General features: G+C 50.9%; 454 protein-coding genes, 5 tRNA genes and 2 pseudogenes (2 of these 461 only partly in view). 211 read left to right on the forward strand and 250 right to left on the reverse strand.

Going from position 1 to position 461373, the window contains the following annotated elements; genetic code table 11:
- Positions 1-280 carry the end of an ABC transporter permease gene (locus tag Q0X64_RS06765; RefSeq protein WP_297810337.1) on the forward strand. 440 nt of this gene lie to the left of the window's left edge, so 280 of the gene's 720 nt are visible here — the last part of the coding sequence; its start codon lies off the left edge, out of view; it ends in the stop codon at positions 278-280.
- On the opposite strand, the gene hflD is transcribed toward Q0X64_RS06765, so the two are convergent.
- Genes hflD through Q0X64_RS06785 form a run of 4 tightly spaced genes read right to left on the reverse strand, consistent with a single transcriptional unit; the run spans position 265 to position 2998 of the window.
- Positions 265-894 (reverse strand): high frequency lysogenization protein HflD, encoded by a 630-nt coding sequence (gene hflD / locus Q0X64_RS06770; RefSeq protein WP_297810339.1) that lies wholly within the window; start codon positions 892-894, stop codon positions 265-267. The two genes, Q0X64_RS06765 and hflD, sit on opposite strands and share 16 nt — an antisense overlap.
- The gene (gene mnmA, locus Q0X64_RS06775; protein WP_297810341.1) at positions 891-1994 is read right to left on the reverse strand and encodes a tRNA 2-thiouridine(34) synthase MnmA; all 1104 of its coding nucleotides are present in this window, start codon (positions 1992-1994) and stop codon (positions 891-893) included. Before mnmA ends, hflD begins: the two co-directional genes overlap by 4 nt.
- 4 nt (positions 1995-1998) lie before the next feature.
- The gene (locus Q0X64_RS06780) at positions 1999-2382 is read right to left on the reverse strand and encodes an NUDIX hydrolase (RefSeq protein WP_297812140.1); all 384 of its coding nucleotides are present in this window, start codon (positions 2380-2382) and stop codon (positions 1999-2001) included.
- Positions 2285-2998 carry a pseudouridine synthase gene (locus Q0X64_RS06785; RefSeq protein ID WP_297810342.1) on the reverse strand — a complete coding sequence of 238 codons (714 nt, stop codon included), beginning with the start codon at positions 2996-2998 and terminating at the stop codon, positions 2285-2287. The genes Q0X64_RS06780 and Q0X64_RS06785 overlap by 98 nt, the downstream gene beginning before the upstream one ends.
- A 354-nt stretch (positions 2999-3352) precedes the next feature.
- Here Q0X64_RS06785 and Q0X64_RS06790 point away from each other — a divergent pair, with 354 nt between their 5' ends.
- The 3 genes from Q0X64_RS06790 (at position 3353) to Q0X64_RS06800 (ending at position 5282) form a co-directional block, all read left to right on the forward strand.
- Complete coding sequence (locus tag Q0X64_RS06790) at positions 3353-3835, forward strand: peptidylprolyl isomerase (RefSeq protein ID WP_297810344.1); 483 nt, start codon at positions 3353-3355, stop codon at positions 3833-3835.
- Between the two features lie 94 nt (positions 3836-3929).
- Entirely contained in the window at positions 3930-4835 is a 906-nt protein-coding gene (locus Q0X64_RS06795) for a D-hexose-6-phosphate mutarotase (protein ID WP_297810346.1), read from the forward strand.
- A gap of 21 nt (positions 4836-4856) precedes the next feature.
- Positions 4857-5282: a PGPGW domain-containing protein gene (locus tag Q0X64_RS06800; RefSeq protein ID WP_297810349.1), complete on the forward strand. Its 426-nt coding sequence runs from the start codon at positions 4857-4859 to the stop codon at positions 5280-5282.
- Positions 5283-5339: 57 nt separating this feature from the next.
- Here Q0X64_RS06800 and Q0X64_RS06805 read toward each other — a convergent pair whose 3' ends face one another.
- From Q0X64_RS06805 to purM, 4 genes are read right to left on the reverse strand one after another with little or no spacing between them, the layout of a single operon-like run.
- Positions 5340-5945 (reverse strand): NUDIX domain-containing protein, encoded by a 606-nt coding sequence (locus tag Q0X64_RS06805; RefSeq protein ID WP_297810351.1) that lies wholly within the window; start codon positions 5943-5945, stop codon positions 5340-5342.
- A 2-nt stretch (positions 5946-5947) separates the two neighbouring features.
- Positions 5948-6697 (reverse strand): DUF3108 domain-containing protein, encoded by a 750-nt coding sequence (locus tag Q0X64_RS06810; protein WP_297810354.1) that lies wholly within the window; start codon positions 6695-6697, stop codon positions 5948-5950.
- A gap of 2 nt (positions 6698-6699) precedes the next feature.
- Complete coding sequence (gene purN, locus Q0X64_RS06815) at positions 6700-7293, reverse strand: phosphoribosylglycinamide formyltransferase (RefSeq protein ID WP_297810357.1); 594 nt, start codon at positions 7291-7293, stop codon at positions 6700-6702.
- Positions 7293-8351 carry a phosphoribosylformylglycinamidine cyclo-ligase gene (gene purM, locus Q0X64_RS06820; RefSeq protein ID WP_297810360.1) on the reverse strand — a complete coding sequence of 353 codons (1059 nt, stop codon included), beginning with the start codon at positions 8349-8351 and terminating at the stop codon, positions 7293-7295. Before purM ends, purN begins: the two co-directional genes overlap by 1 nt.
- 107 nt (positions 8352-8458) lie before the next feature.
- On the opposite strand from purM, the gene Q0X64_RS06825 reads away from it, so the two are divergent.
- Genes Q0X64_RS06825 through recJ form a run of 6 tightly spaced genes read left to right on the forward strand, consistent with a single transcriptional unit; the run spans position 8459 to position 14482 of the window.
- Complete coding sequence (locus Q0X64_RS06825) at positions 8459-9514, forward strand: DUF2066 domain-containing protein (RefSeq protein WP_297810363.1); 1056 nt, start codon at positions 8459-8461, stop codon at positions 9512-9514.
- Positions 9511-10068 (forward strand): CDP-alcohol phosphatidyltransferase family protein, encoded by a 558-nt coding sequence (locus Q0X64_RS06830; RefSeq protein ID WP_297810367.1) that lies wholly within the window; start codon positions 9511-9513, stop codon positions 10066-10068. Before Q0X64_RS06825 ends, Q0X64_RS06830 begins: the two co-directional genes overlap by 4 nt.
- The gene (locus Q0X64_RS06835; RefSeq protein ID WP_297810370.1) at positions 10065-11111 is read left to right on the forward strand and encodes an AI-2E family transporter; all 1047 of its coding nucleotides are present in this window, start codon (positions 10065-10067) and stop codon (positions 11109-11111) included. The genes Q0X64_RS06830 and Q0X64_RS06835 overlap by 4 nt, the downstream gene beginning before the upstream one ends.
- 14 nt (positions 11112-11125) lie before the next feature.
- Complete coding sequence (hda, locus tag Q0X64_RS06840) at positions 11126-11830, forward strand: DnaA regulatory inactivator Hda (RefSeq protein ID WP_297810373.1); 705 nt, start codon at positions 11126-11128, stop codon at positions 11828-11830.
- Positions 11823-12749: a hypothetical protein gene (locus Q0X64_RS06845; protein ID WP_297810376.1), complete on the forward strand. Its 927-nt coding sequence runs from the start codon at positions 11823-11825 to the stop codon at positions 12747-12749. Before hda ends, Q0X64_RS06845 begins: the two co-directional genes overlap by 8 nt.
- Entirely contained in the window at positions 12746-14482 is a 1737-nt protein-coding gene (gene recJ, locus Q0X64_RS06850) for a single-stranded-DNA-specific exonuclease RecJ (RefSeq protein ID WP_297810379.1), read from the forward strand. Before Q0X64_RS06845 ends, recJ begins: the two co-directional genes overlap by 4 nt.
- 76 nt (positions 14483-14558) lie before the next feature.
- Here the strand turns inward: recJ and Q0X64_RS06855 are convergent, their stop codons facing one another.
- Positions 14559-15023: a VTT domain-containing protein gene (locus tag Q0X64_RS06855; RefSeq protein ID WP_297810382.1), complete on the reverse strand. Its 465-nt coding sequence runs from the start codon at positions 15021-15023 to the stop codon at positions 14559-14561.
- A gap of 475 nt (positions 15024-15498) precedes the next feature.
- Between Q0X64_RS06855 and Q0X64_RS06860 the strand changes: the two genes are divergently transcribed.
- The 5 genes from Q0X64_RS06860 to Q0X64_RS06880 all read left to right on the forward strand — a co-directional run bounded on the left by Q0X64_RS06860 (position 15499) and on the right by Q0X64_RS06880 (position 19320).
- Positions 15499-15924 carry a hypothetical protein gene (locus Q0X64_RS06860; RefSeq protein WP_297810385.1) on the forward strand — a complete coding sequence of 142 codons (426 nt, stop codon included), beginning with the start codon at positions 15499-15501 and terminating at the stop codon, positions 15922-15924.
- 21 nt (positions 15925-15945) lie between these two features.
- Positions 15946-16743: an ankyrin repeat domain-containing protein gene (locus Q0X64_RS06865; RefSeq protein ID WP_297810388.1), complete on the forward strand. Its 798-nt coding sequence runs from the start codon at positions 15946-15948 to the stop codon at positions 16741-16743.
- A gap of 510 nt (positions 16744-17253) precedes the next feature.
- Entirely contained in the window at positions 17254-18186 is a 933-nt protein-coding gene (locus Q0X64_RS06870) for an aldo/keto reductase (RefSeq protein ID WP_297810391.1), read from the forward strand.
- Positions 18183-18875 carry an MFS transporter permease gene (locus Q0X64_RS06875; protein WP_297810395.1) on the forward strand — a complete coding sequence of 231 codons (693 nt, stop codon included), beginning with the start codon at positions 18183-18185 and terminating at the stop codon, positions 18873-18875. The genes Q0X64_RS06870 and Q0X64_RS06875 overlap by 4 nt, the downstream gene beginning before the upstream one ends.
- Positions 18865-19320, forward strand: coding sequence for a GNAT family N-acetyltransferase (locus tag Q0X64_RS06880; protein ID WP_297810397.1), 456 nt, complete (start codon positions 18865-18867; stop codon positions 19318-19320). The genes Q0X64_RS06875 and Q0X64_RS06880 overlap by 11 nt, the downstream gene beginning before the upstream one ends.
- A gap of 29 nt (positions 19321-19349) precedes the next feature.
- On the opposite strand, the gene Q0X64_RS06885 is transcribed toward Q0X64_RS06880, so the two are convergent.
- Positions 19350-20303 carry a 1-phosphofructokinase family hexose kinase gene (locus Q0X64_RS06885; RefSeq protein WP_297810400.1) on the reverse strand — a complete coding sequence of 318 codons (954 nt, stop codon included), beginning with the start codon at positions 20301-20303 and terminating at the stop codon, positions 19350-19352.
- A 221-nt stretch (positions 20304-20524) separates the two neighbouring features.
- Between Q0X64_RS06885 and dinG the strand changes: the two genes are divergently transcribed.
- Positions 20525-22603 (forward strand): ATP-dependent DNA helicase DinG, encoded by a 2079-nt coding sequence (gene dinG / locus Q0X64_RS06890; RefSeq protein WP_297810403.1) that lies wholly within the window; start codon positions 20525-20527, stop codon positions 22601-22603.
- Between the two features lie 342 nt (positions 22604-22945).
- Here dinG and Q0X64_RS06895 read toward each other — a convergent pair whose 3' ends face one another.
- Together Q0X64_RS06895 and Q0X64_RS06900 are read right to left on the reverse strand one after the other, a co-directional pair.
- Positions 22946-23227 (reverse strand): peptidylprolyl isomerase, encoded by a 282-nt coding sequence (locus Q0X64_RS06895; protein ID WP_297810406.1) that lies wholly within the window; start codon positions 23225-23227, stop codon positions 22946-22948.
- Positions 23228-23266: 39 nt separating this feature from the next.
- On the reverse strand, positions 23267-23956 hold the full coding sequence (locus Q0X64_RS06900; RefSeq protein ID WP_297810409.1) for a type 1 glutamine amidotransferase domain-containing protein: 690 nt from the start codon (positions 23954-23956) through the stop codon (positions 23267-23269).
- A 106-nt stretch (positions 23957-24062) separates the two neighbouring features.
- Between Q0X64_RS06900 and Q0X64_RS06905 the strand changes: the two genes are divergently transcribed.
- On the forward strand, positions 24063-25343 hold the full coding sequence (locus tag Q0X64_RS06905; RefSeq protein ID WP_366517488.1) for an O-acetylhomoserine aminocarboxypropyltransferase/cysteine synthase family protein: 1281 nt from the start codon (positions 24063-24065) through the stop codon (positions 25341-25343).
- Here the strand turns inward: Q0X64_RS06905 and Q0X64_RS06910 are convergent.
- The 3 genes from Q0X64_RS06910 to Q0X64_RS06920 are packed head-to-tail and all read right to left on the reverse strand — an operon-like array spanning position 25340 to position 26926.
- Positions 25340-25972 (reverse strand): alpha/beta fold hydrolase, encoded by a 633-nt coding sequence (locus Q0X64_RS06910; RefSeq protein ID WP_297810415.1) that lies wholly within the window; start codon positions 25970-25972, stop codon positions 25340-25342. The two genes, Q0X64_RS06905 and Q0X64_RS06910, sit on opposite strands and share 4 nt — an antisense overlap.
- A complete protein-coding gene (locus tag Q0X64_RS06915; protein ID WP_297810417.1) occupies positions 25969-26664 on the reverse strand; it encodes an SAM-dependent methyltransferase in 696 nt (231 codons plus the stop codon). Before Q0X64_RS06915 ends, Q0X64_RS06910 begins: the two co-directional genes overlap by 4 nt.
- 43 nt (positions 26665-26707) lie before the next feature.
- Positions 26708-26926, reverse strand: coding sequence for an RNA-binding S4 domain-containing protein (locus Q0X64_RS06920; RefSeq protein ID WP_297810420.1), 219 nt, complete (start codon positions 26924-26926; stop codon positions 26708-26710).
- A 167-nt stretch (positions 26927-27093) separates the two neighbouring features.
- Here Q0X64_RS06920 and Q0X64_RS06925 point away from each other — a divergent pair, with 167 nt between their 5' ends.
- A complete protein-coding gene (locus tag Q0X64_RS06925) occupies positions 27094-27396 on the forward strand; it encodes a hypothetical protein (RefSeq protein ID WP_297810423.1) in 303 nt (100 codons plus the stop codon).
- 35 nt (positions 27397-27431) lie between these two features.
- Here Q0X64_RS06925 and Q0X64_RS06930 read toward each other — a convergent pair whose 3' ends face one another.
- Genes Q0X64_RS06930 through Q0X64_RS06940 form a run of 3 tightly spaced genes read right to left on the reverse strand, consistent with a single transcriptional unit; the run spans position 27432 to position 30698 of the window.
- Positions 27432-28565: a sodium ion-translocating decarboxylase subunit beta gene (locus tag Q0X64_RS06930; RefSeq protein WP_297810426.1), complete on the reverse strand. Its 1134-nt coding sequence runs from the start codon at positions 28563-28565 to the stop codon at positions 27432-27434.
- 15 nt (positions 28566-28580) lie between these two features.
- On the reverse strand, positions 28581-30368 hold the full coding sequence (gene oadA / locus Q0X64_RS06935; RefSeq protein WP_297810429.1) for a sodium-extruding oxaloacetate decarboxylase subunit alpha: 1788 nt from the start codon (positions 30366-30368) through the stop codon (positions 28581-28583).
- A 51-nt stretch (positions 30369-30419) separates the two neighbouring features.
- Positions 30420-30698 carry an OadG family protein gene (locus Q0X64_RS06940; protein ID WP_297810432.1) on the reverse strand — a complete coding sequence of 93 codons (279 nt, stop codon included), beginning with the start codon at positions 30696-30698 and terminating at the stop codon, positions 30420-30422.
- Between the two features lie 234 nt (positions 30699-30932).
- Between Q0X64_RS06940 and Q0X64_RS06945 the strand changes: the two genes are divergently transcribed.
- The gene (locus Q0X64_RS06945) at positions 30933-32309 is read left to right on the forward strand and encodes a ribonuclease J (RefSeq protein ID WP_297810435.1); all 1377 of its coding nucleotides are present in this window, start codon (positions 30933-30935) and stop codon (positions 32307-32309) included.
- A 50-nt stretch (positions 32310-32359) separates the two neighbouring features.
- On the opposite strand, the gene Q0X64_RS06950 is transcribed toward Q0X64_RS06945, so the two are convergent.
- Complete coding sequence (locus Q0X64_RS06950) at positions 32360-32578, reverse strand: hypothetical protein (protein WP_297810438.1); 219 nt, start codon at positions 32576-32578, stop codon at positions 32360-32362.
- A 79-nt stretch (positions 32579-32657) separates the two neighbouring features.
- The gene (locus Q0X64_RS06955) at positions 32658-33053 is read right to left on the reverse strand and encodes a gamma-glutamylcyclotransferase family protein (RefSeq protein ID WP_297810440.1); all 396 of its coding nucleotides are present in this window, start codon (positions 33051-33053) and stop codon (positions 32658-32660) included.
- Between the two features lie 53 nt (positions 33054-33106).
- On the opposite strand from Q0X64_RS06955, the gene rssA reads away from it, so the two are divergent.
- Positions 33107-34033 carry a patatin-like phospholipase RssA gene (gene rssA, locus Q0X64_RS06960; protein WP_366517490.1) on the forward strand — a complete coding sequence of 309 codons (927 nt, stop codon included), beginning with the start codon at positions 33107-33109 and terminating at the stop codon, positions 34031-34033.
- 18 nt (positions 34034-34051) lie between these two features.
- Here rssA and Q0X64_RS06965 read toward each other — a convergent pair whose 3' ends face one another.
- Complete coding sequence (locus tag Q0X64_RS06965; protein ID WP_297810443.1) at positions 34052-34978, reverse strand: LysR family transcriptional regulator; 927 nt, start codon at positions 34976-34978, stop codon at positions 34052-34054.
- A 160-nt stretch (positions 34979-35138) separates the two neighbouring features.
- On the opposite strand from Q0X64_RS06965, the gene Q0X64_RS06970 reads away from it, so the two are divergent.
- Both Q0X64_RS06970 and Q0X64_RS06975 read left to right on the forward strand, forming a co-directional pair.
- Positions 35139-35738: an NAD(P)H-dependent oxidoreductase gene (locus Q0X64_RS06970; protein WP_297810446.1), complete on the forward strand. Its 600-nt coding sequence runs from the start codon at positions 35139-35141 to the stop codon at positions 35736-35738.
- The gene (locus tag Q0X64_RS06975; protein WP_297810449.1) at positions 35735-36574 is read left to right on the forward strand and encodes a pirin family protein; all 840 of its coding nucleotides are present in this window, start codon (positions 35735-35737) and stop codon (positions 36572-36574) included. Before Q0X64_RS06970 ends, Q0X64_RS06975 begins: the two co-directional genes overlap by 4 nt.
- Positions 36575-36794: 220 nt before the next feature.
- On the opposite strand, the gene Q0X64_RS06980 is transcribed toward Q0X64_RS06975, so the two are convergent.
- On the reverse strand, positions 36795-39239 hold the full coding sequence (locus Q0X64_RS06980) for a heavy metal translocating P-type ATPase (protein WP_297810452.1): 2445 nt from the start codon (positions 39237-39239) through the stop codon (positions 36795-36797).
- 132 nt (positions 39240-39371) lie between these two features.
- Between Q0X64_RS06980 and Q0X64_RS06985 the strand changes: the two genes are divergently transcribed.
- On the forward strand, positions 39372-39767 hold the full coding sequence (locus tag Q0X64_RS06985; RefSeq protein ID WP_297810455.1) for a MerR family DNA-binding protein: 396 nt from the start codon (positions 39372-39374) through the stop codon (positions 39765-39767).
- A gap of 1 nt (position 39768) precedes the next feature.
- Here Q0X64_RS06985 and Q0X64_RS06990 read toward each other — a convergent pair whose 3' ends face one another.
- Positions 39769-40179, reverse strand: coding sequence for a hypothetical protein (locus tag Q0X64_RS06990; RefSeq protein WP_297810458.1), 411 nt, complete (start codon positions 40177-40179; stop codon positions 39769-39771).
- Between the two features lie 89 nt (positions 40180-40268).
- Here Q0X64_RS06990 and Q0X64_RS06995 point away from each other — a divergent pair, with 89 nt between their 5' ends.
- The gene (locus tag Q0X64_RS06995; protein ID WP_297810461.1) at positions 40269-40763 is read left to right on the forward strand and encodes a methylated-DNA--[protein]-cysteine S-methyltransferase; all 495 of its coding nucleotides are present in this window, start codon (positions 40269-40271) and stop codon (positions 40761-40763) included.
- Positions 40764-40942: 179 nt separating this feature from the next.
- On the opposite strand, the gene Q0X64_RS07000 is transcribed toward Q0X64_RS06995, so the two are convergent.
- From Q0X64_RS07000 to Q0X64_RS07025, 6 genes are all read right to left on the reverse strand, one after another.
- Positions 40943-41275 carry a DUF3135 domain-containing protein gene (locus tag Q0X64_RS07000; protein ID WP_297810464.1) on the reverse strand — a complete coding sequence of 111 codons (333 nt, stop codon included), beginning with the start codon at positions 41273-41275 and terminating at the stop codon, positions 40943-40945.
- A 69-nt stretch (positions 41276-41344) separates the two neighbouring features.
- Positions 41345-42289, reverse strand: coding sequence for a trypsin-like serine protease (locus Q0X64_RS07005; protein ID WP_297810467.1), 945 nt, complete (start codon positions 42287-42289; stop codon positions 41345-41347).
- A 301-nt stretch (positions 42290-42590) separates the two neighbouring features.
- Positions 42591-44525, reverse strand: a complete 1935-nt coding sequence (locus Q0X64_RS07010) for a PQQ-dependent sugar dehydrogenase (protein WP_297810469.1) — start codon at positions 44523-44525, stop codon at positions 42591-42593.
- A gap of 26 nt (positions 44526-44551) precedes the next feature.
- Positions 44552-45652 carry an alkene reductase gene (locus Q0X64_RS07015; protein WP_297810472.1) on the reverse strand — a complete coding sequence of 367 codons (1101 nt, stop codon included), beginning with the start codon at positions 45650-45652 and terminating at the stop codon, positions 44552-44554.
- A gap of 25 nt (positions 45653-45677) precedes the next feature.
- Positions 45678-46667, reverse strand: a complete 990-nt coding sequence (locus Q0X64_RS07020; RefSeq protein WP_297810475.1) for a zinc-dependent alcohol dehydrogenase family protein — start codon at positions 46665-46667, stop codon at positions 45678-45680.
- A 63-nt stretch (positions 46668-46730) separates the two neighbouring features.
- Complete coding sequence (locus Q0X64_RS07025; protein ID WP_297810478.1) at positions 46731-47345, reverse strand: TetR/AcrR family transcriptional regulator; 615 nt, start codon at positions 47343-47345, stop codon at positions 46731-46733.
- A 223-nt stretch (positions 47346-47568) separates the two neighbouring features.
- On the opposite strand from Q0X64_RS07025, the gene doeB2 reads away from it, so the two are divergent.
- The 4 genes from doeB2 to Q0X64_RS07045 are packed head-to-tail and all read left to right on the forward strand — an operon-like array spanning position 47569 to position 52694.
- Positions 47569-48729, forward strand: coding sequence for a N(2)-acetyl-L-2,4-diaminobutanoate deacetylase DoeB2 (gene doeB2, locus Q0X64_RS07030; RefSeq protein ID WP_297810481.1), 1161 nt, complete (start codon positions 47569-47571; stop codon positions 48727-48729).
- A gap of 54 nt (positions 48730-48783) precedes the next feature.
- Positions 48784-50067 carry an aspartate aminotransferase family protein gene (locus tag Q0X64_RS07035; protein ID WP_297810484.1) on the forward strand — a complete coding sequence of 428 codons (1284 nt, stop codon included), beginning with the start codon at positions 48784-48786 and terminating at the stop codon, positions 50065-50067.
- Positions 50054-51325, forward strand: a complete 1272-nt coding sequence (doeA, locus tag Q0X64_RS07040) for an ectoine hydrolase (protein ID WP_297810486.1) — start codon at positions 50054-50056, stop codon at positions 51323-51325. Before Q0X64_RS07035 ends, doeA begins: the two co-directional genes overlap by 14 nt.
- A 7-nt stretch (positions 51326-51332) precedes the next feature.
- Complete coding sequence (locus tag Q0X64_RS07045) at positions 51333-52694, forward strand: NAD-dependent succinate-semialdehyde dehydrogenase (protein WP_297812147.1); 1362 nt, start codon at positions 51333-51335, stop codon at positions 52692-52694.
- A 66-nt stretch (positions 52695-52760) separates the two neighbouring features.
- On the opposite strand, the gene Q0X64_RS07050 is transcribed toward Q0X64_RS07045, so the two are convergent.
- The 5 genes from Q0X64_RS07050 to Q0X64_RS07070 all read right to left on the reverse strand — a co-directional run bounded on the left by Q0X64_RS07050 (position 52761) and on the right by Q0X64_RS07070 (position 55925).
- Complete coding sequence (locus Q0X64_RS07050; RefSeq protein WP_297810489.1) at positions 52761-53633, reverse strand: MBL fold metallo-hydrolase; 873 nt, start codon at positions 53631-53633, stop codon at positions 52761-52763.
- A 90-nt stretch (positions 53634-53723) separates the two neighbouring features.
- Entirely contained in the window at positions 53724-53918 is a 195-nt protein-coding gene (locus Q0X64_RS07055) for a CPXCG motif-containing cysteine-rich protein (protein WP_297810492.1), read from the reverse strand.
- Positions 53919-53995: 77 nt separating this feature from the next.
- On the reverse strand, positions 53996-54484 hold the full coding sequence (locus Q0X64_RS07060) for a GNAT family N-acetyltransferase (protein WP_297810495.1): 489 nt from the start codon (positions 54482-54484) through the stop codon (positions 53996-53998).
- Complete coding sequence (gene chrA / locus Q0X64_RS07065) at positions 54481-55662, reverse strand: chromate efflux transporter (RefSeq protein WP_297810498.1); 1182 nt, start codon at positions 55660-55662, stop codon at positions 54481-54483. Before chrA ends, Q0X64_RS07060 begins: the two co-directional genes overlap by 4 nt.
- 59 nt (positions 55663-55721) lie before the next feature.
- Positions 55722-55925 (reverse strand): DUF2061 domain-containing protein, encoded by a 204-nt coding sequence (locus tag Q0X64_RS07070; protein WP_297810501.1) that lies wholly within the window; start codon positions 55923-55925, stop codon positions 55722-55724.
- A 257-nt stretch (positions 55926-56182) separates the two neighbouring features.
- Between Q0X64_RS07070 and Q0X64_RS07075 the strand changes: the two genes are divergently transcribed.
- A complete protein-coding gene (locus Q0X64_RS07075) occupies positions 56183-56650 on the forward strand; it encodes a Dps family protein (protein ID WP_297810504.1) in 468 nt (155 codons plus the stop codon).
- Positions 56651-56711: 61 nt separating this feature from the next.
- Here Q0X64_RS07075 and Q0X64_RS07080 read toward each other — a convergent pair whose 3' ends face one another.
- Positions 56712-57524 carry an ion transporter gene (locus Q0X64_RS07080; RefSeq protein ID WP_297810507.1) on the reverse strand — a complete coding sequence of 271 codons (813 nt, stop codon included), beginning with the start codon at positions 57522-57524 and terminating at the stop codon, positions 56712-56714.
- A gap of 130 nt (positions 57525-57654) precedes the next feature.
- Between Q0X64_RS07080 and Q0X64_RS07085 the strand changes: the two genes are divergently transcribed.
- A complete protein-coding gene (locus Q0X64_RS07085; RefSeq protein ID WP_297810510.1) occupies positions 57655-58248 on the forward strand; it encodes a cysteine hydrolase family protein in 594 nt (197 codons plus the stop codon).
- A 46-nt stretch (positions 58249-58294) separates the two neighbouring features.
- Here Q0X64_RS07085 and Q0X64_RS07090 read toward each other — a convergent pair whose 3' ends face one another.
- Positions 58295-58834: a lipocalin family protein gene (locus Q0X64_RS07090; RefSeq protein ID WP_297810513.1), complete on the reverse strand. Its 540-nt coding sequence runs from the start codon at positions 58832-58834 to the stop codon at positions 58295-58297.
- Between the two features lie 102 nt (positions 58835-58936).
- Here Q0X64_RS07090 and Q0X64_RS07095 point away from each other — a divergent pair, with 102 nt between their 5' ends.
- Both Q0X64_RS07095 and Q0X64_RS07100 read left to right on the forward strand, forming a co-directional pair.
- A complete protein-coding gene (locus Q0X64_RS07095) occupies positions 58937-59101 on the forward strand; it encodes a hypothetical protein (protein ID WP_297810516.1) in 165 nt (54 codons plus the stop codon).
- Between the two features lie 102 nt (positions 59102-59203).
- The gene (locus Q0X64_RS07100) at positions 59204-59635 is read left to right on the forward strand and encodes an Rrf2 family transcriptional regulator (protein WP_297810520.1); all 432 of its coding nucleotides are present in this window, start codon (positions 59204-59206) and stop codon (positions 59633-59635) included.
- Between the two features lie 38 nt (positions 59636-59673).
- On the opposite strand, the gene hmpA is transcribed toward Q0X64_RS07100, so the two are convergent.
- Complete coding sequence (gene hmpA, locus Q0X64_RS07105; protein ID WP_297810523.1) at positions 59674-60882, reverse strand: NO-inducible flavohemoprotein; 1209 nt, start codon at positions 60880-60882, stop codon at positions 59674-59676.
- Between the two features lie 89 nt (positions 60883-60971).
- Between hmpA and Q0X64_RS07110 the strand changes: the two genes are divergently transcribed.
- From Q0X64_RS07110 to Q0X64_RS07120, 3 genes are all read left to right on the forward strand, one after another.
- Positions 60972-61541, forward strand: a complete 570-nt coding sequence (locus tag Q0X64_RS07110; RefSeq protein ID WP_297810526.1) for a 5-formyltetrahydrofolate cyclo-ligase — start codon at positions 60972-60974, stop codon at positions 61539-61541.
- 39 nt (positions 61542-61580) lie between these two features.
- Positions 61581-61898: a hypothetical protein gene (locus Q0X64_RS07115; protein WP_297810529.1), complete on the forward strand. Its 318-nt coding sequence runs from the start codon at positions 61581-61583 to the stop codon at positions 61896-61898.
- A gap of 62 nt (positions 61899-61960) precedes the next feature.
- Positions 61961-63403 carry a sensor domain-containing diguanylate cyclase gene (locus Q0X64_RS07120; protein ID WP_297810531.1) on the forward strand — a complete coding sequence of 481 codons (1443 nt, stop codon included), beginning with the start codon at positions 61961-61963 and terminating at the stop codon, positions 63401-63403.
- Between the two features lie 57 nt (positions 63404-63460).
- On the opposite strand, the gene pqqA (Q0X64_RS07125) is transcribed toward Q0X64_RS07120, so the two are convergent.
- On the reverse strand, positions 63461-63532 hold the full coding sequence (pqqA, locus tag Q0X64_RS07125) for a pyrroloquinoline quinone precursor peptide PqqA (RefSeq protein WP_081443609.1): 72 nt from the start codon (positions 63530-63532) through the stop codon (positions 63461-63463).
- A gap of 141 nt (positions 63533-63673) precedes the next feature.
- Between pqqA (Q0X64_RS07125) and Q0X64_RS07130 the strand changes: the two genes are divergently transcribed.
- Positions 63674-64456, forward strand: coding sequence for a hypothetical protein (locus tag Q0X64_RS07130; protein WP_297810534.1), 783 nt, complete (start codon positions 63674-63676; stop codon positions 64454-64456).
- Between the two features lie 49 nt (positions 64457-64505).
- On the opposite strand, the gene Q0X64_RS07135 is transcribed toward Q0X64_RS07130, so the two are convergent.
- The 4 genes from Q0X64_RS07135 to Q0X64_RS07150 all read right to left on the reverse strand — a co-directional run bounded on the left by Q0X64_RS07135 (position 64506) and on the right by Q0X64_RS07150 (position 67629).
- Complete coding sequence (locus Q0X64_RS07135; RefSeq protein WP_297810536.1) at positions 64506-65090, reverse strand: hypothetical protein; 585 nt, start codon at positions 65088-65090, stop codon at positions 64506-64508.
- Positions 65091-65148: 58 nt separating this feature from the next.
- Positions 65149-65610, reverse strand: a complete 462-nt coding sequence (locus Q0X64_RS07140; protein ID WP_297810564.1) for a MarR family transcriptional regulator — start codon at positions 65608-65610, stop codon at positions 65149-65151.
- Positions 65611-65804: 194 nt separating this feature from the next.
- On the reverse strand, positions 65805-66200 hold the full coding sequence (locus Q0X64_RS07145) for a hypothetical protein (protein WP_297810567.1): 396 nt from the start codon (positions 66198-66200) through the stop codon (positions 65805-65807).
- A 124-nt stretch (positions 66201-66324) separates the two neighbouring features.
- Positions 66325-67629, reverse strand: coding sequence for a mechanosensitive ion channel domain-containing protein (locus Q0X64_RS07150; protein ID WP_297810570.1), 1305 nt, complete (start codon positions 67627-67629; stop codon positions 66325-66327).
- Positions 67630-67777: 148 nt separating this feature from the next.
- On the opposite strand from Q0X64_RS07150, the gene Q0X64_RS07155 reads away from it, so the two are divergent.
- On the forward strand, positions 67778-68527 hold the full coding sequence (locus Q0X64_RS07155) for an SDR family oxidoreductase (RefSeq protein WP_297810573.1): 750 nt from the start codon (positions 67778-67780) through the stop codon (positions 68525-68527).
- Positions 68528-68598: 71 nt separating this feature from the next.
- Here the strand turns inward: Q0X64_RS07155 and Q0X64_RS07160 are convergent, their stop codons facing one another.
- Both Q0X64_RS07160 and pqqA (Q0X64_RS07165) read right to left on the reverse strand, forming a co-directional pair.
- Positions 68599-68805, reverse strand: a complete 207-nt coding sequence (locus tag Q0X64_RS07160) for a cold-shock protein (RefSeq protein WP_297810576.1) — start codon at positions 68803-68805, stop codon at positions 68599-68601.
- 246 nt (positions 68806-69051) lie between these two features.
- Positions 69052-69123: a pyrroloquinoline quinone precursor peptide PqqA gene (pqqA, locus tag Q0X64_RS07165; protein ID WP_297812150.1), complete on the reverse strand. Its 72-nt coding sequence runs from the start codon at positions 69121-69123 to the stop codon at positions 69052-69054.
- 257 nt (positions 69124-69380) lie between these two features.
- Between pqqA (Q0X64_RS07165) and Q0X64_RS07170 the strand changes: the two genes are divergently transcribed.
- The 4 genes from Q0X64_RS07170 to Q0X64_RS07185 all read left to right on the forward strand — a co-directional run bounded on the left by Q0X64_RS07170 (position 69381) and on the right by Q0X64_RS07185 (position 73942).
- A complete protein-coding gene (locus tag Q0X64_RS07170) occupies positions 69381-71780 on the forward strand; it encodes a response regulator (protein WP_297810579.1) in 2400 nt (799 codons plus the stop codon).
- Positions 71781-71847: 67 nt separating this feature from the next.
- Complete coding sequence (locus tag Q0X64_RS07175; protein ID WP_297810582.1) at positions 71848-72552, forward strand: DUF1223 domain-containing protein; 705 nt, start codon at positions 71848-71850, stop codon at positions 72550-72552.
- Between the two features lie 19 nt (positions 72553-72571).
- Positions 72572-72889: a cupin domain-containing protein gene (locus Q0X64_RS07180; protein WP_297810585.1), complete on the forward strand. Its 318-nt coding sequence runs from the start codon at positions 72572-72574 to the stop codon at positions 72887-72889.
- Between the two features lie 3 nt (positions 72890-72892).
- Entirely contained in the window at positions 72893-73942 is a 1050-nt protein-coding gene (locus Q0X64_RS07185; RefSeq protein WP_297810588.1) for a DUF3080 domain-containing protein, read from the forward strand.
- On the opposite strand, the gene Q0X64_RS07190 is transcribed toward Q0X64_RS07185, so the two are convergent.
- Entirely contained in the window at positions 73939-74949 is a 1011-nt protein-coding gene (locus tag Q0X64_RS07190; RefSeq protein WP_297810591.1) for a sensor domain-containing diguanylate cyclase, read from the reverse strand. The two genes, Q0X64_RS07185 and Q0X64_RS07190, sit on opposite strands and share 4 nt — an antisense overlap.
- 186 nt (positions 74950-75135) lie before the next feature.
- On the opposite strand from Q0X64_RS07190, the gene Q0X64_RS07195 reads away from it, so the two are divergent.
- Entirely contained in the window at positions 75136-77364 is a 2229-nt protein-coding gene (locus Q0X64_RS07195; RefSeq protein ID WP_297810594.1) for a TonB-dependent receptor, read from the forward strand.
- Positions 77365-77401: 37 nt separating this feature from the next.
- Here the strand turns inward: Q0X64_RS07195 and Q0X64_RS07200 are convergent, their stop codons facing one another.
- The 3 genes from Q0X64_RS07200 to Q0X64_RS07210 form a co-directional block, all read right to left on the reverse strand.
- The gene (locus Q0X64_RS07200) at positions 77402-77557 is read right to left on the reverse strand and encodes a hypothetical protein (protein WP_297810597.1); all 156 of its coding nucleotides are present in this window, start codon (positions 77555-77557) and stop codon (positions 77402-77404) included.
- Between the two features lie 154 nt (positions 77558-77711).
- Positions 77712-78365 (reverse strand): protein-L-isoaspartate(D-aspartate) O-methyltransferase, encoded by a 654-nt coding sequence (locus tag Q0X64_RS07205; RefSeq protein ID WP_297810600.1) that lies wholly within the window; start codon positions 78363-78365, stop codon positions 77712-77714.
- Between the two features lie 108 nt (positions 78366-78473).
- On the reverse strand, positions 78474-78797 hold the full coding sequence (locus tag Q0X64_RS07210; protein ID WP_297810605.1) for a hypothetical protein: 324 nt from the start codon (positions 78795-78797) through the stop codon (positions 78474-78476).
- Positions 78798-78935: 138 nt separating this feature from the next.
- On the opposite strand from Q0X64_RS07210, the gene mtgA reads away from it, so the two are divergent.
- From mtgA to Q0X64_RS07235, 5 genes are all read left to right on the forward strand, one after another.
- Complete coding sequence (gene mtgA / locus Q0X64_RS07215; RefSeq protein ID WP_297810608.1) at positions 78936-79637, forward strand: monofunctional biosynthetic peptidoglycan transglycosylase; 702 nt, start codon at positions 78936-78938, stop codon at positions 79635-79637.
- 98 nt (positions 79638-79735) lie between these two features.
- Complete coding sequence (locus tag Q0X64_RS07220; protein WP_297810611.1) at positions 79736-80815, forward strand: NAD(P)-dependent alcohol dehydrogenase; 1080 nt, start codon at positions 79736-79738, stop codon at positions 80813-80815.
- Positions 80816-81068: 253 nt separating this feature from the next.
- A complete protein-coding gene (locus Q0X64_RS07225; RefSeq protein ID WP_297810614.1) occupies positions 81069-82733 on the forward strand; it encodes a GGDEF domain-containing protein in 1665 nt (554 codons plus the stop codon).
- Positions 82734-82861: 128 nt separating this feature from the next.
- Entirely contained in the window at positions 82862-84154 is a 1293-nt protein-coding gene (locus Q0X64_RS07230) for a PAS domain-containing methyl-accepting chemotaxis protein (RefSeq protein ID WP_297810617.1), read from the forward strand.
- Positions 84155-84243: 89 nt separating this feature from the next.
- Positions 84244-85212: a response regulator gene (locus Q0X64_RS07235; RefSeq protein ID WP_297810619.1), complete on the forward strand. Its 969-nt coding sequence runs from the start codon at positions 84244-84246 to the stop codon at positions 85210-85212.
- 23 nt (positions 85213-85235) lie between these two features.
- Here the strand turns inward: Q0X64_RS07235 and Q0X64_RS07240 are convergent, their stop codons facing one another.
- Positions 85236-85562, reverse strand: a complete 327-nt coding sequence (locus Q0X64_RS07240) for a hypothetical protein (protein WP_297810623.1) — start codon at positions 85560-85562, stop codon at positions 85236-85238.
- Positions 85563-85809: 247 nt separating this feature from the next.
- Between Q0X64_RS07240 and mltF the strand changes: the two genes are divergently transcribed.
- Positions 85810-87177, forward strand: a complete 1368-nt coding sequence (gene mltF / locus Q0X64_RS07245; protein WP_297810625.1) for a membrane-bound lytic murein transglycosylase MltF — start codon at positions 85810-85812, stop codon at positions 87175-87177.
- A gap of 20 nt (positions 87178-87197) precedes the next feature.
- On the opposite strand, the gene Q0X64_RS07250 is transcribed toward mltF, so the two are convergent.
- From Q0X64_RS07250 to Q0X64_RS07270, 5 genes are all read right to left on the reverse strand, one after another.
- Complete coding sequence (locus tag Q0X64_RS07250) at positions 87198-87917, reverse strand: SDR family NAD(P)-dependent oxidoreductase (protein ID WP_297810628.1); 720 nt, start codon at positions 87915-87917, stop codon at positions 87198-87200.
- Between the two features lie 64 nt (positions 87918-87981).
- Positions 87982-88314 carry a hypothetical protein gene (locus tag Q0X64_RS07255; protein WP_297810630.1) on the reverse strand — a complete coding sequence of 111 codons (333 nt, stop codon included), beginning with the start codon at positions 88312-88314 and terminating at the stop codon, positions 87982-87984.
- A gap of 106 nt (positions 88315-88420) precedes the next feature.
- A tRNA-Val gene (locus Q0X64_RS07260) sits at positions 88421-88496 on the reverse strand.
- A gap of 175 nt (positions 88497-88671) precedes the next feature.
- Positions 88672-89118 (reverse strand): hypothetical protein, encoded by a 447-nt coding sequence (locus Q0X64_RS07265; protein WP_297810632.1) that lies wholly within the window; start codon positions 89116-89118, stop codon positions 88672-88674.
- Between the two features lie 129 nt (positions 89119-89247).
- The gene (locus Q0X64_RS07270) at positions 89248-89991 is read right to left on the reverse strand and encodes a dienelactone hydrolase family protein (RefSeq protein ID WP_297810635.1); all 744 of its coding nucleotides are present in this window, start codon (positions 89989-89991) and stop codon (positions 89248-89250) included.
- A gap of 317 nt (positions 89992-90308) precedes the next feature.
- Here Q0X64_RS07270 and Q0X64_RS07275 point away from each other — a divergent pair, with 317 nt between their 5' ends.
- The 6 genes from Q0X64_RS07275 to Q0X64_RS07300 all read left to right on the forward strand — a co-directional run bounded on the left by Q0X64_RS07275 (position 90309) and on the right by Q0X64_RS07300 (position 98109).
- Positions 90309-91121, forward strand: a complete 813-nt coding sequence (locus Q0X64_RS07275; RefSeq protein WP_297810638.1) for a hypothetical protein — start codon at positions 90309-90311, stop codon at positions 91119-91121.
- Positions 91122-92159 (forward strand): ABC transporter substrate-binding protein, encoded by a 1038-nt coding sequence (locus Q0X64_RS07280; RefSeq protein WP_297810641.1) that lies wholly within the window; start codon positions 91122-91124, stop codon positions 92157-92159. It abuts the gene before it with no gap.
- Complete coding sequence (locus Q0X64_RS07285) at positions 92156-93682, forward strand: iron ABC transporter permease (RefSeq protein ID WP_297810644.1); 1527 nt, start codon at positions 92156-92158, stop codon at positions 93680-93682. The genes Q0X64_RS07280 and Q0X64_RS07285 overlap by 4 nt, the downstream gene beginning before the upstream one ends.
- Positions 93679-94710 (forward strand): ABC transporter ATP-binding protein, encoded by a 1032-nt coding sequence (locus Q0X64_RS07290; RefSeq protein WP_297810647.1) that lies wholly within the window; start codon positions 93679-93681, stop codon positions 94708-94710. The genes Q0X64_RS07285 and Q0X64_RS07290 overlap by 4 nt, the downstream gene beginning before the upstream one ends.
- Before the next feature lie 374 nt (positions 94711-95084).
- Positions 95085-97304 carry an NADP-dependent isocitrate dehydrogenase gene (locus Q0X64_RS07295; protein ID WP_297810650.1) on the forward strand — a complete coding sequence of 740 codons (2220 nt, stop codon included), beginning with the start codon at positions 95085-95087 and terminating at the stop codon, positions 97302-97304.
- A gap of 505 nt (positions 97305-97809) precedes the next feature.
- Entirely contained in the window at positions 97810-98109 is a 300-nt protein-coding gene (locus tag Q0X64_RS07300; protein WP_297810653.1) for a hypothetical protein, read from the forward strand.
- Here Q0X64_RS07300 and Q0X64_RS07305 read toward each other — a convergent pair whose 3' ends face one another.
- The 5 genes from Q0X64_RS07305 to pstS form a co-directional block, all read right to left on the reverse strand.
- Entirely contained in the window at positions 98110-98775 is a 666-nt protein-coding gene (locus Q0X64_RS07305) for a hypothetical protein (RefSeq protein ID WP_297810656.1), read from the reverse strand.
- Between the two features lie 86 nt (positions 98776-98861).
- Positions 98862-99689 carry a phosphate ABC transporter ATP-binding protein PstB gene (gene pstB / locus Q0X64_RS07310; RefSeq protein WP_297810658.1) on the reverse strand — a complete coding sequence of 276 codons (828 nt, stop codon included), beginning with the start codon at positions 99687-99689 and terminating at the stop codon, positions 98862-98864.
- Between the two features lie 12 nt (positions 99690-99701).
- A complete protein-coding gene (gene pstA, locus Q0X64_RS07315; RefSeq protein WP_297810661.1) occupies positions 99702-100601 on the reverse strand; it encodes a phosphate ABC transporter permease PstA in 900 nt (299 codons plus the stop codon).
- Positions 100598-101575 carry a phosphate ABC transporter permease subunit PstC gene (gene pstC / locus Q0X64_RS07320; RefSeq protein WP_297810664.1) on the reverse strand — a complete coding sequence of 326 codons (978 nt, stop codon included), beginning with the start codon at positions 101573-101575 and terminating at the stop codon, positions 100598-100600. The genes pstA and pstC overlap by 4 nt, the downstream gene beginning before the upstream one ends.
- Positions 101576-101673: 98 nt before the next feature.
- Positions 101674-102732, reverse strand: coding sequence for a phosphate ABC transporter substrate-binding protein PstS (gene pstS, locus Q0X64_RS07325; protein WP_297810667.1), 1059 nt, complete (start codon positions 102730-102732; stop codon positions 101674-101676).
- 316 nt (positions 102733-103048) lie between these two features.
- On the opposite strand from pstS, the gene Q0X64_RS07330 reads away from it, so the two are divergent.
- The 6 genes from Q0X64_RS07330 to Q0X64_RS07355 all read left to right on the forward strand — a co-directional run bounded on the left by Q0X64_RS07330 (position 103049) and on the right by Q0X64_RS07355 (position 110913).
- Positions 103049-103657 (forward strand): sigma-70 family RNA polymerase sigma factor, encoded by a 609-nt coding sequence (locus Q0X64_RS07330; protein ID WP_297810669.1) that lies wholly within the window; start codon positions 103049-103051, stop codon positions 103655-103657.
- 32 nt (positions 103658-103689) lie between these two features.
- Positions 103690-104679 (forward strand): FecR domain-containing protein, encoded by a 990-nt coding sequence (locus Q0X64_RS07335; RefSeq protein WP_297810672.1) that lies wholly within the window; start codon positions 103690-103692, stop codon positions 104677-104679.
- A gap of 114 nt (positions 104680-104793) precedes the next feature.
- Positions 104794-108351 carry a TonB-dependent receptor gene (locus Q0X64_RS07340; protein ID WP_297810675.1) on the forward strand — a complete coding sequence of 1186 codons (3558 nt, stop codon included), beginning with the start codon at positions 104794-104796 and terminating at the stop codon, positions 108349-108351.
- Between the two features lie 393 nt (positions 108352-108744).
- The gene (locus Q0X64_RS07345) at positions 108745-109407 is read left to right on the forward strand and encodes a MotA/TolQ/ExbB proton channel family protein (protein ID WP_297810678.1); all 663 of its coding nucleotides are present in this window, start codon (positions 108745-108747) and stop codon (positions 109405-109407) included.
- Positions 109408-109436: 29 nt separating this feature from the next.
- On the forward strand, positions 109437-109847 hold the full coding sequence (locus Q0X64_RS07350) for a biopolymer transporter ExbD (RefSeq protein WP_297810681.1): 411 nt from the start codon (positions 109437-109439) through the stop codon (positions 109845-109847).
- Between the two features lie 34 nt (positions 109848-109881).
- On the forward strand, positions 109882-110913 hold the full coding sequence (locus Q0X64_RS07355) for an energy transducer TonB (protein ID WP_297810684.1): 1032 nt from the start codon (positions 109882-109884) through the stop codon (positions 110911-110913).
- 498 nt (positions 110914-111411) lie between these two features.
- Here Q0X64_RS07355 and Q0X64_RS07360 read toward each other — a convergent pair whose 3' ends face one another.
- Entirely contained in the window at positions 111412-112818 is a 1407-nt protein-coding gene (locus Q0X64_RS07360) for a TonB-dependent receptor (protein ID WP_297810686.1), read from the reverse strand.
- A gap of 238 nt (positions 112819-113056) precedes the next feature.
- Between Q0X64_RS07360 and Q0X64_RS07365 the strand changes: the two genes are divergently transcribed.
- The 3 genes from Q0X64_RS07365 to Q0X64_RS07375 all read left to right on the forward strand — a co-directional run bounded on the left by Q0X64_RS07365 (position 113057) and on the right by Q0X64_RS07375 (position 119457).
- Entirely contained in the window at positions 113057-116410 is a 3354-nt protein-coding gene (locus tag Q0X64_RS07365) for a PAS domain S-box protein (RefSeq protein ID WP_297810689.1), read from the forward strand.
- On the forward strand, positions 116411-117406 hold the full coding sequence (locus Q0X64_RS07370) for an HD domain-containing phosphohydrolase (protein ID WP_297810692.1): 996 nt from the start codon (positions 116411-116413) through the stop codon (positions 117404-117406).
- Positions 117407-117534: 128 nt separating this feature from the next.
- Complete coding sequence (locus Q0X64_RS07375; protein WP_297810695.1) at positions 117535-119457, forward strand: Cache 3/Cache 2 fusion domain-containing protein; 1923 nt, start codon at positions 117535-117537, stop codon at positions 119455-119457.
- A gap of 49 nt (positions 119458-119506) precedes the next feature.
- Here the strand turns inward: Q0X64_RS07375 and Q0X64_RS07380 are convergent, their stop codons facing one another.
- Complete coding sequence (locus tag Q0X64_RS07380; protein ID WP_297810698.1) at positions 119507-121126, reverse strand: ATP-binding protein; 1620 nt, start codon at positions 121124-121126, stop codon at positions 119507-119509.
- Between the two features lie 226 nt (positions 121127-121352).
- Between Q0X64_RS07380 and Q0X64_RS07385 the strand changes: the two genes are divergently transcribed.
- The 4 genes from Q0X64_RS07385 to Q0X64_RS07400 all read left to right on the forward strand — a co-directional run bounded on the left by Q0X64_RS07385 (position 121353) and on the right by Q0X64_RS07400 (position 123976).
- Positions 121353-122537 (forward strand): MFS transporter, encoded by a 1185-nt coding sequence (locus Q0X64_RS07385; protein ID WP_297810701.1) that lies wholly within the window; start codon positions 121353-121355, stop codon positions 122535-122537.
- Positions 122538-122596: 59 nt separating this feature from the next.
- Positions 122597-123022 carry a VOC family protein gene (locus tag Q0X64_RS07390; protein ID WP_297810704.1) on the forward strand — a complete coding sequence of 142 codons (426 nt, stop codon included), beginning with the start codon at positions 122597-122599 and terminating at the stop codon, positions 123020-123022.
- Positions 123023-123098: 76 nt separating this feature from the next.
- Positions 123099-123416, forward strand: coding sequence for an HPF/RaiA family ribosome-associated protein (locus Q0X64_RS07395; RefSeq protein ID WP_297810707.1), 318 nt, complete (start codon positions 123099-123101; stop codon positions 123414-123416).
- A 110-nt stretch (positions 123417-123526) separates the two neighbouring features.
- Positions 123527-123976, forward strand: a complete 450-nt coding sequence (locus Q0X64_RS07400; RefSeq protein ID WP_297810710.1) for a hypothetical protein — start codon at positions 123527-123529, stop codon at positions 123974-123976.
- A 133-nt stretch (positions 123977-124109) separates the two neighbouring features.
- Here Q0X64_RS07400 and Q0X64_RS07405 read toward each other — a convergent pair whose 3' ends face one another.
- A complete protein-coding gene (locus Q0X64_RS07405) occupies positions 124110-125393 on the reverse strand; it encodes a PQQ-dependent sugar dehydrogenase (RefSeq protein ID WP_297810713.1) in 1284 nt (427 codons plus the stop codon).
- A gap of 282 nt (positions 125394-125675) precedes the next feature.
- Here Q0X64_RS07405 and Q0X64_RS07410 point away from each other — a divergent pair, with 282 nt between their 5' ends.
- Positions 125676-125870 carry a hypothetical protein gene (locus Q0X64_RS07410; protein ID WP_297810717.1) on the forward strand — a complete coding sequence of 65 codons (195 nt, stop codon included), beginning with the start codon at positions 125676-125678 and terminating at the stop codon, positions 125868-125870.
- A gap of 171 nt (positions 125871-126041) precedes the next feature.
- Here Q0X64_RS07410 and Q0X64_RS07415 read toward each other — a convergent pair whose 3' ends face one another.
- From Q0X64_RS07415 to Q0X64_RS07425, 3 genes are all read right to left on the reverse strand, one after another.
- Complete coding sequence (locus Q0X64_RS07415) at positions 126042-126332, reverse strand: DUF3144 domain-containing protein (RefSeq protein WP_297810720.1); 291 nt, start codon at positions 126330-126332, stop codon at positions 126042-126044.
- Positions 126333-126372: 40 nt separating this feature from the next.
- Entirely contained in the window at positions 126373-126723 is a 351-nt protein-coding gene (locus Q0X64_RS07420) for a cupin domain-containing protein (protein ID WP_297810723.1), read from the reverse strand.
- Between the two features lie 111 nt (positions 126724-126834).
- The gene (locus tag Q0X64_RS07425; RefSeq protein WP_297810726.1) at positions 126835-127836 is read right to left on the reverse strand and encodes an amidohydrolase family protein; all 1002 of its coding nucleotides are present in this window, start codon (positions 127834-127836) and stop codon (positions 126835-126837) included.
- 267 nt (positions 127837-128103) lie between these two features.
- Here Q0X64_RS07425 and Q0X64_RS07430 point away from each other — a divergent pair, with 267 nt between their 5' ends.
- Positions 128104-128298: a hypothetical protein gene (locus Q0X64_RS07430; RefSeq protein ID WP_297810729.1), complete on the forward strand. Its 195-nt coding sequence runs from the start codon at positions 128104-128106 to the stop codon at positions 128296-128298.
- Between the two features lie 86 nt (positions 128299-128384).
- Here Q0X64_RS07430 and Q0X64_RS07435 read toward each other — a convergent pair whose 3' ends face one another.
- Together Q0X64_RS07435 and Q0X64_RS07440 are read right to left on the reverse strand one after the other, a co-directional pair.
- Positions 128385-129116, reverse strand: coding sequence for a hypothetical protein (locus tag Q0X64_RS07435; RefSeq protein ID WP_297810732.1), 732 nt, complete (start codon positions 129114-129116; stop codon positions 128385-128387).
- 63 nt (positions 129117-129179) lie between these two features.
- Positions 129180-129959 carry a hypothetical protein gene (locus tag Q0X64_RS07440; RefSeq protein WP_297810735.1) on the reverse strand — a complete coding sequence of 260 codons (780 nt, stop codon included), beginning with the start codon at positions 129957-129959 and terminating at the stop codon, positions 129180-129182.
- 529 nt (positions 129960-130488) lie between these two features.
- On the opposite strand from Q0X64_RS07440, the gene Q0X64_RS07445 reads away from it, so the two are divergent.
- Positions 130489-130824, forward strand: coding sequence for a YnfA family protein (locus Q0X64_RS07445; RefSeq protein WP_297810739.1), 336 nt, complete (start codon positions 130489-130491; stop codon positions 130822-130824).
- A gap of 22 nt (positions 130825-130846) precedes the next feature.
- On the opposite strand, the gene Q0X64_RS07450 is transcribed toward Q0X64_RS07445, so the two are convergent.
- Positions 130847-131677, reverse strand: a complete 831-nt coding sequence (locus tag Q0X64_RS07450; RefSeq protein WP_366517510.1) for a cation transporter — start codon at positions 131675-131677, stop codon at positions 130847-130849.
- Between the two features lie 154 nt (positions 131678-131831).
- Between Q0X64_RS07450 and cadR the strand changes: the two genes are divergently transcribed.
- The 10 genes from cadR to Q0X64_RS07500 all read left to right on the forward strand — a co-directional run bounded on the left by cadR (position 131832) and on the right by Q0X64_RS07500 (position 146439).
- Positions 131832-132233, forward strand: a complete 402-nt coding sequence (gene cadR, locus Q0X64_RS07455; protein WP_297812153.1) for a Cd(II)/Pb(II)-responsive transcriptional regulator — start codon at positions 131832-131834, stop codon at positions 132231-132233.
- A 224-nt stretch (positions 132234-132457) separates the two neighbouring features.
- A complete protein-coding gene (locus Q0X64_RS07460) occupies positions 132458-132799 on the forward strand; it encodes a hypothetical protein (RefSeq protein WP_297810742.1) in 342 nt (113 codons plus the stop codon).
- Positions 132800-132862: 63 nt separating this feature from the next.
- The gene (locus tag Q0X64_RS07465; protein ID WP_297810745.1) at positions 132863-134158 is read left to right on the forward strand and encodes a TolC family protein; all 1296 of its coding nucleotides are present in this window, start codon (positions 132863-132865) and stop codon (positions 134156-134158) included.
- Between the two features lie 111 nt (positions 134159-134269).
- Positions 134270-135259: an HlyD family efflux transporter periplasmic adaptor subunit gene (locus tag Q0X64_RS07470; protein WP_297810748.1), complete on the forward strand. Its 990-nt coding sequence runs from the start codon at positions 134270-134272 to the stop codon at positions 135257-135259.
- A gap of 13 nt (positions 135260-135272) precedes the next feature.
- Positions 135273-138386 (forward strand): CusA/CzcA family heavy metal efflux RND transporter, encoded by a 3114-nt coding sequence (locus tag Q0X64_RS07475; RefSeq protein ID WP_297810751.1) that lies wholly within the window; start codon positions 135273-135275, stop codon positions 138384-138386.
- A gap of 55 nt (positions 138387-138441) precedes the next feature.
- Positions 138442-139368 carry a cation diffusion facilitator family transporter gene (locus Q0X64_RS07480; RefSeq protein ID WP_297810754.1) on the forward strand — a complete coding sequence of 309 codons (927 nt, stop codon included), beginning with the start codon at positions 138442-138444 and terminating at the stop codon, positions 139366-139368.
- 597 nt (positions 139369-139965) lie between these two features.
- Entirely contained in the window at positions 139966-141228 is a 1263-nt protein-coding gene (locus Q0X64_RS07485) for a TolC family protein (protein WP_297810757.1), read from the forward strand.
- Positions 141225-142868: an efflux RND transporter periplasmic adaptor subunit gene (locus tag Q0X64_RS07490; protein ID WP_297810760.1), complete on the forward strand. Its 1644-nt coding sequence runs from the start codon at positions 141225-141227 to the stop codon at positions 142866-142868. The genes Q0X64_RS07485 and Q0X64_RS07490 overlap by 4 nt, the downstream gene beginning before the upstream one ends.
- Positions 142865-146026 carry an efflux RND transporter permease subunit gene (locus tag Q0X64_RS07495; RefSeq protein ID WP_297810763.1) on the forward strand — a complete coding sequence of 1054 codons (3162 nt, stop codon included), beginning with the start codon at positions 142865-142867 and terminating at the stop codon, positions 146024-146026. The genes Q0X64_RS07490 and Q0X64_RS07495 overlap by 4 nt, the downstream gene beginning before the upstream one ends.
- Complete coding sequence (locus Q0X64_RS07500) at positions 146023-146439, forward strand: copper-binding protein (RefSeq protein WP_297810766.1); 417 nt, start codon at positions 146023-146025, stop codon at positions 146437-146439. Before Q0X64_RS07495 ends, Q0X64_RS07500 begins: the two co-directional genes overlap by 4 nt.
- A 169-nt stretch (positions 146440-146608) precedes the next feature.
- Here the strand turns inward: Q0X64_RS07500 and Q0X64_RS07505 are convergent, their stop codons facing one another.
- Complete coding sequence (locus tag Q0X64_RS07505) at positions 146609-147169, reverse strand: cytochrome c (RefSeq protein WP_297810769.1); 561 nt, start codon at positions 147167-147169, stop codon at positions 146609-146611.
- 15 nt (positions 147170-147184) lie between these two features.
- The gene (locus Q0X64_RS07510) at positions 147185-148531 is read right to left on the reverse strand and encodes an APC family permease (RefSeq protein ID WP_297810773.1); all 1347 of its coding nucleotides are present in this window, start codon (positions 148529-148531) and stop codon (positions 147185-147187) included.
- 702 nt (positions 148532-149233) lie between these two features.
- On the opposite strand from Q0X64_RS07510, the gene Q0X64_RS07515 reads away from it, so the two are divergent.
- From Q0X64_RS07515 to Q0X64_RS07530, 4 genes are read left to right on the forward strand one after another with little or no spacing between them, the layout of a single operon-like run.
- Entirely contained in the window at positions 149234-150475 is a 1242-nt protein-coding gene (locus Q0X64_RS07515) for a DNA polymerase IV (protein ID WP_297810776.1), read from the forward strand.
- Positions 150442-150921, forward strand: coding sequence for a hypothetical protein (locus tag Q0X64_RS07520; protein ID WP_297810779.1), 480 nt, complete (start codon positions 150442-150444; stop codon positions 150919-150921). Before Q0X64_RS07515 ends, Q0X64_RS07520 begins: the two co-directional genes overlap by 34 nt.
- Positions 150922-150933: 12 nt before the next feature.
- A complete protein-coding gene (locus Q0X64_RS07525) occupies positions 150934-151659 on the forward strand; it encodes an endonuclease (protein WP_297810782.1) in 726 nt (241 codons plus the stop codon).
- Positions 151660-151698: 39 nt separating this feature from the next.
- Positions 151699-151932 (forward strand): hypothetical protein, encoded by a 234-nt coding sequence (locus Q0X64_RS07530; RefSeq protein ID WP_297810785.1) that lies wholly within the window; start codon positions 151699-151701, stop codon positions 151930-151932.
- Here Q0X64_RS07530 and Q0X64_RS07535 read toward each other — a convergent pair.
- Positions 151924-152373, reverse strand: coding sequence for an NIF family HAD-type phosphatase (locus Q0X64_RS07535; RefSeq protein ID WP_297810788.1), 450 nt, complete (start codon positions 152371-152373; stop codon positions 151924-151926). The genes Q0X64_RS07530 and Q0X64_RS07535 overlap by 9 nt on opposite strands.
- 577 nt (positions 152374-152950) lie before the next feature.
- Here Q0X64_RS07535 and Q0X64_RS07540 point away from each other — a divergent pair.
- The 5 genes from Q0X64_RS07540 (at position 152951) to Q0X64_RS07560 (ending at position 154642) form a co-directional block, all read left to right on the forward strand.
- Positions 152951-153388: a hypothetical protein gene (locus Q0X64_RS07540; RefSeq protein WP_297810791.1), complete on the forward strand. Its 438-nt coding sequence runs from the start codon at positions 152951-152953 to the stop codon at positions 153386-153388.
- 83 nt (positions 153389-153471) lie between these two features.
- Positions 153472-153777: a hypothetical protein gene (locus tag Q0X64_RS07545; RefSeq protein WP_297810793.1), complete on the forward strand. Its 306-nt coding sequence runs from the start codon at positions 153472-153474 to the stop codon at positions 153775-153777.
- Positions 153778-153896: 119 nt separating this feature from the next.
- Positions 153897-154184 carry a hypothetical protein gene (locus Q0X64_RS07550; protein WP_297810795.1) on the forward strand — a complete coding sequence of 96 codons (288 nt, stop codon included), beginning with the start codon at positions 153897-153899 and terminating at the stop codon, positions 154182-154184.
- A gap of 31 nt (positions 154185-154215) precedes the next feature.
- Positions 154216-154386, forward strand: a complete 171-nt coding sequence (locus Q0X64_RS07555) for a hypothetical protein (RefSeq protein WP_297810798.1) — start codon at positions 154216-154218, stop codon at positions 154384-154386.
- A 7-nt stretch (positions 154387-154393) separates the two neighbouring features.
- Positions 154394-154642, forward strand: coding sequence for a hypothetical protein (locus tag Q0X64_RS07560; protein ID WP_297810801.1), 249 nt, complete (start codon positions 154394-154396; stop codon positions 154640-154642).
- Between the two features lie 172 nt (positions 154643-154814).
- Here Q0X64_RS07560 and Q0X64_RS07565 read toward each other — a convergent pair whose 3' ends face one another.
- The 13 genes from Q0X64_RS07565 to bcp all read right to left on the reverse strand — a co-directional run bounded on the left by Q0X64_RS07565 (position 154815) and on the right by bcp (position 173805).
- The gene (locus Q0X64_RS07565; protein ID WP_297810804.1) at positions 154815-157076 is read right to left on the reverse strand and encodes a TniQ family protein; all 2262 of its coding nucleotides are present in this window, start codon (positions 157074-157076) and stop codon (positions 154815-154817) included.
- A gap of 2 nt (positions 157077-157078) precedes the next feature.
- On the reverse strand, positions 157079-158146 hold the full coding sequence (locus Q0X64_RS07570) for a TniB family NTP-binding protein (protein ID WP_297810807.1): 1068 nt from the start codon (positions 158144-158146) through the stop codon (positions 157079-157081).
- Positions 158147-158149: 3 nt separating this feature from the next.
- Positions 158150-160174 carry a Mu transposase C-terminal domain-containing protein gene (locus Q0X64_RS07575; protein WP_297810810.1) on the reverse strand — a complete coding sequence of 675 codons (2025 nt, stop codon included), beginning with the start codon at positions 160172-160174 and terminating at the stop codon, positions 158150-158152.
- Positions 160167-160823 carry a TnsA endonuclease N-terminal domain-containing protein gene (locus Q0X64_RS07580; protein WP_297810813.1) on the reverse strand — a complete coding sequence of 219 codons (657 nt, stop codon included), beginning with the start codon at positions 160821-160823 and terminating at the stop codon, positions 160167-160169. Before Q0X64_RS07580 ends, Q0X64_RS07575 begins: the two co-directional genes overlap by 8 nt.
- A 141-nt stretch (positions 160824-160964) precedes the next feature.
- On the reverse strand, positions 160965-161687 hold the full coding sequence (locus Q0X64_RS07585; RefSeq protein ID WP_297810816.1) for a hypothetical protein: 723 nt from the start codon (positions 161685-161687) through the stop codon (positions 160965-160967).
- Between the two features lie 53 nt (positions 161688-161740).
- Positions 161741-162211 (reverse strand): Mov34/MPN/PAD-1 family protein, encoded by a 471-nt coding sequence (locus Q0X64_RS07590; RefSeq protein WP_292437968.1) that lies wholly within the window; start codon positions 162209-162211, stop codon positions 161741-161743.
- A complete protein-coding gene (locus tag Q0X64_RS07595; RefSeq protein WP_297810821.1) occupies positions 162204-163952 on the reverse strand; it encodes an E2/UBC family protein in 1749 nt (582 codons plus the stop codon). Before Q0X64_RS07595 ends, Q0X64_RS07590 begins: the two co-directional genes overlap by 8 nt.
- 7 nt (positions 163953-163959) lie before the next feature.
- Positions 163960-165258: a CBASS cGAMP synthase gene (locus Q0X64_RS07600; RefSeq protein ID WP_297810825.1), complete on the reverse strand. Its 1299-nt coding sequence runs from the start codon at positions 165256-165258 to the stop codon at positions 163960-163962.
- Between the two features lie 97 nt (positions 165259-165355).
- Positions 165356-166525 carry a ribonucleotide-diphosphate reductase subunit beta gene (locus Q0X64_RS07605; protein WP_297810827.1) on the reverse strand — a complete coding sequence of 390 codons (1170 nt, stop codon included), beginning with the start codon at positions 166523-166525 and terminating at the stop codon, positions 165356-165358.
- Complete coding sequence (locus Q0X64_RS07610) at positions 166525-169464, reverse strand: ribonucleoside-diphosphate reductase subunit alpha (protein WP_297810830.1); 2940 nt, start codon at positions 169462-169464, stop codon at positions 166525-166527. The genes Q0X64_RS07605 and Q0X64_RS07610 overlap by 1 nt, the downstream gene beginning before the upstream one ends.
- A 350-nt stretch (positions 169465-169814) precedes the next feature.
- Complete coding sequence (locus Q0X64_RS07615; protein WP_297810832.1) at positions 169815-170342, reverse strand: hypothetical protein; 528 nt, start codon at positions 170340-170342, stop codon at positions 169815-169817.
- A 648-nt stretch (positions 170343-170990) separates the two neighbouring features.
- Positions 170991-173138 carry a methyl-accepting chemotaxis protein gene (locus Q0X64_RS07620; protein ID WP_297810835.1) on the reverse strand — a complete coding sequence of 716 codons (2148 nt, stop codon included), beginning with the start codon at positions 173136-173138 and terminating at the stop codon, positions 170991-170993.
- Between the two features lie 199 nt (positions 173139-173337).
- Complete coding sequence (gene bcp, locus Q0X64_RS07625) at positions 173338-173805, reverse strand: thioredoxin-dependent thiol peroxidase (RefSeq protein WP_297810838.1); 468 nt, start codon at positions 173803-173805, stop codon at positions 173338-173340.
- A 119-nt stretch (positions 173806-173924) separates the two neighbouring features.
- Here bcp and dapA point away from each other — a divergent pair, with 119 nt between their 5' ends.
- From dapA to Q0X64_RS07650, 5 genes are all read left to right on the forward strand, one after another.
- Complete coding sequence (gene dapA, locus Q0X64_RS07630; RefSeq protein WP_297810841.1) at positions 173925-174818, forward strand: 4-hydroxy-tetrahydrodipicolinate synthase; 894 nt, start codon at positions 173925-173927, stop codon at positions 174816-174818.
- A 10-nt stretch (positions 174819-174828) separates the two neighbouring features.
- Positions 174829-175860 (forward strand): outer membrane protein assembly factor BamC, encoded by a 1032-nt coding sequence (gene bamC / locus Q0X64_RS07635; RefSeq protein ID WP_297810844.1) that lies wholly within the window; start codon positions 174829-174831, stop codon positions 175858-175860.
- Positions 175860-176627, forward strand: a complete 768-nt coding sequence (locus Q0X64_RS07640) for an MBL fold metallo-hydrolase (RefSeq protein ID WP_297810846.1) — start codon at positions 175860-175862, stop codon at positions 176625-176627. Before bamC ends, Q0X64_RS07640 begins: the two co-directional genes overlap by 1 nt.
- Positions 176628-176639: 12 nt before the next feature.
- Positions 176640-177350: a phosphoribosylaminoimidazolesuccinocarboxamide synthase gene (gene purC / locus Q0X64_RS07645; RefSeq protein ID WP_297810850.1), complete on the forward strand. Its 711-nt coding sequence runs from the start codon at positions 176640-176642 to the stop codon at positions 177348-177350.
- A gap of 117 nt (positions 177351-177467) precedes the next feature.
- On the forward strand, positions 177468-178430 hold the full coding sequence (locus tag Q0X64_RS07650) for a diguanylate cyclase (protein WP_297810853.1): 963 nt from the start codon (positions 177468-177470) through the stop codon (positions 178428-178430).
- A 6-nt stretch (positions 178431-178436) separates the two neighbouring features.
- On the opposite strand, the gene pyrC is transcribed toward Q0X64_RS07650, so the two are convergent.
- Entirely contained in the window at positions 178437-179492 is a 1056-nt protein-coding gene (gene pyrC, locus Q0X64_RS07655) for a dihydroorotase (protein WP_297810856.1), read from the reverse strand.
- Positions 179493-179650: 158 nt separating this feature from the next.
- Between pyrC and Q0X64_RS07660 the strand changes: the two genes are divergently transcribed.
- The 10 genes from Q0X64_RS07660 to argF all read left to right on the forward strand — a co-directional run bounded on the left by Q0X64_RS07660 (position 179651) and on the right by argF (position 189286).
- Positions 179651-181393 (forward strand): acetolactate synthase 3 large subunit, encoded by a 1743-nt coding sequence (locus Q0X64_RS07660; RefSeq protein WP_297810859.1) that lies wholly within the window; start codon positions 179651-179653, stop codon positions 181391-181393.
- Between the two features lies 1 nt (position 181394).
- Positions 181395-181889 carry an acetolactate synthase small subunit gene (gene ilvN / locus Q0X64_RS07665; RefSeq protein WP_297810862.1) on the forward strand — a complete coding sequence of 165 codons (495 nt, stop codon included), beginning with the start codon at positions 181395-181397 and terminating at the stop codon, positions 181887-181889.
- 51 nt (positions 181890-181940) lie between these two features.
- On the forward strand, positions 181941-182954 hold the full coding sequence (gene ilvC, locus Q0X64_RS07670; protein ID WP_297812156.1) for a ketol-acid reductoisomerase: 1014 nt from the start codon (positions 181941-181943) through the stop codon (positions 182952-182954).
- A 111-nt stretch (positions 182955-183065) separates the two neighbouring features.
- A complete protein-coding gene (pssA, locus tag Q0X64_RS07675) occupies positions 183066-183809 on the forward strand; it encodes a CDP-diacylglycerol--serine O-phosphatidyltransferase (protein ID WP_297810865.1) in 744 nt (247 codons plus the stop codon).
- A 94-nt stretch (positions 183810-183903) separates the two neighbouring features.
- Entirely contained in the window at positions 183904-185436 is a 1533-nt protein-coding gene (locus Q0X64_RS07680; protein WP_297810867.1) for a 2-isopropylmalate synthase, read from the forward strand.
- Positions 185437-185438: 2 nt separating this feature from the next.
- Positions 185439-185876 carry a DNA polymerase III subunit psi gene (locus tag Q0X64_RS07685; protein ID WP_297812159.1) on the forward strand — a complete coding sequence of 146 codons (438 nt, stop codon included), beginning with the start codon at positions 185439-185441 and terminating at the stop codon, positions 185874-185876.
- 12 nt (positions 185877-185888) lie between these two features.
- Positions 185889-186359 (forward strand): ribosomal protein S18-alanine N-acetyltransferase, encoded by a 471-nt coding sequence (gene rimI, locus Q0X64_RS07690; RefSeq protein ID WP_297810869.1) that lies wholly within the window; start codon positions 185889-185891, stop codon positions 186357-186359.
- Positions 186360-186460: 101 nt separating this feature from the next.
- A complete protein-coding gene (sodB, locus tag Q0X64_RS07695) occupies positions 186461-187042 on the forward strand; it encodes a superoxide dismutase [Fe] (protein ID WP_297810872.1) in 582 nt (193 codons plus the stop codon).
- A 145-nt stretch (positions 187043-187187) separates the two neighbouring features.
- Positions 187188-188387 (forward strand): acetylornithine transaminase, encoded by a 1200-nt coding sequence (locus tag Q0X64_RS07700; RefSeq protein ID WP_297810875.1) that lies wholly within the window; start codon positions 187188-187190, stop codon positions 188385-188387.
- Positions 188387-189286 carry an ornithine carbamoyltransferase gene (gene argF / locus Q0X64_RS07705; RefSeq protein WP_297810878.1) on the forward strand — a complete coding sequence of 300 codons (900 nt, stop codon included), beginning with the start codon at positions 188387-188389 and terminating at the stop codon, positions 189284-189286. Before Q0X64_RS07700 ends, argF begins: the two co-directional genes overlap by 1 nt.
- Before the next feature lies 1 nt (position 189287).
- Here the strand turns inward: argF and murU are convergent, their stop codons facing one another.
- Positions 189288-189962, reverse strand: a complete 675-nt coding sequence (murU, locus tag Q0X64_RS07710) for an N-acetylmuramate alpha-1-phosphate uridylyltransferase MurU (RefSeq protein WP_297810881.1) — start codon at positions 189960-189962, stop codon at positions 189288-189290.
- The gene (locus tag Q0X64_RS07715; RefSeq protein ID WP_297810884.1) at positions 189959-190954 is read right to left on the reverse strand and encodes a phosphotransferase; all 996 of its coding nucleotides are present in this window, start codon (positions 190952-190954) and stop codon (positions 189959-189961) included. The genes murU and Q0X64_RS07715 overlap by 4 nt, the downstream gene beginning before the upstream one ends.
- A 194-nt stretch (positions 190955-191148) precedes the next feature.
- Here Q0X64_RS07715 and Q0X64_RS07720 point away from each other — a divergent pair, with 194 nt between their 5' ends.
- Positions 191149-191559 (forward strand): hypothetical protein, encoded by a 411-nt coding sequence (locus tag Q0X64_RS07720; RefSeq protein WP_297810887.1) that lies wholly within the window; start codon positions 191149-191151, stop codon positions 191557-191559.
- A 1-nt stretch (position 191560) separates the two neighbouring features.
- Here the strand turns inward: Q0X64_RS07720 and Q0X64_RS07725 are convergent, their stop codons facing one another.
- On the reverse strand, positions 191561-192151 hold the full coding sequence (locus Q0X64_RS07725) for a nucleoside triphosphate pyrophosphatase (RefSeq protein ID WP_297810890.1): 591 nt from the start codon (positions 192149-192151) through the stop codon (positions 191561-191563).
- A gap of 20 nt (positions 192152-192171) precedes the next feature.
- Complete coding sequence (locus tag Q0X64_RS07730) at positions 192172-193806, reverse strand: alpha-D-glucose phosphate-specific phosphoglucomutase (protein ID WP_297810893.1); 1635 nt, start codon at positions 193804-193806, stop codon at positions 192172-192174.
- A 121-nt stretch (positions 193807-193927) separates the two neighbouring features.
- Here Q0X64_RS07730 and Q0X64_RS07735 point away from each other — a divergent pair, with 121 nt between their 5' ends.
- The 26 genes from Q0X64_RS07735 to Q0X64_RS07860 all read left to right on the forward strand — a co-directional run bounded on the left by Q0X64_RS07735 (position 193928) and on the right by Q0X64_RS07860 (position 216929).
- Entirely contained in the window at positions 193928-194791 is an 864-nt protein-coding gene (locus tag Q0X64_RS07735; RefSeq protein ID WP_366517494.1) for a cation diffusion facilitator family transporter, read from the forward strand.
- A 115-nt stretch (positions 194792-194906) separates the two neighbouring features.
- Positions 194907-195449: a nuclease-related domain-containing protein gene (locus Q0X64_RS07740; RefSeq protein ID WP_297810898.1), complete on the forward strand. Its 543-nt coding sequence runs from the start codon at positions 194907-194909 to the stop codon at positions 195447-195449.
- Positions 195449-196363 carry a 5'-nucleotidase gene (locus Q0X64_RS07745; RefSeq protein ID WP_297810901.1) on the forward strand — a complete coding sequence of 305 codons (915 nt, stop codon included), beginning with the start codon at positions 195449-195451 and terminating at the stop codon, positions 196361-196363. Before Q0X64_RS07740 ends, Q0X64_RS07745 begins: the two co-directional genes overlap by 1 nt.
- Before the next feature lie 209 nt (positions 196364-196572).
- Positions 196573-196657 (forward strand) — tRNA-Leu (locus Q0X64_RS07750).
- A gap of 62 nt (positions 196658-196719) precedes the next feature.
- Positions 196720-198021: a trigger factor gene (gene tig / locus Q0X64_RS07755; protein ID WP_297810904.1), complete on the forward strand. Its 1302-nt coding sequence runs from the start codon at positions 196720-196722 to the stop codon at positions 198019-198021.
- Positions 198022-198108: 87 nt separating this feature from the next.
- Positions 198109-198747 (forward strand): ATP-dependent Clp endopeptidase proteolytic subunit ClpP, encoded by a 639-nt coding sequence (gene clpP / locus Q0X64_RS07760; protein ID WP_297810907.1) that lies wholly within the window; start codon positions 198109-198111, stop codon positions 198745-198747.
- A 46-nt stretch (positions 198748-198793) separates the two neighbouring features.
- Positions 198794-200065 (forward strand): ATP-dependent Clp protease ATP-binding subunit ClpX, encoded by a 1272-nt coding sequence (clpX, locus tag Q0X64_RS07765; protein ID WP_297810910.1) that lies wholly within the window; start codon positions 198794-198796, stop codon positions 200063-200065.
- A 144-nt stretch (positions 200066-200209) separates the two neighbouring features.
- A complete protein-coding gene (lon, locus tag Q0X64_RS07770) occupies positions 200210-202642 on the forward strand; it encodes an endopeptidase La (RefSeq protein WP_297810913.1) in 2433 nt (810 codons plus the stop codon).
- 18 nt (positions 202643-202660) lie between these two features.
- Positions 202661-203326, forward strand: coding sequence for an SPOR domain-containing protein (locus Q0X64_RS07775; protein WP_297810916.1), 666 nt, complete (start codon positions 202661-202663; stop codon positions 203324-203326).
- Positions 203327-203433: 107 nt separating this feature from the next.
- Positions 203434-203925: a CvpA family protein gene (locus Q0X64_RS07780; protein WP_297810919.1), complete on the forward strand. Its 492-nt coding sequence runs from the start codon at positions 203434-203436 to the stop codon at positions 203923-203925.
- An 18-nt stretch (positions 203926-203943) separates the two neighbouring features.
- The gene (purF, locus tag Q0X64_RS07785; RefSeq protein WP_297810922.1) at positions 203944-205452 is read left to right on the forward strand and encodes an amidophosphoribosyltransferase; all 1509 of its coding nucleotides are present in this window, start codon (positions 203944-203946) and stop codon (positions 205450-205452) included.
- Between the two features lie 68 nt (positions 205453-205520).
- Entirely contained in the window at positions 205521-206051 is a 531-nt protein-coding gene (locus Q0X64_RS07790) for a YceD family protein (protein ID WP_297810925.1), read from the forward strand.
- A gap of 34 nt (positions 206052-206085) precedes the next feature.
- Positions 206086-206265 carry a 50S ribosomal protein L32 gene (rpmF, locus tag Q0X64_RS07795; RefSeq protein WP_297810929.1) on the forward strand — a complete coding sequence of 60 codons (180 nt, stop codon included), beginning with the start codon at positions 206086-206088 and terminating at the stop codon, positions 206263-206265.
- A 13-nt stretch (positions 206266-206278) separates the two neighbouring features.
- Complete coding sequence (plsX, locus tag Q0X64_RS07800; protein ID WP_297810932.1) at positions 206279-207298, forward strand: phosphate acyltransferase PlsX; 1020 nt, start codon at positions 206279-206281, stop codon at positions 207296-207298.
- Complete coding sequence (locus tag Q0X64_RS07805; protein ID WP_297810936.1) at positions 207295-208257, forward strand: beta-ketoacyl-ACP synthase III; 963 nt, start codon at positions 207295-207297, stop codon at positions 208255-208257. Before plsX ends, Q0X64_RS07805 begins: the two co-directional genes overlap by 4 nt.
- Before the next feature lie 18 nt (positions 208258-208275).
- Complete coding sequence (gene fabD / locus Q0X64_RS07810) at positions 208276-209214, forward strand: ACP S-malonyltransferase (RefSeq protein ID WP_297810939.1); 939 nt, start codon at positions 208276-208278, stop codon at positions 209212-209214.
- A complete protein-coding gene (fabG, locus tag Q0X64_RS07815) occupies positions 209214-209957 on the forward strand; it encodes a 3-oxoacyl-ACP reductase FabG (protein WP_297810942.1) in 744 nt (247 codons plus the stop codon). The genes fabD and fabG overlap by 1 nt, the downstream gene beginning before the upstream one ends.
- Before the next feature lie 140 nt (positions 209958-210097).
- A complete protein-coding gene (acpP, locus tag Q0X64_RS07820) occupies positions 210098-210334 on the forward strand; it encodes an acyl carrier protein (protein ID WP_266235472.1) in 237 nt (78 codons plus the stop codon).
- 109 nt (positions 210335-210443) lie between these two features.
- On the forward strand, positions 210444-211685 hold the full coding sequence (gene fabF, locus Q0X64_RS07825; RefSeq protein ID WP_297810949.1) for a beta-ketoacyl-ACP synthase II: 1242 nt from the start codon (positions 210444-210446) through the stop codon (positions 211683-211685).
- A 16-nt stretch (positions 211686-211701) separates the two neighbouring features.
- On the forward strand, positions 211702-212520 hold the full coding sequence (gene pabC / locus Q0X64_RS07830; RefSeq protein WP_297810952.1) for an aminodeoxychorismate lyase: 819 nt from the start codon (positions 211702-211704) through the stop codon (positions 212518-212520).
- Between the two features lies 1 nt (position 212521).
- The gene (gene mltG, locus Q0X64_RS07835; protein WP_297810955.1) at positions 212522-213532 is read left to right on the forward strand and encodes an endolytic transglycosylase MltG; all 1011 of its coding nucleotides are present in this window, start codon (positions 212522-212524) and stop codon (positions 213530-213532) included.
- A complete protein-coding gene (gene tmk / locus Q0X64_RS07840; protein ID WP_297810958.1) occupies positions 213532-214158 on the forward strand; it encodes a dTMP kinase in 627 nt (208 codons plus the stop codon). The genes mltG and tmk overlap by 1 nt, the downstream gene beginning before the upstream one ends.
- Positions 214155-215138: a DNA polymerase III subunit delta' gene (gene holB, locus Q0X64_RS07845; protein ID WP_297810961.1), complete on the forward strand. Its 984-nt coding sequence runs from the start codon at positions 214155-214157 to the stop codon at positions 215136-215138. The genes tmk and holB overlap by 4 nt, the downstream gene beginning before the upstream one ends.
- Before the next feature lie 5 nt (positions 215139-215143).
- Positions 215144-215497, forward strand: coding sequence for a PilZ domain-containing protein (locus tag Q0X64_RS07850; RefSeq protein ID WP_297810964.1), 354 nt, complete (start codon positions 215144-215146; stop codon positions 215495-215497).
- Positions 215498-215523: 26 nt separating this feature from the next.
- Entirely contained in the window at positions 215524-216297 is a 774-nt protein-coding gene (locus tag Q0X64_RS07855; RefSeq protein ID WP_297810967.1) for a TatD family hydrolase, read from the forward strand.
- 5 nt (positions 216298-216302) lie between these two features.
- Entirely contained in the window at positions 216303-216929 is a 627-nt protein-coding gene (locus tag Q0X64_RS07860; RefSeq protein ID WP_297810970.1) for an arylesterase, read from the forward strand.
- On the opposite strand, the gene Q0X64_RS07865 is transcribed toward Q0X64_RS07860, so the two are convergent.
- From Q0X64_RS07865 to Q0X64_RS07875, 3 genes are all read right to left on the reverse strand, one after another.
- Entirely contained in the window at positions 216926-217870 is a 945-nt protein-coding gene (locus Q0X64_RS07865) for a diguanylate cyclase (protein WP_297810973.1), read from the reverse strand. The two genes, Q0X64_RS07860 and Q0X64_RS07865, sit on opposite strands and share 4 nt — an antisense overlap.
- A 24-nt stretch (positions 217871-217894) precedes the next feature.
- Complete coding sequence (locus tag Q0X64_RS07870) at positions 217895-219226, reverse strand: Hpt domain-containing protein (RefSeq protein WP_297810976.1); 1332 nt, start codon at positions 219224-219226, stop codon at positions 217895-217897.
- A 152-nt stretch (positions 219227-219378) separates the two neighbouring features.
- Positions 219379-221862: an EAL domain-containing protein gene (locus tag Q0X64_RS07875; protein WP_297810980.1), complete on the reverse strand. Its 2484-nt coding sequence runs from the start codon at positions 221860-221862 to the stop codon at positions 219379-219381.
- A gap of 146 nt (positions 221863-222008) precedes the next feature.
- Here Q0X64_RS07875 and Q0X64_RS07880 point away from each other — a divergent pair, with 146 nt between their 5' ends.
- On the forward strand, positions 222009-222383 hold the full coding sequence (locus tag Q0X64_RS07880) for a hypothetical protein (protein WP_297810983.1): 375 nt from the start codon (positions 222009-222011) through the stop codon (positions 222381-222383).
- On the opposite strand, the gene Q0X64_RS07885 is transcribed toward Q0X64_RS07880, so the two are convergent.
- The 3 genes from Q0X64_RS07885 to Q0X64_RS07895 form a co-directional block, all read right to left on the reverse strand.
- A complete protein-coding gene (locus tag Q0X64_RS07885) occupies positions 222370-224379 on the reverse strand; it encodes an ATP-binding protein (protein ID WP_297810986.1) in 2010 nt (669 codons plus the stop codon). The genes Q0X64_RS07880 and Q0X64_RS07885 overlap by 14 nt on opposite strands.
- A gap of 81 nt (positions 224380-224460) precedes the next feature.
- Positions 224461-225186, reverse strand: coding sequence for a hypothetical protein (locus tag Q0X64_RS07890; RefSeq protein WP_297810989.1), 726 nt, complete (start codon positions 225184-225186; stop codon positions 224461-224463).
- Positions 225187-225243: 57 nt separating this feature from the next.
- Positions 225244-225609: a CbiX/SirB N-terminal domain-containing protein gene (locus Q0X64_RS07895; protein ID WP_297810992.1), complete on the reverse strand. Its 366-nt coding sequence runs from the start codon at positions 225607-225609 to the stop codon at positions 225244-225246.
- 90 nt (positions 225610-225699) lie between these two features.
- Here Q0X64_RS07895 and Q0X64_RS07900 point away from each other — a divergent pair, with 90 nt between their 5' ends.
- Positions 225700-226005, forward strand: a complete 306-nt coding sequence (locus tag Q0X64_RS07900) for a hypothetical protein (protein WP_297810995.1) — start codon at positions 225700-225702, stop codon at positions 226003-226005.
- 2 nt (positions 226006-226007) lie between these two features.
- Here the strand turns inward: Q0X64_RS07900 and Q0X64_RS07905 are convergent, their stop codons facing one another.
- Positions 226008-226385 (reverse strand): hypothetical protein, encoded by a 378-nt coding sequence (locus Q0X64_RS07905; protein ID WP_297810997.1) that lies wholly within the window; start codon positions 226383-226385, stop codon positions 226008-226010.
- A gap of 129 nt (positions 226386-226514) precedes the next feature.
- Positions 226515-228188: a GGDEF domain-containing phosphodiesterase gene (locus Q0X64_RS07910; protein ID WP_297811000.1), complete on the reverse strand. Its 1674-nt coding sequence runs from the start codon at positions 228186-228188 to the stop codon at positions 226515-226517.
- 214 nt (positions 228189-228402) lie between these two features.
- Between Q0X64_RS07910 and Q0X64_RS07915 the strand changes: the two genes are divergently transcribed.
- A complete protein-coding gene (locus Q0X64_RS07915; RefSeq protein ID WP_297811003.1) occupies positions 228403-230199 on the forward strand; it encodes an assimilatory sulfite reductase (NADPH) flavoprotein subunit in 1797 nt (598 codons plus the stop codon).
- Positions 230199-231899 (forward strand): NADPH-dependent assimilatory sulfite reductase hemoprotein subunit, encoded by a 1701-nt coding sequence (locus Q0X64_RS07920; protein ID WP_297811007.1) that lies wholly within the window; start codon positions 230199-230201, stop codon positions 231897-231899. The genes Q0X64_RS07915 and Q0X64_RS07920 overlap by 1 nt, the downstream gene beginning before the upstream one ends.
- Before the next feature lie 203 nt (positions 231900-232102).
- On the opposite strand, the gene ettA is transcribed toward Q0X64_RS07920, so the two are convergent.
- Together ettA and dacB are read right to left on the reverse strand one after the other, a co-directional pair.
- Positions 232103-233761, reverse strand: a complete 1659-nt coding sequence (gene ettA / locus Q0X64_RS07925) for an energy-dependent translational throttle protein EttA (protein WP_297811010.1) — start codon at positions 233759-233761, stop codon at positions 232103-232105.
- A gap of 156 nt (positions 233762-233917) precedes the next feature.
- Positions 233918-235315: a D-alanyl-D-alanine carboxypeptidase/D-alanyl-D-alanine-endopeptidase gene (dacB, locus tag Q0X64_RS07930; protein ID WP_297811014.1), complete on the reverse strand. Its 1398-nt coding sequence runs from the start codon at positions 235313-235315 to the stop codon at positions 233918-233920.
- A 287-nt stretch (positions 235316-235602) separates the two neighbouring features.
- On the opposite strand from dacB, the gene Q0X64_RS07935 reads away from it, so the two are divergent.
- The 5 genes from Q0X64_RS07935 (at position 235603) to Q0X64_RS07955 (ending at position 240096) form a co-directional block, all read left to right on the forward strand.
- Positions 235603-236061: a hypothetical protein gene (locus tag Q0X64_RS07935; protein ID WP_297811017.1), complete on the forward strand. Its 459-nt coding sequence runs from the start codon at positions 235603-235605 to the stop codon at positions 236059-236061.
- A gap of 124 nt (positions 236062-236185) precedes the next feature.
- The gene (locus Q0X64_RS07940; RefSeq protein ID WP_297811020.1) at positions 236186-237163 is read left to right on the forward strand and encodes an HPP family protein; all 978 of its coding nucleotides are present in this window, start codon (positions 236186-236188) and stop codon (positions 237161-237163) included.
- Positions 237164-237306: 143 nt separating this feature from the next.
- Positions 237307-238458: a cysteine desulfurase family protein gene (locus tag Q0X64_RS07945; protein ID WP_297811025.1), complete on the forward strand. Its 1152-nt coding sequence runs from the start codon at positions 237307-237309 to the stop codon at positions 238456-238458.
- 107 nt (positions 238459-238565) lie between these two features.
- Entirely contained in the window at positions 238566-238835 is a 270-nt protein-coding gene (locus Q0X64_RS07950; RefSeq protein WP_297811028.1) for a hypothetical protein, read from the forward strand.
- Positions 238836-238908: 73 nt separating this feature from the next.
- On the forward strand, positions 238909-240096 hold the full coding sequence (locus tag Q0X64_RS07955) for a YbfB/YjiJ family MFS transporter (RefSeq protein WP_297811031.1): 1188 nt from the start codon (positions 238909-238911) through the stop codon (positions 240094-240096).
- 29 nt (positions 240097-240125) lie between these two features.
- Here Q0X64_RS07955 and Q0X64_RS07960 read toward each other — a convergent pair whose 3' ends face one another.
- Positions 240126-241499: a heavy metal sensor histidine kinase gene (locus tag Q0X64_RS07960; RefSeq protein WP_297811034.1), complete on the reverse strand. Its 1374-nt coding sequence runs from the start codon at positions 241497-241499 to the stop codon at positions 240126-240128.
- Complete coding sequence (locus Q0X64_RS07965; RefSeq protein WP_297811037.1) at positions 241480-242163, reverse strand: heavy metal response regulator transcription factor; 684 nt, start codon at positions 242161-242163, stop codon at positions 241480-241482. Before Q0X64_RS07965 ends, Q0X64_RS07960 begins: the two co-directional genes overlap by 20 nt.
- Before the next feature lie 144 nt (positions 242164-242307).
- Between Q0X64_RS07965 and Q0X64_RS07970 the strand changes: the two genes are divergently transcribed.
- From Q0X64_RS07970 to Q0X64_RS07990, 5 genes are all read left to right on the forward strand, one after another.
- Complete coding sequence (locus Q0X64_RS07970; protein WP_297811040.1) at positions 242308-244059, forward strand: copper resistance system multicopper oxidase; 1752 nt, start codon at positions 242308-242310, stop codon at positions 244057-244059.
- Positions 244060-244068: 9 nt separating this feature from the next.
- Positions 244069-244836: a copper resistance protein B gene (locus Q0X64_RS07975; protein ID WP_297811043.1), complete on the forward strand. Its 768-nt coding sequence runs from the start codon at positions 244069-244071 to the stop codon at positions 244834-244836.
- Positions 244837-245157: 321 nt separating this feature from the next.
- Positions 245158-245691 (forward strand): RNA polymerase sigma factor, encoded by a 534-nt coding sequence (locus Q0X64_RS07980; RefSeq protein WP_297811046.1) that lies wholly within the window; start codon positions 245158-245160, stop codon positions 245689-245691.
- A 141-nt stretch (positions 245692-245832) separates the two neighbouring features.
- Complete coding sequence (locus Q0X64_RS07985) at positions 245833-246825, forward strand: FecR family protein (protein ID WP_297811049.1); 993 nt, start codon at positions 245833-245835, stop codon at positions 246823-246825.
- A gap of 137 nt (positions 246826-246962) precedes the next feature.
- Positions 246963-249365: a TonB-dependent receptor gene (locus Q0X64_RS07990; protein WP_297811053.1), complete on the forward strand. Its 2403-nt coding sequence runs from the start codon at positions 246963-246965 to the stop codon at positions 249363-249365.
- Between the two features lie 306 nt (positions 249366-249671).
- Here Q0X64_RS07990 and Q0X64_RS07995 read toward each other — a convergent pair whose 3' ends face one another.
- The 9 genes from Q0X64_RS07995 to Q0X64_RS08035 all read right to left on the reverse strand — a co-directional run bounded on the left by Q0X64_RS07995 (position 249672) and on the right by Q0X64_RS08035 (position 262395).
- A complete protein-coding gene (locus Q0X64_RS07995) occupies positions 249672-250271 on the reverse strand; it encodes a nucleotidyltransferase family protein (protein ID WP_297811056.1) in 600 nt (199 codons plus the stop codon).
- A 1-nt stretch (position 250272) separates the two neighbouring features.
- Positions 250273-251253, reverse strand: a complete 981-nt coding sequence (locus Q0X64_RS08000; RefSeq protein ID WP_297811059.1) for an XdhC family protein — start codon at positions 251251-251253, stop codon at positions 250273-250275.
- Positions 251254-253539 (reverse strand): molybdopterin cofactor-binding domain-containing protein, encoded by a 2286-nt coding sequence (locus Q0X64_RS08005; RefSeq protein WP_297811062.1) that lies wholly within the window; start codon positions 253537-253539, stop codon positions 251254-251256.
- Positions 253529-253999 carry a (2Fe-2S)-binding protein gene (locus tag Q0X64_RS08010; protein ID WP_297811065.1) on the reverse strand — a complete coding sequence of 157 codons (471 nt, stop codon included), beginning with the start codon at positions 253997-253999 and terminating at the stop codon, positions 253529-253531. Before Q0X64_RS08010 ends, Q0X64_RS08005 begins: the two co-directional genes overlap by 11 nt.
- A gap of 42 nt (positions 254000-254041) precedes the next feature.
- Positions 254042-254971 (reverse strand): AraC family transcriptional regulator, encoded by a 930-nt coding sequence (locus Q0X64_RS08015; protein ID WP_297811068.1) that lies wholly within the window; start codon positions 254969-254971, stop codon positions 254042-254044.
- Positions 254972-255165: 194 nt separating this feature from the next.
- Entirely contained in the window at positions 255166-256590 is a 1425-nt protein-coding gene (locus Q0X64_RS08020; RefSeq protein ID WP_297811071.1) for an efflux transporter outer membrane subunit, read from the reverse strand.
- Positions 256591-259761 carry a multidrug efflux RND transporter permease subunit gene (locus Q0X64_RS08025; protein ID WP_297811074.1) on the reverse strand — a complete coding sequence of 1057 codons (3171 nt, stop codon included), beginning with the start codon at positions 259759-259761 and terminating at the stop codon, positions 256591-256593. It abuts the gene before it with no gap.
- Between the two features lie 12 nt (positions 259762-259773).
- Positions 259774-260943 (reverse strand): efflux RND transporter periplasmic adaptor subunit, encoded by a 1170-nt coding sequence (locus Q0X64_RS08030; RefSeq protein ID WP_297811077.1) that lies wholly within the window; start codon positions 260941-260943, stop codon positions 259774-259776.
- A 276-nt stretch (positions 260944-261219) separates the two neighbouring features.
- A complete protein-coding gene (locus tag Q0X64_RS08035) occupies positions 261220-262395 on the reverse strand; it encodes an MFS transporter (protein WP_297811079.1) in 1176 nt (391 codons plus the stop codon).
- 179 nt (positions 262396-262574) lie between these two features.
- On the opposite strand from Q0X64_RS08035, the gene Q0X64_RS08040 reads away from it, so the two are divergent.
- A complete protein-coding gene (locus Q0X64_RS08040; protein ID WP_297811082.1) occupies positions 262575-263486 on the forward strand; it encodes a LysR family transcriptional regulator in 912 nt (303 codons plus the stop codon).
- A 66-nt stretch (positions 263487-263552) separates the two neighbouring features.
- Here the strand turns inward: Q0X64_RS08040 and Q0X64_RS08045 are convergent, their stop codons facing one another.
- The 10 genes from Q0X64_RS08045 to Q0X64_RS08090 all read right to left on the reverse strand — a co-directional run bounded on the left by Q0X64_RS08045 (position 263553) and on the right by Q0X64_RS08090 (position 275825).
- Positions 263553-266681, reverse strand: a complete 3129-nt coding sequence (locus Q0X64_RS08045) for a CusA/CzcA family heavy metal efflux RND transporter (protein ID WP_297811085.1) — start codon at positions 266679-266681, stop codon at positions 263553-263555.
- A 9-nt stretch (positions 266682-266690) separates the two neighbouring features.
- Positions 266691-267917, reverse strand: a complete 1227-nt coding sequence (locus tag Q0X64_RS08050) for an efflux RND transporter periplasmic adaptor subunit (RefSeq protein ID WP_297811088.1) — start codon at positions 267915-267917, stop codon at positions 266691-266693.
- Positions 267918-267920: 3 nt separating this feature from the next.
- Positions 267921-269180 (reverse strand): TolC family protein, encoded by a 1260-nt coding sequence (locus Q0X64_RS08055; RefSeq protein ID WP_297811091.1) that lies wholly within the window; start codon positions 269178-269180, stop codon positions 267921-267923.
- A gap of 60 nt (positions 269181-269240) precedes the next feature.
- Complete coding sequence (locus tag Q0X64_RS08060) at positions 269241-269558, reverse strand: hypothetical protein (RefSeq protein ID WP_297811094.1); 318 nt, start codon at positions 269556-269558, stop codon at positions 269241-269243.
- Positions 269559-269682: 124 nt separating this feature from the next.
- On the reverse strand, positions 269683-270666 hold the full coding sequence (locus tag Q0X64_RS08065) for an MDR family oxidoreductase (protein WP_297811097.1): 984 nt from the start codon (positions 270664-270666) through the stop codon (positions 269683-269685).
- Positions 270667-270706: 40 nt separating this feature from the next.
- Entirely contained in the window at positions 270707-271336 is a 630-nt protein-coding gene (gene ribA / locus Q0X64_RS08070; RefSeq protein ID WP_297811100.1) for a GTP cyclohydrolase II, read from the reverse strand.
- A gap of 69 nt (positions 271337-271405) precedes the next feature.
- Complete coding sequence (locus tag Q0X64_RS08075; RefSeq protein WP_297811103.1) at positions 271406-271993, reverse strand: ABC-type transport auxiliary lipoprotein family protein; 588 nt, start codon at positions 271991-271993, stop codon at positions 271406-271408.
- Between the two features lie 16 nt (positions 271994-272009).
- On the reverse strand, positions 272010-273668 hold the full coding sequence (pqiB, locus tag Q0X64_RS08080) for an intermembrane transport protein PqiB (protein WP_297811105.1): 1659 nt from the start codon (positions 273666-273668) through the stop codon (positions 272010-272012).
- Positions 273661-274998, reverse strand: coding sequence for a paraquat-inducible protein A (locus tag Q0X64_RS08085; protein ID WP_297811108.1), 1338 nt, complete (start codon positions 274996-274998; stop codon positions 273661-273663). The genes pqiB and Q0X64_RS08085 overlap by 8 nt, the downstream gene beginning before the upstream one ends.
- Before the next feature lie 104 nt (positions 274999-275102).
- On the reverse strand, positions 275103-275825 hold the full coding sequence (locus Q0X64_RS08090) for a hypothetical protein (RefSeq protein ID WP_297811111.1): 723 nt from the start codon (positions 275823-275825) through the stop codon (positions 275103-275105).
- Between the two features lie 355 nt (positions 275826-276180).
- On the opposite strand from Q0X64_RS08090, the gene Q0X64_RS08095 reads away from it, so the two are divergent.
- From Q0X64_RS08095 to Q0X64_RS08115, 5 genes are all read left to right on the forward strand, one after another.
- Positions 276181-277662, forward strand: coding sequence for a class I SAM-dependent DNA methyltransferase (locus Q0X64_RS08095; RefSeq protein ID WP_297811114.1), 1482 nt, complete (start codon positions 276181-276183; stop codon positions 277660-277662).
- Positions 277659-278858: a restriction endonuclease subunit S gene (locus tag Q0X64_RS08100; protein ID WP_297811117.1), complete on the forward strand. Its 1200-nt coding sequence runs from the start codon at positions 277659-277661 to the stop codon at positions 278856-278858. Before Q0X64_RS08095 ends, Q0X64_RS08100 begins: the two co-directional genes overlap by 4 nt.
- Positions 278859-278887: 29 nt before the next feature.
- Positions 278888-282337, forward strand: a complete 3450-nt coding sequence (locus Q0X64_RS08105) for a DEAD/DEAH box helicase family protein (RefSeq protein ID WP_297811119.1) — start codon at positions 278888-278890, stop codon at positions 282335-282337.
- Positions 282338-282339: 2 nt separating this feature from the next.
- On the forward strand, positions 282340-283200 hold the full coding sequence (locus Q0X64_RS08110; protein WP_297811121.1) for a hypothetical protein: 861 nt from the start codon (positions 282340-282342) through the stop codon (positions 283198-283200).
- A gap of 303 nt (positions 283201-283503) precedes the next feature.
- Positions 283504-283902, forward strand: coding sequence for a hypothetical protein (locus tag Q0X64_RS08115; protein WP_297811124.1), 399 nt, complete (start codon positions 283504-283506; stop codon positions 283900-283902).
- A 262-nt stretch (positions 283903-284164) separates the two neighbouring features.
- On the opposite strand, the gene Q0X64_RS08120 is transcribed toward Q0X64_RS08115, so the two are convergent.
- The 7 genes from Q0X64_RS08120 to Q0X64_RS08150 form a co-directional block, all read right to left on the reverse strand.
- Entirely contained in the window at positions 284165-285010 is an 846-nt protein-coding gene (locus Q0X64_RS08120; RefSeq protein ID WP_297811127.1) for a zonular occludens toxin domain-containing protein, read from the reverse strand.
- Positions 285011-285013: 3 nt separating this feature from the next.
- A complete protein-coding gene (locus Q0X64_RS08125) occupies positions 285014-285331 on the reverse strand; it encodes a hypothetical protein (protein ID WP_297811130.1) in 318 nt (105 codons plus the stop codon).
- 3 nt (positions 285332-285334) lie between these two features.
- Positions 285335-286363, reverse strand: a complete 1029-nt coding sequence (locus tag Q0X64_RS08130; RefSeq protein WP_297811134.1) for a hypothetical protein — start codon at positions 286361-286363, stop codon at positions 285335-285337.
- 431 nt (positions 286364-286794) lie between these two features.
- Positions 286795-287031, reverse strand: a complete 237-nt coding sequence (locus Q0X64_RS08135) for a hypothetical protein (protein ID WP_297811136.1) — start codon at positions 287029-287031, stop codon at positions 286795-286797.
- Between the two features lie 140 nt (positions 287032-287171).
- A complete protein-coding gene (locus Q0X64_RS08140) occupies positions 287172-287372 on the reverse strand; it encodes a hypothetical protein (protein ID WP_297811139.1) in 201 nt (66 codons plus the stop codon).
- A 2-nt stretch (positions 287373-287374) separates the two neighbouring features.
- The gene (locus Q0X64_RS08145; protein ID WP_297811142.1) at positions 287375-287692 is read right to left on the reverse strand and encodes a hypothetical protein; all 318 of its coding nucleotides are present in this window, start codon (positions 287690-287692) and stop codon (positions 287375-287377) included.
- Between the two features lie 10 nt (positions 287693-287702).
- Complete coding sequence (locus tag Q0X64_RS08150) at positions 287703-288533, reverse strand: hypothetical protein (protein ID WP_297811145.1); 831 nt, start codon at positions 288531-288533, stop codon at positions 287703-287705.
- A 488-nt stretch (positions 288534-289021) separates the two neighbouring features.
- On the opposite strand from Q0X64_RS08150, the gene Q0X64_RS08155 reads away from it, so the two are divergent.
- Positions 289022-289363, forward strand: a complete 342-nt coding sequence (locus Q0X64_RS08155; protein WP_297811148.1) for a hypothetical protein — start codon at positions 289022-289024, stop codon at positions 289361-289363.
- Positions 289364-289568: 205 nt separating this feature from the next.
- Here Q0X64_RS08155 and Q0X64_RS08160 read toward each other — a convergent pair whose 3' ends face one another.
- The gene (locus tag Q0X64_RS08160) at positions 289569-290393 is read right to left on the reverse strand and encodes a DUF5677 domain-containing protein (RefSeq protein WP_297811151.1); all 825 of its coding nucleotides are present in this window, start codon (positions 290391-290393) and stop codon (positions 289569-289571) included.
- A 157-nt stretch (positions 290394-290550) separates the two neighbouring features.
- Between Q0X64_RS08160 and Q0X64_RS08165 the strand changes: the two genes are divergently transcribed.
- The 3 genes from Q0X64_RS08165 to Q0X64_RS08175 all read left to right on the forward strand — a co-directional run bounded on the left by Q0X64_RS08165 (position 290551) and on the right by Q0X64_RS08175 (position 291702).
- Entirely contained in the window at positions 290551-290934 is a 384-nt protein-coding gene (locus Q0X64_RS08165) for a 4a-hydroxytetrahydrobiopterin dehydratase (protein ID WP_297811154.1), read from the forward strand.
- Positions 290935-290954: 20 nt separating this feature from the next.
- Positions 290955-291161, forward strand: coding sequence for a DUF6494 family protein (locus Q0X64_RS08170; RefSeq protein ID WP_297811157.1), 207 nt, complete (start codon positions 290955-290957; stop codon positions 291159-291161).
- Between the two features lie 163 nt (positions 291162-291324).
- Positions 291325-291702, forward strand: a complete 378-nt coding sequence (locus Q0X64_RS08175; protein ID WP_297811159.1) for a DUF2237 domain-containing protein — start codon at positions 291325-291327, stop codon at positions 291700-291702.
- Here the strand turns inward: Q0X64_RS08175 and Q0X64_RS08180 are convergent.
- From Q0X64_RS08180 to fae, 5 genes are all read right to left on the reverse strand, one after another.
- Entirely contained in the window at positions 291699-293618 is a 1920-nt protein-coding gene (locus Q0X64_RS08180; RefSeq protein ID WP_297811162.1) for an ATP-dependent DNA helicase, read from the reverse strand. The two genes, Q0X64_RS08175 and Q0X64_RS08180, sit on opposite strands and share 4 nt — an antisense overlap.
- Positions 293618-294526, reverse strand: coding sequence for a hypothetical protein (locus Q0X64_RS08185; protein WP_297811165.1), 909 nt, complete (start codon positions 294524-294526; stop codon positions 293618-293620). Before Q0X64_RS08185 ends, Q0X64_RS08180 begins: the two co-directional genes overlap by 1 nt.
- Positions 294526-295101, reverse strand: coding sequence for a LemA family protein (locus Q0X64_RS08190; protein ID WP_297811167.1), 576 nt, complete (start codon positions 295099-295101; stop codon positions 294526-294528). Before Q0X64_RS08190 ends, Q0X64_RS08185 begins: the two co-directional genes overlap by 1 nt.
- Positions 295102-295115: 14 nt before the next feature.
- Positions 295116-295640: a hypothetical protein gene (locus tag Q0X64_RS08195; RefSeq protein ID WP_297811169.1), complete on the reverse strand. Its 525-nt coding sequence runs from the start codon at positions 295638-295640 to the stop codon at positions 295116-295118.
- Positions 295641-295765: 125 nt separating this feature from the next.
- Positions 295766-296314, reverse strand: a complete 549-nt coding sequence (gene fae, locus Q0X64_RS08200; RefSeq protein WP_297811171.1) for a formaldehyde-activating enzyme — start codon at positions 296312-296314, stop codon at positions 295766-295768.
- A gap of 132 nt (positions 296315-296446) precedes the next feature.
- Here fae and Q0X64_RS08205 point away from each other — a divergent pair, with 132 nt between their 5' ends.
- Together Q0X64_RS08205 and Q0X64_RS08210 are read left to right on the forward strand one after the other, a co-directional pair.
- A complete protein-coding gene (locus Q0X64_RS08205) occupies positions 296447-296848 on the forward strand; it encodes a group II truncated hemoglobin (protein ID WP_297811175.1) in 402 nt (133 codons plus the stop codon).
- Positions 296845-297597 (forward strand): molybdopterin-binding protein, encoded by a 753-nt coding sequence (locus Q0X64_RS08210; RefSeq protein ID WP_297811178.1) that lies wholly within the window; start codon positions 296845-296847, stop codon positions 297595-297597. Before Q0X64_RS08205 ends, Q0X64_RS08210 begins: the two co-directional genes overlap by 4 nt.
- Here the strand turns inward: Q0X64_RS08210 and Q0X64_RS08215 are convergent.
- Positions 297576-298496, reverse strand: coding sequence for an AEC family transporter (locus tag Q0X64_RS08215; RefSeq protein ID WP_297811181.1), 921 nt, complete (start codon positions 298494-298496; stop codon positions 297576-297578). The two genes, Q0X64_RS08210 and Q0X64_RS08215, sit on opposite strands and share 22 nt — an antisense overlap.
- 209 nt (positions 298497-298705) lie before the next feature.
- Between Q0X64_RS08215 and Q0X64_RS08220 the strand changes: the two genes are divergently transcribed.
- Both Q0X64_RS08220 and Q0X64_RS08225 read left to right on the forward strand, forming a co-directional pair.
- A complete protein-coding gene (locus Q0X64_RS08220) occupies positions 298706-300604 on the forward strand; it encodes a LapD/MoxY N-terminal periplasmic domain-containing protein (protein ID WP_297811184.1) in 1899 nt (632 codons plus the stop codon).
- Between the two features lie 14 nt (positions 300605-300618).
- Positions 300619-301284 carry a transglutaminase-like cysteine peptidase gene (locus Q0X64_RS08225; RefSeq protein WP_297811187.1) on the forward strand — a complete coding sequence of 222 codons (666 nt, stop codon included), beginning with the start codon at positions 300619-300621 and terminating at the stop codon, positions 301282-301284.
- Positions 301285-301286: 2 nt separating this feature from the next.
- Here Q0X64_RS08225 and Q0X64_RS08230 read toward each other — a convergent pair whose 3' ends face one another.
- From Q0X64_RS08230 to Q0X64_RS08300, 15 genes are all read right to left on the reverse strand, one after another.
- Positions 301287-301964 carry a hypothetical protein gene (locus tag Q0X64_RS08230; RefSeq protein ID WP_297811190.1) on the reverse strand — a complete coding sequence of 226 codons (678 nt, stop codon included), beginning with the start codon at positions 301962-301964 and terminating at the stop codon, positions 301287-301289.
- Positions 301961-302740, reverse strand: coding sequence for an FTR1 family protein (locus tag Q0X64_RS08235; protein ID WP_297811193.1), 780 nt, complete (start codon positions 302738-302740; stop codon positions 301961-301963). Before Q0X64_RS08235 ends, Q0X64_RS08230 begins: the two co-directional genes overlap by 4 nt.
- A gap of 3 nt (positions 302741-302743) precedes the next feature.
- A complete protein-coding gene (locus Q0X64_RS08240) occupies positions 302744-303070 on the reverse strand; it encodes a cupredoxin domain-containing protein (RefSeq protein ID WP_297811197.1) in 327 nt (108 codons plus the stop codon).
- Positions 303067-304395: an ATP-binding protein gene (locus Q0X64_RS08245; RefSeq protein ID WP_297811200.1), complete on the reverse strand. Its 1329-nt coding sequence runs from the start codon at positions 304393-304395 to the stop codon at positions 303067-303069. Before Q0X64_RS08245 ends, Q0X64_RS08240 begins: the two co-directional genes overlap by 4 nt.
- Positions 304392-305051 (reverse strand): response regulator transcription factor, encoded by a 660-nt coding sequence (locus tag Q0X64_RS08250; protein ID WP_297811203.1) that lies wholly within the window; start codon positions 305049-305051, stop codon positions 304392-304394. Before Q0X64_RS08250 ends, Q0X64_RS08245 begins: the two co-directional genes overlap by 4 nt.
- Entirely contained in the window at positions 305032-305691 is a 660-nt protein-coding gene (locus Q0X64_RS08255; RefSeq protein ID WP_297811208.1) for a tetratricopeptide repeat protein, read from the reverse strand. The genes Q0X64_RS08250 and Q0X64_RS08255 overlap by 20 nt, the downstream gene beginning before the upstream one ends.
- Before the next feature lie 9 nt (positions 305692-305700).
- On the reverse strand, positions 305701-306486 hold the full coding sequence (locus tag Q0X64_RS08260; protein WP_297811211.1) for an SDR family oxidoreductase: 786 nt from the start codon (positions 306484-306486) through the stop codon (positions 305701-305703).
- The gene (locus tag Q0X64_RS08265; RefSeq protein ID WP_297811214.1) at positions 306474-307142 is read right to left on the reverse strand and encodes an iron-containing redox enzyme family protein; all 669 of its coding nucleotides are present in this window, start codon (positions 307140-307142) and stop codon (positions 306474-306476) included. Before Q0X64_RS08265 ends, Q0X64_RS08260 begins: the two co-directional genes overlap by 13 nt.
- Entirely contained in the window at positions 307143-308600 is a 1458-nt protein-coding gene (locus tag Q0X64_RS08270) for an AMP-binding protein (RefSeq protein ID WP_297811217.1), read from the reverse strand.
- Positions 308597-309301 (reverse strand): thermostable hemolysin, encoded by a 705-nt coding sequence (locus Q0X64_RS08275; protein WP_297811220.1) that lies wholly within the window; start codon positions 309299-309301, stop codon positions 308597-308599. Before Q0X64_RS08275 ends, Q0X64_RS08270 begins: the two co-directional genes overlap by 4 nt.
- Positions 309302-309385: 84 nt before the next feature.
- Entirely contained in the window at positions 309386-310621 is a 1236-nt protein-coding gene (locus tag Q0X64_RS08280; protein WP_297811223.1) for a TolC family protein, read from the reverse strand.
- Positions 310622-310666: 45 nt separating this feature from the next.
- Positions 310667-313792: an efflux RND transporter permease subunit gene (locus Q0X64_RS08285; protein WP_297811226.1), complete on the reverse strand. Its 3126-nt coding sequence runs from the start codon at positions 313790-313792 to the stop codon at positions 310667-310669.
- Entirely contained in the window at positions 313789-315021 is a 1233-nt protein-coding gene (locus tag Q0X64_RS08290; protein ID WP_297811229.1) for an efflux RND transporter periplasmic adaptor subunit, read from the reverse strand. The genes Q0X64_RS08285 and Q0X64_RS08290 overlap by 4 nt, the downstream gene beginning before the upstream one ends.
- Before the next feature lie 43 nt (positions 315022-315064).
- Entirely contained in the window at positions 315065-317896 is a 2832-nt protein-coding gene (gene rapA / locus Q0X64_RS08295) for an RNA polymerase-associated protein RapA (protein WP_297811232.1), read from the reverse strand.
- Between the two features lie 14 nt (positions 317897-317910).
- Entirely contained in the window at positions 317911-318189 is a 279-nt protein-coding gene (locus tag Q0X64_RS08300) for a cupin domain-containing protein (protein ID WP_297811235.1), read from the reverse strand.
- A gap of 82 nt (positions 318190-318271) precedes the next feature.
- Here Q0X64_RS08300 and Q0X64_RS08305 point away from each other — a divergent pair, with 82 nt between their 5' ends.
- Complete coding sequence (locus Q0X64_RS08305) at positions 318272-318859, forward strand: YigZ family protein (protein WP_297811238.1); 588 nt, start codon at positions 318272-318274, stop codon at positions 318857-318859.
- Here the strand turns inward: Q0X64_RS08305 and Q0X64_RS08310 are convergent.
- The 7 genes from Q0X64_RS08310 to Q0X64_RS08340 form a co-directional block, all read right to left on the reverse strand.
- Positions 318849-319481 (reverse strand): class I SAM-dependent methyltransferase, encoded by a 633-nt coding sequence (locus tag Q0X64_RS08310; protein WP_297811241.1) that lies wholly within the window; start codon positions 319479-319481, stop codon positions 318849-318851. The genes Q0X64_RS08305 and Q0X64_RS08310 overlap by 11 nt on opposite strands.
- Positions 319481-320209: a DUF445 domain-containing protein gene (locus Q0X64_RS08315; protein WP_297811243.1), complete on the reverse strand. Its 729-nt coding sequence runs from the start codon at positions 320207-320209 to the stop codon at positions 319481-319483. The genes Q0X64_RS08310 and Q0X64_RS08315 overlap by 1 nt, the downstream gene beginning before the upstream one ends.
- A complete protein-coding gene (locus tag Q0X64_RS08320; protein WP_297811246.1) occupies positions 320202-320486 on the reverse strand; it encodes a hypothetical protein in 285 nt (94 codons plus the stop codon). Before Q0X64_RS08320 ends, Q0X64_RS08315 begins: the two co-directional genes overlap by 8 nt.
- Before the next feature lie 18 nt (positions 320487-320504).
- Positions 320505-321803, reverse strand: a complete 1299-nt coding sequence (locus Q0X64_RS08325) for a M18 family aminopeptidase (RefSeq protein ID WP_297811249.1) — start codon at positions 321801-321803, stop codon at positions 320505-320507.
- Between the two features lie 65 nt (positions 321804-321868).
- Positions 321869-322312: a hypothetical protein gene (locus Q0X64_RS08330; RefSeq protein WP_297811252.1), complete on the reverse strand. Its 444-nt coding sequence runs from the start codon at positions 322310-322312 to the stop codon at positions 321869-321871.
- 39 nt (positions 322313-322351) lie between these two features.
- Positions 322352-322780, reverse strand: a complete 429-nt coding sequence (locus Q0X64_RS08335; RefSeq protein WP_297811255.1) for a hypothetical protein — start codon at positions 322778-322780, stop codon at positions 322352-322354.
- The gene (locus tag Q0X64_RS08340; protein ID WP_297811258.1) at positions 322777-323247 is read right to left on the reverse strand and encodes a YcgN family cysteine cluster protein; all 471 of its coding nucleotides are present in this window, start codon (positions 323245-323247) and stop codon (positions 322777-322779) included. Before Q0X64_RS08340 ends, Q0X64_RS08335 begins: the two co-directional genes overlap by 4 nt.
- Here Q0X64_RS08340 and Q0X64_RS08345 point away from each other — a divergent pair.
- The 3 genes from Q0X64_RS08345 to Q0X64_RS08355 all read left to right on the forward strand — a co-directional run bounded on the left by Q0X64_RS08345 (position 323246) and on the right by Q0X64_RS08355 (position 326634).
- A complete protein-coding gene (locus tag Q0X64_RS08345; RefSeq protein WP_297811261.1) occupies positions 323246-323725 on the forward strand; it encodes a DUF6231 family protein in 480 nt (159 codons plus the stop codon). The two genes, Q0X64_RS08340 and Q0X64_RS08345, sit on opposite strands and share 2 nt — an antisense overlap.
- A gap of 66 nt (positions 323726-323791) precedes the next feature.
- A complete protein-coding gene (ppk1, locus tag Q0X64_RS08350) occupies positions 323792-325879 on the forward strand; it encodes a polyphosphate kinase 1 (protein WP_297811264.1) in 2088 nt (695 codons plus the stop codon).
- On the forward strand, positions 325879-326634 hold the full coding sequence (locus Q0X64_RS08355; protein ID WP_297811267.1) for an AAA family ATPase: 756 nt from the start codon (positions 325879-325881) through the stop codon (positions 326632-326634). The genes ppk1 and Q0X64_RS08355 overlap by 1 nt, the downstream gene beginning before the upstream one ends.
- Positions 326635-326884: 250 nt before the next feature.
- Here Q0X64_RS08355 and rlmKL read toward each other — a convergent pair whose 3' ends face one another.
- Positions 326885-329077 (reverse strand): bifunctional 23S rRNA (guanine(2069)-N(7))-methyltransferase RlmK/23S rRNA (guanine(2445)-N(2))-methyltransferase RlmL, encoded by a 2193-nt coding sequence (gene rlmKL / locus Q0X64_RS08360; protein WP_297811270.1) that lies wholly within the window; start codon positions 329075-329077, stop codon positions 326885-326887.
- 48 nt (positions 329078-329125) lie between these two features.
- Here rlmKL and yhbY point away from each other — a divergent pair, with 48 nt between their 5' ends.
- The 4 genes from yhbY to hrpA all read left to right on the forward strand — a co-directional run bounded on the left by yhbY (position 329126) and on the right by hrpA (position 334531).
- The gene (yhbY, locus tag Q0X64_RS08365) at positions 329126-329419 is read left to right on the forward strand and encodes a ribosome assembly RNA-binding protein YhbY (protein ID WP_297811274.1); all 294 of its coding nucleotides are present in this window, start codon (positions 329126-329128) and stop codon (positions 329417-329419) included.
- Positions 329420-329422: 3 nt separating this feature from the next.
- Positions 329423-330022 carry a nitroreductase family protein gene (locus tag Q0X64_RS08370; protein ID WP_297811277.1) on the forward strand — a complete coding sequence of 200 codons (600 nt, stop codon included), beginning with the start codon at positions 329423-329425 and terminating at the stop codon, positions 330020-330022.
- Positions 330023-330034: 12 nt separating this feature from the next.
- Positions 330035-330496, forward strand: coding sequence for a pentapeptide repeat-containing protein (locus Q0X64_RS08375; protein ID WP_297811279.1), 462 nt, complete (start codon positions 330035-330037; stop codon positions 330494-330496).
- Between the two features lie 150 nt (positions 330497-330646).
- Positions 330647-334531, forward strand: a complete 3885-nt coding sequence (gene hrpA, locus Q0X64_RS08380) for an ATP-dependent RNA helicase HrpA (RefSeq protein ID WP_297811282.1) — start codon at positions 330647-330649, stop codon at positions 334529-334531.
- Between the two features lies 1 nt (position 334532).
- On the opposite strand, the gene Q0X64_RS08385 is transcribed toward hrpA, so the two are convergent.
- Positions 334533-336872 carry an EAL domain-containing protein gene (locus Q0X64_RS08385; RefSeq protein ID WP_297811285.1) on the reverse strand — a complete coding sequence of 780 codons (2340 nt, stop codon included), beginning with the start codon at positions 336870-336872 and terminating at the stop codon, positions 334533-334535.
- A gap of 197 nt (positions 336873-337069) precedes the next feature.
- Between Q0X64_RS08385 and Q0X64_RS08390 the strand changes: the two genes are divergently transcribed.
- The 5 genes from Q0X64_RS08390 (at position 337070) to Q0X64_RS08410 (ending at position 340519) form a co-directional block, all read left to right on the forward strand.
- Complete coding sequence (locus tag Q0X64_RS08390) at positions 337070-337627, forward strand: glycine zipper 2TM domain-containing protein (RefSeq protein WP_297811287.1); 558 nt, start codon at positions 337070-337072, stop codon at positions 337625-337627.
- 10 nt (positions 337628-337637) lie between these two features.
- Entirely contained in the window at positions 337638-338036 is a 399-nt protein-coding gene (locus Q0X64_RS08395) for a cytochrome c (protein ID WP_297811290.1), read from the forward strand.
- Positions 338037-338196: 160 nt separating this feature from the next.
- A complete protein-coding gene (locus Q0X64_RS08400) occupies positions 338197-338490 on the forward strand; it encodes a hypothetical protein (RefSeq protein ID WP_297811293.1) in 294 nt (97 codons plus the stop codon).
- Between the two features lie 6 nt (positions 338491-338496).
- On the forward strand, positions 338497-339180 hold the full coding sequence (locus Q0X64_RS08405) for a response regulator transcription factor (RefSeq protein WP_297811295.1): 684 nt from the start codon (positions 338497-338499) through the stop codon (positions 339178-339180).
- Positions 339167-340519, forward strand: coding sequence for an ATP-binding protein (locus tag Q0X64_RS08410; protein WP_297811298.1), 1353 nt, complete (start codon positions 339167-339169; stop codon positions 340517-340519). The genes Q0X64_RS08405 and Q0X64_RS08410 overlap by 14 nt, the downstream gene beginning before the upstream one ends.
- Here the strand turns inward: Q0X64_RS08410 and yjgA are convergent.
- From yjgA to Q0X64_RS08435, 5 genes are read right to left on the reverse strand one after another with little or no spacing between them, the layout of a single operon-like run.
- Positions 340513-341040 (reverse strand): ribosome biogenesis factor YjgA, encoded by a 528-nt coding sequence (yjgA, locus tag Q0X64_RS08415; RefSeq protein WP_297811300.1) that lies wholly within the window; start codon positions 341038-341040, stop codon positions 340513-340515. The genes Q0X64_RS08410 and yjgA overlap by 7 nt on opposite strands.
- Before the next feature lies 1 nt (position 341041).
- A complete protein-coding gene (locus Q0X64_RS08420) occupies positions 341042-341458 on the reverse strand; it encodes a secondary thiamine-phosphate synthase enzyme YjbQ (protein ID WP_297811303.1) in 417 nt (138 codons plus the stop codon).
- Complete coding sequence (locus Q0X64_RS08425) at positions 341455-342501, reverse strand: glycosyl transferase (RefSeq protein ID WP_297811306.1); 1047 nt, start codon at positions 342499-342501, stop codon at positions 341455-341457. The genes Q0X64_RS08420 and Q0X64_RS08425 overlap by 4 nt, the downstream gene beginning before the upstream one ends.
- 3 nt (positions 342502-342504) lie before the next feature.
- Positions 342505-344523: an NAD-dependent DNA ligase LigA gene (gene ligA, locus Q0X64_RS08430; protein WP_297811309.1), complete on the reverse strand. Its 2019-nt coding sequence runs from the start codon at positions 344521-344523 to the stop codon at positions 342505-342507.
- Positions 344507-345280: a cell division protein ZipA C-terminal FtsZ-binding domain-containing protein gene (locus tag Q0X64_RS08435; protein WP_297811312.1), complete on the reverse strand. Its 774-nt coding sequence runs from the start codon at positions 345278-345280 to the stop codon at positions 344507-344509. Before Q0X64_RS08435 ends, ligA begins: the two co-directional genes overlap by 17 nt.
- 70 nt (positions 345281-345350) lie before the next feature.
- Here Q0X64_RS08435 and queF point away from each other — a divergent pair, with 70 nt between their 5' ends.
- Both queF and cysZ read left to right on the forward strand, forming a co-directional pair.
- Positions 345351-345740, forward strand: a complete 390-nt coding sequence (gene queF / locus Q0X64_RS08440) for a preQ(1) synthase (protein WP_297811315.1) — start codon at positions 345351-345353, stop codon at positions 345738-345740.
- Between the two features lie 89 nt (positions 345741-345829).
- Positions 345830-346564, forward strand: coding sequence for a sulfate transporter CysZ (cysZ, locus tag Q0X64_RS08445; protein WP_297811318.1), 735 nt, complete (start codon positions 345830-345832; stop codon positions 346562-346564).
- Here cysZ and Q0X64_RS08450 read toward each other — a convergent pair.
- The 21 genes and pseudogenes from Q0X64_RS08450 to Q0X64_RS08550 all read right to left on the reverse strand — a co-directional run bounded on the left by Q0X64_RS08450 (position 346561) and on the right by Q0X64_RS08550 (position 360206).
- A complete protein-coding gene (locus Q0X64_RS08450; RefSeq protein ID WP_297811320.1) occupies positions 346561-346755 on the reverse strand; it encodes a (2Fe-2S)-binding protein in 195 nt (64 codons plus the stop codon). The two genes, cysZ and Q0X64_RS08450, sit on opposite strands and share 4 nt — an antisense overlap.
- Before the next feature lie 101 nt (positions 346756-346856).
- The gene (locus Q0X64_RS08455; RefSeq protein ID WP_297811323.1) at positions 346857-347006 is read right to left on the reverse strand and encodes a DUF3096 domain-containing protein; all 150 of its coding nucleotides are present in this window, start codon (positions 347004-347006) and stop codon (positions 346857-346859) included.
- A gap of 66 nt (positions 347007-347072) precedes the next feature.
- Positions 347073-347414: a DUF202 domain-containing protein gene (locus Q0X64_RS08460; RefSeq protein ID WP_297811326.1), complete on the reverse strand. Its 342-nt coding sequence runs from the start codon at positions 347412-347414 to the stop codon at positions 347073-347075.
- A gap of 107 nt (positions 347415-347521) precedes the next feature.
- Positions 347522-348064, reverse strand: coding sequence for a cytochrome b/b6 domain-containing protein (locus Q0X64_RS08465; RefSeq protein ID WP_297811329.1), 543 nt, complete (start codon positions 348062-348064; stop codon positions 347522-347524).
- Positions 348065-348099: 35 nt separating this feature from the next.
- A complete protein-coding gene (locus tag Q0X64_RS08470; RefSeq protein WP_297811332.1) occupies positions 348100-348651 on the reverse strand; it encodes a hypothetical protein in 552 nt (183 codons plus the stop codon).
- 394 nt (positions 348652-349045) lie between these two features.
- Positions 349046-351238 (reverse strand): TonB-dependent receptor, encoded by a 2193-nt coding sequence (locus Q0X64_RS08475; protein ID WP_297811335.1) that lies wholly within the window; start codon positions 351236-351238, stop codon positions 349046-349048.
- 61 nt (positions 351239-351299) lie between these two features.
- Positions 351300-351611, reverse strand: coding sequence for a hypothetical protein (locus Q0X64_RS08480; protein WP_297811337.1), 312 nt, complete (start codon positions 351609-351611; stop codon positions 351300-351302).
- Positions 351612-351808: 197 nt separating this feature from the next.
- Complete coding sequence (locus Q0X64_RS08485; protein ID WP_297811340.1) at positions 351809-352699, reverse strand: DMT family transporter; 891 nt, start codon at positions 352697-352699, stop codon at positions 351809-351811.
- A gap of 43 nt (positions 352700-352742) precedes the next feature.
- Positions 352743-352985: pseudogene (locus Q0X64_RS08490) on the reverse strand (SMR family transporter); the annotation flags it as partial.
- Between the two features lie 276 nt (positions 352986-353261).
- Positions 353262-353714 (reverse strand): hypothetical protein, encoded by a 453-nt coding sequence (locus tag Q0X64_RS08495; protein WP_297811343.1) that lies wholly within the window; start codon positions 353712-353714, stop codon positions 353262-353264.
- A 79-nt stretch (positions 353715-353793) separates the two neighbouring features.
- Positions 353794-354153 (reverse strand): hypothetical protein, encoded by a 360-nt coding sequence (locus Q0X64_RS08500; RefSeq protein ID WP_297811346.1) that lies wholly within the window; start codon positions 354151-354153, stop codon positions 353794-353796.
- 32 nt (positions 354154-354185) lie between these two features.
- On the reverse strand, positions 354186-354641 hold the full coding sequence (locus Q0X64_RS08505; protein ID WP_297811349.1) for a hypothetical protein: 456 nt from the start codon (positions 354639-354641) through the stop codon (positions 354186-354188).
- Between the two features lie 102 nt (positions 354642-354743).
- Positions 354744-355324: pseudogene (locus Q0X64_RS13350) on the reverse strand (STM3941 family protein).
- 78 nt (positions 355325-355402) lie between these two features.
- Positions 355403-355810: a VOC family protein gene (locus Q0X64_RS08515; protein WP_111658005.1), complete on the reverse strand. Its 408-nt coding sequence runs from the start codon at positions 355808-355810 to the stop codon at positions 355403-355405.
- Positions 355811-355956: 146 nt separating this feature from the next.
- Entirely contained in the window at positions 355957-356352 is a 396-nt protein-coding gene (locus tag Q0X64_RS08520; RefSeq protein WP_297811359.1) for a hypothetical protein, read from the reverse strand.
- Positions 356353-356432: 80 nt separating this feature from the next.
- Positions 356433-356996, reverse strand: a complete 564-nt coding sequence (locus Q0X64_RS08525) for a hypothetical protein (protein ID WP_297811362.1) — start codon at positions 356994-356996, stop codon at positions 356433-356435.
- A gap of 107 nt (positions 356997-357103) precedes the next feature.
- Complete coding sequence (locus Q0X64_RS08530) at positions 357104-357496, reverse strand: hypothetical protein (protein ID WP_297811365.1); 393 nt, start codon at positions 357494-357496, stop codon at positions 357104-357106.
- A 100-nt stretch (positions 357497-357596) separates the two neighbouring features.
- The gene (locus Q0X64_RS08535) at positions 357597-358094 is read right to left on the reverse strand and encodes a hypothetical protein (RefSeq protein ID WP_297811368.1); all 498 of its coding nucleotides are present in this window, start codon (positions 358092-358094) and stop codon (positions 357597-357599) included.
- Between the two features lie 96 nt (positions 358095-358190).
- Positions 358191-358709 carry a class IV adenylate cyclase gene (locus tag Q0X64_RS08540; protein ID WP_297811371.1) on the reverse strand — a complete coding sequence of 173 codons (519 nt, stop codon included), beginning with the start codon at positions 358707-358709 and terminating at the stop codon, positions 358191-358193.
- 582 nt (positions 358710-359291) lie between these two features.
- Positions 359292-359672, reverse strand: coding sequence for a hypothetical protein (locus Q0X64_RS08545; RefSeq protein WP_297811374.1), 381 nt, complete (start codon positions 359670-359672; stop codon positions 359292-359294).
- A 105-nt stretch (positions 359673-359777) separates the two neighbouring features.
- Positions 359778-360206 (reverse strand): hypothetical protein, encoded by a 429-nt coding sequence (locus Q0X64_RS08550; protein WP_014819758.1) that lies wholly within the window; start codon positions 360204-360206, stop codon positions 359778-359780.
- A gap of 225 nt (positions 360207-360431) precedes the next feature.
- On the opposite strand from Q0X64_RS08550, the gene Q0X64_RS08555 reads away from it, so the two are divergent.
- A complete protein-coding gene (locus Q0X64_RS08555; protein WP_297811379.1) occupies positions 360432-361403 on the forward strand; it encodes an integron integrase in 972 nt (323 codons plus the stop codon).
- Here the strand turns inward: Q0X64_RS08555 and Q0X64_RS08560 are convergent.
- Both Q0X64_RS08560 and Q0X64_RS08565 read right to left on the reverse strand, forming a co-directional pair.
- Entirely contained in the window at positions 361400-362581 is a 1182-nt protein-coding gene (locus tag Q0X64_RS08560; RefSeq protein ID WP_297811382.1) for a pyridoxal phosphate-dependent aminotransferase, read from the reverse strand. The two genes, Q0X64_RS08555 and Q0X64_RS08560, sit on opposite strands and share 4 nt — an antisense overlap.
- Positions 362582-362631: 50 nt before the next feature.
- Complete coding sequence (locus Q0X64_RS08565; protein WP_297811385.1) at positions 362632-363201, reverse strand: AAA family ATPase; 570 nt, start codon at positions 363199-363201, stop codon at positions 362632-362634.
- Positions 363202-363742: 541 nt separating this feature from the next.
- Here Q0X64_RS08565 and dksA point away from each other — a divergent pair.
- Positions 363743-364165: an RNA polymerase-binding protein DksA gene (dksA, locus tag Q0X64_RS08570; RefSeq protein ID WP_366517497.1), complete on the forward strand. Its 423-nt coding sequence runs from the start codon at positions 363743-363745 to the stop codon at positions 364163-364165.
- Between the two features lie 98 nt (positions 364166-364263).
- Here the strand turns inward: dksA and Q0X64_RS08575 are convergent, their stop codons facing one another.
- The 3 genes from Q0X64_RS08575 to Q0X64_RS08585 all read right to left on the reverse strand — a co-directional run bounded on the left by Q0X64_RS08575 (position 364264) and on the right by Q0X64_RS08585 (position 371058).
- A complete protein-coding gene (locus tag Q0X64_RS08575) occupies positions 364264-368313 on the reverse strand; it encodes a translocation/assembly module TamB domain-containing protein (protein ID WP_297811390.1) in 4050 nt (1349 codons plus the stop codon).
- Positions 368313-370076, reverse strand: coding sequence for an autotransporter assembly complex family protein (locus Q0X64_RS08580; RefSeq protein WP_366517498.1), 1764 nt, complete (start codon positions 370074-370076; stop codon positions 368313-368315). Before Q0X64_RS08580 ends, Q0X64_RS08575 begins: the two co-directional genes overlap by 1 nt.
- 64 nt (positions 370077-370140) lie before the next feature.
- Positions 370141-371058 carry a helix-turn-helix domain-containing protein gene (locus Q0X64_RS08585; RefSeq protein ID WP_297811393.1) on the reverse strand — a complete coding sequence of 306 codons (918 nt, stop codon included), beginning with the start codon at positions 371056-371058 and terminating at the stop codon, positions 370141-370143.
- A 170-nt stretch (positions 371059-371228) separates the two neighbouring features.
- Between Q0X64_RS08585 and Q0X64_RS08590 the strand changes: the two genes are divergently transcribed.
- The 4 genes from Q0X64_RS08590 to Q0X64_RS08605 all read left to right on the forward strand — a co-directional run bounded on the left by Q0X64_RS08590 (position 371229) and on the right by Q0X64_RS08605 (position 375679).
- On the forward strand, positions 371229-372749 hold the full coding sequence (locus Q0X64_RS08590) for an aldehyde dehydrogenase family protein (RefSeq protein WP_297811397.1): 1521 nt from the start codon (positions 371229-371231) through the stop codon (positions 372747-372749).
- 130 nt (positions 372750-372879) lie between these two features.
- On the forward strand, positions 372880-374844 hold the full coding sequence (gene acs / locus Q0X64_RS08595) for an acetate--CoA ligase (RefSeq protein ID WP_297811399.1): 1965 nt from the start codon (positions 372880-372882) through the stop codon (positions 374842-374844).
- A complete protein-coding gene (locus Q0X64_RS08600) occupies positions 374841-375239 on the forward strand; it encodes a S4 domain-containing protein (protein WP_297811402.1) in 399 nt (132 codons plus the stop codon). Before acs ends, Q0X64_RS08600 begins: the two co-directional genes overlap by 4 nt.
- A 2-nt stretch (positions 375240-375241) precedes the next feature.
- Complete coding sequence (locus tag Q0X64_RS08605; protein WP_297811405.1) at positions 375242-375679, forward strand: MazG nucleotide pyrophosphohydrolase domain-containing protein; 438 nt, start codon at positions 375242-375244, stop codon at positions 375677-375679.
- Positions 375680-376057: 378 nt separating this feature from the next.
- Here the strand turns inward: Q0X64_RS08605 and fdhD are convergent, their stop codons facing one another.
- From fdhD to Q0X64_RS08625, 4 genes are all read right to left on the reverse strand, one after another.
- Positions 376058-376879, reverse strand: coding sequence for a formate dehydrogenase accessory sulfurtransferase FdhD (gene fdhD, locus Q0X64_RS08610; protein WP_297811408.1), 822 nt, complete (start codon positions 376877-376879; stop codon positions 376058-376060).
- Positions 376872-377879 carry a GTP 3',8-cyclase MoaA gene (gene moaA / locus Q0X64_RS08615; protein WP_297811411.1) on the reverse strand — a complete coding sequence of 336 codons (1008 nt, stop codon included), beginning with the start codon at positions 377877-377879 and terminating at the stop codon, positions 376872-376874. Before moaA ends, fdhD begins: the two co-directional genes overlap by 8 nt.
- Before the next feature lie 10 nt (positions 377880-377889).
- Positions 377890-378111 (reverse strand): DUF2892 domain-containing protein, encoded by a 222-nt coding sequence (locus tag Q0X64_RS08620; protein WP_297811414.1) that lies wholly within the window; start codon positions 378109-378111, stop codon positions 377890-377892.
- 64 nt (positions 378112-378175) lie between these two features.
- Positions 378176-378847, reverse strand: a complete 672-nt coding sequence (locus Q0X64_RS08625) for a Bax inhibitor-1/YccA family protein (RefSeq protein ID WP_297811417.1) — start codon at positions 378845-378847, stop codon at positions 378176-378178.
- Between the two features lie 157 nt (positions 378848-379004).
- Here Q0X64_RS08625 and Q0X64_RS08630 point away from each other — a divergent pair.
- A tRNA-Ser gene (locus Q0X64_RS08630) sits at positions 379005-379094 on the forward strand.
- 136 nt (positions 379095-379230) lie between these two features.
- Positions 379231-379707 carry an Sbal_3080 family lipoprotein gene (locus tag Q0X64_RS08635; protein ID WP_297811420.1) on the forward strand — a complete coding sequence of 159 codons (477 nt, stop codon included), beginning with the start codon at positions 379231-379233 and terminating at the stop codon, positions 379705-379707.
- A 34-nt stretch (positions 379708-379741) separates the two neighbouring features.
- On the opposite strand, the gene Q0X64_RS08640 is transcribed toward Q0X64_RS08635, so the two are convergent.
- Genes Q0X64_RS08640 through Q0X64_RS08725 form a run of 18 tightly spaced genes read right to left on the reverse strand, consistent with a single transcriptional unit; the run spans position 379742 to position 395024 of the window.
- Positions 379742-380473 carry a hypothetical protein gene (locus tag Q0X64_RS08640; protein ID WP_297811422.1) on the reverse strand — a complete coding sequence of 244 codons (732 nt, stop codon included), beginning with the start codon at positions 380471-380473 and terminating at the stop codon, positions 379742-379744.
- A gap of 11 nt (positions 380474-380484) precedes the next feature.
- Positions 380485-381711, reverse strand: a complete 1227-nt coding sequence (locus Q0X64_RS08645; RefSeq protein WP_366517499.1) for a beta-ketoacyl-ACP synthase — start codon at positions 381709-381711, stop codon at positions 380485-380487.
- Positions 381711-382436: a 3-ketoacyl-ACP reductase FabG2 gene (locus Q0X64_RS08650; protein ID WP_297811425.1), complete on the reverse strand. Its 726-nt coding sequence runs from the start codon at positions 382434-382436 to the stop codon at positions 381711-381713. Before Q0X64_RS08650 ends, Q0X64_RS08645 begins: the two co-directional genes overlap by 1 nt.
- Positions 382433-382885, reverse strand: a complete 453-nt coding sequence (locus tag Q0X64_RS08655) for a hotdog family protein (protein ID WP_297811428.1) — start codon at positions 382883-382885, stop codon at positions 382433-382435. The genes Q0X64_RS08650 and Q0X64_RS08655 overlap by 4 nt, the downstream gene beginning before the upstream one ends.
- Positions 382882-384063 (reverse strand): beta-ketoacyl-[acyl-carrier-protein] synthase family protein, encoded by a 1182-nt coding sequence (locus Q0X64_RS08660; protein WP_297811430.1) that lies wholly within the window; start codon positions 384061-384063, stop codon positions 382882-382884. The genes Q0X64_RS08655 and Q0X64_RS08660 overlap by 4 nt, the downstream gene beginning before the upstream one ends.
- Entirely contained in the window at positions 384060-384599 is a 540-nt protein-coding gene (locus Q0X64_RS08665) for a DUF3261 domain-containing protein (RefSeq protein WP_297811432.1), read from the reverse strand. The genes Q0X64_RS08660 and Q0X64_RS08665 overlap by 4 nt, the downstream gene beginning before the upstream one ends.
- Positions 384599-385834, reverse strand: a complete 1236-nt coding sequence (locus Q0X64_RS08670) for an NAD(P)/FAD-dependent oxidoreductase (RefSeq protein ID WP_297811434.1) — start codon at positions 385832-385834, stop codon at positions 384599-384601. Before Q0X64_RS08670 ends, Q0X64_RS08665 begins: the two co-directional genes overlap by 1 nt.
- Positions 385809-388142: an MMPL family transporter gene (locus Q0X64_RS08675; protein WP_297811437.1), complete on the reverse strand. Its 2334-nt coding sequence runs from the start codon at positions 388140-388142 to the stop codon at positions 385809-385811. Before Q0X64_RS08675 ends, Q0X64_RS08670 begins: the two co-directional genes overlap by 26 nt.
- The gene (locus Q0X64_RS08680) at positions 388142-388705 is read right to left on the reverse strand and encodes an outer membrane lipoprotein carrier protein LolA (protein WP_297811440.1); all 564 of its coding nucleotides are present in this window, start codon (positions 388703-388705) and stop codon (positions 388142-388144) included. Before Q0X64_RS08680 ends, Q0X64_RS08675 begins: the two co-directional genes overlap by 1 nt.
- Complete coding sequence (locus Q0X64_RS08685; RefSeq protein ID WP_366517500.1) at positions 388702-389109, reverse strand: acyl-CoA thioesterase; 408 nt, start codon at positions 389107-389109, stop codon at positions 388702-388704. The genes Q0X64_RS08680 and Q0X64_RS08685 overlap by 4 nt, the downstream gene beginning before the upstream one ends.
- Positions 389106-390056 carry a hypothetical protein gene (locus Q0X64_RS08690; RefSeq protein WP_297811442.1) on the reverse strand — a complete coding sequence of 317 codons (951 nt, stop codon included), beginning with the start codon at positions 390054-390056 and terminating at the stop codon, positions 389106-389108. The genes Q0X64_RS08685 and Q0X64_RS08690 overlap by 4 nt, the downstream gene beginning before the upstream one ends.
- Positions 390049-390798 carry a glycosyltransferase family 2 protein gene (locus Q0X64_RS08695; protein ID WP_297811445.1) on the reverse strand — a complete coding sequence of 250 codons (750 nt, stop codon included), beginning with the start codon at positions 390796-390798 and terminating at the stop codon, positions 390049-390051. Before Q0X64_RS08695 ends, Q0X64_RS08690 begins: the two co-directional genes overlap by 8 nt.
- The gene (locus Q0X64_RS08700; protein WP_297811447.1) at positions 390788-392467 is read right to left on the reverse strand and encodes an AMP-binding protein; all 1680 of its coding nucleotides are present in this window, start codon (positions 392465-392467) and stop codon (positions 390788-390790) included. The genes Q0X64_RS08695 and Q0X64_RS08700 overlap by 11 nt, the downstream gene beginning before the upstream one ends.
- Positions 392464-393000: a hypothetical protein gene (locus Q0X64_RS08705; protein ID WP_297811450.1), complete on the reverse strand. Its 537-nt coding sequence runs from the start codon at positions 392998-393000 to the stop codon at positions 392464-392466. The genes Q0X64_RS08700 and Q0X64_RS08705 overlap by 4 nt, the downstream gene beginning before the upstream one ends.
- Positions 393001-393017: 17 nt before the next feature.
- The gene (locus Q0X64_RS08710) at positions 393018-393266 is read right to left on the reverse strand and encodes an acyl carrier protein (RefSeq protein WP_297811453.1); all 249 of its coding nucleotides are present in this window, start codon (positions 393264-393266) and stop codon (positions 393018-393020) included.
- A 10-nt stretch (positions 393267-393276) separates the two neighbouring features.
- Positions 393277-393537, reverse strand: coding sequence for a phosphopantetheine-binding protein (locus tag Q0X64_RS08715; protein WP_297811456.1), 261 nt, complete (start codon positions 393535-393537; stop codon positions 393277-393279).
- Positions 393521-394300 (reverse strand): lysophospholipid acyltransferase family protein, encoded by a 780-nt coding sequence (locus Q0X64_RS08720; RefSeq protein WP_297811459.1) that lies wholly within the window; start codon positions 394298-394300, stop codon positions 393521-393523. The genes Q0X64_RS08715 and Q0X64_RS08720 overlap by 17 nt, the downstream gene beginning before the upstream one ends.
- Positions 394293-395024 carry a beta-ketoacyl synthase chain length factor gene (locus Q0X64_RS08725; RefSeq protein ID WP_297812171.1) on the reverse strand — a complete coding sequence of 244 codons (732 nt, stop codon included), beginning with the start codon at positions 395022-395024 and terminating at the stop codon, positions 394293-394295. The genes Q0X64_RS08720 and Q0X64_RS08725 overlap by 8 nt, the downstream gene beginning before the upstream one ends.
- A 184-nt stretch (positions 395025-395208) precedes the next feature.
- On the opposite strand from Q0X64_RS08725, the gene Q0X64_RS08730 reads away from it, so the two are divergent.
- The 5 genes from Q0X64_RS08730 (at position 395209) to Q0X64_RS08750 (ending at position 397924) form a co-directional block, all read left to right on the forward strand.
- The gene (locus Q0X64_RS08730) at positions 395209-395649 is read left to right on the forward strand and encodes a hypothetical protein (RefSeq protein WP_297811462.1); all 441 of its coding nucleotides are present in this window, start codon (positions 395209-395211) and stop codon (positions 395647-395649) included.
- Complete coding sequence (locus Q0X64_RS08735) at positions 395639-396379, forward strand: 4'-phosphopantetheinyl transferase superfamily protein (RefSeq protein WP_297811464.1); 741 nt, start codon at positions 395639-395641, stop codon at positions 396377-396379. The genes Q0X64_RS08730 and Q0X64_RS08735 overlap by 11 nt, the downstream gene beginning before the upstream one ends.
- 53 nt (positions 396380-396432) lie before the next feature.
- The gene (locus tag Q0X64_RS08740; RefSeq protein WP_297811466.1) at positions 396433-396882 is read left to right on the forward strand and encodes a hypothetical protein; all 450 of its coding nucleotides are present in this window, start codon (positions 396433-396435) and stop codon (positions 396880-396882) included.
- 76 nt (positions 396883-396958) lie between these two features.
- On the forward strand, positions 396959-397378 hold the full coding sequence (locus Q0X64_RS08745; protein WP_297811469.1) for a hypothetical protein: 420 nt from the start codon (positions 396959-396961) through the stop codon (positions 397376-397378).
- A 159-nt stretch (positions 397379-397537) separates the two neighbouring features.
- The gene (locus tag Q0X64_RS08750) at positions 397538-397924 is read left to right on the forward strand and encodes a hypothetical protein (RefSeq protein WP_297811472.1); all 387 of its coding nucleotides are present in this window, start codon (positions 397538-397540) and stop codon (positions 397922-397924) included.
- On the opposite strand, the gene cmoB is transcribed toward Q0X64_RS08750, so the two are convergent.
- Genes cmoB through tsaB form a run of 3 tightly spaced genes read right to left on the reverse strand, consistent with a single transcriptional unit; the run spans position 397925 to position 400310 of the window.
- Complete coding sequence (gene cmoB, locus Q0X64_RS08755; RefSeq protein WP_297811475.1) at positions 397925-398899, reverse strand: tRNA 5-methoxyuridine(34)/uridine 5-oxyacetic acid(34) synthase CmoB; 975 nt, start codon at positions 398897-398899, stop codon at positions 397925-397927.
- Positions 398896-399627: a carboxy-S-adenosyl-L-methionine synthase CmoA gene (cmoA, locus tag Q0X64_RS08760; protein WP_297811478.1), complete on the reverse strand. Its 732-nt coding sequence runs from the start codon at positions 399625-399627 to the stop codon at positions 398896-398898. The genes cmoB and cmoA overlap by 4 nt, the downstream gene beginning before the upstream one ends.
- Entirely contained in the window at positions 399627-400310 is a 684-nt protein-coding gene (gene tsaB, locus Q0X64_RS08765) for a tRNA (adenosine(37)-N6)-threonylcarbamoyltransferase complex dimerization subunit type 1 TsaB (protein WP_297811481.1), read from the reverse strand. The genes cmoA and tsaB overlap by 1 nt, the downstream gene beginning before the upstream one ends.
- Positions 400311-400616: 306 nt before the next feature.
- On the opposite strand from tsaB, the gene Q0X64_RS08770 reads away from it, so the two are divergent.
- Positions 400617-400856, forward strand: coding sequence for a hypothetical protein (locus Q0X64_RS08770; RefSeq protein WP_297811484.1), 240 nt, complete (start codon positions 400617-400619; stop codon positions 400854-400856).
- Here Q0X64_RS08770 and Q0X64_RS08775 read toward each other — a convergent pair whose 3' ends face one another.
- From Q0X64_RS08775 to Q0X64_RS08810, 8 genes are all read right to left on the reverse strand, one after another.
- The gene (locus Q0X64_RS08775; protein WP_297811487.1) at positions 400857-401429 is read right to left on the reverse strand and encodes a YceI family protein; all 573 of its coding nucleotides are present in this window, start codon (positions 401427-401429) and stop codon (positions 400857-400859) included.
- A complete protein-coding gene (locus Q0X64_RS08780; protein WP_297811490.1) occupies positions 401426-401989 on the reverse strand; it encodes a cytochrome b in 564 nt (187 codons plus the stop codon). The genes Q0X64_RS08775 and Q0X64_RS08780 overlap by 4 nt, the downstream gene beginning before the upstream one ends.
- An 89-nt stretch (positions 401990-402078) precedes the next feature.
- Entirely contained in the window at positions 402079-404250 is a 2172-nt protein-coding gene (locus Q0X64_RS08785; protein ID WP_297811493.1) for a YgiQ family radical SAM protein, read from the reverse strand.
- Between the two features lie 75 nt (positions 404251-404325).
- Entirely contained in the window at positions 404326-404886 is a 561-nt protein-coding gene (locus tag Q0X64_RS08790) for a L,D-transpeptidase (protein ID WP_297811496.1), read from the reverse strand.
- On the reverse strand, positions 404883-405317 hold the full coding sequence (locus tag Q0X64_RS08795) for a CBS domain-containing protein (protein WP_297811499.1): 435 nt from the start codon (positions 405315-405317) through the stop codon (positions 404883-404885). Before Q0X64_RS08795 ends, Q0X64_RS08790 begins: the two co-directional genes overlap by 4 nt.
- Positions 405314-406501 (reverse strand): cation:proton antiporter, encoded by a 1188-nt coding sequence (locus tag Q0X64_RS08800; RefSeq protein WP_297811502.1) that lies wholly within the window; start codon positions 406499-406501, stop codon positions 405314-405316. Before Q0X64_RS08800 ends, Q0X64_RS08795 begins: the two co-directional genes overlap by 4 nt.
- Positions 406501-407307, reverse strand: coding sequence for a spermidine synthase (locus tag Q0X64_RS08805; protein WP_297811505.1), 807 nt, complete (start codon positions 407305-407307; stop codon positions 406501-406503). Before Q0X64_RS08805 ends, Q0X64_RS08800 begins: the two co-directional genes overlap by 1 nt.
- Positions 407307-408176 (reverse strand): DUF3530 family protein, encoded by an 870-nt coding sequence (locus tag Q0X64_RS08810; protein ID WP_297811508.1) that lies wholly within the window; start codon positions 408174-408176, stop codon positions 407307-407309. The genes Q0X64_RS08805 and Q0X64_RS08810 overlap by 1 nt, the downstream gene beginning before the upstream one ends.
- Positions 408177-408302: 126 nt before the next feature.
- On the opposite strand from Q0X64_RS08810, the gene rpe reads away from it, so the two are divergent.
- The 6 genes from rpe to trpC are packed head-to-tail and all read left to right on the forward strand — an operon-like array spanning position 408303 to position 413621.
- Complete coding sequence (rpe, locus tag Q0X64_RS08815) at positions 408303-408995, forward strand: ribulose-phosphate 3-epimerase (RefSeq protein WP_297811511.1); 693 nt, start codon at positions 408303-408305, stop codon at positions 408993-408995.
- Between the two features lie 9 nt (positions 408996-409004).
- Positions 409005-409679, forward strand: a complete 675-nt coding sequence (locus tag Q0X64_RS08820) for a phosphoglycolate phosphatase (protein ID WP_297811515.1) — start codon at positions 409005-409007, stop codon at positions 409677-409679.
- Between the two features lie 2 nt (positions 409680-409681).
- Positions 409682-411178, forward strand: coding sequence for an anthranilate synthase component I (gene trpE, locus Q0X64_RS08825; protein WP_297811518.1), 1497 nt, complete (start codon positions 409682-409684; stop codon positions 411176-411178).
- A gap of 13 nt (positions 411179-411191) precedes the next feature.
- On the forward strand, positions 411192-411770 hold the full coding sequence (locus tag Q0X64_RS08830) for an aminodeoxychorismate/anthranilate synthase component II (RefSeq protein ID WP_297811521.1): 579 nt from the start codon (positions 411192-411194) through the stop codon (positions 411768-411770).
- A gap of 8 nt (positions 411771-411778) precedes the next feature.
- Positions 411779-412795 (forward strand): anthranilate phosphoribosyltransferase, encoded by a 1017-nt coding sequence (gene trpD, locus Q0X64_RS08835; protein WP_297811524.1) that lies wholly within the window; start codon positions 411779-411781, stop codon positions 412793-412795.
- 25 nt (positions 412796-412820) lie between these two features.
- Positions 412821-413621, forward strand: coding sequence for an indole-3-glycerol phosphate synthase TrpC (trpC, locus tag Q0X64_RS08840; RefSeq protein ID WP_297811527.1), 801 nt, complete (start codon positions 412821-412823; stop codon positions 413619-413621).
- 50 nt (positions 413622-413671) lie between these two features.
- Here trpC and crp read toward each other — a convergent pair whose 3' ends face one another.
- On the reverse strand, positions 413672-414355 hold the full coding sequence (gene crp / locus Q0X64_RS08845; RefSeq protein ID WP_297811529.1) for a cAMP-activated global transcriptional regulator CRP: 684 nt from the start codon (positions 414353-414355) through the stop codon (positions 413672-413674).
- 118 nt (positions 414356-414473) lie between these two features.
- Between crp and Q0X64_RS08850 the strand changes: the two genes are divergently transcribed.
- From Q0X64_RS08850 to Q0X64_RS08865, 4 genes are read left to right on the forward strand one after another with little or no spacing between them, the layout of a single operon-like run.
- Positions 414474-414893, forward strand: coding sequence for an OsmC family protein (locus Q0X64_RS08850; RefSeq protein WP_297811531.1), 420 nt, complete (start codon positions 414474-414476; stop codon positions 414891-414893).
- Positions 414883-416523, forward strand: coding sequence for a DUF885 domain-containing protein (locus Q0X64_RS08855; RefSeq protein WP_297811534.1), 1641 nt, complete (start codon positions 414883-414885; stop codon positions 416521-416523). The genes Q0X64_RS08850 and Q0X64_RS08855 overlap by 11 nt, the downstream gene beginning before the upstream one ends.
- Positions 416523-416915: a VOC family protein gene (locus Q0X64_RS08860; RefSeq protein ID WP_297811537.1), complete on the forward strand. Its 393-nt coding sequence runs from the start codon at positions 416523-416525 to the stop codon at positions 416913-416915. The genes Q0X64_RS08855 and Q0X64_RS08860 overlap by 1 nt, the downstream gene beginning before the upstream one ends.
- Before the next feature lie 11 nt (positions 416916-416926).
- Positions 416927-417208, forward strand: coding sequence for a YcgL domain-containing protein (locus Q0X64_RS08865; protein ID WP_297811542.1), 282 nt, complete (start codon positions 416927-416929; stop codon positions 417206-417208).
- Between the two features lie 158 nt (positions 417209-417366).
- Here Q0X64_RS08865 and mutS read toward each other — a convergent pair whose 3' ends face one another.
- Positions 417367-419928: a DNA mismatch repair protein MutS gene (gene mutS, locus Q0X64_RS08870; RefSeq protein ID WP_297811546.1), complete on the reverse strand. Its 2562-nt coding sequence runs from the start codon at positions 419926-419928 to the stop codon at positions 417367-417369.
- Positions 419929-419944: 16 nt separating this feature from the next.
- Between mutS and Q0X64_RS08875 the strand changes: the two genes are divergently transcribed.
- The 9 genes from Q0X64_RS08875 to Q0X64_RS08915 all read left to right on the forward strand — a co-directional run bounded on the left by Q0X64_RS08875 (position 419945) and on the right by Q0X64_RS08915 (position 427676).
- The gene (locus Q0X64_RS08875) at positions 419945-420445 is read left to right on the forward strand and encodes a nicotinamide-nucleotide amidohydrolase family protein (protein WP_297811549.1); all 501 of its coding nucleotides are present in this window, start codon (positions 419945-419947) and stop codon (positions 420443-420445) included.
- Between the two features lie 55 nt (positions 420446-420500).
- Positions 420501-421541 carry a recombinase RecA gene (recA, locus tag Q0X64_RS08880; protein ID WP_297811552.1) on the forward strand — a complete coding sequence of 347 codons (1041 nt, stop codon included), beginning with the start codon at positions 420501-420503 and terminating at the stop codon, positions 421539-421541.
- Positions 421538-421987, forward strand: a complete 450-nt coding sequence (gene recX / locus Q0X64_RS08885) for a recombination regulator RecX (protein ID WP_297811554.1) — start codon at positions 421538-421540, stop codon at positions 421985-421987. Before recA ends, recX begins: the two co-directional genes overlap by 4 nt.
- Positions 421977-424580 carry an alanine--tRNA ligase gene (gene alaS / locus Q0X64_RS08890; RefSeq protein ID WP_297811557.1) on the forward strand — a complete coding sequence of 868 codons (2604 nt, stop codon included), beginning with the start codon at positions 421977-421979 and terminating at the stop codon, positions 424578-424580. Before recX ends, alaS begins: the two co-directional genes overlap by 11 nt.
- A 3-nt stretch (positions 424581-424583) precedes the next feature.
- Complete coding sequence (locus Q0X64_RS08895; RefSeq protein WP_297811559.1) at positions 424584-425810, forward strand: aspartate kinase; 1227 nt, start codon at positions 424584-424586, stop codon at positions 425808-425810.
- Between the two features lie 234 nt (positions 425811-426044).
- Positions 426045-426230 (forward strand): carbon storage regulator CsrA, encoded by a 186-nt coding sequence (gene csrA / locus Q0X64_RS08900; protein WP_297811562.1) that lies wholly within the window; start codon positions 426045-426047, stop codon positions 426228-426230.
- Positions 426231-426285: 55 nt separating this feature from the next.
- Positions 426286-426376: transfer RNA gene (locus Q0X64_RS08905), tRNA-Ser, on the forward strand.
- A gap of 49 nt (positions 426377-426425) precedes the next feature.
- A tRNA-Arg gene (locus Q0X64_RS08910) sits at positions 426426-426502 on the forward strand.
- A gap of 265 nt (positions 426503-426767) precedes the next feature.
- A complete protein-coding gene (locus tag Q0X64_RS08915) occupies positions 426768-427676 on the forward strand; it encodes a diguanylate cyclase (RefSeq protein ID WP_297811567.1) in 909 nt (302 codons plus the stop codon).
- Here the strand turns inward: Q0X64_RS08915 and Q0X64_RS08920 are convergent.
- The 5 genes from Q0X64_RS08920 to amrS form a co-directional block, all read right to left on the reverse strand.
- Entirely contained in the window at positions 427666-429654 is a 1989-nt protein-coding gene (locus Q0X64_RS08920; RefSeq protein WP_297811570.1) for a hypothetical protein, read from the reverse strand. The two genes, Q0X64_RS08915 and Q0X64_RS08920, sit on opposite strands and share 11 nt — an antisense overlap.
- A gap of 30 nt (positions 429655-429684) precedes the next feature.
- Positions 429685-430926, reverse strand: a complete 1242-nt coding sequence (locus tag Q0X64_RS08925; protein WP_297811573.1) for a carboxylate--amine ligase — start codon at positions 430924-430926, stop codon at positions 429685-429687.
- Between the two features lie 287 nt (positions 430927-431213).
- Complete coding sequence (locus Q0X64_RS08930; RefSeq protein ID WP_297811576.1) at positions 431214-431615, reverse strand: helix-turn-helix domain-containing protein; 402 nt, start codon at positions 431613-431615, stop codon at positions 431214-431216.
- A 43-nt stretch (positions 431616-431658) separates the two neighbouring features.
- Positions 431659-432210 (reverse strand): DUF2726 domain-containing protein, encoded by a 552-nt coding sequence (locus tag Q0X64_RS08935; protein WP_297811579.1) that lies wholly within the window; start codon positions 432208-432210, stop codon positions 431659-431661.
- An 11-nt stretch (positions 432211-432221) separates the two neighbouring features.
- Positions 432222-433325 (reverse strand): AmmeMemoRadiSam system radical SAM enzyme, encoded by a 1104-nt coding sequence (gene amrS, locus Q0X64_RS08940; protein WP_297811581.1) that lies wholly within the window; start codon positions 433323-433325, stop codon positions 432222-432224.
- An 85-nt stretch (positions 433326-433410) separates the two neighbouring features.
- Here amrS and amrB point away from each other — a divergent pair, with 85 nt between their 5' ends.
- Together amrB and amrA are read left to right on the forward strand one after the other, a co-directional pair.
- Positions 433411-434199, forward strand: coding sequence for an AmmeMemoRadiSam system protein B (amrB, locus tag Q0X64_RS08945; RefSeq protein ID WP_297811584.1), 789 nt, complete (start codon positions 433411-433413; stop codon positions 434197-434199).
- Between the two features lie 2 nt (positions 434200-434201).
- Positions 434202-434753, forward strand: a complete 552-nt coding sequence (gene amrA / locus Q0X64_RS08950) for an AmmeMemoRadiSam system protein A (RefSeq protein ID WP_297811586.1) — start codon at positions 434202-434204, stop codon at positions 434751-434753.
- 17 nt (positions 434754-434770) lie between these two features.
- Here the strand turns inward: amrA and Q0X64_RS08955 are convergent, their stop codons facing one another.
- The 12 genes from Q0X64_RS08955 to Q0X64_RS09010 all read right to left on the reverse strand — a co-directional run bounded on the left by Q0X64_RS08955 (position 434771) and on the right by Q0X64_RS09010 (position 449813).
- The gene (locus Q0X64_RS08955; protein ID WP_297811589.1) at positions 434771-435544 is read right to left on the reverse strand and encodes a TIGR01458 family HAD-type hydrolase; all 774 of its coding nucleotides are present in this window, start codon (positions 435542-435544) and stop codon (positions 434771-434773) included.
- A 66-nt stretch (positions 435545-435610) separates the two neighbouring features.
- Positions 435611-437071 carry a deoxyribodipyrimidine photo-lyase gene (locus tag Q0X64_RS08960; protein ID WP_297811592.1) on the reverse strand — a complete coding sequence of 487 codons (1461 nt, stop codon included), beginning with the start codon at positions 437069-437071 and terminating at the stop codon, positions 435611-435613.
- Positions 437068-438396: a DASH family cryptochrome gene (locus tag Q0X64_RS08965; RefSeq protein WP_297811595.1), complete on the reverse strand. Its 1329-nt coding sequence runs from the start codon at positions 438394-438396 to the stop codon at positions 437068-437070. Before Q0X64_RS08965 ends, Q0X64_RS08960 begins: the two co-directional genes overlap by 4 nt.
- Before the next feature lie 74 nt (positions 438397-438470).
- Entirely contained in the window at positions 438471-440426 is a 1956-nt protein-coding gene (locus Q0X64_RS08970) for an alpha-amylase family glycosyl hydrolase (protein ID WP_297811598.1), read from the reverse strand.
- Between the two features lie 26 nt (positions 440427-440452).
- A complete protein-coding gene (locus Q0X64_RS08975) occupies positions 440453-441325 on the reverse strand; it encodes a carbohydrate kinase (RefSeq protein WP_297811601.1) in 873 nt (290 codons plus the stop codon).
- On the reverse strand, positions 441322-442179 hold the full coding sequence (locus Q0X64_RS08980; RefSeq protein WP_297811604.1) for an HAD-IIB family hydrolase: 858 nt from the start codon (positions 442177-442179) through the stop codon (positions 441322-441324). Before Q0X64_RS08980 ends, Q0X64_RS08975 begins: the two co-directional genes overlap by 4 nt.
- Positions 442176-444329 (reverse strand): HAD family hydrolase, encoded by a 2154-nt coding sequence (locus tag Q0X64_RS08985; RefSeq protein ID WP_297811607.1) that lies wholly within the window; start codon positions 444327-444329, stop codon positions 442176-442178. The genes Q0X64_RS08980 and Q0X64_RS08985 overlap by 4 nt, the downstream gene beginning before the upstream one ends.
- 210 nt (positions 444330-444539) lie before the next feature.
- On the reverse strand, positions 444540-445160 hold the full coding sequence (locus tag Q0X64_RS08990) for a 2OG-Fe(II) oxygenase (RefSeq protein WP_297811610.1): 621 nt from the start codon (positions 445158-445160) through the stop codon (positions 444540-444542).
- 74 nt (positions 445161-445234) lie between these two features.
- The gene (locus tag Q0X64_RS08995; protein ID WP_297811613.1) at positions 445235-445753 is read right to left on the reverse strand and encodes a gamma-glutamylcyclotransferase family protein; all 519 of its coding nucleotides are present in this window, start codon (positions 445751-445753) and stop codon (positions 445235-445237) included.
- A 36-nt stretch (positions 445754-445789) separates the two neighbouring features.
- Positions 445790-446314: a DUF2380 domain-containing protein gene (locus Q0X64_RS09000; RefSeq protein ID WP_297811616.1), complete on the reverse strand. Its 525-nt coding sequence runs from the start codon at positions 446312-446314 to the stop codon at positions 445790-445792.
- 70 nt (positions 446315-446384) lie between these two features.
- Positions 446385-448508: a molybdopterin oxidoreductase family protein gene (locus tag Q0X64_RS09005; protein ID WP_297811619.1), complete on the reverse strand. Its 2124-nt coding sequence runs from the start codon at positions 448506-448508 to the stop codon at positions 446385-446387.
- Positions 448509-448631: 123 nt separating this feature from the next.
- Positions 448632-449813 (reverse strand): aminotransferase class I/II-fold pyridoxal phosphate-dependent enzyme, encoded by a 1182-nt coding sequence (locus tag Q0X64_RS09010; protein ID WP_297811621.1) that lies wholly within the window; start codon positions 449811-449813, stop codon positions 448632-448634.
- Between the two features lie 261 nt (positions 449814-450074).
- Here Q0X64_RS09010 and Q0X64_RS09015 point away from each other — a divergent pair, with 261 nt between their 5' ends.
- The gene (locus tag Q0X64_RS09015; protein ID WP_297811624.1) at positions 450075-450416 is read left to right on the forward strand and encodes a cupin domain-containing protein; all 342 of its coding nucleotides are present in this window, start codon (positions 450075-450077) and stop codon (positions 450414-450416) included.
- Between the two features lie 63 nt (positions 450417-450479).
- Here Q0X64_RS09015 and narL read toward each other — a convergent pair whose 3' ends face one another.
- Both narL and Q0X64_RS09025 read right to left on the reverse strand, forming a co-directional pair.
- Entirely contained in the window at positions 450480-451124 is a 645-nt protein-coding gene (narL, locus tag Q0X64_RS09020) for a two-component system response regulator NarL (RefSeq protein WP_297811627.1), read from the reverse strand.
- A 13-nt stretch (positions 451125-451137) separates the two neighbouring features.
- Positions 451138-452991, reverse strand: a complete 1854-nt coding sequence (locus tag Q0X64_RS09025; protein ID WP_297811630.1) for a histidine kinase — start codon at positions 452989-452991, stop codon at positions 451138-451140.
- Positions 452992-453050: 59 nt separating this feature from the next.
- Here Q0X64_RS09025 and Q0X64_RS09030 point away from each other — a divergent pair, with 59 nt between their 5' ends.
- Positions 453051-454430 carry a PAS domain-containing protein gene (locus Q0X64_RS09030; RefSeq protein ID WP_297811633.1) on the forward strand — a complete coding sequence of 460 codons (1380 nt, stop codon included), beginning with the start codon at positions 453051-453053 and terminating at the stop codon, positions 454428-454430.
- Positions 454431-454474: 44 nt separating this feature from the next.
- Here Q0X64_RS09030 and Q0X64_RS09035 read toward each other — a convergent pair whose 3' ends face one another.
- The 7 genes from Q0X64_RS09035 to ribBA form a co-directional block, all read right to left on the reverse strand.
- Entirely contained in the window at positions 454475-455515 is a 1041-nt protein-coding gene (locus Q0X64_RS09035; protein WP_297811636.1) for a DUF3445 domain-containing protein, read from the reverse strand.
- Between the two features lie 11 nt (positions 455516-455526).
- The gene (locus Q0X64_RS09040) at positions 455527-456480 is read right to left on the reverse strand and encodes a PDR/VanB family oxidoreductase (protein ID WP_297811639.1); all 954 of its coding nucleotides are present in this window, start codon (positions 456478-456480) and stop codon (positions 455527-455529) included.
- Positions 456477-457079, reverse strand: coding sequence for a dimethylamine monooxygenase subunit DmmA family protein (locus Q0X64_RS09045; protein WP_297811642.1), 603 nt, complete (start codon positions 457077-457079; stop codon positions 456477-456479). Before Q0X64_RS09045 ends, Q0X64_RS09040 begins: the two co-directional genes overlap by 4 nt.
- A gap of 59 nt (positions 457080-457138) precedes the next feature.
- Positions 457139-458287 carry an aminomethyltransferase family protein gene (locus Q0X64_RS09050; RefSeq protein WP_297811644.1) on the reverse strand — a complete coding sequence of 383 codons (1149 nt, stop codon included), beginning with the start codon at positions 458285-458287 and terminating at the stop codon, positions 457139-457141.
- A gap of 131 nt (positions 458288-458418) precedes the next feature.
- On the reverse strand, positions 458419-460101 hold the full coding sequence (locus Q0X64_RS09055) for an APC family permease (RefSeq protein ID WP_297811647.1): 1683 nt from the start codon (positions 460099-460101) through the stop codon (positions 458419-458421).
- Between the two features lie 72 nt (positions 460102-460173).
- On the reverse strand, positions 460174-460497 hold the full coding sequence (gene sugE / locus Q0X64_RS09060; RefSeq protein WP_297811650.1) for a quaternary ammonium compound efflux SMR transporter SugE: 324 nt from the start codon (positions 460495-460497) through the stop codon (positions 460174-460176).
- Between the two features lie 72 nt (positions 460498-460569).
- Positions 460570-461373, reverse strand: the 3' portion of a protein-coding gene (gene ribBA / locus Q0X64_RS09065; RefSeq protein WP_297811653.1) for a bifunctional 3,4-dihydroxy-2-butanone-4-phosphate synthase/GTP cyclohydrolase II. Its footprint extends 327 nt past the window's final position; only the last 804 of its 1131 coding nucleotides appear in the window; its start codon lies beyond the right edge, outside the window — the gene reads right to left on this strand; its stop codon occupies positions 460570-460572.

Here is a 461373-nt window from a genome sequence, read left to right on the forward strand (position 1 = left end):
TGAACGCTTGGCAGCGGAGTTATCAAGAGACGTTGAATTTACGCAGGCACGCAATGAAGCGTTTCAGGCGGCTTTTATTCCCACCATCAACTCGATGCTGGCCGTCGGCCTGGTGTCTTTGCCGGGCATGATGACGGGCCAGATTTTATCCGGCGTGTCACCGATCGTGGCGGCACATTACCAGATTGTGGTGATGTGCATGATTTTCGGCTCGGCCGGTTTATCCACGGCCTGCTTTCTCAGGATAAGCCGAAGACAGTTTGTTCAGCAGGCAGCGTAAAGTTCTTCCGCGGTGGCCAGAATACGGGCACTTTGAAACAGAAACTGCCAGCGGCGGCCGCCTTTCTGCCGCCATAACACGGCGGCTCTGACACCAGCCAACAGCAGGGCGCGGACTTTATTGACGTTATCCGGTTGTTGCAGATAGTTGGGATCACCAAATACCTGGATCTGAGGTTTCAATTCACTCAGTGTGCGGTGATAAATATCGGCAAAGCGGGCAATTACCTGTGGTGACATGATATCGCCGAAATATTCCACCTGTTGCGGCACCTGATCAATCTCACGACCGATCTGTTCCATCATTTGCGGGCGTTTGGCTAATTGCCTTTCCAGGTGCAAAAGACTGATCACATAACGCAGCAATACCACATCTTTTTGTTCTTTCTTTTTTGACAGTTGCTGATTCAGTTCGCGCAGACCGGGTCTGAGACTACCCAGTCCGCCATAGACATCGGCAGTGGTGTCTGCGTTTTCAACCAGCAAACTCTGCAGCAGGGTTTCGATATCAGTGGGGCTGGCCTGACCGGTTTCGGCGATATGCTGAACCAGGGTCGCCGCCTGTACCACCGCAGCCAGCGCAATGGTTCTGTCACGGAGTCGCTCTGCGCTCATGGGTGCACTCCCGGTGCATCAGTTGAAGTAATAATGCCGCCGCCCAGACAATCATCATCCTGGTAAAAGACCACCGATTGACCAGGTGTCACGGCACGTTGCTTATCGTCAAACTCCACATGAATTGAGCCATCATCATCACGGGTAATGGTGCAGGGCTGATCGGGTTGGCGATAACGGGTTTTGGCTGCAGCACGGCAGGGCAACTTAGGTGGCTCACCCAGTACCCAGGAAAGCTGTTCGGCTTTCAGGCTCTGGCTCCACAACCAGGGATGATCACCCTGAACGACATATAAAGTTCGGGTTGCCATATCTTTACCGGCCACAAACCACGGTTCACCAGTGCTGTTTTTGCGACCACCGATGCCCAGGCCCTGACGCTGACCCAGCGTGTAGTACATCAGGCCGGCATGCTCGCCGATATATTCACCGTCAGGCGTGCGCATCTCACCGGGCTGGGCCGGAATGTAGCGGCTCAGAAATTCTCGGAAACGGCGCTCACCGATAAAGCAGATGCCGGTGCTGTCTTTTTTATCGTGGTTGATAAAACCGGCTTTTTCGGCAATCTCGCGGACTTCAGTCTTGGGCAATTCACCCAGCGGAAACAGGGTGCGTGAGAGTTGTTCCTGGCCCAGAGTGTAGAGGAAATAGCTCTGATCCTTGTTATTGTCCTTGCCTTTTAATAGATGGAATTTGCCGTCGCGTTCAGCGACACGGGCATAGTGGCCGGTGGCAATGGTGACACCGCCCAGTTCCATCGCGTGATCAAGAAAGGTTTTGAACTTGATTTCCCGGTTACAGAGAATATCTGGATTGGGCGTACGGCCGGCACGGTATTCATCGAGGAAATACTTGAAAACATAGTCCCAGTATTCCATCGCGAAGTTGGCTTCATGGAAGTCGATGCCCACGGTGTCGGCCACGGACATCGCGTCCTTGCGGTCTTCTTCAATGGTGCATTCGCTCTCATCGGCAAAGTCGACCCAGTTTTTCATAAACAGGCCTTCAACCTGTTCATGCTGTTGCTTGAGCAGCAAAGCTGCAACCGATGAATCGACACCGCCGGAAAGGCCGACGACGACTTTATTAGTGTCTGCCATAAATCTAGTTACGTAGTAAGTCCAAAGAATAGCGATGGCCGCTCAGGTAATCCTCAAAGCATTGCAGTACCAGGGGACTGCGGTGTCTGTTTTGACTGGCTCTGATTTCATCCAGGGTCAGCCAGACAGCCCGGTGGATATCGCCATCCAGTTCCTGATGTGGATTATGTTGGGTCACCGCACCGCAAAAACAATAGCGGATATAGGTCTCATTTTTGCGCGGATGTATCCAGCGATAAATACCGACCAGTGCCTCCGGCTGAAGTTGCCAGGCGGTTTCTTCCTGCGTTTCACGAATGGCCGCGTCGATCAGGCTTTCGTCGGGTTCGAGATGGCCGGCGGGTTGGTTTAACGTCATTTCGCCGTTGATTTCTTCTTCGACCAGCAGGAAGCGACTGTCCTGCTCGACCACGGCGGCGACGGTTGTTCTGGGTTTCCAAATCATTGCGCCATTTTATCACGTCTTCCTCGGCTATCGCTTGCCATTGCCCGGGCTGCAGATTGTCAATCTGCCAGGGGCCGATGGCAACGCGGATCAAGCGCAGGGTGGGGTGACCCACTGCCGCGGTCATCCGGCGTACCTGGCGATTGCGACCTTCGGAAATGCTCAGCTCAAGCCATTGGGTAGGAATAGCTTTGCGTTCTCGTATCGGTGGGTGCCGGTCCCAGATAGCTGGCGGCGCTATAATTTCAGCCTGTGCGGGCAGGGTGGGGCCATCTTTGAGTTCCAGGCCCTCACGTAGTTGTTGCAGGGCGCGTTCATCAGGCTTATGCTCAACCTGTACCCAGTAGGTTTTTTGCAGTTTGAAACGCGGGTTGGCAATCAACTGCTGCAACTGGCCATCGTCGGTCAGCAACACCAGGCCTTCACTGTCCCGATCCAGCCGCCCCCCTGGATATACGTCCCTGATATCAATAAAGTCTTTCAAGGTCTGCCGGTCGGCGCCGTCGGTGAATTGTGTCAGCACATTAAACGGTTTGTTGAACAGGATCAGTTGACTCATATTAGGAGTGTGGCCGGTTTTAATGATAAAATGCCGCCTTTTTAAACTTCAGGGGCAGCGAAAGCAAGTTTCTGAAGGGCGTTTGAGTTTATCAGTGTACCGGAGAAAGCCTGCACGGCGCCGTCTGGAAAACGCAGAGCAAATCGGTCATCATTGAATCAGCCAGCGCAAACACTATTTCGTCACCGGGGCTGGACACAGTCACGACAGGATTATCTAGTGGTGGCTGTCTCAGGCGTTATTGCGAAGTCACAGCCCGGCTGTGATATGGCTGAAGCCACAGGCGTCGAAGCCTCTAGTTGTAGTGACAAAAAGCTGCAGCTGTAATCCAAAACATCTAAGTGAGGAATCTAAATGAAAGTTGCAGAGAATACAGTCGTTGTTATCGACTACACCCTGACAGACAACGACGGCAGCGTCATCGACAGCTCTGAAGGTGCGGGTCCGCTGGCCTATCTCCACGGTGCCGGAAACATTATCCCGGGTCTGGAAGAAGCGCTGCTGGGTAAAGAAGCCGGTGATGAAGTCAAAGCCAGCATCGAGCCTGAAAAAGCCTACGGTGAGCGTCATGAACAACTGAAACAGGACGTGCCACGCGAACTGTTCAGCGGTGTCGACAAAGTCGAGCAGGGTATGCAGTTCCAGTCTGAAACCGAGCAAGGCCCGGTTCTGGTGACTGTCGTTGAAGTCAAAGAAGAGACCGTGACCGTTGATGGCAACCATCCTCTGGCCGGTGTTCACCTGAACTTTGACGTCACTGTTCGTGAAGTCCGTGAAGCCAGCGAAGAAGAGCTGGAGCATGGTCACGTACATGGTGAAGGCGGTCACGAGCACTAATAAAAAATTAGCACATCGCGTATAACTGTATACAGTTATCCATGTCTAAGGAAAGACGGGCTTTACCGCCCGTCTTTTCGTTTGGGGTACCACGATGCAGGATCTGAATACTTTAAACCGTCTGTTTGCCAGGGAAGACAAAGTCAATTTTGTTGAAGGACCGTCAGGCATGCCACTGATTGAAGTGGCGACCGCTCAGGCTCAAGCCACTGTCGCGCTCTATGGCGGCCAGTTGCTGTCATACAAGCCGGCCCGTGCCGAGCATGATCTGTTTTACCTGAGCGACAAAGCCCAGTATCAACAGGGCAAGGCCATTCGCGGCGGTGCGCCGCTGTGCTGGCCCTGGTTTGGCGATGACCCGGGTGATCTGGGACGTCAGGCTCACGGCTTTGCCCGGAACCTTTTCTGGGATGTACTCGATAGTCAGTTACACGATGACAATGTTGAAATTACCCTGGGCCTGGAGTCGACCGCGACCAGCAAACAATGGTGGCCGAGTGAATTCAGACTGCGTAAGAAAATCCATATTGGTGAGCAACTGAATATTTCCCTGACCACTGAAAACAAGGGCGATATTCCATTTAGCATGTCCAAAGCCCTGCACAGTTATTTCCGCGTCGGTGATATTACTCAGGCACGCGTGGCCGGACTCGATGGGGTAGATTACCTGGACAAAACGCTGGACTATGCCAAGCATAAACAAAGCGGTGATGTGACCGCTGAGGGTGAAACCGACCGGGTGTACCTCAATGCACCGACCAGGGTGGCCATTGTCGATCCGGCGCTGAGAAGGCGAATAGAAATCGAACATCAGGGTGCGGACAACTTTGTGGTCTGGAATCCCTGGGATAAAGCGGCTGAACTAAAAGATATGTCCGCTGAGGACTACGAACAGTTTATCTGTGTGGAAACGGCTAATGCCATTGCCAACAGCGTGATTGTGGCGCCGGGAGCGATGCACCATATGCAAGTCAGCTACCGAATCAGTCCTGAGACTTAATCAAGTAAGCAGACTGCGCCCATGACGGCCTTACAGAACCTGTTTGATCTTATTTGGGGAAACGAGACGCTGCTGCTCTGGCTGGGCATTGTTTCCCTGCTGTGTTTTGTCGCATCGCTGTTTCTGATCCCGTTTCTGGTGGTCAGAATTCCTGTTGATTATTTTGCAGAGAGCAAGCGTCAGATCCCTCACTGGGCCGAGCAACACGTTATTTTGCGCTGGCTTATCAAGCTGGTGAAAAACCTGCTGGGCGTGATATTTATTCTGCTGGGGCTGGCGATGCTGGTCTTACCCGGGCAGGGCTTGCTGACCCTGTTGATTGGCGTTTTGTTACTGAACTTTCCCGGCAAATACCGTTTTGAACGCTGGTTGATTCAGCGACCCGCTATCTACCGAGCCGTGGCCTGGCTGAGACGGCGCGCCGGCCGCCAACAGTTAGACATTTAGGGATTGTTGAGCTAAAAGTCGCCTCCAGCAGAGGTGGCGATGAAAGGATAATAAATCCTAGGTCCAGCGCTGACGGAGCTTGTCGCGGTTAATGTAGAGCCATTGAATGGCGATAATCGGAATCGCCGAGACAATCCGTTCCTGCTGCAATAATTCCCAGACTTCATCGAATTGATGGCTGGTGACTTTAATGTCCTCATCCTCATGATCGAGGCCGTGTATACCACCGACCTCGCTGGCATCCACCTTGCCGCAGAACAGGGTGAGACATTCTGATGTACCGCCGGGTGAGGTGAAGAACTGATTGATGCGAATCATTTCACCGATTTCACAGCCGGCCTCTTCCTTAGCTTCCCGCCGGGCGACTTGTTCCGCCGTTTCTCCATCCTCCATGGCGCCAGCCACAATTTCCAGCAGCCAGGCTTCTTCCTGCTCAGGTTTGAGGATAGCCCCGGCGCGGAACTGCTCAATGATAATGACTTCATCCAGCACCGGGTCATAGAGCAGGACTGCCACGCAATTACCCCGGTGAAACACTTCGCGCTCAACCGGTTCACTCCAGCCGCCATCGTAGAGCGTATGCTGCAGGGTGTATTTTTTGACGTTAAAAAAGCCCTTGAAGGGCATGTCCTCATTGAGGATTTTAAATGCTTTCTGACTCATGGTTATTTGCTGCTGGCGGATTGCAATTGGCTGAAAGCCTGCTCGCTGTTGATGCCTTTCAGGTGGCGGAGCAGGGCGGTGAAGGTGGTGTCGTCCTCAACATGTTCCAGTTTGACTGGCAGATAATCCAAGGCCGGCGCACACCAGAGCGTGGTCTGGCGGTCACTTTCATCATCACGCTCGCGGGTCAGTTTGACGGTATCAATATCACCCAGTGGCGTGGTAATGGTTTCCTTGCCCAGTACCCGGATTTTGTAGGTCTTGAGTCGGCCGCCATCGGCAATACGGTAGTCAACTTGCTCAATACCACGGTCGAGATCGCGCATCAGACTGATTTGATAGACCAGCTTGTCCAGTACGCCGGTCTCCAGATCCAGGGTCCAGGGATGTTTTTTATCGTCGATGCTGACCTGCTTGTTAGCCCAGTCAAATTCCATGGACAACATTTTGTCTTTATCGCCGCCACTGCGATGGTAACGGTAATGCTGAGGCTGAACCCGGTCACTGTTGAGTTTCCAGAGACTGGTCTCTTTAATAATATCGGGTTTGAAAAATGAGAATACGCCCTTGGCCTGAGACACCGAATTGAAACGGCGCAGGCCATTTTCTTCGGTGCTGAGACTGCGTTTGAGTTCACCGGCCTGAATGCCGTTGAGTTCGACCAGATAATTAGCAGAAAAGTCAGGAATATCGCTGGCCGTGGCAATTGAGGCCAGACACAGAAGCAGGATATAACTGAACGTTTTGAGCATGTTTATTCCGTTTGTTGCGACACCAGTCTCTTTATGGCAGCCGGATAAAGCTGATGTTCCTGCTCCAGTACCCGGGCGGCCAGGGTATCAGCATCATCATCGCTGAATACCGGTACTTTGGCCTGCAATATTACCGGACCATCATCCAGTTCTGCTGTGACAAAATGCACACTGGCACCATGTTCTCTTTCACCGGCATCGATCGCCCGCTGGTGCGTGTGCAGGCCCTTGAATTTAGGTAACAGGGATGGGTGGATATTGATCAGACGCCTGGCATAGTGCGAGACAAAGCCCTCAGTCAGAATGCGCATAAAGCCGGCCAGAATGACAAAGTCGGGCTGATAGCCGTCGATGCTGTCAGCCATGGCCTGATCAAAGCTTTCGCGGCTATCGTAGGATTTATGATCAATAACTTCAGTGTCGATACCTGCCTGACTCGCAAAGTCTAAGCCGGGTGCGCCGGGCCTGTTACTGAGCACTGCGGCAATCTCAACATTGAGTTCACCTTGCTGTGCGGCCTCAACAATTGAACGCATATTGCTGCCGCGGCCGGAAATCAAAATGACCAGCCGTGCTTTTTGTCTGTTTGAAGCCATTACTTTTTGATGACCACGCTTTCTTCATGGTCAGCTGCGGTCTCGATCTGACCGATAATGCTAGCCTGTTCGCCGGCCTCGTTCAGTAGCGACAAGGCTTTATCAGCTTCGTCAGCGGCCACCACGACAACCATGCCGATACCATTATTGAAGGTACGGTACATTTCCATATCTTCAACATTGCCCTGATCCTGCAGCCAGTCGAAAACGGCCGGACGCTGCCAGCTATTGGCATCAATGACAGCTTTAACACCTTCGGGCAATACCCGTGGAATATTTTCCAGCAGGCCGCCACCGGTGATATGAGAAAGTGCATGAATATTAACATTTTCATTAAGTTGCAATAATGACTTAACGTAAATTCGCGTTGGAGCCAGCAGTTTTTCGCCCAGCGTCGCACCGTCGAAAGCGTCATCCAGAGACTGACCACTGCGTTCCAGAATCTTACGAATCAGCGAGTAGCCGTTTGAATGTGGACCGGAGGCTGCCAGACCAATTAAGCTGTCACCGGCGGCGACCTGACTGCCATCAATTACACCATTTTTTTCGACCACGCCGACACAGAAACCGGCAAGATCGTAATCGCCTTCTTCATACATGCTTGGCATTTCCGCGGTTTCACCACCCACCAGGGCGGCACCAGCCTGCAGACAGCCTTCGGCAATACCGGAGACTACCGATTCAGCCACATCGATATCCAGCTTACCGGTGGCGTAGTAATCCAGGAAAAACAGTGGCTCAGCGCCAAGAACGGCAATATCATTGACGCACATCGCAACCAGATCGATGCCGATAGTGTTGTGAATGCCTGACTCGATGGCCAGACGCAGTTTGGTGCCGACACCATCAGTACCAGAAACCAGTACCGGGTTTTGGTAACGATCCAGCGGTAGCTCAAACAGACTGCCAAAACCGCCCAGGCCGGCCATTACGCCGGGACGTTTGGTTTTAGCGGCATGCGGTTTAATACGGTCAACAAGTGCGTTACCGGCTTCGATATCTACCCCGGCATCGCGATAACTGAGAGATGAGCGTGAAGAATCCGCGCGATCGGTCATGGTTTGTTCCTGAATATTATTTGGCTGTTTAATGGCTTAACGCGGCGTCGCTGAAGTCAGGCTGCAGCGTGCGTCACACGTCGATATCAGCGTGTTAGAATACCACAATGCAGCGACTATTTATTACCCTAATTTTGCTTAGTATGAGCTCTGCCGGCCAGGCCGCGGAGGTCAAAAATCTGTATCAGGCCGCCGCGCCGGTCAGTTCCCGCGATGTCGACGAACGCGCCCGGATGACGCCACAATTACTTAGGCAGGTGATGCTGAAAGTGGTCGGCAACCAGTCGCTGCTTGATGCGGCGCCGCTGGAGCCAGTGCTGGAGAATGCCGAACAATATCTGCAGCAGTATGAATACCAGCGCACCAATATCGCAGCCGCCGACCTGACCCGTCCGGATCAGTTATCACTCAGACTCAGTTTTGAGCCGTCAGCCGTCAATCAGGCTATCAATGATTTACAGTTGCCACTATGGGGAAAAGTCCGGCCCGATGTGTTGGTGTGGGCAGTGGTCGAAGCTGAAGGACAGCAGAGCCTGGTGGGGCTGGAAACCGATGGCAAGGGCGTATTGAAACCGCTGACGGATGCGGCTGATACCCGCGGCCTGCCCATTTTGCTGCCGTTGATGGATTTGCAGGATCAGTCGGCATTAACAGCGCAGGATATTCGCGAGATGAATCAGGCCGCCATCAATCAGGCTTCGATGCGTTATGGTGCCGATATTGTGCTTGCAGCTGATATCAAGCTGCTCAACGGCGAGGCGATAATTCAATGGCAGGCCAATGGCGATAATATTGAGCATCAATGGCAGTCGCAGGGCAGTCTGGGGCGGGCTCTGCAAGCAGGTATGGGGCAACTGGCAGATAAAATGGCGCTCAAATACAGCCCGCTTGCCGATAACAGCAGCCCGGCACAGCGTCTGAAACTGCAAATCACCAATGTGCTTGATTATGCGGACTTTAACCGGCTGATGAACTACCTCAGACAACTGGATTTGATCACCGATATCCGGGTGGAAAACCTGGGCAGCCAGCAACTGGATCTGGATATCGCCTTTCGCGGCAGCGAAACCATATTGCAAAGAACGCTCACGGTTGGCAGTTTATTGGCTGAGGACAATAGTTTCAGTAGCAGCGACGCCAAACAATACCGGTTGATACCTTGAGTCTGAGTGATTTACCCAACCTGATTTCCATACTGCGGATCACGCTGGTCGGCCCGGTCGTCTGGGCGCTGGCGACGCAGCAATTTATGCTGGCACTGCTTTTGTTCGCTGTGGCCGGTGTTTCTGATGGTCTGGATGGTTTTCTGGCCAAGCATTTTCATTGGGAGTCGCGGCTGGGTTCGATTCTGGACCCGATTGCCGACAAATTATTATTGCTGGCCAGTTTTGCCACTTTGACCTGGCTCGGCTTGTTACCGTTGTGGCTGCTGTGGCTGGTTGTGGCAAGAGATCTGATTATTATCAGCGGTGGACTGGCTTATCATTACTATCTGGGTGAGTTCGACTTGTCCCCTCTGTGGAGCAGTAAAATCAACACCACACTGCAAATTGCGCTGGTATTGCTGGTAATGATTCAGCAGCAATGGTTTCAGGGGCTGGATAAGCTGGTGACCATCGGCATCTGGCTGGTCGTGGCCAGTGTAATTAACAGTGGCACCGAATATGTTGTGGTATGGGGAACGCGGGCATGGAAGCAAATCAAGGGCAAGTCATGAGTGACACGAATAAACTGATCCTGCTGATTGGCGTTGTGGTAGGCGGCTGGCTTGTCTATCAGTTGTCAGCGGTGTTGATGCCATTTTTTATTGCTGCCTTGCTGGCTTATTTGGGCGACCCACTGGTTGATAAGCTCGAGACCTGGAAGTTGTCACGCACCGCCTCGGTATCGGTGGTGTTTGCGGTGCTGTTTCTGGGGCTATCCATTATGTTGCTGATCATGCTGCCCCTGCTCAGTGCCCAGATCGCCAAATTATTTACCAACCTGCCTGAATACCTGACCACGGCGCAGAAGACTATCGAACCCTGGTTGACGATGGCCGGGCTGCCGACCGATGTGCTTAACCTGCAGACATTGAAACAAGCGCTGAGTGACTACTGGTCGGAAGTCGGGCAGGTGGCCGGAGGCATTTTCGATACCATGACCCGTTCCGGCATGGTCCTACTGCAGTGGGTAGGTAACCTGGTTTTGATTCCGGTGCTGACCTTTTACCTTCTGCGCGACTGGGATCTGCTGGTTGCCCGCTTTCGGGAACTGCTGCCGCGCCGCTACTCAGACAAGTTTATTGAGATGTCACTGGAGTGCGACGATATGCTGGCCGGCTTTATCCGTGGCCAGTTAATGGTGATGCTGGCGCTGGCGACTATTTACACCATCGGTTTGACTATTATTGGCCTGGAGCTGGCCTTGCTGCTGGGTGTTATCGCCGGCATCGTCAGTTTTGTGCCTTACCTGGGCCTGATCGTGGGCATTGGGCTGTCGGGCCTCGCCGCCTTTTTCCAGTTCGGCGAGTGGTTGCCAGTGCTGTATGTCGCCATCGTGTTCAGCGTGGCACAAATGATCGAAGGCATGGTGCTGACCCCACGGTTTGTCGGTGAGCGAATTGGCTTGCACCCGGTCGCAGTCATCTTTGCCGTATTGGCCGGTGGTCAGTTGTTCGGCTTTACCGGTGTCTTGCTGGCCCTGCCAGTTGCTGCCGTGGTGATGGTCCTGCTGCGCCATGCTCATCGCCACTATGTCAGTAGCCACTTGTATACCTGATTGAAAGAGATAGCATGTCCGTTGCCGAAACACAGTTAACGCTGCGCCTCACCCCACAGGAAATTTACCGCCTGGATAACTTTCTGTTTGCCAGAGCGGAAACCGAGCAGGCGCTGAAGACATTCTGCCAGCTTGATCATCTTGACTTTCTTTACCTCAGTGGGGAGAACGGCACCGGTAAAACCCATCTACTGATTGCCTGCGCCGAGAGGGTGCAGCAACAGGGCTTTCGGGTGATTTATCTGTCGCTGGCTGAACTGATACAGACTGCCGAGCCGGCGGTATTGCAATCACTGGAGCAGGCGGATCTTTTGTGTCTGGACGATCTGGAAGCGATTGCCGGAAACCGGGAATGGGAAGTGGCGTTATTCCACTGCTTCAACCGTCTGCACGATGCCAAAGGCCATTTACTGGTGGCGACTGAACATAACCCGGCCAACACCCGGATTGAACTGCCTGATTTACGCTCAAGGCTGGCCACCGGTCTGGTTTACCAGCTCACCAGCATGAGCGATGAGCAAAAGCAGCAGGCTTTGATATTGCAGGCACAGTCACGCGGGCTCAGTATGAGTGACGAGGTCGCGCAATATCTGCTCCGCCATTATGGCCGTGATATGCCAGCACTGATGACGGTATTGCAGCAACTCGACAAAGCCTCACTGGAGGCCAAGCGTCGTCTGACCATTCCTTTTGTGAGGCAGGTGCTGGCTAATGGCTAAACGCCATCTCAGCCTGATTCTGCCTGATGCTGCCGCTGTATTTGCCAATGAACTGAATCGGGCGTTATGGCCTGATGCGTTGCATAAAATACTCAATAAAGCCCGTTTTCAGCCCGACAGTCGCGCCTATTATCCGCATTTACTGGCTTTATTTTCCGAATCTAATCAAGCGGCCGGATTGCCGATAGCCCAGCTACGCGGGGGCAGTATTAATTCACTCTGTGCTGATCCCTGTTACCTGCACCCGGATCGGGATCAATTGCTGCTGTTTTACCGTGATCTGGATATTACGCTTGAAGAAGCCCATGCTTTTGCCAACCGTATTCAACCCCTGCTGGAGAAGTTTCAGGGCCGCTTGCAGGTGATCAGTGCCGAGGAGTGGCTACTGGATTTAAGCGACTCGCCCGAGGTGAACTTTAGCCCCAAAGAGGGGCTCAACGGCCTGCCAGTCAGTGATAAGCTTCCACAAGGAGCGCAGGCAAACGACTGGATAAGACTGTGGAATGAAATCCAGATGCTGTTGTTTGAATGCCCGGAAAATCAGGCCCGTGAACAGGCTGGCAAAGTGCCCATTAACAGTCTCTGGTTCTGGGGGCAGGGTAGCTTGCAGGCTTTAAGGTCATGGCCGAATGTATCCGGCGATGACAAGGTCCTGGCAAAACTGGCCAGTGAGAGTGATTCGGTTTATCACGCTGTTGTGTCAGCCTACCAGGAAATCGCAGGTAAGCAGGCTATCCACATGCTGAAGTTTGAAGTCGAGCAGGACTGGCAGAAGCAACTGGATGATTTGCTTGATAACTGGCTTTTACCCGCCTTTCAGGCGCTCCGTCGCGGGCAACTCAAAGAACTGGATATCATCATACCGGAGTGGGGCCGTTACCGGCTGACACCTTTGAAAAGCTGGCAATTGTGGAAATGAAACAGGTCGACATCAAACAACGAGACAGCAGCGGCTGGGAGAACCTGCCGGAGCACTGGCCGGACTGCCTGCGCCGGGTGCTGGCTGCCAGAGGTATTCAAAAGGCCGAAAACCTGTTTTTTGAATTGACCGATCTACCGCGGCCCGAGCAGATGCTGGGTATGGATCAGGCCGTAGCCTTGCTGCTTGAGGCGATAGAACAGCAATGGCAAGTCACCGTCGTCGCTGACTTTGACAGCGATGGCGCCACCAGTTGTGCGCTGGCCATTCGCGGCCTGAAAGCCATGGGGCTGAAAAATATCGACTTTATTGTGCCCAACCGCTTTGTGCTCGGTTATGGCCTGACGCCAGAACTGCTCGATGAAATCCCCACTGACAGCCAGCCGGACTTATTGCTCACGGTTGATAACGGTATTGCCGCAGTGGCGGGGGTGGATGCCGCCCAGGCGCGGGGTATTAAGGTACTGGTTACCGATCATCACCTGGCCGGTGAAATCCTGCCGCAAGCCGATGCCATTATTAACCCCAATCAGCCCGGTGATAACTTTCCCTCGAAAAATCTGGCCGGCGTTGGCGTCTGCTTTTACCTGCTGCTGGGACTGAGACAAGCTTTACGTGAGCAGAATTGGTTTGAACAGCAGGGCATAAAACAACCCAATGTCAGCGATTGGCTGGATCTGGTGGCACTGGGCACAGTGGCGGATGTGGTGCCACTGGATCAGCTTAACCGAACTTTAGTCGATGTCGGTCTGAAACGGATGCGTCAACGGCGTGCCTGCGCTGGAATCCTGGCTTTAGCACAAGTCGCCGGTCGTGAGGCCGTCAAGCTGGCCAGTCCGGATTTAGCCTTCAGCATCGCGCCCAGGCTCAATGCGGCGGGCCGGATGGATGATATGGGCCTGGGCATTAACCTGCTGCTCTGTGATGACTGGCAGCAGGCGCTTTCTGCAGCCGCGCAACTGGACCAGATAAACCAGGACAGACGCAGCGTCGAACAGCAGATGCAGCAGGATGCGCTAACCATGCTCGAAAAACTGTCACTGGATGCCGACAACACGGCCCCGGGTTTTTGTCTGTTTGACTCAGAATGGCATCAGGGCGTGATTGGTTTACTGGCCTCACGAATCAAGGAAAAACTGCACCGACCGGTGATTGCTTTCGCACCAGGCAATGAAGGCGAAATCAAAGGCTCGGCGCGCTCGATTGCCGGCGTGCATATTCGTGACGTTTTAGCCCGTATTGCTACTCGTCACCCGGCCATGCTGCAACGCTTTGGCGGCCATGCCATGGCAGCCGGGTTAACGCTGAAACAGGATGATTTCCAAACCTTTTCCCAAGCATTTGAAACCGTGCTCACAGAAATGGTCGATCCGTCTGTTTATCAGCAACACCTGCATTCCGATGGTGAACTGCATCAAGGTGAAATCAATCTCACTCTGGCTGAGCAGTTGCCCAACGCCGCCCCGTGGGGCCAGGGCTTTGAAGAACCGCGCTTCCACGGCCTGTTTGAAGTCGCTGATTGGCGTTTGGTGGGGCAGGACCAGGATCACTTACGCCTGAGTTTAAGCCTGCCCGATAACCGGCAAATCACCGCCATGGCCTTCAGACAAGGCAAACCCGACTGGCTGGAGCGGGGCACACAAGTGCTGATTCGTTACCGGCTGGCCGTTAACGAGTTTCGAGCCACTAAGTCGGTACAGTTTCTGGTGGATGATTTATTACAGCCGGTTTAACAATCAGCAAGAAAAAAGGCTAGTTACTAGAAACCCGGATGAAGGGTAAATGTGCTCTCATTGAAACACGCTTGCTTCAATAAAAATAACTGGCTCCCACCCAGACAAGGGCGACAAGCAGGAAAGATATCGTAGCTGTCTGTGTTTTATATTGCTGAAACCACTTTTGTGCGTGATTGCCCAGCAGCCAGACAAGTAAGCCCAAACCGAAATAGCGGGCAGCCCGAGCAAAAGACGTGGCCACAATGTACAACGAAAAGGCATAGCCCGTGGCGCCGGCTGCCAGCATCGCAATCTGAAATGGCACAGGGGTGATACCAACACTCAATACGAACCAGAAGCCTTGTTCATGGATATCAGCGCGGATGGTATTGAATTCCGAAGGTGATGCAAGCCAATTTACCAGCTGGTCACCTATCTGCTCGAAAAGATAATAACCGAAGAAATACCCCAGAGAAGCACCGAGCAGACAACCCAGAAGTGCTGACAGGCAAATTGCCCATAATCGATCGCGACGACTCTGCAGCAGCGGGATCAACATGGCCTCAAGTGGGATGGGCAGGATGATTGACTCGAGAAAGGAAATAAATCCCACGCCCACAAGAAGGTGACGAGAATAAATCAGCTTTTCGCAGGCCTGCTTGAATTTTTGAAAGATGACATTTCCTTATGAATAGCCATGATGGGAGCAATAAGTATAAGCTTTTCCATAAATGGTGCTACCCGGCTCTGATCAGCCGCGATCAGTAATCTGACGAACTGCTTCGATTTTTAATTCTTCGGGATAACGTTTGTCGTTCATTTGCACCTCTCTGAGTGCCATTTTAATAGCTGAGAGGTGTCTAGCAAATCGGTGGCTATTCAATGACTCAGGAATGGTGCACCAAGAGCGATGATGTCAATGCCCGGCTGAAAGTGGCGTGTATCGAGCTCAAGCATTTGTAATGCATATTAGATCACCACACCTACAGGCGTGAGAGTCAAAAAGGATAGAAAACTAAAGGGATTTTATGGACATGAAGAAACTTTTACTCACGCTGTATTTTTTGGTTGCGGTTATAGGTTGTGCCAAACCATATCTCCCTCCCAGTGAGGGCTCTCTTGCTTCAATCAAATTTATCAATGAGAAAGGCTTTAACCATATTGATACTGGTAATAGTTGTGCTACCAGGCGACAACCGGAAGTTGGGCAGTGGCTCAAAGTTAGAGCGAATAAACCTGTTTGGATCGAGCAGGGTTTTGATACCAGTCAACTGCCTTATGGTATTGCCTGTGTCATTGGTTATCGTTTTACACCTGAAGAAAATACACGCTACGAAGCTCATTACATTCTGAATGGGGTTAACTGTCACATTGAGCTGTATGAAATTTTAGACAGTGGAAAAAACATAAATATCACCATGGAAATTCAGCCTGTTGATTTGAAAGCTTGCTGGTATTAGAAGTCATAAGTAGAGGGAGCTATGCAAAAAAATATCAAATATTACCTGCTTACCATTCTGCTCACTATCACCGTGGGCTGCAAAGCAAACTTAGTCGGCGGTATGACATTGAATGAGGCATTTAGCCCTGAGGTGGGGCAATTTGTAGATGCTGTCATGAATAACAACTACCAGCGGGCGGATAAGCAGCTCAAGGCCGGCGTAGATATCAATGCCGTAGGCAAGGAGGGAATCACACCACTGTTCTGGCTAATCGCTGAAGAGCATGCCAATGACCTGACCGCCATCGAATATATGTTAAAAAACGGCGCCGATCCCAACTATCAAGATCCTGAGCGAGAAGTATCGGCCATGTGGCTGGCTTCAGGAGGGAACAAGCCAGAATTTTTGAAGCTTCTTATTCGTTATGGCGGCGATGTCAACCAAATAGGTAGACGTGATGAGTCTGTGCTGATGGTGGCTTCAGGTCAGGGACGGCTGGAGAATATCCAGATTTTATTGGATAACGGTGCTGATATGACATGGAATAACCGATTTGGAGAAACTGCGGCATCTATGTGTCTAACTCCTGGTCGATTTGATTTAACAGTCTTTTTTTTGGAGCAAGGCTTTGATGGTGATCTTCAGACGCTGGCCGCTTATGTCGAAGGGCGGGTTGCAAATGAAGAGATGCAACCTTACAAGGAGAAGGCTATCGATATTTTAAAGGAAAATGGGGCAGAGTTTCCTGCCAGTGGTCGCTTAAAACGGCATCTAGAAAAACATCCGGCAACTGCAGCAGAAATTGAAGATATGATTTATGGCAGGGTGATGTACTAGCAAGGTTGGGCTCATTTCATGATGTCTAAAATGCTAGTAGTGTTGGGCTGCATGCCCGGGACCGAATCGCGAGCGAAGCGTTGATATGACAATCTTTGATTTCAATGGCTCGTTTTTCGACTTTATGAAAATCATTTTTTTATTCATACCAATGTTGGTTTTGGTGATTAAAAAATTTTATTTGAAACCTAAGGGCTTGGTGGGTGATAAACAAGGCCATACTATTGACTCATATTGTATGGGCATGATTTGTGTTTTTTTATATTACGTTATTTTTTTTGTTGCTTTTTAAATTGAAAACAGTGGTCAACGCATAACTTGACCTAATTAAACTGCCTCACGGCCAGACTCATCCCAACCGCACTATTTTTAAAAAAGTTTGACACAGAATCAATTGCCTAAGAATTTTGTCGGAGACCTGACTGTCACTATGCTTAGGTAAAGCTAAGAGCATCCAGACGAATTCTCTGGCCCAGTCTTGATTTAAAAGTCCTCCAAGGAGCGTTGAAAATGAATAGCCGCTTCACTCGCAGACAAAGTCTTAAAATGCTTGGTGTCGGTTTGGCCGCTACGCTTTTTCCATCAATACCAAGCTTTGCGATAGATAGGGAACTGCTGCGCAAACCTTATTCAGATAATAAGACATTGCCGGTTATTGGCCTTGGCACCTGGCAAACCTTCAATGTCGGTAGCGATACTAGGTTGCTGGATGCCCGAACTGAGGTAGTAAAAGCGTTCTTTGAACTGGGTGGAGGGCTGATTGATTCCTCGCCCATGTATGGTTCGGCGCCTGATGTGATGGGTTATGCCTTGCAACAGTTAGGTGTGCCCGACAGCCTGTTTTCGGCAGAAAAAGTCTGGAGTCCGGCAGGTGGTTCAGCAGTCGAGCAGGTCGCTGAGCTGCTGGGGCGCTGGAATCTTGAACAATTCGATTTGGTGCAGGTGCATAACCTGAGAGACTGGCGTGAGCATCTGGCAGCGCTAAGAGAAATGAAACAAGCAGGGCTGATTCGGCATATTGGCATCACCACCTCGCATGGTCGTCGCCATCAGGAATTTGAGCAGATTATGGCTTCCAAGGATATCGACTTTGCTCAGCTGACCTACAATATCACCCATCGTGAGGTGGAAAACCGGTTGCTGCCGCTGGCTCAGGATCGGGGGATCGCTGTCATTGCCAACCGGCCTTATGACGGCGGCAGGCTGATTAAAGGTTTGAAGAGTCGCGATGAGGCCTTGCCCGAGTGGGCAGTCGAAGAATTTGGCTGCACAAGCTGGGCTGATTTTCTATTGAAGTTTATCGTGAGTCACCCAGCTTTGACTTGTGCTATTCCAGCGACCATGCAAGTCGTCCATCTGCGTGAAAATATGCGGGCCGGCATGGGGGCGATGCCCTCAGCTAACACCCGGCAGAAGATGGTGAAATATATTGAGTCGCTATGAGCAACGGCTTGAGCTATTCGCTGCAGGATTTTATTCCTTTTACCGCTGATATCTATTTCCGCTTACTGGAACGCATGGGCGAGACTTACTGGCCGCTGCATTTACTGATGCTGATCCTGGGGCTGGTGACTTGCTGGCTGGCATGGAAACACCGTGCTCGACTGGCCGCTGTGCTTATTGCACCCGCCTGGGGCTTTGTTGCTTATGCCTTTTTTATGCAGCTTTATGCCGAGCTTAACTGGGCGGGTGGCTACATAGCCTATTTCTTTTTCACTCAAGCTATCTTGTTATTGATGGCTTTGACGGGGATTGGGCTGGATAGCAGACCACGCAAAGGTGCTTTTGCTCTGGGGATAGCTATCGCGTTTTCCGGGCTGCTGGTGATGCCCTTTATCGGGCCCTTGAGCAGCGGTAGCTGGTTTCAGGCGGAAGTGTTTGGCGTACATCCTGATCCTACGGCCGTCACCACACTGGGGCTGGTCGTCTTATTGTTCAGAGGCTGGTATTTATGGCTGATTGCCATTATTCCGGCACTCTGGCTGTTGTATTCCGGGCTGACTTTGTGGGCTTTGGAGGCAACTCCCGCAGCAATGGTGATATTTGTTCTATTAGGCACAGCAATGATGGGACTGGTTTGTAAAAGCTTTGGATACAGCCTGGTTACACAGGACAACACCCATGACGGTTGATTTTAAGTGGTCTCGATTGGCAGATTTTGACGCGTTTGAGTTACACCAGATCATTCAAGCGCGTGAGGCTGTTTTTGTTGTCGAGCAGGATTGTGCCTATCAGGAAACCGATGATTGGGATCTTCAGGCCTGGCACCTGACTGTATTGGTCAATGGCGAGCTGGCCGCTTATGCCAGAATCATTGGGCCCGATACGCATACCAGACAGGCTTCAATTGGCCGGGTCATGACCCGGGCAAAATTCAGGGGACAGGGAATGGGCCGTGCTTTGATGGAAGAAGCCATCAAATTCATTCACAACACTTACCCGGGCCATGACATCAGAATATCGGCGCAGGTATATCTGACCAGCTTCTATGCGTCGCTGGGCTTTGATGTCTGCGGGCAAGCCTATGAGGAAGATGGCATACCGCATATCGCTATGCTCAAGGTGATGCAAAAATAGCGCTTTTAATGTCGATTCAGGGCAATGAGTCAAATATCCAGTTTCTTGATGATGACTTTTTGCTTCAAGGCCTCAATATCTTTTTCTTCAAATAATTGGGTGCCGGGATGGATAACCGTACCGGCTCCACAGGCAATCCCCCATTTCAGCGCCAGTTCGGCATCGTCATGATGATTAAAGCAGGCCACCATGCCGGCCACCATCGAGTCACCGGCACCGACGGTGGTGTTCACCGGTACATCCAGCGTTGTAGCATAAAAACTATTATCCGGGCTGATCAGTAAAGCGCCTTCAAAGCTGAGAGAGACGCAGACATACTCAACGCCGCTTCGCTGAATCTGGCGGGCGCATTCCGCGACTGCTTCAACAGAGTTCAGTGGTTTACCCAGCATTTGCTCGAGTTCGTGTTTATTGGGTTTGATCAGAAAGGGCTTCTCAGCAATCGCCAGCTTGAGTTTTTCATCATGGGTGTCAACCACGGCACGCGCGCCTTGCTGGTTGAGCCGGCGGACCAGATCAGCATACAAAGTCATCGGCACATTGGGCTGACAGGAACCGGTGATAATGCCGTAGCCGTTGCCGGTGACTTCAATAAAATCATTGGCAATACGCTCAATATCGGCGGGGGGAATGTCACTGCCGCTGCCTGTTATCTGATATTGATTGCGGCTGCTGGTCTCAATAATGGTGGTGTTAATACGGGTTTCACCTGCCACTTCTTCAAAGACGACATGGTTCAGTTCATCTTTGAGCAGGGTTTTGAATATCTGGCCCACCGCGCCGGCAATCACGCAAATTGTATGCGATTCGATATCCAGTCTTGCCAGTGCGCGACCAATATTGATGCCATTGCCACCAGGATCATGGCGGGCACTGTCAGCACGGGACTTCTCGTCCGGGATCAGGGTGTGCACATAATAAGTGACATCCAGTGCCGGGTTAAGACACAGCGTTGTGATAGGGCGATCCGGTCTCATTGCCATGATGCAGTGCTTCCTGACAAGTGCCTGATTATCAGTGTAAGAAATTTCATGGTGGTTTGAACAGCTAAATGATTGAATTGCGCTCAGCATATACGGACAATAGCTGTCTGATTTTCATCGAAATGCCATCTTCGACGTTGGCATGACAATGGGTATCAGGCCTCTTTTTCGCCACTATTGATGAGACACATGCCAGACACTTATCAGGCTGGGAATTAACCTTGCCGGAAGCCATATACCAGCGATTGCAGTCGGCTATAGACGGGTTCACGCCACGCTCCCAGCAACAGCAGATGAGTCAGTTTATTGCCGATCAAATGGCAAGGCCGCCGCAGCAGCGCATTGCTGTGGTAGAGGCACCAACCGGCGTCGGTAAAACTCTGGCTTACCTGAGCGGTGCCATCGAGGCCGCCATCAATAATAAAAAAACGCTGGTTATCAGCACGGCTACGGTCAATCTGCAGCAACAATTGATTCAAAAGGATCTACCGCAGTTTTCAGCGGCAATGGAACAGCCCATCCGTTTTGTTCAGGTCAAGGGACGCCGTCGTTATCTGTGCCCGAGTAAACTCAGCCAGCTCGCCACCACCCCTGAGCAGCAGGCTCTGGATATCGACATCGATGAAAAGTACCAGCAGGCCCTGCATATGGCAGCAGCCAAGCAAATGCTCAGTGAATGGGACCAGGAACGCTGGGACGGTGATCGCGACAGCCGCCGGGACAAGGTCAGCCCCGATTTATGGAACCAGATATCAACCGACTCCGAGGGCTGCGCCGGTAAAAGCTGTTCCTTTTATCAGCAATGTCCCTATTACAAGTTACGGCGGGAAATGGTCAGTGCCCAGGTAGTTGTCGCCAATCATGATTTGATTCTGAGTGATGCCGATCTGGGGGGTGGCCTGGTCTTACCCAATCCTGAAGAAGTCCTGTTTGTGTTTGACGAGGCCCATAACCTGCCCCGGAAAGCGCTTGATCACGCCGCCAAGGCCTTGAATTTTATTCAGCTTTACCAGACCACTGAAACCGCAGACAGTGTGCTGAAGAAAATTCCCTCCGCGCTGGCATTCCGTCAGCATGACTTTGGTTACATGCTCAGCGAACTGCGTCGTGATTTGCCTGCGGTGGTCAGCCACCTGCAGCATCTGGAGACGATTTTGCAGAGTGATGGTCTGGTGCAGGACCTGCTGGAAAAACGCATCAGCGAACCCCGTATTTTCTGGAACAGTCCGCTGGTCAATGCTTTGTTGATCCCCTGTCAGAATCTGCTGCAACGCGCTAATAATATTTACAAGCATTACAGCGTGCTGGGCAAGTGGATCAAGGAAGGGCTGGAGAAAACCCAGCTTTCCAATAAAGTCGGCGAAGCTTTACTGCCCCAGGTCGGCACGGTACAGAATATTTTCGGTTACCTGATCGATTTTATGGCGCTGTTTCTGGAACCCGACCAGGCCGAACGGCCGCCTAATGTGCGCTGGTTATCAGTCGAGCAGTTTGCCAAGCAACAAACCCTGGTGATTCATGCGGGGCCGATGACCGCGGCCTATTTTCTGGATCGCAGCCTCTGGACCCGTGCCTACGGCGTGGTGCTGACTTCGGCAACCTTACGCGGCATGGGGCTCTTTCATCGTTTCCGTCTGGATAGTGGCCTGCACCGCTTTGATGCCTCACACTTTCTGGCTGTTCCGTCACCGTTTAAATATCGTGATCAGGCAACGCTGCACTTGCCCGAGATGCGCTATCTACCGAATGAACAGCAACAGCAGTGGCGGCGTGAGGTGGTAGACAAACTTGTCGAGATTATTAATACCGATGAGGCCACACTTGTGCTGTTTACCTCGCGGGCAGCGATGACCGAGGTTTACCAGCAATTGCCGCGGGAAATCACCGCCAAGGTTTTGATTCAGGGGGATAGCCTGTCACCGAAAAACATGGTGATGCGGCATATTCGTCAGATTGAAGCCGGGCAGGGCAGTATCATTTTTGGCCTGGATCGCTTTGCCGAAGGTGTCGATTTACCGGGTAATCTGTGTACCCATGTGATTATTACCAAACTGCCGTTTCCGGTATTCACCCGGCCGATAGAACAGGCCAAACAGGAATGGATTATCAGCCGGGGCGGGCAGCCGTTTACTGCTCTGTCTTTGCCGGCGGTCAGTATCAAACTGATTCAGGCCTGTGGCCGACTGTTGCGCAAGGAAACCGATAAAGGCCGGATCACCATTCTGGATCGGCGTTTGTTAACCAAAGGTTACGGTAAGCAACTGCTTGAGCATTTGCCGGATTATCGTTTAGTGCGGTGATGGTGTTGAACCACTGAGGCACAGAGGGCACAGAGAATAGTGATCTCATGAGAGTGTGTCTTTGCGACCGGAGTGGTGGTATGCAGAAAACCTGTCATATCGACAGGAGTAGAGGTATCCAGAGCGTGTCATGCCGACCGGGGTGGAGGCCTGTTTTCCAACCTTGGGCTGAGATCCTTCAGCTGTCGCTCAGGATGACAGCAAAAATCAGAATGATTCCGCTGCACTAGGGCGAGTTCCAATAACGCACTGGTCTTTTAAAACTCTGTGCACTCTGTGTCTCTGTGGTGACAAACAAAAAAGCCCCGGAAAAGGGGCTTTTCAGTAACAAGACAGTGAGTCTTATTCACTACGGCTGGTGACCTCCAGCAGGTGATAGCCGAACTGGGTTTTCACCGGGCCTTGAACCGTGTTGACTGGTGCACTGAAGACCACTTTGTCGAATTCCGGAACCATCATGCCGGGACCGAACTCACCCAAGTCACCGCCGCTACGGCCGGATGGGCAGGATGAGTGTTCTTTTGCGACGTCACCAAAATCCGCGCCCTGTTCAATTTCACGTTTAAGTTCCAGGCAGATCTCTTCGCTTTCCACCAGGATATGTCTTGCCGTTGCTTTAGCCATAGTCATGTCTCTTTTGAGTAAAACCGCTCATTATATCAGCTAAGCAGCAGCTTGCCTGAGCGAGGCAATCAGCGCCTGCGCTGTGGCAGCGGAGGACTGCGGGTTCTGGCCGGTGATGACCAGGCCGTCAGTCTGGCAGTAGCTGGCCCAGTCATCGGCGCGGGTAAAGCAGGCACCTTTCAGTTTCAAGGCATCTTCCAGCAAAAACGGCACCACCTGGCTCAGCCCGACCGCGTCTTCCTCAGAGTTGGTAAAGCCGGTGACCGCTTTGTTTTTAACCAGTGGCTCACCACTCGGTGTTTTAGCGTTCAGTAATACTGCCGGTGCGTGGCAGACTGACGCCACGGGTTTCTGTTGCAAAATAAAGCTTTCGATGAGTTTGATAGACCAGGCAGAGTGGGTCAGATCCCAGAGCGGTCCATGTCCGCCGGGATAAAACACCGCTTCATAGTCATCAGCGCGAACCTGTGCCAGGGGCAATGTATTGGCCAGTTGATGCTGGGCAGCCTGATCCTGATTGAAACGCTCGGTATCAGTGGTGATAAAGTCCGGCGATTCGCTTTTGGGATCGAGCGGCGGTTGTCCACCGCGGGGCGAGGCCAGCGTGACATTGATGCCGGCATCCCTGAAAACATAGTAGGGGGCGGCGAATTCTTCCAACCAGAAGCCGGTTTTTTCACCGGTGACACCCAGCCGGTCATGCGATGTTAATACCATTAAAATATGCATAGTAGCTCCTCACATTAGTTTGCTCAGCAGTTATCACTGAAGCTCTGATTGTTGTTGACCACATGACATGCTTAAATGCTCCAGTATTCAAAAAATAGGACAGGAGATGTCAATGAGAAGTGAAACAGCATGTATTCATGAAGGCTACGAGACTGACCCCGTGACCAAGTCATGTGCAGTCCCGATTTATCAGACAGTCGCATACGAGTTTGATAACGCCCAGCATGGTGCCGATTTATTCAACCTGGATGTACCGGGAAATATTTACAGCCGCATCATGAACCCGACCTGGGATGTACTGGAAAAACGTGTTGCTGCCCTGGAAGGTGGACTCGCCGCACTGGCAACATCTGCCGGCAGTGCTGCCATCCACTACGCTATCCTTACAATCGCTGAAGCGGGTGACAACATTATTACCACGCCGCAGCTTTATGGCGGTACTTACACGTTGTTTGCTCACATGCTGCCCAAGCTGGGAATAGATGTACGCTTCGCAGCATCTGATTCGGCAGACGATATTGCCAGCCTCATTGATGATAAAACCAAAGCCGTATTCTGCGAGTCAATTGGTAACCCGGCTGGAAACATTGTTGACATTGAGGCCATCGCCCAGCAGGCACATGCCGCCGGAGTCCCGGTTATCGTCGACAATACGGTGGCGACACCTGCGTTATTTAACCCGATAAAACATGGTGCCGATATTGTGGTTCACTCGCTCACCAAGTATATGGGTGGGCATGGCACAACGCTGGGCGGCATTATCGTGGACTCAGGTCAGTTTCCCTGGACTGAGCATGCGGCACGTTTCCCGATGCTGAATCAGCCTGAGCCGGCTTATCATGGCGTGGTTTATACCGAGCAGTTTGGCGAGGCAGCCTTTGTAGCCAGAGCGCGTACCGTACCGCTGCGAAACACCGGCTCCGCGCTATCTCCCATGAATGCCTTCCTACTCATGCAGGGGATAGAAACGCTCTATCTGAGAATGGAAAGGCATTGTGACAACGCGATGGCTGTTGCCCAGTATCTGGATAAACACCCAAAAGTTGAGTGGGTCAGTTACGGCGGTCTGCCTACAGACAAATACCATACCTTGGCTAAAAAATATTTTGCCGGCAAGCCATCCTCTTTGCTGACCTTTGGTATCAAAGGCGGGTTTGAGGCAGGCGTCAAATTTTATGATGCGCTCAAGTTGATTAAACGCCTGGTCAACATTGGAGATACCAAAACACTGGCCTGTCATCCTGCTTCTACCACTCACCGTCAGCTGGAAGAACATGAGCTGGCCCTGGCAGGGGTAACCCCCGAGATGCTGAGAATCTGTGTGGGTATTGAGCACATTGACGATATTCTGGAAGATCTGGAGCAGGCATTTCAGAGCCTGGATTAGTGCCGGAACTGTCCCTCGCGCAGGAAATAAAGGACCTGTGCGATCACGGCATTTTTTGCCATGATGAAAGGGTGGCTGACAGGCAGTGTGAGGTGATCTTTCATGCCTGTCAGCCGTGTGTCGTCAACCAGAATAGTGCCGTCGTTGTCGCCACGAAGCCAGTAGTGAAATAGAGGATTGATGGAACGGTTGCCGGCGATAACGCCCAGCTCAAAGTCAGCCTTGCCCAGCTTTTGGGGGACATCGCCAAGCTGCGCGGCGGCGGGGCCAAAACAGTGGCGAAACAGGGCATAACGCTGCAAGCTGGCAGCGACTTCACTACCTTGATTGGGGGGCGCCAGCATCACCACACGGCCCAGGTTGGGGATAGAATACTGCTGCAGATAACTGCGTAGCAGGATACCGCCCAGAGAGTGGGTAACAAAATGAATACGGCGTGCCTGACGACAACGATCCAAAGCAGCAGGTATGACCATCGCGGCTAATGTTTCAATATCGTGCCTGGTCGAGGGATAGTGCAGGTTCAGGGTGTGAAAGCCAGCCTGCTTCAGCGCTTTTTCCAGTTTTCGCATACAGCGGTGGCTGCGGGCCAGACCATGTAGCAGGATGACCGTGTCGGTTGTTGTCATGCCACGATATGATCCTGTGGGCGTCGAATCACCAGCATTTCGGTGGCACCGCGCTGAAACTGATAGCTGACATGTTGTCTGCTGGCTTCCAGCCCCAGAAAGCGTAGGGATTCGATGACGGGTTTTAAATAGGGAGATGGGCTGTTGTCCAGCGTAACCAGCGGGTAGATCCTGACTTCTCTGGCAATCCGGCACAGTTCCTGACAGGCCTGAATATGAAACTGCAGATCGTTTTGCTCACTGTATAAAAACAGAAAGTGCGAGCACAGTGCCAGGTCAAACTGTTTATCACTGAGGGGTAAATCCGGCAGGCTGGCATCAAGGTAGCGCCAGTGCGCTTCATCCTGTTGAAAGTCAGCCAGAAAGGTCTCCATTGCCTGCATACGTAGTTGCGAGAGCATTGTAGGGTTGGCAATACGATCCCAGATAAAGTCCTGCTGATGCCGTTCTACCTGTTGCATGACCTCGGGATAGACGGCATCAATACGCTGAGCAATTTCCGCGGCGCTGAAGCGGTAGAGCGGGTCAACGGAAATCACCGGCCTCGCCAGTGCAGCCATCTCAGCATTAAAACTGGCCGGTCCGTCAGCGACGCTGACAATGCGGCTGTGTAGATCCTGTTCGCTGAGAAAGAACATGGCGATATATTCGTCCATGCTGCGGCCCCAGGGAACAACGCGTTCCAATTCCATGCCGGTGCGTCCTTATAAGCTGTATCAAGCTTAACATGACAGGCTAATCAGAGATGTGCAGACAGATATCGTCAATCTGAATCCGGTCGCCTGCAATGATTTTGCGGCGTTTACGGCTTTCTGTTTCACCATTAACGCTGACCATGCCTTGCTCAATCATGATTTTCGCCTCGGCGCCACTGGCAGCAACGCCTTCAAACTTGAGAATTTTATAAAGCTCAACCGGGCTTTGGGTCAGCATCACGTTAACGTTCTGGGTCATGGTGTCCTCTGTGTTATGTCTGGATAAAGCGAAGGGGTCATGGTGACTTGTTCAAAGTCAGCGCTACGAAGTATGAGATGTCATCAGCTTGTGACGATGATCGTGCTTTTTTCGTATTGATGAGGTTATAGTACTGATCATACTCAATTTATTGTGGGGCAGGCTTAATGAAAAGACTGGTCAACCTGGTTCAGTTGCTCATTGTGCTGGCGATTTTATATCCGGTTTATTACGTTTGGGATACCAGTCGCATTGATAACTTCTGCGGCTTGATCGAAGCTGGCATGACTGTCGCCAATCTGCAGCAAATTGCCGATGATCATAACATCAGGCTTAATACGCCAGTGGGTAAGGGCGAGACCGGGCAGTGGATGACCTCAGTAGATTCCACTGCATCCATCGACCGTTATGCCTGCGTTATCATCGGTGCGGTGGATACGGTGGCCAGTGCCCGTATTATTGACGAATAATAAAAAACCCGCCGAAGCGGGTTTTGTTCAGGTCATTAAGCACCGATGTAATTGATAAGAATACCGGCGGCGACTGCCGAGCCGATAACCCCGGCCACATTGGGCCCCATCGCGTGCATCAGCAGGAAGTTATGCGGATCAGCTTCCAGCCCCAGTTTATTGGAAACGCGGGCTGCCATCGGCACTGCCGACACACCGGCAGAACCAATCAGTGGGTTGACGGGCTGCTTGATAAGTTTGTTCAGCAGTTTTGCCATCAATACACCACAGGCGGTTCCAATCGCGAAAGCACCCATACCTAGCACCAGAATACCCAACGTGGTCATATCCAGGAAGCTGTCAGCGCTCAGTTTTGAGCCCACAGCCAGACCCAGGAAAATGGTCACGGTGTTGATCAGCGAGTTCTGTGTGGTGTTACTCAGACGATCAACCACGGCGCATTCTTTCATCAGGTTACCAAAGCAGAACATACCCAGAAGTGGCGCGGCATCCGGCAGCAGGAAAGCAACCAGAATCAACAGCAACAATGGGAAGACGATCTTCTCGCGCTGTGATACGTGGCGTTGCTGCACCATTTTGATTTTACGTTCAGCTTCCGTGGTTAAAGCACGGGCAATCGGTGGCTGAATCAGCGGCACCAGCGCCATGTATGAGTAGGAAGCAACGGCAATCGCACCCAGCAACTCCGGTGCCAGTTTACTGGCGACATAAATCGAGGTTGGACCGTCAGCACCGCCGATAATGCCAATCGCTGCCGCATCAGCCAGGCTGAAATCAAAGATACCAAAGTAGGACAGCACCACTGCGCCCATAAGGGTCGCGAAGATACCGAACTGGGCGGCAGCGCCCAGAAACAGGGTCTTGGGGTTAGCCAGCAAAGGACCGAAGTCGGTCATCGCGCCGACACCCATAAAGATAATCAGCGGGAAAGCACCACTCTCGATACCGACAGTGTAGAAAATATGCAAAATACCGCCGGCTTCGGCCAGACCTGCACCGGGGATGTTAGCGAGAACGCCACCGAAACCAATCGGCACCAGCAGCAATGGTTCAAAGTTTTTCTTGATGGCGAGATAGAGCAGCAACATGCCGATCAAAATCATCACGCCCTGACCGGCTGTCATCTGGTTAATACCGGTCACTTCCCAGAGGTGAATCAGTTTATCCATGAAAAAAATCCTTGCTTAAGCGATAGTGGCGAGTTGATCACCGACTTTGACGGCATCACCCTGTTTAACGGAGATAGATGCGACGGTGCCGGACTTGGAGGCGACGATTTGGGTTTCCATTTTCATCGCTTCCAGGATCAGCAAGGTATCGCCTTCATTAACCTGTTGACCGGCAGAGACCTGAATCTTCCAGATATTGCCAGACAACGGTGCGGTTACCGGTTCGCCTTCCCCGGCGGGTTCGGCAGCGGGTGACGGGGCAGGGGCGCTGCCAGCATTTTCCACATGGCTGATATCACCGCCTTCATTGACCTCGACCACATAAGCCTGGCCATTAACCTTGACGGTGTAGGTTTCCTGATCTCCAGCGGCAGCGGGAGCCGCGGATTTCTCGGGTTCACCGGTAGGTACCGGTTCAAAGGCATCCGGGTTCTCCCGGTTTTGCAGGAATTTGAGACCGATTTGCGGGAACAGGGCATAGGTCAGCACATCATCAACCTGATGATCGCCCTCGGCGAGCTTGATACCGTCGGCATCAGCCTGCTCAAGGAGTTCAGAGGTCAGCTTGTCCATTTCAGGCTCAAGCAGGTCTGCCGGGCGGCAGGTAATCGGATCAGCGCCTTCCAGCACGCGATCCTGCAATTCCTTGTTATAGGCTGCAGGCGCTGAACCATATTCACCTTTCAATACACCAGCGGTTTCAGCGGTAACAGTCTGATAACGCTCGCCGGTCATCACGTTGATAACGGCCTGGGTGCCGACGATTTGTGAGGTCGGTGTGACCAGTGGGATATAGCCCAGATCTTCGCGTACCCGAGGAATTTCCTTGAGCACGTCATCCATGCGATCCAGTGCATTTTGTTCACGCAGCTGGTTTTCCATATTGGTTAGCATGCCACCCGGTACCTGGGCCACCAGGATGCGGGAATCAACACCGCGCAGAGAGCCCTCAAACTGGGCGTATTTTTTGCGGATATCACGGAAATAAGCCGCGATCTCTTCCAGCAGATCCAGGTTGAGCGCGGTATCACGGTCGGTATCTTCGAAAATAGATACCACGGATTCAGTGGCCGAATGGCCGTAAGTCATCGACATCGATGAAATGGAGGAATCGACATTATCAATGCCGGCTTCAACACACTTCATGATTGTGGCAGTGGACAGGCCGGTGGTGGCATGTGACTGCATATGTATTGGAATATCAATAGCTTGCTTAAGACTTTGAACCAGCTCGTAAGCTGCGTAAGGCTTAAGCAAACCAGCCATATCCTTGATAGCCAGTGAGTGCGCGCCCATGTCCTCGATGCGCTTGGCCATGTCGATCCACAGTTGCAGATTGTGAACCGGGCTCAGTGTGTAGGCGATGGTGCCCTGAGCATGGCGGTCATTTTCCAGCACGGCCTTGATGGCAGTTTCCAGGTTGCGCGGGTCATTCATCGCATCAAACACCCGGAATACATCAACACCGTTAACGGCAGCACGCTCAACAAACTTTCTGACCACGTCATCAGCATAATGACGGTAGCCCAGCAGGTTTTGTCCGCGTAGCAGCATTTGCTGGCGGGTGTTGGGCATGGCCGCTTTCAGGCTGCGAATACGGTGCCATGGATCTTCACCCAGATAGCGGATACAGGCATCAAAAGTGGCGCCGCCCCAGCTTTCTACCGACCAGAACCCGACCTGGTCGAGTTTGTCAGCAATCGGCAGCATGTCATCAAGACGCATCCGGGTGGCGAACAGAGATTGATGGGCATCACGCAGGACAACATCGGTAATGCCCAGTGGTTTTTTTGCTTCGGTCATATTCATGGCCTTAGTTTGGGTGTAACGAAAACGGCTTCAGGCAGAAAACATTTATTTGCGAGAGCGGAATTTATGAATCGCCGCTGAAAGCACAGTGATCAGGCTCTTGTCGTCATTGGCGTGCTGACGCTCGCTCATGGCCTGACTGATAACGGCAGTTGGGGCTGGAATGCCTTCTTCCGGCAGGGTGCCGACACCTTTTTCATAGCGGGTGATGATTTTTGACATGATACTGGTGGCAATCACCAGCAAAGTCAGAAACACAAAGACAAATCCCATACCGACCAGCATCAGGTTCAAGCCTTCTGTCATCAGATTGGATGCAGCCATACTGACCTCCTCAATGCATCGCTAGCGTCATTAAATCAATGACTTAATTAAAAACAGCGGGAGATTATACCATTGTTAACGCAACTGAGCGGCAGGCAAACCGAATTAGACTGACCCAGAGGCGCTGTGAGCGGCTTCACAAAAGCAGATAACGCAGCTTTCTGCGGAGACCATGCTGGGGAGCAGGAGATAATTTGGCATAATAAGATGCTTTGAAAATTTTCTGGGGACTTTATGACGCCGGATGAAGCGGATTTCTGGTTTCTGCCACTGGGCGGGACAGGTGAAATCGGAATGAACCTGAACCTCTACGGACACAATGGCCGCTGGCTGATGGTCGATTGTGGCCTGACTTTTGAAGCCAAAACTGACGTTGATGGTGAGCCCATTGCCGATAGCCGCGCAGAAATTCAAATGGCCGATCCCGGCTTTATCGCCGATCGCAAAGACCGTCTGGATGGCCTGATCATCACCCATGCCCATGAGGACCATATCGGCGCTGTGCCCTATCTCTGGCAACGTTTTCAATGCCCGGTGTACACCACCGCTTATACCGCCGAAATTTTACGGCGAAAACTCAAAGAAGCGGACTTGCTGGATAAAGTACCGGTCAAAGTAGTCGACGCCGGCTCAGAACTGGACATCGGCGTGTTCAGCGTCAGGTGGATCCAGCTCACGCACTCCATTCCCGAACCTTTTGCCTTATTAATTTCGACCCCGGCAGGTCGGGTTTTCCACACAGCAGACTGGAAACTCGATAGTGCACCGGTAGTCGGCGAGCCCTATCAGCCGGAGGATTTCAGCGCGCTGGCAGATATGCAGGTCGATGCCATGGTGTGTGACTCCACCAATGCTGATCTGCCGGGCTGGTCGGCATCGGAAGCCTCGCTCTACCGTGGGCTCAAGCATCATATTGAACAGGCGAAGGGCCGCGTGGTGGTGACGTGTTTCGGCAGTAATATTGCCCGCCTCAGAACCATTGCCGATATTGCTGCCGAGACCGGGCGGCATCTGGGCCTGCTGGGACGGTCCTTGATCAACACCTATCAGGCAGCAAAACGAACCGGTTTCTGGTCCGGTGTGGAAACTTTTGTCGATCCCCATCATCTGGGCTATTTGCCCAGAGACACGGTGTTGCTGGTAGCTACCGGCAGTCAGGGCGAGCCGCGCACCGCACTGAACCGTCTCAGCCATAACAGTTTTCGTGATATGCAACTGGAGCCGGGTGATACCGTGATTTTCAGTTCCAAGAATATTCCCGGCAATGAAGCGGCAATTGAAGCCCTGATAGACCGGCTCCGTGCGATGCAACTGGATGTCATCACTGTCGATAACAGCCGCATGGCGATTCATGCCTCCGGTCACCCGGCACAGGATGAACTTAAAGCGATGTATCAGTGGGTCAAACCGGCCTGTGCGATACCGGTGCATGGCGAGTTCCACCATATGCGTGCCAATGCCCGGGTGGCAAAATCAGTGGGGGTGCCGGAACAGATTGAAGGTCAGAACGGCGATCTATTTTTTATCGCTCCGGTCAGGGGGATAAGGCGCGGCGCCGTCAACACTGGCAGGTTAGGCTTTGACGGCAAAAAGCTGAAAAAGCTTTTTTGAAAACGACTCGATGGGTATCAATCTGTCTGGGAAAACCTGGTTAAAATTATTCAGGCCTTGGCGTCAAAACGGTGGCCGCGACGATCTGATGACACGCGGCGCTCGACCACGGGATTTTTATTCCGTTTACGACGATCAGCCTGACTACGCCTGTCGTTTTCAGGTACAGAAGTGGTTTTGTCATCAATGTGACGGGTCGGTGCCACCTGTGAATGGCTATTCACGGTGAGCACTGGTGTCAGATTGTTGATACGGGGCAATTCATTCATCCGGCTCAGCTCGGGCATTAGTTATAAATGCTATCGGCTTGATTATGATGAACTTTAGAAATCTATCCACAGCGCCCGGCTAGCATTGTTCGAAACGACCACTCAAGATTCGCTTGGCAGGGTTAACCGGGTAATTGTAGATATATGCCCAGGCCTGCACCTTCCGACCACCGGAAACTGTCACATTCACGGTTTTTCTGAGATATTCATGGGGCTCGGGAAAGGTGCTGCCGCATGCTTCATAATCATCCAGTAGCGGGAGAAGAGTCTGGTCTTTAAGCCGGTAGAGTTCACCATAGACCTTGTCATTCACCGACACTGACTCAATCACCCCGGGATAATCATGGATTTGGTAAAGTTGACCTGATATCCAGCCGCTACCGATCAATTCGCTGCTGTCATGAAGTTGCTGCTGCACAAGATGGCCACTGCCGTGCATCAGGGTGCCGTATACAAATAGATAACAATCTTTCATTTTATAAATAACTTTATAAAAATATTTCAAACTATTGATAATATAGATAATAAATGATTAAAAAGAAACTTAAACTGGGTTTGGCTCTGGGTAGTGGCGCAGCCCGTGGCTGGGCCCATATTGGCGTGATCCAGCGCCTGCACCAACTGGGGATTGAGCCGGATATTGTCTGCGGCACATCGATAGGGGCGCTGGTTGGCGCAGCCTATGTATCGGGTAACATAGGCAAACTGGAAAACTGGGTCAGAGAACTGGACAAGCTGCAAACAGCCCGTTATTTCAGTATCAATCGCTCCTTGAAAGGTTTCGTTAACAAAGAACGTTTGCACCAGTTTCTGGATGACAATGTAGTGCGCGCCGAGCAAACCATTGAGGAACTGGATAAACCCTTTGCCACGGTGGCAACCGATTTGATGACCGGCCGTGAAATCTGGAATACCCGGGGCAGGGCGATGGATGCAGTCTGGTCTTCCATTTCCCTGCCCGGACTGTTTCCGGCCATTAAACATGATGACCGCTGGCTGATAGATGGCGGGCTGGTGAATCCGGTCCCGGTGTCCCTGTGTCGGGCGATGGGCGCGGATGTGGTGATTGCCGTGAATCTCAACAGCGATATTCTCGGCAAACATCTCCGAGCGCAGACTGTCACTGAACCCAAAAATCAGGATGAGTCCAGCAGTCTGACTTCACGCTTCACTGATATGGTCGCTGATTACACCAACAACCTGTTTAAAAAAGATGATCAGCGGGAAGAAGCGCCGGACCTGATGGATGCCATTGCCGCCTCCATTAATATCACTCAGGATCGCATCACCCGCAGCCGCATGGCCGGTGATCCGCCGGAAATTATTCTGTCACCTCGTTTGTCGCAAGTAGGCATCCTCGAATTTTACCGTGCTGCGGAAGCGATAACGGAGGGCCAGACCAGTGTGGAACGCCACCAGCAGGAGCTGGCGTATTTTCTTCAGCATCAGGGCTGAGCGCAGGGCATCAGCGCGTCACTGTCGGGCCTGCTGGTCTGGACATTGCCAGTTTGGACGGCTGGAGAAATAGTCACGCAGAAATTCGATCAGCAGCCTCACCCGTCGTGACAGGTAGCGGTTCTGCGGATAAACGGCATAAACACCCACTTCGCTGTGTTGAAGACAATCCTCCAGCACTGGCACCAACCTGCCATCATGAATGGCGTTGGCGCAGATAAAGTCCGGCGACAGAATCAGGCCCTTGCCTTCAATCGCCGCATCACAGAGAAACTGGCCATTATTAGCGGTCAACACCGCGGGTAGATTGATTGACAGGGTTTCGCCGTTGTGGCCGTTTAGAGGCCAACTCGGACTGACGTTGGCATACTGCAGTTTGACATGACCATAAAGCAAGTCTTCGGCCGTCTGCGGTGTGCCGTTACGAGCCAGGTAATCTGGACTGCCACAAATCAGCAGGCGGGTGAATGACAGCTTGCGCGCAATCAGACTGGAATCGGCCAGATTGGAGATTCTGACTGCCAGATCAATACCCTCGGCCACCAGATCCTGCTGACGATCATTAAAGTCGATATCAAAAATAATCGCCGGGTGAATCTGGTTGAAGGCACGTAAAGCCGGACTCAGGTGCATCAGGCCGAAACTAATCGGTGCAGCCAGCCGAATCCTGCCCGCCAAAGCACTCTGTTCATCACTCAGTGCAGTTTCTACCTCATCAATATCATCCAGAATGCGCACACATTGCTGGTAATAGTTTTGCCCGGCATCGGTCAAAGTCTGTTGGCGCGTTGTTCGTGTCAGCAGGCTGATACCGAGTCTTTTCTCCAAATCGGTCAGACGTTTGCTGACAGCAGATTTGACGGTATCCAACTGCGCTGCAGCACGGGTAATAGAACCAGCTTCAACAATACGCACAAAAGTCTGCATTTCTTCCAGGTGACTCATGTTTATAGTTCTCTTTTATCGAACAATAAATTCATTATTAGCGTGTTTTTCCAAAAAATGGAAACGGTAAACTTAATCACGTACTCAAGTTAAAGTATTCAACAACCCTATATACCACCGCTTTAATAAACAACGATGTAAGAAAAACAGGAGAATCAACATGGACAATCATATCCTTCATCTCAATTCCAGCAGCCGCATTGATGGTTCAGTCACACGCGATATCTCGGCCCGACTGGTTGAGCATCTGCAGCAACAAACAACGGCATCCGTTCATCGTCGCGATCTGGCTGCCGGTATCGACTTTATTGATGAAAACTGGGTTGGAGCGAACTTTACTGACCCCGAACAGCGTAGTGATGAGCAAAAAGCGGCGCTTAAATTTTCTGATGAACTGGTTAGCGAGCTGCAGGCCGCCAGCCATATCGTGATTGCCTCGCCGGTCTATAACTTCAGTGTGCCGGCAGTGGTCAAAGCCTGGGTGGATCAGGTGGCCAGGGCCAGGGTGACATTTCGTTACACCGAAAATGGTCCCGAAGGATTACTGAAAGGTAAAAAAGCCTATCTGGTGGTGGCTTCCGGTGGCGTGCCGCTGGGTAGTGAGATGGATTATGCCACTCGTTACCTGCGCCACATTCTCGGGTTTATGGGCATCGATGATGTGACGCTGGTCAATGCCAATGAACTGGGACAGGCTGCAAATGAGCAGAGCGATATTGGAAAAGAACTGGCCGCCATTGCGGCAGGAGGGCCAGCATGATTAGCAGAGAACTGAGACAAATTGTAAACGGTGATCAGGTCTCCGATGGTGCCGGTGTGCAACTTAAACGCATTATCGGCTCACCCCAACTGAATATGCTGGATCCCTTTCTGATGCTGGATGCCTTCGGTTCTGATCAGCCGCAGGAATACCTGGCCGGATTTCCGCCACATCCGCACCGTGGCTTTGAAACAGTGACCTACATGCTGGCGGGAAAAATGCGTCATGAAGACAGCGCAGGCAATCAGGGTGTCATTGAAACCGGTGGCATACAGTGGATGACGGCCGGCAAAGGCATTATTCACTCGGAAATGCCTGAACAGGAACAGGGTTTACTGGCCGGTTTTCAGCTCTGGGTTAATCTGCCTGCCAGTGAAAAAATGCAGGAACCGCGCTATCAGGAGCGAACAGCTGAAGAGATCCCGGTCGAAGTCCATGACAATGGCACGCGCATTAAAGTGATCGCCGGTCAGACCCGGCAGGGCACACAGGGCGTGATTGATAACCCTTATGTGAACCCACTTTATCTGCATGTGGCTTTGCCCGCTGATACCAACTTTGAGCAGACCGTACCTGAGAGCGATAACAGCTTTATTTACGTCATTGAAGGGCAACTGACTCTGGGGGATAAACAACGGCTGTTAAAAGCCGGCCAGTTGGGCGTGCTCGAGCATGGCGATCTGGTCACGCTAAAGGCTGATGAAAACAGCGAGTTCCTGCTGGTCTCCGGGCAGCCGCTGAATGAGCCGGTGGCGCGTGGCGGGCCATTCGTGATGAATACCCGCGAGCAGGTAGAGCAGGCCTTTGCCGATTACCGTGCGGGAAGGTTGGCTTGATGGGTTTATCCGCAGATTACGCAGATGGGCACAGATTGAATATTAACCACAGAGGCACAGAGTACACAGAGAATTAATTAGTCTGGGTTGAAAGTATAAAGCCAAGGCCCTCTGTAACATCAGCCTGACTCAGTTTTAGCTAACAATCATTCTTCCTCTGTGGTCTCTGTGACTCTGTGGTTATTTAATCCTTAAAATCTGCGTAATCTGCGGACTAATCTCAAAGCCTTACCCGCCGCAAGCGCAGCGCATTAGCAATGACCGAGACAGAACTCAGGCTCATCGCTGCAGCTGCAATCATCGGCGATAACAGCAGGCCGAAAAAGGGATAAAGAATACCGGCAGCGATGGGCACGCCCATCGAGTTATAGACAAAAGCAAAAAACAGGTTCTGGCGGATATTACGCATGGTGGCGCGACTGAGTCTGAGCGCTTGAACAATACCGCGTAAATCGCCCCTGACCAGGGTGATACCGGCACTTTCCATAGCGACATCGGTGCCACTGCCCATAGCGATGCCGATAGTGGCCTGGGCCAAAGCCGGCGCATCATTAATTCCATCCCCGGCCATGGCCACCCTGTAACCCTGTGACTGTAGCTTTTTGACAGCCTCACTTTTCTGATCGGGCTGTACATCGGCCTGGACATCATCAATATTGAGCTGCGTCGCCACAGCCTGGGCCGTGACTGTGTTATCACCGGTCATCATGACAACTTTGATACCCTCACGGTGCAGGGCATCAATGGCTTCTCGACTGGTTTCTTTAATCGGATCAGCCACACTGACCAGGCCCGCTGCCCGGCCATCAATTGCTACCAGCATGACGGTCTGGCCTTGCTTGCGCAGCTCTTCGGCCTGTTGTTGCAATGAGGCGGCATCAATCCCCTGATGCTCAAACAGGGCGGTATTTCCCAGGCTGATCTGGCGGCCATCAACCCGGCCCTGGATACCCTGACCAGTGACAGAATCAAACTCATCGGGTTTGGACAGCGACAGACCCTTTTCCTTAGCCCCTTTGATTATGGCCGCTCCTAGCGGATGTTCGCTGCCCTGTTCCAGGCTGGCAGCAAGTTGCAGCAATTCATCGTGATTAAAATCATTGACAGTCGCTACTTTCACCAGCTTGGGTTTACCCTCGGTCAGCGTGCCGGTTTTATCGAGAACCAGCGTGTCAATCTGTTCCATGGCTTCCAGCGCTTCGGCATTTTTTATTAACACGCCCATTGCGGCACCACGGCCGGTGCCAACCATTATCGACATAGGCGTCGCCAGGCCCAGCGCACAGGGACAGGCAATAATAAGCACAGCGACGGCATTGATAATGGCATGTGACAGTGTCGGTTCCGGTCCCCAGATAAACCAGCTGATCAGGGTTAGTACAGAGACCAGGACCACCGCCGGAACAAACCAGGCAGCGACTTTATCCACCAACTTTTGCACCGGCGCTCGTGAACGCTGGGCTTCCGCCACCATATTGACGATTTGCGACAGCAGGGTGTCCTGACCCACGCGCTCGGCCTGCATCAGCAAGGTGCCGGTGGTATTAACGGTAGCACCGATGAGCTTATCGTCCTGCTTTTTACTGGCTGGAATGGGCTCTCCTGTCACCATGGATTCATCTACACTGCTGCTGCCCTCGAGTACGGTGCCATCGACCGGGATCTTCTCGCCTGGCCTGATCCGCAGTTTGTCACCGGCGGCAACTTGATCCAGGGCAATGTCTTTCTCTTCGCCGTCATCTTTCACCAGCCGCGCGGTTTTCGGGGCCAGGCCCAGTAGCAGTTTGATAGCTGTGCTGGTTTGGCTGCGTGCCTTGAGCTCCAGCACCTGACCCAGTAACACCAGCACCGTAATCACCGCGGCGGCTTCAAAGTAGACGGCCACACTACCATCGCTATGCTGCATGCTGGCAGGGAACAGTGCGGGGAAGAGCAGGGCGATGACACTATAGAGCCAGGCGACACTAACGCCCAGCCCGATCAGCGTGAACATGTTTAGGTTCATGGTCCGTACTGATTGCACGGCACGAACAAAAAACGGCCAGCCACCCCAGAGCACGACCGGGGTGGCCAGCACAAATTCTATCCAGTACCAGCTATGAGTCGACAGGCTGCCGGGCATCAACTCGGGGGCCATATCCAGCACCATAGCGATCAGCAATACCGGTATAGCCAGCATGGCGCCGAGCCAGAAACGCCGCGACATCAGTTTGAGTTCAGTGTTGTCTTCTTCACTATCGACTGTGATAGATTCCAGAGCCATCCCGCATTTGGGGCAGTCGCCGGGTTCGTCACGAAGGATCTCCGGGTGCATCGGACAGGTGTACTGGGTTTTGCTGGATGGCTGTATTGGAGATTCAGGTTCCAGGGCCATACCACACTTTGGGCAACTCCCCGGACCTTGCTGGCGCACGCCTTCGCACATCGGACAGATATAGTCACCGTCTTGACTGACTTTTGCGCCAGGCTGACTTTTTTGTTCTGAGTCTCCGTGACCACCACAATAGCTATGAGTCTGTTCCTGGTGCAAATAATGGGCAGGATCGGCCCGGAAGTTATTCAGGCAATGCTGTGAACAAAACACATAATCCTGCTCATCATGACGGGTATGATAGCGAGCGGTTTGTTTATCAACGGACATGCCGCAGACGGGATCAGTGGCCATGGTTTACTCCTTCGAGTCATGGATATGACGCGGACACCCACATAAGACGTCACTTTACCTAGCGATCAGCGATATTTTGGCTGACCTTCGATGTTAATATAAGGTGCGTACCGTAGTACGGAGTCAAGCAAAATGAAACAAGCCGGTTTAACCATCAGCCAATATGCTGCCACCGCCGGGGTCGGCGTTGAAACCGTGCGCTTTTATCAACGTCAGGGCCTTTTATCCACGCCTGAAAAAGGTGAGGGGATCCGTCGCTATGATAAGGAAGCTGTGCGGACGTTGCGTTTTATTCGCCGGGCGCAAGAGGCGGGGTTCACGCTCAAAGAAATCGGGGAGCTATTAAGCCTTGATTCCAGCCTCGACCATCAGCGAGCCAGGGAGCTGGCAAAAAAACGCATCGGTGAGTTGGACAACAAGATTGCCGAAATGCAACAAGCCCGGGATAGCCTGAAGAAACTGGCCAACGCCTGTAGCCAGGGTGGTGATAGGAAACCCTGTGCGATTTTGTCTGCCTTTGATATCTGAATCAGGGTGACTGCTGCGTCTTGTATTCAGCCTTGATCATTTCCAGGGTGGGGGGAATGGCATCACAGTCGCTGACCTGGCCGCTGCACTTGATGCACTGAAAAGCTTTCCAGCCGGTGGCAATGTATTCATCCTGGTTGGGGCTGTCGAGGCGGTTGGCAATGCCGATAGTGGCCTTGGCGCGGCTGGAAATATAACCGTATTCACCCCGGCAGAAACGCATCTGCTGAGGATCGGCTTTGAGCTTGTCATCGTATTTGGCATGGATCTCACGCCCAACCTGATTCAGGTAATGCAACTCAGCATAAAGCTTTTGCAGGGTATCGTCGCTGTGGCGGTAGGCGCCAGGCGGTCCGCCCGCCCAGACTATGGGCGAGATGAATAATGCGATCAGCAGTGTTAATTTTTTCACGGTGCTACTCCAAGCCGGATATTTGAGCGTATAGTCAGATCTTAGCCTAAATAAGTTCGTCTTTTCCTGTAAAGAGTGGGGAAAATGTCATGATTGAATTTGAACTGGGCAGTTGTTCTCTGGGCTGCGTGCTGGTAGCAATGAGTCAAAGAGGCGTCTGCGCTATTGCCCTGGGTGATGAACCGGCTCAACTGGTGGACTGGCTCAGGCAAAAATATCCACATGCAAAAAAAGGCGCAGATAATGCCGTTTTGCTGTCTCGTCTGCAGCAGGTGCTGAATTATGCCGAGTGGCCGGAGTCAAGCCTGAAACTGGTGCTTGATATGGATGGCACCGACTTCCAGAGACGCGTCTGGCATGCACTGCAAACGGTGCCCGCAGGGCAGACACGAAGCTACAGCGATATCGCCCAGAAGATTGGCAAGCCAGCTGCAGTGCGGGCTGTTGCAAGCGCTTGTGCCGCGAATTCACTGGCTTTGGCGATACCCTGTCATCGCATTGTCCGTCAGGATGGACAATTGTCCGGCTATCGCTGGGGCGTGGAGCGGAAAAAATTATTGCTGCAAAATGAAGCCCTGCGCTAAGTACCTGATCTTGATCTGTGCTTAGCAACTGAGCTCGTCTTGTCAAGCCCAATCTCTCAAGCGCTGGTTAAAAAATGAGCAATTTTTAAAGCTTGTCATAAAAGAATCACTTAGCTAGTTTCCAGAAAGTTATCCACAAGCTTCTCCACAGAAAATGTGAGTAATGTGAACTTCTTTTTTCAGTTATCTTTAGCGAGTTTGTTAAAGGGCAGGATCTTACAGCTCGATGAGTATGATGCAGTTTGCTGCTGGCTGAGATCCAGATCCAGCAGCGACAGTTTATGCACCTCATCCATCATCATCTGTGACAGCGCAATGCAGGCACCCAGCGGGGTTTTGTGCTTGCGTCGCAGCATATCGACTCTGAATTGCAGCCCAGTGAGTCGGCGGCAGGCAGCGTCATCGTGGGCAATGTCGGCAATGCATTGACTGATAGCGGCAGCCCGTTTTTCCTCGAAGGCGGCCCGGTCCTGGCTGGCCAGCAAAGCCCATTCTTCAAAATTGATAATCATGGGGTTATCCCCCTGAGCCATGGCTTATATTTATGACAGCGGGGAGCGCGGTTGGTGCCCGCAGCCCGCTTAGTGCCAGGTATCGATATCGGCGCCCAACAGCCGGGCTTGGCTGAATAAGGACCGGGCTTCATCGGTATCGAGACGGACGCCGTAAGCGACATAAGGGAAGTCACTCAGTGGTGCACGGGTCTGCTTAAAAAAAGGCCATTGCTTGTTTTTGCGGTAGAAAGTTTCGACAAAGCTGGTCAAGGCCACAACGCCCCTTTTGGGACCCGGCAGGTTAATCATCCACGGGCCGCCGGAGTCGCCGCGGGTGGGCATCGGTAAGGAAGTCCGGTATTCATTCTGATGCAGGCGATTAACGGCCAGCAGGGCGTTCTGAGAGCGAAGCAGCAGCTTTTTGGCCTCGAACTGGGTGCGGAACTGCATGTAAAGCAAAGGATCCAGCGGCTCGTAGATAGCAGGGACAAAATGCTGGAATTCTTCATTGGCGGTCATGAGGTTTTTGACTGCGCAACTGGGTTCTGTTTTCACCGCTGAGCGGTAGCCCTGACCATAACCGCATAACAGAGCTTTCGGTGAGCTTTGGGCCGTGGTCACGGGCAATGCTTCAATGCCTTCAGGCGCATTACCATCAAAAATGAGTACCGCGATATCGCGGGCGAGGTTTTCATTCAGGTTGTCGTAATCGCTGTATACCGCAGCGCGCAGTTGCGGTACCGGCACACCCAGGAACAATTGCACCATCGGTGTTTTGGTAACCGGATTAAGCCTGGCATTGCGCATGCAATGCGCAGCAGTCAGCACGGTGAGCGGGGCGGTGCCAACCACAACTGAACTGCATTCATTGGTTTCGGTAATCAAACCTTTGACAGAGGCATGCCAACGCAACTGATCAACTGTGATTTTTCCGGTAGACACAGCAACCGGGTTGGCCGCTGAGCCATGAATGACAGCAGATGCCGGGAATGTCCATATCAAACTCAGTAACAGTACGAATAAGTGTCGCATCTGAACTGCCCTCCGAAACAGTGAACTGTTTACAAAGACTGCTTAAGTTTAATTTAGCACGGTGCGCTGAGCCGTGTGTGAAAAAATCATAGTGTTAGCAGGAAATATACCTGTTCAACAGCCGGTACCGCCATTTCGCTAACAAGCGACTTTCAACACTGACAATGAAGACAAGTTCAGAGTTGCGGGACCGATTAGCACGGCTGTGACTGGTTGAGAAACACCCAGCAACAGCAGAGGCAGACAAAAAAAAGCCGGGGCCCGAAGGCCCCGGCAACAGGGAGTACAGTCAGAATGACTGTTAACGAATCGGCAGGTAGAGCAGCTCACCGGCTTTCATGTCCGGAACCAGCAGCTGCTTGCCATCAGCAGACAGAGCCATATCTGCGGCTGCCTTCAATTGGTCTCTAATCAGCTGTGGCGTGGCACGCGGGCCGGCCAGTTGCCAGACTTTGCCGTTATGCCAGTCACTGACGTAAAGAAAGCCGTGGATGTCACGGACCAGGCCATCCGCTCCGCCAAAGCCCTGATTCAGATCTTTGACTTTTCCTGAGCTCAGATCAGCGCGGTACAAATCACCGGTCCCGAAGTCGGCGACCAGCAGGGTATTGATACCGTCCATCAGCAAGCCATTAGGACGTTTGATGCCAGACTTTTCATTCAGGACCTGGCTGATTTCGCCTTCAGGGGTGATTTTATAAATGCCGGCATGCTTACCGTCCTCTGTGCCGCTGTCCGACACATAGACATTACCGTTGCCGTCAATCTCAAGGTCATTGAGAAACTCGGCTTTACCGGGCAAGTTCTTACTGTCGGCAATCACCTGCACATTACCGTCCATATCAATTTTAAAGACCTGATTGATATCAGCGACATACAGCACATTGTTGAACAAATCGATACCTTTGGGATCGTTCAGGCCGCCAGCCAGAACAGTTTTGCTGCCATCCGGGTTGATGACACTGATCTGACCGTCGCCGCCCTTGCCGAATTCACCAATCTCACTGACAAATACGCGGCCATCAGTATGAGCGATAGCTGATTCCGGCATGCTCAGACCGGTCACTTTATCGGTTTTTGCCGCAGCAGTAGAGGCCGTTTTCTGACCACCCTGACCGTAGCTGATACGATAAATCACCCCATTGTAGTCATCGGACACCAGCAAGGAGCCATCAGGCAACTCCAGTACATCAGTCGGACGGCCCCAGGCTTCACCATCCTGCAGCCAGCCATCAATAAAGACCTCATGGCCGCTGACCTGGTTGTTATCGAAAGTCACCCGCTGCAATTTATATCCGACCGGTTCGGTACGGTTCCAGGAACCGTGCTGGGCAATGATGGCATCGCCCTGGTATTCAGCCGGGAACATTTTTCCGGTGTAGAACTTAAAACCCAGGTTGGCGGTATGGGCCTGAAACTCGACTTCCGGGAAGGTCATTTCCTGCGGCACTGGCTTGTCCTGCCAATCCTGATGACGGGCATTACCACCGGCATAATACGGAAAGCCGAAATGCTGACCCATTTCCGCAGCATGGTTGAATTCACCCGGCGGGTTGTCATCACCCATCATATCGACGTTGTTATCGGTGAAATACAAGTCACCGCTTTCAGGATGAAAATCCATGCCGACCGAATTACGCACGCCATGGGCATAGACTTCAGCCTCACTGCCATCCGGATTCATGCGGATAATGGTGCCTTCATAGCCTTTGACATCACAGATGTTGCAGGGCGCACCGACGGTGACATAAAGCTTGCCGTCAGGGCCAAAGTCGATATAGCGCCAGCCGTGATGCGCCTTGTCAGGCAGGTCATCGAAGACCACTTCGCGCATTTGTTCAAATGGCAGGGTGAGATCAAAGCCGGGCGCAGCATAGCGTGCAATACGGTTCTGTTCCGCCACATAAAGGTTGCCCTGATGCATGGCCACGCCGTTGCCTATTTTCAGATCGCTGAGAATATTAACCACTTCATCAGCCTGACGATCTTTGTTTTTATCGACCACCGCATAGGCGTTTTTGCCGCGGGTACCGACAAACACGGTGCCGGTAGATTGACCAAAGGTCATTTGCCGGGCGCCGGGCACCTCGGCATAGACTTCAACATTAAAGCCTTCAGGCACATTCAATTTGTGCAGGTTGGCTTCGGCGGCAGCACGATCGGCCATTGCCGGTGTCGCCAGCAGGCCCATTGACCCTGCTGCCAGGGTTGCGAGAGAGAGCGTTTTGAGTTTCATCATTCCTCCTTATTTGGAATTGGTCCTCAAGCTTCGAGAAAGGGGTAATCGGTATAGCCGCGTTCATCGCCGCCATAAAAGCTGTCGGGATCGGGCTCGTTAAGCGTCGCCTGTTTATCAAAGCGAACCGGCAGGTCCGGGTTGGCGATAAACAGCTTGCCGAATGAGATGAGATCAACGTCACCGCTGGCGATCACCTGATTGGCGCTTTCCAGACTGTAGTTATAGTTGGTCATGTAAATGCCGTCCCAGCGTGGGCGCAGGCTACTGATATCAAAATAGGGGCCGGCTGCGCCGGGATTATCACTACCCATTTCAGTGATATGTAGATAAGCCAGGTTCCGCTGATTTAAATGATCAACGGCATAGCTGAAGGTGGTTTGCGGATCGCTGTCTGAGACATCATTAAATGGCTGGAGTGGCGAAAGGCGCACCCCGACCCGATCCGCGCCCCAGATCTGGGTCACTTCATCGACCACTTCCAGTAACAGACGGGCGCGGTTTTCCAGGCTGCCACCATAGCGATCTTCACGCTGGTTGCTGCCATCGCGCAGAAACTGATCCAGCAGGTAACCATTGGCACCGTGAACTTCAACACCATCAAACCCGGCACTCAGCGCATTGTGCGCGGCCAGACGGAAGTTGACCTTCATTTGCTCGATCTCTTCGAGTGTCATCGCGCGGGGCGTTTCATAGGGCTTCATGCCCTCATAGGTCATTACTTCACCAGCCGGTTTGATCGCTGATGGTGCCATCGGCACCCGGCCATCGGGCTGCATCGATGAGTGACCAACCCGACCGCAGTGCCAGATCTGCATGACAATTTTGCCCCCTTGCTGGTGAACGGCATCAGTGACCTTTTTCCAGCCTTCAACCTGCTGCTGGCTGTAGATGCCGGGAATGTTGGGATAACCTTCACCGTCACTACTGACCAGCGTGGCTTCGGTGATAATAAGGCCGGCCGAGGCGCGCTGACGGTAGTATTCAACCATCATATCGCTGGGCACCATGCCTGCATCGGCACGGTTACGCGTCAAGGGCGCCATCACAAAGCGGTTTTTCAAAGACAAGGCACCGACCGTGATCGGTGTCAGTAAATCCGGATCCTGCTTAACATGCGTGTTCATGAGCGTTCCTTTAACTGGAGAGAAATTAAACGGTGACAATAACTTTGCCCAATTGCTCATTGGACTCGAGATAGCGGTGGGCTGCCACGATGTCATCAAACTGGAAGGTCCTGGCAATCACAGGCCTTAACTGGGCATTGTCGAGCCACTGGTAAATCGCTTTTTGAGCCCGTGCCAGCTTGGCCTCGTCGCTGGTGAATTCAAACAGGGTATAACCTCGTACTGTCAGCCCTTTGGCTAGTACGCTGAACAGCGGGAACGGCGTAGGCTCGGGGCTCAGCGCACCATATTGGAAAATGATGCCGTGTTTGGCCGTCACCTGTGCCAGGGTTTCCAGCATCGGCCCGCCCACCGGATCGAACACAATCCTGACACCTTCACCTGCCGTGATATTTTCCACCTCGGCGATGACATCCTGTGCCTTGCTGACCACAACATGCTGAGCACCATGATCCAGCAAAGCCTGTTTCTTGTGATGGCTGCGGGTGAGGGCAATTGGTATCGCACCTATCAGGTTACATAGCTGTATGGCGGCCAGACCCACGCTGCTGGAAGCGGCGGGAATCAGCACAAAATCATCGGCCTGCATATTGGCGATATCAATCAGTGCGCCATAAGCGGTCAGGTACTGCATCCATATGGCGGCGGCCTGTTCCCAGCCCAGTCCGGGCGGGTGGTGAGTCACAGCAGTGACAGGCATATTCACCGTTTCGCCATAACTGCCGTAATGGTTCATGGAGAAGTTGGGGACGGTGCTGACTGCATCACCAATGGTGAAGCCCTCAACGCCGTCTCCGATGGCTGTGACAGTACCGGCTGCCTCATAACCGATGCGCGCAGGCAACTCGGGTGACTCCAGGTATTGACCACGACGAAACATCACTTCAGCACGGTTGAGGCCAAACGCCGCCACTTCTATTTGAATCTCACCCGCTTCTGGGGCTGGTACGGTCTCATTTTGTATCTGCAGCACCTCGGCATCACCGGTCTGCTCGAATCTGATTACTCTGGACATAAGGTCTCCTGTCATAAAATCTTAATAGACCAGTCGTCTAGCTTGCGGATAAATAAAAGCCACTCATACCGCCGGACGGGACAGGCCCAGTCGGACACAGAGTGCATTCATGGCAATATGTAAAGCGTCAGGGTTGTGATTGACCTTGGTCAGCAGTGTCGCGCCTATCCATAGATAATAGAGTTCCTGTGTGACGGTTTTGGCATCGTCATTAATGTGGATTTCCTGCTTATCAGCGGCTTCCTGGACAACCCGGGCAATGCGATTGATGACGCGGTGGGTGCCATGCTTGAGCGCTTCACGCATGCTTTCCGATAAGTCGGTGACTTCACCACTCAGCTTGACGACCAGACACTTATCGGTGGTTGTGTCACCACACTGACTGGTTTTCCAGTTATCGAAATAGCTGACGACACGATCAACCGCAGGCTGCTGTTCATTACCCAGTTGTTCTTCGAGCATAGCCATGTACTGATCAAAATAATTTTCCAGCAACTGGCTGCCGAAATGTTCCTTGGACTTGAAATAATGGTAGAAAGACCCTTTAGGCACACCGGCGGTTTTGAGAATTTCATTGAGGCCGACCGCAGCAAAGCCCTTGCCCAAGATAATGCCCTGTGCGGTATCGAGGATCTGTTGTCGGGTATCGCTGTGGCGCGAGCGGGCTGCTTGATTCATGGGCTGCATTGTTTCATAAATTAGACCAGTCGTCTAGAAAAGATTTCAAACGGCTTTTTGGGACAGAAATATTTCGTCCTCTAAATGTTGGAACAAGGCTTGCTAGGTGATAGTCTGAGCCTGAAAACGTTGCAAACTCAGTATTTATCACCGTTTACGGTGCTTTGACGCTGATCGGACTCAGAAACTGCACCGTTTTGAGTCACAACCGCAGGGGAGCAAGATGGGCGACACCTGGCAACAAGCTATAGACACGGCTTTGCAACTGCGTCATCAGTTGCACCGTCATCCCGAACTGGGCTGGCAGGAAGTGAAAACGGCTGAGTTGATCCGCAATGAACTCAGCTCGCTGGATATTCCCTGGCAGGCCTGCGCTGAATTAGGCACGCTGGGCCGACTCAACCCCCATGGCAAAGGCCCGCATATTGCACTGCGCGCCGATATGGATGCCTTACCCATCGTCGAACAGACCGAGCATGAATGGCGATCCCATCATGAAGGTTGTATGCATGCCTGCGGTCATGACGGCCATACTGCCACCTTGCTGGCCAGCGCCCGCTGGCTCAAATCCGTTGAATCCCAATTGCCGGGGCCTGTTACCTTGCTGTTTCAGCCAGCCGAGGAGGGTGGCCACGGCGCCAAAAAAATGATTGATGACGGTGCACTGGAAGGTATCGACTTTATATATGGCTGGCATAACTGGCCGGCGATTCCTTTCGGTAAGCTGGTGTGTCCGGACAACATTATTATGTGTGGCAACGGCACCTTCGAAATTGAGCTTCACGGCGAAGGCGGCCACGCCAGTCAGCCGGAACTGTGTCGTGACCCGGTACTTGCCGCCAGTGCTGTGACCATGGGCTTGCAGCAAATTGTCAGCCGCCGTATTGCACCACAACATCCTGTGGTTATCAGCGTTGCCTCTATCGAAGCCCCCAGTGCGGCCACGGTGATCCCTGCCACTGCCCGCATCGGCGGCAGCATCCGTGTACCGGATCTGCAAACTCGAAAACAGGTCAACCAGCTTATCAGTGACATCGCCACACAGACCGCAGCGGCTTATGGCGTGCGCTGTGATGTGACCCACTTTCCCCGCTATGAAGCGACGATCAATCACGCTGCTCAGGCCGCCAATGTGAGACAGGCCTGGCAGCAGGATCATGGTGATGACAGTCTCGACCAATCCTTGCTGCTGCCGGTGATGGCATCAGAAGATTTCAGCTATTACCTGCAGCAGATCCCCGGTGCTTTTGCGCTGGTCGGTGCTGATGATGGTCCAGCGCATCAGGCGGTCTGCCACAGTCCGCATTATGATTTTAATGATCGCCTGATACCGCTGGTCACCCGTTTGTATGCGCGCCTGGTCGGTGCGCCGCTTGCACAATAACCGACCATAGAACCATTGCCCAGGCAATGGATTGAGTCAATCAGGAGGTGTTTGATGAGTGTATTCGATCAACGTGAGTCTGCAATCCGTGCTTATTGCCGTGTTTATCCCACAGTCTTTGACAAGGCCAGTAACGCCAGGCAGACCGATGAAGACGGTCGTGAGTATATCGATTTCTTTGCCGGTGCCGGGGTACTGAACTTTGGTCACAACAATGAACGCATGACTCAGGCAGTGATTGACTATATTCAATCCGGCGGCGTGACCCACTCGTTGGATATGATGACCACGGCCAAGCGCCGCTTTATGGAGCGCTTTGAAAATACCATCCTCAAGCCGCGCAACATGCCACACAAAATGCAGTTTATCGGCCCGACCGGGACTAATGCGGTGGAAGCGGCAATGAAACTGGCCAGACGGGTTACAGGCCGTCAGGACATCGTGGCCTTCACCCGTGGTTTCCACGGGATGACGCTGGGTTCGCTGGCTGCTACTGCCAACCGCTATTTCCGTGGTGCTGCCGGGGTGCCGCTTAACCATGTGAGCCATTATCCCTTTGGCTGTGAGAAACCCTGCATGGGCTGTGAGTCGGGCTGCGGTATCGACAACCTGGAGCGTATGCGCAGCCTTTATAACGATACCTCCAGTGGGGTGACGCCACCGGCGGCTTTTCTGCTGGAAACAGTCCAGGCCGAAGGCGGCGTTAATGTGGCTTCCAAAGACTGGCTGCAAGCCGTCGCTGCGCTGGCACGGGAGGTCGGTGCTTTGCTGATTGTGGATGATATTCAGGTGGGCATGGGCCGCACCGGCTCCTTTTTCAGCTTTGATGATATGGGTATCGACCCGGATATCATCTGCCTGGCTAAAGGGCTTGGTGGCATGGGGATGCCGATTGCCATGAATCTGATTAAACCGGAATCTGATGAATACTGGGCTCCGGGCGAGCATACCGGGACATTCCGTGGGCAAAGCCTGTCATTTGTGGCTGGCGGCGAAGCACTCAGCTACTTTGAAGATGACAAGCTGATGGAAGAGGTCAAATCCAAAGCTGAACGGATGAATACTGCGCTGGCACCGCTTGAGCAGCGATTCCAACAGGTTCAGATCCGGGGCAAAGGCATGATCATCGGCCTCGATGTACTAACCGGCGAGCGTGCCAGAGCCATTGTTGACTGCTGTTTTGAGCAGGGACTGATTATCGCCAGTTGTGGTACCGGTGGCCGGGTGGTCAAGCTGATACCCCCGCTGACCATACCGGATGCGGATTTGGATCAGGGACTCGAGATCCTGGTGAACGCCACTATGAAAGTCATGGAGAAAGAACATGAGACAGCGTGATGATATGACCTTTCCTTTCGAGGAATACGAACGCCGACTGAGCGAACTGCGGGTACGGATTGCTGAACGCTTGCTGGATGCGGTGGTGATCACCGATCCGGAAAACATCATGTATCTGACCGATTACCAGACCACCGGTTATTCATTCTTTCAGGCGCTGGTGGTGCCGCTCGAACAAGAGCCGTTCATGATTACCCGGGCCATGGAAGAATCCAACATCATCGCCCGTACCTGGGTGGAGCGCACCCGGCCTTATCCGGACACCGGTGACGCGATCCAGATGCTGGTGGATGCCTTACGCGAATTCGGCCTGGCCAACAAGCGAATCGGTTATGAGCGTAACAGCTATTTCTTCCCGGCTTATCAGCAGGACTTTATTCATACCACGCTGACTGAAGGTAAGTTGCTGGATTGTTTCGGTATCGTTGAGCAAGGGCGTGTCTGCAAGTCGCCGGTTGAAATTGAAGTCATGCACAGAGCGGCCAGAGCCACAGAAGCTGGCATGAAAGCGGGAATCGAAGCCGCTCAGGCCGGGGTTACTGAGAATGATATTGCCGCCGAAATCAGTGCCGGTATGTTCCGCGCTGGCGGTGAACCACCGGCGGTCATGCCTTATGTGACTTCGGGGCCACGCACCATGATCGGCCATGCCACCTGGGAAGGCCGCACAGTACAGCCTGGTGAGCATGTCTTTCTAGAAGTGGGCGGCTGTTACCGGCGTTATCACACCGCGATGATGCGCACCATCATACTGGGCGAATTGACCGACACCATGTACAAAGCCCAGGAGCGGATGAAAATGGCGCTCAATGAGGTGCATCGTGTTGTGCAGCCGGGCATGACTGTGTCTGATGTCGATAATATGATCCGTAACATCATCACCAATAACGATGTCGGCGCGCGGCTGGTTACCCGTTCCGGTTACTCGATTGGTATTGCCTTCCCGCCCAGCTGGGATGAGGGCTATATCTGTAGTTTGAAGCAGGGGGAGTCGGCAATTCTGCAAGAAGGCATGACCTTCCATATTATTCCCTGGATGTGGGGCGTGGATGGTGACAAAACCTGCGGCATTTCCGACACCATCCATATCACCGCTGATGGCTGTAAATCTTTCTTCACCATGGATCGCGACTTCACTGTCAAACCGGATCAGGCTGACAAGACGCTGATTGATCTGGGACAGGCCCGTAGCAGCGAGAAACACAAGCAGAGTGAAGAAGGCGGCAGCAACCGCAAAACCGCTAAAAATTCAAAATGAGGTGATGATGTTAACAGCAACCAACCCCTATACCGGAAAGCCGATTCAGGACTACACCGCGCTGGATGAAAACGGTATCCAGCAGCGCATCGGCGCGGCCCACGAGGCCTTTTGTGACTGGCAGGCCAAAAGCATTGATGAGCGCAAACAGGTGCTGCATGCCGTGGCCGCGAGTCTCAGAAATAACAAGGCACTGCTGGCCAAACTCATGGCAGAAGAGATGGGCAAGCCAATCAAAGAAGGCGGCCCGGAAGTGGAAAAAGCTGCCTGGTGCGCCGAGCATTATGCCGACCACGCAGAAAGCTATCTGGCACGGGAGGAACTGCCCTCTGATGCATCGCTCAGTTATGTCTGCCATCAACCTTTGGGGACATTGCTGGGTATTCTGCCCTGGAACGCGCCGCTGTGGCTGGCATTTCGTTATCTGGCACCAGCCTTGATGGCGGGCAATACCTGCGTGATGAAGCACGATCCCAACGTGCCGGGCTGCGCCGAAGCGATTGCCAAGGTGTTTGAAGAGGCGGGTGCCCCAGTTAATATCATGGTCAATCTGCCGGTCGAAACGCCGCTGGTGGAAAAAGCGATTCGTGATCCGCGTATTGCCGCGGTGTCGTTCACCGGCTCGGCCGGTGCCGGCAGTAAAGTGGCTTCGATGGCAGCATCGGAAATCAAGCACTCGGTGCTGGAACTGGGCGGTAGTGACCCGCTGATTGTGCTGGCTGATGCCGATTTGGAAGCGTCGGCGGATGTGGCGACTTTGTCACGCATTATCAATGCCGGTCAGTCCTGTATCGCCGCCAAACGGGTGATTGTCGAGGCCTCGGTTTACGATGATTTTGTCGATCGGCTATATACCCGGCTGGAGAAACTGAAACTGGGTGACCCACTGGAGGAAACTACCGATGTCGGCCCCATCGCCCGTTTTGATTTACGTGAAAACCTGCATCGCCAGGTCAGTGAAACCATTGCCGATGGGGCCCGCTGCCTTTTAGGCGGTGAAATGCCGGAAGGGGAAGGCTTTGTCTATCCGGTGACCATGCTGGTGAATGTGACGCCGGATATGGTGGCGTTCAGGGAAGAAACCTTCGGGCCGGTGATGTGCGTGATTAAAGCTGACAATGCCGAGCACGCGCTGGCTATGGCCAACGATACCGAGTTTGGCCTGGGTGCTGCAGTATGGACCCGAAATCAAGCATTGGCCGAAGAGATGGCGATGAAACTCAATGCCGGACAGGTGGCGATTAACGGTATCGTCAAAACCGATCCGCGTCTTCCTAGTGGCGGTATTAAAAAGTCTGGTTACGGCCGCGAACTGGGGCCACACGGCATTAAAGAGTTTGTTAATGCCAAACAGATCTGGATTAAATAAAGGCAATATGACCACTATGGCTTGCCCCGCTGTTGCCAAACAGCGGGGCAATGTTTGGCGCAGTCGTTATTCCTTGACCGGCAGATCCGGGCGAATCAGCATATAAGACTGATCAGCCAGATCGTTGTACACCCCTTCAATATTCAGTGGTAGCCACGCTTCGTACATGGCCAGCGCTTTAAATTCGTCCAGGCGAATCTCCTGCTGTAAGGTTGCCAGGCTTTTGCCTTCCCGCATCCCCTGTAGGACTGCCTGGTACAGTTGTTCGAGATAACGCAGGTAAGACCGCACCTCATCCTTGTCGCCAGCTTCTGCATGGCCGCCGACCAGTAGATCAAAATCCATCTGCAGCACATCACGTGTTGAATTAATCATGCCGCGAATATCGTAGCCGGGCAGTGTCTTGTAGGGCATACGACCCAGAACAATCCAGTCAACGACGTGTAATACTTTTTGTTTGGGAAAGTTAATAGAAATAGAACCCTTGCCGTTATTGGGACCGTGGTAACGCAGATCGATTTGGGTATCACCCAGATAAAGCGTCATTTCATCGTTAAACACCAGGTTGGGAATTTGCGTATTGGCTCGGGTGGCCAGCAAGTCATCGCGCGCCCATTCATGAGCAATAAACGTCACGCCGGGTTCGTTAAAAACCTGCCCGCCATAAACGTGATCGGGATGGCTGTGACTGTAAATCACGTAGCGCACCGGCTTATTGAAGCGACTTTTGAGTGCTTTTTTCAGCCAATTGGCGGCGTGGTATGACAGCGTGTCGGTTAGGGCGATACCGGCATCAGTCACGGCAAATACCGAGTGATGCGTGCCATTACTGAAACGGTAGAGATTGTCCTTGATAGGACTGATAGAAAAATCTTCAGCCAAGGTGACGGTGCTGAAAGCAAAAGCAGTCAGAAGAAGCAGGGAGCGCAACAAAGTCATGGTCAATCCTTGAAAATAACGTCCATACAGGGACTGGGCAGGCAGCAAAAAATTCCATGCCGACGGATTCAGACAACGGGCCGCCGGGACTTATTCGTTTTCAGTCTGTACTGTCAGCGCGTAGTCGTCATTACCATTAACGACAACATGGAACTCTATCGGCCGGCAACACACTTCGCAGTCTTCAATGTATTGCTGATCGGCAACCGAACAGTCTATGACGACGCTGAAATATTCGCCGCAATAGGGGCACATAATGGTGTCATCTTCCAGCGGGTGCAGCATAAACAACCCTCACCACAATAAAAGCAATTAACGCTCAGGCTTCAACGCCATTGTGGCACAGAAAGCAGCAAAAAGTATCAGTGGTTTAAGGCAAGCAGATGGCGCTTATCGCCAAGGCCGATACCGGTGGCAATGATTTGGAAGCCGAGTCGCTGATAAAAGCGAATCAGGGCCGGGTAATGATCAACGGCATCCAGTTGCAAAGGGGCCTTGCCGATAATATCAAGACAGTGCTGCATCAGCTTTTTGCCATAGCCCCGGCCCTGTGCGGCAGGGCTGACAGCAAGTTGGGTGATATAAAAATCCGCTTCCGGAGCCTGGGGCCAGCAGTCCTGGTAATAATCGGCTTTCTGCTGACCCAGAGCGATGCAGCCCAGAATGTGTTCTTCTGATTCCAGCACAAACACCGATTTTCTGTTTAAATTAGCCGCGACAGAAACCTCATGATAGACGCCCAGCCAGTGATGCATACCCTGATCAGACATAGACTGAGCACAGGCTTGCAGTAAGTCTGTTATTGCCGCCACATCGTCAGCAACGGCCGGGCGTATCGACAAAGCAGTCATAAGAGGGCCACACCGATACTGGCGCAGACACACCAGAGCACAACCAGCAAGGCGGATAAACGCAGCAGTTGCAGCATGACCAGACCCACAGCCGCAATCAGCAGATCGACAGGCGAATGCACGACGCTGATCCAGATAGGATCATAGAGCGCTGCTGCCAGCAGACCGACTACACCGGCATTGACCCCGGCTACAGCGCTGGCGGCGGCAGGGTATTTCAGCAGGGTTTTCCACAATGGCAGCATGGCAGCAACCAGCAGAAAACCGGGCAGGAAGATAGCGAGTAAAGCGATCACTGCACCCAGCAGGCCACCGCTGTCACCAGGCAGCATGGCACCCAGATAAGCCGCCACCGAAAATACCGGGCCGGGGACGGCCTGGGCCGCCCCATAACCGGCAAGATATTCATCTGCTGCCACCCAGCCCGGGTCGACGACCGTGTTTTCCAGCAAGGGTAAGACCACGTGCCCACCGCCAAATACCAGTGCACCGGCGCGGTAAAACGCATCTACCACAGCAAACAGACTGTTGCTGCCTGCTATCAACGGCAGGGTCAGTAACAGCAGCACAAAAACGGTCAGTAACAGCCAGGCAAAGCGCTGGCCATAACGAAGTTCGAAATGACTGTCGGGTAATGTCTGATCCCGGCACAGGAAGTAACCTGCCACGGCGCTGCCGATTACAACGCCAATCTGGGCCAGGGGATGGTTAAGCAGCAACAGGATAATCACGACTGCCAGAGCAAGAAGTCGACGCTGCCAGTCAGGGGTGAGTTTCTGCGCCATCTGCCAGACAGCCTGGGCCACCACGGCCAGCGCCACCAGTTTGAGACCATGGATAGCCGCGCTGCCGATATCATCTGACAGATAAGGCAGCCATTGGGCAAAAGCAAACAGCAGTATGGCGGACGGTAAGGTAAAAGCGATAAAAGCTGCAATAGCGCCACCCCAGCCGGCACGCAGCAGCCCCATACTGAAACCCATCTGGCTACTGGCCGGACCCGGCAGGAACTGGCATAACACTAATAGCTGAGCAAACTGATCCTCGGTGAGCCAGCGACGCTGTTCGACAAAAGCTTGTCGATAATAGCCAATATGAGCAATGGGGCCACCGAAAGAGGTGAGCCCCAGCTTTAGAAAAGCAATGAATACTTCGGCGACGGTTCCAGCTTTGTGCATGATAGATCCGATGTACAACAACAGCCTGCATTATGCTGGCTCAAAACGGCGATTGCCAGTCACACAGCCAGGGTTGATACCGTTTCTCTATCCCTGGCCTGAAAATGCTGCCAGGCCTTTTCATGGAAATAAAAAGCCACAGTATTGATGGCTGGCTCGATCAAAGCCATAACACTGCCGAACAGGATGCTGCCGGTTAATAAAAAACCCACGGTGAATGCCACAGTGAAGTGAACGATGGCGAAACTGATTGTTTTAGTCATAATGGCCTCCTTATGTTGAGGATAATTCTCATTCAAAGGCGAGGCCAAGTAAAACAAACATTTCCAATTACAGTGATTGGTAAAATTGAAATTGAAATCGAGATAATAATCGAATAAGGCGATTAATCTCTATGGAAGAATCTGTTTCACATCTCCATACAGACTGATTAGAATTATAAATAAATATCAACACAGCGAACGACATTATCGCTGAGTTGTCAGAGGTCATTCATAACCATGCACAAGGAGGCATAAGAATGAGTACCATTGATATTGGTATTAAAAAGCAGGACAGACAGGATATTGCCGAAGGCCTTAAACGCCTGCTGGCAGATTCCTACACACTCTACCTGCAAACGCACAATTTCCACTGGAATGTGACAGGTCCCCAGTTCCGCGAACTGCACCTGATGTTTGAAGAACATTACACCGAATTGGCCACCGCAGTGGATGACATTGCAGAGCGTATTCGTACTCTGGGCATTGCCGCACCGGGTACCTATAAAGCTTTTGCCGAGCTGAGCAATATCGATGAAGTTGAAGGCGTGCCCGCTGCATCAGAAATGGTGACCACGCTGACTGAAAGCCACGAACAGGTTGTCAAAACCTGCCGTGAAGTGCTCAAAACAGCACAAGATGTGGATGACGAGTCTACTGCCGCACTGGTCGGTGACCGTATGCGTGTCCACGAAAAGACCGCCTGGATGCTGCGCGCGATGCAATAAAAGCATTAGAACAGCACCAAAAAAGGGAGCGTTTGCTCCCTTTTTTATTGCCTGTTGAATGTCAGCCGCGCTTATCCAGCATTTGCTTGAGTTCTTCAATCTGGCGCGATAAGTCCACAATAGTAGGCTCTCCAGCATGGTCTCGTCGCCATTGTTCATCGCTTTCCTGTTCCATCACATTCACCACGATGCCGATTAGCATATTAAGAAAGGCAAAGGCATTGAGAAAAATAAAGCTGAGATAAAACGCCCAGCTTATCGGGTAATCAGCCATGGTTTCGTACATGACATCGGTCCAGTCTTCAAAAGTCATCACCCGGAACAAAGTCAGCATCGAGACGGTGATATCGCCCCACAGGGTCGGATTGACACTGGCAAAGAAGGTGGTGCCGACCGCGGCATAGATATAAACAATGATAAACATCAGCAAAGCCACATAACCCAGCTGCGGCAGTGCCTTGAGCAGGGAATTGAGCAGGGCGCGCAGTTCCGGAATCACCGACACCATCCGCAGTACCCGGAAAATCCGGATCAAGCGGCCAACCAGGGCCAGTTCACTGTTTTCAATCGGAATCAGACTGACTACGACGATGAGGGTATCGAATATATTCCAGCCGCTTTTGAAGAAATGCCACTTATTGTCTTCAGCAAAAAAACGAATGCTGATTTCTACCAGGAAAAATAGCGTAATGCTGTAATCCAGCCAGACAATAGCGGTCAGCAGGGTGGGCGAAATATCGTAGGTTTTAGCACCGATCAGCAGGGCAGAGAGCAGAATGACGCTGACCGTGACTATCTCGAACAGGCGATTATTCCGGATCTTGTTGAACACTCTGGCGAGGCTGAATGACGACGGTGGTTGGACGCGCTCCATGAGGACTCCGGTCAAGTTGGGATACTGGCGCGCATAATAACGGGGCCGCGGATTAATGCAAGCTTTTGCTTCACAGCTTTGCCTTCAAGACTATGGTAAGGTCAGTCCATCAAATAATGGAGACAGTAGCATGCAGACGACCTTAAGAGAGATTGTCGGCTTGGGTCATCAAGCCCCGGCATTACGAGACTCAGCCCTGATCATGATTGATTGTCAGAACACTTACCGTGAGGGCATCATGCAACTGGAAGGCGTGGAGCCGGCTTTGCAACAGGCACAGCATCTGCTGCAACTGGCGCGTGACAATGCCGTACCGGTGTTTCATATTCAGCATGATGGCGGCGAGGGTTCACCCTATGATTTAAATACCGAGTTAGGCGCGATTGCCACAGAAGTGGCGCCCATTGACGGTGAACATGTGATTGTCAAAAACTTCCCCAACGCCTTTGTTCAGACGCCTTTGGATGAAGCGCTGCGTAGCCGAGGTATCACCAATATCATTCTGGCCGGTTTTATGACCCATATGTGCGTCAACTCCACCGCCCACGGGGCATTTAACCTTGGCTATAATCCTACCGTGGTCGCCAGTGCTACCGCCACGCGGGGGCTGGAAACAGCCGATGGCACAAAGCTCACCGCACAGCAGGTGCATGATGCTGCGCTGGCTTCAACCCGGGATTTGTATGCGGCGGTGGTGAGCGATATATCGGCTTTACCGGTCTAGCCGATTCACCGAATCTGATAGCTGACAGACTTTTCGTGCTAACCACTTATTCCGGCCAGCGCTGCGGTATTTTGATCACTTCACTGGTGTCGTATCCCATGTCTGCGATCTGCTGCATCATTGCCTGGTAATCCTCGGCCGGGATCTGCGGGGTGCGGGCCATGATCCAGACATAGTCGCGCTTGGTTCGGCCAATGATGGTCTGATCATAGTCCTCAGTCAGATGCACAATGCGATAGTCGGCTTTGATGGGCCAGACAAACTGCATCCCCCACACGGCGTTGCTGTCGGTGTTAGTGACAAAACCTTTCGGGTAATAAGTTTTCAGTTTGCCGTCAAATCCCCCCTCGCGGAAGCGGAAAGTGGTGGCAATCGTGCCATCCGGTTCCAGTTCGTAAGATTCGACTGCGTTGTAGGCATTGTCATCGATGAAGGTGGGCACATGGGCAATGACATACCAGTCGCCCATAAAGCGCTCGATATCGACATAATCGACTGTTTCAAGCGGCTGTTTCGACATGCTCTGACATCCGCTAATGGTCACGCAGACAGCGCAGAGAAAAAGAATAGATTTAAACGTTTTCATGACTGGCTCCTTATTAGAAGCCAGTGTTATGAGTTAGTTGTGAACGCAATGTGAAGCGCCAATTTGGCCCAGGACTGCGCTGAATTTGTGCACGTTATCACTGTGGAACAAATCGACAGACAAAAAAAAGAGCCTGCATTGATGCAGGCTCAAAGCAAAACCGAAGAAGAGGAGTCAATCTCCGGTGAATTTGGCGACATGCTGAATTTTAAGCAGTCATTGCTGTCAGAAGCGTCGTACTTTATTGGCTGGGTTTTTGCTTGTTAGTTACGTTAAGTCATTGAAGCAAATACAGCTAACAGAAAATGGTATCTCACATACCAGTTTTAATTGGGATACTATATACCGAAATAATAAGGAGTCAAGTCTATGCAGCTCACCACACACTCGGATTATGCACTGAGACTGCTGGTGTACCTCGCGATTCATCCCAAAGACAAACCAGCCACAGTCAAAGATGCTGCCGAGCGGTATGGTATTTCAACCAATCACCTGGCCAAGGTCGCGCAGAAACTGGTTCAGGAGGAAGTGGTGATCAGTCGTCGTGGACGCGGTGGTGGCTTGCACCTGGCAATGGAACCGGCGGATATCAATATCGGCAAGCTGATCAGAAAGACGGAAAACCTGGAGCTGCTGGAGTGTTTCGGCGAAAACTGTGCCTGTCCGATTGAAAACGTCTGCATTCTTTTCACTGCCATGCGTCAGGCTCAGCTTGCTTTTTTACATGTCCTCGACGGCTACACCCTGGCAGACGTCGTTAAGAACAAAACCAACCTGCTGCGTAGTCTCAATGTAGCCTGATTCAAATCAACACCATCACAATGCGCTGGAGAAAATGTTCACGAGGCTAGCGGCAGGGCGGGACCAAATGCTTCCAGGTGGATTTGCTCTGATGTCACCCCAGCATTATTTAACAACGTCAGGCAATGACGCATCATTGCCGGTGGACCACAGAGATAAAAATCTGCCGTCAAATCCAGCGAATTAATCAGCGCAGCATCTATCAGGCCTTCGCTGTCATGATTATCCGTTATTTTATCTTCGTCACTGGGCTGACTGTAGCGAACATGGCAGTCAAACTCTGAATATTGCTTTTCCAGTCTGTCCAGCTCCTGTTTGAATGCCCGGGTTTGCCCGTTGATGGTAGCCTGGATCAGTGTCACTCTCTGCGATCTGTCAGTAAGATGCTGGTGCAGCATCGACAGTAGTGGGGTTATACCCACACCGCCGGCAATCATAACCACTGGCTTATCAACCGGACTCTGCAGCGTAAACTCGCCGCAAGGCGGAGCTAACCACAACAAATCCCCGGGCTTGACCTTGTCATGCAGAAAGTTGGATACCAAGCCGTCTGGCTGTGGTTTCTCACTGCCCGTTTCACGTTTGACACTGATGCGGTAGTAATCTTTTCCGGGTGGGTTCGAGAGACTGTATTGGCGCATGGTGTGTTCCGGGCCATCTGCCTTTAGCTTGACGGTAATATACTGTCCTGCCTGGTGTGCAGCCAATGGTTGTCCATCGGCCGGTTGCAGATAAAACGAGGTGATGACCTCGCTGCTTTTTTCCCGGCGGATCACTTCAAATTGTTTAAATCCCTGCCAGCCATGCTGCACCTCGTGCTCAGTATAAATCTGCTTTTCCCGTTCAATAAATATCTCTGCCAGGGCCTGATAGGCTTCGGCCCAGGCATCGATGATGTCATCACTGGCATCATCACCCAACAGTTCTTTGATAGCCAGCAACAGGTTCTGGCCGACAATGGGATAATGTTCGGGTTTAATACCCAGCGAGGCGTGTTTCTGAGCGATCAGTTCCACTGCAGCGGACAGTGCTTCGGGATTATCGATGTTTTCAGCATAGGCACAGATGGCAGTAGCCAGCGCTTGTTGTTGTGATCCGCTGTGCTGGTGTGCCTGATTAAAATAAGCTTTGACCTCAGGATTGTTCTCGAACATGCGCTGATAAAACAGGCGGGTCAGCGCTTCACCATGGGTTTTCAACACCGGTACTGTGGCTTTGATGACTTGCAGCGTTTGCGGTTTTATCATGACTCTTCCTTAAACAGGTAAATGAAATACTTATTTAAAGTTCGTATCATATTGACAATCCCCTGCAGATTCAATGCCCGGAGAGAATAATGACAAACTGGCGCAAACAGCAGAGAACACAGTTATTAACAGCGCGGTCAGCGTTAACCCCAGTGCAGCGGGCTGAGATAGCGCAAGGCTGTCTGGTAAAGATCAAAGATTTGCTGTCGCAGTATCCGCCTGGCAGCCTTGGCATCTACTGGCCGATAAAGGGAGAACTGGATCTGAGGCCACTGGCAGAAACACTACTGGCTGATGGCTGGACGCTGAGTGTGCCAGTGATTAATAATCAGACCCAGCAACTTGATTTTGCCCACTGGCATCCGGCGATGGCGATGAAGAAAGGCACCTGGAATATCCCGGTGCCCATTAACCCTCACTTTGTCAAACCACAGCGCCTGCTGGTGCCGTTACTGGGCTTTGATCAGGCCAACTATCGACTGGGATATGGTGGTGGTTACTACGATCGCACACTGGCGGCATGGACGGATCAGCCGCAGACAATTGGAGTAGGCATGGAAATCGGACGCCTTAAAAGTATTTTCCCCGAGCAGCATGATATTGCGATGGACGTGATTATCACCGAAACGGCAATGCAGCAGGGCAATAAAAATGTCTGAACCGGCAGGTTGAGATATTTTTCAGTGACAGGAGAAAAGATGTCACAGGTTAATACAGTGGGCATGGTTATGTATCTGATACTCGCCATTTTCGGCGGTTTTCTAACCGGTCTTTTCAGTCGTTACGCGTTTCAGGGTGCAGTTAAAGAATTTGGCAGGCTGCTCGCCTGTGTGTTCAGTATAGTGTTTTACATTGCACCCGGATGGGCCTTATTAAGTTTGTTCAAGGACGATGATCTGGACGTTTTCTACCTGCTTTTACTGGTCAGCTTTGCCTTTGGTGTATTCTATTATGGCCGTATCGGCGGCGAACAGTCGGATGATGACCGCTATCATCTTCCTGACGAAGATGACTGAACTTACTGGAAATTCATGGCCCGCTTACCTATGATGCTGGATTGGGTCATCACTGGATAAACATGGAAACGCGTAAACGACTTTACAGTGTCATTATCAGCGCTATTGTGTTGCTGGGCTTCCTTGCGACCAGTCTGATCGGCTATTTCGTTGCCAGGGATTCGATGACTGATCGCCTGCAGCAGGAAATGCTGCCGCTGACCAGCGACAATATCTACTCTGAAATTCAGCGTGACTTGCTGCAACCGGTATTGATCTCGTCACTGATGGCCAATGATACTTTTGTGGTTGACTGGGTCGCCGGTGGCGAACAAACACCCCTCAAAATGCAGCGTTATCTGGCGCAAATCCAGCAGCAGTATCAGACGATTACCGCGTTTTTTATTTCCGAACAGACCCGCAACTATTATCACCCTGAAGGCATTATAAAACAGGTCTCGGAAACGGAACCGGCTGATGCCTGGTATTTCCGTGCCCGTGATATGCGGCAGGCCTATGAAATCAACATTGATCAGGACACAGCAGACCGCGACCGACTGAGTATCTTTGTCAATTACCAGGTCAAGAACAAACACAACGAACTGGTGGGCGTCATCGGTGTGGGGCTGTCGATGCAGTCGGTTGCCGAACTCATTGAGAGTTACCAGCAGCGCTATGGCCGGGAGATCTACTTCGTCAATCGTCAGGGCGAGGTTATGCTGCAAAGCAGCCAATACAGCGATGAATTGCACATCCAGAATAAAGATGGCATCGACAAACTGTTTACCCGTATTCTGACTTCGCCCAGTGCCTCGGTATCATTCAAAGCCAAAGACGGCAGCGTGATTTATCTCAACAGTCGACTGGTCCCCGAGTTTGACTGGTATCTGATTGTGGAACAGATCAATGACCCGGCTTCAGAACGCGTGGAGACCGCTTTACTAATCAATATCCTGGTGTCGCTACTGATTAGTATCATCGTGCTGATAATTGCGCACTTCGCTTTACGCGGTTATCAGGGCCGGCTGGAAACCATGGCCAGCCGCGACAAACTGACTGGTGTCACCAGTCGCCAGGTGTTCGACAGCCTGTTCCAGCAGGCGCTGGCCAGTTGCCGGCGTAAAAACCAGCCTTTGTCGGTGGCATTGCTTGATATCGATCATTTCAAACAGGTCAATGACAGTCACGGTCACCGCCAGGGCGATTATGTCCTGCAGCGGGTGGCGCATATTATTCAACTGCATATTCGAGACAGTGATGTGGTGTGCCGTTGGGGCGGTGAAGAGTTTTTGCTGATGCTGACAAACTGTAGCCAGCAGGATGCGGTGGAGAGAGTCGAAGCCTTACGCAAGGCCATCGAGGCCTGGTTGTTTGAGCTGGACCAGACTCGTATCACAGTGACGGTCAGCGCCGGTGTGGCGCAACATCGTGATGATGAAGTGATGTCTGCCTTGATTGAGCGGGCTGACAAGGCACTCTATCAGGCCAAGGATGCCGGCAGGAACTGTCTCAGAGCCGCGGCCTGATAGCGGGCATAAAAAAAGCCCCTGTGAGGGGGCTTTTTTGGTAACGTCTGGCTAATCTTAGCGATTGCAGATGTACATGGTAACTTCGAAGCCGAAACGCATATCTGAGTATTCTGGTTTAGTCCACATGATGCTTTCTCCTGTTTATTTACAATACTTGAACACCTCAAGTAGTTAATTACATTTTAGGTGACACCGGATTTTTCACCATCAGCAGGAAGCCCGATTCGCATCAGGATTTTCCTGAACCGAAATATTTAAGGAGCGGGTATGACCAACAGGCAAAAGGCCATGACAGCGGTTTTTTTTCTCTGCATTGTCCTGGCCTGTGTGCCCATGCAACACGGCGTGGGTCCGCAACTCAGCGACATGCTGAAAGTCACCCTCACTGTCTATGCAATGGCGCGCGGGCTGAATGCTGTTATTTCAGTGGCGCAGGGCACCGAAATGTCGATCGAACCGATGGGCGTGGGCTTGACGCTGACACCGGGCGAAGTCCTGGACCCACTCAATGATTTGATTGAGCAGTTCTCATTGGTTTTATTGCTGGCATCAGCCTCTATCGGCGTGCAGCAGATAGTGCTGCTACTGGGCGATAATTGGGTCATTCGGCTATTTATGCTGATGCTGGCGGTGAGTAGTTTGCTCGCCTACCTGTTACCGGCCGTGCCACCGAAGGCAAAGCTGCTTTTATTGCGTCTGGTGATTGTACTCACTGTGTTGAGGCTGCTGATTCCGGGCTTGGCGCTGCTTAGTCATCAAACCCAGCAGTGGTTACAAACAGAGCGGCAGGCGGCGGTCAGCGTGCTGGCATCCACCCAAAGCAGTGTTGATGAATTCAATAGTGAGTCTCAGCAACAGTCTTCCGGCTGGTTCAGCGATTTGCGTGACAGGCTGGATATTCAAGCACGACTGGAAAAGGTGCAACAACGGGCCGAGCAGGGTGTGGAAGCGGCGGTTTACCTGCTGGCGGAATTCCTGTTGATCATGGTGCTGTTGCCGCTGCTGTTTGCCTGGCTGTTACTCAGATTGTTGTCGCGGCTCAGACTGTAAATAAAAAAAGGCCCCGCCATCGTGGCGGGGCCTGGACATTCATGGGTGGCTATTTTTTATATTCCATGCCATCCATTTCTTTCACCAGACGTGATTTGAACGGGGCTTCGTCTTCACGGGTGACAATCTGGTAGCGATAGCTTTCCAGTGCATCCATCAGTTCATTGATTTCCTGATTGCCCACGTTGAAGTGATAAAAAGTTGCCAGGCACAGGGTTTTGATAATGTCGAACTCGCGGTTGGAGATATTCAGATGCGGGTGACTGTCTTTCATGGACTTACCGCGGCCGAAGGCATCCGGCATATAGATTTCCGGTCCCCCGGTTTCTTCAACGACCCAGTTGGTGAGCATAACCTTGAAACCGGCCTTGGTATGGCGCTGCTCATGGATAGCCGCCAGTATCGGGTTGGCATTCAGGCCCTTGTTGTCGTAGATCAGATCAACCAGATGATCGACCGTGGAAGCGATATTGTAAGTGCCGCCCAGTCGTTCATAGAGGCTTTTTTGTTCTTCAGCTTTGACATTCTGACTGTAGCTGAAAACCACTGCCAGCATGATAGCCAGGGCTGCGAGAACGAGGCTCTGGCTAAGCGATAACCAGAATGAAGCTGCTTTGATGCCACGTGTTTTCATTTTTCTCTCTCCTAAATCAAGGATTTAAAAAAACGTGGCATAGGCTGTTTATGCCACGCTACGACGCGGCAGACTGTTTCGCTTCTTTTTGATTGAGGCTACTGGCGAGTTGGTTCAGTCTGTCGAGAAGTTCGAAAAATTCGCTGGAGGAAAGACCGGTCTGACAGGCCACTTTGTCCTGCACCTTGGCAATGGCTGGTTCCAGTTGCCTGGATTTATCGGTCAACATCAATCGCACGATGCGCTCATCTTTATCAGTGCGGACTTTTTCCACCAGGCCGGCGTTTTGCAGTCTTTTAATGATAGGAGACAGGGTGCCGGAATCCAGTTTGAGGCGCTTCATCACTTCCTTGATGGCGACATTGTCTTTTTCCCATAACACCAGCAGCACCAGATACTGCGGATAGGTCAGGTCATAATCATCCAGAAGACTGCGATAAAGACGCGTGATGCTGTTGGTCGCACTGTAGAGAGCGAAACAGAGTTGTTGGTCTAATTGCAGGTTTTCAAATTGCGACATTATATTTCCTCACAACATAAACATAGCGCACAACAATGTTGTTCGCAAGGTATGGTTAATCAAATGATTCAATCGCCAATAATAAGCACAACAAAAGCCTATTTGTAGTGTGGGATCGAAGTTGGTGCCGTTAAATGAACCAAAAACAGGGCAGACAAGGGTCTAACACGCAAGCGTATGGTGAAGGAAATAATTCAGATCAGACGGAGTTTTGGCAGGTTTTGGCGGATGTGCGCTTTAATTTCGTCGACATCGGATGTAAAGACAATGGGGAACACCTGTGCCTGGCTGTCTGCTTCGATAAAAGGGGAGAGTTCATAGCCTTCAAAAAATAATTCGGCTCTGGCCTGGCAGATGCGCATAATGCCCTGATTGAATGCCGGATGTTGACTGGCTGGCATTTCAGATTCACCCAGAGTCCAGTCCATCTCAAGCCAGGCCTGATGACAGGTCTCACTGAGCTGACTAATTTGCTCAGCTTTGCCAGCATTGGCCGTGGAAATGATGTTGTCGCTGGTACCGGCAAAAGTCTGGTTATAGGCAATTACCAGTAAAACCGCGCAGGGTGCAAACAATGGCGAAATTTTCATAGTGGCCTCTCCGGGCGTTTGTCACTGACCTGAGTGCACTACAATTCACCGTTTGTGAATTCAGGGTGAAGGCTTTTGCCTTCACCCTGCCAGCCCAAGCCCTGCCTTGCTCACCAAGCTCTGGTCACTTCGGTTGTTCGAGGATCTTGATCTCCCGCTGCGGGAATGGAATTTCTATGCCGTGCTGTTGCAGCACATCCCAGATCATCAGCAGCAGATCGGCACCCACCCGGTTGGGCCCATCGTCGATGCCTTCCATCCAGAACTCCACCAGAATATCGACGCCGGAATCGGCAAAGCCTTTGATTTCGGCATCGGGACGTTCTTCAATGGGGATATCATCACCGCTGATCACCTGCGGGTGGCTGGCCACCACTTCACGCACCAGTTCAAACAGCAGGTGTAGATCCGTCTTGTAGGCGACCTGAAAATCGAGAGCATAGCGCTGTTTTTTATTCTTATGCGTCCAGTTGGTGAAACTGGTGGTGATAAATTGCTCGTTGGGCACCATGATGTCCTTGCCATCAAAAGTCTCCAGTGTCGTCGAACGCATTTTCAGCTCACGGATCGTGCCCGTGCGACCGTCGTCCATTTCAATATAGTCACCCACTGACAGAGAGCGATCCATCAGGATGATAATGCCGGAAATGAAGTTGGATGCAATCGACTGCAGACCAAAGCCCAGACCGACACCCAACGCGCCACCAAACACTGCCAGGGCGGTGAGGTTGATGCCCATGATCTGCAGCAGCATCAGGAACACAATGACAAATAAAGTGACCTGGAACAGTTTGGCGAACACCTCGCGGGTACCCAGATCCAGATCCTGCTGGTTGCGGATGATCTGCTGACCGGCGTTATTTGAGAGGCGCCCCAGCCAGAATAAAACAGAGCCGAATATCAGTACGCGGGCAACACCATAGGCTGAGATTTTGAAGTTACCGATCTGCAGTGAGATAGTCTCCAGGTAGGCAACCACCTCATCCAGCCAGCCGAACACATGCAGCACGGCTATAGGCAAGATCATCCACAGCGCCAGTTTGCGGAATAATTGTTTTTCCACAAAACGGTTGATGATGGAGTACAGCATGAAAATCACTGCCAGGCTGAGACTGATTCTAATCAGCCAACTCTGCGCGATCAGCTTTTGCCCCAGATCAACCGCCAGTGACAGGGTCAACACCAGCATAAGCGGGAAGATTAACTCTCGCAGGCGGTAAATGCCCTGGCGCAGGTTAAGAACCGGCCCTTTGCTGGGCGCTTGCTTGAGTATCGGCGAGCGGGTTTTGAGAAACCGCGCCAGCGAAAATGCCAGCAACAATGCCAGCAGGATCAGGCCCAGTTGCGAGTAGAATTTGGGGCTGCTGAGCCAGTGCATTAATTGACTCAGGTACTGATCCAGCAGGCTTTTGTAGTTATTGATATCCATGAGTGTCCATTTTTTTATTCAAGCCGATGTTGCTGGATAATGTAGGCGAGTCAGCCCATCATGGCAATCAATCAGGTGAACTTTAAGCTTTTAGAATCAGTCATCCTGATATCGTTAACGAGTAATCTGTCTTCAATGAGGAGCCTGAATGAATCGCCCATTTGATATCACCAACAAAGTCGCTTTAGTGACCGGTGCAAACCGTGGCATCGGCCGCGCCATTACTGAAACATTGCTGCAACGCGGCGCACGCAAAGTTTACCTTGGGGTACGTAACCTGGAGACAGTGGCTGATCTGGAACAGCAATATGCCGATCAGGTCACGCCAATACACATCGACCTCAGTCGGCCGGGCACGGTGATCTCGGCGGCTGCCAATGCCCAGGATGTGGAGATTGTGATCAATAATGCCGGCGTTTTAAAAAATGCCAGCCCCTTGCAGCCCGAATCTATCGATGCCCTGCATACACAAATGGATATCAACGTTGCTGGCCTCTTACGTATGGCACAGGCGTTTGCACCGGTACTCAAAGCCAACCAGGGCGGTGCTTTTGTGCAACTCAACTCCATTGCATCACTCAGGTCATTCCCGGCTTTTGCCACCTATGCCGCTTCCAAGGCGGCCGCCTATTCCATCACCCAGGCTTTGCGTCATGAAATGGCAGAGCAAAATACCGTGGTGCTCAGTGTGCATCCGGGGCCGATAGCCACCGATATGGCCAATGACGCGGGTCTGCAGGATGTCGCGGAATCACCGGCGATTGTGGCAGACGGCATTATCGAAGCGCTCAGCCAAGGGGAGTGTCATTTATTCCCGGACACCATGGCCAGGGAGTTGTGGCAGAAATATGAGGCTTTCGCCCGCGAGGTGATTGAAATCGAGCCGGGCACGGCTTGATGGGCGGTCAGATAATGTCACGATCAAAAAAGCCCCGCTAGCGGGGCTTTTCTGTTTCTACTGGCTGTGAATTACAGCGCAGTGATGTTTTCGGCTTGTGGGCCTTTAGCGCCCTGGCTGACAGTAAACTCAACCTTCTGGCCTTCTTGCAGGGTTCTGAAACCGTCGCCCTGGATTTGGCTGAAGTGAGCAAAAACGTCAGGGCCGCTTTCTTGTTCAATGAAGCCGTAACCTTTTGTTTCATTGAACCATTTAACTGTACCGGTAGATGTAGACATAACTAATCCTAATTTACTAATAAAAACAAACCTCCTGAGAGGCAACATAGCTGGAAGATGTTGAGAGTACTTATTAATAAACAGGACGAGCTACTTCTGGGTAATGCATCGAAATGAAAAATAAATATTCAAATCAACTTTTCAAGCTAGCATCAATTTAGCCCGATTATGGCTTGCTGTCAAAAATATTTTTCTGACATGAAAAACCCCGCCGTAGCGGGGTTTAACAGTGAATGAAACAGTTGGTTATCGGTTACAGATATACATGGTAACCTCAAAACCAAAACGCATATCGTCATATTCCGGTTTGGTCCACATGGTTCTCACCTCCATGCCCTTTCTGATTAACACGATTACAGCTTATAACAAGGTCAGTTACAGGGAATCAGCATAATTCGCCTAATGACTCAGTATTTTGCTGATCGTTGCAGTGCCCCATCCAGACAAGGTTTCTGCAACGCTTACCAGCGCTTTTGGCCTGTCTTTTAAAAAAATGCTTCGTCTTGCCCTGCAAGGCTCATTTTTCGTTATCATCAACCGACAACAATGTGAACAATGCCTGAAGAGGATTCCGGATGGAACATGTACACGACTTCATGCCACACGGCTACTGTATTTCCTGGGACGTGCCGCTGCTAACCCTGCATGTGCTATCGGATATTCTGATTGCCTTTGCTTATTTCTCTATCCCCATCGGCATCATTTATTTTATCAGGCAAAAAGACGATATCACCTTCAAACCGGTTTATTACCTGTTTGCCGGTTTTATCACTGCCTGTGGTATCACTCACCTGATGGGCATTGTGACCCTGTGGTTGCCTTATTATTACCTGGAAGGCGTGCTCAAGGCGATGACCGCGCTGGTGTCAGTAGCAACCGCTATCTACCTTATTCCTAAGCTGTCCGACATGGTCGCGCTGCCGGATTTGAAAGAACTCAGTGGCCTCAACAGGCAACTTCGCCAGGAGAATGAATCCCGGCGGCAGGCGGAAGCAGAGTTGGAACAAAGCCGGGCATTATTGGCAGAGTCGAACAAAATGCTGTCCTCGGTGTTGGATGCGATTCCGGTGCGGGTATTCTGGAAAGACAAGCAGTCACAGTTTATGGGGGCTAACCGCCTGTTCCTGAAAGATGCGGGCCTGACCGACATTGATCAACTGGTTGGAAAAACTGATCGCGATATGCCCTGGGCAGAAGATTTTGCTGACAAGTTCCGCCAGGATGATGCCACTGTGATCGCCAGCGGCAAGGCAAAACTGCAGTTCGAAGAGTTGTTAGTGGATGCCGAGGGTAACGAGGTATGGGTCAGCACCAATAAAGCGCCGTTGACCAACGACAAGGAAGAAATTATTGGTGTGCTGGGCACGTATGAGGATGTTTCCAAAGCCAAGCAGGCCGCCCGTGATTTGCTGGAGGCCAAGGAGCAGGCTGAACAGGCCAATGTTGCCAAGAGCGAATTTCTCGCCAATATGAGCCATGAACTGAGAACACCATTAAACGGTGTCATTGGCACCCTCAACCTGCTGGGAGAAGGCCAGCTTGATACGCATCAGAATCATCTGGTCGGGCTCAGCAAAGACAGCGCCGAATCGTTATTGAGCCTGTTAAATGACATTCTGGATTTGTCCAAGATCGAGTCGGGCAAGCTGGAACTGCATCATCATGACGAAGATCTGAACGAGTTGCTGGGCGAAGTCGCAAAAGCCATGTCCAGCCGAGCTGATGAAAAAGACCTGGAGTTACTCTGCCCTGGTCACTTTCTGCCGGCACTGATGCTGAATATTGACCGTCTGAGGCTTAAGCAGGTTTTAATCAATCTGCTGGGTAATGCTATCAAGTTCACTGAAAGGGGCTCGGTGACACTGGATCTGGCGGTGATTTCTCAACAACAACAGAGTACGACGCTGCGTTTTTCAGTGTCTGACACCGGCTGTGGTATCAGCGAGTCGGCACAGCAAAAATTATTTGAACGCTTTAGTCAGGTTGATGGCAGTTCCACCCGTCAGCAGGGTGGGACGGGACTGGGGCTGGCAATCTGCCGCCATCTGGTTGAGATGATGGGGGGGCGTATCGGTGTGACCAGTACTCAAGGCGTCGGCTCTACCTTCTGGTTTGAAATCAACGTCAACTGTCACCAACGACATCGTTTGTCGCATGACCACAGCACCTTATTATCTGCATTGCAGGTTTTCGTGTTACCCAAACTGCCTTGTTATCAGCGCTATTTTGATGATGTTTTGACCAACTGGCACATTGCTTACGAAAGCGCCGACTCCTGTGAGGCCCTGATGGCATTGCTCCATGCCAGTGAAAAAGTGACTGGGCAGGCAGTGGTGATTATGGATTTGGATGATTTCATGGTCTGTCCGGTTGATGAATTACTGGCTGAGTCGGCAGCGGTGCCACAGTTCTTACTGCTGGCCTCGCAGGGGCAACTGGGTAAGTTGCCGGAGAAGGTGAGCCGTCATGATTGCCTGGTGCTGGCTAAACCCTTGCTGCAATCTGAGCTGTTTAACGGCCTGCTGGGCTATGTGTCCGATCTGCCGGTAGTTAGTGATGACAGCCGTAAAGCCCGTCATGGGCATGAGCTGATCGATGCCCGCATTTTGTTAGTTGAAGACAACCATATCAATGTGGTGGTCGCCAAAGGCCTGATTGAAATGTTCGGGCCTAGCGTTGATGTGGCCAATAATGGTCAGCAGGCGCTGGAGATGCTGAAAAAACAGCATTTTGATTTGATCTTCATGGATTGTCAGATGCCGGTGATGGATGGCTATGAAGCAACCCGTCGCCTGCGCCAGTCCAGCGATATTCCGGTGATTGCGTTGACGGCACATGCCATGCGTGAAGATGAGCAGAAATGTCTTGATGCCGGTATGAACGGCTACCTGACCAAACCGATTGACCCATTCAGCCTCAACGCCAGCCTGGGCCAATGGCTACCGGGTGAATGCATCCAACAGCCGGTTTCCTGAGCTAAAGCAGGAACTCGACTCATCGCACGTGTTCTCAATCACATAGTCGGGTGTGGGGGAGTGAGCGATGTATCGTGCAGGTTTAATACTATTGTGGCTGGTGGTGTCACCGTCCTGGGCGCTGGAGTTCAGCAGCGGTGAAACAAAAACCACCGTGGTGGAGCTTTACACCTCCGAAGGATGCAGCAGTTGCCCGCCGGCCGATAACTGGCTGTCATCATTAAAATCAGACCCCAGACTTTTCAAGACTCTACTGCCCCTGGCCTTTCATGTGGATTACTGGGACCAACTGGGCTGGCCCGACCCTTATGCCAGTCCTGCGTTCTCCCAGCGCCAGCGCGAACTGGTCAGGCAGGACCTCTTATCGCAGGTTTATACACCGGGTATTGTCGTTAACAGTCAGGAATGGCGCGACTGGTTCAGTGGTCAACGCCAGCTTGAAGATAGTCAAACCCGTCCGGGCCGATTACAGGCGCAATTAAAGCAGGATCAACTCACCGTCAGTTTTGACTCTGATGCTGCGCTCACCCTGCATATCGCCATACTGGGCATGGGCCTGCAAACCGACGTGCAAGCCGGTGAAAACCGGGGGCGTCAGTTGACCCATGATTTTGTAGTACTTGAGCACTGGCAGCAGGCGGGTAGCAAGACCTGGAAATTCACCTTGCCTGAGCTGGCAGATCGGGGTCAGCAACGCACTGCACTGGCCCTGTGGCTGACGGCGCCGGATTCTCTGAGAGTAGTGCAGGCTACCGGCAGCTATATTGACTAATAAGCAGACTGGGACTTTTATGATCGTAAACAGAGCAATGGAGCGGGACTGGCAACTGACGGAGCATCAGGGCATCGAAAGAACGCTATTCCGGACTAATGACAATGGCGGCAACACCGTCATGATCAGGCTTAAAAAAGGCGCTCACTTTCCGCAGCACCTGCATCAGGGAGAGGCCGAGATGCTGGTGATCAATGGACAGTTGCTGATTGGCGGCGTGGAACTGGTCAAGGGGGATTACCTTTATGCCCGGGCCGGGGAAGGGCACGATATCGTGGCGCTGACCGATGCCGAGCTGTTCCTGTCCACTGAACAAGCCATGACCCTGATCATCTGAACAATGCGCTGGCGCATCACTTTTTTATTGTTGCTTGTTATCGGGCTGACAGCCTGCGACCCTTTGGCTGAACCTGACAGCATGATGGATACTTATCTGGAGCGTCTGGCACGGGTGCTGGAACTGGAGGCTGAACTCAGTGAGCCGCTACAGATCAAAACCCTGCCTCGACCACGTGACAGACGGGTGGAGATTGAACCACTGGAAATCAATATGCTTGATTTCCTCTCGCTCTATGGCTGTGAACTACAGGTCGTGGTTGGTGAACGTAACTCGATCATGGGGCGGGTGATGACGCCGTTGAATCAACTGCGATATCAACTACGCTTTATCAATAAGGCCCGACAGTGTCTGCCCAAAGTTGAAAAGCAGGCGCTCAAGGCGCAGCTCCAACAGGCGATTGATCACAAACAAGCCAATCTGCCGGCCTATTTCTGGAACAGTGTCTGGGCCGACGAGCCGATGGCTTCGCTGATGACGCAGTCCAAGGGGCTGTATCAGCGCCATAGCGATAAAAATCTACTCAGCAGCCTGAGCATTGATATCGACCATGCAAAGACTGTTCTGGCGCAGTTGCAGTCGGGACCGATGGATAGTGAGCTCAAGTCAATGGGAGAGATTCAGCAACGCTGGGTGTTTTCTCATACGCCGGGGCAGCTTATCAACAGCGCCCGGCTGTTAATCACACGGCTTGATGACGGCACGCGGCTTATCGAGCAGCGCCTGGGGTCTGAACCACTTTGCTATTTGAATAAGCCCAACACACAGTCTGAACGGGTTAAGGGCTTATTTTTCAATGTCTATATCGGCCGCGTTCAGCCTTATCTGGCTGAAGTCAGCCAGGCCGGTGAGCAGCTGTTTGGCAAGTTGGCGGCACTGGCCGGGCAACAGGATAAGTTGATGCCGGAAACATTCCGGCCGTTTTACCGGCAAGTTTTAAATAAAAAACAGCCAGATAATCTCTGGACCATGCTGGATAAGTCGATTGAACGACACACGAAAAGCTGGCAGCGCCTGTTATCACAATGCGGCATGCAGCCTATGGCGGGTTAGAGAACCTGATCTTTGACCTGGTTTTTGCCTGCACGTTTGGCGGCATAGAGAATTTTGTCAGCCTGACTCAATGCGGCGAGCAGGGTCGTATCGTTGGAAGCCAGTTCATAAACACCAATGCTAACGGTAATTTTGACCTCGTTGCCCTGGGTGTGAAAAAAGATTTCACTGACTTTGCGACGGATCCGCTCCGCCAGTTCAATCGCCTCGACTTTACTGGTTTCCGGTAACAGCATGGCAAACTCTTCACCACCGATTCGGCCGAAAATATCATAGCTGCGCTTGTTGGCCCGAATACTGTGGGTAAACAGTTTCAGCACCTCATCACCAATTTCGTGACCGAATTCATCGTTGATATCTTTGAAGTCGTCCAAGTCCATCATCAGCAGACAAACCGGTCGCTGATTACGCTGAGCACGCTGTAATTCTTTATTACTCTCAGCGATAAAGGCCCGGCGGTTCCAGACACCGGTCAGTTCATCGGTGTTGGCAAGGTACTGCAGGTTTTTCGAGAGGTTTTCGAGTTCGAGATTTTTTTCCAGTAACTCAAGATTGGTTTCCACCATATCCCGCATTTGCAGCATCAGTCGTTCTTGCTTCTCGCTGTAGATATGGGGCTGGCTGTCGAGCACACAGACGGTGCCGAAAATATCACCATTGGGCCAGCGTAAAGGAAAGCCCAGATAATTGAGCAGGTTCAGTTCCAGATCGGGATTATTCTGCCATTTCGGGTCGTCCTGGGCATTGTGCACAAACAGGCGGCTGTTGTGATGGATTACATGCTCACAGTAAAGACCTGAGCCATTACACTTTTCAGTGTCTCCCACATGGTAGGGGTTCAGCGGCGAGTTGTTTTTAGCAAACACCGACAGGGCGTCGCGTTTCAGATGCATGATCAAAGCGACCGGCACGTCCATAAACTCTGCCAGCACATCAAGCATGCTCTGCCACTGCCTTAATAAAGGCTCTCTAATTTGTGGATGGGGGACATTAATTTTTGTCGTCACGGCCATTCCCTTGCTTAGATCACTGATAGCTTACAATAAAAAATTGAAGCTGTAACCGATATTTAGCGCTAAACGCTCACCTTTGATGAAGTAAATGTAACAAAGATAAATCATAAACATTCTCATTTACATTTCCGGCTCTTCACATTAAACTGTGTTCCAAATACAACAGCGTCGGAGCGTCGGATGAAATCAGCAATCAAACCATTATCGTTGTGCATCAGCATTGCACTGTGCAGCCAGTCAGCTATGGTCATAGCGGAAGAAGAAACCCAGGCCTTAGAGCTTGATGCGCTGACAGTCACGTCCAGTGCCGACGCTTCTGCAGAGGGGCTGTCACCGGCATTTGCAGGCGGACAGGTCGCGGAAGGCGGGCGTGCCGGTATTTTGGGCACTCAGGATCATCTGGATAGCCCGTTCAGCATCACCAGCTATACCAATGATTATATTCAGGATCGCCAGGCACAAAGTGTGGGTGATGTGCTGCAAGCCGATCCTGGCGTCAGAGTGGCCCGTGGTTTTGGTAATTTCCAGGAGACTTACTTTATCCGTGGCTTTACTATCGGATCAGATGATGTGGCGTACAACGGCCTCTATTCGCTGTTGCCACGACAGTATATTGCCACTGAACTCTTCGAGCGTGTTGAAGTGTTACGGGGTGCCAGTGCTTTTCTGACCGGTGCAACGCCCAGCGGCGGTGGCATTGGTGGCGTGATCAACCTGCTTCCCAAGCGGGCACCCAACTATGATCTGAACCGGGTCACCTTGGGTGCATCTCACAATGACCAGCGTAATGTCGCGGCTGATGTGGCACGTCGCTTTGGTGAGAATGATGAGTTTGGTGTGCGCGTCAATGCGGCCCATCATAACGGTGGCACTTCAGTTGAGGATGAAGAAGCGGAACTTAACCTGTTTAGCGTCGGATTGGATTACCGCGGTGACCGTTTGCGCTTATCAGCCGATGTGGGTTACCAGAACCATCAACTGGATCAGACCAGAACCAATGTCACGATATCCAGTTTATCGGATGTGCCTTCTGCACCCGATGCCGACCATAACTGGGCACAACCCTGGACTTACTCCAACGAAGAAGATGAGTTCGGTACATTCCGGGCAGAGTACGACCTAAATGACAGCGTCACCGCCTGGGCAGCTTACGGTATGCGTCGGACTGAGGAAGAAAACTCTCTGGCTAATCTGACTGTCAACGGTGCGCAGTCTGGTGATGGTTCCTTTTACCGTTTCGATAATGCCCGTGAGGACAGTGTAGATACGGGGGAAATTGGCTTGAGAGGTGACTTCAAAACAGGCAGTGTTGGACATGACTGGGTCCTTGCCTATTCTTATTTCCAGTTGGAAACCAAAAATGGGTATATTTTCGATTTTGCAGGTACCCAGACCAACACAAACCTCTACAACCCAGTTTTTACCTCACAACCCGCGTTTACAGGAACGGCTGGGATTGGTAACGACTTCAATTCTCCGGCCCTGAATACCAGAACCAAGCTGAACAGTTTTGCCGTTGGTGACACTCTGGCTTTCGCAGATGATCAGTTCCTGCTGACTTTAGGCGCCAGGCATCAGTCAATCAAGGTAGAAGACTATCCATACAATAATGGGCCTCGTTCGACCTATGAAGACAATGAGATCACACCTGCTGTCGGGGCAGTTTTCAAACTGACAGATCAGTTTTCATTCTACGCCAATTATATAGAGAGCCTAGCCCAGGGGGATCGCGCAGATCAGACTACAACAACTTCTGCAGGTACCGTTGATGTAGTGAATGGTGGTGAATCCCTGGCTCCTTATGTGTCAGAACAGAAAGAGATTGGCGTCAAATACGAAAATGAGCAGTTTGGTGCGGGTCTGGCGTATTTCACAACAGAGATGCCCCGTGCTTATATGGATGAAACTGATCCACTTAATCCGGTCTTTCGTGAAGCAGGAGAAAATCAGCACCAAGGCCTGGAACTAACGTTTTACGGTAAGGCCACTGATAACATTAAGTTGTTGGGCGGTGTGACCTGGCTTGATGCGGAACAGAAAGATACTGGTGATCCGGCTATTGATGGCAATGAGGTTATCGGTGTGGCTGAATGGCAGGCTACGCTGGGAGCAGAGTGGGAAGTCCCACAAATCAATGGTTTGGCTTTGGACAGTCGGGTGACCTATACCGGTTCACGCTATGCGGATAATGCCAATACCCTGAAAGTGGATGACTGGACCACAGTTGATATCGGTGCCCGTTACATTGTTGCGGTCGGCAATCAGGATCTGACTTTGAGAGCCCGTGTACATAACCTGTTTGATCGTGACTACTGGGCCTCGGTAGGAGGAAACGGCGGTAGCAGTGGTTACCTGGTACTGGGTGCACCACGCACCGTCAGCCTGACGGCCACCGTTGATTTTTATTGATGGTTTTAGCTTGCCCGGGCAGTGTTACTGTTCGGGGTCAGCCTTTGCCTGAAAAGAATGAATCGGTCAGCTTGCTGGCCTGTTCAAAGTGAATGCCGGGCCAGAAAATCCAGCCAGTCGAGTAGTTATCGGAACGCACAAAATAACCATGCGTGATGATTTTCCGCTGCAATGATAACGAACGCCAGACCATTTTTCTCAATGCGGCCTTCGAAAATGACAACCCCGCCGATCAGGCCAGCTTGCTGCGCGAGTTAATGCATTATAGTCAGTGGCGTAATGTTGAGAATATTGGTGGCTGTTGAGGCATGCTGGAATCTGACTGTGACAGCTGATGGATAAACCGGTCAGTCAGCGACCAGCGGCACAAAGCTGACACTGAGTAGCGGCTGGCTATGAGCCTTGCCTTCTTTATCTTTGTCTATCAGCACCAAGTCCTGATAGCCCCGGGCTTCGGCGAGCGGGATCACCATCCTGCCACCGGATTTGAGCTGATTTAACAGGGCAGGGGGAACAGCCGCAGCAGCGGCGGTGACAATAATGCCATCATAAGCGCCGTGCTCTTCCCAGCCTAGGTATCCGTCTGCCTGTCGGCAGTGGATATTGTCATAGCCTAATTTTTCAAACTGTTGACGGGCCTGTTCAGCCAGGTTTTCAATCCGTTCTACGGTGTAAACCTCGGCAGCCAGCTTGGACAAAATGGCTGTCTGATAGCCCGAACCGGTGCCAATTTCCAGCACTTTATGGTCGGGCTCAATATCAAGCAGATCCGTCATCAGGGCAACAATGAAGGGCTGGGAAATGGTCTGCCCATATCCAATCGCCAGAGGCCCGTCATCATAGGCGCGGTTGAGGGCATTGTCGGGAACAAAATCAGCACGATTGACCGCTTCTATTGCTGCCAACACGGTGGGTGACAGCGTCGATCTGCCGGTCGTGCTGGCGGTCGCTGCGGTTTGATGCGCTATGGTGGCCAGCATTTTCCTGACTGCGTCGTTCATCGTGTACCTGAAGCATAAAGACATGCCGATATTTTGCGCTTGTCTCCAGCAAAGTTCACGCTGAAAAAAACCGTTTTGTTAACTCTGACCCATTTTGGGGGCTGGTACTCAGAAAGTCAGTGTTGCCGCCTTTTCACCGTCTACCCAAACCAGGCAGGTCAGATCAATTTTTTTCTTCCAGCGGCAATCCGATTTTACGGTTTTGCCGTTGTATTCGCCGCTTAAGGTGGTGTCAGCATAATCGTAGGGTAATTCGCCGCTAACCACTGTTTGGTCATTAATCATCACTTCATGTTTAAAGCTGATTTGGTTGAAGCGACCACTGATTTCAAGTTGTTGCTCGGCTCCGGCAGGGCGATAGAATTGTTTGGGCGAAGCAGTGGTACAAGCCACCAAAGTTAGCAGCAGGCTGGCCAGGATGATTTTTTTCATTTGAAATCCATATAAGAAATTAAAAGCAGTGGTAGCCGACGTTGGCGAACCCGCTTCAATACTACAAAAACTGCACTTAGCAGCACAAGGTAAATGCGAATTCAGCGTGGATTAGGGCTTTTTTGCTAAGATTGCAGCGTGAATAAATTCAAGCGTTATCTTCTGCGAAGTATTTTATTGCTGTTACTGGCCTGGCTTGTGCTGAGCCTGTTGATGGTCGTGCCGTTTCGCTGGATTAACCCGCCTGTCACCATGGTGATGGTGGATCGCTGGCTGAGCAGTGATAGAGACGACTTTTATCTGCATCAGCAATGGCTTGACTGGAACGTGATGCCCAAACAGGCAGCGCTGGCAGTCGTGACCTCCGAAGATCAGAAATTCCCGCATCATGCCGGTATCGATTTTGAAGCCGTGATGACGGCGCTGAAGGAAGCCTATCGCGGCGGCGATTTGCGCGGTGCCAGTACCATCAGTCAGCAGGTCGCCAAGAATATGTACCTGTGGACCGGACGTAGCTGGCTGCGTAAAGGACTGGAACTGTGGTTCACCCTGCTGGTTGAATTGAGTTGGGGCAAGCAGCGTATCCTTGAGGTGTATCTCAATATTGCAGAGTGGGGGCCGGGCGTGTTCGGGCTGGAGGCCGCCAGCCGCTATCATTTCGGTAAACCGGCAGCACAACTGACACCCATGCAATCCGCCTTACTGGCTTCCAGTCTGCCCAGTCCCCTCAACTATCAGCCGGCTCAGCCTGCATCACATCTCATCGAGAGGGCAAACTGGAACCTGGCCCAACAACAAAAGCTGGGCGGCACCCAATGGCTGCAGCCACTGGCAGAATAAAACTGATTTGATTTAGATCAAAACTGCATTTGATCTGCATTGCTGCCGTCATTGCTGCCTGCTAATTTACTGATATCAAACAGTAAAAGGAGGTTGCGATGAGCAAGATGATGAAGGCTGCAGTGTTTGTCGAACCGGGCAGGATTGAAATCGACGATAAGCCAGTACCGCCTGTTGGTGACAACGATGCTTTGGTCCGCGTAACCACCACCACAATCTGCGGTACTGATATCCACATTCTCAAGGGCGAATACCCGGTTGAAAAAGGATTGACCATTGGCCATGAACCGGTCGGTGTGATTGAAAAACTGGGCAAAAACGTCAAGGGCTATCAGGAAGGCCAGCGGGTGATTGCCGGTGCAATCTGTCCCAGTTTCACCTCCTATGGGTGCCAGGATGGTCACCCGGCACAGGATGGTGGTGCCCATGCCCACGGTTACAAACCGATGGGGGGATGGCGCTTTGGTAACACTATCGACGGCGCGCAGGCCGAATACCTGCGGGTGCCTGACGCCCAGGCTAATCTGGCGCCAGTGCCAGAGGGGCTCACCGATGAACAGGTACTGATGTGCCCGGACATCATGTCTACCGGGTTTGCCGGTGCAGAATCTGCTGACATTCACATCGGTGACGTTGTTGCCATTTTTGCACAAGGCCCGATTGGTCTGAGTGCCACCGCAGGTGCACGTTTGAAAGGAGCCAGCCTGATCATCGCCGTGGATGGTGTGGATGAACGTTTAAGGCTCTCCAAGGCAATGGGGGCGGATGTGGTCCTGGATTTCAAAAAAGTGGATGTTGTGGCGGAAATTCTGAAAATCACCGGCGGCCGGGGCGTGGATGCCGCTATTGAAGCGCTAGGCAAGCAGGAGACTTTTGAAGCTTCACTGCGAGTATTAAAGCCGGGCGGTACGTTGTCCAGCCTGGGCGTTTACTCTTCAGATCTGACAATTTCCATGAATGCATTCAGCGCTGGATTGGGTGACCATAAAATTGTCACCAGCCTCTGTCCCGGGGGGAAAGAGCGAATGCGGCGCCTGATGAGTGTCATCGCCAATGGCAGAATCAACCTGGAGTCCATGGTGACACATCGTTTTGAGCTTGAGCAGATCGTCGATGCCTACGAACTCTTTGCTGCACAGCGTGACGGGGTAATCAAAGTAGCGCTGACCACAAACTGAAGACGATGATTTGAAAAGAGGATAGTGCGATTAGGGCTGTCGAAATGCTAGCCACTCCCCCCTCATATCACGGGGGGGCGCAACGGATGTTATTTGCTAGGATCGTTCAGTGATGCAATCAGCATCCTTATGCCCGCCAGGCATTCATCAGGACGGGAACGGCGAGAGTTAATTTATAGGGATCAGGCTCTCAAAGACAGGCTTAAAACGGAGTGATGACAGGCTTGCTGTCAGGAAGACCAGCCTCATTGTTATGTGCCTAAGCTTACTTCTCAAGCGCCACTTATGGCTGAGTCTGGTTGCCCTTTGCTGGTCCGGTGTGACTGCCGCTGAAACCGTGGTTCTTCAGCTTCCCTGGCATCATCAGTTTCAGTTTGCAGGCTATTATGCGGCCAAAGCCCAAGGCTATTTCACCCAGGCCGGGATGGAGGTGGAGATTCGTGCCGGTATCGACCAGCAGGGTAACACCACAAATCCCGTCGAGGAGGTAGTGTTTCAGCGTGCAGACTTCGGTGTCACGCGTAGTGACTTGCTGGTGCATCATGCCAGGGGGCTGCCGGTTGTGATGCTGGCAGCGATTATGCAGCGCAGCCCGGCCGCCTTCATCACCCTCGATAAGCACAACATCACCCGGTTGGAGGATATTGGCAACGAGCCGGTCTCCCTGCCTTTGGAAACCAATAAACCGGGCGAGGTTATTGATATTGAGGTGATTGCTGCCCTGGCAAGGGCAGGCGTTGATGTCGGTGAGCTTAATAACCGTTTCAAACACTGGAACCTGGAAGCGCTGCAAAACGGTGAGACCAAGATGATACTCGGCTTTGCTTCTGATGAGCCCTATATCCTGGAACGCCGGGGATATCAGCCAGTTGTTATTTCCCCAATGGATTATGGCATCGATTTATACGGGGACCTGCTGTTTACCAGTGAGTCGTCCCTGCGAACAGATCCGGAGTTGGTTGCGGCATTCAGAGAAGCTGTTTTGCGCGGCTGGGAATTTGCCCTGAATAACCCGGAAACGACGGCCCGACATATCCTGCTCAATTATCCGGTTCGCAATGCGGATTATGATCTCGACTTTATGCTGCAGGAGGCTAGCCAGCTTCGCGATTATATCCAGCCGGATCTGATTGAACTTGGCTACAGCAATCGGGCTCGCTGGAAACGCATTATGCAGGTTTACCGCGAAATCGGCATCACCGATCCGGTTGATTTGAATCGTTTTCTCTATACGCCAGCCAAAAGCGCTAAGTTGAGCACCTGGTTGTGGCCTGCGATCACCACACTGGCAGTACTTTTGTCCCTGATAGGATGGTTGATTTGGACACGGCTGCGCCTGGTCAACAAAGTGCGCCACAGTGAACAGCGTGAAAGTCAGTTTAGGCGTCAGGCAGAGACTGATCCGCTGACCGGCCTAGTCAATCGCCGGCGCTTTAATCTGGAGCTGGAAGTCGGCTATCTGCGTGCTCGCAAGGAGCAGAATGCCTTATCAATGTTAATGCTCGACGTCGATCACTTTAAAAAGGTCAATGATGATTATGGCCATCTTGCCGGTGATATTGTGCTGTGTTCACTGGCCAGGATTTGTGAATCGGTGACCCGCAGCACCGATGTACTGTGCCGTTATGGCGGTGAAGAGTTTGCCTTTATGCTGCCTGATACCGATATTGAAGCGGCCAGGGAGATCGCCGATCGACTTATGCAGCGGATTCATGCTGATGAAGTCGCTTGCGACGCTGACAGGATACGTTACACCGTCAGCATCGGTATTGCTGTACTGCATCAGGACGATCAAGATGCTGTTGACCTGCTTCGCCGCACTGATCGCCACCTCTATGCTGCCAAAGCTGCCGGTCGGGACGCCGTTTATGCTTCTGCAGAGCCCGGAGCCCATCTCTCGCTGGTCAGAGACGCCTGAACTGACCCGATTTTTTATTCTGTCTGAGACTTTAAGTGTGCATATGAAATGCCAGCTTAATTTTTTTTAAGTAAAAATCAATTGATGCCGATACTAAAAGTATCGGCCTTGTCAATGAGGATGACAGGATGTTCAATAAAAAGCTCAAACAGACCCTACAGCAGCAGGAAGCACAAATTCGCTCACTCAGCGCTGAACTGAAAGCCGTTCACGATAATCTGGCCATGATTGAGTTCACGCCCGATGGACATATAGTTGAGGCCAACGCAGCCTTTCTCTCGGTTGTCGGTTACAGCCTGGAGGAAGTCAAAGGCCAGCATCACCGCATGTTCTGCGAACCGGGCTATGCCGCCAGTAATGAATACCAGCAATTCTGGCAACAGTTGGGCTCGGGTCAGGTCCAGTCTAGAACCTTTGAACGGGTCGCCAAAAACGGTGATAAAGTCTGGCTGGAGGCGACCTATTTCCCGGTCATGCTCGATCAGCAGGTGGTCAAAGTGATTAAGATCGCCTCTGATGTGACCGCCAAAACCGATCTGGCTTTGGAGAAGGAAGCCATCATCAAAGCGCTGGATAAATCCCAGGCGATTATCGAATTCACCCCTGATGGCATCATTCTCGACGCTAATCAGAACTTTCTCAGTACGGTGGGCTATGCGCTGAAAGATATTCAGGGCCAGCATCACCGTATGTTCTGTAATGATGATTTTTACCGCGATAACCCCTCATTCTGGGACGAACTGGCGCAGGGTTATTTCAAGAGCGGTACTTTTGAACGCCGCAACAGCCAGCAGCAACCGGTGTGGCTGGAAGCGAGCTATAACCCGGTATTCGATTGCAAAGGCAAGGTGGTCAAAGTCATTAAATTTGCTACGGAAACAACTGATGAACATCGCCGGCAGGATGCGATCAAACAGGCATCGGAAGACGCATACCGTGCCTTTGATGATGCTGAGCAGGAATGGGCAGCCTGCGGCGATATGCTCAATGAGTCTGTAGAGTTGTCTCAGCATGTGACCGAGGAGGTCAGCAATGCGTCCAGATTAATCAGCGAACTGGCTGCGCATTACGAGCAAATTGGCAACACCATTAATGTTATCCGCGGTATTTCTGAACAAACCAACTTGCTGGCCTTGAATGCTGCCATTGAATCAGCCCGGGCGGGTGAGCATGGGCGAGGATTTGCGGTGGTGGCAGACGAGGTCAGAAAGCTGTCGCGAAGCACCAACGATTCTACGGTTGAGATTGAGACCGTGTCCTCAAAAAATGCAGCGTTGGTTGAGCAGGCCACAAATTACCTCAATACCTCACAGACCCGGGTGGCGGAAGGTTTTGACAAGATTAAGCTGGCAATGGACAAATTCAAAACCATCCGTGACATTTCATATCAGATCACCGAGTCGATCTCGCGATTACGCTGATTGACTGAGCAAGAATAAAATCTAAGGCACTGGTTTTTATGCGGTTTTGTGGCTATAGTGAACTCAAATAGCGACAAAATGGCTGATGCATGAAAGTCCTGATCGTCGATGATGCTGAAATCGATTCCTTACTGTGCCAGAAAATCGTCGAATCCCTCGGCTACAGACCGATTGCGGTTTCCTCTGCGGATGAAGCCCAGGAGATTTTGCTAAAACCCGGCTCCCCCGACATTGTTATTGTGGACTGGGTGATGCCGGGAACCAATGGGCTGGAATTGTGCAATGCCATTCGTCAGAGTGAGCTTATGGTTGAACCCTTTATCCTGATGATGACATCCAACGATGATCGTCATGCCGAAGCAGAAGCGCTGAATGCCGGTGCCGATGATTTTATCTCCAAGCCTATTAACAAAATTGATATGGATGCCAAGCTCCGCCTGGGCCGGCGCTTGATTAAAACCCAGCTTGAATTGCTGGTCGCCAATCAAAAACTCAGTGAAAAGCTCCGCTATGATGCTGTAACCGGCATCATGAACCGCCAGTCAGGCTTGAAAGCGATTGCTGCTGCCTTATCAAGACTGTCGCGGCAACAAGCCATGCAGGGCTTGCTGATTCACTGTCAGATCCGTTTTGATAACGCCAAGCGACGTTTTCAACAGAGCCTGTTTGACAGGGTATACGTTGACCTGGCCAGGCAGTTGGCGGCTGCCCTGCGACAGAGCGATGTTATGGTGCGTCTGAGAGATGATGAGTTTCTATTATTTGCAGAGAGCCATCCTGATAGCCATAAGCTGCTGTTGGAACGCGTCCAGAGGGCGGTCAGCCAATGTCATTTGACTGAAGCCGATCGCAGCTACAACCTGAGTGCACTGCTTGCAGGCATGATTATTAAACCGGTCCAGGCTATGGCCCCGATGAGTGAAGTGTTAAATCAGCTGGAATCTTTTTTAAATGAACTGGATCAATCAGGAAAGACACAGGCCCTGGCGCCATTCCGCCTGCAGCAGGGAGAGATTGTTGATTTTACGGGTTTCAGAAAATTGCATGGCAAACACTGAACTGAGTTGAAAGCCTGCTTTGTTCAGAATTGAGCTTCGGTTCCCTGCTGTCGCTGCACACAGGCATTGAAGATTTCATCGTGAATCACATCAGCCTCGGTATCTACCGGCTGGATAAAAACGCGCTCAGCGATGACCAGCAAATCATCCCGGCCCTGTGAGTCGGCGTAGATTTTATTGATATTGGCGGCAAACTGATCCCAGTTATGTCCCTGTTGCTGCCGGATATGCTGGATCTCATAAGCGGTGCCGGCCTGGTAGGCACAACTGGTGATGTTTTGCCGTTCCAATGGCGCTGCCTGCGCCGTGCTGAATAGACCGGCCATAATAATAAAAGCTGTTTTGTTCATAAATAGGTACCTTGCGTTTGCTGATGTTTGTGTGACTCTTTATCGCAGCAGGCTGTTCCTCTTCGTCAGAACAGCGATGACAGCGATGACAATTTGCAACACCGGAAGAGGCTGACGTGGATGTTGGCTTAAGCCGCTTTTCAGCTAAGCTGGCGGCTTGTTTTAGGGTTGCTGACAAATGCCTTGCGCGCAATAAAATGACGGGGCAGGGCTGGTGCCAGTCGCCATTGCATGGCATGTTAGTGTTATGTTTTATCACAAAATGCTGGCACTAATCGGCTTGAGCCTGCTGCTCACAGCCTGTGGCGATACTTCCCAATCTGCCCAACAAAATACAAGAACGTTTCAGCAGATTATCGACTCGGGTGAATTAATCATTGCCACCCGAAACGCGCCCACCACCTGGTATATTGACGCACAGGGTGAGGCCAGCGGCTATGAGCATGATCTGGCGTTGGTATATAGCGAAGCGCTGGGTCTCGAACCACGTTTTGTGATTAAAGACAGTATCAGCGAGATTTTCCAGGCCTTGAGAGAGGGCGAGGCAGATGTTGCTGCGGCGGGGCTGACGCTGTTGCCTTCAAGAGAAGCCGAGTTCCTCTCGGGTCCCCAATACGATTCAGTCCACCAGGCACTGGTCTGTCACCGCGATGGGCCAAAGCCTGACAGCTATCAGGCGCTGAGCGGCCTCAATATTCGGGTTATTGCCAACAGTAGTTACGCGCAGCGCCTCAAACTCATTCAGCAAACCCACAACCCGCAACTCCAGTGGTCCGAGACCACTAAGCATGCCACCGAAGCGCTGCTGGGTCAGGTTGCCAGTGGGAAGATCGACTGCACCGTCGCCGACTCCAATATTGTCAAAATCAATCGCCGTTATTTCCCGGAAATCACCGTGGCCATGCAATTGACTGACAGGCAGCCGCTAGCTCTATACCTGGCAGCGCAAAGTCAGCAGCTCAAAGCCCGGCTGGATCAGTGGCATGCAGACTTTGAGAATAGCGCTGAGATGCGCAAAATCGAAGATCGCTATTACGGTTTCTTTCGTCAATTCGACTATGTTGATGTCAGCGTATTTCGACGTCGCATTGATGAACGGCTGCCACGCTATGATCGTTATTTTGCATCTGCCGCTTATACCTTTGAGCTACCGTTGAACACGCTGTTGGCGCAGAGCTATCAGGAATCCCACTGGGATCCACAAGCGGTCTCGCCAACCGGCGTCAAGGGCATCATGATGCTCACGCAAAATACAGCAGAATCATTGGATATCAGTGATCGCACTGACCCGAAACAGAGCATCATGGGCGGTGCCCGGTATCTGAAAAATATGCTGAGCCGTTTCAGACAGGAAATCAGTGCCGAAGACAGGCTCTATCTTGCGCTGGCCGCCTACAACATCGGCCGTGCGCACATGCATGATGCCCAGATCCTGGCTCGTGAGCTGGGTTTCAGCCCGTACGACTGGCACGATATGAAGCAGGTTCTGCCGCTGCTGGCGCAAAAGCAATATTACAAAGATCTCAAATACGGCTATGCCCGTGGCGGTGAGCCGGTGAGATATGTACAGAGAATCCGTGAATATCAGTCTATTCTGGAAAACGAGCTGGATTAGCCTAGTTCTGAAAAGGCCAGCTACCAGTCTATTGGCTGACGATTCCAGTCAAGAAAAGACAATTCACCATCGGCTGTCTGCGCATCCAGGATATTAATGACTTGTGTCGCTACAAACGCGGGACTGAACAATTTGCCCTCAGGCACATTCTGACTGAAAGGGCGGGACAACTCGGTGTCCGTTGTGCCCGGATGAAAGACGATGATTTTAACATTGGGCGCGCGGCGTGCGTATTCGATGGCGGTGGACTTCAGTAGCATATTCAAAGCGGCTTTACTGGCCCGGTAGCCATACCAGCCACCAAGATGGTTATCTGTAATACTGCCTACCCGGGCACTGAAGACAGCAACCCGAGCCGGGTCAGTGTTTTTCAAAACGGGCAGCAGGTGCTTGAGCCAAAGCACCGGCGTGATGCTGTTGATATTAAATACATGCAATAGCGATTCTGCATTCAGATCTTCCAAGCGTTTTTCCGGGCTGACAGTGTCATCGTGGAGGATACCCAGGCAGATAAACACCCGTTCAAAGACCAGCCCCTGTTCCTGAAACGCTTGAGTAATTTCGTTGATTGACGCTTCGCCGTGATCCGATTGATACCAATCAATGTCGGCAGCATTTGCAGGACGCTGACCACGACTCACTACTACGATTGCCTTGTCGCGCTCTGAGTTTAATAAAGTCTGGATGATGGCCTGGGCAATGCCGCCATGACCACCAATAATGAGCGATGCATTTTTCATCCGCTCAATATCGGTGCTGCGTTGTGAAATTTATGTTGTGAGGGGTGTTACGCTATGACGCGCTTTATTCAGCGAATACATATTTCCAGTGGATGTTCTCGGCTGACATCATCTGGCTGACACTGAGCCGGATCATCCCGGTGGGATCACTGGGCTCGCCAATCACGACATAGCGGCGGCCAGACTCGGTAAACCCGATGCCACGGCGGCGCTCGAAGGTTTTAATCGGACTGCTGTTACGTAACAAAAATGGCAGCACTTCATCATCATCGGCGGGTTTGAATGGCGGTACGGTTTCCGGACGATGACGCAGGCCGACGAAGATTTCCTTATCACCGGGCAATATCAGAATGTTCCAGTGGAAAAGCGTCATTGTCGGATTTTGGGACAGGCTCAAAGGTTTATCTCTCAGACTTTTACTTGTCAGCTTAGCGACATTAAGAGATTAATGCCAAGACGTCCAAGGATACGCCGCCAGGGGAGACGGACAAAAAGGAAATTCTTGGTGGGTGCTGAGGGGATCGAACCCCCGACCCTCGCCTTGTAAGGGCGATGCTCTCCCAGCTGAGCTAAGCACCCCAAGAAAGCGTGGCATTCTACAATATCCGCGCTCAATGTGAAGCGTTAATAGCAATTTTTTTGGAAACTGCTTGGTAATGAGTTGCTTATGTCGAATCAAAATGGGCCGAAGTGGATAATCAAAGTCCCGAACGCGCTGACAGCCGAGCAATGTAGTGCTGATCTGATAACAGGATTAAATGCTATCGGCGTCAGCGACCCGGCAAAAATCCCTCTCCCAATCTTTCAGGAACGGGGTGATGCTGTCATGTAATTCCAGATGGCGCTGCCACCAGTCTTTAAAGGTGCTGAACAAAAGCTGTGTCTGATGATCGTCACTGGGCGCATCCAGTCTGTTCAGTAAAGATGTCAGGATTTGATTCGCCTGATCCTCATAGCCAGCCAGCAGGGGCGATTGATTTTGCCTGAGAATCAGCATTTCAGTTTTGAAGTGCAGCTCCAGCTGTGAGTAGAGCATCATCACATGCTTGATGATGTGGGTCTCATCACCTTTCAGCGTGAGAAAGTGGATGGCGTTGATACTGGTAATGATGGCCCGGTGTTGCTCATCAATAAGTTCATTGTGCTGGCTGAAGTCCTCTTCCCAGGTCATCAGCATTGGTGTTTTGCGTGTCAGGTTCATATTGCTCACTCAATGATGTTTGAGTTATCAATACCACCGGGATATAACAAAAAGTGTGATGTAGTTGGCGTTGTTGAAGTGACAGGGAGTCAGCCTATGAGTGACTCCCTGTCAGTTAATGTTGCTTGTTTACCGCAGAGTGCGGCTGAACAGGTTCAGCGCCAGCTGATAACCCAGCATTGCGGTCTGGGCATCATAGCGCCCACCATCGCCTTCATCACGCATAAAAGCATGCTCTGCATTAAATTCATGCCAGGTAAAGGTGATGTCAGTCTGGTTGAGGGCATGATGGATTTTATCAAGGCCATCGCGCGGCACGTGGTTATCCTGTTTACCCCAGATCATCAGCAATTCACCCTTGATGTCATTCAGACGTTCCATGCTGTGCTGACCTGGCTGGTTGGGGATTTTCTGAATGTGCAGGTCTGTGGCGTAAAAGCAGGCAGTGCCTTCGACTTCTGGCTGCAGGGCAGCACGGAAAGCCAGGTGACCACCGATGCAATAACCCATCGCGCCGATATGACCATTACACCAGGGTTGGGTTTTGACATAAGCAATCATGGCCGCATTGTCTGAGTCGTAAGCTTCAACATCTTTGGCTTCTTTGTCGGCATTGCCTTTATCGCGGCCGGCATCATCATAGCCCAGTACAGTGCCAATGGGGTTGAGCTCGTGGAACACTTCCGGCACCAGTACCGCATAGCCATGACTGGCCATCAGACGTGCAGCACGCTCGATTGGTCCGGTCTGTTGAAAGATTTCTGAATAGAACAGGATAACCGGATAACTGCCATCACCAACGGGGCGGTGTATATAGGTCCGCATCACGCCAGTCGGGGTATCGAGATCAACATAATCGCTCTGTATTTTCATAGATCTGAGTTCGCTTATTTGAGTTGAAAAAAGTTAATCGCACTATTGTACAACGAGTCTGATACGGCTATCACGCAGGCTGAGCCAATTGCCGTTGATGTGATTGAGGATAGGAGATTGAACGCTTTTCATTCATAATAGTAGTTTTTCCACCCACAGAATCAACAACAGCAGGCTGAACTCAATATGTCCGGCCCTGTCTCAGTTCACAGTTTGAGAAAGGCAGAGAAAGCCAGTTTACTGAAATTATTTAAATGAGTATCATTATCAACAACATCTCAAGCTAATGAAACTGTCAAACTCAGGAGAACAAGACAATGACGAGCAAATGGTTTAAGCGCCAGTATCTGGTGGGTATGCTGGGCGCGGTAGCGTTGATGACATCACAGGCGACCATGGCGACCGGCGCAATTGGTGAGCATGTGAATCATCTGACCGACAACCTCGATAACTACAGCCAGGAAGTCAACTGGCTCAACGACAAAGTCAAGGCCATGATCCTGCGTTACCAGGAAGGCGGTGTTGACGAGGCTAAACCGGATCTGCTGGTCGAACACTGGGAAGCCGTCGATTTCCACTCAGCGATTGAAACCAATTACGTGCCCGTCTATGCCTCAATCTGGCAAGGTCTCTTCGGTGTCAAAACAGCGATGGAAGACAACGCCAGCATTGAGCAGGTGCGCGAGCAGCACGACCTGTTGGAACAAGCCTTATGGCAAGGCCTTGGTGCGGTCAAACTGGCAGCACAGTATCAGGACAAGGGCCTGACAGAACAAGTCGCCACCACCCAGGACAATCCCACCAACTCACTGGAAGCGTTGGATGCAATTGACAACCACCTCAACCGCGTGGTCGCCAAGTATGCAGAGAAACTGCCTAAAGAGGCTGTCACCATTGTGCATGATACCTATCTGAACCTGTTTGAAGGTGTCGAGGGTGAATTGATTGCCCTGGATGCTGAGCTGGTTGAAGATCTGGAAAAAGACTTCAATGTGACACTGCCACAAGCGATTCAGAATGGTAAAAGCGTCGATGACGTTCGCGGCGTGGTCACCATGATGCAGGGCAAGCTGGATACTGCGTCATCCTTGCTGGAACAATCTGCTGAAGAGAGAAAGGACGTTTTCTAAATGCAGCGCAGAAGCTTTGTACAGTCAATGGCAGCGCTGGCCGCTGCCGGCGCCTTACCCATCAGTCTCAATACAGTGCTGGCCAATCCGGCCGGCGCTGTCTCTGTGGAGAGTCTCCCTGAGCTCAAGGGCGAATTAACCCTCTACTTGGGGCGGGGCGAGGGCGGTCTGTATGAAAACGTTATCAAGGCCATTGAAGAACGTAACCCGGAATTCAAACTTCGCATCCGTCGCGGTCCCACCGCGTCATTGACCAATGCCATTCTGGCTGAGGCCAAGGCGGGTGTGCGTCGTGCTGATCTTTTCTGGGCGGTCGACTCCGGTGCTGTGGGCATGGTGACTGATGCCGGACTGGCCCAACCTCTGCCTGATGACCTCACCGGCCAGCTGCGTGATAACTTTCAGTTTTCAGACTGGACGCCGGTGACTGGCCGCATTCGTACCATTCCTTTCAACACGGAGCGACTCACAGCAGCAGATATCCCGGACGATATCATGGCGCTGGCCGATAGCGATTTCAGTATTGCCTGGGCGCCGGCTTATGCCTCGTTCCAGTCGTTCGTCACGGCGATGCGTATTTTGAAAGGTGATAAAGTCACAGCAGACTGGCTGCGTGGTATTGATGCACGTGCCAGTAAATATGCCGGTGAACTGGGCGTGGTAATGGCGGTAGAGCGGGGTGAAGTGGATCTGGGGTTGGCCAATCACTACTACACACTACGGCTCAAATCCGGTAAGCCTGATGCCAATGTTGATCTGGCTTTTACCCGTAACGATGCGGGTTGTCTGGTCAATGCCTCAGGCATTCTGGCATTGACCGATAATGAGCTGGCAGTGAATTTCATCCGTTACCTGCTGACCCGGGAAGTGCAGTCCTACCTCGCGGAAGAGGCCTTCGAAATTCCGCTGGTCGATAATGTGGCCCCGCCTGTCGGGCTGCCCAGTCTGGATAAAGTGTCGCCGCCCGAGATTGATTTGACCCAGCTTGCTGACCTGCGACCTACGGTGGAGTTGATGCGCAGCAGCGGCATCTTATGAAGCAATGGTCTCCTTCTTACCCGTTTGCCATCATCATCGCTCTAATCGCGTTGATGCCTGTTGCCGTGCTGATCTGGCTGGCGGCAGACAGTCCACAACTATTCGACGCCCGTAACCTCGATATTCTGACCAACACCATCTCGCTGATGCTGCTCACTGCAGCAGGGGCAGTGATTATCGGTGTGCCACTGGCTTTATTGACCTCTTACGTCAAACTGCCTTGGGCTCGCTTCTGGCTGGTGTTGCTGGCGGCGCCGCTGGCGATTCCCAGCTATATCGGTGCTTTCACTTTTTATGCGGCCTTCGGGCCCGGTGGTGAAATCGAGCAGATGATCGGCATCAGCACACCGGTGTTCGACGGACTGGTGGGGTCCAGCATTGTGATGGCGCTGTATACCTATCCCTTTGTGATGCTCACCGTCAGGGCGTCATTGCTGAGTCTGGACTCCAGTTTGGTCAATGCAGCGCGAACGCTGGGTATGTCCCTGTTCAGCAGTCTCTGGTCCGTGGTTTTGCCGCGCATAACCAACGGCATCGCTGCCGGCGCTTTACTAGCTGCGATGTATGCCTTATCTGATTTCGGCACGCCAGCGATCTTAAGGCTCGACACCTTTACCCGGATGATTTACGTCGAATACAACAGTTTCGGTCTCAGTCAGGCTGCGATGTTGTCACTGCAGTTGCTGGTGATTGTAGGCCTTATTCTGTTTATCGAATCACGGGTCAAAGGCACCCGGGAGCGACCGGGTAAATCTTTGCTGCTATGGCCGGGGAAGCTCAAAACCGCGCTAATGTTGCTGGCCGCCTCACCGGTTGTGCTCTTCGCCATCATGTTGCCGCTGGCTATATTTATCCTGTGGCTGTGGCGGGATGGTGCCGGTAACTTCGAGCTGGTGTATGCCTGGAACTCAGCCTATGCCGCACTGTTTGCAGCTATTGCTGCAGTTATATTCGCTTTGCCGGTAGCTCAGGCTGCCATCCATGGCCGTTTTGGCCGTCTCACTGAGCGCGTCAGTTACCTGGGCTTTGGTGTGCCGGGTATCGTGATGGGTACGGCACTGGTTTATGTCGGCCTCCAGGTGTCACTGCTTTATCAGACTCTGGCACTGTTGGTGCTGGCATATGTGATGCGTTTTCTACCTTTGGCTGTGGGCACCATCCGCTCCACTTCAGAGCGATTGGATCCGAGCCTGGTCAAAGCCGCCAGACTCCTGGGTGCAAGCCGTAAAGAGGCTTTTCGCCGGATTACATTGCCACTCAGTATCCGAGGCATTGTTGCCGGTGCTGCTTTGGTGTTCCTCGAAGTCATGCGAGAATTACCCGCTACGCTGATTCTGAGTCCGCTCGATTTTGAAACACTGGCGACTTATCTCTGGCGGGTGTACGAAGCCGGTTATTTTGGTCAGGCAGCGATCCCGGGTTTACTGTTAGTTGTGATATCCGGGCTGGCTTTGGCAGTGATGTTCTATGGCGAGCGCTGGAATCAAACAGATATTTTTGAGGAGGAGCCTTCAGTCTCATGATTGAAGTTCGCAACGTATCCGTTCACTACGGTCAGAAAAAGGTCGTTGATGATCTCAGTCTGACGCTGGGTGAGTCGGAACTGCTGACCCTGGTTGGACCGACAGGCTGTGGTAAAACGACTATTCTGCATGCCCTGGCCGGACTGATTCCGATCTCGGAAGGCACGATTAAACTGGGACAGAAAACCGTCACGGCCCACAAAACCATCGCGCCGGAAAAACGTCAGGTAGGCATGGTATTTCAGGACTTTGCTTTGTTCCCGCACCTGACCGTGGCGCAGAATGTCAGCTTCAAACTCAAAGATCATAGCAAGGCCGATCACTGGATTGAGTTGCTTGGTCTCAGCCCCTGGCGTGATGCCAAACCGGATAACCTGTCGGGTGGTCAGAAACAACGTGTCGCGCTGGCGCGCACACTGGCCCATGAACCGGCATTTGTGTTGCTGGATGAACCCTTATCCAATCTCGATGCCGCGCTGAAAGATGATCTACGCTGGGAAATCCGCAATGCTCTGAAAGAAGCCGCTGTGCCGGCTGTCTGGGTCACCCACGATCAGGAAGAAGCGCTGTCAGTTGGTGACCGTATCGGGGTACTCAAAGATGGCAAACTCGAGCAAGTCGGCAGCCCCGAAGCCTGTTTCAGTGAACCCAACAGTCGATTTGTGGCTCGCTTTCTGGGTGAGGCCAGTTTCCTGCCTGCGAGCCTGGAGTCGGGCAGTAATGTGGCTACCACCGAACTCGGCAATGCCCCGGCAGCGCCGGTCAACGACGCTTCCGGCGAGGTCGATTTGCTGCTGAGACCGGATGATCTGTCCCTGAACATTGTCGATCAGGGCAATGGCGAAGTGATCTGGAGTCGCTATGAGGGCAGTGCCCGTTTGTACGCCGTGAAAACCGATGACGGTGCCACGGTTCGCATTCGCTGCAGCCATGAAAAAGTCGCCGAGCCCGGGCAACGGGTATTGCTGACCATTATTACCACGCACCCGCTGGCCGTCTTTGCACGTGGGGATGAGGGAATAGCGTAGAACCAGCTTAAAGCTGTGCTGAGCTGCTTCCATTCGTTAGCAATCCTGTCCTGTTGAGCGAAGCCGAAACATCTCCAAGCGTTGAAGAGATGCCTCCGTTCGTCGGCATGACAAACCTGTCCATCGGCATGAAATAATATTGTCATGTCGAGCGCAGCCGAGACATCTCAAGCTCTGCGAAAGTGTCTTGCCGGTGGCATTTCACCAATCCGGGCAAACAAAACCCGGCTGAACCGGTATAATAAACCGCCATAAAGCGGCGTATAGCTCAGCTTCACTGCGCCCATGACAATCCACATCACAAACCTGTTAACTGCAATGCTGCAAAGCTTCAATGCTTTGCGGCCTGGATAAGGTGTTACATAGGAATAAGCATGTCGAAAATTATCTACACTAAAGTTGATGAATCTCCCGCCGCGGCAACCTTCTCGTTATTGCCCATCATCCGCGCCTTTACCAAGCCGGCCGATATCGATTTTGAAATCAGTGATATTTCACTCGCCGGACGTATTATCGCCAACTTTCCCGACAAGCTGACCGAAGCGCAGCAGATTCCTGATCACCTGAGTGAACTGGGCAAACTGACCCAGGACCCATCCACGAATATTATCAAGCTGCCTAATATCTCGGCCTCGATCCCACAGTTGAAAGCAGCAATTAAAGAACTCAAAGGCAAGGGCTATGACCTGCCAGATTATCCTGACAGCCCCAAAAACGACGCAGAACAACAAATCAAAGATCGTTATGCCAAGGTACTGGGGTCAGCCGTCAACCCGGTGCTGCGCGAAGGTAACTCTGATCGCCGTGCACCGGCGGCAGTGAAAAACTATGCCCGTAGCAATCCGCACTTTATGGGTGAGTGGCAAGCTGAATCGGCCACTGATGTGGCGCATATGGAAGACCATGACTTTTATGGTAGCGAGCAGTCGATCACTGCCACCAAGCCTGATCAATACCAGGTACGCTTTATTGCTGCCGATGGTAAAGAAACGGTACTGAAACAGGCAATACCGGTACTGGCCGGTGAGGTGGTGGATGCCACCCGTATGAGTGCCAGTAGTTTGCAGGCCTTTTATGCCGATGCGATTGCCCGTGCCAGACAAGAGGGCGTTTTACTGTCGTTGCACCTCAAAGCCACCATGATGAAAGTCTCTGACCCCATTCTTTTTGGTTTCGCGGTCAAAACCTACTTCAAGGCCTTGATTGATAAGCACGGCGATTTGTTTGATGAACTGGGCGTGGATTTCAACAACGGGCTGGGTGATCTCTATAGCCGTCTGGACAAGGTCGATGCCGACACCCGGGCTCAGATTGAAGCCGATATCGAGGCGGTTTATGCCCAGCAACCCAACCTGGCGATGGTAGACTCTGATAAAGGCATAACTAATCTCCATGTGCCTTCAGATGTGATTATTGATGCCTCCATGCCAGCGATGATTCGCGCGGGCGGCAAGATGTGGGATAAAAACGGCGAGCAGAAAGACACCCTGGCGATGATTCCGGACCGCTGTTATGCCGGGGTTTACAAAACGGTCGTCGATGACTGCAAAGCCAAGGGCGCGCTGGACCCGGTTACCATGGGCTCCGTCCCTAACGTGGGCCTGATGGCCAAAAAAGCCGAAGAATACGGCTCACATGACAAGACTTTTCAGGCCCAGGGTAAGGGGCAGATTATCGTCACCAATCAAGACGGTGACACCGTGTTTGCGTTTGATGTGGAAGCCGGGGATATCTTCCGGATATGCCAGACCAAAGATGAGCCGATTCGTGACTGGGTCCGGTTGGCCGTCAACCGCGCGAGACTCTCGAACACCCCGGCCATCTTCTGGCTGGATGAAAACCGCGCTCATGACAATCAATTAATCAGCAAGGTGCATGAGTATCTGCCTGAACATGACACCGAAGGTCTCGACATTCGCATTCTCAATCCGGTGATTGCCACCCAGATCACGCTCGACAGAATGCGTAAAGGTGAAGACACCATTTCTGTGACCGGTAATGTTTTACGTGACTACAACACCGATCTGTTCCCGATCCTGGAATTGGGGACTTCAGCTAAAATGCTCTCTGTCGTCCCACTGATGAAAGGCGGCGGCCTGTTTGAGACCGGCGCTGGGGGTACCGCTCCGAAACTGTTGAATCAGTTACTGGAAGAAAACCACCTGAGCTGGGATTCTCTGGGCGAGCTGATGGCTTTGGCCGCTTCGCTGGAGCACGTCGCTAACAGCCATAACAACGCTAAAGCCAAGGTACTGGCAGACACGCTGGACGCAGCCACCGGCCAGTTGCTGCAGGAAAACAAATCACCTAAAGAGCAGACCGGTGAACTGGATAATCGTGGCAGTCATTTCTATCTGGCGATGTACTGGGCACAAGCGCTGGCAGAGCAGGCGGATAACGCCGAGCTGAAAGCGGTCTTCGAGCCGATTGCCAGGGCATTGTCTGAGCAGGAATCGCAGATCGTGAATGAACTGAACTCGGTACAGGGCAAGAAAGTCGATATGAACGGCTACTACCTGCCCGATGACGCTGAGATGCTTAACATTATGCGTCCCAGTGAGCACTTTAATCAGATCCTGGCTGAACTGATTTAAGGCAAAAGCCCATGCCGGACAAAAAGCCCTCAACCGAGGGCTTTTTTATTGCTCCACCCGGGAGTGATAGTTTTCGTCAGTGATCTGCTGCAACCAAAATACCTTTTATGAATCATCGGGTTTAAGCAGACAATCAAGCACATCTGCGGGCCAGCAGAAAAAAGACTTTGCCACTTATGGTTGTCATATTAGCGTCATTGATGACTGTCATAATTAAGACTTTACACGCTGTTTTTATAGTCACAGTATCGGGGGCTCTGTTTTTCAGGTTTGATACATGAGCCCAGATAATATGACATTGGCAAGTGTTGCTTGAGAATAAGCAAAGTCGCTGATACACACCCTCTGCCTTATCTCACATTGCTGAATGGTGACGTTCCACCCATTAGCAATATGACTCTGTATGTCCGGAGCTGCGCTATATTGGTACATAATGGCTATATAAACAGGGCTGAGCTTCAATCAGGCAGTCATTTTAGATACATTCACAACAGGCATTGTGCAGATGAAAACTGAATCATCCGATGAATTGGCTATTGAATTTACGCCACTGGAAAAAATTGAAGTGCTCTATAAGGAGTTGGTCAATTGGTATGGTGAAGCCGATAAAAAAGAGTTACGCGTGGCCGCCAAGCTGTTGATTGTGGCGCTGGAGAAATTTTCCATTCATGCAGGAGCGGGCTGGCAGCAAATGGTTCAGGAATATATCGATATCCTCAAACAGGACCCGGAGAAGTTTGAGCGGATTCTGGAATCAAATCGTGGCGAACTCAAGCAGAAAAAATCCACTGACGCCTACCACTAGTTATTGTTCAAGCACAAACGCCTTGTCCTGCTCTTTTTCCAACAGACAGGCAAACTTTCTGGTTTGCTTTGGCAGGTATAGCCAGTCATCAACAAGATTGTTTTTACTGCGTTTTTTTGTCATTTCTGCAGGCTCAAAGAAAAACCTGGCGTTTTCAGCACTGAGAACGAAAGGGGCATGACCTTTTTTCATCAGCACATAACTCATGATCAGCGAGCCGGTTCTGTGATTGCCCTCGAGAAATAACTGCGGCTGACTGAGCATAAAAGTAAAAATGCCGGCGGCTTGTTTCCACACACTGTCGTGGTCATGAATATTCAGCCATTCCATTAACTGTCCGATGCCAGCTGTCTGATTTTGATAGAAATAATTTTCTGTTGCTTCAAACTGCGAGGCGTCTTCGGTTGCCGACACCGGCGCGTGCTCAAACAGCACAGTATGATTGAGCTCAAGGAAAAAATGCGAATTACCGTACTTAAACAGATCTATGCCTTCAGCGATGAACTCATCGATCAAGGCATAGCCCGATAAGAGATTAGCGATGACCTCATCTGAGGGCGGCGTCTTTTTAACGGTAAGTTCAGCATTGATATGCTTGAACTGGTGTTGAGTCCGAACCAGACAGGATCGGATCTGAGCCAGATTTAGCCGTGATGGTGTCTCCATCAATCCAGACCCCGACACCGTAATGAGGCAAGCAACGTCCCTGTCCGAGCGCGATCAACATCCGTTTTAATCATACCAATCGTCTATTAGCTGAACTCACCCCGGACATACGCCTGAGTCAGTTTCTGTCTGGGATCTTCAAAAATTTGTTGCGTGTCACCCATCTCTACCAGGTGACCGGTACGGCCGCCTTTAGAGATGTCCACGCCCATAAATGCCGTGACATCTGCGACACGGGTTGCCTGCTGCATGTTATGCGTTACCAGCGCCACACTGTAGTGCTGTTTCAACTCGATCATCAGTTCTTCAATCTGACGCGTGGCAATGGGATCCAGGGCAGAACAGGGCTCATCCATCAAAAGCACATCCGGCTCAGTGGCGATAGCTCTGGCAATACACAAACGCTGCTGTTGCCCCCCTGACAAAGACAGCCCGCTGTTATTGAGCTTGTCTTTGACATCGTTCCAGATAGCGGCACGCTCTAATGCTCTGACAACCATTTCTTCTTCGTCACCTTTAAAGCGGTTCAGACGCAAGCCGAAGGCGACATTGTCATAAATGCTCATCGAGAATGGATTCGGTAACTGGAATACCATGCCAATGTATCTTCTGACGACAACGGCATCGACCTTTTTACTATAGATATCCTGGTTGTGGTAATGAATCTGGCCGTCAAACCTGAATGAATCGATCAGATCATTCATTCTGTTCATGCTTCTCAGCACCGTACTTTTACCGCAACCCGAGGGGCCGATAAAGCCGGTGACTTTATTTTTTTCAACCGGAATGTTGGTGTCACGCACGGCGCGAAAGTCGCCGTAGTAAATGTTGTTTACCTGACAGTCCAGTACAACCGGGCCTTGTGGCTCGTACTTGTCAGCGATAAAAGTGTCCAGTTCGGATTGATTGTTCATGTTAAACCTCGACTAATCTTTGAATTTGCTTTTGCCGACAACGCGTGCCAGAACATTGAATATCAGGACAATCATCACCAAGACGAGCGATGCCGCCCAGGCCAGCTCGATCTGATTGTCAAACGGCATACCGGAGAAGTTGTAAATCAAAATTGACAGTGATGCGGTCGGCTCAGCCAGTTCCGCCATGTAATAGTTACTGAACAGTGCGGTGAACAATAATGGAGCAGATTCACCGGCCGCCCCGGCTACAGCCAGAATCACGCCAGTCAGAATACCCGGCAGGCCTGTAGGTAAAACGACTTTCATGATGACCTGTGTGTTGGTACAGCCCATGCCGAATGCCGCGTCTTTCATCTTTTGCGGAACCTGTTTCATGGCCTCTTCAGCAGCCAGGGTCACGGTAGGCAGCATCAATACCGCCAATGCCACACCACCGGCCCAGGCAGAGTAGGTGCCGGTAGTCACCACCAGAACGGCGTAAATGAAAACACCAGCCAGAATAGAGGGGAAGCCGGTCAGTACTTTCGCCAGAAAGCGTGAAGTCGTGGCCAGCTTGCTGCTGGGGTCAAGTATGGCCAGATAGATGGCGGCCATGGTGCCAAGAGGAATACTGATAGCGGCAGCGATACCGACCATTACCAATGTGCCGACAATCGCGTTACCGAAACCACCCCCCATTTCAAAGCCTGCCGGGGGCAGGGCAGTAATTGCCTCCAAGTCGAGGCGTGCGCCGCCTTCAACAACCAGCATATAAATGACAGAGAACAGCGGAATACTGGCAATGACAGCCAGTAGCCAGACAAAACCTGTCAGCAATGTATTTTTCAGCGCCCGCCATTCAAAAGCATTTCTCTCCAGTGAGGGGAGATCGAATTGGGGTGGCAGGACCTGTTCGTCGAGATGATTCACTTTTTGCCCTCAAATTTACGCATGGTGTATTGCTGCACCGCCAGGCCCGCGACATTAACGATAAAAGTAATGACCAGCAGCACCAGAGCCGCGTACATCAGTGCCTGAATTTCCATCTGGCCTGCTTCAGGGAAGGTTGATGCCAGTAATGAAGCCAGTGTATTGGCAGGGGCGAACAGGGAAACACTGATGTTATTGACGTTACCAATCAGCATCGCCAGCGCCATGGTCTCACCCAGAGCACGGCCGAAACCCAGCACCATACCGGCTAAAATGCCCGAAGAGGCAGTAGGCAGCATGACTTTCAGTATCACTTCCCATTTAGTGGCGCCCATGCCATAAGCTGCCTCTTTCACTTTGTAAGGAATCCGGCGGAAGGCATCAGCCGAGATTGCCGCCACGGTGGGTAGAATCATGATCGCCAGTACCAATGCGGCCGGTGCCAGGCCAGGCCCACTCAGTTCAGTCCCAAACAAGGGAAACCAGCCCAGCTTTTCATGTAACCACTCCGCACCGGGTCTGAGTAAAGGGATAAGTACATAAATGCCCCACAAACCGTAAACAACAGAAGGAATCGCAGCCAGCAATTCAATGATGGTTCTGAACGTCACTTCAATCTTGGCGTGCACAAATCCCTGGGTCAGGAAAATGGCAATGCCAACACCCAGTCCACCGCCAATCAACAGGGCCAGCAGCGAACTATAGAGGGTTCCCCAGATTTCAGGCAGTACACCGAACACCTCTTCGTTGGTGTCCCATGTGGTGCCGGTGACAAAGCCCAGGCCATGCGTTTTTATTGCGGGCATGGCTTGAGAGCCCAACTCGAATACGATGTAGCCCACCAGAAGCAAAATGGAAAGCGCGCAGAAGTAGGCAAAGGCTCTGAAAGTGGCGTCTTTCAGGTAGTCAGACGCAGAGGGAGGGGCGGAAAGTGTCCGCGCACTGCTGGCTGATTTAAAAGGATCATAGGCCATGGGAAAACCTGCTCAGGATAACGGGATTAATAGCAAAAATGCTGCAAGCACCAGACAGGCGCTTGCAGCATTGAACAGAAAGTCCAGTTCTCAATGATTTATTGGATCATTGCTGAAGCATTGCGAACGCGCTCTACCACGTTCTCAGGCAGCGGGATGTAACCCATTGCTTCTGATGATTCCTGGCCGGTGGTCACCATGTATTCGATCAGGTCACGCAGGGCTTTGGCTTTTTCATCATCCTGGTCTTTGTAAACCAGCAACCAGGTGAACGAAGCGATAGGATAGGCATTGTCACCTGATGGGTCAGTGGCCCAGGCACGCAGGTCAGGAACGTCGCTACCCGGCAGGTTGCCTTCAGGGAAGGTAGTGGTAGCCAGCGCAGCTGCACCGGTTTCGCTACCAGCAGGAATGTAATTGCCAGCCTGGTTTTGCAGCATCGCAGTAGGCGTGTTGGTCAGTTTGGCAAAGCCATACTCAATGTAGCCGATAGAGCCAGGGGTTTGCTTGATTGTGGCCGTCACGCCATCGTTTTTGGGCGCTTTTACAATCTTGCTGTCAGCTGGCCAGTTTGGAGACTTGGCAGCACCAACCATTTCTTTGAACTCAGGGTTAATAGCTGCAAGGTGGTTTGTAAATACGTAACTGGTGCCGCTTGAGTCAGAACGCACAACGACGGTAATTTTTTCGTCAGGCAGTTCTACGCCAGGATTGGCAGCCTGAATTTTCGGGTCATTCCAATGAGTAATTTTGCCCATGAAGATTGCCGGGTAGACATCGCGAGGCAGTTTCAGCTGTTCTACACCATCCAGGTTATAGGAGAGCACCACTTCACCAGCGGTCATCGGCAGCAGGATGGTGCCTTTTTTGACCTGTTCGATTTCACTGTCTTTCATTGCGGCGTCACTGGCAGCAAAGTCGACGGTTTCATTGATGAAGTCGCGAATACCTGCACCACTACCTTTGGACTGATAATCAACACGAACGCCATCAGTTTTCTTGCTGTAGTCCTTAAACCATTTGTTATAAATCGGTGCCGGGAAACTGGCTCCAGAGCCGTTCAGCTTCAAGTCTGCATGAGCATTCACTGATGACATGCCGACAGCGACGGCGCCGACCAACAGAACCGATTTCAGATTGCGTGCTAATAACTTCATAAAAACTCCTGATTTAGAAAAACGTAATGCAATACGTCATGTGTTATCAGCTGCACGTTAAAGAAGTTTGGTTAAAGTTTTATGACAGTAATGAAATAAATGATGCAGTGCTCAAAATGGGCTTGATGCTGTGGGTGAATAAAACCACTTTCAAAGCTTCGTAATATGGAAAAATCTGTGCTTTGTCTATGATATTCATCAAGCCTGGTATTTACGAAAAACACTACTGACTCTTAGCCTGAAATTAGAAAATTACATTTCAGGATTTTTTCCTATATTTAATGAGGGTTTGCTAGTAGTAATTTAATGATGAAAGTTGTGTGAATTTCATCACATCTTAAATTTAACCGATTATTTTGCTGAGCTAGCCAGGCTCTGGGGGAGTGTGATGAACACAACATCTATTCATCAGGCGGTAGATGCTGACACTGCTTTGTCGGCCAAGAATGACACTGTCGACGAGCTCTATCGCTCACATAATCTCTGGCTCATGAGTTGGCTCCGTAGAAAACTCGGTTGTAAACATGACGCCGCTGATCTGATGCAAGATACCTTTTCTCGTGTGCTGCAAAAAGATGATTTGTCCGACATCAGAGAACCCCGAGCCTTTCTGACCACCATTGCCCATGGCATCTTGGTTAACCACTTGCGGCGCCGGGATATTGAAAATGCCTATCTCATGGCGCTATCCCAGTTGCCGGAAGCAGAGTCACCATCAACAGAAACGCTCTGTATGATAATAGAGGCATTGACTAAAATAGATGAAATGCTTGATGGTCTGCCGGATCATATTCGCAGTGCATTTCTCTGGTTCCAGCTTGAAGGTATCACCCACGCCGAAATTGCATCTCGCCTGTCAGTTTCAGTCAGCTCAGTCAGACAATACATAGCCAAAGCGCTATTGCACTGTATCGAATTTGCCTAGCATGCCAACCTTTGCTTATTGGCACTTTAACAATGAACCCAAAAACCACCGACGCACTCAACTCAGCAACTCAATGGTACGTATTTCTGACCTCCGGAGAAGCCACCGATAGTGATCGCAGGGACTGGCAAGACTGGCTCAAAGCCTCTGCTGAAAATGAGCGAGCCTGGCAGAAAGTTGAATCCGTGACCGGGCGTTTTACTGGACTCGATAATAAAGCCAGTCTCTCTGTATTGGATCGTCCTAAGCATGAACGACAGGCGATCTTTGATGAGCAACGACGTCGTGCTATCAAACACCTGAGCCTTTTGTTTATGGTCGGAACCAGTGGCTGGCTCGCCTATCAGCACAAACCCTGGCATGGACTGATGGCTGATTTCGCCACAGCCACAGGCGAAATAAAACATGTCACCTTACAGGATGGCAGCAAACTGGTGCTTAATACCAATACAAAAGTGGCGGTACAATTTGATAAGCAATACCGTCATCTACAACTGCTTCAGGGTGAAATATACATTGAAACTGCCAAGCAGCCCGTCGAGCAACATCGCCCCTTTATCGTCACAACCGAGCATGGCTCGGCCACCGCACTCGGCACGCAGTTCAGTGTGAGAATTCATGACAAGCAGAGCCAGGTGGGTGTGTTCAAAGATGCGGTCGAAGTTAAGGCCAGTGACGTGAGTTCACACTCTGTGAGGCTTAACGCGGGTGAGAAAGTCTCATTCACAAGAAATAAACTCTATGCGAAAGTGGCTTTCGACCTTTCAGCCAAAGCCTGGACTCAGGGCTTTATTATCGCCGACAAAATGCCGCTGAAAACCTTTGTCGATGAACTTTCCAGATACCATACCGGCGTTTTACGTTGCGACCCGTCTATCGCTGAGCTGACTATCTCAGGTGCCTTCCCTTTGACTGACACGGATGCCACCCTAAAAAGCGTCAGTCAGATTCTACCGATTCAGGTTGAAAGCCACACTCGATACTGGACGATGATAAAGCCTGCCCAGAAACAGCCCAGCTAGATTAAATGCTTAAATTTTTGAAGAAATAAAAATTTTTTTCAAAACCGACTGACACTTTTCCAATCTCGATTGGCATAACCAGTATAAAAGCCAAAAATATAGCGGGAGAGAAAAGTGAAACCAGTCAATCCGGGAGCGATCAGCCCCAAAAAAATACTCCACCTCAGTATCACTCTGGCCATTCTCGGGGCAACGCCTTTCGTTGATATGCAGCAAACCGCCTTTGCTGCTGATGAGACTGAATCTACTTCCACAGAAAAGACTTACGATATACCCGCAGGTCCGTTGAGCACGGCAATTTCCAGCTATGCTGCTCATAACGGTGTGCGTTTAACCTTCGACCCAGCCTTAGCTGACGGCAAAAGCACCGATGGACTGCAAGGGCAATACAAGATTACTGAAGGTTTCGAAAAGCTACTGCAAGGCAGCGGCTTGCAAGTGGTGGATGATCAGGCTGGCGGTTATTTTTTGGTGCCGGGACAGGAAGGATTGCCTGGATTGGGGGAGGACCGTCTGATTCTGGATACCGTTAAAGTGCGTGCGAAGCGTTTTTATGAAGTGGGTCCCTTACCCGGGCTGGGTCTGACCAAGGAAGAAATTCCATCAAATGTTCAAAGCATTAGCGCAAAAGAAATCAAAGAAGCTCATTCGGTCAGTATGGTGGACTTATTCAATAAGAAATTGCAGGGGGTTACCGTTAATGATTACCAGGGCAACCCATTCCAGATGGATGTGCAATATCGTGGTTTTACTGCCGGTCCGCAAATCGGAACGCCTCAAGGTTTGAGTGTTTTCTTTGATGGAGTTCGTGTTAATGAACCCTTCGGAGATGTTGTGAATTGGGACATGATTCCCATGAATGCTATCGCAGCAGTCGATATATTCCCTGGCTCTAACCCAATTTTCGGTCTTAACACGCTTGGCGGGGCGTTCACGGTCAAAACTAAGGATGGTTTTAATAATACCGAAATGGATGCAGAGGTGTTGGCAGGCTCTTTTGGAAGGAAGCAACTTCAGATAGAAAATGGTTGGAATAATGGCACCTTTGCATTGTTTGGTGCAGGTAATTTCTTTATGGAGGATGGTTGGCGTGAGAATTCTCCGACAGAAGTTAACCAGGCTTTCGTTAAAGCCAGTTACAGAGGTGACAAACTGGATTTAAATTTGAGCACATTGCTTGTCAGTAATGACATGGTAGGTAATGGAATGCTCCCAAGTGAGATGTATGAGAAAGATAGAAATGCTTCATTTACCTCTGAAGACACAACAGAAAATCGACTTAAGCAGTTCCAGTTAGCGGGTGCTTATCAGGCAAAAGATAATTTTTCGATTACAGCTCAAGTCTACCGACGCGACAGTAAGCGGAGTCAAAAAGGCGCCGATGTCTACACGGATTATGAGAATAACCGCGGAGCTAAATTTGTTCCAGATGCTGATGATGACTACACCTGTAAATTGTTAAGCACGAATGAATATGGCATACCTGATTATTATGTTGTTTCCGTGAATAGAACGCAGGGAGAAGAGTTGTTTTTTACTCAGTTCTGGAATGAAGCTTTTATTACTCAAGATATAGACTTGAATGACTACAGTAATCTAAAAAATACCGAACTCTCAGATAAGTTTGTAGCGGGATTCAAAGCCTCCTTTTATGAAGGTCAAAACTTTGCCAGGCAGTTTTTCTACAATCGCGGCGCACTGACTCAAGCTCCAGAACCAGGGGAAGTTGATTACAACGGAAATGGTTTCACCGAAGCCGCCACTTCCTATGGTGTCCCAACTTTTGGAAATGATCCTCAGATGGGGGCAGGTGTTTCTAATCCGTCATACCCAATTTTACAAACGACAGGGGGATTCGATGCATATTTTACAACTTATGCAGACAACGGGGATATCTATCAAAATTTTGTTATCTTTGAATCCCCGGTAAATAACGAAACCTGTCGAGATGACTTTAATCAAACAAATGATTATCCCGGTCCATACAACATCATTAACCCGGAAACGGGCTTTCCATATCTGATCGATGGTGCTGATCTTGGTGAACCTGGCTGGGTTGAAGGTACACCTACAGCGATTGTTACCAATAATGAAATTGATCAAATGATCGATGGTGCTTCAATTCAATTTAACTGGAACTTAGACCAGCACAAATTCATGATTGGCGCATCCATTGACGATGCCAGCGCCAGTTATTCCAATACCCAACAGCTCGGATTTATGGATTCCGAGCGAAATGTTTATCTCGACCCCGAGCAGGCTAATCCACAATTTGGTGCGGCTTATTACCCACTAACAAATAATAACTTTTCTGGTACGAATACCACGATGAGTGTCTATTTCAGTGAGACTTGGAGTCCAATGGAGAAATGGAATTTTAATTTCTCTGGAAGATACAACCACACGCAAACTAAAAATAAAGTCGCAACCCGATATGGCTTTGGTGCTTTTGAAGCGGGTGCTGTTCGAGTTGCACCTGATGAATACGATGTCTGTACGACTGAGGAAGAGTGCAATACACCTCAGAACTACACATCTCAGGAAGATTTGACTCGCCTTACAGTTAACCCGCCAGAAACAGAGGAGTTTGATTTCTATTCTTTCAACCCGTCGATAGGGGCCACATGGCAGGCGAAAGAAAACTTGAATATCTATGGAAACTGGTCACAAGGCTCGCGCGTCCCTAGTGTTATTGAGCTTGGTTGTGCTTTTGATGATACACCTGTTTATGTCGGTGGAGACATGGGGGATCGTAATGACCCTGATAGTTATAGAGCAAAAAGTATTACAGAAAACAGACAGTGTTATTTACCTACAACCTTGTCTGGAGACCCTTATTTACCTCAAATCAGGTCAACGTCTTATGATTTCGGGCTTAGGGGTATGCTTGGCGAAAATTTACAATGGAATCTTGGCATTTATCAAACTGATCTGAAAGATGATATCTATTTTGTTGCTGTGCCCGGTGGTGGCGGTAGTTCAGGTTTCTTTGATTCGATAGGTGACACACGCCGTAGAGGCCTGGAAGCCGGCTTGTCGGGACAGAAAGGAAGGTGGGGCTTTAGCGTTAACTACTCGATGACTGATGCGTCATTTGAAAACGATTTCTTCATGTACAGTGAAGACAATAGCAGTGCTCAGTATCTCGATGGCTATGGTTCCAACACTATCAAGGTTGAGAAAGGTGACAAAATGCCGGGCGTCCCTTTGCATAATCTCAATGCGACGCTTAGTTACATGGTTACACCGAAGTGGCAGGTTAGCCTAACGGGAATAGCACATTCTGAGATTTATGTGCGTGGAAACGAAAATAATGATCATGAAACTGGTAAAGCCCAGCTTCGTCAGGTCACTTTTCCTGATGGTTCGACAAGAATGGTTGCAAGGCAAACACCCTATAACCCGGGGAAATTGCCTGGTTTCGCGACCTTTAATTTCCAAACCAGTTATAAATTCACGCCTAACCTGACAGTTAACTTTCTAGTGAACAATATCTTTGACAAGGAATACTTCACTGCAGGTCGACTGGGTCGTAACCCATTCTCGCCCAGTATCAATGGTGCTATCGGGCCTGATGGCTATAACCATAATTCCAGTGACTGGTTGAGCTCCAACTTTATTGCACCTGGAGCGCCGAGAGGAGCTTGGTTGAGTGTCAATTGGGTTTATTAATAAAAAGTTAGTACTAAAACCCGGTCTCTAATGACAAATACGATCAAGTTTTTCTACTTCTTTCCATACCTGGTGCTAACCATGCGGGTCAGCACCAGGTATGAGCTTCAAATCAGCTGCATTAGTCTCAAACTCCATTGAAATAGCTTTTGGATAAAAAAATATGGATATTCACCGTAAATTCCGGTTGAGCTTGAAGTTAATCAAATACCTTTGTATTGCCGTTTTCATCCTCTTTTTGCTGGTAGTGCAACTTATGCAGCCGGATGCATGACCGGGTGGCCTTTGTCACTTTGACTCTCTTAATTGGCATGGTTAATAGAGGCGTAACTTTTCCTAGAGCTTAGCTGGTTACGTTCTCGGTCTGCCAATCATCACTAAGGAAAATCACCAATGGATATCACTGCGCCGAATATCGTTGAATCCGTGCTTATCTTTCTCATCTTTTTATCTGTTCTGATCTGGGCAGTAGGCATATCTAAATATGTAAGTTTCATGCAATACGCACGGGCTGACAGGGCGTTCCTGAGACACTTTTCCGGTTCCAGTCATGTCAGCGATCTTGATGACGGGGAGATGAATCAAAAAGGTCGATTAGCCCGTGTTTGTCATGCTGGGCTGGCTGAGTTGGATTTAATTCAGACGCTGGAGGGCAAGGTCAGTAACGATGAAAAACGTGAAATTCTGAACCACGCTTTGGAGCAGCAGGCGCATGTGGAGCAAGTCCGGATGGAAAACGGCTTGTCGATTCTTGCCAGTGTGGGTTCCACGGCACCGTTTATCGGCCTGTTCGGCACCGTATGGGGGATTATGAATGCGCTGAAAGAAATTACTGCTTCCGGTTCGGCCAGCCTGGATGTGGTGGCCGGGCCAATCGGTGAGGCGTTGATTGCGACAGCGGTTGGTATTGCCACGGCTGTTCCTGCTGTGCTGGCTTATAACTACTTTTTGCGTAAAGTCCGTCTGTCATCAGCGACGATGGATAATTTCGCCTCCGCTTTTCAGTTATTAGCCCTTAAGTCTGGTGCGATCTCCAACAGACAAATCGACAACTGATTTTTCATTATTCATAAGAGGCAAACGCCATGGCAATGAACAGTGGTGGAAGTGAAAACATGATGAGCGAAATCAATGTCACGCCGCTGGTGGATGTGATGCTGGTGTTGCTCACCATCTTTATTGTAACGGCGCCTTTGTTGATGAATGCAGTACCGCTGAACCTGCCCAAGGCCACGGCGGATGTGGCTGTGACCCAGCCCGAATCGGTGACAATCAGTGTCACTGAAGATGGCAGCCTCTTTTTTGACAAAGAGGCGGTAACGGCTGAGGCACTGGATACCCGGCTAGCGCTGGCCGCGGATAACAAAGAACAAATTGTTGAGATTTTTGCTGATGAGAGGGTGGAATACGGTGCGGTCGCCGATGTGATGGCGGCGATTCAGCGTGCTGGTATCAGCAATTTCACCTTTGTCATGCAGCCCGAGGCCGAGCAGTGACATTGAAGGCTGAATTTTCACAGGATGTGATTTGATGTCAGCAATGGTTTTGGACTTATCCTCATCGGCTGAGATTAATTCCGAACGGCTGTGGCCCGGCTTAATGCTGGCACTGTTGATTCATTTGCTGGTGATAGTGGCCTTTGTGCCTTCCATGCAATCGGCACCACCGGCAGCGCCTACGAAAATTGTGGTGTCAGTGAATCAGCTACAGCCCGAACCCGAACCGGAACCAGATCCCGAACCGATGCCGGAACCTGAGCCGCCCGCGCCGGTGCCGGAAGTCATGAAGCCCAAACCGATTGATAACAAGCCGTTGCTGACAGCCAAAAACGAGGTGCAGAAACCCGATCAGATCTTGGTGCCGGAGCAGGTGGAACAAGTCGAACCCGAAGGCGAGCCGGAATTGGTACCGGTGCCTGAAGTTGAAAAACCGAAACAACCCGAGCCGGAAAAAAAGCCGGAACCGAAACCAGAACCCAGGCCTGATCCTAAGCCAATACCAAAGCCGGACCCCAAGCCTAAGCCTGAACCAAAACCGGCACCCAAGCCGGAACCGCTGAAAGAACAGGTAGTGCCCAAATCGGTAGAAGCGCCGCCTGCCACTGAGATTGTCGAGGATGAAACCGCGCCGGAACAGACCGTGACCGAGAATAGCGCCGAGACAACAGCCGAAGTTACGAACCCCAATGCCACCAGTGCCAGCACCAACGGCAAAGACACGGCGTCAAGCAATGAGTGGAACGTCAGCACCGGCGAGGTGGATCGCAATGCGGCCTGGAAAGGCTATGGTCAATTGCTGTATGCGATGGTGTCGAAGAACAAGGAATATCCGCAGCTGGCGATCCGTCGTAACCTGGAAGGCATCGTGCTGGTCAACGTGCAGTTTGAGAAAGGCGAGCTGGTAGAGATTAAAATCGTCAATCCGGGTAGTGGCCATCAAGTTCTGGACAGAGCAGCAAGAAAGATGCTGGAAAAAGCTGTCAGAGCCATACCTGTTCGTGGTGATCTAGTCGGCAAATCATTTTCTGTTGTGGTTCCGGTCGATTTTAGGCTTAGAGGATAACTGAAATGTGGCCCGCGTTGCCGGTTGCAGCAATGATGTAGGCAGAGTCGGCCTTTTTGAGGGCATCGTCACCAATTGTGCTTGATACTGCCCAAAAGCTTTTATATTGAGAAGCGGGGAATGAGTCATGTCATTGCGAACGCAGTGAAGCAATCCAGTCCCCAATTGAGCTATCAGGGTAAAACCGATCAAACAGCGCGAGCTTGAATAAAGCACTGGATTGGACTGCCACGTCGCTATCGCTCCTCGCCGTGACGGTTAGCCACCGTCATTGCGAACGCAGTGAAGCAATCCAGTCTCCCCAATTGAGCTATCAGCGATATCCGATCGAACAGCCCGAGCCTGAAAAAACGCACTGGACTAGACTGCCGCGTCGCTATCGCTCCTCGCAGTGACGGTTAGCCCCCTCATTGCGAACGCAGTGAAGCAATCCAGTCCCAGTGCTTAATAATCGTCAATCCGATAAACGAACCATCCCAGAACAGTCAATTCAGCCCCTTAGCCTTCATAACCAAACAGTTTCTGGCTTTTAATTTTGTCAGCCACAACTTCGGGCACAAGTCTCTCCCAGCCGGGCTTGTTATCGGTGATCATCTTCAGTACATCCGGTGAGAAAATATGCAGGTAGTCTTCGTTGAACTCTTCAATTTGTTCAATCAAATGATCGCCCTGGTTGAGATAGCGGTAGAGATACTTCTGTTTATCATCGACCAGCAGGTTATCAACCCGGTATAAGGTGCCCGTGTCGGCATCTTTGTAGGGGTAAATATAGAGTTTGACGTTGTGCTTGAACAGCCGGCCAAAGCCTTCCAGAATACCACCGTTAAGTGCGGTGTAATACTTGGCCTCGAACAAATCTACCAGGCTGTGAGCGCCCATGATGAGGCCGATACGGCGGTTGGTGTAGCGTGATAAATACGTTGCCAGTCGGTGATATTCCGGATAATCGGAAATCATCACGGTATGACCGGTGGCTTCCAGCACATCGGCGCGGCTGATGAAGTCTTCCAGGTCGATACCGTTCTCGTCACTATGCAGGTTGTGCATGGTGATTTCCATGATGGAGATGGTTTCTTCCGGCGCCGAATCATCTTCAGCCTCAAACTGTTTCCTGGCGGCGTTGAGCATGTCGATATTGACATGGGTGACCGGGCGGAAGCGACCACGTTCAACCAGCACATTTTTCTTGCGCAGGTGTTCGGAGGGCTGCAGCACTTTGCCGTCGGCAGAAAACATGGCGGCATCACTCAGTCCTAACTGCACCAGCCGCAGGCTGATAACGCGGTTATCGACATGCAGGAAGGCATCACCCTTGAGTTCAGCCATATCAACTTCAATGCGGTCGGTGCTGAGGTTGTCCAGCAGCGATTTCACCAGCAGATCGGGGCTATGACTCAGGTGAAACGCGCCATAAATCAGATTGACGCCAATAATGCCCAGCGCTTCCTGTTGCAGCGCATTTTCATTATCCAGCATGCGAACATGGATAATGATTTCGCTAGGCGCGGCATGAGGCTCAGTCTGGAAACGAATGCCGAGCCAGCCGTGACATTCATTAGTGCCATGATAGTTCCGCGCCGACACCGTGTCGGCAAAAGCGAAAAAGGCGGTTTCATTGCCGCGTTGCTCGTTGAGTCGCTCCAGGTTGAGCTCATATTCGATATCCAGCATATCTTCCAGCCGCTCCCGACAGACGTAGCGGGGCGCTTTGCCGTAGATATCATCACTGACTTTCATGTCATACGCGGAGATACTCTTGGCAATCGTGCCGGCAGCGCCGCCAACGCGGAAAAACCAGCGTACTACCTCTTGGCCAGCACCGATTTCTGCAAAGGAACCGTAACGAACGGCATCAAGATTCACTTCAAGTGCCTTGGCACCGGGCGATAAAACTTTGTTTTCCATAACGCTCTCTGATTAAGAGTTAACAAGAAAATTCGATTGTACCGACTTAGGACTGCATCTGTAATGGAGCTATGGCAATATGCTGATTTTGAGTATGCCTGTGTGTTGAACAAAATACTCAATTTACTGGAAGTTCTGACGTTAACTGCCGACGAGATGTATTGAAAACAGTCGTTGATCTGAACCAACCGTTCTGCATTTCAATAGCCTATGAGACAAAATCAAGAGTAGATACCCAATGAATTGGTTGGACAGCTTTTTTATCACTTCACAAGATCCGGTCAGCGAGATAAGGGGCACTTATAATTTCACCCTGGTTGCCTTATCAATAGTTATAGCAGTAGTGGCATCATTCATTGCATTGCTGTTTGCATCAATGACCAAGCATATCCTTATCAGGCGGCATCAACATCTTGCGGTGATTATCGGCTCTGCGATGATGGCTGGTGGTGTCTGGAGTATGCACTTTGTGGGGATGCTGGCCTATGATGTGGGGACGCACGTTGGCTACGACACCACCCTGACTTTTCTTTCTATCCTGCCCAGTCTGCTCGCTTCCTACATCACCTTGCGGATGTTGCAGAAGTCACGCTTAAGGCTCTGGCAACTAATACTCGGTAGTGTTTATGTGGGGGCCGGTATTGGCATCATGCATTACACAGGCATGGCAGCGATGGAAATGCAGCTTGATTTGCAATACTTGCCCGGGTGGTTTGCTGCCTCGATTATTGTGGCTGTTATGCTTGCCTTTGTCGCGCTGTCAGTGCGTTATTACCTCTCACAATTCTGGCAAGCTTTGTCAGATAACACTATCAACGCCATCAGCGCTGTGATCATGGGCTTTGCCATCGCCGGTATGCACTATACGGGCATGGCCGCAGCCTATTTCGTAGTAGATGGCAATAGTGTTGTCACTCAGACGCCAGGTCACGATCAGTCACAGCTATCCTATATTGTCGCCTTTACGGCCTTATTGATTTCAGTCCTCTCCGCCGCCATTGCGTCACAGTTGCGTTATCGACAACTCCTCCTTGAAAAATCGAGTAACGAAACACGTCTACAAACGATGATGGACACTGCTGTGGATGGTGTCATGACAATAGATACAAGAGGGGTCGTCCAGGATTTCAACACATCAGCCAGTGACATTTTCGGATGGCAGCCAGCTGAAATTGTAGGGCAGTCTTTCTTTAAATTGGTGCCTGAAGAGGCGATTGACGAATATCAGGCGTACCTATCCAGCTTTAACCAAACCGGCATAACCCAGATTAGCGGTAATGCCAGAGAAGTCTTTGCCAAGCATAAAGACGGGCATCATTTTCCTATCCGTCTGGCGGTGGGTCATATTCAGTCTGAAGAGATTGGTTCGATGTTTGTGGGCTTTGTCACTGACATCACAGAGCGCTGGGAAATGCAGAACAAACTTCGTAAAAGCGAAGAACAATACAGTTCCCTGGTGAAAAATATTCCCGGTGCCAGCTTCCGCTGTTTGTTGGATGACTACTGGACAGCGATATTAGTCAGTGAGGGCATCACTGAGCTATGCGGCTGGCAGCCGGAAGACTTCTATCAGCAGCGCATTCAGTTCTCGGATCTGATCCATCCGGAAGATGTGGAAAAAACTGATAAAGCGGTTGCCACAGCACTGGAGAACAAAAATACCTACACGGTTGAGTTTCGTTTCAAACATCGTGATGGCTACTTCATCTGGGTGCTTGAAAACGGGTCCATTATTTGGGACGACGACAAACCAGCCTGGATAGATGGTCTCATACTGGATATCAGCGAGAGGGTCGAAATGGAGGAAAACCTCAGACTGGCCAAGGAGGAAGCCGAACTCTCAGCAGAGAGTAAGGCAAGGTTCCTCGCCAATATGAGTCATGAAATCCGTACGCCAATGAATGCTGTTATTGGCTTCACGGATATTCTTATAGATGCCGAAGACATCACAGACAAAAACAGAAAACATCTGAAAACGATCAGTCAATCTGCACGATCTCTGCTCCATCTGCTCAATGATGTGCTGGACAGCGCCAAGCTGGAAAAAGATAAGTTAGAGCTTGATGAGTCTGCATTTTATGTGACTCGACTCGTAGACTCGGTGATATCCACATTATGGATCCAAGCCAAAAATAAAGGGCTGAATCTGACCTTTGATATCGCCGATGACATCCAGACCTTATACATGGGTGATGAAAACAGACTCCGTCAGGTGTTGATTAACCTGATGGGTAATGCCATCAAGTTTACTGAAAAAGGTGAGGTCACGCTCACGTTGTCTGTGAGTGATAAGCAGCACATCCGATTCAGCATCAAAGACACCGGCATTGGCATGGACAATGCCACCCTGGAAAACGTGTTTGAGCCATTCTCGCAAGCCGATTCTTCAATGAGCCGACGCTTTGGTGGCACGGGGCTGGGTACAACCATAGCCAAACAACTGGTTGAACTTATGGGCGGGGAGTTACACGCCAACAGTGAACTCGGGGTAGGCAGCACCTTCTTCTTTGATTTGCCTTTGAAAAAAGCCGACAAGGTTATTGATACGCCGACAGAACAGAGTGTCAGTCAAATACCACCCAAAAAAATATTGATAGCTGATGATATTGAGCAGAACCTCACCTTGCTTAAATTGCTTCTGGAAAAACAACAGCATGAAGTCATCACTGCTGACAACGGTGAACAAGCCTTGAACCTGTTCAGGGATGAAAAGCCCGACATCATCCTGATGGATTTGCAAATGCCGGTTATGGATGGCTTTGTTGCTACGCAATTAATCCGTGATCTGGAAGCCGAAGAGGGGCTGACACCCACACCGATTCTGGCACTCACAGCAAGTGTGTTGTCGGAAGATCGTGTAGAAGCCAAATCAGCAGGCATGAATGGCTTTGCACACAAACCTGTCGACATCCACGCGCTGACTAATGAAATGGCCAGAGTGCTGGGCCTGACAGTAGAGAGTGATCCGAATGTTTCTATTACAAACCAAACTTCCGATATACCGGGTAGTCAGATAAACCTGAAACAGGGCATAGAACTGTGGGGTGATGAGCACAGCTACATACAGCAACTGGTGAAGTTTTTAGATCAACACGCTGATGTCTCCGAAAACCTCTCAAATCTGTCAAAAGAGGCCGATTTTGAAGCGCTCGGCAAGCTCATACACAGGCTAAAGGGATTATCAGGAAATTTGAGCCTGCTCCATGTGTACCAGCACGCAGTCAATCTGGAGCAAAACGTGTCTGGTAGAAACTCAGCCGAGATTGATAATGAAATCAGAGCTTTATCTACTGCCATGGTCGAGCTGGAAAAGGAAGTGACGAGTCTGGCGCAATCGCCTGATTCAAATGCGCGAACCAGGAATGAGCATAATCAGTTAAATAAAACCGATGCCATCGCCCTGATTGAACAACTCACTGAAATGGCTGATCTGGGCGAATTGGATGAAGAAAAGATGGAGCGCCTGACTGATGGGATTGACGCTCAACATCACAGCCTGGCGCTGGATGTAAGAATGGCGATGGATGATTTTGACTTTGCAGCTGCAAAAACACATTTGGGCCGTATCAAAGAACAACTGACAAGTAATTAAATGATGACACTCAGAAATGAATTCACGCCACGCATATTGATTGTGGATGACGAGCCAACCAATCTGCGGGTTTTAAGACAAATTCTGCAAAATGACTACAGACTGTCATTTTCCCGCTCTGGTCAGGGTGCACTTGAGCTGGTCGAGAAAGAACGTCCCGATTTGATTTTGCTGGATATCATGATGCCTGAAATGACTGGCCTGGAAGTGTGTGAGCGATTGAAAGCCAATCCAGCATTCGCCCACATCCCGGTGATTTTCGTCACAGCACTGCAAGATGCTGTCGATGAGGCCTATGGTTTTGAAATAGGTGCTGTCGATTACATCGTCAAGCCGGTTGTGCCGTCAACTGTACAGGCAAGGGTTAAAACACATATTTCATTGGTGCGCGCTGAAGAGTTGCATGAAACGCACATTGACTTGATCCAGCGTCTGGGTCGGGCTGCAGAGTACAAAGACAATGAAACCGGTCTGCACGTACAGCGGATGAGTCATTACGCGAGAATTATTGCGCTGGCGTATGGGTTTGATGAAGCAGCCGCCAATGAACTGATGATGGCAGCTCCGATGCATGATATTGGCAAAATCGGCATCGCTGACAGCATTTTGCTTAAACCCGGAAAGTTAACAGAAACAGAATTTGATGAGATGAAAACTCACACGCTCATCGGGGCTGAAATTCTCGCTCATTCCCGATCCAGATTGATTCAACTTGCGCATTCAGTGGCTTTAAGTCATCACGAGAAGTGGGATGGCTCGGGATATCCAAACGGACTGCAGGGTGAAGACATCCCAATTGAGGGGCGTATTGTGGCTATTGCAGATATTTTTGATGCACTGACCAGTGAACGACCCTACAAAAAAGCGTGGACTGTTGAAGAGTCAGTGGATTTCATCAAATCCCAAAGCGGTAAACATATCGATCCGTCATTACCCCCCCTATTGGAGCAAAAGCTGCCGGAGATATTAGCCATCAAGGCGCAACTATCAGAATGATCAGCCTGTGTGTTGAGGGCTCACTTCAGGCTGGCAGATGCCATGATAATTAAAGTACAGGACATAAGTGCCGCTATCAGTATTAGATAAGAGCGAGACTAAAGTCTCCCACGATAAGAGAGAGCTCCGTGTCTATACAAAAGAAATTTCTCCTGGCCCTTGCTGTCAGCATCCTTCTCGTCACGGTGGTTATCGTGATGTCTCTCACCTACTCAGAAAATAAAGCACTATATGAACGTGTGGCGAAGCAGGCTGAGCAGGTATCAAACTCTACCTCGAAAATGCTTGTGGTTATCGACAAGCTGATGCTGGACCAGGTGAACAGCAGCATGCGTAATATCCTCGAGGTGATTGATAAGACCGGTGCCGTCTCTCAACCAGGGATAGCTTATATTGATGGTAAGGCAGTGACTGATATTCGTTTCGGCACGCAAAACCAAGCCCTCAATTACAGTTTAGTCGATTACGTTACCAGGTTGAACGGTGGCACAGCGACAATTTTTAGCCTCCACAACGATGACTTTGTCCGCGTCAGTACCAATGTCAAGAAGACGGGCAAAAGAGCGATCGGTACTATTTTGGATCCAGATGGCGCTGCCATCAAAAACATCCGCGAAGGCAAAGCTTTCTATGGCGTAGTGGATATTCTCGGTGCGCCCTATTTCACAGGCTATGAGCCGTTAAAAAACGCTAATGGCAAAGTGGTCGGTATTGCGTATGTCGGCTACAAGGTGAACATGGAAGAGCTGAATACTGTCATCGCAGAAACCAGTCTGCTGGAGCAGGGTTTTGTTGCTTTGATAGATGCAAAGCAGCAGATTCGACAGCACTCGGCGCATCAGACTGCATCAAAAATTGATGCGGTACTGAAAGCACCCGGCGATGAATGGTTGGTAGAAAGGCATTCATTTGAGCCATGGAATTACAATATTGTCGTGGCCTACTCGCAAGCCGATATCACCGCATTGTTATGGAAAAAAGCCAGCCTTTATTTTGTGGTGGCTATTGTTTTGGGCACATTGCTGACAGGGCTTGTCTTCTTCCTGCTTCAGCGAGTGGTCGTGAGCCGATTACAGCAAACCACACAGGCATTGCTATCCATCACACAAGGTGAGGGGGATTTAACCCAGCGCTTTAACTCAGATAGCCAGGATGAGTTTGGGCAAATGTCGCAAGGCTTCGATAACTTGCTGGAGCGAGTCAGACAAACCATCGTTAGTGTAGAAGCCAAGTCCAAAGATTTGGTTAGCGCTGCTGCGTCGCTCAACACCATCGCTCAGAATTCCGATCACCTGAGTAGTGAGCAAGCTGAACAAACTGAACAGGCCGCGACCGCGGTTAACGAAATGAGCGCGACTTCACAGAGTGTGGCAGAAAGCACTATGGCAGGCGAAGAAGCATCCAATCAGGTACAGACTCAAGCGTCTGAAGCAAGCCAGTTTCTGAAAGAGATGGCACAAACGCTCAAATCTCAGGCAGAAGATATAAAGGCTTCGGAAAGTACCTTAGTCTCATTGAAAGCCGCGAGCTCTGATATTGGTCAGGTCTCTGAAGTTATACACAATATTGCAGAGCAAACGAATTTGTTGTCGCTCAATGCTGCCATTGAAGCGGCAAGAGCAGGGGAGTCGGGTAGAGGTTTTGCGGTAGTTGCCGATGAAGTGAGAACTTTGGCTGGCAGAACGCAGAACTCTACTGGAGAAATTGAAAAGCTGATTCAGCGTTTACATGATGATGTTGATAACGTCTCTAAATCCATGTTGATGCAAATGGATTACGCCAATAAGAATGTTGAGTCCAGTGCCACGGCCATCAAATCAATTGAGGGCGTACTGACATCAGCTGATAAGATTCACTCTCTCAACACGGAAATTGCCAGTGCCGCCGAAGAGCAAAGTGCTGTATCCGAAGAAGTCAGCCGCAACGTGACTCATATCAAGGATAACGCTCAAAAGAGTGCATCCTATGCGCAAGACACATTCAAAGCCAGTCAGGCCTTGCAGGAACTGGCAGTGTCGATTCGCGAGTTACTGTCCAAGTTTAAAACTTAACTTGTAGTAATCTGCTAGCAAAACGGGGGGGGACAAATAGCAACCCCATCTAGATTGCGGTTTCGGATATTTTAATGGCCCGGAACATCGCACATTGGCGGAACAGTTCAATATCCGGCTCAGTGTTATCTTTATGAGCGACGCGCAACACCAGCCGCAGCAACATTTTCATATCGCGCGGGCTGATTTGTTCAAAGGTGGCCAGCAGCTTATCCAGCAAATCGTCGCTTAACTCGAACTCATATTGTCTGGCAAACACCCGCCAGATCCGAGCCGCATTTTCCGGTGTGGGGATTTCATATTCAATAATGGCCGCGCAGCGAGAGATAATCGCTTCATCAATATCAGAAGGCCGGTTGGTGGTCATAAACAAGAGGCCGTTGAAATACTCCATCGTCCTTAAAAACTCGGCCACGATAGCGTTCTGTTCAATGTTGTCACTACGGGGCACGATAAACACATCGGCCTCGTCCAGCAGTAAGACACAATTCCAGCGCTCGGCACGGGAGAAAATAATTCTGAGGTTTTCTTCAATATCCTTGGCATTGGTGCCCAACGAACCGGAATGCAGCAGGTATAAGGGCCGCTCGATCAGCTCGGAATAAATCTCGGCGGTCAGGGTTTTCCCGACGCCTGGTACGCCTTTACACAAAATTACATTGCCCGCGGTTTTACCCTCAATAATATCGCCGCTGAACACATCCACATTGGTGGTTAATACATCCAGCAGATCATGGTGGGTTTTGGGCAGGATCAGTTTGTCTTTCAGGGTTTTATCGTATTGATAATGGCTGAGATAATCCGAGTGGATCCATAAAAAAGCATGCGTTTTCAGGTTAAACACCCGCAGCAGCGACCATTCAGGCAGCGGCAAAACGTTGTCTTCACCATCAGCCAGCACCGATTCTCTTAACTGGGAATAAGTTTTGACGTCGCTGGCCGGCATATCATGAATGACCTTGACATCGATTGCCGAACCGTCTGCATTGATTTGTTCTTTGCTGGTATAGATGGGCCCCCGGGCAATAAACTGCTCGGAAAACTGATCGCGAATCTCACGGCAGTAGCGGGCGTAACTGGCTTCGTATTCGGCTTTCAGTTGCGGCGTTTCTTTATAAACGTGCTTGAGTTCCAGCGCCTCATTGATACGTTTCTTATTGACGTCGCCGGGATGAAAAGCAATGTAATCATGCTCAAAGCCGTAATAGCCCTTCTTCAGGTTTGGCGACAGATGACAGACATGCACCACCATCGACTCTTCGGCATGGGCGGTGGCCGGTTTGTATGTGAAATCCGTGACCAGCGCCGGATAAAACTTGCCATCGGCTTTTTTGAAATACAGCCAGCCATCAATCAGCTTGTGTTTGAGGTAGGCTTCCAGCGTTGACGAAAAGGCCTTGAAGTTGGGAATAGGGGCATCGAACTCACCGTCACGGGCCAGCAGAATGGCTTCTACAGCGCTTTTTGACTTTATGTCAGCCAGCTTCTCAGCAACCCGCGCCATATCCTGCAGTGCATCCAGAGATAATTGCCGGGGCTCGATTTCCATTTCCGTGGTTTTGACAAAGCCCTGGCTGACTTCCTCTTCCCGAGCCACACGCTCACGATAGGGATTTAACTCGCTGTGCTGCGTCGCTTTGATGAAGTCGTGAGAAACAATAAATGACACGTGAAGACCTGCTCAAAAATTAAAATGGACTGATGCTGATTAAAGTAAGTTCAGCTTAGCGGCTTGCGTAGCTGACGTCACCCCTGACGGAGAGCAGATATCTGATTCAACCAATCAAGCTCGCCGTTACAAATCATCACCTTCAACAGCGTTGGCTAACAGAGATAAGCAAGCCCTGACAGCACAGCTATGTTAAATTGCCCGCCTTTTACTAAAACCTGAGCCCATGACTTCAACCTACTCCGTACCCTCATATTCGCTGCCCCTGGTTATCTTTGCCCTTGCAATCGGCGGTTTTTGTATTGGCACCACGGAATTTGTGGCGATGGGCCTGATTCAGGAAATCGCCGCAGATTTATCGGTATCGATTCCCTCAGCCGGGCATTTCATTACCGCTTATGCATTGGGTGTGACGGTCGGCGCGCCGGTACTGGCGATTCTGGGGGCCAAGTTACCGCGTAAAAGTCTGTTACTGGGTTTAATGCTGTTTTATGGGGTCGCTAATGCCTTTACCGCTTTGGCTAACAGCCCGGAAACCATGCTATTGAGCCGCTTTATTGCCGGTTTGCCGCATGGCGCTTATTTTGGGATTGCGTCGTTAGTGGCGGCTGATCTGGCTGGGCAGCATCGTCGGGCTACCGCGATTGCACAGGTGATGATGGGGCTGACCATTGCCAATGTGGTTGGTGTGCCGTTTGCCACCTGGCTGGGGCAAACATTTGGCTGGCGCGCCGGGTTTGAGTTTTCGGCGATGATTGCTCTGATTACCATCTTGGCTATCAGCTTTTGCGTGCCGCGCATCAAACCGCATGCTTCGGCCAGTATCCGTAAGGAAATGGCGGGCTTTAAAAACATCAATATGTGGCTGACCCTGGCTATCGGTGCCATTGGCTTTGGCGGCATGTTTTCGGTTTACAGCTATGCTTCGCCGATATTGACCGAATACACCGGCGCCAGTATCAAAGTGGTGCCTGTTGCCTTGGCTGTGTTCGGTAGCGGTATGGTGATTGGCGGCCTGGTGGCAGGCTGGTTAGCCGACAAGCACCTGAATAAAACTATCGTCGCGGTGTTAGTCAGTTCGTCTTTTGCTTTCATTATTGCCGCACTGAGTATGACGCAGGTATACAGTGCCATCGCAGCCTTGTTTCTGATTGGCTTTACCGTGACCGGTCTGGCGGGCGTGTTGCAGATCCGGCTTATCGATGTCGCAGGGGAGGCACAGGCCCTGGCAGCCTCGCTCAATCATTCGGCATTCAACATCGCTAATGCATTGGGTGCATTTTTAGGCGGCTTTGTGATCAGTCAGCAACTGGGCTGGACCGCACCTGTCTGGGTGGGGCTGGTGCTGAGTTTGTCGGGGCTGGCTATTTTCCGACTGGCACTGACTGTCGAAGCACGAAAGACAGGCTGAATTAATCCTTGCCATAGCTGTCACAGCAGAGACAACCCAGAAACAAAAAAGGAAAGTTTATGGCAGCAAAAGGTATTCACCATATCGGTATTACGGTTAACGACTGGAACAAGTCAGCACCGTTTTACCATGCACTCGCCAAAGCGCTGGGTGCCAAACCCCTCATCGAAAACCAGGGCGCACCACATCGGCGAGATGACGGTCAGGTGATTATTTTCGCCGGCGATGATTTCATGTTCTCGGTTTGGGAAGCCTTCACCGAGAACCAGTCCAACACCTTCAAAGACTATAACGTCGGTTTACATCATTTCGCATTTCACGCTGGCTCGCGTGATGACGTCGACAGCCTCTACGAACAAATGAAAGCCCTGGGCTGCGAGATCGTGGATGCGCCACAGGAATATGATTATGTGCCCGGTTATTACGCGGTGTTTTTCCGTGACCCTGAAGGCATTCGTATTGAATACGCTTATGTACCCGCTTAGATTTTAATAGTGATTAAAATAGAAAATTGAGCTTATTATTTCGATTTGACTGAAACAAAAACCAAACGGAGATGTTATGCAGATACAGGTAAATACTGACCACAATATTTCCAGCGCAGAGACTTTGGCGGAGTCCATTCGAGAGGAACTCCAGCAACGGCTCAAACGCTTCGATGAGCATGTGACTAGGCTGGAAGTTCACTTAAGCGACCGAAACAGTGACAAGCGTGGTGGCGGTGATGATATTCGCTGTCTTATCGAAGCCCGGCTGGAAGGGCATCAGCCCAATGTGGTCAGTCATGATGCTGCCAACGTCAAACAGGCGTTAACAGGTGCGGAACAGAAAATGATTCGCGTGCTGGATAAAATCATTGAGCAGCAACGAAATCATTAATCCGCACTTGAGAAAACCGGGGTATTCCAATTTTGGTTCCCCGGTTTTTTTGCCTGACGCGAAAATCGGCCCTGGTGACATCAGACTGAATAACAGCAAAGGTGAGGAAAATGCGTTATCTCAAAATTACAGCCGTTATTGCATTGCTGACCTGGCTTCAGGTCGCTGTTGCACAGCCGACCAACGAACAAATGCTGGGGACATGGTATGCGATTGACTATGCTACAAATAATGAAACCACTAAGACTTTGGTTAAGCGGATGGAAGACCAAACCTATCAGTCAATATCAGTGACCTGTAACGGCACCCAGCTATCATGGCTGGAAAAAGAAACGGGTACATGGGAGCTGAATCAGAATTCGCTTATTCACACGCCTGAAAGCTATCAGGATTATAACGGCACCAAACGCCTTGGGCCGGATCCAACCATCATCTATACCGATGTATCCATGGATAAAAAGGCACTCAGCTACAAGAACGACAGGCAGACCGTTCTCAGCTTTAAGCCCGTCGATGAATTTTTCAGTCTGGGTTGCCGAAAGATGCGCACCATAAACTGACGCAGAAACTTTCCTGCCGCAAGACTAAACCCAACTCAGCAATCATAAAAAACCCGGCCAGGAGCCGGGTTCTTCATTTATGCTGTTTTCAGATACGATGAATGCACTGCTTCCGTGCAGTGCGATTTATCGCTTATTCAGGGCTGATGCGATGGATCACACCTTCTCCCATGACCGCGTAGAGGTCACCATCAGGTCCCTGATCAATGGCACGGAAGCGACCGGATTCTTTCGGTAGAACCATCTCGCTGACATCATTCACACTCTGACCATCGTCAGCGATGTCCAGCAGATTAATCCGGTTACCGACCGGGGTACCGCCAAAGCCTATACCCATGAAACCAACAGCGAGGCGACCTTCCCACTGACCCCATTGCTCACCGTTCAGGAATTCAGCGGTGCTGATCCCCTGGGAAAGCTGGTTATTCTGCCAGGCCGGGTTAATCGCATCCGGATAGGTGTTGATATCGGTAATGGGCATATATTCAGATCGTTTATCCGGATCCATACCTTCTTTCTGGTTGGGCATGTAGCCGCAATAGTCATCCGGGCAGTCGCCACGACCCGCCATATTAGGCTTAGGGTCCCAGCCACTGTTGCCACCGGCGACCAGCATATTGACCTCGTCCGAGTGCCATGGACCATGCTCGGTGACGACGGGCTGACCAGTTTCCGGATGGAATGTCAGGCCCTGAACGTTACGATGACCATAGGTAAATATCCTTGGATCATAATCGTCGGAGAGGCCATTTTCCGGCGCGGCCTGGCCATTACGATCAATACGCAGCACTTTACCGCCCAGCGATTGCGGATCCTGTGGAATCCGGCTGTTATGGTTATCACCCGTCGTGACATAAAGGAAGGTGTTGTCCGGTCCAAACTGGATGCGGCCACCATTGTGGGCACCGGCTTCACCAAAAGGGTGATCCGTCGGTTTCGGTTTAAATGGAATATCCGCCACAATATCAGTGCGCTCAGACACTTTGGTGAAATCTTTATTCAGTTTCAGACGCAGCACCCGGTTAGTGGCCGGCGGTGTTTTATCTGACGCGGAATACACATAGATAAAACGATTCTCTTCAAAGTTCGGGTCGATTTCCACGCCGTTCATCCCAGCCTGACCCTGGCAGAAAAGATCGTTAGCCGTGGTGGCATAACCCTCAGTGTCTTTCATGCCTAAAAGCTTGTTGACGCTACCATCGGGCTTGCGTACTGACAGGCCATGGCATTTCTCGGTAACCAACATGGCACCATCATCAAAAAAGGCGATGTCCCAAGGATTCACCAGATCAGACATAACCTCGGTCTGGCTGAGTTCGGGCGCAGCGGCGTTGGCGTGTGCCATCGCAGGCATTCCGCCCAGCATCATCGAGGCCACCAGGATATGAGGTGTTTTGTTTTTAAGTGTATGAGGCAAGTTCGTTCCTCCTTTATTTGTCAGATACTTTTTGCATCACAGATACGAAGTCATCATCAATAAATAGTCATTGAATGACCTATACCGTGGTGACGTCAGCAAGCGATGCAATGTTCCTGAGCGCGGCCAAACGATTCAGCTGATGGGCTGAAAGACTAGTAGGGAAGGGTGCTGGTCAGGGTACACATGTCAGTTGATCATGCTGCAAATAAAGGAGTAGATTGTGCGTTGTGATGATGCCAAATGTCCCAGCGTAGTTGGATTGTCAGAAAAGGACGCAACATGCAAAAGCTTTTAGCAAAAGAGTCGATCAAGCTGCTCAAGCTCGCCAGTGTCGGCTTTCTGCTGATCATTATTCTTGTTTTGGCCGGGGAAAAACTGACGGGTACGGAAGCCGTGATTCTGGGGATTGCACCTTACATTCTGTACCAGGTTTACTGCGCTATCCAACGGACAACAAGACGCAAAAAGAAATAATCTTTCAGGGTCACAATCACGCCACCAATCTGGCTGCTTACTGGTGACGCTGGAAAGATATCAATCCCACACCATCAGATTGAGATGATCCTAGGTCATGTTGGCATCCATGCAGATACAAAAAAGCCGACTTGATGTCGGCTTTTCTTTGAGCTGATAACAGGTGTCAGCTTAGTTCTGGTTGTAGTCATCAAAACGCTCGATATACTCTTCGAGGTTTTGCTCCATCATCTCTCTGTAACGCTGAGAGAAGTAATCAACCATGTTTTGCTTTTCTTGTTTCAGCTTTTCCACATCATCAAACTGGCGAACGTTACTGAACACGTTAAAACGTGCAGCAGAAAAGAGGATGGCAGCATTGACGTTGTCCACATCGGTTGCTGCGTTTTGCTGATTAGCCACAGCAATAAACTCATCACAACGTTCTTGGAATGTTTTTTCAGCAGGGGCGTTTTCGCTCATGTTTGTCTCTCGTATGTTTTAGTTGAACATCAGGTCAGGCTTAGCCAAAGACAGCCTTTACGCGGTTAATCAAAATTTTCACCCGGCTCAGCAAGCATTTAACGACATTGCCGTTGGCATGTTTAAAGCGTTTTTTGAATGGCTTTTTGACTTCCCAGGTGCCTTTGAAACCATTAGGGAAAATCACAAAATCACCCGCTTTGAATGTGACTGCAGGGCTGCCATCTTCCGGGGTCATCACACATTCGCCTTCAAGGATGTAGGCATATTCAGTAGTGATAAAACTCCAGGGGAAAACGGAGACCTCTTTCTGCCATGTCGGCCAGTGATTAACGCCGAGCTTTTTCAGTTGTTCTTCGGTTGGATTGCTATCTACGGTGATTTGTTTCATTGATTTTCCTGACTTATCTCATATCGCCGGTCGATATGATTTCAGGGGAAGTAGGGTACGTGATCAGCATCAGTTTTCATAGATAATCAAGCACTGACGGTGCCTTTTCTATCAATCTTTTGACTGTTCAGGCAGTAAACTCAGTAGGTTATCGTGAGCGATCGCCTGAGCCACTTCAGCGGGTAGGGCATCCAGCACCGGATCAAAGCCATGCATGATTTTACCGACGTTATCAAAACTCCCGACTACATCACTACCAATCACAAACCGCGTTGGATAATCCTCAAGCAGGGCCAGCCACTTGGGCCGCGGCTTACCTTCATTATCTAAAATGTAGGGTTCAAGCATGGTCCACGATAAGTCGATATAGAGGTTGTCGTACTTACCCATTAGGTCTTTCAGCAAGGGGTAAAGGAATTCGAGCTTATCCTGGTGTCGGTGTAACGCTTTACTGGTGCCGGCGTGTGCCCAGATAAATTTCACCGCCGGGTTTTTACTCAACGCCTCTTCCAGTTCTTCAAGATATAAAGGGTTTCGTTCACGCTTAGAGGTGATATTACTGTGCAGCAGGACGGGGAGGTCAAACTCATCAGCCAGTTTATAGACCTTCATCATCGCTTCACTGTTGGCTCTGGGGGCACTGCCTTCTATCAGGGCAGTCAGATCATCATGACGAGTGAAGACCTCGCCAATTCCTTGCCAGAATCCCGGGTTCAACTCCAATGCACGGCGTATATGATTCACTGAGTTTTTATCTTCAGGATTAAAACCGGATAAGAAAGGAATAAAGCGGTTTTGTTGTTCGGGGCTAAGCGATTCGATCGCCGCATGTAACTCAAAGTCAGTAGCGCTATACCAGTAAATGGGCGCATCGTCACCCGCATAATAGCGCGGTTTTTTAGGCTCATTTTCATGCCAGACCTTGGAGACGGGAATCCCCATGATCACAGCCTGGCTGATATCGCTCTCATCCATCGCCTCAATTAAGGCGGGCATGCCATCTGTTTCCTGGAAAAAGTCGACGTAATGCAGGTGAGCATCAATGTAATCGCGTGCAAAAGCCAAATGACTCATCAGCAGCAGAGATAAAGCCAAGCCGGTTTTCAGCCACATTGCTATTCCTGATTTCATTAAAAACAATTTATTCAGATAGCAAACTATACGGTGAGTTCATGATGACTGGGTGTGAATCAATCAACTTTGTGACACCATTCAGACTATTCAGTCATTGCTGATAATGATCGTGAATATTTGATCACCATGACTCACGGGTTGTGGCAAACCTTTGCTCTTTGCTAGATTTGCCAACAAAGGAGTAGATTAAGCCTGATAATGACTTCAGTCGTCCAAGTTATTGGAATGAATAAATAAGGAAGCCAAATGCAGAAGGTGTATAAGAAAGAAGCACTCAAGCTTCTCAAGCTCGGTATTGTAGGGTTCTTACTGGTTATTATTCTTGTTCTGGCTGGTGAAAAACTGACGGGTACAGAAGCTGTGATATTGGGTATAGCCCCATATATTCTTTACCAGATTTACTGTGCTATCCAAGGAGCAATGCGTCATAAGAAGAAATAAGACTACTCATAACTGAAGCTTGGGGCTAAATAGAATCAATCGTGTCGGCCCCCCCCTTTTTTGATCCATTTGCTAATTTTTCAAATTTACGGCTTTCCTGAATGACTTTGTGTGTTCGGGTTTGGGATTCCCAGAGAGTCGTAATGTTCTTGAATTAGAGGCCCTATAACTGTAATGAGGTAATCTCTAATTTGAGTTTCTTGTGAGTGCTTGAGCACACTCTTTCGGTTATCAAGGAAAGTAATTATCTTACGACTGTTGCAAACCCCAGTCTTTTTTGCGAGTAGTTTTAAGTCTTTTTCAAATTCATCAAAAGCATCGTTGTACAGAAAATTTTTCATTCTTGATATGACAACTTGATCAGAGTCACTGACTTCTTCTCCGAACATATCATCAATACCTTCGAGAAACTTTATCAATGACTTGTTTTTTCCTAATTGGTAAGCATGTAAAGGAAGGATTGGAGCTAGATCATTTATGGAGTCAAGATACTTTTCTAGATATTCCGAACTAATAGGTTTATTCGCGTGAACGACCAATGCAGCATCATGAAGCCCATCTTTTAGTTTATTAACTTCATCTGTACTAATTTTTTCGCCAGGGAACGCTTTTCTTAACTGATCGACAAGTGTGTTGTGGAAATCTTCTCCTTGGAGTGTCTTCGTTATTCCAATCAAGGACCATATTTCCAACAAGTGAAACAGCGTGCGATTAATTTTCTCCGCTTTGTAACTGTTTGCCTTGAGGATGTAACTTACTGAAGAAATTACAGCACCAAGTACAGCACCTACTATTACTGAGAGCAATTCAATATCCATATGGTTTGCTTATTTACTTAACTTTGACGCAAACATTATATCTAGCTAATCAACTATGCTAAATCAAATGATCCTAAAGTTCCTGTTATCGTAATTTTGTCTAATACGTTTATCGATATTATTCAATAACAACTCAGGGTCATTTGAAATGTCATTGTCTGATACATATGAACAGATCATCTTTGAAATCATTTCCCTCTCAGCTCTACTTTTTGTCAGGAAAGTGACAAGAGCTAAGTTTTCGTACTTTAGAAAGTCATATAAAGATTTAGATATTTTTTGAACAGCAGTGTCAATCTCATGAATACTCTCGAGCGTTCTGCACCAGCCTCGAAGAACTTTTAATTGCGTATTACTAGTTGGCTGTATTTCAGGAACTGTTTCTTCCAAGTTATGAAGCAATTGAAAATAGGTCCCAATATTTTCTTCATAGAGCCAAATATGAGTTCCATTGATGGAGCCAATTTTATCTGAGACCCATTTTTGAACTCTCTTACCATCATCGCTAATCTCGGAATATTGTATTTCGATGTAGACACTTGGATTTTTGCTCTTCTCCATGTTTTGTAGTTCTTTTCTGACAGAGCTTGGGAGTAGAGTTTTTAACTGAAAAATTTCTCTACGCTGTATGTTCAGCTGCTCACTAAGCTTGTTTAAGTGAGAGAGATATTTTTGATCAAGCGTTTTTGTGATCTGCTCAATCCTGCTAGAAATTTCAATTTCTCGTTCTAACCAGTTTTTATCGATGTTGTACTGTTCATTGAGCTGGAAATATTTATCGCCACAGGTACCACCAATCAGGGCTTCTTTTCCATTTTTAGTAAGGACTAAGTAGCCTTTCATGAAGCGATGATTGCAGTTATTTTCTTTTCTCTCGATTTGGCACTTGGCGAGCTCTTGTTCCTCGGGTTTGAACCGAGTCATAAACAGCAGTGACTGGAAGTTCTCTTTAGTAACTCGAAACTTTGGGTCAAACGCTATTCTGTTGTCTACTTCTGAGTAGTCAGTTATTAACAGGTAAGACATTCAATATAAATTTTCATCTCTTTAAGCAAAAAAAAAGCCAGAATGATTACTCATTCTGGCTTTGTAGGGACTATAGTAATAAAGCTTTATAACTATATAAAAAACAGATGCCTATGTGGAAATAACGACCATAAGATAATTGATAATAAAGGCATATAGTTAATAAAACCTATATAAACGTTCATATACTTATTGTTATATAGTTAATCCTAAGACGCATCAGGATTACACGGCGCGTTATTTTAGAGCTATGTCAAGATAGGCAATGATTTATAGCCCACTATTGTTGTGTCAATGTGTGTAAGGTGCGCTGCCATTAAATGGCAATCTCACAGGAGTATTAGCCTTGGAGTTAGTGAAAGTAGCCGCATTGTTTGCAGTTACTGCAATTGCAGAAATCGTAGGCTGTTATCTACCGTGGCTTATCATCAGACAAGACAAGCCGCTGTGGCTCCTTCTACCGGCTGCTATTTCTCTCGGTGTATTTGCATGGTTATTGACACTGCACCCGACTGCAGCTGGTCGCACTTATGCAGCATACGGAGGTATGTACATCGCTGTAGCACTAGCCTGGCTTCATTTCGTAGATGGCATTTCTTTGAGCCGTTGGGATATTACTGGTGCCAGTATTGCGCTAATTGGGATGGCCGTCATAGCATTGCAACCTTCTACACAAGGGTAACAAGCCCTCCATAGGCTCTAGACTATATTCTGATTGATAGAATGCGTTTAGCACCATACAAAACGAGAACACCGGCGATACTACCAATAATCAAATCTGGATAATTCGAGCCTGTCCAGATGACCAAGGCTCCGGCAGTGATGACACCCATATTAATGAGCACATCATTTGCAGAGAATATCCAGCTTGCTTTCATATGTGCACCACTTTCTCTGTGTCTTGATATAAGCAATAAACAAGATGTGTTAGCAATTAACGCGATGAATGCGACGAGCATCATTAACATCGATTCGGGCTCACTTCCGAATATAAAGCGCCTAACAACTTCGGAAATTAGACCAAAAGCCATAACTAACTGGAGCAGACCCGCTACGTGCGCTGCACGTAATTGCATTTTTGCGCCATGCCCAATCGCATAAAGCGCCAGGCCATACACTGCGGCATCGGCAAAGTTGTCCAGTGACTCTCCAATCAGGCCTGTTGATTGGGCTACCAGACCTGAAAAGAACTCCACCAGAAACAGGATGGCATTTATGCCAAGTAGCCAGTACAGGGTAATTGACTCTTGTGCTGATGCCTTATCATTACCGTCTTTAATGAGCTCAGGATCTGCTGGTAACGTTTCTTGAAGAGTTGCTCCAAGTTTCAAACCGTTGAGCTTGGCGCTGATAGGATCATTAGGTCCTTCGTGCAAGACCTTTAGTTGACGCAGAGATAGGTCGAAGGCGAGTCCATGGACTTGTGCAAGATCACTGAAAGCTAATTTGATTAGCCTCTCCTCTGATGGACAATCCATTTTTGGAATGGAATAAATACTCATCGATATGCCAAGCTTAACTTCTACATCTGACATCTCAGTCTTTATGTTTTGATTCGCATTGCAACCACATGAGTTCTGTTCATATTTTTCCATGAGTATTTCTCACTTAATTATTGTTACCAACAGAGATTAAAAACTATCAAGTTACTATAAGGTCAATAGTGAGAAATTAGTGACAGAGGTGAATATGCATATAGGCGAAATAACTAAGCTATCAGGTCTTGACGCCCAGACAATTCGTTTTTACGAATATCAAGGGTTGCTAACTATGCCTGCTCGTCAGGCTAATGGTTATCGAACCTATACGGATATTCATGTTGAACAATTGTCTTTTATTCGTCGTTGTCGAATGCTGGAGCTTTCACTAACAGACATTCGCGCACTCCTTAAACTAAAGAGTGCTCCGCATGAGTCATGTGAAGTAATAAATACTCTCATCAATGGACACATAGCCGAGGTTCAGGCACGAATAACTTCACTGCAGACACTGGAGAAACAATTGACATCATTGATGTCTTGCTGTGCAGATGGTCGGGAGATTGAGGACTGTGGCATCCTTGCCTCTCTTCATGAGAAAAGTGAGCACTAGGGCTTTGTGTAACTTACTCTGCTCTCAATGCTACGAAACCCAAATCCGTATTTGGTTGATTATCAATTAGAACTAGATGACGCGATAAAGCGGATTACCTTAATGTCCGATATGAGTCGACAGAAGTACACATCAGGTTCTTAGTGGACTGCCTTGAATAAAGCAGGAAACTTATCTATGCTTTATTTGTTCTGAATATCAACAAACACATCAATTAATCAGTAATGTCAGCTAAATCATTTATCAACATGCTAATTTTCATGATTGCTATGCAGTCAGGCATCGTTGCGGCTGACATCCATAATGTGATTTCAGATCCTTCACAAGACCAGCACATCACCACAAGTGTTCTAGAGCTGAATGAAGAGTTGCATGAGAGCGCTCATGAATCGTTGAGTGCAGATGGCTGCGCTTACTGCATGCACTGCCACTGTACTCACTTCATTGCGATTCAAGACTTTAATGACATTGATGTGTACCCCATTCCTGACGAGTTTTACTCCATACAATTACTGACTTCCATAGCTAAACACCCAGTCAGTATGTTCCGTCCTCCAAAATCCTAGTCTGTTTATCGCTCTCCGGGCTCACTAGAGTCCGTGCATTAACAGATAACTGGGATTTTTCTCATGAATATACAATCCGTATGTGTGCCTTCATGTATGCACACCCTAAGAGTATGTTTGACGATCTTTATTGCTGCATTCATACCCGCTGTGGTGCAGGCTGAAACTTCGCAACAAACTACTAGTTTGAGTTTAAGCCAGGCAATGCAGCAGACGCTTGAACAACATCCAGCTTTGCAAGTTTTCCCATTGCGTGAGCAAAAGCTGGAAGGACAGAAAAAAACAGCTAACCTCCGGCCCGCCTATGTTGTAGGTGCTGACATTGAAAACTTGGCAGGGACTGGGGAGCTTAGTGGTGTCAAATCACTCGAAACCAGTGTCACATTGTCATCTGTATTGGAGCTGGGTGATAAGAGGCGGTCTCGGGTTGACCTTGTTGAGCAACAGACTGAAGTTGTCAGGGTTGAACGCCAAATAAAAGCCTTAGACCTATTAGGTGAGGTAACCCGACGTTATGTTTTAACGCTCAATAGCCAAGAACGTGTTCAATTAGCAGAGGTTGGACTGGAATTAGCTCAAACTACCCTGACTGAGGTTAAGAAACGGGTTAACTCGGCTGTAGCTCCAAAAGCTGATATGTGGCGTGCTGAGGCTGCAGTCGAACAAGCAAAGTTAACTTTGTCGGCTGAACGACGCCAGTTAGAAACCAATAAAATGCTACTAGTCAATCTATGGGGCAGTTATCAGCCAGACTTTAAGTCAGTGTCGGGCTCACTCTACGAATTAGATTCTGCTGTTCCATTTGACACGCTGTTCGAACAAGTCCAACAAAATCCGAAAATTGAATTTTTTGCTACGGAAACCCGTGTTCGTGATGCTCAGGTACGTCTTGCTAGAACCGAACAGGTGGCCGATTTGACCTGGTCTGTCGGTATTCGTCGAGACGAAGGGTTGGATGCAACAGCATTCGTGGCTGGAGTTTCTATACCTCTGTTTAGCCGCCAGCGGGCTGAAGGCAATATTGAAGCGGCATTGGCTGCACGTAATGAAATAACTTATCAGCGGCAAGACCTCCTATTACAGCTTCATTCTCAGCTTTACCGTGCCTACCTGGGACGAAAACAGGCGGTTGAAAGTATTAATAAATTGCAACAGGTAATTATCCCTAAGTTGATGGAAAGTTTGAAACAAACCCGAAGCGGCTATCAACGTGGGCTATATAGCTATTTAGATTTACTGACTGTCAGGGAGAACATGCTTCAGGCGAAGCGTGATGTCATTGAGGCTGCCACAGCAGCCCATCAGTTCCAAGCTGAAATCGAACAGCTGACCGCACAACCCTTAGCAGACATGGACTAACTAATTATGATCCTTACGAAGTATATGTTTAACAGAAATTTTTTCACACCTACTGTGAGTCACAGAGCGTTAATCCTTGTGGGTTTTCTCTGTTTGTTCAGCCTTACTGTTATGGCTCAAGAAAATCATGGACAAGAAAGAACAGAATCAAATTCCCACTCGGAGCAAGAAGCTCATGAACATGAGGAGACAGAGGATTTATCAGAGAATGCTAATGAAGCCGGTCATGACCATGCTGAGAAAGCCCACAGTGAAAATAGCGATGAACATGGCCACGATCATGGGGCGGAAGAGAAGTCGCATGTAGAGATTAATGATGAGATGGCGCGACAACAAGGAATGGTTTCGGCCAAAGTCTCTTCTGGTGAAATTGCTTTAACAACAAAACTCTATGGCAGGGCTGTAGTCTCTCCTGAGCAAATTAGTCACATAAGAGCACGATTTCCCGGCAAACTCACGAGAGTTAACGTTAACTTGGGTGATACTGTAAAAAAAGGGCAAGCTATAGCAAGTGTTGAGTCAAATAACAGCTTACAAAATTACAGTATTTATGCGCCTATAGCCGGTATCGTCACAGCAAAAGATGCCAATACAGGTGAGGTGGCAGCGGAGCAAATCCTCTTCACGATCACTAACACAGGATCTCTTTGGGCTGAACTCAGAGTTTTCCCTCAACAGGCAACAGCCATAGAGCGTGATCAGTCTGTTCATTTTTCAGCAGATAACACCCAATTCAGTTCGAAAATCGAGCAAATTCTACCCAGCAGCAATAATTCGCCTTATCAGATAGCGCGTGTACCTATTGATAACTCGCTACGGTCCTTTTTTCCGGGCCTGCTTGTCGAGGCAGACGTCGTTATTAATCAAAAGGTCGTTGGCATTAGAATTCCAAATAGCGCAATTCAACGCTATGAGGGGGCCCAAGTTGCCTTCGTTAAGGATGGGAACAAGTACCTCGTAAAACCGCTTGAGTTAGGTATTTCGGATGGTGTGTTCAGTGAAGTTTTAACAGGACTCCAGCCTGACGATGAAATCGTCGTAGAGAACAGCTATTTGATTAAAGCTGATCTGGAAAAAGAAGGCGCGGCACACGCCCACTAATACGGAGTTCAACATGATAAATAATATTTTATGGCTCTCAATAGAGCGACGTGGCCTTATGTTATCTCTGATCCTTTTAATCATCGGACTCGGGGTCTGGAGTTATCAGAAACTGCCCATTGATGCCGTCCCCGACATCACGAATGTTCAGGTGCAGATTAATACGAAGGCGCCAGGTTACTCGCCCTTAGAGGCGGAACAACGGATTACATACCCCGTAGAAAGAGCGATTGCTGGTTTACCCAACCTGGACTATACACGCTCCATATCTCGTTACGGGTTGTCGCAAGTCACCGTAGTCTTTGAGGAGGGGACGGACCTGTACTTTGCCCGGAACCTTATCAATAACCGATTAGCTGTCATAAAAGGTTCACTTCCCGATGGCCTTGAGCCAGAAATGGGACCGATAGCAACGGGGCTGGGTGAAATTCTAATGTATACAGTCACTGCAGAACCTGATGCTAAGCAGGCTGATGGCACGGCCTATGATGCGACTGAGCTGCGTGTGATCCAAGACTGGGTGATAAAACCACGTTTAGAGCGTGTGCCCGGCATTACAGAGGTCAACACAAATGGCGGGTATGAAAAGCAGTTTCATGTGCAGCCTGACCCAGTCAAATTGTTAAATTTTGGAATCAGCCTGAGCGAATTAAAGCTTGCTTTGATGCGCAACAATGATAATCGTGGTGCTGGTTATATTGAGCGTAATGGAGAACAAATTCTCGTACGCTCACCGGGACAGCTCAAGTCCATTGAAGATATTCGCCATGTTGTAGTGAAGAATATTGATGATCGGCCCGTGTTAGTAAAAGACTTGGCTGACGTGATTCTTGGTAAGCCTCTTCGCAGTGGTGCAGGTACAAGAGACGGACTCGAAACCGTTGTTGGCACGGTTATGATGCTAGTCGGTGAAAACTCACGTGAAGTTGCTGCAACGGTTGCAAGAGAATTAAAAGCGATCCAGACATCACTGCCTGATGGGGTCATTGCAGAAGCGGTCTACGAACGAACAACGCTCGTCGATAAGGCGATTGCAACAGTGCAAAAGAACCTGCTTGAAGGGGCTTTACTGGTAATCGTGGTTTTATTCTTACTCTTAGGTAATATTCGTGCAGCCCTGATTACGGCGGCCGTAATTCCTCTGGCTATGCTTGCAACCATCAGTGGTATGGTTCGAGCAGGTATTTCTGCAAATCTGATGAGCCTGGGTGCGCTGGACTTTGGGTTAATAGTCGACGGCGCAGTCATTATTGTAGAAAACTCAATACGAAGACTCTCCATAGCTCAACGAGATGTAGGTAACGTACTGCCATTGAAGGAGCGTTTACAGGTTGTTTACGATGCCACAAACGAAGTCATACGGCCGAGTTTATTCGGCGTAACCATAATCACCGTGGTTTATATCCCTTTATTCAGTTTGACGGGTGTTGAAGGGAAAATGTTTGAGCCTATGGCTGCCACAGTCATCATCGCATTGGTTTCAGCCATGCTTTTTACTCTCACAATAGTCCCTGCTGCTATAGCGATATTCATGCGTGGCAAAATCAGAGAAAAAGAAAATATCATAATCAGTGGAGCAAAATGGCTCTATAGACCGTTGCTCTTACTCAGTCTTAAGTTACGCTGGGTAGTGATTCTGGTTACAGCCATTCTTGTAGGCTTATCCGTCAATCTGGCCAGTAAAATGGGCTCAGAATTTATACCCCAGCTTAACGAGGGTGATGTGGCTTTACATGCACTCAGAAGCATCGGTACTAGCCTTGAGCAATCCATCAAAATGCAAGAGCAGTTGGAGCAGCGTTTAAAAAGCTTCCCTCAGGTAGATAAGGTCTTTGCAAAACTCGGTACACCTGAAGTTGCGACCGACCCGATGCCGCCGAATGTGGCAGACACTTTCCTCATTCTAAAACCAAGGCACGAGTGGCCAAGACCAGAGCTGTCCAAAGAAGAACTGCTTGAACAAATTGAGGAAGCAGTTAAGGAATTACCTGGGAACAACTATGAGTTCACACAACCCATTGAAATGCGGTTTAACGAGCTGATTTCTGGTGTTCGTGCGGACTTAGGGATTAAGGTGTTTGGTGATGATTTAGAGGCGATTAAGCAAAGTGCAGAAGCTGTACTTGCTGTGGTTCAGACAATACCTGGAGCTGCAGATGCTCGACTTGAACAAGTCGATGATATGCCTATGTTAACTGTTGAGCCCAAGCGCATGGCTATGTCTCGCTATGGTCTTAATGTTGATGATATTCAGGAACTGGTCTCAACAGCAGTCGGAGGTAGTTCAGCCGGATTGATTTACGATGGTGATCGCCGTTTCCAACTCATGGTTCGTTTGCCAGATGAGATTCGTGAGGATCTGAATGCGTTATCTGTCCTTCCCGTGGGGCTTCCGAGTGGTGACTATGTCCCTCTTTCTGAGGTTGCCAAAGTTGAGCTGACTCAGGCGCCAAGTCAAATATCTCGCGAGAATGCCAAACGTCGTGTTGTCGTGACGAGTAACGTGAGAGGGCGTGACTTAGGGTCGTTTGTTGCTGAAGCCCAAAAGCGTATTGAGGAATCCGTAACTCTGCCGCCTGGCTACTGGATTGAGTATGGTGGAACATACGAACAATTGGAATCAGCGAGTCAGCGTCTATCCATCGTAGTCCCCGTGACCCTGTTCATCATTTTAGGGCTGCTGGTCACAGTACTGGGGTCACTCCGTGATGCTGTGATTATCTTTACCGGTGTTCCATTAGCCCTAACCGGTGGTGTTTTATCACTATGGCTTCGAGATATGCCACTCTCCATATCAGCAGGTGTTGGCTTTATTGCACTTTCAGGTATTGCCGTTTTGAATGGCTTGGTCATGCTGGCATTTATTCGAGACTACTGGCATAGCCATCGAGATTTACATAAGGCGATCATTGAAGGTGCAATGACAAGACTACGCCCAGTGTTGATGACTGCATTGGTAGCAAGCTTAGGGTTTGTGCCGATGGCACTCAATACTGGTACTGGCGCTGAGGTACAGCGCCCGCTTGCCACAGTGGTGATTGGCGGCATTATGTCATCAACACTGCTGACGCTACTGGTCTTGCCTGCCTTGTATCGAATCGTTCATGGACGCGAAAAGACTAAATAGATCTTTGGCGGCCTTATGGCCGCCAATTCGATACTAACTTGCAATGGATTCAGCGATGCATACACACGCACACTCCCGTAACACCCGTGATAGCAGAATTAAAACTGCTTTTTTTCTCAATGTAGGGTTCACAATACTTGAGTTTATTGGAGGTTGGCTGACTAACAGTACAGCCATAATGGCTGATGCTATCCATGATCTCGGCGACAGCCTATCTATTGGCTCTGCTTGGTTACTAAACCGTGCAGGTGAAAAACAGGCTGATAGTGTCTTTACGTATGGTTACAGACGCTTATCTTTATTTGGTGCCTTAATCAATAGCTTGGTACTTATTGTCGGTTCTGTCTGGGTGCTAAATGAGGCCTTGCAGCGCTTGTCTGAACCGGTAATGCCTATTGCCAATGGCATGATGGCTCTCGCTATTCTGGGGGTGACAGTGAACGGCTTTGCTGCGTACCGACTCAGCAAGGGCGTATCGTTAAATGAAAGGGTATTGAATTGGCACTTACTTGAAGATGTTTTAGGTTGGTTAGCGATATTGGTGTTATCAATAATCCTTCAATTCGCAGATTGGCCAATTCTGGATCCGTTACTGTCGATTGCTTTCACCTTATTTATTTTAACGAATGTGATACGAAACCTTTGGGAAACGGGTAAGTTGTTTTTTCAAGCCGTGCCTGACAAAGCTTTGCATGATGAAATAAAGCAGATCCTGAGCGATATTCAGGAGGTTAAAGAAGTTCACCACTTACATCTTTGGTCACTTGATGGTGAACACCATGTGCTTACGGCGCATCTAACGCTAGAGTCAGAGTCCATATATGTGGATGACTATGTTGATCTAAAAAAGACGGTTGCGAGTGTTTTAGCTAACTACCACTTGTCACACACCACGATAGAGTTTGAACTCAATAAAGAGACTTGTAGGGATTTTTTGCAAACTAGCCATGGTCAAGAAGACAGTATTAGTACAAATAAGTGAATTGGCTTTGCACAAGAAACAAGTAAGTTGATAAGATAGGTTTATGCGTATAGTGAAAATACTATTTCTTTGCTTTTCGTTGGCTTTTGCCAGTGTTGGCTATGCGTATAACTTTGATACAGACTGCCCAATGCAGCAGCAAGTCGAGACGTCAAATGTTGAACACACCAACATGGATGATTGTTGTAACGATGTCGATTTTGCTAGGGCAACGGGAGAAGTATGTAAATCCGGGCAGAGCTGTGGTTTCTCCGCTTCTCCTCTGGTTGTAATATCCTCATCACCATCTTGGAACACCGCTCCACTCTCCAAAAGCTCAGAACCTGCCTCAATTGAGCTAGTTCCTGATTCATCTCCTAGCGACCTCTGGCGTCCCCCGACGTTTAACTAATTCATTCTAATAGCGTTTCAAGCCCTGCTCATATTGGGCGTGAAGCATCTGCGTTGCTACTTATACAACGCCAATAATTGAATTGGATTTAGTTAATGTCAACAGTCCTATCTGTTGCTGATGTTGTCAGCAAGAATTCGCCTGTATTGCGGCGACTGTGGCCTTGTTGTTTTGCTTTGCTTCTCGCGTGCCTGACACCAGCAGTTATGGCAAAACAGCAAGAGGAGACCGTTCTTCTGAGCCTGCAAGATGCATTGCATATTGCAGAGGAACGTTCTTACTCACTACTTGCTAAAGATGCATCAGCTCAAGCATCCAGAGAGCTTGCTGTCGAAGCCTCACAACTCCCCGACCCGATGTTGCAGTTATCAGTTGATAACATGCCCCTCAATGGTTCAATGGCTTATAGCCTTAACCAAGACTTCATGACCATGCGGAGCATTGGTATATCCCAGACGTTTACCAGTGAGGCAAAGCGTCGCGCCCGCCAGCAGGTATTTGAGCGGAAAATCGACAAAGCACAGACGGCGAAATCACTCTCACTCACTGAAATACTCAAGAACACATCACAAGCTTGGCTTGCCAGTTACTACCTACAGGAGATAGGGGCGTTATTGGCTAGCCAGAAACATGAAGCAACTTTACAAGTTAAAGCGGCTGAAGCTGCTTATCGAGGTGGGCGCGGCACTCAATCGGATATTTTCCTAGCCAGAACTGCTGTCGCCGAAATCCAAGACCGCATTCACCAGATAAGCGCTGATTTAGATAATGCAAAAACAACCCTAGCAAGGTGGGTTGGCGATACAACGCAGGTGGTTTTGGACAAGGCGCCCGACATTAGCCAGTCTGCTTTTGACAGGCAGCACCTGCACCATCTGGTTAACGAGCATCCTGATATTGCCTTGATGATGGCTGAGGAAGACGTTGCCAAAGCTCAGGCTAAGGCGGCACGTCAGGAGAAACATGCTGACTGGACATGGTCAGTCATGTACAGCGACCGAGGTTCAAACTTCTCAGACATGATCTCTATCGGTGTCAGCGTCCCTCTTCAATGGAATCAGGATAACCGACAAGACCGTGTTGTTGCCGCGAATCTGGCCAAAGCTGAACAGATTCGCTTAGAGCGTGAAGAAATGACACGGGAACACATTGCCGAAACAGAACGATGGCTAACCACCTGGCAGAGTAATTTGCAAAGGCTTCGTGATTATGAAAATGAGTTGATACCTCTCGCCAACCAACGCACTCAAGCAGCAGTCAGTGAATACCGTGGCGGCAGTGGGGAATTGGCCGACGTGCTTGAAGCAAGAAGAATGGAAATCGCCACCCGTGTTGAAAACCTAAGGATTGAAATGGATACCGCTGCACTGTGGGCCGAACTTGAATATTTAACCTTACCCAGCACGGAGTTGAATCACGCTGATGTTGAATCAACACCGCCATCCAATATTTTGGAGCCAAAAGAATGAACAGAACATACATCATTTTATTTCTACTCATCATCGTGGTTGGGCTTGTTGCCGTAGTAGCAGGTTATAACTGGGGTATGAAAGAAGGCATGTCGATGTCCACGCCGGTGTCTGACAGCGGCAGTGTCAAATTGACCGAAGATCCCTCAACGTGGAGTATCGCTGAAGGTGAAGCCGCCACACGCCGGCATATGGAGGCAGGACTGAAGTCAGGTGATGTCGACCCGGTTACAGGTAGTGAAATCCTTTTTTACCAAGACCCCATGGTGCCTGGCAATAAATTCGAAACCCCGGGTAAATCACCTTACATGGATATGATGCTGGTGCCGGCATACAAGGGCCATGCTAGTGATGAAAGCGGTAATGACAATGGCGTTAGCATCAGCTCTCGGATACAGCAAAACATTGGTATGCGTACCGCAGAGGCTAAGAAAGAAAGCATAGCCACTCATGTCAATGCTGTAGGAACAATTGCCTGGAATGAACGTGGTGAAGTTGATATTCAGGCAAGAGCAATGGGGTATGTAGAAAAACTTTATGTGCGAGCAACATTAGATCAGGTCGAGAAAGGACAGCCATTATTAGCTATATACGTACCAGAGTGGGTAGCCATTCAGGAAGAGTTCTTGGCCCTCAAAAAGATGCGAGGCGAAGGTCTTGACGATCTGGTTGAAGCCGCATTTTCTCGGATGCGCCAGGCGGGAATGAGCGAAGCCCAGATTCGACAGGTTGAGCAAACAGAAAGATTACATACGCAGCTGACGATCACCTCACCCATTGATGGCGTGGTGACTGAATTAGTCTCACGAGAAGGCATGTCTGTCTCACCAGGTTTAACGCTGATGCGTATTAATACGCTTGATTCTGTTTGGGCTAATGCAGAGATACCAGAAAGCCAAGTTGAGTTGCTCAAACAAGGTGATCCCATTACGGCAACGAGCCCAGCTTTTCCGGGAAAATCTTTTGACGGTCATATCCAGAGATTACTGCCCGAAGTTGAACCTACCACAAGGACGATGAAAGCACGGATGGTACTGGCTAACCCTGATAACGACTTAGTACCCGGTATGTTTGTCAACATGGATCTGGCAGGCAAGCAGATTAACGATGCGTTAATGATTCCAACTGAGTCGCTCATCAGGACTGGTAAAAGAACACTGGTCATGGTGACAACTGAAAACGGTGGTTTTCGTCCAGTTGAGGTCACACCTGGTCGTGTAATGGGCGGTAAAACTGAAATCAAAGAGGGCCTTGATGAAGGACAACGCGTTGTAACTTCAGGCCAATTCCTGGTGGATTCAGAAGCCAGCTTAAGAGGTGTTGAAGCAAGGCTAAGCAATCCCACCGAAATGGAAGGACAAATGGATGAAATGCCTGCTATGGAGAGCAATACACATCATACACAGGCGAAAATTGAGGCAATCAATGGAGCAATGCTTACGTTAACCCACCCTGATATTCCGAGCTTGGAGTGGCCTGGGATGACAATGGACTTTGAACTTTCACCGGAGTTGCAGAGTAACGAGCTTTCTGTGGGGGAAGAAATAGGGGTTGAGTTTCGTTTAGAGAATGGTTCTGCCCCTTTGATTGTGGATATTTACCCCTCAACATCCGGGCATGAAATGGAAGGTGCGCAATGACAGCGAAATTGATTAGATGGTCCATTTCAAACCGCTTTTTAGTGATGCTGGCTACGCTCATGCTGATTGCCTGGGGCATCGTATCCGTATCACGCACTCCACTTGATGCATTACCCGATCTCTCAGACGTACAGGTAATTATCAAAACCTCTTGGCCGGGACAAGCGCCGCAGTTAGTTGAAGATCAGATCACCTATCCACTGACCACTACGATGTTGTCGGTACCTGGGGCCAAAGACGTTCGTGGTCTGTCTTTTTTCGGAGACAGCTATGTCTATGTTCTTTTTGATGAAGGCACAGATATGTACTGGGCTCGAAGTCGTGTGCTCGAATATCTGAATCAAGCGCAATCCAGACTGCCGGAAACGGCCATTTCGTCTATTGGTCCCGACGCGACTGGTGTAGGTTGGATTTATCAATACGCTCTGGTTGATAAATCCGGCACACAGGATATATCCCAGCTGCGTGCCTTACAGGATTGGTTTCTTAAGTTTGAGCTGAAAACCGTGGCTAATGTCGCTGAAGTGGCGACAGTGGGCGGTATGGTTAAGCAATATCAAGTGGTGGTCGATCCCGACAAATTAGCCGCATACCGTATTCCTCTATCAATGGTGATCGAGTCAATAAATGGCGGTAACCAGGAGTCTGGCGGAGCGGTGCTGGAGATGGGTGAAGCGGAGTATATGGTCCGCGCCAGTGGATATTTGCAGACCCTTGAGGACTTTCGTTCAATACCACTACGCACCACTGATCCGGGTGTGTCTGTGACACTCGGTGATGTTGCTGATATTCAAGTCGGGCCTGAGATACGTCGGGCTGTGAGTGAGTTAAATGGCGTTGGTGAAGCGGTCGGTGGCATTATTGTAATGCGTTCCGGTAAGAACGCCCTCACAACAATTAATGCCGTCAAAGAAAAACTAAAAATCTTGCAACGAAGCTTGCCAGAAGGGGTGGAAATCGTCCCCGTTTATGATCGCTCGGGCTTAATCAATCGAGCTGTTCAAAATCTCAGTGAGAAGCTGGTTGAAGAATTTATTGTTGTGGCATTGGTATGCCTGATATTCCTATTCCACATGCGATCTGCACTAGTGGCAATAATGTCTTTACCATTAGGTATTTTGATGGCTTTTATTGTCATGCATTGGCAGGGCATAAACGCTAACATCATGTCTCTCGGAGGAATAGCGATAGCTGTGGGCGCGATGGTTGATGCCGCCGTCGTTATGATTGAAAATGCCCATAAGCATATCGAGCGTTGGCATGAAAAAAATCCCGGTATCAAACTGGCTGGCGAGCATCATTGGAAGGTAATTGGCGAGTCAGCGGTTGAAGTCGGGCCCGCATTGTTCTTCTCACTGCTCATTATTACCCTGTCTTTCATTCCAATTTTTACCTTGGAAGCACAGGAAGGACGTCTTTTTTCTCCTCTTGCTTTTACCAAAACTTATGCGATGGCAGCTGCTGCAGGGCTTGCGGTGACATTGATACCGGTATTAATGGGCTACCTTATCCGAGGCAAGGTGCCCAGTGAACAGGCCAATCCGCTCAACCGTCTATTGATTGCTCTCTATCGCCCGATACTGGAAGCTGTGCTGCGATTTCCAAAAATGACCTTAGTTGTGGCGGGCAGTGTCTTGCTCAGTAGTTTATGGCCTCTACAGCATATTGGCAGCGAGTTTATGCCGCCATTGGATGAAGGTGATTTGCTTTATATGCCAAGTGCTTTACCCAGCTTGTCGGCGGGTAAAGTTGCTGAGTTACTGCAACAGACCAATCGTCTGATTAAAAGTGTACCTGAGGTGGATACGGTTTACGGAAAAGCGGGGCGTGCTGATACCGCGACTGATCCAGCACCGTTAGTCATGTTTGAGACAGCCATACAATTCAAGCCACGCGAAGAATGGCGTCCCGGAATGACCCGTGAAAAATTGATAGCAGAGTTAGATAAAACAGTAAAAGTACCGGGACTAACCAACATCTGGGTACCCCCAATTCGTAACCGCCTAGATATGCTGGCAACCGGTATTAAAAGTCCGGTGGGGATAAAGGTACTGGGTGAAGACTTGACCGTGATTGATAGTGTTGCCGGCCAAATTGAAAAAGTACTTAAGGATGTTTCGGGCGTCACCAGTGTTTTTGCTGAACGTCTTACGGGTGGACGTTATGTGGATATTGATATTAAACGAGATGCAGCTGCTCGTTATGGCTTAAATATTGATGATGTGCAATTGATAATTCGTTCTGCAATAGGTGGGATGAATATTGGTGAAACTGTAGAGGGGCTTGAGCGCTTTCCAATAAATGTTAGATACCCAAGAGAGATCAGAGATTCTCTGGACGCGGTACGAACGTTACCCATAGTGACCATACGTGGCCAGCAACTGCTTCTGTCGGATGTTGCAAACATTGGTATCAGTGATGGCCCCCCGATGGTTCGAAGTGAAAACGCGCGTTTAGCGGGGTTTGTCTATGTTGATATTCGAGATCGCGATCTGGGCTCAGCTGTGGCCGATATGCAGCAAGTCGTTGCCAATAATGTCGAGTTGCCTACCGGCTACTCAATCACCTGGTCTGGACAGTTTGAATACCTTGAGCGTGCCAGTGAAAAGCTGAAGCTGGTCGTTCCATTCACGCTATTGATCATATTTATCCTTCTCTATCTCACCTTTAACCGTTTTTCAGAAGCCTTGCTGTTAATGCTGACACTGCCATTTTCTCTGGTTGGTGGAATTTGGCTGCTCTACCTTCTGGGACATAACTTATCTGTGGCCAGTGTCGTTGGGTTTATCGCCCTTGCGGGCGTAGCAGCAGAGTTTGGTGTGATCATGCTGCTATACCTCAAGCAAGCGTGGCTAAAAAGAGTGGAGAAAGGTCATCAATCTGAGGAGGCACTGCATGAGGCGATTAGAGAAGGCGCTGTACTCAGAGTTCGTCCAAAAGCGATGACAGCGACGGTCATCTTGGCTGGGTTACTGCCAATCATGTTTGGAAGCGGGACGGGCAGTGAGGTTATGCAGAGAATCGCCGCCCCGATGGTTGGGGGTATGGTGACGGCACCAGTTTTATCAATGTTGGTGATACCCGTGATTTATTTGCTGATACGAAAACCGCATCAGATGAAAAAAGACCCCATTCACTCGCAAAGTAAAAGCGAATGATGAAGTACCTCTCCAGTTCAGCTAATACGCTTTGGAGCAGGTTTAATTTTACTCTAATAGAGAATTTAAAAATGAAAAAAATATTGTGTTGTTCTTTCTCAGTTCTATTGTCATTTTCGTCAGCACCACTTTTAGCTGGAGAAAAGGTGGATCATGAGAATATGCATCCTGCGGAGCAAGAATCAGTTCAACGTGCTATCCATTCGGCCACAGGCACAATCACAAAGGTTGATGAAGAAAACAGGAAGGTGACTATTGCGCATGAGCCTATAGCTAGTTTGAGTTGGCCGGCTATGACGATGGGGTTTTTAATCAAAAGTGAAGAGCTATTTGCCCAGCTTAAAGTGGGGGATGTAATTCGGTTCGAACTGGTCAAAGTTGAAAAAGGTTATGAAATTACTGCCATTAAATAAATGGTTGCCTTTATCTTGACTTAACCACCTTAGAGGTTGTTATTAACAGTAATAATATTTTACCCAATTCTGGTTTAGAGAATGGGAGTGCCAATTATAGTCTTCCTCTAATTTGAGAATAGAGAGAGGTATAAATTAAGTAGATCACAAAAACTAGATAGTGTCTGTTTTAATGATGATGATTTGATGAGCCTGAGGCTCTTTGAGTAATGATCTGATATTGTTCCACAGACAGCTCGGGTAAGCGCTCAATGAAAGCAACCATATCCCAGATACGTTCATCATCGTGACCCGGCGCCCAAGACGGCATGGCAGACCCTTTAATACCATGTTTAATGACCCAGAAATGGGCTTGTCTACGCTCTGCTTGGGAACGGTAGTCAACTAAAGAGTCAGTTAAGTTCGGCGGTGAGGGGTAGAGCCCAATGCTGAAGTCCGTTTTACTGAGGTTCGGACTTAAGTGGCATGAGACACACATTTCATTGTAGTCCGGGCCACCTCGTAATAGCCTTTCCGGACTATCAATATCTGAAGGGATTTCAACCGTGCTTGAGGCTGCCTTTATTGAATTGTCTCGCAGTGTTTCCAGCATCCAATAGGTCACTTTGTGGTGAGGGACATCTGCACCGATTTGATACCAGCCCGAGTAGATATAAAAAAGAAGAGCAGCGACTCCCAGTATCCCGAGGAACACCAGCCATTTCAGTGTGGTTGCAAGGCGTGTAAACATGGTTTCTCCTGGTGTTTAATGATGGTGATGTTCTTTTTCTTGGTTATCAGCACTGGTATCAGCAAACACTAGGAAGGTTTTTTCCATCACCCATATCACAGACATAATGCCGACCGCGATAAACAAGATCATAGGATCGGCCTGCCATTTGGCTAAAGAAAAGCCAACCAATAGCGTTAGATTAAGCAGGATCGCAATACCTGGAATGAGCACATTTGCATTAATGTCATTACGCAAATGCCTGATGACACCCCAGTGAATAGCCGTGTCCATAACCAAATACAGAATAATGCCCAAAGAAGCTATCCGGCTCAGGTCGAAAAGGGTAGTCAGGAGGAGCCCGAGTACAATGGTATAAACAAGAGTGTGTTTTTGAATGCTGCCAGGCATTCCAAAGTGACTATGCGGTACCAGCTTCATTTCTGTAAGCATCGCTAACATCCGTGATACTGCAAAAACACTGGCCATAAGACCGCCTGCTGTGGCAATAACGGCTAGCAGGACAGTGAACCAAATGCCAGCATTGCCAGCAGCTGGTTTTGCTGCTGCTGCGAGCGAATAGTCTTTCGCCTCAATGATTTCATTAATAGACAGGTTGCCTGCTACTGACCAACCGACTAATGCGTAGATCAGGATACACAGTGCAATAGAAATGATGATTGCGCGGCTAATGTTTTTTCGTGGCTCACTGACTTCAGAGCCACTGTTGGTAATCGTTGTGAACCCTTTGAAAGCTAGGACACCTAGAGCTGTTGCAGCAATGAAAGCGATCCAGTCATTGTTCGCTGGACTGGGGGTAACTTCAGCAGCCATGTTGTTGCCTGAAATTATCATTAAATAAATACCAACAAGCCCAAAAAGCAAAATACCCACTAATTTAATGACACCAAGGAAGAATGCTGTGCCTTGGATATATTTGTTGCTGGTGAGATTAATCAGAAACACAGCCAATAAGAGAGAGACAGCCAGAATAGTCGACCACATCGTATTAACGTCTATCTCAAAGAGTTGAAGCGTGTAACTACCGAAGGTTCGCGCCAAAAAGCTCTGTGCTATAACCATCGATACATACATAAGAAGTGCATGAAAAGCAGTGGTTAGGGAGTGCCCATACATCTTGTGAAGGTACATACCAATACCACCTGCTGATGGGTATTTATTCGATATTTTTATGTAGGAATAGGCACTGAAGCTAACGACGATGGCGGCAGCTAGGAAAGCAAATGGAAAAGCTGAACCGGCAAGCTCTGCCATTTGACCGGTTAGTGAAAAGATCCCTGCACCGATCATTACGCCGGTGCCCAAGGCGATCGTACCGGTTAAAGAAAGACTATTTTTTTCGTAATGGCTTGTTCTATCCATAATCTCCTCTCTGGTGCTTGTGAAATGTGGGTGTATGAGTGAATTTCAATCAAGAATATAGTTCACTAGTGTGAGTGACTTGTGGAATGGTTATCGTGATTAATTCCTTGATGTGTAGAGGTTGCCGACTCTTGTTGAGTGGTGTCGGCACATTTCTGGTTGAGAGCTATGAATAATGGATCTGTCTTTTCTAAGCCATCAATGGCTTCAATGTACTTTGCACAGACATCAGCCGATGAAGATTGTGTCTTCGGAGGTGTTTGGTTGTGAGCGTGGCTGCTCATAGGAGCGCACAGCAATAAACACATCAGAGTTTTGGTTATAGGCATTTCATTACCTGGGTTAGGACACTTATGAAGTCAAATTATACTACCAGGTGCACCTGTCAAAGAGCTGACATGAAAATTACAATTCTATCAGTTTGTATAGGCATAGTTGACAACGGCTAATGCGGTCTGAGCCTTTAATTTATGTTCATTTTGCAAAAATAAAACATATATTCGGATATGGCCCACGTATTACACATAAAAGATCAGCCCGCCATAACTTGTCTTGAATTGGTACTCCATTCTTCTACTTACATACTCACAGTCAGTGACTGAGTCAAACGAAGTACGTGACTTGATCTTGATGCCTATGTTCTCTATATTTTCTCAGTAGAGAAAGTATTTTTAGCCAACGTAGTGGAGCTACTTCTAATTCATGCCCGCACACCACAAAATCCAGCAATGGGCACGAATGATCGCCCTAGTGGATATGAACTGCTTTTTCGCACAGATAGAGCAGCAGGATTATCCATACTGGCGAAACAGGCCTGTGGGTGTGACCAATGGGAAGTTGGGTAGCACCATTATCACGGCTTCCTACGAAGCACGCAGTCATGGTGTTAAAACAGGAATGCGGCTGAAAGAGGCAAGACAACTTTGCCCAGACATCATCCAAGCTCCAAGCAGACCCGACCGTTATGCAGCTGTCTCATCATCGATCATGGCAGCTCTATACGATATTGCCCCGACCATTGAGGTGTACTCCGTTGATGAGGCTTTTCTCGATTTAACTGATTGCCAGTCGATTTATCAGGGAGCTGAACATGTTGGACGCCTGATTAAAGACATCATAAGTGAAGTATCAGGGCTTACATGTAGTGTAGGCCTCAGTGGTGATAAGACGACCGCTAAATTTGCAGCCAAACTGAATAAACCTGATGGCTTAACCATCATAGAGCCCTGGCATGCTGAAGCTCGCTTAGCTAATGAAGATGTCACCGAATTGAGTGGTATCAATAAAGGCATAGCCAGATTTCTTGCTCAATATGGGATCTACAAATGCGGTGACATGAAAAAGGTGCCTATGAGCCTTATTGCTAAACGGTTTGGCAACCCGGGAAGACGCATATGGCTTATGGCTCAGGGTAAAGATCCGGAACCTGTCATCACAGAAGTCAAAGACCCAAAATCGATAGGTCACGGTAAAGTGATGCCACCAGGTACCAGAGAGAAAGATGTCTTGTTGACCTATTTCCAGCACATGTCTGAGAAAGTTGGCGTGAGGCTGAGAAGGCATCAGTTTCAGTCAGATAGCTTTTTCATTGGTGTTAAGACAGAACAGGGGTGGCTATCAGCCAAGGCGAAGTTACAAAACAGTACTGATGATGGTGGCACAATATATAAACTCTGTATGGACTTTGTTGAGACGTACTATTTTGGTCAGGAATGTCGCCAAGTCCAGGTAACAGCGCTTTCCCCCGAGCATGGTAAGCAGCAGGACTTATTCATTGATAATGACGCCAAGCAGAAGCGTGACTCGTTAAACCAGGCACTGGATAACATCAACGAGCGTTACGGTGAGTTTACCGTAGCGCCTACGCGTGTCATTGGCAGAAGTGAAATGCCTAATGTTATCGCACCAGCTTGGAAACCAACCGGACATCGGAAGACTATTTGATGTGCGGTGGCGTGTACTTTAAACATGGTGATGATGTACTTCGGGTTTTTTATCCGAACCCGAAGGCAGTCCTGCCAGTGCTGATGGCAGATGGTAAAGTGCAATTGATTGCCTGGGGAAGAAGGCAGAAACAACCGGGCAAACTACCCATGACAGGATGGGCAAGGCTAGATTCTATCTATTCAGGGAGGTGGGACAAGTACTTCCCTAAACCCATAAAAATACCCGTGCTGAGTTTTATGGAAAAAGATTTGGAAGGTGTAAGTCACTGGTATGACCTGCAGAAAGGACAATATATTCAGGGGCTGATAGCGAGAGAAGGTAATGAAAAACGTATCTATGTTGTGACGATTGAGCCAGAGCTTGAAGATGCCCAGATACATAGCCGTTGGCCTCGTATAGTGCAAAAAGGCGAACGTTCTAGAATGAACCAATTTGAAATGTAGTTAGGAATGAAGGTGAAAGGACTTAAAGCAGTTTTCTTATTGGCGGCATTATTACTGCCATTCACAGTAGTAGCGGAGCCAACAGACTCATTCAGCAAAGCCAAAAAGCTGATGATGAATAAGGTGTATTTCGATCACAGAGAAACCCTGTACTGTGGAGGTAAATTTGATGTCAAGAAAAACATAACACCACCTACTGGCTTCCATACGGATAAATATCGAAAGCGAACTAACAGAGTGGAGTGGGAACACGTTGTTCCTGCTGAAAATTTTGGTAGAACATTTTCAGAGTGGCGAGATGGGCACTCTGATTGCGTTGACTCAAAAGGCAAAACGTTTAAAGGCCGAAACTGTGCCAGTAAGGTCAATAAAGAATATCGCTTCATGCAGAGTGACCTCTACAACCTTTACCCAGCTATTGGGGCAGTGAATGCCATGCGAAGCAATTATAACTTCAACATGCTTACAGAAGCTGAGATTGATTTTGGTTCATGTTCGATGAAGGTTGAAAACAGGAAAGTTGAACCACCTACTGAAAGCAGAGGGCAAATAGCCAGAACCTATTTGTACATGGAGCAGCGTTACTCCAGATACAAAATGAGCACAAGTCAGAAGCAATTGATGCAGTCTTGGAACAAAATGTACCCAGTATCGTCCTGGGAATGTATACGTGCCGAGAGAATCAGCAAGATTCAAGGTAATAGCAATACATTCGTCACAAACCAATGCATGCGGTGAAAATAAAATTGTACACTTAAGCTAATTAAGGAGTTTGAGGTGTTGGTTTTGAAGCCTGATCTTCAAGATGTAATTGGTCTTTATATGAGTGACCTGGCTATGTGTGACGAAAACGATAAAATTCGGGAGAAGCAGGCAAAGGATCATGCAGACTTCCAAGAGATGTATCGATATTATACATCTGAGTCGGTCAAACATGCTTCCGATAAAGTATTCTCAGCAACGCCAGAAGAGTTGGCTAAATCATATAAGCAAGACGATTACTCAGCCTGAAATAACCGTCTTTAACTTCTCAATAACTTGGTCAAGCTCTCTATCTTTCATATCAGGATCTGCATGTGTGTATGGTTCTAAATACTGTTTGACTTGAACCAGCCGGTGCCTTTGTGTCTGTTTGATATACGGTGGATAGTCATCCACGATTATGACCTTATCGATGTCTTCTCTGACGAAACGCAAGTCTTTGTGTTCACCCACCCAGTCAATATACCGGATTGTTGCAAACCAATCAGGTGCATAACCGTCCGCAACTAAACGGTCTGCAATCGTTCTGAAGCGCATTTCATTCACGGTCGTGAAGATACACATATTGCTCCTGTCGAAGAGTGTCTCGGATTGCTCCAAGAATGATTTTAAGCCCGGCCGGGGGAGCTGGCTTATGGCGTTTGTAATCAAGACGCCTTCGAGATCTAGAGCGAGAGTGATGTGTGTCATGTCGATGTAAATTGCTAAGTAGGGTGAAGATAATCATCGTTGAAGTCTTAGTTCTCTCTTTGTGTATTATGTACGTAATACACTTTAACCTATTGATAATTATGTGGTTTACTATAACAATTTGATTGTATAAAGCAAGTGCCTTTGTGTTTGAATGCTCCTAAACGTTACGAAAAGGAGCATGAGAAATGACATTATCACAAACAGCAAAGAACTACCTACGCTGCCTTCTCAACTTCGGAGCAGAGACATTAGCAATTGAGAAAAGGGGGCGAACATGGTTAAGCCAATTCCTCCAGGTTCAGTCACGATGAGTGACTGGAATATCGTGGTAATTGAATACGAAGGGCATGTGGTCGAAAGATTCATTGGCTATTGCTATGAAATAAAGCACTTCAGGTTTAGCTCAGATGTCGTTGAGTATGACCCTGTGTCAAACACTGGTAAGACACGATCCGGTTCGTCCTACATCTTTTTAGACAGACCAGGAAAGCTACACCCGGTTGCCAAGCGCTTTCTCGATGACTTCAATAAGCACCCTGGTATACGTCTTCGACTGAAGTACGAGAGCTAGGCCATGCGTCAAGAACTAGCAGAAAACATTTATCAGCAATGCCCGCTCATTTACAGAGGAAGGCACCAAGGCCCAGATAAAAATTTAATGTGCTTCGGATTTGAATGCGGTTCTGGCTGGTATGACCTGATACTGACTTTATCCGTTCAGATTGAACAGTTAACAGAAAAATTACGAGATGAAGGAGTAGAGCCTGACTACCTGCCCATGGTTACGCAAGTGAAAGAAAAGTATGGCGGCCTGCGTTTCTATTTAACTGTCAGCACAGACAAGATGGATGAGCTGATTGGTCAAGCCGAAGAGGACTCAATGCGTATTTGCGAGGAATGTGGTGCTGAAGGAAAGCTGATGGTGGCGTATGGACGGTTTCTAACGACTTGTTGTGAGATGCACCGAATTCCAGGCGTGCCCTACAACGAAGCCGATGACGAAGACGAATAACCTCATGAATACATCAAGAAACACAACGTCACGTTTATCAGATTTTCAACTGGGTAATTAGTTTATTTCAAATGGAGGAAACTATGATTTTTCCAGTACCACCAGCTCACGTAACCATTTCTGAATGGAACATTATCGTGATTATCCATAAAGGCAAAACGATAGAGAAATTTCTGGGTTATTGTCTTACTGACTATACATACAGAATCAGTAGCCAGATAGTTGAGTATGATGCCGAAAACAAACGAGGCCTGACCGAATCAGGCTCAGTTTATGAGTTCATCGATGCCCCCGGAAAGCTCCATCCCTCGGCTCAAGCGGTCTTCGACAAACTGAATGCGTGGGATGAAGTTGAGGTCTCACTCAAATTCGAAGTAGTCCAGTCATGAGAAATGATTTATCTGATCGACTCATGAAGCGCTGTCCCATCATCTATCGAGGCGCCTTACCTGGCCCTAACCGAATTGTCATGCACTTTGGCTTTGAGTGTAGCTCGGGATGGTTTGAGATGATTTTACTGCTCTCGGAAGCTATTGAGCGAATCGCGGTAGAGCTTAAAAGTGAAGGCGTTGAAGAGAGTAAGCTTCCCATGGTCTGTCAGGTCAAACAGAAGTTTGGCGGGCTTCGTTATTACATGGAAAACGGTAATAAAGAAATCTACGCGATGATCGAAGAAGCTCAAACAAAGTCATTTCACATCTGTGAAATTTGTGGCGCGTATGGCGAGCGTCTAATCATTGGTGGCTTCTACACAGCGCGTTGTAACGAGCACACACGTTCGGATTTGGGCGACTGATGTCGACAGCTCCCTCAGATGAGAACACAAGATGAAATTCCATCTGTATTCAGACATTCATATTGAGACACGCGGCTGTTTTTCTATACCTAAACTGGATTCGGATTTGATTATCCTGGCGGGCGACATTGATGTTGGATTGGAGGGGCTGAGCTGGGCTGAAGAGCTGACGCCGTTTCATAAACGGCTGATGAGTGTCTAAGGAATCGGTGGCTATTCAAACAATAGAGAAATTTCTTGGTTACAGCGTGTACGATGAACATTATCGAATCAGTAGCCAGGTACTCGAATATAATGAGAATACCAAAAGGGGTATAACTAGCTCTGGTTCAGTTTATGGATTCCTTGATGAGCCAGGTAAGCTGCATCCATTGGCCCAAAAAGTGTTTGATAAGCTAAATGCTTGGGAAAAAGCCGACGTTTCATTTAAGTTTGACGTGTCGACTGATGAAAGGTGATTTACCCGAAAGGATTATGAAAAGCTATGCAATCATTTAACGAAGGCATAAATATGTTTCTCATACAAAACAGATTTGCTTGATCATCGTACGTCGCTGTGGTTGGCAGGTTTGAAATGATTCTAATCTGTGACTAGAGACTGTAATCAACACTGTCGCTGACACTTACTGATTACCACCAATTTTCATGTGACAGCGTTTCGATGTCTTGTCTTTTGTAAAAGTAGTTTTTGAAATCATCTATCCCAGGGCCAGATATTGGTCTTAGTTTACTTTGTTTTCTTAGGTTATTTATTACGTACTTTTCTACACCTAAGAGCTCAGCTGCATCAGCGCCTGAGAGTGCCTTCTCCTTAAATTTCTTGATCTTAACTAACTGTTTAAAATCCACATACTCATTGCCCAGGCCATCTTTAATGACTTTGAGCCGACGAGACTTTATCCAGTTGTAATAAAAGCGTGTCGTACTCTCATTCAAACTATTGCTCGCTTTATTGAAAGACATTAGGTACGGATTGTTTAGATAACGGATTCTGTATGTTCGGAGTTGTGAAAGCCTTATGTATTTTTTGCTTACTGGCAACTCTGGATTTCTTTCTAGTTTGATGTAATTTTTTTTGATCAATATGGCGAGCTTCTGTGATGAGATATTCAGAAATTTTGCTGCTTCTGTTGATGTGAGTAGTGATAAATCTTCAATAAGCGTTTGGTAATATGCTCTATGAGTTCGTTTGGGTTTTCGGCCTGTATTCGTATCATATTTTTTTTTGTTAACGACAGATAACATGTCTAGCCGGCGAATATCACTACGCTTGAAGATATAGACTTTATTACCGTCACAAAGTGGCCCTGACACGGGGCTGATACCTTCATCGATTATTTTTTCTGAAAGGTTGGTTGGATTCGTTTCACAATCTTTGGCTAATTCAGAGATGAGTACATAATTCTCATGAAATTCCACGACGTCTTTAATGTGGATAAATTTCCTGTTGCTGAGATTTATGCATGGGATAAGTTTGTCAAGAGTTGAATATATGACTGCAGGATAAGTTTTCAGCTTTTTAGCAGCTTGATCTACTGAGATATAAGCTTGGTCATGTTTTCTTTTGCATGTACGGTTGATGAATGCCTTTAAAGACTTTTTACTGAGCTCTATGTCCAAAAGTCCATGTGCAGAAGCTTTTATTACGAACTGAACTTTGCCATCAAGCATGGAAGAAATAAGCATTCCAAATGGGCGCTTATTGGCGACGCTACAGGTTTTTAGGTGTTCTCCAATAGTGATGGGGTCTTCAACGTCCGAAATACTATTGGCACTTAAGTTGTCCAGTATTTGGGAAACATGTTTAAGTGAATAATGGTAGTCACCACTACTGTCGATAGGGGGGCCTGAAACAGGAAGTAATACTCCTTGGAGTTCCATGCTATGCAGCAATGTTTTTGAGATCTTCAAACACGCACATAGGTCACTTTTTACAATTGTGCTTGTTTGTCTGTATAAATAATCTGATTGTAAGTAAAAAATCTTTTGGTCAATGGTTTTGTTGCTGTATATATTTTTGAGGCCTACAGCTCTTGCCAAGCTATTTTTATTAGAGACTGGGATAAAGTACGGACTTAGGTACGGCCCAGTATCTAAATTGCAAACAGTAAACATTAATGTTTTATGCAAAGCATAATTCGGTTGCCATTGCAGTTCATATCTGTAGTGCTTTCTTTTTGAGTCAGCGAGCTTATAGCTCTTATCGTTAATGAGATTTATGAGGTCAATTAAGTCATCAAAACGACGTGTAGACGTCTCGTCAGAAATTATTAGTCTTTTGTCGTCTGAAGTGTAATTAAGAAGGTATTGGATCTCTTTGGACAACCAATTTTGGTTGTGATCAACTTTAATGGGATTAATCCGGGTCAGGTCAAAGCCACATTGACAATATCTTACCCCTTTTCGGTTCCAGGTAAGCTGAGAGTTACATTCAATGCAGTAGTCAACCAATAGTACATCATGTTCAGGACAGCAAGTCAGAGGCGCAAAGTCCCAAATTGACCTGTGATAAGAACTCTCTCTCAAACATTCGACACATACCTTAGGGTAGGCAAACCGAAGAAAATTTGATGGGACATCATAGTAGAAGAATTCATGGATGTCTGGTTGATGATCAGCAGAGGCTAGAACGATCGGATAACGAAGGCTTTCCAACGTATCAACTGATTCTTGTGTGAGTTCTGAAAACCCTAACAAATCAATATCTCCAGAAGACAATAGCTTTACATAATCGTTGACATTGGCCTTTTCCGGTTCATTTTCTAACCCAGCTTTAACGATATTAAAAGGAGTAGAATAGTAATTTATTTCAGCTAGTCTCAGTAGATACCCCATAAAACTCTCAGACTCATAGGGAGCGGGGCGAGCTAGCAGCCTTGGATAAGTACTCACAGTCAAAAAATGTCTTTTAAAAGCTGCGTACTTTTACGACGTACTTTTTGAGGACCCTGTGTATCAGAGCTGGTAACGATACCTTTGTACGCATCCTGAATACAGCGCCATGACATTACTTTGTTAATTGGGGTTCTAAATGGATTCCCCTCTGCAGTTTGATTTTTACCAGGTGCATTTTCAAAAGCTTCAGCAAGGTACTCAAGACTGATACAGGAAGCCTGCTCTTCAATAGCCTCTTCACCTGCTGCATGAATGATCCGCATAATGTCGTCAATGAAGCCATTCGAAGCGGCATATAATCGAATCGCAAGTTCCTTATCGGCCAACTTACTCAGGGTTTCAAAAGGCATTAATTTATCGACTTCAGCCAAGAATTTTCTAAAGGTTTTGAAATTATCATCGTCACTAATCATGAAAGGACGCATTTCAACAGAAGCATGAAATCTTCGTGAAACTTCTGGATCAACATCGAATACTATGCTGGCACGGCCCGTTCCTACCATGATGATCGGAATTCCGGTTTCAATAATCATGACTTTTATTGTCTTAGCCAGTTCTAATAACACTTTATTTGATGAGTCAGTTTTGTTTGAAATGAGATGTTGGAATTCATCCAAGATTATTAACTCGACGCCTGAATCTTGAAGGTATTTATAGAATCGAAGTTTTGTTGTGTCAGAGTCTTGGTCGTTGACTAAATTTACAGGTACATCCTGAGGTTTGCAGTTGCTGATTTGTGCAAGTAATGCCGTAAGGAGACTTCTGATAAATTTCCTCGGAGTTGAATCAGACGGAATAACTGCGTTAAAGATAGTGAGCTGTGAAGATTTAGCCTTAATGGATGGTGGATGTTGCTCCATGTACTTCTTGATAACTGTGGACTTACCTGAACCTGTGGGACCAATAATGCTCATAGATTTTGGCTCCGGGGAAATGTCCTTGCTTCTATGAGCACGCTGCATCTTTTTAAGGATTTCTTGAGATTGAGGGTGAGCGATATATATATTATTGAGTAGGATTAGTCGCTCACGCTCGCTGAGTAAGTGTTTATTTCGTTGTTCTGCCATTATTTAATCTTTTTTTAGAGAATAGTCAGCTTGCCAGTCAGCACTGTCCTCGTAGAGTTCATCCAGATCGTCATCTGATATACCGGGCAATGCTGAGCTTTGATGTGAAATGCTTTCTTCTAATATCTGACGTGCTGTGTTTTTACCGAAGTCAGATAACCCAGCATAGGTATTTTGTGAGTCATGTACCGAGGTGAGTTGGCGTTGAGTTTGCTGGCCCACATTGCGATAACGAGCTTTTTTTGAAGCCCTTCTGATGCTTTTAGTTACTTGCCTCTCATTCTCAATAATTTCCTGAATTCTCTTTTCCGCATGCATCAGTGCATCAATGTCTGTTGAATCAAAATTTTGCGCAGCATATTTTTTTATCATCTGATGTTGGAACAAGGTTTTGTTACTTGCATATTGAAGGTCGAGGCAAGGAGCAACAATATAGACCTCTTTGAATGGGTCAAAGACAAAGATTTGTCCAATATCACTAGGGTCGTATTTAATTTTAACTTTATTACCGTCTTTCAACTTTCTTCTCAATAAGCTTAACTCCCTTGAGTTATATCTGAGCGATTCGAAGTCAACTCCATAGTGCTGCAGACTACGTTCCTCCGTTTTACCCAACGTAATTCGAAGCATATCAAGGCTTTTAGGCATGCGGGGTGGGTACCACTCTATCTCTGAACTCCACAGAGTATTGGGAGGAACATTAGTGCTGCTATTTTTGCTGTTATTGTATATATCTACAATCCACTGATGAACAATTTCTACTAATGCACTAAAGCTGATGATGGCATCTTTCTGAGGGTCGTACTCATGCTTTTCAAAAATATTGTTAAAAGTTTTACCCGGTATGTCATTCAGTAATCCATCAGCAATCGTTCTGAAATGTCTTTCAACGAGGCCTTTATACCAAGGGTGCCTTGGAGGAGAGCGCGGTTTTTGTATCCCCAAACTCCCGCAAATCTCATTAAAATCGTTACTTAAAAACTCTTTGCCATTATCGACTAAGATGACTTCAGGTATACCGTAAGCAAGCCAATCTAGCTGAATATTTGGATATATAATCTTGAGTTCTTCTTTTGGCAAAATGGCATGTCTTAAACATTCAATCACACTAAGAATACTGGGTGGGGAGAAGCTCAGATAAAAGCCCAAGACCATCTTGGAATATTTATCAATTAGTGTTGTTAGTGTCGGGCGTCCAAGTGGGAGCCTTGTTTCATCATCAACAACACAAAATGGAATCGGGGTGTGATCGATCTCTGTAATCTCCAATGGTCTTGTGGGTCTGGAGCCTGCACCGTAATACCTGAAAATTCTTTCTGCAGTCCTTCTATTGAACCTTCTCTCGTAAACAAGAAATTGGTCTAAAGCTTCAATACGCTTACGGAAAGAATCGTAGCAAGGATAATGCGTTATTTCAGACTCCCAAGCTAAAGTAGCAAGGCGCTTATATGATTTTTTAATTGTTGGTCTTTCGCGGGTTAAGTAATGATCGATTGCCTTTTGAATAAGGGCTTCGACCTCAATACCGAAACGCGGCGTTCTGTTTCCCTTTTTAAAATGTTCATCAACCAGGGAATTAATATTCTCATCAGAGTTTATGTAGCTTTTGATCCAACGTGTGATGGTGGTCCAGCTTTTTGGTGGTTTTGAGTCCTGAATTTCTTCTGCTACACGGTTAATCAGGTCAAGCTTTTGTTTCTGGGTTAGTCGGACATCATAGAAGTGTTTTGCTTCATTGACATAAGCTAATTTCCTCAGTGCATTCTCTTTTAAATGTTTGGGGTGGGCTTGAAAGTCCACTAAGGGTGATGTTTCCGTGATTGATGTTAAGTCAATTTCATCATCATCAAGAAAGGTCAATTGCCCATTGTTAAGCTTTGAGTGCAGCTCACTTTCCCTAAAGTATGAGTTGATGGCTGTTTTGAGATCTGTAAGCTGATATGTTTTGTTTTTTTGGGTTGAGGTGATCTCATAAACCCGTTTTCCCATGAGTACCTTTGCACCCACTTCAAATTTATAATTAGCCATTAATCTGCACCTGACTGAGTCTGAGAAGTGTATCCGGGCCCAGTGGGTGAGTTGCCAGCTCAAACTCAAAGTATTTTTTCGCTATAGCGGCGTAACAGTCTACGAGTTGAAGTCCGTGTGACTCTGCAAGATATTTAAGATCAGAGAGAGTGAGAATACCGTTGTGAATTCGGTTAACATCATTCAGAAGTGAATTAGTCTCTACTGGCGGAAGTTCCTGCCAGATATATCGATATAGCAATTTGAGATTACCGAATAAAGGCTGAACGCGAAGATCAACATCTGTTACGACAGCATAGTCGAAACCGTCTCGTTCCATCGCTGCTGTAATGGCAGCAGTTTTTTCAATAAATTCGGGTTTTTGTGTGGTGGAATACGTTTTCACTTCCACATATTTCAGTTTGGGCGTTGACCTGCGGACAACCTCGAAATCAGGGAAATGATTATGATATTTATTCTTGAGGGAGTAACGGTATTTAATGGGTTGAGGATGGTACTCAATTACATCATCATCGAATTCAAGGTAAAAAAGGAAATCACGCTCTACCTGTGAGTCCCATTCAACCATGCACCCCATTTTGTAACTGGGAAAATTTCCAATGACACGATCTCTACCGCCATTGTTGATTTTCCTTGCAGGTTTTCTCACCCAAATACTCCTTTAGTGTGGCTCTTTGCTATGCCAAATACTTGAGTGAATATAGGTTAGTGGTATCAGAAATGCAACTTATGGTCGTTTAATGTGACAATGCCAGTGTAAAAGCAAGAAAATCATTATCTTGTTTGCGGACTATAGATATTTTGAAAGCGGCGCATCCTTTACAATCTTACTAGTGAGCCTGGTAAGCTTTAAATTTCCTGCTGTATTTAGGCCCTTCCACCACATGCGTCGGGTCCAATAAACTCCAGTCAGAAGGTCTGGAGTTGATGCAGACCAAGCAAGATCTGCTGCACCTCTGTGAGTGTCCTGATCAGAGTTTTCAGGTTTAGGGGTTACTTGTTCATATACATAAACAAGGTTGACAGTGTCTGCATCATGTTTTCTGAGCATTGATGAGGAAAGGCTAAACGAGTCAGCATCGGTACTGCTAAGTTTTCCTTTAATTTTGACACAAAAAAGAGATGCTTTTATCTCTAGCACCATCTTATCGGCTTTTAATTCAATTTGACTAAGCTTCTCTGCCGAAATTTTTTCACCTGATAGGGCAGCATGATTTACGCACTCAATGATTGGCCAGTTTGACTCACTTGATCCCACCCATATGCCATTAATATCGGGGAAAACATGATTATTTAATGCAGGGAACTTCCTCCATAGCATTCTCCAGCCAGAATAATGTGATGAGGCTCCAAACCAGAGGGTAAAACAAAAATAAATCAACATGACAAAGAACCTAACTACATCCACTTTAGATGCATCAACAAGGTCACACAATGAAATCAAAACAACTAGAAAAAGGCTGTAGCCGATTAAGATTCCATACCACCATGATTTAGGTATGAGCCTATACATAATTATGTCACCAATCCAAATGTTCGGTTATAGGTAATTTGCAAAGTGATTCTTTATTCCTGAGTGTGTAGGGACAATGCTTTTATTTGATTACCAAGCTTTTTCCCTACCCAAATATTCCTTCGCCCAATAATTAAGAGTATTGAGGGGGCTGGATCTGTTAAGTTTTTTTTCCAACTTGTTAAGTCGAGCAATGAAGGAGATGGGACATCTTCAGGGTGAGTGTGCCATTCGCCAACATAATTGAGTATTCCTTTGGATGCATAGAAAGCCTGATTCACGGCTAATTGATGATGACGTCCCTTGCGATTAACTGAAAACCTTGTTCTGATGTCACCTTGCCCAGGTTCAGAAATATGCCTAATGATGATGTGCTCCCCTCGACGCTCACCTATAAGTACGCCAGCAGCTTCATCATTTTCCAGGTTCATTTGTCTATGAAAATATAACTTTTTGTATGCTGAGGATATGATAACAACCAAGTTTCCATCACTATCTTTAAAAGTCAGATCCGTCTCATGCATTACAAACTACACAATTATCGTTTTGTGACAGAATTTTTGGCTTTCTAGCTCTACTTCCATCAAAGAAATGTTCTTTATATGTCCACTCAAAGTGGTGCTCAAGTGTGTACAGAGCGGCTTCTTGCATCAGGCCTGCCGTGACAACACTGACCGCAGCATCATACGGTGTGAAGGTTGAGCCACAGGATATTCGTTGTTCATTGTGACGGTTTAAATTTTCAAATCTGAGATCAGTACCATTTTTATAAAAACCTCTCTCGGATATTAAGCATCCAAAGCATGACTGGCCATTATCAATGAATACTTTTGATGCACGCCCAAACCCATCATTGAAACCATGGATGATTACTGGCCTCGCACCACTATCGATTTCACGAACAACACAGGCAAGTCGCTTAGACACAGTTGGTCTTCCAGTTGCATCGATAATGATGTCATATTTCCTCAGGTTAATTTTAGTTATAGGAAAATAACTGTTAAAGGCCTCTATGCTGGTCGTGAAGTGAATGGACTGATGCAGCATTCTAGTAGTGGCTTCGGCCTTGTTTGTTTGAAAAGCTTCAGAGGTTAATGAGTGACGGCCATAATTTTCCGGTTCGAAAATACCAGGGTCGTATAAATGTAAATAACCATCACCACAACCTGCACCTGAGCGAAGTAAAAGCGGTGCTAGGTATCCACCGATTGTTCCACATCCAATTAAAGCGATTTTCTTAGTACGTAAATCGCCCACTTCGGGGCGAGGGCGATTGCGTGCGAGCAACGACTCTTTATCTAGTTTTTCAACCCTTAACCGGATGAACTGTTCAACCACTAGAGGATTTTTCAGAACTGACAATAGATTTGCTTCTCTGAGCTTCCTGGGGTTTTTCTTGGTTTTTCGATGTTTGCCACTGTAACTTTTGAGAGCTGCTTTGTTGCTATTGATTGCAACGTAAAGCGCTATCAGTCCATATCCTAAGACGTCAAAGAGTAAAAAATGTCTTTTCTTGGTGTGGGCTGCGAAATACTGTAAAAGATTCGATAAAGTGTGTGAATCCACCTCAGTTAACCAAGCTAAGAATGCCTTGAAGTTTTCTGGAGGCCAAGATAAACCTGACAGTTTTTTAGGATTAACCCTAAAGCAACTGGAAGAGCATGTATATTTCTTTGTCTCATTAAATTGATTGAGATGCAGCCATTTTTGATATTCGGCAACATCATTCTGATCAAATAAGACCCAGCGGGATTTTTTCTCTTGGTTAACTATACATAAATCTAGAGTTTTTGCCTGTAATGGTTGCGTTTGAGAAAGAAGATAAACAGTCCTGTCAGCAAGCCAGTAAGCTGAAAACTCTCCCTCAAGTCCTTGATCTGTACTTTCACTGTTACTGTTTGCAACAATTTGCAGTGTTTCCTTTATTTGGGTGTCTACACAGTAGTAAGTGCTGTATAAATCATTAGGATCCCAATCAGCCTCCATTTGTTCGACATAACAAAGGAACCAACCAAAGTTTATATGTGGTAGAAGTCGCCCCTTATAGTGGTCTGGAATACTCAATAGACAGGCTGTTGGCAGCAGAAGGTGAGGATCTTTGGAAATATCTAATAGAACACAGAATTTCCCACCTGATGTAACAAATTCTTTTTGGTAGAAACCAGTGGAGTGACTATATTTTAATATGGGAGAATCTTTGGGAAGTTTGTTCGAACTGATGTAGCAGTAACCCAACCCCAATAAAATTTGGTGCAGTTCACTCAAGATACTGTTAACCACTAGACATTGTAGGGCTTATACGTTTTGGCTTTGATGTTAGTGTGGGCTCATTCGTGAATGCGGGAGTTGCTTGTTTAGCAATGATCAATTCAGAATTAGTAACCCAGTCACCGAACATCTGACTCATCATATCCAGTGCTTCAGACTTTGTTAATGCTTTATAAGCACTGTTGATAGTAACTTTTAGAAGATCAAGTTTACCCATCACATCAATCTCATCAACACCATGTTGATGGGAAGGTGGGAATAAAAAACTATCACTGGTGGGATCTGGACTTTTTATGCCCGAGGTAAATTCAACGGGTAATTTCTCAACTAAAAGTCGCATAGCTGAGTCCATGTCACTCTTATCATGCGGATACGAGTCTAAAACATTCACAGTGGCGGTCATCAAGGCTATTGAGGAGGGCCCCCCATCGGACCACTGTACATCACGCCATGATTTCATAAAACGACATAAGCTGCGTAAATGTTTGCCAATGCGTATGCAGCTCTCATTGAACCAGTCTTCAACAATTTTCGGATCGCTTTTTATCCATTTCTCTTCGCCTTCACGTACGGCAAGATTCACAGAGTTTGAATCAAGTTGATATTGAGATTCACGACCTGTTAGCAGCTCATTGATATTAATGTAAGAGTCTGAAAAAGACAGTTGAGCCTTTAACGCTGCTTCTTTTTGTTTGAATTGGTCTACTGGAACGGCATACATTGGTACATCAATATGAGTATTATGCTGCGGAATTTGTAACCGAGCGCAAGTACGTTTGGGGGTGAATTTCCAGTTATTATTTTCAGCAACCAATGAGAGCAGCGCTGAGTCGACGAGTAAAATGAGTAAACGATGTCCAATTACTGGTCGTTCATCAAATAGCTCCATTGGTAAATAGGTGCCATCGTCAATATCCATTTCTTGTGGGGGAGTAACATAAGGCTTGTTTAAAGTGTCATACTGAAAACTACCTTGTGTTCTGAATCGAGGGTTTAGGGAGATAAAAGACTTCCTAGCCTTGTCGTCCATGGTGCTCAACAATCGAGTAATCTCTGTCTGAGTCTCAGGTGTTAGGTATCTAAGTAAGCTTTTTGATACTTCAATCTTGACGCTTTCGAAGGTGAAATTATTACGCTCGCACATGCGAGCAATAGTTTTTGCCTCATCAAATACATCTTTTATCCTAGACCTTACCAGTGAACGTAGCCTCTTGAGACTTGTGGTATGAGCCTCGTCGAGGCGTAATTTTCCTATCAGTCCATCTGAGCGGTTAGCGTAATATTGGTGGAAGTTCCAGACCATTGAGCTTCTCCCTTGAACGTCTATATTTTTAGGGTGGAAAGTTGCAGCTTATGGTCGCAAGTCTGCAACTTATGCCCGTCTCTACAGGCTTGATTTTTTAGTCCCACTTAAGACCCGCACCAGTCTGATACTCGGTGACTTTAGTCTCGAAGAAGTTTTTCTCCTTCCGCATATTGGCCTGTTCATCGAGCCAGGGCAGGGTAGCTTCAGCACCGGGGAACGGTTCTTCAAAGCCCAGCGCCTTGGCGCGGCGGTTGGCGGTGAAACGGAACTGGCCGTGGTGCATTTCTTTTGAGTAACCCAGGATCGGGTCTCGCAGAATGTAACCGGCGTAGGTTTCTTCGGCGGCATCGGCTTCTTCAAACATCTGCTGGATTTTCTTGGGATCCATCTGGATGTTTTCTTCTTTCATGATTTGCTTGCAGACGCGAATACCGAAGGAGGCGTGCATGACTTCGTCACGCATGATGTATTGCAGCTGTTCGGCGGTGCCTTTCATCAGGCCGCGACGTTGCAGGGCAAAGATCGGCGAGAAGCCATTATAGAACCAGCTACCTTCGAAAATCGCACCAAAGAAAGCGTAGGACATGACGAAGTTTTCCAGTTCGTCACGATCACGCAGATCGATATCACTACGCATGACGGTATTCAGCTTGTCATTAGCGAGTTTAATCTTCTGGTAAATCTCCGGCACCACGCGGTAGCGGTTGTAGATTTCCGACTGGTCCAGACCGATGGTTTCGATACAGTGCTGGTAAGTCCAGGTGTGCAGCGCTTCTTCATAAACCTGACGGGCCTGGTAGATTTGCAGCTCGGGCGCGGCCATCTTTTCCATCACTGCCAGACCGATGTTACGCATGGCGAGAATATCGGAGGTGGTCAGGTAGGACAGCACGTTTTCATAGACGTGGCGTTCTTCCATCGTCAGCTTGTGACGATAGTCGTGAACGTCCTGCGCCATATTGATATCGAGCGGCGTCCAGTGGTTTTTGTTGGCGTTGAGGAAGTAGTTCCACGCCCACGGATACTTGAACGGTGCCAGTTGGTTAATGTCGGTGTCGCCGTTAACGACACGTTTGTCATCGACATTCACCGGTTCGGCATTATTCATCGGCATTTGCCTGACCTCAGCGGAAGCGGGGGCTTCGCTGAGATCATTGGCGGCAGGGGCTGCCGGTGCGGATTCCTCGATTTGTTCTTCTTTTTGCTTTTTAGCCTCAGTGGTACCGGCAATCGGTGCTGAGAACGGATCATCCCAATTCAACATTACTGACATGCCTCGCAGTCTGGTTCCAAAATTGAGCACGCTTTGGGTGCTTCCATGCCTTCGCCCAGAAACTCTTCGGTTTCGACCGGTTCAGCAGCGGCACTGGCTAATGCCGGACCGCTGGCTGCACTGCTGGCAGCAGGCGCTGATGACGCCGGACTGCTGGCAACCGGTGTTGGGCCGCTAGGCTTTTCTGTCGCTGATGGTGGCGGGGTAGGGGCAGCGGTTTTCTCGCCACCGGTCGCACCCATCGAGCGCAGATAGTAGGTCGTTTTCAGGCCACGGACCCAGGCCAGTTTGTACAGGTTGTCCATCTTCTTACCTGATGGCTCGGCCATGTAAAGGTTGAGACTTTGTGCCTGGTCAATCCATTTCTGACGACGTGATGCTGCTTCAATCAACCAGCGCGCATCCATTTCAAAGGCGGTGGTGTACTGCGCTTTGAGTTCGTCAGGAATGCGGTCGATGTCCTGCAGGCTGCCGTCAAAGTATTTGAGGTCATTGATCATGACTTCATCCCACAGGCCGCGTGCTTTCAGATCTTCCACCATATATGGATTGATCACGGTGAACTCACCGGACAGGTTCGATTTCACGAAGATGTTCTGGTAAGTAGGTTCGATGGACTGACTGACACCACAGATATTGGAGATGGTGGCCGTCGGTGCAATCGCCATGGTGTTGGAGTTACGCATGCCCTGACGTTTGATCTTGTCACGCAGCATCGCCCAGTCCAGCGTCTGGCTTTCGTCCTGTTGCAGGTATTCGCCGCGTGACTCTTTCAGCAGTTTGATAGAGTCAATCGGCAGAATGCCTTTACTCCACAGGCTACCTTCGTAAGTCTGGTACTTGCCACGTTCGGCGGCCAGATCAGAAGAGGCTTCAATGGCGTAGTAGCTGACCGCTTCCATGGATTCATCAGCGAACTGCACGGCTTCATCAGAAGCGTACGGGACACGCAGTTTGTACAGCGCATCCTGGAAGCCCATGATGCCCAGACCCACCGGACGGTGCAGCAGGTTGGAGTGACGCGCCTGAGGCACGCTGTAGTAGTTGTACTCAATCACGTTGTCGAGCATACGCATCGCGGTGCGAACGGTTTTTTGCAGCTTGTCTTTATCCAGCTGACCGTTCTCGTCAATGTGCTTGACCATGTTGACCGAGCCCAGGTTACAGACCGCAATCTCTTTATCCGAGGTGTTGAGCGTGATTTCGGTACACAGGTTGGAGCTGTGAACGACGCCAACGTGTTGTTGCGGGCTGCGGATGTTACAAGGATCTTTGAAGGTAACCCAGGGGTGACCGGTTTCAAACAGCATGCCCAGCATCTTGCGCCACAGATCGACGGCCGGCATACGCTTGTAGTTGCGGATTTCACCACGGTCAGCCTTGGCTTCGTATTCGGTGTAGGCTTTCTCGAAGTCGAGACCAGTCAGATCGTGCAGGTCGGAGACTTCTTCCGGTGAGAACAGCGTCCACTCGGCTTCTTCGGCGACCCGTTTCATGAACAGATCCGGAATCCAGTTGGCGGTGTTCATATCGTGGGTACGACGACGGTCGTCACCGGTGTTTTTACGCATATCGAGGAATTCCTCGACATCGATGTGCCAGGTTTCAAGGTAGGCACAGACCGCGCCTTTACGCTTACCGCCCTGGTTCACAGCGACAGCGGTGTCGTTGGCGACTTTCAGGAACGGCACCACACCTTGTGATTTACCGTTGGTGCCTTTGATGTGCGCGCCCAGACCACGAACACGGGTCCAGTCATTACCCAGACCACCGGCAAACTTGGAGAGCAGGGCATTGTCGCGGATTGCGCTGTAAATGCCGCTGAGATCATCCGGTACCGAGGTCAGGTAGCAGGAAGACAGCTGCGGACGCAGGGTGCCCGAGTTGAACAGGGTCGGTGTGGAGCTCATGAAGTCGAAGCTCGACAGCAGGTTGTAGAACTCGATAGCACGCTCTTCACGGTCGATTTCGTTAATCGCCAGACCCATTGCCACACGCATATAGAACGCCTGTGGCAGTTCAAAGCGGGTGCCGTCATGGTGAATGAAGTAACGGTCGTACAGGGTTTGCAGGCCCAGGTAGGTGAATTCGAAGTCCAGTTCCGGTTTCAGGGCTTTACCCAGACGCTCTAAATCGAACAGGCCCAGCTCGGAGTCGACCAGTTCGTTTTCAATGGCAGCATGGATGTAAGTTTTGAAATAGTCTGGGTAAATATCGGCCATTTCACTTTGCTTGGCCTGGCGGAAGGTGCCATAAACAAAGCTCAGTGCTTCACGGCGGATACCGTCCATCAGCAGGCGAGCAGCCAGGGTGCTGTAGGCGGGATCTTTTTCGATGAAAGTGCGCGCACCCATGACCAGGGCTTTTTCCACGTCTGATGATTTCACGCCATCAAATAGGTTGCGCTGGGTGTCACGCAGAATACGGTCACGGTCGACTTCGGCCAGACCTTCGCAGGCTTCGGAGAGCAGGTCTTGCAGACGGTCGATATCCAGTGGGTGGCGCGTTCCGTCAGCGTGGGTGACGTTCAGGGTAGTCTCGTTGGCCGGTTGAGGATGACGCTTTTCTTCTTCGGCACGTTTTTCGGCCTGTTTCTCACGATAGAGCACGTAATCGCGGGCGACTTTATATTCACCGGCACGCATCAGCGCCAACTCAACCTGATCCTGAATGTCTTCGATATGGACGGTGCCACCATCATCAAGACGACGCAGCAGGTTATCGGTGATTTGCTGTGTCAGTGTCTTAACCGTTTCGTGGATGCGGCGACTGTCTTTGGCAGATTCGCCTTCAACAGCGAGAAAAGCCTTGGTCATCGCCACAGCAATTTTGCTGCTGTCAAAATCGGTCACTTTGCCATTACGGCGGATCACGCTGTAGCCGCTTTCGGCAGCGTTAGGTTGGTAGGATTGTGCTGGTTCGCTCGCCATAGTGAATTCCCTGCAATTGTGTGAAAAAGTTCAAAATCGCAAAACCACTAGAATTTGTGGTTTCGAAATGATTGAACCACAAGATAGTGTGTTTTTGAAGCCTTGGCAAGTGGAAAAGTTGCACATAAATTGTGCACTTTTTGTGGATAACTTTGGGGTGATCCCGACCCAGCTCAGCAGGGCTGGGCGTTACCGGGATTTGGCCTATTTTGGTGCCTGAAAAATAATTTTTTCAGACTGCAAAAATTAGCGAAGTCAGACCGGCCTCAGGAACGGGGTCGGCAATCATACTGCTGAAATTTTGATAAAACAACTGCAGATGAAAATGTCATTCTATAGCGCGATTATGATCAGAATGTGTCGGTTACAGAAATCGCTGCGGGCATAAGCAGTTGCCGCGCTCTTTGCTGATCGCCGCGGTCTCTGGCCTGCACAATCACCGCCCATAAACTCTGGCGTGAAGCGTCCAGGGTTTCGTTGATCAGCGGATCATGGTCGGGACGCAAGGTCACGGCACCTGCGACAAACAGACCAAAGAAAAGACCGACCATGCCCAGCGCCAGGTGCAAAAGATAAGGGCTGGACTGAGCGAATGTGGGGCCAAACAGACTGACAAAAGTCGCAGCGATTAGACCGATGATAGTACCGGCAGCACCGAGAATCAGATGAGAGCTGAACAAAGTCGCGCCGATTTCACGGGTTTCCGGCTCCAGTTTGTCAGCGGCGTGTTCATCATGCGGGTAAATTAGCTTAACGTCCCGCTGATCAAAGTGACCATAGTCAACCAGCGTTTCTTCGGCTTCTCTGGCTTTTTTCTGCTGATCAAAAATCGCTGCAATCTTATGCGGGCGCTTTTCCGGAATCAGTCTTTTAAACATTGTCTCTCCTGTTTGAATATGACTCTCACCGTTGCCGACAATAAAAAAGCCGCTGATATCCTGAGGTTTAGTGATTTGTGGTTTAGATATGAGCAAAGCGTAAGTATTAATGACTGTCACTGCGAGGAGCGAAAGCGACGCAGCAGTCCTGTCCCGAGTCGTATTGATAACACGGCTTGAGTGATTAGTCACAACCATGTGGGATTCGATAGCCGAACTGTGGCCTGGATTGCTTCACTGTGTTCGCAATGACGAGGGATAGATAACACCGTCACTGCGAGGAGCGGTAGCGACGTGGCAGTCCAGGCCCGAGCCATATTGACGACAAGGCCTGGGTGATTAGCCACATCCTTGTGGATCATTATAGTTGAACTGTGGCCTGGATTGCTTCACTGCGTTCGCAATGACGAGGGATAGATAATCGTCACTGCGAGGAGCGGTAGCGACGCGGCAGTCCAAGCCTGAGTTGTATTGTCGATCCAGCGTGAATGGTTTGGTACCTCACTGTGGGTCCTGTAGCTGAACTGGGGCCTGGATTGCTTCGCTGTGCTCGCAATGACGTGCTATAGACTACAATCGCATCGACTAGCTAAGCATAATGCGTCACTGCGCTCGCAATGACGGTCTATGCCTGATGCATTACCACACTCAGCGTTGGCTGACCTGGAATACACCCACCAACTGGCTCAGTTTCTGTGCGGTGTTACGAACCATTACTGAACGCTGCTGCAATGCATCAATCGCTTGGTTCATCAGACCGGCTGAATGACCGACGTCGCGGGCGGTTTCACCATGAATCTGGCTGTTCTGATCCAGTTGTTTGATGGTGGCAAACATTTGTTCAACGAGGGCATGCAACTGGGTATTTTCTGATGAGGCTTCTTCGGTTTTCTTCAGGCTGCGATCAACGTTTTCCACGCCTGATTCCATAAATTTGACCGCTTCCAGCGTTTCCGATTGCATGGTTTCAATCATCTTCTGAATTTCTTCGGCGGAGTTTGCCGTGCGTGAGGCCAGGCCTCTGACTTCATCGGCAACCACCGAGAAGCCCCGACCATGTTCGCCGGCACGTGCGGCTTCAATGGCTGCATTGAGTGCCAGCAGGTTGGTCTGGTTGGTGATTTCGGTAATCACACCGATGATATCGCCGATTTCAGCTGTGCGGCTGTGCAGGTTCTGCACGGCACGGGCGGAGGTTTCCACCACATCCCGGATCTCCTGAGTGCCGCTTTTCACCGATTCAAACTGCACGCGGGCATCTCGAACCACTTCATCCATGGCTTCTTTCATAGCCTCGGCGGTGCTGGAGGCGCTGCCAATATCGTTGATCTGGGCTTCCAGCAGGCTCAGCATTTTCTCAATCGCTTCGGCAACTTCACTGGAGACGCTGTAGGCTTCGCGGTTGGTTTGTAGCATGGCTTCGTTGGTTTGGCCGACATTGCTGCTGGTTTTGATGACCTGGCCGACAATGCCGTCGAGATTATCAATAAAGCTGTTGATCCAGCGACCCATATCACCGGTTTCATCATTGGCCATCTGATTAGCATCGAGTCGCTGCGCGAGGTTGCCTTCACCTTCGGCAATAGTGCGAATGACTTCGGTCATCTCATCCAGCCGGTTGGCAAGCGGGTTGGTGGTGAGCTTCTTATATAGCATGGCGATAACAACGAGCATCGCGGCGGATATACCGGTGATGGCCAGATCCGGCAATTCGGTCAGCATATGCAGGCCGGTATTGACGCCCAGTAAAGCCGCCATTGAGGTGACAAAGCCTTTCATCAGGCTGACATTGATCGAGCGTCGGCGGTAAACCTCTTCCAGATCGCCCTCACACATCATGCCCCAGCGATCAGGCGAGCCTTTAAGCTGGAAAGTCACGCCCTTGCCAATCACCGGAATATGGCGGTAATCAGAATAACCGGGATAGGTCACAAACAGGTTGCTGCCGTTGGCGATGGTCTCGCGCACGCCGGGATGTAACTGACCGGTGGCAGGATCCGTGAAGCGGATCTCGAACTCGGTGTGACGGTTGACCTTAACCGTGCCCCAGTTGGTGTGGATACCGCTTTTCAGGTTTTCACCATGGGAAAAGGTATTGTCCTCGAAACGAGAGCGGGAGAGGGCAATGCCCTGTTGCTGTTGCGGATCAAAGCGTGACTCAACCATAAAGATGTAGTTGTCACCGGACTCGGTATAGATATGACCGGCTTCACGCTGGATCAAATCGCCCAGCACATCATTGGGCACACGCCCACAAACCGCGCCCAGTTTTTCGCCGTCACGAATCAACGGCTGGTAGAACATCAAAGTGACTTCGTCATGAAATTTGGAGCTGGAGGGGCCAATCTTGAGTGTAGCTTCATCAATGTATGGGCCATGCAGAAAGGCTTCCTGCAAGCCTTTTTCCACCGCTTGCGGAGACAGGTCACTGAGCCCCTCGCGGGCAGAGTGGGTAGAGTGGGTGACCTTACCGCTCATATCAATCACAAACAGCTCAGAGAAATCGGGGGCAGCCTGCAGACGCTCTTTGAGCGTAGTGTTGTCAATCTCGGGCAGGGTTTCCAGTAGATTTTCTGACAGCAGTTCCATCTGATCCCACTGGCTGGCAGCCCATTGTTGCAGCAATTTGACGCGTGTTGCGGCAATGCCTTCAAAAGTTTTCTCTATGGCGGCGTAGTTGTGACGATTAAGAAAGGTGGAGCGTGTCATGGCGAGCTTGCCACCGGCACCGAACCAGGGCAGCCATTTTTTTTCTGCCCGGCTTAGGTTCATGGCGTGACTTTTCAGGTTTTGCATTGTTTTTCTCGATTGGACTGAATACTCAGATTGAGCAATTCCCAAGCCAGATTATTAACTGCTTATTATCACGGCGATTTCCGCTGGTAGACACAAAAAAGCCGCACTATTATGGTGCGGCTATCATTGAGTCCTGTTCAAAGCTGGATCAAAAAGGTGCATAGAAAAACTTTTCTAAACAGGCATGTAGGGCGCTTATTTAAAGTTTGGCCACAACTTCTTTAACTTCATCCAGGTGCTGTTTCACTTTCACCTTGCGCCATTCATGCAGAAGAACACCTTTATCATCAATCAGAAAGGTACTGCGTTCGATACCCAGATGCTCCTTGCCGTAAAGCTTTTTCAGTTTAATGACATCGAACAGTTTGCAGACGGCTTCATCTTCATCGGACAACAATTCAAAAGGAAAGCACTGCTTTTCTTTGAAATTCTCATGCTTGCGCAGACTGTCACGGGAGACGCCGACAATGACCGTGTTGTGCTCGTTGAAGAAGTCGATACTGTCGCGGAAGTTCTGGCCCTCGGTCGTGCATCCCGGCGTGTTGTCCTTGGGATAGAAATAAATCAGCACATTTTTGCCCTTGTAGTCGGACAGACGAAAAGTTTTGTCGCTGGTGCTGGGCACTTCAAAATCGGGTACTGCCTGACCTATGGCTACTTGACTCATGGAATCATCCTGTTTGAAACAATTTGCAAAGCAAAGTACCTTACACAATTCAGTTGAAGCTTGTCATCAACAGGCTGGCGAAGTACCATGCCTGTTATTTTTTCGGAGTCCCCAGCATTATGTATAGCGGCAGTATGGTAGCGCTTGTCACCCCCATGCATGAAGACGGTGCATTGGACTATGACAGCCTGCGCAAGCTGATTGAGTTTCATATCAGCGAGGGCACAGATGCCATCGTCGCTGTGGGCACCACCGGTGAGTCTGCGACATTGAGCGTGTCGGAACACACTGATGTGATCAAAGCTGTTATCGACATGGTCGACGGACGGGTGCCAGTTATCGCAGGAACCGGTGCCAACTCGACTTCTGAAGCGATTGAACTGACCGAAAAGGCCAAGGCACTGGGCGCTGATGCCGCTTTGCTAGTGGCACCATACTATAATAAGCCTACCCAGGAAGGCATGTATCTGCACTTCAAGGCGATCGCCGAAGCAGTGGACCTGCCGCAAATCCTATACAACGTGCCAGGCCGCACAGCGTGTGACTTGTTGCCCGAAACCGTAGGCCGCCTGTCACAAATTCCTAATATCATCGGCATTAAAGAAGCGTCCGGTGATGTGTCACGGGTCCAGCAGATCCGCCAGTTGTCGAATGATGACTTTGAGATCTATACGGGCGAAGACGTTAACACCGTCGATTTCATTCTGGCCGGCGGCTGTGGTGTCATCTCGGTTACAGCCAACGTCGCACCGCGGCTGATGCACGATATGTGCGTGGCAGCGATCAATGGTGATGAAGCTAAAGCCCGCGAAATCAACCAGGAACTGGTCGCTTTGCATCAATTTTTATTTGTTGAAACCAACCCGATTCCTGTTAAATGGGCGTTGACAGAAATGGCAATGATTCCCAAAGGCATTCGTTTGCCTATGACGGTATTGTCAGAAAAATATCATCAGTCGGTGCGTGAGGCCCTCATTACGGCGGGTGTTCTTAATTCGAATTCAAGTGAGTGAACAGTATTAAATGAACGCAAAACTTTTCAGACAAACAACGCTGGTCGCTAGCATTGCGGCTGTATTGAGTGGTTGCGGCGCTTTTGACACGCTGGACGAAGTGGTGCCGGATAACACCCAGGAATATCGTCGGGCTCAAGCCATGCCGCCACTGGATGTGCCACCGGATTTGACTACCAACCGAATCAACGATGACGTGGCCGGTAACCAGGACAGCACCGCCACCTATTCTGAGTTTGAAGAAGAGGCCAACAATCCGCTGGCTGCGAAATACAATATTACCCCGGATAAAAAACCTTCCCTGGCAGGTGAGGGTGATGCGCGTCACCTGGTGGTGCCGGGCGAGCGTGATGTGACCTGGCAACGTATTCAGGAGTTCTGGGACCAGCAGGGTCTGGCCATTGCCCGTATTGATGACCGTATCGGTCTGATGGATACCGCGCCTGACAGCGACGGCTATGCCTATCGGGTACGCATGGAACGCGGTGAAACATCCAAACAATCAGAAGTGTTCCTGGGCGCTGTGGATTCAACGCAGAGCAACACACAGAAAAATGAAGCCACCCTGCGTCAGCTGGCCGATTATCTCGGTGGTCTGTATCAGGAAGATGTCGCAGAAAAGCGCATTGCCCAGCCGGCGCCACCCCCCGAAGAAACAGCCCGTGTATTGCTGATGGATGACGAAAATGGTCAGCAAAGCCTGATCGTTGAACAGGACTTCCAGACCGCCTGGCGTCGTGTTGGCCGGGTGCTCGACAGCAAAGGTTTCGCTGTCGAAGATCGTGACCGCAGCATGGGCCATTACTTCGTACGCTACATCGATCCTTTCAATGAAATTGAACAGGAAGAAGAAGGCTTTTTCAGCAGTCTGGCCTTCTGGCGCGATGAAGTTGAGGAAAAACCGGAAGAGTATTACTACATCAAGCTGATATCAGAAGCTGCTGACACTCGTGTCATGGTGCTGGATGCCGAACAGGTACGGACCTCAAGCGACACGGCCAAGCGTCTGCTTAACCTGATTCAGGAGCAGCTTGCCCCATAATGCGTTTTGCTTCGCTGGGTAGTGGAAGTCGAGGCAACGCAACCCTGGTAACAAGCGGTCAGACCACGTTGATGATCGACTGTGGTTTCTCCGCACGTGAGGCAGATAAACGCATGCAGCGACTGGGTGTCGATCCCCGGTCGCTGTCTGCCATTCTGGTGACCCATGAACATGCCGACCATATGGCCGGCGTGCGGGTGATGGCCCGCAAGTATGAGCTACCGGTCTATGCCACGCCGGGCACTGCAGGCTGTTTATCGGCTGATATCAGTCCCCTGATCAGGCCGTTCAACTGTCATGAGCGCTTTGCCGTTGATGATATTGAGGTCGAGCCTTTCCCGGTGCCACATGATGCCCGTGAGCCCAGTCAATTCGTATTCGGCAATGGTGCACAGCGTTTGGGGCTGCTGACTGATGTTGGCTCGATCACACCACTGATCGAAGACACTCTGAGTGGTTGCGACGCGCTGATGCTGGAAGCCAATCATGATGTGACCATGCTCGAACAGGGCGAATACCCGCCGCATCTCAAGCGCCGCGTGGGGGGCAAGCTGGGCCATTTAAATAACGTGCAATCTGCCTCGTTACTTGCGAAAATTAATACCCAAAAATTACAGCACATCATGGCCATGCATATCTCGGAGAAGAACAATTGCCCGTCGATTGCGGTGCCGCTGCTGGCAGAAGCACTGGGCTGTAAACATGATTGGATTGGCGTCGCCGATCAGGAAGCCGGCTTTGACTGGCTGGAACTGAAAAACCATTAATAGAGAACAGCAATGGAAAAGAAACAGGAACTGTATTCAGGCAAGGCCAAAAGCGTCTTTGCCACTGATAACGATGATTTTGTGGTGCTCAGCTTCCGCGATGACACCTCGGCATTTGATGGTGAAAAAGTCGAGCAGCTCAGCCGTAAAGGCGAAATCAACAACAAGTTCAATGCCTTTATTATGCAATACCTCGCAGATAATGGCGTACCGACCCATTTTGAAAGCCTGATCAACGACACGGAGTCTGTCGTCAAAAATATGGCCATGATTCCGGTTGAGTGTGTGGTTCGCAATGTCGCCACCGGTAGCCTGGTCCGCCGCCTGGGGGTGGAAGACGGCATGGAACTTAACCCACCGGTGTTCGAATTTTTCCTCAAAAACGATGCCTTGCATGACCCCATGGTCAACGAGTTTCATATTGAGACTTTTGGCTGGGCCAAAGCGGGTGATGTCAGCAAAATGAAAGATCTGACATTTAAGGTGAACACGCTGCTGAAACAGCTATTTGCTGATGCCGGTATGGTTCTCGTCGATTACAAACTGGAGTTTGGCCTGTTCAACGGCGAAGTTTATCTGGGTGATGAGTTCAGCCCGGATGGTTGTCGTCTGTGGGATGCGCAAACCCGCAAGAAACTGGATAAGGATCGTTTCCGGCAGGGGCTTGGCGGCGTGATCGAGGCATACGAAGAGGTCGCCAGACGTATTGGTGTCCCACTCTAATCGCTGATTAGCTACTAAAAACCGCCGACCTGGCGGTTTTTTTTATTGGCATAGTCGATTTCAATATTCTGGCTATATATGTCAGTTTATGTGTCTGATAGTAAAAGTGACAGTGTTATGGATAAGCCACAACTACCCGACAATGAAGAGCAGAGACTGCGGACACTACATTCTCTAAAAGTACTGGATACAGCACCTGAAGAGCGTTTTGACCGGCTTACCCGCCTTGCACAGCATGTTTTCGATATGCCGGTGGCGCTGGTCAGCCTGGTGGATGAAAACCGGCAGTGGTTTAAATCCTGTCAGGGACTGGATGCTGAGCAAACCAGCAGAAGTGTCTCTTTCTGTGGCCACGCCATTCTTGGTGATAGTGCTTTTGTGATTGAGGATGCCAAAGCCGATTCGCGGTTCGCTGACAACCCTCTGGTCACCGGTCCACCCCATGTTCGTTTCTATGCCGGCTATCCAATCAGCTATCTCGATGGCAGCAAGCTGGGCACGCTCTGCCTGATAGATCATCAGCCGCGTCAATTCACTGAGCGCGATCAACTCATTCTTGAGGATATCGCCAAAATTGCCGAAGCAGAATTGCAGGCATTAGAGCTGGCTACCGTGGATGAACTGACGGGCATCTACAACCGCCGCGGTTTTCTCAGTGCTGCGGCCCAGGCGATGAGTCTATGTCGGCGCCAGCAGTTGCCGCTGACGCTGGTCTTTATTGACCTGAATGAATTCAAACCGATTAACGATCGTTTTGGTCATGCCGAGGGGGATAAGGCATTAAAACTGTTTGCGGCACTACTGGAAGAGGTCTGCCGTGAGACGGATCTGGTTGCCAGAATGGGCGGTGATGAGTTTGTCCTGTTGCTGGCCAATGCGGATCAGCCTGCGGTGGAAAAAGTACTGAAGCGATTTTCGCAACTGGTCGACAAGGCCAATCAGGCGCAGCAACTGGGCTACGCCATTAGTTTTTCTTACGGTATGGTGCCGATGGACATGACAAAGCATAAGCAGCTTACCGATCTCATTGCTGAAGGCGATGCGCTGATGTATGAGCGCAAACAGCAAAACAGGCGTTAAGTCTGCCTAGTCTCCACTTGCTACTTGCCAGCGCATCTCACCGCCAGCGCGTAACGGTACCAGTTCACTGTCATCGTATGAGAGAGAGGCTGGCACAGACCAGTTCTGTTTGTTCAGTGTGATGGTGTCTTTGTTTCTGGGCAGGCCGTAAAAGTCGGGGCCATGTAAGCTGGCGAAGCCTTCCAGCTTATCCAGCGCACCGGCTGCTTCAAAAGCTTCAGCATAAAATTCAAGCGCCGCGTGCGCGCTGTAGATACCGGCGCAGCCACAGCTTGTTTCTTTACCGGCTCGTGGATGCGGCGCACTGTCAGTGCCCAGGAAAAACTTGGGACTGCCACTGGTCGCCGCGTCGATCAACGCGGCCTGGTGAGTGTTACGTTTGAGTACCGGTAAACAGTAATGATGCGGGTGAATACCGCCTACCAGCAGATCATTGCGGTTAAGCAACAGGTGGTGCGGGGTAATCGTCGCTGCAATATGCGAATCGGCAGCAGCAACGTACTGCGCCGCGTCGGCGGTGGTGATATGTTCAAACACCAGTTTGAGTTGCGGAAAATCTTCAAGCAGCGGCGACAGAACGCGATCGATAAAGACTTTCTCACGGTCAAATACATCAATCTCTGGGCTGGTGACTTCACCGTGAACCAGCAGCGGCAGGCCGCGTTGCTGCATGACTTCCAGCGCAGGGTAGCAATGTTTGAGGTCCGTCACTCCGGCATCGGAATTGGTGGTTGCACCGGCGGGGTAAAGTTTGACAGCATGAACAAACTCACTGTCGCAGGCGCGGTGAATCTCATCGGCGCTGGTGTTGTCAGTGAGATAGAGGGTCATTAACGGCTCAAAAGCTGCGCCTTCGGGCAGCACTGACAGGATGCGATTGCGATAACTGCCAGCCATCTCAACGGTGGTCACAGGCGGACGCAGGTTGGGCATCACGATAGCGCGGGAAAATACCCTGGCAGTATCGGGCACCGTACGCTGCAGGGCGTTGTCATCGCGCAAGTGGAGATGCCAGTCATCGGGGCGGGTTAATTTAATTTGGCTTGGATTTGTCTGTGTCATAGCCGCGAATTATGCCACAGCAAATAGCTTAAGCAGAAAAACTTATGATCAGCGCTCGACAGGCATCAGCGCTTGTTCTTGACCTTATCACGCATTACAAGTAACTTTACACGTTTGATGTTTTTAAGCTTCTCGTGACGAGACTAAGAGGGGAACACGTGGAATTAAGCGGTGGCGAGATATTGGTTCAATGTCTCAAAGACGAAGGTGTTGAATACCTGTTCGGGTATCCTGGCGGCGCCGTACTGCACATTTATGATGCGCTTTACAACCAGGAAAAAGTCAAACACATCCTGGTCCGCCATGAACAAGCTGCCACTCACGCGGCGGACGGTTATGCGCGGGCAACGAACAAGCCCGGCGTCGTCCTGGTTACCTCCGGTCCCGGCGCGACCAATGCGGTAACGGGTATCGCGACAGCTTATATGGATTCCATTCCGATGGTGGTGATCACCGGTCAGGTGGCCACAGCTAATATCGGTAGTGATGCTTTCCAGGAAGTCGACTCCGTCGGTATTACCCGTCCCTGCGTCAAGCACAACTTCCTGGTCAAGGACATCAACGACCTGGCGGAAACCTTTAAAAAGGCTTTTTATGTGGCGACCACCGGTCGTCCCGGTCCGGTTGTAGTCGATGTGCCCAAGGATATTACCGATCCCAACATCAAGATTCCGTATCACTACCCTGAAACGGTAGAAATGCGCTCCTATCAGCCGACGCTGAAAGGCCATACCGGCCAGATCAAACGGGCTGTGGATCTGCTGCTGTCTGCCAAAAAGCCGATGATTTACACCGGTGGTGGCGTCGTATTGGGCAAAGGATCGGAAGAACTGCGCAAATTCGTACGCAAGCTGGGTTACCCCATTACCAGTACACTGATGGGCCTGGGTGCATACCCGGCCAGTGATAAGCAGTTTATGGGCATGCTGGGCATGCACGGCACCTATGAAGCCAATATGGCGATGCACGACTGTGATGTCCTAATTGCCATCGGTGCCCGTTTTGATGACCGGGTGACCGGCAAGATCGCCGAGTTCTGTCCGCACGCCAAGATCGTTCACATTGATATCGATCCCTCATCGATCTCTAAAACAATCGAAGTGGATGTGCCGATTGTGGGTAACGTCCCTGACGTGCTGCAGGAAATGAACACACTGCTTGAAGAGACGGATAAAAAGCCCAACCAGAAAGCTATCGACGCCTGGTGGGACATTATTAATAGCTGGCGTGCCAAGAAATGCATGTCTTATGACCGTCAAAGCGACAAGATTAAGCCGCAGATGGTTATCGAGATGCTGCATGAGATCACTGACGGTAAAGCTTACCTGACCTCAGACGTCGGCCAGCATCAGATGTGGGCTGCGCAATACTATGGTTTTGATGAACCGAATCGCTGGATTAACTCCGGCGGTCTGGGCACTATGGGCTTTGGCCTGCCAGCAGCGATGGGCGTGCAGTTTGCATACCCGGATGACACTGTTATCTGTGTGACGGGTGAAGGCAGTATCCAGATGTGTATTCAGGAGCTATCGACCTGTCTGCAATATGGTCTGCCGGTCAAGATTGTGGCACTGAACAACCGTTACCTGGGCATGGTGCGTCAGTGGCAGGAGTTCTTCTATGAGAACCGCTATTCTCATTCTTATATGGAATCTTTGCCGGACTTCGTCAAGCTGACCGAAAGTTATGGCCATGTCGGTATCCGTATCGAGAAACCGGAAGATCTGCGTAAAGAGCTGGAACGCGGCTTTGCGATGAAAGACCGGCTGGTATTCTTTGATATCGTCACCGACCAGACTGAAAACGTGTATCCGATGATCGCCCAGGGCAAGGCACATAACGACATGCATATGTCGCCTTATTGCGAACCACCCCAAGATCCAGAGAGGGAGCTGTCTTAACATGCGTCACATTATTTCCATCCTGATCGAAAACGAAGCAGGGGCGTTGTCGCGTGTGGCCGGTTTGTTCTCAGCCCGGGGCTATAACATCGAATCGCTGACCGTGGCACCCACCGAAGATCCGACCTTGTCGCGGATGACCATTGTCACTTCGGGTACCGAGCGCATCATCGAGCAGATCACCAAGCAGCTCAACAAGCTGGTTGATGTGGTCAAACTGCTGGATCTGACTGAAGGCGCTCACATTGAACGTGAAATGATGCTGATTAAGGTTAAGGCATCAACCATGGCACAACGTGAGGATGTGAAACGCCTCGCCGATATTTTCCGGGGGCATATCATCGACGTGACATCTTCAACCTATACCATCGAACTGACAGGGGCCTGTGCCAAGCTGGATTCGTTTATCGACGCGCTGGCCGAGCACAAAATCATCGAAACCGTACGCAGCGGTGTTTCCGGCATTGCCCGCGGTGAAAAAAGCCTGCACCTGTAATTCGATTTTCAATCGCTTTTAGAAAAAAATCTAAGGAATTCAATCATGAGTTTGAACATTTATTACGATAAAGACTGTGACCTGTCCATCATCCAGGGCATGAAAGTCACCATCATCGGCTACGGCTCGCAAGGCCATGCTCACGCCTGCAACCTGAAAGAGTCTGGCGTTGATGTGACTGTGGCGCTGCGTGCCGGTTCGTCTTCTATCGCTAAAGCCGAAGGCGCTGGCCTGAAAGTGTCTGATGATGCGGCTGAAGCCGTCAAAGGCGCTGATATGGTCATGGTGCTGACTCCGGACGAATTCCAGTCTGATCTGTACAAATCACAAATCGAACCTAACCTGAAGCAGGGTGCGGTTCTGGCCTTTGCGCACGGTTTTGCCATTGTTTACAACCAGATCGTACCGCGTAGCGACATCGATGTGGTCATGATTGCACCGAAAGCACCGGGCCACACTGTTCGCAGTGAGTTCGTTAAAGGCGGCGGTATTCCTGACCTGATCGCGATTGAGCAGGACGCGTCAGGCAAAGCCAAAGATATTGCACTGTCTTATGCCTCTGCCATCGGCGGTGGTCGTACCGGTATTATCGAAACTACCTTCCGTGACGAAACCGAAACCGACCTGTTCGGTGAGCAGGCAGTGCTGTGCGGTGGTGCGGTTGAACTGGTTAAAGCCGGTTTTGAAACCCTGACCGAAGCCGGTTATGCGCCGGAAATGGCTTACTTCGAATGTCTTCACGAACTGAAACTGATCGTGGATCTGATGTACGAGGGCGGTATTGCGAACATGAACTACTCGATCTCGAATAACGCCGAGTACGGTGAATACGTCACCGGCCCCCGCGTTATCAACGACGAGAGCCGCTGGGCGATGCGTGAAGCGCTGCAGAACATTCAGGAAGGTAAATACGCCAAGCAATTCATCCAGGAAGGTCAGGCCAACTACCCTGAAATGACTGCGATGCGTCGTCTCAATGCAGAACACCCGATTGAACAAACCGGTGAAAAACTGCGTGCGATGATGCCGTGGATTCAGAAAATCGTCGATAAGTCTAAAAACTAATCGACCTTTTTCAGCGTCACAAACGGGGACGGTCGTGCAAGCGACCGTCCCCGTTTTGTTTGCGTCAGGGGAATGTCATAATGACAGCATTGATTTTCAGGGAGTGTATTGATGGTCAGCAGTGATAAACAGCAACGTCGTGGTATTTACCTTTTGCCTAACCTGTTTACCACCGCCGGTTTGTTTGCCGGTTTTTATGCCATTGTCGCGGCTATTCGCGGTGACTTTGAGTCAGCGGCCATTGCCGTGTTCGTAGCCATGATCATGGACGGCCTGGATGGTCGCATCGCCCGTATGACCAACACCCAGAGTGCATTCGGCGCCGAATATGACAGCCTCGCCGATATGGTGGCTTTCGGGCTGGCACCGGCTTTGGTGATTTTCCTGTGGACGCTGCTCGATATGGGCAAGTTCGGCTGGATGATTGCCTTTATTTATGCCGCTTGTGGCGCCCTGCGCCTGGCCCGTTTTAATACCCAGATTGGCACTGCTGACAAGCGTTACTTCCAGGGATTGCCGAGTCCGGCCGCCGCTGCAACAGTGGCAGGCTGGGTCTGGCTGGGCACTGATCGCGGGCTGGATCCGGTGATTCTGACCAATGTCGCTGTGCCGATTACCTTCTTCTGCGCCATTTTAATGGTCAGTTCCATGCGTTATTACAGCTTCAAGGATCTGGATTTCAGAAACCGGGTGCCGTTTATCAAGATGCTGGCCTTGGTGCTGATTTTTGCCTTGGTGGCAAACGACCCACCTTTAGTCTTGTTTTTGGCGTTTCTTACCTATGCTGTTTCAGGACCGGTCTTTACCCTGTTTAAACTGCGCCAGCGCCGCAGCGAGCGCGCCCACAACAAGTAATGGCTTGGCAGCCAGGCTTTTTGCTTCTAATATTGTATCGATCCCACCCAACATCGCAGCAGCGCAGCGATAGCCACTGCGATGGAGCAGATAAATGACTGAACAACTGATTATTTTTGACACCACCCTGCGTGACGGCGAACAAAGCCCCGGCGCCTCGATGACCAAAGATGAAAAGGTCCGCATTGCCAAGGCGCTGGAACGCATGCGGGTGGATGTGATCGAAGCCGGTTTTGCCATTGCCAGCAAGGGTGACTTTGAGGCCGTCGAAGCCGTGGCCAAGGCCGTTAAAGACAGTCGGATCTGCAGCTTGTCGCGAGCTCTGGATGCCGATATTGATCGTGCCGGTGAAGCCCTCAGACCGGCCAACGCTTCACGTATTCATACCTTTATCGCCACTTCGCCGATTCATATGAAAATGAAATTGCGGATGGAACCGGATCAGGTGATCGAAAATGCGGTCCGTGCCGTGAAACGTGCACGCCAGCACACCGATGATGTCGAGTTCTCACCGGAAGACGCAGGCCGCAGTGATACCGATTTTCTGTGCCGGATCCTGGAAGCTGTGATCGACGCCGGGGCAACCACGCTCAATATTCCTGATACCGTCGGTTATAACCTGCCGAATCAGTTCGGCAGCCTGATTGGCACTTTACGTGAGCGTATTCCTAACGCGGATAAAGCCGTTTTCTCGGTGCATTGCCACAACGATCTGGGCCTGGCCGTGGCCAACTCTTTATCAGCAGTGATGAATGGCGCCCGCCAGGTGGAGTGCACGATTAACGGTCTGGGCGAACGGGCCGGTAATGCGGCGCTGGAAGAAGTGGTGATGGCGGTGCGGACCCGTCAGGATATGTTCCCCTGCGATACCAACATCGATACCCAGCACATCGTTGCGGCATCGCGTCTGGTGTCCGGTGTCACCGGTTTCCTGGTTCAGCCTAATAAGGCGATTGTTGGTGCCAATGCCTTTGCGCACGAATCCGGCATTCACCAGGATGGCGTGCTGAAAAACCGTGAAACCTACGAAATCATGCGCGCTGAAGATGTCGGCTGGAATACCAACCGTATGGTGTTAGGTAAACATTCCGGTCGCAATGCTTTTCGCAGCCGCTTGCTGGAACTGGGTATTGAGCTTGACTCTGAGGCTGAACTCAACGCTGCTTTTACCCGTTTCAAAGAACTGGCCGACAAGAAGCACGAAATCTACGATGAGGATCTTCAGGCTTTGGTCAGTGATGTAGTGGCGGCCACTGATGAGAGGATTAGCCTGGTATCAATGAAAGTCTGCAGCGAGACTGGGGAAACACCCGAGGCATCCATTACCTTATCGGTTGATGGTCATGAAAGGCATACACAGACCAGTGGCAGCGGGCCGGTCGATGCAGCATTCAAGGCGATAGAATCTATCGTGCAAAGCCACACCGAGCTACAGCTTTATTCGGTCAGTAACATCACCACCGGCACAGATGCGCAGGGCGAGGTCAATGTGCGGCTGGAAAAAGGTGGACGTATTGTCAGCGGTCAGGGGGCCGATACCGATATTGTGATTGCTTCGGCTAAAGCCTATCTGAATGCACTGAACAAAATCCTTGAACCGGCTGAGCGAGCTCACCCGCAGGTCTGATGATGCTAACAAACCGCCAACATAGCGTGCTTGCTGATATTGGGATCAGCGTCTGGCAACGCCGTCAACAAGCGCAACCCGTAGCGCAAAAAACTGTATCATCAGCGTCAGTTTTTGAGTCAGCGGAGCCTGTTATCAACACGGCGGATGCGATGCTGTCAGTTATCGTTGATGAAGCCCTTGATGACAGCAAACAATTGCTGCTGGGCGCTATGCTCAAGGCAGTCGGGCTGACATCAGACCAAGTAGCGACGCTTAACAGTCAGCAATTCTCAGCGCAGTCAGATAGCAACAAACCGCTGTTGATTCTGGGTGACGTGCCATTATCAGAGATTCAGGCGCAAAAATACCGTTGTCCTGGTCTTGACGAAATGCTGCAACAACCACAGCGCAAAGCGAATGCCTGGCAGACTTTGCAGAAACTGAAATTGGTGTTGTAAACGGACACTGCCATGATGTTGCCGCGGGTAATGCTTGATGAAGACTTGCATGAGGTTCACGCCATAGAAAAGGCAGCCAACCGCTTTCCCTGGAGTGTTAAAAACTTCGCTGACAGCCTGGATGCCGGTCATTATGCCTGGGTTTACTGTGACGCCTTTGATGTCATTATCGGCTTCGCGGTGGTGCAACTGGTGATGGATGAGGCGCATCTGCTGAATATCTGCGTACGGCCTGATATGCAGCGGCAGGGGTACGGACGGCGTATTCTTGAACATATCATCGATCATGCCAAAAGCCGGGCTGCCGAGTTGATTATCCTCGAAGTCCGGCGTTCCAACCAGCGGGCGCAGATCCTCTACGAACAACTGGGCTTTAACCAGATGTCGGTGCGGCGTGGTTACTATCCGGCTGAAAAGGGCAGGGAAGATGCCATCCTGATGGGGCTGGATCTGACCAGCCTGTCGATATACAACGATGCCTGACCGCCTCACAGCGCTTGGCTGACTTGCTATCAGGCCAACCCTCTTTTAAACTGTCCAAGCTAGTTACTCGGTTACATTTTCACATTTTAGGAGATAATAATATGGCTTTTGAATTGCCACCTCTTCCTTATGCACAAAACGCACTGGAACCTACCATTTCAGCTGAAACGCTTGAATATCACTATGGCAAGCACCATCAGACTTATGTGAACAACCTGAACAACCTGGTACCGGGCACTGAGTTTGAAGGCCTGTCTCTGGAAGAAATTATCACTAAAGCCAGCGGCGGCGTCTTCAACAATGCAGCCCAGGTATGGAACCACACTTTCTACTGGAACTGCATGACACCCGATGCCAAAGGCGCGCCTTCCGGTGATCTGGCGGCTGCCATTGACAGCACATTCGGTTCGTTTGATGCGTTCAAGGAACAATTCAGCAAATCAGCAGCCACCAACTTCGGCTCAGGCTGGACTTGGCTGGTGAAAAACAGCGACGGCAGCATTGCTATCGCCAACACCAGTAATGCGGGTTGCCCACTGACTGATGGTCAGACGCCACTGCTGACTGTTGATGTCTGGGAACACGCTTACTACATCGATTACCGCAACGCCCGTCCTAAGTACCTGGAAGCCTTCTGGGGTCTGGTTAACTGGGACTTCGTTGAAGCTAACTACGCGGCCTGATAATAACGGAGTGGCGTAAAGTTTACTTCCACCCCGATTACTTATAAAATACCGCTTTTTTGATTGATGGCAGTTTCGTCAGAAACTGCCATTTTTCGTTTTAAAGACCGGTTTTTTTATGCCGTCACGGCAAGGAGTTCAGGCCATGACAGATTCCGTTATGCCCACATACGGGCGCCTCGATGTTGCATTTGCAAAAGGACAAGGTGCCTGGTTAACCGATACCAACGACAAGCAGTATCTCGATGCACTGAGTGGTATTGCTGTCTGTAATCTGGGGCATAGTCATCCAGCCGTGACCCGAGCGATTCAGCATCAGGCTGAAACGCTGGTACATACCTCCAATTTCTACCATATCCCGTTGCAAAGCCAACTGGCTGATCGTTTAAGCGTATTGTCCGGTATGGAGCAGGTGTTTTTCTGTAACTCCGGTGCCGAAGCCAATGAAGCAGCGATCAAGATTGCCCGTAAATACGGTCACAACAAAGGTATTGATAAACCGGTAGTGATCGTCATGGACGGCAGTTTCCACGGTCGTACCATGGCCACATTGACTGCCACCGGCAATGCCAAGGTTCAGGTGGGTTTTGATCCGCTGCTGCCGGGCTTTGTCCGTGTCCCATACAACGATCTGGACGCATTACGCATGGCTATCGGTCACTGGCCGGAAGCAGTAGCGGTGATGCTCGAACCTATCCAGGGCGAGGGTGGGGTTAAAACCCCGGACCCGGAATTCCTGGCTGGCGTCAGATCGATTTGCACGCAGCGTAAACTGCTGATGATCCTGGATGAAGTGCAGACCGGTATTGGCCGTACCGGCCAGTGGTTTGCTTTCCAGCACAAAGATGATGTGCTGCCTGATGTCATGACCCTGGCCAAAGGCCTAGGCAACGGCATGCCTATTGGTGCCTGCCTGGTGGCGGATAAAGCCGTAGGCGTGCTGGAAGCCGGCAATCACGGTTCGACATTCGGCGGTAACCCCTTGGCCTGCAGTGCTGCGCTTGCGGTGCTGGACACTATCGAAAAAGATAAGCTGTTGAGTCATGTACAACAGCTCGGCGCTTATATGCTGGCTGCTTTTGCGGAGCGGCTGGAAGACCAGGCCGGTGTTAAAGATATCCGTGGCCAGGGACTGATGCTGGGCATTGAACTCACTGTCCCTTGTGCGGCACTGGTCAAACAGGCCCTGGAGGAAGGGCTGTTGATCAATGTGACCGCTGATTCTGTGCTGCGTTTGTTGCCGCCCCTGATCATAAACCAGGAAGAAGCGGACCTGATTGTTGAAAAAGTGTGCAAATTGGTACGTGACTTTTTATCGACCCACGCTGTTGAGAGCGTTGCCTGATGAACCATTTTCTGACTCTGAAAGACCTCAGCCCTGCCGAACTGAAACAACTGATCCAGCGGGCCGCCGAACTGAAATTGATGCAACACCGTGGTGAGCTGTATCAGCCGCTCAAAGGTAAAGTGCTGGCGATGATTTTTGAAAAGTCATCGACCCGTACCCGGGTGTCGTTCGAGTCGGCTATGGTGCAATTCGGTGGGGGTTCTATCTTTCTGTCGCCGGATGACACCCAGCTGGGTCGAGGTGAACCGCTGGAAGATTCAGCACGGGTGATCTCCAGCATGGTGGATGCAGTGATGATCCGCACCTTTGAACACAGCAAGATCGAAACCTTTGCCCAGCATTCATCAGTACCGGTGATTAATGCCCTGACCGATGATTTTCATCCCTGTCAGTTACTGGCTGATATGCAGACTTACCGGGAACACCGCGGTGATATTGCCGGCAAGAAAGTGGTGTGGATTGGCGACGGCAACAATATGTGCCACTCCTATATCAATGCGGCGCAGCAATTTGATTTTGAGCTGCATATTGCGACACCCGCTGGTTATGAACCGGATCAGCGCATCGTTGATAGTGTAAAGGCAGACATCAAACTGTTTAATGATCCCAAAGCTGCGGCTGAGGGCGCTGATCTAATCGTTACTGATGTTTGGGCCAGTATGGGCCAGGAAGAAGAGCAGCGTAAACGCGAGCAGGCTTTTGCGGCGTTTCAGGTCAACCAGTCAGTGATGTCAGTGGCAGCTGATGATGCGCTGTTTATGCATTGTCTGCCGGCGCATCGCGGTGAAGAAGTCAGCGCTGAAGTCATCGACGGACCGCAAAGCGTGGTCTGGGACGAAGCAGAAAATCGCCTGCATGCGCAGAAAGCCCTGCTGGAATTCCTGATCGGCGAATAAGCTAGCGGCTGAGTTGCTTCTCCAGCGCCTGCAGGCGTTCAATCGTGCCAATATCAGACCAGTCGCCGTGATAAAGCTGGCCACTGATCCGCATGTCGGCAATTGCTTGTTCAAATAGCGGTTTGAGGGCGCGTTTGCTGTTATCGAGGCCGGCAAACATCTCGGGCCGATACAGACCAATGCCACTGAAGGTCCACTTTGTGTCACTGACCGTGCTGAGGCGGGCAGCGGGATCAAGGCCAAAGTCACCGCCCGGGTTATGTGGCGGGTTATCCACCAGTACCAGATGGCACAGCATCTCTGCAGCCAGCATATCTGGGCTGATATCCCGGAAATCAAAGTCAGTCCAGATATCGCCGTTCACCACCAGAAAAGGGGCTTCGCCCAGTAATGGCAGCGCGTTGATAATACCGCCTGCGGTCTCCAGCCCACCGGCTGTTTCCGCTGAATACTGAATACGGGCACCATAGCGGCTGCCATCCCCCAAAAATTTCGGGAACTGCTCGCCGAGGTGGGCATAGTTAATCACCAGATCATCAAAGCCTGCAGTGACCAGCGCATCGATCAGATATTCAATCAGTCTTTTCGGGCCTGCCTGAATCAAGGGTTTGGGCGTGGTGTCGGTGAGTGGCCGCAGTCTTTCGCCGCGCCCGGCAGCGAGAATCATTGCTTTCATTGAATTGCCATAATCTCAGGGTTGTCGGTCAGATATGCATGTAAGGCGGCCAGTTCCGGATAAGACGCCGTCACCTGCAAAACATAACGTAAAGTCAGCGGCAGATCGGCCATATAGCCGGCCTTACCGTCGCGGTAGTTAAGTCGGCAGAAGATGCCCAGCACCTTCAGGTGACGCTGTAGTCCCATCAGATCAAACCAGCGCTTGAAACGAGAGCGGCTGATATTGCTGAACAGTCCGGCTTTTTCTGCCTGATCAAGGTAATAGTCCAGCCAGGCGTCGAGCCGTGACTGCGGCCATGCTATATAACAATCACGCAGCAGCGACACCAGATCGTAAGTAGCAGGGCCTATGACGGCATCCTGAAAATCAATCACGCCCACTTGCTGATTGTCAGCCAGCATCAGGTTACGGCTGTGATAGTCACGGTGAACGAAAAACTGCGGCTGAGACTTTGCGTTATCGAGCAAGAGGGTGAACACCTCATCTAGACAGTCCGGCGGTTTCAGCGATAAATGTCGGCCCAGAAACCATTCAGGAAATAAATCCATCTCCTGCTGCAAGCGGGCTTTGTCATACGGCGGCAGTTTTATGTCGCTGACAGGCGATTGTTGCATTTTGATGATTTCATCAATCGCTGCCCGGTACAGCCTATCTGCCGAATCGTCATTTAATTGCGATAAATATGAGCTGTTACCCAAGTCGCTGAGCAGTAAGAAACCCTGCTCCAAATCGCAGGCAATAATCTCCGGCACATGAATGTGAAATTGGGCCAGAAAACGGGCAATCGTGACGAACGGCTGACTGTCCTCATGCTGGGGTGGGGCATCCATCACTATCAGGCTTTTTTCATCCTGCCACAGCCGAAAGTATCGGCGAAAGCTGGCATCACTGGAAGCCACTTCAATGCTAAATGCCGTGTGGGGCAATAAGGTGAGCAGCCATTTTCTAAGCTGGCTCAAACGGGGATCAGTCTCTGAATCAATATTCATCTAATTTGTTACAAACTATATTTAAATTATTGTTATAAATGAGTAAATCTGATTTATTAATGCTGAGTTTATGTGTCAAAATCAGGTTGCCCAGCCGGTTTCAGCCTGGCTATCATTAGGGAATTATTCCCGGTATTATCTGTCCATGTAGCTGGATTAAGCCAATTAACAACATTAGCAACAATGGAGTCGCAATGAAAATCACCCTGTTTACTGCTGCCTTGATGGCCGCATCCACCTTGGCTGTCGCCAAAGATTACGTGACGCCGGCTGACCTGTCTGCCGATGCGTCCGACAAAATGTACAGTATCCTGACTCAGTACAATAGCTGCATGATGCAGTCACGCCTCAAACCGATGGTAGAAGAGATCAAGTCAGGCCAGGATCTTGCCAACAAAATCATGCAAGGCTGCGAAACCCACCTTGATGCGCTCAAAACTCACCTGGGCGGCAACAACGTTGAACCCACTCTAGTAGAGGGCATGGCTAAAAAAATGCGTTCACGCGCTGCCCGTAAACTGATGACCGATACCATGAACAATCTGGCGGCTCAGGCTAACGCGGCTGGCAATGCCGAGAAGATGCAGGAAAAACCGGCTGAATAAGTCAGTGATTTAGCTGTAGCACATCGATGTGTTCATGATCCAGCATGTCGATTAGCCGAATCAGCGGCAACCCTATCAATGTGTTGGGATCGTCTCCCACCAGTTTTGAAAACAGGCTGATACCAAAGCCTTCAGATTTAAAACTGCCCGCGCACTGATAGGGTTGTTCTTTTTTCAGGTAAAAATCAATCTGGCTTTCACTGAGTTTGCGAAAATGCACGGTAAACGGCTCCACCGTCGACTGCATATGTTGATTTTTGGCATTGTACAAAGCGAGTCCGGTCAAAAAAGTCACGTCCTGACCTGACGCCCGTTTGAGCTGGGCCATCGCATTCTGATGGTTACCCGGCTTGCCCAGAATATCCTTGCCAATCACCGCCACTTGATCGGAACCGATGATCAAGGCCTCGGGGTGGGTTTTGGCAATCTCCAAAGCTTTACTGCTGGCCAGCCTTTTGACCAGTTGCGTCGGGCTTTCGCCGGCTGCCGGTGTTTCATCAATATCCGGCGAGACCTGGGTAAAGCTCAGATTGAGTTTTTCCAGTAACTCAGCACGAAAGGGTGAACTGGAACCAAGAATCAATTGCTGCATAGCTGTTCCGAATTATTTTCTCAGGTGATCACGGTAGGGGCGGTGCGGCCGGTGATATCAGTAATCATCGCCAGACTGTCAGCCAGTTCAATGAGCGCCGACAATGCCTGCTGTGTGTCGTCATGCTGTTTATTCTGGTCGGCCTGATAAGATTCGATATAAACCCTGAGGGTAGCCCCTTCCGTGCCGGTCCCGGAGAGGCGAAAGATAATACGGTCGCCGCCTTTAAAACCAATCCGAATTCCCTGTTTTTCAGCCAGGCTGTCATCAACCGGATCGCGGTAGCTGAAATTATCAGCATAGTCCACTGTGAAGCCATTGAACTGTTTGCCCGGCAAGGCTTCCAGCTGATTTTCAAGGTGCTGCATCAGCGCCTGGGCCTTATCCAGCGGAATCGCCTCGTAGTCATGGCGGGTATAGTAATTACGGCCATATTCCTGCCAGTGGCTGTCGACAATCTCTTCTACGGTTTGCTTTTTGACCGCCAGGATATTCAGCCAGAACAAAACCGCCCATAACCCGTCTTTTTCGCGGATATGGCTGGAGCCGGTGCCGAAGCTTTCTTCACCGCAGAGTGTGGCGCGGTCGGCATCAAGCAGATTGCCGAAGAATTTCCAGCCGGTTGGCGTTTCATGGGCTTCAATGCCCAGTTTTTCCGCCACCCGGTCGGCTGCCTGACTGGTGGGCATGGAACGGGCAATACCTTTTAGTCCCCCCTGATAAGCGGGCACCAGTTGGGCATTGGCAGCCAAAATGGCAAGACTGTCAGAGGGGGTCACAAACACATTGTTACCCAGGACCATATTGCGATCGCCATCGCCATCAGAAGCTGCACCGAAGTCCGGTGCATTGGCGGAAAACATTTCCTTTACCAGATCTTCGGCATAGGTCAGGTTGGGATCGGGATGGCCCTGACCGAAGTCGGGCAGGGGAATACCATTACTGACTGTGCCAGCCGGCGCGCCCAGACGTTTTTCCAGTATTTCAACAGCATAGGGCCCGGTCACTGCGTGCATAGCATCAAAGCGCATGCGAAACTCACCGGATGTCAGTAGTTGGCCAATCGCATCAAAATCGAATAGCGATGCCATCAGTTCGGCATAATCATTCACCGGGTCAATCACTTCCACAGTCATGCCGTCGAGTGTTTGCAGTCCCAGTTTATCGAGGCTGATATCGTCGTCATCACTGATTTGATAGCGTTTAAGCTTCTGGGTGTTAGTGAAAATCGCAGTGGTGATGGACTCCGGTGCCGGCCCCCCATTTTGCATATTGAACTTGATTCCGAAGTCACCATCCAGGCCTGCCGGATTGTGACTGGCAGATAAAATCAGCCCGCCGAAAGCCTGGTATTTACGGATCACACAGGAAGCGGCCGGTGTTGACAGAATACCGTTCTGACCGACCCAGACATGTTTGAAGCCGTTCGCTGCCGCCATTTTCAGAATCACCTGAATGGCGGTCTCATTGTGATAGCGACCGTCACCGCCCACGACCAGCGTCTGATCACGACAGTCGCCGACAGCATCAAAAGTCGACTGGACAAAATTTTCCAGGTAGTGCGTTTGCTGGAAATGTCTGACTTTCTTTCGCAGACCGGAAGTGCCCGGTTTTTGGTCATCAAATGGGCGCGTATTCACGGTGACAAAGGTCATATTTCAATCCTGAGTAGAAACTGAGCATGAAAGCGGGGTCTGCTAGACTCAGCGCCTGACAGACGCAATCAACTATACTGACTCCATGACCAAGCCTCAACACAATGATAGAGCCCGGCTGATGCGCCTGGCCACCTATGCCTCAGTGGCCACTGCGCTGCTGCTGTTGCTGGCAAAACTGTTGGCCTGGTTTATCAGTGACTCAGTCAGCATGCTGGCGACGCTGGTCGATTCAGGGCTGGATTTACTGGCGTCACTGGTCAACCTGCTGGCAGTCCACCATGCTTTGCAACCGGCCGACCGCGAACACCGCTTTGGCCATGGCAAAGCCGAGTCACTGGCCGGACTGGGGCAGGCGATGTTTATTGCCGGTTCGGCGATAGTTCTGTTGCTGCAGGGGCTGAGTAGACTGATTAATCCCCAGCCACTTGAGAGAGGGCTGGAGCTGGGCGTGGGCGTAATGTTGTTTTCTATTGTGGTCACACTGGCGTTGGTCAGTTTTCAGCGCTATGTGATCCAACGTAGCGATTCGACTGCGATTAAAGCCGATGCGCTGCATTACAAGACTGACCTGCTGATCAATATTAGCGTCATTGCCGCGCTGGTGCTGGCCTATTATGGCTGGGTTTATATGGATCCTTTGTTTGCTATCGGCATCGCGCTATTTATCCTCTACAGTGCCTGGCAAATCGTGCGTGAAGCTATTGACCTGCTGATGGATCACGAGTTGCCCGACGAAGAGCGGCAGAAAATCCGCAACCTTATTATTAATCATCCGCAAGCGATCGGTTTTCATGATCTCAGAACCCGGCGCTCGGGCAATACCGTGTTTGTGCAATTACATCTGGAACTGGATGAAACACTGTCACTACGACAGGCGCATGCCATTGCTGACCAACTGGAACGTGAAGTCGCAGCCCTGTTTGACGAGGCTGAAGTCATCATTCACGAAGACCCCATTACACAATTACCGCTGAATTCTTAGCCACACAGAAACAGTCAATTTCGTATAATCTGTCCCTGAAATTAAACGAAGGGGAAACACCATTCTCAAATTAGATTCACCGACCCAGCTGCTGACCATCGCGGTTGTCATTCTGTTGTTGTTCCTGTTTGTACTGGTCAAGCGCCGTAATAAAAAAACCATTCATCTGCGCGAAATTGAACGGGCCTTGTTGCCTTTGAAACATGATGAAGTCAGGGGCGTTGTGATTCCCGACGGCATTGGAGGTCTGCTGGAAATTGACCGGCTGGTGTTGACCGAACATGGCCTGCTAATCATTGAGTCCTATCCCATCTCCGGACACTTATTCGGCTCGGAACAGATTGACCAGTGGACCCAGATCCTCGAAGGCCGCAGCTTTAAATTTGCTAACCCCATACGTCATATTCACAATGCTAAATATGCGTTGCAGATTTTGGCGCCTAAGCTGCCCGTGCATTGCCGCATTGTGTTTACTGCCGATAGCGACTTTCCCAAAGGCAGGCCGGAGGTTGTGTCTACACTGTCCAGCCTGGAGCAGGACCTTAAGCCAATCCTGCAAACGCCCAAAATTCCGGCATCCAGTAAACTGGGCTGGCAGCGAGTTTTGCGTATTGCACGTACAAATGGACAGGCAGTATTAAGAGAAGCGACCTCCTGATGGAAACCAAACCTTTAGTGGTGGCGATATCATCCCGGGCATTATTTGATTTGGATGAAAGTCATCGGATTTTCGAAGAAAAGGGCACTGAAGCTTATTGTCAGCATCAGATTGATAATGAAGATGTGCCGCTGAAACCGGGCGGGGCATTTAACCTGGCGAAAAAACTGCTGGCTCTGAATGACAACAATCCCAAAACACCCAAAGTCGAAATTATCCTTTTGTCACGTAACAGTGCTGATACCGGACTGCGGGTATTCAACTCGATTCAACATCACAACCTGTCTATCATCCGGGCGGTGTTTACGTCAGGCAGCAGTCCCTATCGCTATGTGGAACCGTTCGGTGCCAATTTATTCTTATCGACCAGTCCCGAAGACGTGGCGATGGCACTGAACGCGGGTATAGCCGCGGCTACCATCCTGCCTTCCAACGTCGGTAATAATAATGACACCGAGCAACTGCGCATCGCATTTGACGGTGATGCCGTGCTGTTTTCTGATGATTCGGAAAAGATCTTTAAGGAAAAAGGGCTGGAAGCATTTACCGAAAACGAACAGCAGACAGCCAGAGAGCCGCTACCTGGCGGGCCGTTCAAGGATTTCCTGATGGCCCTCAACCAGATACAGACTGAATATGCTGAAAATGAATCACCGATTCGAACAGCATTGGTCACGGCGCGCTCTGCGCCAGCCCATGAACGGGTGATTCGCACACTCCGCGCCTGGCAAATTCGTATCGACGAAGCGATTTTCCTTGGTGGAAAAAGCAAGGGGCCGTTTCTAAAATCCTTTGGTGCCGATATTTTCTTTGATGATCAGGAGCAGCACTGCCAGTCTGCCCAGGCCCATGTCGCGACCGGCCATGTACCGCATGGCATCGCCAATAAAAAAACGGATACCACTCAGGACTAAGTATCTGTTCTATCGGCAATGCTGCCCATTGTCGACGTTGAGTAATTCTGACATCACCGGGAGAGACATTCGTCAGTGTGCCGAGCAGGCAAGAACTGCAGCGTGTCCACGGCAGGCAACGATCGCAGGCAAGGGTAGTCTTGTCACGGTTTAGTGGCTATAATGTCCGACTTCTTCAAGCGGGTTGTCCCGTTTGATAACGAGATTTTGCGAGAGTGGCGGAATTGGTAGACGCGCTGGATTTAGGTTCCAGTGGGGTAACCCGTGAGAGTTCGAGTCTCTCCTCTCGTACCAGACAACGATAAAGGCTGATGGCCAGAGCCGGTTCAGCCTTCACCCCATGTTTGAGGTAGAGAATGCAAGTATCTGTAGAGAATGTGAGCGAGCTCGGTCGCCGTATGACGATTACCGTCGAAGATGCGAATATCGAGCAAGCAGTACAGGAACGTCTCAAGTCGATTAGACCGCAGGTCAAGATGGCGGGCTTCCGTCCCGGTAAAGTGCCATTGAAAATGGTGGCACAGACCCATGGCCCGTCAGCGCGTCGTGAGGTTATCGATAACCTGGTACAGGAAAGCATGCGTGAAGCTTTCACCCAGGAAGAGGTTAATCCTGCGGGTCCGCCACATATCGACAGCATGGATGAAGAGGGTGAAAAGTTCATCTACACCCTGAACTACGAAGTTTTCCCGGAAGTCGCCGACATTAAACTTGACGACATCACCCTGGAAAAAACCGTGGCTGAAGTCACCGATGAAGACGTCGATAAAATGATCGAAACCCTGCGTGAACAGCGTCTGACCTGGGACCCGCTCAAGCGTGGTGCCAAAGAAGAGGATGGTGTCACTATCGACTTCGTCGGCAAGATCGACGGTGAAGAATTCCAGGGCGGTAAAGGTCAGGATGTATTGCTCGAGCTGGGTGCCGGCAGAATGCTGCCTGAGTTCGAAGAACAGCTGATGGGTAAAAAAGCCGGTCAGGAAGTCAAAGTTAATCTGACTTTCCCGGATGACTACCGCGCCGAAAACCTGCAGGGTAAAAAAGCTGAGTTTGATGTCACCATCAAACAGGTAGCCAAGAAAAAACTGCCTAAGCTGGATAAAGAATTTGCAGCCCTGTGCGGCGTTGAAGCCGGTGTTGCCGCGCTGAAAAAAGAAGTCCGTGCAAATATGGAGCGTGAACTGGCCACTGCGCTGAAATCACTTAACAAGCGTCGCGCCATGGATATGCTGGCCGAGAAAAATGAGCTGGCCTTGCCGGAAGCACCGGTTGAGCGTGAAGCAGAGTTTCTGGCGGAACAAGCCAAGAACAATCTGCGCGGTCAGGGCGTCAATGTGGAAGGCATTCCGTTTGATATTGAAAATTTCAAACCCAATGCTGAAAACCGCGTCAAACTCAGCTTATTGATTGGCAAGATTATTTCAGACAATGAAATCAAACCTGATGAAGATCGGGTCAAGCAGGCTATTGATAATATCGCGGCCAGCTACGAAGATGCCGATGAAGTGGTGAACTACTACATGAACAACCAGGAAAAACTGTCTGAAATTCAGATGACCGTGGTTGAAGACATGGTTGTTGAATGGATTTTCGACCATGTTAAAGTAGAAGAGAGTACATCTACATTCTCAGACGTCGTAAACGCTGTATCTAACTAACCCCGACGCTGACTCAGAATGCAGCCCGTGCTCACCTTAAATGGGCACGGGCTGATTTTTTATTAGGACCCGGAAAATAGGACGGATATGACAAACAAATTCTCTAATGAAGAATTCCCAGGTATTCAAAACGCACTGGTACCCATCGTAGTTGAACAGACCTCACGCGGTGAACGTTCCTATGACATCTATTCACGCCTGTTAAAAGAGCGCGTGATCTTCCTGATTGGCCCGGTCGAAGATCAAATGGCTAATCTGGTGGTAGCGCAGTTGCTGTTCCTGGAGTCTGAAAATCCGGACAAAGATATCCATCTCTACATTAACTCACCGGGTGGTGCGGTTACTGCCGGTATGGCGATTTATGACACCATGCAGTTTATCAAGCCTAACGTCAGCACCCTGTGTATCGGCCAGGCGGCCAGCATGGGCGCGGTACTGCTCGCTGGCGGCGCTGAGGGCAAACGCTACTGTCTGCCTAATTCGCGGATTATGGTTCACCAGCCTTTGGGTGGTTTCCAGGGTCAGGCTTCGGATATTGATATTCATGCTAAAGAGATCTTGGGCATCCGCGACCGCCTGAACGGAATTTTGGCCCATCATACTGGTCAAGATATTGAGACCGTCAGACGTGACACCGACCGTGATAACTTCATGAATGGTGAACAAGCGGTTGAATATGGTTTAATTGATTCAGTACTGACGAATCGGCCTGCAGAGTCGGAATAACAAGCCGATAAATGATTAAAGATATGATGTGTAAGGTAGTAAGACTATGAGCGACGACAAGAACAACGACGACAAATTACTCTACTGCTCTTTTTGCGGTAAAAGTCAGCATGAAGTGAAAAAACTGATTGCCGGCCCCTCAGTCTTTGTTTGTGATGAATGCGTCGATCTCTGTAACGACATTATCCGCGAAGAAATGCAGGAAATGGCGGCGGATGAAGCAGAAACCAAGCTGCCAACGCCGCGTGAAATCAATACAGCACTCGACAACTACGTCATCGGCCAGCAGAAAGCCAAACGTTATCTGTCGGTGGCGGTGTACAACCACTACAAACGTCTGCGCAGTGGCCTTAAAGACGAAGACGTCGAGTTATCAAAAAGTAATATCCTGCTGATCGGTCCTACCGGTAGCGGTAAAACCCTGCTGGCTGAGACCCTGGCGCGCCAACTCAATGTACCGTTTACCATGGCCGATGCCACTACACTAACCGAAGCTGGCTACGTGGGTGAAGATGTCGAGAACATCATCCAGAAGCTGTTGCAGAAATGCGATTACGATGTCGATAAGGCCGAAACCGGTATTGTCTACATCGACGAAATAGACAAGATTTCACGCAAATCAGATAACCCGTCCATTACCCGCGATGTTAGCGGCGAGGGCGTGCAGCAGGCTTTACTGAAACTGATTGAAGGCACCATTGCCTCGGTACCGCCACAGGGTGGCCGCAAGCATCCACAACAGGAATTCCTGCAGGTGGATACCAGCAAGATCCTGTTTATCTGTGGCGGCGCCTTTGCCGGTCTGGATAAAGTGATCCGTAACCGTACCCACAAAGGCGGTATCGGTTTCTCTGCAGAAGTTAAGAGCCTTGATGATCAAAGACCACTGAGCGAATCTTTGCGCACCGTGGAGCCGGAAGATCTGATCCAGTACGGTCTGATCCCTGAGTTTGTCGGTCGTCTGCCAGTCGTCGCCACCCTTGACGAACTGGATGAAGCGGCGCTGGTTGAGATCCTGACTGCACCCAAAAACGCGTTGACCAAACAGTACAGCCGTCTGTTTGATATGGAAGGTGCCGAGCTGGAATTCCGTGACGACGCGCTGCGTGCGATTGCCCGCAAAGCGATGGAACGTAAAACCGGTGCCCGTGGTCTCAGATCCATTATTGAAAATGTATTGCTCGACACCATGTTCGAGCTGCCATCTCTCGACAATGTCTCCAAAGTCGTTATCGATGAAAGTGTCATTGCCGGCGAAAATGCGCCAATTCTGATTTACGAAGATCAGAATGCTGACATGGCGTCAGGCGATAAATAAGCACTTTAACAACACAGCAACGTCAAGCTAACTGACAGATTAAGCACCCGGTCAATTCGGGTGCTTGATTTCTTGCTGCCTGTCCCCATATAAAAACCATGTTTGATTTAAGTGTCCACGGACACTTCTAAGAGGTTTGCCTGAATGGAAAATGAATTAGAAACCACCCCAACTGATAATGGCCTGCAGGTTGTCCCTGTTCTGCCGTTGCGCGATGTTGTTGTCTACCCCTACATGGTCATTCCGCTATATGTTGGCCGTGAAAAGTCGATCAAAGCGCTGGAAGTTGCCACTGACGAAAATAAGCAGATCCTGCTGCTGGCTCAAAAAGACTCGAGCGAAGATGCGCCCGATAATGATGGTCTTTATGAAACCGGCACGCTGGCCAACATTCTGCAACTGCTGAAACTGCCTGATGGCACAGTAAAAGTACTGGTTGAAGGCACGCGCCGGGCTAAGGTGGCCTACTTCAAGCACAACGAAGAATACCTGGAAGCAGAAGCTGCCTCCTATATTGATGAAAATGCGGATGACCGTGAATCCGATGTGCTGATGCGCACACTGATGGGTCAGTTCGAGCAATACGTCAAACTCAATAAGAAAATTCCACCAGAGGTGATTGCCTCGCTGTCGAGCATTGATGAAGTGTCGCGCATGGCAGACACGGTCGCCGCGCATATGACGCTCAAACTCGAAGAAAAGCAGGAACTGCTGGAGATGAGCGACGTTAAGGCGCGGGTGGAAAAGCTGATGGCTTACCTGGAAGGTGAGATTGACATCCAGCAAATCGAAAAGCGCATCCGTAATCGCGTTAAAAAGCAAATGGAAAAAAGCCAGCGCGAATACTATCTGAACGAACAACTGAAAGCCGTTCAGAAAGAGCTGGGTGAAATTGACGAAACGGCGAATGAAGCCGATGAACTGGCTGCCAAGCTGGAAAAAGCTGGCATGTCCACTGAAGCCCGTGAGAAAGCCGAAGCCGAGCTCAAAAAATTACGCATGATGTCGCCGATGTCAGCGGAAGCTACCGTGGTTCGCAACTACATTGAGTCGCTTCTGGAAGTGCCCTGGAAAAAACGTTCACGCGTTATGCTGGATCTGGACCGGGCGCAGAAAGTGCTGGATGAAGATCACTACGGTCTGGAAAAGGTCAAAGAGCGCATTGTTGAATACCTCGCGGTACAAAAACGCGTTAAAAAACTGAAAGGGCCAATCCTGTGCCTGGTAGGCCCACCGGGTGTCGGTAAAACCTCAATTGCGCAGTCCATTGCACGTTCGACCAACCGCAAATACACTCGCATGGCTTTGGGTGGCGTTCGTGATGAGGCAGAGATCCGTGGTCACCGCCGCACTTACATCGGCTCGATGCCGGGTAAAGTGATCCAGAATATCAGCAAAACCGAAGTCAGAAACCCGCTGTTCCTGTTCGATGAAATCGACAAAATGGCACAGGATTTCCGCGGAGATCCGGCTTCAGCTTTGCTGGAAGTGCTGGATCCCGAGCAAAACTCAACTTTTGCAGACCACTATCTGGAAGTCGAATACGACCTGTCCGATGTGATGTTTGTCTGCACTGCGAACACACTGAATATTCCTGATGCCCTCCGGGATCGGATGGAAATTATTCGCCTGGCCGGTTATACCGAAGATGAAAAGCTCAACATCGCGGTTAAGTACCTGTTGCCTAAAGCGATTAAGCAGAATGGCCTGAAAGCAGACGAAGTCGAGATTACCGAAGAAGCGATTCTGGAGATTATCCGCCGTTACACCCGCGAAGCCGGTGTACGTAGCCTGGAACGTGAAATTTCCAAGATCTGCCGCAAGCTGGTCAAGCAAATTCTGCAGGAAAAAAGCAAAACCAAACTGGTGGTTGATGCCAAGAACATTGAGGATTATCTCGGTGTTTATCACTTCCAGTACGGCATCGCTGAAGAGAGTGATCGCATTGGTCAGGTCACCGGCCTGGCCTGGACTGAAGTCGGTGGTGAACTGCTGACCATTGAGTCCGCCGTGATGCCGGGCAAAGGCAAATCAGCCTACACCGGTAAGCTGGGTGACGTGATGCAGGAATCCATTCAGGCGGCCACTACCGTGGTGCGCTCGCGCTCAACTGAGTGGGGCATCAGTGAAGACTTCCTGCAAACTCATGATTTGCACGTCCACGTGCCGGAAGGGGCTACGCCTAAAGATGGCCCAAGTGCAGGTATCGGCATGTGCACCGCGCTGGTCTCGGCCGTCACCGGCATTCCGGTGAAAGCCAATGTGGCCATGACCGGTGAAATCACCCTGCGTGGTGAAGTGCTGGCCATTGGCGGGCTTAAAGAAAAGCTGCTGGCCGCTCACCGTGGTGGCATTGATACCGTGTTGATCCCCCATGAAAATGTCAAGGATTTGAAAGAGATCCCGGAAAACGTCAAAAAAGGCCTGAACATCATACCGGTACGCTGGATCAATGAAGTGCTGGAAGTGGCGCTGCAGCATATGCCCAAAGGGGCAGATGCCGGCGGTGAGACCGAAGCGATGCTTGCCAGTGAAAAATCCAAGTATCATGAGGTAAAATCTCAAAACCGTCATTGATAAGCTTGGGAGCAGGGCATGACACTGATTCAGCAACAACGTCTGTTAGGCGCCGTTTTACTGGTTTGCCTGATTGGTGTCATTGCCTGGCTTTTACTGGATACCGTCGAGCAAAATCAGCCGCAGCCGGAGCAGGAAGAGCCCATCGCCTTTGACTCGGTGATTGAGCCGATTGCTGAAGACGTTGAGACTGTCGCGCCGGAACAAGAAGCACTGGTTGACCCGGAGCAGTTAGGTGCACCCGTGCCTGAGGTCAGCCCGGCCCCGGTTTCGCCGTCAAGCTCTGTTGCCGAGACAGAGGCACCGGCGGATACTGCACCAGCACCAGCACCAGCACCAGCACCAGCACCAGCACCAGCACCAGCTCCTGAGGCCGAGCCTGAGCCAATGCCGGAGGCCAATGTTGACAGCAAACCTGCGCCGGCAACGGCAACAGAAGCGGCCCAGCCACAGTGGGTATTGCAAGTCGCCAGTTTCACGGTCAGAAAAAATGCAGATGATTTAGCCGCCCAGCTCAGACAACTGGGCCATGAGCCAATGATTGAAACGGGAAGTAGCGCAGGTAAAGCTATTTACCGGGTCAGACTGCAGCCGGTCAGTAATCGTGCTGCGCTGGAAACAACAGCCAAAACACTGAGCGATAAACTGAATCTCAATCCACAGATCCAGCAGTATAAACCCTGATAAAAGGGTCACATTATTATCTGCAATATCACTGTAAAAAAACTGGGTTGTTAGCCACCAATCTGCTAAAATTCGCAGTTTAGATCGCAGGGTATTGCGGAGAGTATATGGTTTGGGTTGATTTTCTAATCATCGGGATCATCGCGATCTCGGCCGGTATCAGTATCGTCCGGGGATTCATGAAAGAGGTGCTCTCGCTGATCAGTTGGATCCTGGCATTCTGGGTCGCCCTGATGTTTCATTCCCACCTTTCAACCCTGCTGGCAAATTACATTTCAACGCCCTCTATCCGACTGTTTCTGGCATTTTTCATTTTATTCGCCATTACGTTGATTCTGGGGGCTTTGGTCAATCATCTTATTTGTCAGGTGGTGGAAAAAACCGGCCTGACAGGCACGGATCGATCATTGGGCGTGGTGTTTGGACTGTTACGCGGCGTGGCCATTGTCACCATACTGGTGATGGGCGCCGGCGCCACACCGATGCCTGCTGACAGTTGGTGGCAGAACTCGCTGCTGATTGATCACTTTGAGAAGCTGGCACTCTGGGTACGCGACTTGCTGCCTTTAGAGATTGCACAACACATCAATTACAACTAAATCCTGACAGGGCAATTTATGTGCGGAATTATTGGTATTGTAGGTCATTCTGAGGTCAACCAGGCCTTATACGACGGATTGACCGTGTTGCAGCACCGGGGTCAGGATGCCGCTGGCATCATGACCTGTGACCAGGAAGGTAAGTTTTTTCTACGTAAGGACAACGGGCTGGTTAAAGACGTCTTTCATACCCGGCATATGATCCGGCTGAAAGGCCAAATGGGTATCGGTCATATCCGTTATCCCACCGCCGGCTGTTCCAGCTCAGCCGAGTCCCAGCCTTTTTATGTCAACTCGCCTTTTGGTATTGCACTGGCGCATAACGGCAACCTGACCAATACCAAGATCCTCAAAGAAGAACTGTTCCAGACCGACCGCCGCCATCTCAATACTGATTCTGACTCTGAAGTGCTGCTCAACGTGCTGGCTCATGAGTTGCAGACCAGCGGCAAACTCAAACCCCAACCTGAAGATATTTTCAATGCGGTACGCGAAGTCCATCGCCGTTGCCGTGGCGCCTATGCCGCGGTATCAATGATTTCCGGCGTGGGCGTGCTGGCATTTCGCGATCCCTACGGTATCCGCCCAGTGGTCATCGGCAAAAGAGAAACAGCCAAGGGCACTGAATATATGGTGGCGTCAGAAAGCGTTGCTGTTGATATCCTGGACTTTGAACTGGTTCGTGATGTTGAGCCGGGTGAATGTGTATTTATCGATAACAACGGTAATTTCCATTCACAGCAATGTGCGCAGAACCCGGTGAAAAATCCCTGCATCTTTGAATATGTCTACTTCGCGCGCCCTGATTCAATGATGGATGGTATTTCAGTGCATAAAAGCCGCATGCGCATGGGCACCAAATTGGCTGAGAAAATCAAACGTGAACGGCCCGATCACGATATTGACGTCGTTATTCCGATTCCAGACACCAGTCGCAGCGCGGCTTTGCAACTGTCCTATGATCTGGGCGTGGTCTACCGTGAGGGCTTTATTAAGAACCGTTATATCGGCCGTACCTTTATTATGCCGGGCCAGACCATGCGCAAGAAGTCAGTGCGTCAGAAGCTGAATGCCATTGATCTGGAATTCCAGGGCAAGAACGTATTGCTGGTCGATGATTCGATTGTACGTGGCACGACGTCACAGCAAATCGTGCAAATGGCGCGTGATGCGGGTGCCAACAAGGTTTATCTTGCTTCCGCGGCGCCACCAGTTCGTTTCCCCAACGTCTATGGTATTGACATGCCGTCAGTGACCGAGTTTGTGGCGCATGATCGTAATGTTGAACAGATTGCCGGGGAGCTGGGGGTTGACTGGCTGGTCTATCAGGATTTGCCGGATCTGGTCAGTGCCATCAAGAAGAAAAGCAATGTCGAGCGTTTCGATACTTCCTGCTTTGATGGTGATTACATTACCGGTGATATCGATGAAAATTATCTCTATTACATCGATGCAATGCGGAATGACGCCAGCAAAAGTGAGAAAGAAAAGGGCAATGCCGTCATTGAGTTGCACAATAACGCCTGATGCCGCGAGCTATCAGGCGCTGATGCGCTTTGCTGTTTAAGCTGAATTCTTATATAATCCCGTCGATTATGCGCCAGCAATTACCAAAAGAGATTGATCCGTTTCGTTTTGCCCAGACCGGGCGCGAACTGGAGGGTGAAATAAAACTGGCGACCCTGTCCCGGCTGTCAGCGTCATTGTACAAAGATGACGGTGTGGTTCAGGTCTCAATGCAGTTTGCTGTTGATGACACCGGCACACCTTATATGCAGGGGCATTTTGAGACCACGCTGTCACTGACTTGTGAGCGCTGTCTGCAGGAACTGGTCCTGCCACTGAAGATTGATACGCAGCTGGGTCTGGTACGGCATGAAAAATTGGCCGAGAAACTGTCGGATCAGTATGAGCCATGGGTGATTGAAGACCATGAGCTGGTCGATCCGGCGACTGTGGTCGAAGATGAATTGATTCTGGCACTGCCTCTGGTGCCAAAGCATGAAGAAAACTGTTTGCCGGATGAGGCATGGGTTTCAGAGGATAAAGCGGATACGCAAATGGAGAAACCGGACAAGCCGGAGTCGCCGTTCGCAATATTATCTGAATTAAAATCAAAGAAATGATTTTGCATTTTTATAGGGTTAGGAGTTTTAGCTTATGGCTGTTCAACAAAACAAAAAGAGTGCTTCACGTCGCGGTATGCGTCGTTCACACGACTCACTGAAAGGTTCAACCCTGTCAGTTGATTCAACAACCGGTGAACTGCACCGTCGTCACCATGTATCTGCTGACGGTTACTACCGTGGACGCAAAGTCGTTGCTGACAAGAGCGAATAAGGCCAGATAAACATTGAGCCTGACGATATCGATTGATGCGATGGGCGGGGATCACGGACCTGAGGTCGTGGTCCCCGCTGCCTTATCGGCACTGAAAAAACATCCTGAGGTCAGCTTTGTTCTGGTCGGTGACAAAGACACGCTCGATTATGAGCTGCAACGTCATCACGTTCAGGATGACCCGCGTATGCAAGTCCACCACGCCTCGCAGCGGGTGGAAATGGATGATCTGCCATCACAGGCATTAAGAGGCAAGAAAGACTCCTCAATGCGGGTGGCTATTAACCTGGTCAAAGAGGGCAGAGCGGCGGCCTGCGTCAGTGCCGGCAATACCGGTGCCTTGATGGCGACCGCCCGTTTCGTACTGAAAACTTTGCCGGGTATTGAAAGGCCGGCGATTGTTTCTGCTTTGCCCACCATGACCGGTCATACCTATGTGCTGGATCTGGGTGCCAATGTGGACTCCAGTGCTGCACATCTGGTGCAGTTTGCCGTGATGGGCTCTGTGCTGGCTGAACTGGTTGATGGCAAGCCCAACCCGACTGTGGGTCTGCTGAATATCGGTTCGGAAGAGATCAAAGGCAACGAGCGCGTTAAAGAAGCCTCGCGTCTGCTTGAGCAGACCGACCTCAACTATCAGGGCTATGTAGAAGGTGACGGCCTGTATCATGGTGATGTCGATGTGCTGGTCTGTGATGGCTTTGTCGGCAATGTCGCACTGAAAGCCAGTGAAGGCGTGGCACATATGATTCGTCATTATCTGCGAGAAGCCTTTACCCGCAACTGGCTGACCAAGCTGGCTGCTGTGATTGCCTCACCGGTATTGAAAGCGTTTCGACGTGAACTCGATCCGCGGGCATTTAACGGTGCCAACCTGATTGGTCTGCAGGGCATCGTCATCAAAAGTCATGGCAGTGCCGATGCTTTCAGCTTTGCCAATGCCATCGATATCGCCATTGTCGAAGCGGAGAAAGACGTGCCTAACAATATCAGCAAGCACCTGGAAGATTTGCTCGAGGGACAGGTACTGTGATCTATTCACGCATCGCCGGCACCGGCAGCTACCTGCCTGAAAAAGTGCTGACTAACCACGATCTGGAACAGATGGTGGAAACCAGCGATCAATGGATCACTGAACGCACCGGCATCAAAAAGCGCCATATTGCCGCCGATGATGAGACCACCACCGATTTAGCCTATCAGGCCGCCATCAATGCCATTGATGCTGCCGGCATCAGTAATGCTGATATTGATCTGATTATTGTCGCCACTACCACGCCTACCCGAATCTTCCCCAGCACTGCCTCCTTATTGCAGGAAAAACTGGGCATCAGCGGTTGCCCAGCATTTGATATCCAGGCGGTGTGTACCGGTTTTGTTTACGGCCTGACCGTAGCGGATAAATTTATCAAGGCTGGCGGCGTTAACAACGTGCTGGTCATCGGCGCTGAAACCTTTTCCCGTATCGTTGACTGGACCGATCGCAATACCTGTGTGCTGTTCGGTGATGGTGCAGGTGCAGTCGTGCTGCAGGCCAGTGAAAACCCCGGCATTTTGTCGACTCATATCCACTCTGACGGCAGCTTCAATGAACTGCTGCATGTGCCCACCGGCCCCGGTTCTTCAACCGCCACGGATGATGCCGCTTATGTCGATATGCAGGGTAACGAAGTCTTCAAAGTGGCCGTCAAAACGCTCAGCAGCATTGTGGATGAAACCCTGCTGGCCAACCAGATGGACAAAAAAGATATCGACTGGCTGATTCCACACCAGGCTAATATCCGCATTATTGCCGCGACTGCCCGCAAGCTCAATATGTCGATGGACCATGTGGTGGTCACCGTCGATGAGCACGGCAACACTTCGGCGGCTTCAATCCCGCTGGCGCTTGATGCCGCGGTGCGAGATGGCCGTATCCAGCGCGGTGAGACGCTCTTATTCGAAGCCTTTGGTGGTGGATTCACCTGGGGCTCAGCTTTAATTAAATACTGATTACTCAGAGGATTTTTGATGAAATCAGCATTCGTTTTTCCCGGCCAGGGCTCACAAGCCATTGGTATGCTGGCCGAACTGGCAGAACATCACAGCCAGGTCACAGACACCTTCCAACAAGCTTCCGATGCCCTTGACTACGATCTGTGGAAACTGGTCGCGGAAGGACCGGCAGACGATCTGAACCAGACCGATCGCACGCAGCCCGCGATGCTGACTGCTGGCGTTGCTGTCTGGCGCGTCTGGCAATCAGTGTCGTCTATCAAGCCTGATTATTTTGCCGGCCATAGCCTGGGCGAATACACGGCGCTGGTTGCCGCCGAAGCATTGAGCTTCAGCGATGCCGTCAAACTGGTGGAAAAGCGTGGTCAACTCATGCAGCAGGCGGTACCAGCCGGTCAGGGCGCCATGGCGGCGATTCTGGGCCTGGAAGATGACGTGGTGCGTGATTTGTGCAGCCAGGCTGCCGAGCAGGGTGTGGTGGAAGCAGTGAACTATAACTCGCCGGGACAAGTGGTCATTGCCGGCAGCACCCCAGCCGTTCAGCAGGCGATCGAACTGGCTAAGGAAAAAGGCGCTAAACGTGCCCTGCAATTACCGGTCAGCGTGCCATCGCACTGTGAACTGATGAAACCGGCCGCCGAGCAACTGACCATTGAGCTCAACAAGATTGAAGTGGCCTTGCCGACAACGCCGGTGATTCATAATGCCAGCGTGTCTGTTGCCAATGACACTGCCGAGCTGAAGCAATTACTGGCACAACAACTTTATAGTCCGGTTCGCTGGGTAGAGACAATTCAGTGGTTTGCCCAGCAGGGCGTGGACAACGTGGTTGAAGCGGGTCCCGGTAAAGTGCTGGCCGGTTTGAATAAGCGGATCGACAAAGGCCTGAACGCATTACCGCTGTTTGATACAGCAACGCTGGAAAAAACAACACAAGCTTTGGGAGAAGGATAATGAGCCTGGAAGGAAAAGTCGCACTGGTCACCGGTGCAACACGTGGTATCGGCCATGCCATCGCTTTGAGCCTGGGAGAGCAAGGCGCAACCGTGATCGGCACGGCGACCTCGCAAAACGGTGCCGACACCATCAGTGCTTACCTCAAGGAAGCTGGTGTCAATGGCAAGGGGCTGGTTCTGAATGTTACTGACAATGAGGCAATTGAAACCGCAGTCAGCAGCATTGAAGCTGATTTCGGTGCGCCCGACATTCTCGTCAACAACGCAGGGATCACCCGCGATAATCTGCTGATGCGGATGAAAGACGAAGAGTGGGATGACATCATCAACACCAACCTCACCCCCATCTTCAAGCTCAGCAAACGCTGCCTGCGGGCGATGACCAAAGCGCGCTGGGGCCGCATTATTACCATCACTTCTGTTGTCGGTGCCATGGGCAATGCCGGTCAGTCCAACTACGCGGCAGCGAAAGCCGGCGTGATTGGTTTCAGCAAGTCGCTGGCCCGTGAAGTCGGTGCCCGCGGTATTACCGTTAATACCGTAGCACCAGGCTTTATCGATACCGATATGACCAGCGGCCTGCCGGAAGCGCATAAAACAGCCTTGCTGGAACAGGTGCCACTGAAACGTCTGGGTGAACCGGAAGAAATCGCCGCGGCGGTCAGTTTCCTGGCCAGCCCCAACGCCGGTTATGTGACAGGGGAGACTCTGCATGTCAACGGCGGCATGTACATGAGTTAATGGCACTAAGCCACTGTTAAAAAAGAATTTAATTTCGGGGAGAAACTGGCCCGGCCGGGTTTAGCTTGTCTCCATGGTGCTGGCACTATAAAATGCCTGCACATTGTTTAATGTATTAACCACCAAAGGAAACATTAGTTATGAGTGATATCGAAGCTCGCGTAAGAGAAATTGTTGTTGAGCAATTGGGCGTCAATGCGGATGAAGTCACCGCCGATGCTTCATTTATCGATGATCTGGGCGCAGACTCACTGGACACAGTAGAGCTGGTTATGGCGCTGGAAGAAGCATTCGAATGTGAAATCCCAGACGAAGAAGCTGAGAAAATCACTACCGTCAAAGAAGCTGTCGCCTATATTAACGCTCACCAGTCTTAATATAGCTGAAGGCTTGATGAATAGCCGTCTAGTGTGTGCGCATGCTAGGCGGCTATGTTGTGTATAGCCCTGTGCTATCAGTCCTTGCAGGTTTTGAGGGGAAATCCTGATGTCTAAAAGACGCGTTGTAGTGACCGGCCTGGGTGCCGTCACTCCGGTTGGCTTATCTGTGAAAGAAAGCTGGGAAAATATTGTGGCTGGCAAAAGCGGTGCCGCACCGCTGACTTTGTTTGATGTATCTGATTTCAGTGTTCAGTTCGGCGCCAGTGTCAAAAACTTTGATGTCACCACGGTGCTCCCCAAAAAAGATGCCCGTAAGATGGATACCTTCATCCATTACGGTATTGCTGCCGCCAAAGAAGCGATCGAAGACGCCGGACTGGAAGTGACTGAAGATAACGCTGAGCGTATTGGTGTTTCTATTGGTTCTGGTATCGGCGGTTTGCCCGGTATCGAAGAAGGCTATGACAGTTACCTGCAGGGTGGCCCGCGCAAGATTTCGCCGTTCTTTGTGCCCAGCAATATTATTAATATGATCTCCGGCAATCTGTCGATCATGTACGGCATGAAAGGGCCCAATACCGCTATCGTCACCGCCTGTTCCACTGGCACCCATTCCATCTCTGCCGCAGGTCGCATGATCCAGTATGGCGAAGCTGATGTGATGATTGCCGGCGGTGCGGAAATGGCGACCTCCAAAACCGGTCTGGGTGGCTTTGCTGCTGCCCGCGCTTTGTCCACCCGTAACGACAACCCGGAAGGCGCCAGCCGCCCCTGGGATAAAGATCGTGATGGCTTTGTACTCGGCGATGGCGCCGGTGTGCTGGTACTGGAAGAGTATGAACATGCGGTGGCCCGCGGTGCGACTATCTATGCCGAACTCGCCGGTTCCGGCATGAGCAGTGATGCCTACCACATGACCATGCCATCTAAAGGCGGTGAAGGTGCGGCTCGTTGCATGAAAAACGCAATGAAAGACGCAGCGCTTAATGCCGATGAGATTGACTACATCAATGCTCACGGCACCTCGACCCCGGCCGGTGACGTGGCAGAAACCATGGCGATCAAAACGGCACTGGGTGATGCTGCGGCCAAAACAGCTGTCAGTTCCACCAAATCCATGATTGGCCATTTGCTGGGTGCTGCCGGTGGTGTAGAAGCCGTGTTCAGCGTGTTGTCTATTCGTGATCAGGTGGCACCACCGACGATTAACCTCGATAACCCGGACGAAGCCTGCGATCTGGATTATGTGCCGCACACTGCACGCCAGATGCCCATTAATGTCGCTATGTCCAACTCCTTTGGTTTTGGTGGCACAAACGGCACCGTTATTTTCAAGAAAATAAACTGATACCCGGAGTTGCCCGGTGATTCTGATAAACGGCCAACCCGATAACAGAATCCCTGTCAGCGACCGTGGTCTGCAATACGGCGACGGGGTATTTGAAACGCTGGCATTCCGTGATGGTGAACTGGAACTGCTGGACGCGCATCTGGCCCGGCTGATGCTGGGCTGTGAGCGTCTGGGTATCGCTTTTCACGAGGCTGACAAGCTCAGACTGGAGCTGGCAACACTCTGTGCCCAGACCGCAGAAGACAGCGTTATCAAGATTATCCTGACCCGCGGTGCTGGCGGCCGCGGCTATAAGGCCCCCGCAGAGCCTGAAACGCTGCGTATCCTCTCATCGCATTCCATGCCTGACTACCCGGATAATTGCCTGTCCGGCATTCATGTGCGTCAGTGTCAGCAGCGCCTCGGACTCAATCCGGCTTTGGCTGGTATTAAACATCTGAACCGGCTGGAACAGGTACTGGCCCGCAGTGAGTGGGACGATGACAGCATCCGCGAAGGCTTGATGCTGGATATCAATGACCGTCTGGTCGAAGGCACCATGAGCAACCTGTTTCTGGTGCGCGACGGTGCTTTGCTTACGCCGCCTATCAGCGATGCCGGTATCGCCGGTGTCATGCGTGCCAAAGTCATGGAGCTCGCGCGTGAACAGCATATCCCGGTGTTTGAAACAGTCCTCACGCTGGCAGAACTGGCCTCGGCAGAAGAGGTGTTTGTGACCAATAGCATCATCCAGATCTGGCCGGTCATTTTGAACACCAGCAGTGGACAAAGCTGGCCTTTCGGTCCGGTCACCCATCAATTACAGTCAGCCCTGCAGGCAATGCGTCTTTGAAATGAAACGATTTATCATAATAAAAGCGATTATCCCGGCACTGATTCTGGCTGCTATCTGCAGCTATGGCCTGTTGCAGTATCAGCGTTTTATCGATCAGCCATTGCAGCTTGATACGCCGTTTATATTTAGTGTTGAACCGGGCAGCAACCTGAAAACCATCAGCGAAGACCTGCAGCAGCAGGGACTGACCACGATGCCGCCTTTATATCTGCAGTTGTATGGCCGGATGACAGGGCAGGCGCACCAGATCAAAGCCGGGGAGTATCGGGTCGAACCCGAAACCACCTTACCGCAACTGCTGGAGCAGATGGTATCGGGCAAAGTGGTCATGAACGCTTTGACCATCGTTGAGGGCATGACCACCCGTGAACTGATTGATGCAGTCCATGCCCATCCCAAAATCGTTAAAACACTGGAGACTATCGACGAAAAGGCCGTGATGACGGCCCTGGGCGAACCGGAGAAAAACGGCGAAGGCTGGTTTTTGCCGGAAACCTATCACTTTCCTTCCGGCACCAGTGATATCGATTTTCTTGAGCGTGCCTACCAGCAGATGCAGGTGTCTTTGCAGCAAGCCTGGGCACAGCGTGACGAGGACTTACCTTATGAGACGCCTTATGAGGCGCTGATTATGGCCTCCATTATCGAAAAAGAATCAGGTATCGCAGAAGAAAGGCCACAAATAGCCGGCGTGTTTGTCAGGCGCCTTGAAAAAGGCATGCGCCTGCAGACCGATCCGACGGTGATTTATGGTATGGGTGACAAGTTTGATGGTAATCTGCGACGTAAAGATTTGCGAACCGATACGCCGCATAACACCTACACTCGCGCTGGTCTGCCGCCGACACCGATTTGTCTGCCCAGTATCGAGTCCATCGAAGCAGCTTTGCACCCGGCTGATGGTGATAGTCTGTATTTTGTTGCTACCGGCAAGGAGGGGCGCCATGTTTTTTCCGCCACATTGCGCGAGCACAATAATGCCGTCAGGAAATATCAGCTCAAAAAATAATGAACGCTAAATTTATCAGCATTGAAGGCATTGAGGGGGCGGGCAAGTCCACCCAGATAAGCTTTATCCAGCAATTTCTGGAGCAGCATGGTAAGCGGGTTGTTGTTACCCGTGAACCGGGTGGCACGGAACTGGGCGAACAAGTCCGTGAATTGCTGCTAATGCCCCGTGAAACCGGGATGAGCCATGATGCAGAGTTGCTGTTAATGTTTGCTGCCCGCGCCGAACATATCCACCAGGTGATCAAACCGGCTTTGCAGCGCGGCGACTGGGTATTATGCGATCGTTTCGTTGATGCCACCTTTGCCTACCAGGGTGGGGGACGCGGCATTCCAGCCGCGCGGATTCAAACAGTCTCTGACTGGACCTTGAATACGCTGCAGACCGATTTGACGCTGTTGTTTGATCTGCCGGTAAATATCGGTCAGCAACGCGTGGTCAAACGCCAGCAGCAAAAAGACCGCTTTGAACAGGAAAAAGCCGATTTTTTCCAGCAGATTCGTGACTGCTATCTGCAACGGGCAGCAGACGAACCGGATCGCATCCGAACGATAGATGCCAGTCATGATATCGATACCATCCAGCAACAACTGCGCGATATTCTGACGGGGCTGCTGGCGTCGTGAGCGGCAAAGCACTGCATAGCTGGCATCAAAAACCCTGGCAGCATGTTCAGACGATGCTGCAGCAAAGTCGCTTGCCTCATGCCTTGTTGATAAGTGGTATCGACGGTTTAGGCAAGATGGCCTTTGCTGAAAGGCTGGTTGCCAGCCTGCTCTGTATTCAGCCTGATGCACAGTTTAATGCCTGTGGTCATTGCCATAGTTGCCAGTTGCTGGCAGCCCAGTCCCACCCGGATCACCTGCTGGTTGCGCCGGAAGACAGGGGCAAACAAATCAAAGTCGATCAAATCCGCAGCCTCAAACAAAGCCAGACTCTGATGCCCAAAGTGTCTGCCGCCAAAACTGTCTTGATCAGCGAAGCGGATCAGATGAATATCTCGGCCTTCAATAGTCTGCTGAAACTGCTGGAAGAGCCGCAGCCGGACTCCACCCTAATCCTGCTGTCGAACAATCCTCAGCAACTGCCGATCACTATCAAAAGTCGTTGCCAGAATGTCGTCATTCCCATACCTGACACTGATCAGGCGATGGCGTACTTGCGTGCTCAAGATCCGGCAATGCAGGACAAACATTGGCAGGCTTTATTAAAGCTGACACAGGGCGCGCCACTGGCCGCGCTGTCGCTGGGCGACGCGGGGCTGGAACAAAGCCGCCAGGTGACGGCGGATATCGCCTTGCTGATGCAGGGACAGGGCAACCCGGTACAGATGGCGGCAGACTGGCAACAGTATGATTTAAAATCGGTTTTACTGCAGATTCAGTCAATGATGCAGAGTAAAATCGGCCAGTTGTTGATGACAGTTGATAACTGCTCAGTCAGCTTGTTGCGTCCATACTGGTCAATAGTCGATTGCATCACTGATACTTTAAAGTTAATATCATCTCAAAATAACCCAAACAAGATATTGTTAATAGAGGATTTTATGGTGACGGTAATGCAGCATGCTGAACAGATCCATAAGCTTCAGGGAACTCACAGGTAATCGCTATGGCTATGAACCCACGCAAAGGCATTCTGTCTTTAAAAATTACCGACCAGAATATGCTCTATCACTCCTACATGCCGTTTCTGAAAAATGGCGGTCTGTTTATTCCCACCAACAAGGGCTATCAGGTAGGGGAAGAAGTGTTCATTTTGCTGACCCTGATGGATGAGGCAGAAAAACTGCCCGTGGCCGGCAATATCGTCTGGATCACCCCGCGGGGCGCCCAGGGCAACCAGGCTGCCGGTATCGGCGTTCATTTCAGCGATATCGACGGTGGTGCTTCGGTCGTTCGGGGTAAAATCGAAAACTATCTGGTGGACAAACTCAAGTCCGACAAAGCAACCTACACCATGTAAGACCAACCCACAGCTACAAGTTTTTTATGTATATCGACTCACATTGTCATCTGAACATGCTGGCCGATGAACCGGGCGGTATTGACGCCATGGTTAACGAAGCCAGTGAAAGCGGCATCGAACACATTCTCTGTATTGCCATCGACAAGGCAAGCTGCGATGAAGTCAAATCGATTGCCGACCGTTATCCCCACATCACGGCCAGTGTCGGCATTCATCCCAATGTTGATAAAGCTGAGCAATTTACTTTGGAAGAGCTGGTCGCGCAGGCCGCACACCCCAAAGTGATTGCCATTGGTGAGACCGGACTCGACTATTTTCGCAGCGAGGGCGATCTGGCCTGGCAGCGTGACCGCTTCCGTGTGCATATTGAGGCTGCCAAACAAACACAGAAACCGCTGATTATCCATACTCGCGAGGCACGGGCTGACACCATGGATATCCTGGAAAATGAGCAGGCCGAAAAAGCCGGCGGCATCATTCACTGCTTTACTGAAAACTGGGAAACGGCCAAACGCGCGCTGGATATCGGCTTTTACATCTCCCTGTCAGGTATCGTCACCTTCAAAAATGCCCGTGAGCTGCAGGATGTCGCCAAAAAGCTGCCACTGGATCGCATTCTGATAGAGACCGACTCTCCCTATCTGGCACCGGTACCGCACCGCGGCAAAACCAATAAACCGGTGTTTGTAAAACATGTTGCTGAGTTTCTGGCAGAACTTCGTGGTGACACGGTAGACAATATTGCCGCCACCACCACGGCTAACTTCCAACGCCTGTTTCCGTCCACTGCCCAGTGAAATCAGTGAAATCGAGTCGCTTTAGCCAGTGGCTAGCCATCTGCCTGCTGGTTGTACTCAGTGCCTGCGGCAGTGGTGAGCCATCACAACAACTCGCCCCCCTGGGGCAGGATGCGATTATTCTGGCTTTTGGTGACAGCCTGACCTACGGCACCGGTGCCAATCATCAAACCGAGAGTTATCCTGCAGTCCTGGCACAGCTCAGTGGTAAAACGGTGATCAATGCCGGCGTGCCGGGCGAAGTCAGTGGGGAAGGGCTATCACGACTGAAATCTTTGCTCAATGAGCATCAGCCAGAGCTGGTGCTACTCTGCCACGGTGGCAATGACTTGCTGCGTAAACTGGACACCGATGTCCTTAAGGATAATTTGCGGCAGATGATTCACCTTATCAGAGAGCAGGGCGCTCAAGTGGTGATGTTATCTGTACCCAAGCCCGGTGTTTTTCTGAAAGCCGCACCGCTGTATCAGGAACTGGCCTCGACACAACAAGTTTTGCTGGATAATGAGACTATTACAGATATCGAGTCTCAGTCTTCACTCAAGTCAGACCCGATACACCCCAATGCAGAAGGCTACCGGCAGTTAGCGGAAAAGCTGCATCAGTTACTGGATAGGGTAGGCGCTTTTTAAATGACGCCAGACTCGCCCGTGATTTGTTCACTGATATCGCTGCTGACAACAACCCGGTTTCGACCTTCAGCTTTGGCCTGATAGAGCGCCTCGTCAGCCTTTGCAACGACAGGTTCAATCGCCAGTTCGCTGCTGGGTGTCAGCACGTGTACACCAATACTGGCTGTAATTGTCAGCTCCACACGACCTACCCTGACAGTTTGCTCAGCGACAGCCTGGCGAACTCTGTCAAACAAGATTCGGGCTTTCTCAGCATTTTCGATTTCAGTGATCAACATGAACTCTTCACCACCATAACGGGAGACGATGTCATAAGGTCGCAGCGTTTTACTTAAAGTATCGGCAAAATGCTGAAGCACTCTATCGCCCGCCTGGTGACCATATTCATCGTTGACCTTCTTGAAAAAATCAATATCGATGAGCGCCAGCGCGATATTCTGATCACGGCGCATCATTCGTTCTACTTCCACCATAAAACTGGCCTGCCCGGCGCGGCGATTAAGCACACCGGTTAACTCATCATAATAAGCCAGTTTTTCCAGCACCCGGTTGGAGTATTTGAGCTTCTCCTGAGTATCAATAATACGACGGGCGACGGCATATTTCGCACTGAGAAAATGACCATCGATGGGTTTAGTGATGTAATCATCCGCGCCATAAGAAAGCGCTTCGATGATCTTCTGTTCTTGTTCGTAGGCTGAAATGATAATGACGTAAGGATGATAATCTTCTGTATGAGTCTCACGGAGCAATGTGGCGACTTCAACACCAGTAAGACCGGGCATATTCCAGTCGAGAAGAATAAAATCGGGTGGCGTGTCTGACTGGATTATGTCCAGTGCCTGATTACCGGTCTCGGCTTCGATAATCTCGCAGTCATGGGGTTTGAGAAGACCGCGCAGGGTAAGCCGGCTGGTTAGTTCGTCATCGGCGATCAACACTCTCATTGGCTTTGGGAGACTTGATTATGGATGATTTGCATGGATAGCTGACCTTTTGTTTGTTGTGTTATGACTGTCGATGTATTGGTTGATAGCGACTTGTAGCTGTTTCAAATCGCTTTCGAGTTGTTCGACAATCACGTACGCTTTTTCCATCTCATTTTCAGTTGCGGCCTGTTCCAGCAAGCGCGCCTGTTCAACAATGGCATTAGCGCCTATCGCCGAAGCACTGCCTTTTAACTTGTGCGCAAGTAGTCTTATTCTATCACAGGCGTGAAGCGCAATCTCCTCATCAACCTGATGGATAAGACCGGGCGTTTGTTGTTGAAACATGTCGAGCATCTGCAAGAACAGATCATTATCTCCTTGCAAGCGAAACAGCGAGGCTTCCTTATCCCAGAATTGGGTGGTGCTCGGTGCCCAAGCTCTGTTTTCCAGCACAGCATACTCGCCGGTCTGCTGGGGCGTTTTGTCTGCCTGGCTATGATATGGCTTTTTGCTCATTGCTTTGCGCCACAGCAACAGCATCACGACAATAAATAAGAGGGTGACAGCAACCAGCAATACAGCATAGAGACGATAGGGCGGAGTGCTTGACTTGATCACAGACTTGGCCGCCACCCAATTGAATACCAGTTTTCGCTCCCGGTTGAGCACATCACCGCCGGGTAGACTGAGCGTGGTTTTTGCCAGGATAAAGTCATCCTCAGCCACGCCGACACTAGAAGAGGTCTCGCTCTCTTCCTCGCCACCAGTTCTGTTGGCGGGATTATTTTTCGCCGATGTCAGCACGGGAGTAACCTGGTCACCCTGTAAATTTTTGATAAACCATTGCTGGCCGGGCTGCAGGCTCTGGCTGACCGAACTGAGCAGCATCTCAGCATTGAAGCTGATGAAAATAACGCCCAGAACTGCATTACCATCAAAGACCGGTGCCGCAACCCGGTAAACAAGAGAGTCTGTCTGAGGCTGAATTTCCAAGTTGGAAATATAGGTTTCGTTCCGGTTGAGCGTCGTCACCTGATGGGCAAGCTGCATGAGGTCATTGGCCGGTAACTGCTTCAAAGGCGTAGTCTTGAAGTTTGCCTCAGTCTGATGTCGATTAATGTGAAACAGATCCTGTTTATTTTCAGTTATTACCAGCATGCCCAGCATTTCGGCAGCCGGGTGCTGTTTGAGATAGGAGATCATCAGGTCCGCCAATTGCTGTTTTTGTCTGGCGCTGGTGCTGTTCACATTCCCGTCAATGATTGCATTATAGCTACTGGCCACGGCCGGCAGATCACGTAAAAAAAGTACATCGCTGCGATGAGCTGAGAATGTTTGCTGCCATCGCAGTTTTTGTTGCAGTGCCATGCTGGCTAGACTCTGTCTGGCATGATCGAACTGCCATTTTTCGAAACCCCGGTCGATAAAATAACTCGTTCCAGACACAGCCATGATAAGACAAACAGATGCTAACAACAGCGCTTTTCGTGCTGTGCCAGTGTTGAGGAAAAACACCTTACTCAGGCCTTTTTATCTGACTTGAGCTGAGATTGAAGAAACTCAGAGAATTGAGTGGCATTGAGAGGGCGTGAATACAGATAGCCCTGACCGCATACGCAGCCCAGTTTGAGTAGCTCATCACGGTGTTGACTGGACTCCACCCCTTCGGCAATTAACTCAAGCTGCATCGAATTGCCCAGATTGATGATGGTCTTAACGATTTCATAGTCGCGTTGATTTTTGAGCATACCGCGCACGTAAGACATATCCAGCTTGAGCTTATCAACATCAAGCCGACGCAGATAGGTCAGGTTAGAGTAGCCTTTACCAAAGTCATCAATCGACAGTTTAACGCCCATTTCCTTGAGTTCTTTGAACTTGTGCAGCGTCTCTTCAAAGTTGCGGATAAAAGCAGTCTCAGTCACTTCCAGCTCCAGCATGCCGGCATCCAGACCTGTCACTGAGAGGGTATCCCGAACCATAGCAACCAGGTCATCATTAAGACATTGCACGGCGGAAATATTGACCGAAACAGGCACCCTGTAGCCCGCCTGCAACCATTGCTGACACTGCTGGCAGGCCTCATGCATCACAATCGCACCCAGCTTCACGATAAGGCCGGTTTCCTCGGCAATTGGAATGAATTCAGCCGGTGACACCAATTTGCCACTAAAGTCGCGGATGCGAACCAGCGCTTCAGCGCCGATGGTAATGCTGGACGCCAGGTTGACCTTAGGCTGGTAATGCACTTCCACCATCTTGCGATCATCGAGGCACTGGCGCAGCAACTCCTCAGTCGAGCGCCTTTGCATCAGGGTGCGTTCCAGTTCTTCGGTAAAGATACGATAGCGGTCACCGCCTTCAAACTTAGCCCGGTACAAGGCCGCGTCAGCCTGCTGCATGATAGTATCCGGATCGCTGCAGCGTTGATCGATCATGCTGACACCGATACTGACGGACAGGCTGTATTTCTCCTTGCCTACGGTCAGCGGTGCTCTTAATAAGTCCAGTAGCAGGTGCAGATCATTTTCCAGTTTCTGCTGATTGTGCTCACCACGGAATAAAACCATAAATTCATCGGCGCCCAGACGGCCGATGCTGTTGTCCGGCTCATAATTCTCGAACAGCCTTCTGGCCATCACTCTGAGTACATCATCACCGGTACCGTTACCGTGGGCGTCATTGAAGAATTTAAAATTATCGACATCAATCACCGCCATCGCCATCGTCACGTTGTTGACCTTGACGGCTTCACAGGCGAGTTGCAGCTTCTCACGGATAAACAAACGGTTGGCGACACTGGTGAGCTGGTCGTAACTGGATGCCTGGTTGCGTAGCAGACTGAGACTGACGCTGTGACTGATATCGTGAATGACTGCTACCGCGCCGTTCATCTTGCCATCATGACTGCGGAGTGGGGCAGCTGTCTGCTCTATCTGGGTTAATCGGCCGTCCTTTGCCACCAGCTGGGTGTTGAGAGGCATGGATGTCACGCGTTGCTGACGCAGGGCAACCCGGATTGGATTTTCTGTATTGATTTTGGTTTCAGGGTCACGTAACTGCACCACCTGCTCAATCGGCAGGTTCAGTGCCTCTGATTGCCGCCAGCCGGTGATAAGCTCGGCTTTGGCATTAATAAAGGTCACCAGTCCCTGGTTATTGGTTGCCATCACGCCCTCGGCGACTGAGCCAAGAATGATGTTAAGGAAATCTCTCTGCTCCTGCAGATTATGCTCAATTTGTTTTTGCTCGCTGATATCGGTCAAGGTCAGCAAAAAACCATTGTCATAGCCCTGATAGGCGGTTTCAGACCAGTTGATAATAAAACTGCGCATATTACCCAGGCCGACTTCAAAGCTTGAGGTGGTTTGATACAGCCCCTGGCTGTCAGGTTGGGCCTGCTGCATCAGCGCGATAATATTGGCAGGGAAAATCAGTGATAGGTGCTGGCCCAACAATTCCAGCGGGCTAAAGCCAAACCAGCCAGCTTTTTCATCATTGCAGAACAGGTTGTGCCAGTCTTTGTCCCAGTAAGAAATAAAATTCGGCACCTGTGCCACCAGGTGCATGACTTCCTGACGGGCATTGAACAGCTTCTTACTTTGCTGCTGGATCGTCAGCAGATTGTTAACGCGCAGCTCGCAGGCTTTATGGTCGATGGGTTTGGCAATAAAGTCGACGGCGCCCTGACTCAAGGAGGCAATCTCATTGTCGATGCTGCTGTGGGCGGTGACAAAAATAATAGCGATATCACGGGTAGCCGGATTATCACGAATACGTTGGCAGACTTCCAGGCCATTAATGCCGGGCATTTCAATGTCCAGCAGAATTAAGTCCGGTTTTAAATGTTCAAGCTGTGCCAGCGCGGCCTCGCCGCTATCTGCCGTGTGTACATCCCCCAGTTTGCTGAGCAATGCTTTGAGCTCCAACTGAGTGGAGGGCTCATCATCGACAAGTAAGATTTTTACCGGGCTGGCTGTCAGGTCGCAATCCATCGTAAACATGCAGTCTCCCTTGTGCCTGTCATTCCGTTATTAAGGCACACAGCCATTCAAGCACATTGAGACTTTAAATTCAGCAAAAATTTAATAATCGGAACTCTACTGCCCTTCACTAGTTCCTATATCAGTGTTTGACTAAAGATAAAATCATGAAATTCAGTGTGTTGATAACTTTTTGCTTTTTGTGCGGATTCGCCGGCGCTGGCGTTCATGGCGAGGACTTCCTGCCTGACTTATCGACCGACTGTTATCAGGAGTGGCAGTCGCGTGGCTGGGTGATAGGCGAAGACAACACGCCTGCGCATGAGGTGCCGCGCTTTGCTCAAGGCATCAAAAAAATGTGTGAGACACGGGCTGACATGCATAGCGAGAATGCAGACATCTCACCCTACATTCAGGGCCGACTCGCTGAGCTTGCTCCCTATCTTTTTGCCGGCGATAAAGCGGCGATGCGGAGTGTAATTATAAAACTACAACAGCGGCGCCCGGGGCCGGACTTCTCCGGCGCATTTATGCGGGACTGACTGTCAGCGATTTAAGTCTGGCGGCCAGGTCGTCAATAGCAATGGGCTTGGCCATGTAATCATTCATGCCGGCTTCGATACAGATATCCTTATATCGAATACTGGCATTGGCTGTCAGCGCGATAATCCAGGGTGACTGTAAACTGCTTTTTGCCTGCTGACGGATTTGCTTGGTGGCTTCGATGCCATCCATTACCGGCATTTCCCAGTCCATGAATATCAGATCATAGTGCTGCTGTTGCTGTTTCTCGACAGCCTCCAGACCATTTTCGGCCGTGTCACTTTTAAGCCCCAGTTTTTCCAGCATCATCACCATCATGGTGACATTCATCGGCAAATCATCGACCACCAGAATTTTCAACTCGGCTTTATCCGGCAGGGGCTGAAGTTGGGCCTCAATAGTCTCATCCGGCATGTCAGTCAGCAGTAGTGGCAGATGCAGGGTAAATTCACTGCCCTGGTTTCTGGCACTGACCACACTAATATCGCCGTCCATTAACTGTGCCAGGTTTTTGGAGATCGCCAACCCTAAACCACTGCCGCCATATTTGCGCGTGGTACTGCTATCGGCCTGAGTGAAACGCTGGAACAACTGACTCTGTTCAGTCAGGCTGAGACCGATGCCGTTATCTTTGACAGAAATAAACAATTGCTGGCTACCACCGTGATCATCAGCACTGGCTGATAACTGAATTTTTCCACCCGCCTCTGTAAATTTGATTGCATTGCTCAGCAGGTTGAGCAGTATCTGTTTACAGCGCACCTCATCAGTGTGGATCACACTACCTTGTAACGAGGGTGCCAGTGTCAGTTGTAACTGATGATTTTGCCTCTGGGCCTGGGGCGTCATGATTTCCAGGCACTGCTCGAGCATGTTTTCCAGCCTCACCGGTCGATATTCGAGATCGATTTTGCCCGCCGCAATTCTGGAAAAGTCCAGAATGTCACCAATCACGGCAGAGAGCTGGCCGGCACCAGCCTCAATACCGGAGACCAGTTTATTTTGCTGCTCATTCAGTTCGGTATTGCGCAACAGGCTGCTCAAACCAACAACGCTGTTCAACGGAGAGCGGATTTCATGACTCATACTGGCCAGAAAGGCATCTTTGGCAGCTTCACTCTCTGCAGCACGCCGGTTGCGAGACAGTAAAATCTCGGCATAGACCGCGGCCAGCGTCAAAGCCAGCCCCATCAGCGCGATAATAATGAGACTGGTCAGGGGGAAGGCTTGTTTATGCTCGACAGCAAGCAGCCATTGCCCGGCATCAAATACAACAGCCTGTACTTGTGGCGTTTCATTAAATATCTGTGGATCGCCCCAGAACACCTCACCCTCGGCACCCAGTCCATGACGCCCCTTAAGCGCATAGCGAAATTTATCAGAGCTTGCCTGTTCAAGACCGGCATGACTGAGGATGGCATCCGTAGTAAACAAAACCGTGGCCAGCCCCCAGAAGTTGTCAGGGAGCAGTGACGGATCTTCATAAATGAGCTGTTGCTGCAGCCGCACAGCACTGGCATTGGGAGAATGACCGGCGAACACGGCTTTACGGGCGATAATGGCCTCGCCACCCTGAACCAGACCGATGGGGCCGGTGATGACTTGATGGTACTGATAAATGGCGCGGATGATCTGCTGTTTACGGCTGTCATCTTCAAATAAATCATAGCCCAGCGCTTTGTCATTACCATTGCCGGTGAGATAGCGAATGATGCCCTGCGGAGCCAGTTGCATGCTCAGAATGCCGTCAACCGACTGGTGCAATTGGCTGGAGAACTGATCAAAATGTTGCTGAAACTGCTGCTCCTGTTGCTTATCTTTGAGATCCAGCTCTGCATAACTGCTGACAAACGCATCCAACGCATCCAGTGTGAACAGGCGTTCATCCAGGGCACTCTGTAAAGCAGCAGTGGTTTTTTTCAGCTCATCATCAGCACTTTGTTCACGCTGCGCTTCAATGCTCTTGTATTGCAGCAGCATAAGAACACCAGTCATCAAACTGCCAAATAGCAGAATGACCAGTGGCAGTCGTAATTTTTCAAACTGGCTGAACAGGTTTCGCAAAATCAACGCTCACTAAAAGGGCACAAGGATCATGGCCTGGGGCACTTTTTCGATCACCCCGTCTATACCGAATTTGTTATACCAGTAGCTGTACTCCATGCCAATGTATAACTGATTTGTATGACCCCAGTAGTGGCCCATATCTAACAGCAGTTGTGGCTGAGCCAGCCATAAAGCTTCACCGCCGGTGGCGTCCGCACTTTGCCAATCAATAAAGCCTTTAAACAGAAAGCGGCTGCGGCCGAGTTTGAAGGTCATCGCCCAGATAGGTGACACCTGCAAGCCGGTCGTGTTCAGATTGTCGGATTTGAAGGCCATGATATCCAGCTTGAGATAATCCATTGCCGATGCCTTGAACTTGAGTCCAGCGCCCAGCAGATAGGCCCTGAAAGGATCTTTGCGGGGCAAGTTGCCAATGTTCAGCCCGGCCACCAATGAGAGATCATCTAATAATGGCAGCGAAGGTGAAGTGCCGTTGACTGCTTTCCAGCTTATGCGCGGGTAGAATTCTGCATAGAATTCAGTGCCTTCGTCTCGGCGGTTAAAGATATTGCTGAAAAAGAAGCTTTCACCATAGCGCCAACTGCTGGCATGTTCGATGGTGATGGATTCACGGGTGGCGGGGCCCGGTTCGTATTGATTGCCGAACAGAAGCTGGATATTGCTACTGCGCCAGGCGGGCGGCTCTGCCAGCACAACATTGGTAAAGAGCATCAACACAACAACAAGCTGTTTCATTATTTTTCCTTATCAAGCCTGTTGATATTGTCGGCGACACGCCCGCAAACGTGAGCTTTATTTGTTGGCGGCTGTTTGCAGTATCAGGTCCAGCATGACGGGTGACGCACCGATATGTTCGGTAACCCTGATAGTGATGTCGGGATATTGCGGTTTGATGGCGGTGATGACCTCCGGAATATCTCTGGTGACATGCTTGCCGGAGTTAAGGAAGTAGGGGAGGACAGTGATCTCTGTGGCGCCGGTTTTGGCACAGCTTTCTACGCCATCGGGTATCAGCGTATCAGCGAGTTCCAGAAAGGCCGGGACCACGATGTCGAAATCATGATCAGCACGTTTCTCCAGAATAGCGGCTAAATCAATGACTTCCTGGTTTGACTGGGGACGACGACTACCGTGGGCGATAAGTAATAAGGCTTTCATAAAGTTTGTGCTTTTTGTTGATTTAATAAGGATTTATTGCAGACATTAGCAGTCTAGTTGCCAAGAACACGTGAATATGACGGAGTTAAGATGACTAGCTGCAAACCTTTTTTCAGTATCCTCGCCCTGTGCTTTTTTTCGCTGCCGGCCGGCGCCCAGCAGGCAGCCAAACAGTGCGAAATGATCTCGGCGATGACCGGTGATTATTATGCCCAGCGACAGGCGGGTAAAGCAAAACAGGAACTGGAACAGGCTCTGCCACCGGCGTTTGCTGACAGTGAGTTCGAGCGCACCGCAAAACTGGCCATTAATCTGGCATTCAACGTGGATGATTCATTAAACGAGGAGCAGGTCGAAACCCGTGTTTTCGACAGTTGCATGCAGCACCAGCAGTAATTTTACAGGCAGTGCTCGCTGCGATGGCGGGCACAACAACTGACCAACCCGCCGCTGTGACGGAATTGATGGCCATGTTCACCACAAAACATGCAACGCTGAACAGAGCGGAACTGGGCTTTCCTGACAATGTGGGCAATATCTTTGTTGCGGTTAATCACCTCACAATGCAGCCGCCCATGGTTGACTTCAATAACCGCAACCCGTGGCAGAAACATGCGCTGGCGGGGCTTTTTATTGACCTGCTGAGCGACATCTTCAATCTGCGCACAGAGCTCGTAAACCAGCTCGAACCAGCCTTCAGGAATGCTGATCCTGGGCTCCCGGCCAAGGCTGATAGGGCAACGTAATTTTAACCGTGCTTGCTGTGATGCTTTCATAACACTCTAAAAAAAGGATGGCACCGAAGTACCACCCTAACAACCAAGATATAGCAAGGATAAAGCTGTCTAAATAAACAGCACTCTAACTGACAACGGCAACAGCAGAAAATTCACTGATATTCATGTTTAACTTATCTGCCGCCAGTTCAATTGCCCCTCATGGCTTTGATACCACTCAATAAACTTTTCTCGTTCTACCGGCCTGGAAATAAAATAGCCCTGCGCAATATCACAGTCTATCTGATTGAGGAAGCGCATAATACGATAGGTTTCGACGCCTTCTGCCACGGTTTTCATCTGCATCTTATGCGCCAGGCTGACCGCCGCCTGCAGAATATGGACCGCATCCTGATCATCGGGTAGTCGGCGGACGAAAGATTGATCCAGCTTGAGATGAGAAATGGGGAGTTTGTGCAAATATTGCAGTGAGGAGTAGCCGGTACCAAAATCATCAACGGTAATGGTCACGCCAGCCGCTGCCAGTCTTTGCAGTTCCCCTGCCGTGTGGTTGATATCACGTACCAGGGCGCTCTCGGTCACTTCCAGTTCCAGATAATCGCCCCGCAAACCATGCTCTGCCAGCATGGCAAAAATCGTCTCGGCGAAATCAGGCTGGCAGAGGTTGTGGGCGGATATGTTCACGGCAACCGGAATCGGCATGTCCTGAGACTGGAAAAAGCGGGCGGTTTGCATGGCTTCATCAAGCGCAAAACGGGTCAGCACATTAATCAAAGTGCTCTGTTCCGCACAGGGAATGAAAGTCCCGGGCGGAATATTACCACGCTGTGGATGATGCCAGCGCATCAGTGCTTCAACTGACAAGACGCGGCCGCTGTGAAGATCCAGGGTGGGCTGATAATGCATGGTTAACTGCTGTTGTTCCAGAGCTTTCATCAACTCGGCCAACAGCGACATATTATCGCGGGTCGCCATTTTCAATGATGGCTGGTACTCGAGAAGATCCAGAAGCCTGTCATGAGCAGCATTGAGTGCAGACTCAGCCTGCTGAAGATAACTGGCGGGCTCTTCATCAACCTCACGAAACTGAACATAGCCGATGCGTGAGTCGACATGAATGGGAATGCCCTTAAACAGATAAGGATGACGTACTGACGATTTAAGGGCTTCCATCAGCTTCAGGGTTTTGTCAGCTTTGGCAGCAATAAGCGCGCTGATTTCCACGGTATCGGCACGGTAGATTTTTGCCTGCCTGCTGAAAACCTGGTCAATCCGCTCGGCGCATTGTGCAATAACTGCTTCTATTACATCGTGACCAAATGCGGCTTTGAGCTCGGTGGCACTCTGCAAAGACAGCACCATCAGAACTCTATCTTCGGGAACTGTCTGGTGCTGAATCTGGGTCAAATCATCCATCAGCGCCATACGGTTGGGTAGCCGGGTGCTGATATCATGACGAAATACCCAGTACAGGTGACGAATATATGACTGGACGGTGTCACTGGCAATGCCGCTTAAGGCTCCAATCAGCACAAAAAAACCGGCGCGGTATAGCCAGTTGATAGTGAGCTGCATTTCACCGCTTACCGTGCTGATCGGCATATATGGCCCCAGAACCAGACTGCCGAGCAGTGCAATCAGGACACCGCCGCGGGTGCCATAGAGCATGCCGGCCAGGACAATAGGCACATACATCGAATGAGAATAAACGTATTTGATTCCGCCGGTCAGGTAGACAATAACACCGACGCCCAGCACCATCAGCAACAGAGACGGGATAGCAATGATATTGAGTGTATGATGATGGCGGTTAAACCATTTAAAAATGCCGATAATGTCCATTTGGTACAACTCACTCCCTGTTGACCCTGTGCCGGTAACCATTGCCTGAACGGTAAAGCAACTGTTCAATAGTACAACACGGTTGGCAATTGTGACATCGCCAAGCATTGCATATTTATTTTTAATATAAACAAACTCTTAATATATATTTTATATCTATATGTAAATTTGCTATTTTGGATATATTGATTAAAAACAGAAAGATAAGCCATTAATGAATATCAGATTAGATAATGCGCCTCTGACAGATGATCAAATAGAACAACTTAACCTGTTGCTGCAAGGTATGGAAGGCTGGCAGGTGGAGTGGTTATCCGGTTATCTGTCGGGGTATCGGGCCGCACAACAGGCAATCAATGAGCCGGCAGTGACGATGGAATCCGTCAGTGCTGAGCAGCCGGTGTTGACCATTCTCTATGGTTCACAAACTGGCAATGCCGAAGATCTGGCCGAGCTGCTGGCCGAAAACGCCAAGACACATGGCATTAAAGCCAGCGTCGTTGATATGGCTGCCTATAAACCCAAGCAACTGAAAAAAGAGCAGTACCTGGCAGTCTTATCTTCGACCCATGGTGAAGGCGATCCCCCTGATAATGCGCTTGATTTCTATGAATTCCTGCAAGGTCGTAAAGCGCCCAAACTGGCAGGTTTGCAATACAGTGTTTTGTCGCTGGGTGACTCAAGCTATGAGTTCTTCTGCCAGACTGGTAAGGATTTTGACAGCCGTCTGACTGAACTGGGCGCTGCGGCTATTGTGCCCCGTGTCGATTGTGATGTGGATTATGACGATGCGGCCGAGGCCTGGATCAATGATCTGGTGAATGCCCTGGCAGAGTCAGCACAACCCCAGCAGGCCAGCACTGCAGTGGCGGCCAAAGCCGCTACAAAGCAGTCTCAGTATGATCGCAAGCATCCTTTCCCCGCTACAGTGATGACAAGACAAAAGCTCAACGGCCGTGGCTCTCAAAAAGAAGTGCTGCATATCGAACTGTCACTGGAAGAGTCTAATCTGCAGTATCAGCCCGGTGATGCTGTCGGGGTGTATCCGCAAAACGACCCGTATCTGGTGGCCGAGCTGATTGATCTGATGGGCTTTGACCATGATGAGAAAGTGGAACTGGACGATGACACGTACAAACTCAGCGAGGTGTTACTGCATTACCGGGAAATCACTGTCTTAACAAAGCCTTTACTGGAAAAATGGGCTACGTTAAGCCAGTCAGAATCTTTACAACAACTGCTGGAAGATAAAAGCGCTGTCAACGACTGGCTGCAGGGACGGGATCTGATTGATCTGCAGCAACAGTATCCGCTGGGGGATGTCACCGCCAGTGAGTTTGTGGATCTTTTACGAAAATTACCGCCCAGGTTGTATTCGATTGCTTCCAGTCAGGCTGCGGTTGAGGATGAAGTGCATCTGACTGTCGCCACAGTGAGATATACCGCCCACGACCGGGCGCGAAGCGGGGTGGCTTCAACCTGGCTGGCCGATCGGCTGAATGAAGAGGAAACCGTACCGGTTTATATAGACGGCAATAAAAATTTCAAACTGCCGCAGGATGATAATGCGCCCATCATCATGGTCGGGCCCGGCACCGGTGTCGCACCATTTCGAAGCTTTATGCAGGAACGTGAAGAACGCGAAGCCAGTGGAGCCAACTGGCTGTTTTTCGGTGATCAGCACTTCCTCACTGACTTTCTGTATCAGGTGGAGTGGCTCGGCTGGCGTGATTCCGGCCTGCTGACCCGGCTTGATGTGGCGTTCTCACGTGATCAGGAAGATAAGATTTATGTTCAGCACCGGCTGCGCGAACGCGCCGCTGATATCTGGCAATGGTTGCAGGACGGCGCTTATTTGTATGTCTGTGGTGATGCCGTCAGTATGGCGCCGGATGTCAACGAAGCACTGCTGGACATTATCAGTGAGCAGGGCAAGATGAGCCGCGACGAGGCGAATGATTACCTGCGTAATTTGAGCAAAGATAAACGTTACCAACGCGATGTGTACTAATGAACGATAAACTCTCAGAAGCCGAACAACTGAAACTCAGCAGCCGTTATCTGCGTGGCGCCATTGCTGAGGGCCTGGCCGATATCGCCACCGGTGCGATTTCCGAGGATGACAACAAGCTGCTTAAATTCCATGGCAGTTATCAGCAGGATAACCGCGATCTGCGTGACGAGCGTCGCCACCAGAAGCTGGAGCCGCTGTATTCATTCATGATCCGGCTGCGACTGCCGGGTGGCGTGTTAAGCCCGGCACAGTGGCTGGGGCTGGATCAGATTGCCGATGACTGCGCCAACGGCACCTTGCGACTGACTACGCGCCAGACTTTTCAATTTCACGAAGTGCTGAAAAAAGATCTGACGCCACTGATGCGTCAGGTCAACGCGCTCAAGCTCGACACCAAAGGTGCCTGCGGTGATGTGAACCGTAATGTCGTCACCAACGTCAACCCACATTTATCAGCAGCGCATGAAGCGGTGCATCAGGCTGCACATGAGATCAGCAATCGGCTCAACTGGCAGTCGGGGGCTTACAGTGAGATCTGGCTGGGTGAAGACTGCGTATATCAGGATGGCAAATCGGAAGAACCGTTTTATGGGGAGCGCTATCTCCCGCGTAAATTCAAAATCGCCATTGCCATTCCACCAGATAATGACTGTGATGTGCTGGCTAATGATATCGGCCTGATTGCGATTATTGAACAAGGTGAATTGCAGGGCTTTAACATAGCAGTGGGTGGCGGTTTCGGTATGAGTTATGGCGAGCCGGGCACCTATCCAAGGCTGGCCACGGTGGCGGGCTTTGTCGAAAAAGAACGGATCGTTGATGCCTGTGAAGCGATTGCCGCAATTCAGCGTGACAACGGCGACCGCAGTAATCGTCTGCATGCCCGCTTCAAATACACCATCGACGACAACGGCCTGGACTGGTTTCAGCAGCAATTTGAAAGCTATTTCGGTGCGCCGCTGCAGGAGGCCAGAGCATTTGAACTGACTGCTAACGGCGATCGTTTTGGCTGGACCGAGGACGACACGGGGGACTGGCATCTAACCCTGTTTATTCCTGGTGGCCGTGTTGTGGACAGAGAAAGCAGCCCGCTTCGCACCGGTTTACGGGAGATTGCTGCAATTCACCAGGGTCAATTCCGGCTGACCTGTAACCAGAACCTTGTGATCGCCAATGTCACTGCCGAACAAAAACCTCAGATAGCAGCGCTGGTAGAAAAATACCAGCTTGATGATGGCACTCGCGGTAAGCCGCTGCGTCTTAATGCCATGGCCTGTGTGGCGTTTCCCACCTGTGGTCTGGCAATGGCCGAAGCTGAACGTTATCTGCCTGAGTTTATTGAAAAGCTGGAGGGTCTGGTCGAACAGGCGGGCATTCCCGATCAGCTTATCAATATCCGCATGACCGGTTGTCCCAATGGTTGTGGTCGCCCGTACCTGGGTGAGATCGGCCTGACCGGTAAAGCGCTGGGGAAATATAACTTGTATCTGGGTGCAGACTTCAGTGGCCAGCGTCTTAACCGCCTGTATCTGGAAAATGTGGATGAAGAGACAATTCTGGATACGCTTAAGCCAATGATCAAGCAGTTTGCTGATGAGCGTGAGCAGGATGAACACTTCGGTGACTTTCTGGTACGCAAGGGCATCGTCGAAGCCGAGCGTAGCCCGGCAATGATGCATCAGCCGCTTAAAAAGTAGCGGTATAGAAAGCACAAAGGCACAGATGGAAAGCGTCCGCAGATTACGTAGATGGGCACAGATTAAACCAACAGCAACAAATAACAGGCGTTGGCCGGTTAGGCAGCTCCTAATCAGCTACACAACGTCGTCAGTCTGGTTTTTATATCTAGGAAAATCAGCGTAATCTGCGGATTTATTTTGTCTGCCTCTGCGGATAGAGCCTAGCTGATGCGGCGGTATTTAATCCGCTCAGGCTGGTGATCCTTGCCGAAACGCTTCTGGTAGTCTTCAGCGTATTCGCTGTAGTTGCCCTCAAAGAAAACCACGTTGGAGTCACCTTCATAGGCAATGATATGGGTACAGATACGATCCAGGAACCAGCGATCATGCGAAATCACCACGGCTGAACCAGGGAAGGCCAGCAGCGCCTCTTCCAGGGCACGCAGGGTTTCCACATCCAGATCATTGGTGGGTTCGTCGAGTAACAGGACATTGCCGCCGGATTTGAGCAGCTTGGCCATATGCAGGCGATTGCGCTCACCACCGGACAGAGCACCGACATATTTCTGCTGGTCCGAGCCCTTGAAGTTAAAGCGGCCGCAGTAGGCGCGGGCAGGGGTCTGGTAGTTACCCACCGTGATCATATCGGCGCCGTCAGAGATTTCCTCAAACACAGTTTTTTTGCCATCCAGTTCGCGTGACTGGTTGACATATGCCAGTTCCACCGTGCTGCCGATTTCAATTTCACCGGCATCCGGTTGTTCTTCACCACTGATCATACGGAACAGGGTGGATTTACCGGCGCCGTTGGCGCCGACGATACCGACGATGGCACCCGCAGGGATCGACAGTGTCAGATCTTCGAACAACAGCTTTTCACCATAGGATTTGGTGACATTGTTCAGCTCAATGACCTTGTCGCCCAGACGCGGACCGGGTGGAATGTAAATTTCCTGGGTTTCGTTACGCTTTTGAAACTCACGGGAGTTCATTTCTTCGAACTGCTTCAGACGCGCCTTGGATTTCGACTGGCGGCCTTTACTGCCCTGACGTACCCACTCCAGCTCGGCCTGAATGGCCTTGCGGTGGGAGGCTTCTTCCTTGGCTTCCTGTTCCAGACGTTTGTCTTTCTGCTCCAGCCAGGAAGAGTAGTTACCTTCATAAGGAATCCCCATGCCACGGTCCAGTTCCAGGATCCAGCCAGCAGCATTATCAAGGAAGTAGCGATCGTGGGTAATCGCTACCACGGTGCCGGTATATTCCTGCAGGAAACGCTCAATCCAGGCGATGGACTCGGCATCCAGGTGGTTAGTCGGCTCGTCCAGCAGCAACATATCCGGATGATCCAGCAGCAGGCGGCACAGCGCAACGCGGCGGCGTTCACCACCGGAAAGCACCGATACCGGCTGATCCCAGGGTGGCAGTCTTAAAGCATCGGCGGCACGTTCCAAAGCATTATCAAGATTATGACCATCTTTGGCCTGGATCAGGTTTTCCAGCTCACCCTGCTGTTTGGCCAGCTCATCAAAGTCGGCATCGGGTTCAGCATAGGCGGCGTAAATCTCTTCCAGCTTGGCCAGCGCGTCTTTGACGTCAGAGACCGCTTCTTCCACCACTTCCTTAACCGTCTTATTGTCATCCAGCTCCGGTTCCTGCGGCAGGTAGCCGACGTTGATACCGGGCATGGGTCTGGCTTCACCGACATAATCCTGATCGACACCGGCCATGATGCGCAGCAGCGATGACTTACCAGCACCATTGAGGCCCAGCACGCCAATCTTGGCACCCGGAAAAAATGACAGGGAAATATCCTTGAGAATTTCGCGTTTCGGCGGCACGATTTTGCCGACGCGGTTCATACTGTATACGTATTGCGCCATGATTGAATTCCAATAAAAACTTGAATGACGGGGGCTTGTGCACGACAGCGCTGTTTCGCAAAAACTTTTTGCCTGGCAGCGAATCATTCAGCCTGAAAACGCAGAATTCTACATCTCCGGACGTCGGAATGCGAATCTGTGGCTTAGCAAAATCTGTTATTTGGCTGCGTGAATTGCTTTATAAAACTGTCGCTCAAAAGCGCGGATTTCACGTTTTTCATGACGATGATAATCAGGGTGATGATAATTGGTCACCATCTGTACAAATAACAGCGGCTTGCCTGCTGCCGTCGACATAATACCGGCAATGTTATAGGTGCCGTAGAGGGTGCCGGTTTTGCCCCGCACCCGGCCTTTGAGTGAATCAATATAGAGGCTGTGACGATAGCGCAGGGTGCCGCTTCTTCCGGACTGGGCCATCGCCTCCACCAGCCCCAACTCAGGATGGTCGTGAATATACTGCAATACGGCCATGACCTGCTGGGCACTGACACGGTTATTGCGTGACAGACCGGAACCATCAGCCAGTGCAGCATTGGCCAGATCGATACCGGCTTGTTCTTTGAGCACCGCTTTGACGGCAGCGACCCCATTATCAAATCCCCCAGCCTCATCAAAATAACTGTAGCCAATCATTTTGAGCAGGTTATCAGCAATCAGATTATCCGAATCTTTGAGCATTTCATCGAGCAGTTCGGGTAAGGCTGCCGACTGCTGGCGACCGATGATCTGCCCCGAAGCCCGGTCATTGCGGATAATCTTGCCCTGCAGTTCGATGCCGGCATGTTTAAGTTCACGGCGGATGACGTCAGCAGCATAGAGTTCGGTGTTTTGAATCGCAAAGTTGAGAAAACGGGGGATTTTGTGGCGGCCCAGACAGCCACCCAGGGTGTACTGATTGGTGTTATCGGCCTGCAGCCGGAATTTGCAGTAGCGCTTTTCCAGCCCGTCGGTCAGTTCCAGCTTATCGATAATTTGGATAGGCGCGTCACGGGAAATTTCAAAACCCAGATTACGGCTGTTGTTGTCGGTGAACACCATTTTGGCAACGGCGCAGTTGTCATCCAGGGAAATACTGCTGGACGGCGCGCTGTAACAGACGCCGAGGTTATCCCAGGGCAGACCGTCGGCCAGTTCAAAATGGTCGAAAGTGGCACCGTTAAGATATATATTGCCACGAATCAGCGAGGTTTCGCCCTTGAGCTTATTGACCAGTTTGCGAATGTCATCGCGACGAAGGGAAGGGTCACCGCCAAAACGGAAAATGACGTCACCATCTTTCATTTCAATATCGGTATTGAATCGAAAGTCAGCGCCCAGTTGCAGCCTTGCAGCAAGTGCAGTGATTAATTTCAGCACACTGGCAGGGGGCCTCAGGATGTCGGCATCGTGCTGATAGAGCGTTTTACCCGAGGTTGGATCAGCCACCATTAAGCTGGCCTCGGCCCCTGCGGGCAGCATGGCAATGCTGTCGTCGCCAAAACTCAGGCTGCTGTCAGCTGATAACTGCAGCGGCAACAATAGGGTAATACTCAATAAAAGCGATTTCAGCATAGTTATCAGGGCGTTTTGCAAAAATTTAAGTTCTAAAACTGAAAATTATTCAGTTCATTCAAGCAGAGTCTCCATAGATTCCTGCTCAATGTAAAGCCCAAACAAGTTGTGGCAGTGGGAAACGAAAACAGATCAAAAGCTTAGCGCGTAAAAAGCACAAAACCACTGTCATCAGTGGAAAAAATAGTGAACTAGCCGTCCGCTACTGACAAAAATAATGATCAAACTTTACAAACGGCGTCAGTTCCAACAAGGTAGGAAATTATGCTTGATGGAGGTGCGAAATCTTGTTGGAAGAGAGCATTATCACACTTGCCAGGCATCGCCTGAAATGGCTGAAAGTCCTGGTTGCGGACAGGCAGGCACCCTCAGTCAAAGTGCAGAATGCCTTTTATGAATTGACTGGCCTGACCAGCCTGCGCTTTGTCAAAGATAACGGCCTTCCCGAAAAAACCCGTTACGAGCTGGTGTTAATCGACAACCTAGCAATTCTCACTGTTAAACACTCGCATCCGGATGTACTGCAGTTCTTCTCCAAAGAAACCCAGAATCTGGCCGTTTATCTGGATATGCCAGCGCGTGAACTGGTGGATCTGATTTTCAAAGACGGCGCACGCTTCAATAATGAAGAAGCCGTGTCGGTAGCAATTCACCGGGGACTGGTAGAAAACGTTAATAATGAAGAGCAAGCCTATGAAAAGCTGGCCTCTATCGAAAAACGACTTGAAGGTAAGAACATCCCATAATCCTCAGTTCTCGTTATCGTTAATCATTCACTCATCAATAAATCGGCATTTAAAATACTAATTCTCTGGTAATCCCTCCCGGTGACGGTTAGAATCTGCACCATTTTTGTGCGGTATAACCATTATGTCATTGAAAGCTGTCATTTTTGAGGTTTCGCACTGGCTGGGAATAGAGCGAAACCAGACCAGTCACAGCGAAAAACTTATCTCAGCGCTGGGCGCCGCGATGGCTATCACTTTGACCGCCTGGCTGTCATTACAAAGTGGCCTCAGCAGTGATGGTCAGCTATTAATCATCAGTTCCATGGGGGCCTCGGCCGTGTTGCTGTTTGCTGTGCCTCACGGCGCGCTCTCTCAACCCTGGCCGGTGCTGGCTGGACATCTGATATCAGCCTTTATCGGCATCAGCTGCGTCCAGTTTCTAGCGGCAGATTTGTGGACAGCCGGCATCGCCGTGGGGCTGTCAGTCGCGGCAATGTATTATCTGAAATGCATTCATCCACCGGGCGGCGCTTCTGCGCTTACTGCGGTTGTGGGCGGCCATACGGTGCTGGAGATGGGCTATGGCTTTCTGCTGTCACCGATTTTGCTCAACGTCATTGCCATCCTGCTGATCGCTGTCAGCTTTAACTTCCTGTTTGCATGGCGGCGTTATCCGGCGCATTTCAATACCCGTTATAGCAAAGAGCCTGATATCACTGTGCCACTTTCGGACTTTGTGCTCACCACAGAGGATTTCCACGCCGCCATCGAAGAACTGGACTCTTTTGTTGATATCACTGAAGAAGGCCTGACCGAACTGCTGGAAAAGGCGAAACAACATGCGCAGTCCAATATTGAGCATCCGGGCCGCATTCAGCGCGGGCATTTCTACAGCAATGGTAATATCGGCAGAATGTGGAGCATTCGTCAGGTCATCGATGATGTAGGCTCACAGGCCTCGACCAAAGATTTGGTGATATACAAAACGGTAGCCGGGCAGGGGGCCTATTCAACCGGCTACTGCGACCGTGAAAGCTTTCGAAGCTGGGCCCGCTTTGAGGTGATTGAACAGGATGGACTCTGGTTCAAACGCAGCGGCGAAAAAACCGGAAAATCATAAATTCCCTAGTTTCATGTTTTGCTTTCAGTCCGACAATGTCCATTCGTCAGGCGTATTAGGGCTAACTGCATTGTCACACTGATCAAATAATCCCTATCATATAGGGCTTATCGACAGATTATTTATTCAGCAGGCGTTATTTCATGCAGTTTGGTTCATCCATCTACCTTGATTATCAGGCCACCACACCGCTTGATCCGCGGGTCATTGACAAGATGTCCGCCAGCTATGAGTTGAGCTTTGCCAACCCGCATTCCACTCAGCACCTGCTGGGGCAGGAAGCGGCCCGGGAGATGGACCAGGCACGTGCCGAGATTGAAAATTTTATCGGCGCTGAAGCAGAGGAAGTGATTTTCACCTCCGGCGCGACAGAAGCCAATAACCAGGCCATTGCCAGTGTGTTAATGGCCAGTAAAGGCCAGCGAAAAACAGTGCTGATCAGCGCCATAGAACATAAATGCATTAAAAATGCTGCTTATTTTTATGCCGATAAATTTGGCGCGGTAGTGCAGGAAATCCCGGTACTGTCCACGGGCCTGATAGACCTGGACGCTTATCAGGCGATGCTGTCTGATAAGGTGTGTCTGGTCTGTGTGATGGCCGTCAATAATGAAATCGGCACCATCCAGGACATTCCGCTATTGGCTGAAATGGCTCATCAACAGGGTGCTCTATTTCATTGTGATGCCGCACAGGCTCCTGAAGCTGTCGATATTGACACCAGACACTGGCAGGTGGATATGCTGAGTCTGTCAGCGCATAAGGTGTATGGCCCCAAGGGGATGGGGGCGCTGTTTATGAAAAACCTGCTGCAGGCGAGCCTGCCGCCTTTAATTCAGGGCGGCGGCCAGCAGGCAGGCATGCGCTCAGGCACGGTGCCGACGGCATTGTGTGTGGGGTTTGCAGAAGCGCTGCGCCTCAGCCGTGAACAGGCCATAGCGTCCAGAGCCCGACTGACGATGTTACGACAACGGCTGATTGAGGGGCTTGAGCAGGCCGGTATCGCATTCAGCCGCAATGGCAGTGCTGAGTTTTGTCATCCGGGCAATCTGAATATCCAGTTTGAAGGCATTGATGCCAGTCAACTTATCGAAGTTATGCAGCCGGATTTAGCAGCCTCCACCGGTTCAGCCTGTAACAGCGAGATGGTGCTGCCTTCCCATGTGCTCAAGGCGCTGGGCCTGAGCGATGAAGCTGTCACGGCTTCTATGCGGCTAAGCCTGGGCCGCTTCAGCGATGAAAGCCAGATCGACCGGGCGGTTGAAGTGATAGCAAAGGGTATCAGCCAGCTATAGGCCGCATGAGTTATCGCTGATTGATCAGCGCTGCGCGTGATCCGTGTCACAACAATCTGATTGCAGATCTCTCATCATAGTGGCCCCTTCAGAAAAACAGGTTTTTCATGAGTCTTTCTGACAGAACCAAGCTTGAAGAAAACGACACCTATATCGAAATAGCCCGCAAATACCCCCATATCGGTAAAAAGATTGATGCCTTCTGGGGCAGCGAGTTTTTTGAACCCTATATTGACTCCCTGTTCACCGAAACCCGTGATGGTCAGCGCAAAGGCTTTCCCATGGCGGATGTGATGGCCCTGCTCAGTCTGCGACTGCTGCATGAGTCAGAATTCGATATTAAGCGGAGCAGGGATGTCTGGGACTCCAGCCGCTGAAGTTCTTTTCGCCAGCCAGCGAGGCTAGCCTGTTACAATCAGCCGCTTCGACTTCAGCCAGACAATCGCTATCGTGAGCGCCACATCTGAAACTCTTTCCCTGCTAAACCCGCGGTTCAAGGTGATTGCTGCAGGTATTTGTGCGCTGATCCTGACAGTAGGCGTCGCCCGTTTTGCCTACACACCATTTCTGCCGCTGATGCTGACGCAAACCGAGTTATCGACTTTTGCCGGAGGCTGGCTTGCCACGTTAAATTACGCCGGTTACCTGTGTGGCGTGGTGCTGATTTCACTAATGCAGCGGCTTGATTTCAAGTTTTATTTCTATCGAATCAATCTGCTGGTCGCACTTGTCAGCACGCTGATGATGGGACTCACAACGGATATCCTGCTCTGGAGCCTGTCTCGTTTTATCGCCGGGGTATCCAGTACCGCCGGTATCATTCTCGCAGCAGGGTTTGTGATGACATGGCTTAAACGTCACGGATTCAAAGCCCAGTTGGGTATTCATTTTGCCGGTTTGGGGCTGGGCATCGCTATTCCCGGCATGCTTATCGTGTTGATGAATGCTCATTTCAACTGGGCTCAGCAATGGCAACTGATGGCTTTGTTTGCATTGCTGTTTTTTATTCCTGCCTGGTTGTGGATGCCAGCCCCCAACAAAATACAGACGACTGACACCGCGCAGCAGCCTCAACCAGGTAAGCAATGGCTTTGGCTGATGATCGCGGCATACTCCTGTGCCGGCGTTGGCTATGTGGTCAGTGCCACCTTTGTGGTCGCGATTCTCGAGACCATGCCGCTTTTGCAGGGCAAGGGTGACTGGGCCTGGGTATTACTCGGCCTCGCTGCCATACCCTCCTGTATTGCCTGGGATAAAATCGCCAGCCGTTTTGGGGAAACCCGTGCCCTGATAGCCAGCTATATCGTTATGCTCATTGGCATTACTGTGCCGGCTTTGAGCTCAGGCCTGATACTGAACTTGATTGGCGCTGTGCTGTATGGGGCGACATTTGCCGGCGTGGTCAGCCAGATGCTGGTCTACATCGGTCATCAGTTTCCGCTGAATCCGGCCAAAGCCATGGCAAAACTCACTATCGGCTATGGGGTCGCGCAAATCGTCGCACCGCTAATCGCTGGTTATATCTCCACCCTGACCGGAAGCTATATTGGTTCCTTATGGTTTGCAGGCGTCGCCATGCTTTTGGGTATAGCCTGTCTATGGAAAATTCACCGGCTTTCTGTCCAGGGCCTGAAATAAAATGACTGACGCTGACGGCCTTTGCTCCTTTACCGTGACGGAAAAATTAGGCTGAACCGTATCTGCTGTCCGTCACTATTAAACGCCACTTCGCCACCATGAGCCTGGACGATAGATTTTACTATCGCCAACCCCAAGCCCGTCCCTTTATTCTCGGTCTCCCTGGAACGGTAAAAGCGATCAAATAGCTTCAATTCATCTGTGCCGGGCAGGAGTTCACCCGGGTTGGTGACATGAATACAGATTTTTTTTTGCCGCGTTTCAATCTCGACATCTATGCGGCTGCCGACGGCGCTATGTTTGATGGCATTGGTCATCAGATTAGCGATCGCCCGACGCAACATCAGTCGGTTGGCTAACAAGGTGGCCTCACCGTGACAGAACAAGCCAATCTGTTTTTCCTCGGCCAGGATTTGATAAAACTCCATCAGATCCTTGATTTCATTGGCCAGTTGAATGGGTTCAAGATCCGGTAATTGCTGGCTATTGTCGGTTTGTGCCAAAAACAGCATGTCCGCAATCATTTGACTCATGCGTTGCAACTCGTCCATGCAGGAATACAGCACTTCACGATATTCTTCGGGCTCTCTGGACGCCGACAGTGCGACTTGTGTCTGGGTCATCAACGAGCTTACCGGAGTGCGCAACTCATGAGCGATATCCGAAGAGTAGTCCGCCAGGCGCCCGAAGGCCAGATCCAGTCGCTGCATCATGGTATTGAGTGAGTCGCATAGCTGCGCCAGTTCCTTTGGCACTGCACGGGTGTCTAGCGGATTATTCAGCTGTGAGACAGATAGCTTACGAACGCGTGCCACTATCTCCGCCAGGGGGCGCAGCGAGTAGCGAATCGCGACCCAGCCCAATATCGTCGACATCACAATAGCGGCCAGCAGGATCAGTCTCAGGCTGTGATTGAACTGGCTTAGAAAGCTTAGGTGGTAGTCGATAGCTATCGCCACCGTAATATGAAAGCGTTGACCTGCTGTGGTTTCAAACAAGTGATAACGCAGCCGGTAGTACTGCTTATCGGCTGTCTCCAAAGTAAATGACTCGTCGGTCGACTGCCGTTCGGGTGACCACTCCAATACTGTCTTTGCGGAAGGATCACTGAGGTAAAGCAGCTCTCCCTGGGCAAAAGAAACCTTCAGCAACGGATGATGATGGCCAATCAGAATATCTTCAAAGCGCTGGCCGAGATTAGCATTGCCCTGGCTTAGAGCTTTTTCGACCTGATCAATAATCGCCTGCAGTTCGGCGTTGTCACCGACTTTGAAGTGGTGGCGAATTGCCGTTTCTACAAACAGGCCCAGGCTGCCGAATACTATGATCATGATCAGTGCGAATAGCCAGGTCTGCCGGGCTGCCAGGGACAGTGATTTAAACTTAGTCCTCAAAGCTTGCATCGCACAAATACCCCATGCCACGGACGGTGTGAATCAATTTTTGTTCGAAACCTTCATCGACCTTGGCGCGTAGTCGCCGGATAGCGACATCAATGACATTGGTATCGCTGTCAAAATTGATATCCCAGACCATGGAAGCAATCATCGATCGCGGTAAAACCTGGCCTTTGTGCTTGAGCAGCAACGTCAGTAAGCTGAATTCTTTGGCGGTAAGCTTGATCAACTGGCCACCCCGGTGCACGCGACGCCCCATCAAATCAATTTCCAGATCAGCCAGCGTCAGCCGGGTATCCTGCACTGGCTGCTGGCTGCGTCGCAACAGCGTTCTGATGCGGGCAAGCAACTCTGCAAAGGCAAAGGGTTTGACCAGGTAGTCATCGGCCCCGGCCTCAAGACCTTTGACGCGGTCTTCAATGCTGTCTTTTGCCGTTAATAATAAGACCGGCGGCACGGCAGCTTGTGACTGTATTTTTGTTAAAACCTGCAGCCCATCCATATCGGGCAGCATACGATCCAGAATAATCAGATCAAAGGCGGTATTAGCCTGTTCATGAATGCCATCCTGACCATACCGGACCCAGCTCACCACAAACGATGCTTCGCTCAGCCCCTGGGTCAGATACTGTCCGGTTTTTTCGTCGTCTTCAATAATTAACAGGCGCATTAAGCATTCCAAATAAATTCAGTCTGACAAGTCATAACTGTCAGGCTGATGAAGCCAAGATGACAATTTTGTCATTTTTTTGTCAGCTTGCTGAAAGTGTGGCTTTGCTAATTTAAAAGCATCATTGAAAGCAACACGATAGTTATGACACAACAACATAAGCAACAGCGACGTCATTTGCTGCAGGCATTGGCCTCCGCTGGCCTGTTGAGTACGGTTTATCCACTGATGCCAGCCTTGGCAAAAGAGGCGAGGCCCCGGCTTGTACCGGGTCAAGCAGTAGGTAACAGCGATATTTTCGACTTTACCATTGCCACTAGCCGTCTCGAAATCGACCAGCAACTGACCTCACAGGCCATAACCATTAACGGCACTTTACCGGCACCATTACTCAAGCTCAAGGAGGGCAGGGAAGCCGTGCTGCGCGTGCATAACAGTCTGGATGTAGATACCTCCATACACTGGCACGGCCTTTTGCTGCCTTACCAGATGGATGGTGTACCGGGCATATCCTTCGCCGGCATCAAACCGGGACAAACTTTTGAATATCGTTTCCCTGTAGTGCAAAACGGCACCTACTGGTATCACAGTCATTCCGGGATGCAGGAACAGCTGGGGCATTACGGGCCGCTGGTGATAGAACCCGAAGCAGGCGATCGCATCAGCGCCGATCAGGATCATGTCATCCTTTTATCTGACTGGACGTTCGACGATCCGGCACAGGTCATGCGTAATCTGAAAGTCGCCGAAGGCTACTATAACTACGACCAGAGAACAGTCGTGGATTTTTTTAACGATGTCGAAACCCTCGGCTGGCAGGCCGCCTGGCAGAAATCAGCGATGTGGGGACAAATGCGCATGAGTCCGCGCGATATTCTTGACGTCACCGGCAGCGAATACACATACCTGATTAACGGTAAAGCAAGCTCGGCTAACTGGACCGGACTGTACAAGCCGGGAGACAAAGTCCGTCTGCGCTTTATCAACGCCTCGGCAATGACTTTCTTTGATGTAAAAATACCCGGACTGGCCATGACCGTCGTTGCTGCGGATGGTCAGCCTGTCCAGCCGGTCAAAACCGATGAATTTAGAATCGGCGTGGCAGAGACTTACGATGTCATCGTGGAACCGACAGCCCAGGCCTATACGGTTTTCGCCCAGTCTCAGGATCGTAGTGGTTTTGTCAGCGCCACGCTGGCGAGCCGCTTTGGCCTGACGGCGCCGGTACCTCCAATGTACCCCCGCGTTGAACGTGGAATGGAGGCTATGGGCGCCGGTCATGCCATGCATGACATGATGTCGTCAGACGGTTCGCATAACGACATGATGCATAAGGGTCATCACCACAACGAAGCTATGACAGAAAAAGGCGGCACACTGTCACACGGCCCGGACAATCATGGTCCGGGGGCTGCCATGGTGGTCGATAAACCCAGTTTCAGACTTGATGAACCGGGGGTAGGCTTTGAGCATGTCAGCCATCGTGTATTGACCTATTCACAACTGAAAAGCCACGCTGGCTGGCCGGACAAACGCGCTCCTGCGAGGGAGATTGAGCTACACCTCACCGGCAATATGGAACGCTACATGTGGTCATTCGATGGAGAGAAGTTCTCTGAGGTCGACGGTCCCATCCGCTTTTATAAAGATGAGCGTCTGAGACTCATTCTGGTCAATGACACCATGATGGATCACCCGATTCATCTCCACGGCATGTGGATGGAGCTGGAAAATGGTCACGGCGATCTCAGGCCCAGAAAACACACGATTATTGTTAAACCCGGTGAGCGGGTATCCGCCCTGATTACGGCGGATGCTTTCGGTGACTGGGCTTTCCACTGTCATCTGATGTATCACATGAAAGCGGGCATGTTCCGCGTTGTGTCAGTGGCCTAGGAGTGTTCAATGTCAATCAGTAAAAATATTCGCCATTTAAGCCTGCTCATCATGCTAGGCTTCAGTATCACCAGCCAGGCTGATGGCAGCGGTCTGCAGGCTGATCCCAGCTGGCCCAAGCCCGTTCATGATGATGAGCTTTATGGACAACTGATGTTTGACCGGCTGGAAATGCAAAACATCGAGGGCAGCGAGCAGTGGCTGTGGGATGCCCAAGCCTGGTATGGCAAGGATCTTAACCGGCTCTGGCTGGAAACCGAAGGCAGTTATGATCAAGACCACCGTGGTGAGATAGAAAATCTGGATCTGCAATACAGTCGCCGTATCAGTCCATTCTGGGATCTGCAGGCCGGGTTGGGTACACAAACGAACTTTGGTGCTGCCGACAAAAAAGAGCGTTACTACGCGCTTATCGGTTTTCAGGGGCTGGCACCCTACTGGTTTGAAATCGATAGCAACCTCCGAATCAGTGATGACGGTGATAGCTGGCTCGACATTGAAGCTGAATATGACTGGCGTCTGACACAAAAACTGATACTGCAGGCCCGCGCAGAAACCAGTTATACCTTTTCCGAGGCCGAAGAGTTTGAACAGGGAGAGGGCTTGAATGGCATCACAGCCGGTTTGCGTTTGCGTTATCACCTGAGTAGAGAGTTGGCACCCTATATCGGTATCTCCCGCTCACACTGGTTTGGGGATACTAGAGAGTTCATTGAAGCGGAGGGCGGTGATAGCCATACAACAAGCTTTGTGGCTGGTGTCAGAATCTGGTTCTGAGCAATTAAGCACCATGTTTCGATGACCCACATTCTCACCTGCATATGCATGAACTGGGATCTTTAGATAGCTAAGACAACATTTGCAGGTGTGGTCGGCCAGATGCTGGTCTACATTGGACTCCAGCTACATCTCAACCCTGCCCGAAAGGACCGAAAGTCACAGCAACGCGCTATGGGTGTGGGGATTGACTGTCTGCTACAAATACACAGAATCAGCTCAGAGGGTCAATGACAGGAAATCTTGAATTAGTAAAAAGTAATGATTATCATTTACAAATATTTACATTCTTTACAGTTCAATTTTCTGGCAAAACGTTTAATGACCGAATCCGCTGCGCAGTCATTGGCACAACTCGTTGAAGTGCATTATCAGGAATTGCTGCAATACATCACCCGACGAACCGGCTCAGAGAGTACGGCACAGGAGGTGCTGCAGGAAACCTGGATCCGTGCCAACAGCAAAAGCGGCGAATTGCCGGACAATCCGCGTGCCTATCTGTACCGAATGGCAAACAACCTGGCGATTGATCTACTGCGACGGGAAAAAACGCGCAGCGCCACAACAGCGACCGATACCAGTGACGAACTTGTCCACTTGACGGATATTCCCTCAGCCTCGCCGTCTCCCGAGGATGCAGCCATATCAGGTCAGGAAATTAAAGCCCTTAATGCTGCAGTTGCTGAGTTACCTGAAAAGTGTCGTCAGGTTTTTCTTTATTATCGCGGGCAGGGACTGACCATGCGTCAGATTGCCGATCGTCTGGCGATTTCGGATAAGACAGTTGAGAAACATATTGCCCGCGCAATGGTTCATTGTCGCAAACGAATGCGCGAGGCGGGGCGTAATCTCTGACTTTCAGGCCCTCACCGTTATATCATTAATCCTTAAAAACAGCGCCTGACTGGGGGATTTACCCCCAATCGTTCGTCTTAGTAGATACAGATATGGAATTCAACATTTTAGCTTTTGCGCACCAAGCAGGTAGCGGGTTCAATGACTGATTCACCACATTCCTCGAACATTGTTATTCCAGAAGCGATTCTGGAGGATGCGGCTATCTGGCAGGCGCGACTCAGCGAATGTGAACCCGATAGCCTGCGTGGTAACACGCTGCACAAACAGTTTCAGCAATGGTTAGCGGCAGATGAGAGACATGTGCAGGCTTTCCGGGAGATGGAGCTAACGTGGGCTGCCCTGGAAGCCCCCGTTGCCAACGCATTAGACCAGAAACAAGGAAGTACCGTCTCTACGAGTGGTCTATACCAGCAATCGCTCTGGACGCGTTTTGCAACCGCTGCCTGCCTGGTACTGACACTGACTGCGGGTGTGGGCTGGCAGTCAGGCTGGTTCATGCAATGGCGCAGTGACTATACGACAGCGATTGGTGAACAAGCGCCGGTCCAACTCTCTGACGGTAGTCAGATAACACTCAACTCCGCGAGCGCTCTGGCAGTGGATTTCAGCACTGACAAACGAACAGTCAGCCTGTTGGAGGGAGAAGCCTGGTTTGATGTCGCTACTGACAGAAGCCGACCATTTGTCGTAAACACACCGCATGGCAAGATTATCGTCACGGGTACCCGTTTCAATGTTCGACTCGACGCTGACAATGCTCACGTCAGTCTCCGGGAAGGACAAGTTCTGCTGCAGGCTGATAGTGATAAAACGGTCTCCCTGTTACCGGGGCAGCAGGCAAAACTCACAGGAAGCGGCATCAGCACTGTCAGTCACTACGATCACACCATCGTCAGTGCCTGGCAACGCGATCAGTTTGTGTTTTACAACGCCGATCTGCAGGACGTCGTTAAAGAGCTCAACCGTCAGCGAAAAGGGCACATCCTCATTACCAGCGAAGCGCTGCACTCTCTTAAAGTGAGCGGTATTTTTTCTACCCGTGACCCTGACGCAGCACTGAATCTGATGCTGGACACCCTGGAAGTAAAACAAACCCGGATAAGCGATTATCTGGTGTTATTGCATCAGTAAAAATCATCCTGTCTCAGCGCCGTTTCACCTGCACCTGAAAAAGTTTTTCACACCGACACTGGGGGAAACCGGTCAGCTATAACGTCATAGTTTTATTTACTAATAAAAAGCATTATCAATTGAAATGGAATACCACTATGACCTATAGCAAGAACTTTCTCAGAAATAACAAGCAACGGGCGCTTGCCGCTGCAATCAGCCTGGCATTGGCACCTGCAGTAGTAGTTGCGGCTGAGCCAGCTGACACTGATGCAGACAACCACGCCGCAGTGAGTCAGAGCTGGCAGTTTGATATTGCGGCCAAGCCGCTGCCACAAGCGATCGCAGATTTATCTGCGACAACAGGTGCGCAGGTACTCTACACCGAGCAGAGTACTTATGATCACCAAAGTCCTGCTCTGCAGGGAAGCTATACACTTGAACAGGCTCTGCAGCGTTTACTGGCGGGCAGCGGGCTGAGTGCACGTTTTACCAGCGATAATTCAGTCACGCTGGTCAAGGCGGACGCTGACAATGACTATGATTTACCGGCCATTCAGGTGGAAGGCAGACATCTGGCTTTGAATACCGAGGGAACTCAGTCATATGCCACTGGTGCCGTCACGCTGGGGAAAGGGGTTGAGGACTTAAGGGAGATACCGCAATCAGTCAGTGTGATTACCAGTCAATTGATCAAAGATAAAAACCTGTTGACGCTCAATGACGCACTGCAAAATACCACCGGCGTTAGTGTCAAGACATTCGGTACCGGCACTGCCAACTACATCATACGGGGTTTTGAGATCGACAGCATCAATGTTGACGGCATAGAAACCTCTGCCAGCGGTTTTGGCACACACGGACACGGTGCGCCCGACCTTGCCCTTTATGAGCGCGTTGAGGTCTTGCGTGGTCCTGCCGGGCTGTTGCAGGGTTCTGGTGAGCCTGGTGGCTTTATTAACCTGGTTCGCAAGCGTGCGCTGGCGGAAAACAAAGTTGCTTTTCGTGGCTCTGCCAATTCCTGGCCCGGTTACCGCACTGATCTGGATGTGACCGGGGCGCTGAATGATGCCGGCACATTACGGGGCCGTGCCGTCGCTGCCTATGAGGATGGCGACTCGCATATTGACGATGTCGAGATGGAGAAAAAAGTTTTCTATGGCACGCTGGAACTAGATCTGGGCAGTGATACCACAATCTCCGTGGGTGCCAGCGTGGAAGATACCGATGACACACCTTATGTGGGTGTGCCTCTGTATGCCGATGGTTCGTTTGCTCCCATCTCTCGCGATTTATACACCGGCACCGGCTTCAACTACAAAGAGAGTCGCCTGCGTCGGCAGTTTGTTGAACTTGAGCATCGCTTTGATTCAGGCGCTGAAGCCGTGGTGACACTGAATCACAGTGACCGTGACATGAATTATTTGCTTAACTACACTACTTCGCCAATTGATCCGGTCACTGGCAATGTTGATCGCTGGTCCCTGTCGGCAGACCAGGAACTGGTAGAAACCAGCTTTGATGCCCATATCAACATGCCTGTTAACTTCCTGGGCATGGAGCACAAAGTACTGCTGGGCGCCAACGGAAGCCATTCAGAAAATAATAACAAGGGCTACATGCGTGATGTTGCGTATCCGTCCATCAATGCATTCGACCCTGGCTCAGCCAGCAATCCAGTACCTAATCTGGTCCCTGCCTACTCAGTGGGAAAAACCGATACACGTGAACGAGGTTTGTACTTCAAAACGACCTCCAGCCTGACCGAGGCAACCAAATTGATTTTAGGTGGCCGGGTTACCGATTGGAAAACCGATGCCTTAGGCTCAGTGTCTGAATTTGATAATGAATTCACCCCTTACGCTGGCCTGGTCTATGATTTGAATGACAAGACCACCCTGTATGTCAGTGCGGCAGAATCATTTGTCCCGCAAACCAACCTGGACGCCAATGAGAAACTGCTCGAGCCGCGAACCGGTACGCAGTATGAAGTCGGTATGAAAGGAATTCTCAATAACGGTGCTGCCAACTACCAAATGGCTGTATTTCAGTTAACCGATGAGAATCGTGCTATCAATGATCCCAATAATCCTACTTTCTCCATAGCCGGCGGCAAGGTGCGTGCACGTGGTTTTGAAGCCGAGATCTCCGGTACTTTATTTGACAAGCTGGATGTGCTTGCCGGTTATGCTTACACCGATACCGAGCAGCTTAAAGCCGCTGATCCGGATTCCGAAGGCAATATCTTTAATCCCGATGCGCCGGAACACAGCCTGAAACTGTGGGGTAAATATAACTTTAACCAGCAGTGGGCGGCTGGTCTGGGCGCTGAATACAACAGCGGCACATTTTATGAAACAAATAACATCAAATGGGAGCAGGGTGGTTACACCACCATCTCAGCCATGGTTGCCTACCAGTTCAGTAACGATAGTCGTTTAATACTGAACGGAACCAACCTCACCGATAAACGCTACTACAGCCGCGTTTCTGGTCCGACCCGTCAAAGTTATTTCGGGGAACCGCTCAAAGTCACCCTGACCTTTGAAACCGCGTTTTAAGCATACTTGCCAGTACAGGGCTCCCGGACTATGCCGGGAGTCGCTGTAAGCGGCATTTTCTACTAAACAAGCATTCAAAAAATTAGACCATGAGCTAGTGGCAGGCACTTTACTGCTCATAGCTTCGCCAATGCTGCGTGGGCAACAAGCGGCATGGGGGATATGGCTGACCCAGTGAATGGGGTTACTCAGTGTTGCTGCGATTAGCGCCGTGTTAATGGTCAGTTATCAACCCGCCTATCTTGTTCGTTTAATGCTGTCCGTCACTACTTTGGGTGTTATCTGCTCAGTCGTGTTACTGACAACTTAGACGACAGCCGTATCATCGACCATGTCGATATCCCGATAAATGCCGTCATCAGGGCTGCTGATATGCGATATTCGGCTGGCAGAGGCTGACAGAATGTCGCGCGCGCCTTTATCTCCATTTAGAGGCAGTAGTTGCGGCAAAAATGCAGCCGCAAAGCCCACCGGGTGACCACGACGACCCTTATATTCAGGCTGGGTTATCACCGCACCGTCTTGCAGCAGCGCTTGCGACTCTTCAATCACGGAGGATTGAATAAACGGCATATCAGCCAGTCCAATCAGCCAGCCATCGGCCTGCTGATTCGCTTTGATGCCACTGACCAGTGAGGCGGCCATACCCTGATGCGCATCCTCGGCGGTTATCAGTGTTAAACGGGATGAAAATGGTGACTGATTAAGCAGATCGAGTAGGGCAGTATTATCAGCACGGATAACCACATTGACTTGAGAAAACACTTCAAGCCAGGGCTTTAAAGCATGCAGAATCAGTGGCTTGCACTCATCCTGATAAGACAGAACATGAAGCAGCTTATCACTGCCAAAGCGGCGAGCCTGACCGGCTGCCAGCAGAATAGGGCAGATGGATTGTGCTGCCATTTCAGCCGTTACTGACGGCCTGGATTGCCGGTGTCTGAGCCTTCGCCTGTCTCAACTGCACCAACTGGGCCAGAATAGCGACCGCAATTTCCGCCGGGGTTTTACTGCCGATATCGAGTCCCACCGGGCCATGCAGACGATTAATCTGCGACTGGGTCAGGTCAAACATGGCAAGTCTTTCGCGACGTTTGGCATTAGTGCGTTTGGAACCCAGTGAACCGACAAAAAAAGCGTCTGATTTCAGTGCTTCCAGCAGGGCCATATCATCAAGTTTGGGATCATGGGTCAAAGTCACAATGCTGGTATCCTGATCCGGCTTGATTTTAAGCACCGCATCATCCGGCATCATCGCCAGTAATTCACCATCTTCGGCTTGCCAGGTGACTTGCATGTCCTCGCGCGGTTCGGCTACCAACACCTGGAAATCCAGTGCTGAAGCCATCTTGGCAAGATAAGCCGAGGTTTCACCGGCGCCAATCAGTAATAGTCGGGCACGCGGACCATAAACAAACCTTATCTCAGCCGCCGTTTCTGACACCGGGCTGCTATCAGCACCGACGTCTTCAACACGGCTTTGATGACTGCTGAGTAACAGGCGGCGACTGATCGGCAGGCGCTGTTCGATGTTATTCAGCACTGCTGTCAGCCAGCCAGCGTCCGTCACTGTCTCGATTGCGAGGCGTAAAGTACCACCGCAGGGCAGGCGGAAACGATCGCGATCAGCAACCGATTCACCATATGTCAGAAACTGGACTTCAGTAGCAGGCAGTTGACCTGCCACGGCTTTGTCTTTGAGGTCATCTTCAATACAACCGCCTGATACTGAGCCAATCAGCAGCCCGTCATCACGAATCGCACACATGGCACCCGGCTGACGTGGGCTGGAGCCATAGGTTTTGAGCACGCTGGCCAGCCACACTAAGTGACCGTCTGCCAGCCAGTCCCGAGCCTGCTTTAATACCGTGATATCGGTGCTTTGCATCTAAGCCTCCAGCTGATAACGGATAGGCAGATTACGGATGCGTTTTTGCGTGGCGTTGAAGATCGCATTACACAATGCCGGGGCAATCGGTGGCATGCCCGGTTCACCAACACCGCCGAGCGGCTGGTTGTAATCATCAGCAGGGACAAAATGGATATTGATTTTGGCCGGCGCACCATCCATTCGGGTGACCTGGTAGCCGTCAAAATTGTCCTGTTCCGCCACACCGTCTTTAAAGCTGATTTCACCCAGCATGGCAAAGCTGATCCCCATCACACAGGCACCTTCCAGCTGGGAACGAATACGCTCCGGGTTCACCTGCGGCCCGCAGTCGATAGCAATATCCACCTGGGGTATCGTGACTTCACCGTCATCACTGACCTCAACCTCGACCACCGCTGCGACATAGGAAACAAAGCTGTAGTGCGCAGCGAGGCCTTGACCTTTACCTGACGGTAATGACTTACCCCAGCTGGCTTTGTCTGTGACAAGTTCAACAACCCGGCGCAGGCGCCCGGTATTGATGGGGTACACCTCCGGTGACTGACCGTAATTCCAGTCATCCTGCAGGGTACGGGGGTCAATCTCGCGGTCATCACCAATCAGTTCCAGTAGCAGATCCTTGTGATCGCGCTGTTGCTGATGCGCCATTTCTGCAACGAATGACTGCACGGCGAAGGCATGAGGCAGGTTGGAGACAGAACGGAACCAGCCAATCCGGGTATGGTTTTTGGCGGCCGGGTTTTCCAGCTGGATATTGGGAATGGCAAAAGGCACATTCACCACGCCCATGCCGATTTCAATCGGCATCTGATTTACAGAGCTGGCATCAAACGTCGATGAGATAGACGGCGCCACTGTCCGGTGCAACCAGGCTGATGTTTTGCCATTTTCATCAAACGCCGCTTCCAGGTGCTCAAAAGACACCGTGTGATAGTAAGAATGCTGAATATCATCCTCACGCGTCCACACCAATTTGACCGGTCTCCCATCCATTGCCTTGGAGGTTAATGCAGCCTCGATCAGGTAATCCGGCTTGGACTTACGGCCAAAACCGCCACCGAGCAGCGTGACATTAACTTTGACTTGTTCCGGCTTGAGTTCCAGCCATTTGGCAACGGTATCGACACCAGCCTGGGGATTCTGTGTTGAAGCCCAGAGTTCACAGGCATCGCCCTGAAAGTGGGCCGTCGCCACCGGCGGCTCCATCGGGGCCTGTGCCAGGTGAGGAATGTAATAACCCGCGCTGATGGTGGATTCCGCATTTTCCAGCGTCTGATAGGCATTACCCAGCTCTCTCAGCACTTTACCGCCTTTTTGTGAGGCGGATTCGGCCATTTTTTCACGAAAGGCTTTGGAGTCGTAATCGCTGTTAGGCCCTTTTTCCCACTCGATCTTCAGCTTTTTCCGACCTTCCATCGCCGCCCAGGTGTTCTCTGCAACCACAACCACACCACCGAGGGGGTTGAATACCGCAGGCGGTGGAGAAGAGGGCAGTGTCAGCGTTTTAAGCACGCCGGGGACTTTCAATGTTTCGCTGTCATCATAAGATTTCAGCGTGTCGCCATAGGCGGGCGGGTGAGCGACAACGGCGTAAACCATGTCATCAAGTTGGATGTCCATGCCATATTCAGTCTGACCGGTGGCGATAGCCTGACCATCGACGTTTTTACTACCGTTTTTGCCGATATAACGAAAATCTTCAGCAGATTTAAATTGCAGGCTTGAACGCTCAGGCACATCCAGTTTGGCTGCCGCCTGCGCCAGTTCGCCATAGCCCATTTTGCGACCAGAAGGCTGGTGAACCACTTCATGATTCAGCGCTTTCACTTCCTTGACCGGCACTGCCATCATTGCGGCAGCCGCGGTTTCCAGCATCATACGAGCCGCTGAGCCCACATTGCGCATTGGCATAAAGAAGTGGCGAACACTGCGGGAACCGTCGGTGTTCTGATTACCATATTTTTCTTCATCGCCCGGGGCCTGAACGACCTTTACCTGCTCCCAATCGGCTTCCATTTCATCGGCAACAACCATGGGGAGACTGGTGCGCACGCCCTGACCCATCTCAGCACGGTGGGCGACGATGGTGACGGTGCCATCCTCAGCGATAGAGACAAACACCAGTGGGTCATCAACCCAGCCATTAGGCATGGCATCACGGCCGTATTTTGGCGTTTCTTCTTTAGCGGACAAACCCGGCAGACCGACAGCCAGAACCAGACCGGTCAGGCCAAAGCCTTTAACGAAACCACGGCGGCTGATATTGACAATATTATCCTTCATGACCGGCCTCCAGATTATCGGCAGCCTGCTTGATAGCATCTCGAATGCGGGTGTAAGTGCCACAGCGACAGATATTACCGCTCATGGCGTTGTCGATATCTTCATCGCTGGGTTTGGAATTACTATTAAGTAACGCTGTCGCCGATACGATCTGACCGGACTGACAGTAACCGCATTGCGGTACATTGATTTCCTGCCAGGCAGCCTGAATAGCACGGCCTGCAGGTTGTTCTGAGACAGACTCAATGGTAGTAATTTTTTTATTTTCGGCCGCTTTGACCGGCGTGACACAGGAGCGAATCGGGTTGCCGTCGAGCATTACGGTGCAGGCACCGCACAGCGACTTACCACAGCCGAATTTGGTGCCGGTCATCCCCAGCACATCGCGTAAAGCCCAGAGTATGGGCATGTCATCCGGTACATCGACTTGATGCATTTTGTTGTTGATAGTGATTTGCATAACAATCCCTTCAAATCTGAAAATGAGTATTGAGCTGATTCGTCAGCTTGTTGTTATTTGAGAGCGGGCATCTTTGCTGGGCGAGACACCAAACAAACGGCTGTATTCACGGCTAAACTGTGACACGCTGGAGTAACCGACATGCATGCAGGCGGTGCTGACATCCATCATGCGGTTGAGCATGACCTGTTTGGCTTCATGCAGCCGCAGCTCTTTCTGAAACTGCAGCGGGGTCATGCTGGTGACTGTTTTGAAATGACTGTGGAAGGCGGACACGCTCATATTACTCAGCGCCGCCAGGGTTTCGACCTTCATGGGTTCGCGAAAGTGTTCGCGGATCCAGCTGATAGCTTTGGATATGCGTTGCAAACTTGAGTCTGTGGCTGCGATCTGAGCGACCAGGGTACCGATATCACTGCGTAGCAGGCGGATAAAAATTTCGTCGGTAATCAATGGTTGCAAAAATTCAGCATCGTCCGGCTGGCATAACAACTCAAGCAGGCGGGTGCCAGCTTCGACGATTTTAGGGTTGGCCTTGCCGATAAATAAAGGTCGCGGATGCTGCACCCTGGGTAGACCATTAGGGAAGGCCTTCATGGTCAGTTCAGCCAGTTTTTGTGGCTCGATATCGACGATCAGGCACAGATAGGGTTCGGCTTCACTGGCTTTGACGATCTTCGCCGATACCGGCACCTCGGTAGAGTAAACCGCCATCCGCGAGTTATCGTAATCGTAGACATCCTGGCCAATCAGTACACGCTTCGCACCCTGAGCGATAATGCACATGCCCGGCTTGGTGACCGCGCGGGTGGGATTGGTTTCCTGCGTTGACGTTCTCAGCAGATGGACACCGGGCAGGGGCAAATCAAACAGACCATCATGCGGTGCATAGCGGGCAATTAGCTCCGCCAGCCGGGCACGGGCCTGGGCGCTGTCATCTTTATCACTGGTCTGGATTGCTGATTGCTGCATAATTAAAGACTTATACTCCGCTTAAAACAAAGCACACTGATCATCGTTGAGCTAAAATCAGCTTCTGTTTCACTCACTTACCTGCACGATTGTAGAGTCAGTCCAGCAACAACGCTTGCCTGAAACTGCAGGCTTATTGTCCGATACTACAAAAAAGCGCCTGTTTTAATGACAAAAACCGGCAGTGGCAGTTCTCAGCTATTAGCTTTGACCTGCCAGCCACCACCCAGCGCTTTGTATATCGCTATCAGATTTAATACCGCGCTGATTTCACTATTGGCCAGGGTGTCTTCGGTTTCCAGCAGGGTTCTTTCGGCATCCAGCACATCAAGAAAATCATCATAACCCTCGTCAAAGCGCTGTCTTGCGAGTTCTGCAGAATGCAGGGCTGACTTTGCTGCCTGTTGCAAAGTGGCACGACGCTCTTCCTCACGGGCAAAATCGCTGACGGCAGTGTGGGTCTCTTCCAGTGCGGCTAATACGGTTTTATCGTAAAAGGCGAGTTGTGCCTGACTGCGGGCATCGGCTTGATCAATCCGGGCGCGGACGGCATCGCGGTTAAACACTTGCCATTCCAGTGATGGTCCGACTGATCCTGCCAAAGCCGAGGTGCCGAAACTGCTCAGATTAGTGGCGACAAAGCCCAGTGAGCCGAGCAGGCGAACAGTAGGAAACAAGTCCGAGACGGCGACATTGTAGGAAGACACGCTGGCAGCCAGCGTCCTCTCTGCTGAGCGGATATCAGGGCGGCGTTTCAATAACGAACCCGCGTCACCCACCGCTACCGTCACCGGTAATTCCGGTAAAGCTTGCTTGGCGGATAGTTCTGCTCGCAGGGCGTCCGGCACCTGGCCGGTTAATACGGATAAACGATTGATAGCGGCGGTCACTGCTGCCTGTAGGGGCGGTATGGTCGACTTGGTCAGCGTTAACTGGGTTTCTGCCCTGGATACATCCAGCGCGGTGGCCCGGCCACCATCCAGCAGCACCTGTGTCAGTTCGTAAGTTTCTGCCTGGTTCTGTTGATTGCGTTCAGCAATATCGAGTCGATGCTGGGCACCGCGCAGTTCCACATAAGCACGCGCGACCTCGGCAGCGATGGTGACATAAATCTGCTGCAAATCAGCACGGGCAGCATCGGTCAGCGCTGCCTGTGTTTCAATACGCGATGAAATGCGATTGAATAAATCCAGTTCCCAGCCGGCATCAAAGCCCGCCTGAAAACTGTTATTGGTCCGGGGCAGGTTATTACCGCTGACGCTTTCCTGGGAGTTCAGGTTTCTTGACGCGTTTGCACCGGCATTAACCGATGGCTGGCGGTCATAGCCGACCTCGCGGCTCAAGGCCCGAGCTTCCTGAAGGTTGGCATAAGCGATACGTACATCCGGATTGGCTTCCAGCGCCTGTTCAACCAGGCTGGATAAGCGTGGGTCACTGAACTCATCCCACCATTCAATGACCGGCGCGGTGTTCGCCTCGATACGGGCATTATCTGCCTGCTCCAGGTCCAGCTGTTGCAGAGACTCAGGTGCCTCCGGCGCTTCATAGTCGCGAAATGAGGCACAGCCACTGGCGACCAGGCTGACACCGATTAAAGCCGTTATTAAACGCAGTTTCATTTATACAGTCTCCGAAGACAGTTTTTTCGAGTCTTTCTTGGTGCCGATAAGTGCCAGCTTGCGACACAAAACATAAAACACCGGCGTGAAAATCAAGCCGAATGCAGTCACACCCAGCATGCCCGAGAACACAGCAACGCCCAGCGCCTGGCGCATTTCAGCGCCGGCACCGGTAGCAATCACCATCGGCACCACGCCCAGAATAAAGGCAAACGAGGTCATCAGAATCGGGCGCAGTCGAAGCCGTGCTGCTTCCACCGCGGCCTGCCACATATCCCGGCCCTGATCTTCCAGTTCACGGGCGAACTCGACGATGAGGATGGCATTCTTGGAGGCAAGCCCCACCAACACCACCAGACCTATCTGGGTCAGGATGTTGTTATCCATGCCGGCTATGTAAACGCCGGTGATCGCAGATAACAGACACATCGGCACAATCAGAATGATGGACAGAGGCAGGGTCCAGCTCTCATATTGCGCTGCCAGAAGCAAGAAGACGAAGACTACCGCCAGCACAAAGGCCAGCACCGCGGTGTCACCGGTCGATTTTTGCTGATAGGCAATCTCAGTCCATTCATAGCCAATGCCATCCGGCAGGATCTGATCAGCCAGATCTTCCATCGCGTTCAAAGCTTCACCGGAACTGAAACCAGGGCTGGCACTACCCATTACACCGGCAGCCGGATACAGGTTGTAGCGGGGCACACGGGAGGGACCGGAGGTATTTTCCACAGTGGCAAAGGAACCGATAGGCACCATGTCGCCGTCATTATTTCGTACCCGAATCCGCAGGGCATCATCAATGGTCAGCCGCTCTTGTGCTTCAGCTTGGGCTGTCACTCTAAAAGTACGCCCCAGGTAATTGAAATCATTGATATAAACTGAACCAATGAACACTTCCAGCGCTTCAAACACATTATCAACGGGCACACCCAGACGCTCGGCTTTATTACGGTCAATATCCAGGTAAAGCTGCGGATTATTGGTATTAAAGAAGGTGTAGGCCGCAGTGGTGGCCGGATTATCCGGGCTGTTTGCTGCTGCAGCCATATCAATAGCTGCCTGCTCCAACACCTTCAGACCACGACCGCCTTGATCCTGCAGCATCATTTTAAAGCCACCGGCATTACCGATGCCTGGCACCGAGGGACGCTCAAATACGGCAATACTGGCGTTTTTGAACGAGGCACCCACAGCCCGCATATCACTGAGGATAGTCTGGTACTCAATGCCTTCAGCAATACGCTTATCAAAGGATTCCAGTGGCGTAAAAATCACCGCCGCATTGGACTGCAAGGTCCGTGTGGCACCAGAAAAACCGGTGAAGCCAACGGTATTGGCCAGGCCCGGCACTTTGAGCATTTCGCGGGTCACTTCCTGAACGACTTCATCAGTTTCGCTCAGTGATGCACCCTCAGGCAGGGTAATCGACACGATTAATGAGCCCTGATCCTGTGACGGAATAAAGCCAGTCGGTACCCGGTCGAATTGAAATGCAGTCAGCGCCATCAATCCGCCATAGATCAGCAGCATGATAAAGCCCATGCGGATGGTCTTGCCGACAAACCAGCCATAGCGCTCTGACAGCCCGGACATGCCTTTATTAAAACCATTGAAAAAGGCTTTGACTGGCGACTTATACCATTTGACCGGTTTGTCATGATTGGGATCAACCTTCATCAGGATAGCCGCCAGCGCCGGAGACAGGGTCAGCGAGACAGACACCGAGATCAGAGTAGCTACTGCGACCGTCAGACCAAAGGCCTGATAGAAGCGTCCGGAAATACCTTCCAGGAACATGGTAGGCAGAAATACTGCTACCAGCACCAGGCCCATGGCAATCAGCGCGGTGCCGACCTCGTCCATGGTCTTGCGGGCAGACTCGCGGGGCGAGAGGCCGTTGCGCAGATTTCTTTCCATGTTTTCGACAATGACAATGGCATCATCGACCACAATACCGATAGCCAGTACCAGCCCGAACAGGGTCAGGTTATTCAGAGAGTAGCCCAGCGCTGACATCACCGCGAAGGTGCCGATCAATGACACCGGAATAGCCACAATGGGAATGATTGCCGCGCGCCAGGTCTGTAAAAACACCAGAATAACTATCACTACCAGGAACACGGCCTCGTAGACCGTGAACTCCACGGCTTCGACTGATTGCTCGATAAACTCGGTAGGGTTGTAGGCAAATTCGTATTCAATACCCGGCGGAAAATCAGCCGCGATATCTTTCATCTCAGCGATCAATGCTTCGGTAGTGGCGATCGCATTGGAGCCGGGGCGTTGGTAGATAGGTAAAGCCACAGCAGGCTTTTCACCCAGGTACCCCTTGGTCACATACTCCTGCGCGCCCAGTTCAACACGGGCGACATCTTTCAGCCGCACAATACGGCCGTCATCGGCTTTAACGATGATCTCGCCGAACTCTTCCGGCGTTTCCAGCCGACCTTGGGTCTGAACGATATATTCATAGTAATTCTGGTCTTTCTGCGGCGCACTGTTAAGCGTACCGCTGGCGACCTGAACATTCTGGCTACGCAATGCGCTGATAATATCGCCGGCAGCGATACCAAAAGACTGCAGCAAATCAGGTTTGAGCCAGATCCGCATCGCATAGTCAGCCGCGCCGAACACACGCACATCACCGACACCTTCAATCCGACGCAGACGGTCACGAACATTGAGCACGCCGTAGTTAGCCAGGTAGTTCTGATCATAAGTGCCATCGGGGGAGGACATATTGACTACCAACATCAGATCCGGCGTGTTTTTACGGGTGGTCACCCCCATACTGCGAACCACCTCCGGCAACCGCGGTTCGGCAATGGCCACCCGATTTTGCACCAGTACCTGGGCGGTATCGAGATCAGTGCCCAGTTCAAAAGTGATAGTCAGACTCATACTGCCATCGGCTGAAGCCTGAGAATGCATGTAAAGCATGCCTTCGACGCCATTGACTTCCTGTTCTATCGGCGTGGCGACCGTTTCTGCCACGGTTTCTGCGGTGGCACCGGGATAGTTTGCCGACACCTGAATAGTCGGTGGCGCTACTGAAGGATATTGCTCAATGGGCAGCGTCAGAAATGCCATCACACCGACGATCACGGTGATGATAGACATCACCGTGGCAAATATCGGTCGGTCGATAAAGAATTTGGGAAACTGCATTCAGGCTGCTCCTTAGTCTTGCTCTGCCGGCTGAACGGCTTCGGTGGCATTTTCTGAGTCCACCAGCGTGTCGATTTCACGCCATTCCAGTTCAGTCTCATTCGGGGTGACGGCTTGTCCGGTCTGACGGATACGCTGGATGCCGTTGATCACAACCTGTTCATCACCCGTCAGGCCATCGCTGACCACGATGTAGTCGTTGTCCAGCAGATTGCCGACGCTGATATAGCGACGCTGAACCTGCTCATTGTCATCAACCAGGTATACAAACTTTTTGTCCTGATCGGTGTTGATAGCACGTTCCGGTACCAGCACCGCTTCATAATTCGAGCGTCCCAGCAGGCGGGCACGACCAAACATGCCCGGATAAAGAATGCCCTGGTCATTGTTCACTTGAGCCGTGGCCTGAATGGTGCCGGTAGAATTGTCGATGGCATTATCTACAAAGTGCATCCGGCCCTGATGATGGAATTTATCCTCATCCATCAACTTGATATAAATCGGATTAGGCGCGGTATCACTACTGGGGCGCTGTCCTGCCCGGTCCAGGCGCAGATATTTGAGCAGATCACCCTGAGATCCCTCAAATCGAAAATGCATAGGATTGGTGCTGACAATACGGGTCAGCACGGTTTCATTTTCCTCGACCATATTGCCGATATCGACATAGCTGTCACTGACCTTGCCGTCGATAGGAGCAGTGACCTCGGTGAACCGCATCTGCAGACGGGCATTATCCAGCGTCGCCTTGGCAATCTGCAGTTCCTGGAAACGGCGGTCCACTTCTTCCTGGGAAATGGCCCGGGTTTCACGCAGGTTCTGTGCACGCTGCCATTCCTTTTGCGCCAACTCATGCTGCGCTTCTATGCGTTGCAGTTCATAACTGAAAGGGCGTTGGTCGATCACAAACAACACGTCGCCTTTTTTCACCTGCTGACCATCTTTGAACTTTTTCTCCACCAGATATCCGGTGACCCGCGCGCGAAGCTGCACATCGTTAATGGCTTCAAAGCGGCCGGTGAATTCATCCCAATCAGTGAGCTGATGTTTGAGCGGTTGCGCGATATCAACTTCCGGTGGTGGTGGCGGGGCAGGGGCTGCATCAGCGGTGTCTGTGGTTTCCGTGCAGGCACTGCCCACCAATGTGATAAGCGTTACCAGGGCAAATAAGGTGGTTCGCATGCTTAAACTCCATGATAGGGATGCGTTCAATCAACGCATAAAATAATGAAAATTCAGTTAAATCAGCTGCAGTCAGGCAGAACTTAAAGACAGCGCAACAGTCTCAGACCCGCAATGGCCGGATTTTGATATTGAAAATTGTACGAAATGGGCCCGCAGACCGCTTGCCTGAAACTACAGCCTTGTTGTCTTATTCTCTTAAATGAATATTGATAGCCACCTGGCTTTCCAGGTTGAAATGCAGAGAAAATGAGCGGTTCCCGCAGGTTTAATCCTTTAAGCATTATGCAGAATCCTTTGTTTAATTAGTCGCTGATTGAGAAGCAGGGCCATGGCGGTCATCAATGCTACCGTCATTGCCAGTACAAAAGCCTGTGTCTGGAACTCGGGCAGTAAAGTCAGTGATGAGGTCAGAAACTGGCCTGAGAAAATCGCCATGGTGTAAAAAGACAGACAACGCCCCATGCTGGCCGGGTTTGAACGCTGTATGGTCATATGATTGAGCAGTGGGATGCTGAAACCAAACCCCATACCACTGAACAGGGCAGCCGGAATCAGGCTGGTCAGCGCAGAAGACAGCAAAAACAGGGCATGCGCCAGAGCAAACAAGACAAAAGCGGTGGTCAGCGTTGGCAAAGGCCCCAGCCTCTCCACAACTGCCGGCATCACATAGGCCGAGACCACAGCCATCATTGAGATAAAGGCCAGCAAATAGCCGATATCTGCTTCATCCATGCCCCGCTGACCGAGTGTTATCGGCAGTAATACGATAAGGCTGAAAAAGACGCTCATTGCCAGTAAGGTGCTGGCATAGACGGCTTTGAGTGAGAAATATCGCTGATGGCCTGTCAGGGCCGGCCCCGCCTCATCAGAGTCGGTTTCTGGCCGCGAGTTACGCTTTGGCACATAAAGGATAAACATCGCCAGAAAAAACCAGGCCAGCAGGTAAATACTCAAAGGCAGGGCCCAGTTAATCGAAGCCAGCAAACCGCCCGCAAACAGGAACACAACACCGCCGAGCTCAATCGCCATGCCTTGTTTGGCGATCATCGCCAATCTTGCCTTACCCTGATACCACTGTGAAATCAGCAGCGTACATGAGGCCATCACCAGGGCTGTGATACCGCCCATCAGGAAGCGATCGGTATAGACAGCAAGTGGCTCAGTGAGTAGAACCAGCCCCATACCCAGCAGCCCGTATAAAAATAAACCAGATAATAAACAACGGTAGGCACCGGTCTGATCAATGATGCGCCCGGCCACAGGCGCAAACACCATAGCACCCAATGCTGGCAGGGTGACCAGCCAGCCCGGATGCGCCGACACATTCAACGCTTCGGCAATGGACAACACGCCCGGAGCCAGCACCGAGCCCACCATGATGGTCAGACTGGCAATGCAGAGCAGGGTGAACTGGCCTGCGTTTGATAATTGTTCGATGCTGCTTTTCATAAGCCTGTTAAAGATGGCCGGCAAGTCGGCCCTGTTAAATCCTCTGTGGTTCAATCAACGGCGGCAGACAAGCTTGTTAATGCGCCAACTGGTGAAACAGGCTAACGACTATTAATCTATAATAGAAATGTTATTTTTCTATTAAATCTATACATATTCTGTATAGAAAGAAGGCAAGCATGGATATTAAAACGCTCAGAAGCTTTATCAGCGTGGCCGAAAACAAGAGTTTTTCAGCCGCCGCCAAGCAACTTCACACCGTTCAGCCCGCTATCAGTCGGCATATTGCCCAGTTGGAAGAAGCACTGGGGGTCTCACTATTTAATCGGAACTCCCGCGAGGTCGCGATCACCTCGGCCGGCAAACAGTTGCTCAGCGACGGTCAGTTGATTTTGACGCAGATAGACACCGCCAAAACCAATGCACAACGGGCGGAGAAGGGCGAAATCGGCACGCTGAAAGTCGCGCATATGCCCTCAGCCTGCCTGCCGTTTATGGCCGGACTGGTAAATCAATACATCAACCGCTATCCGGCGGTGCATGTGAATCTCTATGAAATGACCGTCACCCAGCAGTTGGAAGCCTTCAAAAATGACCGCATCGACATTGGTTTCTCGCGACCAATGCCAGCCTCTATCCAGGAAGATTTCATCAGTCATGATATCTACAACGACAGACTGGTTGTGGTGGTCAACGAACAGCATCCACTCGCTGACAGAGACGCTGTGGCTCTATCTGAACTGCAGCAGGAGGACTTTATTATTTTCAATCGTGAAGAAGCGGTAGGCCTGTTTGATGACACGCTTGGCCTGTGTAACGATGCCGGTTTTTCACCCAATATTATCAGTCAGCCCCGGCATATGCAGACTTTGCTGACAGAAGTTGCCTCGGGACTGGGCATCGGTATTGGGCCTTACTGTATCCGAAAACAGCATTCGGCGGGTTGTCATTTTCTGACCATTAAGCAGGTCGATAAAATTATTCCGCTACAACTCCATTTCAAGCGTCAGAGTCATGATGCGACGGTCAGGCCTTTTGTTGATATTGCCCTGGCCAGCCGCCCCGAAATCGAGGCAAGCATGGCAATCTAACGAGCAGCCGGGTGTTCAGCACGTGCCAAAATAAAAGTCTAATAGCTTGAACACACAGTCCGCTTCTCATTCTTTCGCACTGCGCCGATGTGCCAGCAGATAAATCGCCGGCAATACCACCAGGGTGAGCAAAGTCGATGAAATAATGCCGCCCACGACAACCGTCGCCAGGGGCCTTTGAACTTCAGCACCGGTACCGGTATTTAATGCCATAGGTAGAAAACCGAGACTGGCCACCAGTGCTGTCATCAGTACCGGCCGCAGGCGCTGCATAGCACCGCTACTGACCGCAATCAGCAGGGTTTCTCCTTTCTCTCTGAGTTGGCGGATAAACGACAGCATAACGATGCCGTTGAGCACGGCGATACCCGACAGGGCAATAAAACCAACGGCAGCGGATATCGACAGCGGCATGTCCCGCAGAGTCAGCGATAAAATACCGCCGGTCAGTGCCAGTGGAATACCGGTGAAGATCAGCAGGGCGTCCTTGAAGGAGCCGAAAGCACTGATCAACAGACCGAGAATCAATAAAAGCGTGACCGGCACCACGATGGACAAGCGTTTTGTTGCCGACTGCAACTGTTCAAAGGTGCCGCCATAATCAACCCAGTAACCGGCCGGCATGTTCAGCTGCTGATTAATCGCAGTCTGAACATCACTGATAAATGAAGCCAGATCACGTTCCACCACATTGGCGGACACCAGCACATGACGTTTGCCGTTTTCACGGTTGATCTGGTTGGGGCCGACAAACTTCTCGATATGCGCGATTTCACCCAGCGGTACATAGGATAAGTCCGGTTCATCGCTATTGGGCAGGGCTACCGGCAGTTTGGACAGATAATCGATATTCTGCCTTAAATCATCTGCAAGCCTGACCACCAGTTTGAAGCGTTTATCGCCCTCATAAATCAGACCCACATCACGCCCACCAATGGCCGTTTGCACGGTCTGCTGCATATCACTGATGCTGAGGCCGAGCAGGGCCAGATGATCGCGATCAGGTTCGACAGACAGCATGGGTAAACCGGTAATAGGCTCCATGCGGACATCGGCCGCGCCTTCCACAGTATTAATGACATTGATGGCTGACTCGCCAATCTGACTGAGTTGTTCCAGGCCATCGCCGTAGATTCTGACAGCAACATCGGCCCTGACCCCGGCAATCAGTTCGTTAAAACGCATTTCTATTGGCTGGGTGAACTCGTATTTATTACCGGGCACCACTTCCACGGCCTGACGCAGCTCATCAAGAAAATCAGCCTTGGTTTGAGTCGGGTCCGGCCACTCGCCACGCGGTTTGATAATAATGTAGGTATCGGCCACATTGGGCGGCATCGGGTCGGTGGCAATATCCGGGGTGCCAATCTTGGAAAACACCCGTTCCACCTGACCAAACTCTCGGATCACGCTTTCCAGCTGATTTTGCATGGCCACCGACTGTTCCAGCCCGGTGCCGCTGATCCGCAGCGCATGCATGGCGATATCGCCTTCATCCAGTTTGGGCAGAAACTCGGCGCCCATGCGTGTGCTGAGACTCGCAGTCCATACCACAAAGACCAAAGCTGCAATTGTGACAATTGACGGTGCCCGCATGGCCATGCCCAGAAAGGGTCGGTAAACAAAGCGGGCAGCACGCATCAGGATGTTCTCTTTGTGACGAACTTTACCCCGAACGAATATCGCCACAGCCGCCGGCACAAAGGTGACAGCAAAGATCAGCGCACCAGTCAGGGCAGCCATAACAGTAAATGCCATCGGTTCGAACATTTTGGCTTCAACACCGCCCAATGCAAACAAGGGCAGATAGACCAGCATAATGATCAAGACGCCGAACACGGCCGGGTTGAATACTTCCCGGGTGCTCTCACCGACTTCCTTCAGTCGCTCGGGCAAAGTCAGTAAGCGGCCTTTTTGTTCCTGGGCCAGGCCCAGCCGCCGCAGGGCATTTTCCACCACGATAACGCCGCCATCGACAATCAGACCGAAGTCAATTGCGCCCAAGCTCATCAGGTTGCCTGAGACCCGGTTAGTGACCATGCCAGTGACGGCAAACAGCATACTCAGGGGTATGATTAAGGCCGTGATAAATGCCGCACGGAAATTCCCCAGCAAGGCAAACAGCACCACAATGACCAGCAGGGCACCCTCAAACAGGTTTTTCTGCACTGTGGCAATAGTCTCATCGACCAGGGTGGTGCGGTTATAGACCGCTTCAGCTTTCACGCCTTCGGGCAGGCTTCTGTTCACCGCTTCCAGCTTTTCGGACACTGCCCTGGCGACTATGCGGCTGTTTTCGCCAATCAGCATAAAGGCGGTGCCCAACACGGTCTCCTTGCCGTTCTGGGTGGCGGCGCCGGTGCGAAGCTGCTTGCCCAGAAATACGGTTGCCACATCACCGACGGTGACCGGCATATCATCCCGCTTGGCAATGACTACCTTGCGGATATCATCAAGCGTCTTCAGCTGGCCCGGTGAGCGCACCAGCCATTGCTCACCATAACGCTCGATATAACCGGCCCCGGTATTCTGATTGTTCTCCATCAGTGCCTTGGACACATCAGCCAGGGTCAGTTTGTAAGCCAATAGTTTGGCTGGATCAGGCGCAACCTGGTATTCACGCTCATAACCACCGACGCTGTTGATTTCAGTAATGCCGGGCACAGTGACCAGTTGCGGCCGGATAATCCAGTCCTGGATCGTCCTCAGATCCTCGGCTGTATAGGGCTGACCATCCTCATTCAGGGCGTCGTCTTCCGCCGTAATGGCATAGGTGAAAATTTCACCCAGACCACTGGCGACCGGTCCCAGCTGTGGTTCGGCGCCCTGAGGCAGTTCACCACGAATCGACTGCAGCCGTTCACTGATTTGCTGACGGCCCAGGTAAATATCGGTGTCTTCCTCGAACACCACCGTGACCTGTGACAGGCCATAGCGGGACAGCGAGCGGGTATATTCCAGCGCTGGCAAACCGGCCATCGCATTTTCCACCAGGTAGGTGACACGCTGCTCGGCTTCCAGCGGTGAATAGCCCGGCACTTCGGTGTTGATTTGCACCTGTTTATTGGTGATATCGGGCACCGCATCAATGGGCAGTTGATAGGTGTTATAAACGCCCAGCCCGGCGATTAACAAGGTCAGCACCAGCACCAGCCAGCGCTGATTGATCGCAAAACGAATAATTGAATCAATCATTGCACGCTCCTAGTGACTGTGGCTGGCGCCATCTTTGAGCACTTCGGCCTTAAGCAGATAGCTGTTGCCGGTCACATACTCGGTACCGGCTTTGAGGCCGCCGGTGACTTCAACGTAGTCCTCATCCTGTCGCCCCAGTTGCACCATGCGCACTTCAAACACATTGCCAAAGCGGCCAAAAACCACCGGCATATCGCGGTAAGACTGAATAGCCGACCGTTTCACGGCCAGTGGCACCTCGATTTTTTCCATCACCACGCTGGCAATCACGTGCATACCGGGCCGCCAGTTGCCAACAGGGTTTTCAAGCGTGGCCCTGGCACGGGCAATGTGGCCGCCTGTCATCTGTGGTGACAGGTAGTCCAGTTCGGTTTCCACCGTTTTATCGCCATGCAGATCACTGACCAGCACTTTCATGCCTTTGGCTATCTGTTCGATATCCTGTGGAAACATCGACATCTCCACCCAGACGCTGGATAAATCGCTGATTTCCACCAGGGTGCCGATACTGGTGTGATCGCCGCTTTTTACAGGACGTCGGGTGACTTCGCCGGCAGAGGGACTGGTCACGGCATAGGTCTGCAGTGTCTTTTCATTGAATACAGTCAGCAGGCGTTGACCCTTTTTGACTGTGTCACCGGTCTCGACATTGACTGACTTCACAATCCCGGGATAAGCGGCATGCACATGAAACACGCTGTCTTCGGCCTTGCTGATAATGCCGTAAACCGTATTGGTCATCATCAGAGTCCGGGGACCGGCGGTCTCTGTTTTCACTTCTGACACCTCGAGCATGCGTGGCGGGATTTCGGCACGGCCTTCATAGCTCTCGAAGTGCCAGTGATAGCTCTCGTTCTGATACTGGGCCGTGACTTCAACGGCAAAGGAATGCGGCTCGACGATTTCGGTATCTCCCAGCAGATAGTCTGCCTCTGGCGTGAAATCGATCAGATCCTGCTGACCACCGGTGCGACTGAGGGTCACGGTCATGTTGATATCAGCGGGGGAGAGGGCAGTGCCATCCGGTGTAAACGGGTAGATCCGCATTTCCGGGGGAATGCCTGACTCAAAAATCGTGAGTTCAAGATTGAGCCCGTCGCTTTCCAGCAAACGGCCGCCATGCGGTCCTTTTGCGGCTTCTTCGTGACCATGGTCATCATTACCGTGGCCATGCCCACCGGCGGCAAACAGCGGCGCATGAAACAGCAGGGCGATGATTAAAAGATAAGATTTCATGGTTTATTCCTTATCAGCGGCGGCGGTAAGACTGGCACCGCTTAAGCGTTCTAATTCGAGAAACTGGAGATGCACGGCGTGTTGCGCCTCGATCAGCTGGCGTTCAATGGTGAACAATTCCTGCTGGGCATCGACCCACTGCAAAACACCGTATTGCCCCAGTTGATAGCCACGTTTCACCTCGGCCAGCAATGAATCAGCAACGGGCCGCAAATCGACCTGCAGCCGCTTCAGTGAGTCGAGGTTGTTGAGCATGGCGGCGTGAATACGGGATAAGGCGACTTCCAGTCGCGTGCGCAGAAGATCCTGGTTGGCCAGCTTCTCCTGGTATTGCGCCTGGGCACTGGCGATGTTGCCCTGGTTGCTGTCATGCCACTGCAAAGGCATTGAGAAGCTGAACAGCAGGGCATTATCGTTATTGCCTTCCTGACGCCGGATACCGGCACCAACAGTGACATCGGCCCGGCCTTCAGCCTGGGCAAGTGCCAGTCTGGCCTCATTGACACGCACTTCAGCCTGCGCCAGCAGGTAATCAGGTGTCTTTTGCAGCGCAGCCTCCAGCTGTGTCATGTCAGGCAGATCCGGTAACAGGCCTAACTCGCCCTTGACACCAGAGAATTCAGGCTCAGCCGCCCAGTGGGCTGCCAGCATTTTGAGTGACTGTGCGTGTTGGGCTATGAGTTCGGCCTGTCTGGATTCAGATTTGGCCAGCCGTAACTGCATGCGCATAACATCGGCCTGGCCCACCACACCGGCCCGGGCACGGCGCTGTATGACCGATACGGCGGCCTGTTCTGCCGCAATACGTTGTTGGTTCCAGTCAATCAGTTGCTGAAGCCGCAGGCTGTTGTAGTAATCACGGAGCATCGCAGCAATCACGTCGAGTCGCTTGACCTGATATTCATGCTCAATGGCAGCCGCCTGCCTGTCGACAACCTCAACGCGTCTTTCCGGCTTCTGACCCAGTTCGATCAACTGGCTCAGTGACAGCGAGATCTCAGTATTGCTCAGAAAACGGTTCTCACCGGTGCCTAGAACATTTTCAAGCTCGGCATTCAGCCTCGGATTTGGCTTCAGGCCGGCCTGCAGGGCCTGACCGTCGAGCGCACGGACGTGATAAGGGTAAAGCTGTAACTCAGGGCTGGCTTCCAGCGTCCTGCTGACCGCTGTGGACAGCGAGAGGGCAAAACACAGACCCGGCAAAGCAAGCAGCGTGATAGCTGCAAGCACACGCGTGGTGTGACTCAAAAATAATGATTTCATGATCCAATTCCATAACGGTTTCTGCGCACAGGGCGCATGAAAAGTTAACCAGGGAAAGGATCAGGCGTTGGGTGGCGGAATAGGGGGTGTATAACTGCGGGAGATGACTCTGGATGCAAAGTCGCTGTCTGCGATTCGACCAGAGCTGCTGAACATCATCAGGTTGTGCTCAACCAGATCAGCAGTCACATGCAGATTGAAGTGGTGTGCATGTTCGGCGCTGATATCGTGGTCATCGTGAGCGTTCGTGTTTGAATGTGGGTGCTCATGCGATGAGAGATCGAGGTGTGACTGTTCCAGCATGTGTTCATTCAGATGCAGAAAAGCCGCGGCAGTGGTCGAAAAGACCATGCAGAGGACGAGCAGCAAAGATGTCATAACCCGTGGCTTCATTGAAACGGCTCTGAATAAACTCTTTTTTATGGTATTGGCAGTATCAGCAGAAATCAAATTTCAGCTTTCGACTGGAAAGACGCGATTGCTTCGACGCTTTTCAGGGGCTTTAGTTCTTGATAGATACGACAATTCTGCCACGCACCCTTCCTGCCAGTAATGCCTCGGCTTTTTCTTTTACTTCCGCTAAGTAAATGGTCTGCGTTATCGATTCAAGTTTTGTCAGGTCCAGATCCTGTGACAGACGCTGCCAGGCTTCCAGCCGTGTGGCCTTGGGACACATCACACTATCAATACCGGCAAGCGTCACACCACGCAGGATAAAAGGTGCCACAGTCGCAGGTAAATCCATACCACCAGCCAGTCCGCAGGCAGTCACGACGCCACCGTATTGTGTTGTGGCACAGGCATTGGCTAACACCTGTGAGCCAACGACATCGACCACACCTGCCCAACGCGCTTTATCCAGCGGTTTGCCTGCTTCAGTCATCTGTTCTCTGGGCATGATCTCAGTAGCACCCAGTGATTTCAGGTAATCAGCCTCATGGGCCCTGCCAGAGAGGGCAACAACCTGGTAACCCAGCTTGGCGAGCACCGCAATGGCCACGCTACCAACACCTCCAGCCGCCCCCGTGACCAGGATCTCGCCTTTATCTGGCGTGACACCCAGTTGCTCCAGTTTCATCACACACAGCATGGCTGTGTATCCGGCGGTACCGATGGCCATAGCTTGTTGCATATCAATACCGTCAGGAAGTGGCACCAGCCAGTCACCGCTGACCCGCGCTTTTTGTGCCAAACCGCCCCAGTGTTTTTCACCTATACCCCAGCCATTGAGAATGACTTGAGTTCCAACGGTCAGGTCATCACGTGAAGACTCGCGTACTGTGCCCACCAGATCAATGCCTGGCACCATTGGAAATTGTCTGACCACCGGGCCTGACTGGGTGAGCGCCAGGGCGTCCTTGTAGTTGAGGGTTGAATAGGCCACATCGACCAGAACATCACCCTCAGGCAAGCTGTTTTCATCAATATCCACCAGGTCAGTGGTCACAGAATCAGTGGTTTTATCGATCAACCAGCCTTTAAACATAGGGGCTCCTTAACTGAGGAAATGAGGGGTGAGATAGTAATTAACAGTTCTGGCAGGGCTGCTCGCCGTCATGAGACAGATTCAGCTCATGCTGGCCCAGCGATTGTTTGGCTTTGAGGTAGCCGACATTATCCGACTTCTGATGCACAGCGGTATTCTGGGTGGCGACCACATCAATGCCATGCGCTGAAAGCTGCTGTGTTTTTCTTGGATTATTGGTGATGAGCTCAACCTTTTGAATATTCAAGGCTTTTAACATTTCTGCGGCTTCAGTGAAGTCTCGGCTGTCTTCCGCGAAACCTAGTTCCACATTGGCTGCGTAGGTGTCCAGCCCCTGATCCTGCAGCACATAAGCATCAAGCTTGTTATATAGGCCGATGCCTCTTCCTTCCTGACGCATGTACAGCAAAACACCGCCGAACTGGTCCAGCCTGTTGATAGCCTCATTGAGTTGTTCACCACAATCGCAGCGGGAAGAATGAAAGATATCACCGGTCAGACACTCGGAGTGCACACGGACCAGCGTGGGAGGATTGTCACCCGTCTCAGCGCGGTTAAAACGCAAAGCGACATGTTCTTTACCTGATTCCAGGCCATCAAAAGAAATAATTTCCGCCGGGACTTGCTGCTGGCCAACCTTGATATCGACGGATTGTCTGATAGCTAACATGACTATTCCAGTAATTCTAATCTGTTTTAAGTTGGGGGCGGATCGGCCCGGATACAAGCCCGGGTGTGTTCACGGCAAATCAAGCGTTTTCAATTCTTTAGCAATCAAAGCGGCCAGCTTATCAAGGTTCTGGCCTAGGGCGCGGACCAAAGCCGGATAACCGGGCTGCTTGAGTTCAGTGTCTAAACTGAAACGATTGAGTGCCACAAGCTCGCCCTGTTTGTTTTTCAATTGCCACTGGCCACTGGTGACGGCTGTGCCATCGTGGCGGCCATGAAATGCATCGATTTCAACGCTGAGACTTAAAGCTGCAGACTCCTGAGCCCCAACAACGATAAGCGTTTGCTGTTGCTGATTGATTCGCTCACGGAGGCCGCGATGGATCTGCTGCTGCAGGCTTTCTGCCCATACGTGGTTTTTGGCCTGATTCAGCGTAATGTCATCAAGCTGCAGAACCAGGCCTTCGTTATCGAGGAAATCTGTTAACGCAACCGCCCGGAGCTGGATAAGCGGCGCCTCACTCACCGCCGCGGATGAAGGCGACTCCGATAGAGAATCCGGCAGGAAGTAATGCTGTTTTTCCACCATTGGGTTAGTCGCACAGCTAGTGAGCAGCAAAAAGGCAAGGGCGCTAAGAAAAGGTTTAAATGTTGTCACTTGATGACCTTCATGGTTACGGTTTGGCAGCCGGCGGTTGCGGATCCTGCTCCGGACTTGGATTAAAAATCAATGCATTAGGCTGTTCTTTTAAAGTTCTGGCAAAGGGCTGTACGTCGCGAATCAGTACATTCAGATTGTGCAGAGTCTGACTCAGTTCCTGGTACGCCGGTGACTCGGGCGAGAGACCTTTGAGCGTTTCACGCAGTTCGTCCAGCGTCTGATTCATGTTTGCTGGCACTGACTGCAACTCGCTGTTGTTAACCAGTTGGTTGAGGCTGTCGGTTAGCAGACGGATGTCGCGGATCAGCGTTTCAGACTGATCCAGGGTATTGTCCATGCCCGACAATACCGGCTCGATCTGCAGCGCGTTGAGCTTATCCAGCAAGGTCGACACCTTGCTCTCAATTTGCGCCAGTCCGGTGGCCGTGGTGGGAATCACCTGACGACCTTCGAAAGTCTGGCTGGCCAGTTTGATGGTTTTGTCAGGTTGCAGATTGAGATCCACAAACAGGGCACCGGTCAGTAAGTTACCGGATTTGAGGCTGGCCATCAGGCCGTTATCAATCTCGCTCTGAATGCGTTGCTGCCATTCGTCGATATCAACTTTATGCTGTCCGCCCAGGCGCTGGGGTTCAAGGCTAATCAATACCGGTATAGCAAAATCATCCCCCCTGCGGCGCTCGGGCGAGGTAAAACGCCAGGGGACTGCCCGCACCGTGCCCACACGCAGTCCTCGAAACTCAACGGGCGCACCTTCGGCAAGGCCACGCACAGTGTCTTCGACCAGTAGTACATATTCCAGTGACTTGCTGAACATGTCCTGGCGAGCGCTTTCTTCATTGGCATAGAGCTGGTAGCGCTCGTCCGGCTGCTCAGAGGCTTCAGGCAGTTCTTCCAGCACACCGAAGGTCACGCCACCACTTATCAGTGCCTCCAGCGAGGCGATGTTGACTTCAAAGCCGGCTGAACTGATTTCCAGGTTCACCCCCTTGGCCGACCAGAAACGGGTGTTGGAAGTAATCAGCGCATCATAGGGTTTTTCGATAAATAGCTGGTGATGAACCTGTTTTGAAGCTTCGTCAAACTCAACGGTTTCCACGCGTCCGACGGTATAGCCCTGATAGGTCACCGGGTCGCCGACCCGCAGTGAATTACCAAGCTGACCGACTAGGGTGGTGCGAATGCCTTCATCACCATCAAGTGCAACCGGCGGTTGTTTAAGCACTTCAAACTTGCGTTTTCTGGTTTTAGAGTCGCCGGGGTCAAGCTGGATGTAGGCACCGGACAAGACCGTACCAAAGCCGGTGATCCCCTCGCGGCCAACACGCGGTTTGACGACCCAGAAGCGGGTGTTGTCCACTAACACATGTTCAGCGTCATGGTTGATGCGGGCAATCACCAGAGCATGGCTGAGATCATCAGAGAGCTTCACTTCCTCGACCCGGCCAATATCGACATTGCGGGTTTTGATTTTGGTTTTTCCGGCTTCAATCCCCTCGGCATTATTGATGGTGAGGGTAATCAACGGGCCGGTATTGCGGTAGTTATCAACAACCAGCCAGGCCCCCATTAAAGCGGCAACAATAGGGATAATCCAGATAGGAGAAAGCCGCGAAGCCTTGGTGGTTCTGGCTTTGTGTAAATCCGGGGTCTGTGACTGTTCGTCACTCATGAAGCGGGTCCTTTAAAACAGATACGGCAGGTTTGACGGGTTTATCCCAAATCAGGCGAGGGTCGAAATGAATGGCAGCCAGCATGGTTGATATTACCACCAGGCCAAATGCCAGTGCAGCCGGCCCCGGTGTAATCGACACAAAGTTACCTGCCTGGATTAAAGCCACCAGAATCGCCACTACGAATACATCCACCATCGACCAGCGACCGATAAATTCAACAATCCGGTACATACGAATCTGGTTGCGCTGGCTGATGTCATTGCTTTTCCCCACGCGCAAACACAGCCAACCCAGCGCCAGGATTTTACCCACGGGCACCAGGATACTGGCACAGAAAATAATAAAAGCAATCGGCCAGGAGCCGGCATTGATGAGATCCACCACGCCACCCACAATGGTTTTTGCCTGGGTCTGTCCAAGCCGGGTATTGAGCATGATGGGGTAAACATTAGCCGGAATATAAAGCAGGCAGGCGGTGATCAAGAGCGCCCAGGTGCGCTGTAAAGAGTAGGGGAGACGTTGTTGCAACTGTTCACCACAGCGCTCGCAAAACGCTTTGCCATGCATGGGAAAGCGCTGTAACAGGCCACAAGTACGGCAGCCGCTGAGCTGCTGCGAAGCAGCAGTCTGACCGGTCTGGGTACCTTCGGGTACCAGGGGCTCACCGGCAATAGCAAACCATAACCAGTCATCATCAATAGAGTGCATGGTGGTGAGTAACAAGACCGCAAAACTGCAAAACGCCCAAAAGCCAATCCCCAGAGAGACATCCGCAGTGGTGGCAATCTTAAACAGACTGACCAGTGCACCGATAATAAAGACATCCGCCATCATCCATGGGTGAATATGCTTCAATGAGCGGGCAATAAGCCGGCTGAAACGCAGTGGCGTACCCAGCAGCAACCCCGTCTGCACCCAGATAACACTGAGCAAATACAGGGCCGGTAAAATGACGATAGTCAGCCCCACCAACAGAGCAACTAAAGGCTGATCAAAGCTCAAGGACTGGGTCACTGTCTGACCCAAAAGAATACTTTTCTCTATGCCCACAGCTGAAAAGCTCACCAGCGGGAAAGCAAGCGCCATCAGCAATGCCATCAAAGCACTAAGTGCCAGGGCCATACTGCGTTGAACGGGGCGGAAATGACGATGAACAATTTTATGATCACAGCGGGGACACACCGCAGATTCACCGGCTCTTAATGCCGGTAAAGCCACCACCCAGTCACATTCCTGGCAGGCGCGCAGTCTTCGACGGCGGCCCAGCGATTCTGGTGAACCGGGCTCTATAAACTGATAAGCGGGTGATCTTTTATAGTGAGACACATCCACGTCCGGCTGGAGAAATAGTCTGATACACAGTATGCGGCCTTTGGTTCTAGTCCGTCGAGATCAGGCGGGTCCTGTTCTCCATAAAACATCTGTATAGCCTAGTGGATGACTTTATAGACTTCATCGTCGGCGCTAGCAGGACGAATCTCAACCGTGTCTTTATCCACGATGTTAACGCCGGCAAATATCACTGCGTTACTGAGTTTAGGCAGAAATGTCATATAAGTCGCATCCTCAGCAAGCTGGTAGCCAACCGTCTGCAATGGCGTATTCAGGTAGGGATAGTAGCCCTTAACCGCGATCAACCGATTCGCAGAGCGTGGATATGGAGAGGCCACATCATGCAGCATGACGTCAATCGCTTTTTTCAAGCTTTTCAGTATATTGGCATTCAAAGCTTTACCATCATCTGATAGCCAGCTTTCATCACCCCTGATCGGTTTGGCTGGCCCGCTTGAAGCAATATAACGACCTTGCCATTGGATAAAGTTGGTGCCACCGAACTTCAATTCTGCGTGCAAGACGATAAACGGTTTAATCATTTCCTCGCCCTGCAGCGTTAATATCACCGAGGATCTGACCTCCAGATAGGGCGCATCATCAGCGGGCAGGGAGGTATAACGCTGAGAGAGAACGGGACCGGCAATCAGTTCCCTGGCTATTTCCTGTGCAGGTTCTGTCAGCCTGACTGTCAGCGCCTGGCCGAGCTCGCTGTTTTTCCTCGCTGCCAGATCAAACCCGGCTGGCCCCAGAATGGATTCAACAGAGCGAATATCCTGATGTCCGGAGAGAATGACCTGGCTGTCGGGTATTTGATGCACCCCCATAGGCATGTCAAAAAGGGCAGAGAGCTTTTTGTCACTGAACTGCACGGTCATTAACTCGGACTGAGGTGGTGGCGGTATCAGCCTACCCGTCGTACAGCCGAGCAACTGTGTAAGCACAGCAGCTAATAAGAGTAATCTTGCAGTGGAAAACACTATCAATCCATTCGTCCAATAAGTGAACGTACAGCGTATGTAATTAGCGTAGAAATGTCATGCGCTTTAATTCAAAATCAACAATCACTATCTGAAATCCCCCTCAGGCTGACCGGAATGTAACTAGCCACGCTTGTCGGCTCAGTGTTAATCATGGAAAATCAGTGCCCTTATTTCCAATCAAAAAAGTCATCAAATGGTCACCGGTGAACTGAAAAGCCAAGTCGATAAAATATGGGAAACCTTCTGGACAGGGGGCATCAGTAATCCGCTCACCGTCATCGAACAGTTCACTTATCTGCTGTTTTTACGTCGCCTGGATGAAACCCAGTTGCTGGAAGAAAAAAAGGCCAATATGACAGGCGGGCAGCTTAAAGACCCGCTCTATCAAAAGCAGCATCAAGGCTTTCGCTGGCATAGTTTCCGGGAACTCGACCCGCAATCGATGTTTGCCTTGTTCACACAGCCACAGGAAAAGGCCGACAACCTCACCGTGTTTGAGCATATGAAACAAGTGGGCAATCAGGCCGGCGTGTTCGCCCAGTACATGAAAGGCGCGACCTTTATGATCCCGACGCCCAAGCTGCTGGATCAGGTCGTGCAGATGATCGACAAAATCCAGATGGACAATCGCGATACCAAAGGCGATTTATACGAATACCTGCTCTCCAAAATCGCCACTGCCGGCACCAATGGCCAGTTCCGTACCCCGCGTCATATCATCAAAATGATGGTGGAAATGATGGAGCCCAATCGCGAAGATACGATCTGCGACCCGGCCTGCGGCACCGCCGGGTTTCTGGTGGCTTCAGGGGAGTACATTTACGATCATCATGCTGACTGGCTGCATGATCAGACTTTCCGTGAACACTTCAACAGCGAGATGTTTACTGGCATCGAGTTTGACAGCACCATGCTGCGTATCGCGGCGATGAACCTGCAATTGCATGCTGTCGATAAGCCCAATCTGATTGGCCTCGATGCCCTGGGCGAAGCCAATGCCACTTGCCGTGAACAGTTCAGCCTGATTCTGGCTAACCCACCATTCAAGGGCTCGCTGGATTACGAAGGCGTCGAGAAAACATTGCTTAAAACCGTCAAAACCAAAAAGACTGAGCTTCTGTTTATTGCCCTGATTTTACGCATGCTTAGAGTCGGTGGCCGCAGTGCCGTGATTATTCCCGATGGCGTCTTATTCGGCTCATCCAATGCGCATAAACAACTGCGCCAAACCCTGGTGGAAAAACAACGCCTGGAAGCGGTGATCTCCATGCCCAGTGGTGTGTTCAAACCCTATGCCGGGGTTAGCACCGCGGTGGTGATTTTCACCAAAACCAATAACGGCGGCACCGATAATGTCTGGTTTTACGATATGCTGGCCGATGGTTATTCCCTCGACGATAAACGCAGCCCGGTTAAAAACAACGATATCGCCGATATCATCCAGCGCTTTAAACAGCGTGATAAAGAAACAGAGCGAAAACGCACCGAACAAAGCTTTATGGTGCCGTTTGAAGAAATCAAACAAAACGACTGGGATTTAAGCATTAACCGCTATAAAGAAGTGGAGTATGAACAGGTGGAATACGATCCACCGGCCAAAATCATTGCGGAGATAGAGCAACTAGATAGAGATCGTGGACAAGCCCTGCAGATGTTGAAGGAGTTGTTGGGGTGAACTCGGTGCTGACAGCAAACCAATTCAAAAAAGTTGCTCTAGGTGATTGTTGTGAAATTATTAGTGGCTCTACACCATCAAGAAATAAAGCCGAGTTCTGGGATGGTGAAATAAATTGGTTTACACCAAAAGATCTAAGCCGAATAAAATCAAAGTATATTTCAGAAGCACCTGAAAAAATAACTGCTTTAGGCCTTAAAAGTTGCTCAACAACGCTGTTACCAAAAAATTCATTATTACTTAGTTCAAGAGCACCAATTGGTCACATAGCCATCACGACAATTGAAGCGTGCACCAATCAAGGGTTTAAATCCTTGATGCCAAATAAAAACCTGGATGTTGAATATTTGTACTTCGCAATAAAAAACATCATCCCCCAGCTCAAGGATTTAGGGAATGGTGCAACATTCAAAGAGATCTCAAAATCTACGCTCAGCAAAGTTCAAATCCCAATCCCCCCACTGGCAGAGCAAAAGCAGATTGCCACGATTTTGGATGCAGCGGATAGCCTCAGACTAAAAGACCAACAACTGGTCGAGCATTACACCGCCCTTAGCCAGTCCCTGTTTTTGGAGATGTTTGGTGACCCGATATCAAACCCAAGAGGTTGGGACGTATCATGCTTGGGTAATATTGGTAAGTGGCATAGTGGAGGCACACCAAATAGAAAAAATACTGATTATTTTGCTGGTGATATTCCTTGGGTAACTTCTGGCGAATTAAACAACATGTATATCAGTGATAGCAAAGAACATATTTCTGAAGATGCTATAAAGAACTCAGCGGCAAAAATTATTAATAAAGATAGTCTGCTTTTGGGAATGTATGACACAGCAGCTTTAAAATCCAGCATTACTACTGAAGTGATTTCTTGTAACCAAGCGATTGCTTTTTCTACATTAGACTCATCAAAAGCTAATACAGTATTTGTTTATTCGATGATTCAATATGGCAAAGAACATTTTAGACGGCTACAGCGTGGAGTGCGTCAGAAAAACCTAAATCTAACGATGATTAAAGAAATTGAAATCATCCATCCGCCAATTGAACTCCAAAACCAATTTGCCGAACGCATCAAGATTATCGAACAACAAAAACAACAAGCCAAAACCAATCTGCAAAAGTCCGAAGCCTTATTTAACAGCCTGTTACAACAGGCTTTCACTGGCGAATTAACGGCAGATAGGGCAGCATAGACAAACGGGTTCACAACAGGGAATGTTTGATGAGTAATTTTCAGTTTCTGCAAAACGATTTTTCGGCACTGCACGCCGATGCCGTTGAAGCTGAACAACTGACCTTTCTCTCCCCAAAAGCTTCGGCGATTTTCTGCCGATCCAGCCTCGAAAATGCGGTTAACTGGCTCTACGATAATGACCGCACTTTAAGCCGCCCGTGGCGCGCTGATTTAAGCACTTTGCTGCATGAACACAGCTTTAAATCATTATTTAACAATACCTTATTTAACGAACTTAATCTGATTCGAAAAACCGGTAATATCGCCGCACACGGCAAATCAGTCAGCCAGCAGGATGCCCTGGCCTCGCTAAAATACTTGTATCGCTTTATGCGCCATCTGGCGATTTATTACGGTAAACACACACCCGAACCGCAGGTATTTGATGAAGCCTTAATTCCACATGGTCTGGCTACTCAGCCCAATGCAAAGCAGCTTGCTGATACCGTCGCCGATGTCGAAGCCAAAAACGCCATCGAGCGTGAAGCCGAGCAACGACAACGTGAACTGGCTGAACAAAACACCCAGTTAAAACAACAACTCGAACAACAAAAAGCCTTGCTGGCTGAACGTAAACAGGCCCGCGAAAAAACGGTCGATATCGAAGCGGCGGTGCCGTTACTGGTCTCAGAAGCCGAAACCCGGCGCCGTTATATTGATTTATCTTTGAAAGAAGCCGGTTGGGATAACTTGCAGGACGGTTATCACCTCGAATATGAAGTGACCGGCATGCCCAAAAGCACCAATCCTTCGGGCTTGGGGTATGTCGATTATGTGCTGTGGGGCGATGATGGTCTGCCGCTGGCGGTGATTGAAGCCAAAAAAACCATGGTCGATTCGCGTAAAGGCAAGCATCAGGCGGAATTGTATGCCGATTGCCTGGAACAGTTGAAAGGTCAGCGGCCGATTATTTTCTATAGCAGCGGCTTTGAAACCTATCTCTGGGATGACCAGTTTTATCCAGAACGCGAAGTTCAAGGTTTTTACAGCAAAGATGAATTGCAGTTACTCATTGAGCGACGCAGCACCCGAACCGATTGTCGCGATTTTAAAGTGAATGAAGCCATTGCCGGACGCGCCTATCAATTAGAAGCGGTGGCAAGGGTGGCTGAAAACACCGTGACCCAAAATAGCCAGGGCGAATTACGGGGCAGGGCGCGGCAAAGTTTGTTGGTGATGGCGACGGGCAGTGGTAAAACCCGCACGTCAGCAGCGATTGTCGATATGCTCACCAAATGCAACTGGGCCAAGCGAGTGTTATTTCTGGCTGACCGAAATGCCCTGGTATCACAAGCAAAAAATCGCTTTAGTGAGCTTCTGCCTCATTTATCCTCAATTGATCTCACTAAAGAAAAAGAAGATAACGGCACCCGTTTGGTGTTTTCGACCTATCCGACCATCATGAACCGCATTGATGGCATGCGAAATACCGATACCCGCTTTTACGGTGTGGGCCATTTCGATCTGATTATCATTGATGAGGCTCATCGCTCGGTGTATCAGAAATACAAAGCGATTTTTGATTACTTTGATGCCATATTGATTGGCCTCACCGCCACGCCCAAAGCCGAAGTCGATCACAATACCTATAGTTTATTCGGGATTGAAGATAACAATCCGACCTTTGCCTATGAACTCGATAAAGCGGTGGAAGAGGGCTTTTTGGTCCCACCCAAAGCGATGTCGGTGCCGCTGAAATTTATGCGTGAAGGGGTGCACTACAATCAGTTATCTGACGCCGAAAAAGCTGAGTATGAAGAGAAATTCGGCGATCCGACTCAGGGCGAAGCGCCCGATGAGATTGATAGTGCGGCCTTGAATAAATGGTTATTCAACGGCGATACCGTTGATAAAGTGCTGGATCACCTTGTGACCCATGGCATTAAAGTGCAGGGCGGGGATAAGCTCGGAAAGAGCATTATTTTTGCCAAAAGTCATGACCATGCCTTGTTCATCGAAGAACGTTTCAACAAAAATTATCCCGAGTATGCCGGCAAGTTTTTACGGGTGATTGATAACTACGAAAGCAAAGCCCAGGATTTGCTGGAAGTCTTCGTAGATGAATTCGAAGAGCACGATCCACAAATTGCCGTTTCAGTGGATATGATGGATACCGGTGTCGATGCACCGCGCGTGGTCAATCTGGTATTTTTCAAACCGGTGAAATCACCCACTAAATTCTGGCAGATGATCGGCCGGGGTACCCGTTTATGTCCTGATTTATTTGGCAGCGGTGAGCATAAAACTCATTTTGTGATTTTTGATTATTGTCAGAATTTTGAGTTTTTTGATTCCAACCCCGATGGTGTCCAGGGCAAGATCGTGAAAAGCCTGATTCAGCAGGTATTTGAAGCGAAATTGGAAGTCGCCATGCTGATTCGCGGTGACACAGCCCGGACGGATGAGCAGGCGGAACTGGCCGAAAGTTATATCAACGAGCTGTATCAGGCGGTTGCCGATTTAGACAGCAACCGCTTCGTAGTCAAAGCCAAGCTCAGGTATGTGGTTGAGTTCAGCGACAAAGACCGTTGGCAGAATCTGTCCAAAAGTGATTTGCTGGATATCAATACAGAACTCGCCAAGCTGGTGCTGGCTGATAAAAATGATGATGAGTTTGCCCGGCGTTTTGATGTTCTGGTGCTGAATTTCCAGATAGCCTTATTAACCGGCTCGCATAGTCTGAGCCAGTTTATTAACAAAATAAGCAGCACCGCGAATGCCTTGTTAAAAAAGCAAAACATTCCTGCTGTCGCTTTGCAAAAAGACCTGCTGAGGGAGTTACAAACCGAGGGTTTCTGGCAGGCAATCAGTGTAAACCGTCTGGAAAATGTGCGGGTCGCTTTGCGCGATTTGATGAAATATCTTGATAAAGATCAGCAGCCTATCGTCAACACTTCATTTGAAGACACGCTCGATCACGACGGCATCAGCATTCATGAGCCCATTGGCACCTATGTCGCCCTGCAAAGCTATAAAGACAGGGTAGAGTCGTATGTGCGCAGTCACAGTGATCACCTGGTGATTCAAAAGCTGAAAAGCAATAAACCGATTACTGAAACTGAAATCAATCTGCTGGAAAGCATTCTTTTTGATGGTCAGACGGTCGGTACCAGGCAGGAGTATGTGGACACCTATGGTGATACACCGCTGGGCGTGTTTATAAGGAATATCGTCGGGCTGGATATGGCTGCCGCACAGGCGCATTTTGCTGAATTTATTCAGGCCGGCAATTTACGGGCTGATCAGATGACCTTTATCAATAACATCATCAGCTACCTGAATAGAAATGGTGTGATTGAAAAAACCATGTTGTTTGAACCGCCATTTACCCATATTCACGATCAAGGTTTGCTGGGCGTATTTGATGATGCTGCGGCGACCAAGGTGATTAGTTTGATTGACCGTGTTAATCAAAATGCCCTGGCAGCAGCCAGCTAGCCATGTTGCTGAAGTACCTGAAGAAGCTAAAAGAGTTTGTTAGTTTCAAAGAGTGGTTAGATGACCGACGTTTTGCCAAGCGAAGTGGTTTAAGAGCGGCCGCCATAAGAGTGATGCGTATATTTAACGCACACCAGATTCCCGTCACCAGAATCCCTCAGATATTCCCCGAATTTAAATTCAAATTCAGCGACTTTGATAGCCTGGACTCGCTGATTAATGTCCTGACGCCCGAGTTATTGGACAGATTAGCTGAACACTTCTTTATTAGCCGTGAGTGGTTAGACACCGGTTACGGTGGTATTCAGGAACGTTATGAATATGGATATAACTTCAGATCTTTATATAACTTAATAACAGGCGACCGGGCCCAAGAGAACGATGCAACCATGCTAATAGCTCATTTTGTCGTTGAGGATGGGGTTCAGTTTGTACCAGTCGCTGACCATGATACTTATGGCGGTCTGATGATTATTCTTCAGCATATGACCACGCCAAGGGATGGGGATGAGTTTACATACAGTCGTTATCAACCGTTGTATTTTGGCTACTGGCATTACTACAAAACAAGAATGATGATTAAGGCCTTATCATTGTTGTTTATTCAAAGCCCGCGAATTTTCAGCCAACAAGGGGTCTTCATCAAACAGCTAAAAGAAGGCGAGCTTCATACAAGTTTTGCAGTGGAGATCTTAAATAACACTGTCTCTGGATGGTGGTATCCAGAGGATTACATTTTTTGTAATGGTCAAAGTACCCAAGAAAAAGATCCTGTTGATGCCAAACAGATGCATGAATTTTTGAAGCATAAACATCTTTACGAAAAAATCCAAAAACTCAGTGCATCAGAATTTCTCGATTAAGTTGATAGGTCATTCCAACATTCAAGATTTAAAATTGATGGGTGAGAGTCCGGAAAACTGGCCAGATTTTAAATCCTGAACCTTAGTTAATTCCAAGTCGTTATTTGTCATAACGCATGTGACACGAACTAGGCATAAATTGATTGTTCGACTTTCGATTTCTGCCTGCCTAATAGTTCGCATAATGTATATTATGTAAAATTAGTGACGGACAGGGTTTAGTCTCCGGCAGTGTAAATGCTCGCTTTGTATAGCTGGCATTGATTGTGCTCGATGCCTCCAGTTTGAGGTCATGTCAGGTTTATGACGTTCACGGATGCACGACACACAGCAAGGATGACGCTCTGTCAGGTTGCTGAATATCTCGATATTTCTCTATCTACCGTTAAGCGGTACGACAAAACAGACAAAGCCCCGAAACCAGTAATTGAATGCTTGCGAATGGTTGGCGGGCTCTTTCCAGATATTGCCATCAAAAGGAATGGGTTCTATGGATGGTCGTTCGGTCAAGGTTATCTATGGTCGCCTGGCGGTGAGCGATACACATCAGGGGAAATTTTGGCTTCCCGTATTGATAAAGCGCTTTGTGATTCCCTAGTGGTTGAACTTGATAAAGCCAAGAAAAAGAATGCTGCCAATGTGGAGTCGGCTGAGATTATCCCCTTCCCTGTTAGGCGACGCAGGCCGAGAGAGTTTGCCTAGTCTTGGGAGCTGGGGCGCACGGATGCAGATAAACCGCCATCCGTTGTTGAGGATTCTTTTGACGAGGGCGCAAAAGAATCATTGATTAAGATGACACCTTTTTGCTGTGTCACTATCTTTGACGAGATCACATTCAGCTCTCCTACCTCAACGGGATATTGATTAGGCGCTTTGCCGAAGTCTCCAAACTCGACTATGCACTTGCCATCCTGATAAGTGCATTGATATTCATGGGCTGCTACTGGAGTGATGAGTAACAAGCTTAACAGGATGCCCCGACGCTGCGCGGCGGCGCAACCTGTCTGCGCTTGAACAAATAGTGAATTAGCCATATTGGTAAAAGTAATGTTTTTATTGGGTGGTCTAGCCAATCGAAGGTTGGCGGCTTGGTGTAATAGCGCCCTTCAATATGCCATCGAGGCAGGACTGTGTAGGTTGCTCTCATGTCAATAACAGTTTCGTCATCAATCCTGAGTTCATCCATTGTGAATGCTTGTTCTGTGTCGTAGGCGTCATAGAGGTTCTTTGCCTGATATGTCCATGTATCTGCGACGATGTCTTGTTTGCTGTCGCCATAGTGAACTTTTGCCCTGTGAATTTTTGGGAATGTGACTTTGAAGTCGAATAGGAGCTTTGTCAGTTTGCTGATGATTGGCACTTGCAGTCTGTCCAGTCGTCTGCATAAAACGAGGTGCTCGCAGAGTGACTCCCTGATTTGTTTATCTATGATGTTTTCGTTCTGGACAATGAGTAAGACGTCCCAGCGTTTTTTTCGAGCGTGAAGCATGAAGTCGATAAACGCTGCACGTTCTGGATCATTCCAGCTTCGGGAATTTAGCCATGTGCCGCACTCATCGAGGATGAGTAGACCGTACTTGTCTTCATTGAGCTCTTCGCAGCCGAGGCCCATGCCTTCAAGGTCTTGAGGTCTTGGCTTGTCAGGTAGCCTGATGATGGGCGTTTTTGCGTTTCGCTTCATGATGTTTGAGGCGAAGAGATCTAAATTTGTTGCCACCCTTCTACCCTCTTTGAGGTAGTCAAAGGCTTTACCTACGCAGACTAGGCTTTTACCTGAGCCGAGTTTACCTGTGACGAAATAGACAGCCATAAGTTAAGCCGGAGTGAGCTTGAAGGCGATAATGTTTCGCCAGTAGACGTAAGCTTGCGCGGCTGTGTAGCCGGTTGCCATAGCGGTGATGCAGTTTCCGGTATTCGACGGGAGTAGCTGGAGGCCGGTTAGAAGTATGCCATCTGGCGTGATTGTCAGTAGTCCCGCTATTGCTGCATCAATTGCAAGTTTGAATGTGAGCAAAACCGCTGAGAATGAGGCAATGGCCGCTGCAACGAGTGCCAGCTTTTTTGTCATGTACTCACCAAAGAATGCGAGTACTGATGCGAAGGCTTTTCCTATCCAGAGCGCAAAAGGCATGGCTTACGTCCTCATCGTTGCGTAAATGAATGTGAAGTAAAGCGTGATGGCGGTTAATGCATAGAAGAAGTACCTGAGTGCAGGATGTATTGTTGAGTCGTATGCTTCACAGAACTTGGTCATGGGGTTGAGTGTTTTGCCGTGATACTGGTATGAGTAAGGTGCCGGGTTACAGACACCTGTTGTTGGCAAATTAAATGGGTTTTCAATGGTCCATTCTGATACATCGCCCTCTCCTATTTCACCGAATGATTCCGTATAGGTATCGAGGGCTTGCTTGACGCCTGATTGCTCGATAGCTATTGCTGGGTCTTCGAGCTGGTCTTCACCGTTTAATGTGACTTCACATGATGGTTGCCCTGGCGCACCGCAGTTACCCTCTTTTTCTTCGTCACCTTCGTTTTCTGTTTCGTTGCCACCAGTTGTTGTGCTATTTGAGCCTGTCAGGTTTCCTTCGGCGTCATAGTAATTATTCGTTGTGGTCGTGGTTGATGAGGTACTGCTCTGGCTGTTCTGGGTTGTGGTTGAGTTACCGGTGTTTTTGTTGACAGTCGTTGTGGTAGTTGTTGGGGTCTGAGTTGATTTTGTGGTGACTACAGTTTCCTCAACGGTTCCGTCGGTGTTGGTTGTGGTGGTGTTTTGGCGGTCATAGATAGTCGTTGTGCCGGTGGAGTCGCGGACATAGATATAGTCTTCGTCGTTCCACATGGTGGTGCCGCTGCCGGTGGTGTTTGTGGTTGTTTCGTTGGTGGTTTGGGTTTCGCTGCCGTCAGGGTTGGTAATCGGCGGGTCTTCTGTGTAACTGGTCTGACCTGTATCGTCGTTGCTGTTTCCCTGTGGCGATTGGCCTTCTGTGTATTGGTCAGGTTGGGACTCTGAGCCTTGTGCTTCGTTGTCTGTTTGCGTGTACTCATAAAGGCAAGCTTTCTCACCGTCTGGATAAACGCCGCACTCCTCTACGCCTACTGAGTCATAAGTGCAGCCACCGTTCTGGATGATTGCCTGATTGGTATTGAAGCCTTCGGTGTTCATTTCCGAGAACGTGTATCTGACAAAGAACGTGTCTGAGCCTGCCTCGCATTCAATGGGTGGTTCATCGGTGCAGTTTCCTGCTCCGTCTTCATGAGGGAGTGCTGCGGGGCATTCGCCTGTTCTCGGTGTGAACTGAACTAGTTGAGTCCAGTCGTTAGGAGTACTTGCGTGGTCGCATTGGTAATTTGTTGGTGAGTTATCTACGAGCCTTGTATATCTTTTGCCTGTGTCTTCACCGTGGAATGGGTTAAGAGTTCGGCAGTATGCTAGGGTTGGCTGGGTTTGGTATAGGGTTTCACCAAACTGCACTGTAGGATGGTCAGTTCTTCTGTATGTGCCCTGCCACCAACTGCCTGTGTCTGCTATTGATATAGTTGAACCCAGCAAGAGCAGGGCCGCGACTGCATACCTGATTACTGGGTTCATGGTGACTAAATTTTGTTGCCGAAGCGTTTAGTCAGTTTGATACCGATTGACATTGCCAATACAGTACCGACAGCCAGAATCATAATACCGAAGACGATGCCTGCATCGGCGACGATCTCGTCAGCTACTGGCTGAACGTCAGTTGCAGTCAGTGCTGCGTGTGACGCGGTTGAATACACCATTGCGGTGCCTGTGGTAACTACAGCAGTGCCGTAGCGTTTTGCTTGGTTAATAAATTTCATCACTGTCTCCCGACGTTATGAAAAAAAGGTTTGGAGCTAAACTTGCTCCCCGATTTGCCTCAAAAATTTGTATATCAGGCCTGAGGCGTAGCCTGATGCGAAGGCAAGCAGCAGTGTCCCAATGAGTGTTGATTCGATACTCATCTTTGCTGACCTGCCATAAATCCGAGAATCAATGTCACGACGTGCGCAATGATCATTGTGAGCATATTGCTTTGCGTGACGGTTGCTTCGAGCGCCTGCAAGCTTTCCTCAGTTGCTGGTTCAGCACTGACCGAAGTTGATACGGCGAGTGTGACTGTGACCAGCAGCGCAAGGATTACTAGCAGGCGTTCATTCATTTCTAGTTGGCCTTGTTGCTCTGAACGGGTTCGATTTCACTGGCATCGAGGTTCAGCTCCATGATGCCGAAAGAGGAACGGACGCCAATTGCGTTTGGCTTGAAGTTGTAGCGACCAACTGGGTTTGGCTGGACACTATTTGCGGTATTGATGTCGTCGCCGTTGTACAGGTAGTAATCGAACTTGTCTGGGTACTTTTCGCCTGGAGTGAAGAGCAATGCAGGCTGCGTTACTCGGTAGCGTTTAGCACCGTTCGGCATGGTTGACTCCATTACCTGTGATTTCTTTTGGTGTTCGAACTCGATGATTTGTTGTGTCATAGCGGTTCTCCTAGGTGGATACGATAATTAAAGGAAAGTAGGATTCTGACGTTTCGTAGAAGTCAGAGGGCTCACGGTATGTCAGGTCTCTGATGATTCGTGATAAGACGATTTCTACAGGGAGTCCGACTGTGATTGGAAGCCAGCCTGTGACAAATGGGGCTGGCGGGATATTGGTTGATGAGAAACGGCGCTTGTTGAACTGGACGCTGTCTGTCTTGGTTAGGTATTTGCCGAGATATGAGGCGATTCTCTTTGGGTTCCAACTGGCTTTATCAATGGCTTTGCGTGGGGAAGTTATATCAATGTTTCCCTCTGTGACGACCTTGCGCCAGTGCTTGCGGACTTGTTTGACTGGAAAAAATCCACTTATGGCCATGTGGAAATGAACAGCGCCGCGCTTTTGAAATTCAGGGACGCAGATGTATTGCCAGTCATCACCAAACTCTTCCTTCATCAATCTGCTGAATCGTTTTAGGTCAGCCCATGCTTGGTCGATGCTGGTCATGTTTTCCCTGTAGGTGAGGGTCAGCATTCTATCGGCGTTCATCATCATGGCTTTGTGGCGAACTGTTTTCTTTGCCCGCTGCTGAGACTTTCTCAGCACTAATTCATCCATTTCCTGCTTATCTGAATGTTCGCGCTTTGCTCCACCGCCCTTCCTGATTGCTTGGTCGCTGTCCAGTTTCATGGCGAGGCATTCAACGTCGCCGGATGTGAACGTTGTGACTTTGGTATACCAGCCCTTTCCAGTGTTTCTATCATCGAAGACGACACCGTAGATATCATGCAGTGTTCTAACTGGTTCTGATTGGTGACTGTTTTTGCGGTTGTTTTCCATTCTTCGTCCTTAAGTGTTCCCTGTTCAAGTCTAGGCTACGCGCTACCGCGCTTCGCTTTGATTCAGGCGGCTAGCGCCGCCAGAATCAGGGGGATTACACAGAATCCGATGGTGAACCATGTGCCGTTTGATAGTTTCATCTGACGATTACCCATGCTATTGCACTGAAAAGGCCGCTAGCGATTAGACCCATAATTGTTATGAGTACAGCGCTTGCAATGTTTGCTTTTACTATCAGCCAGAAGAGTCCGGTTGTTGTGAGTTCATCAATGAGCATTTTGCGGTTACTCCTAAAAAAGCTGCCTGACTCCCTTTGAGGTAGGGCAACCGCAAAAGAGACCCTCAGGAGGCAGGACTTACGCAAACGGGCTACGAGAAGCTGTTGCGGTTGTTACAGTTCCGTAACGTAGTTACTCTTTTGAAACTTGTCAAACCTTTTGCAACGTTTATAGTCTGTAACCGTCACTAAGAAGAAGAGGAAGGGCGTAATGAGAAGCTACGATTTAATTACGATGTTCAAGCAGCGCAACGGTTTGAAGAGCGATTACAAAGCAGCGCAGGCGCTAAATATATCGAGAGCAGAAGTCTCGCTTTGCAAAAGTGGAAGAACTTTATCTGAGGACGTTGCGCTTGATATTGCGCAAAGGTTAGGGATACCAGAAAGCGATGTAATGGCTCTACTGGCGTCTGAACGGTGCAAGACAGAGCATGGTCGAGAAGTGCTGTTAAGTATGAGTAATTTGCAAAAGCAAGCAGGCAGGGCAACCGCTAAGTTATTGTTCCCCCTGTCTTTTTTCGCTTTGGTGGTACAATACTGTATATTATGTTAAATTGACTATTTATATATGCTATCAGAGAAAGATGTGAATACTCACAACCCAATCTCTCCTATCATAGATATTTAGGTCTCAGAATTTGCTTTTCAGGTGAGTTTTCTGGGCTCACCCTCACAGATTTTAAAATCTGAAAGCACAAAAATAGCCCGGCACTTAATCACCGGGCTTGGTCATAAGATAAATTAAAATGACCGTGTTGTTATCGGTGTGAGACTTTTACCACGATATGTTTCCAGACTTCCTGGGCTTCTTTTTTTATGCTTTCCAATGTGGCTAAGTGATCATCAGATTGTTTGTGAATCTTCATCATGATTTCAATGCCGGACATCAGGTAATCACTCGCAGTCATCATCAGTGACGACATTTTGTCTTGGTGATCAGCCCTGGTATTGATCCCGACAATCGAGTCAGAGGCTTCATCAATTTCCAGATCAGCTTGTAATGAATGCAGGCTGCTGTGCACGCTCTCGCTTAATAACGGATATGTGGTGCGATATTCATTCAGCAATCCGGCCAGTTCGGCTTTCATAAAGACGTGAATATCACCCCGGTCAATTTTATCGGCGCTGTTAATGACCTGTTCCAGGTGCGCCATTTCGCTGTCGGTGAAGTCCCGGGTTTCCAGTTGCGCGTTATAGAGCTTGATCAGCACTTCCCTTCTCTGATCGTCATCGCCGACGATCATCGCTTCCAGCAGCTCGTCGTTCTGATGATATGCGACCAGGTTGAATAATAGCTCCAGCATGCAGCGGGTCATGATCTCGACCTGGTGGGTCATACCGCGTTCGGACATGATGACGATCGACTGGAAATGCGACAGCATGCGCTGAAAATGCAGCGTCAGGTAGACTTCTTTTTCATCATCAGGGTGAATGCGGCAGTGGTTGAGGACTGATTGTCCTAGCTGATTGAGATCTTTGCATACTGTGTAGTATCCACTTTGTTTGATTTCAGTGGCTAAGTCGCCGTGACAGCATTGTTCGGAAAGAAAACCTACTTCTCTGAAGCTGGCGGCATCATTCATGATCACTCCCCTTGTTCAAATAAGTCTGTTACAGCTTCATCTTACTCCTTCAAATCCCTGATACAAGCCACTTTCGGGCAATTTTCGTTCTTTGACAGTGTTATTCAAATATGTCTAACTGGGCGTACAATTAACTTATTCAATACAGGAGATAACCATGAGCTGGAGAGATGACGGCAAAGAGAAAACCTATTCTGATGAAGAGGTTGAAGCCAGGCTCAAAGACGAATTGCCCAACTGGTATCTGGAAAATGGCTGGATTCGCCGTAAGTATAAGACCACTAGCTGGAAATCAACGCTGATGGTGGTCAACACGGTCGGTCACCTGGCCGAAGCAGCGTTTCACCACCCTGATCTGACGGTATCTTATGCCTTTGTCATCGTTAAACTGGTCAACCACGCGGCTAAGGGCATCACCGACAAAGACTTTGAATTGGCCAAAAAAATTGAGGAAGTCATCATGTGGCAGCCTGGCCTGGAAGAAGGCGCATTAACGGGCACACCTGACGATCCGCGCTTTAAATACATTAAGTACGATTAACTTCGTACAGGAGCAATATCATGAATGAAGATACCTTCAACATGGATATTCGCAAATTCCTTAAACAAGTCGGCATCAACGCCCAGCGTGAAATCGAGCATGCTGTGATTCGGGCGCTGGACGACAAAAAGCTCAAAGGCACAGAAAATCTGAATGTCAGTATGACACTGGACGTGCCGGAGCTGGACATTCATCACAAGTTGGACGGCAATATTCATCTCAATTAGAGAGTCGTAGATCTATTCTGGCCCCAGCATCAGCGCATACTGAAATTGCATGGCTTGGTTCATCCAAGCTGTGCAAGCGGCTAAGTTCTGAATAATTACTGCATAGTATGATTACAATATCGACGGTAAATTTATGAAAATACTGAGGAAAATCAGGTGATTTATGGATAGAGATGAATCATTGAATGTATTTGGCGAGCCCTTGGAAACCTGCAGTGAAACGCCATTGACCGGCTTTTATCGGGATGGTTGCTGTAATACCAGCGATGCCGATTATGGTCAGCATACGGTCTGCGCACAGGTAAACCGCGAGTTTCTGGAATATTCTCGCTTTCGTGGTAATGACCTGACGACTCCCATGGAAGAGTTCGGCTTTCCCGGACTTAAGGAAGGCGATCGCTGGTGTTTGTGTGCCGCACGTTGGCTGGAAGCCTACCAACATAATATGGCACCCAAGATATACCTCGCCGGTACCCATCAGCGTGCCACTGAGATCATTCCCATGGATCTGCTTAAGCAATTCGCTGCGGATTTGAACTAGGCGACAGGCTCAACGTTAAAAAAATCGGCCACATCCTCGATGTTCTGGGTAATGGGCATCGGCGGCAGGCTGCGCATAAAGACCTTGCCATAAGGTTTGCTCAAAAAGCGTGGATCACAGAGCACCAACACCCCGGCATCCTGGGTATCCCTGATCAGACGGCCAATCCCCTGTTTAAGTTGGATCACCGCTGACGGGATCTGAATCGAACGAAACGGATTACCGCCCCGCTCTCTTAAATGATTGATCCGCGCTTCCAGTACCGGGTCGCCTGGTGAGGCAAAAGGAATCTTGTCAATTAACACGCAGGACAGCGCTTCACCGCGCACATCCACGCCTTCCCAGAAACTGTTGGTTCCCAGCAGAACCGCATTGCCATGTTCACGAAACTCGGCCAGTAATTGGTTCTTGGCGCGACTGCCCTGCACCAGCATCGGGTAGTCCATATCTGCCAGCGCATCGGCGACTTCATGCAAAGCCCGGTAACTGGTAAACAACAGGAAGGTGCGGCCACGACTGTGTTCGATCACCGAGCGGGCGACCTCTGCCACATGGTTGTTATAGCCGGGCTGTGAGGGCTCAACCGGAATTGATGGCATATACAACAGGCTCTGACGACCATAATCAAACGGGCTTTGCCAACTGGCAGTGACCGGATCGTCCAGCCCCAGTTGCTGCACAAAATTGTTGAATTTGCCGGCCACGGTCAATGTCGCCGAGGTAAAGATCCAACTGGCCGGTTTGTCGGCAATCCACTGCTGGAAATGGTCGCTGACTTCCTGCGGCGTGGCGTGCAGAATAAAACCGCTGCCGCGGACATCCAGCCACAACACCAGGTTGTCGTCCTGGTCGTTGTCACTGAAGATGGTCAGGCGCTGAATCAGATCCTCACAACGCTGATAACACTGTTCCAGCCCCCTGCTCCGCTCGCTAGCGGGCTCCAGCGTTTCTGCCAGTTTTTCCACACTGCTGATGACATTGTCCAGCTTGTCGCGTGCATCCGGATAACGCTGCAGGCACTGATGCCAGGGCAAGCGCTGTTCATTATCGCCCAATGCCATCTTGAGTTGATGCAGCCGGCTATCCAGTTTTTCGGCAGCATCCCGAATGTCAGCCATATCACTGGCTTCCAGTTCCATTTCACGGATACTGTCGCGGCTCAGTTCCTGCAACTGATGGCTGCTGACTCGGTGACCCAGGAACTGACTGGCAATCGCCGGCAGTTGATGGGCCTCATCGATGATAAAGGCATCGGCATCAGGCAGCACCTCGCCCTGCCCCGAGGCCTTCAGTGCCATATCCGACATCAGAAGGTGGTGATTCACAATCACAATATCGGCTTCCTGTGCTTTACGGCGGGCTTCGACGATAAAACAGTCGTCATAATCGGGGCACTGCTGGCCAAGGCAATTATCGACAGTGGAGGTGACTTTAGGCCAGAGCGGTGACTGCTCTTCCAGCAAATCAGTTTCACTGAGATCACCGGAGTGGGTCGTACCCAACCATTGGCGAAGTTCACTCAGAGTATGCTGCTGAACCTCACCGGCAGGTTCTCCTTCGGCAAGACCGAGCCGGTAGTGACATAAATAATTGCTGCGACCTTTGAGTAAGGCCGCATTTAACGGCACTGACAAGACTTCACGCAGTTTCGGCAAGTCTTTTTTAAACAATTGATCCTGAAGGTTTTTAGTGCCGGTAGAAACAAATACTTTCTGGCCCGACAACATGGCGGGTGCCAGGTAGGCAAAAGTTTTACCGGTGCCGGTGCCAGCCTCGGCGATCAGCGTTTCGCCATCGGCTAAGGCTTCGGCAACTTTTGCTGCCATTTCGATTTGCTGCTCTCGGGCACTGTAATGATCGATATGCTGCGACAGCAATCCGCCCTCGGCAAAAATCTGTTCAATATCGTTACTCATCAGATCACTAATCTTTGATTGATGGACCAGACAATCATCATGCCCAGCACCAGAAAACCGCTCAACGCGGCCAGAGCATAACGCTGATAAAGCGATACCAGCTTCTCCTCCGGCACGGTGGACAGGATATAAGGCTGGCTTTTGTGCGGGCTGCTGCGCATGATGCTGAGTTGTTTCATTTTGGCACGCTGACCGATATCACGTTTAACCTGCAGGTTGGCATCATGCCGGGCTTGCTGCCATTCCTGCGGGCTGATTTCGCCGTCCTGATCGGTGTCGTATTTATCCAGCAGTTGATTCGGGTCCTGTTTCCATTCGCGCAGTTTGAGGCTCACCTGCCGGCGAATAGTCTGATCCTGTACCGAGGCAACGCTCTTGAAAAAGCCCATGGCATAAAGCGGCTCGCCTTCAAGAATCGTTTTTTCTGTATAACGTCTGGGTGGCACGACATCACGTTTATACCAGACCCGGGTATCGCGGGTAATCACCTGGGCATCATCCGGGTCAATGGCGCATTCATCGGTGCCATCGGCAAGCATAAATATTTCTTCACTGGTTTGCTGTTTAACCAGGCGCCAACGCGAGTGAAACCGCCCCTTGCCGGAATATTCACGGACTTTTTCTTCAATTTTGTAGGAGAACCAGACGCAGCGGGTCATCGATAACGGGGAAATGATGATAGGTCCTTCCATCATTTTTGCTTCCCCAATCAACTCAATATAGCCCTGTGGTGCCGAACGAATGCGGGCAGTGGGAATATTTTCAATCAACCGTGCATGCTGATACCAGCACACCATACGCCAGAACAAATACAGGGTAATGGCAATGGCCACAGCAGCCCCGATCCAGAACTCCACGCCACTGAGTTGGCGCAATTCAGCGGCAATGTTGGCCAGCAAGTCCTGCATTACTGCTCAAACAAACTGCGCAGATTAACGTCTGCGGTCTCCTCGGCACTGAATTCCAGCAGGGTAAAGGCTTTGAAGTTAAATGTCCGGGCAATAATCACATCCGGAAATTGTTCGATACGCACGTTGTTGATGTTGACGCTTTCGTTATAAAACTCGCGGCGGTCGGCAATGGCATTCTCCAGGCCGGTAATGCGCGCCTGCAGATGCTGAAAGGTCTCATCCGCTTTCAAATCCGGATAGGCTTCAGCCAGAGCAAACAGGTTACCGAGTCCCAGCCTCAGGGCACCTTCAGCCTGCCCCAGTTGGCTAACATCGCCCTGCTGTTGGGCACTGGCGACCGAAGCGCGGGCCTGCATGACTTTTTCCAGGGTTTCCTGTTCGTACTGCATGTACTGGCGGCAGGTTTCAACCAGTTTGGGCAACTCGTCATGACGCTGTTTGAGTAACACATCAATATTGGACCAGGCTTTACTGACGTTATGTTTGAGGCTGACCAGATTGTTGTAGATCACAACAATATAAACCAGCAACACGGCCACCAGGCCCCAGAAAATAAATCCACCTACGCTCATCAGCTTTCCCTCTGCTATTGCTGGCTGTCCCAGACTTCCTGTTCCAGCCCGTTTTCCCGGGTCCAGACCCGTTCACCAATAATCTTGAACTGCTTTATCGACATAGCGCCGCGTTTTTTACGGCCACTGTCTTTCTTACCCTCCAAAGCATCTGCCACCGCTTCGCGGCTGGCTTCATAGATTTCTTCCGGTTCGTAATTGTCATCAAACAGAACCAGCACAGCCAGATCCCAGTCCTGTTGCGGGTTCAGTTGACCAATACGGGGGCTGGTGCGGCTGCTGTCGAAAATCGCCCGCCCCTTGATGATAATCTTTTTATCCTGGCGTTCACCCTCACGGCCCACGGCATCAATGGCGCTGCCTGGCTCGTCAATTAACGCGAGGTTCAGGGCTCTGGCGGCATCAAAGCGCGCAATTTCGCCGGTGACCGGTAATGTACTGCCCGTGGTTTGACGGTATTTTGCAGCCAGTTGCCGGGTTTCATGCATCAATTTATCAATGGAATAGAGTTCCATATCTGCCTGAGCGGGTTTGGTCATAGGCTTCATTATACATAGCAAAAAAAACGGTCCATCCAAAAAATGGACAGACCGTTAAAAATACGAGGCTGTGAATCAATCCTCTATCTAAGAGACATCAGCTAAACAGCTGAGTTTCCTAGCGTTTATTTTTTAGCATCGAGTTCTTTCTGGTAATACTTGTGAACCAGTTTTTCCTGGTTTTCCAGCAGGTAATCGATGCTTGGTTCATTGTTCATCGCTTTTTCGATAGCACGGGTAGTCGCTTCGCGGTGAATGTTGAACAGCGCTTCGTGGTCCAGGTCTTCAACCGTGGTGATGCTTGGGTTCAACCAAACAGAGACGATGATACCCAGATCGTTCGCTTTTTCTTTAGGGATGGTGCCGTTACGGACCGCATCCAGAACACCGTTGGCAATCGCGCCTTGTACGGTACCCATGAGGATGTTGGTGTAAGCGGTTTTCTTAACAGTGACTTTACTGACCATGATGGTCGCAGGACGCACTTGCATGTCAGTGTTCATCAGCGCCAGAACGCGAGAGTGACCTTGGACCTGGTCGCCCATCAGGTTAGCAAACGCGGTACCGACTGGGCCGTCCAGTTCACCAATAACAACTTCTGGTTCAGCGGCTGTAAATGCAGGACCACCACCGATCAGCGCTTCGCCTGTACGCATAACAATTCTTTCGCTCATTCGGATTTCTCCTCAATTGGATTACACAAAAATTCCACAATTATCCCGGTCTGAGACTCAGCTCGCAACCTTGATTGGCTTTATCGGTCTGAACAGGCAGGATAAACTAAGCATTTTTCAGCAAGATTTCATATGGCCAATATCGCAACCCCTTACGAGCGGATCGGCGGCGAAGCCGGTGTCAGAGAGCTCTGCCAAACCTTTTATAGAACCATGGTTGAGACCGAGCAGACTCAACTCATCCGCAATCTGCATCCTGAAGACATCAGTCGCAGTGAAGAAAAGCTGTTTATGTTTTTGAGCGGCTGGATGGGTGGTCCCCCACTATTTACGGATAAATTTGGTCATCCCCGCCTGCGCGCCAGACACCTGCCCTTTTCCATCGGCATCGAAGAACGCGACCAATGGCTATATTGTATGGCTCAGGCATTAAAAAGTATGGATCTTGACCCGCTGTTTGCCGAACAATTAATGTCATCCTTTGTACAGACAGCAGACTTTATGCGTAACCGTCAGGAGCAAACGGCTGGATGAAGATTGGCGCTTTAATCATCGGTGATGAAATTCTTTGTGGCAAAAGACAGGATCGCCATTTTGCTTTTCTGCAGGAAACCCTGGCCAAGCGCGGGCTCGAGCTGAGTTGGACCTTGATTGTCGGCGATGATGCAGCGGAGCTGGAACGTGCCATGCGGTTTTCCATGGCCGGTGATGATCTGGTGTTCAGCTTCGGCGGCATTGGCGCGACCCCCGATGACCGCACCCGGCAGACCGCAGCAAATGTGAAAGGCGTGCCGCTGGTACCCCATCCGCAAGCTGTTCGCGAAATTGAAGACAAGTTCGGTGAAGCCGCCTACCCCAATCGTATTCTGATGGGTCATCTGCCTGAGGGCTGCCGTCTTATTCCCAACCCGATCAATCGTGTGGCGGGTTTCAGTGTTGACGACCACCATTTTATGCCGGGTTTTCCGGAAATGGCCTGGCCTATGGTGGAATGGCTGCTGGATAATGAATACAAAAACGTCCGTGACCTGCGTCCGCGCAGCGAACGCACTATCACGATTACTAAGGGCCGTGAATCGGATCTGCTGGAAACGATGAACCAGATCGTCGATGACTACCCCGACCTGTTGCTTTCCAGTCTGCCCCATCTGGCGGCAGAGCCTTATATCTTATTCAGCCTGCGTGGCGAAGCCGCACAGGTTGAAACGGCCATGCAGGTGATGATTGAGGCTGTCGAAACCGCCGGGTTTATCTGGTCTGATTACACCGCCGGTAAAAACTGATACCAGATTGTCAGACTGCCCACGCTTAGCACCGTGGTGATAAAGATGGCGGCCGCATACAACGCCGTATCCAGTCCATATCGTTCACAAATCACTATCCCGAAAATCATCGTCGGCATAGCTGCCAGCAATACCGTGGCTGTGCCGATATGCTCGGGAACCGCAAGCGCGTGACCGACCCATAATGCCATCGCCGGTGCGACCATTAATGACAATAGAGCCACTGGCAGCAACAGAGGAAGAATGCGCAGCCGCATGGTATCCCAGCGAATACTCATGCCCAGTGCTATCAGCATCAAAGGCACCACAGCGCCCGACAGTGTAGATAAGGTATTGTGGACAATTTCCGGTCTGGGCACATCCAGCAGATTCAGCGCGATGGCGACTGTCACAGCCCAGAGTGGCGGTACCTTGGTGAGTTCACGCAGAGGATGCACTTCGCGGCCATCAGCGCCATAGTGATGAGCCAGCATAATCCCCAGGGTCAGTAGCACCGGCGTGCAGGCAAACAGGTCGTACTGCAGCACCACCGAATTACTCCAGCTTCCCAGTACCTGATTGGTCACAGGTAAGCCCAGGTAGGTCGCATTGGGAAACACAGCAGCGAGCAGCAAGGCGCCTTTCTGTGTCCCGGTTAAACGATAAAAACGCAGTACCACACTCATCACCAGCGCTGATACGGCCAGGCCTGACAGCGCAATCAGTGAGATTTTCATTGACGTGATATCAATCGGTGCCCGCCAGATCACATCGACAACCAGCGCCGGCAACAATATATAGAACACCAGATCAGTCAGGGCCCGGCGATGCGCCAGTGCCGGGATATGCCTGGGGGCCAGTATTTGCCATAGCGAACCGAAGGCAATTAACAGCCCCATCTGCAGCATGGTGGTGAGCATGTGGGTAACCTTGCTTGGATAAACGCTGATCCTAGCAATCGCTGATTTAAAACTAAAGCCTATTCGGCGGCGGGTGTGGCTTCTTGCCCGCTTCGCCAACTACGGGTATTGTTGACGCAGTTTGTCAGGAAACCGTCTCGGCGACAGGATGCAAGTGACCCGCTGCCCGGTTTCTTCATTTGGCATTGGCCTGTCTCGAGGAACGTTTTATGTCTCTCTCCAAGCAATTATTAGTCCTGATCAGCCTGATATTTCTGATTGTATTTTCAGTCAGTTTTTACCTTAGTATGAGCAACATACGAAATTATCTTGAAGTTGAATCTGAGATTCATGTTCAGGATACGGCAACCTCACTGGGGCTCTCCATGAGTCCACATATGGCTGATGAGGATGATCCCATCCTGCGCACCATGATGAATGCCATTTTCGATATGGGCTATTACAAGGAAATGCGACTGGAAAATGTCGATGGCGAAACCCTGGTCCAGCTCAACAATCCGGTTCAGATGGAGGGGGTGCCCGACTGGCTGATTCGAATGCTGCCGCTGAAAACCGCCACGGCCCAGACTGAAATCAGTTCCGGCTGGAATATCTCGGGCATGCTCTATGTCAGCAGCAACCCGTCATATGGCTATCTCAAGCTCTATGAGCAGGCCAAGGAAACCCTGCTCTACTCAATTATTGTTTTTGTTGGCGCGTTTGTTCTGCTGATGCTGGTACTGAGGCTCACGCTGAAACCATTAAAAGCGATTCAGAAACAAGCCAACGATATTTCCAGCGGCAATTTCGTCAAGCTCGACAAACTGCCATGGACCGCTGAAGTACGTCATGTAGCCCAGTCTATGAATGGTATGTCGCAGAAGATCGGTGACACCATTGGCCGACTCAATAACCGTCTGGATGCGCTCAATGACAGCCTGCAGCGGGATAATCTGACGCGGCTTCTGAACCAGGTCACTTTCGGCGTCGACGTGAAACGGGCATTGGCGACTGGCGAGACCGGGTATGTATTTTATTTCAAGTTTGATGACCTGGCAGCGATCAGCCGCGACAAAGGCAATAAGGAAGCTGACCGTCTGTTGCGTGATTTTGCTGAAATGCTGACCCAGGTGGTGGCGGATAAAGGCAATGCCTATCGGCTGTATGGCTCTGAATTCGCACTGCTCACCGAACTCTCTGATGCCGATTCTGCCACCGCACTGGCAGAGCAACTGAAAACGGCAACACAGGCCCTGGCAGCGAAATATCAGCTTGAGGATATGCTGCACAGCGGCATTGTGTTCTTTGATAAGACCAGTGAATACGATCGCCTGATGCCAGCCATGGTCGAAGCCTACGAACAGGCTCGCAATATCGGAGAAAATGCTTATTTCATCAAGCAGAATTCCATCAGCTCAATGAGCGAACAGCAGTGGCGTGATGCCATTAACCATGTCATAAGATACAACAGTCTGGAAATCACCTTCACCGCTGAGGCCTACAACTATCAGGGTCCAACACCGCAAAAAGTGATGCAGGAGGCCTTTACGGTGGTGAAAGATGAGCAAGGCCAATCGCTGTCTATCGGTACCTTCTTCTCGGTGGCACAGGAATTTAATCTGGCGGAAGAACTGGATAAAACCATTGTTAACAAAATCATCACCACAATGGAAAACCAGCACATCGATAGCGCTATCACGATCAACTTGTCGATGGTGTCGGTCTCATCCAGCAGCTTCAGGCAATGGATCAAAACACGACTGGAGCAGACAGCCATTGATAACTACAAACTGGCTTTCTCGGTCACGGCCTATGCCGCTGCCAAGGATCTGGATGCCTTCGACAGCTTCAGCCGTTATATCGAATCGCTGGGTGCCACGGTGCTGCTGAAACGCTATTCAGCCGATATTATCGCTATCGACAGGCTGCGTGAAATGCATATCGACTACATACGACTGGCACGCGATCTGACCCACAACATTCTCGGCAATGCCAGTAAAGCAGACTTCCTGGAGTTGATTCAGGAAGTCTGCAGCCTGATTGAGGTACGTGTACTGGCCGAGTCTGTCGAAGCTGATGAGGACTTCGACAAGGTCAAACAAGCGGGTATATACGGAATCAGCCGCTAAGGCTAAATCCCGCTATGCGCATTCGCCTCAACCCGATGCTGATACTGATCATGGTGTCATTGCTGATAGCGTTGCCCGGTCTGGCCGAGCTCACTATCAGTGAAAAAGTATTGGCTAAAATCGAGAGTCAGTACAATAAATTTGCCCGTAAACGGGTTGAGAACTGGCGTGATCTGGTTGCTAATCCGGATAACCATGACTTACCAGAAAAAGAGAAACTGGAATTGGTGAACAAATTCTTCAATTCCAACGTGATGTTTCTCAATGACATCGACCTGTGGAAACAAAAAGATTACTGGGCAACACCGCTGGAAATGCTCTCCATCGGCGCTGGTGATTGTGAGGATTATTCCATCGCCAAGTACTTCACCCTCAAAGAGCTGGGCGTCGATGAGGAGAAGCTGCGGATCACCTACGTCAAGGCTACCGAAATCGATCAAGCCCACATGGTACTGACTTACTTTGAAACCCGGCGGGCCACCCCGCTGGTACTGGATAACCTGATTATCGATATCAAACCGGCCAATCAGCGCCGCGATCTGGTGCCGGTATACAGCTTTAACGGTACCGGGTTGTGGCTGGCGAAATCCCGTGGTGAGGGTCAACGTGTGGGTGAGGCGTCCAAGCTGTCTTTATGGAACGACCTGGAAAAACGCATGCAAGAGCAGGCTTTACAGTAAGTCTAGAACTCATACTCTGCCAGTACGCGTAAGGTCGCATCCGGTGTCTTCTCACTCAGACCCAACAACACGCCAGTCTCCCAGTGCAGTTTTTTACCGGCTGCAAAGCGAATATCCCCCATCGCCACTGGCCCCAGCGCTCGGGTGTTTTCACCGGCATAAAATTCAACCGCCGGTTCAAACTTGGGTGAATAACGATAACGGGCCTGCAGAGCGGTGGCCGTTTCAAACTCATCCTTGACCGCATCGCCCCACTCGTATTCCAGCCACATGTTGGCTGCCCCGACCCACCGGCCCCACTGCTTCTCCATCAGTAGTGCAGTCGCCAGTTCGTATTCGTCCTCTTTGTGAGACTTTTCCAACTCCAGCAACAGCCCCCAGTCGATCGCATATTCGCCCTGCTCAGTCAGTTGCAAACGGGTTTCCAGTTCATAGCCTTGCATACGGAACGTGTCCCCTTCTTCGGCAGCGATAAGATAGCCCTCTACAAAGATCCGATCGTTCAATGCCCGACCGATTCCCAGTCGTTGCAAATGATCACCATCAGCTGCCACCATTCGCCATTCAACCTCTTTCTCCATCGCCTGCACATAAGGGTGATAAACCTTATCGATTGTCAGATTGTCGGCTATCGCTATAGTGGGCAATACCAGACTGAGGACTACACAAAGCGTTTTCATGGGGTTCTGCCTCTGATTGTATAGCTGATGACGGCAGCGGCAATTAAAACGCCGATGCTGATGAAGTAGGCAGCCGCTTGTTGCGGTGCTGGCGTCGCTTCATAGCCGACCAGCGCATAAAGTAACTGCCCGACAGCAGACCGTTCGCTGATCCAATGAGAGCTGTCCCAGATGGGCGTGGTCGCCGAAATGTAATCAGCCTGGATCATAAACTCAACCGCCTGGGCCACCATGCTGCCGCCTATCAGCAACAGGATCAGGTAACCCAGCCAGATGCCATGGCTGCGGCGCATGTTGACCAACAGATAATAGAAAAACACCCCTACACTGAGACCGATCCCCGCCCCCACAGCGCCGCCCATCAACACCGGGCTAAGCAAATCCGGAATACCGATAAAGCCATTGATATAGAGAATAATTTCCGAGCCCTCACGCACGATAGCGGTAATCACGGCAAGGATAATGGTCACCAGGTTGAGCAGACGCCAACTCACATGTTGCTGGTGTGGCACACTGATCATGAACAACAACAGACAGAGAAAGATCAGGCTGTGAAGGCAGGCATTGACGATTTCCTGGCCCGTGCCGCCGGCCATCATCGACACCTGTCCAAGATTAACGGCATAAACGTAAGCCCCGCCAAAGCCCAGCACCAGCGCCACTAGCATCCACCACAAATTGCGATTAAGGAGCTGACTCAGAGCCAAAAAGACGCTGATAATTAACGCTGCTTCCAGCACTTCCCGCAAAATGATAATGACCGCATTCAATAGCATGGTTTACTCCACAACCACTTTGCCTTGGGCCGTTTTGGGGAAGAACTCACCAAAAAACGGATACTCACCGGCCGGCAAAGGACCGATAAATATAATGGCTTCGCTGTTGCCGGCAATGACCTTTTCCCGGTTGAGCTCATAACTCTCAAATTCTTCCGCCGTCGGATCCAGATTTTTCACCAGCAACTTGACCTTGGTGTCAGCCGGGATCGGTACGGTGTCGGGATAAAACAGATGATCGCGAATTTCAATTTCGATCACCGGCGGACCGGCATGGGCAACAGGCAGATAACTCAGTATCAAACCGAAACAAACCAGGATAACTTTCAAGACTGCTCCCCTTGAGGGAATAATACCGTGACGCTTAATCCCTGCCCCATCGACGACGGGCCCAGTTTGATGGTCGCGTGATGCAAATCGGCAATGTGCTTAACGATAGTCAAACCCAGCCCGCAACCTAATTCGCCACTGGCGTGTTGATCACCCTGCAGGCGATAAAAGCGTTCAAACACCCGCTCATACTGGGCCTCTGGAATGCCAGGGCCGGAGTCCTCCACTGTCAGTGCTACTTTTCCGGATAGCGGTCTGACCCGGATATGGATTTGACCACCGGCTGGCGTGTATTTATGTGCATTGCTCAACAAGTTATGCAGCAACGTCTCTAAAGCAAAACGATTACCCTCAATCTCGACGTTATCACCGCTGAGTTCAATCTGTTGCTGCTTTTGTTCGAACTGGACAAATTCACTGGCAATCAGTGACTGCGCCAGCTTCAACATATCCACTTTTTCGAACTTGACCGCGGCTTGATCGGGTGAGGTCCGATACAGTGCCAGGATCTGTTCAATCAAATGGCCCATGCGTTCAATACCGGCTCTCAGCAGTGCGATATCCTCATCTTCGTTGCCCAGCCGCTGCCGAAGATTATGCAAATGCACTTTGAGGACACTGATCGGGGTTCGTAACTCGTGGGCCGCATCGGAAGCAAAGCGTTGCTCCCGGTGGAAAGCCTCATCCAGCCGCCCCAGCAAAGCATTAGTGTTACCCACCACGGCAGTCAACTCAGCCGGCACTCTGTCCAGTTCAATCGGGCTCAAATCATCGGCTCTTTTATGGCGAACCTGATCGGCAAACTGCCTCAGCGGTTTTAATCCCACGCCCACTGCCAGCCAGATAATCAGCGCCGCCATCGGTATCGCCAGCACAATCGGCAGCAGGGATTCAAGCACGACCTCTTCAGCCAGGGAATAGCGGATATCGATCCGCTCGGCCACCACAATCCAGCGATTCAGATGCTGATCACGGTAAACATAATTACGCCAGCGATAGCTGGCATGATTGACCTCATGAAAGCCCTCAGCTAACTCGCCTGTCACAGCCTCGGGGGCATTTTGCGATCGGGTCAGCAACTGTTTGCCACCACTGTCCCAAATCTGGAAATAGCTGTAGGGCGTTTGTTGCTGGGCGATGCTCTGCCGCTCCGCCTGCTCGGAATTGGCCGAGGCAATCAGCCGGGCTGTGCTTTCCAGCCTGGAATCAAACAGGCTTTGTGCCTTTTGCATGCTCGACTGGTAGCCATGCAGCAAGGCGACGAAGTTGACCAGGGTAATCGTGGCCAACAACGACAACAGCAGAAATAGACGGATCGACTTCATGCCGGTTTGATGCTGTAGCCCACGCCGCGCACTGTTCTGATAAATTGCTCAGGCAGCTTTTTGCGCAAATGATGAATGTGCACCTCAATGGCATTACTGGCGATTTCCTCGCCCCAGCTGTAAAGCTTACTTTCCAGGCTGTCACGGGTCTGCACGCGACCGGCGTTCTCCATCAGTATCTTAAGCAGCATGAACTCACGACGGGACAAGTCGATAGCGTGACCGTCAACGGTCACCACCTGCGCTTTGCTGTCCAGCATCACCGGACCAATCGCCATGCCAGCATGCTTGAAACTGCTCAAACGACGTTCAAACACCCGCAGCCGGGCCAGTAATTCATCCGTTTCGAACGGTTTCGCCAGGTAATCATCAGCACCATTATCCAGTCCTGTCACCTTGTCTTCCAGCGATGCTCTGGCCGTCAGGATTAATACCGGTAGTTCGGCGTCCTTTTTACGAATGGCTTTGAGCACTTCCTGGCCATCAATATCAGGCAGCCCCAGATCCAGCACCACCATATCCGGTGCCGCTGTGCTGACGGCATGAATGGCCGGCTTGCCACGTGCCAGGTGATTGACAGTAAAGCCTTCCCTGTCCAGTGATTTTTTCAGACCTTCTGCCAGAGAAGGGTCATCTTCAATGAGCAAAACCTGCATGCTGCTTGGCTTTCTCCTGGTTTTTTAGTTGTTGCAAGGCCTGTTCAATCTCATGATGACGGCCTTTGTCAGCCAGTGGCCGATCCGGTCTTGCCGGTGCCTGACGGGCTTTGAGCAAATAGCGCTGAGCCTGCTGGTACTGGCGCTGATCCAGTAAAAACGTGCCGTAGAAATAATTACTATCTATGCCGTCAGGGTTTATGGTCAAGGCTTTTTTCAGCAACTGCTCGGCCTGGTCATCATCACCGAAACCCAGAGGCCAGCCGGGCACTTTGAAATACAGCGTGCCAAGACTGGTATACGCTGAACCTTCCAGTGCCTGGTCGTTGATTTTGAGTGCCTGTTCAAAGTCAGTTCTGGCATTTTTAGCCAGCGACAACGCGCCCAGACCGCCTTTGATGCCAGCGTAACTGGAACTGACAATACCGCGCCAGATTAACGCTTCCGCTGAGTCGGGGTAACGCTTCACCACCTGATCAGACTCTAGTAACAGGCTTTCAAACGCGGTTTTCTGTGCTTTATCCTCAAGTTGATAATTCGCCTCAGCCCAGGCTTTCTGGATTTGACTCACGTCAGTCATCACATCAGCAGATGCCGACAGGCTCAGAATTAAACTCATCACAAATAAAATTGTTTTCATGGCGATCCCCTAAAAATATTGTTTAATGACTGGCAGCTGTTTCACAAAGGATTTATCCACCAGGTTGGGACACAGGCTGTTGATGCGAACAAACAGCTTTTCCGGCCAGCCCAGGTAGGCCCGTTTCTGACTGTTTTTGAGAAAGTTCACCAGCTCCAGCGCGACTTTTCCCGGCGCATCCATGGCATTGCCCAGTGCCTTGTTCATCTCGTTGACTCGCTTGTCGTTGAGCTCTGTGCGGGTTGCTCTGGGCGCGAAATAACGCACCGAGACAGGGCTATCCATCAGTTCACGGTTGAGCGCTTCACTAAAGCCTCTCAGACCGAACTTGCTGGCGCAGTAGACGCTGTAGCCGGGCATGCCGATACTGCCGAGAATGGATCCGACATTCACAATCCAGGCTCGGGACTGCTCCTGTAATAACGGCAGAAAATCACGGCAGAGCGCAATTTGACTGGTGAGGTTGATATGAATGAGCCTTTCCAGCTGTTGATCACTGTAATTGCCGAGGCCGGCAAACTGATTGATGCCGGCGATATTGATCAGCATTTGCGGTGGGCGCATCAGTTCTCGGCAAACGGCAAGCAGACTGGCACGACCCTCAGGCCGGCCCAGGTCAGCTGCTACCGTGTAATGCCGCTGCCCCAGCGTCTGATTGAGAGCTTCCAGACTGTCGCCGTTAATATCGGTCAGCACCAACTGCACGCCCGCCGCATCCAGTAATTCGGCAACGGCTTTACCGATGCCACCGGCCGCACCGGTGATGACCAGGGTTTTATCGGTCAGACTGAGCATGGCATGGTCTCCCCGGTCAGGCTGCGGAATATATTGCCGTAGAGATAATAAAAACGCTTTGCTGACTCAATGATCAGGGCTTGCTCAGCAGGATCACTGATTTGATTCATCAAGCCCTCAAAGAACTTGACGTGCTCCTGATCCAGGGCACCATGAGAGCGTAAATAACTGAATGCCTTGTCGGGCAAGCCCAGCGTTGTCTTGATACTGTCAGCGGCTTTATCGGCCGAGCTGATGCTGGTGCCTTCCAGCACATGCACCATGCCGAAAAATCCCAGCGGATTAACGCGCTGCGCCATATCATAGGCATACGCCACCATCAGTTCGGTGTGGAGGCCGGGCTGACTGCGGCGAACCTTTTCCTTGTCACCGCCACAGGCAGCAATATCATTGAGGATCCACTCCTGATGGCCAACCTCCTCCTCGATGTATTCTGCCACGGCGGTTCTGAGCCATTCTTTGCTCTCGGGCAATCTGCCGCCGACGGTCATTAATAGGGGCACGGTATGCTTGACGTGGTGATAGGCCTGGGTAAGAAAGTCGATATACAATTCAAGACTGATATCGCCGCTGAACGCTTTTTCAAACACCGGTGCCGTGAAAAGTTGTGCCCGTGCGTCCGTCGTCTGCATTTGTAATTCATCAAAAAAAGCCATTCAAGCTCGCTCCTTGTAGAGATCATTGATATTGGATTGATAACGCTGAGCTATTCGCTCTCTGACCGGTTTACCATTGGCGGTCAAGGTGCCGTCATCCGTACTAAAGGGTTGTGATAGCCGGACCCATCTCACTATCTGGGCATAATCAGGCAGGCTGTGATTGACTTCCGCCAGCCACTGCTCGATCTCGACATTGGGGGTAGCTGTGTGTCGTGGGTAAATCAGGGCAACGCAATAAGGGCGTGCATCACCGATAACCACAGATTGGGCGATCCTGGGATTAGCCAGCACTTCGCTTTCAATCCATTCTGGATTGATATTGCGGCCGAAACTATTAATGAGCAGATTTTTGCGACGGCCCTTGATATACAGGTAGCCCTGCTCGTCAAGGTAGCCGAGATCACCGGTATAGATACGGGGCGGGTGCCAGCTCTGTGGGCTGTTGATGTAGCCCAGAAAAGCATTACCGGCCACGACAATCTCGCCATCTTCAATTGTCACACTTAGATGGGGTAAAGGCTGACCGGTGCTGCCCGGCTGATTCTGTTCTGGCCCGTTAAGGCTGACCACAGAACTGCACTCCGACAGCCCATACCCCTGATACACCGGCAATCCTGCCAGATGCGATTTCTCCAACAAACCCGGGCTGACATGACTGCCGCCAACGGCAATAAATTGCAGACTTGCCGGTGGCAGCCAGCCCTGCTCCATGCTAATCAGCATTGCTGATAATAATTCCGGCAACAGGATCAGACTGTCCGGTTGTGTTCGTTCAATCGCGGTCAGTAAACGGCTAACTTCAAAACCCCGGCTGCCGTTGAAACCCAGTTCAGCAGCAGGCAATAACACCACTTCCCCACCGCTGAGTAGTGGCGCGTAGATTCCGGCAATATTTTCCAGCAATGTGGCCAGCGGCAACACACACAGATGCCGAGTCTGTTCAAGCCCGGTCACCCGTAGCAAAGACTCCACTACTCGATATTGATTGGCTTCACTCAGGCACACACCCTTGGGCTGACCGGTTGAGCCCGAAGTAAAGGTGACTTTGACCGTATGATCAGGTATTCGAGTGCCAGTGACACAATCAAGCGCTAGCAGTGCCAGATTGCCGATCAACGGGGTAAGCGTGTCATGGGATTCTGCATTGGACAGGATCATCGCCGTCGCACCACTCTCTCGGAGTGCAAAGCGGCGTTGCTGATCACTGAAAAAAGCGGGCAGCGGAAGCAGAATAACGCCATTCTTGAGACAGGCAAGATCAATCACCACCCAGTCAATATCATTCTCTGCCAACAAAGCCACGACCTGCCCGCGATAAGACTGGAGTTGCTCAGCGGCCAGGTCGACCAGCGTCAGTAATGCTGTCCAGCTCAAGCTGACTTCGCTGTTGCTGATCGCAGTAGCATCGGGACGCTGCCGGGCCCGACCGACCAACTTTTGGATTATCTGACTCATGGCGCCAGTTGGGCCTGAAAAGCAGCGATTTGTGTCGCGTAACTGTCACGCAGTTGTGCCATTAGTGGATGCGTGTTGATCTGGCAGAAACTCTGCTCAATGTTGGCAGCCAGCACGACAGGACGGTCATCGTAGTAGCGCCCCCAACTGCGACCCTCATCATTTAACCGTGATGGATCGGCTTCACGAATTAGCAATGTCGGTAACTGCAGCGTTGCCAGCCAGGTCCTCACTCCCCGATTGGCGGTGAACACCACCCACTCGTAGCCGGCACCATGAAGGATCTGAGCCAGCAATAAAAACAGCGTCTGCGTTGCTCGCTGACGGCCTGAAGCGAGGTTGCCAATCTCGACAACGTTGTCTCGGTCAATCTGACTCTGGGTTAACAACGACAGTGTGGTGGCGATATCGCAGTCGAGATACTGTTCCAGAAACAGCTGGGACTGTTTGCCAGTCTGAAAGCCCAGCGCTGCTTTAATGCCGTTTTCGCTGGAAGCTGATAACAGGAGTGGCAGAAAAAACGCCAGATTAGCCCCGTAATGATGGGCAAAGCGTTGATGAATGAATTGTTCGGTTTCGCGTCTGTTGTCACTGCCCGGTGTGTGCAGAGTCAATGAGAACACCGGTAATACGGGGACATCACGAGATTGAGGCTGAACAGCTTCGTGACCGCTGACATTATCTACAAATAAGGCTTCCATTGACCACTCCAGTCTGTGACATGTTGAGCACAGACTAGCGTGGTTAACTTAACGGAAAATTAAGCCTGTTTATGCTGCCTTCATTTAAAGCAAAACACCCAGCGCCTGGTTCACTGCAGCAATGTTCTGCTCGACCTGAACCTGCAACTGACGCTTGCGGTTACGGCTATCATTGGCTCGGACCTGGCTACGCAGTAAATCCAGCAGATTGAGTTCACCCAGATCAAACGCACGCTTTTGCAACTGATAATAGTCCTGCGTGGTTTTGTTCTGCTCGCTGATCAATTCCAATTGTTTCCTGGTAGCTTTCAGTGTTTGCTGGCGAGCCAGTAACGTCTTGGTGAGCTGTCTTTCGATTTCGCGGCGTTGCACCTGTGCTTCGGCGAGGACCGCAGAGGCTTCGGCCACGGCCGGTTGGCTGTAACGACTGTCATTGAGTGCGATACTGATGCCAACACCTAGGCTATGATTGAAGCTTTCTTTATCATCACCGCGCTCGCGGCGGACACCGACCGATAGATTGGGATTGGCTGCACCGGCATATTCGGCGATGCCCATTTCAGCCTGCAGCCTTGCAATCACCTGGTCTTGCATCGCAAGTTGCGGGTGCGAGGCTGGAATGGTGCTGGCAGAACCCAGGGTTTCAGTCACCTGTGCCGGCAACTGTTGCTCGCCGGTGATTAAACGGTAGGTTTCCAGTTGCTGCTCGAGTCGGGATTCGGCTTCTGCCATCAGGCCGTGTTTTTCCAGGGTGTTACTGCTGGCCAGTAATGCCTCAGTCGGTGGCATATCGCCCGCATCCACCCGCTTTTTGACATCATGTTCCAGTTTTTGCGCAGTTTGCCAGGTCAGGCTTGCCTGCTCCAGATCCGACTCGGCCAGTTTTACCTGCCACACCAGTTGCCGGACTTCTGCTGAAGCCTGTAACTGAAGCCGGGCCTGATAAGCCGGCAATTGGGCCATCAGCCTGTTAGACAAGGACTGCTGTGCCTGCTTCTGCCCCGGCAGCCACAATGGCATATCGATACCGCCTTCCCATTCCTGAAAACCATCGCCACTGCCAATGGCATCGCTAAAATGATTCAAGTTAGCAGTAGCTGGCTGGGCAAACAGTGAGTCAGAGAGTGCATCGTTGGCCTCTTGCAGCCGAGCAAACTTGCTCTCACCCAATTTGCCCGGCAGTGCCTGATAGACCTTCTCGGTGAGCGTTGACAGGGTCAGGCTATCTGAATAACGGACTTTTATTTGCTCTGCTGTTACCGGCAAAATTACTGATGACGACAGGACTGCCGCCAGCATCAAATGTTTTAAATGCTGCATTGTTTTCCCTTGTTTCAAAGCCCGCCGACCATCAAAGTAACAAATTTACGCCGCTTGCGGTGCCTGACGACCGCTGATTTTATCTACCGCACTCTCATGTACCGATAGCATGGCTGGAATCACCAGTAATACCAGCAGCGTGGCAAACATCAGACCGAATGAAATGGATACTGCCATCGGGATCAAAAACTGGGCCTGCAGCGAAGTTTCAAACAACAGCGGTGTGAGACCGCCAATCGTGGTCAGCGAAGTGAGCAACACTGCCCGCAACCGCTGGGTAGACGCTTCCACGATGGCTTCTGTCGTCTCCATACCCGCTTCACGTAATTGCTTGAAGAAGGTCACCAGGATAATGGAATCATTGACCACGATCCCTGACAGACCGAAGATGCCGAATAGGGACAAAATCGTCAGATCGATGCCCATTAGCCAATGGCCGAACAAGGCACCAATCAGGCCAAAGGGAATAGCCGACATCACAACCAGCGGCCAGCCATACGAAGCAAACACCCAGGCCAGCACCAGGTAAATCATCACAAAGGCCAGCATCACACCCTGAATCATATCGCCAATGGTTTCCCGCTGCTCTTCAGCGCGGCCTTCATAAGCCACCTGCACGCCAAAGCGGCTGCTCAGGTCGGGTAAAAAGTCCTGCTGTAAATCAGCCAGAATTTCGTTGTTGTTATTGACGGCAGCATCGACGGTGGCAGTGGTATGAATGGCGAGTTGGGTATCGGTGTGGCGCAAAACGTCAAAGCCGCGGCGGGCATCAAACTCCACTACACTGGATAATGGCGCACTACCACCGTCAGGCAGCCGTATCATAAAGTTTTCCAGCGTCGCCAGCGTATTGCGTTCGCGGTCGGGCAGCATCACCCGGACCTCGACTTCGTCATCACCGTCCTGGAAAATCTGCACCAGCTGACCATCAAAGGCTGCCCGTAACTGACGGCCGACATTGTTCACCGTCAGTCCCAGCACTTCGCCCTGCCCCTTAATGCGGTAAATCAGTTGCTCCTGACCATAAGGCATATCGTCTTCAATGGCACTGACACCGGGATAGGTTTTCAGCTTCTCGGCTACTTCCTGTGAGGCCGCTTTGAGGGTGTCTGCCGGCGCGCCGGTCAGGCGAATATCAATATCACTGCCGGGGGGCCCGCCACGGCGCTCACTGATGGTGAAACTCTCAATACCCGGTGGAAGTTCAATCTTGTCGCGCCAGACATTGATAAAGTCTTTATTGCGCACATCACGTTTATCCGGTGAAATCATTTCCACTTGAATCGAGCCGAAACGTTCATCCACCTGGGAAGTGGCATTAGGATTGGCGGCACTGGCAGTGCCCAGACGGGTCACCGATAAATCCAGCAGTTCCGGGCCCAGTTCCTCAGCCGTGTCCTGCAGGGTTTGATTGGCATGCGCCAGGAAACGCTCAACATGATCACCGGGCGTACCGGCAATAAAACGGGCGTTGGCGACGATGGTCGTGCCTTCCGGTGACGGGAAAAAGTTAAACAGAATACGGCCGCTGGCCAACAGCCCGATAGCAATGATTAATAGCCCCACCGCGGCCGCAATGGTGCTCCAGCGAAAGGCAACGGCGCGGCTGACCAGCGGTTTGAAGATCCGGTCACGAAAGTAGTGAAATTTATCATCCAGTGCCCGCCGTATTTTACCCGGTTCTGCATGATGCATGGTATGAAAAGAATGACGTAAGTGACCGGGAAGTATTAAAAAACTCTCAATCAATGAAGCCACGATAACGCAGATCACCACAAACGGAATATCAAACAGGATATTACCGATCACCCCGCCAATCAGCATCAGTGGCAGGAATGAGGAAATGGTGGTCAGCGAGGAAGAAATTACCGGTGCCAGCATACGCCGGGCCCCGCCCTCAGCCGCCGTCAAGGAGCGTTCACCGCTCTGGTAATGGGACAATGCATCTTCGCCCACCACAATGGCATCATCGACGATGATCCCCAGCGACATAATCAGACCGAACAGGCTGATCATGTTGATACTGCCGCCCAAGAGATAAAGCACAAACAATGCGGCCATAAATGACACCGGAATACCCACCGCCACCCAAAATGCCACCCGGCCGTGCAGGAATAGGAATAATACCCCCAGCACCAGCAACAAACCGCCCAGACCATTGGTGAGCAACAGGTTGATGCGATCTTCAATCAGCTCCCAGCTGGCATCAAAGACACGGATCTCCACCCCTTCCGGTAACTGGTCACGGCGCTCTTCCAGCCACTGGTTCATGATTTCGGCTGAGGCCAGGGCATCGGCATTTTCAGTGCGTTGCAGTTCTATCTCTACTGCAGGCTGGCCCTGGTAAAACACCTTGACCTGATCGCGCATTGGCCGGCGTTCTATTTGCGCCACATCATCCAGTTTAACCAGGCCGCCGGCGTAATCGGCTTTGACCGGCAGTTCACTGAAAGCATAGGCATCACGCCGCTGATCCAGACTGCGTAGCTGACGTGCAGTTTCGTCATTACCCACTTCGCCAGCCGGTAAATCCCGGCTTTGCTCCCCCACACGTTCACCCACCTGATCAAAACTCAGGCCCAGCGATTCCAGCTCATGGGTGCTGAGCTGGATGGCAATCTCCTCTTCAGGCAGACCACTGATATTGACGCGGGAAATGCCCCGGTTCAGCAGCTCATGCTCTATCTGATGCACCAGGTCACGCAGCTCACGCAAGTCGCCATCGGTAGTGACCAGTAGCCGGGCTACGCCATCGTATATCGTGGTCAGCGTCACTTCCGGTGTTTCACTGTCGGCAGGCAGGTTACGAATACGGGCGACATGATCTTTTACCTGGTCCAGTGCCCGGCCCATATCGGCATCATCCTCAAACTCCAGGCTGACAACCGACGATCCGTATGATGAGGTCGACGTCATCTTGTCGACATAATCAACGGTACGCAGCTCCTGCTCGATTCGCGTTGTCAGCGAATCTTCGACGTCCTCGGCACTGGCACCACGCCACTCAACCCGGATACTGATAATATCCAGCGCAAAATTGGGAAAAAACTGGGTGTTAAGCTTGCTGAGCGCCAGTGTGCCGGCAATCAGCATCATGATCATCAGCAGGTTGGCAGCCACACGGTGCTGGGCAAAAATGCCGATAAAATCCCTGTAATGTTCCGATTTCACTCAGCAATCTCCACCCGCAGCCCGGTGATAGCATTAGGCAACTGGGTCGCTGCCACTTTATCGCCCGGCTGCAACTTATCACTGCGGATCAGCATCAATTTCTGACCGTTTTCTCCGGTCTTCTCGCCAACACGCTCAACCTGCACAGACTGCAATAAACCCGCTTCAATGCGGTAAACGCGATCCAGTCCGTATAAGGCACTAAACGGAATTTCGATAACATCATCCTGCTCGGCCAGTCGCAACTGCAACTCCATGAAGGTGCCGAGCGGCAACGGCTCCTGGTTGTTATCAATGCTGAACAGACCATCAATGCCCCCACTGTCCTGTCGTACTTCGCCCGACAGTCGTTGCAGGGTCAGTTGGATGGTTTTACCCTCAAGCCGGGCATGTGCTTGAAGCCGCTTGCCCTGGTTCAGTAAGGTGCGAACCCGGCCAATGAAACGGCCGGGGATCTGCGCGCGGACTTCCAGATTGCTGAGATCATAGACGGTCAGCAAGGTATCACCGGGACGTACCCGATCACCCGGCGCCACATTAAGCCCCGCCACCCGACTGTCAAATGGCGCTGTAATGCGGGTGCGGCCCAGATTCACTTCACTTTGCGCCAGCAGGGCCTGGGCACGGCTTTTGGCCGCCTCTAACTGGGCCAGCCGGGCCGGATGGGTATCGATATCATGCTGTAATTGCTTCAGCGACAATAGCTGCTGCTGGTAGGCTGCCAGAGATTCATCCAGGGCTGACTGAGAGGCCAACCGGGTTTCTTCCAGTTTTTTAGCCCGTTGCACGGCTTTGTCAGCGAGATTGACCAATTGCTGCTGATTGGACAGCAAGCCGCGATCACGCTGGTAGCGTTGATTTTCGCTGTCTATCAGCGCCTGAGCTTCGCGCACGTCAGCCTGTCGCTGATCCCGCAGCAGACTGACATCGGTATCGTCCAGGGTAATCAGTGTCTGGCCGGCGTCAACAATATCGCCTTCCAGCACATCGATGGTCTCAATATCGGCTTCCAGAGCGGCTTTAAGACTGGCGTCACGCGGCGTTTCCACCCGCCCGTAAATGGTAATTTCCGGTGCCAGCCGCTGATGCTGAACCGTGACAGCATCGACCAGCCAGGCTTTTTGGGGCTGATCACGGGCTGCGGTTTCCGGTTCACTGACCTTGAGCAAAAAAAAGGTCAGCACAGCCACGGCTATGATGATCAGCGGTAACAGGGTTTTTCTCAACAAGCTATGCTCCCAGCACTTATATCCTTGGTCAGACTGATTCCGGCTATTCCGGTTCTGTCACAATCGCTACCCGAATCGCATCAAGGCTGAATTCGGCAGTTTGTATCGTATCAGTAAATGCCGACTTTGCCTCTGAGAAGGCATCAAACTCGGCCTGGCGTATCGCCGGATTGACCGCTGCCAAGGCTTCAAGCCGTTCATATTCTTCGCTCATTGACTGCTTCATCTGGACGAGCGCTGCTGCTTTGATGTTTTCTGCAGGCAGTTTCACGGCTTGTCTGGCCTGTTTGAGTAAAGTCTCAATCTGCCCTCTGGCGTGGCGGATCAGCTCCTGTGATGTCGCACGGGGAATGCGCCCGGCCAGTTTGTTAAAAAGCGCATCGGGGAGCTCAGATTGGTGCTGGACACCGGATTCATCCACCACAACCCGCAGATAACCTTCCGACAGGAAACGATTAATCGCTGATTGCGACTGGCCTGCAATGCGCTGTAATTTGAACACCGCTTCCAGTAATAAAGTGCCGGCTTTGAATTGATGGCTAGCCAGAGTGCAGAAAGCACTGTTACCCAGATCGGTATGAATCACCAGATCCATTGCCCCCATCACCATCGGGTGCTCCCAGGTCAGAAAGGCCATATCCTCGCGCCCCAGCGCACGATGACGCTGATAAGTGGCGGTCAGCCCGTCTTCTGGCAGCCCCGGGAACTGGGCATAGCTCATATGCTGGCCGGGCTTGATAATCACGCTGTCACTGCTGTGGGGCTGCTGCTCGACGCCGAAAGCATCAAACACATCATCCATAAAGTCGGCCAGCTCCAGTCCGCGGGTGACTTCTTCCAGCTCCGCGATTAAATAACCGGCCTTATCCTCATCAAACGAATGCCGTTCCAGTAGCACATTGCGCCCGGACGCCAGTTGCTCATGGGCCTGCCGGGCCACGGTCGAGGTGGTATCAATCAAGCTTGAGAGCTGTTTGCTATCGCCCGGCTGTTGCAGGCAGGCGTCCAGCAATGCCGGGGTTTCACGGCTGACGGCATCACCGGCACTGAATACGCTTTCAAACGCATTCATGCCCTGCTGATACCAGTCAAATAAAACCTGCTGGCTGCTGCCCTGATAATAAGGCACATGGATCTGTACATCCTGTTGCTGACCGATACGATCCAGTCGACCGATGCGCTGTTCCAGCAAATCAGGCGTTGACGGCAGGTCGAACAAAATCAGGTGCTGACAGAACTGGAAGTTGCGCCCTTCGCTGCCGATTTCCGAACAGCAGAGAATTTGCGCCCCACCCTCATCATCTGCAAAAAACGCCGCCGCCCGGTCACGATTGACCAGCGTCATATCCTCATGAAAAGCGGCGCTGCGTACACCATGATTGACGCTGAGATGTTTATCGAGCGCGATAGCAGTCTCAGCACGGGCACAAATCAACAGCAGCTTCTGACCACGCTGTTGTTGCAGGAAGTCCAGCAACCAGGAGACGCGTTGATCCTCTTCAAGCCAGTCTTCACCCAAATTCTCTTCGGGTAACAGGCCGAGATTAGCGTGCGTGGTTTCCAGCGGGTAGCTGTGCAAAATGCGGCTGGGGAAGCCGCTGACCACTTCACGCGTGTTTCGAAACAGCAGGCGACCGGTGCCATGATAGTCCAGCAATTGCCTGATCGCTTTATCACGCGCAGACTCAAATGCCGATTCATCACCTAATTCGGTGAGTACATGATCAGAAAGATAAGTGCGCAAACCAGTAAGCAGTGCCGCATCATTCGCTAATGGGGCCTGCAGTTGGTCGAGCTCGGTAATCAGCGCTGCCAGTGGCTGATAGGATGCTTCCTGTTCGCGGAAAGCCGAAAGATCATGGAATTTATCCGGATCCAGCAGGCGCAGTCGGGCAAAGTGACTGTCCACGCCCAGTTGTTCCGGCGTTGCGGTCAACAGCAGACAAGCCGGCACCTGACCGGCGACTTTTTCAATCAACTGGTATTCAGCGCTGACATCATCTTCCTGCCAATAGAGATGATGGGCTTCATCCACAATCAGCATATCCCAACCGGCGGCCAGCAGATCAGCCTGCATTTGCGGGTGATTAAGCAGTTCATTCAGCCCGGTCAACACCAGCTGCGCACTGTCAAAGGGGTTACCTCCCCCCTCCTCGGTCAGCGCCTGATGTCGTTCATTGTCGATCAGGGTAAAAGACAAGTTAAAGCGACGCAGCATTTCAACCAGCCACTGGTGCAGCAGCGCATCAGGCACAATGACCAGCGCCCGTTTAACATCTCCGGCCAGCTTTTTCTGATGCAGGACCAGACCTGCCTCAATGGTTTTACCCAGCCCTACCTCATCGGCCAGTAAGACCCGCGGGGCATATCGCTGGGACACCTGATGAGCGATATAAAGCTGATGCGGCAACAACTGCATGCGGGCACCAAGCAGGCCGAACACCGGCGAGCGATAAAGATCATGCTGAAATGCCAACGCCCTGGCCCGCAGCTCGAACTGGCTGTTTTTATCGACCTGACCGGCAAACAGCCGATCTTGGGGCTGATTAAAAATAACCCGGCTATCCAGGTCCATTTCATGCACGCTGACCGGCTCACCTTCTGCCGAATCCCCCTGGTAAATAAAACAGCCATTAAACGGCTGCAACGCGGTAATGGTGAAGCTGACTGACTCACGCGTCTTAACCTGCTCTCCGAGTGAGTACACCACCCGGCTCAGTGGGGCATTGTCGGCGGCGTAAAAGCGGCTTTCCGACACGGCCGGGAAAAATACCTCTATCTGCCGGCCATGGCGTTCCTTGATGATGCCCAGCCCCAGTTCTGCCTCGCTGTTGCTGACCCAGCGTTGTCCGATAATAAATTCTGTTTCTGCCAATGTAATTGCGGCCCCTAGCCGAAGCGGTAATGTTTACGTAAATCCTGAGTGATATGCCAGCGGCAAGTCAGGCCGGCGGCAAAGGTGACCAGATCACCGGCCTTTATAGTAGCTGACTCGCTGCCGTCTTCGGCGGTGACTTCCACTTCGCCTTCCAGGATGTAGGCGGTTTCTTTTTCATCATAATGCCAGGGGAAGGTGGAAGTTTCCTTTTCCCAGATGGGCCAGGCATACACGCCGAGTTCGGTCAGGCGCTGTTGATCGGGCTGATGTTCGACTTGAATGGCGCTCATAAAGCAATCCTGCCTTTGCTAAAACACGGTTGATGGGGCGATATGTTAAATTGTTGCCTGTTTTTTTCCTATAGCTATCACCATGGCATCGAAGTTCAACACTGTTACCCAGACCAGCGAAGCCGAATACGAAATCAAGAAATCACGCTTTATCGGCGTCATCATGCCCTGTCATTCAGAGGATGAAGCTTTGCGTCAATTGGGCCGGCTGGCACAGCAGCACCCCAATGCCAATCACCTGGCTTTTGCCTGGCGCATCCGTCAGCCGGAAGGCTTTCTGACTGAACGCTTTCATGATGCCGGCGAACCCTCCGGTACCGCCGGTCGCCCTATTCTGGCGCCGCTGGAGGGGGAATCCTTAATCAATGTGGTCGTCGGTGTGGTGCGTTACTTTGGCGGTATCAAACTGGGCATCGGTGGCCTCACCCGGGCTTATGGAACAGCGGCCAAAGAGTCTATTGCCGCGGCGCAGGTTCATCCCTGGGTTGAAATGACGCAGATCACGCTGGAGATCGATTACAGCCAGTTACAGCTTCTCGAATACCAGCTTAAGCTTTACCACGGCAAAATCCTCGATCAGCAGTTCACCGACAAAGTCACCGTTACGTTTTCCCTGCCGGCCGAAATGGCCGACGATATCCGTCAGCAATTCACCCCTGTCAACGGCTGAAGCAAATCAAACGGCCCGCCACAGAAAATCCTGAAAAACCATATTTTTCAGCAATATACTCTATGGTTTTAAGGTGGTAAATAAAAACGTGTGTCGGGTCGTTTTTATAATTCCAGCGGTGAAAATCAATGCTGTCGTCATACAACTCGGTCATGCAAAACAACCGACCGGTAGGCTTAAGAAGCTGCCTCAGCAGCGCAAAGCTTTTCGCCGGATGGTGAAAATGTTCAATGACTTCACAACTGCAGATAAAGTCGTAGCGCTGTTGCAATAGCTCGGGCCGTTCAAAAAACAGCGGATCATAGGCTTCAATGTGATAGCCCTGCTGCTTTAATACATGGGTAATAACCGGGGCATGACCGGCGCCGAAATCCAGTCCCTGGTGCTGCGGGCCAAAATGCGCCGTGACCTTGTCGGTCAGCGGCCTGACAAACTGCTGGAAGCGCTTGTCTTCGACATCGTTGAGATGTTCCAGGTAACGGCTTTTTTCCTGCTCGCGGTCAGGCCAGCTTTTGGGGTCCTTGATAATCGCCTGGCAATGGCTGCAACGGTAATAAAAACGTTGTTTGAAATCGTAAAATATTGTCGCTGTTTGCTGACACAGCGGACAATCTATCGTCATTACAGCGGCAAAAAGCTGGTGATCAGGCCAATCAGCCCGCCAAAAACCCCGCCCCAGACAACCAGCCAGCCGAGATGCTGGCGGATCATGGTCTGAATAATGTCCTTGACCATCACCGGGGTTAATTCATCCAGCCGCACCTGCACAATTTTTTCGATATGCAGGTGTAATTCATTGAACACCGGCATGCTGCTAAGCTTGGCTTTCACGCTGCTCTGAAATGACTCACTGTGGGCAATCTCATTCAATGACCGCTTCATCTTATCGGTAAACGGCTGCTGCAGCGGCTCCAGTGCCTGTTTACCGCCGAACATCGACAGCATGCTGCCGAATGAGGATTCCATAATCGTGTCCACCAGGCTGTGGTAGGCCGGCGCCAGATCGGTCTGCTCGATAATGTCACTGAAATCCAGCGGATGCTGGGCATTATCAGCGACCATCTCGTCCATAAACCGATCCACATTATCCTTGTTAAAAAACTGATCCATGACCAGTTGATGAATACCGGCCTTGAACTCAGCAAAACGCGCCGCAATCACCCCGGAACCGTACAGCCCGGGGACCTTTTCAAACAGCATGTGAATGGCTAGCCAGTTAGTCATCCCACCGGCCAGGGCAAACAGCCCGGTGTAATGCACCGGCTCGCGGTATGGCGCTGGCAGAAACAGGCCGCCCACCACCAGTGCCGTCGCCAGCAGGTTGGTGATAAGGCTCTTATTGTTAGTCATTGGTCCACTTGGTCAGCGCATCAATGATTTGCGAGGCCTGATCGCGGCTGGAAATATTGAACTTGGAACGCTGGCTGTATTCGCCGTGACGCTTCTGATAGCGACGAATGGTGTATTTATCGGGTCCAAAATCGCCGGTTTTGCGATCCAGATCCTGGTAGCGGTACATCACCGTGGCCCAGGCACCCTTGGTCAGAATGACCTTATCCAGTTCCTTGACGGTCATTTGCTCGCCTTCGAAATATTCCACGGTCAATTCGTCAACGGTTTCAGCCATAAATAAAAATCCTTCAAATCAAACAGAATGGTTATAAAAATGCGTTAGTACCTGCTGCAGCATGGCGGCATCTCGACTACCCGCCATTTCGCGGATCGAGTGCATGGCAAAAGTAGGCACACCGATGTCCAGCGTGCGAATGCCAATGGTAGCGGCAGTAATCGGCCCGATCGTGCTGCCACAGGCCATATCCGTGCGCACCACAAAATCCTGCACCGGGACATCATTCAGCGCACAGATCTGGCGGAATACTGCACTGGTCTCGCTGCTGGTGGCATAGCGTTGGTTGGCATTGGTTTTAATGACCGGTCCGGCATTCAAAAGCGGGCCATGTTCGGCATCATGCCGATCCGGGTAATTGGGATGAATGGCATGGGCATTATCGGCCGAAATCATCATCGAGTGATCCAGCATGCGCTGGTAGTTTTCAGCGTTGTGACTCAGGCGCTGCAACACCGATTGCAAAAAGGTGCCCTGCGCCCCGCTGCTGGACTGGCTGCCGACTTCTTCATGATCATTGCACACCAGCAAAGCCGAGCGGCTGCCATCAGCGGCCAGTAATGACTGCAGTCCAACGTAGCAACTCAGCAGGTTATCCAGCCGGGCGCTGCTGATAAAGTCACCGGACAAGCCAGTGACAGCGGCTTTCTGAGTGTCGTAGAAACAGATTTCGTAGTCCAGCACCTTGCCCACTTCAAGATCGGGATGCTGTTGCCGGCACTGCTGCTCGAGCAAAGCGCGGAAATCCAGTTTGTCGCCTTCTTCAAGCTGGCATAACACCGGCGGCAAATGCTGTTGCGGATTCACACTGCGGTTCTGATTGGCTTCGCGGTCCAGGTGAATCGCCAGGCTGGGGATCACTGCCAGCGGCGTTTCAAAATTGATCAGTGTCTGTTTGATATGGCCGTTCTGGTCTTCGTAACTCAGACAGCCCGCCATCGACAGATCCCGGTCGAACCAGGGGTTAAGCAAGGCACCGCCGTAAACTTCTACCCCCAGTTGCTGCAGGCTGTGCTGGGCTTTTTCCGGTTTGGGCTTCACTTTCAGACAGGGGCTGTCAGTGTGGGCACCGACCATGTTCATACCGTTGTCAGCCAGGTCTTTTTCAGTCAGCACAAAGGCGATAATTGAGCCACCATTGCGGGTCACATAATAGCGCCCGGGCGCGAGTTGACCCCAGCTATCAGCCTCTGATAAAGCCTGAAAACCCTGATCTCGCAGCAATGCAATCATTGAATCAACAGCGTGATAAGGGGTGGGCGAAGCATCCAGGAATGCACACAGGCCCTGGTTGAATGCGGTGGTCGCGATAGCCATAATTCTCGTCATTTAGTGGAAACGACCGCTATGATACCGGTTTTAAGCCTCCGGTTTGAAGGTGATTAATCTTCCAGCACCCGACCGCGGTAGATACGGGCCGGTTTTTTTCTGCTTTCCTCAGCACCGGCTTTTTTGATCGTAGGCAATTCGCGTTCCTGCGCCAGTTCCACGCCACGATAGACCTTTTTGCTGTGTTCGGGAATCACATCATCGCCATGATGCAGGCCCAGCGATTCAAGAATATTTAACTCGTCATCAATATAAGCCCGGCTGGACAAGGGCATTGCTACCCCGGACTTGAAGGAAAAACCTTCTACCTGAATAAACGGCAGTTCGGCGACGACTTTTTCGCCCCGCAGGCGCTGGTAGGATAAGGCCGTAATGCGACCTTGTTCGATAACGATATGGCAGGCTTTATTATCAATAGTGGTAATGAAGAAGGTGCCGGTTTCGGCCTGTTCGCAATGGCTGGCGAGGTGCTTGAGAACTTCCGTATTGGCTATCATAAAGACTGAGAGGCCCTTGTCATCACATGAAATAATAGCCTACATCACCTCATCGTCATTGTTTAATTTTTTTATCAGTCTTTTTGATAGCCCGCCGTGCAGACGGCACCGTGTGGCCAGTGCGCCCATGCCCCAGGCTTCGGGCGGCCGGATGGCAACCGAGCGCTTACAGCGTTTACCACCGGGCAACTTGGCACCACAGGGCGGCCGGTAGCGTTTGATTTTTTCCCAGCCTTCCAGCGTCTGGGTCGCTTTTCTGATGACCTTGACTTCACGGGGCGATAACTGGCTTTGATCGACGGGGCGCGTCTTCTCGTCAGTATGGCGCCACCAGTAACGTACCACCGGCTTGGGCAGACCGAAGCGGCGCGCCAGATCGTCCGGTTTGCGATAGATCTCCAGCTCCAGCAGCAGTATAGCTGCCTGCTCGAGTCTGGCGGTAAAGTCACGACTTTCCTCAGGTGTCATGCATCCGGGTCGGGTTCATGGCTGAGTTTAATCACGGCTTCGGTCAGCTCTTCAACCTCGCTCTCGGGACGGGCGATATGTCTGACAGAAATGCCGGCTTTATGCACGCTGTCCGGGTCACCGGTGACCAGCGGATGCCAATCGGGCAAGGGTTCCCCCTCAGCCAGCAGGCGGTAAGCACAAGTCGAAGGTAGCCAGTCGAAGTAATGGGCATTTTCAATGCTGAGCTGGATGCAGTCAGGGATGATTGACTGCCGGTTGCTGTAGTCCTTGCAGCGGCAGGCATCAATATCCAGTAAAGAGCAGGCGGCACGGGTGTAGTACATGCGGCCATCGTCTTCATCTTCGAGCTTGTGCAGGCAGCAGCGGGCACAACCATCGCACAGACTTTCCCACTCCTCGTGAGTCATCTGGCTCAGGCGTTTGTGTTTCCAGAACTCAACAGATGTTTTATCCTGATTAATCATGACTGATTCATATGCCTTATCCAGCCTGTTGGCGCCTTTTGTCAAAGCGTTCAATCCCCACTCTGTTTTGACTGCCGGCGACACGGCCGAATTATGTCTGCAAACCGATAATGATACTAAATTTCAGCATCTGACGACACCTTTCAGTCAGCAGCAATTACAGCGAATCAGCCCCGTTGACCTGGCGCTGATTAGTCATCTGACCGAATCAATGAGCAAAGCCGAGGCGCAACAATGGCTGGGCAAAATTAAAAATCAGTATGCGCCTCACGTGATTTTGATCAGCCACCCCGAGCTGGCTGCGGAGCATGGCTGGCAATTTACTGACTACCTGGCGATGGGGTTCAGGCATATTGCCGGTAGCGAGGACGGCCTGCAGGTATTCAGTTATGCGATTGAAAATTACCAACCCAAACGTGACTGGCTCAACAGCCGTTTCTGGGCCAACCCGGAAATGTACGATAAATATCGCTGGTGACATCAAGCTGTCACACAGACAGTTTAGAATGGAAGGATTACTGCGTTTAATACCGCCAAAGGAATTATGAAACAAGAACAGCCCACCGATCTGAACAATCCCGAGCTCTACATCAACCGTGAATTGAGCTTACTGGAATTTAACTGGCGCGTGTTGCAGCAGGCGCTGGACACCAATGTGCCCTTGCTGGAACGGCTCAATTACCTGTGTATTTCCAGCACCAACCTGGACGAATTTTTCGAAGTACGGGTGGCGGGCCTGATTCAGCAGATTGAAATTGGTGATCCCTACATCGAAGCCGATCAGGTTACCGCGCAGGAATGTCTCAAGCTTATCAGTCAGCGTGCTCACGAGCTGGTGGAAGAGCAGTACCGGGTGCTCAACGAGGTGTTACTGCCGGAAATGGAGCAGCAGGACATCCGCATTCTGCCGCGTTCACAGTGGAATGATGAACACACCCAATGGCTGCAGAATTATTTCCAGGAAGAGATCCTGCCTATCCTGAGCCCGATGGGGCTGGATTCTGCGCATCCCTTCCCGCGTCTGCTCAACAAGAGTTTGAACTTTATCGTCTCGCTGGTGGGTAAGGATGCCTTCGGACGCGACCGGGGCTATGCCATTCTGCAGGCACCACGGGCTCTGCCCCGGGTGATTCAGTTCCCGGAAAATTTATGCCAGGAGGGAGAATATAAATTTGTCTTTCTGTCATCGATTATCCATGCTTTTGCCGAAGACCTGTTTTTCGGCATGAAGGTCAAAGGTTGTTACCAGTTCCGTGTCACCCGCAACAGTGATCTGGCGATCGACACCGAGGAAACCAGTGACCTGCTCGCCACCATTGCTGACGAGCTGACCCAGCGCAACTTCGGCGATGAAGTCAGGCTGGAGATCGCCCATAACTGTCCGGAAGATATGGTCGAATTCCTGCGCCAGGAATGCGGTATGGAAAGAGACAATGTTTACCTGGTCAATGGCCCCGTCAACCTGAGCCGGATACAGGCCGTCTGTTCGCTGGTAGAACGGAGTGATCTCAAGTTCAAACCTTTCACTCAGGGACGACCAAGTGGTCTGACCCCCGATGTCGATATCTTCGGCGCGTTGCGTAAACAGGATATGCTGCTGCACCATCCTTACCAGTCTTTCACACCCATCATTGATTTGCTCAGACAGGCGGCGGCTGACAGCAGCGTGCTAGCAATCAAACAAACCCTGTATCGCACCGGCTCCAAATCCCCCATAGTCGATGCCCTGGTCACTGCAGCGCAGGCCGGTAAAGAGGTGACGGTGGTGATCGAGCTACGTGCCCGTTTTGATGAAGAGGCTAACGTGGCGCTGGCTTCAAGATTGCAGGAAGCTGGCGCGCATGTGGTGTATGGCATCGTTGGTTATAAAACCCATGCCAAGATGTTGCTGGTGCTGCGCCGTGAAAATGGCAAGCTGCGTCGCTATGTCCACCTGGGAACCGGTAACTATCACCGGGGCACAGCCCGCGTTTACACCGATTATGGTCTGATGACGTCCGACAAACAGATTGGCGAAGACGTCAATAATCTGTTTATCCAGCTCACCAGCCTGGGCAAAATTCCGCAAATGCATAAACTGCTGCATGCGCCATTCACCCTCCATGAAGGTCTGCTCAACAGAGTGGCACGCGAGACCGAGAACGCTCAAGCCGGTAAACCGTCGCGGATCATTATCAAGGTTAATGCCGTTGTCGAGCAGGAAATGATTCAGGCGCTTTACCGGGCTTCCATGGCCGGTGTCAAAATTGACCTGATTGTTCGCGGTATCTGCTGCCTGCGGCCCGGGGTTGAGGGTCTGTCGGAAAATATCCATGTGCGTAGTATTATCGGCCGCTTTCTCGAACATACCCGGGTTTTCTATTTTGAAAATGCCGGCAAACCTGAGCTCTGGGCCGGCAGTGCCGATTTAATGAAACGCAATCTGCTGCGCCGGGTAGAAACTTGCTTCCCGGTAGAGTCGAAAAAACTGCGTGAGCGTGTGCTGGAGGATCTGGAAACCTATCTCAGCGATAACAGCCAAGCCTGGATCCTCAATGCCGATGGCCGTTATCAGCGTGTTGACAGGCCGGAGTCTGAGGCCGCCATTTCTGCCCAGCAAACTCTACTGGAGAGCATGGCTAAGACTTACTGATGGAAACCATTGCTTTTTTCAACCTCAAGGGCGGTGTGGGCAAGACCACCTCAGCCGTCAATATCGCCTGGCATGCCGCTAATGATGGCATCCCCACCCTGCTCTGGGATCTGGATCCGCAAGGCGCTGCCAGCTGGCTGTTGAATAAAAAAGCCAAAAACAAAACCGCGCCCAAAAAACTCTTGAAAGGCAAAACGCCGATTGGTGATCTGGTGCGGGAAACCGATTACGACAACCTGGATATCATCCCGTCGGATTTCTCACTTCGGCACCTGGACAGACAACTGGCGCTGGAGAGCGAAAAAGACAAACAGAACCTGATCAACAAGCTGGTGGAACCCTTTGGGGAGCGCTACGCCCTCGTCGTGCTGGACTGTCCGCCCAGTTTTTCAGTGCTGACCGAGCAGATATTTGAAACCGCTGACTCGCTGTATATTCCGATTATCCCAACCCATCTGTCCTTGCGGACGTTTGAGCAGACCCGTGAATTTTTCAAGCAGAACAAGCTCAAACCCAAACGCCTGCATGCTTTTTTTACCATGGTCGACCGGCGTCGCAGCCTCCACCGGGTGATGCTTTCTCACCCGCCTAAGATGCTCAAAAACGGTCTGACAACGCCAATTCCGTACGCAGCAGTGGTTGAAAAAATGGGCGATCACCAGTCACCGCTCCCGGCTTTCGATCAGCGCTCGCCGGTCAGCCGTGCTTATGCGGATTTATGGGCAGAAATCAAACAGACCCTGTCTGAATTCTGAACTCACTGGCTAATCATTAGCCGAGCATTCAAAGCCCTGTGGATTTTCGGTGAGCCACTGCTGATAGGTCTGGGTTGGCGTGGTGAATTTGGGGTAATATTCTCTACCCTGCTCGGGGCCGCCACGAGATCATTCATCCAGGTTGTTGGAGTGTGGCTGTGGTGCTGAAGCGTTAAATGACAGAAATCACCCTGCTGCAAATAGCCTTGTGCTGACGCCGAAAAGTGACAGTTTAATGCCATTTTCCCCTTTAGGTTTTATCAATTAACCAGCAGTAATGAATCTTCTGGTTGCGCTCAAAATCGCGTGGGATGGTTTTCTGGCTGATGTCTTCGAGCTTCAGCCCATCCAGTTCCTCTTCAGCCATTCTGAAATCACGGCGGTTGGTGGAAAAGATGATACGACCATTATCTCTGAGCAGATGACTGGCAATGTTAATCAAGCTGACATGATCACGCTGAATATCAAACACCCCTTCCATACGACTGGAGTTGGAAAAAGTCGGCGGATCCAGAAAGATCAGATCATAGCGCTGTTTTTCCTGACTAGCCGCCTGCAGCCACTCCAGGCAGTTGGCGCGGACAAATCGATGTTGATCACCGGCCAGCCCGTTCAGCGTCATATTGTCCTCGGCCCAGCCCAAATAGGTGTTGGACATATCGACACTGGTGGTCGACTTGGCCCGTCCTGCCGCAGCATAGACCGTGGCTGAGCCGGTGTAAGAAAACAAATTGAGAAAGTCTTTGCCCGCCGCCTGCTGCATCAGCATCAGGCGAGTGTCACGGTGATCCAGAAACAGACCGGTATCCAGATAATCTTTCAGGTTGACCCAGAACCGGAGCCCGTTTTCCTCAACCTCAAAACGCTGATTCTGTGCTGCCTGACTCTCGTACTGACTCAGTCCACGTTGTTTCTGGCGGACTTTCAGTGCCACGTTGGCAGCGGGCAGTTCAAGCACATCGGGAATCAAATGCATCGCTTCCTTGAGGCGTTCCACGGCTTTTTGCGGATCGATCTGCTTGGGCGGTGCATATTCCTGGACATGGACCTGGTCGCCGTAGATATCGATAGCCATCGCATAATCAGGCAGGTCGGCATCATAAATCCGGTAACAGCTCAGATCATTTTTGCGGGCCCACTTGGCCAGATGCTTGATATTTTTCTTCAAACGGTTGGCAAACATTTGTCCCTGTTCAGTAATTTCGACCGTTTGCACGTCTGGTGCTGTCTCTGCGACTGGCTGAGCCAAAGCTTCTGCAGGATGAGCCTGTTGCGGTTTAGGTGCCCGGTAGAACAACACATCACAGGGGATTGGGCCATTATCAAAAGGTAGGGAGTCAAACAAAGTCAGGCCGGTGAATTTACCCAGTTGGGCATTATCGGTGATGACCGCCGTGCGCCATCCTGGTAGAGATTCGCGTACCACATTGCCCAGATTTTCATAGAGGCGATCCAGATCAGCTACATCGCCCATACGCTCACCATAGGGCGGATTACAGACAATCAAACCTGCCGGCGGTAATGACTGGGCCACAGCCGGCCAGTCCAGTAAGCGCCGCTCATAGACCTGAATCCAGTCAGCAAGGCCCGCTTCAGCAATATTGGCCCGAGCGGCTTCTGCCGCACGCGGATCAGCATCACCACCACAAATCAGCGGCAACCGCGACAGTCCGGCCTGGCGGCGGCGCTCGGCATCGGCCTTGAGGCGTTTCCAGGCTTCCTTATCATGCTGCTTCCAGTAGCTGAAACCGAAGTAGTCGCGCAGCATACCGGGGGCGATATCGGCGGCGATCATGGCGGCTTCGATCAGAAACGTGCCGGAACCGCACATCGGATCAATCATCGACCAGCCCTGGCGAGATAATTTTTGCCATTCGGCGCTGAGTAGAATCGCTGCGGCCAGGTTTTCTTTTAGCGGCGCTTCGGTATTACGGGCCCGGTAACTGCGACGGTGTAGGCTTTCACCGGACAGATCGATACTGACTGTGGCCTGATTGTGGCGTAAATAAACATTGATACGGAGATCAGGCTGGTACAAATCCACCGAGGGCCTTAAGCCGGTCGCAGCACGAAAGCGATCGACAATGGCATCTTTCACTTTCTGAGCACCAAACTGACTGTGTTTGATTTTGGAACGGAAGCTGTTGAAATCGACCGCCAGCGTGCCATCCTCGGCTTCCATATGGTCTTCCCAGGGCATCGCGCTCACGCCTTCATAAAGCTGCTCAGGCGTTTCGGCAGCGATATGGGCGATAGGCATTAACACCCGGATCGCAACGCGCGACCAGAGACACACTTTATAGGCGTCTTCCAGCGTGCCGCTAAAGCGGATATTACCCTGTTCCTGTTTGAATTTTTTAAGACCGAGCTGTCTGAGTTCGTCGGCCAGTAAGTCCAGCATGCCGCGCGCCGCTGTGACCGTGAACTTGTGTTGTTTTGCCATATTGGGTTCCTGTTATACTCCATCTATTTTAAACAGGTAATGCAATTCATGGCAGTGACGGATAAACAAAAGCGCTATCTCAAAGGGCTGGCGCATTCGCTAAAACCAGTGGTCATGGTCGGTAACAGCGGCCTTACCGATTCAGTGCTGGCTGAAATCGACAATGCGCTGGACCACCACGAGCTGATTAAAGTCCGAATCAGCGGCCAGGAACGCGCTGAACGCAAAGCCATGCTGGAAGATATTGCCGCCAGAACCCATTCCGATCTGGTGCAGGTCATCGGCAATATCGGCGGTTTCTATCGTCAGTCCAAAGACCCTTCGATTCAGTTACCAAGGTAAAACATGATTCAAAAACCGGCAGATACCGAACAACCCATTCACGATCTTTTGGCAGAACGCTGGAGCGGCCGGGCTATCGATCCGGATATCGCCGTCAGTGAAGAGCAGATTATCTCGTTAACCGAAGCCGCACGCTGGGCACCCTCCTGCTCCGGTGAAGAACCCTGGCGCTATCTGCTGTGCAACAAATTCACCGACAAAGCGGCCTGGGATAAGGCGTTCGCTTCCCTAGCACCAGGCAACCAGACCTGGGCAAAAGATGCGCCTCTATTGATTCTTGCTGCCTCTGCCACCGGTTTCCGTGAAAAAGACAAAAGCAACCCCTGGGTCGGCCACGATACCGGTGCGGCTAATCTCAGCCTCTGCCTGCAGGCAACCGCCATGGGGCTAGTCAGTCACCAGATGGGTGGCTATGACCCGGACAAGATGCGTGAAGCCTTCGATATTCCCGACCATATCAAGCTGTGGTCGATGATTGCCATTGGCCACCCAGCGCCACTCGACAACCTCACTGAAGAGCAGATGGAGCGGGAACTAAAGCCTCGTGAGCGCCGTCCATTACAGCAACAGTTTTTCCACGGGCAGTGGCCTACAGCGGAGTAGCAGGAGCAAATGATGAAAAAAGCCCTTTTAATTGCCGGTTTAATGACTGTTGGCAGCGCCGCAGCCTACGAAAAAGTCTATCTTGATCGTTTGCTTGAAACGCGACAATGTAATTTCTGCAATCTGAGCGAAGCCGAGCTCAGTGGCCAGGATTTAAGCGGTGCTGATATGAGTGAAGCCAATCTTAAAGGCATCGACTTAAGCAACGCCAAACTGGTTGGCGTCTGGTTCACCCACTCCCGTATGCAAGGTGCCAATCTCGAGGGTGCCAATATCTCTAATTCTCTGATGGACTACGCTGAGCTGAACGGCGCCAACCTCAAAAATGCCAACCTTACCGGAACGCAGTTAATTTTCGCCGACCTCACCGATGCCGATCTGAGCGGTGCAAACCTTGAAAATGCCCAGCTGCGTGGCATTTTATATTGCAACACCACCATGCCTGACGGCGAGGTCAACAACAGCGGTTGCTGATAAACAAACAGCTATCTCTCTTAACAACAGCCCCGGTTTTTCCGGGGCTGTGTTGTTTCTGCCGGCGTGATCCATCTCCTCTCCCAGCACGGTTTCCGCTGCGTGCCGGCTCCGAACAATGTAAAATACTGCTTTTTGCCTGATTCCCTCGTGAGTAATCCCAAGCCCGATCTGCAAAACTTGCTGCAATCCACCATGCTGGCTGATCGTCATCGCCTCACCCGGCGCTGGCACAAGCTGAAAAAAGACCAGGGTGACAAAGCCCTGGCTAATTTGGCTCAGCAGGTCATGGCGTCGGTTAATCGCGCTGAACAGCGCCGCCAAAACATTCCCAAGCCAAAATTTGATGCTGATCTGCCCGTCATTGAGCGGCGTCAGGAAGTCAAACAGGCGATTGCAGATAACCAGGTCATCATTCTCTGTGGTGAAACCGGTTCGGGTAAAACCACCCAGTTACCTAAAATCTGCCTGGAGCTGGGCCGTGGTGTAACGGGGCTGATAGGCCACACCCAGCCTCGCAGAATTGCAGCCCGCACCGTCGCCACCCGTATCGCCGAGGAACTGGAGTCAGAAATCGGCCAGACGGTCGGTTACAAGGTGCGGTTTCATGATCAGGTCAACGCCGATCGCAGCTACGTCAAGCTGATGACCGATGGTATTTTGCTGGCAGAGACCCAGAACGACCGGTTCCTGAATCAATATGACACGTTGATTATTGACGAAGCCCATGAGCGCAGCCTCAACATCGACTTTTTGCTGGGTTATATCAAGCAGCTGTTACCCAAGCGTCCCGATCTGAAAGTCATCATCACCTCGGCGACCATTGATACCGAACGGTTCTCCAAACACTTTGATAAGGCTCCGGTCATCGAAGTCAGTGGTCGGACGTACCCGGTGGATGTGCGCTACCGCCCGCTACAGACGCCGGATGAAGAATCACCCGACTACGATATGGTGTCGGGCATTGTGGCGGCAGTCGATGAACTGTGCCGGGAAGGGCCCGGTGATGTATTGATTTTCCTCGCCGGTGAACGAGATATCCGTGATGTGTCGGAAGCTTTGCGTAAACATCACCCACCGCAGACGGAAATCCTGCCTTTGTTCGCCCGTCAGTCGGCTGCTGAGCAGAACCGCGTATTTAAAACTGGCGGTCAGCGCCGCATTGTACTGGCCACCAACGTCGCTGAAACCTCGCTGACCGTGCCTGGTATCCGTTATGTCGTCGATCCGGGTAATGCCCGCATCAGCCGCTATAGTGTTCGTAATAAAGTGCAGCGGCTGCCAATAGAAAAGGTCTCGCAGTCCAGTGCCAATCAGCGCGCCGGTCGTTGCGGCCGGGTCGCGGCCGGTATCTGTATTCGTCTCTATGATGAAGAGGATTTTAATAACCGGCCGGCCTTCACCGACCCTGAAATCCTGCGGACCAACCTGGCGTCCGTGATTCTGCAGATGTCCGCGTTGAAACTGGGCGATCCGGCCAAGTTTCCGTTTATCAACCCACCGCCGCAGAAAATGATCAATGATGGTTACCGCCTGCTGGATGAGTTGGGTGCGGTTAACCGCCAGCGGCGTATTACTGAAACCGGGCGTCAGTTATCCAAATTGCCGATTGATCCGCGTATTGCGCGGATGTTGCTCAAAGCCGGGGAAATGGGCAGCCTGAGTGAAGTGCTGATTATTGCCAGTGCCCTGAGCATTCAGGATCCGCGAGAAAGGCCCATGGATAAACAGCAGGCCGCCGACGAAGCGCACAGTAAATACAAGGACGAACGCTCCGATTTTCTGGGCTTCATCAAGCTGTGGAATCTCTACCACGATAAGAAAAAACACCTGAGTCAGAACAAGCTGCGCAAATACTGCAAGGAACACTTCCTGTCATTCCTGCGTTTACGTGAATGGCACGATATACACCGTCAGTTAAAGATCCAGTTATCTGAGCTTAAGCTTAAATTCAACAGTCAGGAAGCCGCGTATGACAGCATCCACCAGGCATTGTTGAGTGGTCTGCTCAGTCATACCGCGATGAAAACCGACCGCTTTGAATATACCGGCGCGCGTAACCTGAAACTGGGCATCTTTCCCGGTTCGGCACTGCATAAAAAAGGCCCCAAATGGCTGATGGCGGCGGAACTGGTCGAAACCGGCAAGCTCTATGCCCGGGTCAATGCCAAGATTGAACCGGAATGGATTGAACCCATTGCCGGTGACTTGGTAAAACGCCAGTACAGCGACCCACACTGGGAAAAGAAGCCGGCCCAGGTGGTCGCTTTCGAGTCGGTATCGTTGTATGGCCTGCCTATTGTCAATCGCCGCCGGGTGCACTATGGCCCGCTGGATCGGGATCTGGCTAATCAAATTTTTATCCGTGAAGCCCTGGTCAATGGTGACTGGCACTGTCGCGCACCATTTTTCCGCCATAATCAGCAGTTGATCCGTGAAGTCGAACTGCTGGAGCAAAAATCCCGTCGCCGCGATGTACTGGTCGATGAAGAGATCCTGTTCGACTTTTACCGCGAGCGTGTCCCACACGACATCATCAACGGTGCCGGTTTTGAAAAATGGCGCAAAAAGGCGGAAAAGGACAATCCCAAACTGTTATTTCTGAGCAAAGAGCAACTGATGCAGCATCAGGCGGAACAGGTCACGGCGGATTATTATCCCGATCAAATGCTGGTCAACCGGGTACCACTCAAGCTCGAATACAATTTCGAGCCGGGCAAGCAGCATGACGGTATTACCCAGACTATTCCATTGTCTCTGCTCAACCAGACAAGCCAGGATCGTTATGACTGGCTGGTGCCTGGGCTGCTTAGGGATAAGGTCATTTTCCTGCTCAAAGCCCTGCCTAAATCGCTGCGCCGCCATTTTATTCCGGTGCCTCAGTATGCTGATGACTGCCTGCGGGACCTGTCACCCGAGGATGGTGCCCTGCTGCCCGCGCTGAGTGAGAGGCTGCGACGTCTGAACGGCATTGAGATCAGTGAAGATGACTGGCGCACCGAAGATCTGCCCCTGTATCTGCAGATGAACTTCAAACTGGTGGATGATGACGGCAAGTTACTCGATGAGAGTCGTGATCTGGACAGGCTCAAAGAAGACTGGGCACGCGAGGCAGCTGCGAGTTTCCGCCAGATTCCGGACAGTGATTATGAAAAAACCGGACTCAGCAGTTGGTCATTTGACGAATTACCAGAGCTGGTCACGCTGGAGCAGAATGGCTTGGAAATGACTGCCTACCCGGCACTGGTCGATAAGGGAGACTCGGTTGATTTAACGCTGATGGATACCCCGGCCCAGGCCAGGCAACTGACAGCGGATGGCTTGCGTCGCCTGTTTATGCTGGCCCAGTCTGATGCAGTCAAATATCTGCATAAAAACCTGCCCGGCATTAAGCAGATGTGTCTGCACTATGCCAATGTGCCGCCCTCGCCATACAAAGAGAATGCGGACAGCAAACTGACACCCTGCGAGCAACTTAAAACCGATCTCATTGATGTCGCCTTCGACCGCTGTTTTATTCTGGATCAGCCGGAAATTCGCAGCCGCGAGCAATTCGAACAAAGGCTCAGCGAGCGTCGTGGTGAACTCATCAAAATTGCTTCCGAGCTGGCACAGAGTATCGCCGCCCCGCTGGCTGAATATCATGCCATTGCCAAACGGCTGGGTGGCAATATGCCGCTGGCGGCACTCAATGCCGTTAACGATATCCGCGAACAGCTCCAGTTTCTTATCTATCAAGGCTTTGTGCATGACACCCCGGATAGCGCATTGAAACGGCTGCCGGTTTATTGTCAGGGCGCCGGGCTGCGACTGGATAAGCTGCTGACCGACCCCGCCAAGGACAAGCAGCGCATGTCAGAAATCCGACCACACTGGCTCAAATTTACCGATAAGGTGAATAAAATCGAGACCGCGGCGTTTCACGAGTATCGCTGGATGCTGGAAGAATTTCGGATTTCGGTCTTTGCCCAGGAGTTGAAAGCCGCCTACCCGGTCAGTGGTAAACGTCTGGAGAAACAGTGGCAGCAGTGCTGAATTAAATTTCCCAAGGCTGGGGCTTGCCAATTCGAAAGCCCTGAACAAAATCCACGCCCAGATGTTTCATCGTGATCAGGGTTGACTCATCTTCAACAAACTCGGCGACGGTTTTCAGCCCCAGAACCTGGCCGATACCGTTGATGGAGTTAACGATTTCCAGGTTGACCGAGTTGTGTACGCAGTCATTGACGAACATGCCGTCGATTTTAAGGTAATCAATTGGCATCTGCTTGAGATAAGCAAAGGAAGACAGACCGCTGCCGAAGTCGTCCAGAGCAATCAGGCAACCAATCTGGCGCAACTCGTTAATAAAATGCAGCGCTGAACGCATATTGGTGATAGCCGCGGTTTCGGTGACTTCAAAACAAAGCACCGCCCTGGAGTCTGTGAGCCCGGCAGCTTTGATCAGGCTGATAATGCGTTTATAAAAGCGCGCATCGCCCAGCGACTGCCCTGATAAATTGATACCGTAGATGCCGTGGATATCACGGCCCTGCTCGCGTGCCTGCTGGAGTTGTAACAGCACATGTTCAACCGTCCACATATCGATGGCTGCAACCAGGTTGTAGCGTTCGGCTGCCGGCAGGAACTCACCCGGTGAAATAATGCTGCCGTCATCGTCCAGCATACGGATTAATAACTCGACATGGGGCAGACTGGTTTTGTGGCTTAATGATGGCACGATGGGCTGACTGTAGAGCACCATTCTGTTGTCATTCAGTGCCTGCTGAATGCGGGTAACCCAGCGCATCTCACCATTGCGCTGAACCAGTTCGGTATCGGTCTCACTGAACAGATGAAACCGATCGCGTCCGGCTTCTTTAGCCGCATAGCAGGCGCTGTCAGCCTGTTTCAGTAATTCCACAATGGTACTGTGATGATCAAACATAACCAGGCCGACACAAGCGCTGACCTTAAAACTGTAGCCCTCATAAACAAAATCAAAATCACGGATCCGTGCCAGCAATTGTTCCAGCCGCTGGCAGGCCTGCTGCTGCGAACAACTGGCCAGTAAAATAGCGAATTCATCGCCGCTGAAGCGCGCGACAAAGTCATGCTCATGAAGATCGACCTGCAACAGCGCAGTCATCTGTTTCAACAACGCATCGCCGGCGATATGACCGCAAGTGTCATTAATCACCTTGAATTGATCCAGATCCAGATAACAAAAAGCATGCGCTTGTTCAGTCGGCTGTGCCAGCATGTGTTGCAACTGTTTTTCCAGTGCTCGCCGGTTAGGCAGGCCGGTCATAGCATCATGCAAAGACTGATAGTTGAGATCTTCACTGAGCAAATACTGTTCGGTGATGTCCTGCGCCTGAATCACTACATAATCGATCTCACCTTTATGATTCCTGACTGCCGATATGGTGGCGTTAAGCCATAAAGTTTTACCCTGCTCTCCAAGACAACGTCGGGTAACTCGATATTGTTCAATATCGCCCTGCATTAACTTGTCAAACTGTGGGCTGATATCAGAGGCATCGTCAGGGTGAAGTAAGTCGACAATGCGCTGTTGTTGCAAAGCTGCCTTGTCATAACCGAAAAGCACACAGCCTGATTTATTGACATCAAGGATTTGCAGCTCCTTATCTATCAACAGCATGGGCACACCGGCATCTTCAAAGGTGTGGAGTAAGAAAGTTTCCTTTGCCTGCAGCTCCTGCAACAACGCTGACTGAGCCTGGTTAATCTCTGAAAGATGATTAACCAGTGCCTGATTCTCATTTCTCAGTAACAGGCTTTCCAGCATTTTCTTGTTCAGATTTCGGCTGAGAATGGTGATGGCCACTAAATAAACCACAGTAGTGAGGGCGACAATCTCAAGACCGGCTAAAAACAGACTGACACTGACCGGCAAAATCATGGGCCAGACAAAAGCACAGAAACTACGCAGGCTGCTCAGATGAGAAAACACCGCACCGGCAGACATGCCTGCAAGAATCAACGGTATGGCGATTTGTTGCGTCATTGGCAGCTGATTGCTAAAAACCAGCGCCAGGGCGCCCCAGGTGGCGCCGCTGACAAATAAAGCGGCAGCATAACTATTTTCATACTGGCGCAGCGCTGTCATAGATGGTATTTCAGTGAGTTGGCGTCGCAATGACCGCCACAGAAAAAGCCGACTGCCGTTCACCATCATGGCAACAAAAAACCAGCTCAACACAAATGTCTGGCTCACCTGCGGGTAGAGAACAGCTGCCGTCAGCGCAGTGATAACAAGGTTAGTCAGGATAGCTGTCAGGCCTTGTTGTATCAGGATTTGCAAACACATGGCCTTTACCGAGTCGGTATCGGCCCGCATCTCATCCCTGTATATGTTGTTTGCTGTGTTCAATCTTGCTCCTGGTAACACTGTGCTCATGGACACTGCCTCACAGTGCAGCAAAGTAAAACATATGTGATCCAATTCTCCATGTGAAATCCATCACGCTTTGATCAAAAAACGCCATCGCGCACTTTGTTCGATTCAGTTTTGGTTCAGTTTTGCTTTGCTAATCTGCCTGCAACAGCCTACAAAAGAGGAGTGCTGTCATGAAAAGCGTTATTAAAACTTTAAGCATTTTTAGCGCACTGACCCTGGCATCTGCCAGCGTGATGGCCGACCACGATCGTCGATATAGTTACAGCGGTCAACATTATGAGCGTGGCGACCAGGCAAAAGTGACGCACGTGGCACCGATATACCGCAGTGTCACCGTCACCAGTCCCCAGCGCGAATGCTGGGATGAACCACGCCGCTATCAAAATGACCATAAATCCTACACCAGTACCATTGCCGGAGGCCTGATCGGTGGCGTCATCGGTAACCAGTTTGGCGGCGGCAGTGGCAAGACAGCGATGACCATTGCCGGCACCCTGCTCGGCGGTTCAGTAGGACGCGATGTCGGTGCTCGTCACCGTGACAGTGATTATGGTTATCAGCAACAATGCCGTGTGGTGGAACGAAGCTACCAGGAACAACGCATTGATGGCTATGAAGTCGCTTATCGTTATCATGGTAAACACTACACCACCGTGATGGACCATCACCCGGGCAAGTTTATTCCGGTCGATGTCCATGTTCAGCCGCGTCAGCGTCGATATTATTGAGGGTTTTGTCATGAAAAAACTGATGATTATCATGACCTTGGCTTTGACTTTCTCATACTGGGCGGCGATACCCGCTCAGGCTGATCCACAGCCCTACACTGTGACAAATGGCAATCAGCTCGACAGTCAGACCTATAAAGGCTTCAAACTCTACCGTAACTGGTGCGCCCGTTGTCATGGCACCTATGGTCAGGGACTGGCAGGGCCCAACCTGGCTCAGAGCCTTAACACCATTACCTATGAAGAGTTCATGACCACCGTTGCCGAGGGTAAAACCGGCCAGATTGGCATGATGCCGGCTTGGAAAGCTAACCAGACAGTAATGGATGGCCGCGATAACATCTATAGTTATCTCAAGGCCCGGGCCGATGGCGCAATCGACGCGGTTAAGCCTGACAAAGCCAAATAAGCTTCAAAAGCCCTGATGCCCAAGCGGTATCAGGGCTTGCTTTAACACCATAACTTGTTAAAACTACTATTGCGATCATGTAGGATGACATCAATAAATCAACACCGCCCGGGACGACTTGCGGTGAATGCTGAGACAACAAGCGCCCAAGGTTGGACACATGTTTAAATTTCATTATCTGTTGCTGAGTTTGTTACTGCTGGGCCTGCCGGTGATGGCTGACGAGGAAATTCCTTATGAACAACAGCCCGGCAACAGTATCAATGAAATTGCCCTGCCGTTGACCAAGCACACGGCAGCCGAACTCGCCAAAATTGAAACAGGCGGAAAAATCCTGTCGGTGGATGAACAACAACATGACAACAACATTATCTTCCGGGTAAAAGTACTGCACAATAACGGCAAGGTGAAAGTGCACAAATTCAACCGTGACACCGGTCACGCGGCGCCCTGATCAATCATGCGGGTATTATTGATTGAAGATGAAGTCCACCTGCGCGAGCAGATTTCTGCCCAACTCAAGACCCATCATTTTACAGTCGACCCGGTCGCCGATGGCGAAGAAGGCCTGTATATGGGCTCGGAATATCCCTATGATGTTGCCATTATTGACCTGGGGCTGCCCAAATTGTCCGGCATCGAGGTCATTCAGCAACTACGCCAGCAAGGCTTTGACTACCCTATTCTGATCCTGACCGCCCGTGGCCGCTGGCAGGACAAAGTTGAAGGACTGGAGTCCGGTGCCGATGATTACCTGGTCAAACCGTTTCACATCGAAGAATTACTGGCTAGACTCAATGCCCTGTCACGGCGCGCATCCGGCTGGGCTAATCCTACCCTGAGCTGCGGCCCTATCAGCCTGAACCCCAGTACCCAGCAGGTGACCCGTCATGATCAGAAAATTGAACTGACCGCCTATGAATACCGCCTGCTGCACTACTTGCTGCTACACGCTGGTGAAGTCATTTCCAAAACCGAGCTGACCGATCATATCTATGAGCAGGACCAGGATCGCGACAGCAATGTGATAGAGGTCTTTGTCAAACGCCTGCGCAGCAAACTCGACCCGGATAAACAGATTAACCCGATTGAAACCCTGCGCGGCCGCGGTTACCGACTCAACCTGCCTCGTGAAAGTCGTTAAGCTCTCTTTATCCAACCGTCTGCTGATCGCTGTCAGTCTGGTGCTGACTGCTTTTCTGGGGCTGTCGGCACTGAGCCTCAACAGCGCTTTTGAAAGCAGCGCTGAATCCGAGCAGCGCAAGCGCCTGAAAAACTATGTTTATACTTTGCTGACCGCAGCAGAGCTCAGAGATGATGGCAATCTGGTGATGTCCAGCGATCTGGCAGAGCCCAAGTTTTCCATTCCCAACTCCGGTCTTTATGCGCAGATCACCAGCGAGGGGCAACTGGTCTGGCAATCGCCGTCAGCCATCGGCCATTTCCTCGCGCTGCCTTTTGATCCCGGCCCTTCCAATGAGGAATACCACGAAGTGGAAATGGAAACCGGCCTGACCCTGCAGAACCTGGCTTTCGGCATTGTCTGGGAGGCCGACAACGGCGAGGAAATTCATTACACCATCAATGTCGCCGAAGATATGCAGACCCTGCGTGAACAAACTGCCGGTTTTCAGCGCAGTCTCTGGTATTGGCTGGGTGGCACCGGTCTGATGTTGCTGATTGCCCAGTGGCTGATTCTGCGCTGGAGCCTGCGTCCGCTGCATGATGCCGCCGTTGATCTGCATGCCATTGAAACCGGTGAACACCGGCGTCTCAACGATCAGTATCCACTGGAATTACAGCAACTGACTCACCGCATTAATGCCCTGCTCGATCACGAGGAATCGCGCCGCCAGCGCTATAAAAACTCGCTGGCCGATCTGGCGCATAGTCTGAAAACACCCTTGTCGGTATTTCGTGGCGAGCTGGAAAACAGCCGTGATGTCACAACCCTGCGTGATACCGGCTATGAACAGCTGGATCGGATCAGCACGCTAGTTGATTACCAGTTACAACGGGCCTCCACCGAGGGCAAAAGCAGCCTGCTGGCACCGGTATCGCTGGGTGAAATCATTCATAAAATCATCGGCAGCCTGGACAAGGTGTATCAGAACAAGGCGATCCGCTGCCAGTGTGAAATTGAGCGTGATGCGTTTATTCATGCTGATGAAGGTGATATGTACGAACTGCTGGGCAATCTGCTGGAAAACGCCTACAAATACTGTCACCAACAAGTGCACGTCATTGTCACCAGCCGCAACGATACCGTGAAAATCCGGGTGGATGATGATGGCAGCGGCATTCCGGCTAGGGCGGAAAGCTTTGTGATTAAACGCGGCCACCGTATTGATACCCAGGCCGAAGGTCAGGGCCTGGGGCTGGCCATTGTCAGCGATATCATTGTGGCCTACGAGGGTAATATCCAGCTTGAGCGTGGCCACCTGGGCGGCGCCAGTTTTGTGATTGAATTACCGCGTCACTGATTTTGCTGTAATTGCTGCAGATACTGGAATACCAGCCGCGCTGATTTGGGTGGTTTGTTCTGTTGTGCTTCACGTGCGGCATTGCGCAGCAGTTGGCGCACATGCTGGACATCAAATTCTTCAAACTCGGCAATCAATTCGCCATAGACGGCATCATCACCTGAGAGCAGGCGATCGCGCCAGTTTTCCAATTGATGGAACGCTTTAACCTGCCCCTGATGTGGCTGTCCCAGTTGTGTCAGCCTGCGTTCAATCGCCTCATGATCTGCCTCGGCCAGCAGGCCTCCGATAAAACCGGTCTGACGCTTGAGCGCGCCTTTACTCATCGACTGGCCTTCAGTGACGGCCTCGTAAATGTCCTCCGGCAAGTCCAGTTTGAGTAAATCCCGCTGTGGCAAATCCATCAGTTTGCGTCCAAGGTCGCGAAGCGCCTGTAACTCCTTTTTGATCTGGGTTTTGCTTTTCTGCAGATCAAAATCTTCGGCTGCCTGATCCTGCTGCTCGTGGTCGAATTCGCTCATCTTATTCGCCCTGCACAGTGACAATAACCCGGCGTCGCTGCGGATGCGTCCGGTGCTCCCACAGGTAGACGCCCTGCCAGACGCCAAGGTCACATTGTCCCTGGCTCACCGGCATAGTCAGATCAGGGTTGGTCAGCACGGTACGAACGTGAGCACTCATATCATCCGGCCCCTCGTCCTGATGACGAAACATCGGGTCACCGTCGGGTACGATGTGCTGCATAAAGGTTTCCAGATCATGGCGAACATCAGGATCGGCATTCTCACACAGCATCAATGAAGCACTGGTGTGCTGGACAAAAACATGACAGGTGCCGGTCTGAATACCCGACTCTGCCACCAGTTGCTGCACATCACGGGTGATATTGCTGGTGCTGCGACCATTATTGCTGTAAGTCAGGGTGTGTTGATAAATCATGATTGAATTGCTGCCTCAAAATGTGCTTTGGCTTTACCGCTGTTGATCGTCTCACGGACATGATCGGCGGCCTGTTGCTGTGATGGCTGCAGGCCGGTGTGCCACAGTGCAATCGCCGCACCGAATACCAGGCTGTCATAAGCCGGGCCGCGCTGGCCTGACAAAGCCTGCATGCCTTCTTCCAGGGTGCGTTCTGCAGTCACGCCGTCGTCAATTTTAACACCGCGGGTATCCTGCTCAATGCCAAAATCAGTGGGATCCAGTGGGCAGGACTGCATTTCGCCATGCAACATCCGGTGATTATTGGAGCTGTCACGCAAGGTAGGCACGATGCCCCCTTCCAGTCCACGGGCAATAAAAGCACTGTGATAGCCAAACTCGGCCGCCAGCCAGGAAAGGATAGCCGGGTACTCTTTATGCACAAAGCCGATAGCCAGATGGGTTCTGGCCGTGGCTTTAATGGGCATCAGCATTTTTTCCAGTGTGGCCAGGCTGGGGCGTTTAATCATTTGCGTGCGTAGTTCCTGCAGCGCATACACATCGGGACTGGCCTGTGACTGATCCAGATAGGCCCAGCCGATGGTTTTGTCTTCTATGGCGACTCGCCCCTGTTCGACTGATTGCTGGTAAGGATAGCCTGCCAACTTCAAAACCTGGGCATGGGTGACGCCGAATTTGGGCCCCATTTCAAACACACCCTGAGATACGCTGGGCAATCCAGCGGCGGCCAGCACGGCGGGCAGAAATACAGTCAGCGGGCAATGGCGGTTAAAGCCATTGTAGGGATCGGCAAAGATCAGCAAATCATCGACATCAGCCTGTTGTTGCTGCGTCACGGCCTGCAGGGCCTGCAGAATCCCCAGGTTTTCGTCATTGGTTTCACGCTTCATGCGCATGGCAATAAAGAAAATCGCCGCCCGCACCGGCTCGGCCTCACCGGACAAAATTTCCATGGTCGCGGCATAGGCCTCTTCACGACTCAGATCTTTACTCAGATGGGGGCCGGTCGCGACTTTCTTGATAGCTTCAGCAATTGCTGTCATACATTATTCCTGTGTTAACCATTGCATCAGCGTGTCTTCTCCGACCACTTCAATGCCCAGTGATTCTGCTTTAGTCAGTTTGGAACCGGCATCCGCTCCTGTCACCACATAGTCGGTTTTTTTGGAGACGCTGCCGGAGACCTTGGCGCCCAATGCCAGCAGCTTTTCCTTGGCTTCACTGCGTGACATTTGTTCCAGCGTGCCGGTAAGCACGATGGTCTTACCACTGACTGCAGCATTGACCTGGGCCCGCTCTTCTCTGGGCCAGTTGATGCCCACCGCCAGCAGGCGCTCTATCACTTCGCGGTTATGAGACTGCTGGAAAAAGGTTTCAATATGGTGTGCCACAACCGGGCCAACATCTTCAATTTCGATCAGACTATCAGCGCGGGCCTGCATCAACGAATCCAAATCCGGGTAATTCAGAGCTAATGATCGGGCGGTTGCCTCCCCCACCTCGCGAATACCCAGTGCATAAAGAAAGCGTGGCAAGCGCGTCTCTTTGGCTGCCTGCAGCGCGTTAACCAGATTCTCGGCCGATTTTTTACCCATGCGATCCAGACCGGCGATTTCTTCAGCAGTCAGTTTGAACAGATCGGCCACATCTTTAATCAGCTCGGCATCGACCAGTTGCTCAACCAGTTTATCGCCGAGACCATCGATATCCAGTGCCTTGCGCGAGGCAAAATGTTTTATCGCCTCTTTACGCTGGGCACCACAGAACAGACCGCCGCTGCAGCGTGATACCGCTTCGCCTTCCTCGCGTTCGACATCTGAACCACAGACCGGACACTGCCGGGGCATTTCAAATTCACGCACGGTATCAGGCCGTTTACTCGTAATAACCTTTACGACCTCGGGAATCACATCGCCGGCACGGCGCACAATCACAGTGTCACCGATACGCACATCCTTGCGGCGGATCTCATCTTCATTGTGCAGGGTGGCATTGGACACAGTCACGCCGCCGACAAAGACCGGCTTGAGGCGGGCCACCGGGGTCAAAGCACCGGTACGGCCAACCTGGATTTCAATATCCTCGACCGTCGTCATTTCTTCCTGGGCCGGGAATTTATAGGCAATCGCCCAGCGCGGCGCCCGTGACACAAAGCCCAGTCTGTCCTGCAGTGCAGTATCGTCGATTTTGAACACCACACCGTCGATATCATAGGACAGGCTGTCACGACGCTCAGCCAGTTGCTGAATGTAGTCATAACAGGCTTCCAGCCCGGTCAGGGTCTGCAATTCCGGTGAAATCCGGCAGCCCCAATCGGCAATTTGCTGCATCGCCTGGCTGTGGCTTTCGGGTCTTTCCATCCCTTCAAGGTAACCAATGCCATAGCAATAAATCTCCAGTGGCCGGCTGGCGGTGATCTTTGAGTTCAGCTGGCGCAAGGAGCCTGCAGCGGCGTTACGGGGATTGACGAAGACTTTTTTATTGTTTTCCAGCTGGCTTTTATTGAGCTTTTCAAAGCCATCCTTGGGCATAAAAATTTCACCACGCACTTCCACCACGGCGGGTATCGCCTCACCATGTAATTTCAGTGGCACGGAACGAATCGTGCGGACATTACTGGTGACATCCTCACCACGGGCACCATCGCCACGGGTGGCGGCCTGAACTAAAACCCCGTTTTCATAACGGATACTGATTGCCAGACCATCAAGCTTGGGTTCAGCAGCATAGGTTTGCGGCTGGTCACTGTTAAGCCACTCTCGCACTCTTTTATCAAAAGCGCTGAGTTCTTTCTCATCAAACACATTATCCAGCGACAGCATAGGCAGAGCGTGTTCGACCTCATCAAACTTGTCCAGCGGCTGACCGCCGACACGCTGCGTCGGAGAGTCCGGACTCAGCAGCTCAGGATTATTCTGCTCCAGTTGCTGCAGCTCACGGAAAAGCCGGTCATATTCGGCATCAGGAACTTCAGGGTTATCAGCTACATAATAGAGGTAGTTGTAGTGATTTATCTGCTCTCGCAGCGTGGCTGCCCGTCGCGCCAGCTCAGTTGAAATAGTCATTCGAATGTTGATTGCTCTCTGCCTGGACAGACATCTGGTAGTTGAGAATTTTGCTGCGCATCGCTTCCAGTGCTTCATCGCTGAGCGGTTGACGGGACTCGTCGCAGAGTATGCCGCCTAACTGATCATTCATGCCCTGTGCTGTTTCCAGCAGGTCATCGAACAAAGCCAGTCCGTTTACCGGCCCCGGCAGACGGCTGAAAACTAACAGCCCTGGTGTGTTCATCGACACAAATTTGTCTGGTAACAGCGTGCCCGGATCCAGAATATTGGCAACGCTGAATAAAACCTGCTTGCGGCTGCCGGCATGAAATTTATGATAAATCTGCATATCACCGAAATGCAGATCATGATTGTCCAAAGCAGACTTCACTGCCCGGCCGGTAAAGGCTTTACCCTCCTGCGCCATAATGGTGAATGCCACCACCATATCCCAGTCAGCCACTTCGCTGTCTTCAGCGGACTGAGGCTCAGCCTGGGGCTGCGGCTCATGAACCTGGTCATCAAACAGATCTGGTTCCTGTGGTGGTCTATCAGTCTCCCGGACGGCATCAGCTTCATTGTCTTCCCCCTGATGCAACTCCTGGTCAAACAATGCGTCAAAGCGCTGTTCAAATGATTCGTTGTCGCGCGCTTCATCGATCTCCAGTTCGCGCTCAAAAGCTTTGGCGCGCTCCTGGCTGCGCTGGTGCGAATACCAACTGGTGGCGATAAACGCGACCACGATAACGAGTGTAAGGACAATGATTTCTAGCACTTAAATTAATCTTTGAGTTAAGAGATAATAGCTGCTGTTTAACCGTTTACTTTCAAACCTGAGAGCGTTCATGTCAACTCAACCAAGCAAACAACTGGAAACCTTTCCGAATGCAACACCGGAGCGTGATTATAGCATTCACATTGAATCACCTGAATTCACTTGCCTGTGTCCCAAGACCGGTCAGCCCGATTTTGCCACGATCAAGCTCGATTATGTCCCCGATGAAAAGTGCGTGGAGCTGAAATCATTCAAGCTTTACCTCTGGTCTTACCGCGATGAAGGGGCTTTTCATGAGAAAGTCACCAACACCATGCTCAATGATCTGGTAGCGGCAACCGATCCGCGCTTTATGCGCGTCACCGGCATTTTCAACGTGCGTGGCGGTGTTTACACCACGGTCGTGGCCGAGTACCGCAAAGAAGGCTGGGAGCCGCCCACACTTGTGACCCTGCCCTGAATAAGGTTCTCACCAGTCGGCACACTGCCGGCTGGTGAAAGTCTTTATCACCCCAGCCAGCAATAAGTCATAAGGGATCAGAGGCTAAAATGCAGAATATCATCAAAGGAGCGCGTTACCTGCTACAGGGTTTCAGCCTCATCAATCAACCCGGCGTCCGCCGCTTTGCTTATCTGCCGATGCTGATCAATACGTTGCTGTTCAGCGGCGCGATATGGTTCGGTATCAGTGGATTTGATCAATGGATGAATGCGCTGATGCCTACATGGCTGCCAGAATGGCTGGCCAACGCTTTGATGTGGATATTGTGGCCCATTTTCTTTTTATTGATAGCGCTGATTATCTTTTTTACCTTCTCAATTATTGCCAATATCCTGGCTGCCCCGTTTAATGGTCCGCTGGCAGAAGCCGTTGAAGTCAGGCACTCCGGTCAGGCCCCGCCTTCAATGGCCTGGGGGCAGATCATCAAAGACACGCCCAGGATGATTTTCAATGAAATCAGAAAGCTGGGTTATATGCTGATCTGGATGATCCCACTGCTGATCCTGTCATTGATTCCGGTGATCAACATCGTTTCACCGGTGTTATGGGTACTGTTCTCAAGCTGGATTCTGGCTTTGGATTACCATGATTATCCGATGGGTAACCACAATCTGTTATTCGATGCCCAGCGCAAAACGCTGAAGCAGCAACGTGGTCTGGCTTTGGGTTTTGGTATGGCAACAATGGCGGCCACCATGATTCCAATCATTAACTTTCTGGTGATTCCGGCGGCGGTGGCGGGCGCCACTGTGCTCTATCTGGAGAACCTCAAGCAGGATTAAAGGTTTTCGATTGCCTCATCCAGGATGGCTTCAATATCCCACTCACAGGAACCACAGCCGGACAAAGCCCCGGTTTTACGGGAAATGCTATCGGGGTCAATCACGCCCTGCTCAATCAGGCTGAGGATTTTGCCACGGGTGGTGCCGCTGCAGTCACAAATGATTTCGTCGGGATTATCGGTGTTACTCATGAGACAAAATAAAGAGTCATAAACTACTTTATTATCCCAGAAAACAGCAACGGGCAGATCATCGATCTGCCCGTTGGTTTAAATCAGTCAGAAGCGCTGCTTCAGGGCGTGATATTGAGATTGGCGCCAAACAGTCCAACTAAACCGATAATGATGAGATAGAGCGCGACGATATAGTTCAGCAGGCGGGGCACCATCAGCACCAGAATACCGGCAATCAGGGATAACAGCGGGGTTAATGAAATAGTCATGGCTTCTCCTTGTTGTGGGTGTCAGCAAGTATGCCGCGCAGAAGCTGACACCTGCAAGCCATAGTCTTAAAAGCGCATCAGGAACACACTTACAGCCAGCAACAGCCCGGCCAAAGCTACGCCCAGATTCAATATCAGACTTAGGCCTGTACGGTAGCCAGGTGGCAATTCTGTCGGCTGCAAGCTTGTGAGGATGCGCCGAAACTGGTGCACGGCGATAACGATGCTGGCTATGCCCAAAGCAATAAACACAAGACCCAGCCACAAGCCTAGATTTTGCGGCCAGACTGATGACTGCCCTAATGCTTTCATCATTAAATCAGCGCGCTCGATCATAAAACCGAAAGCCATCAATACCAGCCCCGTACGCTGCCAGGCCAATAGTGTCCGTTCAGCAGCAAAAAACACGCGCGGATCATTCAGGTTAGACATACGTTAATTATGCGTCATTGATAAATTGCAGACAAAAAAATGGGCCCCGCAGGACCCATTTTCTTCTTTCTTGCTGACTTTTATTACCAGCGCAGCATACGACGCACAATGCCATCACTGCGGAAGGCATGGTAAATCGCACCGCTCACGTGAACGGCAATAATACCCAGCAATGCCCAGGCTGCATAAGTATGCAGTTCACCCCAGAACTCGTTCATTTCCTCGTCAGGGGCAGCAATGCGTGGGAACTCGATGCTCCACCAGAAAACGGTATCCCAGCGAGTGTGGGCTGATGACAGATAACCGGTCACACACACTGCGAGAACCAGACCATAGATTGCCACGTGTGCCGCAATCGCCATCCAGTGCATCCAGCCGGTCATATGCTGGGAATCAACCGGTGCCGGTCGATGCCGTAGTCGGACATAGAGCAGCATCAGGATGATAATCACCAGCGTCAGACCGATGTTTTTATGGAGTTGGAATGGAAACGCGCGGAACTGCAATTCCGGCGATGGCAGGGGTAATGCCATCATCCACCAACTTGAGATAAACAAAAAGAAAATTGATACAGCCAGCAACCAGTGCAGGATTACCGCCGTTCTACTAAAACCTTGTCTTTGCATAACAGCTTCCGTTTATATTCGTTGTAGTAAGGGGATTAGGCTTCTGCTTCGGTATGTCTACCGGCCAGAGCGCCAACCACTAACATCAGGTGCAGAATAAACCAGAGCAGAATGCCGCCCAGGTAAACCTCACGTAATGTCGGTCCGGTATTGACTACCGCTGCAAACTGCAGCAAGTCGACAGCTGCCAGACCACTGAATACGGTGACTGCGGCTTTGGAAGCCCACGGTGTGTAATTCACCAGCGCACCACCAATGATGATGGAAATAAATGCCAGTACGGTACCGATAATCGACAATGTCATCTGAGCATTGGGGAACCAATCTGGTGCCGCCAGCGCGACGCCCTGTACTCGATCGATAAGATACTCGCATTCAGCAACGCTGATGCCCTCTTCTTCCAGCTCTTCCTCGGGGCAATCCGCCGGCGGCATCACACCGTCAGCAGGCATATGCTGGGTGACCACGGCCTGTTTCATCGCTTCATTGCCATGCACGGCGGTCAAAAAGACCCCCAGCATGATGGCGATAACACCGAGGATACTTGCCCAGTGCGGCAAGGAAGTCTTGTTGTTTTGGTTAGACATGCAACACCTGTCCTCTCTCGTTATATTGGTTAAGTTTCTCTCTCTTGGCTGAAAGCTGCTTGTCTAGGCCCCTCACCTCTTGCAGCGTTGACTTCAACACAGCTGATAAAGCTAACACAGCGCTAGGCTTTATCAAAGCATCTGACAGGGCTTAAATTGAATGGTTCAGTGACGTTAAATCGCTTATTCACCCCCTGAAATCGCGGGCAAGCCTCCCAAACACAGGCAGGAACAGGCATAAAAAAACCCCGGGCGTGGTTCACGCCCGGGGCCAAATGCGCCGATTTTTTTGCCGCGTAAAAGCGTCAATTCAATAGGCGTCGCTATGACATCAGCTAATGCCATGGCCTGCCTTCTCGTGCATGGTTTAAAGATTTCTAGCTTTTAATAAGGCTCAAAACGGCAGTGTCATCTGAACCGTGACATTACGCCCCGGGCTCAGTGCATAGCCTTTGTAAGTGTCGAGAAAATCTCGGTACTCCTCATCAAACAGGTTATTGACCCGAAGATTGACCTGGCCATGCTCGCCACTCGCCTCATAGGGCAGATCAAACCCGGCATAAATGTTGACCAGGGTGTAATCATCGGTTGAGGCGGTGCCAAAAGGCCTGTCATCAAACTGACTGAAAGGTTCCAGTCGACCGGCAGCATCCTTGTCCATCTTATGAATGACTTCCAGTGTGAGATACGGGTCTTTCAACAGCGCTGCCGATTCAGGTGTCAGGGTGAAGCCCCCTCTTACCTCATCTGCGGCAAGCAAAGGCAGATCGTTGCCACCCCGATCAAAATCACCGCGCACCATCTCGTAGCTACCATGCAAGGCCAGCAGTTTATTCACCTGGTAATGCGCCGACAAATCCGTGCCGTAAAGGGTGGCATCGGCCTGATCAGCCTGCAGAATCGGTAAGCCACCCGCATTGGTGGTACCGGTGTCACCGAAGAATATGTAGTCGCTGATCTTGTTGCGATACACCGTGACTTTGGCCTGCAATCGCTCTGATTTCCAGCGCAGCGATAAATCAGTGTTCAGCGAGGTTTCCTCGTCCAGTGTGGGGTCACCGACCTGCACTGCAGCGACACCGCCATGAACACCATTCACGAATAACTCGAACATGTCAGGCGCTCGAAAGCCTCGGCCGATATTCGCAGCGGCCACCAGGTTATCAGTCACCTGATAACTGGCACCAATAGAACCCGTGATAACGCTGTAGCTCTGCTCTCTCAGAGAGGCATCAGTGGGTATGACACTCTGATCGAAAGTTTCCCCGGCATCCGCTTTCTGCTCACGACGGTCGAAACGCAGTCCGGCATTGACAACCCAATCACCAAAATCAAGCTCTTCAAAGCCAAACAGGGAATAGTTGTCGATCTCTCCCCCCGGTGAGAGCGCCACCGCCCCTCGGGATACCTGCTCTTCGCGAACCACTTCCACACCCCAGCGGCCACTTAACCAGTTGTTAATGTTTTCATGAACCAGTTCCAGCCGCCCGGTATAACTGTCGCGTTCCAGGTCGATAACGATATCCTCTGGCAAAAACTCGCGGGTGCTGCCATTAGGTCGATTCGCCGCTGGTGGCGGGCCGGGATTGGATTGACGCTTGTTATTCGACCAGGTAAAGCTGGGCTCCAGATGCCAGCCGGCTTTCAGATCGATCATGGCTTCCATCTGAAACAAATCGTTTTCCAGCTTCTGGCCGATACCAATGCCGTTGGGCAAGTTGATGGGTGGGGGCAATAAATAGTTATGGTCATCTTCCCAATGCTGATAACGCGCCGTCACCTTACCAAACGGGGCTAACCAGCCGAATGCCAATTCACCGTTTCGCTGTTCATAATCGGTGTGATCCAGTTCGCCGGAAAAATTGGGGGCCCCTTCTCTGCCACTCTCTGGAAAGGTCGAAACATTGGGCGTGGTGATATTGCCACCATCACGGCCCAGAAAAGCCCCGGTGAAGCCGAACTGATCATTGGCCGCATTCAGCCGCAGACCACCCATCCGTTCATTATTATTAGTGCTGTAGCCGCCTGTCAGTGCACCGCCCAGCTCTGTCTCACCGGGTGATGCAAACGGTACAGGCTTGGCAATCACATTCACTGCCCCGCCAATCGCGTCGGAGCCGTAAAGAATACTCGATGCTCCTCTGACGACCTCAACCCGCTCTGCCAGAAAGGGCTCAATATTGGGGGCGTGACGGACACCGTATTGCTGATGGTAGACACCAATACCATTTTGCATTACCCGCACCCGGTTACCACTGAGGCCGCGAATCACTGGCTTGCCGGTCTGGCTGCCGGTAGCAATATTGCTGATACCGGGCAAAGCATCAAGCGTCTGGCCTAATGAAGCGGTCTGGTGTTTTGTTTTTTCTCTGCCCTCCACCACATCAACATCCGCGGGGGCATTGAATGGTCGGGCTTTTCTCGCCGTTCCGGTCACGGTGATGGTATCAAGTGCAGCAGCAGCAACTGCTGTGGCATTATCCGGCTGGGTGTTTTGATCGGCACTGTTAGTGTCCTCCGCAGCAACGTGCATAGGAAACAATGCCAGCGTGCCTAACATCACGCTGGTTCTGAATGAAACAAACATAGGGTTCTCCCTGTAACTGACACGTGCCTGTCCGGCACGCTGAATGACTATCAAAGTGTTATCAGTTCAAAGAGAAATGAGGCGGGCCACGCACCTGGTGATTGAGGAAACCGTCTTCAAGGCTGATATCGGCAGCAACCGGTGTTGCCAATAAAAGTTGGAAGACAATAAAGCTGCCGTCTGTGTTGTTAGCGAGGGCAGATGAGAATAAATGCTTAAAAGTAGCCAGTTCACACTCGCAACTCTCTGTGATCAGTGGCGCATCAAACAGGTGTGCTTCTACATCGTGCGCCAGACTGATTGATTGCAGCACAACCAGCACCAGCAACAAGGCATAAACCTGCCTTTGATATTTGTGAGCGACTGGGGTCATGGACGAAAGTGTTTGAACTAGCTAAAAAATACAATGATATATCGTATCACTTTATGCGACTGACTTAAAATTTGCCTCCTGCTTCGCGGCATTATTAGATCTGGGTTCAGTCATAAATTTGTTCTGACAATGTTTTAAGCGCAATGAGAGAGAAACGCTACATTGCTGGCACAGTGACTCGGGCTCGCAAATGTGAATTATTTGCCAAAGTCCCTGGCTGGCTTGGGGCGTGAATAAATACTTAAAGCAGTGACGGTCAATAATATCAGCCCCATTCCAACAATCTGTGAGGGTGCCAGCGCCTCATTGAATACCATTATCCCGAATAACGCCGCTGTCACCGGTTCGATCATGGCAATGATTGAAGCCACAGCCGGTGCCGTATGTCTAAGCCCTTTGATATAAAGCACAAATGATAAACCGGCCCCCAGAACACCGAGCATCACAAAGAGTAACAAGTCGGCTGAACTGATAACGGCGCTCAGTTGATCAGGTTGAACAGGCGCTACCAGCGCCAGCACAAAGGTCAGAAAAGTAATGGAGAGTATCGCCTGTGGACTGCCATGAGGCGCAGCGAACTTAAAGCCAAAGATAAAAATGGCATAGGACAGACCGGCCAGCAACCCTGCACCGATGGCTAAGGGCGTAATATTGCTGGTTTGGCTATCAAAAACCTGTGTCAGTAATACAATTCCCAGCATCACAACCACAATCGCCGCCCATTTCATCCGGGTCGACTTTTCCAGCTTAAGGGCAAATGACAGCAGAAACACAAAGATCGGCGCGCAATACATCAACGTCGCGGCAACCGCAATGCTGCCCTCATTAATGCTGATGAAATAAAAAGAGAAGTTACCGGCAACGCCAAGACCCGCGATGATCGACCAGAACCACAAGCGAGGGTTGGCCAACTCCGTGGTTCGCTGGCTGACTACCAGCCAGAACAGGACGATCAGCAAGCCAATCGCACCCCGGCAGAAAGACACCAATAACGCATCCCAGCCATTAGCCATCAGCATCCCGGCAATACCACCTGTGAGGCCCCAGAAAAACGCAGCTAAAATCACGTATATCGTGCTGATGTTCATAGACGCCCAGTAAAATTGGAAAGCGCTGAAAATAATTCAGTCATTATGAAGCTGATGACAACTTTAAGCCTAAAATACCCGTGATGATAAGTAATAAGCTGATAACTTTGACCGTATTCAAAGGCTCTTTGAGAAAGACCACGGCAAAAACGACAGCGCCCACCATACCGATACCGACCCACACAGCATAAGCAATACTCAAAGGTAGAGAGCGCATTGCGATACTAAGGCAATAAAAGCTTGCAGCCATCGCAGCAATGGTAATGAATGAGAGAAGCGGCTTAGTAAATCCGTGAGTTTATTTGAGGCCGACGGCCCAAACGACTTCGAGTAAGCCAGCAAAGATAAGAATTAACCAGTCCATAACGACACCTTTTAATGGGGTCGTCCCCACCAGTTAATAAATCTTCGGGTCGTCCCTAAGAAGTTAGCCGGATACTAGCACCACGAAATTTGCCTGGCAACGGGTTCGTCGCATGAGGTTTTACACAAAGGCCGAAGCGTTAGCGTCAGACCCAACGGAAGCGCGCTTTTTGCAGCTGGAGTGAATTTGATGTTTTCGTTAGGAGCTTTCATAACAAAGCTCTCTGAAAGGATGGTTTTGGGGAGAGAAAGAATTTACAAATTTTTTAGTTTCAGCATAAGAAAATACGATTTTGGGCACTTTGTAGGTTTTGTTGGTATTTAAGTCAGTGATTGAATAAATGTTTGTGTTACCTTTTACATTTTTATCTACACTTAAATTAGTGTCCCAGCCGCAAAAAATATCCCGGCCTCGCCAATTTTTGAATCTAATACCGTCTCTGCTTAATGTCATACATGTTAAGGCTGAGACAAATAGCAGCACAAATAGTACGCATCCAACCATAGGTGGTAAAACAAGCAATAAATTATCGAAACGAATATGTCCCTGATAAAAAGCTATACCTAACCCTAAAGCAAACCCGAGCCATGAATTTTTTATCAGGAACACTGATATATCTTTAAATTTCACTTTAAGGTTCAAGGTTTCCATTTTTGCTCCTAACGCTTAAATAAGGGGCAGCGCGGTAGCGCAGCCCCGCGAACGATAGTGAGCAAGCTTACTTTCCTTGTTAGATGCTTTCATCTTCAGCGTTGCTTTTGTTTATATTTTTCGGGATGAACTTACTAACTTGCAAGCCAATAGCTGCTAATGAGAAAAAAATCCCAAAAAGTGAACAACCAAATGCTGTTTTATAAAAAGTAAAGTCTGCAGTTAATGAAGCGTTAGATTTGCCAAACATAATAATGGTTAGAAGAGGAGCAATGACAAGCATTACATTTGAATATACAACCCAAAACCCCGCTCTTTCAGCGTTGCCACAAATATCTATCAATATTTTTCTAAGTGGTTTCAATAAAGCAATAATGACAACGCCACTTACAAATATGCCGATAAAAGTTTCTATAAAAAACAAGCTTAACTGATTCATTTAACTTCCTTATTCTCTATTGCCTCTAACGCCTAATTAAGGGTCTGACGCGAGACGGCAGTCCTTTTTGAATTTATGGTTAGGTTTTTACTATAGCCAAGATACAAAATGTAGCAGCCAAACCCAAGAATGAAAGTGGCAGTATAAAATTTACCTAAGTATTCACAAAGTAGCCCAATTATTGAATCAAACATGGCTATTTTGTATGAAGGATAAATAACAGCAAAAGAGCTCACAGGACATGTCTCACCAAGCAAAACTTCAATAGCAAGTAAGAACATCCCCATTCCTAATACAATGAAAAGCCTTACATATGCTTGTTTTGAGTATGGTGTGCCTATTGGCCATACCAGATAGACAAGAGAAAAATAGATAATGGCAATAAATGCCAAAGGGATCAATGATGTTGAAGAAGAGTAAGTGGCAAGTGCTATAACAATAGCAAAAAGTGTCATGACGAAAATTAAGAGTCCTTTCACAAATTTCATTTTGAAACCTAACGCCTGAGCTCAGAGGCGTTTGACGCGATGGTATTTATTGGCAATGACCAATAAATCGGCAACGGGTTAAACGTCCTTTGCAGCATATTGTTAGGAACCTGAACCATATTTGCTAAAGCTGTTTTCTACAAGTTCTAGTAACTTTGAATAGCTGATTTTTAGTGAATTCGATGATATAGCAATTGGACTGCCAACCATTTTCATGTTTGCTTTGTTTAAGGCACGCTTCATTACGCCGCCCCGATTTACATATTTTTCGGGATCTTGGACATAGATTATTAGCATTTTTTGTCTTTGAATCTGATATTCGCTAAACCCGATATTTCCGCCCATGGGATAAGCCCGGCAGATACACCGCTTGAATTATCCGTGATGCCCTTATGATTGAAGATTAGCCCCGGCTTTGAATCGAAGAGTTTAGTGATGCCATAAGCGGCACATAAACCGAAAAACGCCATGCAGATGTAGCCAACTGCATGGGCTATTTGAGGGTTGCTGTATTTGCGTGAAGATTCGATTTGTTCGGAATCTAATGTGGTGAGCCAAAGAGCTCCAACCACAAATGCCAGTGACCCAGCAATAATCAGAATGATTTTAAATTTGCTGAGCGCTATTACTATTTCGTCTTCGTTTTGCAACGTACTCTCCTTGGTGCCTAACGCCGCGCACACCGGCGCGAGCTTGCGAGCGTCCGGCAGCCGGAGGCTGCGTGGTGCTGCGCTTGGTTATGTGTTGATTCGGCTGCCATATTAGTTCGACAGGTTAAGCTGCCACGACACGCCATACCTATCCTTTAACCACCCAAATTTCTGGCTAAAGCCATAGTTATCCAAAGGCATTAGCTCTGAACCACCTTCGGCGAGGGCCCGAAATGCCTTCTCTATTTCGCTCATTGATTCACACTCAACGTACAGTGACATGGAAGGTGTAAAGGTAAATTGGTGGTCAAGATGGCTGTCCAGCGCCATAAACTCGGTACCGCTTATCGTAAACCTAGCCATCTTCGCAGAACCTTCTGGTTCATGCTCGCCAGCTTCGTAGCGCTGAAGGTCAATGATCTCTGAATCAGGGAATAGAGAGGTATAAAACTTGATTGCCTCCTCGGCTTTCCCGGCCTGTTCCCCGACAAACATGAGCGAGGTCTTAATGGATTTCATCTGTTCCTCCGTTCTAGTTCGCACACATAACGCCGCTATAAGCAGCCATAATGGAGGTGATTGTTTTGCGCTAGCGTAGCGGCCAGCGCGAAATCTAGCACCGAAATGGAGGTCTGCTTGATGGCTTGGTTATGTTTTGTAGCATGCTAATTGAACCACTTTCCGTCACGTAAATTTTGATAGTCTGCCTTGGCAGTAATGCGAACCATATTCGAAATAGCTCCATTTGCCCGACCATGATCTAATTCCGTAAGGAAAGCCTCAACCTCAGACTCCTGTGCGTGGAGTATAATATCCAGATACTTCTTTTGTTCACTTTTGCTAAGAGCTGTCTCTTTAAGCTGAAATGGATGGTGCATAGCGGCCTGAAGCAACGTAGCTCGCCACTCATCAGTAGCTATGATTTCAAAATCACGATTTTCCAAGGGCACAGTAACACCAAAATCGACAAACCCGCTAGCAATTGAAATTTTCAATGAGTAATCCCCATCTTTTGCTATTGCGATCATACGTAGATTTTGAAATTTAATTTTCTTTTCCATTTTCCTGAATCGGCTCTCGATCAAGTGGAAACATAACGTTTTAATCAGCTGACGCGTTAGCGGTCAGCTGGATTTTTTTGTTATACGGCAACGTTTGTTTCAATGCCTTTACTTTTAATAAATACTAAAAAATCATATAGAGATTCACCATCAAATGCTTTAGTAGCAAAATCGAGTTTGAATTTTTGCCCATCCTCATGAGTAAATGTCAGTCTTGAAGCTGCTTGATCTTTTACTTGAAGGCTTCCTAGATTTGGAATCGTGATTGCAGCTTTCTCTATGATGTGTGCCTCACCTAAAGAAACTTTTTTTATTTTACTTAATGGATGCTGGTAGTCTATTGATTTCCAGCCACTTTTCCCTTTTACAAATAGATTATTATCAATAATGGAAAGGTTATAAGAGGCCAATGACTTGGTTATGCCATTGATATAAAAATATGCTCCTATTAGCACTAACAAACCACTTATAAGAAAACTTAATTGGGTTGCTAGCTGCTCATTCATTCCAAATGATTCTTTTAAAAAGATCATTACGATAAAAAATAAAACCGCACCATAGAAAAAAGCAGAGAAAATGATTAGAGGAAGCCAGCCGACAAAAGATTTTAATATGGCTTCTTTCGTTTTAACTTTTGTTTTCATAATTATCCTTATTCGTATAACGCTTTGCTAAGGGGCAACCGAAACGCAGTGTAGGTTGTCCCGCGGAGGCCGCGCCTTTTGCGGCCGGAGTGCACTTGAGCAACTTGTTATGCATATGACTCCATAATTCGCTTAGCATCATTAGTTACTGACTCAAGAGAGATATCTTTACTTGCCCTAAGATCAGTTTCCCAAGTATCTGGATTGCGCCAAAATTTGCTCTTAGCTGATAAACGAACGGATAAATCTTTGTTTACTCGTGAAATTAGGAAGGAAGCGTGTGACCAACGCTCGGCTAAATCCCACTCCTTTTCTCTTTCTCGCTCTCCACCTTCTGCTCTATGAAGAAGATAGGTTTGGGTTTTCTCAGAAGCTTCAACTACTACTTGTAAAGCATTGATAGCTTCACCGGTTTTATTCGCTTTCTTAGCCTCTAAATAGGCCACAAAAGATGTAACCAATGCAGTTAACGCAATCCAATCTGAAACTTCCGGGTTCATGATTCCTCCTTATGCATAACGCCCGGCTTTAGGGCGGACTTGTAGCCGCGCAGCGGCGGAAAGGCCGTCCCAGCCCCGAAGGGGCGATAACAGCCGTTTGTTAGTTGTGCTGCTTAAATTCGCTGTAGGTTAATCCAAGGGCCTTAACAGGCTTTCCGGTTCCAGAGAACTCAACAAGCACCCATGCTTCACATACAGTTTTGCAATTGCCGCCGCCCCAGAGTGAGAATGCGACCGAGTGCGGTCCCACGCATGCTACAGGCTTAGCCAAATACTTTCTTTCATCGTCTATCCGTTCATAGGCAGGGAGTATGGCATCAACCTCGAACGCGTCGTTCTCAACCGTATCAGACACGTATGAAATACTTTGCTCTAATACGTGCGGCTTTCCATAGTGGCCCATAGTTATTTCATAAGGGATTTCGGATTCTCTCAAACTAAACGGCAAAGATTGGACTTTGGAAATAATTTTGAATGATCTACATTCCAGACTAACTTCGTCCGTTCTAACTTCATATGTGATGCCCTTGTGGGACAATTGGCCTGCATTGGCTACCGCCAACAATAGGTAAGCAACCAGAAAGACTAACGCTTTCACCTAATTCTCCTGTCCAACTAACGCCTGAGCTGAGGGGCTTTTGTGGAGTGGAGCGCGAAGCGCGTAACGGAACAAAAGTCCCGCTCCAGCGATTTGTTAGCCGTCTGATTGGTTGATGAGATCGACATAGGCATCTTTAACTAATTGTGATGGTTTTATACCTAAATATTCCATGAGTTCGTATGCTTCTGATTGCCCGGACTTCGCTGATTCCTCTTCGGTGAGTACGACTTCAAGCTCCACGAAATACCCTAATTCCTTTACTTTATCCAAATGTATACGAGCCCTCCCGACGATATAAACGACTCGCCTCTTTTGAACGCGACCTACTTGACCATATGCCAAAGACAGTGATTCGCGCAGTGTGGTCGGCGCCGTAGTAGGCGAACACAAATAGAAAGATTCTTTTGGCCCATTTTCGTCGGCCCTGCGATAGAAAATAAGCTCACCTTCCGTATCCGAGAAAGACCGCAACTTTAACCGGCCCGAATCGCAACGGAAAAAAGTATCGTCTTGGGTGAGGGTGATAGGGCCTTCGGCTGCGATTAAGGCTACCTTGTTCTCGATTCCGTCGAGGTGCTCGACGCTAGCTTTAATTTCGATATTACGCGGCATGAATCTGACGGCTAACGCCGGGCTTTGCGGCGGTTTTGAAGGAGCGAAGCGACGAAAAAACCGTCCGACAACAGCCCTTGGTTATGCAACTTAGTATCCACCCTGTCGAAGATGGACAACGTCACCAATGAGTATTCGTACTTTCTGCCCATCGCTCAGCTCCCCAGTGCCAGAGCCATTCTTCAGATTTGTTCCACTCCTGGTTATTATTGCCTGCCCGGTCCGGCCATCGTTGCAAGTAAACTCCACTCTCAAACTTCGGCTTTGCGATAGCGAATTGTAAGTCCCCTCACAAGACAGTCCTTGCAAACTGCTAGCTTCAAATGATCCGTTTCCGACTGGGCCACCCACGGCCTCACCGTAGAGCGATTCTTCTTCATTCCCAGGCAATTCCATCAGTACCGGAGTACGGACACAGCCGCCAAGTACTGCAACAGCTGCTCCTATTAGAAGGACTTTTTTCAAATTCATAGTTCATTCCTTACGGCATAACGCTCAGGTAACCGGCACCGGAGCGCCAGCGGAGGGAACCAAAAGCGGTACGCTTTTGGTGTCCGGTTGACCGTCTGGTTATAGGGCCGGTTACTCACTGATTAATTTACCGTTTTCCCAGAACTCGTTTACTCTGTCCCACCATATTTTTGATTCTGGCAGTAGATAGAGTTCAATTGACTTGGCATTGCTCTCGCCTTGAAGTCCCTCAAGCAAACCGATTGTTGCTGCTTCTTTAACATAAGGGCTGCCCTCGGTGTGCCAGCGCTCTATTACAGCAAACAACGCGTTAAGCTCAGAGTCTTGCTTCGTTTCTATCAGTGAAGAAATATGTCTAGAAAGGTCGCCGAGAGCCAAATACAACGGCAGATCCTTTTCATCATCCCATTCAGCGATAAATTTTTCCCACACAGGCTTAAAGCTAGGGCAAGCTGCGAGAGCCAATTCAAACATTTCGTGCTTATCAATCATGATTCGCCAAGGCCCTATAACGCCCCGCACAGGGGCAGACAAATAAGCGCAGCGTTTTGGCTGTCCCAGCGACCAACGGGAGCGATTGCTGCGGATTGTTATATTTCATTGCACCGACTTAATTTCTTTCAGGATTTCTTCCTGATAAGGCTGGGTGGCACAACCGTTCATAGAATTGTAGGCCGCCTTTTCGCCACTATTTGTGGCGAAGACAATATACCTTTGACCGCTCTCTAAATAGGGATCGACGCAATAGCACCCATCACCAGCAAAGACAGTAGTGATGTTTGCCTCATCGCCTTTTACAACCTCGTCAATCTCGAAGGTGGCCACCTTTGACCCGCACTGCTTGCCCTGTTCGACAGTCCAGCAAATACCTGCCTTTTCTTTGATGGGCTTCCGGTCAATCACGGAGCCAACGAATACTATGTCTGCATGCTTGAGATAGAACTTCGTGTCGTTGCACGAAACCTCCATAGCTTGAGTGTTAATTGAAAAGAGAAGAACAAACACTGGAAAAAGATACTTCACCATAACTCTCCGAAAATATAACAGCATGTTAATGAGGCCGTTGGCCTCATAATAATTATTATCGGGCGGCCTTTTAATTTTCTGACAAGAAAAGCCAGGTGCTCGATAAGTCTATGTAAATATGGTAGAAATGGAAAAAAAGTTCTTTTCAGGGAGAAAAGAATCGGGCCGATAATACGGATTATTGTCGGGTTAGTTATGTGGTTATTCAGGGATGAGGTCGCTTCCATGCAAAACAAATCTCCATTTCTTCAATCCATTGCGTCGATGATGCGGGTTGAGCGTTACAGTAGACGCACCATCACCAGTTATCTCTACTGGATTAAATATTTCATACTCTTCCATCACAAGCAACACCCGTCAGAATTAGGGGATGACGCTATCGTTGCTTTTCTCACGCATCTGGCCAATGAACGTAATGTGTCGGCAGCAACCCAATCTATAGCACTGAATGCTCTGGTCTTTCTAAAACGTAAAGTGCTACAGCAAGAAGTTGGCGATCTGGCGGCGTACAGCAAAGCAAACAGACAGCGAAAACTGCCAGTAGTGCTGACGCCCGATGAAGTCAACGGCCTGCTGGCTCAACTATCAGGCGTACCGAAGTTGGCGGTGTCGATGTTGTATGGTTCTGGTTTACGTCGAATCGAACTGGTTCGTTTACGAGTAAAGGATATCGATTTCGACTACAGTCAGGTGCAAGTGTGGCAAGGCAAGGGCAATAAACATCGGCTTGTAACATTGGCGCAGGAATTACACGCCCCATTACGGGCACAGATTCAGAGGGTCGAACAACTGTTAGCTCAGGATGTTTCTGATAAATCGTACGCAGGTGCTCGCCTGCCCAATGCCTTGTCCAGAAAATACCCCAAAGCCGGTTTTGAACTTGGCTGGCAGTTTCTGTTCCCTTCTACTCGACTGTCTCTAGACCCTGAGTCGCATGTTATCCGCCGACATCATGTGGATGAAAGCGCAGTGAATAAATGGATTCGCCAGGCGAGAACCAAGGCCGGCATAACCAAGGCTGTGACCAGCCACACCCTCAGGCATTCGTTTGCGACACATCTATTGCAGTCAGGCGCGGATATTCGCACTGTGCAGCAACAGCTCGGTCACAGTGATGTTAAAACCACCGAAATTTATACACATGTCCTCAAGCAAGGTGCACACGGGGTTCGTAGTCCCTTGAGTAACCTCAGCTAAAGCGTTTTAAGTACTTGCCCTATCTTCTCGGCCGCTTCCAACAAACGTTGTTCGCTGGTGGTATAGGCAAAACGGCAATGTTGTTCTGCCTTAAAATCACCAAAATCCAAACCCGGCGTGATGGCCACACCGGCGTTTTTAAGCAGGTGTTTGGAGAGTGCCATGCTTTCTGGGAGCTTTTCGTTCAATAAGGTCGAGCAGTTGGCATAGAGGTAAAACGCACCCTGAGGCTTGACGGGTATATCAAAGCCGATTTCCCTCAGGGCCGGTAGCAATGCATCACGGCGCTGCTGAAGGATCTGGCGTCTTTGTTCCAGGATATCCAGGGTATTTTGTTCAAATGCCGCCAGCGCCGCATATTGAGACATGGTTGGGGCGGCCAGGTAGAGGTTCTGTGCCAATCGGTCCATGACTTCGGTGTAGCCTTCAGGTACAATCAGCCAGCCCAGACGCCAGCCGGTCATGCCGAAGAACTTGGAGAAGCTGTTAATAACAAAGGCATCGTTATCTAAGGCAAGCGCGGTCGGTGCCTGAAAGTCGCCATAGGTCAGGCCATGATAGATTTCATCCACTATCAGCGTGCCCTGCTTGTGTTTAATGGCAGTGGATAATGCAGTGAGTTCATCTCTGGTCAACACAGTGCCTGTTGGATTGGAGGGGGAAGCGACCAGGGCCAGCCGGGTCTTGTCATCCCAGTTTTGCTGAATATTCGCTGCCGTCAGTTGATAACGGCTGTCGGCGGTGACCGGCACGGCGTTGGTCTCGGCTTCAACAAACCGTGCAAAGTGTCGATTACAGGGATAGCCCGGATCGGCCAGCATGACTTTCTCTCCGGCTTCCAGTAAAGCGCCAAAGACCAGTAGCAAGGCACCGGAAGCCCCCGGCGTTACGACGATACGTTCAGGTGACACATTTACACCGTAGTACTGCTGATACCAGCCTGCGATCTTTTCTCTGAGTTCAGGCAGGCCCAGGGCCGGTGTGTAATGCGTTTTAGCGTCTTTCAGCGCCGAAATACCGGCATCAATAATCGGCTGAGGCGTATCAAAGTCAGGTTCGCCCACTTCCATATGAATAATGTCATGGCCCTGCGCCTGTAGCGCTTTCGCCTGGGCTAGGATATCCATGACATGAAACGGCGATATCGCTTTTGACCTTTTACTGATGTGCTTTGCCATTGCCTTCTCTGGTTGTACTCAATTTATTTAAGCTCCGGTAAAAATACGCGCTATTGACCCGGATGGTGACCTTGACCGTGATTGGCTTGTAACTCAGCTATTACCTTCAGGATAAATGTAACCCTGGTTTCTATACAGGCCTTGGGAAGTTCCAGTGGCTGATATCCGCACAATTGGTACCAGCGCTTCATGCCTTCGAAAACCTCAACCGCCTGCTCAAAGCTTTGATCTCGTTCTGAGTCGTTGGCGTAGATCTGCTCCCAGGGTGGCAGCAGAAAAACGACTTCATTGTACGGAAACGCATGGAGAAATTCTGCTGTTTCCTCATCGCCTATTTTGTTCTCAGAGGAGAGCATATACAGCGCGTCCACAATGCTGCGATCAAAGAAGCTGGGTGAGTCACCATGACCGCTGCAATGATACTTTTCAATATCAGCGTCTAAAATTTGTTTTGCAAATGAGACCGGGTCCGGGCGCGGCGACATGCCGGCGGCTAAACGATGCTTGATTATTGCCCTGGCAGACTCTGGTAGGCAGTGGTATCCGCGATCAGCCAGGCAATTCAACAGCGTGGTTTTACCGGCACCGGGTCCACCGGTGACTACGAATCGATTATTCATTTGTCTCCTACTCTGCTGATTATTAAAAAAAGGTATTGATCGGAAGCGAGGTATTAGAACTGATGCATTCATGCCCAAGCTCACCGTGATAACGCGTGACCTCTACAGCCAAAGGCAGAAATCAGCTTTAACTTACTCAGTCAGACGGCAGTATTTATCGCGCTTTCACTGAAAAGGTGATTGTCCTGTTCAATAACAGACATTGACCTTGATCCCAGGCTTGTTATCAGGCGTATCATGGCCGATGTGCAATAGAAAAAAGTAGTAAATGACCGCTGCAAAAAAGCTGACAATACGAATGGTCAGACAGCGTCTGAATCGAGCCTGAAAGTCTGCGCGTTTAACAGCGCTGTAATGCCCGCCATGCTCGGTTTTGACGGTGTCGATTCAATATCGGATATTGGCGTTTTTTATTGTTCTGTTAACGGTTTTTCTGATCGGAATCGGCTACAATGGAATTTTAGTTTTGCACATACAGGAGCGTTCTGGTATAGATTCGCCCTTGGTTTAAGAAGTATGAGGTTTGAATATGGAAAATACTATGGAAAACACTCAAGTCGACGCAAAGTTCACCCCTTACCAACCTGAGGAAGGTGAAGAATATATGAACGATGCTCAGGTCGAGCATTTTCACCATATCCTGATGACCTGGAGAGCGCAGTTACGCGAAGAAGTTGATCGCACCGTTCACCATATGCAGGATGAAGCGGCTAACTTCCCTGATCCCAATGACCGGGCCACTCAGGAAGAAGAGTTCACGCTGGAACTGCGTACCCGTGACCGTGAGCGCAAGCTGATCAAGAAAATCGACGAGTCACTGGTTGATCTGGAAAAGGGCGAATACGGTTTCTGCGAATCATGCGGTACTGAAATTGGTATCCGTCGTCTGGAAGCCCGTCCTACTGCAACACTCTGCATTGACTGCAAAACGCTGGACGAAATCCGCGAAAAGAACCGCGTTTAAAGTAAACGCAGCGCAATTTTTTTTAAAAAGCAACGTGTTGCTTTAAAACCTCATACGCTTTTAAAGCCCTGCCAGGATGCAGGGCTTTTTTTTGGCTGCTATTCAGGCCCGCCCCGTTCATAGGTGTAGAGCAAATCCACGCCGCTCTCGGTGCCCGACTCGGCCTTGAGCGACCAGATTTTGCTGAGCTGATAACGAAGCTCTACCGTGCTGACCGACTCAAACACGCCGATGCCATAGCTCAGATAGAGTTTGGGCGAGAGATATTTACCCACCTGTACACCGGCACTCTCTGCGCTGTCGCCGGTGATGGAAAATTCATCCAGGCCAAAGGTGCTTGCAATCTGATCGCCAATCATTGCGCCATTTTGCAGCCCCATTCCGGTTGCTGCAGAAGCCAGCAAGGCCGCATCGGTGGCACTGGCCTGATCCACGGGCTTGCCCAGAATCAGGTAAGCAAGAATATTGTCCTGACTCATTTCCGGGTCGGAGAATAATTCTGCCTGCGGTGCCGAGGCATAGCCCTGGATATGCAGACCGGCTTTGACTTCTTTGCCTTTGCGCACCGCTTTGATATCCAGTTCCGGGTTATCGATCGCGCCACCGGCAAAGCGGATACTGCCATCATCGACATGCAACAACTGGCGATAGGCCAGATAAGTGCCATCCTTGATATTAATTTCGCCATTACCCAGCAAAATGTCGTTGGTGTTGCCAAACACCCGCAACTCACCCGCCAGGCGACCCTGAAAGCCCATAGCCTGAAGCTGCACGCTATCGCCCAGACTCACCGTCACATCAACCTCTGTGACTGCCCCGCTCTCTGCGTTTTCTTCCTGCTGCGTCACTACGACCACATCGCGGCTGGGACTGACGCTGGAATTAAATTGCTTGGGTTCCAGTTGCGCCTTGGGAATGTGCACTTTGCCTTTAACCAGCGTCTTTTTCGGCGTCACATCAATCGCCAGATCCGGCTCGGCGATAACCAGTGCTTCCGGCGTGTTCATCACTTCCAGTTGCTGGCCTTTAATTTGTGTCGTCAGTTGCCAGCTTTGATCGGTCAGTGTGAACTGACCTTCGCCATTGAGACTGCCCTGCCCCGACTGGGCCTGCAGATTGAAATCAACCTGATCCAGATCACCATCGATATTGGCCTCGATTTGTTTGAGCACAATGCCGGCATCCACAACCGCGACCTGGCCTTGCTGCAGGCTGACTTTGCCGTTGATTTGCGGCTGTGTGACCGTGCCTGCCAGTTGAATATCAATATCAAGCTGACCTTTTAAATCGCCAAAGGCGGGATGATCCAGTTGCAGTTGCGACAAATCCTTAACCGCTGACGTCACAGAGCCACGCAAAGTCGCATTGTCAGGTTGTTCTGTGAGGGTTTTCAGGCTGGCAGTTTCAATTTCTGCATCAATCGCCGACACACCGTCCAATTGTGGCTCCAGGTGAAAGCTGGCCGTGGTCTGGCTGGCATCAAGCTGATAACGTAAAGACACATTATTGAGTGGCAGCGGCTTTTGCTGGTTCAGCGCGCTCTGATTGAGCTGCAGGCTGGCATCATCGAGGAAGATTTCACCAGCGCCAGTGATTTCAGAACTGGCATCTGACGCCAGGTTGAACTCACCTCGCAAACTCCCCTCAAGCTGTTCTAGTTGCGCTGCGAAACCTTCGAACAGCGCCAGCGGCACATCATCAAAGTCACCTGATACCTGCCATTGCGTACCATCATGACTCGCTTCGATGCAGAAGCGGCCATTATCAGAACCCCAGCAATGTTGAGGCACGGTCTGACTTTCAGCGGATAAGGTCATCACGCCCTGTTCAACTAATTGCCATTGTCCTGCCTGTTCATTGCTGAAGGCTAACTGTGCCAGTTCACCCTGCCAGACCATCGCCTCATTGAGGCTGCCGTCGGCTTCAAGTTCTAACGACAGGGCCGTCGCATCCAGCGTGACCGCCAGCTTATGCTGCTGTTGCTGGCCGCTTAGCTTGAGCTGCAGGCTGTCGGCAGCGAACTGTGGCAGATTCAGGCCGGTTATAGCGATATCTGCACCCAGATCGGCATTATCACTGAGGGCCAGTTGCAGATCGCCGTCGATTTGCTCAATACCGACCGCCTGATAAGCAATCTGCTTACCTTCCAGCTTGGCCTGAATTTCAGGTTTTTCCAGTGTGCCACCTAGCTGCCCCTCAGCGTTCAAGCTGCCTTTCAGAGCAGGGTAGAAATCTTCTAAATCAGGTGATTGCAACGCCCAGTTAAAGTCGAGCAATGATTCTCGCAACTGACCACTTACCGACAGCGTTGAACGGCCAGAATTAAGTGTCAGCCCACTGACATCAATCAGCGTGTCCTGGTATTGAATGTTACCGGCCAGTTGCAGCGGTCTGTTGCGTAACTGACCTTCTACTGCGATTTTGTTCACGGCGAGCTGTATTGTTTCTGCCTCGCGTCTCACATCCAGGCCCATCTGCCCTGAGAGCTGACCGGGCCAGCCCGTTGCCAGCACGCCGGGATTAGTGTCTGTTAACTTCAACTGGCCGTTAAGCAGGCTTTCACCCGCCCAGCGAATGGGGCCTTCATAGTTAATCGAACCCTCCGCCAGTTTGATATTGAGTTTGCTCTGCTCAAAGCCGCTGGCGGTATCGCCCTGGCCTTCAATCTGGATGGCGGCGGCGATTTCATCGACGCTTAACTCACTACTGGCACTGAGACTGAGTTGTTCCGGGTTGCCGGTTAATGCCACTTGGCCCTGTTCAAGTGATACCAGGCGGCCGGCAATCTCCGGCGGTAAAGTCATCCCCTGCCAGTCGGCATCCAGCTGGTATTGCAGCGGTGAAGATGCCCAGTTGATCATGCCGTTTGCGTTCGCCGTGCCGTCGAAAGCAGCTACTTTTAATGACTCAATAGTCAGTTGCTGTAGTGAGCCGCTGGTATCGGCCAACAGCTCAATTTGTTGTTGCTGCCAGTCGATAATGGTATCAAGCGATGCCTGATAATCATCGGGGCTGCCCTTAAAGCTGAGACTGCCGTTAGCGCTGCTGACCATTGTCTGCTCACCGGTCAGTGGCCAGGACAGGTTCTGCCAGCGTGCTTGTAAATCAGCTTGAGGCTGAGACTCAGCGATATCTACTGTGCCGGAGAGATTAAGGGTTTTATCTTCGCTTATCGCAGTCTCAACCCCCAACTGCCAGAGTTGCAGATTATCGCTCTCAACATCGGCTGAAACCGATACAACAGGCAAGTCAGGCTGCAACACCCGGGACTGAAGCTGGGCCTTAACCTGCTCAAGGTTGCCACTGGCTTGAAGATTGAGCTGTTCAAAGCGGGTTTGCTGGCCCTCGACAATGGCTGCCAGATCAATGGCTTCCGCGTTGGCATTAAAGGACCAGCGCAGGTCATTGAGCACATTTTCAACCACCATTTCCTGGCTTGCATTCAGTGGGCCGGAAACAGTTTGCTGCAGGGTCAGTCTTTCCAGGTTGCCATTAATCTGACCGGCAAGCTGTACTGCTTCCGGCAGCACCTGTTTGAGCGTGACCTGATAATTGAGTGAGGCCGGATAAGGGTTTTGCAACTGGATAGTGCCGTTCAAATCTGCACTGATATCCTCGCGCACGAATTCAAACTGCTTGATATTCAGCCCTTCATAGCCGGCTGTTAACTGGCTGTTCACTGTGTTTAAAACGGGCGTTTTATCGCCGTTTTCATCAATCAGCGTAACGCGGCCAACAGCAAGTTCATCCACTTGAATCTGCACGGGCAATTGAATATCCGGCAGCGAGATGGCAGTGCTTTCAGGCTCAGACTCAGGCTCTGTGGCAGCGACAGTGAAAACATCCACCCCGCTGACTTGCAGAGACTGGACATGGACTGTGGCTTTCAGCAAAGCCATGGGCTGCCAGCGCAGGCTGATTGAGTCGATTTCAGCGCCACTGGCCTGTTCCGGCCGATAATCAACCTCGGACAGGGTGACCGAATCGATTAGCCTGCCCCGCGCCTCCCCCACCTGCAGGGCAGGCAGTGCTTTTTGTGCCAGCGAGATCGCGGTATTGAGCCCCGACTGGGTGGCCAGCAACCAGCCGGCAGCCAGTACCAGTAGTAAAATCAGTGCAGCGAAAGTCAGCAGCAGTTTCTTGAGCATTACAGATCGGGTCCTATCACGATATGCAGGGCAATGGGTTCATCGGTTTCAGACAGGGCTTTAGCGAGATCAACACGGATTAAGCCCACCGGCGAACGCCAGCGAACGCCAATACCGACACTGTATTCAATGGGGTCGCTGAAACTGTTGTAGGCATTACCAAAGTCACTGAATATCGCCCCGCCCCATTTTTCCAGAAACATATGCTCGTATTCCAGGCTGCCCACCGCCAGGTAGCGACCGCCCTCGACTTCACCGTCATCGCCTTCAGGGCCCAGTGCCTGGTAGTCAAAACCGCGGATGCTGTTATCGCCACCGGCAAAGAAGCGCAGTGAAGTCGGTAATTGTTCAAAGTCACTGACTTCGGTCGCACCCACAGCGGCGCGGGTAATGATGCGTCCGTTTTCGCCCAGGCTGCGGATATACTTACCACGCACCACCACCTGACCGAAGGTCACATCAGAAAGCAGGGACTCCGATGCACCGGACAAAGATAATGACAGGCGGCCGCCATGACGGGTGTAAAGCGTATTATCCGCCCAGGTTCGGCTCCAGGCGATGCCGGGGATTAACAGCAAGGAAGACTCGCTGTCATCGGAGACATCAAAGTCTTCCTGCAACAGTTTGAGTGAGCCGGTCTCATCCCAGCCGAAGCGCTGACGTTTGTAATAGCTGCCAATCGCATAGGACTGGCTCTCACTGGTATCGGTGTCCTGTTGCTTGAACTCGGTATTAAAGCCAACCGTATTGATAGTCTCACTCCAGAATGGCATCACATAATCTGCAGAGAGGCTGTTGGCCACCTGCGACAGTCGCGCCTCGGTACTGAGGCGATGCCCACGCTGATTGATGTAGCGATTCTCCCAGCCCAAAGCCAGGCGGGCGCCGGTATCGGTGCCATAACCCAGCCCCGCGGTGTACAGGTGTTTGGGCTTTTCACGCAGTTTAATATCCAGCGGCACCCTGCCGTCCTCGCGTTCATCACGGCGGGTCTGTACTGAGACGCTGTCAAAATAGCCACTGTTGCTGAGGTTACTGCGCAGCGACAGTACCTGTTTATCATCATAGGGTTCACCGGCCTCGATCGGTTGCAGTTTAGACAGCAGGCGATCGCCGATAACTGTATCCGGATAGTTAATGGACTGAAATAGGTAACGAACACCAGATTGGTAGGTTAAATAAATAGTTGCTGAATATTTCTCAGGCCTGACCTTAACTTCAGATCGGGTCATTTCACCGTCAAAATAACCGCGGCTGGCGGCCAGTCTGAGGATGGATTTCTTGGCTGATTCATAAGCCTGATGATCCAACGGCTCACCGGCCTTGAGTGGGAAATCCTTGACCAGTTTTTCAAACTCGCTGTCGCTGGCGGCTTCACCGTCGATCTTGAGTTCAACGTTATCGATTAATACCGGCTCACCGGTATTAATCTGATAGCTTGCCTGCCAGCCGTCCTCGGCTGTCTGCAAATCACCGCTGATTTCCGGCGAATAAAAGCCAAAGACGGTCAGCATCGTTTTTAACTCATCGACACTGCTCTGATGCAGCTTTTCTACATAACGCTGACTCAGTCTCTCGCTGTCTTTATGGCGTTGTATGGTGAGACCGTTACGAAGCGTGTCTGCCATTTTTTCATCAACACCTTCAATACTGACAGCAATACGGGCCTCTTCGGCGTGCAGCGGCAAACAGAATAACAGCAGAAATAAAAAGACAAAGGCAACGCGCGTCATCAACTGGAAATGGTCCGTGATTTTAGTCACAAAAAAATGCTTATTATGACAGCCCTGAACGGGCTTGCCGATGCTTCTGAGACAACGGGGAGGTCTAGTTGTTGCTGGATTGACGGCGATAGTGGCTGGGCGAGCAGCCAAAGAAACGGGTAAAGCGACGGCTGAAATGACTTAAATCATTGAATCCAAAGCTGTAACAGGCATCGGTCACACTTTTACCTGCCTGGATGGCTTCGGCAGCGGACTTGAGACGCAGTTGCTGTTGAAATTCTCCGGGCGTGCAGCCCAGTTGTTTTTTGAACTCGACATAGAGCCGGCTGCGGCTCATACAAGCCTTACGGCAAAGCTGATCAATATCCAGCGGTAATGCGAGGTTTTGCTCCAGATGGTGAATGGCAACGGTAATGCCAGTCGCATCGGGTACTTTTTGACAATAACTGAGCAATACATCGCGCCCCTGCTCGCGCAGCAGTCTGATCACCAGTTCCGTCACACTCAGATCCAGCATCAGCTCCTTATCCGGATTATCCTGCGTGTAGAGCATGACCATTTTTTCCAGCAGTTGCTGGGTGTCGCCGGTGTGATGCTTGTGAATGATTTGCGGCTGATATTCCCAGTTATGCTCGACCCCATCCAGCCGAATCAGGTCCTGCATGCGTTCCGACAAGCGGTCGATGCGATCTTTTGCAATTTCTATTGTCAAACAGGTGGTAGGCGCCTCTTCCTTGGCATCGGGAAAGTCAATTTCCACGTAGTCACCGGGAGGCATCACGTAGGATTCGTGAGGCAGGAACAGTTCGCCATCCTGATGATGCAGATCGTGCATGACTTTACGACCACTGACCATGCCGCAATACAGCAATTGCTCGGCCTCCAGGCCAACGCCTTTAGCTGCACGGTAGGTATCGTAAATACTGAGCTCGGATTCCGGGCCGGCAAATTTGAGCTTATTTTCGATCAGTAATTGTCGTTTTTCACGCCGTTTTGATGGCGAGAGTTTCTCAATCTGCATCGTAGGATCTTTAATAAAGTTGTAACAGGATTTTGAAACTGTTCTGGACTGTAAGTCAAGTAATTGGGAATTACAGTCAAGCGCATTGATATCAGGCGGATTTATCCTGCATCATCATATCGATACTCATACTATTATTATTAATCGACAAGCACAGAGAGAGAATAACCATGATTTACGCAAAACCAGGAACTGAAGGTTCCGTCGTCAGCTTTAAAAAACGTTATGACAACTTTATCGGCGGCAAATGGGTGGCACCGGTTAAAGGTCAGTATTTCGATAATGTCACCCCCGTCACCGGTGAAGTTTTCTGTGACGTGGCTGAGTCCACTGAAGAAGATATCAACCTGGCTTTGGACGCGGCCCATGCCGTCAAAGATGCCTGGGGTAAAACCTCAGTCACCGAACGTTCCAACATCCTGCTGAAAATCGCCGATCGCATTGAAGAAAACCTGGAAATGCTGGCCGTGGCAGAAACCTGGGACAACGGTAAAGCCGTTCGTGAAACCCTGAATGCCGACGTACCACTGGCCGCTGACCACTTCCGCTACTTTGCCGGTTGTATCCGTGCCCAGGAAGGCACCATGGGTGAAATCGACGAAAATACCGTCGCTTATCACTTCCACGAGCCGCTCGGCGTCGTTGGTCAGATCATCCCCTGGAACTTCCCGCTGCTGATGGCGGCGTGGAAACTGGCACCAGCCCTGGCAGCCGGTAACTGCATCGTGATGAAACCGGCCGAATCTACACCGGTTTCTATCCTGAAACTGATGGAAGTCATCGGCGATCTGCTGCCAGCCGGTGTGTTGAACATCGTTAACGGTATGGGCCGTGTCGCCGGTGAAGCGCTGGCATCCAGCACCCGTATTGCCAAGATTGCCTTTACCGGTTCTACCCCTGTGGGTTCGCACATCATGTCACGCGCTGCCGAGAACATCATTCCTTCCACCACTGAGCTGGGTGGTAAATCACCCAACGTCTTTTTTGAAGACATCATGGACCAGGAAGAAGAGTTCATTAACAAAGCCGCAGAAGGCATGGTGCTGGCGTTCTTCAACCAGGGCGAAGTCTGCACCTGTCCATCACGCGCGCTGATCCAGGAAAGCATCTATGACAAGTTCATTGAGAAGGTCATGGAACGCGCCAGAGCCATCAAACGTGGCAACCCGCTGGATACTGACGTTCAAGTCGGTGCTCAGGCTTCACAAATGCAGTTCGACAAGATTATGGAATATGTCGATATCGGCAAGAAAGAAGGCGCTGAAGTGCTGATGGGCGGTGAAGTAGAACAACTGGGCGCCGAGTTTGATAGCGGCTACTACATTCAGCCGACCCTGATGAAAGGTCACAACAAGATGCGCATCTTCCAGGAAGAAATCTTTGGCCCGGTCGTTTCTGTGACCACGTTTAAAGATGAAGCCGAAGCGCTGGAAATTGCCAACGATACCGAGTTTGGTCTGGGTGCCGGTCTCTGGACCCGCGATATGAACCTGGCTTACCGCATGGGGCGTGGCATTCAGGCGGGCCGTGTATGGACCAACTGCTACCACGCTTACCCGGCTCACGCTGCCTTTGGTGGTTACAAGAAATCCGGTGTTGGCCGTGAGACCCACAAAATGGTGCTGGAACACTACCAGCAAACCAAAAACCTGCTGGTCAGCTACAGCACCAGCCCACTGGGTTTCTTCTAGAATCCATCCCGCAAAAACTCTCCCTCAAGCCTGGCTTTTGGGAGAGTTTTTTGTGTCTGCTTAACAGGCCTCAATTACAGGGGTAAAGTAGACACGCAGCCCTGCAAAATAATCATAAAGGTGTCGCTATATGGCTCAAGAAAATATCGAATCAACCTTGCATGAGGATCGCCAGTTTCCCCCCAGCGAATCATTTGTTCAACAAGCCTCGCTGCATGCTGCGGATCTGGACAAACTATACCAACAGGCCGAACAGGACCATGAAGGTTTCTGGGCAGAACAGGCCCGCCAGTTGATCGACTGGCAACAGCCCTTCACGCAAACGCTCGACAGCAGCAATGCACCCCACTACCGCTGGTTTCCGGATGGCAAGCTCAATGTCTCCTACAACTGCCTGGATCGTCAGCTGGAAAAAAATGCAGATAAAACGGCCATCATATTCGAAGGCGAAAAAGGCGATGTCGAACATATCAGCTATCGCGAGCTTCACCATAAGGTATGCGTCTTTGCTAACGCGCTGAAAGCTCAGGGTGTTAACAAAGGTGACCGGGTCATTATTTATATGCCGATGATCACCGAGGCCGTCGTTGCCATGCAGGCCTGCGCCCGAATTGGTGCCATTCATTCGGTCGTATTCGGTGGCTTTTCGGCTTCATCAATGAAAGATCGGATTGAAGATACCGGCGCCAAAGTGGTCATCACCGCTGATGGCGGTAACCGTGGCGGTAAAGTGGTGCCACTGAAAGACACCACTGATCAGGCGCTTGAGAACGGCTGTGACAGCGTTGAAACCGTCATAGTCTTCAAACGCTGCGATGAAAACATCACCATGCAGGATGGCCGCGATGTCTGGTGGCATGATGCCGAACAGGGCCAGTCGGAAGACTGCGAGCCTGAGTGGATGGATGCCGCTGATCCGCTGTTTTTGCTCTACACTTCCGGCTCGACCGGTAAGCCCAAAGGCATTCAACATGGTTGTGGTGGTTACCTGCTCAATGCTATTACCACCATGCGCTGGGTGTTTGATATTCAGGATTCGGATGTGTTCTGGTGTACGGCCGATGTCGGCTGGATTACCGGTCACACCTATGTCGCCTATGGTCCGCTGGCCACCGGTGCCACTCAGGTGATTTATGAAGGTGTGCCGACCGTGCCCGACGCGGGGCGCTTCTGGGATATCTGTGCCCGTCATGGCGTGACCATTTTCTATACGGCGCCTACTGCTATCCGGGCGCTGATGAAAGTCGGTGATGACATTCCCAACAGCTACGATCTGTCATCACTGCGTCTGCTGGGCACGGTGGGTGAGCCGATCAATCCCGAAGCCTGGATGTGGTACTACAACGTCATTGGCAGTGGACGTTGCCCGATTGTGGATACCTGGTGGCAGACTGAAACCGGTGCCCACATGATTGCGCCGGTGCCCGGCGTCACTCACGCCAAGCCGGGTTCCTGTACCCGCCCCCTGCCCGGTATTGACGCTGCTATCGTCAATGATGACGGTGAAGAAGTCACAACGGCTAATCAGGGCGGATACCTGGTGATTCGTAAACCATGGCCGTCGATGATTCAGACCATCTGGGGCGACGATAAACGCTACAAGGAAACCTACTGGCCTTACTTCGGTGGCAAGTATTATCTGGCTGGCGACAGTGCCCGTCGGGATGAAGATGACTTCTTCTGGATTATGGGCCGCATTGATGACGTATTGAACGTCTCCGGACACCGTCTGGGCACCATGGAAATCGAATCAGCGCTCGTCTCCCATCCAAACGTGGCAGAAGCTGCAGTGGTGGGTCGTCCCCATGATGTTAAGGGCGAAGCGGTCTTTGCCTATGTAGTGCTCAAAGGCACACGTCCTGACGGCGGGATTGATGAAGACCTGACTCAGGAACTGCGAAACTGGGTCGGCACCGAGATCGGTCCCATCGCCAAGCCGGACGATATCCGCTATTCAGACAACTTGCCTAAAACCCGTTCCGGCAAAATTATGCGGCGTTTGCTGCGTGCCATTGCCAAAGGGGAAGAAATCACGCAGGATACCTCGACGTTGGAAAACGAATCGATATTACTGCAATTGCAAGGTAAGGCATGACAAAGGATGCAAAATCCGACTCTCAACGTTTAGATAAATGGTTGTGGGCTGCGCGGTTTTACAAAACCCGCGGCCTCGCCGTTGAAGCGATCAGCGGCGGTAAAGTGCATCTTAATAGCCAGCGTATCAAGCCCAGCCGCACCGTGCGGGTGGATGATACGCTGACTATCTCCAAACCACCCTACGAATTCACTATCGTTATACAGGGTCTCAATCTGCAGCGTCGCCCAGCCACCGAAGCGCAGATGCTGTATCAGGAAACCGAAGAAAGCATCAAAAAGCGCGAAATCCTGCGTGAACAAATCAAGAATGAACCGCTGGGCTCGCGGATGCATAAGGGCCGACCCAGTAAGCGTGATCGGCGCAATATTATTCGCTTCACCCGCCAGGGCTGATCATGTCTGACAGCGACTTTCTGCTTAATCAGCTAAGCCATGAGGACGATGCACTCTCCTACGCCGTCGCCATGCAACACAAAGCTTCCAGCGTGGGTTTTGACTGGCCTGATATCAAAGGCGTGATTGGCAAGATTCATGAAGAGCTGGATGAGCTGGGCGATGAAATTGACGCTGACGCTGACAAACAGCGGCTGGCTGATGAACTGGGCGATGTATTGTTCGCCTGCTGCAATCTGGCCCGTCATCTGGGCATTGACCCGGTAGAGGCCCTGTCAGGCACCAACCAGAAGTTTTACCGCCGGTTTAACTTCGTTGAAACCTCGGTCAGCGCAGCCGGAAAAACTTTTTCAGACTTTACCCTGGATGAACTGGACCAGTTCTGGGATCAGGCCAAACAACTGGAAAGACTGGAAGACAACGACATCGAGGCTGACTGAATAACGACCTGGGCCTGGATGCCTCCATTACAGTCGGCATGACGGCCGTTTTTGCAGGCAGGGACAACTTTTCAGTCTACGGGACAGGATTAAATTGTGAGTCCGAGGAACAAGCAAAGTTAACCAGTCAGTTAGCAAGAGTAATTCATCACCCTGAGCGAGACTAGATCGCCCTCATGAGCAAAAATAACTTATCATTCTGAGTGAGAGTAAATCGTCACCCTGAGCGTCAAATAACAGGTCATCCTGAGCGACCGTAAATCGTCACGCTGAGCAATATTTTCCTTTCGCCCTCAGCAAAATTACCCTTATAAACCTGAGGAAAATTACCCTTGTCACCCTGAGCGATAGCCGAAGGGTCTCTGAACTAAACCAAACCTAATTGGCAGCCTCAGTCTGCTGAAAGCGTTCAATACCGTTATATACCAGAAAATGCCGACCCTTGGCGCGAGCCACCATCCCAATCCCGATTTGCTGGGCCAGCTTAAGCCCCATTTCAGTGACGCCGGAACGGGACAGCAACAATGGCACTTGCATCTGCGCCACTTTAATCACCATTTCCGAGGTCAGTCGGCCAGTGGTGTAAAACACCTTGTCATGGCCCTCTACCGCATTGAGCCACATCCAGCCGGATATCGCATCAACGGCGTTATGACGGCCGACATCCTCGACAAACATCAGAATATCGGTGCCCTCGCACAAGGCGCAGCCATGCACGGCCCCGGCCTGTTTGTACATCTCGTTGTATTCAGTGAGCGCCTTTAATGCCGCATAAATGGATTCGGCACTGAATGTGGGGCATTGCAGCTTGAGCTGTGACAATGAGTCCATCACATGGCCAAACATCGTGCCCTGCCCGCAGCCACTGGTGACAGTGCGACGCGAAGTCAGCTCGTCCAGGTTTTCCTTGGACTTACGGGTGGTGACGGCCACCGCTTCCACATCCCAGTCAACCTGGATTGATTCAATATCTTCCAGTTCATCCACCAGGCCCTGGTTTCGCAGGTAACCCAGAGTAAGGAGTTCAGGCTGACCGCCCAATGTCATCAGGGTGACAATTTCAATGGTATTGAGATAAATAGTCAGGGGACGCTCGCCGGTAAGCGAGACTTCCCGACTATCACCGTGTTCATCAATAACGGTCGTGGTATGAAGCCGGTTAATACCGGCATGGGTCATTTGCGGACGGTAGCTAGCCACCAGTGACGCTCATATGACGGAAAATCACCGGCTTGGCCTCGATATTAAAGTCGTGACCTTCGGGCTTGATATCCATCGATTTGACGATAGCCTGTTTGAGCTTGTCCATATCTCCCGGATGACGGCGAATAATATCGCGCAGATCCATGGAATGTTCCTGCCCCAGACACAAGAGCAGACGGCCTTCGGTGGTCACCCGAACCCGGTTGCAGCTACTGCAGAAATTGTGGCTGTGCGGGGAGATAAAACCAATACGGCTGTCAGACCCGGCTACCTGGTAATACCGTGACGGGCCCCCGGTACTGGCAATGCTGGGCTGCAGATCAAAACGGGCTTTGAGCACGTCCATGACTTCATCGCTTGAGCAGTAGCTTTCACCACGATCATGATCCACCTGCCCCAGCGGCATTTCCTCGATGTAGGAAATATCCATGCCGTTGTCGATGGCAAACTGGGCCAGATCAATGATTTCATCTTCATTGCGGCCTTTCATAATGACCGCATTGAGCTTGATACGTTTGAAACCGGCCTGTTTGGCCGCCTCAATGCCTGCCATGACCTGATCCAGGTCACCCGTGCGGGTCAGGGCTTTAAAACGCTCAGGACGCAGTGAATCAAGACTGATATTGATACGATCTACACCGGCGTTGGACAGCGCCTCAGCGTGTTTCGGCAGTTGCGAGCCGTTGGTGGTGATGGTCAGCTCTTTCAGTGAGGTGTCCTGCTTGAGGCCACCAATCTGATCAAACAGCCAGTCAACATTACGCCGCACCAGCGGCTCACCGCCGGTTACCCGGACTTTTTCCACACCCAGTTCGCAGAATGCACGCAATAGAAATACGATCTCTTCCAGCGTCAGTAACTGTTCGCGTGGCATGAACGTCATTTCCTCGTCCATGCAGTAGACACAACGAAAGTCACAACGGTCGGTAATCGACATGCGCACATACGTCACCTGCCGTCCGAAGCGATCCACTAATTGTGTCGGTAATGCAGTCATTTCAGATCCGTTATTTCGTGTTGTCTCGGGCTGTATCAGTCTCACAGACCGGTTTGGCGGTGGAAATACCCAGTAAGGCGTAGCCACCACAACGACCACTGAGGCCGTTAACCAGCAGGGCCAAGCCCAGCAAAGCCCACCAACTTTGATAATAAAGTGATACCACCATTATAACGGTGCCGGCGATAATCCGTAAAAGGCGGTCCCATTTACCCAGATTTTTCTTCATCATTGCTCCATAAAAATAAACCCCGCAGGGCGGGGTTTATTAGAAAGCAAATTAAGCGATGAGTTCTTCAGTCATCACCGGCAAAAGCACCCAGCAAGTGAAGCAGGCTCATAAACAGGTTATAAATACTGACATACAGGGTAACAGTGGCCATGATGTAGTTAGTTTCGCCACCATTCACAATCTGGCTGGTTTCATACAGAATCAGACCCGCCATCAGCAGCACAAACATCGCAGATACCGCCAGCGACAGACCCGGCATTTCGAAGAATACCGCGGCCAGACCCGCCAGGAAAGCTACCAGGATACCCACAAACAGGAAGCCACCCATGAAGCTGAAGTCTTTCTGACTTTTCACGGCATAAGCGGACAGCGCAAAGAAGATGATGCCTGTGCCACCCAGGGCCTGCATCACGATTTGACCGCCGTTAGGCAGCCCCAGGTACATATTGACGATAGGTCCCAAGGTCAGGCCCATAAAACCAGTCAGGGCAAAAACCGAGGCAATGCCCCAGACACTGTTTTGCAGTTTGTGAGTCAAAAACAGCAGACCGAAGTAACCAACAAGGGTAATCAGCAAACCGGGATGTGGCAGATTGAACGCCATGGACAGACCGGCAGTCATGGCACTGAATACCAATGTCATGGCCAGCAAGCTGTAGGTGTTGCGCAGCAGCTTGTTGGTCTGAATCACTGACTGTTGCGAACGAGCAACGGTCGATTGAGCGTTATAGTCCATCAGTTGTCTCCGTTAAATGGTAATGATGAAATTGTCTGTAGGAATGACAACATCCTACCCTATAAGTTCTAAATGGCAATAGCCTTAGCATCGCTACAATAAATTTTGCCCTGGCGGTTGTCATAGCAAGGCATTATCTGTATTATTTCGCATCTTCGGAGGGATGGCAGAGCGGTTGAATGCACTGGTCTTGAAAACCAGCAAGGGTTAACGCCCTTCCAGGGTTCGAATCCCTGTCCCTCCGCCAGATACAAGCCCTGAGCACTCGTTGCTTGGGGCTTTTTTGTATCAGCTGCTTACGCGTTTGGTGCGAACCCGATCTTGCCACGCAACTAACGATCTTTATTCATGAGCTACGCAGTAACTCATTGAAGGACTTTTTAATGACAACACAGGGATGTTCGATGAAACTCAAATACTTTAGTCTTCTTTTTCTGCTTCTCACCATTTCCGCCTGTTCAATCAAACAGACTGTCGATTCCAGCGAGATATCTAAACAGACCGAACTCTGCATTATAGAGAACCATGATGTTCGTGAAGGCTTTTTGCAGACACTTCAGTCCTCACTGCGCAAGAGGGACATTAACCACCGCGTCATATCCAACCGTTCCATACCGAATGAGTGTGAATGGATCATGCGCTATGTGGGTCGCTGGAACTGGGACTTAGCACTGTATATGTCGTATGCTGAAATCCAGGTTTTCCATAACGGAAAACTGGATGGTGAGGCTATCTATGACTCTACCCGTGGTGGTGCCAATATGGCTAAATTCATTGATGCAGAGCCCAAAATTGAAGAGTTGGTCAATGAACTGCTCAAATTCAACACGAGTAGTCTGTTTTATCTATCGTTGAGTTAGTCAAAAAAAAGCCCGTTCTAAACGGGCTTTTTTATTACTTAGCATATCGCCTTATTTTCCGGTGGGGTGTATTTTCAGCCACATTATCAAGAAGCTCTTCATAGGCTGAGTGTTGCTTTAATACCTTGCACATCCAGGCGGCGGTGTCCTGCGCCAGACTATCCAGGTCCTCATTCATATACATGCCTTGAAGCTTTTCCGCAGTTAAGTCCAACAGGGCCTGCTCACCTCGCTTTTCATGGTAGATGGCCCGGGCAGCCAGGCGCTGAGTGTAGGGATCAGCTGTTTCCAGCATTTTGCTGTAGGTGAACACTTCAAAGGAACGATCGCCCTTTGAAAGCTGAACCTGCTGCAATGCATCCTGAACCTGGATGAAGGTTTGCAGATCACGTTTGCCATTTTTTGCATGTCTTCTGAGCGAAGAGTTCTTCGCCTCTTCAGCCAACAAAGACAGCGTTTGCTGGTATTTTTCATTTCCGCTGTAGCCCAGCGCCCTGGCTTGATACGCCAACAGGTCTGCTAAATCATCAGCCGGGTACTTGTCCTGGTAATGCTGCAATAAATTGTCTTCGAACACATCAAAAAGCCGTGGATCGGACAGGCCAGACCACTGCAAACGTTCCAGGATCTGTTCTTTTTGTTCCTGGGGTGCAGACTCTACCTGCGTCAGGATGTAATCAATCTGCGCATCTTTGCTCTCAAAGGCAGCGACCTGCCCCCACGAAGATGCACAGGCCAAAGCCAAAATAATTTTCCCTAATTTCATTACTTTCCTTGTTATTGCCAGCGTTTAAAAATCAATGAGGTATTAATGCCCCCAAAAGCGAAATTGTTACTCATGACATAGTCTGTCAGAAGCAGCCTGGGTTCGCGCATAATGTAATCGAGTTGACCACACGATGGCTCGACATCAGTCAGATTGGCGGTGGCATGAAACCAGCCCTCATTCATCATTTCAATGGCCACCCAGGACTCCAGCGCGCCACAGGCACCCAGTGTGTGACCGGTAAAGCTTTTAAGCGAACTGATGGGCGTGGTGTTACCAAATACCGATGCTGTAGCTGTGGTTTCAGCAATGTCACCCCGTTCTGTCGCTGTGCCATGGGCACTGATGTAGCCAATTGTTTCCGGTTCCAGATCAGCGCCTGATAAAGCCAGGCGAATGGCTTTCTCCATGGTGTCTGCAGAAGGTTGCGTCACATGGCTGCCATCAGAGTTGGTACCAAAACCGACCAGTTCGGCATGGATGCTGGCGCCACGGGCCTGGGCATGGTCGAGCGACTCCAGTATCAGGGTGCAGCCGCCCTCGCCTATCACCAGACCATCCCGATCTTTATCAAAAGGTCTGGGCGATAGATGTGGCGTGTCATTTTTGATGCTGGTGGCATAAAGGGTATCGAATACCGCCGCCTCGGTGGCACACAGCGCCTCACAACCGCCCGCAACCATCACGGTCTGCTGGCCGGACTTTATTGCCTCATAAGCGTAGCCAATGGCTTGACTGCCGGAGGTACAGGCACTGGATGTGGTCAGCACACGGCCTTTCAGGCCAAAATAGATGCCGATATTAACGGGCGAAGTATGTGCCATCATCTTGATGTATGAATTGGCATTGAGTCCATCGCATGAGTGGTTCAGCAACATATTGCCAAAATCAGCGACAGCGCCGGTATCCCCGGCTGATGAACCATAAGCCACACCCGTTTCACCGCTGGTCAGGACCGGATCGTTCAATAAACCGGCCTGCTCCAATGCCAGTTCGGTACTGCGTACAGCGAGTTGTGCCACCCGGCCCATACTACGCAAATCCTTGCGCTTGTAATGGGGTGGCATCTCAAAATCGACGACTGGGGCTCCCAGACGGGTATTCAGTTCTTCATACTTGTCCCACTCGTCAATTCGCTTAATGCCGGTCTTCATCTCCTTTAAATGCTGACTGATAGTGGGCCAGTCATTCCCAATGGGAGAAAACCCGGCAATACCGGTTACAACCACACGACACATCAGACCATTCCACCATTCACTGAAATAACCTGACGGGTGATGTAAGCCGCCCCTTCTGACATCAAAAAACTCACCGTGGCGGCGACTTCATCAACTTTACCTACCCGCTGCATGGGGATCATCTTCATTGCTTCATCCATGTAGACATCTTCCGTCATTTCCGTATCGATTAAACCTGGTGCGACGCAGTTCACCGTGATTTTTCTTTTTGCCAGCTCAATGGCCAGCGCTTTAGTGGCACCAATAATCCCGGCTTTAGAGGCACTGTAATTGACCTGTCCGCGATTGCCAGCAACACCTGAGACTGACGACATGGTGATAATGCGCCCTGCTTTACGACGTCTGACCATCGGCATAATCAACGGCTGTAATACGTTATAAAAACCATCAAGGTTGGTTCTCAACACGATATTCCAGTCCTCTGCTGGCATTGCCGGAAAGGCATTATCCCTGGTCAGACCGGCGTTACAGACCACACCATAATAGGCGCCATGATCCTCAACATCTTTTTCGAGCACAGACTGAGATTGCGCTGTATCAGCAATATCGAACTGCAACACTCTGGCTTGCTGTCCCATCGCCTCGATTTCTGTGGCCACTGCCTGCGCTTCATCACGTCTGCTGCGACAATGCAGAACAATGTCATACCCCTCACTGGCCAGCCTCAGGGCAATCGCCTTGCCAATGCCGCGGCTCGACCCGGTTACGAGAACCGTATCACTCATAATTTTGCTTCCTTCATAAACGCCGTAGCGTCTTCCGGTTGAAATACATTCAAATTGGCGGTGGCTTCCACCTGATGCCCGGTCAGGCATCCTTGAAACACATGTAGCCCATTGTCAGCGACCATCTCGCGTCGCACGCGAATGATCAGTGTCAGGCCTGAGGCAAAAAAAGGCTGGCTGACTTCATAGCGACGTGTGCCCAACAAAAAGCCAATCTTGGGAGTGGCGTGTTTTTTTCTTTCCTGCAAGCCGGCATAAGCAGCGATGGTCTGTGCCAGGTATTCAAGACCGACCCAGGCTGGCACACCATCCGCCTCGGCAAACAGGCTGGATTCATGGATATCGACCTCAGCCTCCAGCCAGTCTTCACCATAAGCCGTGATCCGGCTGAGTAATGACATGGTGCCTGAATGCGGCACCAAGTCCGCTACATCAAATTCCACGCTCATCGCACGCTTTCCATTACCAGGGCCACATTGTTACCACCGAATGCGAATGAATTACTGATGGCCCGATTGATGGTTGTGTTGCGGGCTTGTGCTGCGACAAAATTCAATGCCGGTAATGCGGGATCTGCCTGTCCATCCCAGCAATGCGGTGGAACAAAGCCTGCTTCAGTCAGGGCCAGCCAGCAAATGGCCGCCTCTATGGCCCCTGCAGCACCCAGCGTGTGACCGGTAAAAGGTTTGGTAGAACTGCACATAATCGTTGCCGGAAAGACGCGACTGACTGCCAGCGACTCCATTTGATCGTTCAGGGATGTCGCCGTGCCATGCAGGTTGATGTAGTCAATCTCCGACGGATTCAGCCCCGCATCCTGCAATGCCTGTTGCATGGCCTGCTCCGCGCCCTTTCCCTCGGGTTCTGGCGCAGAGATATGATGGGCATCACTGCTTTCTCCCATCCCTGCAAGCCGAACCCCCTCTCGTTGTTTTGAGACGACAAACAGTGCACCGCCTTCACCGATATTAATGCCCCTGCGATTAACACTGAATGGCAGGCAGACCTCATCACTGACAGCTTCCAGCGCAGAGAAGCCTTGCAGAGTCAGTTTGCACAGGGAGTCGACGCCACCTGCTATAACGACATCACACAAACCTGATGAAATTAATCGCTTGGCAGAGATCAGGGCTTTGGCACCGGATGAGCAGGCCGTGGAAATCGCATAGACGGGTCCTGTTACACCCGCCAGCTCCGCCACAAATTCTGCCGTGTTAGCCATTTCCTGAACACTGTAGTGATATTCTTTCGGTAATGCGCCAGTCTCGACGTAATGTTTGATAGCCGGTTCGGCATCGCCGATGCCTGAGGTACTGGTTCCGATGACCACCCCGACCCGATTCGCCCCATACTGCTGAACAGCCTCTGCTACCTGCTCGCAGATCTGCTCATAGACAGCCAGCGCGATTTGATTATTTCTGCTCTGCCACTGAGGCCCTTCCAGAGGAATAGCAGTTAACTCACCCTGACATTTACCCACCGGGAGCGCTGTTGTGCCGAACTCCTCAGTCCAGGTCATCACATCAGCTTGTCGGTCAAGCAGACAACGCTTGAGCTGCGCCAGGCTGTTCCCGCCAGCGCAGACCACCGCTGCATGATTGAGAAAAACGTTATCTTGAATGCTCACTGATGATTCTCTAATGGCTCAATTATCACCTGGTATTGATGTCGTAGATGATGCACGTCGGTCTGGTTTGGCTTAAACAACACTTTTAATATCGGCTGCTGTTGTTTAAATAGCTGTCTCTGGTCTGATGACAGCACCATCCGCCAACCATCATGCGAATTGTAAACATCCTTGAGCGCGCTTTCCGGCCAGACCGCGAACTGCATCATGGCAAAGATGTCTTTGTCCGGTAGGGGCATGCCGGTATAGTTTGTCGATTCAAATTCCCGGCCATCATACTTCATTGACAGCACGCGCTGCCCTGCTGGGGTCAAAACCGCCACCTGGGTTATGTCAGTGGTATTTTCCGTAATCACAACAAAACGCTGCGACTCAGCTTTTCTGACCAGGGTGACTTTGCGTTGTGACACCCCCTGTTCCATCGCCGGGTCAGGCGACATCAAAAGCAGCACATTATCAGGCATCAGGCTTTTCGATAACAAGCTACACCCAGCCAGCCAGGGCAGAATCAGCAATCCAATGACGAAAAAACGCATCACATTTGGCGACATAATTCGGCCAGGGAGTTGAGACGCTTAACATCTTTGACATAGGGGTTGCGCGTATCCCACGCATAGCCGGCCAGAATCGAACTAATCATACGTTTAACCGGGTCATTTTTGTTGCTGGTGAAAATGACATCCTGCAAGCGACCGTCATACCAGGCCTCGACAAACTCTTTGAAAGTATTGACCCCTTGTTGCAACTCCGAGGCAAATTCCTGCTGCCAGTCGGGCGCCTGTCCCTGCAGCTCTCTATCCAGCACTTCAACCGCCAAGCTTGCTGATTTGAAAGCGATCGTCACACCAGATGAAAACACCGGGTCCAGGAACTCTCCCGCATTGCCCAGTAACGCATAGCCCTCCCCGCTCAGCTGCTGCACATCGCAGGCATAGCCCGTCAATTCACCCACTCGAGTATCAAACTCGGCATTGGCCAGTAGCGAGGCCATCCAGCCGGACTCGTCAATCAACTGACGTAGGCGCTGTTCTGCATCACCGGCCATATTGTCGATAAAAGCCTGCTCGGCCACCACGCCGACCGAAGCGCGCCCTTCGTTGAAGGGAATCAGCCAGTACCAGACATCGCGGTGCTCCGGGTGAACAGTAATCAGGATTTTATTACGGTCATAACGCTCATCCACGATATTATCCTGGATGTGGGTAAACAAGGAGGTTCTTGGCGGGAATGTGGTCGGTTTTTCCAGATCGAGTAAACGTGGCAGTACACGGCCATAACCACTGGCATCGAGCACAAATCGTGCGCTAAGTTCTTCGATAGCGCCGTTTTCATTTTCAACAACAACACGGGCGCAGTCTGCTTCATACTGGAAGTCAGTCACTGTCTGACCATAGCGAAAACTGACGCCTTGTGCTTCAGCAGTATCTGCCAGAATTTTATCGAAACGGTCTCGCTGCACCTGATATGTGGTGCCCCAGCCCTCAGTAAACTTTTCATTAAAATCAAAAAATTCGTAGCGTTCGCCACAACTGAAAGCAGCCCCGTCTTTAAACTGGAAACCCGCGGCCTCCACAGCCTCAAGCATATTGGCCTGCTCCAGAAAACGCATGCTCTGTGGCAGAAGGCTCTCGCCGATAGAAAATCGCGGAAAGTGCGTACGCTCCAGCACCAGAACCCGGTAATTTCGCTGGTTCAGCAAGGCTGCGGCCAGTGATCCTGATGGCCCGGCACCAATAACGATCACATCATAGTCTGCTTGAAACTGCTTCAAGACTCTCTCCCTGAGTGTGTGTCTGGCGCAATAAAGTCGCCAGAATCCAAACAAATGTCAGCCCCAGTAATACCGTGAGTCCAAAATGAACCAGCACCGGTGTCTGGCTTAAAGCCAGTAAACCAAAGGCCATTAAACTGGTCACCACCGACATGGTGACGGCAAGCCATGTCTGTCGGGCTTGCCGGGTTTCTGTCAGAAATATGCCCATATCCATGCCAATCCCCAGCACCAGAAAAAGGGCAATGGTGTGAAACAGGTTGATGCCCGGGAGCAATACCATCAGCACTGCCAGGGTATAAATTGAGGCCAGCATTGGGGGCAGCACAATTCGACAGGCGGCTATTCTATATCGACAGGCCAGAATCAAAAAGACCGCTAAATAAGAAAAAGAGACCCAGACAGAAATATGTTGCCGGTATTTGTGCATAAGGCTTGAAATAGCATCGACCTGATCTACCAATATGACTTCGGGGACTTGCTGTTTCAACGGCGCCAAATCAGCGTCGCTCAATGTCTGCGATGAGGCAAAACTGATGACCGTCGCTTTCTGCTCTGGAAGGCTGGAAATGATTTGAGCGTCAGTGGTACTGAACATTTCGCCCTCATTCGACGCTGGCAACATGATCCGGTCAGAAGCTGAATCAAATGTTTCCCTGGCGCTTTGCAGCACTGAGTTTGAAAGTCCCAGTGCCTCAAACAAGGCTGCCAGCTCTTTTTGATAAAGCTTGGCGGTTCTGTCCAGGTTCTGCTGTTGCTGTTTGATGCTTGGTAATGCATCAGATACCAGACGGTAGCGTTCGATAAGCCCTGCTGATTGCATCGCCTCCAGTCCGGGCTTTACTGCTCGCTCCTTATCCAGGCAGGACTGCAGTTGCTGGCAGGGTAATAACAAAAACTGTGTGCTGCTGTTATAGCCCAACAGATTCTGCACGCGCTTTTCCTGTTCCAGCAAAGCCGGTGGCGAGGTCTGTAACAGGCGAATATCGTCCTCGGCCTGACCGTTGTAGATCAGCCCCAGCGACACAAGAGTGAGTATCGTCAATATCACGCCGATTGATTTAGGATGGTCATTAAAACTGGGTAGCTGACTTTGCCAGTTGGTCAGCCATTTCGCCGCTTTAAAGCTGGAAGAGGCATCATCGCGAGCCAGCAAGGGCAGCCACAGCACCACCGTCAACCAGGCAGCGATCAGCCCAGCCACTGAAAAAACGGCCATCTGCCTGAGCCCCGGGAATGGCGTCAGGGCCTGAGCTGCATAGGCCAGGACACTCGACACCAGCCCCAACAACAAGCCGGGTAAAATCCGCTGAATCACACGCCGATGCACCTGCCTCTCGCATAAGAAATGCAAGGCATAATCGATAGCCACACCAATCAGCCCGGCACCGAAGGCAAACGTCACGATATGAACCTGTTCAAACACCAGAAAGGCTATCGCTGTGGCGACCGTGCATCCCACCACAATGGGCAACAGCAATAAAGCCACTGCCCGCCACTGTCTGAACACCCAGAGCATCAGGGCCACAATCCCCAGCAAAGAGCCCAGGCCAATGGTCGACATTTCCTTTTGTGCCTGTTCAGCACCGGCATGGGCATGAATCAACAGGCCCGCGCTTTGAATGGAAACGCCCTGCTCAGCCATATCCGGTGATAGCGGTTGATAGGCATTCAACACTGCTTGCTGAGTGGCGATGGAAAAGGCATCGGCAGCCAGCTCGACAATAATCAAATACGTTGATGGCGACTTTTTAAGTTGCAGATAACCCTCATCGGCCACCACCTGAATATCATCCGTGCCTTCTGCCAGCCACGAATCCAGCAAACCAAAAGGGTCTGAAATCAGGTCGCCTCTGCCGCCAGCCAGGGGGCTGATAATTTTGGCCAGCGCACGCTGTCTGAGTGACTGTGTTTCTCCGGCATCAATCCTCTCGGCAATATCATCGGTTAATAAGGCATAGCGATAAGGAAATACATTCTCTTCTATCTGACGAAGTCGCGCTCCCTCTAACTGCCAGGTGACAGACGCCACCTCGGGCAAGTCCGTCAATTGCGCTGCCAGACGCTTCACTTGTCGTTGGCGCAGGGTTTTATCTTCAGACTCGACCAGTAGCAACAGGCGTTTGGAGAATTGGCCACCCATTTTTTCCGAGGCTGCTTTAACTATCGGCTGTTGCTCAGATGCCGGCAATAGACTCATCATGCTGGTGTCTATGACCGGCCGCTGAAACAACGCCAGCACCACTAAAGCGAGTAAAGTTAACAACCACCCTGCGGCGAGGGCTTTAACGAGATAACGCGAGGACATTACTGATTTAAGTTGCTGAGAACAATATGAGTTTGATCGCCATTGCGTTCCAGCAAAGTGATCTCTCGTAACAGCTTATCCCCTGCCAACTCGACCGAAGAAATACTATTTTTGAGCACGTCGTTTCTGGGCGTTAGAGTCACGGTCCAGTCTTGACCGGACTGCTGACCGTTGGCAAAAAAGTAGTCCGATAATGAATACCAATCAGCGGTCATCACAGCAAAAAAGATGGTGCTCATGACTTTGACCGTGGGGTTTGTATCCGCCTCAATGGTTAGTGCGTTTTCCCCGTCCTGACGACTGATGATCAGGTCAGGCGTCATGACCAGCTCATCGGCAATCGGCTTTTCGGTTACCCAGCGAATATGCTCATCACGCTGATAATCAAATTGGCCTTCGGAAACAATGACAGCATCAATTTCACCCAGCGTTTTTTCCTGCCTGAAATCGCCCTGCAATGTGTGCGGCGAGTCAGTCAGCTTGTCCAGCAGATCATAGGAGAGTTCTGCATTAACGGCTATTGACGTTAGGCTTAACAGCAGCAGTACCACAAAGCGCATCATGGCTCCAGCCCCAGTTTATGAAACAACACGGCCGGCGAGGCAAACTGCATCTCCTCATCACGCATATCAACAGCGACCTGAACGGTATAACCTTTGGTCAGCCGTTTCCCCGTTTCCAGGTCCTGTATCTGGTAGTTGATTTTCAGACGGTTTTCCCATTCCACCAGCTCGGCTATCACTTTGATTTTCTGTTGAAATGCCAGCGGCTGCGCATAACGAACGCGTAAATCGATCACCGGCCAGGCATAGCCCGATGCTTCCATTTGCGGGTAGTTGTAGTCGATTTCGTCGAGCAGCTTACAACGGGCAATCTCAAAATATTTCACATAGTGTCCATGCCATGCCACTCGCATCACATCGACGTCATGAAAAGGAATTTCTATGATGGCTTCTGCCTTTATCACTGTGACTCCTCGTTGTTTTCTGTGCTGGCTGTTGAGCTTGTCCAGAAAGGATAGAAATTAAACCATTGCAATGGTGCCAGGTACGCATGGGCTGCCAGGCGATCAGCATAACGCTGCTGAGCCTGCTGAATGATGGCTGTGCGTTGTTTGCGACTGGCTTCAATGCGAGTGGCAAACTGTTCAATATGAATTTGATAACGTTGTTCGTGTTTCAGGCAGAACATTAAAAACACCGGGCACTTCAATAAACTGGCCAGAATAAACGCGCCCTGGGGAAGCGCCGCTTTTTCACCCAGAAAATCAACCTCCGACACCCTTTGCTGTCCGGTGACCGGCGTTCTGTCACCGGCAATCACCAGATATTCACCGGCTTCCACTCTTTCAGACATCAGCATGGCAAAGGCCGGACTCATTTCGGTGACCTGGTACATTTCAATCTGATCACTGGCGCCCATTTTTTTCATCAGGGCATTAAATTTCTCAGCATGCTGGGTATAGACCAGCAAGGTGAGCCTCAGTCCCGGCTGCTGATGTGCCAGTGCATTAGAGACTTCGGTATTGCCCAGGTGAGAAACAACAATAATGCCGCCTTGCTGTTGTTCCAGCGCCTGTTCGAACAGGCCATCACTGACAAAGCTGATATCGTCCAGGTTGATGTGCCCGCTCCAGGCAAGCAGCTTATCCAGCAGAATGTCACCAAACATCAGAAAATGCCGGAATGAGGACAATTGCCCCAAGTCCGGATAGGTGTCGGACAAACGTTGCAAATACTGTTTCGATGCCTGCCGTGCTTGCTTTCTGCTCAGGAAATAATAGCTGATGACCGGAAACAGGCCGATACGGAACCCCCAGCGGCCAAAAACTCGGTAGATCAGTAACAGAATGCGCATTCCCAGCACAGTGCCGGACTCTGCGATGCGAGACCAGTGAGGCGATGAATCAGCCATGTAGTTTCCGCCAGAGTAACCGGGGCAAGCGCGCTAACATGCCAAAGAACAGGCGTGTGTGCATGAGCGTGATGAGGCTATTGTCTTTCCACAACAGAAAATGTGAAACCCCGTCTATCGGGTATAGCACCCGGGTTGGGATATTAATAATATCAGGGTATCGCCAGAACCAACGCACAATAATCTCCGGATCGAAATCCATCCTGTTACCGCAAGACTCGAGCAAAGGGACGACCCGCATGAGTGGGTAAACACGAAAACCGCACATGCTGTCCTTGATGGTGAATGACAGGGTGTTAATCCAGATCCAGATATGGGTCAGATAACGACTGTACAAGCGCAGCCTGGGCACAGATTTATCATACTGAGGGTAGCCTGTAACCAGGGACTGTGGCGAGGCCTGGGCTTGGGCAATAAAACTGGCTATATCGTCAATGTCATGCTGACCATCAGCATCAACCTGCAAGCCATGGCTGTAACCCGCCCGCTGCAACCATCGCAGGCCGGCCTTGACCGCTGCACCTTTACCACCATTCACGGGCAGTCGGTGCAGGAAGACGCGCTCGGGCTGTTGTTCAGCCAATTGCTGTAGTACATCTTGACACGGCTTATCGCTGCCATCATCCACCAGCAAAATCGGCAACCCACTGTTCAACACCTGTTCAAGTGTTACCGTTATCGCCGCTTCATGGTTATACACGGGGATAAGGACAGCCGGCAGAAAAACATTATCAGGCTGCATAGCAAAGCCTGCCACTGGAATGAATACCCTGTTCTGACTTGAACGTAAAATGGAGCTTGGCTTTGTCCTTGTCAAAACGCAATTGCAGCAGGAAGGTTTGCCCTGGCGTCAGTAACTGTTGAAACTTGACTGCTTCCAGACGGATGAAGTGGCCCTTAATAGCAAAATAATCCTGCCCGTATTTGGCCGCCCAGTGCACTTGCGTGATGCCGGGTAGGATAGCCTGCTCTTCAAAATGCCCCTTAAAGAACATCAGATCGCTGCCTAGCTCACAAGACAAACAGATTTCACCAGCTTGCTCCTGCTTATTCAAGACCTTAGGCCAGTTAGTTGTTATATCTTCAAATTGATCTTCGAGTAATTTCATGGTGGTTTTGCCCTGGGTATTCACTGGCAACTGTGCGACAAAGCGCCACCTGCGGGGAAGCAGCACCGGCTCAAAGTGTCCGGCAAGGTTTTGCTTGAGTTGCTGAATAAAGGCTTTACGGCCAAGTGCCTGCAGCCTTTCCAATCCCTGTGTTGATAGCACGGCAACAATCGCTGTCTCCGTACGTTTACGCGTTAATACCAGCGCCCGGACCTGGTCAAAGTGATTCAGCGTGACTAATTGCTGCTCAAGTTGGGTGAGTGACAGTCGTTTGCCTTCCACTTTCACGATCTGGTCAACGCGTCCCAGCAATGAAAACAGACCCGCGTCACTGAACTGGACCCGATCAGCCAAATCCACGGCTTTGCTATGCCCCATCATGCTGACCTGCAATGTCTGCTCAGGACTCAGGCTTAATTCAATATGTGATAACGCTCGCCAGAGGGCATCCTGTTCAGATTGTTGCTGACACCGCCAGGCAATGGCGCCGGTCTCGGTACTACCATAGATTTCTGTGACTTCAGAATCCAAGCAGCTTGAGACGGTCATGCTGTCATGACGCTGCAGGGGGGCAGCCGAGGAAAACACCTGCTGACAATCCGCTTTAACCTCGTGCCAGTCCTGCTCTGTGTTCATTCTGGACAAGTGCGCGGGGCTCGACACCAGCGTGAATCGCCCATATTTTTTGGCCATGCTGATCAAATCTTCAGGATAATCCTGCAGGTATTTACTGAAAGCCTGCTGATAACAAAATGGCCGCAGCAGGCGAAATACGATGCCGTAGAGATGGTGATGAGTGACCGTGGTCAGCACCACATCGCTTTGCTTGTGCAAATGGTCTAGGGCTGTGAGCTCAAGTTCCAGCTCGGCGAGGGTCTTGGCCACCCTTTTCGGCTCACCGCTCGAGCCAGAGGTGAATATCTGCAGCGCCGTGTAATCCTTATCAATCACTTGCCAGTCTGGTTCAGCGGCCTGTTCTGATGGCTGTATAACGGCAGCATCAAACTCACCGATAAATCCCTCTACTTTGCTGGCTAACATAGCCTCTGTGCCTGGCAGTTTATCCCCGGCCACTACCGCTGTCTTGGACAGTTGCCATAATGCCAGTAGCATCGCCAGAAACTCCGAAGCATCTGAATGATAGACCGCCCAGAGCTTGGCTTGCTCTTGTTCAAGCACATGTACCCAGTCAGCGACTCGCTGACGAAAGCTATGCCAGTCGGTGTCCTGCTCACCGCCCACGGCAAGCAAGGTATTGTCTGTTTGCTGCCACCAGCGTGATAGTGGAAAAGGATTTGTCATGTCGCTCTGGCCCTGACTCGTTGGCGAATGAGCCATTCTGCCGAGAACATCACCGCTACCAGCCCATAGGCAATCACGCCGTTATAGAGCAGCCAGGTTTGTTCATCAGCCCATATAACCGTCGCTGCTGAGATGCTGGCATTGACCGCAAAAAACACACACCAGGCCTGGGTCACCTGTCTGGTATAAGTCACTGCAGACGCAGGCAGATTGGCTTCTCGTATTCTTGCAATGCGCTCGATGACTGGCATGCCTGAAAACAAGCTGGAGGCAAACACGAATAATAAGCTCAGATTAATGACCACCGGGTATATTTTCAGCCCCTCACTGACACTGAAGGCTGCCATTACTGCCAATATGGTCATCACAAAGGCCAATGCCGCGCTCCGCTCAAAGCCTTTTTTTGCCGACCAGACCCTGATTATCAGCAATACTGCGAGCAATATCACCAGCGCTGACTGATGACCTGACTGCAGCCCCCAGTAGACGACAAACGGATAGGCCACGGACATCAGGATGAGAAGCAGCTTCACAACAGGTGGCATGGCGCTCAGGCGTTCAGTAACTTATCGACCTGCTCGACGATGTCCTGCACTGTACGCACCATCTTGAAATCATCGGGCTGGATTTTCTTCTTGGTCATTTTTCGTAATTCAATCACGAGATCCACAGCATCAATACTGTCGATATCCAGATCTTCATACAGATTGGATTCGGGACTGATATCGTCGGCTGGAATTTCAAATAGCTCCTCAAAAACCGATACTACTCTCTCGTATATTTCTTCTTGGCTTTTCATCTGGGTGACTCTATTTGGTTCGTTTCTCTTCCACCAGGGAGGCTAATGCGTTGACGCTGGCAAAATGCTGACGTGTCTCATCTGAGTCAGCCTTTAGTTTGATACCGTAGCGTTTTTGCAAGGCTAAACCGATTTCCAGCGCATCAATCGAATCCAGGCCCAAACCATCTACAAACAGCGGCTCGGAACTGTCGATATCATCAAGCTCAATATCTTCAAGCTCAAGGCTGTCAATAATCATTTGTTTTATTTCGTTATGCAGATCGTTCACGCAATCTTATCTCCTGATTAAAAAACTCGGATAACTCTCTGGTTAATGTTCTGGCTGCCACTGCGGGCTTATCCATCGCTGCATAGGGCGCCATTGAAATCGGCGCTTCGACGCGGATAGTGAAGTGCGGGCGTGAGGCCGGGACCTTGTACCAGGGCTGCCCCTTGGTCAGCGTGACCGGCTCACAGTAAATCAAAACCGGTGTGACCAATGCCTGGGTTCGTACCGCGACATTAGCGGCGCCGCGTTTCAGTTTCAAAGGCCGTCCCGGTACAGACCGTGTCCCCTCTGGGAAAACAATTAATGCATCACCCCGCTTAAAAGCAGCTTTAGCAGCATCTATCACATCGTCTGCAGATTCGTCGTTGACGATATAACCCGCGGCCTTAACCGCCCCACGGGTGAAAGGATTCTTCAACAATGCACTTTTCACTACACAATTTGCATTGGGCATTAGAGCAATCAAAAACACCACATCAATCAAGGAAGGATGATTCGCCAGCACCAACTGTGCCTGCTTGAGCTTATCAAGATCGTGGGTTTCGTAAGTCAGTACACCGAGGCTTTTCATCACCGTGATGTAAAAACGAAACAGATGATGAATGAGCGCTTTACCACGACGGTATCTCGTTTGCTCATCTGCTGAGAAAAGCAAAATAACAGGAACGATAAACAGCGGAATCAACAGGCCGCCAATGCCAAACAAAACAAAGCTGAGGCCTGTCGCGAACAGGCGCCAGAGTTGCGAAAGCCGCTTAAACATTCAGTTCCCCTGACAGTAGCCAGCTACGCCCCCTGAATGGCAGGGTCAGTTGCTGTTTGCAGCCGCTGAGAAACGCAACCAGGTCGATCATAGTCTGTTCTGAGGAGACTTCAGGCAGCGCATCATTGCTCTGCTCCAGCGTCAGCAAGCTGCCCTCTTCTGTTTCTCTGGTCAGTACAAAGGAAATAGCGATCGGGAAAGGCAAGCTGTCTGAAAAGACTGTGTAGAGATCCGGCAGGGGCACATCATAAACAACGCAGAGTACCTGTTTGTAGCTCTGTAACTGAGCCACGGCCTCGTGAAAGGTGCTCAGTACCAGATTCTCTGTGCTGGCGATGGCCGTCATCGCCGACTGATCCTTTTTAGCTATCGATAACAGTCCGCCGACGGCATTGTGAACTGCCAGGCTGAAACCGGTTGGTGACAATGGCTGATCACGGCCTATTTCCTCCAGCAGGGATAAAGTGAGCGGCGTATCGCCATGTCGTGAAGCAAACACCGTCGCTAACTGTTTATTGTCGAGGCGCAGGTTCAGTGCGGCGCGTGCCGCGTACTTGCCCAGGGTGCTGAAACGTCTTCTGAGCAGAGGAGGAATAGCTTTCAGGCTGGGAGAATAGTCATTCTGTGCTTCCCGCACAGCGCCGTCCTGAAACCAGGATCGCCATGACTCAATGTCCTCCATCCCTGGAGCCAATGCTGACCACGACTCCAGCTTTAACTTCATCACTCAACCCACCTCAGTAATTCGAATCCATTCAGGAAGTTGTCTTTTTCTAGCCAGTCTGTTGGCGTGAGACAATCCGGAGAATTCTACTTTGATGGCGTATTAATGCAAATAGCCTGCACATTGAGACGCTGGTATTGATGCCATATACTCTGTGATTTTTGAGCACAAGGAGGTCGCCCTCATGAAAACCTTTCTATCGATACTGGTCGTGGCATCACTGATGATTTCCGGCCCTGCATTGAGCCGTGATACCAAACATCTATTATCAATTGAGGAAGCCATGGCATCAGCGGACTTCCAGGAAAGACTTGATCCTGATATCGGCTTTTATTTTGGCGATCAGGCTCACCCGCAGGTCAAAGACAGCAAAGGTAACTTCGTCAGCAACAAAAAGACTAATGCATTCAATAAGTCAGATGAAGAAGCCTGCAAATGGGTGTTACTCAGCGCGTTGTTATCATTTCAGGACCGTGTCCGGGCAGAAGGTGGTAATGCCGTCATCAACCTGGAAAGCTATTACAAGAAAAAGACCTACCGCAGTAATACCCAGTATGAGTGTCATGCCGGTGCGATTATCGCCGGTGTCGCCTTAAGAGGTGATGTTGTCACGCTTGAAAAGTGATCTGACCCACACTCCCCAGCTCTGGCTATTCCACACTGGGGAGTGTACCTCCTCTGACTTTTCACCGCCCCCTGCTGCCTGGTTCAACCCTTCCGAGCGTACTCGTTTCTCGCAGTTCACCTCAGCTCGGGCTAAAAGACAATTTCTTCAAAGCCGGCTGTTAATCCGACAAGCCTTGTCATATAACTTTTCCCTGCCGATAGATTACTGGGATATCGACTCTGTACCTGGCTCCACTCCCAAAATTAACAATGCTGCTTATGAACTGAATATCAGTCTCTCGCACAGTCATGACTGGATTGCCGTAGCACTTGGCAGCGATCGTTTAGGCGTGGATATCGAAAAAATCAAGCCACGCAATCTCACTGAAGCAGCCCGGGTTTTTATGACCAGAGCTGAGCTGGATAGCTTTCTCTCTTCGCCCAGCGAAACTGGGTTTTACAGGGCATGGTGTTTGAAAGAAGCCTGCTACAAAGCTTTTCCTGACAGGCAACAGCAACGTGCTCTGCATCAGATTGATACGCTTGAGTTGATAAATGAACCCTGCAGTATTGTTGAGCTTGGCAACAGCGATTATCTGCTGATTTTTTATCTACCCCAGCATATTGATGCAGTGTCATGCTTCCTGCTTGGCTCAGACGGCAAAAACTGGCAGAGAAAGAACATACAGCAGAGCCCAAGCTTGAATTTTTTCCACATAAGTAGCAGTGAGCTTAACGGCAGTATCTAACAGCCCAGCTTTCTGCTAAATTGACCTGATTTGCATTAAAGACCCTAATAACAATGAAACTTCAGCTGCTTTTATTCGTCGCTTGCTTCTATCTCTTCACAACACAAAGCTTCGCTGCCCCATCGACGGGTACGGGTCTGGAAATCAACAATCCCGAGCTGCTGCAACTGGTCTATACCATTGAGCCCGATGAGATTGATCAGGCACCATTGCGGTCGCTTGTTGATGAAACGCTCGCTGATACCGACATCAAACTGGGTGAGCGCCCTGATGCCCAGTTGTTCCTGCGTATTGAAGAACATGCCGGCAGCTATATTCTGTATCTGGATTTCAGTCGGCTGATGCATTACAAGGTGGCCGATCAATGCTTCAGCAAAGATGGCTACGTCTGGGGCCGTTACGCCAAAAATATCAATGACATTGAACAGCTTCATGAAGATGTCAGCTTCTTCTTTGAAGAGTTCATTCAAAAATATCAAAGCGCCAACCATCTGCAACGCTGAATGAGCTGAATCAGAAACCAAGAACCTCTCCCGCGTTTATCTGTCACTGAAGTAGAACAAGCGCTGAGGTTTGTCGATGCAGCATCTTTTAAGCGGGCTGGTGATGTGGGCAGCCAGTATCAGTCCCTACCCTGAACCCACCTCAATGCCTGGTTTGAAGGCCATCACTCACCGGCAACTGGAAGTAATACTCTGTGCCGGCAAGCCCTGCAATGCGGTGGCCTATTACGACCATCATGCTTCGATCATTTATTACGACGAGGCAATGGACATTGAGAATGACATTCAGGCTAAAGGCTTCATCGTGCATGAACTGGTGCATTATCTGCAGGACGAGGCGGGCACGATGAAAGATGCGCCCCTGCCTTGTGATGTTTATGTTGCACTCGAACAAGAGGCTTACCAAGTACAGCAGCAATATCTGATGCAGCATCAGACACTCACCTATGAGGTGGAAGCCGCCGTGCGTTTACTGGATGGTCTGTGTGAAAACTAAGCCTCACATCGAAGGTCAAAGCGCTTGGAAATGCCTGTTAAGCAGGTATATACTTTGCTGGTTTGGGAAAAACCTCCTGCATTAACAGGATGTTTTGCTCATCCATCAAAATGACTGGCGTATTTAAATAGCTACCCTACGCTCCAATTATGGAAGTCTATGTTGGTTAACAAGCTACTCAGATATGGCATCGTTCCGTTGGCATCATTTGGCATCCTGACAAGCACCGAAGCTTCTCTGGATTTGCTCGCCGGGGTCGAGGCCGGTATTGAGACCGATACCTCAATGACAAGCAGTGATTTGGAACAGACTCAGCAAGTGCTGTCGACTGAAGCTGTGGGATCGCGTCATTACTGGGTTAACGAAAACACCGGCAATGCCTACGAAATCATCATTGATCACAACTATTCGTATGGCCACTACCCTTGCCTAGCTTATGAGCTTTCCATTACCAAAGGTAATTTTACCGAGACTAAATCCCTGGACGCCTGCAAAAACAGCAGTGGTCAGTGGATTTCCATCACCCCTGCCGCCACTGCTTTGTAATCAACGTGGCGCATCCGCGATAAACACCCCGCGCTTGGGTGCCGGATAACCCTCAATAGATTTATTCACATCATCCGGATCAAGAAAGTCAGCCAGGGACTCAAAAGTCATCCACTCAGTACGGCGTTGCTCTTCCAGTGATGTGGTATCGACGTCGACACAACGGGCGTTTTTGAAGCCACAACGACGCAGCCACAGCAGCATGGTCTCCACTGAGGGAATAAACCAGACATTGCGCATCTTGGCGTAGCGCTGTTCCGGCATCAGAGTGACGCCCAGTTCACCGTCAACAATTAAAGTTTCCAGTACGAGTTCGCCGCCAGGCCGCAGACAGCTGCGTAATTCCAGCAGGTGATCCAAAGGCGATTTACGGTGGTACAGCACGCCCATTGAGAACACCGTATCGAACCAGCCCAGGTTTTCCGGCATATGTTCAATGCCGATGGGCAAAACAAAATGCCGCTGACTCTGGATAAAGTGCTGCATCAGTTGATACTGCATGGTAAAAACCAGCGTCGGATCAATACCCAGCACCAGATCAGCGCCCTCGCCTTCCATGCGCCAGCCGTGATAGCCGTTGCCTCCCCCCACGTCCAGTACCTTGCGACCATTAAGCGGTGCAATATGCGGCACTACGCGATCCCACTTCCAGTCAGAGCGCCATTCGGTGTCTATTTCAACATCGAACAGCGAATAGGGCCCTTTGCGCCAGGGGTGAAAGGTTTTCAGCAGATCAATAAACGCCTCGCGATCAACATCGCCCAGATCATCCGCATGGCCAATAGCGACCCGTTCCTTCAGTTCAATATCCGCAGGCTGAATCTGAGGTAAGGCATTCAGTGCCTGCTGCCACATCGGCATTTTACCGTGCCGTTCACGAGCCAGACGTTCGCAGGTCTGATCCTCAAGCTGCTGACGCCAGTGTTCCAGCCCGGCTTTGTCCAGTCGATCAAATAGCGGCTGATACAAACTCATTTCATTGCCACCATCGACACGAAGTTAAAGCATTGATACCACTTTTCGACAAAACTGAACCCGGCTTGCTGCAGCCGTGACTGATGCTGGGCCAGGGTTTCCGGGATCAGCACTTTTTCCAGCGCGCTGCGCTTCTGGCTGATTTCCAGATCACTGTAGCCATTGGCGCGTTTGAAATCATGATGCGAGTCGATATGAAACTGATCACTACGGGGATCTTCAAACGCCAGTTTTTCCGACAGGATTAAAATCCCGCCCGGCAACAGGCCATCATAGATTCTCTGTATCAGCTGTTGACGCTGCGCCGGGGGAATAAACTGCAGCGTGAAATTCATCACCACCACCGAGGCCTGTTCAATTGCGACCGAATTAATATCAGCACAGCGCAGATCAACCAGTAACTGGCCATCGTCCTCAGCCAGCACCTGAGAGGCCTTGTCTATCATGGCGCTGGAGTTATCCACGGCCACAATGCGACAGTCATGCTGCTGGATAGCATGGCGCAGTGACAGACTGACCGCCCCCAGCGAGCAGCCCAGGTCATAACAGTTACTGCCGGGCTGAACATGACGCGAAGCCATGGTGCCAATGTTCTGGATCAAAGTGGCATAGCCGGGTACCGAACGCTGGATCATATCAGGGAAAACGCTGACCACACGCTCGTCAAAACGAAAATCAATCATTTTGTCGAGCGGGGCTGAATAAATCTTGTCCTTGCTATCGGCCATTACTGCTCGCCCTTTTTCTTGGCGACATTGTCACGCAGGTAAACCGGCACTGCCTGTTCGGCAGCGATAGTTTGTCCCTGGCTGGCAGCTTGTTGTGCCAGTTTGGCCATCGCTGCTGCGGTGGGTAGTAAGCTGGCATCCGTGTGCTGCAGCCGACCGGCAAAGGCTGTGTTCAGCTCATTAGCATAGACCTGCCAACCGGTGCCGGCGGCAAACCAGTCGTGACCGGACATTGGCATGAAAGCCTGCGGCTTGCAGACCTGTTCATTATCATCGCTGACAGCCAGGCCGTCCTTGGCAATATAATGACCCGCGTAGATTTCACCCATGCGTGCATCCAGCGCAACGGCGACCTTGTCTGCGCCATGTTCATCTATCGCGCGTTGTGCCACGGCTGCCAGGGTTGAGACCGGCACCACAGGCAGTTCTCTGGCAAAAGCGATGCCCTGGGCCACTCCGACCCCAACCCGAACCCCGGTAAATGACCCCGGGCCACGCCCGAATGCCAGCAGGTCGATCTGTTTCAGGGTGATGCCTGCCTGCGCCAGCACCGTGTCGATCATACCCAGAATCCGGTCTGAGTGACCGCGTTGTGTCAGAGCTGCCTGCTCAAAAATTTCACCCTCTTTAATGACGGCGGCGGAACACATTTCGGTACAGGTATCTATAGCAAGAATATTCATAGCTGGCTGTTGTTTATCGTCATTTTGCTGTCACAAGCGCGCATTATAATGCAAGCCAATGATTGAGAGCAGACAAGGAGTCTAATCATGGGTTTGATAATTGATTTTATTTATGTGTTGCGCGAGCTCGTCAAGCTGTTATTTGTAGTTATGACCTCGCCTTTCGCCTTTGTCCGCGGCCTGTTGATGCTGGGTAGTAATTACTAATAACAGCGCTTCAGGCAGCTTGATAAAGCCTGACTAATTTTTCATTTATATCAATCTGTTATAGCATAATGTTGTCAAATCATTTCTGGGAGGATTGATATGGCAACACAACACTTACAATCTTTGGAACTGGCGGCACAGGGTGACTGGGATGGCGCTCACCGCATGATACAGGTTTATGAGGATAGCCTTGCCTGCATGGTGCATGGTTATCTTCATTGCGTTGAAGGAGATAAAGGCAATGCTGCCTACTGGTACCGCCGCGCGGGCAAATCGCTACCAGCAAGCAGCCTGCCTGAAGAGTTTGACCGGCTCTACGAGTTGGCCAAACAGGTCTGATTACTGGCGAATGCCCTCAATCGACAAGGTCAGGTGCACTTCCTGCGCTGACGGGCCCAGTTTAGTCACATCAATACCGTAGTCGGCGATGGTGAATTTGGTTTCACCAACAAAGCCGGCGCGGTATCCGCCCCACGGATCTTCCCCCTCGCCGACTTTTTCTACCGGAATCACCAGTTGATTGGTGACACCATGCAGGGTGAAATCGCCTGTCATGATCAGACTGCCGTCGTCCTGCTGTTCAAATGACGTGGATTTGAAAGTCGCTTGCGGATAGTCCTTGGTGTGCAGAAATTTCTCACGCAGGTGTTTGTCCCGCTCAGCAAAGTTGGTATCCACGCTGGCGACATCGATTTTGACATCAACACTGGACGCTTCCGGTTGTTCGGCATCATAGCTGAAGGTGCCGGTGAAATCATTGAAACGTCCGCTCATCCAGCTAAAGCCAATATGCTGAATACGAAAATCAATAAACGCATGGGCTTTCTCGGTATCGATCACGTAATCGGCTGCCTGGGCCGGCATCATCGCTGACAGTCCCAGCAAAGACATGGCAAACAAGGTCTTTTTCATAAATCATCTCCTGATTGAATAAACAACATGCGTTTTAAGGTCGCATCCTCATCGATAAAGTGATGTTTGAGCGCTGCCAGTGCGTGTAGTGACGCCAGGCCGATAATGAACCAGCCAGCCCATAAGTGCAGACTGCTGACCAGCTCAGACCAGCCAGCTTGGTCTTGCGTCAAAGCAGGGATAGTGAACCAGTCAAAAACACTGAGACCGTCGCCCTTGGCGGTGACAATCAGATAGCCGCTGATAAACAGCACAATCACGGCAAGATTGAGCAGCATATGCACCAGGCCGGCAAGGAAATGCTGCCATGACGGGAGCGTGCTTACCGGGGCGGGAGTAGCTCTGCGTATCATCCACAACCAGCGCAGCAGAATCAGGCCGGCGGTGATGACGCCAATGCCTTTATGCCACCATGGCGCCAGATAGTACCAGTCATCGTAATAACCCAGATCCACCATCCACAGGCCGGAGGCAAACAAAGCGACGGTGAACAAAGCTATTGTCCAGTGCAGTAGAACGGACAACAGATCATAGCGGTGGACAGCGTTGTGAGTTGGCATTGAGCACTCAGCCAGTTATTGGAACTTCATCATGGACAGCGGCCAAAAGCGAATGTTTCGCAAATAAGATAATTTTTTATTCCAACAGACTAACGCTGACGACGACGTGATTTGACCTTGGTTTTCCCCGGCCGGGTATGCTGGGTACGGAAGGTCTTGCCTTTGTGGGCTTTGCTGCTGATGCGCTGGCCCTCACCGCGTCCCCCGGTGCCTGCCGGTTGCCAGTTAGGGATCAGATGTTTCTTGCCGTTACCGATCAGATCCGCCCGTCCCATTTTTTTCAGCGCCTCACGCAGCATCGGCCAGTTTTCCGGATCGTGATAACGCAGAAAGGCTTTATGCAAACGCCGCACTTTCAGCCCCTTGGGCACCGTAATATCGCCGCCCTGACGACGCACCTTGTGCAGCGTATTCTTGCCGGAATGATACATCGCAGCGGCAGCCGACATCGGTGACGGCAGATAGGCCTGTACCTGATCGGCCCGGAAGTCATTGCGCTTCAGCCACAGCGCCAAATTCATCATATCTTCATCAGTGGTGCCCGGATGGGCGGCGATAAAGTAAGGGATCAGATACTGCTCCTTGCCCGCCTCTTTTGAGTACTTGTCGAACATCTGTTTGAACTTGTCGTAAGTGCCGATGCCCGGTTTCATCATCTGCGACAAAGGCCCGTCCTCGGTGTGCTCAGGGGCAATTTTCAGATAACCGCCGACATGATGCGTGACCAGTTCTTTTACGTACTCGGGTGATAACACCGCCAGGTCATAACGCAGCCCCGAGGCAATCAGGATCTTCTTAATACCGGGCAAGGCACGGGCGCGCTTGTAGAGATTAATCAGCGGCGTATGGTCAGTATTCAGGTTTTTACAAACGCCGGGATAGACACAGGACAGGCGGCGGCAACTGGCTTCGATTTCTTCATCTTTACAGGCCAGGCGGTACATATTGGCGGTAGGCCCGCCCAGATCCGAAATAACGCCGGTAAAGCCGGGCGTGGTATCACGAATGGCTTCCACTTCCTTGATAATCGAATCTTCACTGCGGCTCTGAATAATGCGGCCTTCATGCTCGGTAATCGAACAGAACGTACAGCCACCGAAACAGCCACGCATGATATTGACTGAGAAACGAATCATCTCATAGGCGGGTATATTCATCTTGCCATACTGGGTATGCGGCAGACGGCTGTAGGGCAGATCGAAAACCGCGTCCATTTCCTTGGTAGTGAGCGGGATCGGCGGCGGGTTAAGCCAGACATCACGGTCGCCATGTTGCTGAACCAGAGCCAGTGCATTGCCGGGATTGGTTTCCAGGTGCAAAATCCGTGAGGTATGGGCATAGCTGACGTCATCATCCTTGACCAGCTTGAAGGCTGGCAGGCGAATGACGGTTTTCTCGGCGTTACGCGGCGAAACGCGGTGGATCTTAATCACATTGCCAGCGGGTTTGTCGGCCTTTTCCTGTTCGGTGCGGGCTTTTTCTTCGGCGCAGCTGGCCTCAGTCTGCATCTGGTAGGGATCAATCGGCGGGTTCAATTTGCCGGGGGTATCGACCGAGGTGGAGTCTTTTTCCCACCATCCTTCTCTGCGGCCATGCGCAGTCATATAGGCGGTGCCGCGAATATCGTCCAGTGACTTGACCGGCTCTCCCGCCGCCAGACGGTGAGCAATCTCCACTACCTGGCGTTCCCCATTACCATAGACCAGCAGGTCTGCCTTGGAATCCATCAGCACACTGCGGCGGACTTTTTCCGACCAGTAATCGTAATGGGCAATACGACGCAGGCTGGCTTCAATGCCACCAATGATGACTGGCACGCCTTTGAACGCTTCGCGGCAACGCTGACTGTAAACCACGACGCTGCGATCCGGGCGTTTACCACCCTCGCCGCCCGCGGTGTAGGCATCGTTGCTGCGTACTTTGCGATCCGAGGTATAGCGGTTGACCATGGAGTCCATATTGCCGCCGGTGACCCCGAAAAAAAGATTGGGTTTGCCCAGTTTTTGAAAGTCTTCAGCACTGGTCCAGTCAGGCTGGGAAATAATACCGACGCGGAAGCCGTGTGACTCCAGTAAGCGGCCGATCAGCGCCATACCGAAACTGGGATGATCCACATAAGCATCACCGGTGACGATGATGATATCGCAGGAATCCCAGCCCAGCGCGTCCATTTCCTCACGGGTCATAGGTAATTCAGGTGCCACACCAAAACGGTGGGCCCAGAACTTACGGTAGGAGAATAAATCAGGCGCGGCTTGCATCGGGTCCTCGGGGAGCATCAGGCGGAATTGGCATTATTCTACCAAATTCAATCACCTGGGGTGAGGTTTTGCCGCCTAGTCAGTGATGGTGACCATCGTGCCTTTGGTAATGTAGCTGGCCAGTTGCTCGACCTCGTTGTTACGCAGAGCAATACAGCCCTGGGTCCAGTTCGCCAGTTGATGAATTTCCAGCTTATTTTTGGTTTCTATGCCAATACCATGGATGCCGATTGCGCCACCCAGCCTGGTATTTTGCGGTGGCAACCTGCCGTAGATATGCGCATCCAGAATATCGCGATATTCCTGCTTGCTGATTCGTTTGGCCTTTAATGCATTGATAGCATCACGCACACTCGGGTAATCGAGCTGGATAAACATATGAAAGCGGTCGCTGTCCCGTACCTGGACGATATGGTAATCCCCCTTTGGGGTTCTGCGATCGCCGACCTCTGCTTTTGCTTGACTGCCACCACTGCCCAGTGCCACATGGAATGAGCGCACCACCTGATCATCTTTTTTGACCACCAGACGCTGCTCGGAGCGTTTGATAAGCAGTTTGTAGTCGCCCATCGCCGCAACCGGCAGGTTCCACATACTCAGCAGTATTAAAATAATGAGGGCGGACAAATGTCTCATTGCAGGCTTTCCCGTACCAGTTCCGTGAGTCTGACTACGCCCAGCGGCGTGTTATCAGTCGCTAATACTATCAAATCTGTGATATCACTCTGCAACTGTCTGTGCAAAACCTGATTGACGGGCTCATCTTCACGGCAGTAGGTAAAATGTGGATCCATTAATTCTGCAGCAGTTGCCGTGGTGACTTGGGCAAATAACTGTCGGTGCGAATGAACCGGTCTTTCCGGTGAAAACAGATGGCTAACCAGCTTGTTAAAGCCGAGATGACCCAGCACTCTGCCCTTATCTACAACATAAGCATCACGCGAGTCGCTGGCGAGTAAGGCTTTGACAATATCCGGCAAAGCCGTCTCCGGTTTCACCACAACCAAGCCATGCTGATGTTGCTGTATCCACTGACCGACAGTGAGGTTGATGATGCACTCAGTCATGATAACGTCCTCCTGATTTCACCCGCTTTCATTAAGGCATAGCGGGTGGCAATGGGTCCCAGAAGCTCATATAAAAGCGTACTGGCCAGTATGACATTGACTATCAACAGCCCCTGCTCAGCAAAAGTCGGATGGTTGAGCAAAGACAGCGCCAGACCAATGGCAATGCCGGCTTGCGGTATCAGGCCCAGCCCTATATAGCGACTCACTGCACTCGGAGCACGACACCAACGTGCAGCAAGGCGGGTACCGGCCAGTTTGCCCAGCACACGGGCAATGACATAAATCACAATCAGCTCTGCGCCTTGCAGAAAAACATCCAGCTCAAAATGTGCACCGGCCAGGGTGAAAAATACTAAAAATACCAGTTCTTCCAGGTATTCTATCGGCGCCAGCAAGCGCTCACCGCCGGACTTGAAGGTAGCGCGGGCAACAAAGCCCAATGCCATCGCTGTGAGCAACGGTGAACAATGCCAGACGGCGGCCAGTCCCTGGCTCAGCAATAGAGCACTGAGCACCATGGGTAAGAAGAAGTGCGGGTTTCTGACCCGGTGTCCGAAAAATGCCAGTGCCCATCCCATCAGCGCGCCCAGTAACAGCGCGCCACCAATCTCCAGGCCAGCCATTGAAATAGCCCCAGTCAGACTGGTGCCGATCGTCCACACCATTAACAGCGAGAACAACACAATACCCAGCGCGTCATCCAACGCCACCACACCCAGCAACGTGGTCGTTAAGGGGCCACGACTGCGGTATTCATGAATCACCGCCACTGTCGCCGCCGGTGCCGTGCTGGCCGCCAGCACCGCGAGCAGGGCTGCCAGACTCAGCGCATCGGGCTCTCCATTCAGAAACAGCCATACTGCAACAAAGACGACTAAAGCAGCACCCGCTACTTCCCCTACTGTGCAGGCAAAAATGGTTTTACCCAGCCTTTTAAGCTGATTTGCGGTGACCGATCCACCTATCAGATAAGCAATAAGGGCCAGGGCCGTATCCGTCAGCGTGCTGGTCCAGTCACCCAACTGCAGCCCCGTGACTCCCCCAAGCAGATCCTGAGACCATACCAGCCCGGCCAGCGCATAAACTGCGATGCGCGGCAGATGAAAACGGGCAGCCAACAGGCTGAATAACAGGCCGGTGACCAGTAATAATCCGAGACTGAGAAAGATGCCCTGCTGCATTAGGCAAACAGACGGCTGATAAAGTTACGATTCTGCCGGATCAGGTTCTGAAGCGATTTGGGCAGATTAATCCGGTAACGCATTTCCCAGTCGTCGACCTGCTGTCTGAGTAATTTGAGTTCACTGTGACTGACTGCAAAGCGGCTTGCCAGCGCAATGACATTGCCCTTGTTTTCTACCGGCAACAGCATAGTTCTGCCATGAAAGCTCTGGTTGATCCGTTGCATGGTGGTATTAAAGCCGGGCCGGTCACTGCCCCAGAGGTTGATGCTCATAACGCCATCTTCACTCATAATGCCTACGCAGGCATCAAAGAAAGGCTGCACACCGACACTGGCGGCCATGCCGTTGTGATTGTAGGCATCTACCAGCAACAGGTCGTAGCTGATATCGGTTTCATAGAAAAGCTGGCTGACATGGAGATAGCCATCGCCGCGTGTGATGTTTAGGCGGGGCTCTTGGTCTGGCAGACCAAAAAACTGATGGGCCACGTCAATCACATCCTGACGGTATTCGACCACATCGATCTGACAACGGGGAAAGTGATGCAACAGAAACTTGACCAGCGATCCCCCGCCCAGACCCACAATCAGCACCCGGCGCGGAACTGGGTTTAGTAACAACGCGCCCATCATGGCCTGGGTATAACTGAGATCGAGATAAGCCGGATCGCTGATGCGCATTGAACTTTGACGGGGATGAGTACCAAAATGCAAAGACCGGCTATCGCCACTGTCGACGACTTCAATGACCCCTTCATCAGACTGCGCCTGATGCACCAATCTGCCATCACCGTAAAGGCGCATCAGTTAGAATCCTTAGTCACAAAATGTTTGCTAGCCCAGCCACGCAGATAAGCCAGCACCCGGTTTTCAAAGCCTGCAAAGTGATAGCCGGCGCCCGTCATCAGACGCTGGTCATATGCAGGATGCTGACTTTGTTTCATCAATTTTTTGCGTTTGATGGCCTCAAGGTTTTTGTCGCCCGCTGGTACAGCGTCAATATCCAGCAACGGGCTGATTTCCGGTGCTGCTGCCAGCGTGCTGGCAGGCGCGATCCAGACCAGACCACGCGGTGCTTGCATCTGGCTGACAGCCACATTGGTCAGTGTGGCACCTTCACCAATCGTAATCAGCACTGTGGGACCCGGCTGCTGGGCATTGAGATAGGCTAGAGCCGCGCCCACCCTGGCCGTGTTGTCATTGTCAGGCTGTGCTGTATCGGTAACGGCGTCATTGTCTGCCGAAGGTTCTTGCTCAGCCTCAGTGGCACCGTCTTGCTCAGTGTTAGTGGCTGAGACAGCCTGTGTGGATAAAAACAGTTGCGGTGATGAGGGATAGGTCAGTGCCACTGTCATTGTCGACCAGCCCGAGTCGGCCAGTCCAGTGCGCAGAGTACGCACCAGACCATGACTGTCGATACCCTGCTCGGCATCATGCAGGATCAGAATCTTGCCATGATCCACGCCCTGTCGACCGGCGAGAAAAGTAGCATCCACCTCGTCATCGGCCACCGGTAAGCGCATAAAGCCCTCAACATGGCCGCTTTGCTGAATTAACCCCTTTGCGTCATCCGCCGAGCTTTCAGTCTCGTCAGCAGCTTGAACATAACTGACCAATATCAACAGCATCGCCGCGACAGCGGTTTTCCCGACTATTTGCAAACTGTGCACCATATCATTCATATTGCTGGCCCAAGTATAATCTTCACGAGATCATTTCAAAAGCTGAAAAATGCGACCTGATACGGTAAAGTACCGGGTTTAAGCAGAATTTCTAAATCGATTTTAAGAGAGAACAACATGGCTGAATTTAAAATTGCTCCGTCTATTCTGTCTGCAGACTTTGCCCGTCTGGGTGAAGAAGTTGACAACGTGCTGGCCTCAGGTGCCGATATCGTTCACTTTGACGTGATGGATAACCACTATGTCCCCAACCTGACTATTGGCCCGCTGGTCTGTGATGCGCTGCGTAAGCATGGCGTCACCCACGAAATTGACGTGCACCTGATGGTTAAGCCGGTTGACCGTATTATTCCCGACTTTGCCAAAGCCGGTGCTTCATTCATCACTTTCCACCCGGAAGCCTCTGATCACATTGACCGCAGCCTGCAACTGGTCAAAGGCGAAGGCTGTAAAACCGGTCTGGTATTCAACCCGGCAACACCGCTGTCGCTGGCAGAGCACGTGCTGGACAAAGTTGACCGTATCCTGCTGATGTCAGTGAACCCCGGTTTCGGTGGTCAGAAATTCATTCCGCACACGCTGGATAAACTGCAACAGGCACGCAAGATGATTGACGAAAGCGGCTATGACATCGATCTGGAAATCGATGGCGGCGTCAACGTCAACAATATCCGCGAAATCGCCGAAGCCGGCGCCCGCACTTTCGTGGCCGGTTCTGCTGTATTCGGTGCTGCCAAAGACAGCGACCCGAACCAGTACGAAACAGTTATTGCTGCGCTGCGCGAAGAGTTGGCCAAAGCCAACATCTAAGCTATATCGATGGCGCTGCCCCACCACGAGGTCGTGCTGATCGATCTGGACGGCACGCTGGTTGACAGCGTGCCGGATCTGGCGTGGTGTACCAATCGTATGCTGGAACAAATGGGGCAGCCACCATGTGGAGAAAGCCAGGTCAGAAACTGGGTGGGCAATGGTGTTGAAAAATTGCTCAAACGTGCTTTGACCGGTGACATGGATGGCGAACCGGACGATGCACGCTATGAACAGGCATTCCCGCTGTTCATGGACCTGTATCGTAATAACAGTTGCCAGCGCAGTGAGTTGTATCCCGGTGTAATTAAAGGACTCGACTGGTTGCAGTCAGAAAATATTCATCTGGGCTGTGTGACCAACAAACCTGAGGCATTTACGCTGCCGATGCTGCAGACACTGCAAATCCGGGATTATTTTGAGATAGTGATCAGCGGCGATACGCTGCCGCAGAAAAAGCCCGACCCGGCACCGCTGTTACAAGGTGCCGCCTATTTTAGCGTCAGTGCTGACAAAGCGCTGATGATTGGCGACTCGGAAAGTGATGTAAAAGCTGCACGTGGCGCCGGATTTCGCATAGTATGCATGAGCTACGGCTACAACCACGGCACCGATATCCGCAGTGCCGAACCGGATGCCGTGATTGACAGTTTCGCCGAGTTGGAAGGCTTATTTAACGAATAACAATGAAACAGGGACAATTCGAACAACTGGCCGCTGATGGCTATAACCGCATTCCGCTGGCCAGGGAGGTCCTGGCTGATCTGGACACCCCGCTCAGTACCTACCTGAAGCTGGCTGATGCCCCCTATTCCTACTTGTTTGAGTCGGTTCAGGGCGGCGAGAAATGGGGCCGTTATTCAATCATCGGCCTGCCCTGTGACACCGTGGTTCGTGTTCATGGCTTTGATATCACCGTCGAACACCAGGGCCAAATCACAGAAAGCGATTACAGCGAAGATCCACTGGCCTGGGTAGAACGTTTCCAGCAACGCTTCAAAGTGCCGGAAATGGCGGATTTACCCAAGTTCAACGGTGGCCTGGTCGGTTACTTCGGTTATGACACGGTGCGTTATGTTGAGACACGTCTGGGTGAAGCGCCGGCTTCTGACCCTCTGGGCTGTCCCGATATCATGCTCATGGTGTCCGATGAACTGGTGGTCTTTGATAACCTCAGTGGGCGTCTGTTTTTCATCGTGCACGCCGACCCGGCACAGGACAATGCCTATCAGCGCGGTCAGGCAAGACTTGATGAACTGGTTGAGACCCTGCGCAACACCACGCCCAAATTCCAGCAGAAAGGCGAGCGTCGCCGCGTCAATGAAGATGACTTTGTCTCGGGCTTCACCCATGACGGCTTTGTCGACGCGGTAGATAAAGCCAAAAAGTACATTAACGATGGCGACATCATGCAGGTCGTTTTATCGCAGCGGCTGTCGATTCCGTTTGCTGCCCAGCCGGTGGATATGTACCGAGCACTGCGCACACTGAACCCGTCGCCCTATATGTACTATCTGAATCTCAAGGATTTCCATGTGGTGGGTTCATCCCCGGAAATTCTGGTGCGTATGGAAGACCAGGAAGTCACGGTCAGGCCGATTGCCGGTACCCGTCGCCGCGGCAAAACTGAAGATGAGGATATCGCCTTCGAGCAAGAGCTGCTGGCGGATCCTAAAGAACTGGCCGAACATCTTATGCTGATTGATCTGGGCCGTAATGATATCGGCCGCGTCAGCCAGACCGGTACTGTGGAACTGACCGACAAAATGGTGATCGAACGTTATTCCCATGTGATGCATATCGTCTCCAACGTCACCGGCAAAGTGCTCGAGGATATGTCTGCGCTGGATGCGCTGCGAGCCACCTTCCCCGCCGGTACAGTCAGCGGTGCGCCCAAGGTCCGGGCCATGGAAATCATTGATGAATTCGAGCCGGTCAAGCGTGGTGTGTATGCCGGTGCTGTGGGTTACCTGTCATGGTCGGGCAATATGGACACGGCGATCGCGATTCGTACCGCTGTGATTAAAGATGAAACGCTGCATATCCAGGCCGGTGCCGGTATCGTTTATGATTCCGTCCCTGAGCTGGAATGGAAAGAAACCATGAATAAGGCAAGAGCCATTTTCAAAGCTGTTGCCATGGCAGAAGCGGGGCTGGAAGCCGACCCGCATCTGGCGCACTGAGCCGGGAACACTTATGCTGTTAATGATCGACAATTACGATTCTTTCACCTACAACCTGGTGCAGTACTTTGGTGAGCTGGGTGAAGAGGTCGTCGTACACCGCAACGATAAAATTTCCATCGCCGATATCGAGGCACTGAATCCGGATAAAATCGTACTTTCACCCGGTCCCTGCACGCCCAATGAAGCCGGTATATCAATGGAAGTCATCAAGCACTTTGCTGGCAAGAAGCCCTTACTGGGGGTATGCCTGGGTCATCAGGCTATTGGGCAGGTGTTTGGTGGTAAAATCGTGCATGCGCGAGAAATCATGCATGGCAAGACCTCTATGGTGTATCACAACAACAGCAGTGTGTTCCGCGGCCTGAATAATCCGCTGGAAGCCACCCGCTATCACTCGCTGGTGATTGATAAAAACACCCTGCCCGACTGTTTCAGCATCACCGCCTGGACTGAAACTGAAGACGGTGAACTGGATGAAATCATGGGCGTTGAACACAAAACCCTGCCGGTCGAGGGCGTGCAGTTTCACCCTGAATCGATCCTGACCCAGCAAGGGCACGAATTACTGAAAAACTTCCTGGAGCGTTGAGTCCCGTTATGGATATTCAAGCGGCATTAAAACTGGTCACCCGGCATCAGGATCTGGATCGCGATCAAATGCGTGACGTTATGAACCAGATTATGACCGGCAACGCCACGCCAGCCCAGATTGGTGGTTTTCTGATCGGCCTGAGCATGAAAGGTGAAACCGTGACTGAAATCGCGGCCGCCGCAGAAGTCATGCGCTCACTGGCTACCGCTGTGGAGATTGACGGCGACCATGTAGTCGACACCTGCGGTACCGGAGGCGATGGTGCCAGTACCTTCAATGTCTCGACTGCCAGCGCCATCGTGGTCGCCGCAGCCGGTGCTAAAGTGGCCAAACATGGTAACCGCTCAATCAGCAGCAGCTCCGGCAGTGCCGATGTGCTGGAAGCTGCAGGCGTCAACCTGGAACTGACCCCAGAACAGGTCAAACACTGCGTCGACTCGGTCGGTGTCGGCTTTATGTTCGCCCAGAAACATCATGGCGCAATGAAACACGCCATCGGCCCGCGCCGGGAAATGGGCGTACGCACCATTTTCAACCTGCTGGGACCCTTGACCAACCCGGCCCGTGCGGCCCATCAGGTACTGGGTGTATACGACAAAAAATGGGTCAGACCCATGGCCGAAGTGCTGCAGAAACTGGGCAGTGAACATGTGCTGGTGGTGCATGCTGAAGACGGGCTGGACGAAATCAGTATCGGCGCCGAGACCCATGTTGCGGAATTAAAGAATGGGGCGATAAGCACTTACACCATCCAGCCGGAAGATTTTGCAATGAGCCGCAGTGATGTGAAGACTTTGACTGTGCAAAATGCTAACGACAGTCTGACTATCATCAAGGGCATCTTTGACGGCAAGCCCGGACCGGCGCGCGATATCGTTGTGCTCAATGCCGGCGCCGCGATTTATGCCAGTGATATTGCACCCAGCTTGGCAGAAGGCATCGAAATGGCAGCCGCCGCTATCGATGCCGGCGATGCCATGGATAAGCTTCATGCGCTCATCGTCAGCAGCAGAAACGGATAAATTAGTTTAAGGCCCACATCGAATCATGTCTGAAAACACGCCCGATATTCTGGTTAAAATCCTCGATCGTAAAAAAGAGGAAATTACCGAGCGCAGCAAAAAAATCCCGCCCGGCATCATTCAGCAACTGGCCGAACAGGCAGATCGTCCGCGTGGCTTTGTTGAAGCCATGTCGCAAAAAATTGCCGATGGCCAGCCCGGTGTGATTGCTGAAATTAAAAAAGCTTCACCCAGCAAAGGTCTGCTTCGGGAGCATTTTGAACCGGCTGAGATCGCCGCCAGTTATGCCCGCAATGGCGCAGCCTGCCTGTCAGTGCTGACCGACCGTGACTTTTTCCAGGGTCATGAAGAATATCTGCAGCAGGCCCGGAAAGCCTGTGACCTGCCGGTGATCCGCAAGGATTTTATTATCTCGCCCTATCAGGTGTTTGAAGCGCGCGCCATTAATGCCGACTGCATTTTGCTGATTGTCGCCGCACTCAATGATAATCAGCTTGAAGATCTGAGCCAGTTGGCTTTGCAACTGGGGATGGATGTATTGGTCGAGGTACACGATCTGGCTGAACTGGAACGCGCCCTGGTGCTTAACCTGCCACTTATTGGTATTAACAACCGTGATCTGCGCACCTTCGATACCTCGCTGGACACGACTTTGTCTTTGCTACAGCGAATTCCTGAAGGCCACATCGTAGTGACCGAAAGCGGTATACACACGCCTGAGGATGTGCAGCTGATGCGCGAAAATGATGTCCATGGTTTCCTGGTCGGTGAAGCCTTTATGCGGGCTGATGACCCGGGTGAACAACTGCACAAGCTGTTTTTCTGAGCATTGATTGGAAACTCAGGCCGGTAAGACACCCGGCCTTTCACTGAGAGTCAGAGTTTTTTGATGACCGGCGTTTTCTGGCGATGAGCCTCGTCATAGATGATCACGGTTTTGCCGTGGGCCCAGACGCTGCCATCTTCCTGCAGCTCTTTCAGTACCCGGCCCACCATTTCGCGGGAACAGCCGACCATGCGACTGATTTCCTGGCGGGTAACTTTGATTTGCGTGCCCTGCGGATGACGCATGGCATCAGGCTGGGCAGCGAGTTCGGTCAACGCGGCTTCTACACGCCCGGCAACATCAAGAAATGCCAGGTCGGTAGCCTTGCGGGTAGTTGAAAGCAGACGCGTGGCCATTTGCTCACCCAGGGTGTAAAGCAAAGTGGGATAACAGCTTTTCAGCTGGGTTTCGGCCAGGCTACGCAGTTGCTGGTAGGAGATTTCTTCGGTCCTGACATCGGTTTTAGCGCGAATGGTGACCATTCTGTCGCCTACCTCGGAAAAGAAACCGATTTCACCGATAAAGTCGCCCTTGTTCAGATAGGCAACAATCAGTTCTTCACCCTCTTCATTTTCCATGCAGACGGTGACGGAGCCTTCGCGGATATAAAACAGCGTGTCTGCGGGGTCGCCGGGACGGATGATGATATTTTTAGCAGGATAAAATTTACTGTGACAACTGTGGAAGAAGTCTGCAAGACCTTCTTCAAGTGCTTTATGTTTGTGATATTCCATCCATTATTCCAAATAAAAACCGGCTGCGAATTGTAGCGTTGCCACGCTTGTTTTATCGTTGGCAATTTCACAAATATGGCAAAATTAAAGTTATTTATCAACTTCGGGAAGCATTTGAATGAAAGCACGAGTGAAATGGGTTGAAGATGTGATGTTCCTGGGTGAATCAGGAACCGGTCACACAATTGTGATGGACGGTCCGGAAGAAGCCGGCGGCCATGGCACCGGCATGCGCCCCATGGAGTTACTATTGCTGGGGATGGGCGGTTGCACAACCTTCGACGTGATTGAAATCCTCAAAAAGTCACGTCAGGATGTAAGAGACTGTGTGGTAGAAATTGACGGTGAACGCAGCGAGGAAGTGCCCAAGGTGTATACCAACATCCATGTTCACTACAAAATCACCGGCAAGAATGTGAAAGCCAACTTTGTTGAGCGGGCCATTAAAATGTCGATAGAAAAATACTGTTCGGCCACGCTAATGCTGGCTAAAACCGCCACTATCACCCACGATTACGAGATCATTGATGTCGACTGAACCCGGCCACAGCTATCGGCGTATTGAAAACAGCTACCTGGCGAGCTGGTGCCGCTTTAACCCTGAAGATGCACTGGATGCCGGCGTTGAGGATTATGCCGGTGAGCTGACGCCCTGTGATGAGACCAGCCTGGGCATTCAACTGGTGCTCAATGAAAAGTGCCTGGCGGCGCTGGACGAAGTTGATGCAGCAAAGCTTGATGCGGATCAGCACCTCAACTACCAGGTGCTCAAGGGCTGGGCCGTTCTGGAACATCACGAATTAATGGAACATGACTGGCGTTACCGCGATCCCACCCGCTTTCTGCCCATTCATGCCCTGCATCAGCTCACTATCAGACCGCTGGAAAGTTTCAGTCAAGCCTTATTGTCACGCTTGCAGAAGATTCCGCTACGGGTACGTGAAGCCAAGACCTATCTCAATGCAAAACCCGCCATCATCCCGCCGGTCTGGCTGCAAATGGCCACGCAGGAATGCAAAGCAGGCGTGCATTTCTGTCATGAATTATCTTCCCACCCTCGGGTGCAGAAGGCGCTGCTCCAGCATGAGTCGATAGATGGCGCTTTGCAGGAAGCCGGCAAAGCACTGGAAGACCTGCACCACGTTCTGCAGCGCCTGGAAGGCAAAGCCAGTGGCGACGCCGCCTGTGGCCGTGAGCATTTTGAACGCTTGCTGCAACATCGCCATTTTCTGCCGGTCAGCGCCGAGCGTCTCAAGCGTTTTGGTGAAAAACTGTTTAAACAGACTCTGCAGCAGCTTGAACAAGCCGAGACTGAATCCGGTCTGAGTCTGGCGCAGATCCGTGAGCATCACCCACGTGCGGCACAATTATTGTCGACCTATCAGCAGGAAATGCAGGCCGCCAAGGATTTTCTGAAAGAGCATGATCTGGTTACATTACCAGGCCGACAACACCTTAACGTCGTGGACACACCGGGCTTTTTGCGTCACCAGATTCCATTTGCCGCTTATCTGGACCCCAGTGTCGCCGACCTCAGTCAGAGCGCGTTTTACTATGTGACGCCAGTGAGCAGAGATGCCGAGCTTCTGGAACATAACTATGCTGCCATCACTCAAACCAGCGTGCATGAGGCCTGGCCTGGACATCACCTGCAGTTTGTGACCGCCAACCAGTCTGATGAGGGAAGTCAGTTACTGCGGCGTCTCTATCCCTGCGCCACCCTCTATGAAGGCTGGGCACTCTACTGCGAACAGATGATGCTGGAACAAGGTTTCGAACGCTATCGAGGCCAGCAGATTGTGATGCTGCGCGACAGGCTGTGGCGTGCGCTTCGTATTATCATTGATGTCAATATTCATACCGGCGTCTGGACTTTGGAACAGGCCGCCCAGCAAATGGTCGATAAGCTCGGCTTCAGCCAAGCTCAGGCGACGGGCGAATGTAACTGGTACAGCCAGGCACCGACCGTGCCCATGAGTTATGCCGTGGGCTGGGCATTGATTAATGCCTTGCGAGATATTATCAAACCTGCTGATGGTGAAGAGCTCAAGGCATTTCATGACAGGCTGTTGAGCTGTGGTTCGGTCGCGCTGCCACTGGTGATTGAGAACCAGTTCGGCCTCGATATCTGGCAGCGCTGCTGCCAACACGTATTTGGAGAAGATTAATGCAAAGACCCGGTAAAACCGGCGGTATGCGCCATATTGCCCTGTTTGTGACTGATCTTGCTGGCTGCGAAAAATTTTATGTGGATCTGATGGGTATGGAGGTCGAGTGGCGGCCTGATCAGGATAATGTTTACCTGACCTCGGGCAACGATAATCTTGCCCTGCACAGGGCCGAAGTGACCCCGGCGCCGGCCGAGCAGCAAAAGCTGGATCATATCGGTTTTATTATTCCCACCATGGATGAGGTTGATGCGTGGTTTGAGTTCCTGCAAGCTCATGATGTTAATATGCGTAACGCCCCACGCACCCACCGCGACGGCGCCCGCAGCTTCTACTGTTTCGATCCGGCTGGCACCGTGGTGCAGATTATCTACCATCCACCGATTGCCTAGTTTCTAATACGATGAAAACCTTTATCTATAAAAGCACCAAAAAAGAAGAGCTCTATCTCTACATTGCCAACAAGGATGATTTCTCCGACGTGCCTCAGGAACTCTATGATTCCATGGGCAAAGAGCCGGTGTTTGTGATGGAACTGGAATTAAGTGCAGAACGTCCACTGGCACGGGAAGACGTCAACTTGGTAATGCAAAACCTGGCAAATCAGGGTTTCCACGTACAGATGCCACCGCGTCCGGAAAAACTGGGCGAGTTCATGAACGCCAGGAAGCAACACCTACACTAGCTACATCCGCAGATTACGCAGATGGACATCGATTAAAACGACTAACAAAGGCTTATTCTTGCAACGGCTTTATCGTGGCCTGATCGTGGCCTGCTTCTGAAGTAACGTCCCGCCAGCCTTGTCTGTTTATGCGAAAATCTGCGTAATCTGCGGATAAGTTACATACCCGCTTTCGCCATACGGCTTAACTCATACAGCAAATCCAGCGCCTGTCTGGGACTGAGTTCATCAGGACTGATTTGCTGCAGCCGTTTTTCCAGCTCGGACTGTTCATTGCTGACAAACAGATCCGGTTGCGGTGCATTCTGAACGGCTTCGCCCTGATAGCGGCTCTGTTCCAGTTGTTGCAGCTTCATTCTCGCCGCTGAAATCACATCTGCCGGCACCCCGGCCAGATGCGCCACCTGCAGGCCGTAGCTCTGATTCGCCGCCCCTTCTTTGAGCTGATGCAAAAACACAATCTTGTCACCATGCTCAATCGCATCCAGATGGACATTGCGCGCCTTGTCGAATAATTCAGGCAGTTGCGTCATTTCAAAGTAATGGGTGGCGAACAGGCTATAAGCGCCAATATCGCGGATCAGTTTTTCAGCGCAGGACCAGGCCAGAGCCAGACCATCAAAGGTGCTGGTGCCGCGGCCGATTTCATCCATCAAAACCAAGCTGTGATGCGTGGCATTGTTAAGAATATTGGCGGCCTCGTTCATTTCCACCATAAAGGTCGAACGGCCAGCGGCCAGATCATCCGACGCGCCGATACGGGTAAAGACCTGATCGACCGGCCCAATCACCGCCCTGCTCGCCGGCACAAAACTGCCCATATGGGCCATCACTACGATCAGCGCCGTCTGGCGCATATAAGTGGATTTACCGCCCATATTGGGGCCGGTAATAATCAACATCGGCTGGCTGCCGGAAAGTCTTAAATCATTGGCACAAAATGGCGCGCTTTGACTGGCTTCGACCACAGGATGACGGCCCGCTTCGATACTGATTCCGGCCTCATCAGTAAATTGCGGTGCGACATAATCCAGCGTCTCGGCGCGTTCCGCCAGATTGGCTAAAACATCCAATTCAGACAGTGCAGCCGCTGAATGCTCCAGCGCTGGCAACTCGGGCAGCAGTTTGTCGAACAGCCCGTCGTAGAGTGACTTTTCCAGTGCCAACGCTTTTTCATTGGCGCTTAGCACCTGTTCTTCGAAACTTTTCAATTCAGGCGTGATATAGCGCTCGGCATTCTTCAGGGTCTGCCGACGCACGTACTCGGTGGGCACTTCAATATCATGGGCACGGCTGAATTCAATGTAATAGCCATGCACCTTGTTGTAACCAACCTTAAGGCTGCTGACCCCGGTACGCTCGCGTTCACGCACTTCGACATCATCGAGAAAACCGCTGGCGTTCTGATGCAGATCGCGCAGCCGATCCAGTTCTTCATCGTAACCGGGCCGAATCACCCCGCCATCACGAATCAATACCGGCGGTTCATCCAGGATGGCCGTTTGCAACAGCTGCTTTAATTCGCTGAAATGCCCCAGGGTTCGATCCAAATGACGCAAATGCAGGCTGGTCATCGGTTTCAGTAAGTCATGCATGTCCGGCAGCATGTCCAGCATGCGCCGCAGGTGCATAAAATCGCGGGGCCGGGCACTACGCAGCGCAATCCGTGACAAAATTCGCTCGATATCACCCAGTGGTCGCATCAACGCATGACAATCACTGAATGTTTGCTTATCAATAAACTGCTGAATGCCTTCCTGACGCTGCTTTAACGTCCGGGTATCTCGAATCGGCCGCATCAGCCAGCGTCTCAGCAGACGCGCGCCCATCGGTGTGGCGGTTTTATCCAGTACTGAAATCAAAGTATTGTCACGACCGCCTGCCAGGTTCTGTTCCAGTTCCAGGTTACGTCGTGACTGCGGATCCAGACGGATGCTGTCCTTGGTATATTCAACGCGAACCTGGCGCAGATGCGGTAAGGCGGTGCGGTGGGTTTGCTGGGCATAATTGAGCAGACAGCCAGCAGCACTGGTGGCCAGGGCCAGATCATCACAGCCAAAGCCTTTTAAATCCGGTGTTTTGAAATGTTCACACAGCCGCGTTCGCGCCGCTTTCTGTTCAAAGTGCCACTGTGGCAATGGCCGCAAAGATTTTTCAAAATTCTGGAAATCATCCAGTTCGCTATCGCTGATCAAAATTTCAGCGGGTTGCAAACGCGCCAGTTCAGCGAAAAGCTCACTCTGGCTGTCCATTTCAGCCACGCTAAAACGGCCACTGGCAATCTCCGCCGAGGCAAGGCCATAACGGCCCTTATTGTGACTGACTGCAACCAGCAGGTTTTCATTGCGACTGTCGAGCAGGGCTTCTTCGGTCAAGGTGCCGGGCGTTAAAACCCGCACCACTTTCCTTTCTACCGGGCCTTTGCTTTTGGCCGGATCGCCGGTCTGTTCACAAATCGCTACCGACTCACCCAGTTTGATTAGCCGCGACAGGTAGCTGTCGGCGGCATGGTATGGCACACCGGCCATCGGGATCGGTGCGCCGTTACTGCTGCCCCTGGCGGTCAGGGTGATATCCAGCAACTCGGCGGCTTTATGCGCATCATCAAAAAACAACTCGTAAAAGTCGCCCATGCGATAAAACAGCAAAAAATCAGGATGTTCCGCCTTGATGCGCAGATACTGCTGCATCATCGGTGTATGATTTTGGGATTGAGTCATCGCAATAGTGTATATCATGAAAAAAATTTCTGACGCCTCCCTCACGCAGCAGGTTGACGAAGTGGCTGAGCTGTTACTGCAGCTGGGCAAAACCCTGGTGACTGCCGAGTCCTGCACCGGTGGCTGGGTCGCTAAATGCTGCACCGACAAACCCGGCAGTTCCGCCTGGTTTGAACGTGGCTTTGTGACCTACAGCAATCAGGCTAAACAGGATCAACTCGGCGTTGATCCCGATACATTGGATAAAAACGGCGCAGTCAGTCTCTCGGTGGTAGAAGAAATGGCCTTTGGTGCCCTCTCCCACTCGCAGGCCGATTTAAGCATCGCCATCACCGGTGTTGCCGGCCCAGATGGCGGTACTGAGCAAAAGCCGGTGGGCATGGTTTGGATCGGTTGGGGCATCAGAAACGGCGGCGTTCACAGCATCTGTTTTCAGTTCGATGGTGATCGTGATGCGGTTCGCAGACAGGCCGTGTTTGAGGCCCTGTCAGGGATCGTTAAAAACGCTAGAGACTGACTGCTATCTATGGGATAATCCATTAATTTACACCAACAAGCTCAGGGGTGGCGCAATGGACGAAGACAGAAAGAAAGCGCTCGGTGCAGCGCTGGGACAGATTGAAAAGCAATTCGGTAAAGGCACGGTCATGCGTCTGGGCGACGCCGGTGCTTCACGCGATATCGCTTCTGTCTCGACCGGCTCTTTGGGGCTGGATATTGCACTGGGCATCGGTGGTCTGCCACGTGGCCGTGTTATCGAAATCTACGGCCCGGAATCATCTGGTAAAACCACGCTGACGCTGCACGCCATTGCCGAAATGCAAAAACAGGGCGGCACCGCGGCTTTTGTCGATGCTGAGCACGCCCTGGATCCGGTCTATGCCGAAAAGCTGGGCGTTAATATCGACGACCTGCTGGTCTCCCAACCTGACACCGGTGAACAGGCACTGGAAATCACCGATATGCTGGTCCGTTCCGGCGCTGTGGATATCGTCGTGGTCGACTCGGTCGCGGCGCTCACGCCCAAAGCTGAAATCGAAGGCGAAATGGGCGACAGCCACATGGGCCTGCAGGCCCGCCTGATGTCTCAGGCTTTGCGTAAGCTGACGGCTAACATCAAACGTTCCAACACCCTGGTGATTTTCATCAACCAGATCCGGATGAAGATCGGTGTGATGTTCGGTAACCCGGAAACCACCACCGGCGGTAACGCGCTCAAATTCTACTCTTCTGTCCGTCTCGATATCCGCCGTATCGGTGCTATCAAGAAAGGTGACGAAATCCTGGGTAATGAAACTCGCGTTAAAGTCGTTAAAAACAAAGTCGCGCCGCCGTTCAAACAGGTCGAATTCGATATTCTCTACGGCCAGGGCATTTCCCGCGAAGGCGAGCTGATTGATCTGGGCGTCAAGGAAAAAATCGTCGAAAAATCCGGTGCCTGGTACAGCTATGACGGCAACCGTATCGGCCAGGGCAAAGACAATGTCCGTAGTTTCCTGCGCGAAAACCCGGAAATGGCGGCCGAGATCGAAGCCAAATTGCGTGACATCATGCTGCCCAAACCGACCAAGTCCAAACAGAGCGACGAGGTCGAGGACGATCTGGAGGCGTGAAGAAAACGGCCAGTGAACAAGCTGTGAGCTACCTGGCCCGCCGTGAGCACAGTGCCCTGGAACTGCGCCGTAAACTGGACAAGTCCGGCTTTGACACGGCAGATATAGAACTTGTCCTGTCCCAGTTACAGCAGGCTGATTTGCAGAGCGATGAGCGCTTTGCCGAGAGTTATGTCCGCTCCCGTACCGGCCGCGGTTATGGAAAAACACGGATCCGTATGGAACTGCAGGAACGTGGTGTCGCCGACGAGTTGATTCGCGACAGCCTGCAGCAAGCAGAAATAGATTGGTTTGCCCTGGCAGCTGAAGTCAGGCGTAAACGTTTTGGCGAGCAAAACCCGGAAGACTTTAAAAGCCGTGCCAAGCAGCAGCGGTTTTTACAGTATCGGGGTTTTTCTCATGACGAGATAACAGAAAGTTTTAATTTAACTGATAATGAAAAGTAGCGCTGATATACGCAAATTGTTCCTCGACTTCTTTGCCGACAAGGGACACGAGGTAGTTTCCAGCAGTCCGCTGGTACCGGCTAATGACCCGACCCTGCTGTTCACCAACGCCGGCATGGTGCAGTTCAAGGAAACCTTTCTGGGCCAGGAAACCCGTGCCTACACACGTGCGGTGACGACTCAGCGCTGCGTTCGCGCTGGCGGCAAACATAATGACTTGGAAAATGTCGGCTACACCGCTCGCCATCACACTTTCTTCGAAATGCTGGGTAACTTCAGTTTCGGCGATTACTTCAAACGTGAAGCGATTCAGTATGCCTGGGAGTTTCTGACCGTCACCTTAGGCCTGCCTGCCGATAAGTTGTGGGTCACCGTGTTCGAGGAAGACGACGAAGCGGCCGATATCTGGCTCAAGGAAATCGGCATTTCCGAAAACCAGTTCTCACGCATCGGCGCCAAGGATAACTTCTGGTCAATGGGTGATACCGGTCCCTGTGGCCCCTGCTCCGAAGTTTTCTATGACCACGGCCCGGAAGTCGCTGGCGGTCCGCCGGGTACACCGGAAGAAGACGGCGACCGTTATATCGAGATCTGGAACCTGGTGTTCATGCAGTACAACCGCAGTGCCGATGGCACGCTGACACCGCTGCCTAAACCCTCGGTTGATACCGGCATGGGCCTGGAACGCCTGGCCGCAGTGCTGCAAAACAAACACAACAATTACGATATCGACCTGTTCCAGCACTTGATTAAAGCCATTCAGGATTTGTCCGGTACAGAGGACAGCAGCAACTTCTCGCTGCGCGTCATCGCCGACCATATCCGCTCCTGCTCGTTCATGATTGCCGATGGCGTACACCCTTCCAATGAAGGCCGCGGTTATGTGCTGCGCCGTATTATTCGCCGAGCAATTCGTCACGGACACAAGCTGGGTCTCAAAGATGCTTTCTTCTCCAAGCTGGTTCAGCCTTTAGTTGATGAGATGGGCGAAGCCTTCCCAGAACTGGCCCAGGCTCAGGCTTTAGTGGAAAAAGCCCTGCTCCAGGAAGAAAACCGCTTTGCCGATACCCTCGATAACGGTCTGCGTATTCTGGATCAGGCCATCGAAGATATGGGTGACAAGGAAATTCCGGGTGAGACCGTGTTCCTGCTCTATGACACTTATGGCTTCCCGATTGATCTGACTGCAGATATTGCCCGCGAACGCGGCCTGACTATTGATATCGCCGGTTTTGAGCGGGAAATGGAAGCCCAGCGCAATCGTGCCCGCAGTGCCAGCCAGTTCAGCGGCGCTGTTGGCGAATCGGTCACTATCGATACGCAAACCGACTTCTGCGGCTACGACCACACCCAGGAAAGCGGCACCATTACCGATATTATTGTCGGTGATGAACATGTCGATAGTCTGAAACAAGGTCAGGAAGGCATTCTGGTACTGGATCACACGCCGTTTTATGCCGAGTCCGGCGGCCAGGTCGGTGACCATGGCGAGATCACTTCTGATAAAGCCAGCTTCAGCGTCACCGATACCCGTAAACAGGGCAAAGCCTTCACGCATATCGGTCGCTGCGAAAACGGTGGTTTCCAGGTCGGTGAGACAGTCACTGCCCAAGTTGATGAGAACAACCGCCAGGCAACGGCGTTGAATCACTCCGCCACTCACCTCTTGCATGCTGCTTTAAGAAATGTGCTGGGTGATCATGTCACGCAGAAAGGCTCTTTGGTTGATCCACAGCGTCTGCGTTTTGACTTTTCTCACTTTGAGCCGGTGACGCCTGGTCAGTTGCATGAAATCGAACGCATGGTCAATCAGCAGATCCGCTTGAACCACCCGGTGGAAACCCGTCTGATGGCGTTGGAAGAAGCCAAGAAAAGCGGTGCCATGGCGCTGTTCGGTGAAAAGTACGATGAAAAAGTCCGCGTGCTGAGCATGAGCGACTTTTCTATCGAACTCTGCGGCGGTACCCACGTTAATAGCACCGGCGATATCGGTCTGTTCAAAATTATCGCCGAAGCCGGTATCGCATCGGGAGTACGCCGCATTGAAGCCGTTACCGGCGAAACCGCACTCGACTATATCGACGGCACCCAGTCCACGCTTGATCAGGTCGCCGACTTGCTCAAAACCAAGCCGGAAAACGTGCAGGATAAAACCTCGGCCCTGGTCCAGCGCTCGCGCGAGCTGGAAAAAGAGCTGGAAAGCCTTAAAGCCAAACTGGCCAGCAGTGCCGGTGACGACCTGGCCGGATCTGCCCAGGACATTAATGGCATCAAAGTGCTCGCCTCCAGCCTGGAAGGCGCTGATGGTAAAGCCCTGCGTGAAGCCGTTGACCAGCTAAAAAACAAGCTGGGCAGCGCTGCTATCGTGCTGACTTCAGTCAAGGATGAAAAAATCACAATTATTGCTGGCGTCACCAAGGACATTACCGATAAAATCCGCGCCGGCGATCTGGTCGGTCATGTGGCCGGCCAGGTCGGTGGTAAAGGTGGCGGTCGTCCTGATATGGCTCAGGGCGGCGGTAATGAACCCCAGAATCTGCCAGCCGCACTGGCGTCTGTATCGGACTGGGTTGGCTCTAAGCTGGAAAACTAAAGCATGTCTTTAATTGTTCAGAAGTACGGCGGGACGTCCGTAGGCAGCGTCGATCGCATCAGAGAAGTGGCTAAAAAAGTCATTGAATATCGTCAGCAGGGCCATGACATGGTGATCGTGGTCTCTGCTATGAGCGGCGAAACCAATCGCCTGATTGATCTGGCTAAACAACTCAATGATCACCCCCGTGGTCGTGAGTTGGATGTCTTACTCTCCACCGGCGAGCAAGTCACCATTGCCCTGCTCAGCATGACCCTGCAACAAATGGGCATGCCTGCCGTGTCTTATACCGGCAGCCAGGTGCGTATCCTGACCGATAACACCCACAACAAAGCCCGCATCATGGAAATCGACGATGGCAAGATCGGCGATGACCTTAAGCAAGGCAAAGTGGTCGTGGTTGCCGGCTTCCAGGGCTGCGATGATAACGGCAATATCACGACACTGGGACGCGGCGGCAGTGATACCACGGCGGTGGCACTGGCAGCAGCGCTGAAAGCGGATGAGTGCCAGATTTACACCGATGTCGATGGGGTGTACACCACCGACCCGCGGGTTGTGCCCGAGGCCCGTCGGCTGGATCACATCACTTTCGAAGAAATGCTGGAAATGGCCAGCCTCGGTGCCAAGGTTTTGCAGATTCGTTCGGTCGAGTTTGCCAGTAAATATAATGTTCCGCTCCGTGTGCTCTCCTCTTTCACCGAAGGAGGTGGCACCTTGATCGCTGCAGAGGACCCATCAATGGAACAAGCGCTTATCTCCGGTATCGCATTCAATCGCGATGAGGCTAAACTCACCATACTCGGCGTGCCCGATCATCCGGGCGTGGCCTCCAAGATTCTGGGCCCGATTGCCGCCGAAAATATCGAAGTCGACATGATCATCCAGAACACTGGTTACGATGCCACTACCGACTTTACCTTCACTGTTCACCGCAATGACTTCAAGTCGGCATTAACTATTCTGCAGAAAACGGCTGAAGCGTTGGGTGCACGTGAAGTCACCGGCGACGAGCATATTGCCAAGATTTCGGTGGTCGGGGTCGGCATGCGTTCTCACGCCGGCATCGCCAGCAGCATGTTCGATGCGCTGGCCAACGAAAACATCAATATCGAAATGATATCCACCTCCGAAATCAAAATTTCCGTCGTGGTTGATGAAAAATATCTGGAACTGGGTGTACGCTCGCTGCACAAGGCATTCGAGCTGGAACAAGACCCAGCTGCCTGATTTTTGTCATAAAATTGACATAGATGTATCGCGTGCAATCAAACTTCCTGATAAAATGTTTGCATGTCTGCGGATAGTCAAGACTATTTCACAGTCCAAAAAGAAAGAGACATTTAAGATCTCTGCACAAGGAAACTTTAAATAGGACAAGGCACGAGGCCTTACTGCATGGAAGAAGCCTGTATTTTCTCCTGGTAACCTCGAGCCTAATTTTGCGAGTAAAGGGGAAAAGTCATGTTAATACTTACACGCCGTGTCGGCGAATCACTCATCATCGGTGATGACGTTGTTGTGAACGTTCTGGGTGTCAAAGGCAACCAGGTCAGAATCGGTGTTGACGCACCGAAAGATGTCTCTGTTCACCGTGAAGAAATCTACGATCGCATCAAGGCTGAAAAAGACGAGCCTAACGCCGGTTAATTTCAGATTATCACTAGCCAAATAGAATACATCTGTTATACTGTGCCGCTTTGAAGGAGAGCTGGCCGAGTGGCTGAAGGCGCGCCCCTGCTAAGGGTGTATAGGGTAATCCCCTATCGAGGGTTCGAATCCCTCGCTCTCCGCCAAATTGATTATTGCAGATGGCTCTCCAAGCCAGTATAATTAAACGCTTTAGCGCCCGTAGCTCAGCTGGATAGAGTACCTGGCTACGAACCAGGCGGTCGGAGGTTCGAATCCTCCCGGGCGCGCCAAAAAGAACACCAGAAAAGCAGTTATTCGCTCAGCGATAACTGCTTTTTTTGTGCTCATCGTTTTCCTGTCACTGTTCTGTGTGACAATCTTCACACTATTGCAAAGACAGAGTCCTAGTCGTGATCATTATGACGGCTTATAACGGCTAGAATACTGAGACTGATTATTTGCCAAACCACATGGTCGCTCAGTTGCCTTATCAGCGATTTTGATTGGCTGACTGGCGATACTCCAAGCTACAGGAAAACAACAACGAGTCATCTTATGAAGATTTTGCTTGTCGACGATAATAAGAAAGATCTCAAAACCAGCGCCAGTCTGGTGGAGGAAGTCGGTCACACACCGATTGTTTGTGATAATGCCCATGAAGCACTGACTTTTTTCGACTCTGAGGCCAGCACACCCTATCTCATTATTACAGATTGGGAAATGCCGGACATGGATGGCAGTGAGCTGTGTCAGCGACTGCGGAACCTGCCATTTACTGTGTCGCCTTATATCATTCTGACCAGTGCCGAAGAGTTCAGCGATGCTGAAGTCTGTGCTTTGGAAAATGGCGCCGATGACTTTATTGAAAAGCCCATGTCATTACGTTCACTAACAGCAAGAATACGAGTCGCTGAGCGCATACTTTCAACACAGTTAAACCTGAGAAACCTGGCGCTGACAGATGGTCTGACCGGCTTGCTTAACCGACGTGCAGGCATGACCGCCATCCAAACACAAATCGCCCGTATCGAGCGCCACGAAAATCTGCATGGCTGCGTCATTATGTGTGACATCGACTATTTCAAACGTATCAATGATAACTACGGCCACACTGCCGGTGATATTGTGCTGCGTGAAGTGGCAAACAGAATGAGTGAGTCACTGCGCCCCTTCGATACGATTTGTCGTTACGGCGGCGAGGAGTTTCTGATTTTCTGTGAAGCCGGTGAAAAAGAAATCACCGCGATCCTAGATCGCATTATGGACGTGGTCTCCAGTGAACCGGTGATGCTGGATAACGGTGACTACCTTCATGTGACCTTAAGCATGGGCTGCCATGTGGATGAGCAATCAGCCCCTTTGACGTCAAAATTAAAACAGGCCGATGAGTTGCTCTACCAGGCCAAGGGGAATGGCCGCAATCAATACGTCACCGACCTGGGTGCGCTCAGCGCTAACGGTTAACACCCCAGCTTTTGTATATTTTCTCCATCACGGTATTCAGTTCCGTTTCGGGCACGGCAGCCAGTTCACCCGGCTCAAGCGGATCAAAATGGAATATGTAGAGTCGCGAGGCAAACTGCTCGAAGGCCAGAGAGGCTTCCCCAAAGCGTTCGCCGTGACCTGATGTGCTGACCAGTATGTCGTCGCCCCAATGCTGACCGCTGTCATTATTGGGGTTATAGAAATAAACCCGCATGGTCTGCTCCTGATCCAGCGCCACGCGTAAGATACTGATCGCATGCCAGCCGATAAAGCGCATAGCGCTGTCGGTAATGGCAACCCCCGCAGGCTGCGGATGAATCAGCGGCTGATTTCCGTTGTAATAGGGATGATAACTAGCATAAAAGCGTCGCAGGAAGGCATCCAGGTTAACCAGCTTGCCTGTGGGCACATCGACATTGATATCAAAACCGCGGCCACACCACCAGCCATGAAACTCCGGATTGACCCAGCGATGAGGGTCGCTCTCACGCTCGGCACAGCGCCGACCCATTTCGGCATAGATGCGATCCAGGTGCGGCACTAAAATTAATGAGACCGGATCCAGATCCATCGGCAGTTCCGAAGCGACGCCCGATGGCAAAGTTTTCGAGGAAAGTGCCTGTCCTTCAAAATGCATAATGACTTCATCGTCACGCGCTGCCCAGACCAGTAACTGCAACAGATAATCCGGATCCTGGTAAGCCCACATGGAAATCGCCCGCGCAGACTGACAGGTCGGATTATTACCCTGCCCCACGCCCAGCGGCTGACCCAGTACACACAAGACGCCTTCCAGTAATCGGATTTCCGGCGCCGGATTGTCACCGAACAAAGTCAGCAAGCGTTGGCGCGCAAAGTCCGATAATGGCAGCGATAACTGCCGCCACAAAGCCGGGGCCAGTGGTGGTTGATAGAGTATGCTACGCTCAAGCATCATCGCCAGGCCATAAATGGCCTGTGCGCTGGCCGGGTGTACCGCCTTATCGATCAGCGCGTGAACCAATTCCTGGAAACTGAGCAGGCAGTCACGGCCTGTAGATGATAACCCCAAGGCTTCGCTCAGCAGGTGATCACTGTTTTCAACAAGGTATCGCAATAAAACAGCATGATAGGGAGACACCAGACCGGTATCATGCATGGCCCGGGCAAAACCGGTGGCTTCATATTGCAGCGCCGCGGCATCCATTGTTGCCAGTCTTTCCAGATAGACATCGACGCCGGGATCTTCGCGGCAGCTCTGGGTGGGACCATAAAGGCTGCTAATAAGTCGATCGGCACCCTGCCCGCTGGTGCCCAGATCAATATCCGGGCTTTGCTGACAAATGGCTATTTGAGTGACCATTTGCTTGATGTTGGCGAGCTGAATCGGTCGCTGCTGCAAAATACGCCAGATTTCGTCGATCAGTTGCTCGATGATGTGTTCGTAGCCAATACGCTCGGCCAGGTGCTGTAATAAATGCCGGCTAAGCTGACCCAGCTTGCCTTGTCGGGTTCTCTCGGCTTCATCAGCGGCACTGAACAGCCGCTCCAGATTAATCGCCAGCACATGCGTCAGGTGATGATGCGCCTGTTCGGCGGACACATGCTGATGCTTGTAGACACCTTTCGCTACCGCCAGCAATCGCAGATTACTCAGCGCTTCCATCACCACGCTATTGGCATCAGCACTTTTCAGCGCCTGGGCACTGAGTGAGGGAATCAGGATTTGCGGCTGGGCGTAATCGGTGTTGTTGAACACGCCTGCCTGTTCAATCCGCTGCATATAAGACTCAATCAGCGCACAGCCGCCCGGCTGTTGCATGATACGGCGGCAGCAATCAAACAAGCGCGAGACCTTGTCCGGCTTGATAAAGTCCCGCGCCTGCTGGAGCAGGTCAATCGCCTGCTCCAGTTGCTCAATCAAATGCGGACTGGTCTCGGCAACGCTATGGCCGGTGTTGCTGGCGGATTCAATCAAACTACTTCCTCAGTATCTAACGCCGCGCGATCAGATGTAGAAATCGAGTGATTCCTGGTGTTCCAGTAAATCGCGCATGGTTAATGCATCATCGCCGAAAAAGTATAGCAAACCCCAGTGGGTGCCGAACGCGGTACGTTTGGTCACTGTGGCCTCAAGCGGCTGATTCAGATCATGGAAGTCGTAATAGGGATGATTCTCGGTTTCTTCCGGAATCTCCAGGCGGCTCACCACACGCAGGCGTGGATAGACACCGAAACAACCGGCATGGCCCTTGGCATCGACCACTTCGCGGGGGAAGAAATCGGTGATTTCCTGTTCGGTGGTTTTAGGGTCAAAGGCCAGAATCATTCCCTGATAGGCATTAAAGCCGTAGGCGCGCTCAAGCAGTTCAAAGACTTTGAAACCGGGCGGCCGGTAGGCGACTTCGCCAAAGTACATTTCACCATCACTGGTGACGAAATATTCGGGGTGAATGAAGCCGAATTCAATATCGAACGTTTTGATCAGCTTCTCAATTTGCTGCGTGATCTGGTCACGGTATTTTTCCAGCTCCGGTGAAGCAGGCACAAACACCGAGTAACCCAAGGTGACGTATTCGGAAATGTTGAGAAAGCGGATCTTGCCATTGTGAATCCAGGCTTCAACAGCAAACTCCCAACCATCCAGATGTGACTCCATCAGCACCGGAAACTCTTCATCGGGGATGGTATCCACCTCATCCGGTGTGCGGATAACCCGGTGGCCCAGACAACCGGCTTTGTCGAACGCTTTCAGGTGAATCGGATCGTTGGGATCGCCATCAAGCTTGAGCAGCGTCTGGTTAACGCGCTTCAGAAAACGGATGACGTCGCCCTTGTCATGCGCCTCCTCGAAAATGCCGACCCGGATACCCCCTAATTGTGCGCGGCGTTTCATCAGCGCCTTGTCACGCAAAAGCATTGATTGGCCCAGCAAACGCGGATTATCCATCAATACCGAGTTGATAGCGCCGGCCCATTCCACGGTTTCCTCAAACAGGGGAATGGCCACATCCACCCCCTGCTCTTTCAGGGTCTGGGCGATTTCCATGGAACGATCATTGAGGCGCTCAAAATTCCACTTGATGTAGGGGATATCGTGCTGTTTACAGTAATCCTCGGCCCAGTCAGGGGCGACCACCACATAACGGCGGTCAAAATCCTCGGCCGCCTCGACAGCGTTCAGACTCCAGCCCAACAGCGCGATATAGCCTTTTTCCGGATTATAAGATGAGGGGGTTTCAGACGACATGTTGCACTCCTCTGCAGCGATAAAAAGAACCGGCCGTATCACGACCTCTTGCCAGGGTTTCAGAGCTCATGCGCCATTTAAAAAAGATTACGGCGCGCCTGAGCGGTTTCAGCGCCCGGCTTGCGAGTTAAATTCCCGACCTGTCTTAGAGGTGACAGCAATTGATTGCCATTGGTTTACAAAGCGACCTTGAGGACGCTCCTTCCAACTGGATAAAACAACTTGTAGCGTACAGGCTGTGTCAGGCTTGGCGAGGGTTCGAGAGGCCCGGCTGTCAGTTGAAATCGCTAGTCTTTTTTCTTCTTGGCTTTTTTGGCTTTCTTTTTGTTTTTCTTATCTTTCTTTTTATCTTTGTCTTTCTTGGCGTCTTTCTTGTTTTTGACCTTTTTCTTGTCTTTATCCTTTTTGGCTTTCTTCTTGGATTTTTTGTCTCCACCCGCGCCGGAGCTGACGGCATCTGATTGTGTCGCCTGCTGTTTCAAAGCCTGCATGCCCAGGCGCCGGAAACGCGTAACGATATACTTGACCTGGCCAATACTGAGGCCACTGGCCTCGGCAGCGGCTGCCTGGGTCATGCCCTGATGAATGGCGAGTAAAGCGGCAGCCCGCTGACTGTCAGGCAAAGCACTGGCAGCCAGTGTTTTACAGGCGGTCACGTCACGGGGTTTGAGTAAGCGGGTTGTAGTCATAACTATTCCTTATCATGGGCTCACTTTGAATGGGCTTGCCGTCTCACTGGCGCTGACGATCCTGGCCCGGCTCGAGATAGACTTTGACATCATCCGAAGGTGGTTTATCGACAATAATGGTCGGCTCCAGCAGCATTTTTACTTTCTGCTGAATGTCTTTATCTGTCAAAGCATTATGCTCATCAAACTGCAGATAGGGCAACTTGCCCTGCTCGCATACCTGCTTGATAAACCGTTGACGGGGGCCGGGCCGATCATGATGCACCAGTGCCACCACGCAACTGATGCTGGCGCTGTCCTTATCGACCAGCACAAAGTCGACACTGGTCCGCTCCAGGCGCTGACACAAGTCACGGGAAAGTGGGTCCTTGGCGGCATCGCACAAAAACAGCTCTGCCAGGCAGACTTGACTGTAGACTTCAAAGTCGGCTTCCAGCGCTTGTGCCAACTGCTTTCTGAATGCCGCCACATGGGGTTCGAGTAATTGTTTTCTGCGGGTAATCTTGACCCTAGGTTGACGATTTTTCCGGTTCAGCCGGATAAAAAACCAGAGCAACAGTAATACGGCAATCACAGATGCAGCCTGCCAGACCATTTTTCCCCCTTTTAGCTATGCATATTGACCCTGAGACGCTTCGCACCCCAGTCACCCGGTAAGGCCTCAAAAATACCGGGACAGTGGCTGCCACAGTCGGGACAACAGCCCGATGCATCCAGCCGCCAGTCAGATAACTGATACCAGTCCCGGGCAATTAACAGGGCGCCGCACTGATGGCACCAGGTGCTGTCAGCCTTGGGATCGTGGACATTACCAACATAGGCGTAATGTACACCATTTTGTATCGCAATCTGCCGAGCCCGTCGCACTGTGGCAGACGGTGTAACCGGTTTATCAGTCATTTTCCAGTCAGGGTGGAACACGGTGAAATGCATGGGCACTTCCGGTCCCAGATTTTTCACCACCCACTGCGTCATCTGATCCAACTCTCGATCTGAATCATTTTCACCCGGGATCAGCAGCGTGGTCAGTTCAAACCAGACGGCGGTCTCATGTTTGAGATAAAGCAGTGTCTCCAGTACCGGCTGAAGTTGTGAGCCGGTCACTTTTTGGTAAAAGCGCTCGGTGAAAGCCTTCAGATCAATATTAGCGGCATCCATGTAACGATAAAATTCCTCACGCGGCTCGGCACAGACATAGCCCGCGGTCACCGCAATGCTACGGATATCTCGTTCCTGACAGGCGCGGGCCACATCAATGGCATATTCATGAAAAATGACCGGATCATTATAGGTAAAGGCCACACTGCGGCAGCCGGTTTCCAGTGCCTTATCAGCCAGTTGCTCGGGCGTGGCCCGCGACATCAGCGTGTCCATTTCACGGGACTTGCTGATATCCCAGTTCTGGCAGAATTTACAGGCCAGATTGCAGCCGGCAGTGCCAAAAGACAGTACCGGTGTGCCCGGCAGGAAATGATTCAGGGGCTTTTTCTCAACCGGATCGATCACAAAGCCACTGGACCGACCCCAGGTAGTCAGCTTGACTTCATCATCGAGGTTGGCGCGGACAAAACACAAGCCCCTTTGCCCCGCTTTTAATCGACAGAATCGTGGGCACAAATCACATTGCAGCCGGCCGTCAGCCAGGCGATGCCAGTAACGGCTGCTGACCGTATCACCGGCATCAGAATGCAGGGAAGTGTCGTCAGTCATACTGCCCTCCGCCACTCGGAGATATTGCAAAAACTTGTTGATGAGCAGATACTTGTAATAATACGCCGACACGCGGAGGGTTGCCATGGAAATCGTTCGCCCCAGCGCTGTAGCAGGCCTGTTTTACCCGGCTAATGCTGCAAAATTAATCAAGATGATCGCCAGCAATATGGCTGATTGTGATCTTGATACCACACGCACGCCCAAGGCACTCATCGTGCCCCATGCCGGCTATGTGTATTCCGGCCCGGTGGCGGCGCGCGCCTATAAATATCTGCAACCGATCAAAGACCGTATCAAACGCGTGGTCCTGGTTGGTCCTTCGCACCGGGTGCCATTTGACGGGCTTGCCGTTTCCACTGCCGACTGGTTTGAAACACCGATGGGTTTGATTCAGGTTGATCGCCAGGCTGAAAGTGAAATTATGGCGATAGAAGGCGTTCACGCACTGGAACAGGCCCACGCCCGGGAACACAGTCTCGAGGTGCAACTCCCCTTCCTGCAGTTTTTACTGAATGATTTTAAGATCGTGCCTATCGTTGCCGGCCATGCCAGTCCGCAGCTGGTCGCCAAGGTACTGGAGAAGCTCTGGGACGGGCCGGAAACGCTGGTGGTGATCAGTTCGGATCTGAGTCACTTCCTGGATTATGAAAGCGCCTGTGAAACTGACGCTGAAACCTCGCAGGCGATTATCAGCATGGATAATCATGTGATCGACGGCTTTCACGCCTGTGGCAGTGTCGGCATCAATGGTTTACTGCTTTTCGCCCGCCACCATGATTTACACGGCGAGATCCTGGCGCTGAAAAATTCGGGCGATACGGCCGGCAAAAAGGACAGTGTGGTGGGCTACGGCGCCTACCTGTTTCAATAGATATGTTAGATCGACCAGACCGCTTTCTTTTACGTAAGATTGCCCGTGACGCTATCCAGTACGGGTTGCGTCATCAGGCACCCATGCCTGTTGACCTGGAGAGCCTGCCAGCCAGCATCCGCCAACAACAGGCCTGCTTTGTCACATTATTCGCCACCGGTACCCTGAGAGGCTGCGTTGGTTCGCTGGAAGCTTATCGTCCGCTGGCCGAAGATGTGGCCGCCAATGCGTTTGCCGCCGCATTCCGTGATAATCGTTTTTGCCCTATCAGTCGGGATCTGGTGGATGAACTGGATATTAATATTTCGCTGCTCACGACGCCACAGCCTATTGAATGTGATTGCGAGCAGTCGCTGTTATCTCAGCTTATACCGGGTAAAGACGGACTGATTCTGGAAGCCGGTGAACATCGTGCCACCTTTCTGCCCGCGGTGTGGGACGCTTTACCCAGCCCGGCTCGATTTGTTGCCGAACTGAAACGCAAAGCGGGCTTGCCTATCGATTACTGGTCAGAGCAGATGCAGTGTTACCGCTATCACACCGAGCATTTCTGAGGCTGTGTCGATCAGCGTCAGGACTCGGTGCTCACTGCCTGGCGTTCAAACACCTGACTGACTGCCTCCACCACAGAATCAGCCACTGCCGCCTTGCCGGCCTTGTTTTCATCACCGGGCAGAAACTTGCCGGTACGGACCAGGCAAGCCTGCAGACCGGCATCCATAGCGCCAATAACATCTGACTCTACGTCATCACCTATCATCAATACTTCTGACTTGTCGCAGCCCAGAGAATCCACTGCTGCCCGGAAAAAGCCGGCGGCCGGCTTACCCAGAATGTCTGCCTGGGTATCCGCGGCATATTCCAGCGCCCGGATAAACGGTCCGGCATCCAACTGCAGTTCACCGTCTTTTTTGAAATAGCGGTTAAGCCCGATACCGAGCAGCGGCGCGCCCTGCATCAACAGAGAAAATGCCCGGTTGAGATGCTGGTAATCAAAACCTTCAGCGGCATCGGCGATAACCACCGCATCAGGATCGCTTTGATCCAGATCGGCAAATTCAGCTCTCAGGTCGGGATGAATCAGACAATAAGGTCTGAGACCTTGTTGCTGACAGCGCAGCTTCAATGCCAGCGGCGCGGTGAATATTTCGCTGGCTGCCACCTCAAAGCCCATTTGCCGGAGCTTTTGCATGACAGTCTGACAGGTTGAACGCGAGGTATTGGTGACAAAGCGCATCGGCACCCCGGCCTGACGCAGTTTGGCAATCGTCTCGACCGCACCGCTTATCGGCTGGTTATCAACATGCAAGACACCGCTGATATCGAACAGAATCGCTTTGAGCATCGCAAAGTCTTCCTCTGTTGGAAGTTATATTCAGTATGCACCCAGGCGGATCTTGACTCAAACCGGCTAGCGAGAAGACGGTCTGACATGCCGGCGTAAAATGCGCTGATTCTCGGCTTTGACCTCGCTGTTTTTGCGCCAGGACCAGAGCAATTCACGGGCACGCCGGGCTTGGGTCTGATAATCGATTAATGGCTGTGGGTAATCCTCACCTAGCTGGATCTGATACATCTGCTGCTCCATCGGCGTTAATTGCCAGGGCTGATGAATCAAATCATCAGGCAAATCAGCCAGCTCGGGACACCACTGGCGGATAAACCGTCCCTGCGGATCCTGATCTTCACTTTGTTTGATCGGGTTATAAATGCGAATGGTGTTGGTACCGGTCACCCCGGCCTGCATCTGAAACTGTGGATAATGAATGCCGGGCTCGAAATCCAGAAACAACCGCGCCAGATGCTGCACGCCCAAACGCCAGTCGAGCAGCAAATGATGGCTCAGAAAACTGACCAGCATTGCCCGCATGCGAAAGTTGATATAGCCGGTATGATGTAAACAGCGCATGCAGGCATCAACCAGCGGGAACCCGGTATGGCCCACTTTCCAGGCAGTCAGATCCGCTTGAACCTTATCATCGTTACGGTAGGGAAAATCAGCATAGCCACGATTAACCGGACGAAACTCCATCGCGGATTCACTTTCGAACTTCTGAATAAAGTGACAGTGCCAATGCAGACGCGAAGATAACGCTACCAGAGAACGCCGCCAGCCAGGTTGCTGCCAGTGTTGCAGCAGGTGCTGATACATCTGGCGCAGGCTGATATTGCCCCAGGCAAGATATGGCGACATACGGCTACAGGCATCGCGGCTCAGTGACGGACTGGAAAGCCGTCGATAATAATCCTGGCCACGCCCCTCATAAAAGCTTTCCAGTGTCTGCCAGGCGGCGGTTTCGCCGCCATATTGAAAGTCCGCTTGTGGCTGTTGCCAGTTTTCCGGTGGCTGAAAAAGCATCGTGTCAGGCACTGAGACCGTTCTAAGCTGTGTCCAGTCGGGCTGTTGCAAATCCGCGCGCATCACCCGATTCCAGTGCTTGTCCCAGTCTTCCCGGTGGGCTTTGGCACGCTCTACTGCGCCGTAGGCAAACTCCTGCCAGTTCACCTGCTGCTGTTCGCACCACTGCTGCACCTGAAGGTCACGGCGAAAGGTATTATCGAGGCCAATTTCCTGATAGCTGAAAAGCTCACGGATAGTAAACTGCGCTGACAGTTGCTCGAATATCGCCGGCACATCGCCCTCAACAATACAAAGCTGATGCGGGTTCAGCTTTTGCTGCATATCCTGCAAAGACTGCCAGATAAAGCGCCAGTGACGCAGGCTGTAATGCGGGTCATCCAGCAACATGGGTTCCACCACATACAACAACAGCGTCGGTAGATCCGAACGGCAGGCAGCGGCCAGCGGCGCATGATCCTGCAATCGCAGATCTCGCTTTAGCCAGACGATGTTAATCGCCTGTCGGCTCATTGAGTGGGTTTGCCGGGAAGAATGGGCCAGTCTGCGGCATCAACAGAATCCAGTTGCGGCGCGGTGACTTCACCCTGCCAGTCGCGTATAAAGCGTCCTTCCGGGTCAAACTGGCGGGTCTGTTTGTCGATATTAAAGTGACGACCACCACGCGGATCCATGCCCACACCGGCAATGTACTGCCAGTTTCCCCAGTTTGACGCAACATCATAATCAATCAGTTGCTGTTCAAAATAGGCTGCGCCAAAACGCCAGTCCAGTTGCAGCTCATTGACCAGGCAACTGGCCACGATCTGGCGGCCGCGGTTGGACATATAACCGGTCTGATTAAGCTGATTCATCAAGGCATTGACCAGCGGGTAGGGGGTATTGCCATGGCACCATTTCTGGTAGCGCTCGGGGTAAAAGCAGCACTGTTTTTTATTTTTAGCAACGCCCTGGGCACTGAACAGTTTATGTCCGAGCTTTCTGGCCACCCATTGAAAATATTCCCGCCAGAGCAGCTCGAAAAAGATCCAGTAGGTGGACTCATTGGCGACCTGCTCCTGTTCGAAATCACGCAGGCGTTTAAGCAGGCGCCGCACTGACAGATTGCCATTGGCCAGCCAGGGCGAGAACTTGGTGGAGTTGCTCCAGCCATCGAGTTCATTGCGCCAGTGTTTGTAGTGCGCGGGACGGTCACTGCTGAAATAGGCTTCTAACTGCGCCAGTGCTGCCCGCTCGCCGCCCTCGAAAAGGCTCTGTTCAGCATCGCTGATGGCAAAACCCTGAGATTCTTCTGTCAGCGCTTCCACCGGCGCCGACAGCTGCTTGGGCATCATCAGCGGCGGATCAATATCCAGCGCCTCCACCTGCCTGCGGAAACGGCTGAAACTCTCAGGTAGTGAGGTCAGTGTGAACGGTAGTTGTTCTGGCCGGAACAAGGTATGTGAGCTGAGCGAGACAAACTCCAGCCTGGGAAAATCGGCTTTCAGGTGCTGCCACTGCCGGTTTTCATAGACCCCGACATGGTCACTGCGGTAGAGGGCTTCAACTTTGAAGCGGCGTATCAGATCCGATATCACCGCCACCGGCTCCCCGCTGACCACGATCAGTGACTGTCCGCGGCGGGCCAGTTGATCGGATAGATCCATCAGACTCTGGTTAAGAAAACGATGGCGGGTATCGCCCAGCGGTCTGGCATTAAGGCCAGTAGGCTTGAACCAGTGACTGTCATAGCAGAACAGACAGATCAGACGCTGACAGTGCAGACTGGCTTCCAGCAAGGCCGGGTTGTCATGCACGCGAAGGTCGTTGTTGAACCAGATAAGTCCGGTCTGTTTCATCACCCTTCTCCCAAAAGATTGCTGACCTCAGCATACCCCCGTCAGGTCATTTTTAGGTGAAGAATTTGTGTGAATCAGGTTTGCTGCAGCCAGTAGAAGCTGAATGGCGGAATCACCAGCATTTGATTGAAAATATCCGGCCGCCGGCCACTGTAGAGATCAATGATTTCACCGTACTGCGGGTCGCCCCAGCCCACCAGCTCGCGCATATTCAAATGCTGAGGATTGTCATTGAAGTTGGCCACCACCAGAACCCGGTCGAACTGCTGGGCAATGCTGTAGCGCTCAAACACAAACAGCTCTTCATTGCCGACATCCAGCAGATCGCGGTTATTAAAGTCGGCAAACACATCAATCTCTTTACGAACCGCGATCATGCGCTTAAGCGCGGTGAAGATCTCGTACTGGTAATGACCCGGCTGATTACGCAGCTCGGCCTTGTCCCAGTCAATGACCGGCCGGTGAACCCAGCGCGAATCGCCCTGTTTGTGCGGATCATCGAGAAAGGACACATCATTAATCGTGCCCAGTTCATCCCCGTAATACAGCAGCGGAATACCACCGAAAGACATAATCAGACTGTGTAGTAGCAGGATAATGCGGATGGCATCTTCCTCGGCTTTGACGTCACCGGTTTCCAGCGCGTATTCCAGGCCGACCAGGGATGCCAGCGAGCCGGAAATCCGGGCATCGCCGGTTTTCTCATTCTCGCCAAAAGGCAGCCCCCGGGCATGCGAATTGTCATAGCGGCCCATGAAGTAGTCGATCAGAAATTTGCGGTGGCTTTGCGACTCGTAGCCCACCAGTTCAATATCCCTGTCATCGAAACCCAGGCCGATATCATCATGACAGCGGATATAGTTGAGCCAGGTTGCCCTTTCCAGCTTGACCGGCAGGCTCTTGATCCCCTGATTGAGCAGCTTGGCGTTTTTGGTGGCCACCGCATCCCACATCAGTGCCATAAAGGTGGCGTTGTAGGCGATTTCGCACTCCTTGGCGATCACGGCATCCTCACCAAAATACTTGGTGACCTCGACCGGCGCCACAATGGCCTCAGCGATATACAAGACACCGGGTGCGGTTACCTGACAGCAATCTTTTAGAAGCTGCAGGATAAGGTGCGCCTCACGCTCATTCTGGCAGGTGCTGCCGATTTTTTTCCACAGAAAGGCCACCGCATCCAGCCGCAGGATATCAGCGCCCTGGTTGGCCCAGAACAGGATGACATCCAGCATTTCGATGAACACCGCGGGATTGGAGTAATTCAAATCCCACTGATAGTCGTTGAATACCGTCATCACCCAGCGTTGCATGCTCTCATCCCAGGTAAAGTTGCCCGGTGAGGTCTCGGGGAACACCTCCGGCATGCTCTGTTCGAACATTTCCGGCACATTGCGGGTTTCAAATGTGTAGTAGTAATCGCGGTAAACCGGATCACCTTCGCGCGCTTTCTGAGCCCATTCGTGCTCGTTGGAGGTGTGGTTAAGCACCACATCCATAGTCAGCAGCATATCCCGCTTGTGCATGGCACGGGACAGATGCAGCAAGTCATCAATGGTGCCGGCCCGCTCATCGATTTGGCGAAAATCACTAACCGCATAGCCCCCATCACTACTGCCCTTGGGGCACTGCATAATGGGCATGATATGCACCATGTTCACGCCCAGCTCCTGGAAGTAATTCAGGTGCTGTTCCATGCCCGGCAGATCTTCCGCAAAGCCATGACTGTACAGTGCCATGCCTACCCAGTTCTGACTCAAGAACCAGTTATGGTCGGCTTCACGTTCGATATCACGCTGACGCAAATCCTCGGGCCGGCGAATATATTGCCAGGCCATGGTTTCCACCAGTTTCTGAGCCTGTTCCTTAAAGTCTTCCCGCTGGCCATAGAGGCGCTCAAACAGGGAGTGTATTGCGTAGAAATTGGCACCCAGCCGGGTATAAAAATAGCGCAGGTCCTGACGCGAAATCCCTGACTCAATTTCATTCAGAATATCGTTAAGTAAGGTGTGTGCCTGTTGTTCGTACATGAATAATCTGTCTTAGGTTTATTATTTTAGCTATTGATATTATATATGTTTTTATCTTTACCAATGGCGCCGCGCTGGCCTACCACGCGTGAGGCGAAGGCCTGCGCCCGGTGCAGAGCGGTATTGATATCCCAATCATGCAGCAGGCCATGAATATACATTGCGGTGAAGGCGTCACCCGCGCCGACCGTATCTACCACCTCGGTGCTGCCTGACGGCTTAACCAGATGAATTTCACCATCATTATCCCGGACAATCGCCCCCTCATCACCGCAGGTCACGATCAATTGATCCAGATGGAAGTGGGTATGCATGCGGGTAATATCCTGATGCAGATCGGCGCTGCGAAACCCCAGCTCAGCCAGCTCATCCTGATTAAGCTTGACCCAGCGGGCCTGTTCCAGCCAGCGATACAGCGTTTCTTTCTGCCACCAGGGCGCGCGCAGGTTCACATCAACAAAAATGTCATAGTCGGGGTTTTCAGTCAGCTTTTGCAGGGTGTTAAAACTGCTGTCACTGCGTGCAGCCAGGCTGCCGTGGTAAAACAGACCGCGTGCCGGCAATGCCGCCAATGCCGGCGAATCAATAAAGTCCCAGGCACTGCCCTCAGCAATATCATAGCTGGGCTCATCATGGCTGATGGTGATATTCACGCGCCCGGTGGGATGTTGTTTGTCATGCTGAAGCAGCGCCGTATCCATGCCCCACATTTCCATATCGGCTTCGATTAATGCACCCAATTCATCTTCGCCAATGCGGCTGATAAAAGCCGGCGCATCACCCAGCGCCTGTAAATGCCAGGCAACATTGAACGGCGCCCCGCCCAGTTTCTGCTCGCCGCCGGGGAAACAGTCAAACAAGACTTCGCCAAAAATAGTGACCGGTTTCGTATTGCTCATGAGAGTTTCTCTGTGTTGGCTTTGTGGGCAAATGCCGGGGCAAAATGGGCCACGCCCTGTAATACCCCGGCTGAGTAATTACCATTGTTATTACGTGCTTCGTTCTGTGCCAGATAGAGGGCATCGCCATGCCCGTTATGCTGGGACAACTGCAATGCCGCCTTTTTGATTTCATCACTGGCATTGGCCACTAACACCGACTGCACAGCGCTGGTCAATACGGGCAGATCGTTGCCGCTGTCACCGGCAAAAATCACTTCCTCATCGGCGTAGGCCAGCTTTTGCTGGAGAAATTCAATCGCATGCAATTTGGTGGCGTGTTTAGGCAGCACGTCCAGCAGGCCGATGTTTTTCGGTTCATCAACGCTCCAGAGGATGCTGGCCTCAATCCCCGCCTCATTCAGAAAAGCCTCAATACGGGCGATAATGGTGTCTTTTTCTAAATATAAAGGTAGGTAGTAGCTGAGTTTGTGGGTATTCTGCTTGCTGCTCTCCTGCAACCGCAGCTCGCTGATCGGTTTCAGCAGGGTCTTGAGCTGTGCATGGGTATGGCCATGCCAGTCCTGGTCAATTTCCGCTTCCCAGTCGGCCATTTGCTGCCAGCTGCCCTTGGCTATCTGGTAGATTTTGGTGCCGACATCGGTAATCGCATAATCCGGCAGCGGCAGCGCGTAGTTCTTAATAGCCCGTTTTACCAAAGACACGTGGCGGCCGGTGACATAAGCCAGTTTGACATCGGGCCGCTGGCAGAACTGGTTAAACTCCCGCCGGGCACTGGCCGGTTCTGGCTGAAAACCATTGGGGATCACAGTGCGATCCATATCGGTACAGAGCAGCAATCTGGGTTCGGTCATGGTAGGGCTTTTTGGGTCTCGGTTTGTTGAAAGAACTGGTAATAGTCGAGGGCTTCCAGAATCCCGGCAGCATGTGACTGGTTGGCAAAATAAATGCGATCGGTATCCACCAGTTGAGATAACTCCTCATGGTGGCGGTTGGCCACCACGGCGGCCAGCGTATTACCGCGCATCATGTCCTCATCGGCACCGGAACCGCCCGCAACAAAGATCTGCTCCAGCGGGATCTGCCAGCGATCGGCGACATAGCGCAGAGCCATACCCTTGGAGGCGCGTATCGGCATAATATCCAGGTACTGGCCGAAAGCCAGCTGAACATGTACAGACTGTTCTTCCTGATGCAGTAAACGCTTGATATCCTCGATATCAGACTGCTCCGGATCGATGTAGTAGCTGAGCTTGAAACGACTTTGCTCCGCTTTGGGTTGTCTTTCCAGCCCCGGGATATCCGCCAGCAAAGGCCGGATTTTATGCGGCAGCCAGTGATAATCAATGTGCTCAGCCCAGGCGGTATCCGGGGTCAGCTTGGGCGCATAGTATATTTCGGTACCGGAGCTGGTAATCAGGATGTCGGGTTCCGGGATCTGGTGCTTTTTCATTAAACGCAGAGCGACATCCAGCCGACGACCAGTGGCGATGGCGAACTTGGTGGTTTTGCGGTGATCACGCAGCAGCTTAAGCAGCTTCTGCAGGGATTCATCATCACCGATAAGGTTGAGATCAAGGTCGGTGAAAATGGCTTTTTCCGCAAACATCTGGCTGGTTCGCTGTAAGGGCTTGCGTTCCAGTAGTTCGGCCCGTTCGGCAATCGGCTTGACCAGTTCCAGGTAGCGCTGAGCATGCGCCTGCCAGGAGTAGTGTTTGGCGACACCGGCCAGCCCCTGGCGCGAATAATCCAGCCAGGTGTCATTGTCTGTCAGCAGTTTGAGTAAAGCTTCGGTGACAGTAGAGGCTTCCAGCGGGTCAATTAAGATACCGTTGTGGCAATTGCCGATGATATCGCGCGGACCGCCATCTTCAGTGGCCACAATAGGCAGACCGGATGCCGCCGCCTCGATCAGGGTCAGACCGAACGGTTCTGTCAAAGCCGGGTTAACAAACACCCCGCCCGACGCGGCGGCAATGCGATACATCATCGGTACCTGGTCACGCTGGTGATGCTTGGGCATGGCCACTTTGCCGTAAAGGTCATAGCGATCAATCGCCACCAGCAGGTCGTGAAAGACTTCCTGGGCACCCTGCTCCAGATCATCAATATCATCGCGGTTACCGGCAATAATCACCAGGTTGGCCAGTTGCTGCAGCCGCTCAGACTCACCATAAGCTTCGATGAGTTCACCAATGTTTTTGCGCTTATCCGGTCGTGACAAAGCCAGAATGATGGGTTTACCCGCATCCGTCAGGTGACTGGTCAGATACTGGAACAGGTCGGTTTCCAGCTCGCCACCGCTGGGCGGCTTGAACTGCTTGATATTGGTGCCGGGCGGAATAACCCGCATCTGCTCCGGCTGATAATGATCATAGATTTCGTATTGTTCTTCGATTTCCTGATGGGTACTGGTAATCACCCGTTCAGCCGTAGCCAGCGTGATTTCCTCGGCCTCAACCCGGCGGCTCATGTTGTAGCGTTGTTCAATCTGTTCAGCACTGAGACCGCTAGCCAGCAAACGGCGGCGTTTGACCCGGCCCAGTGAGTGGCCGGTGTGAACCAGCGGAATTCCCAGCAGACTGGCTACGTGAGCACCGACCAGCCCGGCATCGGCGTAATGGCTGTGGATCAAATCGGGAAAGCGATTCTGTTCGCGGAAAAAGTCGGCAAGGTTATCAGCAAAGACATCCAGGTGATCCCAGAGCTGTTCTTTATAGATGTATTCATCCGAGCCGGCTTCAATGCGCACAATGCGGAAACGATCATTAATCTGTTCAATCGGCTCGGCATATTCCGGCGACACGTCATCACCGTCCACCCGGCGGGTGATCAAATCAACCTGAGCGACTTCCGGCAGTTCTGACAGGGCCTGAGCCAGCTCCAGTACGTAGAGGGTCTGACCGCCGGTATCTGCATCGCGGCCCAGCTCCAGGTTACGCCCCCGGATCAAGCCATGAACACTGATCAGCGCGATATAGATCTTACCCGGCTTGTCGCTCATAAAAATTGCTTCTCCGATTTGAATAAGGAATCCTGCGCTGCAGTTTCTAGCTGAAATCTACTATAGCATTAGTTTTGCGTAGCCCAATGACAGCCATGGCTGTATTGGCAACATTGCTCATCACCGACTTTGGTGACGACGTCTGAGACAGGCGCAGAAACGACGTTGTTCCGCGGTTAGCAGCCCGTTGCGCGGGCCGGCGTATTTGGCTTATTTGAACAGGGACTTGAGTCTGGCACTGAGTCGGTGAAAAAAGCGATGCTTATTCCCGGCTGCTTCGCTGGTGAGGAAATTGATCTGAATCGACTGGCGTTTGCCTTCAAAACTGGGGTAACCATGCCAGCAATTATCCGTCACTTTGAATGCCATCAGGCTGCCGGGCCCCGGTGTGATTTCCTCAACATAATCATTCATATCCTGCTCACCACGCAGCACGCGCAATCTGCCGCTGTCTGCCGGCCATGTTTCGTTGAAGTAAATCAGGATGGTAGCAATCTTGGTTTTGGAATCAGTATGGATGCGGCCGTCTTTTTTGCGGGAATACCCACGCAAAGTAATCATCATCGGCAGATCCATGACCTCAACATCAAACTTATCACAGATAATGCGGCGAAACGCCGGGGTGTCGATAGAATCAATCAGCGAACGGAAGTCCGGCTGCATTTCGACGTCATCAATATTGTAGCTGCCGCCGTCATTGATAGCCGGAAATGCCCGGATAATATCGCTAATTTTATCGCCATCAATAGCCTGGTCGACCGTAAAGTAAGGATACGGGTCAGTTTTCAGTGGCGCATTGGCCAGGGCATCCAGTTTGAATACGTTTTGCATAAGCCTGTCATCGAGTTCTGATTGCCAGTAAGCTTAACATGCAGCAAATTTGCCAAACAGCTTTTATCAGCTTGTCAGCGGTATAACGCCAGCTCACGCTCGGCACGAGCCTCATCATGATCCTGCTGCGTAGGTTCAGCTTCAATCATGGCGATATAATCAGCCGGCAATGCGTGTTCACGGGCACCGTTGAGCACATGTTGTTTATACCAGGGATAGGGCCTGAGTTCAGGCTTAATCAGGACTGCAGCATAAGACAGTGCCCGGACAAGCTCACCGTCTTCGGTTTCCACTTCAACATGGACAACTTTATAGCCCTTTCCCTCGCAACGGTCGAGGTGCGCCAGCTCGGCCTGTTCAAATTCAAACAATACACCCAGCACCCTGTCATCGGGCTCACCGGTTCGGTAGGCATCACATTTGGCAGAGTGGTCATCAAGGCTGTGTTTGTGAAAGCGCAGTTGATGACCATGCAGGCTGGCCCGGCTGACCAGTGTTGCCGAGGGCACTCTTGCCTGCAAGCGCCTGCTCGACATATTCGAGCCGTAGGCAAAATACAGTACGGTGTCAGCTTGCCCGGATAGCATGGTCATACGCCCGGCCTTTGTCAGCGTTGCGACAGCCTGTTATCAATGTTGCGACAGCCTGTTATCAATATCGACCATCACATTCTCGATGTTTCTGGGAATAGTCTCCTGCGGACGGCCTTTCACTTCGGTTTTGAACTCTTCCACCAGTTCACCACTGTTAACATCAACGACGCGCAACATGATGTAGGAAAACAGGTAGGTGGGTTTGTGGTAGCGCCCGACCACAATATAATCAGCACCGAAATCCTGGCCCAAGCTGGCAGCGGCATCGGGGCGGTCAAACAGAAAGCCCACCGACTCATCGGCCTCTGCGTGGGCTGCATCGCTGATCTCCACCAGCTGATACTGCTCGCGTTTGGCAAACCCCTCACGCACCAGGCTTTCTGTTAAAGCCACATTGCGCTGGTCGTTTTCAGCAATCTCGGCGTTTTTCTGTGGATCTTTCAATGCCATGGTCAGGTTGAGCAATTCCATATCCAGCACCGCGACTTTGCTTTCAGCAGCATTGGCGTGGGACGACACCATTAAACTCATTGAAATAAACAGCATTAACAGCGACTTCATGTTTCTCCTCTATGAATTGAACAGATGACGACCTTCAGCGCTGCAGTGCAGCACTGAGGGTCGAGGTTGATTAGTGGGCCAGGCTGACCTGCACCAGGTTATCTGTGAAGGTCGGAGCATGGCCCATATCGACAAATTCGGCGGAACTGACGCAGTTGACCGTGCCTTTGTTAAGTTGACGCCAATAGCCCAGAGAGGCCACAACAATACCGGCACTGACATCATCCGTGATCTGCGCGCGGCCTTCAAAACCACCCCGGTCATTAAACACCCGCACCTGATCGCCGCTCTGAATATTACGGCGGTCAGCATCAACGGCATTAATCATCACAAACTGCTCACCCTGCCCCTGGATCTTGTCCTCGATATTGGCGTAACAGGAATTGAGAAAGCCGTGACTTTTGGGTGAGATGATATTGAGGGGATATTTTTGTGCGAGTTCCGGATTGCTCTCCGGCGTTTCCCGTGATGCCACATAATCCGGCAGACTGTCGATGGGCTCACCCGGTTGGAAGCCTTCGTACATTTGCCGGAATGGGGGCGCCACAAAGTTGGTCGCGCCTTCCACCATAAAGTGACATTTACCGGTTGGGGTCGGGAAATTGCCGGCTTTATGCGGCGCGCGGTCATCCTTGGTGCCGACATTGAGCTTGGCAAAACCATGCTCACGCAGATACGCGAGATCAATGCCTTCACAGGCTGGCGCATCCCAGTCGACATAATTTTCCAGACATTCGCTGTCAGACCATTTGAAGTTGTCTTCCTGGTAGCCCATTTTCGCAGCCAGACGACGGAAGATCTCATTATTGGGCAAGGCTTCACCGGGCGACTCAACGCATTTTTCGTTATAGGTCAGATACAAGTGCCCCCATGACAGGATCATATCTTCCATCTCGGCGCCCATTGAGGCCGGTAATACGATATCGGCATAAGACGCGGTATCGGAGAGGAAGTGTTCAGCAGATACCATAAACAGGTCTTCGCGCATCAAGCCTTCAACAATCTTGTCGGTTTCGGCCGCCTGGGTCACCGGATTGGCATTCCAGCACATCATCGATTTAATCGGCACATCCAGATCCATCTCGCCGTTTAGGGCCCGACCAATCTGAATGGCGTTAATCACCCGTGTGCCTTCCGGAATCAGATCCGGACGACTGATAACATCAAACTTGTAAGGGTGCTCCCAGACCGGGAATTGTGTGGCGCCGCCACCCACATGACGCCAGGCACCGGTCAGGGCCGGCAGGCAAGTCACGGCGCGGATTGCCTGACCACCCCCATAGTTACGTTCCAGCGCCACACCCAGGCGAATCGCGGATGGCTGACTGGTCGCATATTCACGGGCAAACTGACGAATCAGATCGGCATCGAGGCCAGTGATCTCGGCGGCCCATTCCGGGGGGCGGGATTTCACTCTTTCTGCCAGATCGGCAAAACCTTCGGTGTAATTATCGACATAATCCTGATCCTGCAGGCCTTCTTCGATAATCACGTGCATCATCGCCATGGCTAATGCGCCATCTGTACCGGGTTTAGGCGCAATATGCCAGTCGGCTTCCTTGGCGGTGCGGGAACGGTAAGGATCAATCACTACCACCTTGGCACCCTTCTTCTGAGCTTCCTTGACGATATGCCAATGGTGCAGATTGGTGCTGACCGAGTTACAGCCCCAGATAACAATGTACTTTGAATGGATATAGCTCTCTGGGTCGACACCGGCCGTTGGGCCGACGGTGAGCAGCCACGCGGTACAAGAACCTTCGCCGCAGAAAGTACGTTCACAAACGGTCGCGCCCATCTTATTAAAGAAGGCATCGCCGCCATTCAGACCATGCACCAGTCCCTGATGACCCAGGTAGCTGTAGGGAATAATCGCCTGTGGTCCGTATTCGTCAATGATGGCTTTCCAGCGTGTGGTGATTTCATCCAGCGCTTCATCCCAGCTAATCTGCTCGAACTGACCGCTGCCTTTAGGGCCAGTGCGGCGCATAGGGTGCAATAATCGATCGGGATGATAGTGACGTTTTTCGTAATCTTTGAGCTTGACGCAGAGGCCGCCGCGCGTCATCGGGTGTTCACGGTTACCGCGAACCGCTGTCAGTTTGCCATTTTCAACTTCAAACACCATTGAGCAGGTGTCGGGACAGTCATGCGGACAGCCCCCGTGATGGCTGGTTTTCATAACACTGGCCATGATCTCTCTCCTGTTGTTATCTGATTTTATTAGGTTTTTATTATTTTGATGTCAGTACCTAATCAATGACTATACACCAGATTCAGACAGGAAATTTGCCCGCGATTCAGACACGATTTTTAACTAACGGTGGAGAGCGACGTTGGAGAGCGCCTGCTGCAAATCTTCAATTAAATCATCGCTCTGCTCCAGCCCCACAGACAGCCGAATCATTGAAGCCGAAATGCCGGCTTTTTTCAGTAAGGCTTCCGGCAGTCCATGGTGTGAGGTAAAAACCGGCTGAGTCGCCAGCGACTCGGCGCCACCCAGGCTGGGTGCCCGTTTAATCAACGTCAGCCCGTCAATCATCTGGCGTGCTTTGTGACCGCCACCTTTGACAGTAAAGCTGAGCATGCCGCCAAAGCCGCTCATTTGTTTTTTTGCGAGTGGATGACCGGGATCCGTTATCAGGCCGGGATAAAAAACCTGATCGACACTGGCATGCTGCTGCAGGAACTCCGCCACGGTCAGCGCATTTTGATTATGCTGGGCTACACGAAGTGGCAAGGTAATCAGGCTGCGCTTAAGTTTATGTGCCGTCTCCGGGGCAATGGTCTGGCCCAGACTGCTTCGCCACGGATTGAGGCTGGTGATTAACGCCCCGTCGCCAGTGACCACACCTGCAGTCAAATCACTGTGCCCGCCCAGATACTTGGTCGCACTCTGCACTGCCAGATCAGCGCCCAATTGCAGCGGTAACTGGTTAATCGGCGTGGCGAAGGTATTATCCACCGCCACTAAGGCATCAAATTGGTGAGCCAGCTCAGCAACCTCGGCGATATCTGTCACGCTGAGAGTGGGGTTTGCCGGAGTTTCAAATAAAACCAGTGAGGCGCCTTCGGACAGCCCCTGTTCCAGCGCTACTTTGTCTTTTGAGGCAATGAAGCGGGTTTCAATGCCAAGCTGCGCAGCCTGGTTTAAAAAACCAGTGGTGCCGCCATAAATCTCACCCATGCAAATAATACCGCCACGACCAAAAGCCAGGCACAGGCTCGATATGGCAGCCATACCTGAAGCATAGGCCAGTGCTTTGTCAGCCTTATCCAGCGCAGCCAGCCGCTGTTCCAGAGATTGAATAGTGGGGTTCATTCCGTAGCGGGTATAGAAAGCCGCCTCTGTTCTGCCCTCCACCACATCCAGCAGATCGGCGGTGCTATCAAAGCTGAAAGTAGTGCTGTCATAGAGCGGTGCCACCGCCGCCGAACTCGCATCAGGCACCGCTCCGACATGAATCATCTGCGTAGCCGGGTGAGTAGATTTGCTCATGAAAAGCTCCTTAATCAGTCCGGCAATAAAAAGCCGGGGCAGCCGCAATGGGTCAAATAGTTCTGATTTCATCATAAACAGATCAGCGTTGCTGATGACAGCACGGTTTTTAGCTATCTTATAAGCATCTGTTTTATAAAATAATACTGCCGTTAAAATTCGCTTTTCTACCCCTTTCAGAGTAAGCCTTCTTGAGAATTGTCGCGCTATTGGCAGCAGGATTTAATGCGGGTGTCATTCACGACAACAATGAGGTAGACAATGAAATACAAACAGAACGCAATTTCTGACCCGCAGCCTTCAATGGGTATTGATGGTGTCGACGCCACACTGGGCGATACCTTTGTTTCAGATAGCAAAGATAAAACCCTGTGTGCCGGTTTTTTCCACCTGAATAAAACGGATAAGCCGCTGGTTTACACCTATGACTACGAAGAAATGAAAGTCATTGTCGATGGCGAATTCGTGATCAGTGATGAATCAGGCTACAAGGTTCATGCCAAGCCTGGTGATGTTTTTTATTTTGGTGACGGCGAAACCATCGTGTTTGAAACCCCGTCACGCGGCGTCGGTTTCTTTACCGGACAGCGTCAGCCTATCTAGGCAGCCAAACGGGGTAACGTCTTAAGTTCGTTACCCCGTTTTCTCTGTTCCTTTCCGGGCTGATCAGCCCCGTGACTTCTGCTGATGACGCCAGACCGCGGCTTCCAGCCGGCTGGTGAGATTCAACTTACGCAATAGATTCTTGATATGCACCTTGACCGTGGTGTCGCTGATCCCCAGCCTGCGGGCAATATTCTTATTGTTCATGCCTTCTGCCAGACATTCCAGGATTTCAGTCTCACGCTCAGTCAGATGAACGTTATCACTGGTTTTGGATTCCGGCTCGAGCACGGCTTTTTTCAGCACTTCGTTCAGACATTCCTGCAGCACTGTGACACCGCCATAGGCCTTTAACAGATTGGCACGCAGCTCTTCCGGCTCCATGTCCTTGAGCAGGTAACCGTCAGCGCCGGAGCGCAGCGCTTCCAGCAGATCATCCTCGGCATCGGACACGGTCAAAACCACGATATGCGCCTTGCACTCGTTTTGCTTGAAGCGGCGCAGGGTTTCCAGCCCGTCCATCCCCTTCATGTTCAAATCCAGCAGGATAATATCGGGTTGCAGCTCCGGCTCCAGTTCCAGGCCTTCAAGGCCAGAGGCCGCCTCCCCCACTACCTCGAACGCCGGATCATCGGAAATAATCTGACCCACCCCTTTTCGAAACAGCGGGTGATCGTCTATCAGCATGACTCTTATGGTTTCGCTCATGTTTCTCTCTCTTTTACTGCGCCAGCTTGGGCATAAACACCAGGCTGACACGGGTCCCACCGTAACGACGGTTCATGACTTCAACCTCTCCCCCCAGATTATAAGCCCGTTCTTTCATAATCGCCTGACCGTGGTGGTCGTAGGTTGGAGAGGCCGGGGTCAAACCCACGCCGTCATCATCAATCAATAGTTCTATCGCGCCACTACGCTGCTTGTGCATCAAAATATTCACGTTGCCGGCACCGGAGTGACGCACAATATTGGATAAAGCCTCACGCACCACGTGCAGCATGTGGAATTCTTCGTTTACTGTCAGCCGGCAGTTCACCAGGCGATTATCGAGGTTGATATTGATATCCGAGCGCTGGGAAAACTCGTCGATAGCAGCCTGAATCGCATAGCCCAGCCCTCGCAGATCCATATGCACGCGGAAGGTCGTCAACAACTCGCGCAGCTCACGGTAAGCGTTATCCAGGCCTTCGCGCAGCTCACTGATGACAGCAGCCAGCTTTTCATCATCTTTCTGACTGATATTGCTATCGGCGACTTTAACCCGGTTTAATGAGGCGGATTGCAGCCGCGCCACCTGGATCTTCATAAACGATAAAGACTGTGCCAGTGAGTCATGCAGCTCACGGGCAATGGCCGAGCGTTCTTCCAGCACCGCCAGCCGCCTTCCTTCTTCATCGTGGCTTTGATACTTGGCGACCATGGCCAGTAAATGGGCGGTGATTTCCAGGATCTTGATCTCGGAATCGTCGAGCAAGCGGCCACGCTCCATTTCCACCAGCAATATGCCGATGCCATTACTGGCACCGGAAAAAGACACAGCCAGGCAACTGACCAGCTGAAACTCGTTACTGACCTCATCAAAGTTAAGCACGCCGGAAGACATCAACTCATTAAACTGGGCGTCATTGAGCGTGTTGGGTTTGTGATGCGAAAAAATCACCCGCTTAGTGGTGATCACGGCGGCATCATCGGTATAGATCAGCGCGGCATTATTAAAGTTGAAGGTGCGTTCCAGCCCGTAAAGCATTTTGAGCAGCATGCGCTCGCTCATCACATCTTCACTGGCGCTTTCGATAAAACGCAGCAGGAAATCCTGCGCCCGAACCAGGGTTTTAACGTGTTCGCTGGTACGGTTAGCCCAGTTAACTTCAGCGTCAGCGCTCTGCAACTGCGCCGTCAGCTCGGCCACGCGGTTCTCTACCAGGGCAAACTCGTCAGCACCATCGCGCTTGTCATCAGTGCGAACCTTCTGACTGATAAAGCGCAGGGTGTTATCAATGCGGTCAACCAACAGCCGACGGGCGGCTATCGCAATTACCAGCACACAGCTCACCACAAACAGCAGACTGATCGATTGTAATAGCCCGATCACCGCCTGTTTGATCTCGGCATCGCGTTTCAGCGCCTTGTTAAGGGTGTCATAGGCTTCGGCAATCCGTTCTGCCATGCGCAACTGTGCGGTCAGACGCATGTTATAGCCGGCGACCTGGCTGAAACTAGTCTGCAATTTTTCCAGCTGGCGCACCGCGTCATGGATCTCGGCATCATCCTGTCTGAGCATCCACACTACGTCGGGATCGTCCACCCTCAGGTAGTTTCGCTGCATTTCCGTCAGTGTCTCATCCGCCTCTTCCAGGCTGATGGCGTTGATAAAGGATAACTGCCGGTGCCAGTAGACTTTCTGGGTGTTGACTTTGTCTATGGCTGCCTGGCTGGAAGGGATATAATCAAGCAAGAAGAAACTGCTTGCCTGCATTAACAACACAGTCATCAGCATGCACCCCAACAGCAGCAGTAGTTTGGCGTAAAGGGTGTGCTGGCTGATGTGGTTCAGCCAGGCCGAGATTTTTTTCATGCGTCCGGTCATTGGCGGCAGTTTACCGAAGCAACAGACAACAAGTCCGAGGCTCGCTGATGAGTTTGATTTTATTTTCCATGGTAATGCTCAGTACCATTTTTATCCTGATATTCGGTTTCTGGTGGGACAGTTCTGCCCCGTTCAAAGTCCATCTCTCTGCACTGGTGACGATATTTGCCGCCGCGGTCAGCGCCTTTATGGTGGTCAGTGTCTATCCCCGCCTCCAGCGCCGCCTGCAATTACAAACACCAAACAAGCTCGACAGCGTCGCCTGGGGCCAGGACATCTCCAGCAAACTGTCGTCGCCAGCCGCGGTGGTAGATGGCTTTAATATCAAGTTTGCCAACAATGCCTTCCTTAAAGAGCTGGGCCTGTCTGGCATGCAGGAGTTAATCAGCGACATGCCGATTACCAACCTGGTGCATCCCAGCAACCATGATGAACTCAACCACTTTCTCAGCAAGCCCGACTCCGACAGCAACCGTACTTTGGCGCTGCGTATGCTCTACGTTGATGGTACGACAATCCCCGTTCATATGTCATTGTCACCGCTCGACCGCGGCCAGCAACCCGATATGAGCCTGCTGCAGTTTTCACTGACCGCCCCGCGGCCTGACGCTGACAACGAGGTTGAACCCTCGCAGTATCAACTGGTTTTGGATCGCATCGACCAGTTGGTATTCCAGGTCGATGTCGATCTGAATCTGATCTTCGTCAACCAGGCCTGGCAGCGACTGCTTGATTACAGCAGCGACGAGACCCTGAACCACGCCCTGTTTGACTTTATCCACCCTGAAGACCTGCCGCTGGCCGAAGCACGGTTGCAGCGGCTGAGCCAGGGCAAACGCCAGCAAACCCAGTTTGAAGTCCGCCTGATTGCTAAAAACGGCATGTCGCAGTGGTGCGAAATGCGCGCTACAACCACCACCAGCCTCAAGGGCGAACGCAGCAGCGTTATCGGCACCCTCACCGATATCAGCCGTATGAAACAGGCATCAGCCGGACTCAAGGCCAATGCCCGCACCTACACCGAGATGATCATGTCGCGGATTCCGGCGATGGTGTATCGCTGTAAAAACGATCGCAACTGGTCACTGGAATATGTCAGTAACGGCTGTCTTGAAGTCACTGAGTACCAGCCCTATGAAATGGTCAGAACACCCAGCACCTCTTATTTAAGCCTGGTGCACCCCGACGATCAGCTACCCTCCTGGGAATACGTGCAGCGCCAATTGGCTAAGCAGCAATGTTTCCAGATGGTTTACCGCCTGATCACCCGAACCGGTAAGACCAAGTGGGTGTTTGAGCAGGGCCGCGGCGTGTTCTCCGGCTCCGATGAGCTGTTGTCGCTGGAAGGCGTGATCATCGACTTGCAGTGTGATGATCACAGCCTGTTACAGCAGGGCTTTAGCGATATGCTGACAACAGGCACATAAAAGCCCGGACAGCTAAGCTGACCGGGCTCGTTGCAGAACTGGGCTTATTCCGGCTGAGTGCCTAATGCCAGCTCCTCGCCATCATCCATCGGTGCCAGATGATCAATGACCATCTGCCGGTAATTATCCAGCCCTTTGTACTCGGACAAGTCCGGGTGCAGGTTAGTCAATACGCGGTGCAGGCGCTTGGCCCAGCGTGGATAGGTGGTCAGATCATTGATACTGGCCAGGTAACCGCGAACACTAAAGGCAATGGCGTTACTGCGTGGCAGGCGGAACAGGGCCTGCAACTCCACCCGCAGATGCACTTTGTCACCGACATTGTCAGGCGTGACTGACACATTGTCCGGTCCCCAGAAAGGATAATTCTCCGGTGAGGTATCCAGCCTTGGGTTGATGGTCATGGTCCAGTTCAAACGACGCACCGGGCTGCCATATTGCAAGTGCAGCAGGTATTTAAGAGCGCGGTCGAAAATGCCCAACTCATTGGCCTGCGGCACCGGGCCGTGCCATTCCTTAAATGACATGCCGGCATCAAAAGCCATCGACCAGTCGGCCTGACTGGTGACCATGCCCAAATCAGCGAACAAGTCATCATCGCGCTGGTCCAGAATGATCCAGTCTCCCTGAACCTGACGGGTAATGTATTCGCAGGGCTGCATGGGCAGCGTGGCTTCGTCGCCGAACACAAACTTCTGGTCGATGCCCAGTGGTTGGTTAATCCAGTGCCAGTTATCACCGTCGCGGGTCAGTTGGAACAGGTCCGGGTAATCGCGTGACAGCGACTCCATCACCAGTTCGACCATATCCCACTGCGCGTCCATCATATGCGGCAGTGCGATATAGCGATTCGGGTCATCTTCCAGCACGATGCGCCGGTCTTCACATTCAGCAACATAATGTTCGTCAACATCGATGGCGTGTTCGAACACCGAACCGGGTTCGCCGCCATTGTGCTGCTCGATATTGACGCTGTACATGTACTCATCTTCAGCAAACGGGAACGGAAAGCGGCGAATCGCTTCCGCTGAGTTGTGGTAAGTGTAATCGTCGCGAAAGGTTTCTTGTTTAAATGCCATATTCATCGCTTCATTCCTCAAAGGTTAACCACCAGTTTCGAGCACTTGGCGCGTGATACACACGGCATAATGCTCCTGCCCTCAGCCTTTTCATGGTCAGACAGGTAATGGTCGTTGTGCATAATCAGACCGTCACAGGACACCACTTCCAGTTCGCAGCGGCCACAGGCGCCACCACGACACAGGAACGGCGGTTCGGCACCGGCCTCTTCCATCGCTTCCAGCATGCTCATATCGCCGGGTACGGTCACTTCGATGCCGCTCTGTGCCAGTTCCACGGTAAATTCGTCACCCACAGGTGGTGCGGTGAACTCTTCACTGTGAACATGGTTCTCCGGCCAGCCCAGGTTCTCAGCATGCAGATGCAGCGCCTTCACCATCGGCTCCGGCCCGCAGGTGTAGACATGCGTACCCAGTGGCTGTTGTTTCAGCAATGCCGGAATATCCAGCCGCTCGCCTTTACTGTCGATATAAAAATGCACGCGCTTGCCGCACATTTCCTCGAGTTGCTCACGGAATGCTCCGTGCTCGGGTGAGCGGTAGGCATAATGCAGTTCATAGTCATAGCCAAGCCGGTTCAGGTCTGCAATCTGCGACATGAACGGGGTGATACCAATACCACCGGCAATCAGGATATGACGGTGACCCAGCTTGGAAATCGCAAACAGGTTCACCGGATAGGTGATCTGCAAACGGGTGCCGGGTTTCACCTGTTCATGCATGAACTTGGAACCGCCACGCGAATTTTCCTGCTTACGCACGGAAATATGGTAGCTGTCGGTATTGGCGGTCGAGCCCATCAGCGAATAAGGGTTACGGTGAATGCGGCCATTGATGTTCATTGAGACCACAACGTGACTGCCACCGGAAAAATGCGGCAGAGGCTCACCATTTTCCTGGACCAGGGTAAAATGCTTGACCACCTCAGTCACTTGTTCGACATCGGCGACTTTGACATCCAGAATACTCATGGGTAAATCTCCTCTTTAGCCGGGATGTTGCCGGGTTCTTCGGCATCGACCATGACGCCCATATACGCGCCCAGCCGGCGTGAGAAATGATCACGGACGAACAGGTGGCGACCACAGCCGCTGCACTGGTGAATGCTGTGATGCACATCGCGGTCGGTGGTTTTGCAGTGAACGCAGTAAACCGAGCGGGCCAACGTGCCGCTGAGTTCTTTCTCAACATTGATGTCCTGAACGCCATAGACTTTCAGTTCAGCGAGTACATCCCATATAAAGGCTTCACTGCCGGCCACGTAGAACTGAGTCCCCATCAGGTAATTGGGTAACTGGGCCTGCAGCTTGTCGAGCACAGCCTGTTCCGAGTCGCAAATCTGAACGCCCTCCGGCACCAGGGTGTGAATGATGTCGGCGTAGTTTTTTGACGTAGAGGCATCATCGGCAAACAACAAGGTGATTGGCTCACGCGGGCACATCTGCTGGAATAACTTGAGCACGGCTATACCGCCCTCGCCCTGGGCAATGACCACATGACCGGTCGCTTTTTGTTTCCAGACCAGCGAGTCATACAGGGGCTTGCTTCGAATCCAATATCCTCTTTCCATTGTTGATTCCTCATCTTGATGCCCGGCCACCTCCCTGTGGCATCGCAGGCTGGGTTAGGCTATTGCTCGGGATGAGTACGCAGACGCATCGGATCGTAGAACGGGGTTTTGACCACGGTGGCTTTGACCGGAGTGTCGCCGGCAACCACTACCTGGGTGCCCAGAGGCGAAAATTCGGCTTTGATGTGGACCATCGCCAGTGACTGCATCAGGTAACGGCTGTAACTGGCGCTGGTGACCACACCAATTTCCTTACCGTCTTTGATGATCTTGGCGCCTTCCGGCATTGCTTCACTGCTTTGACACACCAGGCCGGCTTGCTTAAAGCGCTCACGGCCCTTGAGTTTGAGCAGCGCATCTTTACCGATGTAATCGCCTTTCTTGTTCTGATCGATACACCAGTGCATATTGACTTCCCACGGGGTGGTATCGCCTTCCGGCATATCAAAGGGATAGAACAGCAGCGCGGCTTCCACACGGGTCAGATCCAGCGAGTCCCAGGAGGCTGGAATCACGCCGTAAGGGTGACCTTTTTCCAGGATGCTGTCCCAAAGATGAACGGCATCGTCGGCTTTGCAATAGACTTCGTAACCCCGTTCACCGGAATAACCGCCACGGGCGATAATCACATCACGACCGAACAGCGTGGTTTCAACATGTTTGAAATACGGCAGACCGGCCAGCGCCACATCCACTTCCGGATCCAGCACATCGACTGAACGCGGTCCCTGCAGGGACAGAATGTGAACATCATGATCCTGTTCAACCACCACGTCCTGACCTTCGGCCAGTTTTGCCAGCGTCTGCTGGGTGCAGCCGCCACCGTGGGAAATGCGATACTGATCCTTGGCATCACAAATCAGCATGATGTCATCGACCAGCGCGCCTTCTTCATTGACCTCAGCAGCAAGGCGTGAGGTGCCGGGTTCCAGTTCGGTGACATCAATCGCCACCAGTTGATCCAGCACTTTCAGCGCTGCCGGTCCGCTCACGTTAACAATGTTCAACGCCGAGACATCATAAAGACCGGCACGGGTTCTGACCGCGACCACTTCATCATGGGGATCGGTGTGGTAATGCTGGGGAATGGGCATGCCCCAAATCACATCATCCAGCTTGGAACCAAGCTCGCGATGTCGATCATTCAATACCGAGTTACGGGTAACAGCAGGGTCTGTTTCGTTAAGGGTTTGAGTTGAGTTGCTCATAACACTGGCTCCGTTTTATTAGCAGGTGTGTTAAGAGCAAAATTAGCGCAATTAGCAGGGTGAAAAAATTCTCTTGATGGCGTACTCCCTTGGGAGTAAAAATCCGGCTTCAGAGCACGGTTTTATCTGTTCTAGACACTGGCCACCAGAACGTTTGCCACATACACCGTGACGGCGCCCAGCAGCACAGCCAGGTAGGGCAGGATGCCGGCGTTGCCTTTGGATACCCCATCGAGTTTCATATCATCCTGCATCACCGTCGGGAACTGGCCTTTATCAGTGACGTAGTGACGCCATAAAAATATCGGGATACTCAGCGCTGCCATAAACAAACCACTGAGCAAGGCACCCTCGCCCCAGACATTGGCGCCCATGCCCATAATCGCCAGGTTAACGAAAGCCAACAGCGTTCCAATCACTAATAAAGGTGTGGGGGCCCGGAACGGTCTTTGCCAGTTGCCCCTATCCATCCGGTGGATCCAGCCGGCATTCAGGTTCAGAAAGTTGAAGATCATGTAGCCGACATTGGAGGCTGCCAGCACAAACACATAATCCGACATCATCAGCAGCACCAGGTTAAGCACCAGGTTGGCCCACATTGCATGGGTCGGCGCCCCGTCCTCGTTAACATGAGCCAGGAACCGAGGCAGCAGGCCATCAACCGCGCCCTGGTACAAGGTGCGGGATGACCCCGACATCGCCGTCATGATCGCCAGCAGCATCGCCAGCACCAGCATCACCACGATCAGGTTGGCGATAAAGCCGATATTACCGGCCATGGCCGCCAGCACGTCAGCAATTCCCACCCCGCTGTAGATATCTTCCGACAACATGCCGCTGTACTGCGCTGGCTCCACAATCCGGCCCAGGTTGTCGATCTGCGCCGGTTGAATCATTTCCCCCTGCCCCAGGTAGCCCTGGAACGCCGCCGGCACAATCATATACACCGCCAGGCACAACAGGCCGGCATAGAAAATAGCCTTGCCACTATCGCGGCCGGGATGTTTGAATTCACGGGTATAACAAGCCGCCGTCTCAAAGGCATAGGCCGACCAACCGGCAATAAACAGACCGCCGGCCAGTAATACCCAGCCCTGCAGATTCCACTCGCCGGCCACGATTTCTCCCATATTGTTATAAGCCAGCGGCTTGAGCGGGTAAAAGTGTGACTGCGGCAGGTCACCGGTCAGCAAAGGCACCAGGGCGATTAACAGCAAAGGCAGCAAAGCGGTGAGCGCCAGGATCATCATGGTCCGGGCCGAGCGTAATATGCCGCCGTTTTGAATGGCAAAGACCAGTAATAAGACCGTGGCGCCAACAATAAAGGTGGCATCGATCCGCAGTGTCAGACCGTCTTTAAGCAAGCCCAGATCCAGCAATGTCAGTTGCCAGTTGTTGATCGCCGCCTCGGGGGCAAACAGGGCATTGAGCATATAACCTGCGGCCAGCCCTGAACCTATCGCCAGTACCGGTGACCAGGCCCACCAGTGACACCAGATGGAGACTGGCGCTATCAGCTTGCTGTAACGGACCCAGGCCACGGCGCCAAATACCGACACCCCGCCTGCTTTGTGTGGAAACAGGCCGGCAATTTCGGCATAGGTAAATGCCTGCAGGAAACCAAAGCCAATAGACACCATCCACACCAGCCAGGCGGCATTACCCACCGTGGATGAAATCGCGCCCATTGAGAACAACACCAGCACCGGCACGCCGGTGGCAATCCAGAACGCGCCCCGCCAGTCGATATCCCGATGCAGGGTACGAACCTGGCGCCGCGGCTGGAACGGTATCGTAATATCTTGTTGACTCACTGGCGGCCCATCAAGCAGAGATAAGGCCAAGTTACCTGACTCCCTGCCCTGTTCACAAGCATGCTGCCGGGATCAGGCTTCTGCGGTGCTGAGCTTGAGACCAATAATGCCGATAATAATAAAGCCGATGCTGATAAGCCGGCTTGGATTGGTGGCTTCATCAAACAACATGATCCCCAGAATCACGGTACCCACCGCACCGATCCCCACCCAGACACCATAAGCCGTGCCTACCGGCAGATCACGCATGGCAAGCCCCAACAGCCAGAAACTGAGCAGCAGTGTTACCACGGTCGCTACCGTCGGTATGGGTTTGGATAAACCATCACTGTATTTGAGTCCCACTGCCCAGGCCACTTCCAGCAAGCCGGCAATTAACAGAATCATCCAGGCCATTTTCTATCCTTTCGGGTCGTCCCGTGAGTTTAGCTGTGACCAGGGTCGTCCCTGCAGCTTAAGAAAAGGGTATCAAGCGCTGGCAATCCCGGCTTGATCGATCTGATCCGGCAATAAGAAACGATTGACCGTCAGACCAAAACCCGTCATCGCCGGCAATTGCCGCGGCCGTGTCAGCAGCGTCATCTCAGTGACGCCCAAGTCACGCAGGATCTGGGCACCGATGCCGTAATGCTTAAGTTTGACCGTATCGCTATCCATTGACTCGCCAACACCATCATCATGCATCAGTAGCAATACACCATGGCCCGCAGCGCGTATCGCCTGCATTGCCTCCACCACACTCCAGCTGTGCCCGCGGCGGTCACTGTCCAGCAGGTCGAGGCCATTAAACGGTGCATGCACCCGCACAAGCGTATCCTGGCTACTGTCTATCTCGCCAAACACCAGCGCCTGGTGGCTTTCACCACTGTTGATATCAAGGTAATGATACAACTCAAACTCACCGAATATCGTTGTCAGACTGCGCTGAGACCGGCGTACAACCACCTGTTCATGCTGATGGCGATAAGCGATCAAGTCCGCAATGGTACCTACTTTTAATTGGTGCTGCCGGGCAAATGTCAGCAGGTCAGGCAGTCTGGCCATGCTGCCGTCATCATTCATGATTTCGCATATCACTGAGGCCGGTTCACGGCCGGCCAGGGCCGCCAGATCACAACCGGCTTCGGTATGTCCGGCCCGGCTCAGTACACCGGCATTCTGTGCCATCAGCGGGAACACGTGACCGGGGCTGACAATATCAGCGGGTTTGGCCTGTTTCGCTACTGCAGCTTGTACGGTACGGGCCCGGTCGGCGGTGGATATACCGGTGGT

Origin of the sequence: uncultured Methylophaga sp. (genome assembly GCF_947259025.1) — a bacterium.
GTDB lineage: Bacteria > Pseudomonadota > Gammaproteobacteria > Nitrosococcales > Methylophagaceae > Methylophaga.

Bases quoted from the DNA above. Each gene is read 5' to 3' on its own strand.
- Q0X64_RS07335 (WP_297810672.1), top strand. From the start codon at position 103,690: ATGAACCCAAAAACCACCGACGCACTCAACTCAGCAACTCAATGGTAC.
- Q0X64_RS08485 (WP_297811340.1), bottom strand. From the start codon at position 352,699: ATGAACATCAGCACGATATACGTGATTTTAGCTGCGTTTTTCTGGGGC.
- Q0X64_RS08975 (WP_297811601.1), bottom strand. From the start codon at position 441,325: ATGAGCAATACGAAACCGGTCACTATTTTTGGCGAAGTCTTGTTTGAC.
- tmk (WP_297810958.1), top strand. From the start codon at position 213,532: ATGAACGCTAAATTTATCAGCATTGAAGGCATTGAGGGGGCGGGCAAG.
- bamC (WP_297810844.1), top strand. From the start codon at position 174,829: ATGAACGCAAAACTTTTCAGACAAACAACGCTGGTCGCTAGCATTGCG.
- Q0X64_RS08650 (WP_297811425.1), bottom strand. From the start codon at position 382,436: ATGAGTGATACGGTTCTCGTAACCGGGTCGAGCCGCGGCATTGGCAAG.
- Q0X64_RS08280 (WP_297811223.1), bottom strand. From the start codon at position 310,621: ATGCAGCATTTAAAACATTTGATGCTGGCGGCAGTCCTGTCGTCATCA.
- Q0X64_RS07470 (WP_297810748.1), top strand. From the start codon at position 134,270: ATGGCTCAAGAAAATCATGGACAAGAAAGAACAGAATCAAATTCCCAC.
- Q0X64_RS07290 (WP_297810647.1), top strand. From the start codon at position 93,679: ATGATTGAAGTTCGCAACGTATCCGTTCACTACGGTCAGAAAAAGGTC.
- Q0X64_RS08700 (WP_297811447.1), bottom strand. From the start codon at position 392,467: ATGACAAATCCTTTTCCACTATCACGCTGGTGGCAGCAAACAGACAAT.
- Q0X64_RS08320 (WP_297811246.1), bottom strand. From the start codon at position 320,486: ATGGCTGAAACCGTTGACGAATTGACCGTGGAATATTTCGAAGGCGAG.
- Q0X64_RS07045 (WP_297812147.1), top strand. From the start codon at position 51,333: ATGTTAACAGCAACCAACCCCTATACCGGAAAGCCGATTCAGGACTAC.
- Q0X64_RS07115 (WP_297810529.1), top strand. From the start codon at position 61,581: ATGTCACAGGTTAATACAGTGGGCATGGTTATGTATCTGATACTCGCC.
- Q0X64_RS08190 (WP_297811167.1), bottom strand. From the start codon at position 295,101: ATGAGCGTAGGTGGATTTATTTTCTGGGGCCTGGTGGCCGTGTTGCTG.
- fabG (WP_297810942.1), top strand. From the start codon at position 209,214: ATGAGCCTGGAAGGAAAAGTCGCACTGGTCACCGGTGCAACACGTGGT.
- Q0X64_RS07345 (WP_297810678.1), top strand. From the start codon at position 108,745: ATGGATATCACTGCGCCGAATATCGTTGAATCCGTGCTTATCTTTCTC.
- Q0X64_RS07640 (WP_297810846.1), top strand. From the start codon at position 175,860: ATGCGTTTTGCTTCGCTGGGTAGTGGAAGTCGAGGCAACGCAACCCTG.
- Q0X64_RS08170 (WP_297811157.1), top strand. From the start codon at position 290,955: ATGAATGAAGATACCTTCAACATGGATATTCGCAAATTCCTTAAACAA.
- Q0X64_RS08000 (WP_297811059.1), bottom strand. From the start codon at position 251,253: ATGCAAAGCACCGATATCACGGTATTAAAGCAGGCTCGGGACTGGCTG.
- pssA (WP_297810865.1), top strand. From the start codon at position 183,066: ATGGTCAGCAGTGATAAACAGCAACGTCGTGGTATTTACCTTTTGCCT.
- alaS (WP_297811557.1), top strand. From the start codon at position 421,977: ATGAAAAGTAGCGCTGATATACGCAAATTGTTCCTCGACTTCTTTGCC.
- hda (WP_297810373.1), top strand. From the start codon at position 11,126: ATGTCCGTTGCCGAAACACAGTTAACGCTGCGCCTCACCCCACAGGAA.
- Q0X64_RS07685 (WP_297812159.1), top strand. From the start codon at position 185,439: ATGCTAACAAACCGCCAACATAGCGTGCTTGCTGATATTGGGATCAGC.
- Q0X64_RS06980 (WP_297810452.1), bottom strand. From the start codon at position 39,239: ATGGCCACTGATCCCGTCTGCGGCATGTCCGTTGATAAACAAACCGCT.
- Q0X64_RS08680 (WP_297811440.1), bottom strand. From the start codon at position 388,705: ATGATGCGCTTTGTGGTACTGCTGCTGTTAAGCCTAACGTCAATAGCC.
- Q0X64_RS06870 (WP_297810391.1), top strand. From the start codon at position 17,254: ATGAATAGCCGCTTCACTCGCAGACAAAGTCTTAAAATGCTTGGTGTC.
- Q0X64_RS06800 (WP_297810349.1), top strand. From the start codon at position 4,857: ATGACGGCCTTACAGAACCTGTTTGATCTTATTTGGGGAAACGAGACG.
- Q0X64_RS06940 (WP_297810432.1), bottom strand. From the start codon at position 30,698: ATGGCTGCATCCAATCTGATGACAGAAGGCTTGAACCTGATGCTGGTC.
- Q0X64_RS07510 (WP_297810773.1), bottom strand. From the start codon at position 148,531: ATGGATAGAACAAGCCATTACGAAAAAAATAGTCTTTCTTTAACCGGT.
- Q0X64_RS07130 (WP_297810534.1), top strand. From the start codon at position 63,674: ATGACCAACAGGCAAAAGGCCATGACAGCGGTTTTTTTTCTCTGCATT.
- mltG (WP_297810955.1), top strand. From the start codon at position 212,522: ATGAAACGATTTATCATAATAAAAGCGATTATCCCGGCACTGATTCTG.
- Q0X64_RS08565 (WP_297811385.1), bottom strand. From the start codon at position 363,201: ATGAATAATCGATTCGTAGTCACCGGTGGACCCGGTGCCGGTAAAACC.
- Q0X64_RS07650 (WP_297810853.1), top strand. From the start codon at position 177,468: ATGGATAAGCCACAACTACCCGACAATGAAGAGCAGAGACTGCGGACA.
- Q0X64_RS07085 (WP_297810510.1), top strand. From the start codon at position 57,655: ATGCAGACGACCTTAAGAGAGATTGTCGGCTTGGGTCATCAAGCCCCG.
- Q0X64_RS08750 (WP_297811472.1), top strand. From the start codon at position 397,538: ATGTTGGTTAACAAGCTACTCAGATATGGCATCGTTCCGTTGGCATCA.
- Q0X64_RS07020 (WP_297810475.1), bottom strand. From the start codon at position 46,667: ATGTCCAGAGTAATCAGATTCGAGCAGACCGGTGATGCCGAGGTGCTG.
- Q0X64_RS08740 (WP_297811466.1), top strand. From the start codon at position 396,433: ATGAAACTTCAGCTGCTTTTATTCGTCGCTTGCTTCTATCTCTTCACA.
- Q0X64_RS07300 (WP_297810653.1), top strand. From the start codon at position 97,810: ATGAAAACTGAATCATCCGATGAATTGGCTATTGAATTTACGCCACTG.
- Q0X64_RS08305 (WP_297811238.1), top strand. From the start codon at position 318,272: ATGGCATCGAAGTTCAACACTGTTACCCAGACCAGCGAAGCCGAATAC.
- Q0X64_RS08635 (WP_297811420.1), top strand. From the start codon at position 379,231: ATGACAACACAGGGATGTTCGATGAAACTCAAATACTTTAGTCTTCTT.
- Q0X64_RS08695 (WP_297811445.1), bottom strand. From the start codon at position 390,798: ATGCAGCCTGATAATGTTTTTCTGCCGGCTGTCCTTATCCCCGTGTAT.
- Q0X64_RS06885 (WP_297810400.1), bottom strand. From the start codon at position 20,303: ATGGCAATGAGACCGGATCGCCCTATCACAACGCTGTGTCTTAACCCG.
- Q0X64_RS06795 (WP_297810346.1), top strand. From the start codon at position 3,930: ATGCAGGATCTGAATACTTTAAACCGTCTGTTTGCCAGGGAAGACAAA.
- Q0X64_RS09040 (WP_297811639.1), bottom strand. From the start codon at position 456,480: ATGAGTATTCTGGATGTCAAAGTCGCCGATGTCGAACAAGTGACTGAG.
- Q0X64_RS07575 (WP_297810810.1), bottom strand. From the start codon at position 160,174: ATGGCTAATTATAAATTTGAAGTGGGTGCAAAGGTACTCATGGGAAAA.
- pqiB (WP_297811105.1), bottom strand. From the start codon at position 273,668: ATGAGTGACGAACAGTCACAGACCCCGGATTTACACAAAGCCAGAACC.
- Q0X64_RS08625 (WP_297811417.1), bottom strand. From the start codon at position 378,847: ATGGACTATAACGCTCAATCGACCGTTGCTCGTTCGCAACAGTCAGTG.
- Q0X64_RS07050 (WP_297810489.1), bottom strand. From the start codon at position 53,633: ATGACTTTGTTGCGCTCCCTGCTTCTTCTGACTGCTTTTGCTTTCAGC.
- Q0X64_RS07880 (WP_297810983.1), top strand. From the start codon at position 222,009: ATGAAATTCAGTGTGTTGATAACTTTTTGCTTTTTGTGCGGATTCGCC.
- Q0X64_RS08250 (WP_297811203.1), bottom strand. From the start codon at position 305,051: ATGCAGGTTTTGCTCATTGAAGATGACCCTTCTCTGGCAGAAGGTCTG.
- Q0X64_RS08925 (WP_297811573.1), bottom strand. From the start codon at position 430,926: ATGTCGTCTGAAACCCCCTCATCTTATAATCCGGAAAAAGGCTATATC.
- Q0X64_RS07430 (WP_297810729.1), top strand. From the start codon at position 128,104: ATGCAGAAGGTGTATAAGAAAGAAGCACTCAAGCTTCTCAAGCTCGGT.
- Q0X64_RS07005 (WP_297810467.1), bottom strand. From the start codon at position 42,289: ATGCGACACTTATTCGTACTGTTACTGAGTTTGATATGGACATTCCCG.
- Q0X64_RS08875 (WP_297811549.1), top strand. From the start codon at position 419,945: ATGAAAAAAATTTCTGACGCCTCCCTCACGCAGCAGGTTGACGAAGTG.
- Q0X64_RS08025 (WP_297811074.1), bottom strand. From the start codon at position 259,761: ATGCAGTTTCCCAAATTCTTTATCGACCGACCGATATTTGCCACGGTG.
- Q0X64_RS08265 (WP_297811214.1), bottom strand. From the start codon at position 307,142: ATGGCTTTTTTTGATGAATTACAAATGCAGACGACGGACGCACGGGCA.
- ppk1 (WP_297811264.1), top strand. From the start codon at position 323,792: ATGAAACAAGAACAGCCCACCGATCTGAACAATCCCGAGCTCTACATC.
- Q0X64_RS08060 (WP_297811094.1), bottom strand. From the start codon at position 269,558: ATGACATCTTTGCTGCTCGTCCTCTGCATGGTCTTTTCGACCACTGCC.
- Q0X64_RS07545 (WP_297810793.1), top strand. From the start codon at position 153,472: ATGATTTTTCCAGTACCACCAGCTCACGTAACCATTTCTGAATGGAAC.
- Q0X64_RS07225 (WP_297810614.1), top strand. From the start codon at position 81,069: ATGTGCCTAAGCTTACTTCTCAAGCGCCACTTATGGCTGAGTCTGGTT.
- Q0X64_RS07720 (WP_297810887.1), top strand. From the start codon at position 191,149: ATGAAAATCACCCTGTTTACTGCTGCCTTGATGGCCGCATCCACCTTG.
- Q0X64_RS08050 (WP_297811088.1), bottom strand. From the start codon at position 267,917: ATGAAATCTTATCTTTTAATCATCGCCCTGCTGTTTCATGCGCCGCTG.
- Q0X64_RS07360 (WP_297810686.1), bottom strand. From the start codon at position 112,818: ATGGAAAACAAAGTTTTATCGCCCGGTGCCAAGGCACTTGAAGTGAAT.
- Q0X64_RS06825 (WP_297810363.1), top strand. From the start codon at position 8,459: ATGCAGCGACTATTTATTACCCTAATTTTGCTTAGTATGAGCTCTGCC.
- Q0X64_RS08480 (WP_297811337.1), bottom strand. From the start codon at position 351,611: ATGACCCCAGTCGCTCACAAATATCAAAGGCAGGTTTATGCCTTGTTG.
- chrA (WP_297810498.1), bottom strand. From the start codon at position 55,662: ATGCACAAAGCTGGAACCGTCGCCGAAGTATTCATTGCTTTTCTAAAG.
- Q0X64_RS08300 (WP_297811235.1), bottom strand. From the start codon at position 318,189: ATGAGCGCCATTCAAGTCGAACATCAGCCCGATCAACAGCGCCTGACC.
- Q0X64_RS07175 (WP_297810582.1), top strand. From the start codon at position 71,848: ATGTATCGTGCAGGTTTAATACTATTGTGGCTGGTGGTGTCACCGTCC.
- Q0X64_RS07350 (WP_297810681.1), top strand. From the start codon at position 109,437: ATGGCAATGAACAGTGGTGGAAGTGAAAACATGATGAGCGAAATCAAT.
- Q0X64_RS08800 (WP_297811502.1), bottom strand. From the start codon at position 406,501: ATGCAGCAGGGCATCTTTCTCAGTCTCGGATTATTACTGGTCACCGGC.
- Q0X64_RS07920 (WP_297811007.1), top strand. From the start codon at position 230,199: ATGAACGATAAACTCTCAGAAGCCGAACAACTGAAACTCAGCAGCCGT.
- Q0X64_RS06915 (WP_297810417.1), bottom strand. From the start codon at position 26,664: ATGGAATTGGAACGCGTTGTTCCCTGGGGCCGCAGCATGGACGAATAT.
- Q0X64_RS08465 (WP_297811329.1), bottom strand. From the start codon at position 348,064: ATGCAAAGACAAGGTTTTAGTAGAACGGCGGTAATCCTGCACTGGTTG.
- Q0X64_RS08530 (WP_297811365.1), bottom strand. From the start codon at position 357,496: ATGAACCCGGAAGTTTCAGATTGGATTGCGTTAACTGCATTGGTTACA.
- Q0X64_RS07100 (WP_297810520.1), top strand. From the start codon at position 59,204: ATGCAGCTCACCACACACTCGGATTATGCACTGAGACTGCTGGTGTAC.
- Q0X64_RS07135 (WP_297810536.1), bottom strand. From the start codon at position 65,090: ATGAAAACACGTGGCATCAAAGCAGCTTCATTCTGGTTATCGCTTAGC.
- Q0X64_RS07240 (WP_297810623.1), bottom strand. From the start codon at position 85,562: ATGAACAAAACAGCTTTTATTATTATGGCCGGTCTATTCAGCACGGCG.
- Q0X64_RS07885 (WP_297810986.1), bottom strand. From the start codon at position 224,379: ATGACTGGTGTTCTTATGCTGCTGCAATACAAGAGCATTGAAGCGCAG.
- Q0X64_RS08125 (WP_297811130.1), bottom strand. From the start codon at position 285,331: ATGCCTTTTGCGCTCTGGATAGGAAAAGCCTTCGCATCAGTACTCGCA.
- Q0X64_RS08585 (WP_297811393.1), bottom strand. From the start codon at position 371,058: ATGCAGATTGAGAAACTCTCGCCATCAAAACGGCGTGAAAAACGACAA.
- Q0X64_RS07400 (WP_297810710.1), top strand. From the start codon at position 123,527: ATGCGTTATCTCAAAATTACAGCCGTTATTGCATTGCTGACCTGGCTT.
- Q0X64_RS06925 (WP_297810423.1), top strand. From the start codon at position 27,094: ATGAAAAGACTGGTCAACCTGGTTCAGTTGCTCATTGTGCTGGCGATT.
- Q0X64_RS08150 (WP_297811145.1), bottom strand. From the start codon at position 288,533: ATGGAAAACAACCGCAAAAACAGTCACCAATCAGAACCAGTTAGAACA.
- Q0X64_RS09035 (WP_297811636.1), bottom strand. From the start codon at position 455,515: ATGAATATGGCATTTAAACAAGAAACCTTTCGCGACGATTACACTTAC.
- cysZ (WP_297811318.1), top strand. From the start codon at position 345,830: ATGCAGAATATCATCAAAGGAGCGCGTTACCTGCTACAGGGTTTCAGC.
- Q0X64_RS07150 (WP_297810570.1), bottom strand. From the start codon at position 67,629: ATGGATATCAATAACTACAAAAGCCTGCTGGATCAGTACCTGAGTCAA.
- Q0X64_RS07515 (WP_297810776.1), top strand. From the start codon at position 149,234: ATGCCCGCACACCACAAAATCCAGCAATGGGCACGAATGATCGCCCTA.
- tig (WP_297810904.1), top strand. From the start codon at position 196,720: ATGCAAGTATCTGTAGAGAATGTGAGCGAGCTCGGTCGCCGTATGACG.
- Q0X64_RS07585 (WP_297810816.1), bottom strand. From the start codon at position 161,687: ATGTATAGGCTCATACCTAAATCATGGTGGTATGGAATCTTAATCGGC.
- Q0X64_RS07900 (WP_297810995.1), top strand. From the start codon at position 225,700: ATGACTAGCTGCAAACCTTTTTTCAGTATCCTCGCCCTGTGCTTTTTT.
- Q0X64_RS07950 (WP_297811028.1), top strand. From the start codon at position 238,566: ATGAGTCTTTCTGACAGAACCAAGCTTGAAGAAAACGACACCTATATC.
- doeB2 (WP_297810481.1), top strand. From the start codon at position 47,569: ATGGGCGACACCTGGCAACAAGCTATAGACACGGCTTTGCAACTGCGT.
- Q0X64_RS08775 (WP_297811487.1), bottom strand. From the start codon at position 401,429: ATGAAAAAGACCTTGTTTGCCATGTCTTTGCTGGGACTGTCAGCGATG.
- Q0X64_RS06805 (WP_297810351.1), bottom strand. From the start codon at position 5,945: ATGAGTCAGAAAGCATTTAAAATCCTCAATGAGGACATGCCCTTCAAG.
- Q0X64_RS08600 (WP_297811402.1), top strand. From the start codon at position 374,841: ATGACAAAGGATGCAAAATCCGACTCTCAACGTTTAGATAAATGGTTG.
- Q0X64_RS09000 (WP_297811616.1), bottom strand. From the start codon at position 446,314: ATGAAGTCGCTGTTAATGCTGTTTATTTCAATGAGTTTAATGGTGTCG.
- Q0X64_RS08405 (WP_297811295.1), top strand. From the start codon at position 338,497: ATGCGGGTATTATTGATTGAAGATGAAGTCCACCTGCGCGAGCAGATT.
- Q0X64_RS08955 (WP_297811589.1), bottom strand. From the start codon at position 435,544: ATGCTCAAAGCGATTCTGTTCGATATCAGCGGTGTCTTGCATGTTGAT.
- Q0X64_RS07075 (WP_297810504.1), top strand. From the start codon at position 56,183: ATGAGTACCATTGATATTGGTATTAAAAAGCAGGACAGACAGGATATT.
- Q0X64_RS07995 (WP_297811056.1), bottom strand. From the start codon at position 250,271: ATGGCAGCACAATCCATCTGCCCTATTCTGCTGGCAGCCGGTCAGGCT.
- Q0X64_RS08790 (WP_297811496.1), bottom strand. From the start codon at position 404,886: ATGAGACATTTGTCCGCCCTCATTATTTTAATACTGCTGAGTATGTGG.
- Q0X64_RS08395 (WP_297811290.1), top strand. From the start codon at position 337,638: ATGAAAAAACTGATGATTATCATGACCTTGGCTTTGACTTTCTCATAC.
- sodB (WP_297810872.1), top strand. From the start codon at position 186,461: ATGGCTTTTGAATTGCCACCTCTTCCTTATGCACAAAACGCACTGGAA.
- purM (WP_297810360.1), bottom strand. From the start codon at position 8,351: ATGACCGATCGCGCGGATTCTTCACGCTCATCTCTCAGTTATCGCGAT.
- Q0X64_RS08855 (WP_297811534.1), top strand. From the start codon at position 414,883: ATGTCGACTGAACCCGGCCACAGCTATCGGCGTATTGAAAACAGCTAC.
- Q0X64_RS07555 (WP_297810798.1), top strand. From the start codon at position 154,216: ATGAAATTCCATCTGTATTCAGACATTCATATTGAGACACGCGGCTGT.
- Q0X64_RS07385 (WP_297810701.1), top strand. From the start codon at position 121,353: ATGACTTCAACCTACTCCGTACCCTCATATTCGCTGCCCCTGGTTATC.
- Q0X64_RS07120 (WP_297810531.1), top strand. From the start codon at position 61,961: ATGGAAACGCGTAAACGACTTTACAGTGTCATTATCAGCGCTATTGTG.
- Q0X64_RS06920 (WP_297810420.1), bottom strand. From the start codon at position 26,926: ATGACCCAGAACGTTAACGTGATGCTGACCCAAAGCCCGGTTGAGCTT.
- ligA (WP_297811309.1), bottom strand. From the start codon at position 344,523: ATGACTATTTCAACTGAGCTGGCGCGACGGGCAGCCACGCTGCGAGAG.
- murU (WP_297810881.1), bottom strand. From the start codon at position 189,962: ATGAAAGCAATGATTCTCGCTGCCGGGCGCGGCGAAAGACTGCGGCCA.
- Q0X64_RS07275 (WP_297810638.1), top strand. From the start codon at position 90,309: ATGACGAGCAAATGGTTTAAGCGCCAGTATCTGGTGGGTATGCTGGGC.
- Q0X64_RS08005 (WP_297811062.1), bottom strand. From the start codon at position 253,539: ATGAAGGATAATATTGTCAATATCAGCCGCCGTGGTTTCGTTAAAGGC.
- Q0X64_RS08645 (WP_366517499.1), bottom strand. From the start codon at position 381,711: ATGTGTCGTGTGGTTGTAACCGGTATTGCCGGGTTTTCTCCCATTGGG.
- moaA (WP_297811411.1), bottom strand. From the start codon at position 377,879: ATGACTGCATTACCGACACAATTAGTGGATCGCTTCGGACGGCAGGTG.
- ilvN (WP_297810862.1), top strand. From the start codon at position 181,395: ATGCGTCACATTATTTCCATCCTGATCGAAAACGAAGCAGGGGCGTTG.
- Q0X64_RS08930 (WP_297811576.1), bottom strand. From the start codon at position 431,615: ATGACTACAACCCGCTTACTCAAACCCCGTGACGTGACCGCCTGTAAA.
- Q0X64_RS06965 (WP_297810443.1), bottom strand. From the start codon at position 34,978: ATGAGTCACCTGGAAGAAATGCAGACTTTTGTGCGTATTGTTGAAGCT.
- tsaB (WP_297811481.1), bottom strand. From the start codon at position 400,310: ATGAATATTCTTGCTATAGATACCTGTACCGAAATGTGTTCCGCCGCC.
- Q0X64_RS06790 (WP_297810344.1), top strand. From the start codon at position 3,353: ATGAAAGTTGCAGAGAATACAGTCGTTGTTATCGACTACACCCTGACA.
- Q0X64_RS07715 (WP_297810884.1), bottom strand. From the start codon at position 190,954: ATGAATATTGATTCAGAGACTGATCCCCGTTTGAGCCAGCTTAGAAAA.
- amrS (WP_297811581.1), bottom strand. From the start codon at position 433,325: ATGACTGACGACACTTCCCTGCATTCTGATGCCGGTGATACGGTCAGC.
- Q0X64_RS08185 (WP_297811165.1), bottom strand. From the start codon at position 294,526: ATGCAGGACTTGCTGGCCAACATTGCCGCTGAATTGCGCCAACTCAGT.
- Q0X64_RS06975 (WP_297810449.1), top strand. From the start codon at position 35,735: ATGATTAGCAGAGAACTGAGACAAATTGTAAACGGTGATCAGGTCTCC.
- Q0X64_RS06970 (WP_297810446.1), top strand. From the start codon at position 35,139: ATGGACAATCATATCCTTCATCTCAATTCCAGCAGCCGCATTGATGGT.
- Q0X64_RS07355 (WP_297810684.1), top strand. From the start codon at position 109,882: ATGTCAGCAATGGTTTTGGACTTATCCTCATCGGCTGAGATTAATTCC.
- Q0X64_RS08390 (WP_297811287.1), top strand. From the start codon at position 337,070: ATGAAAAGCGTTATTAAAACTTTAAGCATTTTTAGCGCACTGACCCTG.
- Q0X64_RS07775 (WP_297810916.1), top strand. From the start codon at position 202,661: ATGACACTGATTCAGCAACAACGTCTGTTAGGCGCCGTTTTACTGGTT.
- Q0X64_RS08720 (WP_297811459.1), bottom strand. From the start codon at position 394,300: ATGTTTAAGCGGCTTTCGCAACTCTGGCGCCTGTTCGCGACAGGCCTC.
- Q0X64_RS08195 (WP_297811169.1), bottom strand. From the start codon at position 295,640: ATGACCAAACCCGCTCAGGCAGATATGGAACTCTATTCCATTGATAAA.
- Q0X64_RS08055 (WP_297811091.1), bottom strand. From the start codon at position 269,180: ATGAAATCATTATTTTTGAGTCACACCACGCGTGTGCTTGCAGCTATC.
- pstB (WP_297810658.1), bottom strand. From the start codon at position 99,689: ATGAACAATCAATCCGAACTGGACACTTTTATCGCTGACAAGTACGAG.
- Q0X64_RS08270 (WP_297811217.1), bottom strand. From the start codon at position 308,600: ATGAGTCAGATAATCCAAAAGTTGGTCGGTCGGGCCCGGCAGCGTCCC.
- Q0X64_RS08505 (WP_297811349.1), bottom strand. From the start codon at position 354,641: ATGAAATTTGTGAAAGGACTCTTAATTTTCGTCATGACACTTTTTGCT.
- Q0X64_RS08335 (WP_297811255.1), bottom strand. From the start codon at position 322,780: ATGACACCTGAGGAAAGTCGTGACTTTACCGCCAGACTCGAGCAGGCA.
- Q0X64_RS08895 (WP_297811559.1), top strand. From the start codon at position 424,584: ATGTCTTTAATTGTTCAGAAGTACGGCGGGACGTCCGTAGGCAGCGTC.
- recJ (WP_297810379.1), top strand. From the start codon at position 12,746: ATGAAACAGGTCGACATCAAACAACGAGACAGCAGCGGCTGGGAGAAC.
- Q0X64_RS07890 (WP_297810989.1), bottom strand. From the start codon at position 225,186: ATGAAACAGCTTGTTGTTGTGTTGATGCTCTTTACCAATGTTGTGCTG.
- Q0X64_RS08965 (WP_297811595.1), bottom strand. From the start codon at position 438,396: ATGAAACAGACCGGACTTATCTGGTTCAACAACGACCTTCGCGTGCAT.
- Q0X64_RS08425 (WP_297811306.1), bottom strand. From the start codon at position 342,501: ATGACAGCAATTGCTGAAGCTATCAAGAAAGTCGCGACCGGCCCCCAT.
- cadR (WP_297812153.1), top strand. From the start codon at position 131,832: ATGCATATAGGCGAAATAACTAAGCTATCAGGTCTTGACGCCCAGACA.
- Q0X64_RS07495 (WP_297810763.1), top strand. From the start codon at position 142,865: ATGACAGCGAAATTGATTAGATGGTCCATTTCAAACCGCTTTTTAGTG.
- Q0X64_RS08495 (WP_297811343.1), bottom strand. From the start codon at position 353,714: ATGGAAACCTTGAACCTTAAAGTGAAATTTAAAGATATATCAGTGTTC.
- narL (WP_297811627.1), bottom strand. From the start codon at position 451,124: ATGAGCGAAACCATAAGAGTCATGCTGATAGACGATCACCCGCTGTTT.
- crp (WP_297811529.1), bottom strand. From the start codon at position 414,355: ATGGAATATCACAAACATAAAGCACTTGAAGAAGGTCTTGCAGACTTC.
- Q0X64_RS08450 (WP_297811320.1), bottom strand. From the start codon at position 346,755: ATGAGTAACACCGATAATCCCGACGAAATCATTTGTGACTGCAGCGGC.
- Q0X64_RS06785 (WP_297810342.1), bottom strand. From the start codon at position 2,998: ATGAGTCAACTGATCCTGTTCAACAAACCGTTTAATGTGCTGACACAA.
- Q0X64_RS08455 (WP_297811323.1), bottom strand. From the start codon at position 347,006: ATGACTATTTCATTAACCCCGCTGTTATCCCTGATTGCCGGTATTCTG.
- rpmF (WP_297810929.1), top strand. From the start codon at position 206,086: ATGGCTGTTCAACAAAACAAAAAGAGTGCTTCACGTCGCGGTATGCGT.
- Q0X64_RS07015 (WP_297810472.1), bottom strand. From the start codon at position 45,652: ATGAACACGCATGTTAAGCAGGATCCGGATTTACTGACACCGATCACG.
- Q0X64_RS08095 (WP_297811114.1), top strand. From the start codon at position 276,181: ATGGTCACCGGTGAACTGAAAAGCCAAGTCGATAAAATATGGGAAACC.
- Q0X64_RS08935 (WP_297811579.1), bottom strand. From the start codon at position 432,210: ATGGTCTGGCAGGCTGCATCTGTGATTGCCGTATTACTGTTGCTCTGG.
- Q0X64_RS08065 (WP_297811097.1), bottom strand. From the start codon at position 270,666: ATGTTTAAAGGCTGGTTGATCGATAAAACCACTGATTCTGTGACCACT.
- Q0X64_RS08225 (WP_297811187.1), top strand. From the start codon at position 300,619: ATGCGCATTCGCCTCAACCCGATGCTGATACTGATCATGGTGTCATTG.
- Q0X64_RS06995 (WP_297810461.1), top strand. From the start codon at position 40,269: ATGATTGAATTTGAACTGGGCAGTTGTTCTCTGGGCTGCGTGCTGGTA.
- Q0X64_RS07110 (WP_297810526.1), top strand. From the start codon at position 60,972: ATGACAAACTGGCGCAAACAGCAGAGAACACAGTTATTAACAGCGCGG.
- Q0X64_RS07420 (WP_297810723.1), bottom strand. From the start codon at position 126,723: ATGAAACAAATCACCGTAGATAGCAATCCAACCGAAGAACAACTGAAA.
- Q0X64_RS06955 (WP_297810440.1), bottom strand. From the start codon at position 33,053: ATGAAAGATTGTTATCTATTTGTATACGGCACCCTGATGCACGGCAGT.
- Q0X64_RS08330 (WP_297811252.1), bottom strand. From the start codon at position 322,312: ATGATAGCCAATACGGAAGTTCTCAAGCACCTCGCCAGCCATTGCGAA.
- Q0X64_RS07605 (WP_297810827.1), bottom strand. From the start codon at position 166,525: ATGTTGAATTGGGATGATCCGTTCTCAGCACCGATTGCCGGTACCACT.
- queF (WP_297811315.1), top strand. From the start codon at position 345,351: ATGTCAACTCAACCAAGCAAACAACTGGAAACCTTTCCGAATGCAACA.
- Q0X64_RS07185 (WP_297810588.1), top strand. From the start codon at position 72,893: ATGCGCTGGCGCATCACTTTTTTATTGTTGCTTGTTATCGGGCTGACA.
- mutS (WP_297811546.1), bottom strand. From the start codon at position 419,928: ATGACTCAATCCCAAAATCATACACCGATGATGCAGCAGTATCTGCGC.
- clpP (WP_297810907.1), top strand. From the start codon at position 198,109: ATGACAAACAAATTCTCTAATGAAGAATTCCCAGGTATTCAAAACGCA.
- Q0X64_RS08130 (WP_297811134.1), bottom strand. From the start codon at position 286,363: ATGAACACCGAAGGCTTCAATACCAATCAGGCAATCATCCAGAACGGT.
- Q0X64_RS07915 (WP_297811003.1), top strand. From the start codon at position 228,403: ATGAATATCAGATTAGATAATGCGCCTCTGACAGATGATCAAATAGAA.
- Q0X64_RS07615 (WP_297810832.1), bottom strand. From the start codon at position 170,342: ATGTTTAAAAGACTGATTCCGGAAAAGCGCCCGCATAAGATTGCAGCG.
- Q0X64_RS07945 (WP_297811025.1), top strand. From the start codon at position 237,307: ATGCAGTTTGGTTCATCCATCTACCTTGATTATCAGGCCACCACACCG.
- Q0X64_RS07080 (WP_297810507.1), bottom strand. From the start codon at position 57,524: ATGGAGCGCGTCCAACCACCGTCGTCATTCAGCCTCGCCAGAGTGTTC.
- Q0X64_RS08520 (WP_297811359.1), bottom strand. From the start codon at position 356,352: ATGGAAAAGAAAATTAAATTTCAAAATCTACGTATGATCGCAATAGCA.
- cmoB (WP_297811475.1), bottom strand. From the start codon at position 398,899: ATGAGTTTGTATCAGCCGCTATTTGATCGACTGGACAAAGCCGGGCTG.
- Q0X64_RS07910 (WP_297811000.1), bottom strand. From the start codon at position 228,188: ATGGACATTATCGGCATTTTTAAATGGTTTAACCGCCATCATCATACA.
- yhbY (WP_297811274.1), top strand. From the start codon at position 329,126: ATGGCAGTGACGGATAAACAAAAGCGCTATCTCAAAGGGCTGGCGCAT.
- Q0X64_RS08260 (WP_297811211.1), bottom strand. From the start codon at position 306,486: ATGCTCAGTCTGACCGATAAAACCCTGGTCATCACCGGTGCGGCCGGT.
- Q0X64_RS07870 (WP_297810976.1), bottom strand. From the start codon at position 219,226: ATGGCACTGCAACAAAAACTGCGATGGCAGCAAACATTCTCAGCTCAT.
- Q0X64_RS09025 (WP_297811630.1), bottom strand. From the start codon at position 452,991: ATGAAAAAAATCTCGGCCTGGCTGAACCACATCAGCCAGCACACCCTT.
- doeA (WP_297810486.1), top strand. From the start codon at position 50,054: ATGAGACAGCGTGATGATATGACCTTTCCTTTCGAGGAATACGAACGC.
- Q0X64_RS08245 (WP_297811200.1), bottom strand. From the start codon at position 304,395: ATGAAGTCGATCCGTCTATTTCTGCTGTTGTCGTTGTTGGCCACGATT.
- Q0X64_RS07590 (WP_292437968.1), bottom strand. From the start codon at position 162,211: ATGCATGAGACGGATCTGACTTTTAAAGATAGTGATGGAAACTTGGTT.
- Q0X64_RS08795 (WP_297811499.1), bottom strand. From the start codon at position 405,317: ATGACTGAGTGCATCATCAACCTCACTGTCGGTCAGTGGATACAGCAA.
- Q0X64_RS08135 (WP_297811136.1), bottom strand. From the start codon at position 287,031: ATGAAATTTATTAACCAAGCAAAACGCTACGGCACTGCTGTAGTTACC.
- Q0X64_RS08210 (WP_297811178.1), top strand. From the start codon at position 296,845: ATGAAGATTGGCGCTTTAATCATCGGTGATGAAATTCTTTGTGGCAAA.
- Q0X64_RS07220 (WP_297810611.1), top strand. From the start codon at position 79,736: ATGAGCAAGATGATGAAGGCTGCAGTGTTTGTCGAACCGGGCAGGATT.
- Q0X64_RS06880 (WP_297810397.1), top strand. From the start codon at position 18,865: ATGACGGTTGATTTTAAGTGGTCTCGATTGGCAGATTTTGACGCGTTT.
- Q0X64_RS07475 (WP_297810751.1), top strand. From the start codon at position 135,273: ATGATAAATAATATTTTATGGCTCTCAATAGAGCGACGTGGCCTTATG.
- Q0X64_RS08990 (WP_297811610.1), bottom strand. From the start codon at position 445,160: ATGCAAAACGTATTCAAACTGGATGCCCTGGCCAATGCGCCACTGAAA.
- Q0X64_RS07200 (WP_297810597.1), bottom strand. From the start codon at position 77,557: ATGGTCTGGCGTTCGTTATCATTGCAGCGGAAAATCATCACGCATGGT.
- bcp (WP_297810838.1), bottom strand. From the start codon at position 173,805: ATGAGTCAAGTAGCCATAGGTCAGGCAGTACCCGATTTTGAAGTGCCC.
- Q0X64_RS07285 (WP_297810644.1), top strand. From the start codon at position 92,156: ATGAAGCAATGGTCTCCTTCTTACCCGTTTGCCATCATCATCGCTCTA.
- Q0X64_RS07485 (WP_297810757.1), top strand. From the start codon at position 139,966: ATGGCAAAACAGCAAGAGGAGACCGTTCTTCTGAGCCTGCAAGATGCA.
- Q0X64_RS07000 (WP_297810464.1), bottom strand. From the start codon at position 41,275: ATGATTATCAATTTTGAAGAATGGGCTTTGCTGGCCAGCCAGGACCGG.
- Q0X64_RS07305 (WP_297810656.1), bottom strand. From the start codon at position 98,775: ATGGAGACACCATCACGGCTAAATCTGGCTCAGATCCGATCCTGTCTG.
- mnmA (WP_297810341.1), bottom strand. From the start codon at position 1,994: ATGGCAGACACTAATAAAGTCGTCGTCGGCCTTTCCGGCGGTGTCGAT.
- Q0X64_RS08690 (WP_297811442.1), bottom strand. From the start codon at position 390,056: ATGGCTGATTCATCGCCTCACTGGTCTCGCATCGCAGAGTCCGGCACT.
- Q0X64_RS08980 (WP_297811604.1), bottom strand. From the start codon at position 442,179: ATGACCGAACCCAGATTGCTGCTCTGTACCGATATGGATCGCACTGTG.
- dksA (WP_366517497.1), top strand. From the start codon at position 363,743: ATGGAAAACACTCAAGTCGACGCAAAGTTCACCCCTTACCAACCTGAG.
- Q0X64_RS07745 (WP_297810901.1), top strand. From the start codon at position 195,449: ATGGAAACCAAACCTTTAGTGGTGGCGATATCATCCCGGGCATTATTT.
- Q0X64_RS06860 (WP_297810385.1), top strand. From the start codon at position 15,499: ATGAAGAAACTTTTACTCACGCTGTATTTTTTGGTTGCGGTTATAGGT.
- Q0X64_RS08115 (WP_297811124.1), top strand. From the start codon at position 283,504: ATGACGTTCACGGATGCACGACACACAGCAAGGATGACGCTCTGTCAG.
- acs (WP_297811399.1), top strand. From the start codon at position 372,880: ATGGCTCAAGAAAATATCGAATCAACCTTGCATGAGGATCGCCAGTTT.
- Q0X64_RS07035 (WP_297810484.1), top strand. From the start codon at position 48,784: ATGAGTGTATTCGATCAACGTGAGTCTGCAATCCGTGCTTATTGCCGT.
- Q0X64_RS09030 (WP_297811633.1), top strand. From the start codon at position 453,051: ATGAGTTTGATTTTATTTTCCATGGTAATGCTCAGTACCATTTTTATC.
- Q0X64_RS08020 (WP_297811071.1), bottom strand. From the start codon at position 256,590: ATGAAACTGCGTTTAATAACGGCTTTAATCGGTGTCAGCCTGGTCGCC.
- Q0X64_RS08675 (WP_297811437.1), bottom strand. From the start codon at position 388,142: ATGTCCTCGCGTTATCTCGTTAAAGCCCTCGCCGCAGGGTGGTTGTTA.
- Q0X64_RS08155 (WP_297811148.1), top strand. From the start codon at position 289,022: ATGAGAAGCTACGATTTAATTACGATGTTCAAGCAGCGCAACGGTTTG.
- Q0X64_RS08655 (WP_297811428.1), bottom strand. From the start codon at position 382,885: ATGAGCGTGGAATTTGATGTAGCGGACTTGGTGCCGCATTCAGGCACC.
- Q0X64_RS08710 (WP_297811453.1), bottom strand. From the start codon at position 393,266: ATGAAAAGCCAAGAAGAAATATACGAGAGAGTAGTATCGGTTTTTGAG.
- Q0X64_RS08780 (WP_297811490.1), bottom strand. From the start codon at position 401,989: ATGCCAACTCACAACGCTGTCCACCGCTATGATCTGTTGTCCGTTCTA.
- Q0X64_RS07550 (WP_297810795.1), top strand. From the start codon at position 153,897: ATGATTTTACTGCTCTCGGAAGCTATTGAGCGAATCGCGGTAGAGCTT.
- Q0X64_RS08045 (WP_297811085.1), bottom strand. From the start codon at position 266,681: ATGATTGATTCAATTATTCGTTTTGCGATCAATCAGCGCTGGCTGGTG.
- Q0X64_RS08325 (WP_297811249.1), bottom strand. From the start codon at position 321,803: ATGGCTATCGCGACCACCGCATTCAACCAGGGCCTGTGTGCATTCCTG.
- Q0X64_RS08010 (WP_297811065.1), bottom strand. From the start codon at position 253,999: ATGCAAATCACTATCAACAACAAAATGCATCAAGTCGATGTACCGGAT.
- Q0X64_RS07055 (WP_297810492.1), bottom strand. From the start codon at position 53,918: ATGCTGCACCCGCTGGAAGATGACACCATTATGTGCCCCTATTGCGGC.
- Q0X64_RS07490 (WP_297810760.1), top strand. From the start codon at position 141,225: ATGAACAGAACATACATCATTTTATTTCTACTCATCATCGTGGTTGGG.
- Q0X64_RS08550 (WP_014819758.1), bottom strand. From the start codon at position 360,206: ATGGTGAAGTATCTTTTTCCAGTGTTTGTTCTTCTCTTTTCAATTAAC.
- pyrC (WP_297810856.1), bottom strand. From the start codon at position 179,492: ATGACACAGACAAATCCAAGCCAAATTAAATTAACCCGCCCCGATGAC.
- Q0X64_RS06950 (WP_297810438.1), bottom strand. From the start codon at position 32,578: ATGAATGAATTGCCCCGTATCAACAATCTGACACCAGTGCTCACCGTG.
- rlmKL (WP_297811270.1), bottom strand. From the start codon at position 329,077: ATGGCAAAACAACACAAGTTCACGGTCACAGCGGCGCGCGGCATGCTG.
- trpE (WP_297811518.1), top strand. From the start codon at position 409,682: ATGAAACAGGGACAATTCGAACAACTGGCCGCTGATGGCTATAACCGC.
- Q0X64_RS08970 (WP_297811598.1), bottom strand. From the start codon at position 440,426: ATGTACGAACAACAGGCACACACCTTACTTAACGATATTCTGAATGAA.
- Q0X64_RS07875 (WP_297810980.1), bottom strand. From the start codon at position 221,862: ATGTTTACGATGGATTGCGACCTGACAGCCAGCCCGGTAAAAATCTTA.
- Q0X64_RS07975 (WP_297811043.1), top strand. From the start codon at position 244,069: ATGTCAATCAGTAAAAATATTCGCCATTTAAGCCTGCTCATCATGCTA.
- Q0X64_RS07500 (WP_297810766.1), top strand. From the start codon at position 146,023: ATGATGAAGTACCTCTCCAGTTCAGCTAATACGCTTTGGAGCAGGTTT.
- Q0X64_RS07270 (WP_297810635.1), bottom strand. From the start codon at position 89,991: ATGAAAATACAGAGCGATTATGTTGATCTCGATACCCCGACTGGCGTG.
- Q0X64_RS07600 (WP_297810825.1), bottom strand. From the start codon at position 165,258: ATGGTCTGGAACTTCCACCAATATTACGCTAACCGCTCAGATGGACTG.
- Q0X64_RS08555 (WP_297811379.1), top strand. From the start codon at position 360,432: ATGCAAAACAAATCTCCATTTCTTCAATCCATTGCGTCGATGATGCGG.
- Q0X64_RS07540 (WP_297810791.1), top strand. From the start codon at position 152,951: ATGCGTCAAGAACTAGCAGAAAACATTTATCAGCAATGCCCGCTCATT.
- Q0X64_RS08745 (WP_297811469.1), top strand. From the start codon at position 396,959: ATGCAGCATCTTTTAAGCGGGCTGGTGATGTGGGCAGCCAGTATCAGT.
- Q0X64_RS06865 (WP_297810388.1), top strand. From the start codon at position 15,946: ATGCAAAAAAATATCAAATATTACCTGCTTACCATTCTGCTCACTATC.
- Q0X64_RS08665 (WP_297811432.1), bottom strand. From the start codon at position 384,599: ATGCGTTTTTTCGTCATTGGATTGCTGATTCTGCCCTGGCTGGCTGGG.
- oadA (WP_297810429.1), bottom strand. From the start codon at position 30,368: ATGACCGAAGCAAAAAAACCACTGGGCATTACCGATGTTGTCCTGCGT.
- fae (WP_297811171.1), bottom strand. From the start codon at position 296,314: ATGAGCGAAAGAATTGTTATGCGTACAGGCGAAGCGCTGATCGGTGGT.
- sugE (WP_297811650.1), bottom strand. From the start codon at position 460,497: ATGGCCTGGATGATTCTGTTAATTGCCGGCTTGCTGGAAGTGGCCTGG.
- Q0X64_RS08575 (WP_297811390.1), bottom strand. From the start codon at position 368,313: ATGCTCAAGAAACTGCTGCTGACTTTCGCTGCACTGATTTTACTACTG.
- Q0X64_RS08605 (WP_297811405.1), top strand. From the start codon at position 375,242: ATGTCTGACAGCGACTTTCTGCTTAATCAGCTAAGCCATGAGGACGAT.
- Q0X64_RS07780 (WP_297810919.1), top strand. From the start codon at position 203,434: ATGGTTTGGGTTGATTTTCTAATCATCGGGATCATCGCGATCTCGGCC.
- Q0X64_RS08525 (WP_297811362.1), bottom strand. From the start codon at position 356,996: ATGAAAACAAAAGTTAAAACGAAAGAAGCCATATTAAAATCTTTTGTC.
- Q0X64_RS08275 (WP_297811220.1), bottom strand. From the start codon at position 309,301: ATGGAAGCCTTATTTGTAGATAATGTCAGCGGTCACGAAGCTGTTCAG.
- hflD (WP_297810339.1), bottom strand. From the start codon at position 894: ATGAGCGCAGAGCGACTCCGTGACAGAACCATTGCGCTGGCTGCGGTG.
- Q0X64_RS07060 (WP_297810495.1), bottom strand. From the start codon at position 54,484: ATGACTGCTTTGTCGATACGCCCGGCCGTTGCTGACGATGTGGCGGCA.
- Q0X64_RS07440 (WP_297810735.1), bottom strand. From the start codon at position 129,959: ATGAAAGGCTACTTAGTCCTTACTAAAAATGGAAAAGAAGCCCTGATT.
- Q0X64_RS07620 (WP_297810835.1), bottom strand. From the start codon at position 173,138: ATGCAAAACCTGAAAAGTCACGCCATGAACCTAAGCCGGGCAGAAAAA.
- Q0X64_RS08110 (WP_297811121.1), top strand. From the start codon at position 282,340: ATGTTGCTGAAGTACCTGAAGAAGCTAAAAGAGTTTGTTAGTTTCAAA.
- Q0X64_RS07145 (WP_297810567.1), bottom strand. From the start codon at position 66,200: ATGAAAATTTCGCCATTGTTTGCACCCTGCGCGGTTTTACTGGTAATT.
- trpC (WP_297811527.1), top strand. From the start codon at position 412,821: ATGTCTGAAAACACGCCCGATATTCTGGTTAAAATCCTCGATCGTAAA.
- Q0X64_RS07090 (WP_297810513.1), bottom strand. From the start codon at position 58,834: ATGAAAACGTTTAAATCTATTCTTTTTCTCTGCGCTGTCTGCGTGACC.
- Q0X64_RS07790 (WP_297810925.1), top strand. From the start codon at position 205,521: ATGCGCCAGCAATTACCAAAAGAGATTGATCCGTTTCGTTTTGCCCAG.
- csrA (WP_297811562.1), top strand. From the start codon at position 426,045: ATGTTAATACTTACACGCCGTGTCGGCGAATCACTCATCATCGGTGAT.
- rimI (WP_297810869.1), top strand. From the start codon at position 185,889: ATGATGTTGCCGCGGGTAATGCTTGATGAAGACTTGCATGAGGTTCAC.
- Q0X64_RS07410 (WP_297810717.1), top strand. From the start codon at position 125,676: ATGCAAAAGCTTTTAGCAAAAGAGTCGATCAAGCTGCTCAAGCTCGCC.
- Q0X64_RS06835 (WP_297810370.1), top strand. From the start codon at position 10,065: ATGAGTGACACGAATAAACTGATCCTGCTGATTGGCGTTGTGGTAGGC.
- Q0X64_RS07940 (WP_297811020.1), top strand. From the start codon at position 236,186: ATGTCATTGAAAGCTGTCATTTTTGAGGTTTCGCACTGGCTGGGAATA.
- Q0X64_RS07480 (WP_297810754.1), top strand. From the start codon at position 138,442: ATGCATACACACGCACACTCCCGTAACACCCGTGATAGCAGAATTAAA.
- Q0X64_RS06895 (WP_297810406.1), bottom strand. From the start codon at position 23,227: ATGGCTAAAGCAACGGCAAGACATATCCTGGTGGAAAGCGAAGAGATC.
- dacB (WP_297811014.1), bottom strand. From the start codon at position 235,315: ATGCTGAAATCGCTTTTATTGAGTATTACCCTATTGTTGCCGCTGCAG.
- Q0X64_RS09005 (WP_297811619.1), bottom strand. From the start codon at position 448,508: ATGGCCAGTGTTATGAAAACCAGCCATCACGGGGGCTGTCCGCATGAC.
- Q0X64_RS07570 (WP_297810807.1), bottom strand. From the start codon at position 158,146: ATGGCAGAACAACGAAATAAACACTTACTCAGCGAGCGTGAGCGACTA.
- Q0X64_RS07960 (WP_297811034.1), bottom strand. From the start codon at position 241,499: ATGCAAGCTTTGAGGACTAAGTTTAAATCACTGTCCCTGGCAGCCCGG.
- Q0X64_RS08355 (WP_297811267.1), top strand. From the start codon at position 325,879: ATGGAAACCATTGCTTTTTTCAACCTCAAGGGCGGTGTGGGCAAGACC.
- Q0X64_RS07460 (WP_297810742.1), top strand. From the start codon at position 132,458: ATGTCAGCTAAATCATTTATCAACATGCTAATTTTCATGATTGCTATG.
- purF (WP_297810922.1), top strand. From the start codon at position 203,944: ATGTGCGGAATTATTGGTATTGTAGGTCATTCTGAGGTCAACCAGGCC.
- Q0X64_RS07450 (WP_366517510.1), bottom strand. From the start codon at position 131,677: ATGTCAGATGTAGAAGTTAAGCTTGGCATATCGATGAGTATTTATTCC.
- Q0X64_RS08160 (WP_297811151.1), bottom strand. From the start codon at position 290,393: ATGAATGATGCCGCCAGCTTCAGAGAAGTAGGTTTTCTTTCCGAACAA.
- fabF (WP_297810949.1), top strand. From the start codon at position 210,444: ATGTCTAAAAGACGCGTTGTAGTGACCGGCCTGGGTGCCGTCACTCCG.
- Q0X64_RS08120 (WP_297811127.1), bottom strand. From the start codon at position 285,010: ATGGCTGTCTATTTCGTCACAGGTAAACTCGGCTCAGGTAAAAGCCTA.
- Q0X64_RS08370 (WP_297811277.1), top strand. From the start codon at position 329,423: ATGATTCAAAAACCGGCAGATACCGAACAACCCATTCACGATCTTTTG.
- fabD (WP_297810939.1), top strand. From the start codon at position 208,276: ATGAAATCAGCATTCGTTTTTCCCGGCCAGGGCTCACAAGCCATTGGT.
- Q0X64_RS07700 (WP_297810875.1), top strand. From the start codon at position 187,188: ATGACAGATTCCGTTATGCCCACATACGGGCGCCTCGATGTTGCATTT.
- argF (WP_297810878.1), top strand. From the start codon at position 188,387: ATGAACCATTTTCTGACTCTGAAAGACCTCAGCCCTGCCGAACTGAAA.
- Q0X64_RS07370 (WP_297810692.1), top strand. From the start codon at position 116,411: ATGATGACACTCAGAAATGAATTCACGCCACGCATATTGATTGTGGAT.
- Q0X64_RS08470 (WP_297811332.1), bottom strand. From the start codon at position 348,651: ATGTCTAACCAAAACAACAAGACTTCCTTGCCGCACTGGGCAAGTATC.
- Q0X64_RS07235 (WP_297810619.1), top strand. From the start codon at position 84,244: ATGAAAGTCCTGATCGTCGATGATGCTGAAATCGATTCCTTACTGTGC.
- Q0X64_RS06810 (WP_297810354.1), bottom strand. From the start codon at position 6,697: ATGCTCAAAACGTTCAGTTATATCCTGCTTCTGTGTCTGGCCTCAATT.
- Q0X64_RS08220 (WP_297811184.1), top strand. From the start codon at position 298,706: ATGTCTCTCTCCAAGCAATTATTAGTCCTGATCAGCCTGATATTTCTG.
- Q0X64_RS07610 (WP_297810830.1), bottom strand. From the start codon at position 169,464: ATGGCGAGCGAACCAGCACAATCCTACCAACCTAACGCTGCCGAAAGC.
- Q0X64_RS08340 (WP_297811258.1), bottom strand. From the start codon at position 323,247: ATGATTAATCAGGATAAAACATCTGTTGAGTTCTGGAAACACAAACGC.
- lon (WP_297810913.1), top strand. From the start codon at position 200,210: ATGGAAAATGAATTAGAAACCACCCCAACTGATAATGGCCTGCAGGTT.
- Q0X64_RS08030 (WP_297811077.1), bottom strand. From the start codon at position 260,943: ATGCGAACCACCTTATTTGCCCTGGTAACGCTTATCACATTGGTGGGC.
- Q0X64_RS08165 (WP_297811154.1), top strand. From the start codon at position 290,551: ATGAGCTGGAGAGATGACGGCAAAGAGAAAACCTATTCTGATGAAGAG.
- Q0X64_RS08915 (WP_297811567.1), top strand. From the start codon at position 426,768: ATGAAGATTTTGCTTGTCGACGATAATAAGAAAGATCTCAAAACCAGC.
- Q0X64_RS08315 (WP_297811243.1), bottom strand. From the start codon at position 320,209: ATGACTAACAATAAGAGCCTTATCACCAACCTGCTGGCGACGGCACTG.
- Q0X64_RS08215 (WP_297811181.1), bottom strand. From the start codon at position 298,496: ATGCTCACCACCATGCTGCAGATGGGGCTGTTAATTGCCTTCGGTTCG.
- pstC (WP_297810664.1), bottom strand. From the start codon at position 101,575: ATGGCCTATGATCCTTTTAAATCAGCCAGCAGTGCGCGGACACTTTCC.
- Q0X64_RS08620 (WP_297811414.1), bottom strand. From the start codon at position 378,111: ATGATGAAGAAAAATCTGGGTAAATGGGACCGCCTTTTACGGATTATC.
- Q0X64_RS07155 (WP_297810573.1), top strand. From the start codon at position 67,778: ATGAATCGCCCATTTGATATCACCAACAAAGTCGCTTTAGTGACCGGT.
- Q0X64_RS07140 (WP_297810564.1), bottom strand. From the start codon at position 65,610: ATGTCGCAATTTGAAAACCTGCAATTAGACCAACAACTCTGTTTCGCT.
- purC (WP_297810850.1), top strand. From the start codon at position 176,640: ATGGAAAAGAAACAGGAACTGTATTCAGGCAAGGCCAAAAGCGTCTTT.
- ribA (WP_297811100.1), bottom strand. From the start codon at position 271,336: ATGTTAGCTATCAGACAATCCGTCGATATCAAGGTTGGCCAGCAGCAA.
- Q0X64_RS06875 (WP_297810395.1), top strand. From the start codon at position 18,183: ATGAGCAACGGCTTGAGCTATTCGCTGCAGGATTTTATTCCTTTTACC.
- Q0X64_RS08035 (WP_297811079.1), bottom strand. From the start codon at position 262,395: ATGAAAAGCAGCATCGAACAATTATCAAACGCAGGCCAGTTCACCCTG.
- yjgA (WP_297811300.1), bottom strand. From the start codon at position 341,040: ATGAGCGAATTCGACCACGAGCAGCAGGATCAGGCAGCCGAAGATTTT.
- Q0X64_RS08375 (WP_297811279.1), top strand. From the start codon at position 330,035: ATGAAAAAAGCCCTTTTAATTGCCGGTTTAATGACTGTTGGCAGCGCC.
- Q0X64_RS08830 (WP_297811521.1), top strand. From the start codon at position 411,192: ATGCTGTTAATGATCGACAATTACGATTCTTTCACCTACAACCTGGTG.
- Q0X64_RS08540 (WP_297811371.1), bottom strand. From the start codon at position 358,709: ATGCCGCGTAATATCGAAATTAAAGCTAGCGTCGAGCACCTCGACGGA.
- Q0X64_RS08180 (WP_297811162.1), bottom strand. From the start codon at position 293,618: ATGAGTAACGATATTGAACAGATTTTTGCCGAGGGCGGATTGCTGTCG.
- Q0X64_RS08255 (WP_297811208.1), bottom strand. From the start codon at position 305,691: ATGAAAACAATTTTATTTGTGATGAGTTTAATTCTGAGCCTGTCGGCA.
- ettA (WP_297811010.1), bottom strand. From the start codon at position 233,761: ATGGCGCAATACGTATACAGTATGAACCGCGTCGGCAAAATCGTGCCG.
- mltF (WP_297810625.1), top strand. From the start codon at position 85,810: ATGTTTTATCACAAAATGCTGGCACTAATCGGCTTGAGCCTGCTGCTC.
- Q0X64_RS08785 (WP_297811493.1), bottom strand. From the start codon at position 404,250: ATGCAAGCCGCGCCTGATTTATTCTCCTACCGTAAGTTCTGGGCCCAC.
- Q0X64_RS06900 (WP_297810409.1), bottom strand. From the start codon at position 23,956: ATGCATATTTTAATGGTATTAACATCGCATGACCGGCTGGGTGTCACC.
- Q0X64_RS09015 (WP_297811624.1), top strand. From the start codon at position 450,075: ATGAAATACAAACAGAACGCAATTTCTGACCCGCAGCCTTCAATGGGT.
- Q0X64_RS07735 (WP_366517494.1), top strand. From the start codon at position 193,928: ATGCGCCTGGCCACCTATGCCTCAGTGGCCACTGCGCTGCTGCTGTTG.
- dapA (WP_297810841.1), top strand. From the start codon at position 173,925: ATGTATAGCGGCAGTATGGTAGCGCTTGTCACCCCCATGCATGAAGAC.
- Q0X64_RS08175 (WP_297811159.1), top strand. From the start codon at position 291,325: ATGGATAGAGATGAATCATTGAATGTATTTGGCGAGCCCTTGGAAACC.
- Q0X64_RS08500 (WP_297811346.1), bottom strand. From the start codon at position 354,153: ATGAATCAGTTAAGCTTGTTTTTTATAGAAACTTTTATCGGCATATTT.
- Q0X64_RS06855 (WP_297810382.1), bottom strand. From the start codon at position 15,023: ATGTTGATCCCGCTGCTGCAGAGTCGTCGCGATCGATTATGGGCAATT.
- trpD (WP_297811524.1), top strand. From the start codon at position 411,779: ATGGATATTCAAGCGGCATTAAAACTGGTCACCCGGCATCAGGATCTG.
- Q0X64_RS06910 (WP_297810415.1), bottom strand. From the start codon at position 25,972: ATGACAACAACCGACACGGTCATCCTGCTACATGGTCTGGCCCGCAGC.
- Q0X64_RS08770 (WP_297811484.1), top strand. From the start codon at position 400,617: ATGGCAACACAACACTTACAATCTTTGGAACTGGCGGCACAGGGTGAC.
- pstS (WP_297810667.1), bottom strand. From the start codon at position 102,732: ATGAAGTTATTAGCACGCAATCTGAAATCGGTTCTGTTGGTCGGCGCC.
- acpP (WP_266235472.1), top strand. From the start codon at position 210,098: ATGAGTGATATCGAAGCTCGCGTAAGAGAAATTGTTGTTGAGCAATTG.
- Q0X64_RS08145 (WP_297811142.1), bottom strand. From the start codon at position 287,692: ATGACACAACAAATCATCGAGTTCGAACACCAAAAGAAATCACAGGTA.
- Q0X64_RS08860 (WP_297811537.1), top strand. From the start codon at position 416,523: ATGCAAAGACCCGGTAAAACCGGCGGTATGCGCCATATTGCCCTGTTT.
- rssA (WP_366517490.1), top strand. From the start codon at position 33,107: ATGATTAAAAAGAAACTTAAACTGGGTTTGGCTCTGGGTAGTGGCGCA.
- Q0X64_RS07465 (WP_297810745.1), top strand. From the start codon at position 132,863: ATGAATATACAATCCGTATGTGTGCCTTCATGTATGCACACCCTAAGA.
- Q0X64_RS07070 (WP_297810501.1), bottom strand. From the start codon at position 55,925: ATGACTAAAACAATCAGTTTCGCCATCGTTCACTTCACTGTGGCATTC.
- purN (WP_297810357.1), bottom strand. From the start codon at position 7,293: ATGGCTTCAAACAGACAAAAAGCACGGCTGGTCATTTTGATTTCCGGC.
- Q0X64_RS08995 (WP_297811613.1), bottom strand. From the start codon at position 445,753: ATGACCATGCTATCCGGGCAAGCTGACACCGTACTGTATTTTGCCTAC.
- Q0X64_RS06945 (WP_297810435.1), top strand. From the start codon at position 30,933: ATGACGCCGGATGAAGCGGATTTCTGGTTTCTGCCACTGGGCGGGACA.
- Q0X64_RS08545 (WP_297811374.1), bottom strand. From the start codon at position 359,672: ATGATTGATAAGCACGAAATGTTTGAATTGGCTCTCGCAGCTTGCCCT.
- Q0X64_RS07730 (WP_297810893.1), bottom strand. From the start codon at position 193,806: ATGACCTTTGTCACCGTGAATACGCGCCCATTTGATGACCAAAAACCG.
- Q0X64_RS08105 (WP_297811119.1), top strand. From the start codon at position 278,888: ATGAGTAATTTTCAGTTTCTGCAAAACGATTTTTCGGCACTGCACGCC.
- Q0X64_RS08590 (WP_297811397.1), top strand. From the start codon at position 371,229: ATGATTTACGCAAAACCAGGAACTGAAGGTTCCGTCGTCAGCTTTAAA.
- clpX (WP_297810910.1), top strand. From the start codon at position 198,794: ATGAGCGACGACAAGAACAACGACGACAAATTACTCTACTGCTCTTTT.
- Q0X64_RS07725 (WP_297810890.1), bottom strand. From the start codon at position 192,151: ATGCAGCAATTGATTCTTGGTTCCAGTTCACCCTTTCGTGCTGAGTTA.
- Q0X64_RS08805 (WP_297811505.1), bottom strand. From the start codon at position 407,307: ATGCGCCTTTACGGTGATGGCAGATTGGTGCATCAGGCGCAGTCTGAT.
- Q0X64_RS07265 (WP_297810632.1), bottom strand. From the start codon at position 89,118: ATGAACCTGACACGCAAAACACCAATGCTGATGACCTGGGAAGAGGAC.
- Q0X64_RS07025 (WP_297810478.1), bottom strand. From the start codon at position 47,345: ATGAATCAAGCAGCCCGCTCGCGCCACAGCGATACCCGACAACAGATC.
- recA (WP_297811552.1), top strand. From the start codon at position 420,501: ATGGACGAAGACAGAAAGAAAGCGCTCGGTGCAGCGCTGGGACAGATT.
- Q0X64_RS08015 (WP_297811068.1), bottom strand. From the start codon at position 254,971: ATGCAGCAATCAGCAATCCAGACCAGTGATAAAGATGACAGCGCCCAG.
- Q0X64_RS08040 (WP_297811082.1), top strand. From the start codon at position 262,575: ATGGATATTAAAACGCTCAGAAGCTTTATCAGCGTGGCCGAAAACAAG.
- amrA (WP_297811586.1), top strand. From the start codon at position 434,202: ATGTTAGATCGACCAGACCGCTTTCTTTTACGTAAGATTGCCCGTGAC.
- Q0X64_RS07180 (WP_297810585.1), top strand. From the start codon at position 72,572: ATGATCGTAAACAGAGCAATGGAGCGGGACTGGCAACTGACGGAGCAT.
- Q0X64_RS07280 (WP_297810641.1), top strand. From the start codon at position 91,122: ATGCAGCGCAGAAGCTTTGTACAGTCAATGGCAGCGCTGGCCGCTGCC.
- Q0X64_RS07425 (WP_297810726.1), bottom strand. From the start codon at position 127,836: ATGTGGCTGAAAACCGGCTTGGCTTTATCTCTGCTGCTGATGAGTCAT.
- Q0X64_RS07230 (WP_297810617.1), top strand. From the start codon at position 82,862: ATGTTCAATAAAAAGCTCAAACAGACCCTACAGCAGCAGGAAGCACAA.
- Q0X64_RS08820 (WP_297811515.1), top strand. From the start codon at position 409,005: ATGGCGCTGCCCCACCACGAGGTCGTGCTGATCGATCTGGACGGCACG.
- Q0X64_RS08205 (WP_297811175.1), top strand. From the start codon at position 296,447: ATGGCCAATATCGCAACCCCTTACGAGCGGATCGGCGGCGAAGCCGGT.
- Q0X64_RS08560 (WP_297811382.1), bottom strand. From the start codon at position 362,581: ATGGCAAAGCACATCAGTAAAAGGTCAAAAGCGATATCGCCGTTTCAT.
- Q0X64_RS08865 (WP_297811542.1), top strand. From the start codon at position 416,927: ATGAAAACCTTTATCTATAAAAGCACCAAAAAAGAAGAGCTCTATCTC.
- Q0X64_RS07855 (WP_297810967.1), top strand. From the start codon at position 215,524: ATGTATATCGACTCACATTGTCATCTGAACATGCTGGCCGATGAACCG.
- Q0X64_RS07395 (WP_297810707.1), top strand. From the start codon at position 123,099: ATGCAGATACAGGTAAATACTGACCACAATATTTCCAGCGCAGAGACT.
- Q0X64_RS08730 (WP_297811462.1), top strand. From the start codon at position 395,209: ATGAAAACCTTTCTATCGATACTGGTCGTGGCATCACTGATGATTTCC.
- Q0X64_RS07170 (WP_297810579.1), top strand. From the start codon at position 69,381: ATGGAACATGTACACGACTTCATGCCACACGGCTACTGTATTTCCTGG.
- Q0X64_RS07965 (WP_297811037.1), bottom strand. From the start codon at position 242,163: ATGCGCCTGTTAATTATTGAAGACGACGAAAAAACCGGACAGTATCTG.
- Q0X64_RS08140 (WP_297811139.1), bottom strand. From the start codon at position 287,372: ATGAATGAACGCCTGCTAGTAATCCTTGCGCTGCTGGTCACAGTCACA.
- Q0X64_RS08725 (WP_297812171.1), bottom strand. From the start codon at position 395,024: ATGAAGTTAAAGCTGGAGTCGTGGTCAGCATTGGCTCCAGGGATGGAG.
- Q0X64_RS07195 (WP_297810594.1), top strand. From the start codon at position 75,136: ATGAAATCAGCAATCAAACCATTATCGTTGTGCATCAGCATTGCACTG.
- Q0X64_RS08985 (WP_297811607.1), bottom strand. From the start codon at position 444,329: ATGAGCGACAAGCCGGGTAAGATCTATATCGCGCTGATCAGTGTTCAT.
- Q0X64_RS07435 (WP_297810732.1), bottom strand. From the start codon at position 129,116: ATGGATATTGAATTGCTCTCAGTAATAGTAGGTGCTGTACTTGGTGCT.
- Q0X64_RS07985 (WP_297811049.1), top strand. From the start codon at position 245,833: ATGACTGATTCACCACATTCCTCGAACATTGTTATTCCAGAAGCGATT.
- Q0X64_RS08960 (WP_297811592.1), bottom strand. From the start codon at position 437,071: ATGAGCCGACAGGCGATTAACATCGTCTGGCTAAAGCGAGATCTGCGA.
- Q0X64_RS07210 (WP_297810605.1), bottom strand. From the start codon at position 78,797: ATGAAAAAAATCATCCTGGCCAGCCTGCTGCTAACTTTGGTGGCTTGT.
- Q0X64_RS08420 (WP_297811303.1), bottom strand. From the start codon at position 341,458: ATGATTTATCAACACACCCTGACTTACAGCAATAATGGTCGCAGCACC.
- Q0X64_RS08810 (WP_297811508.1), bottom strand. From the start codon at position 408,176: ATGGTGCACAGTTTGCAAATAGTCGGGAAAACCGCTGTCGCGGCGATG.
- Q0X64_RS07205 (WP_297810600.1), bottom strand. From the start codon at position 78,365: ATGAACGACGCAGTCAGGAAAATGCTGGCCACCATAGCGCATCAAACC.
- Q0X64_RS09010 (WP_297811621.1), bottom strand. From the start codon at position 449,813: ATGAGCAAATCTACTCACCCGGCTACGCAGATGATTCATGTCGGAGCG.
- Q0X64_RS06930 (WP_297810426.1), bottom strand. From the start codon at position 28,565: ATGGATAAACTGATTCACCTCTGGGAAGTGACCGGTATTAACCAGATG.
- Q0X64_RS07680 (WP_297810867.1), top strand. From the start codon at position 183,904: ATGACTGAACAACTGATTATTTTTGACACCACCCTGCGTGACGGCGAA.
- cmoA (WP_297811478.1), bottom strand. From the start codon at position 399,627: ATGGCCGATAGCAAGGACAAGATTTATTCAGCCCCGCTCGACAAAATG.
- Q0X64_RS07970 (WP_297811040.1), top strand. From the start codon at position 242,308: ATGACACAACAACATAAGCAACAGCGACGTCATTTGCTGCAGGCATTG.
- Q0X64_RS07535 (WP_297810788.1), bottom strand. From the start codon at position 152,373: ATGACACACATCACTCTCGCTCTAGATCTCGAAGGCGTCTTGATTACA.
- Q0X64_RS07905 (WP_297810997.1), bottom strand. From the start codon at position 226,385: ATGAAAGCATCACAGCAAGCACGGTTAAAATTACGTTGCCCTATCAGC.
- Q0X64_RS07415 (WP_297810720.1), bottom strand. From the start codon at position 126,332: ATGAGCGAAAACGCCCCTGCTGAAAAAACATTCCAAGAACGTTGTGAT.
- Q0X64_RS07010 (WP_297810469.1), bottom strand. From the start codon at position 44,525: ATGAAACTCAAAACGCTCTCTCTCGCAACCCTGGCAGCAGGGTCAATG.
- Q0X64_RS07295 (WP_297810650.1), top strand. From the start codon at position 95,085: ATGTCGAAAATTATCTACACTAAAGTTGATGAATCTCCCGCCGCGGCA.
- Q0X64_RS06985 (WP_297810455.1), top strand. From the start codon at position 39,372: ATGAAACAAGCCGGTTTAACCATCAGCCAATATGCTGCCACCGCCGGG.
- Q0X64_RS09050 (WP_297811644.1), bottom strand. From the start codon at position 458,287: ATGAGCAACTCAACTCAAACCCTTAACGAAACAGACCCTGCTGTTACC.
- Q0X64_RS07895 (WP_297810992.1), bottom strand. From the start codon at position 225,609: ATGAAAGCCTTATTACTTATCGCCCACGGTAGTCGTCGTCCCCAGTCA.
- Q0X64_RS08640 (WP_297811422.1), bottom strand. From the start codon at position 380,473: ATGAAATTAGGGAAAATTATTTTGGCTTTGGCCTGTGCATCTTCGTGG.
- Q0X64_RS06845 (WP_297810376.1), top strand. From the start codon at position 11,823: ATGGCTAAACGCCATCTCAGCCTGATTCTGCCTGATGCTGCCGCTGTA.
- Q0X64_RS08235 (WP_297811193.1), bottom strand. From the start codon at position 302,740: ATGCTATTGAATGCGGTCATTATCATTTTGCGGGAAGTGCTGGAAGCA.
- Q0X64_RS07990 (WP_297811053.1), top strand. From the start codon at position 246,963: ATGACCTATAGCAAGAACTTTCTCAGAAATAACAAGCAACGGGCGCTT.
- Q0X64_RS07250 (WP_297810628.1), bottom strand. From the start codon at position 87,917: ATGAAAAATGCATCGCTCATTATTGGTGGTCATGGCGGCATTGCCCAG.
- Q0X64_RS08850 (WP_297811531.1), top strand. From the start codon at position 414,474: ATGAAAGCACGAGTGAAATGGGTTGAAGATGTGATGTTCCTGGGTGAA.
- amrB (WP_297811584.1), top strand. From the start codon at position 433,411: ATGGAAATCGTTCGCCCCAGCGCTGTAGCAGGCCTGTTTTACCCGGCT.
- hmpA (WP_297810523.1), bottom strand. From the start codon at position 60,882: ATGATAAAACCGCAAACGCTGCAAGTCATCAAAGCCACAGTACCGGTG.
- Q0X64_RS08230 (WP_297811190.1), bottom strand. From the start codon at position 301,964: ATGAAAACGCTTTGTGTAGTCCTCAGTCTGGTATTGCCCACTATAGCG.
- rpe (WP_297811511.1), top strand. From the start codon at position 408,303: ATGGCTGAATTTAAAATTGCTCCGTCTATTCTGTCTGCAGACTTTGCC.
- Q0X64_RS07365 (WP_297810689.1), top strand. From the start codon at position 113,057: ATGAATTGGTTGGACAGCTTTTTTATCACTTCACAAGATCCGGTCAGC.
- Q0X64_RS08515 (WP_111658005.1), bottom strand. From the start codon at position 355,810: ATGAAATCCATTAAGACCTCGCTCATGTTTGTCGGGGAACAGGCCGGG.
- Q0X64_RS09045 (WP_297811642.1), bottom strand. From the start codon at position 457,079: ATGGAAAGAGGATATTGGATTCGAAGCAAGCCCCTGTATGACTCGCTG.
- Q0X64_RS07505 (WP_297810769.1), bottom strand. From the start codon at position 147,169: ATGTTTACACGCCTTGCAACCACACTGAAATGGCTGGTGTTCCTCGGG.
- Q0X64_RS07980 (WP_297811046.1), top strand. From the start codon at position 245,158: ATGACCGAATCCGCTGCGCAGTCATTGGCACAACTCGTTGAAGTGCAT.
- Q0X64_RS06905 (WP_366517488.1), top strand. From the start codon at position 24,063: ATGTCAATGAGAAGTGAAACAGCATGTATTCATGAAGGCTACGAGACT.
- Q0X64_RS07850 (WP_297810964.1), top strand. From the start codon at position 215,144: ATGGCTATGAACCCACGCAAAGGCATTCTGTCTTTAAAAATTACCGAC.
- Q0X64_RS07390 (WP_297810704.1), top strand. From the start codon at position 122,597: ATGGCAGCAAAAGGTATTCACCATATCGGTATTACGGTTAACGACTGG.
- Q0X64_RS08475 (WP_297811335.1), bottom strand. From the start codon at position 351,238: ATGTTTGTTTCATTCAGAACCAGCGTGATGTTAGGCACGCTGGCATTG.
- Q0X64_RS08400 (WP_297811293.1), top strand. From the start codon at position 338,197: ATGTTTAAATTTCATTATCTGTTGCTGAGTTTGTTACTGCTGGGCCTG.
- Q0X64_RS08345 (WP_297811261.1), top strand. From the start codon at position 323,246: ATGACTGATTCATATGCCTTATCCAGCCTGTTGGCGCCTTTTGTCAAA.
- Q0X64_RS07160 (WP_297810576.1), bottom strand. From the start codon at position 68,805: ATGTCTACATCTACCGGTACAGTTAAATGGTTCAATGAAACAAAAGGT.
- Q0X64_RS08310 (WP_297811241.1), bottom strand. From the start codon at position 319,481: ATGACGATAGATTGTCCGCTGTGTCAGCAAACAGCGACAATATTTTAC.